Annotated in this window: 330 protein-coding genes, 1 tRNA gene, 1 other RNA gene, 2 pseudogenes, 1 riboswitch and 1 other annotated feature; of the genes and pseudogenes, 239 read left to right on the top strand and 95 right to left on the bottom strand. The window is 55.3% G+C overall.

The annotated features are described in order from the left end of the window. Positions 1-3506: Ig-like domain-containing protein (locus L971_RS05325; RefSeq protein ID WP_231557566.1), on the top strand; the 3506-nt coding region annotated here is incomplete at its 5' end. Positions 3507-3557: 51 nt separating this feature from the next. On the opposite strand, the gene L971_RS05320 is transcribed toward L971_RS05325, so the two are convergent. From L971_RS05320 to L971_RS05310, 3 genes are all read right to left on the bottom strand, one after another. After that, positions 3558-3899, bottom strand: coding sequence for a hypothetical protein (locus L971_RS05320; protein WP_024370724.1), 342 nt, complete (start codon positions 3897-3899; stop codon positions 3558-3560). 124 nt (positions 3900-4023) lie between these two features. Further along, a complete protein-coding gene (locus L971_RS05315; RefSeq protein ID WP_047374751.1) occupies positions 4024-5466 on the bottom strand; it encodes a 6-phospho-beta-glucosidase in 1443 nt (480 codons plus the stop codon). A gap of 45 nt (positions 5467-5511) precedes the next feature. Continuing rightward, positions 5512-7419 (bottom strand): beta-glucoside-specific PTS transporter subunit IIABC, encoded by a 1908-nt coding sequence (locus tag L971_RS05310; RefSeq protein ID WP_047374749.1) that lies wholly within the window; start codon positions 7417-7419, stop codon positions 5512-5514. Positions 7420-9074: 1655 nt separating this feature from the next. Between L971_RS05310 and L971_RS15150 the strand changes: the two genes are divergently transcribed. The 24 genes from L971_RS15150 to L971_RS05190 all read left to right on the top strand — a co-directional run bounded on the left by L971_RS15150 (position 9075) and on the right by L971_RS05190 (position 32288). Next, the gene (locus tag L971_RS15150) at positions 9075-10472 is read left to right on the top strand and encodes an Ig-like domain-containing protein (RefSeq protein WP_197053162.1); all 1398 of its coding nucleotides are present in this window, start codon (positions 9075-9077) and stop codon (positions 10470-10472) included. 278 nt (positions 10473-10750) lie between these two features. Then, the gene (locus L971_RS05300; protein ID WP_156111495.1) at positions 10751-11011 is read left to right on the top strand and encodes a hypothetical protein; all 261 of its coding nucleotides are present in this window, start codon (positions 10751-10753) and stop codon (positions 11009-11011) included. Positions 11012-11096: 85 nt separating this feature from the next. After that, positions 11097-11552 carry a hypothetical protein gene (locus tag L971_RS05295; protein WP_047374744.1) on the top strand — a complete coding sequence of 152 codons (456 nt, stop codon included), beginning with the start codon at positions 11097-11099 and terminating at the stop codon, positions 11550-11552. Between the two features lie 207 nt (positions 11553-11759). Then, the gene (locus L971_RS05290; protein WP_024370717.1) at positions 11760-12512 is read left to right on the top strand and encodes a YveK family protein; all 753 of its coding nucleotides are present in this window, start codon (positions 11760-11762) and stop codon (positions 12510-12512) included. Continuing rightward, positions 12478-13176: a CpsD/CapB family tyrosine-protein kinase gene (locus tag L971_RS05285; RefSeq protein ID WP_029334387.1), complete on the top strand. Its 699-nt coding sequence runs from the start codon at positions 12478-12480 to the stop codon at positions 13174-13176. Before L971_RS05290 ends, L971_RS05285 begins: the two co-directional genes overlap by 35 nt. Positions 13177-13186: 10 nt before the next feature. Beyond that, positions 13187-14404, top strand: coding sequence for a glycosyltransferase (locus L971_RS05280; RefSeq protein ID WP_047374741.1), 1218 nt, complete (start codon positions 13187-13189; stop codon positions 14402-14404). After that, positions 14401-15327, top strand: coding sequence for a glycosyltransferase (locus tag L971_RS05275; RefSeq protein WP_024370714.1), 927 nt, complete (start codon positions 14401-14403; stop codon positions 15325-15327). Before L971_RS05280 ends, L971_RS05275 begins: the two co-directional genes overlap by 4 nt. A 15-nt stretch (positions 15328-15342) precedes the next feature. After that, positions 15343-16392: an EpsG family protein gene (locus L971_RS05270; RefSeq protein WP_047374739.1), complete on the top strand. Its 1050-nt coding sequence runs from the start codon at positions 15343-15345 to the stop codon at positions 16390-16392. A gap of 19 nt (positions 16393-16411) precedes the next feature. Next, positions 16412-17974, top strand: a complete 1563-nt coding sequence (locus L971_RS05265) for an oligosaccharide flippase family protein (protein ID WP_047374737.1) — start codon at positions 16412-16414, stop codon at positions 17972-17974. Positions 17975-17985: 11 nt separating this feature from the next. Beyond that, a complete protein-coding gene (gene wecB, locus L971_RS05260; RefSeq protein WP_047374735.1) occupies positions 17986-19137 on the top strand; it encodes a non-hydrolyzing UDP-N-acetylglucosamine 2-epimerase in 1152 nt (383 codons plus the stop codon). A 3-nt stretch (positions 19138-19140) separates the two neighbouring features. Beyond that, positions 19141-19785, top strand: coding sequence for a sugar transferase (locus L971_RS05255; protein ID WP_047374733.1), 645 nt, complete (start codon positions 19141-19143; stop codon positions 19783-19785). Between the two features lie 105 nt (positions 19786-19890). Then, positions 19891-20934, top strand: a complete 1044-nt coding sequence (locus L971_RS05250; RefSeq protein ID WP_047374731.1) for a polysaccharide biosynthesis protein — start codon at positions 19891-19893, stop codon at positions 20932-20934. A gap of 4 nt (positions 20935-20938) precedes the next feature. Beyond that, the gene (locus L971_RS05245; protein WP_052200285.1) at positions 20939-22207 is read left to right on the top strand and encodes a glycosyltransferase family 4 protein; all 1269 of its coding nucleotides are present in this window, start codon (positions 20939-20941) and stop codon (positions 22205-22207) included. Next, positions 22089-23345, top strand: a complete 1257-nt coding sequence (locus L971_RS14930; protein ID WP_047374729.1) for an acetyl-CoA carboxylase biotin carboxylase subunit family protein — start codon at positions 22089-22091, stop codon at positions 23343-23345. The genes L971_RS05245 and L971_RS14930 overlap by 119 nt, the downstream gene beginning before the upstream one ends. Further along, positions 23309-24436 (top strand): NAD-dependent epimerase/dehydratase family protein, encoded by a 1128-nt coding sequence (locus L971_RS05235; RefSeq protein WP_047374727.1) that lies wholly within the window; start codon positions 23309-23311, stop codon positions 24434-24436. The genes L971_RS14930 and L971_RS05235 overlap by 37 nt, the downstream gene beginning before the upstream one ends. Further along, positions 24433-25413 (top strand): glycosyltransferase, encoded by a 981-nt coding sequence (locus tag L971_RS05230; RefSeq protein ID WP_024370705.1) that lies wholly within the window; start codon positions 24433-24435, stop codon positions 25411-25413. The genes L971_RS05235 and L971_RS05230 overlap by 4 nt, the downstream gene beginning before the upstream one ends. Positions 25414-25426: 13 nt before the next feature. After that, complete coding sequence (locus L971_RS05225; RefSeq protein ID WP_047374723.1) at positions 25427-26125, top strand: WbqC family protein; 699 nt, start codon at positions 25427-25429, stop codon at positions 26123-26125. A 21-nt stretch (positions 26126-26146) separates the two neighbouring features. Beyond that, positions 26147-27268, top strand: coding sequence for a DegT/DnrJ/EryC1/StrS aminotransferase family protein (locus L971_RS05220; protein ID WP_024370703.1), 1122 nt, complete (start codon positions 26147-26149; stop codon positions 27266-27268). Beyond that, the gene (rfbA, locus tag L971_RS05215; protein ID WP_024370702.1) at positions 27265-28239 is read left to right on the top strand and encodes a glucose-1-phosphate thymidylyltransferase RfbA; all 975 of its coding nucleotides are present in this window, start codon (positions 27265-27267) and stop codon (positions 28237-28239) included. Before L971_RS05220 ends, rfbA begins: the two co-directional genes overlap by 4 nt. Then, entirely contained in the window at positions 28142-29191 is a 1050-nt protein-coding gene (gene rfbB / locus L971_RS05210; protein WP_024370701.1) for a dTDP-glucose 4,6-dehydratase, read from the top strand. Before rfbA ends, rfbB begins: the two co-directional genes overlap by 98 nt. Before the next feature lie 5 nt (positions 29192-29196). Further along, positions 29197-30168, top strand: coding sequence for a glycosylase (locus L971_RS05205; RefSeq protein ID WP_024370700.1), 972 nt, complete (start codon positions 29197-29199; stop codon positions 30166-30168). Beyond that, the gene (locus tag L971_RS05200) at positions 30165-31106 is read left to right on the top strand and encodes a hypothetical protein (RefSeq protein ID WP_047374720.1); all 942 of its coding nucleotides are present in this window, start codon (positions 30165-30167) and stop codon (positions 31104-31106) included. Before L971_RS05205 ends, L971_RS05200 begins: the two co-directional genes overlap by 4 nt. Beyond that, positions 31103-31519, top strand: coding sequence for an N-acetyltransferase (locus L971_RS05195; RefSeq protein ID WP_029334402.1), 417 nt, complete (start codon positions 31103-31105; stop codon positions 31517-31519). The genes L971_RS05200 and L971_RS05195 overlap by 4 nt, the downstream gene beginning before the upstream one ends. 121 nt (positions 31520-31640) lie before the next feature. Further along, the gene (locus L971_RS05190; protein WP_052200283.1) at positions 31641-32288 is read left to right on the top strand and encodes a thioredoxin domain-containing protein; all 648 of its coding nucleotides are present in this window, start codon (positions 31641-31643) and stop codon (positions 32286-32288) included. Positions 32289-32312: 24 nt separating this feature from the next. On the opposite strand, the gene L971_RS05185 is transcribed toward L971_RS05190, so the two are convergent. Beyond that, positions 32313-32972 carry an excalibur calcium-binding domain-containing protein gene (locus L971_RS05185; RefSeq protein ID WP_047374717.1) on the bottom strand — a complete coding sequence of 220 codons (660 nt, stop codon included), beginning with the start codon at positions 32970-32972 and terminating at the stop codon, positions 32313-32315. A 153-nt stretch (positions 32973-33125) separates the two neighbouring features. Next, positions 33126-33362 (bottom strand): hypothetical protein, encoded by a 237-nt coding sequence (locus tag L971_RS05180; protein WP_047374714.1) that lies wholly within the window; start codon positions 33360-33362, stop codon positions 33126-33128. A gap of 161 nt (positions 33363-33523) precedes the next feature. Between L971_RS05180 and L971_RS05175 the strand changes: the two genes are divergently transcribed. Next, on the top strand, positions 33524-34765 hold the full coding sequence (locus L971_RS05175; RefSeq protein WP_047374712.1) for a UDP-glucose/GDP-mannose dehydrogenase family protein: 1242 nt from the start codon (positions 33524-33526) through the stop codon (positions 34763-34765). A 15-nt stretch (positions 34766-34780) separates the two neighbouring features. Here the strand turns inward: L971_RS05175 and L971_RS05170 are convergent, their stop codons facing one another. Beyond that, entirely contained in the window at positions 34781-37507 is a 2727-nt protein-coding gene (locus L971_RS05170; RefSeq protein ID WP_052200281.1) for an EAL domain-containing protein, read from the bottom strand. Positions 37508-37640: 133 nt separating this feature from the next. Further along, the gene (locus L971_RS05165) at positions 37641-38114 is read right to left on the bottom strand and encodes a DinB family protein (RefSeq protein WP_047374710.1); all 474 of its coding nucleotides are present in this window, start codon (positions 38112-38114) and stop codon (positions 37641-37643) included. Between the two features lie 124 nt (positions 38115-38238). Here L971_RS05165 and L971_RS05160 point away from each other — a divergent pair, with 124 nt between their 5' ends. Continuing rightward, entirely contained in the window at positions 38239-38967 is a 729-nt protein-coding gene (locus L971_RS05160) for a DUF3784 domain-containing protein (RefSeq protein WP_047374708.1), read from the top strand. After that, a complete protein-coding gene (locus L971_RS05155; protein ID WP_047374706.1) occupies positions 38964-39224 on the top strand; it encodes a hypothetical protein in 261 nt (86 codons plus the stop codon). The genes L971_RS05160 and L971_RS05155 overlap by 4 nt, the downstream gene beginning before the upstream one ends. Before the next feature lie 25 nt (positions 39225-39249). On the opposite strand, the gene L971_RS05150 is transcribed toward L971_RS05155, so the two are convergent. Next, entirely contained in the window at positions 39250-40152 is a 903-nt protein-coding gene (locus tag L971_RS05150) for an EAL domain-containing protein (RefSeq protein WP_047374704.1), read from the bottom strand. Between L971_RS05150 and L971_RS05145 the strand changes: the two genes are divergently transcribed. Then, complete coding sequence (locus L971_RS05145) at positions 40043-40444, top strand: EAL domain-containing protein (protein WP_231557565.1); 402 nt, start codon at positions 40043-40045, stop codon at positions 40442-40444. The two genes, L971_RS05150 and L971_RS05145, sit on opposite strands and share 110 nt — an antisense overlap. A 37-nt stretch (positions 40445-40481) precedes the next feature. On the opposite strand, the gene L971_RS05140 is transcribed toward L971_RS05145, so the two are convergent. Together L971_RS05140 and L971_RS05135 are read right to left on the bottom strand one after the other, a co-directional pair. Further along, positions 40482-41861, bottom strand: coding sequence for a HAMP domain-containing sensor histidine kinase (locus L971_RS05140; RefSeq protein WP_047374701.1), 1380 nt, complete (start codon positions 41859-41861; stop codon positions 40482-40484). Positions 41862-41873: 12 nt separating this feature from the next. Continuing rightward, on the bottom strand, positions 41874-42563 hold the full coding sequence (locus L971_RS05135; protein ID WP_047374700.1) for a response regulator transcription factor: 690 nt from the start codon (positions 42561-42563) through the stop codon (positions 41874-41876). A 107-nt stretch (positions 42564-42670) separates the two neighbouring features. On the opposite strand from L971_RS05135, the gene L971_RS05130 reads away from it, so the two are divergent. From L971_RS05130 to L971_RS05120, 3 genes are read left to right on the top strand one after another with little or no spacing between them, the layout of a single operon-like run. Next, complete coding sequence (locus tag L971_RS05130; RefSeq protein WP_047374698.1) at positions 42671-43429, top strand: ABC transporter ATP-binding protein; 759 nt, start codon at positions 42671-42673, stop codon at positions 43427-43429. After that, complete coding sequence (locus L971_RS05125; protein WP_047374696.1) at positions 43416-45242, top strand: FtsX-like permease family protein; 1827 nt, start codon at positions 43416-43418, stop codon at positions 45240-45242. The genes L971_RS05130 and L971_RS05125 overlap by 14 nt, the downstream gene beginning before the upstream one ends. Before the next feature lie 13 nt (positions 45243-45255). Beyond that, positions 45256-45597, top strand: a complete 342-nt coding sequence (locus L971_RS05120) for a YxeA family protein (protein ID WP_047374693.1) — start codon at positions 45256-45258, stop codon at positions 45595-45597. 55 nt (positions 45598-45652) lie between these two features. Here the strand turns inward: L971_RS05120 and L971_RS05115 are convergent, their stop codons facing one another. Continuing rightward, positions 45653-46093, bottom strand: coding sequence for a MerR family transcriptional regulator (locus L971_RS05115; protein WP_047374691.1), 441 nt, complete (start codon positions 46091-46093; stop codon positions 45653-45655). A gap of 318 nt (positions 46094-46411) precedes the next feature. Here L971_RS05115 and L971_RS05110 point away from each other — a divergent pair, with 318 nt between their 5' ends. From L971_RS05110 to L971_RS05080, 8 genes are all read left to right on the top strand, one after another. Then, positions 46412-46624 carry a hypothetical protein gene (locus L971_RS05110; RefSeq protein WP_024370678.1) on the top strand — a complete coding sequence of 71 codons (213 nt, stop codon included), beginning with the start codon at positions 46412-46414 and terminating at the stop codon, positions 46622-46624. Between the two features lie 72 nt (positions 46625-46696). Beyond that, positions 46697-46837 (top strand): YvrJ family protein, encoded by a 141-nt coding sequence (locus L971_RS14925; protein WP_081648572.1) that lies wholly within the window; start codon positions 46697-46699, stop codon positions 46835-46837. 26 nt (positions 46838-46863) lie between these two features. After that, entirely contained in the window at positions 46864-47076 is a 213-nt protein-coding gene (locus tag L971_RS05105; RefSeq protein ID WP_029334422.1) for a hypothetical protein, read from the top strand. Between the two features lie 28 nt (positions 47077-47104). Beyond that, positions 47105-47317, top strand: a complete 213-nt coding sequence (locus L971_RS05100; RefSeq protein ID WP_024370676.1) for a DUF2922 domain-containing protein — start codon at positions 47105-47107, stop codon at positions 47315-47317. A 118-nt stretch (positions 47318-47435) separates the two neighbouring features. Then, positions 47436-49250, top strand: a complete 1815-nt coding sequence (locus L971_RS05095) for a methyl-accepting chemotaxis protein (protein ID WP_047374689.1) — start codon at positions 47436-47438, stop codon at positions 49248-49250. A gap of 187 nt (positions 49251-49437) precedes the next feature. Then, a complete protein-coding gene (locus tag L971_RS05090; protein ID WP_081977045.1) occupies positions 49438-51141 on the top strand; it encodes a methyl-accepting chemotaxis protein in 1704 nt (567 codons plus the stop codon). A 105-nt stretch (positions 51142-51246) separates the two neighbouring features. Beyond that, positions 51247-51996, top strand: coding sequence for an SDR family oxidoreductase (locus L971_RS05085; protein WP_047374687.1), 750 nt, complete (start codon positions 51247-51249; stop codon positions 51994-51996). A gap of 267 nt (positions 51997-52263) precedes the next feature. After that, positions 52264-53595: a S1C family serine protease gene (locus tag L971_RS05080; RefSeq protein ID WP_047374685.1), complete on the top strand. Its 1332-nt coding sequence runs from the start codon at positions 52264-52266 to the stop codon at positions 53593-53595. Between the two features lie 47 nt (positions 53596-53642). Here the strand turns inward: L971_RS05080 and L971_RS05075 are convergent, their stop codons facing one another. Next, complete coding sequence (locus L971_RS05075; protein ID WP_231557564.1) at positions 53643-54524, bottom strand: M48 family metallopeptidase; 882 nt, start codon at positions 54522-54524, stop codon at positions 53643-53645. 125 nt (positions 54525-54649) lie between these two features. Here L971_RS05075 and L971_RS05070 point away from each other — a divergent pair, with 125 nt between their 5' ends. Then, the gene (locus L971_RS05070; protein WP_047374683.1) at positions 54650-54874 is read left to right on the top strand and encodes a hypothetical protein; all 225 of its coding nucleotides are present in this window, start codon (positions 54650-54652) and stop codon (positions 54872-54874) included. 18 nt (positions 54875-54892) lie between these two features. After that, the gene (locus tag L971_RS15145; RefSeq protein WP_029334429.1) at positions 54893-55057 is read left to right on the top strand and encodes a hypothetical protein; all 165 of its coding nucleotides are present in this window, start codon (positions 54893-54895) and stop codon (positions 55055-55057) included. A gap of 17 nt (positions 55058-55074) precedes the next feature. On the opposite strand, the gene L971_RS05060 is transcribed toward L971_RS15145, so the two are convergent. Beyond that, positions 55075-56295, bottom strand: a complete 1221-nt coding sequence (locus tag L971_RS05060) for a trypsin-like peptidase domain-containing protein (protein ID WP_047374681.1) — start codon at positions 56293-56295, stop codon at positions 55075-55077. Between the two features lie 239 nt (positions 56296-56534). On the opposite strand from L971_RS05060, the gene L971_RS05055 reads away from it, so the two are divergent. Beyond that, positions 56535-57314, top strand: coding sequence for a VLRF1 family aeRF1-type release factor (locus L971_RS05055; RefSeq protein WP_047374679.1), 780 nt, complete (start codon positions 56535-56537; stop codon positions 57312-57314). Positions 57315-57344: 30 nt separating this feature from the next. Here L971_RS05055 and L971_RS05050 read toward each other — a convergent pair whose 3' ends face one another. Further along, a complete protein-coding gene (locus L971_RS05050; RefSeq protein ID WP_047374676.1) occupies positions 57345-58256 on the bottom strand; it encodes a cation diffusion facilitator family transporter in 912 nt (303 codons plus the stop codon). A gap of 98 nt (positions 58257-58354) precedes the next feature. Between L971_RS05050 and L971_RS05045 the strand changes: the two genes are divergently transcribed. Then, positions 58355-58915: an AAA family ATPase gene (locus L971_RS05045; protein ID WP_047374675.1), complete on the top strand. Its 561-nt coding sequence runs from the start codon at positions 58355-58357 to the stop codon at positions 58913-58915. A gap of 34 nt (positions 58916-58949) precedes the next feature. On the opposite strand, the gene L971_RS05040 is transcribed toward L971_RS05045, so the two are convergent. The 5 genes from L971_RS05040 to L971_RS05020 are packed head-to-tail and all read right to left on the bottom strand — an operon-like array spanning position 58950 to position 62892. Further along, positions 58950-59645, bottom strand: a complete 696-nt coding sequence (locus L971_RS05040; protein ID WP_047374673.1) for a ChbG/HpnK family deacetylase — start codon at positions 59643-59645, stop codon at positions 58950-58952. Then, on the bottom strand, positions 59638-59931 hold the full coding sequence (locus L971_RS05035; protein ID WP_024370665.1) for a PTS sugar transporter subunit IIB: 294 nt from the start codon (positions 59929-59931) through the stop codon (positions 59638-59640). Before L971_RS05035 ends, L971_RS05040 begins: the two co-directional genes overlap by 8 nt. Next, positions 59928-60227 (bottom strand): PTS lactose/cellobiose transporter subunit IIA, encoded by a 300-nt coding sequence (locus L971_RS05030; RefSeq protein WP_047374796.1) that lies wholly within the window; start codon positions 60225-60227, stop codon positions 59928-59930. The genes L971_RS05035 and L971_RS05030 overlap by 4 nt, the downstream gene beginning before the upstream one ends. Before the next feature lie 29 nt (positions 60228-60256). After that, positions 60257-61576: a PTS cellobiose transporter subunit IIC gene (gene celB, locus L971_RS05025; RefSeq protein WP_029693677.1), complete on the bottom strand. Its 1320-nt coding sequence runs from the start codon at positions 61574-61576 to the stop codon at positions 60257-60259. Continuing rightward, positions 61573-62892 (bottom strand): 6-phospho-beta-glucosidase, encoded by a 1320-nt coding sequence (locus L971_RS05020; RefSeq protein WP_047374670.1) that lies wholly within the window; start codon positions 62890-62892, stop codon positions 61573-61575. Before L971_RS05020 ends, celB begins: the two co-directional genes overlap by 4 nt. Before the next feature lie 175 nt (positions 62893-63067). Here L971_RS05020 and L971_RS05015 point away from each other — a divergent pair, with 175 nt between their 5' ends. The 5 genes from L971_RS05015 to L971_RS04995 all read left to right on the top strand — a co-directional run bounded on the left by L971_RS05015 (position 63068) and on the right by L971_RS04995 (position 65996). Then, complete coding sequence (locus L971_RS05015; RefSeq protein ID WP_047374667.1) at positions 63068-63784, top strand: GntR family transcriptional regulator; 717 nt, start codon at positions 63068-63070, stop codon at positions 63782-63784. A gap of 129 nt (positions 63785-63913) precedes the next feature. Further along, positions 63914-64129, top strand: coding sequence for a DUF6440 family protein (locus L971_RS05010; protein ID WP_047374664.1), 216 nt, complete (start codon positions 63914-63916; stop codon positions 64127-64129). Between the two features lie 33 nt (positions 64130-64162). Next, entirely contained in the window at positions 64163-64867 is a 705-nt protein-coding gene (locus L971_RS05005) for an ATP-binding cassette domain-containing protein (RefSeq protein ID WP_047374661.1), read from the top strand. After that, entirely contained in the window at positions 64864-65637 is a 774-nt protein-coding gene (gene fetB, locus L971_RS05000) for an iron export ABC transporter permease subunit FetB (protein ID WP_047374659.1), read from the top strand. Before L971_RS05005 ends, fetB begins: the two co-directional genes overlap by 4 nt. Next, entirely contained in the window at positions 65634-65996 is a 363-nt protein-coding gene (locus L971_RS04995) for a VOC family protein (protein WP_047374657.1), read from the top strand. The genes fetB and L971_RS04995 overlap by 4 nt, the downstream gene beginning before the upstream one ends. Positions 65997-66029: 33 nt before the next feature. On the opposite strand, the gene L971_RS04990 is transcribed toward L971_RS04995, so the two are convergent. The 4 genes from L971_RS04990 to L971_RS04975 are packed head-to-tail and all read right to left on the bottom strand — an operon-like array spanning position 66030 to position 67572. Next, positions 66030-66371 (bottom strand): DUF4440 domain-containing protein, encoded by a 342-nt coding sequence (locus L971_RS04990; protein WP_047374655.1) that lies wholly within the window; start codon positions 66369-66371, stop codon positions 66030-66032. A 22-nt stretch (positions 66372-66393) separates the two neighbouring features. Continuing rightward, complete coding sequence (locus L971_RS04985) at positions 66394-66729, bottom strand: multidrug efflux SMR transporter (protein ID WP_047374653.1); 336 nt, start codon at positions 66727-66729, stop codon at positions 66394-66396. An 11-nt stretch (positions 66730-66740) separates the two neighbouring features. Further along, positions 66741-67049, bottom strand: a complete 309-nt coding sequence (locus tag L971_RS04980) for a multidrug efflux SMR transporter (protein WP_047374651.1) — start codon at positions 67047-67049, stop codon at positions 66741-66743. A 1-nt stretch (position 67050) separates the two neighbouring features. Further along, positions 67051-67572, bottom strand: a complete 522-nt coding sequence (locus tag L971_RS04975) for a TetR/AcrR family transcriptional regulator (protein WP_047374649.1) — start codon at positions 67570-67572, stop codon at positions 67051-67053. Between the two features lie 334 nt (positions 67573-67906). Here L971_RS04975 and L971_RS04970 point away from each other — a divergent pair, with 334 nt between their 5' ends. From L971_RS04970 to L971_RS04950, 5 genes are read left to right on the top strand one after another with little or no spacing between them, the layout of a single operon-like run. Then, entirely contained in the window at positions 67907-68908 is a 1002-nt protein-coding gene (locus tag L971_RS04970) for a siderophore ABC transporter substrate-binding protein (protein WP_156111493.1), read from the top strand. 11 nt (positions 68909-68919) lie between these two features. Beyond that, complete coding sequence (locus L971_RS04965; RefSeq protein WP_369793344.1) at positions 68920-69915, top strand: ABC transporter permease; 996 nt, start codon at positions 68920-68922, stop codon at positions 69913-69915. Continuing rightward, entirely contained in the window at positions 69912-70973 is a 1062-nt protein-coding gene (locus tag L971_RS04960; RefSeq protein ID WP_047374643.1) for an iron chelate uptake ABC transporter family permease subunit, read from the top strand. The genes L971_RS04965 and L971_RS04960 overlap by 4 nt, the downstream gene beginning before the upstream one ends. Further along, positions 70970-71722, top strand: coding sequence for an ABC transporter ATP-binding protein (locus L971_RS04955; protein WP_047374641.1), 753 nt, complete (start codon positions 70970-70972; stop codon positions 71720-71722). The genes L971_RS04960 and L971_RS04955 overlap by 4 nt, the downstream gene beginning before the upstream one ends. Positions 71723-71746: 24 nt before the next feature. Beyond that, positions 71747-72469, top strand: a complete 723-nt coding sequence (locus tag L971_RS04950; RefSeq protein ID WP_047374639.1) for a bifunctional nitric oxide dioxygenase/dihydropteridine reductase 2 — start codon at positions 71747-71749, stop codon at positions 72467-72469. A 108-nt stretch (positions 72470-72577) separates the two neighbouring features. Here L971_RS04950 and L971_RS04945 read toward each other — a convergent pair whose 3' ends face one another. The 3 genes from L971_RS04945 to trpE all read right to left on the bottom strand — a co-directional run bounded on the left by L971_RS04945 (position 72578) and on the right by trpE (position 75201). Next, positions 72578-73018: a small multi-drug export protein gene (locus L971_RS04945; RefSeq protein WP_047374636.1), complete on the bottom strand. Its 441-nt coding sequence runs from the start codon at positions 73016-73018 to the stop codon at positions 72578-72580. A 279-nt stretch (positions 73019-73297) separates the two neighbouring features. Then, entirely contained in the window at positions 73298-73873 is a 576-nt protein-coding gene (locus L971_RS04940; RefSeq protein WP_047374634.1) for an aminodeoxychorismate/anthranilate synthase component II, read from the bottom strand. Then, entirely contained in the window at positions 73870-75201 is a 1332-nt protein-coding gene (gene trpE / locus L971_RS04935) for an anthranilate synthase component I (RefSeq protein WP_047374632.1), read from the bottom strand. Before trpE ends, L971_RS04940 begins: the two co-directional genes overlap by 4 nt. A 54-nt stretch (positions 75202-75255) precedes the next feature. Next, positions 75256-75488 (bottom strand) — a binding site (T-box leader). Between the two features lie 174 nt (positions 75489-75662). On the opposite strand from trpE, the gene L971_RS04930 reads away from it, so the two are divergent. Then, positions 75663-78347: a S8 family peptidase gene (locus L971_RS04930; RefSeq protein WP_052200279.1), complete on the top strand. Its 2685-nt coding sequence runs from the start codon at positions 75663-75665 to the stop codon at positions 78345-78347. A gap of 36 nt (positions 78348-78383) precedes the next feature. Here the strand turns inward: L971_RS04930 and L971_RS04925 are convergent, their stop codons facing one another. Both L971_RS04925 and L971_RS04920 read right to left on the bottom strand, forming a co-directional pair. Next, the gene (locus L971_RS04925) at positions 78384-79076 is read right to left on the bottom strand and encodes a DUF4956 domain-containing protein (protein ID WP_047374629.1); all 693 of its coding nucleotides are present in this window, start codon (positions 79074-79076) and stop codon (positions 78384-78386) included. Continuing rightward, complete coding sequence (locus tag L971_RS04920; protein WP_047374627.1) at positions 79073-79813, bottom strand: polyphosphate polymerase domain-containing protein; 741 nt, start codon at positions 79811-79813, stop codon at positions 79073-79075. The genes L971_RS04925 and L971_RS04920 overlap by 4 nt, the downstream gene beginning before the upstream one ends. Positions 79814-79928: 115 nt before the next feature. Between L971_RS04920 and L971_RS04915 the strand changes: the two genes are divergently transcribed. The 5 genes from L971_RS04915 (at position 79929) to L971_RS04895 (ending at position 90436) form a co-directional block, all read left to right on the top strand. Next, positions 79929-82214 (top strand): CotH kinase family protein, encoded by a 2286-nt coding sequence (locus tag L971_RS04915; RefSeq protein WP_047374625.1) that lies wholly within the window; start codon positions 79929-79931, stop codon positions 82212-82214. Between the two features lie 168 nt (positions 82215-82382). After that, positions 82383-82757 carry a nuclear transport factor 2 family protein gene (locus L971_RS04910; RefSeq protein WP_024370639.1) on the top strand — a complete coding sequence of 125 codons (375 nt, stop codon included), beginning with the start codon at positions 82383-82385 and terminating at the stop codon, positions 82755-82757. 159 nt (positions 82758-82916) lie between these two features. Continuing rightward, positions 82917-84326, top strand: coding sequence for an Ig-like domain-containing protein (locus L971_RS04905; protein ID WP_047374623.1), 1410 nt, complete (start codon positions 82917-82919; stop codon positions 84324-84326). Positions 84327-84967: 641 nt separating this feature from the next. Next, positions 84968-87640 carry an Ig-like domain-containing protein gene (locus L971_RS04900; protein ID WP_052200277.1) on the top strand — a complete coding sequence of 891 codons (2673 nt, stop codon included), beginning with the start codon at positions 84968-84970 and terminating at the stop codon, positions 87638-87640. 198 nt (positions 87641-87838) lie between these two features. Then, on the top strand, positions 87839-90436 hold the full coding sequence (locus L971_RS04895; RefSeq protein ID WP_047374621.1) for a hypothetical protein: 2598 nt from the start codon (positions 87839-87841) through the stop codon (positions 90434-90436). A gap of 76 nt (positions 90437-90512) precedes the next feature. On the opposite strand, the gene L971_RS04890 is transcribed toward L971_RS04895, so the two are convergent. Together L971_RS04890 and L971_RS04880 are read right to left on the bottom strand one after the other, a co-directional pair. Then, positions 90513-90788, bottom strand: a complete 276-nt coding sequence (locus tag L971_RS04890) for a hypothetical protein (RefSeq protein ID WP_029334454.1) — start codon at positions 90786-90788, stop codon at positions 90513-90515. A gap of 170 nt (positions 90789-90958) precedes the next feature. Further along, positions 90959-92830: a hypothetical protein gene (locus tag L971_RS04880; RefSeq protein ID WP_047374610.1), complete on the bottom strand. Its 1872-nt coding sequence runs from the start codon at positions 92828-92830 to the stop codon at positions 90959-90961. Positions 92831-93015: 185 nt separating this feature from the next. Between L971_RS04880 and L971_RS04875 the strand changes: the two genes are divergently transcribed. The 12 genes from L971_RS04875 (at position 93016) to L971_RS04820 (ending at position 112257) form a co-directional block, all read left to right on the top strand. Beyond that, entirely contained in the window at positions 93016-95142 is a 2127-nt protein-coding gene (locus L971_RS04875) for a heparinase II/III family protein (protein ID WP_052200276.1), read from the top strand. Between the two features lie 238 nt (positions 95143-95380). Then, complete coding sequence (locus L971_RS04870) at positions 95381-97444, top strand: bifunctional UDP-sugar hydrolase/5'-nucleotidase (RefSeq protein ID WP_047374608.1); 2064 nt, start codon at positions 95381-95383, stop codon at positions 97442-97444. Between the two features lie 179 nt (positions 97445-97623). After that, positions 97624-100707, top strand: a complete 3084-nt coding sequence (locus tag L971_RS04865; protein WP_047374606.1) for a glycosyltransferase — start codon at positions 97624-97626, stop codon at positions 100705-100707. After that, on the top strand, positions 100704-102863 hold the full coding sequence (locus tag L971_RS04860) for a glycosyltransferase (RefSeq protein ID WP_047374604.1): 2160 nt from the start codon (positions 100704-100706) through the stop codon (positions 102861-102863). Before L971_RS04865 ends, L971_RS04860 begins: the two co-directional genes overlap by 4 nt. 54 nt (positions 102864-102917) lie before the next feature. Beyond that, positions 102918-104882 carry a hypothetical protein gene (locus L971_RS04855; RefSeq protein ID WP_047374602.1) on the top strand — a complete coding sequence of 655 codons (1965 nt, stop codon included), beginning with the start codon at positions 102918-102920 and terminating at the stop codon, positions 104880-104882. 10 nt (positions 104883-104892) lie between these two features. Next, positions 104893-105246: a hypothetical protein gene (locus tag L971_RS04850; protein ID WP_024370619.1), complete on the top strand. Its 354-nt coding sequence runs from the start codon at positions 104893-104895 to the stop codon at positions 105244-105246. Then, a complete protein-coding gene (locus L971_RS04845; protein ID WP_047374600.1) occupies positions 105243-106541 on the top strand; it encodes a glycosyltransferase in 1299 nt (432 codons plus the stop codon). Before L971_RS04850 ends, L971_RS04845 begins: the two co-directional genes overlap by 4 nt. Before the next feature lie 145 nt (positions 106542-106686). Further along, positions 106687-107976 carry a nucleotide sugar dehydrogenase gene (locus L971_RS04840; RefSeq protein WP_047374598.1) on the top strand — a complete coding sequence of 430 codons (1290 nt, stop codon included), beginning with the start codon at positions 106687-106689 and terminating at the stop codon, positions 107974-107976. 17 nt (positions 107977-107993) lie between these two features. Then, positions 107994-108791 carry an ABC transporter permease gene (locus L971_RS04835; RefSeq protein WP_034798952.1) on the top strand — a complete coding sequence of 266 codons (798 nt, stop codon included), beginning with the start codon at positions 107994-107996 and terminating at the stop codon, positions 108789-108791. A gap of 13 nt (positions 108792-108804) precedes the next feature. Next, a complete protein-coding gene (gene tagH, locus L971_RS04830) occupies positions 108805-109662 on the top strand; it encodes a teichoic acids export ABC transporter ATP-binding subunit TagH (RefSeq protein ID WP_024370615.1) in 858 nt (285 codons plus the stop codon). Then, positions 109659-110768 (top strand): non-hydrolyzing UDP-N-acetylglucosamine 2-epimerase, encoded by a 1110-nt coding sequence (gene wecB / locus L971_RS04825; RefSeq protein WP_047374596.1) that lies wholly within the window; start codon positions 109659-109661, stop codon positions 110766-110768. Before tagH ends, wecB (L971_RS04825) begins: the two co-directional genes overlap by 4 nt. A 58-nt stretch (positions 110769-110826) precedes the next feature. Beyond that, entirely contained in the window at positions 110827-112257 is a 1431-nt protein-coding gene (locus L971_RS04820; protein ID WP_047374595.1) for an MBOAT family protein, read from the top strand. A gap of 285 nt (positions 112258-112542) precedes the next feature. Here L971_RS04820 and L971_RS04815 read toward each other — a convergent pair whose 3' ends face one another. Next, complete coding sequence (locus tag L971_RS04815; RefSeq protein WP_047374593.1) at positions 112543-113802, bottom strand: DHHW family protein; 1260 nt, start codon at positions 113800-113802, stop codon at positions 112543-112545. Between the two features lie 121 nt (positions 113803-113923). Here L971_RS04815 and L971_RS04810 point away from each other — a divergent pair, with 121 nt between their 5' ends. Then, a complete protein-coding gene (locus L971_RS04810; RefSeq protein WP_034798955.1) occupies positions 113924-114424 on the top strand; it encodes a YdcF family protein in 501 nt (166 codons plus the stop codon). Between the two features lie 24 nt (positions 114425-114448). On the opposite strand, the gene L971_RS04805 is transcribed toward L971_RS04810, so the two are convergent. From L971_RS04805 to L971_RS04795, 3 genes are all read right to left on the bottom strand, one after another. After that, positions 114449-116212, bottom strand: coding sequence for an acyltransferase family protein (locus L971_RS04805; protein WP_047374590.1), 1764 nt, complete (start codon positions 116210-116212; stop codon positions 114449-114451). Between the two features lie 158 nt (positions 116213-116370). Continuing rightward, complete coding sequence (gene chrA / locus L971_RS04800; RefSeq protein WP_047374589.1) at positions 116371-117555, bottom strand: chromate efflux transporter; 1185 nt, start codon at positions 117553-117555, stop codon at positions 116371-116373. 5 nt (positions 117556-117560) lie between these two features. Continuing rightward, positions 117561-117869: a PadR family transcriptional regulator gene (locus L971_RS04795; protein ID WP_024370608.1), complete on the bottom strand. Its 309-nt coding sequence runs from the start codon at positions 117867-117869 to the stop codon at positions 117561-117563. A 204-nt stretch (positions 117870-118073) separates the two neighbouring features. On the opposite strand from L971_RS04795, the gene L971_RS14800 reads away from it, so the two are divergent. Next, the gene (locus L971_RS14800) at positions 118074-120758 is read left to right on the top strand and encodes an HD domain-containing phosphohydrolase (protein ID WP_231557562.1); all 2685 of its coding nucleotides are present in this window, start codon (positions 118074-118076) and stop codon (positions 120756-120758) included. A gap of 37 nt (positions 120759-120795) precedes the next feature. Here the strand turns inward: L971_RS14800 and L971_RS04785 are convergent, their stop codons facing one another. From L971_RS04785 to L971_RS04775, 3 genes are read right to left on the bottom strand one after another with little or no spacing between them, the layout of a single operon-like run. Beyond that, the gene (locus L971_RS04785) at positions 120796-121899 is read right to left on the bottom strand and encodes an ABC transporter permease (protein ID WP_047374587.1); all 1104 of its coding nucleotides are present in this window, start codon (positions 121897-121899) and stop codon (positions 120796-120798) included. Next, a complete protein-coding gene (locus L971_RS04780) occupies positions 121886-123025 on the bottom strand; it encodes an ABC transporter permease (RefSeq protein ID WP_231557561.1) in 1140 nt (379 codons plus the stop codon). Before L971_RS04780 ends, L971_RS04785 begins: the two co-directional genes overlap by 14 nt. A 5-nt stretch (positions 123026-123030) precedes the next feature. After that, positions 123031-123963: an ABC transporter ATP-binding protein gene (locus L971_RS04775; RefSeq protein WP_047374586.1), complete on the bottom strand. Its 933-nt coding sequence runs from the start codon at positions 123961-123963 to the stop codon at positions 123031-123033. Between the two features lie 136 nt (positions 123964-124099). Here L971_RS04775 and L971_RS04770 point away from each other — a divergent pair, with 136 nt between their 5' ends. Then, on the top strand, positions 124100-124498 hold the full coding sequence (locus tag L971_RS04770) for a hypothetical protein (protein ID WP_024370603.1): 399 nt from the start codon (positions 124100-124102) through the stop codon (positions 124496-124498). 56 nt (positions 124499-124554) lie between these two features. Then, positions 124555-124755, top strand: coding sequence for a CsbD family protein (locus L971_RS04765; RefSeq protein ID WP_024370602.1), 201 nt, complete (start codon positions 124555-124557; stop codon positions 124753-124755). A 29-nt stretch (positions 124756-124784) separates the two neighbouring features. Here the strand turns inward: L971_RS04765 and L971_RS04760 are convergent, their stop codons facing one another. From L971_RS04760 to L971_RS04725, 8 genes are all read right to left on the bottom strand, one after another. Continuing rightward, complete coding sequence (locus L971_RS04760; protein WP_047374584.1) at positions 124785-125711, bottom strand: CAP domain-containing protein; 927 nt, start codon at positions 125709-125711, stop codon at positions 124785-124787. A 111-nt stretch (positions 125712-125822) separates the two neighbouring features. After that, the gene (locus tag L971_RS04755) at positions 125823-127001 is read right to left on the bottom strand and encodes an exo-beta-N-acetylmuramidase NamZ domain-containing protein (RefSeq protein ID WP_231557567.1); all 1179 of its coding nucleotides are present in this window, start codon (positions 126999-127001) and stop codon (positions 125823-125825) included. A gap of 225 nt (positions 127002-127226) precedes the next feature. Beyond that, the gene (locus tag L971_RS04750; RefSeq protein ID WP_047374582.1) at positions 127227-128783 is read right to left on the bottom strand and encodes a C39 family peptidase; all 1557 of its coding nucleotides are present in this window, start codon (positions 128781-128783) and stop codon (positions 127227-127229) included. A gap of 108 nt (positions 128784-128891) precedes the next feature. Then, complete coding sequence (locus tag L971_RS04745; protein WP_024370598.1) at positions 128892-129650, bottom strand: ABC-2 transporter permease; 759 nt, start codon at positions 129648-129650, stop codon at positions 128892-128894. Continuing rightward, positions 129647-130492, bottom strand: coding sequence for an ABC transporter ATP-binding protein (locus tag L971_RS04740; protein WP_047374577.1), 846 nt, complete (start codon positions 130490-130492; stop codon positions 129647-129649). Before L971_RS04740 ends, L971_RS04745 begins: the two co-directional genes overlap by 4 nt. Further along, positions 130489-130695 (bottom strand): PLD nuclease N-terminal domain-containing protein, encoded by a 207-nt coding sequence (locus tag L971_RS04735; RefSeq protein ID WP_024370596.1) that lies wholly within the window; start codon positions 130693-130695, stop codon positions 130489-130491. Before L971_RS04735 ends, L971_RS04740 begins: the two co-directional genes overlap by 4 nt. A 108-nt stretch (positions 130696-130803) precedes the next feature. Further along, complete coding sequence (locus L971_RS04730; RefSeq protein ID WP_047374575.1) at positions 130804-131217, bottom strand: universal stress protein; 414 nt, start codon at positions 131215-131217, stop codon at positions 130804-130806. Positions 131218-131289: 72 nt separating this feature from the next. Further along, the gene (locus L971_RS04725) at positions 131290-132771 is read right to left on the bottom strand and encodes a SulP family inorganic anion transporter (protein WP_052200274.1); all 1482 of its coding nucleotides are present in this window, start codon (positions 132769-132771) and stop codon (positions 131290-131292) included. Between the two features lie 228 nt (positions 132772-132999). On the opposite strand from L971_RS04725, the gene L971_RS04720 reads away from it, so the two are divergent. From L971_RS04720 to L971_RS04685, 8 genes are all read left to right on the top strand, one after another. After that, positions 133000-133317 (top strand): helix-turn-helix transcriptional regulator, encoded by a 318-nt coding sequence (locus tag L971_RS04720; protein WP_047374573.1) that lies wholly within the window; start codon positions 133000-133002, stop codon positions 133315-133317. A 13-nt stretch (positions 133318-133330) separates the two neighbouring features. Next, positions 133331-133690: an arsenite efflux transporter metallochaperone ArsD gene (gene arsD / locus L971_RS04715; RefSeq protein ID WP_024370592.1), complete on the top strand. Its 360-nt coding sequence runs from the start codon at positions 133331-133333 to the stop codon at positions 133688-133690. Between the two features lie 11 nt (positions 133691-133701). Further along, positions 133702-135459: an arsenical pump-driving ATPase gene (gene arsA, locus L971_RS04710; protein WP_047374571.1), complete on the top strand. Its 1758-nt coding sequence runs from the start codon at positions 133702-133704 to the stop codon at positions 135457-135459. Beyond that, positions 135456-135734: a hypothetical protein gene (locus tag L971_RS04705; protein WP_047374569.1), complete on the top strand. Its 279-nt coding sequence runs from the start codon at positions 135456-135458 to the stop codon at positions 135732-135734. Before arsA ends, L971_RS04705 begins: the two co-directional genes overlap by 4 nt. A gap of 30 nt (positions 135735-135764) precedes the next feature. Continuing rightward, positions 135765-137051, top strand: coding sequence for an arsenic transporter (locus L971_RS04700; RefSeq protein ID WP_047374566.1), 1287 nt, complete (start codon positions 135765-135767; stop codon positions 137049-137051). A gap of 14 nt (positions 137052-137065) precedes the next feature. Continuing rightward, a complete protein-coding gene (locus tag L971_RS04695) occupies positions 137066-138724 on the top strand; it encodes an FAD-dependent oxidoreductase (RefSeq protein ID WP_047374565.1) in 1659 nt (552 codons plus the stop codon). Between the two features lie 72 nt (positions 138725-138796). Continuing rightward, a complete protein-coding gene (locus tag L971_RS04690; protein ID WP_197053161.1) occupies positions 138797-139294 on the top strand; it encodes an SMI1/KNR4 family protein in 498 nt (165 codons plus the stop codon). A gap of 10 nt (positions 139295-139304) precedes the next feature. Further along, positions 139305-139874, top strand: coding sequence for a hypothetical protein (locus L971_RS04685; RefSeq protein ID WP_047374564.1), 570 nt, complete (start codon positions 139305-139307; stop codon positions 139872-139874). A 26-nt stretch (positions 139875-139900) separates the two neighbouring features. Here the strand turns inward: L971_RS04685 and L971_RS04680 are convergent, their stop codons facing one another. After that, a complete protein-coding gene (locus tag L971_RS04680) occupies positions 139901-141031 on the bottom strand; it encodes a GGDEF domain-containing protein (RefSeq protein WP_047374563.1) in 1131 nt (376 codons plus the stop codon). Positions 141032-141246: 215 nt separating this feature from the next. On the opposite strand from L971_RS04680, the gene pulA reads away from it, so the two are divergent. The 6 genes from pulA (at position 141247) to L971_RS04650 (ending at position 148141) form a co-directional block, all read left to right on the top strand. Further along, positions 141247-144168, top strand: coding sequence for a type I pullulanase (pulA, locus tag L971_RS04675; RefSeq protein WP_047374561.1), 2922 nt, complete (start codon positions 141247-141249; stop codon positions 144166-144168). A gap of 175 nt (positions 144169-144343) precedes the next feature. Continuing rightward, a complete protein-coding gene (locus L971_RS04670; RefSeq protein ID WP_047374560.1) occupies positions 144344-145417 on the top strand; it encodes a nitric oxide synthase oxygenase in 1074 nt (357 codons plus the stop codon). Positions 145418-145435: 18 nt separating this feature from the next. Further along, complete coding sequence (locus L971_RS04665; RefSeq protein WP_228617182.1) at positions 145436-145852, top strand: RDD family protein; 417 nt, start codon at positions 145436-145438, stop codon at positions 145850-145852. A 112-nt stretch (positions 145853-145964) separates the two neighbouring features. Beyond that, entirely contained in the window at positions 145965-146816 is an 852-nt protein-coding gene (locus L971_RS04660) for a DegV family protein (protein ID WP_024370581.1), read from the top strand. Between the two features lie 19 nt (positions 146817-146835). Beyond that, the gene (locus L971_RS04655; RefSeq protein WP_024370580.1) at positions 146836-147159 is read left to right on the top strand and encodes a thioredoxin family protein; all 324 of its coding nucleotides are present in this window, start codon (positions 146836-146838) and stop codon (positions 147157-147159) included. Between the two features lie 67 nt (positions 147160-147226). Continuing rightward, positions 147227-148141, top strand: a complete 915-nt coding sequence (locus L971_RS04650; protein WP_052200272.1) for a DUF5996 family protein — start codon at positions 147227-147229, stop codon at positions 148139-148141. A 68-nt stretch (positions 148142-148209) separates the two neighbouring features. Here L971_RS04650 and L971_RS04645 read toward each other — a convergent pair whose 3' ends face one another. From L971_RS04645 to L971_RS04635, 3 genes are all read right to left on the bottom strand, one after another. Continuing rightward, on the bottom strand, positions 148210-148938 hold the full coding sequence (locus L971_RS04645; protein WP_024370579.1) for a hypothetical protein: 729 nt from the start codon (positions 148936-148938) through the stop codon (positions 148210-148212). Between the two features lie 83 nt (positions 148939-149021). Further along, positions 149022-151340 (bottom strand): ABC transporter permease, encoded by a 2319-nt coding sequence (locus L971_RS04640; RefSeq protein ID WP_047374558.1) that lies wholly within the window; start codon positions 151338-151340, stop codon positions 149022-149024. A gap of 5 nt (positions 151341-151345) precedes the next feature. After that, complete coding sequence (locus L971_RS04635; RefSeq protein WP_024370577.1) at positions 151346-152044, bottom strand: ABC transporter ATP-binding protein; 699 nt, start codon at positions 152042-152044, stop codon at positions 151346-151348. Between the two features lie 175 nt (positions 152045-152219). Here L971_RS04635 and L971_RS04630 point away from each other — a divergent pair, with 175 nt between their 5' ends. Together L971_RS04630 and L971_RS04625 are read left to right on the top strand one after the other, a co-directional pair. Further along, complete coding sequence (locus tag L971_RS04630) at positions 152220-153050, top strand: DegV family protein (protein WP_024370576.1); 831 nt, start codon at positions 152220-152222, stop codon at positions 153048-153050. 120 nt (positions 153051-153170) lie between these two features. After that, positions 153171-154853, top strand: coding sequence for a GGDEF domain-containing protein (locus L971_RS04625; RefSeq protein ID WP_047374555.1), 1683 nt, complete (start codon positions 153171-153173; stop codon positions 154851-154853). Between the two features lie 42 nt (positions 154854-154895). Here the strand turns inward: L971_RS04625 and L971_RS04620 are convergent, their stop codons facing one another. Continuing rightward, positions 154896-155537 carry a homing endonuclease associated repeat-containing protein gene (locus L971_RS04620; RefSeq protein ID WP_231557560.1) on the bottom strand — a complete coding sequence of 214 codons (642 nt, stop codon included), beginning with the start codon at positions 155535-155537 and terminating at the stop codon, positions 154896-154898. 453 nt (positions 155538-155990) lie between these two features. On the opposite strand from L971_RS04620, the gene L971_RS04615 reads away from it, so the two are divergent. From L971_RS04615 to L971_RS04585, 7 genes are all read left to right on the top strand, one after another. Next, positions 155991-156803, top strand: coding sequence for an undecaprenyl-diphosphate phosphatase (locus tag L971_RS04615; protein WP_047374551.1), 813 nt, complete (start codon positions 155991-155993; stop codon positions 156801-156803). A gap of 92 nt (positions 156804-156895) precedes the next feature. After that, positions 156896-157038, top strand: a riboswitch (FMN riboswitch). A 153-nt stretch (positions 157039-157191) separates the two neighbouring features. Continuing rightward, positions 157192-158271, top strand: coding sequence for a bifunctional diaminohydroxyphosphoribosylaminopyrimidine deaminase/5-amino-6-(5-phosphoribosylamino)uracil reductase RibD (ribD, locus tag L971_RS04610; protein WP_024370572.1), 1080 nt, complete (start codon positions 157192-157194; stop codon positions 158269-158271). Continuing rightward, the gene (gene ribE / locus L971_RS04605) at positions 158252-158893 is read left to right on the top strand and encodes a riboflavin synthase (RefSeq protein ID WP_047374548.1); all 642 of its coding nucleotides are present in this window, start codon (positions 158252-158254) and stop codon (positions 158891-158893) included. The genes ribD and ribE (L971_RS04605) overlap by 20 nt, the downstream gene beginning before the upstream one ends. Continuing rightward, positions 158893-160077 carry a bifunctional 3,4-dihydroxy-2-butanone-4-phosphate synthase/GTP cyclohydrolase II gene (locus L971_RS04600; RefSeq protein ID WP_047374777.1) on the top strand — a complete coding sequence of 395 codons (1185 nt, stop codon included), beginning with the start codon at positions 158893-158895 and terminating at the stop codon, positions 160075-160077. Before ribE (L971_RS04605) ends, L971_RS04600 begins: the two co-directional genes overlap by 1 nt. Beyond that, positions 160074-160538 (top strand): 6,7-dimethyl-8-ribityllumazine synthase, encoded by a 465-nt coding sequence (ribE, locus tag L971_RS04595; protein WP_024370569.1) that lies wholly within the window; start codon positions 160074-160076, stop codon positions 160536-160538. Before L971_RS04600 ends, ribE (L971_RS04595) begins: the two co-directional genes overlap by 4 nt. A gap of 130 nt (positions 160539-160668) precedes the next feature. Continuing rightward, the gene (locus L971_RS04590; protein WP_047374546.1) at positions 160669-162576 is read left to right on the top strand and encodes a GAF domain-containing hybrid sensor histidine kinase/response regulator; all 1908 of its coding nucleotides are present in this window, start codon (positions 160669-160671) and stop codon (positions 162574-162576) included. Next, positions 162566-163663, top strand: a complete 1098-nt coding sequence (locus L971_RS04585; RefSeq protein WP_052200270.1) for an HD-GYP domain-containing protein — start codon at positions 162566-162568, stop codon at positions 163661-163663. The genes L971_RS04590 and L971_RS04585 overlap by 11 nt, the downstream gene beginning before the upstream one ends. Positions 163664-163727: 64 nt before the next feature. Here the strand turns inward: L971_RS04585 and L971_RS04580 are convergent, their stop codons facing one another. Further along, complete coding sequence (locus L971_RS04580) at positions 163728-164099, bottom strand: iron chaperone (protein WP_047374544.1); 372 nt, start codon at positions 164097-164099, stop codon at positions 163728-163730. 53 nt (positions 164100-164152) lie between these two features. After that, entirely contained in the window at positions 164153-165697 is a 1545-nt protein-coding gene (gene pruA, locus L971_RS04575; RefSeq protein WP_047374541.1) for an L-glutamate gamma-semialdehyde dehydrogenase, read from the bottom strand. Between the two features lie 170 nt (positions 165698-165867). On the opposite strand from pruA, the gene L971_RS04570 reads away from it, so the two are divergent. The 3 genes from L971_RS04570 (at position 165868) to L971_RS04560 (ending at position 168703) form a co-directional block, all read left to right on the top strand. After that, positions 165868-166671, top strand: a complete 804-nt coding sequence (locus L971_RS04570; protein WP_047374536.1) for a hypothetical protein — start codon at positions 165868-165870, stop codon at positions 166669-166671. 12 nt (positions 166672-166683) lie between these two features. Continuing rightward, on the top strand, positions 166684-167121 hold the full coding sequence (gene bcp, locus L971_RS04565) for a thioredoxin-dependent thiol peroxidase (RefSeq protein ID WP_024370563.1): 438 nt from the start codon (positions 166684-166686) through the stop codon (positions 167119-167121). Positions 167122-167344: 223 nt separating this feature from the next. Next, complete coding sequence (locus L971_RS04560; protein WP_047374534.1) at positions 167345-168703, top strand: sodium:alanine symporter family protein; 1359 nt, start codon at positions 167345-167347, stop codon at positions 168701-168703. Positions 168704-168742: 39 nt separating this feature from the next. On the opposite strand, the gene L971_RS04555 is transcribed toward L971_RS04560, so the two are convergent. Then, a complete protein-coding gene (locus L971_RS04555; protein WP_024370561.1) occupies positions 168743-170446 on the bottom strand; it encodes a methyl-accepting chemotaxis protein in 1704 nt (567 codons plus the stop codon). A 217-nt stretch (positions 170447-170663) separates the two neighbouring features. Between L971_RS04555 and gatC the strand changes: the two genes are divergently transcribed. The 5 genes and pseudogenes from gatC to rlmD all read left to right on the top strand — a co-directional run bounded on the left by gatC (position 170664) and on the right by rlmD (position 176365). Beyond that, positions 170664-170954: an Asp-tRNA(Asn)/Glu-tRNA(Gln) amidotransferase subunit GatC gene (gene gatC, locus L971_RS04550; RefSeq protein ID WP_024370560.1), complete on the top strand. Its 291-nt coding sequence runs from the start codon at positions 170664-170666 to the stop codon at positions 170952-170954. A gap of 11 nt (positions 170955-170965) precedes the next feature. Next, entirely contained in the window at positions 170966-172408 is a 1443-nt protein-coding gene (gene gatA / locus L971_RS04545; protein WP_024370559.1) for an Asp-tRNA(Asn)/Glu-tRNA(Gln) amidotransferase subunit GatA, read from the top strand. Positions 172409-172420: 12 nt separating this feature from the next. Beyond that, complete coding sequence (gatB, locus tag L971_RS04540; RefSeq protein ID WP_047374530.1) at positions 172421-173851, top strand: Asp-tRNA(Asn)/Glu-tRNA(Gln) amidotransferase subunit GatB; 1431 nt, start codon at positions 172421-172423, stop codon at positions 173849-173851. Positions 173852-173889: 38 nt separating this feature from the next. Continuing rightward, positions 173890-174912: pseudogene (locus L971_RS04535) on the top strand (diacylglycerol kinase); the annotation flags it as partial. Positions 174913-175006: 94 nt separating this feature from the next. Further along, positions 175007-176365, top strand: coding sequence for a 23S rRNA (uracil(1939)-C(5))-methyltransferase RlmD (rlmD, locus tag L971_RS04530; RefSeq protein ID WP_047374528.1), 1359 nt, complete (start codon positions 175007-175009; stop codon positions 176363-176365). A gap of 96 nt (positions 176366-176461) precedes the next feature. On the opposite strand, the gene L971_RS04525 is transcribed toward rlmD, so the two are convergent. Continuing rightward, positions 176462-177181: a Fic family protein gene (locus tag L971_RS04525; protein ID WP_024370555.1), complete on the bottom strand. Its 720-nt coding sequence runs from the start codon at positions 177179-177181 to the stop codon at positions 176462-176464. Beyond that, positions 177181-177369, bottom strand: coding sequence for an antitoxin VbhA family protein (locus L971_RS04520; protein ID WP_024370554.1), 189 nt, complete (start codon positions 177367-177369; stop codon positions 177181-177183). The genes L971_RS04525 and L971_RS04520 overlap by 1 nt, the downstream gene beginning before the upstream one ends. A 264-nt stretch (positions 177370-177633) precedes the next feature. Between L971_RS04520 and L971_RS04515 the strand changes: the two genes are divergently transcribed. Both L971_RS04515 and L971_RS04510 read left to right on the top strand, forming a co-directional pair. Then, on the top strand, positions 177634-178107 hold the full coding sequence (locus tag L971_RS04515; RefSeq protein ID WP_024370553.1) for a hypothetical protein: 474 nt from the start codon (positions 177634-177636) through the stop codon (positions 178105-178107). A 230-nt stretch (positions 178108-178337) separates the two neighbouring features. Then, positions 178338-178712 carry an iron chaperone gene (locus L971_RS04510; protein WP_024370552.1) on the top strand — a complete coding sequence of 125 codons (375 nt, stop codon included), beginning with the start codon at positions 178338-178340 and terminating at the stop codon, positions 178710-178712. A 107-nt stretch (positions 178713-178819) separates the two neighbouring features. Here L971_RS04510 and L971_RS04505 read toward each other — a convergent pair whose 3' ends face one another. Next, positions 178820-179779, bottom strand: a complete 960-nt coding sequence (locus L971_RS04505; protein ID WP_034798973.1) for a DUF5692 family protein — start codon at positions 179777-179779, stop codon at positions 178820-178822. Between the two features lie 202 nt (positions 179780-179981). On the opposite strand from L971_RS04505, the gene L971_RS04500 reads away from it, so the two are divergent. The 16 genes from L971_RS04500 (at position 179982) to L971_RS04435 (ending at position 192575) form a co-directional block, all read left to right on the top strand. Then, positions 179982-180584: a TetR/AcrR family transcriptional regulator gene (locus L971_RS04500; RefSeq protein ID WP_047374526.1), complete on the top strand. Its 603-nt coding sequence runs from the start codon at positions 179982-179984 to the stop codon at positions 180582-180584. Positions 180585-180679: 95 nt separating this feature from the next. Continuing rightward, on the top strand, positions 180680-181687 hold the full coding sequence (locus tag L971_RS04495; protein WP_047374524.1) for a tRNA-dihydrouridine synthase: 1008 nt from the start codon (positions 180680-180682) through the stop codon (positions 181685-181687). Positions 181688-181796: 109 nt separating this feature from the next. Further along, the gene (locus L971_RS15030; protein WP_156111491.1) at positions 181797-181967 is read left to right on the top strand and encodes a hypothetical protein; all 171 of its coding nucleotides are present in this window, start codon (positions 181797-181799) and stop codon (positions 181965-181967) included. A 34-nt stretch (positions 181968-182001) separates the two neighbouring features. Further along, positions 182002-182493 carry a hypothetical protein gene (locus L971_RS04490; RefSeq protein ID WP_047374522.1) on the top strand — a complete coding sequence of 164 codons (492 nt, stop codon included), beginning with the start codon at positions 182002-182004 and terminating at the stop codon, positions 182491-182493. Positions 182494-182589: 96 nt separating this feature from the next. Then, positions 182590-183270, top strand: a complete 681-nt coding sequence (locus tag L971_RS04485; RefSeq protein ID WP_047374520.1) for a response regulator transcription factor — start codon at positions 182590-182592, stop codon at positions 183268-183270. Between the two features lies 1 nt (position 183271). Further along, on the top strand, positions 183272-184273 hold the full coding sequence (locus L971_RS04480) for a sensor histidine kinase KdpD (protein WP_047374518.1): 1002 nt from the start codon (positions 183272-183274) through the stop codon (positions 184271-184273). A gap of 93 nt (positions 184274-184366) precedes the next feature. Continuing rightward, entirely contained in the window at positions 184367-185050 is a 684-nt protein-coding gene (locus L971_RS04475; RefSeq protein ID WP_047374516.1) for an ABC transporter ATP-binding protein, read from the top strand. After that, entirely contained in the window at positions 185047-187617 is a 2571-nt protein-coding gene (locus L971_RS04470; RefSeq protein WP_047374514.1) for an ABC transporter permease, read from the top strand. Before L971_RS04475 ends, L971_RS04470 begins: the two co-directional genes overlap by 4 nt. 106 nt (positions 187618-187723) lie before the next feature. Further along, positions 187724-188200, top strand: a complete 477-nt coding sequence (locus tag L971_RS04465) for a hypothetical protein (RefSeq protein WP_047374513.1) — start codon at positions 187724-187726, stop codon at positions 188198-188200. Positions 188201-188254: 54 nt separating this feature from the next. After that, complete coding sequence (locus L971_RS04460; protein WP_047374511.1) at positions 188255-188797, top strand: RNA polymerase sigma factor; 543 nt, start codon at positions 188255-188257, stop codon at positions 188795-188797. After that, positions 188794-189537, top strand: coding sequence for a hypothetical protein (locus L971_RS04455; RefSeq protein WP_047374508.1), 744 nt, complete (start codon positions 188794-188796; stop codon positions 189535-189537). The genes L971_RS04460 and L971_RS04455 overlap by 4 nt, the downstream gene beginning before the upstream one ends. A gap of 28 nt (positions 189538-189565) precedes the next feature. Then, positions 189566-189736, top strand: a complete 171-nt coding sequence (locus L971_RS15025; protein WP_115336686.1) for a septum formation initiator — start codon at positions 189566-189568, stop codon at positions 189734-189736. An 82-nt stretch (positions 189737-189818) separates the two neighbouring features. Further along, a complete protein-coding gene (locus tag L971_RS04450; protein WP_197053160.1) occupies positions 189819-190820 on the top strand; it encodes a hypothetical protein in 1002 nt (333 codons plus the stop codon). Positions 190821-190880: 60 nt separating this feature from the next. Further along, entirely contained in the window at positions 190881-191531 is a 651-nt protein-coding gene (locus L971_RS04445; protein WP_024370537.1) for an SIMPL domain-containing protein, read from the top strand. Then, positions 191528-191950: a hypothetical protein gene (locus tag L971_RS04440; RefSeq protein ID WP_024370536.1), complete on the top strand. Its 423-nt coding sequence runs from the start codon at positions 191528-191530 to the stop codon at positions 191948-191950. The genes L971_RS04445 and L971_RS04440 overlap by 4 nt, the downstream gene beginning before the upstream one ends. Before the next feature lie 154 nt (positions 191951-192104). Continuing rightward, positions 192105-192575 carry a flavodoxin family protein gene (locus tag L971_RS04435; protein WP_047374507.1) on the top strand — a complete coding sequence of 157 codons (471 nt, stop codon included), beginning with the start codon at positions 192105-192107 and terminating at the stop codon, positions 192573-192575. Positions 192576-192721: 146 nt separating this feature from the next. Here the strand turns inward: L971_RS04435 and L971_RS04430 are convergent, their stop codons facing one another. After that, a complete protein-coding gene (locus tag L971_RS04430; RefSeq protein WP_052200269.1) occupies positions 192722-193828 on the bottom strand; it encodes a type I restriction endonuclease in 1107 nt (368 codons plus the stop codon). Positions 193829-193983: 155 nt separating this feature from the next. Here L971_RS04430 and L971_RS04425 point away from each other — a divergent pair, with 155 nt between their 5' ends. The 6 genes and pseudogenes from L971_RS04425 to L971_RS04400 form a co-directional block, all read left to right on the top strand. After that, positions 193984-194385 (top strand): hypothetical protein, encoded by a 402-nt coding sequence (locus L971_RS04425; RefSeq protein ID WP_047374505.1) that lies wholly within the window; start codon positions 193984-193986, stop codon positions 194383-194385. An 85-nt stretch (positions 194386-194470) separates the two neighbouring features. Then, complete coding sequence (locus L971_RS04420) at positions 194471-195583, top strand: M14 family metallopeptidase (protein WP_047374502.1); 1113 nt, start codon at positions 194471-194473, stop codon at positions 195581-195583. Between the two features lie 78 nt (positions 195584-195661). Further along, on the top strand, positions 195662-196462 hold the full coding sequence (locus tag L971_RS04415) for an alpha/beta fold hydrolase (RefSeq protein ID WP_024370531.1): 801 nt from the start codon (positions 195662-195664) through the stop codon (positions 196460-196462). 261 nt (positions 196463-196723) lie between these two features. Continuing rightward, complete coding sequence (locus L971_RS04410) at positions 196724-197152, top strand: CBS domain-containing protein (RefSeq protein WP_024370530.1); 429 nt, start codon at positions 196724-196726, stop codon at positions 197150-197152. 71 nt (positions 197153-197223) lie between these two features. Beyond that, positions 197224-197619 carry a DUF2251 domain-containing protein gene (locus L971_RS04405; protein ID WP_024370529.1) on the top strand — a complete coding sequence of 132 codons (396 nt, stop codon included), beginning with the start codon at positions 197224-197226 and terminating at the stop codon, positions 197617-197619. Between the two features lie 247 nt (positions 197620-197866). Further along, a pseudogene (locus L971_RS04400) lies at positions 197867-198103 on the top strand (winged helix-turn-helix transcriptional regulator); the annotation flags it as partial. 130 nt (positions 198104-198233) lie between these two features. On the opposite strand, the gene xylE reads toward L971_RS04400, so the two are convergent. Next, on the bottom strand, positions 198234-199649 hold the full coding sequence (gene xylE / locus L971_RS04395) for a D-xylose transporter XylE (protein WP_047374500.1): 1416 nt from the start codon (positions 199647-199649) through the stop codon (positions 198234-198236). A gap of 269 nt (positions 199650-199918) precedes the next feature. Here xylE and L971_RS04390 point away from each other — a divergent pair, with 269 nt between their 5' ends. After that, positions 199919-201031 (top strand): ROK family protein, encoded by a 1113-nt coding sequence (locus tag L971_RS04390; protein ID WP_052200267.1) that lies wholly within the window; start codon positions 199919-199921, stop codon positions 201029-201031. A gap of 36 nt (positions 201032-201067) precedes the next feature. Here the strand turns inward: L971_RS04390 and L971_RS04385 are convergent, their stop codons facing one another. The 3 genes from L971_RS04385 to xylA form a co-directional block, all read right to left on the bottom strand. Further along, positions 201068-202054, bottom strand: a complete 987-nt coding sequence (locus L971_RS04385; RefSeq protein WP_047374496.1) for an aldose epimerase family protein — start codon at positions 202052-202054, stop codon at positions 201068-201070. An 8-nt stretch (positions 202055-202062) separates the two neighbouring features. Then, a complete protein-coding gene (gene xylB / locus L971_RS04380) occupies positions 202063-203562 on the bottom strand; it encodes a xylulokinase (protein ID WP_047374494.1) in 1500 nt (499 codons plus the stop codon). A 69-nt stretch (positions 203563-203631) separates the two neighbouring features. After that, positions 203632-204975, bottom strand: coding sequence for a xylose isomerase (xylA, locus tag L971_RS04375; RefSeq protein ID WP_047374492.1), 1344 nt, complete (start codon positions 204973-204975; stop codon positions 203632-203634). 182 nt (positions 204976-205157) lie between these two features. Between xylA and L971_RS04370 the strand changes: the two genes are divergently transcribed. Together L971_RS04370 and L971_RS04365 are read left to right on the top strand one after the other, a co-directional pair. After that, positions 205158-205661, top strand: a complete 504-nt coding sequence (locus tag L971_RS04370; RefSeq protein ID WP_047374489.1) for a cupin domain-containing protein — start codon at positions 205158-205160, stop codon at positions 205659-205661. Further along, positions 205658-206548 (top strand): aldo/keto reductase, encoded by an 891-nt coding sequence (locus L971_RS04365; RefSeq protein ID WP_047374487.1) that lies wholly within the window; start codon positions 205658-205660, stop codon positions 206546-206548. Before L971_RS04370 ends, L971_RS04365 begins: the two co-directional genes overlap by 4 nt. A gap of 23 nt (positions 206549-206571) precedes the next feature. On the opposite strand, the gene L971_RS04360 is transcribed toward L971_RS04365, so the two are convergent. Then, positions 206572-207003 (bottom strand): Lrp/AsnC family transcriptional regulator, encoded by a 432-nt coding sequence (locus tag L971_RS04360; protein WP_024370521.1) that lies wholly within the window; start codon positions 207001-207003, stop codon positions 206572-206574. Between the two features lie 116 nt (positions 207004-207119). On the opposite strand from L971_RS04360, the gene L971_RS04355 reads away from it, so the two are divergent. Then, positions 207120-207548: a carboxymuconolactone decarboxylase family protein gene (locus tag L971_RS04355; RefSeq protein WP_024370520.1), complete on the top strand. Its 429-nt coding sequence runs from the start codon at positions 207120-207122 to the stop codon at positions 207546-207548. A gap of 11 nt (positions 207549-207559) precedes the next feature. On the opposite strand, the gene L971_RS04350 is transcribed toward L971_RS04355, so the two are convergent. Further along, positions 207560-209254, bottom strand: coding sequence for a M3 family oligoendopeptidase (locus L971_RS04350; protein WP_024370519.1), 1695 nt, complete (start codon positions 209252-209254; stop codon positions 207560-207562). Between the two features lie 206 nt (positions 209255-209460). On the opposite strand from L971_RS04350, the gene L971_RS04345 reads away from it, so the two are divergent. Further along, entirely contained in the window at positions 209461-209961 is a 501-nt protein-coding gene (locus tag L971_RS04345; protein WP_024370518.1) for a PTS glucose transporter subunit IIA, read from the top strand. 85 nt (positions 209962-210046) lie between these two features. Beyond that, entirely contained in the window at positions 210047-210646 is a 600-nt protein-coding gene (locus tag L971_RS04340; RefSeq protein ID WP_024370517.1) for a helix-turn-helix domain-containing protein, read from the top strand. A gap of 36 nt (positions 210647-210682) precedes the next feature. On the opposite strand, the gene L971_RS04335 is transcribed toward L971_RS04340, so the two are convergent. The 3 genes from L971_RS04335 to L971_RS04325 form a co-directional block, all read right to left on the bottom strand. Then, complete coding sequence (locus L971_RS04335; RefSeq protein ID WP_029334529.1) at positions 210683-211108, bottom strand: hypothetical protein; 426 nt, start codon at positions 211106-211108, stop codon at positions 210683-210685. Between the two features lie 63 nt (positions 211109-211171). Further along, the gene (locus L971_RS04330) at positions 211172-212365 is read right to left on the bottom strand and encodes an ABC transporter permease (protein WP_047374485.1); all 1194 of its coding nucleotides are present in this window, start codon (positions 212363-212365) and stop codon (positions 211172-211174) included. Then, complete coding sequence (locus L971_RS04325) at positions 212355-213245, bottom strand: ABC transporter ATP-binding protein (RefSeq protein WP_047374483.1); 891 nt, start codon at positions 213243-213245, stop codon at positions 212355-212357. The genes L971_RS04330 and L971_RS04325 overlap by 11 nt, the downstream gene beginning before the upstream one ends. A gap of 118 nt (positions 213246-213363) precedes the next feature. On the opposite strand from L971_RS04325, the gene L971_RS04320 reads away from it, so the two are divergent. Next, positions 213364-214308 (top strand): VOC family protein, encoded by a 945-nt coding sequence (locus L971_RS04320; protein ID WP_024370513.1) that lies wholly within the window; start codon positions 213364-213366, stop codon positions 214306-214308. Further along, the gene (locus tag L971_RS04315; RefSeq protein ID WP_024370512.1) at positions 214305-214904 is read left to right on the top strand and encodes an alpha/beta hydrolase; all 600 of its coding nucleotides are present in this window, start codon (positions 214305-214307) and stop codon (positions 214902-214904) included. The genes L971_RS04320 and L971_RS04315 overlap by 4 nt, the downstream gene beginning before the upstream one ends. Before the next feature lie 3 nt (positions 214905-214907). Here the strand turns inward: L971_RS04315 and L971_RS04310 are convergent, their stop codons facing one another. Further along, positions 214908-215396: a hypothetical protein gene (locus L971_RS04310; RefSeq protein ID WP_024370511.1), complete on the bottom strand. Its 489-nt coding sequence runs from the start codon at positions 215394-215396 to the stop codon at positions 214908-214910. A 253-nt stretch (positions 215397-215649) separates the two neighbouring features. On the opposite strand from L971_RS04310, the gene L971_RS04305 reads away from it, so the two are divergent. The 6 genes from L971_RS04305 (at position 215650) to L971_RS04280 (ending at position 220365) form a co-directional block, all read left to right on the top strand. Beyond that, positions 215650-216207: a hypothetical protein gene (locus L971_RS04305; protein WP_047374481.1), complete on the top strand. Its 558-nt coding sequence runs from the start codon at positions 215650-215652 to the stop codon at positions 216205-216207. A 9-nt stretch (positions 216208-216216) separates the two neighbouring features. Continuing rightward, entirely contained in the window at positions 216217-217272 is a 1056-nt protein-coding gene (locus L971_RS04300) for an acyltransferase family protein (protein WP_047374479.1), read from the top strand. A gap of 74 nt (positions 217273-217346) precedes the next feature. After that, positions 217347-217682, top strand: a complete 336-nt coding sequence (locus L971_RS04295; protein ID WP_024370508.1) for an Asp23/Gls24 family envelope stress response protein — start codon at positions 217347-217349, stop codon at positions 217680-217682. 200 nt (positions 217683-217882) lie between these two features. Beyond that, the gene (pgmB, locus tag L971_RS04290) at positions 217883-218548 is read left to right on the top strand and encodes a beta-phosphoglucomutase (RefSeq protein WP_024370507.1); all 666 of its coding nucleotides are present in this window, start codon (positions 217883-217885) and stop codon (positions 218546-218548) included. A gap of 220 nt (positions 218549-218768) precedes the next feature. Next, positions 218769-219182 carry a hypothetical protein gene (locus L971_RS04285; protein WP_024370506.1) on the top strand — a complete coding sequence of 138 codons (414 nt, stop codon included), beginning with the start codon at positions 218769-218771 and terminating at the stop codon, positions 219180-219182. 124 nt (positions 219183-219306) lie between these two features. Next, entirely contained in the window at positions 219307-220365 is a 1059-nt protein-coding gene (locus L971_RS04280; protein WP_047374478.1) for a glycosyltransferase family 4 protein, read from the top strand. Between the two features lie 39 nt (positions 220366-220404). Here L971_RS04280 and L971_RS04275 read toward each other — a convergent pair whose 3' ends face one another. Together L971_RS04275 and L971_RS04270 are read right to left on the bottom strand one after the other, a co-directional pair. Then, positions 220405-221418 (bottom strand): LCP family protein, encoded by a 1014-nt coding sequence (locus L971_RS04275; protein WP_047374476.1) that lies wholly within the window; start codon positions 221416-221418, stop codon positions 220405-220407. A gap of 41 nt (positions 221419-221459) precedes the next feature. After that, a complete protein-coding gene (locus L971_RS04270; RefSeq protein ID WP_024370503.1) occupies positions 221460-222101 on the bottom strand; it encodes a YigZ family protein in 642 nt (213 codons plus the stop codon). 172 nt (positions 222102-222273) lie between these two features. Between L971_RS04270 and L971_RS04265 the strand changes: the two genes are divergently transcribed. The 7 genes from L971_RS04265 (at position 222274) to L971_RS04235 (ending at position 229764) form a co-directional block, all read left to right on the top strand. Beyond that, on the top strand, positions 222274-223398 hold the full coding sequence (locus L971_RS04265; protein WP_197053159.1) for a sensor histidine kinase: 1125 nt from the start codon (positions 222274-222276) through the stop codon (positions 223396-223398). Between the two features lie 27 nt (positions 223399-223425). Next, positions 223426-224118: a response regulator transcription factor gene (locus L971_RS04260; protein WP_024370501.1), complete on the top strand. Its 693-nt coding sequence runs from the start codon at positions 223426-223428 to the stop codon at positions 224116-224118. Positions 224119-224213: 95 nt separating this feature from the next. After that, a complete protein-coding gene (locus L971_RS04255; protein WP_024370500.1) occupies positions 224214-225062 on the top strand; it encodes a DegV family protein in 849 nt (282 codons plus the stop codon). A gap of 92 nt (positions 225063-225154) precedes the next feature. Beyond that, on the top strand, positions 225155-225820 hold the full coding sequence (treR, locus tag L971_RS04250) for a trehalose operon repressor (RefSeq protein ID WP_052200287.1): 666 nt from the start codon (positions 225155-225157) through the stop codon (positions 225818-225820). A 204-nt stretch (positions 225821-226024) separates the two neighbouring features. Then, positions 226025-227473 carry a PTS system trehalose-specific EIIBC component gene (treP, locus tag L971_RS04245; RefSeq protein WP_024370498.1) on the top strand — a complete coding sequence of 483 codons (1449 nt, stop codon included), beginning with the start codon at positions 226025-226027 and terminating at the stop codon, positions 227471-227473. Between the two features lie 78 nt (positions 227474-227551). Continuing rightward, complete coding sequence (gene treC / locus L971_RS04240; protein ID WP_047374472.1) at positions 227552-229183, top strand: alpha,alpha-phosphotrehalase; 1632 nt, start codon at positions 227552-227554, stop codon at positions 229181-229183. 173 nt (positions 229184-229356) lie between these two features. Next, the gene (locus L971_RS04235; protein WP_047374469.1) at positions 229357-229764 is read left to right on the top strand and encodes a GNAT family N-acetyltransferase; all 408 of its coding nucleotides are present in this window, start codon (positions 229357-229359) and stop codon (positions 229762-229764) included. 162 nt (positions 229765-229926) lie between these two features. Here the strand turns inward: L971_RS04235 and L971_RS04230 are convergent, their stop codons facing one another. Then, positions 229927-230676: a hypothetical protein gene (locus L971_RS04230; RefSeq protein WP_047374467.1), complete on the bottom strand. Its 750-nt coding sequence runs from the start codon at positions 230674-230676 to the stop codon at positions 229927-229929. Continuing rightward, a complete protein-coding gene (locus tag L971_RS04225) occupies positions 230677-231423 on the bottom strand; it encodes a hypothetical protein (protein WP_047374465.1) in 747 nt (248 codons plus the stop codon). It lies immediately after the preceding gene. A 164-nt stretch (positions 231424-231587) separates the two neighbouring features. Here L971_RS04225 and L971_RS04220 point away from each other — a divergent pair, with 164 nt between their 5' ends. From L971_RS04220 to L971_RS04170, 11 genes are all read left to right on the top strand, one after another. Continuing rightward, positions 231588-232739, top strand: coding sequence for a helicase-related protein (locus tag L971_RS04220; RefSeq protein ID WP_047374463.1), 1152 nt, complete (start codon positions 231588-231590; stop codon positions 232737-232739). Further along, complete coding sequence (locus tag L971_RS14795; protein ID WP_052200265.1) at positions 232736-233404, top strand: ComF family protein; 669 nt, start codon at positions 232736-232738, stop codon at positions 233402-233404. Before L971_RS04220 ends, L971_RS14795 begins: the two co-directional genes overlap by 4 nt. Positions 233405-233417: 13 nt before the next feature. After that, complete coding sequence (locus L971_RS04210; RefSeq protein ID WP_231557559.1) at positions 233418-233807, top strand: flagellar protein; 390 nt, start codon at positions 233418-233420, stop codon at positions 233805-233807. A 23-nt stretch (positions 233808-233830) separates the two neighbouring features. Continuing rightward, complete coding sequence (locus L971_RS04205) at positions 233831-234082, top strand: flagellar biosynthesis anti-sigma factor FlgM (protein ID WP_024370489.1); 252 nt, start codon at positions 233831-233833, stop codon at positions 234080-234082. Between the two features lie 111 nt (positions 234083-234193). Then, positions 234194-234550, top strand: coding sequence for a flagellar export chaperone FlgN (gene flgN, locus L971_RS04200; RefSeq protein ID WP_047374461.1), 357 nt, complete (start codon positions 234194-234196; stop codon positions 234548-234550). Between the two features lie 12 nt (positions 234551-234562). Next, positions 234563-236053, top strand: coding sequence for a flagellar hook-associated protein FlgK (flgK, locus tag L971_RS04195; protein ID WP_047374459.1), 1491 nt, complete (start codon positions 234563-234565; stop codon positions 236051-236053). Positions 236054-236059: 6 nt separating this feature from the next. After that, a complete protein-coding gene (flgL, locus tag L971_RS04190; RefSeq protein ID WP_047374458.1) occupies positions 236060-236989 on the top strand; it encodes a flagellar hook-associated protein FlgL in 930 nt (309 codons plus the stop codon). Between the two features lie 27 nt (positions 236990-237016). Continuing rightward, positions 237017-237571 carry a DUF6470 family protein gene (locus tag L971_RS04185; RefSeq protein ID WP_231557558.1) on the top strand — a complete coding sequence of 185 codons (555 nt, stop codon included), beginning with the start codon at positions 237017-237019 and terminating at the stop codon, positions 237569-237571. A 15-nt stretch (positions 237572-237586) separates the two neighbouring features. Beyond that, the gene (gene fliW / locus L971_RS04180) at positions 237587-238024 is read left to right on the top strand and encodes a flagellar assembly protein FliW (RefSeq protein ID WP_024370484.1); all 438 of its coding nucleotides are present in this window, start codon (positions 237587-237589) and stop codon (positions 238022-238024) included. After that, a complete protein-coding gene (csrA, locus tag L971_RS04175) occupies positions 238024-238251 on the top strand; it encodes a carbon storage regulator CsrA (protein WP_024370483.1) in 228 nt (75 codons plus the stop codon). Before fliW ends, csrA begins: the two co-directional genes overlap by 1 nt. A gap of 100 nt (positions 238252-238351) precedes the next feature. After that, positions 238352-239407 (top strand): GGDEF domain-containing protein, encoded by a 1056-nt coding sequence (locus L971_RS04170; protein ID WP_024370482.1) that lies wholly within the window; start codon positions 238352-238354, stop codon positions 239405-239407. A 27-nt stretch (positions 239408-239434) separates the two neighbouring features. On the opposite strand, the gene L971_RS04165 is transcribed toward L971_RS04170, so the two are convergent. After that, the gene (locus L971_RS04165) at positions 239435-240349 is read right to left on the bottom strand and encodes a YitT family protein (protein WP_052200263.1); all 915 of its coding nucleotides are present in this window, start codon (positions 240347-240349) and stop codon (positions 239435-239437) included. A 113-nt stretch (positions 240350-240462) separates the two neighbouring features. On the opposite strand from L971_RS04165, the gene L971_RS04160 reads away from it, so the two are divergent. The 3 genes from L971_RS04160 to L971_RS04150 all read left to right on the top strand — a co-directional run bounded on the left by L971_RS04160 (position 240463) and on the right by L971_RS04150 (position 242679). Next, positions 240463-241338, top strand: a complete 876-nt coding sequence (locus L971_RS04160) for a YitT family protein (protein WP_024370480.1) — start codon at positions 240463-240465, stop codon at positions 241336-241338. A 94-nt stretch (positions 241339-241432) separates the two neighbouring features. Further along, positions 241433-242383, top strand: a complete 951-nt coding sequence (locus L971_RS04155; RefSeq protein ID WP_047374453.1) for a multidrug resistance efflux transporter family protein — start codon at positions 241433-241435, stop codon at positions 242381-242383. 2 nt (positions 242384-242385) lie between these two features. Then, complete coding sequence (locus L971_RS04150) at positions 242386-242679, top strand: putative quinol monooxygenase (protein WP_047374452.1); 294 nt, start codon at positions 242386-242388, stop codon at positions 242677-242679. 33 nt (positions 242680-242712) lie between these two features. Here the strand turns inward: L971_RS04150 and L971_RS04145 are convergent, their stop codons facing one another. Then, complete coding sequence (locus L971_RS04145; RefSeq protein ID WP_024370477.1) at positions 242713-243210, bottom strand: hypothetical protein; 498 nt, start codon at positions 243208-243210, stop codon at positions 242713-242715. A gap of 156 nt (positions 243211-243366) precedes the next feature. Between L971_RS04145 and L971_RS04140 the strand changes: the two genes are divergently transcribed. The 12 genes from L971_RS04140 (at position 243367) to arcC (ending at position 256766) form a co-directional block, all read left to right on the top strand. Further along, positions 243367-243852, top strand: coding sequence for a hypothetical protein (locus L971_RS04140; RefSeq protein WP_024370476.1), 486 nt, complete (start codon positions 243367-243369; stop codon positions 243850-243852). A gap of 55 nt (positions 243853-243907) precedes the next feature. Next, entirely contained in the window at positions 243908-244735 is an 828-nt protein-coding gene (locus tag L971_RS04135) for a GNAT family N-acetyltransferase (protein ID WP_047374450.1), read from the top strand. 9 nt (positions 244736-244744) lie between these two features. After that, a complete protein-coding gene (locus L971_RS04130) occupies positions 244745-245068 on the top strand; it encodes a hypothetical protein (RefSeq protein ID WP_047374448.1) in 324 nt (107 codons plus the stop codon). A 122-nt stretch (positions 245069-245190) separates the two neighbouring features. Further along, positions 245191-246483 (top strand): methyl-accepting chemotaxis protein, encoded by a 1293-nt coding sequence (locus L971_RS04125; RefSeq protein WP_081977040.1) that lies wholly within the window; start codon positions 245191-245193, stop codon positions 246481-246483. A 61-nt stretch (positions 246484-246544) separates the two neighbouring features. Continuing rightward, positions 246545-248101 (top strand): PucR family transcriptional regulator, encoded by a 1557-nt coding sequence (locus tag L971_RS04120; protein ID WP_047374446.1) that lies wholly within the window; start codon positions 246545-246547, stop codon positions 248099-248101. 225 nt (positions 248102-248326) lie between these two features. After that, positions 248327-249889: a xanthine permease gene (locus L971_RS04115; protein ID WP_197053158.1), complete on the top strand. Its 1563-nt coding sequence runs from the start codon at positions 248327-248329 to the stop codon at positions 249887-249889. Then, positions 249855-250550: a cysteine hydrolase family protein gene (locus L971_RS04110; RefSeq protein ID WP_047374444.1), complete on the top strand. Its 696-nt coding sequence runs from the start codon at positions 249855-249857 to the stop codon at positions 250548-250550. The genes L971_RS04115 and L971_RS04110 overlap by 35 nt, the downstream gene beginning before the upstream one ends. Further along, positions 250543-252087 (top strand): xanthine permease, encoded by a 1545-nt coding sequence (locus tag L971_RS04105; protein WP_052200262.1) that lies wholly within the window; start codon positions 250543-250545, stop codon positions 252085-252087. The genes L971_RS04110 and L971_RS04105 overlap by 8 nt, the downstream gene beginning before the upstream one ends. Further along, the gene (locus tag L971_RS04100) at positions 252087-252932 is read left to right on the top strand and encodes a DUF2877 domain-containing protein (RefSeq protein ID WP_047374440.1); all 846 of its coding nucleotides are present in this window, start codon (positions 252087-252089) and stop codon (positions 252930-252932) included. The genes L971_RS04105 and L971_RS04100 overlap by 1 nt, the downstream gene beginning before the upstream one ends. Then, positions 252892-254445, top strand: a complete 1554-nt coding sequence (fdrA, locus tag L971_RS04095) for an acyl-CoA synthetase FdrA (RefSeq protein WP_047374439.1) — start codon at positions 252892-252894, stop codon at positions 254443-254445. The genes L971_RS04100 and fdrA overlap by 41 nt, the downstream gene beginning before the upstream one ends. After that, positions 254438-255841, top strand: coding sequence for a DUF1116 domain-containing protein (locus tag L971_RS04090; RefSeq protein WP_047374437.1), 1404 nt, complete (start codon positions 254438-254440; stop codon positions 255839-255841). Before fdrA ends, L971_RS04090 begins: the two co-directional genes overlap by 8 nt. Next, the gene (arcC, locus tag L971_RS04085) at positions 255834-256766 is read left to right on the top strand and encodes a carbamate kinase (protein ID WP_047374435.1); all 933 of its coding nucleotides are present in this window, start codon (positions 255834-255836) and stop codon (positions 256764-256766) included. The genes L971_RS04090 and arcC overlap by 8 nt, the downstream gene beginning before the upstream one ends. Positions 256767-256859: 93 nt before the next feature. Here arcC and L971_RS04080 read toward each other — a convergent pair whose 3' ends face one another. Beyond that, positions 256860-257402 carry a hypothetical protein gene (locus L971_RS04080; RefSeq protein ID WP_047374433.1) on the bottom strand — a complete coding sequence of 181 codons (543 nt, stop codon included), beginning with the start codon at positions 257400-257402 and terminating at the stop codon, positions 256860-256862. A 468-nt stretch (positions 257403-257870) separates the two neighbouring features. Between L971_RS04080 and L971_RS04075 the strand changes: the two genes are divergently transcribed. Beyond that, a complete protein-coding gene (locus L971_RS04075) occupies positions 257871-259100 on the top strand; it encodes a flagellin (RefSeq protein WP_047374431.1) in 1230 nt (409 codons plus the stop codon). 90 nt (positions 259101-259190) lie between these two features. Here the strand turns inward: L971_RS04075 and L971_RS04070 are convergent, their stop codons facing one another. Next, on the bottom strand, positions 259191-260066 hold the full coding sequence (locus L971_RS04070) for a hypothetical protein (RefSeq protein ID WP_047374427.1): 876 nt from the start codon (positions 260064-260066) through the stop codon (positions 259191-259193). A 97-nt stretch (positions 260067-260163) separates the two neighbouring features. Here L971_RS04070 and L971_RS04065 point away from each other — a divergent pair, with 97 nt between their 5' ends. The 5 genes from L971_RS04065 (at position 260164) to L971_RS04045 (ending at position 263250) form a co-directional block, all read left to right on the top strand. Next, positions 260164-260379, top strand: a complete 216-nt coding sequence (locus L971_RS04065) for a hypothetical protein (protein ID WP_047374425.1) — start codon at positions 260164-260166, stop codon at positions 260377-260379. Positions 260380-260446: 67 nt separating this feature from the next. Beyond that, on the top strand, positions 260447-260803 hold the full coding sequence (locus L971_RS04060) for a flagellar protein FlaG (protein ID WP_047374423.1): 357 nt from the start codon (positions 260447-260449) through the stop codon (positions 260801-260803). Between the two features lie 12 nt (positions 260804-260815). Beyond that, complete coding sequence (gene fliD / locus L971_RS04055) at positions 260816-262510, top strand: flagellar filament capping protein FliD (RefSeq protein ID WP_047374421.1); 1695 nt, start codon at positions 260816-260818, stop codon at positions 262508-262510. A 15-nt stretch (positions 262511-262525) separates the two neighbouring features. After that, a complete protein-coding gene (fliS, locus tag L971_RS04050; RefSeq protein ID WP_047374420.1) occupies positions 262526-262900 on the top strand; it encodes a flagellar export chaperone FliS in 375 nt (124 codons plus the stop codon). After that, the gene (locus tag L971_RS04045) at positions 262897-263250 is read left to right on the top strand and encodes a flagellar protein FliT (RefSeq protein ID WP_047374419.1); all 354 of its coding nucleotides are present in this window, start codon (positions 262897-262899) and stop codon (positions 263248-263250) included. Before fliS ends, L971_RS04045 begins: the two co-directional genes overlap by 4 nt. 36 nt (positions 263251-263286) lie before the next feature. On the opposite strand, the gene L971_RS14790 is transcribed toward L971_RS04045, so the two are convergent. Then, positions 263287-263664 (bottom strand): DUF3021 family protein, encoded by a 378-nt coding sequence (locus L971_RS14790; RefSeq protein WP_052200260.1) that lies wholly within the window; start codon positions 263662-263664, stop codon positions 263287-263289. Between the two features lie 162 nt (positions 263665-263826). On the opposite strand from L971_RS14790, the gene L971_RS04035 reads away from it, so the two are divergent. The 3 genes from L971_RS04035 to L971_RS04025 all read left to right on the top strand — a co-directional run bounded on the left by L971_RS04035 (position 263827) and on the right by L971_RS04025 (position 265577). After that, a complete protein-coding gene (locus L971_RS04035) occupies positions 263827-264012 on the top strand; it encodes a hypothetical protein (protein ID WP_029334567.1) in 186 nt (61 codons plus the stop codon). Between the two features lie 147 nt (positions 264013-264159). Further along, entirely contained in the window at positions 264160-264786 is a 627-nt protein-coding gene (locus L971_RS04030) for a DUF4352 domain-containing protein (RefSeq protein WP_047374417.1), read from the top strand. A 155-nt stretch (positions 264787-264941) separates the two neighbouring features. Next, on the top strand, positions 264942-265577 hold the full coding sequence (locus L971_RS04025; RefSeq protein WP_156111489.1) for a hypothetical protein: 636 nt from the start codon (positions 264942-264944) through the stop codon (positions 265575-265577). 30 nt (positions 265578-265607) lie between these two features. Here the strand turns inward: L971_RS04025 and L971_RS04020 are convergent, their stop codons facing one another. The 8 genes from L971_RS04020 to L971_RS03985 form a co-directional block, all read right to left on the bottom strand. Further along, positions 265608-266105, bottom strand: a complete 498-nt coding sequence (locus L971_RS04020; RefSeq protein ID WP_047374413.1) for a DUF1572 family protein — start codon at positions 266103-266105, stop codon at positions 265608-265610. A 281-nt stretch (positions 266106-266386) separates the two neighbouring features. Further along, positions 266387-267052 (bottom strand): DUF2225 domain-containing protein, encoded by a 666-nt coding sequence (locus L971_RS04015; protein ID WP_047374411.1) that lies wholly within the window; start codon positions 267050-267052, stop codon positions 266387-266389. An 8-nt stretch (positions 267053-267060) separates the two neighbouring features. After that, positions 267061-267504 carry a YaaR family protein gene (locus L971_RS04010; protein ID WP_029334571.1) on the bottom strand — a complete coding sequence of 148 codons (444 nt, stop codon included), beginning with the start codon at positions 267502-267504 and terminating at the stop codon, positions 267061-267063. Between the two features lie 22 nt (positions 267505-267526). Continuing rightward, positions 267527-268351: a flagellin gene (locus L971_RS04005; protein WP_029334572.1), complete on the bottom strand. Its 825-nt coding sequence runs from the start codon at positions 268349-268351 to the stop codon at positions 267527-267529. Beyond that, entirely contained in the window at positions 268335-268715 is a 381-nt protein-coding gene (locus tag L971_RS04000) for a flagellar protein FliS (RefSeq protein ID WP_047374408.1), read from the bottom strand. The genes L971_RS04005 and L971_RS04000 overlap by 17 nt, the downstream gene beginning before the upstream one ends. Continuing rightward, entirely contained in the window at positions 268715-269002 is a 288-nt protein-coding gene (locus tag L971_RS03995; RefSeq protein WP_034803928.1) for an EscU/YscU/HrcU family type III secretion system export apparatus switch protein, read from the bottom strand. The genes L971_RS04000 and L971_RS03995 overlap by 1 nt, the downstream gene beginning before the upstream one ends. Positions 269003-269011: 9 nt before the next feature. Next, positions 269012-270667 carry a hypothetical protein gene (locus L971_RS03990; protein ID WP_231557557.1) on the bottom strand — a complete coding sequence of 552 codons (1656 nt, stop codon included), beginning with the start codon at positions 270665-270667 and terminating at the stop codon, positions 269012-269014. Between the two features lie 93 nt (positions 270668-270760). Continuing rightward, entirely contained in the window at positions 270761-271255 is a 495-nt protein-coding gene (locus tag L971_RS03985; RefSeq protein ID WP_024370456.1) for a competence protein ComK, read from the bottom strand. 272 nt (positions 271256-271527) lie between these two features. Here L971_RS03985 and cspD point away from each other — a divergent pair, with 272 nt between their 5' ends. The 12 genes from cspD (at position 271528) to L971_RS03925 (ending at position 285490) form a co-directional block, all read left to right on the top strand. Then, positions 271528-271725 carry a cold-shock protein CspD gene (gene cspD / locus L971_RS03980; protein ID WP_024370455.1) on the top strand — a complete coding sequence of 66 codons (198 nt, stop codon included), beginning with the start codon at positions 271528-271530 and terminating at the stop codon, positions 271723-271725. Between the two features lie 328 nt (positions 271726-272053). Then, a complete protein-coding gene (gene hpf, locus L971_RS03975; RefSeq protein ID WP_029334576.1) occupies positions 272054-272614 on the top strand; it encodes a ribosome hibernation-promoting factor, HPF/YfiA family in 561 nt (186 codons plus the stop codon). A gap of 140 nt (positions 272615-272754) precedes the next feature. Next, positions 272755-275277 carry a preprotein translocase subunit SecA gene (gene secA / locus L971_RS03970; protein ID WP_047374404.1) on the top strand — a complete coding sequence of 841 codons (2523 nt, stop codon included), beginning with the start codon at positions 272755-272757 and terminating at the stop codon, positions 275275-275277. Positions 275278-275330: 53 nt separating this feature from the next. Beyond that, a complete protein-coding gene (prfB, locus tag L971_RS03965; protein ID WP_024370452.1) occupies positions 275331-276431 on the top strand; it encodes a peptide chain release factor 2 in 1101 nt (366 codons plus the stop codon). 61 nt (positions 276432-276492) lie between these two features. Beyond that, complete coding sequence (locus L971_RS03960; RefSeq protein WP_024370451.1) at positions 276493-277350, top strand: YitT family protein; 858 nt, start codon at positions 276493-276495, stop codon at positions 277348-277350. A 107-nt stretch (positions 277351-277457) separates the two neighbouring features. Next, positions 277458-277793, top strand: coding sequence for a cytochrome c551 (gene cccB / locus L971_RS03955; protein ID WP_029334577.1), 336 nt, complete (start codon positions 277458-277460; stop codon positions 277791-277793). Between the two features lie 96 nt (positions 277794-277889). Continuing rightward, complete coding sequence (locus L971_RS03950; RefSeq protein ID WP_024370449.1) at positions 277890-279497, top strand: BCCT family transporter; 1608 nt, start codon at positions 277890-277892, stop codon at positions 279495-279497. Between the two features lie 335 nt (positions 279498-279832). Further along, positions 279833-280519 (top strand): cell division ATP-binding protein FtsE, encoded by a 687-nt coding sequence (gene ftsE, locus L971_RS03945; RefSeq protein WP_029334581.1) that lies wholly within the window; start codon positions 279833-279835, stop codon positions 280517-280519. Then, positions 280509-281411, top strand: a complete 903-nt coding sequence (gene ftsX / locus L971_RS03940) for a permease-like cell division protein FtsX (RefSeq protein WP_024370447.1) — start codon at positions 280509-280511, stop codon at positions 281409-281411. Before ftsE ends, ftsX begins: the two co-directional genes overlap by 11 nt. Before the next feature lie 26 nt (positions 281412-281437). After that, complete coding sequence (locus L971_RS03935; protein WP_047374402.1) at positions 281438-282802, top strand: murein hydrolase activator EnvC; 1365 nt, start codon at positions 281438-281440, stop codon at positions 282800-282802. A gap of 98 nt (positions 282803-282900) precedes the next feature. Next, a complete protein-coding gene (locus tag L971_RS03930) occupies positions 282901-284313 on the top strand; it encodes a S41 family peptidase (protein WP_047374399.1) in 1413 nt (470 codons plus the stop codon). Between the two features lie 40 nt (positions 284314-284353). After that, positions 284354-285490, top strand: coding sequence for a membrane protein (locus L971_RS03925; RefSeq protein ID WP_047374397.1), 1137 nt, complete (start codon positions 284354-284356; stop codon positions 285488-285490). Positions 285491-285537: 47 nt separating this feature from the next. On the opposite strand, the gene glpK is transcribed toward L971_RS03925, so the two are convergent. The 3 genes from glpK to L971_RS03910 all read right to left on the bottom strand — a co-directional run bounded on the left by glpK (position 285538) and on the right by L971_RS03910 (position 288745). Beyond that, positions 285538-287055, bottom strand: coding sequence for a glycerol kinase GlpK (glpK, locus tag L971_RS03920; RefSeq protein ID WP_024370443.1), 1518 nt, complete (start codon positions 287053-287055; stop codon positions 285538-285540). Positions 287056-287082: 27 nt separating this feature from the next. Next, positions 287083-287790, bottom strand: a complete 708-nt coding sequence (locus tag L971_RS03915; RefSeq protein ID WP_047374395.1) for an MIP/aquaporin family protein — start codon at positions 287788-287790, stop codon at positions 287083-287085. Between the two features lie 118 nt (positions 287791-287908). Then, positions 287909-288745: a sulfite exporter TauE/SafE family protein gene (locus L971_RS03910; protein ID WP_052200258.1), complete on the bottom strand. Its 837-nt coding sequence runs from the start codon at positions 288743-288745 to the stop codon at positions 287909-287911. A gap of 144 nt (positions 288746-288889) precedes the next feature. Here L971_RS03910 and uvrB point away from each other — a divergent pair, with 144 nt between their 5' ends. The 4 genes from uvrB to L971_RS03890 all read left to right on the top strand — a co-directional run bounded on the left by uvrB (position 288890) and on the right by L971_RS03890 (position 295397). Next, positions 288890-290866, top strand: coding sequence for an excinuclease ABC subunit UvrB (uvrB, locus tag L971_RS03905; RefSeq protein ID WP_029334587.1), 1977 nt, complete (start codon positions 288890-288892; stop codon positions 290864-290866). Continuing rightward, positions 290867-293740: an excinuclease ABC subunit UvrA gene (gene uvrA / locus L971_RS03900; RefSeq protein WP_047374393.1), complete on the top strand. Its 2874-nt coding sequence runs from the start codon at positions 290867-290869 to the stop codon at positions 293738-293740. 65 nt (positions 293741-293805) lie between these two features. Beyond that, the gene (locus tag L971_RS03895) at positions 293806-294984 is read left to right on the top strand and encodes a DUF4097 family beta strand repeat-containing protein (RefSeq protein ID WP_047374391.1); all 1179 of its coding nucleotides are present in this window, start codon (positions 293806-293808) and stop codon (positions 294982-294984) included. Between the two features lie 53 nt (positions 294985-295037). Next, positions 295038-295397 carry a hypothetical protein gene (locus L971_RS03890; protein ID WP_047374389.1) on the top strand — a complete coding sequence of 120 codons (360 nt, stop codon included), beginning with the start codon at positions 295038-295040 and terminating at the stop codon, positions 295395-295397. A gap of 44 nt (positions 295398-295441) precedes the next feature. Here the strand turns inward: L971_RS03890 and L971_RS03885 are convergent, their stop codons facing one another. Beyond that, positions 295442-295798: a hypothetical protein gene (locus L971_RS03885; protein ID WP_029334589.1), complete on the bottom strand. Its 357-nt coding sequence runs from the start codon at positions 295796-295798 to the stop codon at positions 295442-295444. 154 nt (positions 295799-295952) lie between these two features. Here L971_RS03885 and hprK point away from each other — a divergent pair, with 154 nt between their 5' ends. The 12 genes from hprK (at position 295953) to L971_RS03825 (ending at position 306043) form a co-directional block, all read left to right on the top strand. Then, positions 295953-296891: an HPr(Ser) kinase/phosphatase gene (hprK, locus tag L971_RS03880; protein WP_024370435.1), complete on the top strand. Its 939-nt coding sequence runs from the start codon at positions 295953-295955 to the stop codon at positions 296889-296891. Continuing rightward, positions 296891-297709, top strand: a complete 819-nt coding sequence (lgt, locus tag L971_RS03875; RefSeq protein WP_047374386.1) for a prolipoprotein diacylglyceryl transferase — start codon at positions 296891-296893, stop codon at positions 297707-297709. Before hprK ends, lgt begins: the two co-directional genes overlap by 1 nt. Further along, positions 297709-298359: a pyrophosphatase PpaX gene (gene ppaX / locus L971_RS03870; protein ID WP_029693658.1), complete on the top strand. Its 651-nt coding sequence runs from the start codon at positions 297709-297711 to the stop codon at positions 298357-298359. Before lgt ends, ppaX begins: the two co-directional genes overlap by 1 nt. Beyond that, a complete protein-coding gene (locus tag L971_RS03865) occupies positions 298352-298834 on the top strand; it encodes a DapH/DapD/GlmU-related protein (RefSeq protein WP_024370432.1) in 483 nt (160 codons plus the stop codon). Before ppaX ends, L971_RS03865 begins: the two co-directional genes overlap by 8 nt. Positions 298835-299129: 295 nt before the next feature. Then, a complete protein-coding gene (locus tag L971_RS03860) occupies positions 299130-300602 on the top strand; it encodes a lipopolysaccharide assembly protein LapB (protein ID WP_047374384.1) in 1473 nt (490 codons plus the stop codon). Positions 300603-300670: 68 nt separating this feature from the next. Further along, positions 300671-301624, top strand: coding sequence for a thioredoxin-disulfide reductase (gene trxB / locus L971_RS03855; protein ID WP_024370430.1), 954 nt, complete (start codon positions 300671-300673; stop codon positions 301622-301624). 123 nt (positions 301625-301747) lie between these two features. After that, on the top strand, positions 301748-302620 hold the full coding sequence (gene rapZ / locus L971_RS03850) for an RNase adapter RapZ (RefSeq protein WP_024370429.1): 873 nt from the start codon (positions 301748-301750) through the stop codon (positions 302618-302620). Between the two features lies 1 nt (position 302621). Beyond that, positions 302622-303617 carry a YvcK family protein gene (gene yvcK / locus L971_RS03845; RefSeq protein WP_024370428.1) on the top strand — a complete coding sequence of 332 codons (996 nt, stop codon included), beginning with the start codon at positions 302622-302624 and terminating at the stop codon, positions 303615-303617. A 30-nt stretch (positions 303618-303647) separates the two neighbouring features. Continuing rightward, a complete protein-coding gene (gene whiA, locus L971_RS03840; RefSeq protein WP_024370427.1) occupies positions 303648-304601 on the top strand; it encodes a DNA-binding protein WhiA in 954 nt (317 codons plus the stop codon). A gap of 86 nt (positions 304602-304687) precedes the next feature. Beyond that, on the top strand, positions 304688-304924 hold the full coding sequence (locus L971_RS03835; RefSeq protein WP_024370426.1) for a hypothetical protein: 237 nt from the start codon (positions 304688-304690) through the stop codon (positions 304922-304924). Positions 304925-305016: 92 nt separating this feature from the next. Further along, positions 305017-305541, top strand: a complete 525-nt coding sequence (locus L971_RS03830) for a DUF2179 domain-containing protein (protein ID WP_024370425.1) — start codon at positions 305017-305019, stop codon at positions 305539-305541. Positions 305542-305611: 70 nt separating this feature from the next. Then, a complete protein-coding gene (locus tag L971_RS03825) occupies positions 305612-306043 on the top strand; it encodes a hypothetical protein (RefSeq protein WP_047374383.1) in 432 nt (143 codons plus the stop codon). A gap of 37 nt (positions 306044-306080) precedes the next feature. Here L971_RS03825 and L971_RS03820 read toward each other — a convergent pair whose 3' ends face one another. The 3 genes from L971_RS03820 to L971_RS03810 all read right to left on the bottom strand — a co-directional run bounded on the left by L971_RS03820 (position 306081) and on the right by L971_RS03810 (position 309829). Beyond that, positions 306081-308873, bottom strand: coding sequence for a bifunctional diguanylate cyclase/phosphodiesterase (locus tag L971_RS03820; protein ID WP_024370423.1), 2793 nt, complete (start codon positions 308871-308873; stop codon positions 306081-306083). Positions 308874-309027: 154 nt separating this feature from the next. Next, positions 309028-309603 carry an ATP-dependent Clp endopeptidase proteolytic subunit ClpP gene (gene clpP, locus L971_RS03815; RefSeq protein ID WP_024370422.1) on the bottom strand — a complete coding sequence of 192 codons (576 nt, stop codon included), beginning with the start codon at positions 309601-309603 and terminating at the stop codon, positions 309028-309030. A 153-nt stretch (positions 309604-309756) separates the two neighbouring features. Continuing rightward, positions 309757-309829, bottom strand: a tRNA-Arg gene (locus tag L971_RS03810). Between the two features lie 122 nt (positions 309830-309951). On the opposite strand from L971_RS03810, the gene L971_RS03805 reads away from it, so the two are divergent. The 18 genes from L971_RS03805 (at position 309952) to L971_RS03725 (ending at position 328288) form a co-directional block, all read left to right on the top strand. Continuing rightward, a complete protein-coding gene (locus L971_RS03805) occupies positions 309952-311097 on the top strand; it encodes a Fis family transcriptional regulator (RefSeq protein WP_047374381.1) in 1146 nt (381 codons plus the stop codon). Continuing rightward, a complete protein-coding gene (locus L971_RS03800) occupies positions 311094-311351 on the top strand; it encodes a glutaredoxin family protein (RefSeq protein WP_029334598.1) in 258 nt (85 codons plus the stop codon). Before L971_RS03805 ends, L971_RS03800 begins: the two co-directional genes overlap by 4 nt. A 110-nt stretch (positions 311352-311461) precedes the next feature. Next, on the top strand, positions 311462-312490 hold the full coding sequence (locus L971_RS03795; RefSeq protein WP_081648567.1) for a sugar-binding transcriptional regulator: 1029 nt from the start codon (positions 311462-311464) through the stop codon (positions 312488-312490). A gap of 59 nt (positions 312491-312549) precedes the next feature. After that, positions 312550-313557: a type I glyceraldehyde-3-phosphate dehydrogenase gene (gene gap / locus L971_RS03790; RefSeq protein ID WP_024370418.1), complete on the top strand. Its 1008-nt coding sequence runs from the start codon at positions 312550-312552 to the stop codon at positions 313555-313557. 98 nt (positions 313558-313655) lie between these two features. Continuing rightward, positions 313656-314840, top strand: a complete 1185-nt coding sequence (gene pgk / locus L971_RS03785; protein ID WP_029334599.1) for a phosphoglycerate kinase — start codon at positions 313656-313658, stop codon at positions 314838-314840. A gap of 18 nt (positions 314841-314858) precedes the next feature. Beyond that, complete coding sequence (tpiA, locus tag L971_RS03780; protein WP_024370416.1) at positions 314859-315611, top strand: triose-phosphate isomerase; 753 nt, start codon at positions 314859-314861, stop codon at positions 315609-315611. Continuing rightward, a complete protein-coding gene (gene gpmI / locus L971_RS15140; protein WP_047374380.1) occupies positions 315612-317153 on the top strand; it encodes a 2,3-bisphosphoglycerate-independent phosphoglycerate mutase in 1542 nt (513 codons plus the stop codon). Between the two features lie 27 nt (positions 317154-317180). Beyond that, complete coding sequence (gene eno / locus L971_RS15135) at positions 317181-318473, top strand: phosphopyruvate hydratase (RefSeq protein WP_024370414.1); 1293 nt, start codon at positions 317181-317183, stop codon at positions 318471-318473. Between the two features lie 659 nt (positions 318474-319132). Next, complete coding sequence (galU, locus tag L971_RS03765) at positions 319133-320014, top strand: UTP--glucose-1-phosphate uridylyltransferase GalU (protein ID WP_047374378.1); 882 nt, start codon at positions 319133-319135, stop codon at positions 320012-320014. Between the two features lie 21 nt (positions 320015-320035). After that, positions 320036-321244 carry a glycosyltransferase family 4 protein gene (locus L971_RS03760; protein ID WP_034799383.1) on the top strand — a complete coding sequence of 403 codons (1209 nt, stop codon included), beginning with the start codon at positions 320036-320038 and terminating at the stop codon, positions 321242-321244. Continuing rightward, positions 321241-322572, top strand: coding sequence for a glycosyltransferase (locus tag L971_RS03755; protein WP_047374376.1), 1332 nt, complete (start codon positions 321241-321243; stop codon positions 322570-322572). The genes L971_RS03760 and L971_RS03755 overlap by 4 nt, the downstream gene beginning before the upstream one ends. Positions 322573-322626: 54 nt before the next feature. After that, a complete protein-coding gene (locus tag L971_RS03750; protein WP_052200256.1) occupies positions 322627-323514 on the top strand; it encodes a YitT family protein in 888 nt (295 codons plus the stop codon). Between the two features lie 73 nt (positions 323515-323587). Beyond that, positions 323588-323812 (top strand): preprotein translocase subunit SecG, encoded by a 225-nt coding sequence (gene secG / locus L971_RS03745; RefSeq protein WP_012726902.1) that lies wholly within the window; start codon positions 323588-323590, stop codon positions 323810-323812. Positions 323813-323914: 102 nt separating this feature from the next. Beyond that, on the top strand, positions 323915-324655 hold the full coding sequence (locus L971_RS03740) for a carboxylesterase (RefSeq protein ID WP_024370410.1): 741 nt from the start codon (positions 323915-323917) through the stop codon (positions 324653-324655). Between the two features lie 16 nt (positions 324656-324671). After that, complete coding sequence (gene rnr / locus L971_RS03735; protein ID WP_047374371.1) at positions 324672-327080, top strand: ribonuclease R; 2409 nt, start codon at positions 324672-324674, stop codon at positions 327078-327080. Positions 327081-327129: 49 nt separating this feature from the next. Continuing rightward, positions 327130-327600, top strand: coding sequence for an SsrA-binding protein SmpB (gene smpB, locus L971_RS03730; RefSeq protein ID WP_029334607.1), 471 nt, complete (start codon positions 327130-327132; stop codon positions 327598-327600). Positions 327601-327649: 49 nt separating this feature from the next. Beyond that, positions 327650-328005: a transfer-messenger RNA gene (gene ssrA / locus L971_RS14915) on the top strand. Between the two features lie 127 nt (positions 328006-328132). Continuing rightward, positions 328133-328288, top strand: coding sequence for a hypothetical protein (locus tag L971_RS03725; protein ID WP_024370407.1), 156 nt, complete (start codon positions 328133-328135; stop codon positions 328286-328288). Between the two features lie 149 nt (positions 328289-328437). Here L971_RS03725 and L971_RS15130 read toward each other — a convergent pair whose 3' ends face one another. Next, on the bottom strand, positions 328438-330123 hold the full coding sequence (locus L971_RS15130) for a GIY-YIG nuclease family protein (RefSeq protein WP_197053157.1): 1686 nt from the start codon (positions 330121-330123) through the stop codon (positions 328438-328440). Between the two features lie 324 nt (positions 330124-330447). After that, on the bottom strand, positions 330448-330639 hold the full coding sequence (locus L971_RS03715; protein ID WP_024370405.1) for a hypothetical protein: 192 nt from the start codon (positions 330637-330639) through the stop codon (positions 330448-330450). A gap of 139 nt (positions 330640-330778) precedes the next feature. Between L971_RS03715 and L971_RS03710 the strand changes: the two genes are divergently transcribed. Together L971_RS03710 and L971_RS03705 are read left to right on the top strand one after the other, a co-directional pair. Next, positions 330779-332188: an NAD-dependent epimerase/dehydratase family protein gene (locus tag L971_RS03710; RefSeq protein WP_029693655.1), complete on the top strand. Its 1410-nt coding sequence runs from the start codon at positions 330779-330781 to the stop codon at positions 332186-332188. A 134-nt stretch (positions 332189-332322) separates the two neighbouring features. Next, a complete protein-coding gene (locus tag L971_RS03705; protein ID WP_047374370.1) occupies positions 332323-333879 on the top strand; it encodes a SulP family inorganic anion transporter in 1557 nt (518 codons plus the stop codon). Here the strand turns inward: L971_RS03705 and L971_RS03700 are convergent. Together L971_RS03700 and L971_RS03695 are read right to left on the bottom strand one after the other, a co-directional pair. Further along, complete coding sequence (locus L971_RS03700) at positions 333876-334205, bottom strand: YolD-like family protein (RefSeq protein WP_047374368.1); 330 nt, start codon at positions 334203-334205, stop codon at positions 333876-333878. The genes L971_RS03705 and L971_RS03700 overlap by 4 nt on opposite strands. After that, entirely contained in the window at positions 334202-335497 is a 1296-nt protein-coding gene (locus tag L971_RS03695; RefSeq protein WP_047374366.1) for a DNA polymerase, read from the bottom strand. The genes L971_RS03700 and L971_RS03695 overlap by 4 nt, the downstream gene beginning before the upstream one ends. A gap of 249 nt (positions 335498-335746) precedes the next feature. On the opposite strand from L971_RS03695, the gene secA2 reads away from it, so the two are divergent. From secA2 to L971_RS03670, 4 genes are all read left to right on the top strand, one after another. Further along, positions 335747-338113 (top strand): accessory Sec system translocase SecA2, encoded by a 2367-nt coding sequence (gene secA2 / locus L971_RS03690; protein WP_024370400.1) that lies wholly within the window; start codon positions 335747-335749, stop codon positions 338111-338113. Further along, positions 338113-338916, top strand: a complete 804-nt coding sequence (locus L971_RS03685) for an SLAP domain-containing protein (RefSeq protein WP_024370399.1) — start codon at positions 338113-338115, stop codon at positions 338914-338916. Before secA2 ends, L971_RS03685 begins: the two co-directional genes overlap by 1 nt. 426 nt (positions 338917-339342) lie before the next feature. Further along, positions 339343-341628 carry a bifunctional 2',3'-cyclic-nucleotide 2'-phosphodiesterase/3'-nucleotidase gene (locus L971_RS03675; RefSeq protein WP_231557556.1) on the top strand — a complete coding sequence of 762 codons (2286 nt, stop codon included), beginning with the start codon at positions 339343-339345 and terminating at the stop codon, positions 341626-341628. Between the two features lie 175 nt (positions 341629-341803). Further along, positions 341804-342783: carbon starvation CstA family protein (locus tag L971_RS03670; RefSeq protein WP_047374363.1), on the top strand; the 980-nt coding region annotated here is incomplete at its 3' end.

The raw sequence follows: 342783 nt of genomic DNA, 5'->3' as shown, positions 1-342783 counted from the left end.
ACGAGGGGACGCTCCTGATTGAAGAAGGGATGGAGTCCGGACGTTACGTGTTGGACTACGTGTACATGTCTGACAATCGGACGAACAGCCGGGCGACCTATCGAACTGCGGACGACTCACAAGGGTTCTCGTTGCGCTACCCCTCAACAGACACCGTAGCACCGACCTTCAATCGTCTTGAAGCGAATGATGTCGAACTCGACGAACATGACACGTCGTCCTTCACCGTCCACGCTACAGATGACTTGAAGCTGAAGTCGGCGGAGGCGGTGTTCGTGAACGGAGAGGAACGCGTCACGCTCTCAAGTTCGCAAGTGACGCCTGAAGGTTTTCACTTCGACTTGAACCGCAACGACTTCCCGGAAGGCGCAGGGAAATGGGCGTTACATACGCTTACGCTGACCGACTTGAATCAAAACACGACGACCGTGTCCGATGGGTTTGCCTTCACGGTGACGACGCTCCCGAAAATCGAACCGGTCAACGCTATCATCGTCAGCTCGGATGACTGGTGGAGCTACATGACCGTCGATCAAGACGTCTATATCATGCCGGGGGCCACGCTCACACTCGGGCAGAACACCATCTTGAACGGAAACGTCTATGTCGGCGGACGGCTTCGTCTGACGGGCGGTGTCCAAGCGAAGCGTGAGATCCGGGCCAGCAACTTCACGTTCGGCTACTATTATCCGTATCAAGACGGGATGGTGACGATGTCGGGCTCGAACTCGATTTCTTCGATGATTGCGACGAACAACCTGTACGGCACGCTCCCGTTCCGTTTGAGCGAGACGCCGGTGTTCGAAACGAACGGGACCGTCAACGTCTCCGGTTCATATGTACCGCTCGGGACACTTTTTGTGAACGGGGAAGTCATTCAAGCGAAAGCGAACGGCACGTTCCGACTCACCGTCCCGACACCGAGCGACAACATGCTTCGGTTCACGATGACCGACCAGTTCGGCAAGATTCATCGTTGGACGTACAAAGTCTACTCGCGTGACTTGCCGGTCGTCACGACGAATAAAAATAGTGGCATCTACTTGCAAGGCGAGACGGTCGAACTGACGACGACGAAACAAGCCACCATCTATGTTTCGAAGAACGATGCGTCGCCACAACCTTACACCGAGGCCATGATATTGGGTGATAGTGTGACGCTCACGGCTTATTCGGTCGATGAGGCCGAACTCACATCAGAAAGTGTGACACGACGTTATGAGGTGTTCCACGTCAACGATGTGACGAACCGTGACACGTCGATTCAAGGGAAGGCAGAACCTGGAACCGAGTTGACCGTAACGCTCGGGTCGTTGCCGGTTCAAACGACGGCGAAGCCAGACGGGACGTTCGTGTTTGAAGGGCTCGAGCTGAACGACGACACGTTCACGATTCAAGCGAAGCACGGGCTGTTCATGAGCGACGTATATACGAAACCGATTCGTGACGTCTTGCCGCCGGTCGTATCAGGCATCACCGATGGGGCATCCGTCGCTACGCCTGTGACGCTTTCGTTCAACGAAGGAACGGCGACGTTGAACGGAAAATCGTTTAGTTCAGGCGAGACGATCGATGAAGATGGAACGTATACACTTGTCGTTCGAGATACGAGTGGTAATGAGACGACTCGTCAGTTCACAATCGATCAAACGGCTCCAATCATTACCGGGGTGACCGACCGAGCATTGCTCAATCAAGCGGTCACGGTGACATTCAATGAAGGGACGGCCACGTTAAACGGGAAGCCGTTCGCGGGCGGGTCTGTCAATGTGGAAGGGACGCACGTCATCCGTGTCGTCGACCTCGTCGGCAACGCTACGCTTGTCACGTTCACGATCGATTTGACCGCACCTTTCCTCGAAGGGATTGACCAGACGTTCTATCAAGACGGCGTGACGCCGGTGTTCACAGAAGGCGTCGCGAAGTTGAACGGTCAACCGTTCACGTCCGGGACACGGATCACGGCAGAAGGGGCGTACACGCTTCGTTTGACGGATGCGGCCGGAAATGAGACGACACGTGAGTTCACGATCGACCGGACACCGGTGACGGTGAACGGGGTGGCAGACGGATTGACGAAAGACGTCGTGACGCCAACATTCACCGAAGGAACGGCGGCGCTGAACGGGAAGCCGTACACGTCTGGGACACCGATCACAGCGGACGGCGTCTACACGCTCGTCGTGACCGATCAGGCCGGGAACACCACGACGCACACGTTCACGATTGACCGGACGGCACCTCTCGTCACAGGTGTGACGAACGGGACGTTCAATCAAGACGTCACACCCGTGTTTGAAGAAACGGCGACGCTGAACGGACAAGCCTTCACAAGTGGCACGATTGTCACGGAGGAAGGGACGTATGTGCTCGTCGTGACCGATCAGGCCGGGAACGTGACGGAGATTCGTTTCACGATCGACCGGACGAAGGTCGAAGTGAGCGGCGTCGAAGACGGGAAGACATTCGTTCGTGCCACACCACGATTCAGCGAAGGAAAAGCCACGTTGAACGGAGTCCCGTTCGCGTCTGGCCAAGCGGTCACAAAAGACGGGAGCTATACGTTGCGCGTCATCGATGAAGCTGGGAACGAGACGGTCGTCCGTTTCACGATTGATGCGACACCTCCTGTCTTGAGCGGTTTGACGAAAGGGAATACGCATTACCGGGAAGTCGCGCCTCTCTTCACGGAAGGGGCGGCGACACTGAACGGGCAACCCTTTGTCTCAGGGACACGTATTTCCCGGGAAGGGGTGTACACGCTCCGTCTCGTCGACGCGATTGGAAACGAGACGGTCGAGACGTTCACGATTGACCGGACGCGACCTGTCGTGACAGGTGTCAGTGCGAACCAGTTGACGAATCAGACCGTGACGATCCGTTTCAACGAAGGGACGGCAACCTTGAACGGCAAGGCGTTCCGTACGAACACACAAGTGAGCGCATCTGGTAAATATGCGCTTCGCGTGACGGATGCAGCCGGCAACTATAGCTCGATTTCCTTCACGATTGACAAGGTCGGGCCGACGAAGCCGACCATTCTCACGCTGACGAACAAGTCGACACGGGTGACCGGTAAGACAGAAGTGGGTGCGACCGTACTGATCACGTATGACGGACGGACGTACACGACGAAGGCGAGTTCGACCGGGGTGTATGCCTATAACGTGAAGACGACGAAACCGGGTGCGACCGTTTCGGTCCGTGCGCGCGATGCGGCGGGGAACGCTTCGAGTTTGACCTCGACGAAAGTACTCAACACGTTCCCATCGTTCACGATCAATGCGGTCAAATCGACGCAGACGGTCGTGACCGGGAAAGGGAACCGGAACGCGACCGTTCAGGCTTTTGTCGGGACGAAAGCGATCAGCAAACCGGTGAAAGTTGATGCGAAAGGGAACTATCGATTGACGATCCCGAAACAAAAGACGGGGACCGTCATCACGGTGAACATGACCCAAACGGGATACGAAGCAATGAAGAAGACGAGTAAAGTCGTCCGATGAGAAAAAGCAGCCTCAGCCGAATTTCGGCCGAGGCTGCTTTTCTTTGTATCCTCACTCTGCCTTCACGAGTTCGACCGGACCGTGGTCGTCACAATGCCCGTTATGGACGTGGTGCAGGCGCCCGTTAACGAGGTAATCCATGTGATCACCGTGCGGGACGAGTTCGTGGCCGCAGTCCTCATCATGGTTGCATCCGCATTCCATCGGGGCACAGACGTCCGGGTTCGTCTCCGACACCGGGATGACGCATTCATCCCAATGACCGTCATGCTCATGGTGTAAGTGTCCATCGTGCACGTAGTCGATATGGTCACCGTGTCGAATCTTCGTGTGACCACAAGACAAGCTATGTTGGTGCTTGTGGTCGGTGTGCGGATGATGCTCGTTGCTCATCGCGTTTCCTCCTTTAGAGATTGGCTCACGACTGATTGTAGTACTGATTTACCTGCTAAGGTGTCACTTGAAACGTGACAATCGAAGAAACAGCCTCAGCCGAATTCGGCCGAAGCTGCTTTTCTCATTTCTCCACGGATGCCGGAAGCGTCAGTTCCGCTCCATTCGTTGCGATGACTTGCTTGTACCAATCGAAGCTCTTCTTCTTCGACCGGACGAGGGTGCCGTTACCTTCATTGTCTTTGTCGACGTAGATGAAGCCGTAACGTTTCTTCATCTCCCCGGTCGAGGCGCTCACCAAGTCGATCGGGCCCCAGCTCGTATAGCCGAGAATCTCGACGCCGTCCTTGATGGCCTCGTGCATCTGTTCGATATGCTTCGTCATGTAGTCAATCCGATAATCGTCCTCGACATAACCGTCTTTCGGCGTGTCGACGGCACCGAGCCCGTTCTCGACGACGAACAGCGGCTTCTGATAACGGTCGTACAGCTGGTTCGCCGTGATGCGGAAGCCGGTCGGGTCAATCGTCCAGCCCCATTCCGACTTCTCGAGATACGGGTTCTCGAGCGAGCTGAAGACGTTGCCTTCTGTTTCTTTGTTGATCTCCGGGTCCGTGCTCGTCGTCCGGCTCGCATAATAGCTGAAGCCGATATAGTCGACCGTGTGCTGTTTCAACAGCTCGAGGTCGCCGTCTTCCATCGCGAGCGTGATGCCGTTCTCGTCGAGATAGCGCTTCGCATAACCTGGGTACTCGCCGCGCGACTGGACATCGATGAAGAAGAACGATTCGCGGTCCTTGTCCATTGCGTCCAACACATCGTCCGGGTTGCACGAGTACGGGTACGTCTGGCCGGCCGCGAGCATGCAGCCGACTCGCATGTCAGGATTGATGGCGTGCGCCGCTTTGACCGCTTTCGCGCTCGCGACGAGCTGATGATGCGCCGCCTGGTATTTCACTTGCTGCTTGTCCTCATCTTCCTCGAACACGAGACCGGCACCGATGAACGGCAAATGTAACAGCATGTTGATCTCGTTGAACGTCATCCAATAGGTCACTTTACCGTTATAGCGCGTAAACAGCGTCGTCGCGTACGTCTCGAAGAAGTCGACGAGGCGGCGGTCGCGCCAACTGCCGTAGTTTTTAATGAGGCTGACCGGCACGTCGAAGTGGGCGAGCGTGACGACCGGATCGATGCCGTGCTTCAACAGTTCGTCGAAGACGTTATCGTAAAACTGGAGGCCTTCCTCGTTCGGCTCCGCGTCGTCGCCGTTCGGGAAGATGCGCGCCCACGAGATCGACAGGCGGAGCGCCTTGAAGCCCATCTCGGCGAACAGCGCGATGTCTTCTTTATAACGGTGATAGAAGTCGATCGCCTCGTGTGACGGATAAAACTCACCCGGTACCGGCTCGAGCGACGGCAAGTTGCCGAACATGACGTCGAACCGCTTCTTCCCAGTTGGCAACAAGTCGACCGTCGTCAAACCTTTCCCACCTTCTAAATAGGCGCCTTCTGCTTGGTTCGCGGCGATGGCGCCGCCCCATAGAAATCCGTTTGGAAAACTCATCGAATCATCCTTTCTAATGTAAGGGAGGGATGCGCCCTCCCGCGGTTATTCGTTAATGACAAACAGTGTTTCACCTGTCGCGACACGAGCACCGTGCTTCTCGGCGATCTGTTTTCGGTTCGTGACGATGACCGGCGTCGTGAGGGCGCGGCCAGAGCGTTTGATTGCGTCGAGGTCGAACTCGATCAACAGTTGACCTTTCTCGACGAACTCACCTTGCGTGACGTGCGCTTTGAAATGTTTTCCTTCTAATTGAACCGTGTCCATGCCGATATGGATGAGCACTTCTGCGCCCGTCTCGGTCGTGATGCCAATCGCGTGATGGGTCGGGAAGAGCGCCGAGACTGTCCCTGACACCGGGGCGACGAGCCGGCCTTCCGTCGGTTCGATGGCCACGCCTTGTCCGAGTGAACCGGATGAGAAGGCGACGTCTGAGATTGAAGAAAGTTTGACGACGTCCCCGGCGAGCGGGCTGAGCACTTGCTCTTGACCGATTTTTGTTGCCGACACTTCTTCACGTACCGGTGTGACTTCCGGTTGCGGTGTCGCCGCGACGGCTTTGTTGACGCCGCCGAACAAGTACGTCAAGACGAAACCGACGACGAAGGCGACTGCTGTACCGATGAGGGCGCCGTAGAAACCGGCCGTGAGCCCTTCAGGTGAGATGTTTGACGGGTAGCCGAAGACGCCGAGGCCACCAATCATGTACACTTGCGTGCCCATAACCCCCATGATTCCACCACCGACGGCACCACCGATACAGCTCATGATGAACGGTTTTTTAAGCGGGAGCGTGACCCCGTAAATCGCAGGCTCGGTGACCCCGAAGATGCCTGAGATGAAGGCCGGGATACTGAGTGTTTTGATCTTTTGGTTCTTGATGCGGAGGAAGACCGCGAGTACGGCACCGATTTGCGCGAACGAGGCCGCAAAGACGAGTGCGAGCACCGGATCCGATCCGAGTGACGTCAAGTTGTTGATGGCGACCGGGACGAGGCCCCAGTGAAGGCCGAAGATGACGAACACTTGCCAGAGACCGCCGAGGAAAAGACCGGCGATGAGCGGGCTCAAGTTATAGACGGCGACTGTGGCGCTACCGAGCAACATCCCGGCCCATGTCGCGATCGGTCCAATCAAGATGAACGTGAGCGGGACGATGATGAGTAACGTAAGGAGTGGAACGATGAACATTTTGATGACGTCTGGGATGACCGTCTTCAAGAACTTCTCAAGTTTCGCGGCGAAGAACGCGGCGATGATGATCGGAATGACCGACGTCGAGTACGTCATCAAGATGACCGGGACACCGAAGAACGTGATGTGAATCGGTGACTCGAACATCGTACCGGCGAAGACGGTGTAGAGCGGGTCGCCCGCCGTGAGCGTCGAGAGCGTCGGGTAGACGAGCGATGCCCCGATGGCCATCCCGATGAACGGACTGCCGCCGAATTTCTTGATGGCCGTATACCCGAGGAAGATCGGGAAGAAGTAGAAGAGCGAATCGCCGACAGCGTTCAATAGTTGATACGTGCCCGATTCGGCAGATAACCAACCGAGGGCGACGAAGAGGGCGTTGAACCCTTTGATCATCCCGGTCGCGGCCAAGACGCCGAGGATCGGGGTGAAGATGCTAGAGATAATGTCGATGAAACGGCTGAACAGTGATCCTTTCGGCCCGTCCTCGTCCTCGATTGGCGATTGGTTTTGGAAGCCGCCGACTTCGACGACCGCTTTATATACGTCTGGGACGTGGTTACCGATGACGACCTGATACTGGCCGCCGCTCTTCATGACGGTGACGACACCGTCCATATTTTTGATGGCTTCCGTGTTGGCTTTACTTTCATCTTTCAATTTGAACCGCAAACGGGTGATACAGTGGACGACGCTGTTGACGTTCTCTTTGCCGCCGACTTGTTGGATAATGTCGCGTGCGAGCTGTTCGTATTTCATGTCCGTCTCATTCCTTTACGTTGGATTTGTTCAAATAAAAAACCTGACTCGAGCCAAATGGATACGTAACGAGACGTATGCCGATTTGACTCGAGCCAGGTTATGCCCATGAAGGTAACATTCCTGCGCAGGAAACCATTCAGTTGTTATTTGATACTTGAAATGTAGCATGCGTCAAAACAGAATGTCAACGCTTACATTTAGGAATATTCAGATTTCTTTTGTTGGACACATTTACCCTTATTTTGTCTTCTATATAATGTTTTGATTCGCTAAGCACGTACTGACAAAAATAAATTTCAATTTTAAAAATCTCATTTGCGAGCTGTAAGAAAAACATCATTTGTTATATTTTCCCTAATCTATAATAGATCAGGAAGATTATATAAAATGAGGAGTCGTGATGAATGAAACGGATAGTTTTGTGGTTGATGATCGGATTAATGGTCGTGTCGGTGTTGCAGCCGATTGGGGTGAAGGCGGAAGCTTTTCTTACAGTAGATGAACTCTTTGCAGGAGAGAACAGAGTTGTTGTCAGTAATATTGGTTATGGAGGACTCACCGTCAAAGCGGAAGATGAGACAATCTTGTTTAGTAGAAACGTATGGGAAGGCAAACAGACGTTAGAATTGAATCGCACACTAAGAGAAGGGGAACTCATCTCATTTTACTTGAATGGGCAGTTTGTTCAAGAACATACTGTATCTACTCGTCTAGTAACTATTGCATCTCCTATGATTGAGGAATTGGACGAGGATGCAATTTCAATAACCGGACGAGGAATAGAAGGGTCATTTGTCGATTTTTATATAAATGGACAGTTCTTACGAAGCACATATGAACCAATTCGTTCAGAACGACGATTCTATCTGAATCTGCAATCAGGCTTACAAGTGGATGATCGCGTGGCGGTAAGGTTACGCAATGCAAAAGGAGAGGTAAGTGAGACTGTGGAAGTGACAGTGAATGCAGCACAGGAATCACTCGACCTTTTTTTAAATCCGTATTATGCAGATATGGGGTCAGTCATAGGTAAAGTAAAGCCATTGAGCAAACTTTACGTAAAACGCGCGGACGGTACCTTGATTGCACAACTATCAGATACTTATTATAGCTTTACAATTCCTATATTAGAACGTTTGGAAGAAGGCGAAACACTAACCGTCACCCCATATAGTTTCTGGGGGCGTGAAGGGAAATCCGAAACGTTACAAGTTCGGAAGGCACGAACTAAATTGCCGATAAGTTCTGCATTGTATGAAGGAGATGAGCATCTTTGGCTGAGTAGCGACCGAGATACTGCATCTTACTCTTATTTTGAGGTCAAAGATGAATCGGGTGTGAAATTGGGGTGGAACACATACGGAGAAATTTATTTAAAACGCCAGCTTGTTAAAGAGGAGTTAACTCTCACTTTCTTCGATTACTGGGACGGAAAACTTGGAGAAACAAAAGTGAAAGTATTGTCAAGGAACGAGGATGAAAATCCAACAGTTGAACCACCATCGATTGACTTTGTAAAAACGATTACGAATCAGACGAGATGGGCATCCCTCTGCACAAATACTTACGTCGATGGGATTTATCGAATCATTGCCTTGAATGATCAAGGTGAGCTTCTTGATTACAGGTACATCGATAACTATAAATGTGAGATGCATCTGAACAAACCACTTAGCGCAGGAACGAGTTTCACGGTCCAAATCGTCGATGGGAGGGACGGAGAGGTTTATCGTGAGGAAGTGATTGAAGTAGTCGAGGCGACGAAAGTATCTTCGCCGATTGTACAGAAGATAACGGATCGAAGTACATACATCGAAGGACGTGTGACTGAAACTGAGTGGGTAGAGGACAACATCATCACCGTGAACGACGCAACAAACCGTAAACTTTGCGAAACCCACGTCAACTTTGACCGCACGTTTAGTTGCCAACTGAAAGCATTACTCCCGGCAGGCACGACCGTCTCTGTCACACAAACGGCAGACGGCTATTATCCGAGCGATCCGACTGTCGCGACGGTCTCTCGAACGTTTAACGAACCACCCCCGCCCATCGTGATCGTGCCTCCTTCTGAAGTGAAACCAGGCGCCCCGATCCTTCATCCGGTGACGAGTGACGCGCTCGGTCTCACCGGTTCTGGGACACCCGGGCTCGTCGTGAAGGCGTGGAACGAGTTCGGGTTCCGTCTCGGCGAGGCGACGGTCAATACAGATGGTTCGTTCCGCATCCCGCTTGAACGGAAGCTGCCTCAAGGGATTGGCGTCCGTGTCGTCCAACTACAAGGCGGGACGATGAGCGACGGGGCACAGACGTATGTGCAGGAAGGCGAGAGCGTCTCATTGAAGCTGATGGACACGTTGACCGATACATCGACCCGTCTGATCGGACACCTCGAACGGATGGCGTTCACACCGGTGCGGGTAGAACTGCGTCAAGGAAAGACCGTGCTTGCGAAAGACGAGACGACGTTCTTCTTCCGGCTCGATTTTAAGCCGCAAACTAAACCGCTCACGCTTGTTTTGATCCACGCGGACGGAAGTGAGACGACGCAAACGATTCAACCGCTCGATACGACACCGCCAACGCTCGCGACGATGTCAACGCTCACCGACCGATCGACCCGTGTGTTCGGACGTGCGGAAGCCGGTTCGACCATCGTCGTTCGCCACGACAAGAAGCGATTGACGACGAAGACCACGACAGCCGGCGTCTATTCGCTCAATCTGCCAAAGTTACGAATTGGTGAGGTCGTCACGGTGCAGGCGATGGATGAGGCAGGGAATACGTCACCCATCCTACAGCGCACCGTCCTCGGGGTGCAGGCGCCACTCACCGCTACGGCATCTTCACGCGTCGTCACAGGAAAAGGTGAACCGGGATCGCTCGTCCGTGTGTTCTCCAATAACAAGATGATTGGGAAGACCGTCAAAGTGGACGCCAAAGGGACGTACCGGGTGAGCATCCCGACGCAACCAAAAGGGAAGAGATTGCTCGTGACGCAACAAAAGACAGGGTATGTGAAACAGACGCAGACCGTCTTTATACAATAGTCAGTTGGCTCATGAGAATGGATTCATCGGAACGAATACATTTGAATGAATTAAGATTTGAAATTTTAAATTCTAGCAAAACCAGAAACTTATTTGTAACAAAATTGTAATATTTTTTCATGCTCCACTATTAAATTTCGACATGTGGTGATTCAGTATATTCTTCTCCTGAACTAAAAATGCATTATCGACATAGCTTAATTTACACTCCGTCAAAGGAGCCGAATCGAAGCGATTTTTCAATATGATAGACTCAAAATGTATAACGCGAATGCGATATGCAAAATGATTTTAAGCTTAGAAAAGAGGTGAATGAGCTCATGCTTTCTTTTTCAGTGAATGCAGAACAGACGTCAGTAGTTAAGTTTCAGCTTAACTCTGAAGTGAAGAATGCGTCTTACGCGGATGGGGTATTAGTCATCGAAACGGAAGATGGCAAACAAATTAAACTCAATGTAAATCAAGACGCATTGATTTTGAAATCTTCCCATCAATTCTCGGTTCAAAAACCTTATTTGTTTGAACTGGAAGATTATTAAGAAAAGCTCGGGCGAGTTTCTTATTTCGAAACTTGTGCCGAGCTTTTTACGTACATGAACATGTAATCCAAAAGGAGGAACTCTCATGAGACGCGAACAACATATCCGCCAACTCGTCGAGTACGCGCGAAAAGGCAAGGCGAAGACGTTCATCCTCGGGATGGCCTCGCTCATCATCACCGGAACGTTGATCCGAACGGTCGAGCTGTCGCAGCCTCTCCTCGTCTCGATTGGCTTTCTAGGCGTCGTACCGCTGCTCGTCCGTGAGTGGAAGCTCGGCACAATCCGCCGTTCGTTTAACGACGACAAAACGTATCGACGGCTCGTCCGTCTCCCGTTTTGGCTTACGACCGTCGGGTTCATCGGATTTCTCGGCTTGCTCTGGTGGTTTGATACGGCCACACCGGGCATCACGTTCCTCATCCCAATCGCCGTTCTCGTCCTCACCGTTCTCGGTCTTCAATACGCCTTCGACCGGGTCATTTTGAAACTCGAACCCGACTACATCACCGACCGTGAATTGCATCGCGAACTGAAGTGAACGACCGTCTCCTCGCGAGGCGGTCGTTTTTTTAGGTCGAACTTCCTAAAAAGACAAAGAACGAAACGGAACGGCAACATGACATGATGTTGCGAAAAAATGATAAATCTATCTCTCTGATTATCAAGATGAACGGGGTAAGAAGGTACTACGGTAGACTTGTGCCTTATTTCTGTCGTCCATTCTGTCTGTAGGGAGGAAAAATCCATGAACGATCAAACGACGATCGTCGGCGATCTCGTCGAGGTGCTGAAGAAGAGCAAGTGGCTGCTCGTGCCTTTCATGCTCATCGGCGGATTCGCTGCCTATTACTTGAGCTCGACGTTCATCCAGCCGACGTACGAGGCGTCGACGCAAGTGCTCCTCGTGACGAAACAAGAAAATGACCGGGTCGACAGCTCCGAAGTGTTGTCGTCGCTCTCGCTCGTCAACACGTACCGGGTCATCATGAAGAGCCCGGCCATCTTGAGCGAAGTGAAAGAGCGCGTGCCGAACGCACCGGACCCGATCTCGGACGCCATCACCGTCGAGAGCGAGGAAGACTCGCAAGTCATCAACGTCGTCGTGACCCATACGGACGCCGCGGGCGCAGCCGAGACGGCGAACGTCATCAGCGAAGTGTTCGCCGCGGAGATCCCGGACCTCATGAACATCGACAACGTCCGCATCTTGTCGCCGGCCGAAGTACCGACGGATCCGGTCTCGCCGAACTTGCTCATCAACACGGCGATCGGCGTCTTTGTCGGTCTGTTCTTCGGTGCCCTCATCGGCCTGTTGCGCTACTTGTTCGACAAACGCATCCAGACCGAACAGGAAGCCGAACGACTCCTCGACTTGCCGGTCATCGGCTCGGTGCCGGTCATCGAACGTCGCGATATGAAAGTAAAGAAGCCGAAAGTACCTGACGTGAAAGGAGACCTTCCCCATGTTTCTGCGAAAAAAGAACGCCAATCTTCCTGATTACGGTCAGCGCGACTTGATCACGCTCGCGAACCCGAAGTCGCCGATCTCGGAACAGTACCGGACGATCCGGACGAACCTCGAGTTCACGTCGATCGGTCAGAAATTGCAGATGATCACCGTCACGTCCGCCTCGAACGGCGAGGGTAAGTCGACGACCGCGGCGAACCTCGCCGTCGTCTACGCCCAGCTCGGCAAGCGCGTCCTGTTGATCGACTGCGACCTGCGGAAACCGACCGCGCATTTCACGTTCAAGACGTCGGCGCATGCCGGCCTGTCGACGATCCTCGTCGGGCGCATCCCACTCGACCGGGCCATCCAGAAAACAGACGTCGCGCGGCTGTCGCTCCTCGCCGCCGGCCCGATCCCGCCGAATCCGACCGAGCTCGTCGCCTCTGAACGGATGACGCAGTTGCTTGAAGACGTGCGCGCCGACTATGACATCGTCATCTTGGACGCGCCGCCGATGATGCAAGTGGCCGACGCGCGGCTGCTCGCGAACGTGTCGGACGGCACGATTCTCGTCATCGGCTGTGAGAACTCGGACCGCCAGCTCGTGTTGAAGGCGAAAGAACAGCTCGAACGGACCGGGACGCACATGCTCGGCCTCGTCCTCAACAAGCGGCCATCGAGCGGACGCCGTACGTATTACGCGTACGAGTGAGGTGACGACGATGAAGATCCTCCACATCAACGCGATCAACGATGTGAAGAGCACCGGGCGGATCTGTAAAGAACTCGCGGCCGTCCATCACGAATACGGGCACGAGACGCGCGTCGCCCATTCGACGGGACCGGTCACCGAAGGGAGTTACGTCATCGGGGATGCGGTCGACGTGAAACTGCACGCGCTCCACGCCCGCATCACCGGACGGCAAGGGTACGCCTCACGGCTCGCGACCGAGAACTTGGTGCGCGAGATCGAGCGCTACGGCCCGGACGTCGTCCATCTCCATAACTTGCATGCGAACTACCTCCATCTGAAGACGCTCTTCGATTTCCTCGCCGTCCGCGACATCCCGACCGTGTTGACACTCCACGACTGTTGGTTCTTCACCGGGAAGTGCACGCACTACGCGGCCGCCGGATGCGACAAGTGGCAGCACGGCTGCGGCGGCTGCCCGCTGTTAAAGTCCGACATCCCGAGCTGGCTGTTCGACCGGACGAGCGAGATGCTCGCGGACAAACGACGATGGTTGACGGCGATCCCGCGTCTCGGCGTCGTCGGCGTCTCCGATTGGATCACGACCGAGGCGCGTTTCTCGTTTCTCGGGCAGGCGAACGTCATCCGGCGCATCCATAACTGGGTCGACCTCGACGTGTTCCGGCCGGTCGAGACGTCCGCGCTGCGGGAGCGTCTCGGCCTCACCGGCAAGACCGTCCTGCTCGGTGTCGCGAGCACGTGGGGTGAGGCGAAAGGGCTCACCGCCTTCCTCGACCTTGCCCGCTCCCGACCCGATGACGCGTTCCTGTTGATCGGTCGGCTCGACGACGCGACGTTTCCGGACAACGTCATCCATGTGCCTGAGACGAACGACGCCCGCGAGCTCGCCCGTTATTACGCGCTCGCCGACGTGTTCCTCAATTTGTCGGAAGAAGAGTCGTTCGGCAACGTCACGGTCGAGGCGATGGCGTGCGGTACCCCGGTCGTCGTCATCGATGCGACGGCGAGCCCGGAACTTGTCACCGACGAGACCGGTGCCGTCGTCTCGACACGGCGGCTCGAAGACATCGCCTACGGCATCGACCGCGTCCTCGCGCGCGGCAAGGCGGCCTACAGCGACGCGTGCGTCATCCACGCCCGGACGAACTTCGCCCTTCATGACCGGGCGCGCGATTACTTGGACGTCTATGAGACGCTCCGTTACGAGAAAGTGAGGAATGCGCTATGAGACCACTCGTCTCGATCATCATCCCGGTGTATAACGGGAGCAACTATTTGGCGGCTTGCATCGACAGCGCGCTCGCCCAGACGTATGAACACGTCGAGGTCATCGTCGTCAACGACGGGTCGACCGACGGCGGGAAGACGGCGGATGTCGCCCGACGCTACGGCGACAAAATCCGGTATATCGAGAAAGAGAACGGCGGCGTCTCGAGCGCGCTCAACCGCGGGATCGACGAGATGGAAGGCGACTTCTTCTCTTGGCTCAGCCACGACGATTTGTACGCCCCACGTAAAATCGAGGCGCAAATCGAGACGCTCGAGCGGGAACGGCTCGACGCGAAACGGACGATCCTCGTCACGGGGACGGCGTTCATCGACGAACACGGGGCCCCGATTCGCCGCTATCAACGCAAGTTCAATGGATTTTACGCCTCGAACGACATGTTCCGACACTTGATGCTGACGGCGTCGCTCAACGGTTGCGCGCTCCTCATCCCGCGTGACGCGTTCCGCGCGCACCGCTTCTCGCTCGAGGACAAGTTCATCCAAGACTGGATGTGCTGGGTCGAGTTCGCGCTCGACGGCTTCGACTACTTCTTGACGGACGAGCCGCTCGTCTACTCGCGCCTCCATGGGGCGCAGCAGACGAAAAAGATCGCGCATCGCGCCGAGCTCGAGTCGAACCGCTACTTGCGGACGCTCCTCTTGCGCGTCGAGCGCAGAGGGGACTCGCGAGAGCTCGTCCCGATCATCTTGCGCCACACGTTCAAAGAAGACGCGACCGACGTGCGCGATGAATATTTAGCGACGCGGAACGTGCGCGACTACTTCAGCCCGCTCGAGTATGGCACGCACCGGATGAAAGGCTGGGCGGTGTCGAACATGCTGACGCTGTACCGGGGCGTCACGAACCTCATCTATCGGTAGAAAAGAGGAGAACCCATGACCATCTATCTCGTCAATCTCGCGCTCCTCGTCATGTGGGCGATGCTCCTCATGCGAAGCGACGCATCGTACAAACGCGGCTGGTTCGTCACGTTCGCGACGATTCAATGGATCGTGCTCTCCGGCTTTCGCCACATCACGGTCGGGGACGACACGGCACAGTATAAGGTGCTCTTCCTCGAGACCGAAAAGTTACCGCTGTCCGCCTTGACGAACGACTTCTTCAAAATCGTCTTCACCGAGAGCGAGGACCCGGGCTACTATTTGTTCCAACGGCTCGTCCAGTTCGTCATCACCGACTATCAAGTGTACTTGGTGTTGATCGCGCTCATCTTCATGATCCCACTCGGCTACTTCATCTACAAGTACTCGAGTGAGCCGCTCATCAGCTTCTTGTTGTTCTCGGTGCTGTTTTACGAGTTCTTCGCCGTCACGGGGCTAAGGCAGACGGTGGCGACGGCGCTCGTCGTCTTAATCGGCTACCATTTCATCCGGGCGAAGCGGCTCGTCGCCTTCCTCGCCATCTTGTTCGTCGCCTTGACGATCCATAAGTCGGCACTCATCTTCTTACCGTTTTACTTCCTCGCCGACAAGCGGCTGACGAAACCGTACATTCTCGGGATGCTCGGCATCATCGCCGCCTTGTTCGCCTTCCGTGGCCCGTTCTTCAATCTTCTTGTCTCGCTGTCGGGGTACGACACGTACTCGGCGCTCGAAGGGGCGGGGGCGGTCAACTTCAGCGTCATGCTGCTCTCGGTGCTGCTCGTCGCCCTTTGGCGCCGGGATGAGATCTTGACGAACAACCCGCAGGCGATCCATTACTTCAATGCCTTGTTCCTCGCCGCGTGCTTCTTGCCGCTCACGTTCATCAACCCGTCGATGATGCGGCTCGTCCAATACTTCACGCTGTTCTTGCTCCTCATGATCCCGGAGATCATCAAGACGTTCGAACGGCGGGAACGTCTCGTCGTCTATTACGCGGCGGTGACGGTGCTGTTGCTCCTGTTCTTGCAGGACGCACCGGTGTACACGTTCTTCTGGCAATAAGAAAGAGAGGTGAACCCACATGTCGACACGCGTCGAGCCCGATGAGGCCGCGAGCACGCGAAAAATCAAATACGGGGCCGCCATGTCGTACACACAAATCTTCTTCGGCATCCTGTCCGGACTCATCTACACCCCGTGGATGATCCAAGAGATCGGCCAGGCGAGCTATGGGCTCTACATGCTCACCATCTCGCTCATCAGCATGTTCGCGATGGACTTCGGTCTCGACGCCGCCGTGTCACGGTTCATGAGCAAGTATCTCGCCGAAGGGTCAGAAGAGAAGGCGGCCCGGTTCCTCGGTGTCGCCTATAAGCTGTTCATCGGGCTCGCCATCGCGTTGTTCATCATCTTGGCGGTCGTCTACTTCTTCCTCGACTCGATTTACGCCGGGCTGACGCCGGGTGAGCTCGATTCGCTCAAAGTGCTCTACATCATCGCCGGTCTCTTCATCGTCGTGTCGTTCCCGACGAAGCCGTTCTCGGGCATCCTCGTCTCGCACGAGCAGTTCTTGTTCGCGAGCGCGCTCCATCTCGGGGAAAAGATTGCGACCGTCGTGCTCATGGTGACGGCGCTCGCCCTCGGGTACGGGCTGTACGCCCTCGTCCTCGTCAACGCCTTCGTCGGCACGCTCGTCTTGTTGATCGAGTACGTCTTCATCCGGCGGAAGACGACGGTCCGGGCCAACTTCACCGAACGGGATCCCGGCATCTATAAAGACATCTTCAGCTTCACGTCGTGGAGCACGGTGACGCTCGTCGCCCAGCGCTTCGTCTTGAACATCACCCCGAGCCTGCTCGGGATGCTCGCTGGCAGCGCCTCGATCGCCTTGTTCTCGGTCGGGATGGTCATCGAAGGCTACGTCTGGACGATCGCCTCGGCGCTCGGCTTCTTGTTCCTCCCGAAAGTGAGCCGGATGATCTCGCGCGACGACCGGGGCGCCATCGCCACGCTCTTCGTCCGCATCGGCCGCATCCAGCTCTATATCGTCGGCTTGATCGTCACGTCGTTCTTCATCCTCGGCCGCGAGTTCATGCACTTATGGGTCGGGGAGGCATTCAACGACTCGTATTACATCGCGCTCCTCCTCGTCGCCCCGAGCCTCGTGACGCTGACGCAAGACATCGGCAACACGACGCTCATCGCCGAGAACAAAGTGAAGTACCGGGCGTTCGCGTCCTTGATCGTCGCCGTTATCAGCATGACGCTGTCGCCGCTCCTCATCCCGATCTACGGACCGATCGGGGCGGCCTTCGCGATCTGCCTCGGCAACACGGTCGGGCTCGTCCTCTACATGAACGTCATCTACTACCGCGTACTGAAGCTCGATGTCGTAGGCTTCTTTCGGGCGTGCCACTTGAAACTGTTACCAGGGCTCGCAATCTACACGGCGCTCGGCTGGGGCATCCAACAGCTGTTCCCGGCGACGAACTTGTTCGGGCTCGCCGTCAAAGGCATCGGGTTCGTCCTTCTCTATACCGTCATCATGTGGCTGCTCGCCTTTGACGACAGTGAGAAAGGGCTCATCCGTCAACTCTTCGCCCAAGTGAAGCTCCGTATCCTATCCATCCATCACACATCCTAGGAGGGAACCCCATGAAGCGACTGAAAGTGATGACCATCGTCGGGACACGGCCTGAAATCATTCGCTTGTCTGCCGTCATCCATAAGCTCGAGGCGTCCGACGCGATCGACCACGTCCTCGTCCATACCGGCCAGAACTATGACTATGAACTGAACGAGATCTTCTTCGAAGACTTCGGGCTCCAGACGCCGGACTACATTCTCGACGCCTCGGCCGACGGACCGATGGCGACGATCGGCAACATCTTGATCGCCGTCGACCCGGTGCTCGCCGCGGAGAGACCGGACGCCGTCCTCATCCTCGGCGACACGAACAGCTGCCTCGCCGCCATCGCCGCGAAGCGCCACAAGATCCCGATCTTCCATATGGAGGCGGGCAACCGTTGCTTCGACGAGCGGGTGCCGGAAGAGACGAACCGCCGCATCGTCGACCATATCGCCGACGTCAACTTGACGTATAGCGACATCGCCCGCGAGTACTTGTTGAAAGAAGGACTCCCGGCCGACCGCATCATCAAGACGGGCAGCCCGATGTACGAAGTGCTCACGCGCCACCGCGACAAGATCGACCGCTCGGACGTGCTCGGACGGCTCGGGTTGACGGAAGGCGGCTACTTCGTCGTCTCGGCGCACCGGGACGAGAACATCTCTTCGGACGAGAACTTCTATGACCTCATCGAGACGCTGAACGCCGTCGCGAAGACGTACGACGTGCCGCTCATCGTCAGCACGCACCCGCGCACGGCGAAACGGATCCGCGAGACGGGCGTGCCACTCCATCCGCACATCCAGACGCTCAAACCGCTCGGGTTCAGCGACTACGTCAAGCTGCAACTGCACGCGAAGGCGGTCTTGAGCGACAGCGGCACGATAAGCGAGGAGAGCTCGATTCTCGGGCTGAAAGGGCTCAACATCCGTCAGGCGCACGAACGGCCGGAGGCGATGGAAGAAGGGGCGGCGATGATGGTCGGGCTGAAACGCGACCGGGTGCTCCAGGCGCTTCGCGTGCTCGAAGAGACAGAGACGCCGCTGCGGCTCGTCGCCGACTACGCGATGCCGAACGTGTCGGACAAGGTGCTCCGCATCTTGCTGTCGTACACCGACTACGTCATGCGCGAGGTGTGGAAACAAGAGCCGGTCCGTCACGAGACGAAGGAGGTGTGAACGATGCGCTACTTGAACCAGAAGCGCCGCTTTGACGTACTCGTGAGCGCGACCGCCCTGGTCGTGCTCGCCCCGTTGTTTTTGATGCTCGCTGTCCTCATCAAGCTCGACTCGAGAGGGCCGGTCTTCTTCCGACAACAACGCGTCGGACGGGACGAGACGCTGTTTTGGATCTACAAGTTCCGGACGATGCGGGACGACACGCCAAACGACGTGCCGACGCACTTGTTCAACGACGCGACGAAACACATCACGAAAATCGGCGCCTTTCTCCGGAAGACGAGCCTTGACGAGTTGCCGCAGTTGATCAACATCCTGCAAGGCGACATGTCGCTCGTCGGGCCGCGCCCGGCACTATGGAACCAGGACGACTTGATCGAGGCGCGGCGGAAGGAAGGGGCGACGCATGTCGTGCCCGGCCTGACCGGTTGGGCGCAAGTGAAAGGCCGCGACGAGCTGCCGATCGACGTGAAGGCGAAGCTTGACGGCGATTACGTCCGTCATATGGGTCACCGGCTCGACTTGCTCTGCCTCGCCATGACCGTGCGCAACGTCCTGCTCAAGGAAGGCATCATCGAAGGGAGCGTCACCCCGCCTGAGGCCGTCCCGCTGAAAGAAAAAGAGATGACGCATGTTGCGAAAAAATGATAGACGCTTCCCTCGTATTACCAATTCATTTCAAATTTGGCGGGTAAAAGACTCCATACACGACTCCTGACATCCTTGATCACACACCTAGAAAGGAGACTCCTCATGTTCTCGAACAAGACACTCCTCATCACGGGCGGGACCGGCTCTTTCGGCAACGCCGTCATGGAGCGTTTCCTCCATACCGACATCAAAGAAATCCGCATCTTCTCGCGTGACGAGAAAAAACAAGAAGACATCCGTAAACGCTACAACGACGACAAACTCAAATTTTACATCGGTGACGTCCGCGACCCGAACAGCGTGAAGAACGCGATGTACGGCGTCGACTACGTGTTCCACGCCGCGGCGCTCAAACAAGTGCCGTCGTGCGAGTTCTTCCCGATCGAGGCCGTCAAGACGAACATCCTCGGCACGGAGAACGTGTTGAACGCGGCCGTCGAGGCGGGCGTGGCGAAAGTCATCTGCCTGTCGACCGACAAGGCGGCGTATCCGATCAACGCGATGGGCATCTCGAAAGCGATGATGGAAAAAGTGTTCGTCGCCAAGGCGCGCGGCGTCGGGCCGGAGCAGACGCTCATCTGCGGCACCCGTTACGGCAACGTCATGGCGTCGCGCGGCTCGGTCATCCCGCTCTTCGTCGAACAAATCAAGCAAGGCGAGCCGCTCACCGTCACCGACCCGCTCATGACTCGTTTCCTCATGAGTTTGAGCGATGCCGTCGAACTCGTCGTCTTCGCGTTCAACCATGCGCACGCCGGCGACATCATGGTCCAAAAATCACCGGCCTCGACGATCGGTGTGCTCGCCGAGGCGCTGAAACAGCTGTTCGGTGTCGACAATCCGGTGAAAGTGATCGGCACGCGGCACGGCGAGAAGGCGTTCGAGACGCTCATGACGCGCGAAGAGCATGTCGTCGCCGAGGACATGGGCGGCTTCTTCCGCGTCCCGGCCGACAACCGCGACCTCAACTATGACAAGTATTTCAGTGAAGGCAGCCAAGAGCTGACCGTCCAAGGCGAATACAATTCGAACAACACGGAGCAGCTCGACGTCGAGGCGGTGAAACAGCTCCTCTTGACGCTCCCTTACATCCGAGAAGAACTGGCGGCGTGGCACCTTCCGGCATCGACGAAACGAATCGGGTGACGCCATGAAACCGCGTCTCGTCTTCCTCTCGAACATCGCCGCGCCGTATCAAGTCAAGTTCTGTGACGCGCTCCAGGCACATTTCGAGACCGAGTTCTGGTTTTATGAACAGCTGATCGACCGGCGCCCGACGTGGTGGAAAGTGCCGCTCGGGGAACGGTGCAAAGTGCTCAGCGGTTCGATCTATACGAGTCGGCTCAATTACGTATCGCTAAACGTGTTCAAAGAGCTATATCGCTTTAAACCGGACGTGCTCCTTCTCGGCGGCTTCACCCCGTTCCATGCGCTCCTGCTACGGTATGCACGATGGCTCGGCATGAAAGTCGTCATCTTGAGCGAGCCGATCCGCATCGTTGACGACGAGGACGCGGGGTCGGACAAACTGCTCACCCGGGCGAGCGGCCCGAAGAAGACGCAACTGTTCCGCGCCATGTTCCGAGACGCCGACCTCATCTTCGGCATGGGACAAGTCGCCCGTGACCAGTTCGTCGACGAGTTCGGTTTTCGGGCCGACCAAGTCGTGAACGCCCCGTATCCGATCGATATCGAGGCGTATTTCGACCATCCGCTCCGGTTGAAACGTCCGAACGACCCGGTGCGTATCTTGTTCGCGAACCGGTTGGTCGAACGCTACCAGCCGCTCGTCGCCCTCGAGGCGTACCGGCAGCTGAAGGCGGATTATCCGCACGTGTCGCTCGCTTTGAACCGGGACGGCCACTTGTACGAGGCGTGTCGTGCGTTCATCGCGACGCACGGGCTCGAGGACGTCACGTTCCTCGACCAAATCGCGTCGTGGGACGACTTGCATCTCGTCTACCGGGATTCCGACATCCTCGTCTTGCCGGCGACGTACTCGAACGGCAACTTGACGATTGTCGAGGCGTGCGCGTCAGGTATGGGCGTCATCGTCAGCCATCACGTCGACAACGTGGCGCGTCACTTGCAGGAAGGGGAGAACTGCTTCAAATGTGAGCCGACGGCCGCCTCACTCGCCGCGTCGCTCCGCCGGTATTTGGATGACCCGCGGTTGCTCTGGATTCACGGGGCCGTGTCGAAACAAAACGTCGACCATCGTCGCAACACGGCGACGGCGGCGACGTACCGAGATTTCATTCAATCCATCATTTCATCTGACGACAAAGGAGAACAACACCATGGTCAAGCTCATGCTGCTCGGAGGAGCGATGCATCAAGTGCCAGTCATCTTGAAAGCGAAAGAAAAGGGGATCTTCACGATCCTATGCGACTACCTACCGGACAATCCGGGTCGTAACGTCGCCGACCGGTATTATTGTGTGAGCTCGCTCGACCGTGACGCCGTGCTCGAGTTGGCCCACGAGGAAGGGATCGACGGCATCATCGCCTACGCCTCGGACCCGGCCGCCCGTACCGCCGCCTACGTCGGAGAAGCGCTCGGGCTCGTCACGAACCCGTTCCAAACGGTCGAGACGCTGACGAACAAAGCGAAGTTCCGGGCGTTCTTGAAAGCGAACGGCTTCCCGACGCCCGAGGCGTACGCGTTCACGGAACTCGAGACCGCGGTGTCGGCGCTATCGACGATGCGCGGCAACCATGTCGTCAAACCGGCCGACTCGTCCGGGAGCAAAGGGATCAGCAAAATCTCGGCAAGCGACCCACCCAGGAAGATCCGTGAGAAACTCGCGGCCGCCTTCGCCGTCTCACCAGGCGGGGAGATCGTCGTCGAACAGTTCATCAAACGCGACGGCTACCAAGTCGCCGGGGACGGCTTCGTCCTCGACGGTGAGCTCGTCTTTCGTTGCTTCGGCAACAGCCATTTCAACACGCGGGGCGTCAACCCGTTCGCACCCGTCGCCGCGAGCTTTCCAAGTGTCCAACCGCCGCACGTCTTGACGAACGTCCACGAGACGCTCCAGCGCATGATCACGCGCATCGGTTTGAAGAACGGGCCGCTCAACTTCGATATCTTCGTCAGCGGGGACGACGTCTACTTGATGGACATCGGCCCGCGCAACGGCGGCAACTACATCCCGCAAGTGATCGAACAGGCGACGGGCGTCGACATGGTGAGCGCGACGATCGACCTCGCGCTCGGTCTTCCGGTCACACTCGAGATGAAGCCGGTGACCGTGCCGTCATCGTACTTCATCCTCGGCAGCCAAGTCCCGGGCCGCTTCGTCGGCCTCAGTTTCACACCGGACGACTACGAGATCATCAAGTCGAACTTGGTGTACACCGTCGGGGCCAACATCCCGCGCTTTGACGGGGCGAACAAATCGCTCGGCAGTCTCGTCCTTCGCTTCACGGACACGGAGACGATGCTCCGTCTGCTCGATGCGCCGGAGAGCTGGGTGAACTTGCACGTCCTGCCGAACCGAAAAAAGGAGGAGAAACTATGGATATCGTCGTCACCGGCGCCAACGGTTTTCTAGGAAGACACGTGGCGCACGCCTTGCAAGCGGCGGGGCACCACGTCCTTCCCATCACGAAACAGACGAGTCCTTCCGCACGCAGCGAGATGCTGCGCCGGGCCGACTTCGTCTTCCATCTCGCCGGTGTGAACCGTCCGGATGACCCGGCCGAGTTCACGGTAGGGAACGTCGACTTGACCGAGTTGATCGCGACCGAGCTGTTATCGTACAATCCGGTGCCGGTCGTCTTCGCCTCGTCGACGCAAGCGCTAGCGGCGAACCCATACGGCGAGAGCAAGCGCGCGGCCGAAGACGTGCTCGTCGTCTATGGCGAACGGGCCGAGACGCGCGTCCATTTGTACCGGCTGCCGAACTTGTTCGGGAAGTGGGGGCGCCCGTTCTACAACAGTGCCGTCACGACGTTCTGTCATCAGATTGCCCGCGGCGAGGCCATCACCGTCACCGACCCGGAACGCGTGCTCACCCTCGCCCACGTCGACACGGTCGTCACTTCGTTCCTCGAGACGCTGCGTGAAGACATCGGCCTCTATCCGTCCGTCGAGGCGCATGACGTCCGTTTGATCGACGTCGTCCGCACGCTCGAGACGTTCGAGGCGATGCGGCAGGCGCGCGGGGTGCCGGACTTGGCCGACGCGTTCACGAAACAGCTGTACAGTACGTACACGAGTTATCTGCCGCGCGAGCGGATCGTCACGCCGCTCACGATGCACCGGGACGCCCGCGGTTCGTTCACTGAATTTTTGAAGACGCCGGACCGGGGCCAAGTGTCGATCAACGTCGCGCGGCCCGGCATCACGAAAGGCGAGCATTGGCACGACACGAAACATGAACAGTTCCTCGTCGTCAGCGGCGAGGGCGTCATCCGATTGCGGCCGGTCGGCATGGAAGAAATCATGACGTTCCATGTGAGCGGGGAGACGCTCGAAGTCGTCGACATCCCGGCCGGCTACGTCCATAACATTGAAAACGTCGGGACGACCGACCTCGTCACCGTCATGTGGGTGAACGAACCGTTCGACCCGAGCCGGCCCGACACGTTCGCCGCAACGGTCGACGGACAAGAGGTCATGGAAGGAGGGGAAGCGCGATGATCATGGTGAGCATCAACTGCATCACGTACAACCACGAGGCGTATATCGGCAAGACGATCGAGAGCTTCCTCGCGCAGCGGACGGACTTCGACTTCGAGATCCTCATCCACGAGGACGCGTCGACCGACCGGACGGCCGACATCATCCGCTCTTACGAGGAGAAGCACCCGGACAAGATCCGGGTCATCTATCAGACGGAGAACCAATACTCGAAAGGCGTGTTCATCAACCGGTTGAACGAAGAGCGTGCCCGCGGTAAATACGTCGCCCTCTGTGACGGCGACGACTATTGGACCGACCCGTACAAGCTGCAAAAGCAAGTCGACTATATGGAGGCACACCCGGACTGCACGCTCTGCTTCCACGACGCCTACGTCGAGATGGACGGCCACGTGCACGTCGACTGGCGCGTCATCCCGTGGCTGCCGGAGAACAAGTTGCTCGCCTCGAAGACGGCCCGGACGTACACGGCCGGCGAGTTGCAACTGCTCGGCTTCATCCCGACGATGTCGATGCTGTATCCGAACGGCTTGATCGCGAACGCCCCGGACTGGCTGAAAGACACGCCGGCGAGCGATGGCTCGATGAAGCTGTACGTGGCGAGCAAAGGCTACGCCTACTACATGCCCGAGGCGATGAGCGTCTATCGCTACGGTGTCGTCGGTTCGGCGACGACGATCTGGAACGAAGGGAACCGGGAGCGCGACATCAAGCGCCATGAGGCGTTCATCACGTTCCTCGACACGTTCGACGCATATACGGAAGGAAAATTCCACGAGGAGCTCGAGCTGTCGCGCATCTCGTTCGAGGTCGGGCTCCATCGGTTGAAACGCGACCATGCCGCTTTGAAGTCGCCGCGCTACGACCGGTATCTCGACCGCTTCGTCGGCAAAGATCGAATCCGCCCGTATTTGATGGTCAAGCAACCGCTCGTGACCGAATGGCTCATTCGGCTCCGGGAACGTCAATTTGCCTAAAGGAGTGGACCGGATGAGACTCGCCATCATGCAACCGTACTACTTCCCATACCTCGGCTACTTCCAACTGATGGCGGCCGTCGACGCATTCGTCATCCTCGATGACGTGCAATTCATCAAACACGGTTGGATCCATCGCAACCAGATCTTGCTCGACGGCGCGGCGAAACCGATCCACATGACGATCGACCACATGTCGCAACATCGAAAGATCAACGAGCATGACCGGCGAGACGACAAGGCGAATGACCGCTATCAACTCCGCTTGCTCGAGCACGCCTATAAGAAAGCGCCGTTCTATGGCGACGTCATGCCGCTCGTCACCCGCCTCATCCGCGACGACGAACGAAACGTCGCCGTCTATCTCGGCAAGCAATTGACCGAGATCCGCAACTATATCGGGCTCGACACGCCGCTCCTCTATGCGTCATCGCTCGCGAACGACAAGACGCTCAAATGCGGCGACCTCGTCCTCGACCTATGCCATCACCTCGGGGCCGACCATTACATCAATGCGATCGGGGGACGGGCGCTCTACGACAAAGACCGGTTCGGCCGGGACGGTGTCCGCCTCGACTTCATCGAGATGGGGACCGTCACGTATCGGCAGTTCGGCAACACGTTCGTCCCGAACTTGTCGATCATCGACGTGCTCATGTTCAATTCGAGACGAGACGTGCGTCAGTTGCTCGACGCTTATACACTCGTCTAACCGTAAAGGAGGGAAACGGAGATGAATTTACCACAACACGATCTGGCCCCGCCGATCCAAGTGACACGGCCGTCGATGCCTGAGTTCGAGGCTTACGTCGAGATGATCCGGCCGCTCTTTGAGACGCGTTGGCTCAGCAACAACGGGGCGCACGTCCGCGCCCTCGAATCCGAGCTGACGGACGTCCTCGGCGTCCCGTACGTCTCGCTGCTCACGAACGGGCACTTGGCGCTCGAGACGGCGATCGACGTGCTCGGACTCACCGGCGAGGTCATCACGACCCCGTTCACGTTCGCCTCGACGACGCACGCGCTCGTCCGTAAAGGCATCACCCCGGTGTTTTGTGACATCAACCCGATCGACTATACGATCGACGTCACGAAGCTCGAGGCGCTCATCACCGAGAAGACGACCGCGATTCTGCCGGTCCACGTGTACGGCAACGTCTGCCACGTCGAGGAGATCGACCGCATCGCCAAACGGTACGGGCTGAAAGTCCTCTATGACGCGGCCCATGCGTTCGGCGTCACGCACGACGGTCAAAGCATCGCCACATATGGGGACATGAGCATGTTCAGTTTCCACGCGACGAAAGTGTTCCATACGATCGAGGGCGGCGCGCTCGCTTATCGCGACGGCGCGTTCAAAACGGCCGTCGACTTGGCCGTCAACTTCGGCATCACCGGCCCCGAGTCGGTCGAAGCGGTCGGCGGCAACGCCAAGATGAACGAGTTCCAGGCGGCGATGGGCCGCTGCAACTTGCCCCGCTTCCAAGATGACGTCCGGAAGCGCCGTGCCATCGTCGAACGCTACGACGAGCGGCTCAAGGACGTCCCGACGCTACGATTGAACCGGCGGGCAGAGGGGACGGAATCGAACTACGCGTATTACCCGGTCCTGTTCAAAGGCGACCGGCGGCGCCGCGACGAGATGATGGATTGGCTCGCCGAGCACGGCATCTTCGCCCGGAAATATTTCTATCCGCTCGTCACCGACTTCGCCTGTTATGCATTCGAGGCGAACGTCCCGAACGCCAAGTACGTGTCGGACCGCATCTTGACGCTGCCGCTCTACCCGGATTTGACGATGGAGATGGTGGACCGCATCTGTGACGTGATCATCGAAGGAGGGAATCGACCATGAAAGGAATCATCTTAGCCGGCGGCAATGGCACGCGGCTCTATCCGATGACGAAAGCCGTATCGAAACAGCTGCTCCCGATTTACGACAAGCCGCTCATCTACTACCCGATGTCGGTGTTGATGCTCGCCGGGATCCAAGACATCCTGCTCATCTCGACACCGAAAGACATCGCCGGTTACGAGCGACTGTTCGGTGACGGCCATCAGCTCGGCGTGTCGATCACGTACAAAGTGCAGGAGAAACCGGTCGGCCTCGCTGACGCATTTCTTCTCGGCGAAGACTTCATCGGGGACGACTCGGTCTGCCTCATCCTCGGGGACAACGTCTTCTACGGCCCCGACTTGACGAGCTTCCTCCGTGACGCGAAAGGGCGCACGAAAGGCGCGACCGTGTTCGGCTATCCGGTGAAAGACCCGCGGGCGTTCGGCGTCGTCGAGTTCGACGAGAATCGCCGCGTCTTGTCAATTGAAGAGAAGCCGGCCCAACCGAAATCGAACTACGCCGTCCCGGGCCTCTACTTTTATGACAACCGCGTCGTCGAGTATGCGAAACGGGTCGAGCCGTCGCCGCGCGGTGAGCTCGAGATCACGTCGATCAACCAGATGTACCTCGAGGCGGGCGACTTGAACGTCGTCTTGTTCGGGCGTGGGATGGCGTGGCTCGACACGGGGACGCCGGAAGGGATGATCAAGGCGTCGGTGTTCGTCCAGACGGTGCAGGAGCGGCAAGGCTACTACATCGCCTGTCTCGAGGAGATCGCCTGGCGCCGTGGGTTCATTACTTCGGGCCAATTGCGCGACATCGGGCAGACGTTGAAAATGACGGACTACGGGCAGTACATCTTATCCCTTTTAGAAGAGGAGCGTGAGGAGCATGAAGACTTTACTCGTAACTGGCGGAGCCGGGTTCATCGGATCAAACTTCATAAAGATGCTACTGGCAAACGCGTCGTGGCGCATCATCAACCTTGACGCGCTGACGTATGCCGGCAACCTCGAGACGCTCCAAGACATCGACGACCCGCGCTACGTGTTCGTCAAAGGGGACATCCGTGACAAAGCGACGGTCGAGGCGGTGTTCCGGGACTATGACGTCACCCGGGTCGTCCACTTCGCGGCCGAGTCGCACGTCGACCGGAGCATCCTCGAGCCGGACGTGTTCTTGACGACGAACGTGCTCGGCACGCAAGTACTGCTCGATGCGGCGAGACGGCACTGGAACGTGGCGCCGGACGACAAACATTCCCGGGACTATCGGGAAGGCGTCAAGTTCGTCCACGTCTCGACGGATGAAGTATACGGCACGCTCGGTGCGGACGGATATTTCACCGAGGCGACGCCGCTCGCACCGAACAGTCCGTACTCGGCGTCGAAAGCGAGCTCGGACTTGATCGTGCGCGCCTATCATGAGACGTACGGATTGCCGGTCAACATCACCCGTTGCAGCAACAACTACGGCCCGTACCAGTTCCCGGAGAAGCTCATCCCGCTCATGATCCAACGCGCCGAGCGCGGCGAGACGCTACCGGTGTACGGTGACGGCCAACAGATCCGGGACTGGCTCCACGTGAGCGACCATTGCCACGCCATCTGGACGGTGGCCGAGCGTGGACGTGTCGGTGACGTGTACAACATCGGCGGCAATAACGAGATGACGAACTTGACGATTGTCCGACTCATCCTCGCACAACTTGGGCGTGACGATTCGCAGATCACGTTCGTCGCCGACCGGCCCGGACACGACCGCCGCTACGCGATCGACAACACGAAGATCACGACCGAGCTCGGCTGGCGTCCGCTCTATACGTTCGAGCAGGGCTTGCGCGAGACGATCGACTGGTACGTCACACATCCCGAATGGGTCGATCGGATTGTATCGGGTGAGTACGCAACGTACTACGAAACGATGTACGCGAAAGGGTGAACGAGATGGAGACGGTGAAGACGTATGAATGGGAGAACCGGCGGCTGTTGTTCAGCCCGGAACGGGACGCGGACCTCGACTGGATGGACGCGTTCGCGCAAGCGCCGTCCGTCCTCGAGCGCGACACGTATTTGCGCATCTATTTCAGTTGCCGCCCGAAACCGGTCGACGGACGGTACGTCAGCTACAGCGGTTACGTCGACGTCGACAAGGACGACTTCTCGGTGCTGCGGGTGAGCGAGCGTCCGGTGCTCGAGCTCGGGGCGCGCGGGACGTTCGACGAGTTCGGCGTCTATCCGTTCTCGGCGATCGACGTCGGTGACGAGGTGCACGCCTATTACGGGGGTTGGACGCGCACCGTGTCGGTCCCGTTCAACGTCAACATCGGCAAGGCCGTCAGCCGGGACGGCGGCAAGACGTTCGAGCGTGTCGGTCCGGGACCGATCCTGTCGTACACGCTCGACGAACCGTTCATCTTGAGCGGGCCGAAGATCCGACGTTTTAATGACACGTGGTACTTGTTCTATATCGCCGGACGCGAATGGATTCTAGACGGGGAGCGCCCAGAGCCGGTGTATAAAATCCGTCTCGCGACGTCGACAGACGGTGTGACGTGGGAGAAACAGCACCGCGACTTGATCGACAGCGTGCTTCCCGACGAGGCGCAGGCGAGCCCGGACGTCTTCTATGAGGACGGCCGCTATCACATGTTCTTCTGTTACCGCGACGCGACCGACTATCGGAAAAACCCGGAACGGACGTATCGTCTCGGTTACGCGTCGTCACCGGACCTCCTCCACTGGACGCGGGACGATGCGGTCATGAAGTTCACGCGCGCTGAGACGGGATTCGACGACGAGATGGTCGCGTATCCGCACACGTTCACGCTGAACGGCAAACGCTATTTGTTATACCTCGGCAACGAGGTCGGACGGGCCGGGTTCGGCATCGCCGAACGGAAGGAGGGGACGACATGAGATGGAAGAAGCTCGGACACATCTTCGACCCAGAGCCGTACGGTTTCTTCGGTGACTATTCGGCGTTCGCGCAGTCGCCGCAGGCGCTCGTCTTCGATGACTTCGTCCGCATCTATTTCTCGACGCGGGAGCCGGACACGGACGGCACGTTCAAGAGCCACGTCCGCTACGTCGATATGACGCCTGCGTTCGAGGTGATCCGTGTGTCACACGAAGCGGTCATCCCGCTCGGCAAGCTCGGCACGTTCGACGAGCACGGCATCTTCCCGTTCCACGTCACCCGGACGAAGGGTGGCTTATACGGCTACACGAGCGGATGGAGCCGCCGCGAGTCGGTGTCGGTCGAGACAGGGATCGGCCTTGCGGTCAGCCGTGACGACGGGCTGACGTTCGAGCGGCTCGGGGACGGGCCGGTGCTGTCGGCGAGTGTCGATGAGCCGTTCCTCGTCGGGGACCCGTTCGTCGTCACGCGCGAGCGGCAGTACATGTACTACATTTACGGCACGACGTGGAAAGAAGGACCGGACGGGGTCGCCGAACGGACGTATAAGATCGCCCTCGCCACATCGACTGACGGACAGTCGTTCACGCGGCACGGACGGGTCGTGCCGGACGCCATCCCGGACGAGAGCCAGGCGCTGCCGACCGTGTTCGAGGCGGACGGACGCTATCACATGGTGTTCTGCTTCCGCGACACGTTCGGCTTCCGGACCGACCCGACGCGCGGTTATCGGCTCGGCTACGCCTATTCGGACGACCTCGTCGACTGGACGCGGGATGACGCCGCGCTCGGGTTCGAGCGGAGCGATACCGGTTGGGACGCCGACATGGAATGTTATCCGCACGTGTTCGAGATGAAGGGACGCCACTACCTGCTCTATAACGGCAACGCGTTCGGGCGTGACGGGTTCGGCGCTGCCGTCTTGGAGGACGTATGATCACGCTCGGCCGCGGGTCGGTCGACGACTACGTGGCCCATCTCGAGGCGTGTGACGACTTGTTCCCGACGAGATTGTCCGAGCGGGTCGACTTGCGTGCGTATGCCGAGAAGCTGCACGACCGGGCGACATCGTTCGAGTTATGGCAGGACGACCGGCTCGTCGGTCTGCTCTCGGCGTACATGGATACGGATGTGGCGTTCATCAGTCATATTTGCGTGTTGCCGGAGGTTCCGGCTGGGAGCGGGCACACGCTATTGGATGCGTTGGCTGATGAGATGAAGCGCACCGGGAAACGCGTCGTGCGGCTCCACGTCGAGGCGGACAACGACCGGGCCATCCGGTTTTATAACCGGCACGGGTTCCTCGAGATTGGACGGTTGAATCGAGACATCATCATGGAGCGAGCCTGACCCGCGTCGGGACGCTTCTTTTTTGTTGGCCCGAGCAATTGTGAACAGAACGTCACTCGAGGTTTTAAAGGAGACGTGCTATAACTATTTATGTGAAATAGTGAACAAATGGAGGGTGCATATGAAACGATTGGCATGGTTGATGGTCGGAATGGTGTTGGTGCTCGCGGCTTGCGCGACGGGCGAGGCGGACGAGACGGGCGAACGGTTCACATACACGTCGTACGAACTGCCGCTCGATGAGAAAGTGGCGCTCGGGGACGGTCCGCATGAGATCGTCTTCGTGTTCGATTACAGTTGCCCGTGGTGCAAGAAGTGGATGGAGAGCGTCTTGCCGGAAGTCGAGTCACGTTTCCTCGAGACGGGGGAGGCGACGTTTAAAGGACAGCCGCTCGTCTTATTGAACGAGAAGTCACAACTGCTCGCGACGGTCGACGCGAACGCGGAACGGCTCATGCCGGGACGCTACTATGACGTGCAGCGTCAGATCGGGCTCGATGCCGAGACGGTCGAGGATTATGGGACAGAAGCGTACGTACGCCGGCTCGCGGACTTGTTCGAGGCCGACGCGGAGGCGTTGCTCGCCCCGCAAGTCGATGTCGGTATCCAGAACGCCCGCTTGTATACACGCGACCTCGGCGTCGACTACGTGCCGACCGTTTATGTCAACGGCATCAAACTGCTCGACGCGTTCAGCGTCGACGAGATGGAGCGGGTGATGAACGGGGACATCAAGGCGGGCGACGTCGTCGACGTACCGACCGAATAACGCACACGACACCCGCTGACAAGTTCAGCGGGTGTCGTTTTGTCCACAGGCGACGCCGTCGAAATCGGTGTCGAACGTGAGCAGATAGGCGTCGTGCTCGAGCGGGACGCCGTCCGGGTAGACGGCGTTCAAGTCCTCACACGATCCGTACGTCTCAAAAAAGACGATGTTTTCCGTTTCGTCGGTCGTTGTGTCGATCAAGCGCTCGGCGTCCGCGAGGGCGAACGCGAGCTCCTCGTTCATCGCCTCGGCCTCGCGGAGCCGGTCCTCGAGGGCGTAAATCTCGCCGCGTTGCGTCTTGATGACTTCTTCTAGATCGACGACTTTCAAGAACAGATGGTCTTTCATTGTGTCCTCGCGGGCGGCGTAGCGGGCCTCGAGCTTCTCGGTCACGTCACGCTCGATTTGAATCGCTTGCCACGCCAATGCGTCGGCGTGTTTCTCCTCCAAGGCGAGCAACTGTTCATCGTGATCGACCGTGGCCGCCGACAACGTTTGGGCCACCTCGCCGAAGTCTCGTTCCAGTTGGTGGAAGTAGATCGTTGACGCGACGAGGACGAGATAGAGCGCGGTGGCGAACAGTTGCAGTTTGACGCGCTCGACCGGCTCGTCGGCGAGCCAGATGAAAATGATGCTGATCGTGCCGGCGACACACGCCGCGGTGATCCATGTCATGACGGTCATCCGTATCCCTCATTTCGGTAGTCTCTTTATCTATTCCTGTTCCGTTTGAAAACGTGAAAGAACAGGCGATGATGTTTTTATGAGAGCGAAGAATCTGAGGCGTTGGCAGGTTTTTTCAACTTTCCATCGAATAAAAAAAGCATCTGACTCACGTCAAACGCTCCTTTGTTGCTGATTTCGATTTATACGCCACTTCCAGACGACGAGGCCGATGATGAGCAGCAACGGGGCGGCGACCCATGGACGGGCTTCCAAAATGGAGACGATTTCAAAGATGGAGAGCCAACCGCTCACCATGATGAGAATCAATAGGAACGTTTTCAGTCCCCCCTGGACCGGAAACCAATAATAGATGAGTAACGTGATCAAAAAGAAAGCGAGTAAGCCCATGCGGTTAGTCCTTTCTAGCGTCATTTTGACCCATTATAGCATTTTCATGCGTGAACACGCACTTTCGAGCGATGAAACCGAATGTGGCGGCACGTTGAAGTCTTCCCATACGGGCGGTGTTTCGATACAGTTGAAAGTAGATGATTGAAGGAGGAACTAGCGTGAAAATTGGAATCATTGGTCTTGGGTACGTCGGACTGGCGACGTTGTGTGGACTGGCGAAAGCAGGCCACGAGGTCATCGGCGTCGAGAAACATGGACCGAAACTCGAACAATTGAGAAGTGGCGCGATCCCGTTCCACGAACCGGGCATGGCCGAGGTACTGCAGGAATTCGCTGACGCGATCACGTTGACAGACGAGATCGCCGCGACAGCAGGCGTCGATTATTTGTTTCTCGCAGTCGGAACGCCGAGCCGGGAGGACGGCAGTTGCGATTTGACGTTCGTCGACGACGTGCTCGCCGAGGTGAAGGCAAAACAGAAGATCGTCATCCGGAGCACGGTGCCGCCGGGTACGACGGATTTACTCAACGTGATGTATCCAGCGCACACGTTCGCCATCGTCCCTGAATTCTTACAGGAAGGACGCGCCCTCGCCGACGTGTTGAAGCCGCACCGCGTCGTCATCGGTAGCGACAACCTCGAGATGTGTGAAGAGCTCGCGGGTATATACGGTCGCCTCGGCGTCCCGCTCGTCTGCACGTCACCGATCAATGCCGAGTTCATCAAGTACGCGTCGAACGCCTTCCTCGCGACGAAGATCAGTTTCATGAACGACTTGTCGCGTCTCGCTGACAAGGCCGGGGCGGACATCACGACAATCGCCGACGGCATGGGGCTCGACCCGCGCATCGGCCGCTCGTTCTTGAACGCCGGTCTCGGTTACGGCGGCTCGTGTTTCCCGAAAGATATGAACGCTCTCCTCCACGTGGCCGGAGAGAACGGTCTCGACTTGCCGGTCATCCGGGCAGCGGCCGAGACGAACACGGCGCAGCTCCACTACTTGCTGTCGAAGCTCGACGTGACCCGCGGCATGCGTGTCGCGTTCCTCGGACTCGCCTTCAAGCCGGGGACGGACGACATGCGCGACGCCCCGTCGATCGCGCTCGCCCAGCAACTGCTCCTACAAGAAGTCGAGGTCGTCGGGTACGACCCGCTCGCGACATGGGACTACCGCCAAGCGGAGACAGTGGAAGAAGCGCTCGACGGTGCCGACTACGCCATCCTCGTCACCGAGTGGGATGAACTCGTCAACTTGAAACCGGAAGCGTTCGCCGGGATGCGGCAGAAGCGATTGGTCGATGGCCGCAACGCCTGGAAATTCGCGCGCGACCCACGCGATGTGCAATATGAAGGTGTCGGCCGGATGCAAAAGAAGACGAACACCCCGACGTCTAAATAAAACGAGACGAGACCGTCAACTGGTCTCGTCTTTTTTCATGCGCGCTTCGGCCCAAGCGCTGAACGTTTCCGCGTCGAGCGGTTCGGTGAAGTAATAGCCTTGGCCGATCTCGATCCCTTCCTCGATCATGCGCTTCAACTCGAGCTTCGTCTCGATCCCTTCCGCGACGAGCACGAGCCGCTGTTCCCGGGTGAAACGGGCGACGGCGCGGAGGAACGACAGTGAGTCTTTCGCCTTGCCGCTGACGTACATCCGGTCGATCTTCACTTCGTGGACGGGGAGGTGCCAGATCGCCTCGAACGATGCGTACCCGGTCCCGAAGTCGTCGATCGACAGGCGATAGCCGATGCGGGCGAGCGCGTCGAGCTGGCTCAAGTCGGTCGGATAGTCGAGAAGGTCGCTCGACTCCGTCAATTCGATGATGAGCCGATCGGTCATCCACGGATGTTCGGCCGCGGTTTCGATCAACACGTCGACGATCGTTTCATCGAGACAGCGCGGCGACAAGTTGTAAGAGACGGTGAGCGCGGACAACGGGGAGTCGTGCCACACGATGAGCTGTTCGATGACTTGTTTCAACACGCTCAAAGAGAGCCACAAAATCTGGTCCGACTTCTCGGCGATCCGGATAAACTCAGCCGGGGCGATGGTGCCATGGGCGGGACTGTCCCATCGGGCGAGCGCCTCGGCCCCGACGATGGCCCCGGTTTTGAGCTCGATTTGCGGATGGTAGGCGATCCGGATTTGCCGGGCCCCGATCGCTTCGGGGAGCGCCCGTTCGATCAAGGCGAGCCGTTCGACTTCGCGCAGCACCTCGTCGTCGTACCAGACGATGCGCGTCCGGTGTTCGGTGGCGAGCTGGAGCGCGTTCATCGCCCGTTTGAGCGCCTCGTCGTACGGTTGCATCCGGACGACGGCCATCCCGCATTGGCTATCGAGCACTTGGCGCCTTGTCCGTTCGTCCCAGTCACGCGGGAATAAATCCTCGAGCTCGTCTTTGTCCCCTTCATCAACGTCTTGGATGAAAAGGAGGAGCGTGTTGTCGCGGTAGCGTCCGAGTTGACTCGTCGCATATTTTTTCAACCGTTTCGCGAGCTTGTCGATGAGTCGCTTCAAGGCTGCCTCGGCGTACTCGGTGCCGTACCAATCCGACACGTGTTGGTAGTCGTTCACTTTGAAGACGACGAAGACGCCGTTCGCCGCACCGAGCCCGCGTTTTTTGAACGCCTGGGCGAACCCGTACGCATTCAACAGGCCCGTCGACTCGTCATAGCGGACGAGCCGGTCGACTTCTTGCTCGCGTGAGATCCGTTCCGTCACATCTTCTAAAATCAAATAGTAGTGGTGTTGGTTCGCGACTTCGAGCGGCAACAGCTTGACGCTCATGTAACGCCGCGGCACCTCATCGAAGAACAAGATGAACTCGCTCGGCCGTTGCTCTTGTTTGACGTGGGTGAGCCCGTCCTCCCACAAGCGGCGCCCGGTCGACGTCAACAGTTGGTTGAACTCGTACAAGTTCCGTTCCCCGATCAGCCGTTCGAACACATCGTTGCGTTCGATGATCTCGGATTTATCGTTGATCAAGGCGATGGCGAGCCCGGTCTCGGTGAACAGTGAGGACCACCGTTCGTGCACTTCCGCGAGTTCGAACGACTTGGCCTCGAGATGATGAACAGTATGCGACATGTCACGGGCGATGCGCTTCAATTCCTGTTCGACCGGGGCGAAGTCGTGCCGTTCCGGGAACGACTGGGTCGGCGGGTCGAGCATCGGATCGATGGCGAGCACGCGCTCTTTCAAGTGGACCAAGTCGAAACCGTAACGGTGGCGATACCGGACGAAGCTGTAGGCGAGCAAGGCGAGCGTCATCATGCCGACGAGGAGCGTGAGCACGTAATACGTCTGCTCTTGGCGACGTTCGCGTTCTAAGGCGGTGAGCGCCTTGTCGCTGATCGCGTCGAGCATGCGCTGCGTCTGGTCATAGAAGATGACGGCGCTGACGTAACGGGCCTCATACGGGACGTCGGCGTTCGTCAACTGGCCGAGGGCAGTGAACAGTTGATCGATTCGATCGTCGATCGTCTCGGCGAGGATGGGCCGTTCGATGACGAGGTTTTGCAGGAGCGCTTGTTCAGGCAAGAGCGACGTCTCGAATTCGGCGATTAGTTCGGGGTTCGGTTCAAGGACGAAGACGCGGTCGATGTTGCGTGTATACGCCATCTGAAGCCGGAGTAAGGCGTCCGTCGCCTCATAGAGGGAACTGTCCTGATTCGTCTGGCGGAGCCCGTCGTAAATCCAACGGCGGTCGAGCGACTTCAACAAGTCGAACGGGACGAGCCGGAACCAGTCCGTGCCGACACCGGACGTCGCGCGCTCGATGTTGTCGGAGAAAGAGAGGACGGCGTCGCGTTCCCTGGCGGACAGCCCGACGCGGGCGTCATCAATGAGCGCCTCGTTGTATTCGAGCGCCTGGTCCCGATATTGGTCGGAGACGAGCGTGAACGTCTCGGCGCGCTCGAGCTCGTATTGCCGGGCGACATAATACAGGATGAGATGGCTCTCGACGCCGGAGACGTCTTTGGCGTACGTCATGTTCGTGATCGCTTGCCGTGACGTCTCGGCTTTTTCTTTCCAATAATAGCCGCTCCAAAACGTGAGGAGGGCGACGGCGATAAAAGAGAGGATGAACAAGGTGGTGAGGACGGTGCGGAACGGGATGTCAGAAAATGGGGAGCGGCTCATGTCGGACCTCCTCTCGGATTGATGGCATAGCACTGTCTTTCTTTTCCTGTATCCAGACGAGGAGAAACGACAACCGTGTGGAAAACGTGAGCCTGTTTTCGTGAAATGACAAAGACCCGCCGGCGGCGGGTCTTTAGGCGTCCATCTGTTCTTTCGTCGGCCCCATGACGCCCGGGACCGGTAAACCGGCTTGACGGAGCAACACCGTCATCTGTCCGCGGTGGTGCGTCTGGTGGTCCATCATCATCCGGAGCACGGCGCCGCGCGGTCTCATCGTGCCGTGGACGTCGACTTCTTCGAGCAAGTACGCGTCCGTGAACTGTTCGGCCGTGTCTGCGATCTCTCGTGCGTACCGTTCATATTGGTCGGCGATCGCTTTCGCCGCGGCCGGTTGCGCGAGTGATTTCAAGGCCGACAGCCGAAAGCCGAGCAAGTTCGTGAAGTAGCCGAGCGCGGTCGTCACGTGCCAGCCGATCCAGCCGAGCGAGTTGTGCCCCGGGACGATTGCTTGTGTGAGCGCGTCGTCGGTGACGGCGCGGAGCACGTCGAGCGTGCCGAGGGATGACGCTTCCCAATCGGTGATGAAGTCTTGTTTCGTGCGATACATCGAATTCCCCCTTGTCCTGATTTATCGTCAGTATACGAGATGATTGATTCTTTATGCGTGTCTGACGATTGTTGGAACGTTTCCCTCGCTTTCACGTAGAATGGAAGAGAAGGAGGGACCATCCATGTGGGTTTTAGTTATCGCGGCAGTACTTATGTTTTTCCTCGGCTTCGCCGTCCATCGGCTCGGCTGGCATTTCCTCATCTCAGGGTACAATACGATGAAACAGGAACGGAAAGACCGCGTCGATATCAAGTCGGTCGCCCGGCTCATCGGCATCATGTGTTACGGGATCGGCGTCATCTTTCTCCTCATCGCCGCCATCGAGACGTTCCGTTTGAACATCCCGCTCGAGCCGTTCTTCATCGGGCTGCTCTTGTTCGTCGTCGTGATCTTATGGCGTGCCCAAGCGTATGACGGCAACATCTTTGACGAGTCCGGCCGGTTTCGTCCGGGTGGAAAGAAAAAACTGATCCCGCTCGCGCTCGTCTCCGTGCTGTTGCTGACGGTCGTGCCGGGCCTGTTGATTTGGTTCTCGCAGCCGACCGAGGTCACCCTCACCGAGTCGGCGCTCGTCATCGAAGGCGCCTATGGTCAAACCGTGCCGTACGACGACATGACGGCCGTCATGTTGACGTCGTTCCCCGGTGTCGAGCGTAGACAGAACGGGTCGGTGACGACTGGGCGCTTCACCGGTCATTTCAAGACGATTTATAAAGAAGACGTGCTCCTCTTCATCAATCGGGACGTCGGTCCGGTCATCCGCATCGACTGGAGCGGCAAACCGATCTATTTGAACCTCGATACGGAAGCGGCGACGAGGGCGTTGTATGAGGAGGTGATCGAGCGATGAATCCTTGGTACACGCGCAACATGCCGTTCTTTTTCCTGACGTTCTTCTTCCCGCCGCTCGCGCTGCTCTTGCTCGTCTGGCAGTGGGACAAGTTCACGACGGACCGGGGCATCAAGCTGTTCTTTACGGTCGGGATGACGGTGTTCATCGTCTTCGGGCTGTTGCCGCGCGGTTCGCTGCCGGTCGTCTTGCCGATCATCTTCGGTTTGATCGCGCTGAAGCTCGTGCTGAACATGTTCAAACGAAAGGCCGGCTGACACGAGGTCAGCCGGCCAGAACGGGTCACGTTTCGAGGTGGCCCGTTTTTTCGCGTACCCACGCCTCGAACGCGTTCGTCTCGAGGGCGGGGGCGTAATAGTAACCTTGTCCGATGTCGACGCCTTCGGCGAGGATGCGGATGAGGTCTTCTTCGGTCTCGATGCCTTCGGCGAGCGAGGTGAGCTGTTGTTCACTCGCGAAGCGGGAGACGGCCCGGAGGAACGACGTACTGTCTTTCGCTTTGCCGCTCACATACATCCGGTCGATCTTCACTTCTTGGATCGGCAAATGCCAGATCGCTTCGAACGAGGCGTAGCCGGTCCCGAAGTCGTCGATCGACAGACAGTAGCCGAGGTCGGCGATGTCCTCGAGCCGGTCGAGCTCGCCCGTGTGTGACATGATGTCGGCCGACTCGGTCAGCTCGATCTTCAGCCGGTCCGGGAGCCACGGGTATGGTTCGATCAAGTCCCGCAGTTTCGCGACGATGGACGGGTCGACCGAATGGGCCGACAAGTTGTACGACAGCGAGATGTCCGCGAACGGCGTGTCCCGCCAAGCGATGAGCTGGGCGATGACCTGGTCGAGAATCGAGTGCGACAACCAGAGGATCTGGTCGGAACGCTCGGCGATACGGATGAACTCGTTCGGCGGCACTTGCCCGATCTCCGGGTGACGCCATCGCGCGAGCGCCTCGGCGCCGACGATGCGGCCCGTCTTCAACTCGACTTGCGGCTGATAGGCGACAGTGATCTGTCCTTTTGAGATCGCATCGGGAAGCGCCTGCTCGATGAGCGCGGCCCATTGGAGCTGCGCGAGGATGCTCGCGTCGTACCAGACGAACGGTGTCCGCGTCTCCTTGGCGTGCTGGAGCGCTTTCGTCGCCTTTCGGACTGAAGGGTTCTCGATCTCAATCGACGATTTCGGCACCGGATTCTCGGCCTTCGTTTATTTGAAGCACTATCCGATCCATGAGATCAAGATCGACCGCCAGTTCATCCAAGCGACGGAGAACGATCCGACCGGCAACGTCATCGTCCAGTCGATCATCGAGCTCGCCCGCGGCCTCGGCTTGAAGACGGTATGCGAAGGCATCGAGACGGACAGCCAGCGCCGGACGCTGAAGAAACTTGGTTGCGATGAGATGCAAGGGTACCACTTCTCGCGCCCGCTCCCGATCGAGGAGCTTGAACAGTGGATCGCTGAATATGAGACGACATGACAAAAAAGGTTCGCCGCGGCGAACCTTTTTTGTGTCTTCATGGAGCTTGCGGCAACGTGATCTGAATCGACGTCCCGGCGCCGGTCTCACTCGTCACGGCAACCGTCCCGCCGTGCGCCTCGATGATGTCGCGCGAGATGGCCATGCCGAGGCCGCTCCCGAGCGCATCGTCCGTGTTCGTGCCGCGATAATATCGTTCGAAGATGTACGGCAAGTCGGCCGCGTCGATTCCGCGCCCATCGTCCGCGATCGTGATCGTATCCCCGTCGACGTGGACCGAAACGCGCACCGAATCGTCGTTATGGACGAGCGCGTTGTAGATGAAATTTAAGAGCGCCCGTTTCATGAAGTGCTCATCGATTTGCCGCGTCGCCGCGTCAACACTTGAAAACTCGAGTGTGCGGTGGCTGAAACGCGGGTCGTTCAGCACGTCGATGACGAGCTCGCGGACGAACGGCTCGAGTCGCGTCTCGACTTTCTCGAGCGGGAAGTCCCCGTGCTGCAGCCGCATCGTCAAGTTGAAGTCGTCGAGCAACTCTTTCATATAACGCGCCTGCCGTTCGATGACGGCCGCGTACTGGCGTCGCTCCGTCTCGTCGACATCCGTGTCATCGAGCAACTCGGCGTAGCCTTGGATCGAGGCGAGCGGCGTCTTCAAGTCGTGCGAGACGTTGCTCATCCATTCCTTGCGCCGGACGTCGAGTTGTTCGCGCTCCCGTTCATACGTCTTGAGCGTCTGCGAGACGTCGTTCAAGTTCGCGAACACGGGCCGATAGATGCCGGGACGCTTCGGGTCGACGGTCGAGAAGTCGCGTGCCTTCAGCTGGGCGATCCGCTCGGTCAACCGGTAGACGGGCCGTGTCAAGCGCGAACTGAACGCGAGTCCGATGAGCGCGGCGACGATGAGGTCGACGATGAGCAAGATGAGGCCTGCCCTCGACAAGTAGGCGATGAGCGACTCGGGGTCGATCATCGTGACGAGCCGTCCTTCCGTCGCTTCCGGGAAGGCGACAAGATAGCTATACGATTCGAAGCCGCCGACGAAGTAGAGCGTCAAGTCGTCGTCTTTGTATTTATAGATGTGAATCAGTTCGAGCGGCGTGTACGCGTCGGGCGCCGTCTCGGGGGCGCGCGCTTGCGTCACGACGTTCCCGGACTCATCGAGCACCTGGAGCCAGGCGTTGTTCCGTTCGAGCGCCTCGAGCCCTGCCTCGGACACGACCGGTTCGCCGTCTTCAAGCGTCATATATTGGTTGAACGTGCGGGTGAACGTCTCGCCGGAATTGCTCTCGACGTCATCGAGCCCGGTCCGCTCATTGACGAGCAGCACGACGAGGATCGTGACGTTCAAGATGATGACGGTCGCGACGATGAGGAGGATGGACACGAGATAGCGTCCGGTCAGTTTCCATTTCATCATTTGTCCTCCTCACACGTGAAAGCGATAGCCGAGCCCTTTGACCGTCACGATATACGTCGGCCGGGAAGGGTCGGGCTCAATTTTTTCACGGAGGCGGCGCATGTGCACCATGACCGTGTTGTCCGACCCGTAAAAATCCTCGCCCCAGACGCGGTTGAACAGCGTCTCTTTGCTGAGGATCTGGTTCGGGTGGCGGAGGAAACAGGCGAGCAGCCCGACTTCTTTTGCCGTCAGCTCGAGCCGGTTGTCATGTAAATATACTTCGTTGCCGTCCGCATTCATCCGGAACGGGCCGACGTGGACGTCTTGTTGCGCCGGGGCGTCATACATCGATACCCGTCGCAACTGTGCCTTGATGCGGAAAGCGACTTCTTTCGGACTGAACGGTTTCGTGATGTAGTCATCGCCGCCGATGGCGAGGCCGAGGATTTTGTCGACCTCGTCAGACTTGGCGGACAAGAACAGGATCGGGATGTTCGACGTCGTCCGGATTTGTCGGCACAAGTCATAGCCTTCCCCGTCCGGCAACATGACATCCAAAATGGCGATGTGCGGCCGGAACGTGTGGAACGTCTCGATCCCGCCCTTCACCGTGTGCGCCGTCTCGATGTGCGTGAAGCCTTCTTTCTCGAGTGCTTTTTGAATGAGTGTGCATAAATCTTTCTCGTCATCGACGATTAGGATGCGTGGTTGTTCCATGTGATCACCTCTCGAACAAATCATACCATTTAAGGATTTCGTAAGGTACGCGTGATTTTCAGTTAAGGTGGCGCCTGTAATGTAGTCGTTAGAAAGAGGTGCTATTCATGGAATCATTATTACAAGTCAACCACATTGAAAAGACATACGGGAAAGGCGATACGACGTTCAAGGCGCTCGATGGTGTCTCATTCACGATCGACCACGGCGAGTTCGTCGGTATCATGGGGCCGTCGGGCGCCGGCAAGTCGACGCTGTTGAACGTGCTCGCGACGATCGACACGCCGACAGCAGGGGACATCCTCGTCGACGGGAAGAATATTGCCACGCTCGACGAAGAGGCGCTGTCGGACTTCCGGCGCGACCATCTCGGCTTCATCTTCCAAGACTATAACTTGCTCGACTCGCTCACGGTGCGCGAGAACATCTTGCTGCCGCTCGCCGTCTCGAAGACACCGGTCAAAGAGACGCGTCAACAAGTCGAAACACTCGCCAAACGATTCGGGCTCACCCACATCCTCGACCAATACCCGTACCAAATCTCGGGCGGACAGAAACAGCGGACGGCCGTCTGCCGGGCGCTCATCTCGAACCCGTTGCTCATCTTCGCCGATGAGCCGACCGGTGCGCTCGACTCGAAGTCGGCGACCGACCTGCTCGAGACGCTCGCCGGGCTGAACGAGGCCGAGACGACGATCATGATGGTGACGCACGACGCCTATGCGGCGAGCTTCTGCCGTCGCGTCCTCTACATTCAGGACGGGCGTCTGTCGAAAGAACTCATCCGCGGCGCGACGTCACGCGACGCGTTCTATGAGGCGATTTTAGAAGAGTTGAAAGGCGGTGCGTCCGATGACGCTCTTTGATTTGGCGAAAAAGAACGTCGCCCGCAACTTGTCCCGCTACGCGCTCTACGTCGGGACGACGATCTTTTCAATCATCATCTACTTCACGTTCGCGACGCTCAAACATAGCGGCGAGATCAGTGCGCTCGCCGAGACGTCGAAACAGATCAGCGGGCTCATGAGCGCCTCGACGTTCATCTTGCTCATCTTCGTCGCCTTGTTCATCGCCTATTCGAACGCCTTCTTCTTAAGGGGTCGCAAGCGTGAGGTCGGGCTCTACTCGCTCCTCGGCGTCCGGAAGAAACAGATCGGGCAGCTGCTCTTGTTCGAAAATCTCGTCATCGGTGCCGTCTCGCTCATCGTCGGCATCGGGCTCGGTGTCGTCGGGGCGAACGCGCTGTTGCAAGTGCTGCTTCGGCTCATGAGCAGTGACTTGTCGATCGGGTTCGCGTTCTCACGGTCGGCGCTCGTCGAGACGTTTCTCGTCTTTCTCGGCATTTTCTTGTTCACGTCGTTCCAAGGGTATCGGGTCATCTATCGGTTCAAACTGATCGACCTGTTCCACGCCGACAAAAAAGGGGAGGACGTCCCGAAAGCGAACGTGTTCGCGGCGCTCGGTGGTGTCGTGACGCTTGCCGTCGCTTATTGGCTCGCGCTCCAGGATTTGACGTCGCCGCTTTGGAGAATGCTCAGCCTCGCCATGCCGCTCCTCATCATCGGGCTCACGGTCGTCGGGTCGGCGCTCTTGTTTCATAGTGTCCTCGTCTTCATCCTCGGCCGCATGAAAGCGAATGAGAACTGGTCGTGGCGGCGCCTGAACGTGTTGACGACGTCACAGCTGTTATACCGGATCCGCGGCAACGCCAAGACGCTCACGCTCATCAGCATCATCAGCGCGACGGCGATCACGGCCGGTGGCGCCATCTTCAGTCTTTATTACTACGCCGAGGAGAACGTCACGTCGTTCGCGCCGTACACGTTCGCCTGGGAAGGGGACGCGCGACCGATCGATGCGGACGTGATTGCCGAGGTGGATGTATGGAAAAAGACGGTACGGGTCCCAGATGAATACGGGGAGCGCGAATATGGCGTCATCGATGAATCGACATATCGACAGCTCGTCGACGGACTCGATTGGGAGGAGCCGACCGCCCTCAGTGGCAACGAAGTGCGTCTCGTCGACCCGTTCTTTGATGAGCGGTTCAATGACGAGATGAATCAAGTCGAAGTCGACGGCACGACGTATCCCGTCAAAGAGCGCATCGAAGCGACCCCGCTCAACGTCATGACGTTCGGCGGCATCTTCCTCGTCACCCGTGACGACGTCTATGCAGCAATCGACGGTGACGCGGTGTCGTATCACGCGGTGAAAGTCGCCGACTATAAAGACCAGGCGGCGTTGTCGGAACGCTTATCCGGACTACCGAGTTTCTCGAGCGCGACCGATTTGTACCGGGACACGATGGCCGTGAACGGGGCGCTCCTCTTCGTCGGCAGTTTCCTCGGGCTCGTCTTCCTCGTCGCGACCGGAAGCGTCATCTACTTCAAGACGATGACTGAAGCCGAGGCCGACCGGGCGACGTACGCGGTGTTGCGTAAAGTCGGGATCTCAAAACGCGACATCAAGCAGACGATCCGTCATCAAGTCGCCGTCGTCTTCTTGGCGCCGTATGTGCTCGGCTTGCTCCATGCGAGCGTCGCCTTGATCGCGTTCTCGCGTCTGTTCGCGATGGACTTCACCGTGCCGGTCGTCGTTTGGATGACCGTCTACTCTGCGATTTACGCCCTCTATTACGTGGTGACGGTCCGGCGTTTCACAAAATCTGTCTTATAAGGAGAGAATTAAGATGAAGAAAATCATTGGGTTCACGCTCGCGTTCGTCCTCGTGGCGGTCGGGGTGATCAACATCGACTGGAATCGGCTCGGCAAGGAGAACGTGTATGTTCAAGTCGGGGAGGTGACGAACGTCGAAGAGACGACGCTCGACTCGGGGGATGTCGTCCGCCGTTATACGTATGAGACGAAAGCGTACACGAAAGACGGCGAGCCACAAAACGTCACGTTCAGCGCCGCTAAAGCGTTACGCCAAGGTGCCTTCTTGATGCTTTATATGAAAGACGATGCAGTCACGTCGTACGATGAGGTCGGGGCGTCTGACGTGCCGGAAGCGGCGCGGGAGAAGTTATGAGTACACATCAATAAAGACCGCCTTTCCTGTTTTATGTCAGGGAAGGCGGTCTTTCTCATGTTTGCGGTTGTTCAGCCGCTAGTTCAAATTGGAGTATGTACGACAATTCTTTATGGGCCAATTCAGAGAAGCCCGTCTTTTTGACGTGCGTCCGTGGCCGGAGCCCGCATTCCAATGCGATGTCGACGATCGTGCGAATCTGATTTTCTGAATAGTACCGTTTGCGGCCAAGCGTGAACGGGGTAGGCGGCAAGACGCCGTCGGTCTCCCATTTGATCAATTGTTGCTGGCTGCGGGGAATGCCGGCGACGCTGAACGCTCGGCTCAGTTCTTTGAGCGGATAGACGGTCAGGTGCCGATCGCGTTGTTGGAACGGTTTCCCGTGTTCCGGACGGTACGTCTCCCATTCGGTGGCGCGAAAGGTCAGGTCGGTATGGTCGAAGTCGAATTGAGCGGAAGGAATAGGGGTGGCGAGTGCGATGTCTAAGCTGTTCATCTGAGATATCTCCTTCTTCAAGTCAAACTGGCATTATGAAAATGCCCTCCCTCGTATAGTACCCGATTTTCAAGAAATTAACTGTCAGTTTTTTGAAAGCGGGGAAATGAATTCGTGGGACTTTTGGTGGATTTTGAAATTTGAATCAACGTTTTTAACAATACCCTAAACGGTATGAGAACTCAATCACAAAGCCGACCGAGGTGAGATGAACTAATATTCAGAAAATATAGTTCGATAGTCATGAATCACAAAAATGAAATAAAATGAGCAAACCTTACCGATCTCCGGTTAATAGGGGCGAAGGAGGTGAGACATATGGCAGTGTATCGAGAATACGCAAGCGTCTTTTATCTCGACACGAAACGGCTCGTTGACGGTAAAGACAAACGTCAGCTCGTCCGTTTCGGTCCGCTCGGTGCGCGGATGGAGACCGAAGAGATCAAACAGTTCGGTGATTTATTGATCGGACTACTTTCAGTCGACTCCGCCGCGTACATCGTGTCACGTGAATTCCACGTGACGGTCTAAACTGGAGGAACCCCCAATGCGTGCATCCCCTCGTCCCGCCACTGACAACCGGCACGATGAGCAGGTGGTCACATGAGTTGGCCCGAACTCATCTCGAACCTCGGATTTCCGATCGTCGTCTCGCTCTATCTGCTTCACCGGATCGAGACACGGCTTGAGCGCATGATCCAGCTGCTCGAGCGCTTGGACTCCACCCGTCCTTCTGAATCGTAATCATCCCCCGAAAGGAGCCATTCCCCATGGCACAGCTGACAGAAAAGAAAGCGACGCTCGTCCTGACGACTCACCACGACCTTGAAAGTTTGAAACCGACGAAGAAAGCGCAACGCTTCGGCCCGATCCGCGCGGCACTCACGGCCAACGAGGCCGAGGCGTTCGGCCATCTCATGATCGACATGGTCGAACAAGAAGATTTCACGCTCGCCGTCGTCCGCGAATACGACTTAGTCTAACACCCACATTTAAGGAGGAGAATGAATCATGACTGAAACAAAACTCGAAATCGCCTTTTTGGACACGTTCAATAAAGTAGCCCGCTTCCGTTTGAACAACGTCAAACAACCGATCGACCCGGTGAAAGTGAAAGCGCTCGCTGACTTCATGGTCGCGAACGACCCGCTCGGCAAGAACGTCGTCAAGTGGACGGAGATCAAGATGATCGAAGGATCGACGACCGTGTTGAACGTCCAATAACTTCGGAAAGATGGCTGAGCGTTCAGCCATCTTTTTTTAATGTTGGTCAATCGTCTTCAAAGTTTTCTGAAAACGGTCGATATAGGAAGAAACGTTTGTTTGAGAGGGGACTACATATATGAAGAAGAAATTAAACTGGTCAGCTTTGCGGCAAAAGTTGAGCGGGCGACCGAAGCTTCGCTCGTTCCGAAGACGGCCGAAATCGGTGAAAGCCGGGACCGAAAAAGGACTGACGATTCGCCAGAAGCTATGGGGGCTCGTCCTCTTGTCGCTCCTCATGGTCATCGGGGTCGGTGGCTATTCGCTCCTGTCCTTGAACGATGCGAACAAGCAAGCCGACGACATCGTCAACAACTGGAACAAAGGGCTCGACTACGCCCATGAGTTGAACACGCTCGCCGCGAACTATCGGGCGCTCGAGCTCGAACATATCGTCACCGAAGACGTCGCCGGAAAAGAAGAGTTGATGACAGAGATGCAAGCCATCCGGGCCCGCATCAATGAGGTCGCCCCGAAATATGAGGCGACGGCGACCGGGGCGACGGATAAAGAACTGTTCGATTACTTCGCCCGTCAGTGGGAGATGTATCAGCGCGTCTCGGACAACATGCTCATCTTCAGCACGTCCGGCAACAACGGCATGGCGCGTTCTTACTATGACGCCCAGTCGCAAGCGACGTACGATAACTTCACGCAGCGGCTGACGGCGCTCGTCGCGTACAACTCGGAAGGGTCAGAGCGTGTCGGGGCCGTCATGGAACGAGAGTTCAAACAATCGCTCATCGCCCTCATCGCCGTGACGATCGGGGCGGTCACACTGCTCCTCTTCCTCGGGTTGAGCCTGCTGCGTTCGATCATCCGGCCGATGCGGACGCTCCAGACGAAATTTGATGAGCTCGCCACACAAGGCGGGGACTTGACGATGTCGATCCCGGTCACGTCGAACGACGAGATCGCGCAAGTGAGCCGGTCGTTCAACACGTTCATCGCCTCGCTCCGCGAGATCATGATCGACGTCGACGAGACGGCGAAAGTCGTCCTCACGTCTTCGAAAGAAGTCGCGGCAGAAGTGACGCAACTGAGCCGCTACATGGAAGAGACGTCCGGGACGGTCGAGGAATTGACGGCCGGCATGGAAGAGACGGCGGCCTCGTCGCAAGAGATGAGCGCGTCGACGATGGAGATGGGTGGGTCGATCGACTCGATCGTCGACTTGTCGAACGACAGTGCCGAGACGGCACAACACGTCGAGCAGCGCGCCCATGCGATGCGCACGCAAGCGATCCAGTCGAAGACGGAAGCGAACGCGATCATCGAGGCGAAACGGCTTGAACTCGACGAGGCGATTCGCGGCGCGAAGTCGGTCGAAGAGATTCGCGTCTTGACGACGGCCATCCTCACCATCGCCGACCAGACGAATTTGCTCGCCTTGAACGCCTCGATCGAAGCGGCGCGGGCCGGGGATGCGGGACGTGGCTTCGCTGTCGTCGCCTCAGAGATTCGCAAGCTCGCCGAGAACTCACGCCAGACGGTGAACGAGATTCGAGAAGTGTCGAACACGGTCATCGACTCGGTCGAGCGTCTGAACACGAGCTCGGCGGATATGCTTTCGTTCCTCGATACGACGGTCTTGTCAGACTATGACCGGCTCGAGGCGTCGGCGACGCAATATGAGGCGGACGCGAGCGTGTTCGGGGAGACGGCGAAGACGTTCGAAGGGAACGCCCTTCAGCTTCGCCATATGACCGACAGCATCCTCGGTGTCATCCAAGAAGTCGCGACGACCGTGACCGAAGGGGCGGACGGGACGCAGTCGATCTCGGAGAAAGTCCAATTGTCGGTCGAACGGTTCAATGATGTGCAGCATCGGATGACCGAGACCGAGCAGCGGGCGATCGAGCTCGCGAACCGGGTGTCACAGTTTAAGCTTTAACGGTAGGCCGCGGCGTGATGTCGCGGCTTTTTTTGTGACAAAAAATGGAACGATAAACTTACGATATAGGTCAATAAACTGTCGAACTTTTTATGATTGGTACAAATTAGGGGATATCTTCCGATGAAAGGAGTGAAACAAAAACAGAAAGAAATAGAGGTGGGAGAGGGCAAGTTCCTCAACAGAGATGAAACGATTCAAAACACTGTCATTAAAACAAAAGCTATTCAGCGGCATCGGGTTGATTTTACTGTTCGTCGCCATCGGGATGGGGTTCATTCTATGGACGTTGCAAGATACGACGAGCCGCTACGAAGCGATGATTTCAAAAGACGTCATGAGAATGAAAGCGGCCGATGAATTATCGCTCGGGATGACACGTCAAGCGTACGGGCTCCGCGGCTACATCCTTGAACAAGACGACGCCCGCCTCGAGGCGGAACGTCGTGGTTCGGAAGATAAAGAAGCGGCGATTAAAGCGTTGCTTGCACTGTCGGAATCGGAAGAAGAGACGAAACAGTTAGAGAATCTCTTATCATACGCCAAAGGGTACGACGATTTGGCGAAGCAGTTGATTGCGGCCATCGATGCCGGCGACCAAGAGAGCATCGACCGGCTCGCGCTACGCCTCATGCCGGACGTGACGGCTTCAATCATCGAGTCGGGTGAGACGATGCAACAAGAGTCGGAGGCAGCCATGCTCGAGAAGCAAGAGCAGTTGAAAGACCGGGGCGAAGGTGCTGTTATGTATTCAGCTATCATGGCGGTCGTCATTCTCATCTTGACGCTCGCCGCCGGGTACTTCTTGCAACGCACGGTCACCGTCCCACTTCGTCTCCTCGCGAAAGAAGTCGACGTCGTCGCAGCGGGCGATTTGACGCGCGAAGATTTGCAGGCGTTGACGCGTGACGAGATCGGTCAACTCATGGTCGGCTTCAACGGCATGAAGACGAACCTTCGCGACTTGATCGACGAGGTGAGCCGGAACGCCCAAGAGATCACGGCCCAGTCGGAAGAACTGTACGCGAGCACAGAAGAGATGTCTTCGCAGACGGAAGAGACGACACGGATGATCGAGCGGGTCGTTGAAGAGACGGTCGCGCAAGCACGGGAAGCGACCGGCAGCGCGAAAGCGGTCGCCGCGGCTGATGAAGGTGTCGACCAGATTGCCCGTTCAATCGGGACGATCAGCGATGACGTCTCGAAAAGCCTCAAGCTTGCCGAGGACGGCGGCGAGACGATCCAGCAAGCGAAACAAGAAGTGCTCGCCCTTGAGACGGAGACACGCCTGACGGGCGATTCGATCGCGATATTGAAACGGCAGTCAGAAGAGATCGCGCTCATCACCGAAGTCATCCAATCGATCACCGACCAGACGAACTTGCTCGCCTTGAACGCGGCGATCGAGGCGGCACGGGCCGGCGAACAAGGAAAAGGGTTCGCCGTCGTCGCCGAAGAGGTCCGGAAGCTCGCTGAACAGTCGAAACAGTCGGCGACAAAGATCGCCGGTTTGATCGAGTCGATCCAAGTCCAGTCGAACGCGGTGCTGACGCGTCATGAAATGAGTGCGAAACGTGTCGAAGTGAACACGAGACTGCTCGAGAAAGCGACGCAGGCGTTCGGCCAAATCGTCGAGCAGTTAGAGAAATCGGTCGAGAACACGCTCCATATCCGTGAAGCGTCAAACGAGATCGCCGTGACGACGAAACAAGTCGCGACGGCCGCACTCGGGATCGCCAGCGAGAGCGAACAGATGGCGGGCACGATGCGTGGTGTCGGTGAGACGGCCGATTCCCAGCTCGCGATGATTCAAGAGCTGAACGGTGTCGCCGAATCACTTGGCACCATGACCGGTGACCTTCAAACGTTGATCGGAAAATTCAATACGTGACAAGAGCCGTCTGCGGACGGCTTTTTGTATGTTCAAAGGATTGACGAGAACGTGTTTCGGGAATTGCCGAAAAGAACGCATTTTACGGAGAAAAGGGGAATCATCATGAAATATACGGTCATCACAGGTGCCAGTTCAGGAATCGGATACGAGGCGGCGAAACAGCTCGCGAAAAAAGGGAAGTCGCTCGTCCTCGTGGCGCGTCGCACCGACGAACTCGAGAAGTTGCGTCAAGAGATCAAGTCGATCTCACCGGACAGCGACATCATCTTGAAGACGAACGATTTATCGTATAGCGAGAACGTGTACGCCTTGTACGAGTCGCTCGCTGACCTCGACATCGAGACGTGGATCAACAACGCCGGGTTCGGCGATTCGAACCTCGTGAAAGACGCCGAGGTCGGGAAGATGGAGAACATGATTCGTCTGAACGTCGAGGCGCTCACGGTGCTATCGAACTTGTACGTCCGTGACTATCATAACGTCGAAGGCGCGACGCTCGTGAACGTCGCGTCCGTCGTCGGGTATTACATCGCCAAAAAAGGCGTCACGTACAGCGCGACGAAGTTCTTCGTCAGTGCCTATACGGAAGGGATCGCGCGTGAGCTCATGAACAACGGGGACAAACTGCGGGCGAAAGTGCTCGCGCCGGCGGCGACGGAAACCGGGTTCGCGAGCCGGGCCCGTGAAGAGGCAGACTTCGACTATAGCCAAAACGTCGAGAAGTATCACACGGCCGAGGAGATGGCGGAGTTCTTAATGCAACTGCTCGAGAGCGACGAAGTCGTCGGGATCGTCAATCATGAAGATTACTCGTTCGAGCTGCGCGGACCGATTCATCCATTTATGGGGTGAAATAAAGACGAATCAGTATAAGAAAAGGCACTTCGCTGCGAGCGGAGTGCCTTTTCTGTGCCGCAAAACGACTGCTGTACGCCTAAAGTTTACTAATGACTACGTGCTAGGTTCAAAATAAAAATCCGCATCACATGGATTCTTAGAAAATTGAAAAAAAGAGTAAACAAATCTTAAGGAATCTATTTCCATTTCGCGTGAAGGAGACGACTTTTTCTTAATTGATTTTCCTATAATGAGACTGACTTGATGAGAGGAGTGGAGTGGATGAAGCGTTGGATCAGTATCATATTGATGATGTTATTATTTTTCGGAACGGTTCCCCAACCTGTTGATGCTGCCTCGAAATTAACAGTGACACCAAAGACGGTCACGTTGATGACGGGAACATCAAAAGTAGTGAAAGCGACGGCTTCAGGTGTGAAGAAACCCGTCTATGTGTGGCAGTCCTTAAATCCTAAAGTGGCGACTGTCGTGAACGGGAAGATTACCGGAAAAGCCGTTGGCAAGACGACGGTGACGGTGACGGTCAAAGGAACGAAACTAAAACAAAACGTTGCTGTTACGGTCACGAAGCGAAAGTATAACGCGACCGATTTGTTTAAAATGGCAAACCCGTCCGTGGCGTTGGTTGAGATGTTGAATGATCGAGGACAAGTCGTTTCTTCTGGAAGCGGGTTTGTCGTCAATAAAGGTGAGGTCGTGACAAATTTCCATGTCTTGCAAGGTGAAGCGAACGTGGAAGCGAAAGTCTCATTTGCGAATGGCTCATTCGTACGCACAAAAGTAATCAAACGTTACGATGAGACTTTAGATTTGGCCGTTCTCGATATTTCGCGAATCGCCACGGCACCTCCCGTCTTAAAGATGAATGGAACCAGAGTGGCGACGGGAGAAAAGACATATGCGTTAGGAAGTCCGCGTGGCGTAAGCAACACGATTACCGAAGGGATGATTAGTAACAACAGTGTCGTCGTGGACGGGCTTGAGTACTATCAATTCAATGCGAGTACTACTTACGGGAATTCGGGAGGACCGCTCTTGAATATTTATGGGGAAGTGGTTGGTGTGGTCACATGGATGTTTGAGAACTCACAAAACATGAACTACGCAGTCCCGATTCGTCAGCTAGGATTACTCGATGCACGTCAAACGGCATTAATTGAGGACGTTCAAATTCCTACTCTCCCTGTGCCGTATGGAAAAGGAGATACGTTTGAAGAAGAGCCAAATGATGAATGGCTGAAATCAGACATTTTACGTTATGCAGATGGCTACATTCGCGGGACGACTTTAAATCTAGATGATGTGGATGTGTATGTGTTCAACGTTGAAAAACGAACAGCGTTAGACTTTTTCGGCACATACGGGGATGCCCGATTGTCGCCGTACTTCGCATACGGTATTTATGATTTAAATGAGGAACCAATCGCTTTCAGTGAACCGTTTGTATCTACAAATGGAAATGGAGTGACGTACCAAACGCTCCAGATGACGGTTAACCCAGGCATCTATTTTCTTGTTGTCTTCCCGCTTGATGGATTGTCTCGCACCGCTTACGTGAATAAAGACTACTTGATTATGCATAAATTCCGATAAACATAAAACATCCCGCCCTCGTTGTCTGAAGGCGGGATGTTTTATGTTCATGACGGTCGCATCGAATCCGGATAGCCGCCGGTCACGCGATGGGTGAGCCGGTGATACCAATAGCGAAGACGCAGACGGTACACGTAGAAACGTGACGTGTTCGGCAAGATGACGTTGTCGACATAGTCGGCGAACATGGCGCGGAACATTTGATCTTCGCTGTCGTCGTATGTCGCACTCCACATGCCGTGTTCTTGGACTTCGATCAACATGTGGACCGTCTCGTCGTCGAGCTGTTCATGCTCCGGGTTACGCTTGACGAGCATCTCGACACGATGGCTACAGATGGAAGCATAGAGCGAGTGGGCCCGTGGGTTGCGCGGATTCGCGTTCAAGTAGCCGATGGCCGCCTTCATGAGCTCGTCGTTCATCTCGAGCGGGATCTCATCGAACACTTGGAAAAACTCGAGCAGCATCGGGGCCGTCTCTTCATTGAACCCGGCGAGGCGGACGTAATGCATCAAGTGGAGCCCGGCCTCCCCGTAAAACTTGCGATGGAAATAATGGATGGCGAGCGCCCGTTGCGCCATCGGCACGTGCGGATAGCGTTCGACCGCCCGTAAATAATGTTGCTCGGCTTCGTATGTGAATCCGGAATCGTCGCTCAGTGCGCCGAGGAGGCAATGGATGAGGAAGTGGTCCCCAAGCGTGCTCGCCTCGTCGAGTTGTTGTTTCGCCCGGTCGAACTCGCCTTCACGGATGAGCGGGTAGGCGCGCATCGCCGGGAAGAACGGGTCGTTCGGGAACGCCGTCTCGCCGCGCTTGACGAGCGTCTCGATTGCTTCTGTGTTATAGTCCTCGCTCAATTCTTCGAGGAGCATCATCTCGAGAAACGTACGCTGGAATTCTGGGGTGTTTAAATCGATGGTGTGTTTCAAATGGTGTCCCTCCGTACGTGTGTGATTGTTGCTTTATTATACAAGCGAATGCGTGAATGGAGTAGAGTTTTTTCAAAAAATGGGAAAAGAAAAAGAGTGGAGCTTCACACAAAGGAGGGATGGAGATGGTGACGTTCACGGGCTATATCGTCGACGTCGGGGAAGGGACGATCCGGGTCGCGCCCCGTGCCGAGGCGGAGCCGTTCGACGGAATCGTGTTTCATTTGAAAGAGGGTGTCGAACACGAACCGCCGCTCGTCGTCGGCCAATACGTCCGGGTCGAGCACGATGAGAAGATGACGCGTTCCTTGCCGCCGCAGGCGACGGCGCATCGGATCGATGTGCTATGATGGGGTTGAGGTGAGGGTATGGGAAAGGGAAATATCATTTGGCTTGGCGCGGTCATCGGCTTTAGTGCCTTGCTCGTCTGGTTGTTGCAGGACGTCATGCCATTTTGGATGTTATCGATCATCCTATTGTTGCTTGGCGGGCTGCTCGGCAACTTGCAACGAAAATTCAACAAAGACACGTGAAAAAAGCACGTCTTCCTTTATTCGGAAGGCGTGCTTTCTTCGCTTGCTGCATCTTGAGCCTCATCGGTCGATGCCGGTGGGGCTTGTTTCGGCTTGTCTTCTTTTGGTTTGTCTTCTTTGACGGGAGGTTCTTCTTTCGGTTTATCTTTTGGTTTGTTGTCTTGTTTCTTCAGTGGCTTTTCGGCTTCTTTTGCCGGCTGTTCCGGCTCAGCCGGTTCTGTCACCGGGGTTTCCGGTTCGGCCGGAGGCTCCGTGACCGGAGGCTCAGTCTGTTCTTCGGCCGGTTGTTCCGGTTCCGTCGGCTCAGGTGTCGTCTCTTCTTCTGGTGGCGGTGTCGGTTCGACCGGTTTTTCCGCCGGCGGGGCGGCCTCTTCGACTGGCGCTTCCGGCGCAGCTTCCGGTTCAGCTTCTGGCTCCTGCGCCTCTTCTTGTACAGGCGCAGGCGCTGGTGGGGCCGGTGCTTCCGTCACAGGCGCATCTTTAGGAAGCGGTGAGATCGGTGCGACTGGCGCGAGATCGGCCGTCGGAGGAGCTGGTGTGTCCGAATCGAGGAACAGACGGACGTCTTGTTCAAACAAGGCGACCGGTAACGCTTCCCCTCGCAAGTGGATGGCGAGCACACGACCGTTCACAGTCAAGAGCGGGCTGCCGATCGCGTAACGCGGCAAATCGAAGTTCCGCGTATAACCCGTCTCATTGAACGTGACCGTTCCATTGAGACGGTCTTTCGTCGTCATCGTCATGAGCGATTCATCGTTCGCGGCGATCGCCTGGGTGAACGAAAATGGCGTGAGGTCGACTTGTTCAATCCGGATGACGGCGATGTCGTCGTTTCGACCGACGACCGTTCCGGCGATCTCTTTTCCGTCACGTTCTAAGACGATATCCGTCAAGCCGGCCACGTTCGAGGCGGCCGTCAACACGTCTTGCGGACTGATCAAAAAGCCGGTTCCATAGCTGACGGTGAACAGGCTGTCTTGCAGTGCGTCAAGGTCGGCCGGGCTCGCTGCATCCGCAGAGACGGTGTCGTCCGTGATGTTCAGTTTCACTTTGTCGGCCAAGGAATCGGTCGAGCGCGGACTGTCCTTCAAATATGCGTTCGTCACGACAGCGATGAAGGCGATGAGGGCTAAGGCGAATGGGATGATGAGCAATCGATAGCGACGCGAGCGGTGGCCACACGTCGGACAAGCGGTCGTTCGCGAGCGGGTCTTCGTTCCGCATTGTGGGCAAGTCACGAGGATGACACCTTCTTTCTCTAAAACATAAGATGGTATGCCTATTCCTCAATTGGGGAAGGGGTAAACAAATTTTTGTGTGGGCATGTGGTGAGAGGGATTGACTGAACTTTTGAAAAACGGGAAAAGACTCTATGTCGTTTGTATCGCATTGTATGGTGGTCCTAATCTTGTCAGTCGCGATTCCGTTTTTGTTCATGAGTAGACTCGTTGCTTTCATTCATTGAGGAGGAGACGTTATGGGATTATCAAAAGAACTCGGTCAGATCAAGCAACTTCACAACGGGGAGTCGGGCGTACTTAGTCTATACTTGAGCACGAAACCGAGTGAGCGCGACAAGTGGGAAATCCATTTGAAGAACGAGCTGCGCCGACTCGAGCAAGAAGTCGAGGCAGGCGGTGACGAGGTAAAATTGAAAGCGTTCAAGGCTGTTCGGGAACGTGCTGAACAAGAAATCAAGAATAATGAGCATAAGTTGTTGCGCAGTATTGTCTTGTTCGCAGAAGGAGATGATGGTCTGTTCAGACTTCATTTCCTCCAACTCGATGTCGATAATGACTTCCAGTATGGGGACAAACCTAACGTGGAACCAATCGAGCGACTCGACGCCGAGTTCCCCAACACGGGAATCTTGCTCGCCCAACTTGACAGCATTACCGTCTATGACACCCGGCTCGGGGAAGTCGAAGACGTTGTCGTGTTTGATCTCGACTTAGACACGGATCAATGGAGACGGTATCAAGGGCGAGGTGCAGGGGGCCATGCGTCGTCGAGTAGCCAAATCGATCAGTTCGACAGCAGGAAAGAAAATCAAGTTCGAGCCTTTTATCGGGACGTCGCCGGCGAGATGCGCTCGCTTCGTAAACAGTATCAATGGAGTAACGTCGTCATCATCGGTCAAGACCGAAGTGCCAACTTGCTGAAAGAGGAGCTCGACATCGAGGTCAATCGGGTCGTGAACCGAAACTTAGGGCATACCGATGAAGAAGAGATATTACGGCGGGCGTTTGAATCATGAACAAAGCGAGCGACAACACGTCGCTCGCTTTTACTCTGCCCAACGATTGTCATGCGTGAACGAGACGGTCAGCCATTTCTCATACGGTAAGAAGGCGAGCGCGTCGGACAGTTGTTGCCGGATCTTGTCTTGGTCGGCGATCGTGTCGTACGGGTAGTCACGGGGGACGACGAGGTCGATTTCAAGGAACAAGACGTTGCCGGACTTCGTCGTGCGGACGTACGTCTTGTCGACATCGAACTGATGCGCGATTTGAAGGACCGTCAGCCGGATTTGTTTACTGTACGGCGTCTCGGTGTCCATGTCGATCAATTCTTTGATCGCCGTCCACATCTCGATGAGGGGTGTCCGGACGAGCCAGAGTGTGATCAACATGAGCATGAGCGGATCGATGTATGGGGCGATGGCATCGAACGACAGCCAGACGAGGATCTGGGCGATCAAGTAGCCGACGAGCGCGCTGAACGTGAGGACGGCGCTCAGGCGCCACTGGACGACCTCGGCCGTGACGAGGCCGGAGCTCGCTTTTAGTTGGAATGATTTCAAATACCGGTAAATCGCAAACGTGATCAATCCGCTAACCGTCAAATAGGCGAGCGCCCCGCCGAGGACGAGGTCGTTGCCGCCGGCGCGGATGTCGTCGATCGCACCGAGGAAGGCGTTGACGATGACGAACAAGAGGACGCCGTATTGGAACAAGATGATGAACGGCTCGATCGTGCTCTTGCCGAACGGGAAGCGCTTATCGGCCGTCAACATGAAGACGCCGGCCCGGAGTGAGATCCAGCTCATGATCACGCTCAAAAATGAATACACACCGTCGAACAAGATGAACGACGAGGAAAGCCAGAGACCGACGAGGATGCCGGCGATGGCGAAGAAAAGTGAGGCGAAGACGGAGACGCGCAAAACGAAACGTTCTATTTTTGGATCTTTTGGCATAAAGATGCCTCCTTCAATGGAAATCATCATCCTATTCCCGAAATATCGTGCCGTTATGTATGGTAAACTTTTGAAAACGAATCGGGGGATGAGTACATATGAAATTTGTCATTTTGTTCGGCCCGCAAGCCGTTGGGAAGATGACGGTCGGGCAAGAGTTGGCGAAAGAGACGGGGCTGAAGCTGTTTCATAACCATATGACGATCGACCTCGTCAGCCCGTTCTTCAGTTACGGGACGGAAGAAGGACGCCGGCTCGTTCAACTGTTCCGGGAAGAACTGTTCGAGTCGGTCGCGAAAAGCGACTTGCCGGGCATGATTTTCACGTTCGTCTGGGCGTTCGATATGGAAGAGGACTGGGCGTACGTGCGGCACGTGACGACGATTTTCGAGTCTCAAGGGGCCGACATCTTTTACGTCGAACTTGAGGCGGACATCGAGGAACGGCTCGTCCGCAACACGACCGAGAACCGGCTCACGCACAAACCGACGAAACGGGACATCGCCTGGTCGGAAGGAGAATTGAAGCAGACGGCGACGATGCACCGCTTGAACTCACGCGATGGGGAGCTCGATGTCGACAACTATTTGCGCATCGACAACACGCATCTTGACGCGGCGACCGTCGCTGAACGCATCAAACAACATTTCGAGCTATGACGAAAGCGAGTCCCAGGGAAGGGGCTCGCTTGTGTTATGCCCACCAGTCGGGGCGTTGATACGATTTGAGTAGTTCTTTTTCAACGAGACGTTGCTCGAGGTAAGATGTGACGCTCGGTAACGTGTCATCGATGTCGGCCGGATGCACCATCACCTCAATCGATGCGCCCGGTCGGATGGCGTCGAGCGTCTCTCGTGATACACCGGCGCCGTAAAATTGATCCGTGAACCGTTCGGTCACCCACAAATCCCGGCGTGCGTCGAGAGTTGATAAGGCCCGAATTGTCGTCTCATATTCTTCGGCAAGCCGGACGATGACGTCTTGAATCGGGGTCCAGCCGTGGACGTGGTGATGGCTGTCGAGGTGATGGAGTGGGAGACCTGTCGCGCGAAACGCCTCGATTTGGGCTTTCCATTCCAGATAGACGAGCTCGGGGTCCGGAGGTGTCTCCGTCAGAAAACGGTTCGTGTAGCGGAACGTGCCGTCTGCTTTCGTGAGCGGATGACTCGTCTTTGCGAGCGGGCGTCCCCACGTCAAGGCGAGATGTACCCCGACGTGGAGGGCCGGATGCTGCTTCGCGAGCAGTACGGCCTCCTCGACGGCGTGGCCGTTCATGATCATCGTCGCCGAATTGACGACGCCGTGGACGTGGCTGTCGATGATGCCTCGGTTCACGCCGGCCGTCAGTCCGAAGTCGTCGGCGTTGATCAAGACGTGCGTCTTACGCATGGACGAGACCGAGTGCTTGGTCGAGCACTTGGTCGCCTTTCATGAGTCCGTATGCCATATTGTCGATGACGGCGACCGGTACCGTGACCGACGCCTTGATTTTCCCTTCGAGGTAACGGACTTGCGGTCCGATCAAGATGACGTCGACGTTCGTTTGTTCTTTCAACCGTGACTCCGGGATCGCTTCGATCGTGGCGTCTAAGCCGCGATTCGCGGCCTCGGCCCGCATTTTTTCTACAAGGATCGATGTCGACATACCTGCCGAACAGACGAGTAAGATGTTCATTTCGTTTCCTCCAATCGATTGAGCCGTGAGATCATATCGATCATCTCGACGGCGAGTTCTTTGACGGTCATCGCCGTCATGAGGTGGTCTTGGGCGTGGACGAGCAGGACGCTCATGTCGCTCGTCGTGCCGCGCGCCTCTTCTTGCAACAGTTCGGTCTGCATCTTATGCGCCTCTAAAAAGGCGGCGTCGGCCTCTTTCATTTTCGCCTCGGCCGTTTCCACTTCACCGCGCTTGGCGGCATGGATCGCCTCGAACGCGGACGAGCGGGCGTTACCGGCGTGCAGGATGATCATGAACGACAATTGTTGTAGTGTTTCAGTTTTCACGAAATCTTCTCTCCTTCGTTGACTTCTGCTTTATTTTTATTCATTTCAGCCGTCATCGCTTTGGCGCCGGCCATGACGAACGGGATGTACATCGCCGTCGCGATCGTCAAGTTGACGAGTTGGAGCAGGACGCCGCGGACGCTGCCGCCCGTGACGAGGTAACCGCTAATGATCGGTGGCGTCGTCCATGGCACGATGGCGACCGTCTTCGGTACCATGCCTGTGGTCAAAGCGACGTACGACACGATCGTGAGCGTGACCGGTACCAAGATGAACGGGATCAACATGACCGGGTTCAAGACGATTGGGAGACCGAAGATGACCGGTTCGTTAATGTTGAACAGACCGGCTGGTGCCGACAGTTTTGCGACTTGATGGTACGGGTGTTGGCGCTGTTTCCGCACGACGATGAAGATGGCGAGCAGGAGCGCGAACGTCGTACCTGATCCACCCATGAAGACGAACGTGTCGAGGAACGGTTTCGTCACTGTGAACGGCACGTCATACGCTGAGGCGCCGGCTTGGAACGCGGCCAAGTTTTGTTCGATGAGCGGCAAGTAAATCGGCTCGATGACCGATCCGATGATGTTCGTGCCGTGTAACCCGAAGAACCAGAGGATATGGTTCAAGAAGGCGATGACGAGACCGGCCGCGAGCGAGTCGCCGAACCCTTGGAGCGGTTGTTGGATGACTTTGAAGATGACCTCGAAAATACTGAGCTCGACTTGGAGCGTCATAAACAGCTGTACACCGGCGACGAGCGTCAAGATGAGCATCGATGGAATGAGTGCTTGGAACGAACGGGTGACCCCGCCCGGCACCCCGTCCGGCATTTTGATCGTCAGTTTCGTGTTGATGAGGTAGCGGAACAGCTCGGTGACGACGATTGATACGATGATGGCGACGAAGAGACCTTGGGCGCCGAGCCAGGCGAAGTTCAGCCCCCAGTCAGCCGTGACCGGTACGAGCATGATATATGAAGCGACCGAGAGAATCCCGGCGGCGAGTCCGTCGACCCCGTACGACCGGGCCAAGTTATAGCCGATCGAGAAGGCGACGAGGAGACCGAGTATCGCGAACGAGGCGGTCCAAATGTTGCCGCCGAGCCCTTGCCAGTTGCCTTCCCCGAAGGCGTTGTTCATCATGCCGACGAAGTCGAGCGAGAAACTGCCGAGGTTGATGGCAGGGAAATTATTGATGAGGACTGCGAGTGAGCCGACGATGATGAGCGGCATGACCGACACGAAGCCGTCACGGATGGCGACCAAGTGACGCTGGGAGCCGATGCGCCCAGCGATTTCGATGAATTTGTTCATGAATAGACCTCCTTCTTGAATTGGGGTAAGTACGTTTCGTGCGCATCGAACAGCTCACGAAGGAGCGGATCGATTCGTTTCTCATCTTGAATGAGCGGGTTCATGAGACAAGCGAGATAGGCGTCGTGGTACGAGCCCGAGACGGCCGCTTTGATGGCGAGCTGTTCGAACGTCTTCAAGTTCGTGATGAGCCCTTTGATCGGGAGCGGGAGCGCACCGATGGCGACCGGGCGTGGCCCGGCCTTCGTGATGACGGCGTTCACTTCGATGACGGCGTCGTCCGGAAGATCGCGGATCGTGCCGTGATTCAGCGTGTTCACCGTCTGGATGTCACCGCGGTCGTTATAGATCGAGTCCATCAAGTTGCAGGCGGCGTCCGAGTAATAGGCACCCCCGCGTTGTTCGAGCTCTTCCGGTTTCACGGCGAGCTCGATGTCCTTATACTTCTCGAATAGCTGCGCCTCGACTTGTTGCACGACCTCGGCCCGCGTCCCGTTCTGTTCGTACGCTTCGATGTCTTTTGCGAGCACGTCTTTCGTCTGGAAGTAGTACTGATGGTACGGGTTCGGTAGCATGCGGAGCGACTGCAGGAACGATTCGCTCCAGCCGAGCCCGACGATGTTCGCCGGTGAGTAGTCGGTGCCGTTATGGAGCGCCGCCAGCACGTCGTCTGTCCGGTCGATGCCGTCGACCCAGACGTGACGGCCAAAGACGAAGTGGTTGAGCCCGATGAACTCGATCGCGACCTGCTCGACCGGTGTCGCTAAAATCTCGGCGACCGAGTTGCGCATGTTGAACGGGATGTTGCAGACGCCGATGACTTTCTTGTGGGCCGAATGGTTCAACACGGCCTCGGTGACGATGCCGGCCGGGTTCGTGAAGTTGACGAGCCACGCGTCGGGACAAATCTCGGCCATCTCGTTGGCGAGCTCGATCAACACGGGAATGGTCCGGAACGCCTTGAACAGTCCGCCGGCCCCGTTCGTCTCTTGCCCGATGAAGCCGTGCTTCAGTGGGATCCGTTCGTCGAGCGCCCGGGCCTCGAGACCGCCGACCCGAATTTGGGTCGAGACGAAGTCGGCGCCTTGGAGCGCCTCTTTTCGGTTCAACGTCCAATTGAGGTTGATGTCCGCACCCGCTTTTTGAATCATCCGCTCGGCGAGGCGCCCGACGATGTCTAATTTCTCACTTCCTTCCTCGATGTCGACGAGGACGATGTCCCGGACCGGGAACGTCGCTTGCCGCTGAATGAATCCCTCGATGATTTCGGGGGTGTAACTCGATCCTCCACCGATGATTACGACCTTGACTGCCATGATGTAACTCCTCCTTTTGTGAAAGCGATTTCTTTTTGTTGTAACAAATATAACAAATGATACAAATATCCGCAATATTAAAAGTACAAATAATACAAATAAGTTTTTGTATTTGCATTTGTATGTTCTATGTATCACAATAAAGGAAAGAAGGACGAGACGAAGGGGTGACAGAATGTCGCAATCGACGCTTCAAACGGCAATCAAAGAAGAGTTATTGACCCGCATCAAGAGCGGTCATTATAAAGAGGGAGAGAAGTTCCCGACCGAATACGCCCTCTGTGAGGAGTTCGACGTCAGCCGGACGACGGTGCGTGGGGCGCTCAACCAGTTGACGACGGAAGGCTATCTCGTCCGGCAACAAGGACGTGGCACGTTCGTGGCGGGAAAAAAAGTCCGTCAGACGTTATCGCATACGCCGAACAATTACGCGGCCCAGCTCGCTGTCCAAGGGAAGCGCGGCCAAGTGTCGCTCCTCGAACTGTCGGTCGTCTCGGCGACGAAACAGCTCGCCGACATTTTCGCGGTCGACGAACAGGCGCCGATTCAAAAGATTGAACGGCTCCGCCACGCCGACGGGCATCCGACGCAATATGAGATTTCCTTCATCCCGTGGAGCATCGCCCCGGGCATCACGAAAGAGGAGGCTGAGCACTCGCTGTTCCAGACGCTCGCGAACGTGCATGACGTCCACGTCGCGAAGACGACCGAGGCGCTCGAGATCGCACTCTCGGATGAAAAGGTGAGCGGACTGCTCGACTGCCCGCTCGGGACGCCCTGCTTTTACATCGAGACGGTGACCGAGGACGCGTCAGGGAAAACGATCGAATATTCACGGTCTTACTTCAGAGGGGACAAGACGAGCTTCGTCATTGAGCGGAGCTATTCCTAACACGCCGACAACCGGCGTGTTTTTTGTCGTCATGATTCGCGAGGGATCTCGTCATAGGCTTCGATGCCCCGCATTCATTGCAACGCGCACGTATGTTGCGTAAAGTTGAAAGTAGAAAGGCGGGATACGATGTTATTCAAAAAGAAAGCAGACGTAGAAGGAACGAAACGATTCGCTGTGAAGCTGACGGAACAGTTGCCGGAACTCGGACAAGTGACGATCCTCGTCGACACCACGACCGGCGTCAACTACATCCAGACGTGGGTCGGTACGAGCGGGGGTATCACGCCACTTATTGACGCGAACGGGGACGTCGTCGTCGACAATGTGTCGCCTCATCAGTGACGATGAATCGGATTGAGAAAGGATTGGAGTCGTATGCACATCATCGAGTTTAACGGGGTCAGTCACGGGGACATCTTACATAACGTGACGGGCTATTTTAGAGAAGGACGGATCACGACGTTCGTCGGTCCGAGCGGTGCCGGGAAGACGACGTGTTTGAAGCATATCAACGGCTTGCTGTCACCGGACGGGGGCGATATTTATTTCAAAGGCGAGAACATTCGCGACATTGATATCATCGCCCTGCGCAAACGGATCGGGATGGCGTTCCAGAGCGCGCCGATGATTGACGGGACGGTGTATGACAATCTGAACTTGCCGAAATCAATCTTCGGGGAGACGCTCGACCGGGACAAGGCGGCCTCGCTATTACAAGCTGTCGACTTGAACGAGCAGATGCTCGACAAGCCCGTCAAAACGCTGTCGGGCGGGGAACGGAGCCGCGTCGCCATCGCCCGGACGCTCGTCAACAAGCCGGACGTGTTGCTCTTAGATGAGATCACGGCGAGCCTCGACTATCGGACGGTGAAAGAGATTGAACGGCTCATCGTCCGCCTGCAGCGCGAATATGGGGTCACCGTCATTTGGATCACCCATGACTTGGATCAAGCGCGTCGTGTCAGTGACGACATGTGGTTTTTACGGAACGGCGAATTGATCGAGTTCGGGGACGCCTCGTTCATCGATAAGTCGGACAATCCGATGATCGGGCGGTTCGTGAGGGGGGAAGAGCTATGACGTTCGTTGAATTGATGACGTCACTCATTTTTGTGGCGATTCCGCTCGGACTGGCGCTTTATCTCAAGCTCGGACTCGAACGTGACATCGTCATCGCGACGGTGCGTTCCATCATCCAACTGTTGGTGATCGGCTACATCTTGACGTTCGTCTTCGAGAGCGACAACCCGGTGTTCATGCTGCTGATGATCCTTCTCATGATCGGGGCGGCGACGCAGAATATCATCAAAAAAGGGGACGGCATCCCGGGCATCACGTGGATGATCGTCCTCACGCTCGTCACGGTCGAGGCGCTGACGATGGGGCTCATGCTCGGGCTCGGTATCATCCCGTTCGAGCCGGACAAAGTCATCCCGATCAGCGGCATGGTCATCGGCAACTGTATGGTGTTGTCGCTCCTGTTCTTGAACAAGTTCAAAGACGAGGTCGAGCGGAGCGACGAGGTGATCGAGCTCGTCTTGTCGATGGGCGGGGCGCCGAAGACGGCGATCGACCGGAGCTTGAAGAACGCCATCCGCACGAGCATGATTCCGACGGTCGAGGCGCAAAAGACGATGGGGCTCGTCCAACTGCCGGGCATGATGAGCGGTCTTATCATCGGCGGGGCCGACCCGATGGAGGCGGTGCTCTATCAACTCCTCATCTTGTTCCTCATCTTGACGACGGCGACGATTTCGGCCGTCATGGTCGGCTATCTCGCGTATCCGCGCCTGTTCAATGAGAAGCTGCAGTTCGTCGGCTTGACGTACGAGAAAGGGGACACGACATGATTACAGGCATCCATCACGTTCAAATCACGATCCCGACCGGGGAAGAAGCGCGGGCCCGTGCCTTCTATTGCGATTTGCTCGGATTAGAAGAGATTGAAAAGCCTGAGTCGCTACGAGGACGCGGCGGGTTTTGGCTCAAACTCGGCGACCAAAGCGTCCACGTCGGCGCAGAGGACGGGGTCGACCGGTCACGAACGAAAGCACACGTCGCCTATGCTGTTACGGATTTGGAGGCATGGGGACGACGGTTGGAAGCGGAAGGGATTGACCGCATCACGGGCATCCCGATTCCCGGCTTTGACCGGTTCGAGTTCCGTGACCCGTTCGGCAACCGTGTCGAGATGATTCAAGTGATATGACAAAGGAGCACCCATCGCGGGTGCTCCTTTATTCTATGGGATGGGTGTCCCTTGATGAAACTTCATTTTCCACGTTCCGTCAATCCGTACCCAAATCGAGCTGCGAAGCGCAACGTTTCCGGTCGCGCGGTTCTCGGTCCGATACGTGGCGAGGACGACGTCGTCGCGGATGACTTCGAGGTTGAAGTCGGTGAGCGAGACGTCGATGTCGCCGAGGTCCATCGTGTTCGTGTCTTCTTCTTTGTAGAGGAGGCGTCCGGAGCTGCCGATTTCAAAGAAATCCTCGGTCAACAGCTCTCGTAACTGCTCCGGTGACGAACGGACTTCTGACGTCAACAATAACCGTTCCTTCTCTTCGATCAATGGTGCGAGCATCGTGTCACTCCTTTCTGGACGGTCAACCGTGTACCGTATTCGTTTTCCCGAAATTCATGACGATGACACCGAGCACGATGATGATGAGTCCGATACTGTTCAATGTCGACAACACTTCGCCGTAGACGAACACGCCGATCAGCCCCGTCGCGACCGTGCCGAGGCCGGCCCAAACGCTGTAGGCGATGCTGAGCGGGATCGTCTTCAAGACGATGCCCATGAGCGTGAACGAGACGGCGAAACTCGCGAGCAGAATCATGCTCGGAACGAGTTGTGTGAACCCGTCCGACAGCTTCAACATCGAGGTCCCGAGCACCTCGAACGCGATCGAGAACAGTAAGAATATATATCCTTTCATCCATGTCCCTCCTATACTTTCATCAACACGAGCCCGACGATGACGAGCCCGATGCCGGCGACGGTCTGTTTGCGGACTTGCTCGTTGAAGACGAGGAAGCCGATGAGTGCCGTCGCGGCCGTGCCGACCCCGCTCCAAAACGCATAGGCGAAGCTGAGCGGGATCGACAGGAGGGCGAGCGACAGCAAATAAAACGCCGTCACATAGCCGAGCGCGACCCCAAGAATCGGGAGACGGTTCGACGACGTCGCGTTGAGCTTGAGCATGCTCGAGCCGAACACTTCAGAGATGATTGCTCCGGCGAGATAGAGGAAGCCCATCTTAGCCACCTGCCTGTTCGAGCGCGTCACACTTCTGAAGGAGGAGGCGGGCGGCCTCGTCTTTGAAGGCGTCGCTATAGCCGTACGTCAACGCGAACCAGAAGCCGTCGCACAACAGCCGGAGTTCGAGCACGCGCGGGTCGGCCCCGTCGGCGAGAAAGCGTTCATCCCATCGGCGCGCCGCCTCATTCCAGAGCTCACCGCTCGCGTCTTCTTGTGACGAGATGAAAACGGCGCTCAGACCGATTCGTGCCGCGTCCATGTAGTCGAGTGTCGCCTGAGCGTAAGCTCGTGTGAACGGGTAAGGTCCGTCCGTCATATGATGATGGATCCGTGCCTCGAACTCGGTGATGGCAAGCTCGTTCATTTGGCGTAATAAGTTGTCCTTCGTCTCGAAGTGGTAGAGCACACCGGCTTTCGTGATGCCGACACGTGCGGCGAGCCGCTCGAGCGATAACTGTTGAATGCCGTCCTCCCGAATCATATGGGCGGCCGTCTCAAGAAGTAATTGTTTTTTGTTCATCATGTTCACCTCATTTACTTTACTAAACGGTCAGTAAAGTAAATGTATCAATTTCCGTACAAAGTGTCGAGAAAAGGAGGTCTTATTTTCATTAGCTGGGATGTAAATATTATTTTGTCGTTATAAGGAAAGAAAAATATTTCCAGTCCCTTTTTGATAATTTGGCATTGCACATCCTTTTTTTGTTTGATATGCTTCTCAATGAAAACGACAATGATAATCATTATCACTGAGAACGAATCCGCAGAAGCATCCATACATAAAACAGAGGACATGGACGCGTTCGAGTTGAGACGATTGTCATTCAATACAGATACATAAGGAGATGGACGGAATGGGGAAATTTAAAGTGTCACTCATGTTGACATTACTCATCTTCGTGCTTGCCGCATGCGGCGGGACGACAGAAACGAAAGAAACAGGAGAAGTGGAAGGTGCCGAGGCACCGAAAACGGTTGAAATCACCGATGCGCACGGCACGATTGAAGTACCGGTCAAACCGAAGAAGGTCGTCGCTCTCGACAACCGTACGTTCGAGACGCTCGCGGCGTGGGACATCGAACTCGCGGCGGCACCGATCGGCTTGTTGCCGGCCGAGTCACCATACGCGAAAGATAGCGATATCGCTGACGTCGGCATGCACTTTGAGCCGAACTTAGAGGCGATTGCCGGAGTCGACCCGGACGTCGTCATCGTCGGGCAACGCTTCGCCGATTACTACGAAGACATCAAAAAACTCGTACCGAACGCGGCCGTGATCGACTTGTACATCGACATCCCGGAAGATGCGGGCACACCGGGTGAGATTCTCGTCAAAGGATTGACGGACACGACGCTCACGCTCGGGAAAATCTTTGATAAGAACGAAGAGGCGGCACAGCTCGTTGCGGACCTCGACAACTCAATCGACGGTGTGAAATCAGCTTACAACGGTGAAGACACGATCATGTCGGTCATCGTCTCAGGCGGAGACATCGGCTTCTCGGCACCAATTTCGGGCCGCGTCTACGGCCCGATGTATGACATCTTCGGCTGGACACCGGCGTTAGAAGTCGAGAAGACGACAGGCGACCACCAAGGGGATGAAGTGTCGGTCGAAGCGATTGCTGAAAGCAACCCGGATTGGCTCTTCGTCCTTGACCGCGACGCACCGCTCGCTGGAGCAGAAGGTGCCGTACCGGCAGCGGACGTCATCGACAACGCTCCGGCGCTTCAAAAGACGACAGCCGTCAAAGAAAAGAACATCGTCTACGCACCGAACGACACATACTTGAACGAGTCGATTCAAACGTACTCTGAAATGTTCAACGACATCGCACAAGCGCTCAAGAAGTAAGGAGTGCTATCGTGCAAACACCACTAACTCGGGCTGAGACATTGTCTCAGCCCTCCTTTTCTACCATATGGACGAAGTCGTTCACCTTCGCGGCGCTCGTCGTGCTGATGCTTGCGGTCTTATCGCTCTTTACGGGCGTGTATGATATTCGCGCCGACTTCGATATGTTTTGGATCACGCGTGTCCCACGGACGGTCGCCCTCATGTTGACGGGGGCGGCGATGGCGATGTCGGGGCTCGTCATGCAGCTCATCACCCAAAACCGGCTCGTCGAACCGACGACGACCGGGACGCTCGAATGGGCCGGGCTCGGGCTCTTGACCGTGTACTTGCTCGTCCCGGCACCGACGCTCATGATGCGGATGACAGGTGCGATCGTGTTCTCGTTCGTCGGCACGATGGTGTTCTTTTGGTTTTTGCGTTCGGTCAAACTCCGGTCGTCGTTGATCGTTCCGATCATCGGGCTCATGCTCGGTGCCGTCATCTCGGCCGTTTCCACGTTCCTCGGCCTGTTCTTCCGGATGAGCCAGACGCTCGAAGGCTGGTTCGTCGGCTCGTTCGCCTCGGTCCAGGTCGGACGCTATGAGTATTTATGGCTCATCCTCATCTCAACGGTGCTCATCTTTTTGCTCGCGAACCGGTTGACGCTCGCGGGACTCGGAGAAGACGTCGCGACGAGCCTTGGGGTGAACTACAACCAGCTCATGATGATCGCGACGGGGCTCATCGCCCTCTCGGTCGGTGTCGTGGCGACGGTCATCGGCAACTTGCCGTTCCTCGGCTTGATCGTCCCGAACCTCGTCTCGATGTTTCGCGGGGACGACCTCCGCAGCAACTTGCCGTGGGTTTGCGTCGTCGGGATGGGGGCGATCCTCGTCAGTGACTTGATCTCACGGACGATCATCGCGCCGTTCGAACTGCCGGTATCACTCATTCTCGGAACGGTAGGGGCGATCGTCTTCATCACAATCTTACTGAGACAACGCAAGCAAGGAGGGGTTCGATGAGTACGGTCATAGAAAAAGAGGCGTATGAAATCGACGTCCATCCGCTCGAAGGAGCAGAACGGAGCGCCTCCGCGTTTCGGTCGAAACGAGAAGAACGCCGCTATTGGTTGTTCCTCGCCGCTTTCATCGTCGGAGGCATTCTATGCGCGCTCGGGCTGTTGCTTTACAACAACCCGGTGCCGATCGACTCACCATCATTTTGGCCGGTCGTCGAGCGGCGCATCGTCGCCGTCACGACGATGGCGATCGCGGCACTTTGTCAAAGTCTCGCCACCGTCGCCTTCCATTCGGTGACGAACAATCGCATCATCACGCCGTCGCTCCTCGGGTATGACGCGCTTTATTCGACGATTCAGACGAGCATGATTTTCTTCTTCGGGGCCGGCGCCTTGGTCGGCTTCACCGGGACGGGAGCGTTCTTGACACAAGTCGGGCTGATGGTGCTGATGAGCCTGTTGTTGTATGGCTGGCTGTTATCGGGGAAATACGCCAACTTGCAACTCATGCTCCTGATCGGGATCATCATCGGGACCGGGCTGAACTCGGTGTCGACGTTCATGCGACGCATGCTTGTGCCGTCTGACTTTGATATCCTGCAGGCGCGGCTGTTCGGTTCGGTGACGAACGCGGACGCGGCCTACTTCCCAATCGTCATCCCGATCGTGCTCGTCGTCGGGGTATTGCTTTATGCGTTCTCGAACCGACTCAATATCGTCTCGCTCGGGAAAGACGTGGCGACGACGTTCGGGGTGAACCATCGCGGGAGCGTCATCTATACGCTCATCCTCATCTCGCTCTTAATGTCGGTGTCGACCGCTTTGATCGGGCCGCTCACGTTCTTCGGATTCTTGGTCGCGACGCTCAGCTATCAAGTCGCTTCGACGTATGACCATAAATACGTCTTCCCGATGGCGTTCGCGCTCGGGTTCTTCGTGTTGACGAGCGCCTACTTTTTCATGTACCACATCTTCAATACGCCGAGCGTCGTCTCCGTCATCATCGAGCTGTTCGGAGGCATCATTTTCTTGGCAGTCATTCTTAAGCGGAGGTCCTTATGATACAACTCGAACAAGTGAAAAAATCGTATACGGACAACGTCCACATCGGACCGATCGACCTTGATATCCCGAAAGCCGGTTTCACGTCGTTGATCGGACCGAACGGGGCAGGGAAATCGACGACACTCATGATGATCGGGCGTCTGCTCAATTTGGACGAGGGACAGATTCAAGTTGCCGGCATGGACGTGTCGAGCACGAAATCGAAAGACTTGGCGAAAATCGTCACCATCCTCCGGCAAGAGAACCATTTCGTGACGCGTCTGACTGTGCGTCAACTTGCCGGCTTCGGCCGTTTCCCGTACTCGAAAGGACGGCTGACGAAAGAAGACGAGGCGATCATCTCGAAATACATCGACTTCCTCGATTTGACGCACCTCGAGCACCGCTATCTCGACGAACTGTCGGGTGGGCAGCGCCAACGGGCGTACGTCGCGATGGTGCTTTGTCAGGAGACGGAATACGTCCTGCTCGACGAGCCGCTCAACAACTTGGACATCGCCCGCTCGGTGCAGATGATGGAATATTTGCGCCACGTCGCCGACGAGTTCGGCCGGACGATCGTCACCGTGCTCCACGATATCAACTTCGCGGCGAAATATTCGGATCGGATCTGTGCGATGAAAGACGGGCAGATCGCCGCGTTCGGGACGGTCGATGAGATCATGGACGGGAAAATCCTGTCCGACATCTTTGAGACGAAGCTCGAGATCATCCAAGGGCCATACGGACCAATCGCGGTCTACTAATTAATATAGAAGGAAGTGACGACGATGCACATATACTGGACACCGATTCAACAAGTTGTAAAAGAGGCACCAGATACATACACGTTCCAACTTGAACTACCGAACGGCTTCACGTGGGAGGAAGGGGCGCATACGCATTTCGCGCTCGAAGGGTTCAACAAAGAAGAGCGACCGAACCGGAGTCTGATTCGCCATATGTCGATTTCGACGTTGCCGCGAGAAGGTGTGATTGGCATTACGACACGTATTAAAAAAGAATGTTCCGAGTTCAAGTCGATTCTCCGGAAAATGTCGCTCGGTGAGAACGTCGCCATCTTCAAGACGCATTCGAACGTGCCGTTGAAGCGCGTCGGGAAGAACGTCTACTTGTTGTCGGCCGGTGTCGGGCTCGCGACGTTCCGTCCACTCGTCCTCGACTACTTGACGGACGGGGAAGGGATGCCGCACCTCCATTCGTTGAACGTCGACTCGTCGGCGAACTATCTATTTCAAGATGTTTTCACGTCGACCGATACGTTCACGGCTGATTTCGTCGACAGTCGCGTTCGTTACCACGAGGCGGTCAAGACGCTCGCGCAGGATTTGGACGGGCTATATTACGTCGTCGGGAGCGATGACTTTTTGCGTGAGACGATTGCGACATTGCGTGAGCGGGGCATTGCGCGCGAACAGATTGTGCTCGATAAGCATGATTTTCAGTTGGATGCGTTTTTCATGGAAAGAGACGAAAATGCAATCTCTTCTTGATTCGAAAAACCAGGAGTAAGGAACAATCTAGCGCAAAAAAGGGGTTGGATTCATTCAACACAGAATGAGTCCGATCCCTCTTTGTTTCCCAAAGACGTCAGATGCGCCTCAGAATGTGAACTCGATGCCTTTCGAGGTGAGCCAAGCGATGATCACACCGTATCCGAATATGCTGATGGCTGAATAGATGAGGAGGGTGGAACGCTTCATCCCGATCGAATGCCCAATCACACCGACGACCCATGAGCCAAGTAGCGGCGTGACGAGGATAATCGACCAGCTACCATGCTCACGCATCAAATGACTGAATCGGTGTTTCTCTAATCGATCAAGCCAGCCGTTGAGGCGTTTGAAACGATGGAGCCAATCATAGAAATACGCGAGCAGGGGAACCGGCAAGAAGTTACCGAACCCGGCCCAAAGCACCGCAGAGACATGATCGAGACCGAGTAACATCGTACTCGGGATGGCCAAATAGATTTCGAACATAGGGAAGAAGCCCATAAACCATGCGGTGGCGGAAAGACTGATGTATTCAAAAAGATTCATGTTGATTCTCCTTAGCTTTCATTGTTCTTCAAACAAACAGAACTGGAAGGTTTATACGTTGATTATTCGATTGGTGAGCTAGTCATGTACGGGAAATCGATGTGCGGTTCACTTTCTATTTAGTTTAGTTAACTTAACTATAAAGTCAATTAAACCTAAATGCAAGATGAAATGATTTTCATTAATAGTTTGGATTATTCTCATGAACTGCATGAAAAAGCGCATCTCCGATTTCTGCGAAGACGCGCTTTATTAGTTGATTGATTCATTTAGACATACTCAGACCGGGGACACATGTCCCGCACTTTTCGCGCAACATGCAACGAACCGCTCGAACAGATTTCGTCCCTCGGGCGTCCCGATTGACTCAGGGTGGAACTGGACGCCGTACGTCGGGTGTTCGGGATGCTCGAGCGCCATGATGACACCGTCTTCCGTACGAGCGGTCACGATGAGATCCGTCGCTTGGACGACGAGCGAGTGATAACGCATGACGTCGAGCGGCTCGCCATCGAACAAGACGGACGGGATCGCCAAAATGCGTGACGTCTTCCCATGCATCACTTCATGCGCACGTCCGACCGTCCCGCCGAACGCCTCGGCGATGACTTGATGGCCGAGACAGACACCGAGTATGGGAATGACGCCGGACAGCTCCCGGACGACGTCGAGTGAGACACCGGCATTACGCGGACCGCCGGGACCAGGGGAGATGATGATGCCAGACGGATTGAGGTCACGAATCGCCTCGACCGAGAGTTCGTCGTTTCGGACGACGGTGACGTCACTGAATCGGGCGACGTCTTGATAGACGTTGTATGTGAACGAGTCGTAGTTGTCGATGAGTAGAATCATGCGAACACCTCCAGAAGGGATTTGGCCTTATGCAGCGTCTCTTCATATTCCGACACGGGGTCGGAGTCATAGACGATCCCGGCGCCGGCTTGCACATGGGCCGTGTCGCCTTGCACGATCATCGTCCGGATGGCGAGGGCGAAGTCGAAGCCGCCCCGGACGTCGAGATACCCGACCGCCCCGGCGTACACTTCGCGTTTCACCGTCTCGAGCTCGTCGATGAGCTGCATCGCCCGAATCTTCGGCGCCCCGGAGACGGTGCCGGCCGGAAGACAGGCGCGCAGGGCGTCAATCGGGTTCAAGTCGTCGCGCAGCTCGCCTTCGACCTCGGAGACGAGGTGCATGACGTTTTTGAAGCGCTCGAGCTCGATTTGTTTCGGGATCGTGACGGTGCCGACCTTTGCGACGCGGCCGATATCGTTTCGCCCGAGGTCAAGGAGCATCCGGTGCTCGGCGAGTTCTTTCTCATCGGCGAGGAGCGACTCCCCGTGACTTATGTCTTCTTCGACCGTCTTGCCGCGCGGGCGTGTGCCGGCGATTGGGTTCGTCGTCACCCGGCTCCCGCTCACTTGGACGAGGCTCTCCGGGGAGGCGCCGAGGACGATCGCTTCGCCGAGGTCGATATAGAATAGGTACGGGCTCGGGTTTTGTTTCCGGAGTGTCCGGTAAAAGTGGAACGGATCGCCGGTGAACGTCGCGTCGATTCGTTGCGATAAGACGAGCTGGAACACCTCGCCGGCGAGAATCGCTTCTTTCGCTTTCAAGACGCGTTCGATGAATTCGTCTTTCTCGGTCAAGATGCGCTCGCTCGTCCGGACGACCGGTTCGAGCATGTGCGTCTTTGCCGTCTCGAGTTGACGCTGAATCCCGTCGAGCCGTTCCGTCGCGTCCGTGTCGCCGGTGTCGATCAAGATGACCTGTTCCTCGAGGTGATCATACAAGACGACCGTCTCATAGCGCTGGAACAATGCGTCCGGCAAGCCGCGCGTCTCGCTCGGCGTGTTCGGGATCGGTTCATAGACACGTTGCATGTCGTAACCGATATACCCGACGGCCCCGCCGATGAACGGGTATGGGGCGTCCGGGACGTCACGGGTGATGAGCGTGGACAAGTGGGCGAGCGGATCATCTGTCTCGATTGTGCCACTCGCGTCCGATACGCTCTTCCCATCGACTCGAATCGTCTCGACCGGGTTCGCCGCGATGATCGAGTAGCGGCCGTGCTTGCCTTCGGCGCGGCTCTCGAGCAATACTTTCCGTTCACCTGCTAGACGGTGGAAGATTGCCACCGGTGTCAGTTCGTCGCCATTGATGATTCGTTGTTCCATAAGATTGACCTCCTTAAACTAAAAAAACTCCCCGCCCCTCATGCCCTAACGGACATGAAGGACGAGGAGATTCCCCGTGTTGCCACCTTCGTTGAGAGACACCACGTCTCCCCACTCATCGCGAACGATCATTCGCTGTCCTCGGTAACGGGAGGACCCGTCAGAGCCTACGTATCGGTCTGAACGCTCAAAAGCCCATTCATGCGGGCGACGCCACCGGTTCACATCGACCACCGGCTTTCTGGAGACGTCACGTCCGCACTACTCTTCTTTCTCATCGCGAGTTCGTATGATGTTATCGTCACTTTACCGGGCATGGGACGACTTGTCAATATACCGATAGTCAAAAACTTTGAAATCAAGATGAAATGTTTTCGTAACATAATTGAAACATTTTCTGACATATCCCGTATACTATATCCAAGGTGATACACCTAATACTTGGAAAAGAGGGAAACAAGATGAAACGAATGGTGCAACGGACCGTCGCGACATTGCTCGCGGTCCTACTCGTCGTCTCGCTCGTCCCGCCGCGCATCCATGCCGATGCCGGCGCCGGCATGAAGCAGGCGACACGGCTCGAGGCCGGGAAGGCCGTCACGTTCACGACGGGCGTCGAACCGGTCAATACATACTGGTTCAAGCTAGAACGGAACGGACCGAGTGACATGACGCATATGCAAATCGTCATGGAAGCGACGAAGCTCGCTCATATCTCGGTCTATCCGAGTGCGGACATGGGCGCGAAGGACGAGACGTTCTACCCGTATCGGGCGAGCGCCTCGAAAGAGGACGGGAAAGCGACAATCAACCTTCCGTACGCTTGGGAAGGACCGTACTATGTGAAAGTCGAGTATATGCCGATGGAAATGCCGGACATGTACCCGCCGGAAGAGAGCTTCTCGCTTGAAGAAGGGGAAGAATCAGAAGAACCGTCGGGCGAGCCGGACATGTCCGAGTTCGCCTCGGAGATCGAGCTCGTCTACAACCCGGTCAAACTGCCGGTGAAATATGAGCAACAAGGCGGCGACATGTGTGCCGTCGAAACGATCTTCATGTCAGCGAACGATCAAAAGACGATGCTCGAGTTGATTCGCCGCGTCCAGACCGGTGTCCTCAACCAGTCAGAACAAGGGCGTGAACTCGCGGCACTTTACTACCGTGCCTCGCCGTATATCGTCAAGGCGATTACGTTCGACAAAGCGAAACGTCAAGCGGCCTATCAAGATCTCATGACGTTGAAACCGCTCTTGACGGCGCTCGTCGACCGGAAACAGCATACGGTGTCATCGAAAGAAGCGACGGCGATCAACCGGATGCACGGTCTCGTCAACCAGAGCGTGCCGGAAGGGTTGAAGGCGGACATCGCCTCGGTCGCCGGACTCGCTGGAATGGACGAACTCGCCGGGACGCCGATCACGGACGTGTTCGACCGCATCGGCATCACGGTGAACGTCTCGGACGCGCCGCGTTACATCGTCAAATACAAGTCGTCACCGAGCCAGTCGATCGGCAAGATGAACGCACTGCGTGACGTCTCGGCCGAACGCCTGTCAATCGGGGCGTCAGGTGACCACTTCGCCCTCGTCGACGTCGAGGCGGCGTCAGCGAAGACGCAAGCGTCAGCCCAAACGATGCTGAACAATGACCCGAACGTCGAATACATCGAGCCAATCGAGAAATACTCCGCGTTCATGGTCGATCCGACGTACAGCTATCAATGGTCGGTCAACAGCCGTTCCATCTTGAAGCCGTTCGCGGATGCGGGCATCGGGCTCGACAAGTACGAGGCGCTCAAACTGAACGCCCGTAGCGTGAAAGTCGCCGTGCTCGATACCGGGGTCGACCACCGACTCCTCGACTTGAAAGGGAAAGTCGATGTGAAGAACGGGAAGAACTTCGTCGACCCGAACGGGGAAGGCGATGCGATCGATGACCACGGTCACGGCACACATGTCGCCGGCGTCATCGCCGCCGCGCAGAACAACGGCACATCGATGCGCGGCATGATGCCGAACGTCTCGATCTTGCCGGTGAAAGTACTCGATTCATGGGGTTACGGGGAGACGGACCAAATCGCACTCGGCATCAAGTACGCCGTCGATGCCGGGGCGAAAGTCATCAACATGAGCCTCGGTGGTTCAGAGAGCCGGACGATCGGTTACATGCTGAAGTATGCCCATGACCGCGGCGTCATCATCGTCGCCGCGACAGGGAACGACGGCCAGTCGCTCGTGTCGTACCCGGCCTCGTCGAAATATACGATCTCGGTCGGCGCGACGAACACGTTCGGTCTCGTCAGCGACTATTCGAACTTCGGCATCAACGTCGACGTCGTCGCACCAGGATCGAAAGTCGCGAGTCTCGTGCCGGACGGCAACGTCGTCTATATGGACGGGACGAGCATGGCGACGCCGCACGTCGCCGCGGCCGTGGCGCTTCTCGTGTCACAGCACCCGCGGATGACGGTCGAAGGCGTCCGCTCGATCCTTCGTCGCTCGGCCGAACCGCTCGCCTTCACAGGGGGCGACGCGCCGAGAGACCCGCGCATGTATGACGGGATGCAGCAAGTGCTCGACGAATTGAAGGTGCCGCTCCTTCCATACTATGACGTCGTCAGCGGATACGGGAAAGTGAACGTCTATCGCGCCGAGTCGATGCTTCAAATCGCGCCAAAGCCAGGCCGCGTGTTCGACAACGCGCCGGTGTTCACGGTCGCGGCGAAGCCGGGCACGGTCGTCAACGTCTATAACGGGACGAAGCGCATCGGGTGGGGGACGGCACGGAACGGCAGCGTGACGATGTCGCTCACGCCGCAAAAGCCGGGCACGGTGCTCCGCGTGACGTATACGAACGGTTCGCTCTTCACAGGGGAGCGCGTCACGGTCGCGAAAGGGCTCCGTCCGAACGCACCGAGTGTCACAGCTCCGCGTGAGAACGCGAAACACGTGACAGGGAAAGCCCAAGCCGGCATGACGGTCGTCGTCCGTGACGCACAAAAACGCGTCATCGGGAAGTCGAAAGTGACGCTCGCTGGCACGTACACGGCGAAAACCCGCGCCTTGAAAAAAGGCGAGCGCTTGTCGGTCCATGTGGAAGATGTGACGAAAAAAGTCAGCAAGATCACGACGGTCATCGTCAAATAAAAAAATCGGTCCTCTCGCGAGGGCCGATTTTTCATGTCAGAAGATTTCCGTATTCAAATAGTTGACGGACACTTTCAAGTTGCCGTTCATCTTACGGAGCTCATCGATGATCTGTTTGTCTTTGACGCCGTCCTTGTTTTGGACGATATAGACGAGCTGGATCATCGTGCCGAGGTTCGTCGTCTCGACCGAGCGGAGCGCGTAATACTTGTAGTGCTCCGAGAGCACCCCGTCGAACGCCGTCTCGTCATGCAAGTTCTCCGGCACCGTGATCGACAGCCGTTTCTTGTCCGAGCCGCCGCGACCGAAGTCGAACGTGTACAACAGGAGGATGATGACCGACAGCGATACGGTGAACAGGATGGCGAGTATGTAGAAGCCGAGGCCGCACGAGATGCCGGCCGCCATGCCGAAGAAGATGAAGGCGATGTCTTTCGGGTCGCTCATCGCGCTCCGGAAGCGGATAATCGAGAACGCCCCGACGAGACCGAAGGCGACGGCGACGTTGTTGCCGATGACGATCATGATGACCGACACGGTGACGCCCATGATGATGATCGTCTGGACGAACGATTGGGAGTAACGGGCCCCCGTGTGCGTCTGTTTATAGAGATAGGCGATACAGAGCGTCAAGATGAAGCTGAGGAAGATGGCCGCGGCCGCCTCGAGCACAGTGAGGCGCGAGGTGACGTCGGCGAGCTGGCGTACTTCGTTAAAGAAATCGGTCATGACAAAATCCTACCTTCGCTTAAGTTTTCGTGTTCCAACAATTCGACGCTCGTACAGAACTTCGAGACGCTCTGTTTATTGCATTCGAGGTCCGACAAGATGCGGGCGAGCCAGAACGGGACGACCTCGGACACTTTCACTTCGAGGACGACGAGACCGGAGTCGATGAAATGATGACCTTCGGGCCCGTGTTCGATCCGCAGGTCGTCGTTTCGGCACATGAGGTTGTAGTCGAACGTGACACGCAAATCTTTCTCGAACGTCCCGGAGAACGCTTGCCGGTCATAGCTGACGACCGTGTTCGGTTTTAAGTCGTACAAGTGCTGGAAGTGGAGCGCTTCTTTCAAAATTTGCGGGTTCGACGCCTCGACCGTCTCGAGCGGTTTGTTCGGGTCGCGCAGGATGTCGTACGCCTGATGGAGCGGGAGGATCGTCCGGCGCTTGTTGACGACGTTCTTGAACTTCTGTTTCACCTCGATGAACGAGGCGCTGCCGAGGTCAGCCTGGTCGTATACGCGCAGGCGCAGCTTCTGGCGGAACGGGAGCTTGTTGCGCGTCTCGTAATAGATCGACTTGTCGTTTGAGTCGAAGTAGAGGCTGACTATATTATATTTCCCTTCAGGGTTGCCATACGTGTCGTAATGCATGTACGGCATGATGAGCTCACGGAGCTCAAGGTACTTCGCAAATGGGATTAAATACTTGATCTCGTATCGCTTGAATATCTCTTGGGCCACGGTGTCTCTCCTTTATCGGGATTGTTAAATATTTGTTAAGGTGTGTTAGAATTCAAGTATACTGTTACAGCACACGAATCGCAAACGTACATCGACGTCGGGAGGCTCGTATTATATGAAGGTACTAAAAGTCGGATTGTTGGCCGCCGTGCTCGCCGGGACGTGGGGCGGCATGTATTACATCGCCGAAGAGAACGCGACGGCCGGAGCGGCGTTCGAGGCCGCGCTCGCCGAGGAGCTGAACATCCCGGTCGGCTCGTTCAACCAGAACAAGGTCCGGGGCGTCACCGCGCTCGACTTGTCCGGCTATAGTTTGACCGATTTGACAGGGCTCGAACATTTTCAATCGCTCGAGACGCTCAACCTGTCCGGCAACCGTTTGACCGACGTGTCAGCGCTCGTCGACTTACCTCATTTGAAAGTGGTCGACTTGAGCTTCAACCGTCTGACGGACGTGCCGGATCTCCCGGACACGCTCGAGACGCTCGATTTAGAAGGGAACGACGTGAGCGACATCTCGTTCTTGCCGGCGTCTGAGACGCTCACGACGCTCAACTTGCGTGACAACGACGTCACGTCGCTCGAGGCGCTCGAACGGACCCCGAACGTGACGCATCTGAACGTCCGCGGCAACGCCATCGAATCGATCGAGCCGCTCCGCGGGCTGACAGGACTCGTCAACGTCAATCTGCGGGACAACCGCATCGCCGACTTCTCGCCGCTCGAGAATCTCGACATCTCGGAACGGCTGTACGTGACGGGGAACGCGACGCACGACTATTCGAGTCTCGACGGGATCGCCGAGCAAGTCGTCGACCGCGACTTCGAACGGTTGCCGGACCGACCGACGTTCTCGGTTGACAGTGGCATCATCGCACCCGGGACGGCGCTCTCGCTCGAGGCGACGGACGGGGCCGAGATTTTCTATACGACAGATGGGAGCGACCCGACACCCGAGTCGACCCGCTATATGAGCTCAATCACGCTCGACCCGTCGCTTACCGCAGGCGTGCCCGTCTTATCGAACAATCGGACGGCGACGAACCGGACCCCGCCGACGTTTGAACGGGGGGCGGCCGAACGTGCACTCGTCATCCGCGCGATTAGCGTGAAGGATGGGGCGACGAGCGCGCTTTCGACGCGGACGTATTTACTCGACGCGGACTTGTTCACGTCGAACCTGCCCGTCGTCTCGCTCACGACCGATGCGAGGAACTTGTTCGATGAGAAAATCGGCATCTATACACCAGGCGACGTCCCGGACGGCCCGCTCGAGATCGGGCGCGGCAACTTCTTCGAGACGGGGCGGGAATGGGAGCGACCGGCCCACGTCGATTACTTCGAAGGCGGCGAGCACGTCTTCGGCCAAGACATCGGCATCCGCATCCACGGCGGCTTCTCGCGCGGTCTCGCGCAGAAGAGTCTTCGCTTGTACGCGCGGAGCGAGTACGGGCAGAGCCGGTTCTATCACCCGTTCTTCCCGGGGAACGACGAGACCGAATTCAACCGTCTCCTCCTCCGGAACGCCGGCAACGACTGGCAAGGGGCGATGCTCCGGGACGCGTTCATGCAGGAGCTCCTCGCCGACCGTCCGCTCGACTTCCAAGACTATCAGCCGACGATCGTCCTCGTGAACGGGGAGTATTGGGGGCTGCATAACTTGCGGGAACTGTATTCACCGGATTATTTCGAGATCAAATACGACATCGACGAGACCGAGCTCGCCATCCTCGAGGCGGACCAAGACATGCCGGACGGCTTCGTCATCGAGACGGGGCAAGACGCCGATTTGATTCATTACCGGGAGATGGTCCGCTTTGCCGAGACGAACGACTTGAATGAATCCGACAAGTTCACAGAACTCGAACGGCAGATGGACGTCGACAACTTCTTGGAGTACGTCGCCTATCAGGCGTTCTACGGCAACCTCGACAGCATGTTCAACAACTACGTCGTCTGGCGCAAGGCGACGGAGCTGACGGACGATGACGTCTACGGGCACGATGGGCGTTGGCGCTGGGTCGTCTTCGACCTCGACCAAGGCTTCGCCGGGCGCTTGCCGCTCGAGGAGAGCATCAATTACGACATGTTCGCCTACTTGACCGGTCCTGGGTCGGAGCACGCGCTGTTCCGCTCGCTCATGGCGAGCACGGAAGGACGGGAGCGTTTCGTTGAGATCTTCGACGAGCTGCTCGCCGGGCCGTTCACACCGGAGGCGATGACGTCGAAACTGGACGAGGTCGCGAGTGCGGTCGTGCCGGAGATGCCGCGGCAAATCGCGCGCTGGGGGAACATCCCGTCCGTCGACGCGTGGGAGGCCGAACTCGCCGAGATGCGCCAGTTCGCCGAGCGGCGTCCGGCCGTCATCCGGCAACAACTAGCCCGTTTCGGGACCGAATGACGAGAGGCCGGTGGTGACACCGGTCTCTTGACGTGTGAGGAGGCGTAGAGACGGGTATAGACCGAAAAATGATTCCTCATTCATGTTTGGTAAAAACTAGGTGTGACAAGCCCGGATGAAGCAGGGCGGATTGTATGGTATGATGAACGCTGAAAGGAAGGTACATCTATGGAAACATTGAATATGAAACAACTTTCTGACGACCGGGCCACGTTCCAGACGGGCGGGGACCTCGAGGCGATGCGCGGCATCATGCACGATTCGTTCCGCTACGTCGATTCGAGCGGCCGTCAGTTCGATAAAGAGACGTTTTTAGACCAGTTCGTCGACCCGGCGTCGGTCCAGTGGATCGCCCAAGAGACGGTCACGTTCGACGAGACGGTGAAAGGCGACCTCGCCATCGTCCAACTGTTGTTAGAAGAGCGGTTCATCCTTGGGACGAACGCGTATGAGGGGCGCTTTTGGGCGCTCCACCTGTATGTGAAAGAAGGCGAATCGTGGCTCTGGCAAGGCGGTCAGGCGACGATGATTCACGAAGTATGAGCCTGAGGCATCTCCCATTTCGGAGGTGTCTTTTTTTTATGGTTCCCAAAGATGAAAAACATGCGCATAATTTAGAAATTTATGTACCTATTTTTAAAATAATCCAATATAATAAATTTGTTGTCTATTGCTACATTATTTTAGGAGGAATTCATAAACATGAAACAACCGAAGTATTTATCACTTTTCCTCGCCGGGACACTCGTCATCGGCGGCTTCAGCCCATCGTTCGTCGCGGCCGAAGGGAACACCGAAACGGTCGAGCCTGTCGAACAGACGGAAACGACAGACACAACGGTTCCGACAGAACCTGAAGTGACGACTCCAGTCGAAACGACGCCGGAAGTCGAAGCTGACGTGACGGCACCGGACGCACCGGTCGTCTCGGCCGTGTTCCACACATCGACGTCACTCACGATCAAAGGCGAAGTCGGCGCGAAGGCGGAGATCCTCATCTCGGGCAAAACGTATGAGCGCATCATCCGCACGAACGGCGAAGCGATCTTCACGATGTCACCGCAACCGGTCGGACGCGTCATCGACGTCCGTTTGGTCGATGCGAGCGGAAACGTGAGCGAGACGACGACGATTGTCGTCGCAGAAGACGAAATGGCCCGCCCGAAAGCCCCGGTCATCGGGAAAGTTGATAATTCATCACGCGCCATCGAAGTGACGGGGACGCCAGGACTCGCGGTCACGGTCACGGTCGGCGGCAGCACGTTCAACGGCTCGTTCGATGCGAACGGGAACTACCGTCGCGTCATCGCGCTCCAAAAAGTGGGCACGGTGCTCACGGCACAAGCGAAGAAACCGAACGGCGCGATCAGCGAGCTCGTGAAGTCGACGGTCGTCGCGGACACGGTCGCACCAAACAAGGCGCGCCTCACACAAGCCGTCACGACAGTATCGAACGGGATCGCCGGAACGGCCGAGCCGCTCGCGACGGTCATCGTGACGATCGACGGGAAAGCGTACACGGCCCCGGTCATGTCGACAGGGAAGTTCGTCTTACCGATCCCGAAACAACCGCTCGGGAAGAAGATGTCGCTCGTCGTCCGTGACGGCGCCGGCAACCGCAGTGCCGCTGAGACGCTCACGGTGCAACATGCGCTCTTCAACAACTTCCACCGCGTCAACATGGACGGCTTCCGCATGACGCTTCATAAGGAAGTGTTCGCCGCAGACGGATCGGTCCGTTACAACGAGACGTTCGCGCCGCTCTTCTTTGACCGTCCGACGAAAGCCAACATGGGCTTCCTCGTCAACTACATCGCGGAAGACGGTGAGCCGCTCGAGTTCGAGAAGCTCCGCATCCGTGTAGGCAAGGCGTCGTTCGTCCACACGATCGACCCGTACGATGTTGATTACTACGAGTATGACGATGGGACGGTCGAAGAGTCGTACTTGTTCCAACCGGATGCGAAGATGATCGCGTTCATCAAGCAACACGTTCGTCCGGAGAACCGGATCGTCGTCACGATCGAAGGATATGACTACGAAGTCGAATGGGCGCTCCTCGGAGGCGAGAAGCGCGCGTTCATCCAGTCGCTCCAATACGCTGGATACTAATATAGAAGAAAGTCGCGAGAGAAAGAGCTGTCGGCCACGTGTCGGCGGCTCTTTTTGTGTACTTTCACAGCTGGATAGGACCAAAAGACATTCACTTGAATTTAAACTAGGTGATTTGATTCATTTTTAAAAGTTTGGTCAATGTAAAAATAAGGATGAAGAAATGGTTGTTTTTATACGAATCAAATTTTAAACATGGAAATTATACTTTAATCCATTTAAAGGTATTTAATTTCCTTTTATAGTTAAAATAAAAGTGTTTTTGCTCAAAATGGCGTAAAATCGGCATTTTTCGACCCTTTTCGACATTTATAAAAAAGGGGAAATAGTAATTGAATTATCTCGAAATCTCCAAAATTCAAAATCATTCCCATTTTTACGAAAAAAAACGCTTGTGCTGTTTGGAAGCGTTATGTATATTATGGATGTAAGGTTTTCCAAGTTCATACTTGGTAAATTGTTCAAGAGTCACATCTTGAAAAATACCTACTAGTTTCGGTGAAGCTCAAGACCTAAAGGATCAGGTTGGATAAGTCGTTCGGTCGAATGGCGTATACATATGGAATCGTTTAGTGGGGGGAGCGAAGCTTGCAAGCTGGTAGCGCAAAATCGCAACATACCAAAGGGAGGATTTACACAAGATGGCAAAGAAATCATTCAAGTTAGTCAAAGCGTCAGCAGCACTCGCTGTGACGGCAGCAGCTCTTACTCCGGTAATGGCAGCAGAAGCTTCAACAGCAAAAACAGTTGAGCTCAAAGCAGAAGTCGTACTCGGCGGCAAGTTCAAAGAGGCACTCGCTCTTAACACACCAGCTGGTGTACAAATCACATGGGGCAAGCACCTCGTAACAGCAATCAACACATGGCAAACAGTTAAAGGCCAAGGTTCTGATGGCAAAACGTACATCAAGAAACTTTACGCTCGTAACTACCCACTCTACGTTCTTGACCAAGACCTCGGCGAAGTCGAAGCTGGTTCTGAACTCGAGAAGCCATCGATCCGCGTTATGTACCGCGATGGCAAGATCTACACACAAGCTCCTGAGCGTTTCACAATGAGCGCAAACTACAACACGAAAGATTTGGGCAAGCAAGAAGTCCTCATCTCATACAACCACAACGGTAACCGTGTAACGAAAATGCTTTCTTACACAGTAGTAGCTGGTGAAGTTGAGTTCGATAAAGTAATGGCTTCAGTTGATCAAGCTGAGAACAAACTTTCAGTTTCTGCAGACGTTAAAAATGCTAAAGCAGACACGAAAGCTGACTTGGTCATCTATCCATTCAAAGATGCTTCTAAAGCAGTTACAGTTGCTGCAACTATCAAGGATGGCAAATTGACTGCAGAAGCTGCTGGTCTTCCTGCAGGTGACCACTCATTCGTCCTTAAATCAGGTGAAGTGGTTTCTGAAGCTGTAAACTTCTCAGTTGAAGCGCCTATGGTTAAAGCAATCAACCAACTTAACGGTACACAAGTTGAAGTTAAATTCAACAAAGCAGTAGACAAGGACACTCTTCTTAACACTGACGGTACTTTCAAGGCTGGAACATTCACAATGCGTGCGATTGATGGTCAAGTAGAAGGTACTTTCACAGGTACTCTTTCTGCTGATGGCATGACACTTGTTGTTACAGGAACACAACAACTTGAAAAACGTTACGATGTCGTAATTGACAAAGTAAAAACAGCTAAAGGTGATAATGTAGAGAAGTACGCTAAAATCGTAACGCTAGCTAAAGATGTTACACCTCCAACAATTGCTGGAGTTGAACAAACTGTTTCGACTAAAGCTACTGTTAAATTCTCTGAGCGCATGACGGCTTTTGCTGGTATCACTTATAAATATGCTGACGGATCTGCAGTTGCAGCTGGCGCAGTAACTGGCTCAATCGCGCAAGGTGCTGATTACGCTGAACTTACACTTGATGCTTCTAAGCTCACAGCTAACAAAGAAATCGTTGCAACATTCATTGGTGCACGTGACCTTGCTGGAAACTTGATTACTCCAAACCCTGCGACAGCGTCATTCCGTCTCGGTGTTAAAGATGGCGTGAAACCGGTTGTATCTTCAATCGTTCAAACAGGTGCTTCTGAATTCACAATCCAATTCTCTGAAGCGTTGCAAGCTGCTCCAGCAGTATCTGCTACAAACACAGGAGTTGCTTCAGTAACGAAAGTAGACAACGACGCTTCTAAATATGTTGTTAAAACTACTTCAGTACTTGAAGGTGTGAAAACTGTTTCTGTATCGAATTACACTGATCTTAGTGGGGAAGCTGGAGATGCGTTCTCACGCGTTTACACATTCGTAAAAGATGTTGTAGAACCTAAAGTTGTATCTTCTGCAGTCGTTGTTGACGCAACTGATAAAAAAGAATACCTCGAGCTCACGTTTGATAAGAATGTTGTACTCACAAGTGCTACAGTTAAAGCACAAGGAACATATGTTAAAGATTTCGTTACAAAATCAATTGACGGTTCTGCTACAGGGCTCGCATTCAAAAACGCTGACAACAAAAAAGTTGTACGTGTCGCGCTTGCTTCACTCTTGAGTGGCGCTAACGAAAAAGGTGCTTCTTACAACGTTGACCTCGTTCTTGCGGGTGTAGCTAGCGAATCAGGCGTAGCACAAACAGCTGCTAAAGCTTCGTTCGTACGTTCTGAAGATGGAACTCCAGTTAACGAAACTAAAGCTGGCGTTGTCGCTGCTTCTTCATTCTTACAAAAAGCTGGAGATAACAGCACAGTGTTGGTAACTTTCGACAAAGAGGTTGATGGCGCATCAGCGACGAACATCTCAAACTACCGCATTGATGGAGCTGTCATCTCTTCAGTAACACTTCTCCCAGTTGCTGGCGGACAGCAAGTTGCAGAACTTAAACTCGCTGCTGGTTCAAACGCATTCACTGGTGACCGTAACGTTGCTGTTGAAGGTGTTAAAGCGAAAGGTTCTACTGTAGCAATGGATCGTTACACTGCGGTTGCGAACCTTAAAGAGAATGTTGCTCCAACAGTAACTTCTGCTAAATTAGTAGATACGAACAAAGTGCGTATCACATTCAGCGAAGTCGTTACGGATGCAGCTGGATATGATTTCGAAGTATTGGTAGGCGGAAAAGCGCAAGCTCCTGCTGAAACTGTAAACGCTGCTGTAGGTACAACAGCTGTTTCGACTGTTGATGTAACTATCGCTACAGTAGATGCTGACAAGCTTTCAAAAGGTCTTTCTTTGAAACTTGTTGACACGCTTGATATCGTTGATGCTGCTGGAAACAAAGTTGTTTCGCCAGCAACAATCACTATCACTAACTAATTGTTGACCCTCCCTTAGGGTTAAATAGAGCAAAGTCTTCGGACGGAGCCATCTTGTAAACCGGTAGTGCCTCGGCACTGCCGGTTTTTTTCTATGCCTTGCACAAAAAATGATTCCCCTTTTCTAAAAAACAGATTATACTTTTTTTGTAATAAAAAATATCATTTCCCATAATTTTAAGAAAAGAGGAAAACATACGTGAATCGAATCATCTTTTTATTGGCACTCTTCTTGATGGTCGGCGGACTCGCCGTGCCGAGTGCGAACGCCGCGACGAGCAGTGAGCCGCTCCCGCCCCATCAACGCATCTCCAATAGCCCTTACGTTCTTTTAAATGACGGAAAGGAGCTGTACCACACGACGACGGGCGAGCGAATCCCGCTCACCGAAGCCGTCACGTTCAACCGCTTCACTCAAGTCGACCAGTTCGTCAGCCCGGAAGGCGACTACCTCGTCTTCACCGAGCGCTGCACCGACTGCTCGTCGACGCTCTATGTCGTCGGTTTAGACGGGAAGGTCCAGATCAGCTCGTTCCCGGAATATGATTGCCTCATCGGGGCCGACATCGGCAACGGCCGCCTCTTCTGGTATCAAAACGACGGAAAAACCGTCGCGACGACGCTTGCCCGCGACGTCATCTGGCAGAAGAATCTCGGCACGTCGAACGTGTCGCTGACGGCGGACGGGAAGACGATCCTTGCGGCAGCGGACCAATTGGAACAAATCGAACACGTTTCTGCCGAGACGGGGGAGACGCGCTTCACCCGCACGCTCCCGAAGCAAGACATCCTTGTCAAAAAGCCGTTGTCTTTCGAAAACATCACCATCTACACGGTGCACGCCCATAACCGGGCCCACTATATCTATAATGAAGTGACTGGCAGTGTGACGTTAACGACGCGGAATGAGTCGGACACGAACTACGCGATGACGAACGGCGCGATCCATTGGTACCAAGACGGCGCGTACTCTGTATACGATGTCGCGACAACGGACGTCACGACGTATCCGGTCGCCGTGTCGATGAACGTGTTCCCTGAGTCGATCGTCTTCAGCGACGGGGAACGGATGGCGCTATCTGCCTACCGTCAGCTTCCACAGAAGCTCGAGTTCTTCATCGATCGGACAGCGAACGAAACCGGCGACATGACGTTATACATGAACCGGTCGTATCCGCTCTCCCTGAAAGAGACGCGGATTGACGGCACCGAAGGGATGATCCCGCTCGACCGTCTGACACCGACCTATGCCGACTCTGGCATCACTTCGCCGCTTCAGTCGAACCGAGCGACGTCTGTATACTATCACATGACGTATAAAGGTCTCCGCTTCACGGACACGCTCTATGTGAAGCGAGAAGGTACGGTCACGGTCCAACAGTATGGCATGGACGGCGAAATCATCGGGGAGACGACACCGCGCGCCTCGATCACGGTCGAGGCCGTCTCGAACGGTCAACCGGTCACGTATACGGGCCGCGCCGATGCCGGCGGACGGTTCCATATCCAAACGGACCGTTTGGTGAAAGGCGCGCCGCTCGTCATCTCGTCCGTTGACAGCACGACCGCCGCCTACAAGAAACGGTTCACCGTCACGGACGGCATCCCGCTCGACATGAACATCAAAGTCGTCGGCGACAACGCGGAGACGGGCGTCGCCTTCAAGACGGTCCCTAACGGAAAGATCAGCCTCTTCGTGAAAGAACGTTACCATAGCTACTATGAGACGGTCCAAGCGGATGCGTCTGGGATTTTCCGAGTGACGGACTCGGTCGACCCGCTCACGAAAGGCGTCCAGTTCTACTACCGTCCGTTCGGCGGGCCGGTCAGCAGCGAGAAAGTACTGACGATTTTTGAACGGGCCGAGCCGGAGTTCACGTTGCGGAAGACACCGACGGCAGGCGATCTGTCAATCGGTGTCAACACGACGACTCGTCTCGTGACGACAAGTTACTACGTCAATGACAAGTTGCTCGGGACCGGCGGAAGCCTGCTCCATCTCGAGACACCGCTAAAACCGGGAGACGTCGTCCGCGTCGTCATGCGCGCTGGTGATCGGACGAAAACGATTGAGCATCAAGTCGCTGCGATCGGACCGACGATTTTAGAAGTGACGGACGTCGCGATGACGGCGACGCACACGGTCGTCAACGTCCGTCGTGACACACGCGCCGAGCTTCAGTTCTTCATCAACGGCAAGCTGACGACGGCGACACCGGTTTCGACGACACGGTTCACGATCCCGGCTCGTCCGGGCGATATCGTCCTCGTCCGCTTAGTGCGGAACGGGCAGAAACTCGACACGCGCCTCGCGCTCCCGCAAGTGACGTTCAGCAACATCCGCCTCCACGACGAGCAGACGACGTGGGTCGGCATGGTGCTTCCGAACAGTAACGTCACGCTCCAAAACGGGACGCGTCAAATCGCGAGCGGCAAGAGCTCGTCGACGGGACGTGTCGTCATGAGTTTGGCACCGCAGCCGCTCAACGCAAAAATCACGCTCGTCAGCACGCGCGGGGTATACCGCTTCGTGCAGACGGTGAACGTGAAGGCCGGTCTCACGCCGGTCATGACGGTGGCCGCTCCGACGAGCACGGCACGGACGGTCACGGTCAACTCGAACGTCGACTACGGGACGGTCACGATCCATCGCGGGACGACGCTCCTCGCGACGAAGGCGGTGACGTCGAAGTCGACACCGGTCGCAATCGCGGCCCAAAAGTCAGGCACGCGCCTGACGATCAAACTGACGACGCCGAAAGGGCGTACGCAGACCGTGTATGTGACGGTCCGCTAAAAAAACGCCTGTCCGAATGATTTCGGGCAGGCGTTTTCGCATAGAAAAACGAGGTGCGCGTGGCACCTCGTGGATGTTAGTCGATGACGATCACGGACAGACAAGACGTCGCCGCCTTGAGGCAGTCGCGCTGTGAGTCGTACTTGGCTTTCATGTTCGGGAACCATTTCCAGAGCGAGCTCGAGTCAAACGAGTCGATTTGTCGGAACGGCTCGGCCAGTTGAGCTTGTTTACTAATGTGGAGCGTGAATGAGAACTCACACGTGGCTGACTGATGCAGGTCGATCTCCGCGAGCCGCTGCAAGTTTCGTTTATATGTGAATCGCTCGGAGCAAGGGAGAAAAGTTGTCATGACCGCACCTCTTTTTATCAGTTTCTTCCACTTCAGTATACAATTATACCCAATGTTTGTCGCACTATTTTTTAATTTTTTAGGTCATGATTTTGAATTTATTTACTTTCACACTTGTAAGAATTCCAGATTCATTCATTTGTATAAGTTTGATGAAACGCCCTTTCTACTTATGGGATCGTGATGACGACATCGTCATATCCGTAAGCCTGCAAGACGAGCTTACGCCCGGGTACGTACGAAGAGGCGTATAGCACGAAGTACGGTGAGCCGTTCCACGCCCCGGCCTCCGGTACGCGGTATGTCGCGATCATACGTGGGTCGAAATACGCTGCGTTCGGGGCGACGGCTTGTTGGACGCTATCCATCCATCGGCGGTCAGGCGTACGAATGAGCAAGAACTCACCGGCCCGTTTCACTTCGATGCGAGGTGGTGCCAGTTTATAGGCGGACAACGTCTCGCCATTGACTTTCGTCACGCGAGACTCGCGCCCGTTGACGGTCACGTCGAACGTGAAGTGGTGGCGATTTGAACCGATCAAAGAGACGTGGCGATACGTGCCTGACTCACGGTACGGAGCTTGTTCTGTCACGAAGTCACCTTCCTTGTAAGCGCCGTGGTGTCGCACGACCTGGTTCTCGAACGTCCGCTTGAAGGCGACGTCGATCAGTTTACCGGAAGGATCGATCAACCCGATGAGCTCACGCTGGTAGTCGTCACGCTTCGACGTATCATAGGAAACGAGCGAACGGTCGTGACGGAGGACCAAATCCTCGAGATGACTTCGTTGCGTCGTCATGACATACGGCCGGTCTAACGGCCCGGGGCGAAGCGCTCGGTTCACGTCATCGATGAGGCGCTGCCAGTCCGCTGCGGTTGCTAGTGAGACGCGGGTGTCATAGGCGTGGGCGTTCTTCGTTAAGGCGACCTTGTATGACGGCAACCGGTCCGCTTCGACGCCCGTCAATTTGAGCGTGCGCAACCACGACGCGACGGTATCGACGTCGACTTCTTCGTCCGCGAGGCGCATGAGCCAGGCGCTGATTTGTTGCTCGGTCGGGTTCATCCATCGGCCTCGAACCGGAACGGCCGATGGTTTCGTTCCTTTAATCAACCCATGGGCCCCGTCTGAGATTTGGTTCGGTGAGACGCCGATGACATGTTTTACGACGGTCGAACGACCGAGCGTCACTTGGGCGTCGGCGAACGTCGACTCGAGGTGGTTGATCGTCCCGTTTACGTTTAATTGAGCGATATAAGAACTAGGCGATGGATAAAAGTCGCCCATCCGTAAGACGACCCGTTCAATCGTCGCTTTTCCTGAAAGGCGCGACGTTCCGGTGACGGCGACTTGGCGGAACGTCCCGTTGAGCCGAAGGTCTGCTTTGCCGGGTTGGTAGGGACTTGAGCCGGCGGTCGTGACTTGCGTGACGGGACTGGCCGCGTTGATGACGATGGTCGGGCTCAGATGGGAGCTCACGTTGATGACGAACGTCTCGATTCGCTCGGAGGCGGCCTTGTCGATATCGAGCGTGAACGAACCCGGATGGAACTGGTTCGGATAGAACACCTTGAACCCGGTGATCACGTTCCCGTCCGTGACGGGGATCCCGAACACGGTCTTGAATACACCTGCGTGTTTTTTGAAGAACGGCAGCAACGGCGCGTCAATTTTGTACGTCTTGCCAAGCATGCTGACGATGTCGCCGCCTTTATACGTGAAGTAGCTGAACGACCCGAAGACGGGTGCCGGGACGACGTCTGTCACCGGTTTCGGTGCGGTGGTCTGCTTCTGGATATCCCGTTTGGCGACGAATCCTTTCTGTTTGCCGTACTGGACGTTCGACCAGCTGCCTTTGTCGGATAAGTGGGTGACGGTCTTGCCTTTCGGGATGGTGATGAGCGTCTTCGCTTTCGTTGACGCGGACTGCTTGAGGGCGACCTGCTTCGCGGTCACGTACGACGTCTTCGCCGAAACGGGCGGCGGGAATATGCTGGCGACGAGAACGGCGATCAACGTGAGAATGATGAATCGTTTCATGAGTTGTACTCCTTTTTCTTGTTTTCTCTTTAGTATAGCAACGCACCGACGCTCAAGCTGTTTGTTTTGTAAGATGATGGAAATGAGTTATTTGGAAACAGAAACTAAAAAATGATTCCCTTCATTTTGAAAAAGTTTCCTCTTTATCATGGTATGATGGTAAAAAAAGATAAAAGGGGTATTTGATGAATCTACTTATGAAAGGCACGCTCTTGTCGACAGCACTCGTCTTGACGGCGACATCGGTCGGCGCGGAAGCGAGCACACGTCCATTTTTCACCGAAGTCGGGAAAGACACGACCGTCTATCGGCTCATGCCGGACAAGTCGATGCGACCGATCGCCACGCTTTCACCGAACAAGCGCTACGACGTCGTCGGCGTCTCGGGGAGTTACTATCAAGTCGAGGTCGACGGGCGCCGCACGTACGGCTTGAAGCGGGACATCCCGCTCAAGACGACGACACTCACGAAAGCGGTCGTCGCCGACAGCCAATATGACCGCCTGCTCCATAACTACACGGCGCGCTCGGTGAAGCGCGAAGTGCCGTACTATTACGGTTTCTTGACGGAGGCGCAAGCCGTGTCTCAAGCCGACTCGGCCTTGAACGGCAGCTGGCGGCTCGGGGCGACACCAGGCCGTCAAGCCGTGCCGGACATCGCCACGTTTGACTGGGAGCGCGACATCAAAGTCGGCGACTCGACGTCGTTCATGTTCCAGGCGCAGTACTGGATGGTGTTGAACCAAGTGACGATGGCCTACCATTACACGAAAGACGTCAAATATTTGGCGTACGGGAAGCAGCTCGTCGAGGGTTGGGTCAAGCAGTACCCGACCGCGCAATACAAACGTTACCCGAACGCTTACCATCAACAAGGGACGGCCATCCGCACGTTCCACTTGATCAACTTCTGGAACCAGTACAAGCGCTCGCGTCTGAACAATGACGCCGCGTTCAGCGCGCTCGTGCTCCGGGCCGTCGAAGGACACGGCGAGGTGTTGTCGACGCCGTCGTTCTATCGTCCGCGCCACAACCACGGGATCTTCCAAGACATGGCGCTCACCGACATCGCCGAGACGTTCCCGGAACTCGAGCGGTCGGCCGAATGGCGTGAGCTGGCGGCCGCGCGTCTGACCGAACAGCTCGACCATTCGCTCAGCCCGGACAACGTCCACCTCGAGCACTCGCCGGGCTACCAAGTGTACACGTATGAGATGCTGTACCGCTTCAATCGCTGGATCGAGGCGAACGGATTTACGACGTCACCGCGACTCGAAGCAGTCGAACAGATGCCGGAGACGCTCGTCCATCTCGTCAAGCCGAACCGGACGTTGCCGCTCTTCGGTGACACGACGGGCGAGCCGCGGACGACGTCGATGATCTCGACGCTACGCGACTACCCGCACCTATTGTTTGCTGTCACGGGCGGCAAGGAAGGCGTCCGTCCGTTGGAGCGGACGAAGCAGCTCCACACGCAATACGCCGTCCTGCGCGAGCATTGGGGCGAGACGAAACCGTTTGCGGACGCGGTCTCGCTCATGATGACGGCCGGTTTCCATAACACGGCGCACAAGCATCAGGACGATTTGAGCATCGACTTGTACGGCTATGGGCGTGATTTCATCGTCGAGACGGGCCGCTTCGGCTACACGAACTTGCCGGAACGGAATCAGGCCGTCCACGTCAACGCCCACAACACGATCAACACGGGCACGCGCCAGCTGACGCTCCATGCGAGCACGCTCGGGAAGAGCGGCATCTTGTCGGTCGAGGAGACGGACGGGTTGCAACGGGCAACCGGCTACAGCGAACTGATGGGACAAGGGGTCCACCACACGCGCAGCATTTCCCATGACCAGGCCGGCACGGTGATCGTCGCCGATACGGTCCGTTCGGACTCACGCGCCTCGTTCACGCAGCGGTTCCACCTCGGCGTCGACCTTGAGCCGACCGAGGAGAGAGACGGCGAGACGATGTTCCGTGACAAAGAAGGACGGACGCTCCAAGTCGTGCAAATGCCGATTGCTTCGACCGGCGTCATGCGCCTCGAGCCGAGCTTCGTCGCCTATCGCGACTTCGAATGGACGCCGCGCCACCAAGTCGTCTCGACGAAGACGGGGGCGGGCACGTCGTTCGTCACGTTGTTCCACATGTCGAAGACGGGCACGCGCATCACGTTCTCACACGTGACCGAGACGGAGTCGGCATACGTCGTGTCGTACTCGCTCTCGGACGGACGCTCGCGCACGATCGAGATGCCAAAAGGCGAGGTCGACGTGCCGGAAGAAGAGATTGAGGTCGTCGAAGAGTAAAAACGTCGAGAGGATGCCATTTGGCGTCCTCTTTTTTCAAAATCCAAAAGAAATAACGAAATATTTACAGAAAAGTAATTGTGTTATTTTATGAGATTGCGTATCTTTAAAGGTGAAGTCAGTACGGATTTTGTAATCGCTTCCATTGGCTTGAAGTCAGACATCAAGCAATGGGGGAGAAATCGCGGGTGTGACTTCGTTTCGGTCGACTTATACATATCAAAGGAGGAATAATTGCATGTTGAATTCGAAAACACGCAAGTTTTATCAAGGGATGCTCGCGGCGACGCTCACGGCATCGGTGATCGCCCCTGCGGTCGTGACAGAGGCAGCCCCGGCAAAACAAACGGTGAAGTTGAAGGCGGCTTTCGTCGAGAACGGGGATCTCGACGCAGCGCTCGACAAGACATACCAAGGCAACAAGATCTACTGGTACAAATCGACGGTAGACATGGACAAGCTCGGTACATATCAAACGGTCAAAGGCTACATTAAGTGGAAGAACCAGCACTTCGAGAAGAAAGTGCGCGTCATCAACTATCCGAAAGCGATCATCGCACCGAAGGGTGAGTTGACGTTCAAACACGGCGAGAAGTTGACGGGTCAACTCAACACGCTCCAAATCCAATTCGTCGACCGTGTTCTCCGTCAACCGGTGAAGTGGACGAACTTGTCGACGGACAAGATCGGGAAATTCACGGCGACGGCATCGTACACACATAAAGGCCGTACGGTGACGCTCGACGTTCCTTACGAAGTGAAAGGGTACGAGCTCTCGTTCATGCATACGAACGACACGCACGCCTCACTCGACTTCGCACCGAACCGTGCCGCTGCGGTCAAAGAACTCCGCGCGCAAAACCCGAACCGTCTCTTGGTTGACGCTGGTGACGTATTCTCAGGGTCGCTTTACTTCAACGAGTTCAAAGGACAAGTCGACCTCAAACTCATGAACTACATGAAGTACGACATGATGGTGCCGGGTAACCACGAGTTCGATCTCGGCACAGAGACGGGCCATAAAGAGTTCTCGCAATTCGTCCGCTACGCGAACTTCCCGTTCGTCAGCTCGAACGTCGATTACTCGAGCGACCAATACATGAAGTCGCTCTTCCGCGACGAAATCGCGACAAAACCGTTCAACGGCCGCTTGTATGAAGGAATCATCCAAGAAGTCGATGGCAAGAAAGTCGGATTCTTCGGTTTGACGACGGAAGACACGGCGAACATCGCGAGCCCAGGACCGATCCAGTTCCAAAACTATATCGAAGAAGCGAAGAAAGCCGTCAAGGCGTTCGAAGATATGGGCGTCGACCAAATCGTCGCCGTGTCGCACCTCGGTTACGATGACAACCCGGCGATCGACAACGACCTCGAGCTCGCGAAGCACGTCGACGGCATCGATGTCATCATCGGCGGTCACTCGCATACACGTCTCGACGCACCGGTCCTCATCACTGAAGGCGACAACCCGACGGTCATCGTCCAAGCGTATCAGTACGGCGACTTCCTCGGCACGCTCGACCTCGTGTTCGACAAAGACGGAAAAGTCGTCTCGCAAGCCGGTAAGTTGATCGACGTGAAGACGTACGCGCCAGACCCAGGGGCGGCTCGTCTCCTCGCACCGTTCGCGGCTGAAATCGACGGCATCAAGAACGCTGAAATCGGCGCTTCGACGACAGCTGTGTTCGAGAACTTGCGTGACTCGGGCGACGTGACGAAGCCGAGCGTACGTAAAAATGAGACGGCACTCGGAAACTTGATCACGGACGGCATGCTCGATCGTGCGAAGCAAGCAGACCCACAAGTCGTCGCGGCGATTCAAAACGCGGGCGGCATCCGTGCAGCCATCAACGAAGGTCCGATCACGACAGGTGAAGTGCTCACGACACTCCCGTTCGGTAACACACTCGCGGTCATGACGCTTCAAGGTAGCGAGCTTCTCGCGGCGCTTGAGCGCAGCGTCAGCGTCTATCCGATCGAGAGCGGCGGCTTCCTCCACATGTCTGGCATGAAGCTCGAGTTCGACAGCTCGAAACCGGCGAACAGCCGCGTCGTCAAGGCGCAAGTGCTCCAAGGTGAGACGTACGTCGATATCGACCCGTCTGCGACGTATAAGATCGCGACGAACTTCTTCGCGGCTAAAGGCGGCGACAACTACCTCGAGTTCAAGAAGGCTTACGAAGAAGGACGCGTCAACGACCTCGGTCTCATCGACTGGGAGATCATGCGCGACTACCTCGTAAAACTTGGCGAAGTCACACCGACGGTCGAAGGCCGCGTGGTCGACGTCAAAGAATAATGAATTGCGAAAGGACATCTACGGGTGTCCTTTTTTCTGTCTTCGATTTGTCATCCAGATGATTTTGCCTTTTGAATTGAGCGTTTGCTATAATCAATGGGTGTCGAAACGAGATGTTTCAAATAAGAGGGCATCGGCTAAAGAGAAAACGATGCCATTATGAATTTGGAGGAACCCCCATGAGTTGGAAACGTAAAGTGAAACGTGGTGTCTATTTAGGCATGCAGCGCGGCAAACGAATCGGCCGTCGGTTGATGAAAGGGACGAAGACGCAAGTGCAGACGAGACAGTTCGTCGAAGTCGTCCCGTCTTGGCATGCCCGGACGTCTGCAAACTATGAAGTGGACGGCGCGGCGCTCGTTTCTACGATGGCCGAGAAGCAATTTTTGACGTACGGTGAGCGTGCCTCGTCCTTCCGCACGGTGCCGGGCCCGGACTCGTTCCAGCTCAACCCGTCGATCCGCGAGTTTGACGCGAGCCTGAACGTCGAGAAGAGCGGTGACATCGATGTCACGCTTCTCGTCATGATGTATAACGATCAAGAACGGACGCGCGTCGTCCGTGTCGGGGACGGTGTCCGTACGACGGTCACGCTCCGCGAAGATGAGACGAAGACCCGCTTCGTCATTCAGACGCAAGGGAAGGGACGCGTCTTGATCCAGTCGCTCCTCATCGACGGACAGCCGCTTTGGAACGTCGAAGGGATGAGTAGCGCCGTCGCTGACTCAGACTTCGATACGATGATCGAGCTCGACGCCGAGTCGCTCGAACTCCTATCCCCGCTCAGCCGTATCGTCCATGTTGACGGCGGCACGATCACGGTGACCGGACAAGGCAACCAATACGAGCACTACGGCGTCCATGAATCGGCGCTCCCGCACGTCGACACCGAACGCGGCATCGACTTCCCGCTCGCCGATATGGACGACTACGTCTATCGTTTCTATTTAAAAGGAGACGCGACCGAGATGGCAAAAGCGACGCTTTTCGTCGCGACGTACGCGCACGGCGAGCGCGACCAGCTCATCGAAGTGCCACTCGGCTTCAGCAACGTCATGAGCCTCACGCCGAGCCATGAGTCGGTCCGCTACTTCGTCCGCTTCCACGGGAACGGGACGATCTCGGACTTGAAGCTCGGTGTCATCCGCGAGAACAGTGTCCGCCGCACGGAGACGTTCGACCTCGACCCGACGTTCTGGACGATCCCGACGCCAGAGTCGATCAAGCTGAAACAAGACCCGAACGGCCTCCGCCTCGTCCTAGACGTCGAGCCGGACGTGCGCCGTTACGTATCGTACATGGAAACGAACAACCGCTTCACGGTGCTCCCGAAAGAGAAGCCGTACACGGTCCGTCCGAACCACCGCTACCGCGTCACGGTCGACGGTGAGCTCGGCGAGAGCACGGGCGTCGTCCTGTACATCATCTCGTACTCGCTCACGGAGCGGTTGTCGATGCAACAAGTGCAGCTCGGCAGTGAGAAGATTTTCGAGTTCAGTAAAGACGTGCGCTACCTCCGCTTCGCCCTCCGCGTCGACGGACAAGGCGAGACGCTCGTCACGAACATCCGTGTCAGCGAGGAGATCATCACCGACCGGACGCAAGTGCCGGAATGGATTGACCCGCGTGAGGCCCGCCTGTTCGAGGCGACGCCGCGCGAACTGCACGAGATGAAAGTCGCGGCCATCTTCGACGAGTTCACGACCGCCTCATACCGTCCGGAATGTGAGTTGATCACGTTCTCGCCGGACGACTGGCCGGCCGTCCTCGCCGACCGTCAGCCCGACTTCCTCATGGTCGAGTCGGCCTGGAAAGGGAACGACAAGACGTGGGAGAAGAAAATCGTCAAATACGGCACGAACACGTGGGAAGAGCTCGACGCGCTTCTCGAATGGTGCCGTTTGAACAACGTCCCGACCGTGTTCTGGAACAAAGAAGACCCGATTCACTATGACCGATTCATCGAGACGGCGAAACGGTTCGACTTCGTCTACACGACGGATGCGAACATTCTCGACAACTATAAAGAAGATTGCGGGCACGACCGGGTCGGCGCGTTGCCGTTCGCGGCACAGCCGAAAGAGCATAACCCGATCCGTCTGCCGGGGACGCGTGAACCGTACGCCTCGTTCGCCGGTTCATATTACGCGAACCGCCACGAGTCGCGCCGCATCGACATGGACCGCCTGTTCGCGGCGGCCGACAAGTACGGCCTCGTCATCTATGACCGTAACTACGAGATGAACCAGCGCGGGGAGACGGACCAGCTCCAATTCCCGGAACAGTTCCGTAAATCGATCCGTGGTAGCTTGAAGTACAACCAGATCGCCAAGGCGTACAAAGGCTTCAAGGTCATGCTGAACGTCAACTCGGTGAACGACTCGCCGACGATGTTCTCGCGCCGTGTGTTCGAAGGGCTCGCCTGTGCGACACCGGTCGTCAGCACGCGCTCGATCGGCGTCAAACAGATGCTCGGCGACTACGTCTTCTTGGACGAGGGCGACGAGATGCTCGAAGAGACGTTCCGCAAACTGTTGACGGACGACAGCTTCTATGAGGACGTCGCCATGGGCGGCATGCGTCACGTGCTCAAGTATCACACGTACACGCAACGCCTCGCCCAAGTCGTCGGCACGATCGGTCTGCCGTACCGTGTCGACCATCCGGAAGTCGCGCTCGTCGCGTTCGTCCGTTCACGTGACGAGATGGACCGCGCCGTCGAGACGTTCCGGGCCCAAGACTACGAGCATAAACACCTCGTCGTCTTCCTCGACAAGTTCGAAGGCCACCTCGATTTGTATGAGGCGTACAACACGGAAGACGTGTCGACGTTCATGCTCAGCTACTTGCCGCAATATAACGCCTTGTCCGAGATTTTGGACGGCTTCGATTGGATGGCGTTCATCCGACCGGGCGACTATTACGGCCCGGCGTACGTGTCGGACTATATGCTCGCGACGCGTTACGCCGACTCGAACATCTTGACGAAAGAAGACTACTTCACGTGGGACGACAAGTTGGAGAAAATCGACTCGGACGGAACGTACCGTTACGTCTTCGACGCGACGCCGTCGCGCTCGATCATGAAGCCGGACGTGCTCCGTTTCTATAGCGTGGCCGAGGCGCTCGACGTGTTGAAACAAGACGCGACGCTGAAAGAACTCGCCCAGTCCGGGGAACGCATCTTCAGCACGGACCCGTATCAATATGTAAAAGCAGGGAGCGACATGCCGCAAGCGGTCGCTCAGGAGGTACAACTATGACGACACCACTTCGCGTCCTCGTCTACGGGGACGTCAACTTGAACTTGATTGACGGGTCGGCCATCTGGCTGACGTCCGTCGTCTCGATGTTGAACCAAGATCCATCGATCAAAGTCGACGTGCTCTTGAAACGCTCGATCACGAAACCAGAAGTGACGGCCGGCATCCGCGAATTGCCGAACGTCCGCTTCATCGACGTGTTCGCCGATCCAACTTATCAAGACGCGCCGTACGTCGAGCGCAAGGTGCTCCAAGCCGATGAGGCGGCGGGGCTGATCGATGAGCTGATGACGAAGGAGAAGTATGACCTCGCCTTCGTCCGCGGCTTCCAGCTCGCGTATGACTTGTCACAATATGAACAGACGATGGCGAAGACGTGGACGTACATCACAGATTTCACGCACGACCATACGCAAGCGTCTGAAGAAGAGCTCGCCCGGCTGAAACAGATCGCGTCGCGCTCGGCGCGCATGCTCTGCCAGACCGAGGCGATGAAGACGTACTTCGAGTCGTTCTTGCCGACGGACCGTCCGTTCCTCATCTTGAACCCGATGATCCCGAACGTGAAAGAGGCCGTCCCGACGTTCACGAAACCGAACGACCGTCTCGTCTACACGGGCAAGTTCGCACCGCTCTGGTATTCGACGGAGATCCTCGACGCGTTCGCGAAGCTCCGTGCCGACTATCCGGCCGAGCTGCACGTCGCGGGAGACAAGTTCAACCAAGACCCGAACAACCCGAACTTCAAACAAGACATCCTCGCCCGCTTGAAGTCGGATGACGGGCTGACGTGGCTCAAGGGCATCCCCCGCGCCGACGTCGAGACGCTTATCGAATCGAGTGCGATCGGGGTGTCATGGCGCCATCCGGAGCTTGACGCCTCACTCGAACTGTCGACGAAACTGCTCGAGTACGGCTCACTCGGAAAACCGGTATTGTTGAACCGGAACCCGATGCATGAGCTCATCCTCGGTCCCGACTACCCGCTCTACGTCAACTCGGAACAGGAGTTCATCGAGAAGGCGAAGCTCGCCTTGACCGATGAGGCCGTTTACCGCGACGCGGCGACACGGCTTTATGAGATGGCGCAGTACTATACGTTCACGAACACGTACAAACGCCTTCGTGACGAGCTTTGGTCGATGAAGAAAATAAACCTTCTGTTCGCCGGGCATGATTTCAAGTTTCTGCGTCTGTTCATGAACTACTTCGAGCGCCACCCGCGCTTCAACGTCTTGATCGACGAGTGGGAAGGACACAAGATTCATGACGTGAATCACAGCAAGGCATGTCTCGAACAGGCCGACATCATATTCTGTGAGTGGGGGCTCGGCAACGCCGTCTGGTACTCGCATCATAAGAAGCCGCACCAGACGATGATCGTCCGCATCCACCGCCAAGAGAAAGAGACGCCGTTCCCGCGCGAGTACAACTTGCACAATATCGACCGCATCATCCTCGTGTCGCCGTATATGCTCGAGGAGATGTACCGTCTGTTCCGCATCCCGCGCCACAAGATGACGATGATCTACAACGCCGTCGACGGGACGCGTCTCGTTCAACCGAAACAGCTCGACGACTTGACGTTCCATCTCGGCATGATCGGGGTCAACCCGAAGCTGAAACGGCTCGACCTCGCGCTCGACATGCTCGAGACGCTCCGCAAGGAAGACACGCGCTACAAGCTGTTCATCAAAGGACATCACCCGAACGAGATCTACTGGATCAACAAACGGGAAGACGAGCGCGCCTACTACGACCGTCTGCTCGAACGACTCGAGGAGCCGGCGTTCAAAGACAGCGTCGCCTTTGACGGTCACGGCAACGACGTGCCGGAATGGTTGACGAAGATCGGGTTCGTCTTGTCGACGAGCGACCTCGAGAGCTTCCACCTCGCACCGGCCGAGGCGATGACGTCGGGCACGTACCCGATCATTCGCCACTGGACGGGCAGCGAGACGATTTACCCGGATGACGTGTTGATGGAGAACGTCCTAGACGGCGTCGACATCATCCGCTCGTTCCGCGGCGAGTCCGACAAGTTGCTCGCCTCGACCGAACGGTTCATGGCGTACGCGCATCACCATTTCGCCATCGAGACGCTCGCGCCGAAGCTCGAACAACTCATCTTGACCGAAATGAATCGAAAACAATGAGCAAGCCCGGGCTTCCGGGTTTGCTCGTTTTACCATACTTAGAGGAGATGCATTATGAGCCATTTTATGTATGAAGCGAAGACGCATACGCTCGATTTTGAGCGCCGTGACGGATTGACGCACGTCATCTCCGAGACGCCGCTCGACGTGCGCCTCGGCCATTACGACCCGTCTCGCGAGGAGCCGAACGGGATGAACGTCGCTTTGCGCCTCGATGACGCGTTCACGGTCGACGTGCCGTTCAACAACTTGCTGCCGGTCTATTATTCGGAAGCACCGGTCGTCGTCGGTTCATCGCTCGTCGATGTGGCCGATCGGGCCGGCAAGTCGACAGAACGACAGGAGTCGGCGAGCCAGATGCGTCACATCGGTCACATCTTCGGACGCGACACGCGCATCGAGGGCGTCAAACGTCTCGCTGCCGGCGAACGGCTGACTGTACAGGACGGGAACGTCACGATCGAGACGTGGGACGAACTGCCGCGCGGGGCGTCCAAACTACGGGACGACTTCACCGACACATGGCTCACGGCACTTCGACGCGCCGCTGCCGTCCCGATGGCGTCTGTGAACATTCCGTTCTCAGGCAGTGCACTCGACGTATTGCTCGCGAAACTTTACCTCGAAGCCGGGAAAGACGTGACGCTCCACGTCCCGGACGAGAAAGGGAACGAGGCGACGCTCGCCCGTGATTTGCTCGCTGAAGCGGAACTCGCCGTGACACCGGCACCTGACGAGACGATCACGCTCTCGCTCAGCCGCCGGATGGCGTCGTCATATGAGGCGACGGACGGCAACTTGTCCGCCTACGAGAGTGTGCCGACCGGGCGCGACATCGACCATGGCTATGCCGAAGTCGGCAAACACGGGTCGGACTGGTTGTACGGCAAGCACATCTTCTTGAAAGACAACATGGACGAGCACGAGGCGAAGCAACAGCTGTCGCGGAAAGCGATCCGTCCGTTTGAAGGATTTGGCGAAGGCGAACGCGAACAAGTCGAGGCGATGCTCGATCGTTTGTTCGACGAAGAGACGGACCGTGATTGGAGCGGACGGCTCGAGGCGGCCTGGTTCCATTTGAAGGTCGAACATTTTCACGCTTACGCCCGGAGCGGGTTCATGCGCGAGATGACGATCCTTCAGCCGCTCTTTGACCGGGACGTCCTCCGCCACATCATCGAGGCGCCGTACGAGACCCGCCGTCAAGGGCACCTCGTCAAAGTCGCCCTCGACGCCTTGTTCGGCGAGAAGCCGCTCCATTTCGTCAAAGAATCGTTCGCGTGGAGTGACTCACCGCTTTTGCCGACGATTATTCCGGCGCCGCTCAACTGGCGGCTCATGCTCGACCACGTCGTGCCGGGGCAAGTGAAGCAGTTGAACGAGCGGCTCGGGGTCGAAGCGGGCGTGAGTGAACGCTTCAAACCGAGCGAGACGCCGGAACACGGCTACGTCTCACTTTGGAACGACTGGACGGCCCGTAATTGGACCGTTCAACTGGACGGGTCGGAGATCGACCCGGAACAAGTCGAGCTCGTCGTGCCGGAGTCGCACAAGCCGCGCTCGGTGACGGTCAAGCCGTTCATTTACCATTATTTCGTCCCGTTCAACGCCGACTTGTTCAACTTGCGGGAGGATCAGTTCGTCGCCAACATCGAAGTGCTCCCGCTCGGCGGGGAGAACGGGTATCTCCAACTGTTCAACCAAAGTTTCAGCGCGCCGCCGTCGTCCGAGTTCCAAAAAGACGCGACGCTCGGAAGTGCGCCGTATATCGACCTCGACGGGTCGATCGAGCTGTTGTCTGAAGACGTGACGCCGATCGAGCTGTACGTCATGCAGTATGACGCGAAAAAGAATTTGAAGAAGACGGCGTTCAGCCATGAGCTCCGTCCCGGTGTGAATGAGATCCGCCACCGGATTCCGAAAGAAGTTGAAGCGAAGTTCGTCAAGTTAGCATTCAAATTCCAAAACGACCAACACACCGTCCAATTGAAGATGGGGTCGTGGGTCATAGAAAGCTGAGGAAATCGTCATGGACCGTCAACAAGTTGAGTATGTCGAACGTGAGAATGCATTTTTACGGGAACAGCTGCAAGCATTGACCGACCAAATCGAAGCGGTGAAACAAGACGTGCTCGAAGAGGGCGCGAAACATATCCGCGGTAAAGAAAACACGATCCAGAAGATGAAAGAGCTCGAGCGGGAAGTCCGGCAGGCGAAAGCGAACGCTGACAAGTGGCGGAAAGAAGTCGCGAGCGAGAAAGCGAAGCGGGAGACGGTCGAGACCGAACTCAAACGGATCCAACACATCGTGGAGCGCGCCAAAGCGATCCCGGTCGCCGGCAAGCTCGTCGCCAAGATCGAACGGGAAGGGCAATCGTCATGAGCGGGTACGAGGAGCAGTTGGCAGCGGTCCAGGCCGAGAAGAAGGCGTGGACACGCACGGTCGATGAACAGTTTCAACCGTTGCGCCTCCCGACTTTCTTAGAAGGTCCGACCGTGCGCGGCGTCAGCGTCATCGTCGCCTCGCACGACTCGGTGGAACTGCTGAAGGCGTGTCTCGCCTCGCTCGAACGTCAGACGCTTCAGCCGTCGCTCGTCGAATGGGTGCTCGTCTTCAACGGGCCGAACCGACAAGCGCTCCATAATGCGAGCCTGTCTTACGGGAAAGACGTCACCGTCCATCGCCTGCTCGAAGAAGAGGCGAACGTCGGCATCGCCCGCAACCGCGGGCTCGACGCCGCGACCCGTCAATACGTGACGTTTTTGGACGAGGACGACACGCTGAGCGAATCGTACTTGGAAGCGCTGTTCGCACGGGCGCTCCCGGACCGCATCGTCATCGCCGACATTCAAGATCGCGACCCGGAAGGCAAACCGCTCACGTCACCGCTCCATCGCGAGTTTTCACGTCTCGCCGGTCAGGACTGGGCGTATGAGCAGATGTCACAGCTATTGACGTTGAACGCCTGTAAGCTCGTCCCGACCGTCTACGCGAAACGCACGGCGTACGAGCCGAGCTTAAAGAGCGGGGAAGACGTCGTCTACTTCTCGACGCTGTTCGCCACGTTCACACCGCGCGTCGAGTTACTCGCGCCGGACACCGAGGCGATCTATTATCGGCAAGTGCGGGAACAGTCCGTCTCGAGGCAGGCGCAGAGCCACGACTTCTCGGTCCGCCAACGGATGGCGGTCATCGAGGCGCTGAATGCGTTGCTCGACCAGGTGGACGAGCCGACGCGGCGGTTAATCGAACGGAAAATCGACGCCCAGACGTCGATGATGAGTTTGTACTACCGGGACGCGGCGAACGAGCGGGCGACGATCCGCGACCTCGTCGCCGAAGCCGGACTGTCGTACTTCTCATATAGCGTGTTGAACCAGCACGCCGCATCGAGCGGTGTCGTCATCGGCGACAAGCTCGAACGAGCGGATGCGCTCATCGCGACGTATCCGGACACGGCCGTCATCCGTGTGTACTTATTGAACCCGTACACGCGCGCCAAATTAAAAGAGGTCGTGACCGATGATCAGTTCCGTCGCTTGACGTTCGCAAACGTTTCCGTCTCGAATTGGTCATTGTTGCCTGAAGTTTGCTATAGTGTAGGGGATGTGCGTGCGGCAGCGCTCAGTACGGAGTATCTACTCGGTACGAACGTACGAGCGGTTCGCCCGGTATAATCCCGTTTTGTCATGAAAATGTAATTGCTTAATAAATCGTATCAGGAGTATAATGGGTTTGATTTTTGGTAAAATCCTAAACAATATGAAATGTTAAGTAATATTCAGTGACACCTGTCACTAATCTATGGAGGTAAGCTCAACTATGAAAGTATGTACGATCGGATTAGGATATATTGGACTCCCAACGTCAGCGGTCTTCGCCCAATACGGCGTCGACGTCGTCGGTGTGGACATTCATCAGTCAGTTGTCGATAAATTGAACCGTGGCGAAATCCACATCGAAGAGCCAGGCCTCGGGGATGTCGTCAAAGACGTCGTCGCGAAAGGCAAGTTCCACGCATCACTTGAACCAGAAAAAGCAGACGCGTTCATCATCGCCGTCCCGACACCAAACAACGATGACGAGCACAAATCGTGTGACCTCACGTACGTGCTTGAAGCGACGAAACGCGTCCTTCCATATGTCGAGAAAGGCAACGTCATCATCGTCGAGTCGACGATCGCACCACGTACGATGGACGACCACGTCAAACCACTCGTCGAAGCGGCAGGCTTCACAGTCGGCGAAGACATCTTCCTCGTCCACTGCCCGGAGCGCGTGCTCCCAGGTCAGATCTTGCATGAGCTCGTGTACAACAACCGCATCGTCGGCGGGATCACGCCTGACTGCGCGGATGCCGGTGCGAAAGTATACGGCACGTTCGTAAAAGGTGAGATCATCAAGACGGACGCGAAGACGGCTGAAATGTCGAAACTCATGGAGAACACGTTCCGTGACGTCAACATCGCCCTCGCGAACGAACTCGCGAAAGTATGTAACGCCCTCGACATCAACGTCCTCGACGTCATCGAGATGGCGAACAAACACCCGCGTGTCAACCTTCACAGCCCAGGACCAGGTGTCGGCGGACACTGCTTGGCAGTCGACCCGTACTTCATCGTGGCGAAACAGCCTGAGCTCGCGAAAATCATCAAGCTCTCACGCGACACGAACGTATCGATGCCGGCCTACGTCGTCGAGAACGTGCAAAAGCTCGTTTCAGACCAGCCTGAGGCGAAAATCGCGGCATTCGGTGTAACATACAAAGGGAACGTCGACGATATGCGCGAAAGCCCAGCCGTCGAGATCATCGAGTTGATGCTCGAACAAGGCATGAACGTCGCCGTCCACGATCCACACGTCGAAGTCTCTTCGTCGAAACACTTCGACCTCGTGTCGAAAGAAGAAGCGATCAAAGATGCGGACATCGTCCTCGTCCTCGTTGACCACAACGAGTTCAAAGCGCTCGACTTCAACGAGTTGAACGCAGCGATGCGCCGTCCGATGATCTTTGACACACGTAACATCGTGAAGGCCGATGACAGCGACCTTGCGGTTGTCAACTACGGAAACTTGTACGAATACGTCAACGGGAAAGTGACGTTGGCCTAATCCGTTAGGTGCCCGCTATGATCAAAGCCTCGAAACAAGTATTCATCGAACTATGGGAGAGTCTCTATTTAATATTGAGACTCTCTCTATATGAAACGAAAAGTCGCTATTCGATGCAGTACTTCGGATACTTGTGGGAAATCATAACGCCGATCATTCAGATCGCGATTTATTGGCTCGTCTTCGGGTTCGGTCTTCGTGCGGGTCGAGACGTTGGTGATGTTCCGTTCCTTCCATGGCTCGTCTCAGGAATCGTGCCATGGTTCTTCTTTGGACCGGCCATCGTCAGTGGTTCTCGATCCGTTTTTTCGAAGATCGCACTCGTCTCGAAGATGAGTTTCCCGATCAGCACGATCCCGGCGTACGTCATCTTGTCGGAACTGTACCGACACGTGGCGATGGTCGCGATCGCGTTCATCTTAATGATGGCGTTTGGCATCAGTGAAGGCTGGAACTTGTTGTTCTTGCCGTACCTGCTCCTCAGTGCGCTCGCGTTCTTATACGCGTTCTCGCTGTTGACGTCGGCACTGGCCACGATAATCCGCGACTTTCAAAATTTGCTGTCACAAATTATTCGGATGATGCTTTATTTACTCCCTATCTTCTGGCAACCGACTGGAAAGCTCGAAACGATTCTCATGATCAACCCGCTCTACTATTTGGTGGAAGGGTACCGGTCGATGTTCCTCGGAACCGACTGGCTCATGCAGAACTTGGGCTACGGCCTCTATTTCTGGGGCTTCACGCTCGTGACGTTCTTGATCGGGTCGGCGATTCACGTCCGTTTCCGTCGCTACTTCATTGACTATATTTAAGGAGCGGTGACGTATGAGCTACCAAGTAAAGTTCGAAAACGTATCAAAACGGTACACGCTGTACCGAAAGCAAAGTGATAAACTGAAAGAAGTGTTGTTCAACCGAGCGAACGGGAAGCAGTTCTATGCGCTCCGCAACGTCACGTTCGAAGTCCCGCCCGGCGAAGTCGTCGGCATCCTCGGGATCAACGGCTCCGGCAAGTCGACGATGTCGAACTTGTTATCGGACGTCATCCCGCCGACCCACGGCAAGATCGAGCTGCGCGGCAAACCGTCACTCATCGCAATCTCGTCAGGACTGAACGGCAACTTGACGGGCATGGAGAACATCGAGTTGAAATGTCTCATGCTCGGGATGGACAAGCATCAAATCAAGGCGATCACCCCGGAGATCATCGAGTTCGCCGACATCGGCGACTTTATCGACCAGCCGGTCAAGACGTACTCGAGCGGGATGAAGTCGCGACTCGGCTTCGCCATCTCGATCAACATCGACCCCGACATCCTCGTCATCGATGAGGCGCTCTCGGTCGGGGACCAAACGTTCACCGACCGCTGTCTCGTCAAGATGAACGAGTTCAAAGATGAGGGCAAGACGATCTTCTTCATCAGCCACTCGGTGTCACAAGTCCGGCAGTTCTGTACGCAGGCGATCTGGCTCGAATACGGCGAGATCCGTGAGTATGGACCGGTCGACGAGGTGGCCGACGAGTATATGAAGTTCTTAAAATGGTTCCGCACGCTCGATTCGAAGCGCCAATCCGAGTTCAAGCAACAGAAGATGGCGCAGCGGACGACGATTGTCGACCAAAACGACGTCGGCGAGACGATCATCTTGCCGCGAAAACCCCTTAAAGGAGAATCTGTATGATTAAAGTTATGACCGTGTTCGGTACACGTCCTGAAGCAATCAAAATGGCTCCGCTCGTATTGGAGCTCAAACAACGTGAAGGGATCGAACCGATCGTCGTTGTCACAGCCCAACATCGGGAGATGCTCGACCAAGTTCTCCAGCTCTTCAAGATCACTCCAGACTATGACCTCGACGTCATGAAGAAGAACCAAACGCTCTTCGACGTGACGACGCGCGTCCTTCACGGGCTCGATGAAGTCATGAAAGAAGCGAAACCGGACATCGTTCTCGTCCATGGGGACACGACGACGACGTTCGCCGCGTCACTCGCCGCGTTCTACAACCAGATCGCGATCGGTCACGTCGAGGCGGGCCTTCGTACGTACAACAAGTACTCGCCGTATCCGGAAGAGATGAACCGTCAATTGACAGGCGTCATGGCGGACCTGCACTTTGCACCGACCGAGACGTCGGCTGAAAACTTGCTTCGTGAGAACAAGACGGAAGCAGACATCTTTGTCACGGGCAACACGGCGATCGACGCACTCAAGACGACCGTCCAAGACGGATACGACAACGAGTTGCTCAACCAAATCACGGCTGAAAACAAACGTCTCGTCTTGCTCACGGCCCACCGCCGCGAGAACCTCGGCGAGCCGATGCGCAACATGTTCCGCGCCGTTCGCCGTTTGATCGAGAAGTATGACGATATCGAAGTCGTCTATCCGGTCCACATGAACCCGATCGTTCGGGAACTTGCGGGCGAGATCTTGAACGACCTCGATCGCGTCCACTTGATCGAACCGCTCGACGTGTTCGACTTCCACAACTATGCGTCACGCTCGCACCTCATCTTGACGGATTCGGGCGGCGTGCAAGAAGAAGCGCCATCGCTCGGCGTACCGGTCCTTGTCCTTCGTGACACGACGGAACGTCCGGAAGGCGTCGCGGCTGGCACGCTCAAGCTCGCCGGTGTCGAGGAAGAAGTCATCTTCGGCCTCGCCGACGAGTTGTTGTCAGACGCTTCGGCGCACCAAAAAATGGCGAAAGCGTCTAACCCATACGGGGACGGGGAGGCGTCACGCCGCATCGTCGACGCAATCGTCGAACGCTTCACGCGTTGATGGCTTTAGACTGTCCCTCGGGGCAGTCTTTTTATTTTTCTAAGAGAGGAGGGACGTCATGCTCTTCAGTTCGACGATCTTTTTATTTTGGTTTTTACCGCTCGTCTTAATCCTATATTATGTGTCACCGCGCTTCTTGAAGAACACGGTGCTGCTCGTCGCGAGTCTGTTGTTCTACGCGTGGGGCGAGCCGATTTATACGGCCGTCATGCTCGCGTCGATCGTCATGAACTATTCGTTCGGACTGCTCGTCGACAAACACCGTGACAACAAGAAGAAAGCGAAGTGGCTCGTCGGCTTCATGGTCGCCGGGAACGTGTTGCTCTTGTCCGTCTTCAAGTACACGAGCTTCATCATCGAGAACGTCAACGCCGTCACCGGGCTCGAGCTGACCGATCCGCGGATCCCGCTCCCGATCGGGGTGTCGTTCTTCACGTTCCAAGCGATGAGTTACGTCATCGACGTGTACCGGAAAGATGGGAAGGTGCAGCGCAACCCGCTCGACCTCGCCCTCTACATCTCGCTCTTCCCGCAACTGATCGCCGGGCCGATCGTCCGCTATCAGACGGTCGCCGATGAGATCAACGACCGGAGAGAGACGATGGACGACTTCGCGAGCGGTGTGCAACGTTTCGTCATCGGTTTGGCGAAGAAGATGCTCCTCGCCAACAACGCCGGTTACGTCGCCGATCAAATCTTCTCGCAAAACGCGGGAGAGATGTCGATGGGGCTCGCCTGGATCGGCATCATCGCCTATTCGCTCCAGATTTACTTTGACTTCTCCGGATATTCCGACATGGCCATCGGGCTAGGGCGGATGTTTGGTTTCCACTTCCTCGAGAACTTCAACTATCCGTACATCTCGAGGTCGGTGTCCGAGTTTTGGCGGCGCTGGCACATCTCGCTCGGCAGTTGGTTCCGCGACTACGTCTACATCCCGCTCGGCGGGAACCGTGGCAGTGCGTGGAAGCTGTACCGTAACCTCGCTATCGTCTGGATTTTGACCGGCGTGTGGCACGGGGCGAGCTGGACGTTCATCGCCTGGGGTGCGTATTACGGCGTATTCATCATGCTCGAGCGTGCGTTCCTCGGGGCGTGGCTCAAAGCGCTCCCGGCCCCGCTCGCGCATGCGTTCACGTTGTTCGTCGTCATCATCGGTTGGGTATTCTTCCGAGCGGACGACTTCCCGTACGCCCTCTCATACTTGTCGGCGATGTTCAATTTGAACGGGGCGCCGGTATGGGATAGCGAGGCGATGTTCTACTTCGTGCAGTACGGGGTCATCTTGGCCATCGCGATGATCGCGGCGACGCCGCTCCCGAAACTGTTCGGTGAGAAAGTGCTGCGTCTCGAGCAGGACAGCAAGAAGCTGTGGGTCAACTATATGGCCGGCTTCATGCGGCTCGGCTTCATGGCGACGATCTTCATCTTCGCTGTGTCGTATATCGTCGCGAGCAGCTTCAACCCGTTCATCTATTTCCGGTTCTAACGAGGACGCAACGTATGTGATATACGTTGCGTTTTTTATTTTGTTGACTGCGCTCATCCTTCTGGCGCCTCCGCTTTCCTAGGGCGAGCAGGGAGCCGCATCGCAACTTCGTTGCTGCTGGGTCTCCCTATGCTCGCTAATCCCTCAGGAGTCTCCGGCGCCACCGGATGAGCGACACGACATGTCCCACTGGAAGGGGATCTATGCGTAGACCGTCAGCGCCTCGAAGTCATTAGACAAAAAAAGACGAACCCATTCGCAAACAGCGAATGGATTCGTCGAAATTCAATCATTCAATTTCTCATGGTAGAGCGGCACGAACTCGCCAAGGTTGACGTTATGGATGAACAAGACGACGTCGATGTCGTTTTGTTTCACGTACGTCTCGATCGACGACTCGTCGAAGTGACGGATGTCGATGACCGACAGATGACCGAAATGCTCCGGTAACAACGTCAGCATCGGGTTCGCATATGAGTCTTTCAAAACGAGCGCGCGCGTGTCGTTTTTCGGTGACTCCTGATCCATCGTGATGAGCGGCCAGTTGCGGTGGAGGAAGAGCGAATACATCTCGGTGTACGTCTCTTCCGCCTGGAGCGGCTTCTTGTTAATCAAGTTGCCACCGCACGTCTCGGAGCGGTTGTAGCAAATGTTGTTCGGCGTGTAGCCGGCTTTTGGCTCCATCCACTCGAACGTATCACCGTCTTTGACGTATTGGAGCGTCGTGCTGCGGGCGTATGATCCGTAATATGGACGTTCATGCGTCTTCGTCCGCAGTTCGCCAAGTTTGAGCGGCTCACCGACGCCTTGGTGGTCGTCCGCGATCTGCTTCACCGTCTGCGCATAGGCGAGGTAGGCACCGTGGATGTTCCAATGGTAGTCCGTCTTATAGAAGACGTCACTCAACGTGTCGGCCGTATTCAACGGTTTGCGGTAGTCCATGACCGTCAGCCCATCGACGGTCGCGAGGCCGTCCCGGACGTCTTTGAAGATCTTCGGCGCGTCGTTGCCCATATAGTCCGGCATGTTCGGTCCGACATCGACCATCGACGCCTTGTTCGGTGCGAGCCCGAAGTAGACGTCGACGTCCGAGGCTTGCATCGACTCGGTGAACGTCGACAAGTCGTCGAGCAGCGTATCGGTGTCGACCGTTTGTTTCATCGGTGACTCCATCGTCCCGTCGGCGGAGACGTAAATCCCATTCTTCACCGTCTGGAGGAACAAGTCTTTCGATAAGAACGCATGGAGGCTGATCCAGCTGTCGCGGCTGACGATATGGTCGGTCACGTACGCCTCGACGCTCTTCATGTAAGCACCGGACATGACGTTTTCGACCGAGAGCTCGACCGGCGGACCGGCGAGCTTACGGTTCTCCATGTCGGACACTTCGCGTTTCTCTGACGTGAGCGTCAAGTAGGCCCCGCCGATCAAGAAGGCGAAGAAGCCGAGAATCAACAGGCTATGGAGGACGAACATCGTCCCTTTATGTCGCGTCTCGCGCCGTTGCCGCATGCGGTCATCGGGCGCTCGGTTTACGTTTTGCATCATCGGTACTCCTTCGATTTAAATTAATCCGATACTCATTCTACCATATATTTGCTTTAGCTACTGTAACAAAGACGTATCAGTCGAATGATATAATCATTCGTAAAGGCAGGTGCAGACGATGAAACGACAACCAGACGGCACGTATCGATACGTCCTCATCCTCGGGGCGAAAGTGAACGGGATCAAGCCATCGAAAGCACTCCGGCATCGGATCGAGGTGGCGGCCGCTTACGCGACGCGTTTCCCGCACGTCGAGCTGATCGCGACAGGCGGACAAGGGCCGGACGAAGGGATGGCCGAGGCGCTCGTCATCAAGCGGGAACTCATCGCCCGTGGGGTCAGCGAGGAGCGAATCCACGTCGAGGCCGCGTCGACGTCGACGTATGAGAACTTTCTCCTCAGCCGCGTGATTTGGGATGGGGAACCGGGGCTCACCGTCGTGACGAACGATTTCCACGTCCGCCGGGCCCGGCTCGTCGCACGTCTCTACTTCGGGCTGAAGACGGACGCGCTTTATGCATTGACACCGGCTTCGGTCAAGCCGAAATATGTCATCCGCGAACAGCTCGCCTACATCAAGCTGTTCCTCAACTACATGCGCTGGAAGTGGCGCCCATGAAAAAATGACCTAGCGGGCGCTAGGTCATTTGTCGTTCATACAGCCGATCTCGTCTTCGAGCATCCGACCGAACGCCTCGGCGCCATCGATCGTCAAATGGACGCCGTCGCCTTCGAAATAGTCGCCTTTGCCGGCGGACGCCGCGTGCCAATCGAGCAGCGAGACGTTGTCGCGCTGTTCGCTCGCGCGGACGAGCTTGTCGTTCACTTCCTGCTCCCACGGACGTGGGACGCGCGTATTGATTAAGTAGACGTGGTCGGCGCCCGCGAACTGGTCGAGGAGCGTCTCGAGTTGTTCCGTCTTGAAGGCGCCGTTCGTCCCGAGATGGAGGAAGACGACGTGTCCGGACGTGTTATATGCCCCGTGCTTGGCGGCGACGTCTTGGGCGTCCCGCACTTGGCGGCCGAGCTCGGCGTCGATCTCGAGGTTCGGGAACGCGTTTCCGAGGTATTCGTTTAACCCGAGAAGTACCGAATCGCCGATGGCGAGCGCCGGTGGACACGAGTCGATCGGCCGCTCGGCTTCTGTTTCTTCAGGCGGTGGTTCTGGTGCCAGATTCGGTTTGACGACCGGGATCTCTTCGGTCCGCTCGTTCGTCCCGCTGAACGCGAGAATCGTCAAGTTGCCGATGAGGACGAGCGAGAGTGCGGTCGCGACGCTGACGGCAGCGATCCGTCCGGGCGACATGACGGGACGAAGGGATTGAAGCACCCCTCTGAAACCGTGACGGCGCACCGGCGTCTCGATCCAGCGATACGACAGCTCGGCGATGACGAGCGTCAATGCGACTTGGGCGAGCGCGCGGAACGGTTCGAACGTGCCGATTTGCTCGATCGGTGTCGTCAAGATGATGACCGGGTAGTGCCATAAATAGATACCGTACGTCCGGGTCCCGATCAAGCGCAGCCACTCGCTGCCAAACAGACGGGACCAGACGGTCGACGGGTGAGCCGTCGCGGCGATCAAGACGGCTGATGCCAACGCGACGAGCAAGAACCCGCCGTAGTAGAGGAACGTGCCATACGCGCTCGCACGCGTCATGACGATGAGGAGCGTCGCGAACGCCACTGCGCCCCCGATGTTCAAGATACGCCGGCCGACGTCCGGCATGTCGTGCTTGAACGCGTCCGGCCGCCAGCCGAAGGCGAGGACGGCCCCGATGAGGAGGGCGAACAGACGCGTGTCCGTCCCGTAATACACCCGGCTCGGATCGACGCCTGGTGTGAAGCTGACCGCCATCCAGAGCGCCGAGGCGAACAACGTCACGCCGACGACTTGAAGGAAACGACGCTTCGACTTCAAACCGAAAAGGAGAAGGAGCGGCCAGACGAGGTAGAACTGTTCCTCGATCGACAGCGACCATAAGTTTTGGAGCGGTGACGGCTTGCCGAAGCTCTCAAAGTACGACACGTCGTGGAAGACGTACCACCAGTTGTTCACGTAGACGAGCGCGGCGAGCGTGTCTTGCCGCACCGTATTGAGCAGATCCGGTTCGAACAGCCAAACGACCGTCATGACAACGGCAAGCATGAAGACGAGCGCCGGCAACAGACGGCGGAACCGGGCGACGTAGAACTTCTTCAAGTCGAGCCGTCCTTTGGCCGCCCATTCGCGCAACAGGATGCCGGTGATCAAGTAACCGGACAAGACGAAGAAGACGTCGACCCCGAGAAAGCCGGCGGTGATGTATGGTGTGTTCAAATGAAACAAGATGACGGCCAGGACGGCGAACGTTCGCAGTCCGTCAAGGCCGGGCATATATGTGTGTGAGTGGCGCAACGGTTGCATGCTCCCACTTCCTTTCGTACGTTTCCCTAATATTTAAAGAACAATATCTTTTAGTATAGCGAGACGTCACCTAGAAAAAGTTTCAAAGGATTAACATTTTTCTAAAAGAAGTGGAGAAAAACAGGGAATCAAAAAAGGACCTCGAAAGGTCCCATTCGTTACAGCATCCCGATAATCGTCCCGCCGATGACACCCGCGATGACGAGCGCCCACGGCGGCAGTTTCCAATAGGCGATCATGACGAACAAGAAGGCAGCGAAGACGAAATCGACGACCCCGTTCACTGTGCTCGTGAAGATCGGTTGATAGAACGCTGCAATCAAAATCCCGACGACGGCCGCGTTCACCCCGATGAGGGCACCGCCGACTTTCGGATTGCGACGGAGCGCGTTCCAGAACGGGAGCGCCCCGAGGATCAAGAGGAACGCCGGCAAGAAGATGGCGAACGTCGCGAGCAATCCACCCGGCACCCCGTCGATGACGGTCCCGAGGTACGACGCGAACGTGAACAACGGTCCTGGTACGGCCTGGGCCGCCCCGTAACCGGCAAGGAACGCCTCTTCGCTCAAGAAGCCGGCTGGGACGAGTTCGCGCTCAAGGAGCGGCAAGACGACGTGACCACCGCCGAAGACGAGCGCGCCGGCCCGGTAAAAGCTGTCGAAGAGGGCGATCGATTGGCTCTCGATCGTCTCGCGCAAGATCGGCAAGATGACGAGGAGCGCACCGAACACACTGAGCAGTACCGCACCGAGACGTTTCGACAACGGGAACGTCGCCGATTTGACGTCCAAGTTTTGTGGCTTGAACATTAAGAACCCGGCCACGGCGGCAAGCAAGATGACGAGCACTTGGCTATACGCCGTCTGGACGAGCAGGGCGCCGGAAAGGGCGAAAAAGGCGATCGTCCGTGTCTTCGCGTCCGGTGTCAGTTTGCCGGCCATGCCGAGGATAGCGTGGGCGACGATGGCGACGGCGACGACTTTCAAGCCGTACAACCAGCCGGCATCCGACACGTCAAGCCCTGATAGTAATAGGGCGAACAAGATGAGCGCAATGACCGACGGGGCAGTGAAGCCGATGAACGAGGTGATGCCGCCGAGGATTCCGCCCCGGACGATGCCGATGCCGATCCCGACTTGACTGCTTGCCGGTCCCGGCAAGAACTGGCAAAGGGCGACGAGGTCGGCGTACGCCTTCTCGTCGATCCATTTCCGCCGTCTGACGTATTCCTCGTGGAAATAGCCGAGGTGGGCGATCGGTCCGCCGAACGACGTCAAACCGAGCCGGGTCGAGACGAACAAAATCTCAAGTAACGTCTTTAGCGTCACGCGTTGTTTTTCCATGTGTTTCACTCCTTGATTTCTTTAAATAGTTCGTACGCTTTTTGACGGGCTTCCGCCAAGACGACGAGACCTTTGTCGGTCGTCGTGTAGTTTTTGCGGATATGGCCGTCGACGTTCTCGTTTGAACGTACCAATAGCCCGTCCTTCTCCATCCCGTGCAAAATCGGGTAGAGCGTGCCCGCACTGATGGTGTAGCCGTGTTCCCGGAGCTCTTCGACCATCCAAGCCCCATACACCGGGTGTTCCGACGCATGGTGCAAGATGTGGATATGGATGAAGCCGAGGAACAGTTTCCTAAGGATGCGGTCTTCCATCATCATCAACTCCTTGAAATCGAATTCCGATATCGGATATCGATGTCATTCTAACAATTGAGTCGATTCGAGGCAACGGCTGGAGTGCATATTTACATAAACTTAATGTGCGCACATTCGCATGAATCAATTCGGAAAATATAGGGAATTTATCGAAAATGAGGTAAACTGAGTAGTAGATATGACTATGTAGGAGGGAATGACGTGACAGAACGCGACCAGACGCAATACCAATCCTTGTTGCGCCATATGCCCCAAGGCTACGTCGAGTTCAAAGTCGTTTATGACGAGACCGGCGAACCGGTCGACTATGAGTTTTTCGAACTGAACGCTGCCTTCGAGAAGATCATGAAAGCGAAACGCGAGCAGTTCCTCGGCGGCCGCATCACCGACAAACTGAAAGACTTCGAATACAGCGAGCGGGAATGGATCGTCCAAGTCGCCCGGGCGGTGAGCAGCGGTGAGGCCATCACGTTCGAGCATTTCTCGCGCCGCAACAAAGCGTGGTATGAGCTGTCCGTCTTCAGTGAGCGGCCCGGCTACGTGTCGACGCTCTTCAACGATATCACCCCCCACGTGCAAGAGAACAACGCGCTCAAACAGCTCGTCAACGTCTCGCATCGTTTCGTCGCGACGGGGCGGGACTTGCTCATCAACCAACACTTCCTCGATCAGATCCGTGACTTCACGGGCGCGAAGGCAGTGACGCTCAACTTGATGAACGAGGACGGTGCGTCGTACTCGACAGTCGCCTTATCCGGCATCGATGAGTTGCTTGAACGGAGCCTCGACGTGCTCGGTTTCCATCCGGTCGGGAAGAAGTGGCCGATGACCGAGAAGCGGCGTGAACTGCTCGAGGCGGGTAGCCCGATTATCTTTGACGAGATCGAACCGCTCATTGATGGGGCGCTGCCGAAACGGCTCGTCAAAAACATTTTACGTATCTTTGACCTCGGTCAAGTCGTCCTCTTCAAAATCGAGAAGGACGGTGTGTTTTACGGCGACTTGACGATCGTGATGCAAGGACAGAAGCGGGCGAGCCGGCTCGGCCTCGTCGAGCTATACATCGTTCATATTCTCGAACAGATGACGAAAGCCGACCAGCAAGTCGGAGAAACGAAAGACTCAATGTTCGAAGGGTTCGCGACGGTCGACCTCGAGTGCATCATGTCGCTCCACAAGCGCGACGTTCTTCACTTGAACAAATCGTGGGAGCGTGTGCTCGGTTTCCCGCTCGAGGAACTCGAGAACACGGACTTCATCGGGCTCGTTCATCCCGACGACGTCGAGAAGACGGAACGCGCCTTCGCTGAGCTCGATACGGCACGCGAGCTGTTCCGTTTCGTCAACCGCTACCGGACAGTGGATGGCGATTACCGCTCGATCGAGTGGCATTGCAAAGTACAAGGCAGTTACATCTATGCCGTCGCCAAAGACGTGACCGAGCGGGTCCAGCTCGAGGAAGAGCTGGCCGAGCGGGACCGTCTGTTGACGAAGCTGTCCGATCAAGTGCCGGGCGCGATCTATCAGTTTGAGCGCCGGCCGGACGGGTCGTTCAACTTTCCGTTCTTCAGCCGCGGGTTCGAAGTGTTGACCGGTATCACGCTCGAAGAGATCAATCAAGATCCTGGGCTCGTCTTCACGAAGATCCATCCCGACGACTATCCGGACGTCATGGCGACGATTGACGAGTCGTATCGCAACTTGACGATTTGGGACGCCGAGTTCCGCGTCATCATGCCGGACGGACGGACGACTTGGATTTTAGGCTCGTCCCGTCCGGAAAAACTCGCGGACGATCACGTGCTCTGGCACGGCTACATCGGTGACGTGACCGAGAAGAAAAAGTATGAGATGGAAATCGAGTATTTGAGCTATCACGACCAGTTGACCGGCGTGAAGAACCGGCGCTATTTCGACGAGGCGCTCATCACGTACGATGATCCGGCGTATTACCCGCTCGCGCTCATCGTCGTCGACGTCAACGGCTTGAAGTTGACGAACGACGCGTTCGGCCACCTCGTCGGGGACCGGTTGTTGATCGAGGCGACGAACATTTTGAAACGAGAGATCCGCGGCAAAGACACCGTCGCGCGCATCGGCGGCGACGAGTTCGTCCTGATTTTGCCGCAGACGTCACCGCGCGAGGCGAATCAATTGTCGGACCGGTTGAACCGGCTGTTCCATGAGCGGTCAATCGAAGGGTTGCCAATCTCGGCCTCGTTCGGGGAAGCCGTGAAGATCGACGAGACGATGTCGATCGTGGAAGTGTACAATTTGGCGGAAGATCGGATGTATCATCATAAAGTGTCCGAGAAACAGAGCCGTCGTCACCACTCGATCCAGCTCATCATGCGGACGCTTTACGAGAAGATCCCGCGTGAAGAGGCGCACTCCGAACGGGTCGCCGCACTCGCCGGGAAGCTCGGCGAGGCGATGGGCTTCACAAGCTCGGAAGTGAGCGAGCTGAAGACGGCCGCCGTCTTGCATGACATCGGCAAAGTCGCCATCAGCAACGAGATTCTCGACAAGACGGGACCGCTCTCTGAAGCCGAGTGGCGCGAAATCAAGCGGCACCCGGAAGTGAGTTACAATATTTTGAGCACCGTGCCCGAATACGGGGTGCTCTCGGAGATCGTGCTCGCGCATCATGAGCGTTGGGACGGGAAAGGCTACCCGAAAGGGGTGAAGTCGTACGACATCCCGCTCGCCTCGCGCATCATCTCGATCGCCGACACGTTCGACGTCATGGTGACCGGCCGCCCGTACCGTCAGGCGAAGACGATCGACGAGGCGCTCAAAGTCATCCGCGAAGAAGCGGGCAAGCAGTTCGACCCGATGCTCGTCGACGTGTTCTTCGAGAAAGTCGTGCCGACGCTGCAACAATGAAAACGAGACGCCCCAAACTTGGGGGCGTCTCGTTTTGTCATGTCGTGAGCGGCTTTTTTTTCAAGAACAGGACGGTGACCGCAAAGAGGACGCTGGTCATCGCGACGAGGACAGCGAGCGACAAGAGCGGGAACTTGCCGGCGTACATGTCGGCGACGCCCGCATTGAACCAATACGTCGGAAGCAGCCGGCCGACGACTTTGAGGGAATCGGGGAGCCACGCGAGCGCGATGAAGGCTCCCCCGGTGATCGCGGCCGCCATCGTCACGGAGATCTGCCAAATGTTCGCCTTCTCCCGGTTCGACGCGGCGACCGCGATGAGCGCCCCGATCGCGAGACAACTGCCCAAGTAGGCGATGAACAAGAGCGACAGGACAGGCAAATGTTCGATGATGTCGTCCGCATAGAGGACGGCGCTGAAAGCGAGGAGCATGAGCACATAAAACAAACCGACCGCGAAGAACGATAAGGCGAGCGAGCCGACGTACCGGCGCGGCGTGATCGGAGCGGCGAACAGACGTGAATAAATCGACTCGTCCCGGTCGTCGGCGACGAACAACGGGATGAACTGGAGGAACGCCGACATCATGACGAACGACAACAAGCCGAGGAACGCTTGCGTCCGGGCGGTCGTCGTGACGCTCTCTTGAAACGGTTCGCTCGAGACGGTATAGCCTCGTTCCGTTTCGCGGTCGGCGAGCGTTTGAAAACCGGTCTCGTCATAACCGCTCGCGATGAGGAGTTGACGTTCCCGCGACAAGTGCGCGTTCAACGCCTGTTCGATGAGGGCGGCGTCACTCCCTTCTGTCGCGGGGAACGACAGCCGGGGCGTCTCGCCTTGGAACATCGACTCGGTGAAACGTTCCGGGATGACTAGGACGATGTCTTGCCCTTCTAAGAACGTGTCTTCTTCGGCGGTCGTCTCGAGCCGTGTCACCGGACCGAACCGTTCGGCTTCAGCGATGAGCCGTTCGGCGATGATCCCGCCGTCCCGGTCGAGGATACCGATCGAGGCGCTGAGCGTCGACGTCGAGTTGAAGAATGACAAGACGAGGGCGAAGCCGAACATCGCCACGAACGTGAACACCCACAGCCCTTTCTTCCGGAGCATCCGCTTGGCGACATGTCTAAACAGCACCACGGCGCGTCACCCCTTTCCAGAGCAAGAGACTGAGTGCGATAAGGACGAGGACGTGAAGCGAGAGCCAGCCGAGGCTTTGCCAAAACAAGGACACGTCACCGCCGCGCAGCAAAATCGCCAACAGGCCGTCCCGCATGAAGATCGGCATGAAGACGTAGCGGGCCCACGGCGCGTACGCGAGCGTCACTTGGTCGAAGCCCGGGACGTAACCGCCCGAGAGGATCATGATGATGGCGACGAAACCGTTGACGATCGCGTCTTTCGTCGAGTAGGCGAGCCGCGGCAAGCTCGAGATGAAGAAGCCGAACGCCGTGCCGTACAAGGCGAGCGCGAACCAGCCGACGAGGAGCAACTCGAGTCGCGCGTAGTCGAGCGAGAAGCTCCGATAGACGAAGTGGCTGAACGAGAACACGAGCACGAGCTGAAGGAAGATGAGCGTGTACCGGCTCACCGTGCGGGCGAGCCGATAGTCGATCAACCGCACCGGGGCGGCTTGGATGCGGAGATAGCTCCCGCGTATCGGTCGCTCCTCGTTCAACATCCCCGTGATATAGAAAGCCCCGAACAGCGCCGTCATGATGGAAATCGTGACGGTGAAGTATTCGAGCGATGTCGGGGTGCGGCCGGATAAGTCGATACTCGCGCTGTCGAGGAACGCGATGCTCTCGAACGGAGCGGAGACGCCCGCTTCGGCGAGCACGATCTGTTGATTGGCGATGGCCGTGTATTGCGTGAGCACCGCCTCGAGGACGTCGAACTCGACCGTCGTCGGTTCCTCGTATAAGAGCGTGACGTCCGCACCGTCGAGCTGGAGGATGACGTCGGCGTCCCCGTCGTTCACGGCCTGTTCCGCCTCGGCGACCGAGTCGTACCGGTTTAGCGTGAGAAAGGCGCTCAACTCATCCGACGTGAGGAACGATTCGAGCGGGGCCCGATATTCCTCGGTCGACGTCTCGACGTAGGCGACGTCCGTGACCGGGAGAGAGAACTCGGTGCTGAAGATGGCCGACAGCATCGTCCCGAGTCCGAAGATGAGGACGATCGGGAAGAGGAGCATCCAAAAGAGCGTCGACCGGTCACGGAGCTGTTGTTTGACATCGTATTTGATGAACGTCCATGTCTTCATCGTCATCACTCCCGGAGCGTCTTGCCGGTCAAGGCAAGGAAGACGGTGTTCAACGACGGCCGGTCGACGGTGATCGAGGTGAAGCGGACGTGTTCCGCATGGAGCGCATCGAGCAGCGGGGCGAGCGGGGTGTCTTTCTCGAGCGACACCTCAAGGAACGGTTCATGGTACTCGACCTTCCGCACCCGTTCGAGCGACTCGAGCTTCGCGAGGAGACCCGGTGTCAGCGCGTCGACTTTGATCCGTGCCGTCTCGAGCGTCATGACGCGATCTTTCAACTCGTCTTGCGTCCCTTCGGCGATGATCTTTCCTTCGTCGACGATGGCGACACGGTCACAGAGGAGCTCGACTTCCTCCATGTAGTGGGACGTATAGATGATCGTCGCCCCGCGCCGGTTCAGCTCGCGGATGTTCTCGAGAATCGTGTTCCGCGACTGTGGGTCGATGGCGACGGTCGGTTCGTCCATGAAGATGAGTTCGGGCTCATGGACGATGCCACAGGCGATGTTGAGACGACGAAGGAGCCCCCCGGACAGTTCCGGCGGACGTTTCTTCTGGTGGCTGCTCAGTTCGACGAAGTCGAGGGCGGCCGCGGTTTTGCGCTTCGCCTCGTCGGGCTTGAACCCGTACAGTTCGGCGAAAAACTGGATGTTCTCGAACACGGTGAGTTGATCGTAGACGGAAACGTGCTGCGGGACGATGCCGACACGCTGTTTGATGGCGAGCTCGTCTTTTGGCATCACTCGGTCAAAGATTCGAATGGAGCCGCTGTCGGCCGGATACAAGTTGAGCATGACGGAGATGGCGGTCGTCTTGCCGGCGCCGTTCGGACCGAGCAGGCCGAACAACGCCCCTTCTTCGACGTGGAGGGAAAAGTCGTTCAAGGCGACCGTTTCCCCGAACCGCTTCGTGACGTGATCGAGTGCGATGATGGACACGATAACGCAACTCCTTTCAAGTGAAAACCCATACAGAGATTTGTTCCCGTTTGCAGGGATTTTGAACGCCTTGTCGAATGAAAAACAATAGTCGGAGTATTCAGACAACTATTGGAAGACGAAGTGAGGGATCGGCATGAAAGGTTGGCAGTTCAATAAAGAAGAGTCGGCGGAGAAATTCCCCGACGAGATGGCGTGGTCGTTGTTTTGTACGGTCGAGCCGAAACGGATGGATACGACGCTCCCGTTTTATTATGACGAGTCGGTGTTCCGGTTTTCGAACGGAAGCGAGTCGTTCTATTTCAAAGTGTCCCCGAGCTATCACGAATTCGAGGTGAACGTCAAAGACGAGCGCGGCGAGCTGCTCTATTACCAACTGCTCCGCACCGTCGGTAAAGTTGAGGTGCTGGAGGACCGTCGTGACCACGGGGAACTGTTGATCGTCATGAGCGAGGACCGCGAACGCACGGTGACGACGATCGAGCTGACCGTCCGACCGCGATTCCGCGTCCTCGTCAAAGAGCACTATGTTTGAGTTTTCCTCACAGTGGTACATGAATTAGACATGACACCACAAGGAGGACATCACACATGAGTAAAGACGGATTGAACAAAAAAGTTGATGGATTGATCGATAAGGCGGCAGGCAAAGCGAAAGAAGCAGCCGGCAAGGCGACGGACAACCGTTCGCTCGAGCGTGAAGGGAAGAAAGACCAAGTGAAAGGCACGGCAAAAGAAAAGACCGGCCAGGCGCAGCAGAACCTGGACAGTCTGAAAAACGATCGCCGTTAATTCAAGCGGGCTCATGACGAGCCCGTTTTTCATTTAGTCAAAAATACTTGGACGTGAATTGTCTGACCTTGCGCATTTTTCGCCGCACCGACCCCGAGGTGGGTGAAGCGGGTGTTCAAGATGTTGGCGCGGTGCCCGCTCGAGTTCATCCACGCCCGGACGGCCGTGACCGGATCGCTTGAGCCCATATAGATGTTCTCGCCCCAACCGCGGTAGCTGACGTTGTAGGCGTCGAGCGTGTCACCCGGGCTCCCGTTCTCACGGAGCTGGTGGGAGAACTGACCTGTGCGCGCCATCTCGTCGGCCCGGACTTGGGCGACACGGTTCGCTTCCGCCGAGGCACCGAGAACCGACAGACCGGCCGCCTGGCGTTCCTTGTTCGTCTCGCTCAAGACGGACACGGTCGTAGGTGCGGTGAACGTGACGTGTTTCGCCATCAAGTAGCCTGTTTGCGTCCCGACTTTCACTTTGTACCAACGGGTCGGACCGGTGTAGCGGTAGCTGATCGTCTCGAACTTCGTGCCTTGGCGGAGGAAGGCGAGGTTCGACGAGACGGTCGAGGCGCCCGACTTCAAGTACACGCTCGATGGCGCGACATATGCCATCTGCTTATAAGCGACCTCAGCCGTCGACAGCTTCACGTAGGCGGCAGGGACGTAGGCGAACCCGGCGCCCCATTGAATCTTGTACCATGTTGAGCCGTTGACGTTGAACGACGTCCGCACCGTCATCGTGCCGTTCCGGGGGATCAGACCGAGCCGAGCGGCCGAGAGGGAAGGGGTCTTGCGGACCGGCAGTTGGCTGATGTTGGTGACGCTCCCTTTCGTGTTGACGGCAGTTTCCGTATAAGCGGCCTCGACACTTGCCGGTTCGAGCGGAAGTGGGGACGTCGACGGGGTGAACGTGAGCGTCGCCGCGAGGGCGGCGGAGGTGAGGAGTGCAATTGGTTTTTTCAAAGGGATGGCTCCTTTTCGAATAATCTATCCTTATAATATATTGAAGAGGGGATTAGTGGGTATTACCATTTCATTACAAAACAGGCAGACTCAGCTGAGCCTGCCTTCACATCATTTGTATAACAAATACTCTTTCCGAATCGGCAGGAACGCGTCACGCTCGGCATCGACTTTCGCCATAATCGCCTCGAGCGGCTCGCCGGCGAGGATCATGTCCTTCACGTAGGCGTTCCCGGTCAACTTCGTGATGAAGTCGTTCGCGAGGAACTCGAACTCGTCCGGATACAAGTCGTGGGCCGTCTTCACCATGGCGATGCCGGTCTTGACCGCTTCGAACTTCGTCGGCTCGGTGACGTACACTTCGACGCCGTGCGACAGTTTGCCCGCGTTCTTCGAGAACGTCGGCGTGAACGACGCGGCGCGGAACGTGACGCCAGGAAGGTCGAGGTCGTTCAACGTCTGGGCGTACTCGTGCGCTTTAATGTACGGTGCGCCGATCAACTCGAACGGCTTCGTCGTGCCGCGGCCTTCCGACAAGTTCGTCCCTTCGAATAGCCCGGTCGCCGGATAGACGTTGACCGTGTCCGTCGTCGGCATGTTCGGTGACGGCATGACGAACGGGAGGCCCGTGTCCTCATACAGCATCGAGCGCTTCCAGCCTTTCATTTTGACGACCTCGAGGTCAGCTTGAATCTGATACTCCGTGTTGAACAAGCCGGCGAGTTCGCCGACGGTCATACCGTGTTTGAGCGGGATCGGATAGAGGCCGATGAAGCTCGAGTAGGCCGGGTCGAGCACAGGTCCGTCGACACGGAGACCGCCTTGCGGGTTCGGCCGGTCGAGGACGATGAACGGGATGTCGTTCTCGGCTGCGGCTTCCATCGCGTACGCCATCGTGTAAATGTACGTGTAGTACCGTGTGCCGACGTCTTGGATGTCGAAGACGAGCACGTCGACGTCCGCAAGCATCTCCGGTGTCGGTTTCCGCGTCGCCCCGTATAGACTGTAGACGGGGAGGCCGGTCACTTCATCGATATACGAGCTGACCGTGGCCCCGGCCTGGGCGTCACCGCGCACGCCGTGTTCCGGACCGTAGAGCGCCGTCAGTTCGAAGCTGTCCGCGTTGTGGAACAAGTCGACGATGCTCGTCATCGACGAGTCGACGCCGGTCGGGTTCGTGATCAAGCCGACGCGTTTGCCGTCGAGTAGTGATGTGTCGGCCATGAGCCGTTCGACCCCGAGCTCGACTTTCGGCTTCTTCGGCACTGATTTCGCGTCCGTCTCGAGCATGACGAGCGACGAGGTGATGAGCGTCAAGGCGGCGACGCCTCCAATCCATTTCTTCATAACAATTCCTCCTTCATAGAATGTGAGCGCTTTACTTATTTAGTTGAAGTGTAACATTCTGTATTTTTAATTCAATATAATTTAATAAAAATAGGAAATTTTATTTCTTAGATTGGTTCGGATTACCTAAAAAAAGAGCCAGACGTGTGAGCGTCTGACTCCTGTTTCTTAGCGGACGGACAACGCCTTCCAGCCAGTCGCGCCCATGACGGCGCTCACTTGTGATTTCGGGATCACAAGGCGGCCGCGGTACGGGTCGTTGATGTAGAGGTTGGTTTTGTCGTAGCCTGTCGCGAGCATGACGTGATAGTTCAAGAAGCCGGTGAACTTCTGGTTCGAGGCCGTGTACCAGTTGAAGTGGCCGTACGGTGTCTTAAAGTCGACGCTCGCCCAGACGATGACCGGGTTACCCATCGCCAGCTCGCGCTCGATCGAGGCGAGCCCTTGCCCGGTGAGATCTTTCACCGGACGATATTTGCTCGAGAAGAAGATCATCCCTTTCGGATAGATGCCGTAGTTCCGATACTTGCCGAGCGTGCCTTTCGGGTCGCCGGTGAACATGACGTTCGGGTCGACCCAACGGTACAACCGATTCTCATAGCGAGCGTTCCACATACTTTTCGGCATCTCTCGATAGAGCGTCTCGGCGCTGACGACCCGTCCTTTCTTCTCGAGCGCCATTTTGAGCGAGAAGAACTCGCAGCCGGACGGATAGCCCATCTGGAACTGGCGATAGAGCGGGACGTTCATCTTGTAGACGGATAAGGCAGGGGCATAGGCGCCGCGGCTGCCGAACGTGGCGTTGCCGACGCGCTTGTTTTTATACATGACACCGGACGCATCGAAGAAGTACCAGTTACCGTTGATCAACTGCCAATCCGTTTTCTTCGTGAGCGCGGGCGCGAAATATTCGTATTGGGTCGTGTACTTCCAACCAGTCTCACGGACGCCGGTCGAATGGAAGTGATAGGTGACCCCGTCGAGCGTTTGCTTGCCACGTAACCGGTAGCCGTACGTCTGATGCAGGCCGTACACTTTCCCGCCGATCGTCTGGAGGCCGTGACGACGCACACCGTCCGTCCCGAAGTAATAGACGTTCGTCCCGTACGTCTGCCAGCCGGTCGCCATCTTTCCATTCGCGAGAAACAAATACTTCTGCCCGCTCACGGTGTACATGCCGGTGCGGATGATGCCGTCAGCGAACAGATAGTGCCGGTTCCCGTTGATCGTCTGCCACCCGGTCAAGAGGACACCGTTCGGGGCGAAGTAGTGACGGTTGCCGGAGACGGTCCAAAATCCGGTCAGCATGACGCCGGTCGAATGGAAGAAGTATCGTTTGCCGGACACGGTCTGCCACCCTTTTTGCATCACGCCGTCAACACTGAACAAGTACGTCTTCCCATCAATCGGCTGAAAACCGGTCGCCACCTTTCCGTCCGACTGGAGGTAGTATCGTTTCCCGTCAAGAGCGAGCCAGCCGGTGGCGAGGACACCGTCCGGATTGAAATAGTATGTAGCCTGCTCGATGAATTGCCACCCGGTGACCATGATGCCGTTCGCATCAAAGTAATACGTCTTGCCGTCAATCGTCTGCCATCCTGTTAACAGTGTCCCGTCAGCCGCCGTGTACACGGTCCCGGCCGGTGTCGTCTCGAACCCGGCCTCGGCATGAGTCGGTAAAAGCAGTACGAAACTGAGCACCGCCATCCATACATATCGCTTCATTCATGTCCCTCCATCACTCGCTAGAATTGGAATTATTTTGTAATCATTCTATACCCGAAATGATGCGGGATGAACGATTGAAAGGGACCTATTTTTCTGGGACGTCAATCAGGACGATTTGCTCAAAAAGCGCAGGTACTTCGATGCGAGGTATAGACAGAGTCCGACGAGCAACAGCCCGCTCAACAACGCCCAAAGCGGGTTCACTTCGAACAGAAGCACTTCCCCTGACAAGCCGCCGAGCCGCCACGGTAACCATTCCCACTCGAGCCAACTGATGAGGAGCGACAAGACGAGATGGCTCCCGAGCGTGATGACGAGTGCGACGAGGCCGCTTTCAAGCAGTGCCGCGAACAAGAAGAAAATCGAGAGTTGGACGATGAAATGGGCGATCAACAGCCCGGTCGACACGAGGAAGTCTGTCACATTGAACGTGTCGAAGAGGATGAACGTATAATATGCGGCCGTTCCTTGGGCGAGTAAAAGCGAGACGGTCGAAAGGAGCGTGTAGTGTCCCCATTTGCTAGCGACGATGCGCGTCGCTGGGATGTTCAATGATTTCAGCCAGGCGAGCGTACCGAGTGTCCGTTCTTGGCTGAACGTATGCATCGCCGACAACAGGACGACGAGCAGACCGATTTGCCGTAACTGCTCACCGGCCGACAACAGCACCTCGGCCGGTGAAGGAGCGGGGATCTCGATGACGGCGCCTTCCGGTAAATTGCCGCCGGCTGCCAAAATATCGGGTAAGAAGTAGAGCGTGAGCGGTTGCATCGCGGCGAGCAACATGAGCGCGACTGGCACCCAGATGAGCCGTTTGTTGCGCCACGACTCGTTCCATTCTTGTTTAAAGATGGCGGTCTTCATGCGTTCACCTCCAAAAAGAGCGATTCGAGCGAAGGATGGCCGACGTGAAGCGACTGCAAGCGCAACTCGTGGTCGAGGATCGTCTTCAAGATGGCTCGCTCCGTCACGTCTTTCGCTGACGTCTCGAGTTCCCACGACGTCCCGGAGCGTGTGACACGAATCACGCCTGGGAGCGCGGTCCAGACGTCCATTGACGTCGGATCGTCGAACAGTCGAAGTTGAATCGACGACTTCGAGCCGAGCAAATCCGTGACCGTCCCTTCCATGAGCAGTTTGCCTTGCCGGAGCAAGAGCACCCAGTCGCTCGCCTCCTCGGCGTCCGGCAAGACGTGGGTCGAATACAGAATCATCCGTTCTCGCTTCAAGTCGCTCAACAGATCGAGCACTTCACGGCGTCCGCGCGGGTCGAGCGCCGACACCGGTTCATCTAGGAGCAATAGTTCCGGGTCATGGACGAGCGCTTGGGCGATGCCGAGCCGTTGCCGCATCCCGCCGGACAGCTGTGCCGCCGGCCGGTCGACCGGGTCGAGACCGACACGGGCGAGCAGTTTCACCGGATCCGGTTTCGTTCCTGTCAGTTCACCCGCATAGCGAATCGTCTCGACCGGGGTGAGCGATGGATAAAGCGCCGGGCGCTGCGGCAAGTAGCCGACCCGGATGTTGTCATGGCCGATGAGTTCACCGGACGTCGGCGTCGTCACGCGCGCCATCATGTTGAGCAGCGTCGTCTTACCGGCCCCGTTCTCGCCAAGGAGTGACGTACAGCCGGGGCGGAGCGAGAAACTGACGTCGTCAAGTGCGGTGAACGTGCCGAACCGTTTCGTGAGTTGGTGAACTTTCATCGTTTCGTCCGTCCCCAGAGGAAGTAGATGATCGGACCGAGGATATTCATGAACAAGATGACGAGCAGCCATACCCACTTCGGACCGTTCGTCTCGTTTCGTTTGAATAGGTCGATCAAGGCGAACGTCAACAAGACGAGCTGCAAGATGAGCAGCGGTAACAAGATCAGCAATAACATGCCGGGGTCGTTTGCAATTTCCATATAAGTCCCTCCTTATTCAAAACATTCTTTACTCCATTCCACATCTGGCGGTCAGTTCCTGTATCGGACACAAAAAATCCCTTTCTCGCAATGGAGAAAGGGGCGTGTTCATTTGACGATGATGACAGGGGCGAGCGCTCGCTTGGCGAGCTTGTGGCTGACGCTGCCGAGCACGAACTCTTGGAACGCGTTCAACCCGCGCGATCCGACGACGACATATTCGTAAGGCTCGTGGTTGGCGTACTTGACGAGCTCGACATCCGGCTCACCACGGAGCTCGATGTACTCATACGCGATGCCTTCCGCTTCAATCAAGTTAAAGAGCGGCTGAAGCATGCGTTGACGTTTTGTCTCGAGGTCAATCTTGCCCGTTGAGTTGAGCGCGGCTTCTTTTGATTCTTTCGCGCTGATGACGTGAACGAGATCGATTGAAGCGTTTGACGCCTTGGCGAGTTGAATCGCTTTCTCAAGCGCTCGTTTTGAGTGGGCAGAACCGTCTGCCGCGATAAATACCTTTCCCATTACAAGTCCTCCTCTTTCACACATTCTCTTTTTAGTATATGCGATTGACCGACGTGACGAACAGAAATTTCATCAATGTCCAGTGTTCGCATCTTGTTGTTTCAAATGAAGCGCGAGCGTGTTGAGCAGTTTCTCTGAATCTTTGTTCAAGTTCAAGAGCTCCGGCTCGATCCCGAGCGCGCGATATTTGAAGACGACTTTGTCGATGGCACCGATGGCCGAATCGTCCCACAGGTGCGTGTTGATGAAGTCGATCGTCACATGCTTGATGTCAGCTTCCGCGTCTTCTTCGATGTCAAACCGGTTGACAAACTCTGACGTCGAGGCGAAGAACAACTGGCCGTTCACCGTGTAATGGACGTTGTCTTGCTCGACGTTCCGGTCGAGCTCGACTTTCGAGATTTTCGAAGCGAAGAGGATTGCCGCTGTCAATATCCCGGCGAACACACCGAGCGATAAGTCGTGCGTGATGACCGTCACGAGTACCGTGACGAGCATGACGACCGTGTCTGATTTTTGGGCGGTCCGGAGTCCTTTGAGCGATCCCCAATCAAACGTCGCGTACGAAACGAAGAACATGACGCCGACGAGGGCACCGATTGGGATGAGCATTAAAATGTCGCTCATCGTCATGATCATGATGAACAAGGCGAGTCCGGCGACGAACGTCGACAGGCGGCCGCGTGCCCCGGACGAGACGTTGATGACCGATTGGCCGATCATCGCGCAACCTGGCATCCCGCCGAAGAAACCGGCGATGATGTTGGCGATGCCTTGACCTTTCGATTCGCGGTTCTTATTCGAATCCGTACCGGTCATGTCATCGACGATTTGTGCCGTCAAGAGCGACTCGATCAATCCGACGAATGCGAGGGAAATCGAGTAAGGGAGGATGATCATCAACGTCTCAAACGTCAACGGGACGTTCGGGAATAAAAATTCCGGTAGCGTTGCGGAGATCGTCCCCATGTCGCTAATGTTTTTCGTCTCAAGCCCGAGCGTGACCGCCAAAATCGTCATGACGACGATGGCGACGAGCGGCGCCGGGATGACTTTGTTGATGCGCGGGAACAAGAAGATGATGGCGAGCGATCCAGCGACGAGCGCCCAAATGATCCAGCTCTCACCTTCAAAGTTCGTCAATTGCGCCTGGAAGATTAAGATCGCCAAGGCGTTGACGAAGCCGACCATGACGGCACGCGGGATGAATTTCATTAACCGGGCGATGCCGAAGTAACCGAGCGCGATTTGAATGATTCCGGCGAGTATCCCGGCAGCGAGTAAATACTGCAACCCGTAATCGGCGACGAGCGAGACGATGACGAGCGCCATCGCACCGGTCGCGGCCGAAATCATGGCCGGCCGGCCCCCAGCGATGGAGATGACCATCGCGATGATGAACGAAGCATAAAGCCCGACCATCGGATCGACACCGGCGATGAGGGAGAACGCGATCGCCTCAGGGATGAGGGCGAGCGCGACGACGATCCCCGCGAGGACGTCGGCCCGGACGTTGCCGAGCCAGTCTTGTTTAATCGTATTCAATTTTTCCAAAAGAACACACCTCTCTATATATTTTTTGACTTTGACCTCCGAGTCTCACGAAGATCAAACGCCGCATTATATGAAGAAAGAGGTGATACCGACACATGTTTTCACAACGTGTTTTATCATAACGAACTTTTTCAGAAAAGACAATTGCAACTCGTTAAAAACTATGGTAATTTCATAACGTGAAGGTTATATAACGGATTTGTTATACAAGAGAGAAGGAGAATGACGATGCATAGCGCAGAAGAATTAAGCAAGGTGCTCAAAGTGCTCGCCGACCCGACACGGTTGACGATGCTCAAACAGATGCAGGGCGGGGAACAGTGTGCCTGCAGTTTCGTCGATTGCTTCGACATCTCGCAGCCGGCGATCAGCCGTCATTTGAAGATGATGCGGCAAGCGGGGCTGCTGCTCGAGCGCCGGGACAAGCAGTGGATCCATTACCGGTTGAACGAGACGAGCCCGTTTTATTCGATTGTCGTCGAGCTGCTCGACCGCGTCGAGACGCTCGAGGCGAGTTGTGACTGCGACGCCGAATGTGCCATTTAAGGAGGAACCAACGATGAAACTAGAAGTGTTTGAACCGGCCATGTGCTGTCCGACCGGACTGTGCGGCCCGTCGATCGACCCAGAACTGACACGCATCGCGACGGTCCATTACGTGTTGAAACAACGCGGTTTTGACGTCGCCCGCTACAACCTAGCCTCTGAGCCGAACCGCTTCGTCGAGAACGCGTCCGTGCAAGCCGAGATCGCGAAAGGGCTCGAGACGCTCCCGCTCACGGTCATCGACGGCGAGATCGTCAAGCGCGGCGCCTATATGACGAACGAAGAGATCGCCGAACTGACGGGACTACCGGTCGCGGCGTTCGCGAAACAAGACGGAGAGAAACCGAAAGTGCGCATCACGCTCAAAAAATAAGGAGGACGCTTATGAATCGCTTTGATTTCCATACGATCGAGCCGACCCGGTATGTGTTTTTGACAGGGAAAGGCGGCGTCGGCAAGACGTCGACCGCCTCGAGTCTCGCCTTGACGCTCGCGGACCGCGGCAAACGTGTGCTGCTCGTCTCGACCGACCCGGCGAGCAATCTTCAAGACGTGTTCGAGATGGAGCTTGACGAAACACCGCGGCTTGTACCGGGCACTTCCCTCTCGATTGCGAACTTCGACCCGGAAGAAGCGGCGAAACAGTACATGGAGCGCATGGTCGGTCCGTATCGCGGCGTGCTCCCGGACGTCGCCATCCAGTCGATGGAAGAGCAGTTGTCCGGCGCCTGTACGGTCGAGATCGCGGCGTTCGACCAGTTCACCGAGCTGTTGACGTCAGTTGAGGCACGGACGAAGTACGACCATGTCATCTTCGACACGGCACCGACCGGGCACACGCTCCGCCTGCTCACGCTCCCGAGCGCGTGGGATGAATTTTTAGAGACGAATACGACCGGCGCCTCATGTCTCGGTCCGCTCGCTGGACTATCCGACAAGCAGGATCAGTATAAACGAGCGGTCGCGACGCTGTCGGACGAGGGAGAGACGACGTTGCTCCTCGTTGCCCGACCTGAAGTCTCGACCCTCGTCGAGGCGGCACGGGCCGCGACCGAGCTTCACGCCATCGGCATCGAGCGGATGCAACTCGTCATCAACGGTGTCGTCGCGCTAGATGAAGGGACCGACCGCTATACGAGACGGTTCATCGAACGGCAACAAGAGGCGCTCAAGCAAATGCCGGAAGCCGTCGAGCGTCTCGAGACGTTCACGCTCCCGTATGCGTACGAGAACTTGGTTGGCGTGCCGGCGTTGCGGCGCTGGGTGAACGGGGAGACGGTCACAGTCCCTGATACGACATACGACGCGAGCCGTTACGGATCGATCGATGCGCTCGTCGACGAGATGGAAGCGGACGGACCGAGCGTCATCATGACGATGGGGAAAGGCGGTGTCGGCAAGACGACGCTCGCTTCGCTCATTGCCGTCGCCCTAAGCAATCGGGGTCATGCGGTCCACTTGACGACGACCGACCCGGCGGCGCACGTCGCCTTCACGATCGGGGAAGACGTACCGTCGACGTTCACGGTCGATGCGATCGACCCGAAAGTCGAAATCGAGAACTACCGGGCCGACGTGTTCCGGGAAGCGGGCGAGATGACGGACGAGCAACGATTGATGCTCGAAGAAGATCTTCGTTCACCGTGCACCGAAGAAATCGCCGTCTTCCGTGCGTTCGCCGCCCAAGTCGCCAAAGCGAAAGAACGTTTTGTCGTCATTGACACGGCGCCGACCGGACATACGCTTCTCCTCTTGGACGCGACCGAGAGCTATCACCGGGAGCTCGAACGCTCGACCGGGGTCGTCCCGGAAGCGGTGCGCGAGCTGTTGCCGAAGCTTCGTGATCCGAGACAGACGCACGTCGTCATCACGACGCTCCCCGAGGCGACACCGGTGTATGAAGCCGAACGTCTCGTCGCCGACTTAGATCGGGCCGAGATTCGTCCGTTCGCTTGGGTCGTCAATCAATCGTTCACCCCGCTCGACGTCGAGAGCAAACTGCTCACGGCAAAAGTTGCGAGCGAGTCCGCGTGGCTCGAACGCGTGAACCGCTATCCGCGCCCGACGCTGTTGTCGTGGCAAGAACAACTGCCGGTCGGTTATCCGGCGCTATCTCAACTACTCAAGGAGGAAGTCAAATGAACGTAACAAATGAAGCAATCGACTTTATGAAAGCAGCACTGACCGAGGAAGAAACGAAGTCGGTACGCATCTGCACAGAAGCAGGGTGCTGCGGCCCGACGATCGGTCTTCATATCGCCGCGCCAGAAACGACGGACGACGTGAAAGACTACGACGGCCTCACGTTCGCTGTCGCTAAAGACGCCGAAGCGATGGCTGAGAACGTCACGCTCGACGTCGAATCGACAGAAGACGGTGCGAGCCTCGTGCTCCGCGGTCTGCAACAGACTTGCTAAAAAAATAGAGAATTATTGGAGGAACTCATTGTGCAGTGGATTGCTAGTATCATCTTTCTCGTGACGCTCTTCCTCATCATCAAGCAACCGAAAGGCCTCGGCATCGGTTACTCGGCGATGGGGATGGCGGCCATTGCCCTCATCACCGGGGTCGTCAATTTTGATGACGTCGGAACGGTGTGGGGCATCATTTGGAACGCGACGTTCACCTTTATCGCCATCATCCTCATCTCGCTCATCTTAGATGAGATTGGATTTTTCGAATGGGCCGCTTTACATATGGCTCGCATCGCAAAAGGCGGCGGCGTCAAGCTGTTCGTTTATATCACGCTTCTCGGCGCACTCGTCGCGGCGCTGTTCGCCAATGACGGGGCTGCGCTCATCTTGACCCCGATCGTCCTCGCGATGGTGCGGGCGCTCAAGCTGCCGGACGCTGTCGTCTTGGCGTATGTCATCGCTTCCGGTTTCATCGCCGATACGGCGAGTTTGCCGTTCGTCGTCTCGAACCTCGTCAACATCGTCTCAGCTGACTTCTTCGGCATCGGCTTTGCCGAATATGCGGCCCGGATGGTGTTCGTCAACGTGTTCGCCGTCGCCGGAAGTCTGCTCGTCTTGTACTTGTACTTCAAGAAAGACATCCCGAAGCAGTACGACTTGTCAAAACTCGCCGAGCCGGCCTCGGTTATTAAAGATCACAAGATGTTCCGGTTGTCATGGGTCGTGCTCGCGCTCCTCGTCATCGGGTACTTCACGAGTGACATCGTCGGCATCCCGGTATCGCTCGTCGCTGGCGTCATCGCGTTCTTCTTCCTGATCATGGCGAACCGATCACCGGCCGTGAAGACACAATCGGTCGTTCGCGGTGCACCATGGGCGATCGTCTTCTTCTCACTCGGGATGTACATCGTCGTCTATGGCTTGCAGAACGCCGGACTCACGCAAGTGCTCGCCAACTTCATCGAATGGTTCTCCGTCGATGTGTTCACGGCGACGTTCGGGATGGGCTTCTTAGCCGCCATCTTGTCATCAGTCATGAACAACATGCCGACCGTCATGATCGACGCGCTCGCCATCGATTTGACGAATACGTCCGGACAGATTCGGGAAGCACTCATCTATGCGAACGTTATCGGGTCCGACCTCGGTCCGAAGATCACGCCGATCGGGTCGCTCGCGACATTGCTATGGCTCCATGTGCTCCGCACGAAAGGACTCAAAATCGGCTGGGGTCAATACTTTAAAGTCGGGATCATCTTGACGATTCCGACGCTCGCCATCACGTTACTCGGGTTATACATCAGTCTATTACTTTACTAAGGAGTGTACCTTTCATGAAACTAGTCATCATCGGTTCAGTCGCTGCCGGCACATCGGTCGCAGCAAAAGCACGTCGCAACAACGAAGACGCACAAATCACGATTTACGACCGCGATTATGACATCTCGTACTCGGGTTGTGGCATCCCGTATTATGTCGGCGGTGAAGTCGAGTCGCGCGACGACTTGACGCCCCGTGACGCCGCGTTCTTCAAGAAGCGCTACAACATCGACGTCATGACGCGTCATAACGTCACGGCCATCGACAAAGACGCACAGCTAGTGACGGTTGAGAACCTCGAGACGGGCGAATCGTTCACGGACAGCTATGACAAATTAGTCCTCGCGACCGGCGCTTCGAGCATCGTCCCGCCGATCCCGGGTGTCGACTCGGACAACGTCTTCCCGATCCGAAACATCCAGAACGCGGAAGCGACACGAAACTTCGTCGATGCGACGAACCCGAAACATGCGACGATCATCGGGGCCGGGTTCATCGGGCTCGAAATGGCCGAGCAGCTCAAGCTGCGCGGTGTCGACGTAACGGTCATCGAACGCATCCCGCAAGTGATGCCGCCGCTCGACAAGGACATGGCGTGCCGCGTCGAAGAGCACCTCGAGAAGAACGGCATCGAGCTGTTGCTCGGCGAGACGGTGACGGAGCTCGTCGGGGAAGGGCACGTCGAACGTGTCGTCACGGAGAGCGGCAAGACGATTGACACGGACCTCGTCATCCTTTCGGTCGGTGTGCGGCCGAACACGGAACTCGCCAAGTCGATTGGCGTCGAAATCGGCGAGACGGGCGCGATCGCGATCAATGAACGGATGGAGACGAACGTCGACAACGTCTACGCGGCCGGTGACGTCGCTGAAAGCTTCTCACTCGTGACAGGTAAGCCGATTTGGCGTCCGCTCGGTTCGACGGCGAACAAGATGGGCCGTGCCCTCGGCGACTTGTTGACGGGCGGCGACCTCGAGCATCGCGGTATCCTCGGGACAGGCATCTTCAAAGTGTTCGGCCTAGCCGTCGCGCAGACGGGTCTCTCGGAGCGCGAGGCTCGTGAGCTCGGCTATGACGTCGAAGTGCTCCATAACACGAAGCCGGACAAACCGGCCTATATGGGCGGGAAAGATTTGACGATCAAAGCGATCGGCGACCAGGCGACACGTCAGTTGCTCGGCGTTCAAATCGTCGGCTTTGAAGGGGTCGACAAGCGCATCGACGTCTTCGTCACGGCGATGACGTTCAAGGCGAAAGTCGATGACTTGTTCCACCTCGACCTCGCGTACGCACCGCCGTTCTCGACGACGAAAGACCCGGTCATGTATACGGGCATGGTGCTCGCGAACAGCATGGACAAAGCGGCGCGCCTCATCACGCCGGCCGAGTTGCAGAAGCGGATTGATGCCGGCGAAGATATGCAAGTCATCGATACGCGTAAAGCGGCGCAGTTTGAGAAGGCGTGCGTCGACTGCGCGGTCAACGTTCCGCTCGGCGACCTGCGCACAGCGGCTAAAGACATGGACAAAGACAAGCCGACCGTCGTCTACTGTAACGGCGGGGTGACGGGGAACGCGGCGCAAAACGTGCTTCGTAACCTCGGGTTCACCGACGTGTACAATTTGTCAGGCGGCAACAAGAACTATCAATTGTTCAAGAAGTACGGGAATTGAGCCAGACGGCGTCCGAGTGATTCGGGCGCCGTTTTTTGTTGTAAGATAAGCATGAAAGGCGGTGCGTCACTTTTGGAAGTTGAACAGATTGTGAAGGCGACAAAAGAAATATACGGTGAGACATCAAACATCTATGTTGGTTACGGACGGACGAAGCTCGTTTCTTTTTCGTATGGAGATCCTTTGACAGAAGAAGAGATTGAGCGGTTCGAAGAGAAGACGAAGTGGGTAGTCCCGGCGGCGTTCCGCAACTTTTTGAGGTTACATAACGGGGCGGTATTATTTGATGATCCAGAATACGGGGGTGGTCCTGAAATCTTGTCACTCGATAATATTGTGTTGATGAATCAGTTCTATAAGTTAGGGCTTCGTTCTTGGTATCCAATCGTTGATTTACATGTTTCTGTTATCTTGATTGATTCCGAACGTGTCAAAGCGGGCCGTGATGATTATTTGATTTGGATGTGGAAAACAGGGGCGATTGAGGATGCGCAGTATCTCAATGTAGAGTTTACAGTTTGGTTAGATCGCTTTATCGTCACACATGGGGAAGATTTCTGGCTTTGGTGAGGTGATTGATATGAACTATAAAGTACTCCATGAAAAGTTCGAACGACGAAAGCAGTGGCTCGTCTTCGAAAAAGAAGAGGTCGTTCGCCGTCTCCTCGTTCGTTACAAGGCGCGCATCATCTCGAAGACGGACATTATGGACTTGGTGAATGACGACCAACTGTCGTATCCGCACATCTATTGCTGCATCACGATTGACGACCCGGTCGTCCTCGCGAAAATCTTCAACGCGAAAGAGCGAGCGGACTTTCAATGGGAACGTGACGACAACGAACGTCGAGGCGCGGTGTATAAGCATAAAGATGAGGAACATCGTCGCTACAAGCAATTGATTATCGACGAGCAAGAGGGACGCCGGCTCGACATCATCCTCGAGAGTCAGGACGGGATTCACGTGACGAGGTTTTTGACGCGAAGCATGTGTGAACAAGTCGGGTCTTATATTTTGGCACATGTGGGCGGGGCGCAGTTCACCGGGCGGATCCCGAGGGCGCTCTGGGCAAGTGATTGGACGGACGAAGAAATCAAGTTAGGTTTTCGTTTGTACTTAGAGTCGTTGGATGAATTTAATAAGCTATAACGAAACCCCGGTGCGCGGCACCGGGGTTAGTTCGCTTTCAATTCACTCCATTTGCCGAGCCGGTTGCGGCCGCTCCGCTTGGCGACGTACAAGCCGACATCCGCTTTCTTGATCAGTTGCGTCGACGTGACGACTTTCGCCTCAGACGTGCTCGCGACACCGATCGAGACGGTGAGGTCGACCGAAGAGCCGTCCGGCAAGGGGAACGGTGTCTCGGAGATTTGCCGCAAGTAGCGCTTGCCGATGACGAACCCTTGCGACAAGTTACAGTCGGCCAATAGCACGGAGAACTCTTCGCCCCCGTTGCGGCACACCATGTCGTCGGCGCGCGCCGTCTCGGCCAAACGATGCCCGAGTTCGATCAAGATGGCGTCCCCGGCGTCGTGGCCGTATGTATCGTTGATCGATTTGAAATGGTCGATGTCGAGTAGGAGCAAGGCGACGTCTTGCGGACTCGTGAACACTTCTTCGTCGACCCGTTTCATCTCTTCATCGAAACGCCTCCGGTTGCCGAGCCCGGTGAGCACGTCGGTGAAGGCGGCTTCTTTATATTTCGTGATGAGCCGCTCCGACCGTTGCATTTTGCGCATCCCGCCGTAGACGATGTGGAGGACGAATCCGGCCGAATAGCCGATAAGGACGAAAGCGCTCAATGACAGAAAATAAGTCGTAGAGTGGTCATAATTGTTAAAATTTAACATCGATAACGCACTAATAAAGACGAGACTGATCGCGTTGACGATGCGAATGTCACGTGTCGGTTCAATGCGTTCCCGTAGATGCATATAGACGATCGACCCGCCGGCAGCGAGCGTGTAGTCGAGGAATGTGATCAACAGCAACGTCTCCGACAAGATGAACGGCAAGACGAGGATGCTGGAGACATATGTGATCCGTATACCGGGCATTCCGAAGTAAAGCGCGGCGATGATGAGCGGGACGAAACCGTATTGGAAGTCGGCCTGGGCGTTCCAGAGCACGCCGTGCAACGTGATCAAAATGGACAGTCCAGCGAGTAAAAAGGAGATCGTCACTTGGCGCCGGATCGGCAGTTTCGTCGTGAACCCGAGCTTCGTGACGCGGGAGATGATATAGAGGCCGACGAGCAGAAGACTCGCGTTGGCGATCAAGTTGTTGATGAGATTCGTAAATGACATGAGCTAAAAATTCCTCCTCTAACTTCTATATAGGGTCCAAGCGAGCGAAAATGCAATCGTTTTCTGATTGGAAAATGAAGGAGGTTTTCTAACCGATGGTGTGAAGTGGGAATCGTTAGGTGTTAGATTAGAAAAACATTGAATTCCCAAAAGGAAACGTTTACAATTTTTGTGTAAGCGTTTTCTCAAATTTTATGCTACAAGGAGGGACCCACATGGTCAACAAGCAATGGAAACCAGTATGGGCAGTTGTGCTAACGTTTGCACTAATTCTGTCGATGTTTCCGATGTCAGCTTCGGCCCTTGATAAAGGGAAGTCGACGTTAGTCGTCGTCCACTATCAAGAGGCGCCTGGCAACCAGACGGATTGGAACTTATGGCTTTGGGCGAACGGCCCAGATTATTTCCCGAACAAAGGCTTCACCTTCAACGGTGAGGACGACTTCGGCAAGGTGGCGGCCTATGAATTCCCGGTCGATTCACCGGAACGACTCGGTCTCATCGTCCGCACGGACAATTGGGACAAAGACAAAGGGTCTGAGAACGACCGCTTCATCACGAGCGACATGATCAAAGACGGTGTCGCCGAAGTGTGGATCAAGTCGGGGGACTCGAAGATTTACACGTCGAACCCGGACGGGGACACGGCGAAGACGGAAGTCGACATGAAAGTACACTATTTCCGCTATGATAATACATACACGGACTGGGGACTTTGGACTTGGCCGGACGGCGGAGACGGACAGAGTATCGCGTTCGATGAGACGGACGAGTTTGGCGCTGTGGCGAACGTGAAGTTCGCGAACCCGGACGCGAAACAGCTCATCGGCCTCATCACGAAAAAAGGCGAGTGGGCCGAGAAAGACGGCGAAGACCGCTTTGCCCTCAGCACGGCGAAAGAGATTTGGCTCGTCGAAGGCGAGTCGACAATTTATTATGCTGAGCCTGAAATCGATCGCTCACCGAAAATCGTCACGTTCGAGGCGACGACGTTCCGCACGGCGAAGCTCACGCTCAACCGCGCTATCGAGGCATCGTTCGCGAGCGAACTGAAAGTCGACGGCGCGAACGTGAAATCGGTCGAGGTGACGGGCAACAAATCGGTCACGGTTCACTTCAACGAAGACATCGATTTGACGAAAGTCATCACGGCGACGCACCCGACGTTCGGGGAACGCGTGCTCCAAGCGGGCGACGTGCTCCGCTCACCAGAGTTCGACGCGAAGTATGCGTATGACGGTAAGCTCGGCATCACGTACCAAAAGTCGAAGACGAACTTCGTCTTGTGGGCACCAACGGCACAAGACGTCAAACTCGAGCTTTGGAACATGCCGAAAGACCGTCCAGCAAACGACAAAGACGTGAAGAAAACGATTCAAATGAAGCGTGGGGACCGTGGCACGTGGGTCGCGGAAGTGCGCGGTGACCTCGATGGCATCGGCTATACGTACAACGTGACGCACGCCTCGGGTAGCATCCGCGCGGTCGACCCGTACGCGACGGCTGTCGGTGTGAACGGCGACCAAGGGGTCATCGTCGACTTGAAAGAGACGAACCCGAAACGTTGGAACAACATGAAACCACAATTGAAGCAATCGACGGACGCGATCATCTACGAGACACACGTCCGTGACTTCTCGATCTTCGATGTGACGTCGAACACGTACGACTCAGGCATCCGCCATAAAGGCAAATACCTCGGTGTCGTTCAACCCGGCACGCGTTTGATCGAGAACGGTAAGAAGACGGATACGAAGACGGGTCTCGACCACGTCAAAGACCTCGGTGTGACGCACGTCCAGTTCATCCCGGTGTACGACTATAACACGGCATCGGTCGACGAGACGAACCCGGACGCGAAATACAACTGGGGCTACGACCCTAAAAACTATAACGCGCCGGAAGGTTCGTATTCGACGAACCCGTACGACGCGAAAGTCCGGATCATGCAGTTGAAAGAGATGATCCAAGGACTCCACGACCACAACTTGCGCGCGGTCATGGACGTCGTTTACAACCACATGTTCGACGCGCAAGCCTCGAACCTTCATAAGATCGTGCCAGGCTATTACTACCGTTACACGGCAGGCGGCGATTTCGCGAACGGGACAGGCGTCGGGAACGACACGGCCTCGGAGCGCAAGATGATGCAAAAACTCATCGTCGACTCGACGGTGTATTGGGCGAAAGAATACAAGTGGGACGGCTTCCGTTTCGACCTCATGGGCATCCATGACGTTGACACGATGAACAAAGTCCGCCAAGCGCTCGACAAAGTCGACAAGTCGATCCTCGTCTTCGGCGAAGGCTGGGACCTCGGCACACCGCTCGACCCGGCCTTGAAGGCGAACCAGAAGAACGCCTACAAGATGCCAGGTGTCGCGCACTTTAACGACAACATCCGTGACGGCTTGAAAGGCAGCGTCTTCATCGACACGGACAACGGCTTCATCAACGGCAAAGATGGCCTCGAAAATCGAATCAAGACCGGCATCGTCGGCGAAATCGATTACAACGCGGACATCAAAGGCTTCACGAAACAACCGACACAAGCGATCACGTACGTCGAAGCGCACGACAACCACACGCTCTGGGACAAGCTCGAGTTGACGAACCCAGAGACGGCGGAAGCGGACCGTACGAAAATGCACCGCCTCGCCTCGAGCATCCTCTTGACGAGCCAAGGGACGACGTTCATCCACGCCGGCCAAGAGTTCATGCGGACGAAAGAAGGCGACCACAACTCGTACAAGTCGCCAGACCGCATTAACCAGATGGACTGGAAACGCGCCGCCGACCGTAAGGCGGACGTCCAGTACATGAAAGGCTTGATCGAGATGCGTAAAGCCAACCCAGGCCTTCGCATGACGGACGCGAAAGACGTCAAGAAGAACGTCAAGTTCTACCGTTCTGAGCCGAACGTCATCACGTACTTGATTGACGACAAGGCACCAGGACAGAAGAAAGACTTGTTCATCACGCATAACGCCAACGCGAAAACGGTCAAAGTAAAACTCCCGACTGGGCAGTGGAACGTGATCGTCGACGGCAATCAGGCAGGAACGAAGACGATTAAACGCGTCTCGGGCTATGTCGAGGTGCCGGCGTACGCGACGGTCGTTGTGAAACAACCGTAACGAGTGAGACCACGGGACGAATATTCACATCAAATGTTTGGACCAATGGATTGAAAAATTCAAAGAATGACAGCGAGCCGGGCACATCGGCTCGCTTTTTTGTATGGCGTGCGGGTAGAAAAACGGGACGGGTTTCACTTAAGATGGAAGGGACAGATAAGAAGAGGAGACAGACATGATGGTACAGGCAGCCCGACACTTTTTTTCACAACTGACAGGGGACCAGACCGAGCGACTGCTCGAAGTCGAAGCAGAAATCGAGCGGACCGGCACGTATACGCTCACGACCGAAGAGCTGACCGAAGGGGCGAAACTGGCCTGGCGCAATTCGAACCGATGCATCGGCCGCTTGTTCTGGCAGACGCTCACCGTCCGTGACGCCCGGCACGTGACGACGTTCGACGACGTGTTCGAACAGCTCGTCGACCACTTACGTTTCGCCACGAACGGCGGGAAAATCCGTTCGACGATGACGGTGCTCCCGAACGAGTTCCGTCTTTTGAACAGTCAGCTCGTCCGCTATGCGGCGTACGAGACCGAGGACGGCATCCTCGGGGATCCGTTGTCGCTCGACATGACGCGCCAAGCCGAACGCCTCGGATGGCGCGGTGCCGGGACGGCGTTTGACGTGTTGCCGCTCATCCTGACAGACGGTAAAGATATACGACTGTACGAGCTGCCGGACGACGCGGTGCTCGAAGTCGAGATCACACATGACGACCACGACTTGTTTGACGGAAGGACGGTCAAGTGGCACGCCGTCCCGGCCATCGCCGACATGGAGCTCGAGATCGGCGGGGTGCGCTTCACCTCGGTTCCGTTCAACGGCTGGTACATGGAGACGGAGATCGGAGCCCGCAACTTGGCCGATACGGATCGCTACAACTTGTTGCCGCTCGTCGGTGCCTCGCTCGGACTCGATACGACGAAAGAACGGACGCTCTGGCGTGACCGGGCGCTCGTCGAACTGAACGTCGCCGTCTTACAGTCGTTCGAGCGGTCCGGCGTGACGATCGTCGACCACCATACGGCGGCCAAACAGTTCAAACGGTTCGAGAAGAACGAGACGGACGCCGGGCGCGCCGTGACCGGTCAATGGAGCTGGCTCATCCCGCCGCTCTCGCCGGCCGCGACGCACGTCTTCCATCAACATTATGAGGACAAGATCGTCACGCCGAACTTGTTCGCCCGTTCCGGTTGCCCGTTTTCGGCGTTTCAAGCGAAGCCAAAAGAGGAATTGAAAGGCTAGAACCGAAACGAAAGGATGATGAACGTGGCAGTCCCAATTTGGAAACGCGCCGTCGCCAGTCAAATCGACCAACTGATCTTTCAAACCCCGGCCAAGCTCGTCGAAAAAGCGATCCGTAAAAAGCTTCGGCCCGGAAAAGAAGTGAAGCGGTATTACTTACCGACGCTCGTCATGATCGCCGGAGAAGTGTACTTCCTCTTGAACAAGAACGGACAGACGATCGGCGACCAAGTCGTCGGCATCAAAGTCGTGAGCCAAGATGGTCGCCCGCTCTCGCTCGAACAAGTCGTGAAACGGACGCTGTATAAAGACGTCGTCTATCCAGCGACGCTCGGGCTCCCGCTCCTCCGGGCGCTCCAACAGATGAAGTCGAACAAAGACGTCGAGCTCCCGCATGACGAGTTCGCGCACACGAAACTCATATCGACGAAATGACGACAGGCAGGGCGATTCTTATCGCGCTGCTTTTTTCATCGGGGAAGTGACGGGCGAAATAAGGTATAATGAGAGAGGACAAAAACGAACGACTAACGGAGGATTTGTACTTATGACAAAAATCGCATGGATCACAGATAGTATGGCCAACTTTTCGAAAGAGGAGGCGGCCAAGCTTGGGGTCGAAATCGTCCCGATTCAACTGATCGTCGACGGGAGCGGCTACAGCGAGGTCGACTTGTCGCTCGAAGACTTGCACCGTTATATGATCGACCAAAAGAAAGAGGCGAAGACGTCGCAACCGATCTTCGGCGACTTCATCGCGCGTTATGAACGGTTGAAAGAAGACGGATACGACTGTGCCATCGCCGTCCACTGTTCGAACGGCTTGAGCTCGACGGTGAAAAATTCGAGTGCTGCCGCCGAAGCGGCCGGTTTCACCGTCTACACGGTCGACTCGCACGCCGCGCTCGAGGCGCAACAAGAACTCGTCCGTATCGGACGTGCCGCTCAGGAAGAAGGCAAGTCACCGCAAGAGATCGTCGCCTTGCTCGAGGCGTGGCGCGACAAGAAGAACTTCTTCATGATCATCGGCAACATGGAGACGATGCGCCGCGGCGGCCGCGTCTCGTCAGGTGAACTGTTCCTCGCCAACATTTTGAACATCAAGCCGATCATCACGCTCGACGAGGCGGGGAAAGTCATCCCGTTCAAAAAGGCACGTTCACTGAAGAAAGCGTACGCTGAGATGGTGACCGAGCTCGAACGTCGTCACGCCGCGAACGGGGTGAAGGACAACCGTGTCTTCGTCCAGACGGCGCTCGCACCGCAGATGCAAGACGACCTCGTCGCGCTCATCGAATCGAAATTGCCGGACCTTGAAGTCGTGAAAACGCGCTTCTGCCCGTCAATCGCGGTTCACGCCGGATTTGAGACGGTCGGTGTGCTCTGGCTCGACGCGTAAACAAAAAGGAGGGAACGACATGGAGGCAGTGATGACACTTGACGCCTTGAACGAGCGGATCGCGAACACGGAGCAGTTGCTCGTCTACGTCTCGCACCCGGGTTGCAGCGTCTGTCACGCGCTCAAACCGCAAGTCGAGGAGATGCTGACGGCGTTTCCTCACATTGCGTCTGTCGCGGTCGATTCGGACGAGGTGCCAGACATCGCCGGCGCCTATTCGATTTTCACGGTACCGGTCGTTCTGTACTTCATAGATGGGAAAGAGATGCTACGCCGGGCCCGGTTCGTCCCGATCGGCGAATTGGCGCACCAGCTCGAGCGTCTTCAGCAGATGCGCGAATGATCCACAGACACCCGTTTGTGGATTTTTTGTTTGTCGCCCGGTCATCGGAGAAATGAGGGAATACAACATGGACATGCTACGCCACTCGGAATGGGCGGATACAAAGCTCACGCTCCACCTCGTGTCGCAAATCATGGGGAAACTCAAGCTTGCCTTGGCCCCGCAACAACCGCAATGGGCTCACGTCACGTTGCCGCTCACGGTGAGAGGCTTCTCGACCGGACCGCTCTTTAGCGGGGAGACGTTGTTTGAAGTTGAGGTCGATGTATTCGCCTCGGTGATTACGGTGCGAATCGAGACGGACACGACCGACATCCCGCTCGAGATAGGGACGTCGATTCACACCTATTACGAGGCGATCCTCGAGCCGCTTCGTGCAGCGGGTGTCACGGTCGCCATCAACCCGAAATCGCAAGAGATGCGCGACACGTGGTGGCTCGACCGGGACGAGACGCCGCTCGCCTATGACGCCGTCGCCGCACAGAAAGGCGTTCGCCTGTTCCAATACGCGGCGCGGGAGCAAGCCGTGTTCCTCGCCCCGCTCCGGTGCCGGAAAGTGATGCCGGCGTTGTTTTGGGGCACGTTCGACGTCTCGTCGCTCATCGTCTATAACGCGCATGAACCGTTCTCGAAAGACTTGGTCATCGAACAGGCGGCGTTCGACGAGCCGATGATCGAGTTCGGTTTTTGGCTCGGGGATGCGTCCGTCGACGTACCGACGTTTTTCGTTTTGCCGTATCCGTTCCAATACACGGAACTCCCGTCCGAGCGTCTCCAACCCGCGGCCGCTTACTTCGACGCCTCGATGAGCGAATGTTTCTTGTCGCTCGAGCACGCAGCGGACGAGGACGTCCAGTCCTTCTTCCGCACGTCGTTCGATTTGTTGAGCGGGCAGTTAGGGTGGGAAGGGTGCGACCATTATTTCTTGCCGCTTCAGATGCCGGCACAACCGAAACAAGAGCCCACGGACGAAAGTCCGTGAGCTCTTGTTTTGTTCTAACTATTATTTGTATCGAGTGAAAAATAATCGATTGTAATCGATTATTTTGCTTAGCCTTCAGTTGTTTGCGGCACGAGGTAAATCAAGCCGAACGGGTTGTGGAGCAAGTTGTCGATCGACGTCCGCTCGTCTTCACCCATCTCGACAGTGAACGACTTTCCGTCCTCGAACGCGAAGCTGTCGCCGTCGCCGAACATCGAGCCGCCTGAGATTAAGTGGAAGTTGAACGAGTGGATGACGTGGATCGCGTCTTCGACTTCAATCGTCGATGGGACGGCGACGTCGGCTTGGCCGAACGCCTTCATGCCCCAAGACATGTACGATGTCTCTTCTTCCGTGATCGCCGTGAGGAGCGAATAGTCGAGGGCGAGGTCTTCTTCTTTCGACTCTTGCCACTCATCTTTCGAGTAGGCGACGCCTGCCGTCTCGACCATGACGCCGAGTCCGCCGGCGTTCAAGAGCGCGTTCGCCGCGCGACGGGCCGCCGCAATGTCGGACACGTCGTTCACGTCGACGATCAAGTAGACGATGTGCGTGTGACGGGCGAGTCCTTTCGCGACTTTCGGCGTGAAGCCGCTCGTGCTCGCATGAATCATCGCCTCGGCGAGCGCCGGGTCACGTTCGATGACTTCGACCGTGAACGCTTTGCCGGTCTCGTCTTCGAGCAGCAGCAGGCCTGCCATCGTGTAGCCTTCGCTATGTAAACTGATTTGTTCGTTGACTGCCTCGGCCGATGACCAGTTTCCTGGGATGGCGAGCAACACTTGTGTACGGTTCATAAGAATCATCCTCTTCTAAATAGTTGGGCCTCTCTTGAGAGAGGCCCGGTCTCTTCTCTTATTATGCCCTATTTCGAGGCAAATTATTCTTGATATGTCTTCAATACTTCTTGGAGCGGGATTTGGTCGATTTTTCTTCGGCTGACGAACGTGCTCGCGAAGAAGAGGATCGTGACCGCGGCGAGCGTGTAGACTGCGTATCGCCATTCGAACTCGAGCGGGAGGACGAGCCCGTAATCTTCGGCGAAGACGAGGACGATGAGCCGCAGCGTCAAAATCGCGATCGGGATGCTGAGGAGCGCCGAGACGAGCGCGTAGATGAAATAGCTGTCGAGAATCATCGAACGGACCTCGCGCCGATTGTATCCCATCACTTTTAAGAGCGAGATGACGTAATAGTTCTTCTCGACGGTCAATGCCGTCAAAACGAACAGGATACTGAACGCGATCAAGGCGGAGCCGCCGATCATGACGTTCATCATCAAGTTCATATACTCGTTAATGGACTCGGACTGCTCCATCATGCCTTGGCGTGACAAGATTGTCGGATAGTCCGACCCGCTCGGACGCTCGATCGCATAAATCCCGTTGAACAAATCGCGGGAGGCGCCATCTGATAACGTCTCGCTCAACTCGGTCCGCGGCAAGTAGACGATGTCACCGGAGAAGTCGTCGGCGATCCCGACGATTTTGTAAGAGACTTTCTCCCCATCGAACGAGACGTCGAGCGTGTCGCCGACAGCGAGGCGTTGTTTCAACGCGAGCGGTTCAGACACGATGACGCCGTCTTGTGAGACGGTCAACACATCTCCCGACCGGTCCCGCAGCTGATAGAGCGTATTATCGTCATCGAGTCCTTTGAGCGTGACGAGTTTGTCGTCGACGAACGCGAACGGATAGGTGAGGAACGGTTCTTGGCCTGCTAACAGTTCGGGTTGGGTCGTCGTGTACGCCTCATACTCATAACGGGCCTCGTTCAATCCACCGACCGTCATCCGATCGACGGCCCCGTTCATCATGAGGGCGAAGACGATGAGGAGCGTCGAGAACAAGATGCCGAAAAAGAAGATGATGAAACTGCCGGTGCTCTTGACGGCGTATAAATATTTGAACTTCGTCTTGCCGCGGGCGCGACGCAACAAGCGGCTGACGATGCGACTGAGCCGATTGAGCGACAAGTTATCCCGAGGAGACAGGAGGGCGAGGGCGCTCTCGCCCATGATTTTATAGATGACGGCCCCGGCGACGAGCGCGAAGAAAAGGAGCGGGGCGAAGACGGCCGTCAAGAAGACGAGCGGGCTTTGAGCGATTGTGATGGACGGCAACAAGTAAAAATCGAGATACAGGTTTTTGAGCGGCTCGGCGAAATAAAGGCCGAGGAAGTAGCCGATGACGAGCATGATCGTCGCGAACAGCAAGATGAGTACTAAATACGGTAGCGCGATTTGGCGCCGGCTGTAGCCGAGCGCTTTCAATAGCCCAATCTGTCCGCGTTCGGCTTCAAGCATGTTCGAGATGAGGATTCCGACGATGATGACGGCGATCGAAACGATGAAGAGGCTCAAGCCGAGCGCCATCGCTTTCCCGGACGAGATCTCGCTATAGATGGCCCCGCTCCGGATAATGTTCTCGGTTTCCATGACCGAGATGACGAAAGGCAAATCAACGTCGGGCACGTCGCTGTCCGTCACGCCGGCAATCCGGAACGCTTCCGGGGCGACGGTCGCCTCGTACGCTTCATCCGTCATGAGGAGGAGCGTCTGCGTACCGGCGTCGAGGTTGAAGAAGTTGTCGTCAAAGAGCGGGAGCGTATAGTCCGGGAACAAGACGAACCCGCTCACCGTGAACGGGGTGCCGAAGTCGAGCGTGTCGCCGATCGCGATGTCGTTCTTTTCGGCGTATTTGGCGTTGATGGCGACTTCATCGTCGGCGCTCGGGCGTGAACCTTCCTCAAGATAGGACAAGTTGATCGTGTCCGCTTCTTTTAAGATCAGGCCGCGGTGTTCCTGGTTTTCGAACGAGTAAGAGATCGGTTTGAACGAACGCAGTTCGAGCGTGGCGTCAGGGATTTGTTGTGCGACCGCTTCGATACGTCGCTCCATGAGCGTATCGAACGCGTCCGGGGCGAGCCGTTTCAAGTCGGCGAGCGTGTATGTGCCGTCGGCGACGAGGGCGGCGATGCCGGGGTCGCCCGTTTCTTCCTCGGTGACGCGGTTCAACATCTCGACGGCGAAGTCCTCTTGGTTGGAGGACTGTAAATAGTCTTCGGTCGGGACTTCGATGCCGCTGATGCCATAAAACATCATCGTGTACGTGAGCGAACTCATGACGATGATGACGGCGATGGCGACGAGCTGCATCCATTTGCCGGCGAGCGTCTTCCATACGTTTTTATACAACATCGGTCTCACCCCCAATGGATGTCGTGAGCGGCTTGTCGAACCGGGTTGTGCGTCAACTCGACGATGCGCCCGGAGTTCATCTTAATGACGTCGTCGGCCATCGCACCGATCCCGGTGTTGTGGGTAATGACGACGATCGTTTTGCCATACGTCTCGTTCAACCGTTCGAGCAGCTCGAGCACACGCTTCGAGTTGTCCTCATCGAGCGAGCCGGTCGGTTCGTCACAAAAGACGATGGATGGATTTTTGGCGAGGCTCCTTGCGACGGAGACGCGCTGTTGCTCCCCGCCGGACAATTGATACGGATATTTGTCACGCGCGCCTTGTAGACCGACTTGCTCGAGCAGTTCATCGATCGCCAGCGGTTCGCTCGATAGATCGGCACCGATTTGAATGTTCTCATAGACGGTCAGATTTTGAAGCAGGTTGTACTGCTGGAAGATGAAGCCAAGATGGTCACGCCGAAACGCCGTCATCTGTTCCGGGGTGAGGTCGGTCAGGACGGTCTCATCGAACGTGATCGTCCCGGACGTCACCGTGTCGAGTCCACTGATGACGTTTAAGAGCGTGCTCTTGCCGCTGCCACTCGGTCCTAAGATGACGACGAACGCTCCGTCTTGAATCGTCAAATCGATCTCTTTCAACGCCGCGGTCTCGACGTCTCCCGTTTTATACACTTTATGGACGTTTTCAAGTCGAATCATGGGAAAAACCTCCTTTGGCCGTTGCTAATTATGTACCCGTTTCCCGGTGCTTCCTGTCCGGTACGTTTGAACATTTCTGGAAGACGGGTATATTTTTCAAAAAATAGTGAAACCGTTTCATATGTGATAAAATAATATTACCAGGTACTAATTTTGATTGAAGGAGAGTTTAATTATGAAAATTGCTTACATCACGGACAGCACGGTCGTCCTCCCGGATTCGATCAAACAACATCCCGACATCCACATCGTCCCGCTCTACGTCGTCAAAGGGGATACACCTTATAAGGATGGCATTGAAGTCGACGCCGAGACGGTATACGAATGGATCGACGCGGGCGAGCGCGTCTCGACGAGCCAGCCGGCGATCGGGGACTTCGTCACGCTCTACGAAGAGTTGAAACAGACGTACGATATGGGCATCGCCGTCCACTTGTCGTCTGATTTGAGCGGCACATATTCGGCGTCCGTGCAAGGCGCCGAGATCGCCGAGTTCAAACTGCTCGCCATCGACTCGCGCGCAGGCATCTACACGATGGGGCTGTTGCTCGAGGAATTGATCGAGCGCGTCGAGCGCGGAGATGCGTTAGAAGACGTCGAGGCTTATATGAAAGAACGTGTCGAAGACGTCCGTATCGAGTTGACGATTCAAAACTTGACGCAAATGCAAAAAGGCGGCCGTATCTCGAAATCGAAGGCGCTCATCGGCAACATGCTTCAGTTGAAACCGGTGCTCCGCTTCGAAGACGGGCTCATCGTCCCGTATCAGACGGTACGGACGTACAAGAAAGCGCAAGCTCACTTGTTTGAAGTGATTCGCGCCGCCATCGCGTCAGGGGAATGTACGAACGTCTCGATTTTCCATGGCAACGTGCCGGAGCTGGCCGAGTCGTGGAAGCAGCAACTCGGCGACGACGTGCCGATCCGCGTCGACACGCTCGCACCGCTCCTCGGGGCCCATACCGGATCCGGCTCGATCGGCATCTCGTACTTGAAAGCGAAATAACGTCTGGCCGTGGCTCGCGCCACGGTCTTTTCATTGTCACAACTTTCAAACAACGGCTGGAATCTTTCACCAAAACCCTTCATACTGTTAAAGAATGCTAACAAAAAAGGAGGGAAGGCGATGCGATTCCGCAAGTATCTCGTACGCAGTTGGTTGTCGTGGTCGCTCGTCTTTGCCGGAATCATCTATTCCACATGGCAGAGCATGGGGGCGTTCGAATGGACGCTGTTCTGGTTCATCTACACACTCGGCGCCTTGTTCGTCATGAATCCGCTCAAGCGCCGACATCTTCACTTCACGTTCCACGAGATGTTCGTCTTCATGACGTTCTTCTTCTACGGACTCGTCCCGGCGCTCATCATGGGCCAATTGTTGCTGTTGACGTTTCAAGCGCGCTCGTTCACGAAACGGGTCGGACGGCGGCGGTTCCTTCATTTCTATCCGCTGAACACGCTCATCGAGGCGATGATCCTCCTCATTCCGGGACTCGTCTACTTGCGGCTCGGCGGACAAATCGGCCCGTCCGTACATTTGCTCGAACAAGGTACGGCGCTACTCGCCTTCTTCGCCGTCCTCTATGTCGTCCTCGGATTCAGCTTCGTCTTATCACGATTCTTGATCGGGGAGCGCATCCCGCTTCCGATCATGTGGCGTTTGCTCCGGTTCGACTGGCTCGTCGTCTCGCTCGAGCTGTTGTTCACGATGGTGGCGATCGAGGCGTATCAACTGTTCGGTTACGTCGGTTTGATGGCCACGTTCCTCTTGTTGTCGCTCCTCAAGATGAGCTTGTCGAAAGCGACGGAGACCGAGGAGACGCAAACGAAAATCGACCAGATCGAACGATTGAAAGAACAGCTCTACCGTGTCGACAGCGAAACGCTCTTGATCGAGAAGTTTTGGAACGGCTTGCGGGAAATCGTCGAAGTGGAACGGGGCTGGCTCCAAGTCAACCGTGACGGCAGCCGCACGTTTTACGATATGACGGGCCGCGCCGACCGCGCCGTGCCGGACGCCTATACGCTCGAACGGCATCGTGACGCAGGGGAAACGTACTTTCTCTATGACTCGCTCCATGAGTGGCATCCGGAGCTGTTGATACATCAGACCGAACTCCATCAATCGGCACTCGTCATCCAACCGGTGCGCAGCACGACGAACGCCGTCAGCTGCATGATCTCGACGACGGCGAACGGGGCGTACGAAGAAGCGCTCGCTGTCGAGATTCATCGTCTGTTGAAGACGTTGTCGTGGTCGCTCGAGCGAATCGACGAACGTGACCGGTTGCAACATGAGAGTTTGACCGACCCGCTCACCGCTCTCCCGAACCAACGGGCGCTCCGGCGCTGGACGAAAGAGCGGATGAATGACGTCGCGTCTTACCCGCTGTCCGTCTTTTTGGTCGACCTCGACCACTTCAAGTCGGTGAACGATACGTATGGACATGCGTTCGGCGACGAAGTGTTGATCGAGGCGGGGGCGCTATTCACAAGGCTCGTCCGGACCGGGGACCTCGTCACTCGGTACGGCGGAGAAGAGTTCGTCTTCGTCTTCCCGCGGACGAACGAACAGGCGGCGATCTTGACCGGGGAGAAGATTCGGCAGGCGCTAAAGGCCCATCCGTTCGGCACGGAGGGCGTACGGATCAACGTGACGGCGAGCATCGGCGTCGAGACGATCCATGAGTACGAAGAACTCGACACCGTGCTCCGGAACGCCGACCGGGCGATGTACGTCGGGGCGAAGTTCAACGGCCGCGACCGCGTCGCCCATTACCGCGATACGTCGACCGAACGCATTCAATGAAAAAAGGAGAATCCGCTGGGATTCTCCTTTTTGTATGATGGATTATAATTTCGAACTAAAAATTTCTGATTCGACCGCATGGATCGCGGCCGACCAAGAACCGTAGCGATGCAAGATTGCTTTCGTCGATGGCTTGTTGTTCCGCTTCGCCCATTCGCGATACGCCTCGAAGGAAAGAGAGAAGCCCATCTCGTGAATCGCCTCTCGAAGCGCGTTCGAGAGCTCCGACTTCGAATACGTCACGCTCGCTTCAAGACCGGCTTCAGCGCAGGCATCGTGCCACGAACCGAACGTCTTGACGATATGGTAATGGCTCGGCGCTTTCGGATGAAGCTTCCGCCATTCCTGATACTTTTTGAGCGTGATGATCGATCCCATGTCACGCGAATAGAGCGCGAGCGTCTCGATGATATCGTCACGTGTGTACTTAGGCATCTTATCCGGGAGCTCGACCGTCGTCTCCCCGTGCCACTCGTAACCGGCGATGGCGAGCGCCTCGGCCCATGACCCGAACTGACGGATGATTGACTCTGGAGACGGCCAATTCTGTTCCATCGCGAAACGGCGATAGACGGAGCGGCGCGGACGTTCCTTCAGCAAGTCACCGAGGAGGCGAATGCAGTGGATCATCCTCTGCTGTTCGGTGGACAAGTGGTGGGATTTAGTGGATAGCGTTTGACTCAATGATGGTTCCTCCTTCCATGGACTCATATCTGAACCGACAAAGATGACGAAATTGCTTCTACAATCATACTATCGGCCAGTTTTTACAATTTATAAGCGGATTTCACAAGTTTTTTCGGACCGTCGCAAAAACAACTAGGTCTAAGGTCGGGTCTCACGTTCGAAAAAAATGGTAACAGTTCTATTACAAATTTAATATTAAATGGGTTCAAATGTAAACAAAAAGTTTTATGATAGGTAAAATGTAATATTTTTTTACAAAAAAAGTACCCAACTGGGCAATGGGGTCATCACCGTCGCACCAGTTGAGTACTCTTCTATAATAAATTTAATTTTCAGACTAATCAATAAAAGTTTTTAAAATATATGATTTTTTTCAAAGAGTGGTCAGCGTGAGACGGAGTCTGCTAAAATAACCGCATTGAGTGAAAAAAGAAAAGAGGAAAATATGATATGACAATATGGTTATTTTATTTGTTGCTCGGGATGATCCAAGGGTTCACCGAGCCGATCCCGATCTCGTCGAGCGGTCACTTGGTCATCTTCCAAGAGTTGCTCAACATTCAATTGCCTGGGTTGTCGTTTGAGATTTTCGTCAACTTCGCCTCGCTCCTCGCCGTCTTGACGGTGTATCGGAAAGATGTCGTTCGTCTCGTCGTTAGTCTTTGGACGTTCTTGTTCAAGAAAGACCGCAACGATGACACGATGGTCGACGTCAAGTTCATCGGGCTGTTGCTCGTCGCGACCGTGCCAGCCGGCGTGCTCGGTGTCGTCTTCGGGGACTGGATCGGCGAGGCGCTCAGCGGCGTCGCGACGGTCGGGTATACGTTGATCATCACCGGTCTCGCGCTCTGGTTCATCCGTAACATGCGCGGAAGCAAAGGCGACGGCGGCATCACGCTCCGTGACGCCATCTTGATCGGTCTCGCCCAGGCGGCCGCGCTCATCCCGGGGATCAGTCGCTCGGGAGCGACGATCGTCATGGCGCTCTTCCTCGGCATCAAACAAGAGACGGCGCTCCGGTTCTCGTTCTTCCTCTTCATCCCAATCAGTCTCGGGACGATGATTTTGGACGGACCGGTGCTCTTCACCGACCCGGAGACGCGTGAGTTGTTCGGTCCGCTCATCTTGGCGTTCCTCGCCTCGTACGTGCTGACGGCCGTGTCGCTCAAATGGTTCCAACATATTATGGCGAAAGGCGAGCTCAAGTATTTCTCGTTCTATTGCTGGGCCGTCGGGATTCTCGTCGTCCTCTTCTTGGCTTGATTTGAAGCGCTACTCCTCGGAGTGGCGCTTTTTTTGCACTTTCCTCTTTGCCTTCCGTTCTTTTTTGCGCTAAAGTAAGGGCGTACAAACAAATATTCCTTCGGGGTCGGGTGAAAGTCCCAACCGGCGGTGATAGGCGAACGCCTTAAGTCCGTGACCCGGGCGCACATGTGCGAACGGTGGATCTAGTGAGACTCTAGAGCCGACAGTATAGTCTGGATGGGAGAAGGAAAATCGACAGGTCCATGTGACCTGTAGTTTGTCGTCCGTTTTTTCTGTAAAGAAAACGCTTATTTGGCTTGGCCAAATGACGACTGACAACTCCCACCGAGACCTTGAGGACATGTCCTTAAGGTCTTTTTGTTTGTACGAAACAAGGAGGGAGACTATGGAACAGTACATGCAACATGCCATTCGATTGGCCGGGTTCGCTTCGTCGACCGGCGTCAATCCGCACGTCGGGGCCGTCGTCGTCAAAGACGGCCGCATCGTCGGCTTCGGCGCCCATTTGAAGGCGGGGGAACCGCATGCCGAAGTGCACGCCATCCGCATGGCCGGCGCAGCCGCATACGGTTCGACCGTGTACGTCACGCTCGAGCCGTGCTCGCACCACGGCAAGACGCCACCGTGCGCCGACTTGCTCGTCGAGTCAGGCGTGAGACGGGTCGTCATCGCGATGGAAGACCCGAACCCGCTCGTCGCGGGACGTGGCATCAAGCGTTTGAAAGCGGCCGGGATCGATGTCGAAGTCGGTCTGCTCGAGAGTGAGGCACGGGCGCTCAATCCGGCGTTTTTGCGCTCGATCGAGACGAAACGTCCGTACGTTGTCTTGAAGACGGCGACGAGCCTCGACGGGAAAGTCGCGCTCGATTCTGGTGACAGCAAGTGGGTGACCGGAACCGAGGCAAGACGAGATGTCCACGAACTGCGCGCGACGGTGGACGCCATCATAACCGGCGTCGGCACGGTCATCGCCGATGATCCGGCGCTCACGGTCCGGCTCGACCGCGAGACGACGAAACCGCTCCGGGTCGTGCTCGATCGCGACTTGCGCACATCGCTCTCGAGTCAGCTCGTCCGAACGGCACCCGACATCCCGGTGCTCGTTTATACGATGTGCGACGATGAAGCGAAGCGCGACGCGTTCACAGAACGCGGTGTCGAGCTCGCCGACTACACGACGCTCGATCTCGTCTTACAGGACTTGTACGACCGCGGTGTCGGTCGCGTCCTCATCGAAGCGGGCCCGACGCTCGTGACATCGTTCCTCGACGGACGATTCGTCGACGAATGGGTCATGTATCAGTCGCCGCGCGTGTTCGGAGGCAACGGCGGGGTGTACCGGTCGAATCAAACCGGTCCGCTCGATGCGATCGACTCGTTCACGGTCCGAACTGTCAAAACAGTCGGCACCGATGTGAAGCTCGTCATGCGAAAGGGGGAGGCAAATGTTCACGGGAATCGTTGAAGAAATCGGCAGTGTGAAAGCAGTGAAGCGAAACGGGCCATCGTTACGGCTCACGCTGAGCGGGAAAGTCGTGTTAGAAGACGTGAAACTCGGCGACAGCATCTCCGTCAACGGCATCTGTCTCACCGTGACGACGTTCGATCGTGACAGTTTCTCGGTCGACGTCATGCCGGAAACGCTCAAAGCGTCGAGTCTTGACGGGGTCCGTCTCGGCACGAGCGTGAACTTGGAGCGGGCGATGCCGGCGAATGGACGCTTCGGCGGGCATTTCGTCTCGGGGCATGTCGACGGTGTCGGGCGCATCGTGAAGAAACGGTCGCTCGCTAACGCCGTCTACGTCGACATCAGTTGCGAGCCGTCGCTCCTCCGCTACATCGTCCCGAAAGGTTCGATCTCGGTCGATGGGACGAGCTTGACGGTGTTCGATGTCACCGAACGCGGCTTCACGTTGTCGCTCATCCCGCACACGTACAGTGAGACGGTGCTCGGGATGAAGCAGGCGGGTGATGCGGTCAATTTAGAATGCGACATGTTGGCTAAATATATGGAAAAACTAGTGAATCAAAAACCGATGACGCTCGAATCACTGGCGTCGCAAGGATATGGAAAGGCGGGATGGTGATGTTCCACACGATTGAAGAAGCGGTAGAAGACTTAAAGATGGGGCGTCCGATCATCGTCGTCGATGATGAGGACCGAGAGAACGAAGGCGACTTCGTCGTCCTCGCTGACAAGATGACGGCTGAGACGATGAATTTCCTCATCACAGAAGGAAAGGGACTCGTCTGTGCGTCGCTCGCTGAAGAAGTCGCTGTCCGGCTCGATTTACAGCCGATGGTCGCGAATAGTACCGACCCGCACGGAACGGCGTTCACCGTCAGTGTCGATCATATCGACTCGACGACGGGCATCTCAGCGAGCGAACGGGCCCACACAGTGCGCGAGCTCGCGAACATCAACGCCCGTCCAGCCGATTTTCAACGTCCGGGCCACATTTTCCCGCTCATCGCCAAAAAAGGCGGCGTCTCGGTACGACGCGGGCATACGGAAGCGTCGGTCGATTTGGCCCGTCTCGCCGGCAGTGAGCCGGTCGCCGTCATTTGCGAAATCATCCGCGAGGACGGGGAGATGGCACGGGTGCCGGACCTCGAACGCGTCGCGGAACGTCATGATTTGAAATTCATCACGATCGAGGCGCTCGTCCGTTACATGGAGACAGATCTCGTCAGTCGAGAGGCGGACGTATCGCTCCCCTCGGTGAAAGGGGACTTCCGACTGATCGGTTATCGGAACGTCCTCGACCGGGAAGAGCACGTCGCGTTACTGAAAGGTGAGCTCGGCAACGTCCCGCTCGTCCGTATCCATTCAGAGTGTCTGACCGGTGACGTGTTCGGCTCGTACCGCTGTGACTGCGGACCACAGCTCGACACGGCGATGGCGACGATCGAAGCCGAGGGCGGTGTCGTCTTGTATATGCGTCAGGAAGGCCGCGGCATCGGTCTGTTGAATAAATTAAAGGCTTATGAATTGCAGGAAGGCGGGCTCGACACGGTCGAGGCGAACGTCGCGCTCGGCCTGCATGCCGATCTTCGTGACTACCGTGTCAGCGCGGCGATGCTACGTGACCTTGGCGTGACGACGGTGCGGCTCATGACGAACAACCCGGAGAAAGTCGACACCCTCGAAGCATGCGGAATCACCGTCATCGAACGGGTACCGATTATCGTCGGGGAGCATGCCGCGAATGAGAAATATCGATTGACGAAACAACAAAAAATGAACCACTTTGGAGGAGAAAATAAATGATGCATACAATTGAAGGTAACTTGGTCGGTAAAGGATTAAAAGTCGGGATCGTCGTCGGGCGGTTCAATGATCTCATCACGATGCGCTTATTGGACGGGGCGAAAGACGCGCTCAAGCGCCACGGCGTCGAACAAGAAGACGTCGAGCTCGCGTTCGTGCCGGGGGCGTTCGAGCTCCCGCTCGTCGCGAAGAAGATGGCGATGAGCAAGAAGTATGACGCCGTCATCACACTCGGCGCCGTCATCCGCGGGGCGACACCGCACTTTGACTACGTCTGCAACGAGGCGGCGAAAGGTATCGCCCAGGCGAGCTATCAGTCGGAAGTGCCGGTCATCTTCGGCGTCTTGACGACGGAGACGATCGAGCAGGCGATCGAGCGGGCCGGGACGAAAGCCGGGAATAAAGGCTGGGAAGCGGCGACGTCGGCCATCGAGATGGCGAACATGATGAAACAATTTTAAAAAGAAAGGAGCGCAATGTCGCTCCTTTTTAAATTGATTCTTTATACCTATGCATAATTAGGATAATAGACTCAATTATTCCTCTCGTATAGCCGATACTTATGTATATAAGAATGGTGGAGGGATCCGGATGAGGAAAATCGTTATCGCCCTGGAAGAAGAGCTACGAAAACAAGAAGAATTGCATCATTTAGTCTCGCTTCTACTGAACCGCTTTTTGACGACTTCGTTGGAAGACTTCTCCGACCGGGTGAATCATTCATTGGAGGAGCTCGGACGTCATTTTCAAACGGACCGCGTCTATGTGTTTGATTATGATTTCGACGAGGGACTTTGCCACAACACGTTTGAATGGTGTGCGCCAGGGGTCTCAGCCGAGTTGGATAATTTGCAAAATGTCCCTCTAGAGGCGTTACCCGAATGGGTGGAGACGCACATGAAAGGGGAGCCGATGTATATTCCTCAAGTACATGCGTTGCCGATCGACAGCGGGATTCGGCAAATTCTTGAGCCTCAGCATATCCAAAGTCTTTTAACGGTTCCGATGATGAGCGGCAACGCGTGCCATGGTTTCGTTGGGTTTGATTCGGTGATGCAGGAGCGGACGTACTCGACCCATGAACAACGGGTACTAAAAGATTTTAGTAACGCTCTTCTCGGAGCAGTCGAACGACACCGGATCGAAGCGCAGCGCGAAACAATTTATCAACAACTCATCGCGGCAAAACAAGAGGCGGAGCGGGCGAACATCGCCAAAAGTGAATTTCTTTCAAACATGAGCCACGAGATTCGGACTCCGCTGAATGCGATTCTTGGCTTTTCTCATTTACTGAAACGTAGTGGAGTCGATCAGAAAAGTGAGCGGCGAATCGATGACATTCTTCAGAACGGCGAACACTTGTTGACGCTCATCAATGAGATTTTAGATATGTCCAAAATCGAATCCGGCTATGTACGAGTGGTGAAGCAAACCTTCTCCCTGCCGGTGATGATGCGAGAAGTTTATCGTACGTTTGACATGATGGCACAACAAAAAGGTGTCGCGTTGACGGTCGAGATGGAACAACAAATTCCCGAACACGTCACGAGCGATCCGACGAAAGTAAAACAAATTTTGATCAATTTGATTCAAAACGCGTTGAAGTTTACCGATCAAGGGACGGTGCGGGTCGAACTTTCCGTTTCTGCAGGTGAACTTCGCTTTACGGTCACTGACACGGGACGAGGCGTGGATGGGCAAGAACTCGAATTGTTATTCGAACCGTTTTACCAAAAAAAATATACCGACCAGCATCAAGGAACAGGGTTAGGGCTGCCGATTAGCAAGCAATACGCGACATTGCTCGGCGGGGACCTTCAAGTAGAGAGCGAACTTGGACGCGGCAGTCGCTTCGTCTTTACCTTGCCGGTGGAGGTAGAGGAAGGCGCCGCACAAGCTGCTCGCGATTTTGAAGAATGGACGGACGTGCGGTTTGCCGACATGCACGTCCTCGTCGTAGAAGACACGCCTGCGCAACAAGACATTTTACAGGAACTGCTCGAAGCGGCCGGTTGTAGCGTCAGTATGACTGCTTCTGGTAAACGTGCACTCGAACGGACGGCGACTGAGCGGTACGATATGATTTTATTAGATATGAGATTGCCAGATGGGAACGGGGCGGATGTGGCTGCGGAACTCAAACAGCGTGATGATTGTCCGCCGATCATCTTCATCTCGGCGAACGCTTTCGAAGAGGACCGTCAACGAGCTTTCGCTTCAGGGGCGTGCGCATTCGTCTCGAAGCCGTTTCATCCAAAGCAATTGTTTGATGCGATGTATCGTCATAGAGGGGATATCGTCGTCGATTCCCACGACATGTTGCGAAACGTCCACAAAGCGGTTCAAGAAGGAGATGTTGAAACGATCGAGCGATTTGTACAAACCTATCAGCAAAAGGCCCCTCACTTACAGGTCATTTGGGATGCACTCGATCGGTTTGACTATGAGTTGGCAAGTCGTCATTTGCAACGAGAATTAGGAGCTGATCGTGCTGATTGAAACAAAAAAGAGAACAATTTTTGTCGTTGATGATACGCCTGCCAACTTGCGTTTACTCTATGATATTTTGAGTCAAGCCGATTACCATGTGCGCGTCTATCCAAATGGTAAGTTTATGCTACAGGCGATGGAACAGATAGAGCCTGATTTGATTTTATTAGATATTATGATGCCAGACATGGATGGCTATGAAGTATGTGAGATACTCCGGAGACGATATAATCCGAACATCCCTGTTATATTTTTAAGTGCACTGACCGAGTCATACGATAAAGTACGAGCATTCGAAGCCGGTGGGCAAGATTACATTACAAAGCCGATTCACCCAGAAGAGGTGTTACTGCGTCTAAACGCTCAATTAAAAAACGTGAATGAACGTGAACAATTTTCTTACAATCTCGAAGAAAAAGAAAAACAGTTACAAGAGTATCAAGAAGGTCTAGTTAAAACATTGCTTCGACTATCTGGATTGCGTGACAATGACACGGGTAATCATATCGAAAGAGTCCAAGCGCTTGCGACAAGTTTGGCTGGGATTGTTCAAAAGGAACCGGGGTCACAAGTAAATTCGATGTTTGTCGAAGCGATTCGCTTGGCTGCACCGCTACATGATATTGGAAAGATTGCCGTCCCTGATGCGATCTTGTTGAAGGAGGGCAAGTTGACCGAAGACGAATGGCTTCTCATGAGAGAACATGTTCGAGTAGGGGGAGAAGTGCTTGGTGAGCTACATCTGCAGTTTCCGGAAAACTCCTTTATCCAGATGGCTATGGACATCGCATTGTATCATCACGAGACATGGGATGGACAAGGCTATGTCCATGGTTTATCGAAAGAAGCGATTCCGCTTGCGGCGAGAATTGTAAGTATCGTCGATGTGTATGATGCCCTGAGGACTTTACGACCATACAAACCAGCATACACGCACCTGGAAGCATTGGAGATGATGTGTCAAATGAAAGGCACGTTTGATCCATATTTGTTTGATTTATTCTTGACTCACGACCGGCTTTTCTCCACCGTCTTTGATTCAATCTATGAAGCGGGGCGAGTAGATTGTAACACTCAACCTCTCCTTATCATTTAATAGAGGCAAACAAGGTTCGGCCCCTCACGAGGTGCCGAACCTTTTAGTTTATCTTTACGATCGTTCATGTCCGCCAAAACGATGTATGGTCAGCCTTGTCTTGTATATTGAAGGTGATGATGTCGTTCAATAAACCATAGTCGACAGCTTGATTCCATTTGATGCGAAATAACTGTTTCGTCTGTGTATAGCCGGCGTCTTTGATGCGATCGGCGAACTGTTCGAGTGCGACCGCTTCCGGGGCGACCGCGAAATGGGCTTTGGCGACGCTGAAGGCGATGATGAACGTCCCGTGGTCAGTGAACATCGGTTGGTTCCAGGCGATGCGCTCCTCGAGATGGGGGAACGTCTGGCGTATCCAGTCGAACACGTCGTCCAGCTTGGCGCGTCGCTCCGGGTCGTCAATCGTTGCTAAAAAGTCATCGAACGTTTCCATGAATAGTCCTCCTTATAAAACAAGCCCGGCTCATGATGAGCCGGACTTGATGATTAAAACGTCTCAGATGTCGTTTTCGCTTGCATGTGGAGCTGGATGTAATCCGGTCCGCCTGCTTTCGAGTCCGTACCTGACATGTTAAAGCCGCCGAACGGTTGGTAGCCAACGATGGCGCCTGTGCAGCCACGGTTGAAGTACAAGTTTCCGACGTGGAAGTTCTGACGCGCGTACTCTTGGTTCGAGCGGTCACGCGTGAGGACGGCACCTGTCAAACCGTACTCGGTGTTGTTGGCGATGTCGATCGCTTGTTTGAAGTCGCTTGCTTTTGTGAGCGCGACGATCGGTCCGAAAATCTCTTCTTGCATGAGGCGTGCTTTCGGGTCGACGTCTGCGACGACAGTCGGTTCGACGAAGTATCCTGTCGAGTCGTCCGCTTTACCACCCGTGAGGATGCGTCCTTCTTCTTTGGCGACATCGAAGTACGACGTGATCTTCTTGAACGCTGACGCATCGATGACCGGTCCCATGAAGTGTTCGTTCTTCTCTGTGTTTCCGACCGAGAGTTCGTTCGTCAACTCGACGACGCGGTCGAGCACTGTGTCGTACACGCTGTCGACGATGACGGCACGTGAACAAGCTGAACATTTCTGTCCTGAGAAGCCGAACGCCGACTTGACGATCGACTGGGCCGCGAGCTCGAGGTCTGCTGACTCGTCGACGACGATCGTGTCTTTTCCGCCCATCTCGGCGATGACGCGTTTGAGCCAGATTTGGCCGTCGTTCAACTTCGAGGCGCGCTCGTTGATGCGCAAGCCGACGTCGCGTGAACCGGTGAAGCTGATGAAGCGTGTTTTCGGATGGTCGACGAGGTAGTCACCGACTTCAGCGCCTGGTCCTGGGATGAAGTTGAGGACGCCTTTCGGAAGACCTGCCTCTTCCATCACCTCGACGAATTTCGCGGCGACGATCGGTGTCGTTGAAGCTGGCTTCAAGAGGATCGTGTTACCGGCAACGATGGCCGCGACGGCTGTCCCTGCCATGATCGCGAACGGGAAATTCCATGGGCTGATGACGATCCCGACCCCGAGTGGGATGTAGTCATAGCGGTTGTATTCGCCCGGACGGCTCTCGACCTTTTTACCTGGTTTGAGCTCGAGCATTTGACGCGCATAGTATTCCATGAAGTCAATCGCTTCCGCCGTATCCGCGTCCGCCTCGTTCCACGGTTTGCCCGCTTCCTTCACGAGATAAGCCGAGAATTCATGCTTGCGTTTACGGACAATGTTCGCCGCTTTGAACAAGACGTCGGCACGGACGGCTGGGTCGACGTGGCGCCACGTGTCAAACGCTGTGAGTGCTTCTTGCATCGCGCGCTCTGCGAGTTCTTGGTTCGCTTTCGAGACGCGGCCGATGACCTCTTCTTTGTTTGCCGGGTTATAAGACGTGATCTTGTCGTCCGTCGTCACTTTTTCCCCACCGATGACGAGCGGATAGTCTTTCCCGAGCTCACCGTTCACTTTCTCAATCGCCGCTTGGATGGCTGAGGCGTTCTCTTTGTTTGTAAAGTCTGTGAATGGTTCATGTTTGTATGGAATCATTCTCGTTCCCCCTTAAAAGTGATTATGCGGTTAAGCGCTTACGTCTGTATTGTATCGGAAAATTAGCCGAAATCCTAGTGAAACAATTTTCCAGAAAAGCGTGTCGTTTTCGCTCGAAATCGAGTCATGGTAGGATGAGGACAAGAGAAGTAACGGGAAAGGATGATTAAATGAAGAAGTGGATGATTCCGCTCGTGCTCGTCATGATGCTCGGCGCGTGCGGCAACGAGGAAGAGCAACCGGCCGAGGAAGCGAAACGCCCGCTCCCGGAAGCGGTCGAGACCGTCTATACATCGTATCAACAGGCACTTGAAGCAGGGGACGCCGAAGCGCTCGCCGCGGTCGACTACGCCGGCGAACGGACCGATATCCCGGCGACGGGAGCGGTGGCGCGAGATCTTTCGCCCGGTGACATTTACGAAGGCTGGGTGAACGTGACCGGCGACGTCGCCTATATCGTCCATGAGATGGAAGACGGGGACGGGAACGAGCTACCGAACCGATTGGCGAAAGTCGCCATCAAAGACGGCGATGATTGGAAGCTCGTCGTCACCCCGGCGGTGCTCCCGGTTGACGTGATCGGCGAGGTCGGAGAACTGTTGACAGGCATCGAGGCGAACGAATACGGCGTCAATCCGGAGGCGAACGCCCGTCTCGCCGACGTACCGGAAGATGAGGCCGGACCAATCTACGACCGCGTCAACGCCCAGACCGACTACGTCGCGCTCGAGGCCGACAACAACGTGTTCTTGTTGCTGTCGGAGACGCTCACCGTCCCGGAGAACCAACAAGTGATGGTCGAGTACTTCGAAGCGTACGTGAAGTGGTATGATGAGAATGAAGACGGCTTGCGCGAGGCGGCCGCGACCGAAGACCCGGTCGACTATTTGGAAGTGCTCGAACCGCTCAAACAAAAACTAGAACAAGCGATCGACGGCTATGACGAGCGACTCGTCGACCCGTCGTTCGGCTGAGGAGGCATTCACATGTTAGCACCGACATTCACGTTACCGAACCAAAACGGCGACATGATCTCGCTTGAACAGTACCGCGGCCAAAAAGTCGTGTTGTACTTCTATCCGAAAGACGCGACACCGGGCTGCACGACCGAGGCGTGCGATTTCCGCGACGCGATGCCGAAGCTCGAAGGTGCCGTCGTCATCGGCATCTCGGCCGACAGTCAGAAGAAGCATCAAAACTTCATCAACAAGCATGAGCTCCCGTTCGACTTGCTCGTCGACGCTGACCATGAAGTGTCGGAGCTTTACGGCGTCTGGCAACTGAAGAAGAATTACGGGAAAGAGTATTACGGCATCGTCCGTTCGACGTTCCTCATCAACGAGGACGGCTATATCGAACAAGAATGGCGGAGCGTCAAAGTGAAAGGGCACGTCGACGAGGTCGTCGCGGCCATCACCTCATAAGGATGGGCGGTCTCTTGAAAAGGAGGCCGTTTTTTTGTGCGTGACGTTTACAATTTGATGTCAATTCAGCACGGTGTGATCGTATGTATATGAACGCCTGAGACGGTTTGTGACAAGTTGTTTACGCTGTAATCGACCGATTTGACGCGGGGAGAACTTGACGAGTATGTGAATGTTCTGAAAAATGGGAAGGGCAACGGCACTACATAGGGGGAACGAACAGATGGCACAATTTGAGAACTGGTTGACAGCGTTATCGGACCTTATCTGGGGTCCACACTTACTTATTTTATTGATCGGGACGGGGATCTTTTTGACCGTCCGGCTCGGCTTCATCCAAGTGACAAGACTTGGGTTCGGCTTGAGAGAAGCGTTTACCCCCAAGACGAAAGATGAACAGAAGAAGCAACGGGGGGACATCACCCATTTCCAAGCGCTCATGACCGCGCTCGCCGCGACGGTCGGGACCGGGAACATGGTCGGCGTCGCCACGGCGGTCGTCCTTGGTGGACCAGGCGCCATCGTCTGGATGTGGTTGTCTGGGTTTATCGGCATGGCGACGAAATATGCCGAGGCGATTCTCGCCGTCAAATATCGCGTCGTCGATGAGCGGGGTGAGATTGCCGGCGGACCGATGTATTACTTGGAACACGGTTTGAAAAAACGTTGGCTCGGCATGACGTTCGCCTTTTTCGCGGCCATCGCGGCGTTCGGCATCGGAAACGGCGTCCAAACGAATTCGATCAGTCTCGCGCTCAACACGTCGTTCGGCGTACCGATGCTCGTGACAGGGATTGCGCTCATGGTGCTGACGGCGTTCGTCATTCTTGGCGGCGTGAAGTCGATCGGGAAAGTCGTCGGCGTGTTCGTGCCGATCATGATTTTCGCCTACGTCGGCGGGGGTCTCACCATTCTCGTCATGAACGCGGAGTTGATCCCGTCAGCGTTCGCGACCATCTTCGAGAGCACGTTCAGCGCCGAAGCGATCGGCGGCGGGGCGCTCGGTGCCGCGATTCGATACGGGGTCGCCCGCGGGGTGTTCTCGAACGAGGCCGGTCTCGGTTCGGCACCGATTGCGGCGGCTGCCGCGAAGACCGATTTCCCGGGACGACAAGCGCTCGTCTCGATGACGCAAGTATTGATCGATACACTGATTGTCTGCTCGATCACCGGCTTGACGATTGTCATGAGCGGTCAATACGCGAGCGGTCTTCAAGGGATCGAGTTGACGCAAGCGTCGTTCGCTTACTTCCTCGGCCCGGTCGGGGAACTGATCGTTACCGTCTCGCTCGTCTTCTTCGCCTTCTCGACTGTGATCGGTTGGTGTTATTACGGAGAACGGTCGATTTATTACTTATTCGGTGAGCGGTCGATCGTACCTTACCGAGTCATGTACATCATTGTCGCCGGACTAGGCGCCATGACGACGAACTTGAACCTCATCTGGGCCATCTCGGACGTGTTCAACGGATTGATGGCGATCCCGAACTTGATCGGGTTGTTGTTCTTGTCCGGTGTCGTCGTCGCGGAGACGAAACGGTTTGAACTTGAAATGAAGAAAGAAAAACAGCAAGCCGCATGACAAAAGGACGCATTCCCATTTGGGAGTGCGTCCTTGTCGTTATACTTTGAACTGGCCGATCAGTTCGTTCAACTCGTCCATCTTTTGTTGCGACATCTCGGTCGCCCGGTTCAATTCACCGAATCGATCGACCGAGAGCGTCACTTTCTCAGCGATGTCTTGCGTGCCGAGGGCCCCGTTGTTCACCGTGACGGCGACGTCCTGGATGACGGAGATCATGTTCGACGTCAACTGTTCAAGCTCAGCGGCGGCGTCCGCGAACTCGGAAGCGGTCGTCTCGAACCGTCCCGCATCCTCGCTGTACTGTTCAGCCGCTTCTTCGAGCTGGTCGTAGTCTTTGACGACGTTCGTGTCGAGGAACGTGAGCATCTCGCTCGATGTCTCGTTCAAATGGTCGACCGATTGGAGCACGGTCGCCGAGATCGCTTGGATGCGCTCGACGGTCGTCCGGCTCGTCTCGGCGAGCTTACGAATCTCGTCGGCGACGACGGCGAATCCGCGTCCTGCCTCCCCGGCCCGGGCCGCTTCGATCGAGGCGTTCAAAGACAACAAGTTCGTCTGGGCGGCGATGTCTAAAATGTCGTTCGTGAGCGTCGCGATCTCGCGTACCGCCTTGGCGTCTTGCATCGCCCGTTCTAATCGGTGCCGGGTCGAATCGAGCACGTCGAGGGCGGACGATTTCGCCTCGACGGCATGGCCGCGCAAGGCGACCGCGCGGGCGTCGACACGCTTCGCCTCGTCTTTCCGTTCCGCAGCCATCGACACGATGTGATGGAGCGTCCGTTCCATGTCCGAGGCCGACGCGTTCATCTCTTGGGCGCTCGCGGCCGTCTGTTGCATACCGGCCGTCAAATCCTCGGTCGTCGCCGCCGTCGTCGTCATGTACGTGTCGAGCGCTTTCAGCTCTTCATACGTGTTCGCCGATTGGGCCGCCACGCCGCGGGAGACATCGTTCACTTGCAAGATGAGCTGTCTCAAATTGGCGATGAATTGGTTAAAGTCACGCGCGAGCCCTGAGAACTCGTCACGGCGTTTCACCGGAATCGCCGTCGTCAAGTCGCCTTCGCTCGTCGCGAGTTCACGCATCTTCACTTTGAACTCGTTTAACGGTTCGAAGATCGAGCGGAAGATGAACAGCATCATGAGCACGGTGAAAATGGCAGCGGCGGCTAGGATGACGATGAGCGTGAGCTGTACTTGTTCAAACAGCGCCTCGCCTTGTTCCGTGTCGGAGATGATGGCGTCACGGTTCAAGTTGACGAGAAGGCCGAGCGTGTTCGACAGCGCATCCGCACTCGGCGTCGCCGTGTCGCGGATATAAGCCTCGGCCTCAGTTTGGCCTTCCTCGTTTGAGATGCGCAATAGTTCGGCGATGTTCGCTTGGAATGTCGTCCACTGCGCCTCGGCCTGGTCGAACAGTTCTTGGTCAGCTTGTGTGATGATCGTCGATTCATAGCCGCTCATCCGTTGCTTTAAAATCGTGACGCCCGTCTCGACGTCGCGCTCGACGTTCTGTTTCGTCACTTCGTCCTCGACGAGAGCGTGTCGAATCAAATGGCGCCGTATCTCGAGCAACTGTTTGTCGACTTGATGAATCTGGTCCATGCCTGGCACCCACGACACGGTCATGTCTTCTTGTGCGGCCTTCGAGGCGTTCAAGGCGTACAACGCATAACCGCTCACGCCGAGCAACAAGACGAGCAAGACGGTGAACGCGGCAATCAGTTTATTCCGGATTGACATAGTGATCCTCCCCATATGTACAGTCTTCTCTTTAAGCATAAGGAGATTGGGCCGTTCATCGAATAGCCGTTTTTGGAAACGAGTCAATGTTCGGGTCAGATTTCCCATGTTTGTAAAAAATGAAGCTGATTTTTGCCGGATTGGATTTTCTTTTTTGTCTTATGAAATAGTGGTATGATAAGGAGCGATGTATGAAAACATGTTGGAGGTGTGAAGATTGACTCGAATCACAGAAGATGAAGTACGGCACGTCGCCGGGCTCGCCCGACTGGCGATCACTGATGATGAAGTGACGCACTTCACGGAGCAATTGACAAAAATTCTCGAGTTCGCTGAGCAACTCGATGAGCTTGATACGACGGGCGTCATCCCGACGACCCATGCCCTAGATTTGAAAAACGTACTACGCAAAGACGAGGTCCGCCCGTCGCTTCCGCGCGAGGAAGTCGAACGGATGGCGCCTGATTGGGAAAACGGTCAAGTCCGCGTCCCAGCCGTCTTTGAATAAGGAGGCCCCACATGAGTTTATTCGACCACGGTGTAGCGAAGCTACATACCTTATTAAAAGAAGGCGAGGTCTCGGTGACGGACCTCGTCAAAGAGTCGTTCGATCAAATCGAGCGCACAGATGAGAAAGTCGGTGCGTTTTTAACGCTCAACGAAGATGCGTTCGAGCAGGCGAAACGGATGGACGACCTCGCGAAGACAGCGGACAATCCGCTCTTCGGGTTGCCGATCGGCGTCAAAGACAACATCGTCACGAAAGGGACACGCACGACGTGTGCCTCGAAGTTCCTCGAGAACTTCGTACCGGCCCATGACGCGACGGTCGTCGAGCGTCTTCATGACGCCGGTGCCGTCACGATCGGGAAGCTCAACATGGACGAGTTCGCGATGGGCTCATCGAACGAGAACTCGGCGTTCAAAGTCGTTCGCAATCCATGGGACACAACCCGCGTACCAGGTGGTTCGTCAGGCGGTTCGGCGGCGACGGTCGCAGCCGGCCAAGTGCTCTTTAGCCTCGGTTCGGATACGGGCGGTTCGATTCGTCAACCGGCCGCGTATTGCGGTGTCGTCGGCATGAAGCCGACGTACGGTCTCGTCTCACGTTACGGTCTCGTCGCGTTCGCCTCGTCGCTCGACCAGATCGGTCCGCTCACGCGCAGCGTCGAAGACAACGCCTACTTGTTGAACGCGATCGCCGGACATTGCGAGATGGACTCGACGTCATCGACGGTCGACCTCCCAGACTACACGAAGTCGCTTCACGGCGATATCAAAGGCTTGAAGCTCGCTTTGCCTAAAGAATTCATGGCAGAAGGTGTCTCGGACGGTGTCCGCAAACAGATCGAACAAGCGATCGAGACGCTCAAGTCGCTCGGTGCGACGGTCGAGACGGTCTCGCTTCCGACGGTGAAATATGCGCTCCCGACGTACTACTTGCTCGCTTCGTCTGAAGCGTCTTCGAACCTCGCTCGCTTCGACGGCATCCGTTACGGACGCCGCGCCGAAGCCGACGCGCTCGAAGAAGTGTTCACGTATTCGCGTGAGCAAGGGTTCGGGGAAGAAGTGAAACGCCGCATCATGCTCGGAACGTACGCTCTTAGCTCTGGATACTACGATGCGTTCTACAAGAAGTCGCAACAAGTCCGCACGCTCATGAAGCAAGACTTCGCGAAAGTGTTCGAGAAGTACGATGCGATCATCGGACCGACGGCACCGACGACGGCGTTCAAACTCGGTGACCAGCTTGAAGACCCGCTCACGATGTACGCCAACGACATCATGACGATCCCGGTCAACTTGGCGGGCGTCCCGGCCATCTCGGTCCCGGCCGGCTTGTCAGAAGGACTCCCGGTCGGTCTTCAAATCATCGGGAACCATTACAGTGAACCAACACTCTACCGCGTGGCCCATGCTTTCGAACAAGCAAACGGCGGTTTCAAAATGCCACAGCTTTAAGGAGGACGGACGATGAACTTTGAAACGATCATCGGGATCGAGGTGCACGCCGAGCTGAGCACGAAGTCGAAGATTTGGTGTGGCTGCTCGCGCACGTACGGTGCCGAAACGAATACACAGACGTGTCCGATTTGTCTCGGACACCCGGGCGTTTTGCCTAAATTGAACGAAGAGGCGGTCAACCTCGCTATCAAGGCCGCGATGGCACTGAACTGTGAAGTCGCGACCGACACGAAGTTCGACCGCAAGAACTACTTCTATCCGGACACGCCGAAAGCGTACCAAATCTCGCAGTTCGACCAGCCGATCGGCTTTAACGGTCACGTCGACGTCGAAGTCGACGGCGAGATGAAACGGTTCCGCATCGAGCGCGTCCATTTAGAAGAAGACGCCGGGAAGATGAACCATACGGGCGAGAAGCACTCGGTCGTCGACTTCAACCGGACGGGCTCACCGCTCATCGAGATCGTCAGTGAGGCGGACATGCGCTCGCCGAAAGACGCGGTCGCGTACCTCGAGCGTTTGAAAGAAGTGCTCTCGTTCGCCGGCGTCTCGGACGTCAAGATGGAAGAAGGGTCGCTCCGTTGCGACTGCAACATCTCGGTCCGACCGTTCGGACAAGAGCCGTTCGGCACGAAGACGGAGCTCAAAAACTTGAACTCGTTCTCGAACGTGTTGAAGGCGCTCGACTACGAAGAAGAGCGTCATCGCAAGCTCCTCATCACGGGCGGCGTTATGCGTCAAGAGACGCTTCGCTTCGATGAGGCGGCGAAGAAGACGATCCTCATGCGTGTCAAAGAAGGCGCGGCCGACTATCGTTACTTCCCAGAGCCGGACCTCGTCCGTCTCGAGATCGACGAAGCGTGGAAAGAACGCATCCGGGCGACACTTCCGGAAATGCCGGCCGCGCGTCGCGAGCGGTACATGGACAACTACGGCTTGTCGGCGTATGACGTGAAGGCGCTCACGTCGACACGCGAGTTCTCGGACTTCTTCGAGGCGACGACGGCCGCTGGTGCCGAGCCGAAAGCCGCGGCGAACTGGCTCATGGGCGAAGTGCTCGGGCATTTGAACAAATCGGATGAGACGATTGAGACGATGAAGCTGACGCCGGGCGCGCTCGCGGAGTTGATTCGTTTGATCGGAGACGGTACAATTTCTTCGAAGATCGCCAAACGCGTGTTCACAGCGATGCTCGAGGAAGGCGCCGAACCGAAAGCGTATGTCGAAGCGAATGGTCTCGCCCAAATCTCGGACGAGAACTTGCTTCGCGGCTACATCCTCGAGTTGTTCGAAGCGCACCCACAAATGATTGAAGACTTTAAGAACGGGAAAGACCGGGCGAAAGGCTTCATCATCGGCCAAATTATGAAACAGACGAAAGGGATGGCGAACCCGGCACTCCTCGATGGCTTGTTCCACGAAGAGATTGCCAAACGCTAACGAAGCGGCGAGGCACTTGTGTCTCGCTTTTCGCTCGACATGAGCAAAGGGAGAGAATCAATATGCAACGGAAACGTGCGCGGGTCATCTATAACCCGACATCAGGAAAAGAAGTGATCAAACGGGAACTCCCGTACATCTTGAACCGCTTAGAGGATGCGGGTTATGAGACGTCGACGTACGCGACGAAAGCGATCGGTGACGCGACGCTCGAGGCCGTTCGGGCCGCCGCGGCCGAGTTTGATTTGATTATCGCAGCCGGCGGGGACGGTACGTTGAACGAGGTCATCTCGGGCCTCGCACCGCTTGAGACGCGTCCGACGATCGGGCTCATTCCGGTCGGGACGACGAACGACTTCGCCCGGGCGATGCGGATCCCGCTCAGCGTCGTCGGCGCGCTCGACGTCATCTGCGACGGGTTCGAGATGCCGGTCGACCTCGGGGAGATCGCAGGCGAGAAGGGCGACATCCATTACTTCATCAACATCGCCGGCGGCGGCATCATGACGGAGTTGTCTTATGAGGTGCCATCGAAGTTGAAGACGGCACTCGGACAGCTCGCTTACTACGTCAAAGGGATGGAGAAGCTGCCGCTCATCAAACCGACGTACATCGAGCTCGAACATGACGAAGGGACGTTCAGCGGCGAGGTGATGATTTTCCTCACGTCGAACTCGAACTCGGTCGGCGGATTTGAGAAAATCTCACCGCACGCGTCATTGAACGATGGCTTGTTCGACTTGTTCATCTTACGGAAATGTAACTTGTTCGAGTTCATCCATGTCGTCCGTTTGTTGCTCCGTGGCGAGCACTTGACGAGCCCGCTCGTCGAACATTTCAAGACGAGCCACGTCAAGATGAAGACGACGGAGTCGATGAGCCTCAACATCGACGGCGAGTACGGCGGGGAATGCACCGGCGAGATGCGCAACTTGTTCCGTCACTTGACGGTGCTTGCACCGAACGCGCGCATTCGCGAGATGGAAGAACTGAACGCCCAATATGAGCGCGAACAGATGATCAAACAGCTGTTCAACGTGTCAATCGAGAAAGCAGAATGAGTCGGCTCGGCGTGGCGCACACGTCGAGCTTTTCGTTCGCCTCGAACGGGTAAACGGTATATACAGGAATTTTGATTCAAGAAAGGAGAGGCACATGCTACCAGTGAAAAAGAATGACCGTCTCGACGTCGACATCCACGACCTCACCCACGAAGGGGCAGGTGTGGCGCGCGTCGACGGCTATACGTTGTTCGTCCCGAACGCGCTCCCAGGGGAGACGGTCGAGATCGTCGTGACGAAGACGAACAAACAGTACGGGTTCGCCCGCTTGATCGATGTGAAACAAGCGAGCGCGGACCGCGTCGAGCCGCCGTGCCCGATCTTTTATCAATGTGGGGGTTGTCAGCTCCAACACTTCAGCTATGACGGCCAGCTCCGCCAAAAACGGGACCGTGTCGTCGATGCGTTGAAGCGACTTGGCCAATTCGATGTGCCTGTCCACGAGACGATTGGCATGCCGGAACCGTGGCGATACCGCAACAAGGCACAAGTGCCGTTCAAAGACGAGGCCGGTCGCCTCGTCGCCGGATTCTATCGTCCGCGTTCGCACGATATCGTCGAGATGAAGGAATGCCTCATCCAAGACGAGCGCAATGACGAGGCCGTCCAAGTCGTCCGCGACGTGCTCGCGGCACACGATGTGCCGGCGTATGATGAGAAGACAGGGCGCGGTGTCATCCGCCACGTTATGGCCCGTTATGGATACCATTCGGGTGAACTGATGATCGTCCTCATCACGAAGACGACGAAAATCAAAGGCGTGAACGAGATCGTCGCCGACATCTTGAAGCGTCTCCCGGACGTGACGTCGATCATGCAAAACGTCAACCCGGACAAGACGAACGTCATCTTAGGATCGACGAACAAACTCTTGTACGGTCATGAGACAATCGAGGACAAGATCGGCGGACTGACGTTCACGATTTCCCCGCACTCGTTCTTCCAAGTCAACCCGGTCCAGACGGAGAAATTGTACGGCAAGGCGCTCGAATACGCGCAATTGACCGGGACCGAGCAAGTCGTCGACGCCTATTGCGGCATCGGGACGATCAGTCTGTTTCTCGCGCGGAAAGCGGCGCACGTGTACGGCGTCGAAGTCGTACCGGAAGCGATCGAGGACGCGAAACAGAACGCGCTCGTCAATGAGATCGATAACGTGACGTACGCGTGTGGTGCGGCGGAAGATGTGTTGCCACAGTGGAAGAAAGATGGCATCAACCCGGACGTCATCGTCGTCGACCCACCGCGGAAAGGCTGTGCCGAGTCGTTCCTCGAGACGATGGTCGAGATGAGTCCGAAGCGGATCGTCTACGTGTCGTGTAACGTCGCGACGCAAGCGCGCGATATGCGTTACCTCGCCGACCGTGGCTACCGCCTCGTCGAAGTGACACCAGTCGACATGTTCCCGCATACGGCGCATGTCGAGACGGTGGCGTGGATGGAAAAAGTATAATAAAAACCCTTAGCTTTTCCGTTTTCATACGGTTCAGCTAAGGGCTATTTTATTGCCTTAATAATTAAAGCGCCTTTATAATCTTTGGGCTAGAACTCACGATTCATCGTAGTCTGTAGAGAACGGCTTCTCTTCATAGTTAGAAACGTTGTACGATCCAATTGTGCGATATTTTTCGGGAGAGGAATCGTTCTCTGCCAACTTGTTAGAGACATCAGTGGCCAAAGCGTCATTTATAATTCTGTGTAAATAGCTCGGGTCTGGAGCTTCGTTGATGGCAGCCATGACAAGTGCATTTCTAAGGTAACCGGCATTATTGGAAAGCAGTTCTGCATTAAAAGGCAAATTATGATGTTGAGCAAAAAGTTTCATAAAAACAGAAACAGTGCGGGTGTTCCCTTCACGGAAAGGATGGACCCGCCACAAGTCTGTCATTAGCTTAGCGAAATAGACAGGGAGGCGTATATTTTTATGCTCCCATTTGATTTCTTGTTGCCAATCAAAAATAGACTCTAAATTTGTTCGAATATGCTTAGAATCACTATAGATCACAGACAAACCGTCCAAAATTCGCTCATGTTTATAAATATTGATTGAACGAAATTCACCGGCCCACTCATACAGTTCATTAAATAGATGTCGATGGAGTTGTTGCAAAGAATGATAACTATCGAAATCCACTTCCGAAATGAATGACTCTACTTCTAATATGTTTGCAATGATGAGCTGTGCTTCAACAGTAATCAGTTGTTGTTCGTCAGTAATCCCAAGCTTATTTATAAGCACACTCGTGTTGGGGTATACGTAAGGATCCATTAGGATTGACGTGCTTTCGTGTACTTCTCCATAATGGCTTGCTTAAACTGGGCTGAAGTGATTTCGCCATCTTCATATCGCTCCAGCAATTTTTGTGTAAAAGGACTTGGTTTTCCCCCATCGATTGCGGCCATACCAACTGCAAATTTTACTTGTTTTTGACGTTCGATATATGAGTTCTGATCCATTTTTTTCACCCTTTTCACTTCGATTAACTTATTAGTAATTATATCATACACGACGAACTATAAAATCGTGTGCAACTTCTCGCGATTAGTATGAACTCGAAGGCAGCGGACGAGGCTTTGTGAAGAAAGTGCTGTGTTTCAATTGACGAATGTCTGAAAAGAATAACAATCATTCAGCGTGAACAAGGGAATAAGATAACGATTGAACGTCATATGGAGAAGGGGGCGGGTTATAAAATTGATCAGCGAAGGAGGGCACTCGGTTTGAAACCATTGACTGAGTTGATTCAAGCATATACGTCGACCGTCAAACAAGGAGACATGCCGCTCGCGTATCGAGGTATCCTTGAATTTCTAGGGCACCTGCGATCTCGTTTCATGAAGAGTGGATACGAGGTGAGCGGTCTGTACCCAGGCTATATGGATATGTCTTACGTATCGGTAAACACATCGTCTTTGAAAGAGAGAGGGCTTAAAATCGCAGTTGTCTATCTCCATGGTACAGGGTGCTTTGAGGTGTGGTTGTCCGCTCGCAATAGGACACTGTCGGAACAGTACGCGACCACGTTTCAAACAGTACAAGGCTTCCATAACGATGAAAATCTAGATGCCATTCTTGAGCGCGCATTGACATCTTCTCCCGATTTTGATGAGCCGGAGCAGTTGGCTGAATTGATTGAGCGGGAAGTCGAACGGTTCATTCAAGATGTGGAAACAATACTCGAGGGAGGGCGCTGATGGATTGGATGGCCGAAGTAGAAATGAGACTGAAGCGAGGTAATCAACTTCTGTGTGCGAAAGACAATACGTTTTTGGAAACATCCGGCAGACGGGTATTTGATTCCTATAGGAGCGACAAATCTCTATAACCTGGTTTTGTCGCACGCTGTCAGTCAACGTAAGGCGCACCAGTAGAAGCAGCAAGGAAGGGTTGGTCAAAAACAGGATATGAGGAGATCGTGTAAATGATGAAACAGACTAAAATGACAACTGTAGATGAATACATTTTACAATTTCCTGTTGAGGTTCAAGCAATCCTCCAGACGCTGAGGAAGTTAGTAAAAGACATCTCCCCTGAGGCAGAAGAAAAGATGAGTTACCAAATGCCCACGTATTATTTAAAAGGTAATTTGGTGCACTTTGCAGCATATAAAAATCATATTGGATTTTATCCAACTCCAGCAGGCATCGACGCTTTCAAAGATGAGTTATCCGACTACAAAAGTGCAAAAGGTTCTGTTCAGTTTCCGATTGATAAACCGATTCCTTTCGAATTAATAAAGAGGATAGTTGAGTTTAGAGTGAGTGAGATGAACGGTGACGCCGTAAAAAATAAAGAGTGACCGAGATATCGGCTTTATTTCCTGCCCACGAGATCGAAGTCGGTTGAAGTTACTAGAGAACTACGCGAAAACATGCAAAAAGACGGGCATTGAGGCCCGTCTTTTGTTTACAACACTTTACCGATCGCGGTTTCCCGTTCAGGAACTGCATCTTCACGCATCGCGTTGATTTCTTTATACTCGTTCGTATCTTTCCACAACTCGTCTTTCAACGGATTGAGTTTGTATTTGACGATCCGTGTCACTTGCCAGACGGCGAGGACGACGTTCAGTGCTAGACTAACAAGGGCAAGGGTCCAGTTCGCTGCCGGATTATACGACACGCTGACGTTAAACGTGCTGCCGACGGCGAAGAAGTAAGGGAACGTCATGACCCACATCATCCAAAACGATAGCGTTTGGGCACGGTTTTGCATCCATGTCCCTTTCGCCCAAAGAAGAACAGGGACCGTCGCGGCGATGTTCAAAGCAAAGCCTGAGTAGAACGCGTTGCCCGGTGCGCATGAATAGACGTAAGCGATATTCCAAATGCCGTACGCGACAATCCATAGCTTCGTTTGGTCCGGCCAAAGCATGTCTTTCTTCTTACCTGATGTGGCGAAGATGCCGACCCAGCCACAGATGAGGAGCAAGTTCAAGATCCCGGCGACGGCGTTCACATAGTTCCAGCCGCCCGAGATGTATTCCATCCCGTCGACCATTCCTTCAAACCCCATGATGCCGACTTGGAACTCCCGGACGACGGCCTCGGCGATGTTGAGCGCTAAAATTCCAGGCACGAGGATCAGGTACCACGGATGTTTCTTATGATAATCCGTGAAGCGGATGACCATATAAATCAAACTACCGGCTAATGCCGAATACACTTTCACCCAATGGAACCATGAGGTGATCTCAGGGTCGGCGGTGAAGACCCAAATCGGGGTCAAGGCAATCGGTACGACCATAAACATGAAGATACTCGCTTTTTTACTAGACCGGACGATTTCATTCAACCCGATCAACAAGCCGAACACGACGAACCACATCGCGACGTTGTACCAAGGAATCGATTCAAAGAAGAACATACGTAACGCCCCTTTCATTTCTAAAGTGTAGTGGAAAAAATGATTTCTAAAACATACCGAACGTTCGTTATGTTTATGTGAAAAGTGTAACAAACTTAAGAAAGCGTTGTCAATCGAGTTTGGGACGTCACAGTGACATGTCATAAATCCGTCAAATCATTATGATATAATTAGCCATTATTGTGTGAGGAGCGTCGAGCAGATGATGAACGAAGGAAAGCAAAAAATATTAGAGGCGGCGCGAGCGACGATCGTCGAACACGGGATTCAAGGAACGACGCTTCGGGGGATTGCCAAGCGAGCGGGTCTGAGTACGGGTGCCATCTATCATTATTACAGTTCGAAAGAAGCAATTCTGTACGATGTGATGGATGAAGGGCTAGGAGAGATTCGCCGGATCGCGACCGTGTCTCTTGAAGATCAAAAAGAAGTGAAAGAAATCATTCAAGAAATTTTTGCTGGGATGCAGGACCGATTAAAAAAAGATGCGGAGAATCGATTACAGTTTTACTTGGCCCATGAGGCGATGCTCGGGAACGAGGAACTACAACTCAAGTTCAAGCAAAAGTACGAGGATTGGATCAGTCGGGTGGAAGCCATCTTCGTGCGGGCATACGGCGTCGAGCATGGTCCCTCAACACGAGCGGTCGCCGCGTGGACGATGGCGGCCATCGATGGGATGGTGCTCCAAACGTTGTTGAATGTTCAAGTTGTCGAATCGGTTCATACGAATCGGGTACTGGAGTATTTACTACAGGACGGGTTTACGCACTTCTTTAAGATCATCCAAAATGATCAGCGTTGAGATTCTTAAAGTATTGTCAGTTGATACAACCGGTCGAACATAATAGAATGGATAAAGTGATTTGTTGGACCAGATAGGAAAGGGAATGATTTGACATGAACGAAAACTTCTGGCGCGATTTGCCGCGTCCATTCTTTATACTTGCCCCGATGGAAGACGTCACCGATGTCGTCTTCCGCCACGTCGTTGCCCACGCGGGACGTCCTGACGTGTTCTTCACCGAGTTCGCTAACTCGGACAGCTACTGCCATCCGGAAGGGAAAGGCAGTCTGCGCGGACGGTTGACGTTCACCGAGGATGAGCAGCCGATCGTCGCCCACATATGGGGAGACAACCCGGACTACTTCCGTGAGATGAGCATCGGTATGGCCGAGATGGGCTATAAAGGGCTCGACATCAATATGGGTTGCCCGGTGCCGAACGTCGCCAAACGCGGGAAAGGGAGCGGACTTATCCTCCGTCCTGACGTCGCGGCGGAACTCATTCAAGCGGCGAAAGCCGGCGGCATCCCGGTCAGCGTCAAGACACGACTCGGCTTTGCAAAGCTCGACGAGTGGCGCGACTGGTTGACGCATCTCTTAAAGCAAGATATCGCCAACTTGTCGATTCACTTGCGCACACGCAACGAAATGAGTAAAGTCGACGCGCATTGGGAGATGATCCCAGACATCGTGAAACTGCGCGACGAAATCGCACCAGATACGCTCATCACGATTAACGGCGACATTCTCGACCGCCAGATGGGATTAGAACTCGTCGAGAAGTATGGCGTCGACGGCGTCATGATCGGCCGTGGGATCTTCAAGAACCCGTTCGCGTTCGAAAAAGAGCCACGCGAGCACTCGATGGAAGAACACCTCGACTTGCTTCGTCTCCAACTCGATTTGCAGGACAAGTTCCAAGAAGAGGTGCCACGTTCGATTTCGAACTTGCATCGTTTCTTCAAGATTTACGTGAAAGGGTTCCGCGGGGCGAGCGACCTCCGTGTGAAGCTCATGGATACGAAATCGACGGATGAAGTGCGGGCACATCTCGATGCGTTCGTTGAGAACTACCATAAAGAAGAAGCGGCACTCGCCGAGGCGGCGTTGACAGTCGAATAAGGGATGATGGGATTCAGCAGATGCTGGGTCCTTTTTATATGGGACGATGGAAAAATGAAACATGTATTGAATTCGATGCGTATGAAATGAATGGAAGGGGAGGATGAACATGAATGAATGGCGTGAATCAGCGGTCGGGCTTGGTCTTGTGTTTGGAACGGCTGGCGGGTTGGTCATCTCTTTATTATTCGATTTTCCGTCTGTATATGGCATCGTCATCGGTTCAATCATCGGATATTGGATTGGACTGCTGATCTCCATCCGTGCGATGAAACGATGACGCCCCATTGATTAAAACATGAGGAGGTTTCCACTTGAGTGAATTTCAATTTATAACGAGTACACAACCATTACAAGAAGTTGAAAATCCATATATCGAGTTCTTATCAATCAACGAGGCCATCAAAAAAGGTGTCATTTTGCCTGAGATGCTCACAGGCGACGAGGACCTCGATCGTGATGAGAAGATTTTGATGAACGTCGAGTCGGAAGAGCAGCTCGACGAGATTGAGATGAAGCGAGATCTCTATTATGACGTGGAGAACGTCGAGGCGTATTCTTCAAAACTGCACGTCGTTGAATTGCGCTGGCGCTATTCCGACTCGAGAGCCGAACAGCTTGTCGAGTATATAACCAACCACTTGCAGACAGCGGATGAGGTTGAGATTTGGAAAGTATGGGTCGATGAACAGACGGAACCAAGCGTCAAGACGATCACACGCGACGAGTTGACGATTGATTCGTTGCGATTTTTAGGGGACGTCGGATTTGAACGACCGGAGTGCCTTCGGGTGACAAAAGCATAATCTGACCGAACGAGTACTTTCGTTCGGTTTTTTGTTTTGTCTCCTCACTTGAAAAAGACTGCTATATTATGAGAAGAAGAGTCAGGAGGGAACACCATGCACATTTTAATCGTTGAAGACGACCGGACGATCGCGTCCGGACTCCAATATTCGCTTGAACAAGAACAATTCACGACGACGTTATGTCAAAACGTGGCCGACGCGACACGTTTGATTGACCAACAGTTACATACAATCGACCTGTACCTCTTTGATTTGTCGTTGCCGGATGGGAGCGGCTATGACTTGTGTCGGCTCGTGAAGCAAAAACACGATACGCCCGTCATTTTTTTGACGGCGTTTGATGACGAAGTCAATGTCGTCATGGGACTCGACATGGGCGCGGATGATTACATCACGAAACCGTTCCGGGTCCGTGAGCTTATCTCACGGATCCACTCGGTACTGCGTCGCTACAATAAGCAGGCCAGTTCGCCAATTCTGACAATCGGGTCGGTCGAAATCAATCCGCAAGACGCCAAAGTCAAAAAGGACGGACACGAGATCTTGTTGACGGCGCTCGAATATCGGTTATTGCTCATCTTTGGGAAACATACGGGACAAGTGTTGTCACGGGCCCAGCTGCTCGACCAGATGTGGGACGTGGGTGGGGACTTTGTGAATGACAATACGTTGACCGTCTATATCAAACGGTTACGTGAAAAGCTTGAGGACGACCCGCAGCACCCGACGTTGATTAAGACAATCCGCGGGATCGGCTATAAGGTGGAGGGCTAAGATGCTGCGAAACCGAGAAATCCGTATGTATTTGCTGAGTCTCTTTGTGATTATTAGTTTAGCTGTGGGCGCGGCACTGTTCATTTCGATGGAGGTCACACTCCTCGTTGCCGTCCTATCAATCGCATTCGTCGCCGTGACATATCGGTTCACGACGTGGCGGTATCGCGAAATCGAACAGCTGTCGAGCTACCTCCAAGAGATTAGCAACGGCAACTATAAACTCGACGTTCGCGACAACCGCGAAGGCGAGCTCAGTCTGTTGAAGAGCCAAATCTATAAAGTGACGAAGATGCTGTCGGAGCAAGGGACGCATCTCGAGGAAGACAAGCAGAAACTGACGGATGCGATTTCCGACATCTCTCATCAGCTGAAAACGCCGCTCACGTCGATGACGGTCATGGCGGACTTGCTCAGTGACCCGCGGCTGTCAGATGACAAGCGTCAAGAGTTCACGCATAACGTGCAAGTGCAGCTCGAGCGGATGGAGTGGCTCGTGTCGTCGCTCCTCAAGCTGTCTAAAATCGATGCCGGGACGATTCATTTTAAACGGGAACCGGTGTCCGTCCCCGAACTTGTTCAAGCCGTGACGGAACCGATGCTCGTGCCGATCGATATAAAAATGCAGCGGCTTCAGATTACGGGTGAGCGTGACGTCACATTTGAAGGTGATTTGAAGTGGACGATTGAGGCGCTCATCAACATTTTGAAGAATTGCGTCGAACATACACCGGAAGAAGGGGAGTTGTTCATCGAGTTCAGTGAGAACACACTCTACACGGAAATCATCATCCGCGACACGGGGAGCGGAATCGACAAACAAGACGTCCCGTATATCTTCCAGCGTTTTTATAAAGGTGTGAATGCGAGTGACGACAGTGTCGGAATCGGGCTCGCCATGGCCCACAGTATCATCACGAGCCAGCAAGGTGAATTGACTGTCCGCAGTGAACGTGGAGTCGGGACCGCGTTTCAAATTCGATTCTACAAAGCAATCGTCTAATCGTGTAAGTGACAAAATAGTCACTTTCGAGTCACGGACGTGTCACACTCGCTCGGTACACTCGAAGTAGATCAAGTACTGGAGGGTGCAACCATGAACATATTAGAAGTGAAGCATTTATCGAAAGTGTATGGGAAAGACGAGATGGAAGTGCGGGCGCTCGATGACGTGTCGTTCACCGTGAAAAAAGGGGAGTTCGTCTGTATCGTCGGACCATCGGGTTCAGGGAAGTCAACGTTGTTGCATTTGCTTGGCGGTGTCGACATCCCAACGAGCGGACAGGTTTTAATCGATGACACGGATATTTACAAGTTAGACGAGACACAGCTCGCCATCTTCCGGCGTCGTCAAATCGGCTTGATTTATCAATTTTACAATTTGATCCCGATTTTGACGGTCGAGGAGAACATCACGCTGCCGATGCTGTTGGACGAGCAAAAAGTCGACGCCGCCCATTTGGAGCGTATCATCGGCATCCTCGGGCTGTCGAACCGATTGACGCATCTGCCGAACCAACTGTCGGGCGGGCAACAGCAACGCGTTTCGATCGGACGAGCGCTCATCAGTAATCCGGCCATCATCTTGGCCGACGAGCCGACAGGGAACTTGGACAGTCAAAACAGCGAAGAGATTATGAGCCTTTTAAAACTGTTCAACAAGAAGTTCAATCAGACACTCATCGTCATCACCCACGACGAGCGAATCGCGTTGCAGGCGGACCGAATCATCTCGATCGAGGATGGGAAGATCGCGAAGAATGAGGTCGTCCGCTCATGAATATCATCCAAAAAATGACGATGCGGCATTTGCGTGAGAATAAACGGCGTTCGCTCGTCACCATCATCGGTGTGATCATCTCGGTGTCGATGATCACGGCCGTCACGACACTCGGCTCGTCTTTTCTCGACTTGATGATTCGTCAAGATATCGCAGACAACGGGGAATGGCACGTCAAATATGTCAACACGAATGCCGAGCAGGTCGAGGCGATTCGTGGCGACGCGGCGACCAAAGACGTCATTCTATCAAGTGATGGTTATGCGGAACTAGAAGGTTCGCAAAACGTATATAGACCGTATGTGTACATCCGGAACTATAACACGTCGGGTTTGAAAAACTTTCCGGTCGATTTGACGGAAGGACGCTTGCCGAAACGAGAAGGAGAAGTCGTCATTTCCGAGGCAATCCGTCAAAACGCTCTCGTCACGTACAACATCGGTGATCAGTTGACGCTCGATATCGGGGAGCGCATGGACGACACGTCAAATCGTGAGTTGACGCAAAATGATGGGTTGATTCGTGAAGGGGAAGATGTCCTCGAACGTTTGAAAGTCGATGATACGGTGACGCTGACTGTCGTCGGAACGATGGCGCGTCCGGCATGGGAGCCGACTTGGGCGCCGGGTTACACGGTCGTCGGATTCATCGATGACAAGGCGCTGAATGGGTCGACCGTCGATACGTTCGTCGCTTTGAACGATGTCAGCAACTCGATTTATGAAAAGACGGATCGATTGATGAAAGAACAAGGGATTGAAGGAGTTGCCTATAACACATCACTCCTTCGCTATTATGGGGTGACGGACGATGGCGGTCTACGCAAAACGCTATACGGATTCGCCGGGATCATCATGGCGGTGATCGTCATCGGTTCGATTTCGCTCATCTATAACGCGTTCGCCATCAGCGTGTCCGAACGTTCGCGTTATCTCGGGATGCTCGCAAGTGTCGGGGCAACGAAGCGACAAAAGCGGAACTCGGTCTATTTTGAAGGACTCATCATCGGTGGGATCAGCATCCCGATCGGTATCCTTGCCGGGGTGACCGGCATCGGGGTCACGTTCCTATTCATCAACGCGTTTGCTGAGAAAGCACTCAACTTGACGGAGAAGTTTGAGGTTGTCGTCACACCCGTCACGCTCATGCTGACGATTTTGATTTCGAGCGTGACGATTTTCATCTCCTGTTATCTTCCGGCCCGTCGCGCCTCTAAAATTTCAGCCATCGATGCGATTCGTCAGTCGCAGGACGTTCGATTGACGTCGAAGAACGTGAAGACGTCAAAACTTGTCCGGCGTATCTTCGGTTTGGAAGCAGAAATCGGATTGAAAAATACGAAGCGCAACCGGAAACGGTATTTAGCGACGGTGTTCTCGCTCGTCATTAGCATCGTGCTGTTTTTAGTCGTCAGTTACTTCACGGACCGGCTCGAACAATCGCTCGAGATGTCGCAAGGCACGTACGAGTTCGACATCCTCGTGAACGGGGCGAATCTTAATACGGATGACTTACGACGCTATGAGACGTTGGACGATGTGACGAACGGGACGTACTTCGAGAACACGACGGTTCGTACCTTAGTCAATCAGACACGGCTACCCGATACGATTTTGGAGCAAGAAGGTGTGACGGATTCATTTGTCGATGGAGAATATGACTACTACGTGTCGCTCTATCAGTTAGACGACAAAAGTTTTGACGACTATTTGAAACAGATTGGGGCATCCACTAGCGATTTTGCAGACGGAGAAATCCCGAGTGCCGTCTTGATTGATGAAGTATCCTATCAAGACTTCGATAAGAAAAAGTTCGTCACGTCAAAAACGATTGAGACAAAACTCGGCGATACGCTCGAACTACGGGACGAGAATGCAACGGATGAGGCGGCACCGCTCAAAATAATCAAAATCGCCGCCATGACCGACGTCGCCCCGACCGGTGTGATGACTAGTTCCCTCGGATGGCTCGATGTGATCGTTCGAGAAGGGACGTTTGGAGAGGATGCGATTGGTAATTTGTTGAAACAATCGAGTCCGTCGATTGCGTTGAACACGAATGACCCGGATGCGACGCAACAAGTGATTGAAGCGGAGCAAAATATGGATCAATATATCTTCAACGTGTCGGAACAGCGTGAACAACAAGAGCAAGTGTTATTGCTGCTATCGATTTTCGTCTACGGGTTTATCGTCTTGATCTCACTCATCTCGGTGGCGAACATCTTCAACACGATCTCGACGAGTGTCTCGCTCCGGCGCCGCGAATTCGCGATGCTGCGATCGGTCGGGATGACACCGAAAGGGTTCAACAAGATGGTGTACTATGAGAGCATCTTCTACGGCGTGAAGGCGCTGGCATATGGACTGCCAATCAGTGTGCTCATCATGTATCTCATCTACCGCGCGCAAATCAACACGTTCGAAGCCCCGTTCTCCTTGCCGTGGGCCGACATCTTATTCGTTACGGTCGTGATTTTCCTTATCGTCGGTGCTTCGATGCTGTACGCCATCTCGAAAGTAAAGTCGGATAATATCATCGACCGGTTGAAGCAAGAGAATAACTAATACGAATGCATAGGGATTCAGTGTCTACTGGGTCCCTTTTTTTGTAAAATGAGAATGAAGAAAGAGGTGAGCGAATGGACATCCGAGAATTATTGACCGAGGGGATTTGCGGTCAATTGGCCATGTCGACGAGGTTGTCGACATCGTGGGGGACAATCCGGACCGATTCGAGGAATTGATGACCGGCTTGACGGACGACCGTCCTGTCGTCCGAATGCGGAGCGCGGATGCGGTGGAGAAAGTGACGCGACGTCATCCAGAGCTGCTTCGACCGCACCAAACGACATTGTTCCAACAGCTGCATCTCGCCACCCAACAAGAAGTGAGGTGGCATTTGGCGCAACTCGTGACACGGATGGCATGGACCGAGGAAGAGGCGGCCGACATCGTCCGTGTACTCACTGGTTGGATCGACACCGAGACGAGCAACATTGTCATCGTCAATGCGCTTCAAGCGCTGTTTGACTTGAGCATGATACATCCACGATTCCGTGACGATGTAATCACGTTGCTCAAGGAAAAACGAGAGTCGGGGAGTCCAGCCGTGAAGAGCCGCTCAAAAAAACTTTTACGAAACGTGTGACCGATGCGTTTCGTTCCCGGTCTATAGAGATGAAGGTGAAAAGGAGGGGTTCAGTTGGATGATGGAGCGATTATCGATTTATATTTCGCCCGCTCCGAGCAGGCGATTGCGGCGACGGCGGAGAAGTACGGGGCGTATTGCCACACGATTTCATACAATATTTTGCATAGCCGTGAAGACGCCGACGAGTGTGTGAACGACACGTATATGAAAGTGTGGCACGCGATCCCACCGACACGACCGCGACGGTTTTCGGCCTACTTGGCGAAACTCGTCCGAAATGTCGCCCTCCATACATATGAGAAGGCGCACGCTAAAAAACGAGGTGGCAGTCAAGTGCCGCTCGTCCTCGAGGAACTCGAGCACTGTCTGTCGTCGTCGACCGATGATACGGAAGTGGTCGACTTGTTGAACGGATTTTTGGAACAGTTGCCGCAAGAGACACGACAGATTTTCATGTCGCGCTATTTTCACTTTCAATCGATTAAAGAAATCGCAAACGCGCGACAGTTGAGCGACAGCAAAGTGAAGATGGTGCTCATGCGGACGCGAAACGAGCTGAGGGACAAGTTGGCAGCGGAAGGGGTGATACGATGAGCGGGAAACGGTTGGCGCAGTTGATAGGGGAAGTCGATGATCGGTTTGTCGAAGAATCGATGCAGGGAAGTGTCAAGAAACGACAACGCGTCAAGTGGGTTGGAGGAATGATTGCAGTCGCCGCGGTCTCGCTTTTTGTGTTCTCGTGGGACGGCTTCAAAGAACGAATTCCGCTATCAGACAACTCGAGTAATATGTCGGTCGCCTATGTCGATGAAGGGGACATCGATGTCGGGATGTCGTCCGCGAATCTGATAGAGATGAGTGAGGAAGAACTGTTCTCGAAATGGGAACCGGCTTTGGTAAGAGGCGTCGTGACGCAAATCGATCACATCGAGCTCGACTTTAACGGACAAGAGGAATACCGGTCGCTCGTGACGATCGACGTGACAGACGTCTATCGGGGAGACATCGAGCCGGGCAGTGCAATCCAAGTGCTTACTGTCGCGGGCGTTGGTTCGGAGGTGTTGCAGTCGGATGCGGATGTCGTCTCCGAGCTTCGGTTAGGCATGGAAGGGATTTTTATGCCGATTCCATACGATGCATCACACATCTGGTCACAAAATGGGGCTACGCTTCAATTGACGGATGTGAGTGATTACGGTTTTCCGGACGGTGAGCGGTATATGTTCTTGAATACGGAACAAGGTCTCGTCTTCAATCGAGACGCTTATCCGTCCTTGTCGGGGGCTGAGACGATTGAGGATGTGGAAATGTTCATGATGAAACAGGCTCGATAAGACCAAAATAGGGAGAGGGGTGAATATCATGGCAACTAGTGAATGGCGTCAATCTGCCGTCGGGTTAGGGCTCGCGTTCGGGTCGGCTTTCGGGGTCATCATCCCGCTCATTTTTGGGTTCGAACTCGTCTATGGGATTGTGATTGGTGCGACCGTGGGCTGGATCATCGGGACCATCATTTCACTCAAACGAAAGTGAAGCAAACGTAACTGGAACCGTAATTACGTATGAATAGATGAAGTACGCAAGAGGGATTGTACTGATAGGAAAAATGATAGAAATGCAGAAAATGATTGTACTGAGAAGGAATCAAAGCGAAATCGAGAAACAGAACAGTGAGGGAGGAAGCCTATTGAGAATGTTACGAGCCAGACATTTTGAACAAGCCGAACAAACGATTGTGACATACGGAAGACCTTTAGAAATCGCATGGTTCAATCATTATTTTAACGAGCAATCACAGGAACACGTCGTACTTGAACTGAGTAAGTATCAAAACGACGATGGTGGATTTGGGCATGGGCTTGAGTCTGATTTCAGAGCCCCAATTTCCTCGCCGATGGCGACATCTGTCGGGTTGCGCCACTTGAATGAACTAAGCGGAATAGATGCGACAAAACCAATGATCGAAGCTGCGATTCACTATTTGGAAAATACGTATGACACATCGCGAAATGGTTGGTTTGCTGTGTCGAAAGATAGCAATGATTTTCCTCATGCTTTTTGGTGGCACTATGACGAGACCGAAAACATGACGATGATTGATCGAAATTGGGGAAATCCTTCCGCGGAGATTATTGCTTATCTTTATAAATATCGTGAATACACCACTCACTTAGACGCCGAGCGACTCGTCGAAGATGCTATTCAGTATATAAATCGGAAGCCCTTGTTCAATTCAGAAAATGAAATCTATTGTTTTATCAGATTGTTTGATGTGGTGCCTGAGGCGTGGCGAATGCGTCTCGAGAGTGGTCTCATCGATGCTGTCGGCCAAGTCATTGATTACGAAGAAGAACGTTGGCACGAATATGTCCCAACGCCGCTTAGCTTCATGTGCGCGAAAACGAATAACCGTTTCGGGATAAACGAACGGAAACTAGACGCCCACTTACATTTTGTGATGGATGAACTGGAAAGGCACGGAAAGATTTTGCCTCCATGGGGCAAAACGTATTATGAGACTGATTTGAACCAAGCCTATCCAGAATGGATTGGGGTATTGACGCTTAAAGCGTTACTTTCGTTGCGACGGTTTGACAGATTGGAGCCGAGCCGATGAAATGAGTCATTGAGGGGCTATGACAATTCAGCAATGAGGAATGCGATAGGGGGAGAAAAAATGGAGCGCACGATCACAGTAAAAGGTACAGGGAAAGTGTCGGCCAAGCCGGATTTGATTGTGTTGAGAATGGATGTGACGTCACGGGCGGCACGCTACGAAGAGACGATGAACGAAGCGGCGACCGCAATCACCCGGCTTCTAAAAGCGATTGAAAAGGCAGATTTTGAGAAGTCCGCTTTGAAGACGACCGACTTCTCGATCGACACGGATTATGAGAGCTATCGCGATGAGGACGGCAATTATAAATCCCGTTTCCGCGGTTACGTCTGCAACCAAAGCACGAAGCTCGAGTTTCCAATCGACACGAAACGGCTGTCGCGTGTCATCGAAAACATCAGCAATTCGCTGGCGGAACCGAAACTGTCGATTCACTTCACAATCAAAGACGCGGACGCGGTGCAAGACGAACTGCTTGCGAGCGCCGCCGAGAATGCGCGGCATCGAGCCGAACTGTTGGCCAAAGGGGCCGGGGCGACGCTTGGTGAGTTGCTTCGGATCGACTATACGTGGGGAGAGCTGCACATCTTTTCCCCGACGCGTATGACGTTCAGTGAAAATATCCTCCACTCAGAAGAACGCATGCCGGAACTCGAACCGGACGAGATCGACTTGAGCGACAACGCCACGTTTGTCTGGGAAATCAAATGAGACGCGTCCCTTGGCTCAGCGTCATGTTGTTGTCGGTCACCGTCTCGGTCCATGCCTTGTCGTGGGCGTATGCGTTCGTCGTTTTGGACGGACGATTATATGAAGTGATGGACGTTGTCGTCACGGAGGCCGAGCTAGGTGACGTCGTCGGAGAAGTCAAGACGATGGCCGACGATATGACAGGACGCCATTATGGCGACGCATCCAATATGTATCCAATCGGCACGAAGTATCGAGAAGTCATCGGAGAGCCGATTGAAGACGTGATTGCGGTCGAGGACGGATCGGAGTGGAAGCGGGCCGAATATATCCGTGACGCCCCGTTCAGCTTACGAAATCATATCGATACGATCGTCTTTACCGCAATCGGGGTCGGGCTGTGCATTTTCATCGTCAGCCGGATTAGGAGAAGAAGATGACTGTATTTGATTTTGAAGCGAGTGAATTTGAACACCTCGACAGGTTCATCAAATTGTTGAAAGAAGAAGGGCGGTAAAATGATAGACGCTCCTCGAAAACGGGAACAGATTCTGTGTAACGTCGTCTAAGTTCATATAGAGAGAAGGGATCGGTATGCACATTCTCATCATCTATGACTCGATGTACGGTCACACGGAAAAAGTTGCCCACGCCATTAAGGACGGGTTCAGCGAGTTGCACCATGTCCGGGCCGAACAAGTCGGCCATATCGGCTACGGGGATTTGGCCAACCTCGATTTGCTCATCGTCGGTTCGCCGACGCACGGCGGCCGCGAGACAGAAGACGTGAAGACGTTTTTAGACGGATTGTCAGACCATGCGCTTCGCGGGATGCGGGCCGCCGCGTTTGATACGAGCATGGCGGAAGACGACCAGGGCTTCTTTGTCGGGAAAATCGTGAAATGGTTCGGCCACGCCTCGACACGGATCGAGCGGGAGCTGCTCGAGAAAGGGGCGGAGCCTGTGCTCAAAGAATCGTTCCTCGTCCTCGGTAAAGAAGGACCGCTCAAAGACGGGGAGCTCGAACGGGCACGTGATTGGGCGAAGCAGCTGTTCCAAAATTGAGTGAACGCATTCCAAGCGGAGTGCGTTTTTTTGTGGGGTGCGTGAGACGAAACGATTCGAAAACGGGTAAATAGAAGTATGGATTCCATCAAGAGAGGAGTGGAAATAAAAAACGAAGCAAAGTTTGTTTGCCTCGCCTTGTTGCTTTATTCGTTTGGCATGATGATGCTTTGAACAATTACTTTCAGTCTCTCGGTAAATTGTTCGATTTCGTAAACATGATTGATTTTATAACGGACGTTTGGCTCGTCACGGAACGTGATGTATTTATTCGTCAACGAATTCAAATGCAAACGACACACCCACTTCCGGTTGCTATCATCGATTAAAATGTTGAAGTAACTCGCGTTGTCTCGATAGAAAATACGGTCTTTATCCACGACCGAACCTAAAAGGACTTTGACAGTGGCATATCCTTCGATTTCTTCTTGCGTCGTTTCGATGACTGGTTGGGATGGGAGATCGATTTCATCAGTCTCGACATCCAGGTCGGACGCCCCAGCATGTTCTTGTGTCGTTCCACTGGAGGTGGTTTCAGGTTCCCCCGAAATCACGTGTTTGATACGTTCATTCATATTCTCATTTATGAATTGATTGAAGGCTTTTGCGACAATTGGTCTGAACTTATCGACCACAGTTTGCGTTTTCATTCCTTGGTAGCACTCTTGAATAAGGAGACGGATCAGTTCATCACTAGGGGATTGAGATAACGACTTGAGTTGATCTTTGATTGCGCTCAAGTACTTCAATTCCTCGGCCGTCGAAAGAATCGTATTCACGTTGAACTCTTGTTTCTTGAATTTATAGAGTTCCTTGATTTCATTGTCTTTAATGTTCGAGAGTGTGATTTCAAAGAACGGCACCGTATCCATCACGTTTGGCGTTTCTAGGTCCGTGTAAAATCGGTACATGTCCCCATTGGTTAAAATCGCAAATTTAGCTTGCGTTGTACCGTAGTATCGAAACAGCTGTGAATCATGCCTAGTCAGTGGTTCACGAATGGATTTGGCTTCAATGAGAATTGTCGGTTTTCCTTCCTCCATAATCGCATAGTCTACTTTCTCACCTTTTTTGATGCCAACATCGGCTATGTATTCAGGTGTAAACTCGGCTGGATTGAAGACGTCATATCCTAACGTTTGAAAGAACGGCATAATCAAAGCGGTCTTTGTCGCTTCTTCGGTCGATATGGAATGTCTAAGCTGTTGAATTCGTTGCGAGACAGTACGAATGTCGGAAGAAAACTTTTCCATTATAATAACCTCCATTATTTTCATGATTAATCTAATAATAACCTTTTATTGACTTTAAGTAAATTTATGTAAAAAACCTTCGCGTTGTATAAGCTTTACGAGTAGGTTGGATCAAATTGACGTACGCTCACGTCTAAATAAAGGAGAGGGACAACATGAAAAAATGGGAACGGGATGTCCTCGTCGGTTGGATTGTCGTGTTGCTCGTGCTTGTCGCCCACTATTTGATCACCGTGTCACTCGGAAACACTTATTTCGCCGAAGCGACGCTGAACCGGATGCTATGGTTCTCGAGCTTCCCTGCCTTCTTGATCACCTTTATCGCAGCGCTCCTCATGAAAACGGGCACGCTCACACTCGCCGTCCGCCGTGGCGTCATTTGGACGGCCGAGCTTCTCGTCGGATTCGCCGTCATCGCTTGGTTCTTCCGCGCGTTTGAAGCGATATTCGCGAGTCCTGGGGCGTACTGGTTGTTCGGGGCCGTCCTGCTCGCCCCGCTCGTCTATTTATTCGAGTTCCGGCGTCAAAACCGCGGCACGAAAGCCGGGGCGCATTGACTTCACAAAACGCCGCCGCAAGGAGGCGTTTTTAGCTTGTCTTGGAATGGGAATGGGATAAGGAAGACATGAGGAGGGATTTGACATGAGCCATTATTTTTCAAAATCTTATGAGGAGTCGCGAGAGAAGTTTCTCGCGCTGCTCGATACGGTCAAACAATATTACCCGAGTGCCCGGACGATGACGCACACGATTGGGGACGGGACGATCGACGTCATCATCGGGGAACCGCCGGGCTCGCGTGAGTCGATGCTGCTCATGACGATCGGCGAGCACGGGATCGAAGGGTATGCCGGGGCGGCCGTGACGCATCAATTTGTCGCGGAACAGTTGCCGCATGTCCGCCACGAGTCGACAGGTGTCTGTTTCATTCACGCCGTCAATCCGTGGGGGATGAAACATTTCCGCCGCGTCAACGAGCACAACGTCGACTTGAATCGAAACTACGTCATCGACCGGGAGTCACTGCCGCGTAACGTCAACAAAGAGTATGAAGTGATGCGGCATATGTTCGTGCCGGACGGGGTGATTGACGACTACCATGAGGCACGAGAACACATCTACTCATTCCTCGGCTCCGGCATCAAGCTCGACGGGTTCGATGCGATGACCGCGGCGAAAGGGATGGGGCAATACCAGTTCCCGAAAGGTGTCTATTACGGCGGGGAGGCGGATGAACCGTCGGCGATTTTCATGAAAGAGGTTCAATACGACTTGCTCGACCGTTACGACCGAATCGTGCACATGGACTGGCACACCGCCCTCGGACCGACGAACGAAGTGACGATGGTCGTCAGTGAGCGGGATGGGCGCGATGTCGACACGCTAAAAGAAAAGTACGGGTTACCGAACATTCAAACGTATGACCCGCAGGATGTGCTCGGCGACTCGACGAACCACTTCTATTACGTACGAGACACGCAGTTCCCGGACAAGCAGCTCGTCTCGGCGTTGTTCGAGTTCGGGACGTTCGGGACGTCGACGAAGGCGTCGATTCGTGAATTTTTGACGATCATCTTGGAGAATCGACTGTATTTCGAAGGGACGAAAGACCCGACGGCACGGAACGAGATTCAAAAAGAGTTCATGGCGATGTTTTATCCGGACGATGCCCAGTGGCGCAAGTCGGTGCTCCGAGAAGGGGCGACGACGATTGAGCACGTCTTGAAGGCCGAATCGCTCTGGTGCGAGCGTTGACAGGTTTTCACTTCGAGGAATCGGGAAAAGTCGCTTGTGGGCAACAACAGCTCAACATGAAGATGCGGAGGTCATATGATGGGGAACTATATTACGGCACACGATGGGACGAACATTTACGTCGACGACGTCGGCACGGGAGACGCGGTCGTCTTCTTGCACGGTTGGCCGGCGAACAACAATATGTTCGAGTATCAGAAGAATGCGTTGCTTGACGCCGGTTACCGCTATGTCGGCATCGACTATCGCGGCTATGGGAAGTCAGATACACCAGCGACAGGATATGACTATGCGACGATGGCGTCCGACATCCATATGGTCGTCAACGGGCTCGGCGTGAGAGACTTCACGCTCGTCGGTTTCTCGATGGGCGGGGCGATCGCCATCCGTTACGCCGTCGACTATCCGGACGACGGGTTGAAAAAGCTCGTTCTCGCGGGTGCCGCGGCCCCGGTGTTCACACAACGGCCGGACTATCCGTACGGGATGACGAAAGAAGAAGTCGACGCCTTGATCGAAGATACGATGAAAGACCGTCCGAAGATGCTCGAAGGGTTCGGGGAGATCTTCTTTGAAAAAGAACACTCGAAGCCGATGCAAAACTGGTTCCATCACTTGTCACTCATCGCCTCGAGCCATGGGACGATCGCCTCGGCGAAAGCGCTCCGTGATGAAGATTTGCGGGACGACCTTTTGAAAGTGTCGGTCGAGACGCTCATCATTCACGGCGTTCACGACAAAATTTGTCCGTTCGAGTTCGCCCTGGAGATGGAAAAGGGGATCCCGAACGCACGTCTCGAGCGGTTCGAGGAGAGTGGGCACGGTACCGTTCTCGACGAGATGGACAAGTTCAATCAGACACTGCTCGGATTCATTTGACGGCACAAGACGCCTTCGATTAGGCGTCTTTTTTTACGTCTTCTGACGGGTAGCACAGAATCGTTTCGGGTATACATAATATGGGAGACTTGTTGCCGGATTTGGTCATTCGGCAAACGTTTTCAACTGGAACGACCGATTGATGAACAATTTCATGAAAGGTTGGTGAAACAATTGTGGGGAGCGACCATTTTTTGCGGTCGGACTCACGATTCATGGTACAATGATGGGGTGGATTAACAGATTGAGGAGAGATTTGAGATGAATATCGCTTTCTTTTTATATCCGAAAGAAGACGTCAAATATTTAGACCCGGAGTCGACGGTGCGTCAAGCACTCGAGAAGATGAAGCATCATCGCTTCACCTCGGTGCCGCTCGTATCCGAGAACGGTTTTTATGCCGGGACGATGACAGAAGGGGACTTACTCTGGGCACTCGCCGAGCAACTTCGCGGGGAAGAAGACTACGAAAAAGTGCTCCGGACACGATTGAAAGACATCAAGCAGCGCGTACGCTATAAACCGGTCGCGATCACGGCGCAAATCGAGGAGCTCGTCGATGCGATCACCGATCAAAACTTCGTGCCGGTCGTTGATGACGGTAAGTATTTCATCGGCATCATCCGGCGCCGCGACATCATCGAGTATTACTCGACGAAGTTAAAGCAGCTTGAGAGTAAAGTAAATTAAACGTTGAAGCCAAGTCGATGGATGACTTGGCTTTCCTATCGTTCACGTAAAATTGAAAAGAGGAACTGAAAATGAATGAAGAAGAAACGTTTGTAATCGAGTCGGTCTCACCAAATGAGCGCTACGTCTGTGTATTCGAAGATGATGGGGAGACGGGATACGTTTATTTTTGTCCACTGGATTCTTCAGGGGAGATGGAGGGAATCGCGGACGCGCTCTGGATTTACGATCAAATCGCACCGCCGATCGAAGCGTGTGAAGAAGTCGGATTCGCCTGGGACGACCGTTCGTCGAAAGTCGCGTTCATCGTGGACGGAGAATGTTGGGGTATGTTGGACCTGAACACGAAACGGAAACTCACCGCACCGCGTGAGCATAACGCCATCGTCTCGCTCCCGATTGAACTATGGGAAGCAGGCATCTCAGCGTCAGAGGGCGAGGCTCTACAGATGAGTGTTGAGAGCTGACGTTCATGAAAAGCATAGTAAAATATATGGTCGTGATTGTCTTGGCCATCGTGCTATTATACGGCTACAATACGTCTGTTCCGAAAAATCTCCTGACATTTATCATCGGCCTCCCGATTTATGTCGGAATCCTTCTTTGGGTCGTGAGTCTCTTTGAGAAGAGGCAGAGTGTGTCTTAATTCTGACAGGGATAGAAGTGTTTTTAGAGAATGTTTACGAATACCTGAGACAAGAGACGAAGTGTGCAATAAATCGAGCTGTAACGCAAAGGACGACTTCCACTAGGAAAGTCGTCATCATGTGTCACTTGATTAAAAGGGAACGCCGGGCGAGCGAGTTGAAGAAACTCATGCCGAACATCACATAGAAAATGCTCACGCAACAGTTGCGCGAGCTCGAGGCAGACGGGGTCATCATCCGCACCGTCTATGAACAAGTTCCGCCAAAAGTCGTCTATTCACTTTCCGATTATGGCTGGTCGTTGTAACCGATTCTTGACGCGATGTGCGCATGGGGGGAGGGGCATATCGAACAGACGGGAGAAGAGGTGATTTCTTAAAGAAACGAAAAGACAGCACTTCTTGAGCCAACAAGAAGTGCTGTCTTTTTTATCGTTAAGAGGCAGATACGTCTTTAGAGGCAGTCGAATGTTTACTCCACAACGTCTCCATCTCTTCAAGTGTCTTACCTTTCGTCTCCGGAACGAGCTTCCAAACGAACAAGGCAGACAGCACGCTCATCACGCCATAAAAACTATATGTCATCGTCCCGCTAAACTCCATCATCATTGGGTATGTTGATGAAATGAAGTAGTTGGCTGTCCATTGGGCAGCAACAGCGATGGCGACGGCTTGTCCGCGGATTTTGTTCGGGAAGATCTCTGAGATGAGCACCCAACAAATCGGTCCCCATGACATCATGAATGAAGCCGTGTAGATGACGATAAAGATTAACGTACCAATACCAATTGTGTTCGTATAGGCCATGGAGGCAACACCGAACATCCCGATGGCCATTCCGACCGATCCGATGATGAGGAGCGGCTTCCGGCCGACTTTATCGACGAAAAGAATCGCGATAATCGTGAAGACGACGTTGACCAGTCCCATGACGACAGTCTGCATCATCGAAGCGTCTTTGGCGGCGCCCATGCTCTCAAAGATCCGCGGTGCGTAATAAAGGGCAACGTTGATGCCGACGAACTGTTGAAACACAGAGAGCAGGATTCCAATCGTGATGACGAGCTTACCATAAGTGAACAATTTGGCCGAGGAATGACTGACGGACGATTTAATCTCTAGCATGATTGCTTCGGCCCGTTCTTTTCCATTGATGCGGCTAAGGATGTGAAGTGCTTTGTCTTCTTCTCCTTGAAGCGCCAAGTACCGAGGTGTCTCCGGAACGATCAGCAAGAGAGACCCGAAGAGAAGGGCTGGGATGGCTTCTGAGGCGAACATATACCGCCAGCCGATATCGTCAATCCAAGCGGCCGTTTGTCCGCTCGTGATGGACCAGTTGACGAAGTAGACGACGAGCATCCCGAGGATGATCGCGAATTGGTTCAATGACACGAGTCGTCCGCGGATCGCGGCAGGTGCGACTTCACTAATATACATCGGCGTGATGGCTGAAGCGAGACCGACTCCGATTCCTCCGATGATGCGATATAAGTTGAACGTTAACAAGAGGGCGATCGTCGGCTCACCTTTCGTAAAGAAGAGCACTTCCGGGTAAGCGGAACCGAGTGCTGAAAAGAAGAAGAGCGTGGCCGCAAAAATTAACGATTTTTTACGACCGAATCGACTGGCGAATATCCCGGAGATGACCCCACCGATAATACAGCCGATCAATGCCGAGGAAGTAGTGGCCCCGTGGACGAGCGAGCTCAAGTCCAGACCTTCAATGAAATACTTTTCGAGTGATTTCTCTGCGCCTGAGATGACGGCAGTATCATAACCGAACAATAGACCGCCCAACGTTGCGACGAGCGTGATGGTCATGAGGTAGAGCGTGTTTTGATTTTGTTTCATCACGTGATGCCCTCCTTAAAATTGATAACGCTTACAATATCAGTTTAAAAAATAAGTTAGTTTGTTTGACGGATAAACTAACTATCCTTATCATACAAAATAGAACTCGAATTCTCAACTATATTTTTTCAGTTTTTGTATAATAGAAGTAGAGAATAAGGGGAAGCGTATGGAAGCGATGCGCGCAATGAAAAATTAGTTCGTATAAAGGGGAGACAAAGTCATTGGTGAAGCGAGACATAACTGCTGATCAGCAACTGGTGAAGAAAATGAATAAAACGGTGTTGCTAAATGAAATTATCCGGAGCTATCCGATCTCACGAGCAAAACTTTCTGAAGTGACAGGCTTGAACAAATCGACCGTCTCGGCTCAAATAGGCGTGTTACTAGACGAAGAGCTCATCTTCGAGATTGGACAAGGTCATTCTAGCGGAGGGAGACGTCCGGTCATGCTCGTATTCAATCAGCAGGCCGGATTCACAATCGGAGTCGATTTAGGAGTGAAAGCCATCAACGCCGTCTTGACCGATTTGAAAGGCAACGTCATCGAGTCACTGACCACCGAGTGGGCAGAAACGGACGAAGACGCGGAACCGAAAGTACGGGAGGCCATCGATGCCTTGCTTGTGAACATGCCTTCTTCTCCGTACGGATTGATCGGGATCGGTGTCTCCGTGCCGGGACTCATCAATCGAGAGCAAGAAGTCGTGTTCGTCCCAAACCTTCGTCCGGACGTGACAGGCTTGAAGCATGCGTTAGAGAACTGTTACGACGTGCCTGTCAATCTAGAGAACGAGGCCAACGCGGGGGCTTACGGCGAGCGGCGGTTTGGGGCAGGGAAAGATCATGAAGAGATGATCTTCGTCAGCTTAGGGACGGGCGTCGGGACCGGCATCATCTTGCATGGCGAGCTGTATCGAGGCGAGGAAGGGTTCGCCGGGGAGTTTGGCCACATGTCGATCGAATATAACGGACCGAAGTGCACGTGCGGCAACCGCGGTTGCTGGGAACTGTACGCCTCTGAGAAAGTGTTATGGGACAAGTACTTGCCGGCTCATACGGTCGACACGTTACAGCAAAGCTTGCAGGCGAACGAGGCGTCCGTATTGAACGAACTGCAAAAATGGTGCTTCTATGTCGGGGTCGGATTGAACACGGTGTTGAACGTCTACAACCCGAAAGTGATCATCATTCAAAGTCGCGTCATCGAGTCGCACCCGATGGTGTTGAACATGATTCGAACCGCGATCTCGTCGCGTGTCTATACGCAAGCCGATCACGCCTTCGAGCTCGTTCCGTCAAAGCTGAGTGATCATGCGTCAGCCATCGGGATGGCATCCCTTGCCATCGAGCAGTTTTTACAGCGTCGGATGATGCAATGACAATAAGCCCGTCACCTTCAGGTGGCGGGCTTTTCGTTATGACGTGAACGTCCACGTCGTCTCGGTCCGGTACGTCTCCCCAGGGCGCAGCACGACTTCACGGTCAATCAGGTTCGGGGCTTTCTGCGTCTCTAAGCAAAGACCGGTCTGTTTCTGATCGTCTGGAAGCATGTTACCGGAGTAGAACACGACGCAAGGATCTGTTGTCTGAACGGACAGCGTGCGCCCGGAAGAATGACGAAGCTGAATCTGGGGGTCGTCCGTTCGTAAAAGACGGAACGGATGATCGAAACCGCCGGCGATGTGAAGCTGTTCATCGTCAGAAGCGAGACCATCCCCAATGCGTTTTGATTGTCTGAAATCAAAGGCGGGAGAATCCGTCACTCGCTGCACGTGATGGGGGATGAGTGCCTCGTCGAGTGCATAAAACGCTTCACTCGCGACCCGGAGCGTATGGTCGTGAATCGGCGCAGCCGTTCCCGACAAATTAAAATACGTATGGTTTGTCATGTTCATGACGGTTGCCGTGTCGGTCGTCGCCTCGTGACGGATCGTCACGGCGCCAGGGCGAATCTTGTAAATGACTGCGACGTTCACATGTCCCGGGTAACCGTGATGGCCATCCGGGAACGCCCGTTCAAACCGGATCGTCACGTGTTCGGCGGACTGGTCGACCGAAGGGACCCAGACGGCTTTATGAAAGTCATCGCCGTGCAAATGGTGCACCCCATCGTTCGCCGGCAAATAAACCGTCTGGCCATCGAGTGTGAACTGTGCTTGTTCAATCCTGCCGGCGGAGCGACCGACGACGCAACCGAGGTAATAGTCGTGACTCATATAATCTTCGAGCGTGTCGAGCGCCAATACGACGTTGTTGACGTTCCCGGCGCTGTCGGGCAAGCCAATTTCCGTGATCGTGCAACCATAATCGATACAAGAAAACGCGAATGAATCTGCCATGACCCGATGGCGCCGGACTGGTGTGTCATCGATTGTCCCGTAAAGGTCTGATTGATAGTCCATGGCTGCGCTCACTTCCGACGGAACGCCGACAAGCCGCTCGATAGCTGCTGCGTCGCCGGATAAATGTGTTGGTATAGGTCAAACAAGGCACGGTAGCGCTGGACGTTGTCCGCAATCGGTTCGTATCGCTTCGCCTCGTGGATGAATACTTCACTGCACGCCTCTAAACTCTCGAACCACCCGCATCCGTAAGCGGCCAACATAGAGGCGCCGAGCGCGCACCCTTGCTCGTTGGACAGCTTGATGATCGTGGCCTCGAAAATGTCTGCCTGCATTTGAAGCCAGTCCTCGTTTTTGGCACCGCCTCCGATTGAGACGATCGACGTGATCACTTTCCCTTCCGCCCGAAACAGTTCGAGGGATTCTTTCAATGAGAAAGTGATGCCTTCCAAGACGGCACGCGAGAAGTCGGGGAGACGATGTGTCGAGTCCATCCCGATAAAGCTACCGCGCACCATCGCATCCGCATAAGGGGTCCGTTCTCCGACGAGATAGGGGGTGAACAAAAGACCGTTTGCACCGATCGGGACGTGCTTCACCGCAGCGAGCAATTCCTCGAACGACACGTCCGGTGCGAACGTCTTCTTGAACCAGGACAAGCTGTGCCCGGCCGCCAACGTGACGCCCATCGTGTAGAAAGCATCTTTTTTAGCGTGGTTGAAGTAATGGACCTTACCCTTGAAATCGAGGGAGGCGGCCGACTCATACGACAAGACGACGCCCGAAGTCCCGATGCTGCACATCGTTTGTTGGTCTTTTAAAATGCCCGCGCCGATCGCGCCACACGCGTTGTCGGCCCCGCCGGCGAAGACGCGGACGTGCGGAGACAGCCCGGTGCGTGTCGCAAAGTAGGGGCTAATCGTGCCGACCGCATCGGAAGACTCGATGAGCGGTGGACAGAGGGATCGGGGGATGCCGACTCGTTCACAGATGTCCTCGCTCCATTCTTTCGCGGCGATATCTAATAATAGCGTTCCTGCTGCATCAGAATAATCCATATGCAATTGACCGGTCAACGCATAGCGGACGTAATCTTTCGGCAACAAGAAGACGGAAGCTTGAGCGAACAAGTCCGGTTCATGTCGCTTCACCCACAACAGTTTAGGCAGCGTGAAGCCTTCGAGCGCTGGATTCTTCGTGACTTCGAGCAGCGTTGGTCCTAACAGCTCTTTAATGTCTTCGCATTCTGCGGTCGTCCGTGTATCGTTCCATAGAATGGCGTTCCGCAACAGTTGATGCTGGGCATCGAGCAAGACGAGCCCATGCATTTGTCCGGAAAAGCTGATTCCTTCGATGTCTTCCCGGTCCCCTTCAAATCGCATCACGAGTTCGGCCAAGGCGTTGACCGTCTGTTCGACCCAGGCGGACGGGTCTTGCTCGCTGAAGCCTTCCCGTTCTTGAATGAGTGGGTACGGGCGGCTCGCTTCACCGTGGATGTGTCCTTTTTGGTCGACGAGGATGGCTTTTACCGCGCTCGTCCCTAAATCGATTCCGATGACATATTTCATCTGTCTCATCCTTTCATACTTAATATGATGTAAAAACCCAGACCCCATCGTGGAGTCTGGGCGTAACGGTTAAGGGCGTTGTACATCCAACAAATATTGGTTCAGGATGTGACGGAGCTGTTCTTGACGTCCTGATTTATTTTGGATATCAGTGAGACCTAGGGCGTGGGCCTCTAGTTTGTGGAAGTTTGTTTGGCCCGAGACGATATCTTTCCCGATTCCCTCATTGTAACTGGCATAGCGGTCTTGGATGATGTTTTCGAACACACGGTCGTCAATCAGGCGTTGTGCGACTTTCGCACCGACCGCGAAGCTGTCCATGCCGGCGATGTGGGCGTAGAACAAATCTTCCGGCTCGAATGAACCACGACGTACTTTGGCGTCGAAGTTGAGACCGCCGCTGCCGAGGCCGCCATTCAACAAGATTTCATACATTGCGAGCGTCGTCGAGTAGAGGTCGGTCGGGAATTCGTCTGTGTCCCATCCGAGAAGCGGATCCCCTTGGTTCGCGTCGACCGAACCGAGCATACCGTTCACGCGGGCGACACGGAGCTCGTGCTCGAACGTATGGCCGGCGAGTGTGGCGTGGTTGGCTTCGATGTTGAATTTGAAGCGGTCTGCCAAGTCGTATTTCTGTAAGAAGGCAAGGCCCGTTGCGACATCAAAGTCGTATTGATGCTTCGTCGGTTCTTTCGGTTTAGGTTCGATCAAGAACTGGGCGTCAAAACCGATTTCTTTCGCGTAGCTGTCGGCCATATGGAAGAAGCGAGCCAAGTTGTCGAGCTCAAGACCCATGTCCGTATTCAAGAGCGTCTCGTATCCTTCACGGCCTCCCCAGAACACGTAGTTCTCGGCGCCGAGCTCTTTCCCGACTTCGAGCCCTTTTTTCACTTTCGCGGCCGCATACGCATACACGTCTGCGTTTGGTGCGGTAGCTGCCCCGTGGATCCAGCGCGGATGCGAGAACATGTTAGCCGTGTTCCAAAGTAATTTGGTGTTACTCGTCTTCATGTACTCTTTGATCATCGAGACGATGACGTCGAGATTCTGGTTTGTTTCGGCGAGTGTGTCGCCTTCAGGAGCGATGTCAAAGTCGTGGAAACAGAAGTACGGGACATTTAGTTTTTCAAAGAACTCGAAGGCCGCTTCGACGCGGGCTTTGGCGAGATCCATGCCTGATAAACGGTCGTAAGGTCGGATCATCGTCCCTTGTCCGAACGGGTCGCTCCCGTCGGCAGTGAACGTGTGCCAATATGAGACGGCGAAACGAAGGAGCTCTTCCATCGACTTCCCGCCGATTTGCTCTTTAGGATTGTAATGTTTGAACGCGAACGGGTTCGTTGAAGCCGGCCCTTCAAATGCGATTTTTCCGACACCTTGGTAATATTCTTTCTTTGTATGAATTTGCGACATGCTTGTCATCCTCCTCAGTGTTGTAATCGTTTTCAGGAATAGAATACACCAATCCTTTTAGTTTGTCTATCGAACAAACTAAGTTTATTTGAGAATTTTTTTGAACTTTCTCTTCGTGAGTTGGCTCACAGGTTAATCTGCCGTGAACTCGGGTACAGTCACAAAGACAAGGAGGGGACAAGATGGAAGTGAAAGCGTATCGATTTGAAGATGACGGTTCAATCCCGAACAACCCGTATTTCCCGGTGTTGTTATATAAAGAGGCGTTCACGGAGACCGATGCCATCCAGTCGACGTTCGAAAACAACGGTTGGGGCAACAGCTGGGTGAACGGCGTCTTCGATTATCATCACTATCACAGCAACACGCATGAAGTGCTCGGCGTGAAGTCGGGACGGGCCACGGTCCAACTCGGCGGGGCGACAGGGGACCTCGTGTCGCTACAGACCGGGGACGTCTTGATTTTGCCGGCCGGCACCGGACACCGACGGCTCGAGGCGAGCGACGACTTCGCCATCGTCGGGGCGTACCCGGACGGACGCGATTACGACACACTGACGGGGAGCCCGGAAGAACGGCCGGAGAACGTGAATCGAATCGAAGCGATCGACAAACCAGAGACCGACCCCGTGTTCGGGACGACTGGTCCGTTGCATACCGAATGGAACAAGGAGGAAACGACATGAACCGCATTCCACATTCATTGATTTTAGCGACATTGAAACAACAAGTGGTCGAGTTGCCGGACGGGCGTGAGGTGCGTACGCTCGGACAAGGCACGTGGCGGATGGGCGACGACGACTCAAAACGAACAGCTGAGATCGAGGCGCTCCAGACGGGGCTCGATTGCGGGTTGCACGTCATCGACACGGCCGAGATGTACGGGGAAGGGAAAGCCGAGTCACTCGTCGGGGAAGCGATTCAAGACCGGCGCGAAGACGTCTTCCTCGTCTCGAAAGTGTATCCGCATAACGCCGGCGGCGACAAGCTCGTCCAGGCGTGTGACGCCACGCTCGAACGGCTCGGGACGGACTATCTCGATCTTTACTTGCTCCACTGGCGCGGCGACATCCCGCTCGAGGAGACGGTCGACGGACTCGAGCAGCTGAAAGCGGACGGAAAGATCCGGGCGTGGGGCGTCTCGAACTTTGACGTCGACGACATGAAAGAACTGCTCGCCTTGCCGAACGGGAAACACTGTGCCGTCAACCAAGTGCTGTACCACCTCGGCAGCCGCGGCATCGAGCACGACTTGTTGCCGTTCCTGACAGAGCAGCGCATCCCGATTATGGCGTATTCGCCGCTCGCCGAAGGCAGCGACGTGAAAGAGAAAATCTTCAACGACGAGACGGTGAACCGGATCGCCGAGGCGTACAGCGCGACACCGACTCAAATCTTGCTCGCCTGGACGACGCGGAGCGGCAACGTCATTGCCATCCCGAAAGCAGGGCAGGCGGCGCACGTCGAAGAGAACGGCGCGGCGATGCTCCTCAACTTGAGCGAGGACGACTTTCAGGCACTCGACGAAGCATTCCCACCGCCGAGCGGGAAAGAGCCGCTCGATGTGATTTGACGAAAATGGGTGAGCCTTCGGGCTTACCCATTTTTTATGTCGACTTCAGAGAAGATGAACGTCGTCTTCGTATGCGCGTAGGGAATCGCGTCATCGATGAACTGCTCGGCTTCGGCGAACGTGGTAAAGCGCATTTTCAGGAGGAAACAAGCATCCCCAGAGACCCGGTAGCAAAATGCGATGTTCGGATACGCCTGAAGGAAACGGGTGAACGCCTCGTAGTTGCCGTTCTTCACGGTCGCCTCAATCAGACAATGAATCGGTTGGCCGAGTAATTCGTGGTCAAGCTCGATCGTATATCCCTTGATGACACCGAACGATTCGAGCCGACGGACGCGTTCGCCGACGGACGGGGCCGACAAGTTAATACGACGTCCGAGTTCACTCATCGACAGACGGCTGTCTTTCGTCAATTCATCCAGCAGAAGACGGTCCGTTTCATCAATTTTTAGCATCGAATGAATTCCTCCTTATCTCGTTCTGTTTGATATGTATTGTATCGTGAACACATTATGGATGGAATGGGAAACACGACACATGCCTTCTATACTTGGAGAAGGGGGGTGTTGAAATGAGTCGAATCGAACCAGCCCGTAATGGTGATACGCCATTCGAACGATTGCTCGGACACGACGAGGACTTGATGCGACATTGGTCCGCACTCGGAGACACGTTAGCAGCCGACGGGAAACTGTCTGCCGCATTGAAAGAACAAGTGCGACGGACGCTCGCGCAACAGAACGGATGTGACTACTGTAAGGCGAAAGGGAAGCCTGAACCGGAAGCGTTCGATGAGCGAATCACACTCGCCGTCGGATTCACTGATGTGTTCATCCAACTGAAAGGCGATACGCCGGCCTCGTCGATCAGTGTGCTCCAAGATGTTTTCACGGATGCCGAAATCAGTGAACTCTGTGCCTTTATCGCCTTCATGACAGCCTCGCAATACGTCGGAGCGATGCTCGGATTGGAACGAGAAAACCCACTCACGTCAACGTGAGTGGGTTCGTTTCAGTTCGCGAGCGGATGCTTCAATAGATAGTCTTCAATCTGGTCGAGCGTCTCTTTCAACACGCCGTCCTCGAAAGGCGACTTGAGCCCGGCGAGGTCGACGAGCTCGAGGAACGAGCGGCTGCCGCCGGCCTGGCAGAGCGTGAGGTAATCGTTCCATGCCGACTCGCGGTCCTCATGCATGCGCACCCAGAACTGGAACGCGCACACTTGGGCGAGCGTGTAGTCGATGTAGTAGAACGGGCTTTGGAAGATGTGTCCTTGTTGGTGCCACCATGCGCCCGACTCGAGGTATGCGTTCTCCTCATAGTCACGGTGCGGGAGGTACACCTTCTCGAGGTCACGCCACGCTTGGCGACGCTCAGCGGCCGTCATGTCCGGATTCCGATAGATGACGTGCTGGAATTCGTCGACGAGGACGCCATACGGTAAGAACGTGACGCTGCCGGCGAGGTGGTTGAACTTGTACTTGTCGACTTGGTCGCCGAAGAACAGCTCCATCCACGGCCAACAGAAGAACTCCATCGACATCGAGTGGATCTCACACGCCTCGTACGTCGGGAACGCGTATTCCGGTGTCGTCAAATGACGGCTCTCGTACACTTGGAAGGCGTGGCCGACCTCGTGCGTCAGGACGTCGATGTCCCCGGCCGTGCCGTTGAAGTTCGAGAAGATGAACGGCAGTCCTTCCGACGGCAAGTACGTGCAGTAGCCGCCGCCCGATTTGCCCGGTTTCGCCGTCAAGTCGAGGGCGCCGCGCTCTTGCATGTATTGGAAGAACTCGTCCGTCTCGCTCGAGAGCTCACGATACATCGTGTTGCCGCCTTCGATGATGAACGACTCGTCGCCTTTAGGCGTCGCGTTGCCGTCCGGGAAGACGAACGACTCGTCGTAATACGTGAGCGTGTCGACGTCGATGCGCTTCGCTTGTTTCTGTTTCAAGCTCGAGGCGAGCGGGACGATGACGTCACGCACTTGTTTGCGGAAGTTGGCGACCATCGACTCGTCATAGCCGACGCGCTGCATCCGGGCGTAGCCGAGTTCGACGAACGACGGGAAGCCGAGGGCGTGGGCGATTTCGGTGCGGACGCGGACGAGTTCGCCGTAGATACGGTCGAGTTCGTCACCGTTGTCGGCGAGGTATGTATAACGCGCCTCGGACGCCGCTTTTCGTACCGAGCGGTCAGGGGACTGGAGATACGGTCCGAACTGGGACAAGTTGAGCGTCTTGCCGTCGAACTCGATCTGTGCGGCCGACATCACTTTTTGATAGCTCGTCGCCAGACGGTTCTCTTCTTGCAGTTTCGGGATGAGTGACTCGTCGAACGTCACGAGCGCCCGTTCCGCGAGTTCGAACAGTTGGGTGCCCCATTCCTTCTCGAGGGCGCTCCGAAGATCGTGCTCCGTCAAGACGCGGTAATACGCCTGCACTTCTTTCTCGTACACCGGCAGCGCGTCATCGAAGAACGTTTGCTCGGCCTCGTAAAAAGCATCGCGCGTGTCGACCGAATGGCGGATTGCGACGAGCTGGCTTTGCGTCTCGAAATCGTTCCGTTCTTGATTGATTTGGCGAATGAGTTCGTTCGCTTCTTCGAGCGTGCTCGCTTGCTGCAATTCGACTGAATAGTCCGACAATCGGCTGTTTAAAGCGTCCAAGTCGGGCCGTTCATATGACAATTTTGTGAAAGTCGTCATTGTAAGCGCCTCCATGATGTGAAATTTTTATAAAGTGTAAAAAGGGCTTGCAAAAGCGATTGCACACTCGTATTCTTACGATGTGTAAACGAATTCGCACTACCTTATTACAACTATACCGTTTATAGGGTAGGGATTGAAGTAGGAGCTTTTCGGGTATAAAAGCTAAGACTTTGATTAACAGAACATGTTGGAGGGATTAAGCTATGGGATTCTTTAAAAAACTTTTTGGTGGTAAAGAAGAACAACTTAACGCGGTTTCACCGCTTACAGGGAAGGTCATCGACATCACGAACGTTCCTGACCAAGTGTTCTCACAAAAAATGATGGGTGACGGCATCGCCGTCGAGCCGACAGATGGTAAAGTCGTCTCACCAGTCAACGGGACAATCGCAACGGTGTTCCCGACGAAACACGCGATCGGCATCAACGCGGACAACGGTGCGGAGTACTTGATCCACATCGGTCTCGACACGGTCAACCTTAAAGGTGAAGGCTTCGAGACGCACGTGACTGAAGGTCAAGCGGTCAAAGCAGGCGACACGCTCGTCACGTTCGACCTCGACTTCATCAAAGCGAACGCGCCGTCGACGATCACACCGGTGATCATCACGAACCACGACAGCTTCGCTGTGAACAAACTCGTCGCTGAAGGCGACAACGTCACGGCTGGTTCTTCGGAAGTCGTCGAATTGACGAAGAAATAAGTCGAAATTGTTACTCGGAGGCGTCTGCTTCCGAGTATTTTTTTGTCGTTTCGGGAACTATAATGGAAGAGAGGGGGAGAGGCATATGGATGGAAAAAATGCACCGTACCGGGGTTACGGGGACCGGATCCGGATTTTGCGTGAGCGGGCCGGCATCTCGATTGAAGCACTCGCCGAGCGGATCGGTGTCGCCCCGTACTTCGTCCGCCGGACCGAACTGAGTGAAGTGTACCCGACGATGCCTTACATAGAGGCGCTCGCCGAGGCGCTCAAAATTGACGCGAATTACTTGGCGCGACACATTTGGACCGGGGAATCGTTAAAAGTGCTCATGAAAGGCAAGGTACCTGAGCTCGAACAGATGAAACTCGCCTACGACGAGGCGATGCATGGGAAGTCGACCGAGGACATGCAGCACGAGCTCGAGGCGCGGATGCGCATCTTCGATTTGATGCACGAAGAAGAGTTGCGCCGCATCTTCGCGGAAGACGAAGAACCGACGAGCCATCACGCGCTCGAGGCGCTCGTCGACGCTGTGCTCGACCTTGGCCGGGCTCAGGACACGTCGCACCGAATCGTCCCGTTCGCCCGTTACGTCGACCGGCTCGTCCCGGAGCAGTTCACGGATAACTCGTTCCAGTACGCAGAGTTCGGGTTGAGCGATAAATCGTATAAGTTGCAGTGAAAAAGCAGCCGTTCAATGTGAACGGCTGCTTCTCGTTTAGCGCGACATGCGCGCTTCATAACGGACTTTCGGTTTCGTCCCGGCGAGTAAGAAGCCGAGGACGATGTTGAGAATCGTGAGCACCCAACCGACGTAACCGAACGTGTAGGCGAGGCTCGCGAGCATCGTCTGCCAGTCGAGTAAGGATGCGGCATCACCGCGAACGGTGAAGCGGATGATCGTGAACCCGATGAGCGTCGTCGCCGTGATCAAGATCCCGATCCACGCCCCGCCGAAGCGTGACGTCTCGGCACGGCGGCTGACCGGGTACCAGAACGCGAGCGTCCCGAGGAACGTGCTCCCCGCGTATGCGAGCAAGATTTGCCACAACGCATCCGCTTCCAAGAAGACGGTATAACAGATGAACGTCGTGAGCGTCGTCATGAATGTAAAAATCAAAGCTGCGAGTAATCGTGATCGCATAGTTCGTTTCCTCCTCATTTTGCACATTCTTTAGAGTATACGAAAACGAAAATGCTGTAAACGTTATTGACGATTCTGTAATATTTGTCGCCATTGTTTCATCGCGTTGTTGCCATAGAACAAGACACCGCCGCGATAAAACTTCGAGCCGACCCACAAAATCACACCGATCGAGCCGAGCATGATCCCGATCGAGAGGGCGACTTCCCACACCGGCACGTCGACGAGCATGACGCGGAGGAACATGAGCATCGGCGTGAAGAACGGGACGAACGACAAGATTGTCACGAGCGGCGCGTCCGGGTTGTTCAAACCGAACATGGCGGCGAGGAACCCGGCGACGAGGAGCATGATGACCGGCATCGTCATCTGTTGCGACTCTTCAACGCGACTGACGAGCGAGCCGAGGACAGCGAACATGGCCGCGTAAAGCAAATATCCGAGCGCGAAGAACGTGAGCAAGTAGAGGACGGCGCGCGCGTTCCCCGCATTGTCGATGACCGACTGGGCCATCTCGTTGCTGCGGGCGCTGAAGTAGCCGAACCCGAGGAAGATCCCGATTTGGAACAGGGCGAGCGTCCCGATGGCTGAAATTTTGGCGAGCATGTGCGTCACCGGATGTGTCGTCGAGATGATCAACTCCATGACGCGCGACGATTTCTCGGTCGTCACCTCGGTCGAGATCATCGAGCCGTACGTGATGATCGAGACGTACAAGAGCATGAGCATGACGTAGACGAAGGCGAACGACGAGAACAGCTCGTCCGAGTTCTCACCGCCGCGGCCGAGGTATGACTCTTCGATCGGTACCGGTTCGTTGAGCGAGGCGACGACGGCCGGATCGATGTTTGACGTCTCGATCAACTCGGCGTTCCGCACTTCGCGGAGCGCTGTTTGCAAGAGCGTCGTGAACTCCGTCTCCGGGCGTTCCGATAAGACGCGGGCCGAGTAGCCGTCGATGAACGCGACGACCTCGTAATCACCGTTGCCGAGCCCTTCGCGTGCCTCGTCTTCGGTGATGTCGGCTGACGTGACGTCTTCATAGCCGAGCGACTGCATGACCGTGGCGAGCTCGGCGTTCTCGGTGACGAGGACTGCCTGCGCGCTGTCCGTGTCTTCAAAGTTCGACAAGATGCGATCGATGTTCGTGAAGCCGAAGATGAACAAGATCGTCAGCAACGTGGAGATGAGGAACGCCTTCGAGCGCAGTTTCGAACGAAGCGTGAACGAATAGAGTGGTCCGAAGTTATGAAACATGTTGGCCGACCTCCTTGATAAAGATGTCATTCAATGAGACGGGTTGACGCATGAACGTCTTGATGGAAGCACCCGCTTGGACGAGGGCACCGAGCACGGCGTCACTGTCGTCGAACGAAGCGAGACGGACAAGGTGGCCCGTCTTATGCGGTTCGACCGCTCGGACGAGTGGCAGCGCCGTGATGACGTCGATCCGATTCGTCTCGAGGAAGAGGACGGGCTCTTCATACCGTGATTTGATCGTCGTGACGTCGCCGCTGACGACGGCACGGCCGCCTTTCAATATACCGATGTGTTGGCACAGCTCCTCGACGTGCTCCATCCGGTGGCTCGAGAAGACAATCGTCGTCCCGGCGTCTCGAAGGGCGAGCACTTCCCGTTTCAAAATCTCGACGTTGACCGGGTCGAGGCCGCTGAACGGTTCGTCTAAGATGAGCAGTTCCGGGTTGTGGATGAGCGCTGCGACGAGTTGGACTTTCTGTTGGTTCCCTTTAGACAGCTGTTCGACGCGCATTGTCTCATATTGCGGGATCTCGAGCCGTTCGAGCCACGACTTGACGGCCCGTTTCGCCTCGGCCGAGCGCATGCCTTTTAAACTTGCGAGAAAGACGAGTTGGTCGCGGACGGGCGACTTCGGATACAGTCCGCGTTCTTCCGGCAAATAGCCGACGAGGCGGTGGTCGACGGCGCGGCCATCCCACGAGATGTTCCCGTCACTCGGTTTCAAGATGTCGAGGACCATCCGGAACGTCGTCGTCTTCCCGGCGCCGTTCGCTCCGAGCAAACCGTACATTTCTCCTCTAGGGACGTGAAAGCTTAAGTCATCGACGGCCGTGAAGTCGCCGAATTGTTTTGAGACGCGGTCAATGTGTAACGTCATCTATATACCTCCTCCAAAAAAGTGTCTACCCTTAGCGTACGCCAACGTGAGCAAAAAGTTTCACTTTTGTTTGAAAATGATTTATCTTGAAATCAAGATAATAAAAGGAGGACATCACATGAAGCTACAATCAGCGGGCATCCATCACATCTCGGCGATGGTTAAAGAACCGCAACGCACGATCGACTTTTACGGCGACGTCCTCGGACTGCGGTTCGTCAAACAGACGGTCAACTTCGATGACCCGGGGACATATCACCTCTATTTCGGGGATGAGGAAGGGACGCCGGGGACGGCGATCACGTTCTTCCCGATTCCCGGGTTGAATCAAGGCAGCGTCGGCAGCGGGCAAGTCGGTGTCACGGCGTACCTCGTGCCTGAAGGGAGCCTGACGTTTTGGGAAAGCCGGCTGAACGCGCACGGCGTCGGCACGGTCGCGACCGAACGGTTCGGCGAGCCGTCGCTCTTGTTTGAAGACCCGGACGGACTCGTCGTCGAGCTCGTCGCACGGAGTAGTTCGAAGCGGACGAAATGGGTCGTGCCGGGCATCACGACGGACGAGGCGATCATCGGATTCGCCGGCGCGACGTTGTTGTCGAAACAGCCGGAGGCGACGGTGCGGCTCATGACCGAGTTGTTTGGCTTCGAGAAGGTCGGGGAAGATTCGGAATGGGTCCGGCTCATCGGGTCTGCCGACTACGGCAACGTCATCGACGTGAAAAAAACCGTCCTCCCGAACGGGGTTCCGGGGACGGGTACGGTTCACCATATCGCTTGGCGCGTCACAGATGGCGCGGACTACGGCACATGGCAAGACGCCATCTTCGAACGAGGGCTCCGGCCGACCGAGGTGAAAGAGCGGCACTACTTCCGCTCGGTCTATTTCCATGATGAGGGGCGCATCTTGCATGAGCTCGCGACGGACGCCCCGGGCTTCCTCGTCGACGAGACGATCGAGTCGCTCGGCACGGCGTTGCAACTGCCGGACTGGTTCGAGTCGAAACGCGACGCCATCACGAACACGTTACCACCTATCACGATTCCAAAAGGAGAGATACTATGATTCATCAATTCATTAAAGGCACGACCGAGGCGACGTTCGTCCTCTTACACGGCACAGGCGGGACGGAACAGGATTTGATTCCGCTCGCGAAAGAACTCGACCCGAACGTGAACATCCTGACGCTGCGCGGGGACGTCCTCGAGAACGGGATGTCGCGCTTCTTCCGCCGCCACGCGGAAGGCGTGCTCGACCTTGAGGACTTGAAGAAACAGACAGAACGGTTCCTTGCGTTCCTCGACGAGGCGGCCGCGGAGTATGGGATCGACCGCGACAAGATGATCCCGCTCGGCTATTCGAACGGTGCCAACTTGATCGGCTCGGCCCTCTATCGGGAGAACGCGTTCAAGGCGTCGCTCTTGTTCCACCCGATGGTGCCCGACCGTTCGCTCACGCTCCCGAGCCTGTCAGGCGCGAACGTGTTCATCTCGGCAGGAGAGCGCGACCCGATTTGCCCGAAAACAGAAACAGAAGAGCTCACATCGACACTCCGGACAGCCGGGGCGGACGTCGAGCTCTTCTATCACGGAGGCGGGCATGAACTGCGAATGGAGGAAGTCGAGGCGGCCCGGGCGTGGGTCACCTCATATATCGGTTGACGGTCACGCCATCTTCTTCGGCTTCGAAGGCCGTGAGTAGACGACGAGCACACCCCGATCAATCAAATAGGCGGCGAACAGACGTTTCGCCTCTTCAGAACGGACAGTTCGGTCGATGTGGATATACAATCGGCCGAGCTTTTTTTGTGACGTGCGGGTGAGGAGCCAAATCGAGTCGAGCGTGTACTGCCAGCTCTTGAGCGTGTCGGCCCCGATGTAGAGGTAACGGTTCGAGGTGCGCTCGAGCAAGTAGTTGAGCCACCAGACGTCGCGGGCGAGTTTCATGGCGACACCGACTAAAAACGAAAGGCCAAGGAGCGACAGGGCGTTGACGATCGGATGCATGGCGGTGAACCGCTCACGGAGCGGTTCGAAGGCGACGATGAACAGTCCAACGGAAAAGGCGCCGATGAACCACCAAAATCCGAAGTTAGAGAATGATCGTTTCGGGTCATGGACCATGTGATGACGGTTGCGGATGACGGAAGACATTCTCTACACCTCCTTTTTTAGAATATTCAGACTATTTAGTAAAACTACTATACTATACATTACCCAAACTCGTCTATTTGAATACGCGATAAACGTGCTGCTTGATGAGCATTTTTTGACGAAATCGCTTGTCGGCGATGAAATGTGGGAATGATGACAGTGACGTCATCATTTTTTCGTGAATTCGTAATTTTAGGAAGGCGAAAAATCGGCTATGATAAGTGAGGAAAAAATTGTGGGCGGGTGAATCTCGATGAAGAAGATGAAAGTCGGCGAGTTACGGACCGAGTTGAAACAGTTCGACCAAAACGAGTTGATTGAGCTAATCGTTGGATTATATAAACAGCATGCCGATGTGAAAGTGACGCTCAATCGCTATTTCATGGAAGGGTTCGAGGGCGAAGAAATGGTCCGACTTTGTAAAAAAATCGTCAAACTGACTGAAGGTAAAGCATCCTACTTCGCGAACTTCAATCTGTTGCGTGAAGGGGCGGCCATTGTCAAAGAGGCGGAGCGTTTCAAGGACAAGTTGCTTACGGAACGGGTGCGCATCTTTTATCTCACTCACTTTGCGGGATACGTCGCAAATGTCGGCCAGATGCTCGAACGACAGGCGCCACGTGAACTAGAGGTGTTCTTCAACCATTTCGAGAAAGTGATGGAGCTCATCCAGCAAGACCCGGGACTTTTGTTGCCAATCGAGGACGAGGTGGGCGATATGCTCGAGGAACTCCCGCTCGAACAAAAGGAAGACATCATCGCTTTTTGGGAACATCAAAAAGAATGGGCGAGACAACAACTAGGAATTTGAGGAATGTTTATGCGAAACCATTGGTACGACAATATTAAAGGCGTGCTCGTCCTGCTCGTCGTGTTCGGTCATTTGTTGACCGATGTGCGCGGCGCCTATGACGACTTGTTGCCGAATTGGATTTATTTATTCTTATACACGTTTCATATGCCGTTGTTCATCATGCTGAGCGGTTACTTCTTCCGGGAGAACCGTTATTTGCGCGTCATCCAACTGTTCGTCGTCTATGTCATCTGGCAAGTCATCCTCGGTTCGTGGTTCGCCTTCACCGAGGGCATCCCGCTCTTGTCGATCGACAATCCGGGACTGAACGTGTTGAAGCCGTACTGGGCGCTCTGGTACTTGATGGCGATCATCATCTGGTACGTCATCACACCGTACGTCACCCAGTTGAAAGGGTACGTCCTGTACGCGCTGTTGTTCGCGCTGTTGTTCGGCTTCCAGGCCGAGTCGACCGGATTCTTCGCGCTCCGGAAAGTAGTCATGTTCTATCCGTTCTTCTTGATCGGCAACTGGATGAGCGCGCGTGACACGTTGAACTTCTTCGAGCTCCCGAAGCGCGCCGAGCAACGAAATCGTTACCGTATCGGCGGGGCGGCCGTCTTCACGACGCTCACGCTCGGTCTGCTCGCCTCGATGAGCTTTCAAAAAGAAGACGCGTTCTATCATGTCGGTAACTTGTTCAAGTTCCGCTTCGCCTATGAGACGGCGGTGCCGGAGGCGATGTGGAGCGGCCCGTTCGCGTTCCTCATCGTCTACACGGTGTCGCTCCTCATGGCGATCAGTTTCGCCCTCATCATCCCGGGGCGCGAGTTGCCGGTGTTCACGAGGGCCGGCAAGTACAGCCTGTACGTCTACTTGGTGCACGTCTTCCTCGTCGTCGGATGGAAAGCGTTCGTACCGGCCGCGTTCATGCCGACGTCATGGCTCCAGCTCCTCGTCTTGTTCGGGGTGGCGTTCGCGATCGTCCTCCTCATCATCAGTCCACCCGCGGTCCGGCTTTTGCGTCCGCTCGTCGAGATCGATGTCCGGCGCGTACAGGACGATCGGGCGACAAAGGCGTAAACTCTTTTCTAAACGCGCGTTTTCCGCTACACTTTACATTAGGGTAACGAAACTAGAGTTAAGGAAGTGACACCATGCCATACGGAAATGGAATGAACAGTACTGAAGGAGACGTCAACGTCTCGCGCCACGTCGTCGAAATGATCGCCGCCGTCGCGGTGAAAGAGACGAAGTACGTCTCGTTCACGCAAGAAGACACGAAATTGTCGGAGCGCGCGCTCATGAAGCACGTGAAAGTTGATGAGACCGAGGAAGGCGTCGTCATCCAGCTCGCGGTATACGTCGCGTACGGGCAGTCGATCATCAAGACGATCACGGCCGTCCAAGAACGCATCACGCAAGACATGGACACGATGCTCGCGATGACACCGCTCGCCGTCAACGTGAAAGTCGTCGGCATCCAATTGTAATGATGATTAGAAGGGCGACCATGCCCTTCTTTTTATTTTTTTCTGCGAAAGCGGTTGCATAGATGAGTCGATATCCGATATAATAGAAATCGAACAAGTGCAACCGTTTGCATCGATGACCAACGAGCAGCGGGTACTTGTCAAGTTCCCTAAATGTAGTCTGACGACAGAAACATTTGAAGGAAAGGCGGAAAGCATGTATGTCAACGATTGAAGCAGTCATTTTCGATTTGGACGGTGTCATCACCGACACCGCGGAGTACCATTACCTCGCTTGGAAACAACTCGGGGAAGAGCTCGGCATTCCATTTGACCGTGAGTTCAATGAGACGCTAAAAGGCGTGAGTCGTACTGACTCGCTCGAACGCATCCTTGCGCTCGGCGGAAGACAGTCTGACTTCACACCGGCTGAAAAAGCGGAACTCGCGAACAAGAAGAACGAGCATTATGTTGAACTCATTCAGCACATCTCTTCTGACGATTTGCTACCGGGCATCGTTTCATTCCTCGATGAAATTAAAGAGGCTGGTCTCAAAATCGGGATGGCGTCCGCTTCAAAGAACGCATTCGCGGTCGTTGACGCACTTGGCGTCCGTCATTACTTCGACCACATTGTCGATGCAGCAACTGTCGCCGACTCAAAACCACATCCCGAAGTGTTTTTGAAGGCTGCCTCTGCCCTTGGCGTGAAACCCGAACATGCCATCGGCGTTGAAGACGCAGCCGCAGGCGTGACTGCGATCAAAGCGGCAAACATGTTTGCTGTCGCCGTCGGGGAAGAGTCGATGCTCGGTCATGCAGACCTCATCGTTTCTTCGACCGACGAACTCTCGCTTGGACGCATCCTCGAACGCATCCGAGCGTAAAGACTACAATCATCTTCCGTGAGATGGCGACTGCCCCGAACAGTCGCCATCTTTATTTTTTTGGGTAGAAAGTCCCTAATAGACAGATATGCCCAAAAACTAGATGACAAGTACATTACAAATCCGTTACACTTTTATATGGAAACAAGGAATTATTAGAAATTCTTGATTTAAAATAGGTAATCAAGGGTTTTAAATGGATGTAGAAGGGGATTTGTGCATGGAAACTACGAACGTCAACGAACACATCTATCGGGAACTGATGGAGATCGAGGAGTCGTATCGTCAATTGCAACGCCGCGCCGAGTATTTGATCTCGGAGCTGAGCCGGGATAAAAGAGAAGATGACGTCATGTCGGATGCGACGAAACGGTTGCGCCCACGTCGTGTTAATCAACGTTACCCGCTCGAAGTGTACGTCCATCAAGTGACGGATTTATTGAAAGAACGGAAGACGATGAGCGTCCGGGATATCCAGATGGAGCTCGAGCTCCGCTACCGGCACCATATTAGCAATATCTATCAGCTTATGGTGAAAATCGAGTCGGTGAACCCGGAAATCAAGAAAATCGGCCGCGGCCTCTATACATATGAAGCAGCTGAGAACGTCACGACGGAACCAGCGCACGCATGACTTTTGCCCGACGAAGTACTCGTCGGGCTTTCTTGCCTGTAATATTTCTGATACGATTTCGGTGACGGGAAATATGCTATAATTCGCCAGAGTCTATTTTTATTGAGAGAGGAACTGTGGGCCCATGCTATGGATTGCCATGTTGGTCAGTTTTGTGATGGCCATCTTGATCACACCGCTCGTGCGCCGGTTTGCGTATTTGATTGGAGCGGTCGATCACCCGAACGCCCGAAAAGTTCATATGCGGCCGATGCCGCGAATCGGCGGCCTCGCCATCTTCATCTCGTTTTTGATCGGCTATGCGCTCCTATTGCCAGCGAGCCGTTACAATGACGCCATCTTGATCGGTGCCGTCGTCATCATCCTGACCGGTCTCATCGATGACCGGTTCCAGCTGTCGGCCCGCGTCAAACTGATGGGCCAGATGATCGCGACCGTCGTCGTGCTTCATTCCGGCATGCGCATCGAGATGATCAACTTGCCGTTCGACCAACAGCTATATCTCGGCTCATGGAGCATTCCCGTGACCGTGCTTTGGCTGATCGGCATCACGAACGCGATCAACTTGATCGACGGGCTCGACGGGCTCGCCGCCGGGGTGTCGAGCATCGCCCTCGGGACGATCGCGCTCCTCGCGATCATCCAAGGGAACGTCTATTTGACGATGATGGCCCTGCTGCTCCTTGCGAGCACGCTCGGCTTCCTCGTCCATAACTTCTATCCGGCGAAGATTTTCATGGGGGACACCGGGGCGCTCTTCCTCGGCTATATGCTCGCCGTGTTCTCGCTCATCGGGTTCAAGAACGTGACGTTGTTCTCGCTCGTCGTACCGGTATTGTTGCTCGGCCTGCCGATCTCGGACACGATCTTCGCGATCGTCCGCCGGCTCGTCCAAGGGCGGCCGCCGATGTCACCCGACAAGTCGCACATGCACCACCAATTGATCGACATGGGGTTCACGACGCGGCAAGCGGTCCTTCTCATGTACGGGATGACGTTCTTCTTCGGCATCGCCTCGATCCTGTTCGCGAAGACGACGATGCTCGGGGCGGTCATCACGTTCGTCATCGTCTTGATCGTCATCGAACTGATCGTCGAGTCGACGGAGTTGATCCATCCGAACTATAAACCGATCATCCAGACGACCCGGCGCCTGCTCGGCCGGACGAACGTGTCGGATTGACACTAAAACGACCGTAGACATGATGTCTACGGTCGTTTTTTAATACGTCGTCGTTTCACTGAGCCCGTCGTCGTCCGACTCTTCTTCCGTGTCAGAATCGGTGCCGGCCGTGACCGGAAGTCCGAGTTCGGTCTTGAGGAGCGCTTGTTTGTCGGCGAGGTCCGCCTCGTCGATCTCGTAGTAGTAGACGCCGCCGATCGTCAAGTCGTCACCTGCGAGCGTCTCTTGATTGAACGAGCGGAGCGACTTCGTGTACGGCTGGAGCTGTGACGCCTCTGCGAGCGACATGTTCGTCCGGATGTTGTTGCCGACGGCGTTCATGATCCGATTCAGTTTCGTGAACGAGTTGATCGTCGTCGCCTCGTTGATGATCGCCTCGAGCACTTGCTGCTGGCGTTTCGCACGGCCGACGTCACCCTCGGGGTCGTCTTTGCGCATCCGGGCGTAGGCGAGCGCCTCTTTGCCGTTCAGCGTCTGGACGCCCGGTTCGAGCTCGACGTTTCCGGTCGCTCGGCCCGAAATCGGGATCAACACGTCGACCTCGACGCCGCCGACCGCATCGACGAGGTCTTCGATCCCATCAAAGTTGATGGTCGCATAGTAGTCGATCGGGATGTCGAACAAGTTCTCGACCGTGGCGATCGTCGTGTCGATGCCGCCGTACGAGTAAGCATGGTTGATCTTGTCCTTGAACTCGCCGTCCGTCGTGACGATGTCGACGTACGCGTCACGCGGGATGCTGACGAGTGTGACTTGGCGAGATTCCTTGTTGAACGTCGCCACCATGAGGGAGTCGGTCCGTCCTTCCTCGAGCGAGGCACCGCCATCGACGCCGGCCAAGAGGACGGAGAAGTGATCTTTCGTCAAGTCGACCGTGTCGTCACGACGGTCCGATTTGTCGCCGCGGTTGAGCTCATCGTTCGTGTTCTCGGCCGTCTCGTTCGCCTTGAAGACGAAGTAGCCGAATGCCGCACCACCGAGGGCGATGACGATGCCGAGGGCGATGATGATGGCTTTCCATGGGGGACGTTTCTTACGAGGGGGTTGTTCCATGTCTTCTCCTCATTTCAGTCGTTTCTTTTAGTATACGTGACCTACCGCACAAAATCACGTTCGATGATACGGACGTCCTGGGTCTCGAGTCCCCCTTGTCCGTTCGTCAAGTCGACGAGCCAGGCGAGAGCGGTCTCGGTCGCTTCGACCGGGACGGAGACGTGGAACGTGACATCCTCGGCATAGACGATGTCATCGAGGAGATAGTCCGATTGGCGCAGTTCGTTTTCGACTTTCCCAATCCAGCCGTAATCGACCGACAGCGTCAGCCGTTGCATCGGGACACGCTCGACGATACCGACCGCATCGAGCCCTTCGCTCACCGTACCGCCGTAGGCCCGGATGAGCCCGCCGCCGCCGAGTTTGATGCCGCCGAAATAACGGGTGATGACGACGACCGTGTCTTTCAACTGTCGTTTGCGCAACACTTCAAGCATCGGCATCCCGGCCGTGCCGCTCGGTTCGCCGTCATCGTTCGCCTTCTGGTGCTCGTTCCGTTCTCCGATGATGTAGGCCGAACAGTTATGGTTGGCGTTCCAATGCGCCTTCTTGATCGTCTGGATGAACGCTTGCGCCTCTTCTTCGGTCTCGACCCGTTTGAAGTGGGCGATGAATTTTGACTTTTGAATGACGACCTCGTATTCTCCATCTTGTTTTATAGTATAATTTGGTTCAGCAGACATTTCTGAAAATTCTCCTTTCTATTTTTGAATATTTTTTTTAGAATTCAAGTAGGCGATTCCGCCTCGTTTGGCGAATTTGGCTAAGGAGACCTCTATGTGACACTGTAACATTCGCTTTTTGAGACGATAATAGAAACGAGGACTAACTACCGACGTATTAGGGGATGGCATCGTGAATCATATTACCGATCGTACAGCTTTAGAACATATCATAACAAATATGATTGATACGGTGACGGAAAGTAAAGAGGAGATCGTCCGGATAACCGAGAGTTCGGCCAACGAGTATTCGTTGATTCAAAACGAGTTGAAAGATTTGACGGAAAAGATCGAGTTTTATATCGCGGAATCGGACCGGCTCGATTTGCTCGTGAAAGCGGCGAAGAACAAGCTCGTCCAAGTGAGCAAGAAGTTTCATATACATAGCGAACAAGAGATCCGGGACGCCTACGAGCGGGCGAACCAGATGCAACTCGAGCGTTTCCTCGTCCAAAAAGAAGAGATGAACGCCCAGCAGCGCCGAAACGACCTCGAGCGCAGATTGCTCGTCCTCGAGGACACGATCGAACGGGCCGAAAAGCTCGTCAGCCGGGTGTCCGTCGTCTTGAACTTCTTACGTGACGACTTGCAACAAGAGTATTCGGACATGATGAAAAAACAAGAGATGGCGATCAGCGTCTTCGAGGCGGCGGAGCGCGAGCGGCGCCACCTCGCCCGTGAGATGCACGACGGACCGGCGCAATCGCTTGCTCATATTTTAATTCGGGCCGACTTGATTGAGAAGACGTTTGACAAACGCGGCAAGGACGAGGCGTTCGCCGAACTGCATGAGTTGAAGCGACTCATAAGAGGCGCCCTCGTCGACGTGCGGCGGCTCATCTATGACCTCCGTCCGATGTCGCTCGACGACCTCGGCTTCTTGCCGACGCTCGAGCGTTACCTTCATCAGACGGAGGAATACACGACGATCAAGACACGGCTCAACTATCGAGGCAACCGGGCGCGTCTCCCGGAGAAGCTTGAGATCAACGTGTTCCGCCTCGTCCAAGAGGCCGTCCAAAACGCGATCAAGCATTCGAAGACATCAGAAATCATCGTCAACGTCGAACAAGCGCACGACGCGATTCACATCCACGTGCGCGATCACGGCGTCGGCTTCGTCCCGAGCACGATCGGGGAAGAATCGTTCGGCATCGTAGGGATGCGCGAACGGATCGAGCTCGTCAATGGCAGCATCACCATCGATTCGGAAGTCGGCAAAGGGACGGTCGTCCGCATGTCGATTCCGATCACGTAACGGAAAGAACCAAGGGGGAATCATACAATGGAACTGACACAGACACGCATCGCGATCGTCGATGACCACGAGCTGTTTCGCGAAGGCTTGAAACGGATTTTTGATTTAGAGGACGAATTTTACGTCGTCGCCGAAGGACGCACCGGGCTCGACGCGATCCGTATCGCAAACGAGCACAACCCGGAAATCATGATTCTCGACATCAACATGCCGGACTTGAACGGGATCGAGGCGACGAAACAGTTGTCCCTCCTCTCGCCGGACACGCGCGTCCTCATCTTGTCGATCCATGACGATGAGTCATACATCACGCATGCGCTCGAAGCGGGCGCATCTGGCTTCTTGCTCAAAGAAGTCGCCTCGACCGAGCTCATCTCGGCCGTCCGTTCGGTCGCCAAGGACGGGGCGTATTTGCACCCGAAAGTGACGACGAACGTACTGAAAGAATATCGCCGCCTTCTGCAAATCAAAGATGAACATGCCGGCCGCAACGTCGAGAACCGCACGGACGATCCTGTCTATCAGTTGTTGTCACGCCGTGAAGTCGAAGTGCTCCACTTGCTCGCCGATGGCCGTTCGAACCGCGACATTAGCGACATGTTGTTCATCAGCGAGAAGACGGTCAAAAACCACGTCTCGTCCGTCCTTCGTAAAATGGACGTGAACGACCGGACACAAGCCGTCGTCGACGCGATTCGCCGCGGATGGGTCGAGATTTGACCGAGACCGATGCTTTACCTCGTTTTTGTGTTACAATATGGAATGGAATCCTAACATAATTGGAAAAATGAAACGATGTAAAGTGAGGATATAGAATGGGAAACATAGCTATTTTGACCGACAGTACCGCCTATTTGCCGGCCGATTTTTGTGAAGCGCGCGAGGTGCACGTCGCGCCGCTCAGCGTGATTTTTGACGGGGAGTCGTTCCGCGAAGCCGTCGACATCTCGACTGAGGCGTTCTATAGCCGTATCGAGGCAGGGAACTTGCCGACGACGTCACAGCCGAGCATCGGGGAGACGGTCGAATTGATCGAACAGCTCCCGAATGAAGTGACCGACGTCATCGCCATCACGCTCTCGAGCGGGATCAGCGGGACGTACCAGTCGATGATCGCCTTGAACGACATGGTCGACGTCAACGTCCATGCGTTCGATTCGGAAATCTCTTGCATGCCGCAAGCGTTCCTCGTCGAAGAAGCGGTCAAGCTCCGTGACGCCGGTGCCTCGGCGCAAGAGATCATGGCGCACTTAGAGAACGTGCGCGCCTCAATCCGTGCCTATTTCGTCGTCGACGACCTCGACCACTTGCAGCGCGGCGGGCGATTGAGCGCGGCCCAGGCGCTCGTCGGCTCGTTCCTTCAAATCAAGCCGGTGCTCCATTTCCAGGACCGACTCATCGTACCGTTCGAGAAAATCCGGACGTACAAGAAAGCGGTCCGTCGCATCGAAGAGATGATGGAAGAGACGATCAAAGGAGACGGAGAAGGGTACTGCATCGGCATCATCCATGCCAACTGCCCGGAGCGTCAAGCCGAAGAGATTGCCTCGATGAAAGCGAAGTTCCCGAAAGCGCACATCGCGGGGAGCCATTTCGGACCGGTCATCGGGACACATCTCGGACCGGGTGCGATCGGCATCACGTGGTATCGCCGCAACTGGTAACAAAAAGACGGCCGAACGGTCGTCTTTTTCGATGAAAGGAGAGAGGGCACGTGGCCAAATATCGACAAATCTACGAACAGCTCGTTGAACAGATGCGAAACGGTGTCCTCGAAGCGGAGTCGAAGTTGCCGTCAGAGACCGAACTCATGCACACGTACGACGCGAGCCGCGGCACGGTCCGCAAGGCGCTCGATCTCTTGCAAGAGCACGGCTACGTCCGGAAGCATCACGGCAAAGGCGTCTTCGTCTTGCGGCGCGACCAGATCGAGTTTCAGTTCAACGGGATCGTCAGCTTCTCGGAAGTGTACGCGAGCATGCTCGGCCGTTCCATCCAGACGACGGTCGCGTCGTTCGAGGAGATCGAGGCACCGCCTTGGCTCGCCGAACGGATGAACCTCGAGCCGGAGACGAGGATGTACCGCATCGAGCGGGTGCGAAATTTCGATGGCGAGAACGTCATCTTGGACGTGAACTACTTCGTCAAAGACCTCGTTCCCGGCCTGACGAGAGAGATCGCCGAGCGGTCGATCTATGAGTACGTCGAGCGTGAGCTCGGCCTTCAGATCAGTTACGCCAAACGAAAGATCGCCGCCGAGGACGTGACGGCGCTCGACCGGATAAGGCTCGATCTGCACGACTACGACTACGTCATCGTCATCACGAACGACACGTTCCTTTACGAGGGACGACAGTTCGAATATACGGAGTCCCGTCACCGGCTCGACAAGTTCCAGTTCAGTGACGTGGCCCGCCGCTAAGGCTCTTTCTTCGGAAAGGGTCTTTTTTTTGTCGTTTCGAATCGACACGAGAGGGAACAAAATGAGTGAACGACTGTCACACGTTTGTCACGATAACTTATATAGATAAGTTGTTGACACAACTCGTCTATATAAGTTAAACTTTTTTTGTAATCATATGTAACCGTTCTCAACAAACGCTTTCAAACAAAGGAGGCCTACATTATGAAGGCAGATTATCGTCAAATCGCGGCGGATATCCTCGAAGCCATCGGGGGCAAGGATAACGTCGACAAGGCGGCGCACTGTGTCACGCGGCTCCGTCTCTCACTGAAAGACCAGTCGAAAGTCGACGAGGCGAAAGTGAAAGAAGCCGACCTCGTCAAAGGGGCATTCGAGAACTCGGGTGTGTACCAAGTCGTCATCGGGGCGGGGGACGTCGAACGCGTCTACGCCGAGTTCATCAAGCTCGCCGGACTTGAGGCGGCGACGGTCGCCGAGGTCAAATCGGCCGGCGGCAAGAAGATGAACCCGCTTCAAAAACTCGTCAAAGTATTCTCGGACGTCTTCATGCCAATCATTCCGGCCATCATCGTCGCCGGTCTATTGATGGGGATCAACAACTTGCTCGCGTCGGAAGGCTTGTTCGTCGACAATGCGACGCTCATCGAGGCGTACCCGAACTTGCAAGGGCTGTGGGACCTCATTAACATGATGGCGAACACGGCGTTCGTCTTCCTGCCGGCACTCGTCGGTTGGTCGGCGACGAAACGGTTCGGCGGCAGCGAAGTACTCGGGATCGTCATGGGTCTCTTGCTCGTCCACCCGGACCTATTAAACGCCTGGGGTTACGGTCAAGCGGCGCTTGAAGGCGACGTTCCGACGTTCGACATCCTCGGCTTGTTCGAGATCGAGAAAGTCGGTTATCAAGGTCAAATCTTGCCGATTTTGGCTGCGGCCTTCATCTTGAGCCATATTGAGATCTTCTTGAAGAAACATGTGCCGAACGCGATCCAGCTTCTCGTCGTGCCGATCACGGCCATCGTCGTCACCGGTTTCCTCGCGCTCGCGATTGTTGGTCCGGTCACGCGTGGTCTCGGTAACATCATCGCGATGAGCCTCGTCAACGTGTTCGAGGCGATTCCGGTCGTCGGGGCGCTCCTCTTCGGATTGTTCTATGCACCGCTCGTCGTCACGGGGATGCACCATTTGTTCATTGCCATCGACTTGCAACTCGTCGCCGAGACGGGTGGTACGTTCATTTGGCCGATGATCGCTTTGTCGAACATCGCCCAAGGTTCGGCCGCACTCGCGATGTTCGTCGTTTACAAGCACAACGCGAAACAAAAGAGCATGGCGTCGACGTCGGCGATCTCCGCTTACTTTGGGATCACCGAGCCGGCCATGTTCGGGGTCAACTTGCCGAACAAGTTCCCGTTCTACTCGGCGATGATCGGATCGGCGACAGCCGCCATCTTTATCACGCTCAATAACGTCCAAGCGATCGGAATCGGTGTCGGGGGACTCCCTGGTTTCCTCTCGATCTTCACGGACAAGATTCTTCTCTTCATCGTCGGGATGATCATCGCGATCGTCGTCCCGTTCGTCTTGACGCTCGTCTTGTCGAAACGTTACATGAAGAAAGGTGAGATCGAACAGAATAAAGTAGCATGATGACTCGGGAGGGAGGGACGGCAGTTCGTCCCTCTTTTCCATTGGAATGAAAACTCTTACAAAAAGGAGACTACACACATGACACAACAAAACTGGCGCAAATCCGTCGTCTATCAAATCTATCCGAAAAGTTTCTACAGCCCGGAAGGCAACGCCACCGGATCCATCAAAGGGGTGACCGCGAAGCTCGACTACTTGGCCGAGCTCGGCATCGAGTACATTTGGATGACGCCGGTGTACAAGTCGCCGCAAAACGACAACGGTTATGACGTGAGTGACTATTACGCCATCGACCCATCGTACGGGACGATGGACGACCTCGATGAGCTCATCCGCGAGGCCGAGGCGCGCGGCATCGGACTCATGATGGACATCGTCGTCAACCACTCCTCGACCGAGCACGAGTGGTTCCAAAAGTCACTCGCCGGGGACGAGCGCTACCGCGACTACTACATCTGGCGCGACGAGCCGACGAACTGGGAGTCGAAGTTCGGCGGCAACGCCTGGAAGTACGACGAGAAGAGCGGCCAGTATTTCCTCCACTTGTTCGACGAGACGCAAGCCGACCTCAACTGGGAGAACGAACAGATGCGCGAGGACGTCTATGAGATGATGCGCTTCTGGCGCGAGAAAGGCATCAAAGGGTTCCGTCTCGACGTCATCAACTTGATCTCGAAACAGCAAGACTTCCCGGAAGACGACTCGGACGGCCGCAAGTTCTATACGGACGGGCCGCGCATCCACGAATTTTTGAAAGAGATGAACGAGGAAGTGTTCGAAGGGCACGACGTCATCACGGTCGGGGAGATGTCGTCGACGACGCTCGACCACTGCGTCCGTTACTCGAACCCGGACGAGAAAGAGCTCAGCATGACGTTCAGCTTCCACCACTTGAAAGTCGATTATCCGAACGGCGAGAAGTTCGTCGCCGCCCCGTTCGACTTCGTCCAGTTGAAAGACATCATGTCGACGTGGCAGGAAGGGATGCACGGCAAGGGCTGGAACGCCATCTTCTGGTGCAACCACGACCAGCCGCGCGTCGTCAGCCGCTTCGGCAATGACACCGACCATCGCGTCGAGAGTGCGAAGATGCTCGCGACGGTGCTCCACGGCCTGCAAGGTACGCCGTACATCTATCAAGGCGAGGAGATCGGTATGACGAACCCGGGCTTCGACTCGCTCGACGATTATCGCGACATCGAGACGCTCAACATCTACAAGTTGAAGCGTGAGCAGGGCGTGTCGCACGAGGACATGATGGCCGCCATCAAGCAGAAGTCGCGCGACAACTCGCGGACGCCGATGCAGTGGGACGCGACGCCGCACGCCGGATTCACGAGCGGGACACCGTGGATCAACGTGGCGCCGAACTATACCGACGTCAACGTCGAGACGGCACTCGACGACCCGAACTCGGTGTTCTATCACTACAAGAACTTGATCTCACTCCGAAAAGAACTCGACGTGTTGACGGACGGGGACTATACGCTCTTGACGCCGGACGCGCTCGACGTTTGGGCGTACACGCGGAAGACGGATGAGGAAGAAGTGCTCGTCGTCGCCAACTTCTACGGCCCTGAGACGACGTATGAGATTCCGGAAGGCTTCACGCGGGCCGACGTCGTCAGCCACAACTACGACGTGCCACAACTCGACGGGACGACGTTGTCGCTCCGGGCGTACGAGGCAATCATGTTCTACAAGAAGTGAATCGAAGGGGTGATCGGTCCGATTTGAATCGGGCCGGTCGCCTTTTTTCATTAAGAGGTGGGACGGGGGAGGGGCACGACTCGATTTATCAAAACGAGTAAACTGATCGTAGCCCTAGACGATTGTTCACGTCCGGGATTACAGAAAAGTCTACGAAAAGAACGGAGGATTCGATGATGGAATCGATACGCTATACGACGGAGCCGCCTGCTGACTTTGGAGCATTGTTAACCATCTATGAAGAGTTAGGATGGAATTCACTTGGGTTGTCCGCCGAAGAGCTGGAGAAAATGTGTCGTCAAAGTTGGCATGCGCTGTATGCGTTTGACGATCATCGGTTGGTGGGGATGGGGCGCGTGATTTCAGACGGGGTGATTACCGGCATCATATGCGGTGTGTGCGTGTCACCGAGCCATCAGGGGAAAGGGATCGGCAAAGACATCATGGTTCAACTCATTCAGCACTGTGACCGACATCGTGTCATCCCTCAGCTTATGTGTGTGGAAGAACTGGAACCGTATTATGAGAAGCTCGGATTTGAAAAGTTTTCAATTGGAATGACGAAAAGACGAACCGCCTAGTGATTGGATCGGTTATTTGAACGTCAACGAAATATTCACGGACTCAGCGATGCGGCCTTCCGTCGATTAAAAGGTGTACGTGAAAGAGTTGCCTGTCGTCCACCTTGACGTCCAAGAGGCATAACAAAAGGTTCATCCGCGTATGTCGTGGATGAACCTTCTCTAATTGTTGAGACGTCGTTCTAAGTGATCTACAAAATCAGGTGAATCGATGTCGTCATAGAAGATGTCCTCAGTATAACGCTCGACCCCATCGATTGTGACTTGGAGTTTGATGGAGTGGAAGCGAATATTACGGTCGTCCGCCTCCCATTTGAGTTCACGTAACAAATCCGCCACCTCTTCATAAGTGTACGATTTACTCCCCACACGAGCAAAGAGGATTCCGTATCGCGCTCCATAAAAGGAGAGCCCCGTCACTTGGTCCACCTCTAGGTCGTCAAGGTCAATTTTGTTTACTTCGTCTTTATTTTCATCCCATTGTAAATACGGTAATTCGCTCATAAGTGAGATACGGCCTGAGAAGGCTAACCGGAGAGCATCTTGCACAGCTCGATCGTAAGCTTCTTGGATACGCGTGTATGTATTGAACTTTGAGACGACATCTTCTTCATAGCTATCATCGACAATCTTGCCGCTTCGGGTCACCCTTACCGTAAAATCGGTGTCGATGCTCGTGTCTGAAGCCATTCTGATGTGATATTTCGGATCATATAGCGATAAATACATGACGTCTGTCACATGGAGCGTTGGATCTGGATAAGTCTGGTGCACATAGTCTTTGGCAGTTTGGATGGCACGCTGTTCGGCTTTCTCGCTTCCGTCTAACACATACCATGCCCACCATACTAACAAAAAGATGCCAAGCATCTTCAAGCCAATCTTGATGAAGTGAATCGTTCGTTTTTCCATTTATTCGAATGCCATCCGTTCGTCATGATTTCGTTGCAGTCTTTCGGCCAACGCCTCCTCGTCAATGTCTTCCGCGTTGACGCGTCCCGAATAGAATGACTCGTTCCCGTCTTGAATCGAGATGAGGAGCGTCCGGAACGGCACATCGGCCTCGTCGAGCACGCGTTTGACGTCACGCATCCGTTCACTCGCGTGCTGTGCGGTCGCGTTTTCACCTTCAATCCAGATGACGAGAGAACCGTGATCGCGTCCGATTTGTTTGATGTCGTACGGGTGATCGAGGATGAGCGTCGCTGGGTCGAGCGCCTCTTCGGCCGAGCCTTCGCCTTCATAGAGGGTCAACACTTCTTCATACAAATCGTGCTTGAACGAGAGCGAGCGGAGGGCTGTTTCCACGAGCGGGCGATACTCCGTATTCAATCGATTGAACGTCACCATCCCGGACAGGACTTGATCATAGTAATCGGCGATAATCGCTCCATCCCCGTTTACAACTACGTCAAACTGTGTGTCCTCGCTCGCCTGCGACACGAGGGTCACGACGTATGTGTCGCTGCCCCAAATTTGTAGACCGGCGCCAAGTGGTGACAACTCGATATGTGGATACGTCGAAGCGACGTATTGTTCCGCCGCCGCGATCGCCCGCCGTTCGTCCCGCGGATCACCGAACAATGTGTGTGACAGGAGCGTGCCGACACCGTATAGGATGAGCCCCGCTCCGATCAGTGTCCCGAGAAAACGACGCATGTATACCACTTCCTCACTAAAATAGTCTGTTTCTTCCATCATCGTAATCGATTCCGTGCATGAACACATCCGCCTTAAGAACGAAACGGGGCGACTTGCTTGCGATAACGGGAATGTCATGGAAGCAGGCGGCCTGGTAGCGTCAGAGAAAAAGGACTGATCTCATGGGACAACTCGTCATCGATACGACCGGGACACCGGCAATCCGCTTCGGAGTCTGCCAACGCTGCTTGAGCATGGACACCCGCTCATTCACGTGTCACCACGGCAATTGCCGCTATTGCCGCAACTGTCTCCACCTCGGGCGCGTCTGCGGCTGCGACTTTTTACGAGAACTCGACGTCACGACGCCGATCGAGCCGACCGAGCTCGTCATGCCGTTCGAATTGAGCGACGGCCAACGTCATGTGAGTGAACAGCTCCTCAAATGGTGGGGCGACAAGTCGTCCGGGCTCGTCCACGCCGTCTGCGGGTCCGGCAAGACGGAGATGGCGTTCCCGGTCATCGAACGTGTCGTAAACGTTGGGAAACGCGTGCTCATCGTCTCGCCGCGGCGTGACGTCGCCATCGAATGGGCCGATCGTTTGGAGCGGGGCTTCTCTGTCCCGGTCACGCGGCGCTACGGCGGCGGGGAGAAAGACACGATCGGCATGATCACCGTCGCGACGGCACCGCTTCTGTTGAATCTGAAACATGTCTTCGACTATGTGCTCGTCGATGAATCGGACGCGTTCCCTTTCGCCTTCGACATGGCGCTCTGGTGGACGATCCGACGCGTGGGGAAAGGGGTCTTCTTATTCGTGACGGCGACCCCGACCGTCTGGCAGCGTCAGTTCCCGACCGTCCACTTGTCACGCCGCTATCACGGGCACGACTTGCCCGTCCCGACGCTCGTCAAACAGACGGACGAGGCGATCGTCGCGTTTTGCCGACGCGAGACGCCGCGGCTCTTGTTCGTCCCGACGAAGGCCGACCTCATCCGGTACGGGGAAGTGCTCGAAGCGAACGGATTCACCTATCAGGCCGTCTCGGCCGACACGGATGAGCGGACGGATGTGCTCGAGTGGCTCGCCTCTGAGAACGGGGTCGTGCTCGCGACATCGATTTGGGAGCGGGGCATGACGGTGCGCGGGGTCGACGTCGCCGTGATTGAGAGTGAACACGTGCTCTTCACGTCACGCGGACTCATCCAAATGGCGGGCCGGGCCGGACGGAAACCGGACGCGCCGACCGGGGACGTCGTCTTCTTTTACAACGAGCGGACGTTCCGGCAAGACCGGGCCATCGAAGCGATCAAACAGGCGAACCGCCGATGAACTGTCTCGTCTGTCGAAAACCGATGACGGTGCCGTGGACGCCGGGGACGTTGCTCCGGCGCGACTGGGTCTGTTCCGATTGTGAGTCGTTGCTGACGCCGCTCGTACCCGGTTGTCCGCGCTGCGGCCATCCGACCGAAGACGGACGGACGTGCGCCGATTGCGTCCGTTGGCTCGGCCTCGGGTTCGACCTGACCGTCCGTTCGTTTTACGCCTACGACGAAGCGGGGGCGAACTGGTTGCATCGGTACAAGTTCGGCGGAGACACGGCGCTCGTCGAACATGTGCGATCGGTCCTCCGAACGTGCCGCGAACCGGGGACGATCTATGTGCCGATTCCGCTCGGAGCGGAACGGTTGAAGACGCGCCGGTTCAACCAGGCCGAGCTGCTCGCCCGCGCCATCGGACCGACGGCATCGCTTCTGGAAAAGAAGGAGGTTTCAAGTCAGCGTGAACTTGGGAAAGAACAAAGGCGACACCGTCCAAACCCGTTCGCTATACATAAGGCGTCCCGGTGTGAGAAAATCGTTCTCATCGACGACGTCTACACGACGGGGACGACGCTCCATCAGGCGGCGTTCACGCTCAAGAAAGCTGGCTATGAAGAAGTTTCTGCCGTTTGCTTGTTCCGGGCGCTAAACAAATCAAAAACGCGTCCGATATAAAGGGCAGAGGTGAATGACATTGGAAGCGACAACTTGTCAAACGTGCGGGCGCTTGTTCATGAAACAAGGCCGCTCGCCATACTGCCCGTCCTGCGCTGAAGTCGATTTTCAAAACTTCTTGAAAGTGCGCGACTTCATCCGCGAACCAGCGAACAAACAGACAACGATTGGAGCCCTCGTCGAAGCGACAGGCGTCTCCGAACTTGATATCACGCGATACATCCATGAAGGACGCTTGATCATCAAGGACAATCCTGCACTTGCCATCAGTTGCGTCCGGTGCGGTGAACCGACGAACGCAGGCAAAGTATGTGCCAGTTGCCAGACCGACATGCAGCAGGAACTTCAACACTTGCAAGCCAGTGTCACGAAACCGAGCGTCCGCGCTTATCGTTTGGACTAACATCATGAAGAGGGGGGACACGCATGCGCATCGATTCTGCCAAGTGGGTACATTTACCGAACACTTACGAGAAGAAAACGCAAGCCGAGACGAAGCCCGAGCCAACACGCCAAACGGACCGACTATCGATATCGGCGGAAGCCCGCGCCCGGTTTGAAGAACCGGTGAAACATCCGGATCGCCTCGAGAAGATCAACGCCTTGAAGGCCGAGATCGACGCGGGGACGTATTCACGGGACGCGCGCGACATCGCCAAACGCTTTCTACAAGGATGAATGGAAGCGAGGTCCGCTTGAGGCCTTCGCATGGATAACACGGCACGGAAGCTGACTAGACAAGGGAACCCCTTTTTTAGTCGGCTCTTTTTTTGGAAAAAGGAGACCATTATGCTCACATTACATACACGTTTGCTCGAACTCGCCTACGACAAAGAACAGCTGTTGATCAAAGGCGACATGCCCGCCTTCACGGCGCTCGTCAAAGAAGAAGCGAAACTCGTCCGTCAAATCGCACAAAAAGAAGCGGAACGACTTCAAGGTTTGCTCGTTTTGGACGATGAAGAGAAAGAAGCACTGAGACCGGTCTTGTTCGAATTGAAACGGCAGAACGAATTGAACGCCGCGCTGCTCGAACAGTCGCTCAACTACATCAACTGGCATCTCGACATGCTCATGCCAGACGCAGACGATTTCACTTACGGCCAACAAGCGTTCGAGACACGCTCGTTCAGCCGCGACGTATAAGGGGGAAGATTCATGGGTTCAACATTTATGGGATTGGAGACGGCACGACGAAGCCTCTCGACGCACCAATGGGCGCTCCAGGCGACCGGCAACAACGTCGCCAACGCCTCTAACCCGGGCTATTCGCGCCAACGCCTGACGATCGGCATGACCGAGCAGTTGAGCGTCAGCTTCGGCGGCACGAAGGCCGGACAGTTCGGGACCGGTGTCCGCGGTGAGACGCTCGCCCGGATTCGCGACTTGATGATCGACCAGCAGTATCGGGACGAGTCGGTGAAGAACGCCTTCTACGCGACGAAACAGGCCGCCTTCGGCCGGATGGAAGACATCATCAACGAGCCGTCGGAGAACGGCCTCGCCAAATCGCTCGACTTGTTCTGGGCGTCGCTCCAAGACTTGTCGGTCAACCCGGACGACACGGGCGCGCGCAGCGTCGTACGCCAACGGGCGATGACGCTCACGGAGACGTTCAACTACATGTCGTCGTCGCTCTCGAAAGTCCAGGACGACTTGAAATCGGAAGCCGACGTCGTCGTGAAGAAGATCAACGACCTCATGACGAAGATCGCGAACGTCAACCGCCAGATCGGCGACTCTGAGCCGCTCGGCGTGTTGCCGAACGAGCTGTACGACGAGCGCGATCGCTACATGGACGAGCTCGCCCAATACATCGACTTCAAGCGCGTCCCGGTCGACTACTTGAACGGAGAGACGCGCGGGAACTCGCAACGTGTCGCCGAAGGCCGTCTCGACATCCGCGTCACGATCAACGGGCAAGACGTGACGCTCGTCGACGGCATCTCAGGTGGCGTCGGCAAGTTCGACAACTTGGCGATGACGGACGCGACGGGTGCTTCGACAGACTTGACGCACGCCGACATGCCGAACGGGAAATGGAAGGCGCTCGTCGAGATGTACGGCTCGGCCGACGGTCCGGAAGGGGCCGACGGGGCCTTCACGACGATGCTCAAAGACTTGGACGAGATGGCGAAACAGTTCGCCACAGCGTTCAATGATCTGCACAGTCAAAACAAGGACGCCAAAGGGACGGACGGGACGAGCGACTTCTTCGCGAACGTCGATAGCGCCGCCACGATCAAAGTGAGCGACGCCATCATGAAGAACCTCGACTTGATCGCCGCGTCAAAAGACGGCAACATCGGGGACGGCAGCGGGGCACTCGCGCTCGCGAACTTGAAGACGACAGCGCTCGCCTTCAACGGCTCGGTCACGACCGACACGTCGATCGGCAAGTATTATCAGAACGTGATCGGTAACATGGCCGTCGCGGCCGACCAGAGCGGACGGCTCGCCGCGAGCACGTTCGCCCTCATGGCGAGCTCGGACCAGCGCCGCATGTCGGTAAGCGCCGTGTCGCTCGACGAGGAGATGACGATGATGATCCAGTACCAGCACGCCTATAACGCGGCGGCCCGGAACATCACCGCCGTCGACGAGATGCTCGATAAAATCATCAACGGCATGGGAATCGTAGGGAGGTAATGACTGATGCGTGTCACACAGACGATGCTCACACAGACGAACTTGAAGCACTTGTCGTCGAGCTATAACACGCTCGCGAAAGTGCAAGAACAACTGATCAGCGGGAAACGGATTCAACGCGCCTCGGAGGACCCGGTCGTCGCGATGCAAGGCATCCGCTACCGGACCGAGGTGCGCGAGATCGACCAGTTCCGCCGCAACGTCAGCGAGGCGACGAGCTGGATGGACTTGACCGATTCGACGCTGAACGAAGTCACGGAAGCCGTCAAACGAATCCGCGAACTGACGACGCAAGCGTCGAACGACACGTACGAGTCGTCGCAGCGGGCGATCATCAAGAGTGAGATTGACCAGCTCGTCGAACATATCGGTTCGCTCGCGAACGCGAAGTCGGGCGAGAAGTACATTTATAACGGCACGAAGACGGATCAACCGCTCATCGACATGGCGGCGCTGAAGGCGTTCCTCGCCGACCCGGCCGCGGACGTCGATTCGATTTATACGGGCGGTGTGCCAACAGACAGCGGCAAGATCGCCTTCGAGGTGTCAAAAGGCATCACGATGCAAGTGAACATGCAGCCGGAGACAGTGTTCGGCCGGGAGCTGTTCGAAGGGCTCCGTGACCTCAGCCGCCTGCTCGGCGACGAGACGACGGGCGGGGCCGACTTATCGGCCCAGCTCGCGACGCTCGACACGCTCGGACAGAACTTGATCACGGAACGGGCCGAGCTCGGTGCGCGCGCGAACCGGCTCGAACTCGTCGACAACCGTCTGCAAGACCACGAGATCATCGCGAAGACGATCATGTCGAACAACGAGGACATCGACATCGAGCGCGTCATCATGGAGCTCAAATCCCATGAGACGGTGCACCGGGCCGCACTGTCGGCCGGTGCCCGCATCATCCAGCCGACGCTCCTCGATTTCCTTCGGTAACGGCGGATGAATCTCGCGAGGCTTGAGATGCGGCAGACGCATGCCGCCATCCAAATGACGTCGAACCGGCCCGTGCTCGAAATGCGCCAAGGCCGGGCCGACATGACGATGACGCAAGGGAAGGCCGAGATGACGCAACGGACGACACAAGGGACGCTCGAGGTCGACTCGTCGGTCGCTTGGAGCGAGAGCAACTTAAAAGGCGCGCTCGAGCTCGGCCGTCACTTCGGTGGGCTCGGTGAGCAAGGGGCGCGTGAGGCGACGAGCATGGCCGCCCGCGAAGGCGACCAGCTCATGCGCATCGAGAACGGCAACCCGATTCCACAGATCGCCGCGAGCAAAGTGAACGACCCGTATCCGGTCGTCGACCTCGACTTCATGCCGAAGTCGATCGACCGCGTCAAGTTGACGTACACGCCGGCGGATGTCAAAATCGAGTGGAACGTGACACCGGCCCAGATTGATGTATCGCTCACCCCGACCGACATCTCGTTCACGCCATGGACGACGGACATCTCGCTCCGTCAACAGGCGTCGCTCGAGATGTGGGCGGTCGGTGGGATGTATGATGAGACGCGTTGAAAGTGAGGAAGATCCATGTTCATTGAGACAGATTATTTTGGCAAGATCGAAGTGAAAGAAGAAGAGACGATCTCGTTCGTCAGTGAGATCCCGGGGTTCCCGGAGTCGAAGACGTTCGCGCTCATCCCGTACGGTGACGACCTTCCGTTTTGGTCGCTCCAGTCGCTTGAGGACAAGGCGTGCGCCTTCGTCGTGACGAACCCGTTCTGGCATAAGCCGGACTACGCGTTCGAGTTGACGGACGGGGCGAAAGACCAGCTCGGCATCGACGAGGCCGAACACGTCTCGGTGTATGCAATCGTCACCCTCCGCGAGCCGTTCGAGACGTCGACGCTCAACTTGAAGGCCCCGATCGTCATCGAGACGAACGAGCGCCGCGGCAAACAAGTCATCTTAGACGATGCCTATCCGGCCCGCTTCCCGCTCGGCGGCCAGAAAAGTGAGGTGCGCTGATGCTCGTATTGAAACGAAAACAAGGCGAGGCGATCCATATCGGTGACGACGTGACGCTGACGGTGCTCGCGATCGAGGGCGACCAAGTGAAGCTCGGCATCGACGCGCCGCGCCATATCGACATCCATCGCCACGAAGTGTACGTCCAAATGCAGGCCGAGAACGAGTCGGCCCGGGACAGTGCCAACTTGATGCGACAGATGATGCAAAACAAGTCGGAAGCGTGAGCTTTCGGCTTTTTGGCGTCATGATTTTTTGACAAGGATGACAGACGTCACGCCAATACGATACGATGGATGGGAAATTTCGGGGAAAGGACGCGGTCGTTTGGGTCAAGTTGTCAATATCTTCTTCATCAATATCAGCATCATCTATCTCGTCTTGTCGCTCACGCTCTACTTGATGCGGCACGTATTGCCGGTGCAAGTGGCGTCGCCGCTCGCTGTCCGGGTATGGTTCGGGCTCGCGATGGGGGTCGCGGCCGTCTTGTTGACCGTCAACTCGTTCTCGGTCGGGGAGGCGCGCATCGACCTCCGTATCATCCCGCTCGCCTTGGCGGCGGCGTATGCCGGACCGGTCGGGGTCGCCGTCACGATTGGGCTGACACTTCTTGGTCGCTTCGGGCTCGACGGCATGACCGATCAGTTCATCCGCTCGCTCGGCACACTCGGCCTGTTTTTCGTCTTATCGCTCGTCTTGAATCGATTGTCACTGCGGCGCGGTCACTTATACTCGGCCTATCTCGTGTTTGGGGCCGTGCTCGTCTTATTCCGCATCGCCGGGAATATTCCGATGCACGCGTTCACGAATGTGTTCCTGCCGTATTTCGTCATCACATTCTTCGGCGGCTGGATGTGCTACTGGGTCGCGAAACAGATCGAGACGCATTTACGCATGTTCCGGCTCCATACGCAACGGGCGACCGTCGACGAGTTGACAGGGCTACCGAACCGTTATATGACGCTCGAACGGTTGAACGACGTCGAGGCGTCGGGCCTCCCATGGGCGCTCCTCGTCATCGACGTCGACCGATTCAAACAGTTGAACGATACATATGGCCACCGGGCCGGGGATGCGGTGTTGCGTCGAATCGGGACGACGCTCCGCGACCATTGTCCGGAAGCTGGCTTCGTCGGACGTTACGGCGGGGAAGAGTTCGTCATGGTGACCGAGGACACGCATGATGCCGATCAGCTCGCCGAACGCCTCGTCCGTGCGGTCCGGGAGACGACGTATACGTTCGAGGGCCAACCGATTCCGATGACGATCTCGGTCGGGGTGTCGATCGCGAATGCCGAACCGGGCACGGTCGTGTTCGAGCGGGCCGACGCGGCGCTCTATCAGGCGAAGGCGGACGGGCGCGACCAAGTGAAGATCGGGTAAACAAAAAATCGGCCGCGGCCGATTTTTTTAGTGGATATTTTTCTTCTTGAACTGTCCGCCCCGGACGTCGTGGATGTTGCCGATGGCGAGGAACGCCTTCTCGTCATAGTCGTCGAGGATGTCTTTCAGCTTCGTCTCCTCGAGTCGGCTGATGACCGTGAAGACGACTTTCTTCCCGCCGCCCGTATAGGCGCCTTCCCCGTGCAAGTACGTCACGCCGCGGCCGAGCCGGTCCATGATCGCCTGGCCGACGTCTTCAGGTGACGTCGTGATGATCCACGCCGCCTTCGATTGGTCGAGCCCCTCCAAGACAACGTCAATCGTCTTGAAGGCGATGAAGTAAGTGAGGAGGGAGTACATCGCCCGGTCCCAGCTGAAGACGAAACCGGCCGTCCCGAGGATGAAGATATTGAAGAACATGACGATCTCGCCGACCGAGAACGGGAGCCGGTTCGTGAAGGAGACGGCCAAAATCTCGGTCCCGTCGAGCGATCCGCCGGCGCGGATGACGAGGCCGATTCCGACGCCGAGCAAGAAGCCGCCGAAGACGGTCGACAAGAGCAGGTCGTCCGTGAACGGCTCGACGTTATGTAGCAGAATCGTGAAGCCCGACATGAGCAGGATCGCCGTCAACGTGACGACGGCGAACGTCTTCCCGATCTGACGATAACCAAAGTAAATGAACGGCAAGTTGAAGAGGACGAGCCAGATGGCGAGTTTCGTGCCGGACAAGTACGACACGATGATCGACACCCCGACGATGCCGCCGTCGATGATCTGGTTCGGGACGAGGAACGCCTCGAGCCCGATGGCGAAGATGAAGGCGCCGAACAAGAGGAGGAGTCCTTTGGCGACGAGTTCCGTCCCTTTGATCGGGTTATGTTCGCGCTTCAAGCGCGTCACTTCCTCCGGTGACGGGGAAGGCATCGGTGGACGCTGCATGTGACATCCGCCCCTTTCCTTTTTTTTATTTAGTATAGCATGTCGACCCCGGATGCGAACGACACCATCTCGTGAATTTAGTTATGTGTTATAACTAAAAATATGCTAGACTGATGAAATGTAAGGAAAGGAAGGGTACTATGAAACGAACAAAATGGAGCGTCAACCTCATAATGAACGTCATCGGGGGTTTGATCGCCGCTTATGGACTCGAGTCGGTCCTTATCCCGAACAACGTCTCCGACGGGGGCATCACCGGCCTCAGCATCGTCGGTTCTCAGCTGTTCGGCTTGCCGCTCGGGATCTTCATCGCCATCTTGAACGTCCCGTTCATCTATCTCGGCTATAAACAAATCGGCAAAAGCTTCGCGATCTTGTCGGTCACCGGTATCGCCTCGCTCTCGATCGGCACCGTCGTCATGCACCACGTCCCGACGATCATCGAAGGGGACGCGCTCCTCATCACGGTCGTCGGCGGGATCATCATCGGTCTCGGCATGGGGCTCGCGCTTCGGAACGGGGGCGCGCTCGACGGGATCGACATGCTCGCCGTCTTATTGTCGCGGAAGCTGCCGTTCAGCACGAGCGACTTGATCCTCTTTTTGAACGCGTTCGTCTTCATCGTCGTCTCGACGGTGTTCGGGCTCCAAGGCGCGGTCTTGTCAGCCATCGCCTACTTCATCGCCTCGAAAGTGATTCATATCGTCGAGGAGGGCCTGAGCGGGGCGAAGACGTTCAACATCATCACGAGCGCACCCGACGAGATGGTCGAGACGATTCGCGACCGGCTCGGACGGAGCGTGACGCGCAAATCGATTCAAGGCTCGTACTCGAAAGCGGCGTACCATGAGATCACATGCGTCATCAACCGGCTCGAGGAGCGGAAGTTGAAAGACATCATCGATCACGTCGACCCGGAGGCGTTCGTCGTCGTGTATGAAGTGACGGAAGTGAAAGGCGGCACGTTCCAAAAGCGCGACATCCACTGAACACCTGGCCGAATCTGGTCCGGTGTTTTTTTGATTTGGCAGGAGAACGGGCGGGGCGCATTGAACTAGTGGGGATTCAGAAAGGAGGGATGCGATGCGTCCGCTCATCCTCGGCGTGTTCGCCGCGCTCTTTTTTGCGAGCACGTTCGTCTTAAATGAAGCCATGCATATCGGGGGCGGCCACTGGGCGTATAGCGCCTCGCTCCGCTTCTTGTTCATGATTCCGCTCCTCGTCTTAGTCGTCGCCATGCGCGGCGGATTGGGACGGGTGCGAAAGGAACTCGCAAGCGACCCGGTGCCGTGGCTCGTCTGGGGGACGGTCGGGTTCGGCCTGTTTTACGTCCCGATCTGTATCGCCGCCGTCGAGGCGCCGCCTTGGCTCATCGCCGGCACGTGGCAAGTGACGATCCTCGCCGGGGCGCTCTTGTCGCCGCTCTTCAAAAAAGCGGACGGGACGCGCGAACAGATTCCGTGGACGGCGATCCGATTCTCCGGGATTATTCTGTTCGGTGTCGTCCTCATGCAAGTCGAGTTTTTACAGACGTTCGAGCCGCGCTTCCTGCTGATCGGAGTCTTGCCGGTGCTCGTCGCCGCGTTCGCCTATCCGCTCGGCAACCGGAAGATGATGGCCCACACCGACCTCGACGTGTTCGAGCGCATCCTCGGCATGTGCGTCGGCTCGCTCCCGGTATGGCTGCTGTTCTTCGGCTACGGGCTGACGACCGGTGTGCCGTCGGGGGCGCAAGTGTCGCAGACGCTCCTCGTCGCGTTACTGTCCGGCGTCATCGCGACGGTGCTCTTCTTCAAGGCGACCGACCTCGTCAAACACGACATGGGCCGGCTCGCGACGGTCGAGGCGACACAGGCGCTCGAGGTGCTGTTCGCGCTCGTCGGCGAGATTTTGATTTTACAGGCGGGGCTGCCGTCAGGGCTGTCGCTCCTTGGAATTGGGATTGTCATGCTCGGCGTCACGTTGCATAGCCGGGCTTCACTCAAAGTGATGGAAAGGTCAGTCGCGATCGACCGTTACGGGAAGGAGGGATGAAGATGGCATATGGAATGATCGGCAAGTTGACCGCGATTCAAGGAGAGCGGGAGACGTTGCTGGCGATATTGCTTGAGGCCGCCACGGCGATGGAACAGGAAGCGGGGTGCGAGGCGTATCGGGTGAGCGTCTCGCTAGACGACGACGCGATCGTCGTCTATGAAGTGTGGGCAAGTGAGGCCGCCCACCAACAGTCGCTCGCGCTTCCAGTGACAAAGCGATTGATCGATCAGGCGAAGCCGATCTTGGCCGGTGTCGAACGGCTCGTGACGATTGAGCCGAAAGGGAAGCATTAAAAGAACCCACGTCCGCGGACGTGGGTTTGTCAGTTACGATTTTGTGAGGCTGCCTTTGACTTTGGCGTAGAAATCGTCCATCATACCAGTACGGCTGCCGAGCTGGCAGACGAGTTCGAGCGTCTCTTTATAGAACTTCTTGACGAGCCCTTTGTTTTTGATGGCTGGCATCGATGCGAGCGTCTTCTCTAAGTTCTGCAAGATCTCTTCGATTTGCGCGTCCGAGTCCGGCTTCACGATCGTCATGTTTTCCGGGATCTTGACGATTTTGTCTTGCTCCTGGTGACGGAACGAGGCGCCGAAGCCGAGGTTCTCGATGAAGAGGTGCGGCATTGCCTTCTGGCCGAAGAACTGTTTATGCCAGTCCGTCGCTTTCATCGTGTCCATGTCCTGCTTGAACGTGGACGCCGTCGAGACGTACTGTTTGAACAGGTCGGTCATGAACTTCTCGATGACCGGGATTTGAAGGGCGAAGACGTTTTTTAAGAGCGCGTCGAGCTGCGCCCGTGACAATTGGGATTCGTTAGACATGTCGGTTCCTCTTTTCTATAATGCGATACTTTTATCGTATGGGATTGGGGAACGTGCGTCAACGCATCCCGAAACATTTTTTCAGAATATTTAATGATTTGCCTGCATTTTGTGCGATAATCGTCTCATGGCAGGAATAAAGAGGAGTGGATCAACATGAACAAAACATTGAAGTGGGCCGTCGCGCTTGGCGTGACCGGGGCCCTTGTCGCAACGGTCGGTGTCGTCTCGTCCCGGGGACGGACTGATGACACGTCGCAGACGATTCGGGACCGTGCCCTCGGCTATGAGATCATTCTCCCGTCGAAGATCGCCGAGGCGATCGAGCGCGGAGACGTCTACATCGAGAAGTCGCAAGACGTGACCGATATCGGCGACAAGGCGAGCTACGGCACGTTCGACCTCTACTACAATCTTGAGGGCGGCGACGACCAGTTGTTGTTCCACTTGGACCTCGTCGACCGCGAGTTGTCAGAAGAGGCGTTCGCGGAGGAAGTCGGCTACGGCAACTACCTCGGTGCGAGCGACAAGACGTTCTTCTGGGTCGAACCGACCGAAGCCGTGCCGGGTGCCGAGGCGCACACGGATGAGATCACGGAGCTCCTCGAGACGCTCCCGGAGCTCGAGTTCCGCACGTTATGAGTCCGCCCGCTTCGGCGGGCTTTTTGTTGTGCTACAATAAAGGCGAGGTGATGGTATGAACTATACAGTAGAAGAAGTAAGACAACCAGAAGACGTGAGAACGCTCGAAGAAACGGTCAACACGTTTGACGGAATCGACGTCAAAGTCGGCCATGAGGCGGTCGGACAGAACGACTACGCGGTTTACGCGGACGATTTGCTCGTCGGGTATTTGATGTTGTTCCCGTATCTCGAGAACGAATACGAAGTGAACGCGCTCGTCCATCCGGATTACCGGAAGCAAGGCGTGTTCAAGGCGCTCTTGGAGACGGCGAAACGCGACGCGAAAGCGAACGGCTGCGAGGCGTTCACGTTCGTCATCGACCGGAAGTCGAAGTCCGGCAAGGCGGTCGTCGACCACCTTGGTGCGGCGTATCGGTTCTCCGAGTACAACCTCGTCTTGAAGAAGGCGGAACTGTTCTTGAAGCCGAACGAGGTGTCGCTCCGCGAGGCGACGGACGCCGACCGTCCGCTCATCATCGAGACGCTATCTGAGGCGTTCGGTGATCCTGTGGACGTGACGGAGAACATTTATAGCCAAATCGACACGCCGGACCGCGTGACGTATATCGGCGAGGTCGAAGGTCGTCCGGTCGGCGTCATTCGCGCGCTCCTCTCAGGCGACGACGCGGGAAGCATCCACGCGTTCGGTGTCCGGGCGAGCGAGCAAGGCAAAGGCTACGGCTCGAAGATGTTGAAGCAGATGGTCCAGCAACTGTTCCGCATGGGCCGGACGAAGCTCGAACTCGACGTCGAGACGGAGAATAAGGCCGCGCTCGAGATTTACAAGCGGGCCGGTTTCGCGGAAAATGGCGGATATGAGTTTTACCTATTAGAACTGTGAGGTGACAGCATGGTCAGAAATTTGAAATGGCTCGGGGCGGCGTTTGAGGCGTTCCTCGGGATCCCGATCCTCGGCGGTCTGTTCATCATCAGCATGGGCTACTCGCCGCTCGGATTCATGCTCGCGTTCCACATCGTCGTGCTCGTCTTGTCGCTCACCCGGCTGAACCGATTGTCGTTCGGTCCGATTGTCGGCATCACGGCGTCAGTGCTCGGCTTTATCCCGATCGTCGGAATGATGCTCCACTGGGCGGCGGCGCTCGCGCTCACGATCGATGCGCTCACGACGACGCGTGAACGGTCGCGTGTGACAAAAGACACCGACCCGTTTTAAACGGACGCTCTCCATGTGGAGGGCGTTTTTTTATTGACCAAACGTTCAACTGAAAACGCTATACAAAAGCTTCCAACGAGACGATATAGAAGGTGATGAATTACACAGAGGAGGAACTCATAGTGAAGATTTTCAAAAACTTTACGACCCAGCTGCTCGCGTGGATTTTGGTCACATCCATCGTGACGGGTGGTTCGGTCGGGTACATCACGCTTCTATTGCTTACGGAGCTCGAGATGGAAAAAGGTCAGGTCATGCTCGTCGGGACGGCCGTGTCGCTTCTCATTTCAATTATCGGCAGTATCGTCATCTACTTGATCGCGCGCCGTCCGCTCAAAGCGATCGAGTCGGCGTCGGACAAGGCGGTCCAGGTCGGTAACGGCGACTTGACGGTCGAGTTCGCGAACGAGAAGACGAACGACCGCTCGGAGATGGGGCGTTTGCTCCTGTCGATGGACAACATGGTCGGACACTTGCGGGAGCAAGGCACGAACATGCGCTATACGGCCGACCAATTGACGGGTTCGGCGCAAGAGATTGCCGCGGCCGTCCAAGAAGGCAACGTCGCCGGCGAGAACATCCGCCAAGCGATGGACGCATTGAACAAGATGCTCGAAGACAACGTCAACGCGACGTACAGCTCGATGGACTTGCTCGGGGCCGTCGCCCGGACGATGGAGAACATCCGTCAAGAGATGGGCTCGGCTTTGAATGCGGCGAGTGAGATGCAACAAGAGGCCGAGAGCGGGAAAGGGCTCGCCTCGTCATCGGTCGATGCGATGCATGCGATCGCCGGCAAGGTCGAGCAGTCGTCGACGCTCAACAGCAAGTTGACAGAAATGACAGGTGAGATTTCACGGATCACGGATGTCATCAGTGACATCTCGGCACAGACGAACCTGTTGGCGTTGAACGCGTCGATCGAAGCGGCCCGGGCCGGGGAACACGGGCGCGGCTTCGCGGTCGTCGCGGCCGAAGTCAAGAAGCTCGCCGAACAGACGGCGAACTCGACGCAAGAGATCACGGATTTGATTGTCGACGTCAAACGTCTCGTCGGCGACACGTCGTCATCGATGGCGAACGTGAAAGCAGAAGTCGAGACGGGCGTCGGCCTCGTCGAGAAGGCGGGCGGTGCGTTCGCGACGATCCACAACTCGGCGAACGAAGTGTATAGCCACGTCCATTCGGTCGATGCGCTCTTAGACGAGTCACGTGGTCAAATTGATTCGGTTGTCACGAACTCGGCTGGTATCGTCGGCATGGTCGAAGAGGCGTCACGTTACGCCACGGAAGTCACGTCGGCGGCGAGCCAACAGGCAGCGAGTCTCGGGGAAGTGAACGGCGCGATGACGGAGCTTGTGCGTGTCGCGGAAAGTTTGCAGAATGAGACGGAGCAAGTGAAAGTGGAAGCATGAGTTTGAAAGCGTATGCGAAAGCATGCGCTTTTTTGCTACACTGACAACGGAGGGATGTCTCGTGAAAATTGATGTAGAAACAGTTTTGGCTTTACCCGCCTACACCGGAGCGACGATCATCGCCGGACACGGCGGGATGCATCGGCTCGTGAACAACGTCTCGTTCATGGAAGTGCCCGATATTTTACCTTATGTGTCTCAAGGGAACTTGCTCTTGACGACGTTTTATCCGATTGCCGGGAATGAAGAAGCGATGCGAGAGCTCGTGCCGCGTCTCGCTGAAAAAGGATTGGCCGGTCTCGCGGTCAAGCTCGGCCGTTACGTCACGGCGCTTCCGGATGTGATGATCGATGCCGCGAACCGTCACGATTTCCCACTCATCACGCTATCGGAAGATGCGAACCTGTCTGAACTGAGCAACGCGGTACTTGAAGTGCTCCTCGAAAAGCAAAACTCGATCCTCAAGTTCAGGGACGAGATCCATCAACAGTTGATGCGTCTGTTGTTGAACGGGGCACATATGAACACGTTCGTCACCGTGTTGTCCGGTATGATTCAAATGCCGGTCTTCCTATTCTCTGGTCGGGGCGAGCTGCTCGCCCAATCGATCTCAGACGAACCGTTCGAGCGAGATGGGAAGACGTACACGCTAGGGGAACGTGTTTTCAAGGAGGACGAGGTCATCGCCCAACCGATCCGGGTCGGGGAGGAAGCGCTCGGGGAACTGATCGCGCTCGACGTGGCCGGGAAACGGACTTCGACGATCCATATCGCGATGGAGCAGGCCTCGATTTTACTCGCCCTCGATTTTCAACGGGAACGCGCCATCCTTGAGCAAGAGCGAAACTACTTGGATGCGTTCATCCGTGACATCTTGAACGGGCGTTTCCGAAGTGAGGAGGAGGTCGTCAGACGGGCGCATTCGTTCAACTGGAACTTGTCGCTCCCGCTCGGCATGGTGGCGGTCGAACAAAAGGTTCGGACGATGCCGGAGAGTGAGACGATCGAACAGTTCGAACGCTGGCTGTCCGGCCGTTTCTCAGACCGTGAACTGACACATAAAGTCATCTATTATGAAGACAGTCTCATCTGTTTCGTCAGTGAACCGAAAGCGACGACGCTCCTCGACATCGGCACGTATGTGCATGAACGATCGGCGGGCGAAGGACGCGACGTCATCATCGCCTGTTCGTCCCGTGTCGAGCGGTTGCGCGATTTGGCCGCTGAATACGAGCGGTTGCGTCAGACGCTCCGGATCATGCGCACGATCGAACTCGATCCGGTCCAAAGTGTGGACGGACTCGGTTTGTACGCACTGTTGTTCGAACTTGACGATTCATCGCTCCGTCAATTCGTCGAGCGACGGATTGGCCGTCTCGTCGGGGAAGAAGAATTGCTGCGGACGCTCGCAACACTCATCCGTTGCCAGATGAACGTCCAAAAAGCGTCACAACAGCTGTTCATTCATTACAATACGCTGCGTTACCGGATCGAGCGGTTGAAGGCGCTCGGATTTGATTTGACGGACGGGGAAAAGATGGGCGAATATTACATCGCCTCTCAGGCGCTGCACGTGTTGAATAGTCGTATCGAAGACGAGCGTTTGTCCGAATTGTGACAATGGCTCGTCTTTTTGCGTGTCCAAATGGTGACGAATAAACCGACCTTCACATAATAAAGCGCATGGTTGAGCCATTTTAAATCATAACTATCAAAACATGACAAAATGAAAGCGCTTCATTCATATTTTATTGACAATGATTGATAAAAGCGTCGGTGGTACGTTATGGGTGTACCAAGAATTCGCGAATTTGCAGTCATCATAAGAAATGAGGTCACGCCTATGGACTCACCATTTCGAATCAAGTATTGGACGAGAGGGGATGTGGACGGGTACTTCGGACTTTTCACGAACAACTTAACGAATTTACTTGTCATGGCGGGATTGCTTCACCTCGCCATCGGCTTGCCGGTCACGCTCGTGTACGGCAAAATCTTACCGGCCGTCGGCTTGTCGATTTTCGTCAGCAGCCTGTTCTACACGTACATGGCGATCCGACTGTCGAAAGCGGAACAGAGGACGGACGTCACGGCGCTCCCGACCGGGGTGAGCGTCCCGCACATGTTTCTCATCGTCTTCTTGATCATGGGTCCCGTTTATTGGAAGACAGAAGATCCATATCTCGCTTGGACGACCGGGCTCGTCTGGTGTTTTGTCAACGGATTGATCGCGATGAGCGGGTCGCTCATCGGCCCGAAAATTAGGGAATGGCTCCCGCGCCCGGCGATGCTCGGCACGCTCACCGGTGTGTCGCTCACGTTCATCGCGATGGCCCCGGCGATGGACACATGGGACGTCCCGTATATCGGCCTCGTCTCCTTGAGCATCATCCTTCTCGGCTGGTTCGGGAAAGTGAACATGCCGTTCCGCCTCCCGGTCGGCCTCGTCGCCATCCTCGCCGGCACACTTATCGGCTGGGTGAGCGGGGCGATGGACGTCCGTGAAGTGAGCCAGTCGTTCGCCGCGATCGACTTGTCGGTCCCGACGTTCTCGGTCACGCGTCTCATCGACGGTTGGGCGGTCGCCTTACCGTTCCTCGCCTCGGCCGTGCCGCTCGGTATTTATAACTTCATGGAGACAATCGACAACTTGGAGAGCGCGGAAGTGGCGGGGGACAAATACCCGACACGCCAGGCGCTCGTCTTCGATGCCACGTCGACGCTCGTCGCGAGCTCGTTCGGCAGCCCGTTCCCGATTGCCGTCTACATCGGTCACGCCGGCTGGAAAGAGGCGGGCGCGCGGATCGGCTACTCCTGGATGACCGGGGTGACGATGCTCGTCTTGACATGGTTCGGTGTCGTCTCGGTCTTATACGCCATCATCCCGGTCGTCGCGATTTTACCGATCCTCATCTATATCGGTCTCGTCATCGGCGCCCAGGCGTTCCAAGAGACGAACCCACGTTACGCCCCGGCCGTCATCTTGGCCATCATCCCGTGGGTCGCGAACTGGGGGCACAATATTGTGAACACGTCGCTGAACGCCGCTGGCACGGATGCGGCGACGGTCGGCTACGCGAGCATTCTCGCCGCGGGCCTCAACTATGAAGGGATGTCCGTCCTCGGCGCGGGTGCAATCATCGTCAGCGTCCTTTGGGCGAGCATACTCGTCTTCATCATCGACCGGGCCTTCAACAAGGCGGCGCTCGCGAGCCTGATCGCGGCGACACTCGCTTTCTTCGGCATCATCCATGCGGAGACGGTCGGCATCGCGGTCAATGCCCCGATGGCGTTCAGTTACGTCATTATCGGTCTACTGTTTTATATTGTCAGCAAAAATAAATCAAACGATCAATTAGGAGGAATCACCCATGAACACGACAACCGAAATGACCATGCAAGCTAAACCGTACGAATTCACGTTCCGTCCGGAGTCGACGGCGCTCGTCTTGATCGACATGCAGCGCGACTTCTGCGCACCGGGCGGCTTCGGTGAAAAACTCGGGAACGATATCACGCTCACCCGTTCAATCATCCCGCAAACACAGCGCGTCCTAGAAGCGGCCCGTGCCGCCGGGATGACGGTCATCCATACGCGGGAAGGGCACGTGCCGGACTTGTCGGATTGCCCGCCGAGCAAGTTGAACCGTGGCAAGAAACAAGGCGCCGGCATCGGCGATGAAGGACCGATGGGACGCATCCTCGTCCGCGGTGAGTACGGCCATGACATCGTCGACGAGTTGAAACCGCTCGACGGGGAGACGATCATCGACAAGCCGGGGAAAGGCGCGTTCTACAACACCGAGCTCGATGACGTGTTGAAACGAGCAGGCATCACGCACCTGCTCGTCGGCGGCGTGACGACGCACGTCTGTGTACAGACGACGATCCGTGAGGCGAACGACCGTGGATACGACTGTCTCTTGCTCGAAGACTGCTCGGCGGCGTTCGACCCGAAAGACCATGAAGACTCGATTCGCATGATCCATCAACAAGGAGGCATCTTCGGCTGGACGGCACCGTCTAGTGAGTTCTTGAACGCGATTGGAGGAGAAGACCATGAATGACCGACACGCCACCCCATGGTTCGTCAAAGGGGACTTGAACGGGTTCTTCGGCTTATTCAGTAACGTGCTCACAAACTTGTTGGCGGCGATTGGACTTCTCGTCTTCGCCATCAACATGCCGGGAGACATCGTCTACGGGAAGATCGTCCCGGCGACGGCGATCGCGGTCGGGCTCGGCGGGATCATCCTCGCCATCCAGGCGCGGCGTCTGTCGCAGCGCGAAGGTCGCGACAACGTCACGGCGATGCCATACGGGATTAGCGTCCCGCATTACTTCGTCGTCGCGTTCGCGGTCATGCTGCCGGTCTACGTCCAGACGAACGACTGGATGATCGCCTGGGCGGTCGGTGTCGCCTGGAACATCGTCCAAGGTCTCATCATGACGATTGGGGCGTTCATCGGCCCGTTCATCCAAAAATATATTCCACGTTCGGCGATGCTCGCCTCGCTCGCCGGGATCGCGCTCACGTATATTGCGATGAACCCGCTCGGACAAGTGTATACGACACCGTACATCGGGCTGCTCACGCTCGTCATCGTCCTCGCCGGTTGGCTCGCCCATAAGCGCTTACCGGGAAACATGCCGGCCGGCCTCATGGCGATCGCGGTCGGGATGGTGCTCGCCTGGGCGACGGGCTACATGGACTTCAACGAAGTGCGCACGGCCGCGGCCGGCTTCTCGCTCGCGTTCCCGTCAATCTTCGGGCTCGACTTGCTCGCGGAAGGGTTCGCGCTTCTGGCACCGTTCTTGCCGGCGGCGATTCCGCTCGCCATCTATGACTTTTTGGAAAGTCTCGACAATATCGAAAGTGCGGCGGCGGACGGGGACCATTACCCGACGACGCTCACGATGCTCGTCCCGGCTCTTCTTACGCTCGTCGGTGCTTTCTTCGGTAGCGTCTATCCGATGATCATCTACATCGGCCACCCGGGCTGGAAAAAAGCCGGGGCGCGCGTCGGCTACTCGCTCGCGACCGGGGTCGGGGTCATCTTCCTCGCCTTCCTCGGCTTGCTCCCGCTTGTCTTGTCGGTCATCCCGCTCGTCGCTTTGCTTCCGATCCTCGTCTACATCGCGATGGTCATCGGGGCACAGGCGTTCGGGGAGACGGAGAAACGGCATATCCCGGCGCTCATCATCGCGCTCATGCCGTTCGTCGCAAGCTATATCATCACGCAAGTGAACAACGCCCTCGGTGCGATCGGGACGTCGGCACAAGAAGTCGGCTACGCGACGCTCGCCGCGAACGGGATCCCGTATCTCGGTTGGCAGACGCTCGGCGCGGCGGACATTCTCGTCTCGATGCTCTTGGCGACGATCGTCATTTATATCATCGATAAACAATTCCGGCTCGCCGCGATTTACGCCGGGATCGCCGCACTGCTCTCCTTCTTCGGCATCATCCATAGCGCGGAGATCGGAATCGGTGTCGGGCTAGACGTCGCCATCGGCTACGTCGTCGCCGCGACCGGCTTGATTGCGCTCGGCCTGTACCGGGCGAAAGAAGACGTCGTGACGGAACGAGAGAAGGTGTCATAATGTTTCGGCTCGAGGGAGTACGGCGGGATGCGACGCTAGACGTCGGCTTGTTGAACGGACAGATCGGTTACGTGCATAGCGTCTTTCAAAACGTCCTGAACATCGAGTTGATCGAACAGGACCGTCTGATCGCCGTCTCCACGCCCCGGCGTCCGCTCGCTCCCGACATGGTTCAACTGAAGGAGGCGCTCGACTTTCGGTCGGTCGCCCCGGATATCGGGACGCGCGTCGTCATCGGGGAAGGGTTCACGTTTGAGAACGGGTTGACGGTGTCGCTTGACGCGGCACCGGTCGACCTCCACGTCAAGGCGCGCGTCATCGACGCCGCCGCGGTCGAGGCGCTGTACACGTTTCTCGTCGCATACGGGAAAGAAGGCGGGATGCTTCGGCCTTACCGGAAACGAATCGAAGCGGTGAGTATCGGCCGTTGGAACACGGAGGAACGCTTCATCGACCAAGTGATGAAAGAAGGGGAGCTGACCCGATTGATCGGTCTCGGCCCCGGACTGACGCCAGCCGGCGACGATTATGTGACCGGCCGTCTGCTCGCTGCTCATCTGCTCGGTCGTCCGCTCGACGTGCCGCTCGACGTGATCCGGCTCAGCCGCGACAAGACGACACGTGTCAGTTACCATATGCTCCGCCATGCGTACCACGGGCGGACGAACGAGGCCGTGCTCGACTTGTTTCACACGTTGACCGATCTCGATGCGCTGAAACGCGTGCTCGCCATCGGCTCGACATCAGGCACAGATTTTTTAGTCGGCGTTCACGCCGGCATTATCGCACAAAGGAGTGGGAATCGTGATTCATCAAACGATCGTGAAGAAGAAGACGTATCATGACTCGGTGACGCTCATGTCGCTCGCCGGGAAGTTGAAGAAACAAGACGGGGTCGATGAGGTCATCGTCTCGATGGCGACCCCGATGAATAAAGAGCTACTCGAGAACGTCGGGCTCATGACGGACGAGGCGCGTGAGGCGTCTGATGCCGACCTGTTGATCGCCTGCCGTGCCGAGGAGTCGGTGCTACCGCAAGTCTTAGAAGAAGTCGAGGCCGCGCTCGGTGCGAAGAAAGAAGGAGGGAAGCGAGGCGAGAAGACGAGCGTGACGACGTTTGGCGCCGCGCGTGAGATGAGCCCGGAGGCGAACCTCGCTGTCATCTCGGTGCCGGGTGAGTTCGCGGCCCGTGAGGCGCGCCGGGCGCTTGAACATGGTCTCCACGTCATGCTGTTCAGTGACAACGTCTCGGTCGAGGACGAACGTGCCTTGAAGACGTACGCCGCCGAGAACGGACTGTTCGTCATGGGACCGGACTGCGGCACGGCGATGATCAACGGGACCGGCCTCTGTTTCGCCAACGACGTGTGCCAGGGCGGCATCGGCATGGTCGCCGCTTCCGGGACGGGCCTTCAAGAAGTGATGGTCCAAGTCGACCGGCTCGGCTATGGCGTCTCCCAAGCGATCGGGACGGGAGGACGCGACTTGTCGAGTGACATCGGTGGCATCATGATGCGCCAAGGCATCGACGCGTTGCTCGCGGACGAGGCGACGGACGTGCTCGTCCTCATCTCGAAACCGCCGGCCAAAGAAGTCGAACAGTTGATTTTAGAACGTGTGACGCGTGCCGACAAACCGGTCGTCCTCTGTCTCCTTGATGGGAAAGTGCCTGATGACTTGCCGCCACACGTGACGTTCACGACGACGTTGTTTGAAGCGGCGCTCGCCGCGGTCCGGACGTATGAGCCGAACTTGAACGTCGAACTCGTCTCGGACGAGGCGAAGACGTGGAGCAACATCGTGCACCGGACGCAAGGGACGGAGCGGTTCATCCGCGGCTTGTTCTGCGGGGGCACGCTCACGGCCGAGGCGCTGTCGATTTTACGAGGACGGGTCAATCCGCTCACGAGCAACGTCGCCAAACGCACAGAAGAGAAAATGACCGACGTCTTCACGAGCACGGGCCATACGCTCGTCGACCTCGGCGACGACGCCTTCACGGTCGGCAAGCCGCATCCGATGATCGAGCCGGCGCTTCGCAACGAGCGGATCTTAAAAGAGGCGGCCGATCCGACGTGCGGCGTGCTCCTCCTCGACTTCGAACTCGGTTACGGTTCACATGACGACCCGGTCGGGGAATCGCTCGAGACGTTGAAGCAAGCGCAAGCGATCGCCAAACAGGAAGGACGTATCTTGCCGATCGTGACGTACATCTGCGGCACCGAGACCGATAAACAAGGTTACGCCGACCAGAAGCGTCGTCTCGAACAAATCGGGGCGTTCGTCGCCCGCAGCAATGCCGAGGCGGTCGAAATCGCCAGCACCATCGTCAAAAAAGGAGTGGAGATCCATGGCTAACTGGTTCAATTCAACGTTACACGCCATCAACATCGGCGCGTCGACGTTCTCAAAAGATATCGAACGGCAAGGGACGGACGTCGTCCAATACGAATGGTCGCCTCCAGCGGGCGGGGATATCGCCTTACTCGAGGCGCTCGACCGGTTGAACACGGATGAGACGAACGAGCGGAACGCGGAAGCCGTCGCGAAGATCAAGGCGGCCCACCCGATGCTCGTCGGCATCAACCACGCTCGCTACGAGATTCCGGGTATGCACGCCCACCTCATCTTGCACGCCGGTCCGCCGGTCGAATGGGTGGACATGTGCGGACCGATGCAAGGCGCCGTCATCGGGGCCATCCTCTATGAAGGGCTCGCGACGACGGAAACCGAGGCGCGCGAACTTGCGGCGTCGGGTGTGATCGAGTTCGCCCCGTGCCACGAGCATGACGCGGTCGGACCGATGGCCGGTGTCATCTCGCCGTCGATGCCGGTCCATATCATTGAGAACGTGTCGGACGGGAACCGGGCGTACTGCACGGTCAACGAAGGGCTCGGTAAAGTGCTCCGTTTCGGGGCGTTCTCAAGTGAAGTGCTCGAGCGCTTACGCTGGATCGAGAAAGTGTACATGCCGGCGCTTCAAAAAGCGCTCGACGTGTCAGGTCCGGTCGACTTGCGCACGTTGATCGCCCAGGCGCTCCATATGGGCGACGAATGCCATAACCGCAACAAGGCGGCGACGAGCCTGTTCCTTCGGGACATGATGCCGGCGTTCCTTGAGGCGGATCTCGACGAGGGCGTCCGGAAGCAGGCGCTCGCCTTCATCCAAAAGAATGAGCATTACTTCCTTAACTTGTCGATGCCGGCGGCGAAGGCGTCGCTTGACGCCGGGCACGGTGTGAAAGGCTCGACGATCGTCACGACGATGGCACGGAATGGCGTCGACTTCGGCATCCGGGTGAGCGGTCTCGACGGATGGTTCACGGCACCGGCGAACTTTGTGGAAGGCTTGTTGTTCCCTGGGTTCGAGCCGACAGACGCGGCACCGGACCTCGGGGACAGCGCCATCACTGAGACGCTCGGAATCGGAGGTTTCGCCATGGGCGGCGCACCGGCGATCGTGCAGTTCGTCGGGGGAGCGGTCGAGGACGCGCTCGACTATTCACGCTCGATGTACACGATCACAGAAGACGAGAACAACACGTACTCGATTCCGACGCTCGATTTCCGCGGTACGCCGCTCGGCATCGATATCCGTAAAGTGATCGAGACGGGTATCCTTCCGGTCATCAACACCGGGATGGCGCACCGCGAGGCCGGAATCGGTCAAGTCGGGGCAGGTATCGTCCATCCGCCGCTCGACTGTTTCACGAAAGCGTTAAAAGCGTATTCAGAGGAGGTCAGCCATGTCTAAGTTACTCATCGCCCTCGGCGGGAACGCCCTCGGCAACAGTCCGGCGGAACAGCTCGAGCTTGTCCACGAAGCGGCGCGCTCGATCGCTGATTTGATTGAGGCCGGACACGACGTCATTTTATCGCACGGGAACGGACCGCAAGTCGGCATGATCCATCAAGTGTTCGACGAGGCGGACGCGCAACCGGACGTCCCGATGGCGGAAGCCGTCGCGATGAGCCAAGGGTATATCGGCTATCATTTGCAGCAAGCGCTCCGCGAAGAGTTGGGACACCGTGGAATCAAGAGAGCGGTCGCGTCGGTCGTGACGCAGACGCTCGTCGCGAAAGAGGATCCGGCGTTCCGGCATCCGACGAAATCGATTGGTCAATTTTATACGAAAGATGAGGCCGGACGTTTCGAGAAGAAAGGGATGATGTTCATCGAGGACTCGGGGCGCGGGTATCGCCGCGTCATCCCTTCACCTGAACCGATCGAAATCATCGAAGTGGACGTGATCCGTTCGCTCGTGTCAGCAGGCCACGTCGTCATCGCCGGTGGCGGTGGCGGGATCCCGGTCGTCCGGGAAGACGGACGACTCGTCGGGGTCGATGCGGTCATCGACAAGGACCGGGCGAGTGAACTGCTCGCGCGTGAACTCGACGTCGACGTGTTGTTCATTTTGACGGCGGTCGACCAAGTCGCGATCGACTTCGGGAAACCGACACAGCGCGGGATTGCGATGTTGTCGGTGGACGAGGCACGAGAACATATTCAAGACGGTCAGTTCCCAGCCGGTAGCATGTTGCCGAAAGTCGAGTCGGCGCTCTCGTTCGTGACGTCACGGCCAGGGCGCGAGGCGGTCATCACATCGCTCGAGCGAGCGGGCGAGGCGATTGCAGGGAAAACCGGGACGAGGTTTGTGGAGGAAGTGGTGGTGAATTGAGACGTTTTGACTAAACTAACGAATTAATAAAGAGAACGAAAGAAAAGTGAGAATACTCTGGTAAAGGGACCGGAGCATTTTCACTTTTTTCTGTTAGATATTAACTCTAAGTTTTTTTGCAACAGTAGGACAAGCAAGTAATTCTTCACGTAAGGTGATACTTGCGAATTGATCTGCTTCTTTCTCGTAGCGTCTGTCTTCGTAGCGAGTAACTTGGCTTTCAGGAGATTTGATAAACTCGTACGTGAGCTCTCCGCTCAATAGCTGTAAGAAGTGCTTAAATTCATGAAGAAGAATAAATTTATAAAAGAGAATTTTTTCTTGTTCTGAGTTCTTATTTGGTTGATTTTTTAAGTCAAATGAATGAACTTTATTTTCATTATCACATTCTGCTCCAAAGCGATTCTCATAAATGAAGAATCTCATAACAAATGTATCCTCATTTTTGTCTAGTGTTGCGATGCTGCCCATTTCAGAAAAACTTTCCCGTGGATCGAAATAACTAATTTGCTTGAACTCTTTTTTTAGCATGAAGTTAGACCCTGATAGCTTAAAAAAATCTGAATAGGGATTCGGTGTAACTGACGATAGTAACGAATCATGTGCCTTTCTTACAATTTCTTCGATTGTCTTCATATAAATTCTCCTACTAATTTTATTTAGCACATCAGATAACTGATGCGTGCCTATACCAATACTATCTTATTAGGCAGTGTATTAAAAAAAGCGGTCTGTCCTCTGAAAACATGGTTCTGCTTCGATTCTCTGCCTTCTAGAGGGGGGGAAGGAGGGGTGATGGCGGTACAAGCAAATAGTTATTAATTTCTTCGATTTAATTAAAATGATATCTGTCTGATTATAAGCCTTAAATATTCGAGGTTCAGATTTTTGGTTTGATATTAAAGGATGAAACTAAATTTATAAATTATTAATAAATATAAATTGAAAAAAGGATTAAACATTCAGTAGACGACTCCGATATAGAGTATGGAAACGCTAAAACGTTCCAACTAGTACAAGGTGAGGGGCCGGCCTAAACCTTGTATGCTCGGACAAATGGATTTGGAAGAGCGGAAAAACTCAAACCTATGGAGGGAAATTACAATGATTATTAACAACAACTTAAACGCGATGAACGCACACCGCAACATGTCATTCAACACAGCACAAACTGGCAAAGCGATGGAGAAATTGTCTTCAGGTCTTCGCATCAACCGTGCGGGTGACGACGCTGCTGGTCTCGCAATCTCTGAAAAAATGCGCGGACAGATTCGCGGTTTGGATCAAGCTACTCGTAACGCACAAGACGGTATTTCAATGATTCAAACTGCTGAAGGTGCATTAAATGAAACTCATTCTATTCTTCAACGCATGCGTGAACTTGCAGTTCAAGCAGGTAACGATACAAATACGACAACTGACCGTGGAGAAATTCAAAAAGAAATTAACTCATTGACTTCTGAAATCAACCGCGTTGGTAATACGACTGAATTTAACAATCAAAAACTTCTTAATGCTACTTCTGGTGACATTGTAGCTGGAACACCAGCTGTTGGTGGCAGTCCGGCAACAACTTTAACTTCTGATGCACAAACAATGACAATTGCTGGCGCTACAGGTGGAGATGTTGTATTCAACGGTACTTACACTGGAACAACAGATGCGACTTTAACAGTGCGCTATAATCAAGGTGATGCCAAATTTGAGTACTCGACAGATGGAACTAACTTTAATGACGTCACAGGTACTCCTGTTAACGGAATCACGATTGACACGAGTGGCGTAACTACTGCAAGTGCGACAGGTGACGGTACTGTGACTGTAGCACTCACTGCTGCTGTAGCTCCGACAACGCCAGCAGGTGCATCAAGTTCTGAACTCAAGCTTCAAATTGGTGCGAATGAAAGCCAAACAATGACAGTATCGTTCACAGATATGCGTGCAGCTGCACTTGGTATCACTGGAACTGGAGCTGGTTTCTCTAGCGCAGCTAATGTTACAGACGGAACTGACAACTCAAACGTCGAGAACGCATTAGACGTTTCTAATGCTGAAAACGCTGGAAATGCTGTGACTGTACTTCAAGATGCAATCGAAAAGGTTTCAGCAGAACGTTCTAAATTAGGTGCTTCGCAAAACCGTCTTGAGCACACAATTAACAACTTAAGCACTTCTGGAGAAAACCTCCAAGCTGCAGAATCACGTATCCGTGACGTTGACATGGCGAAAGAGATGATGAACTTCACGAAAAACAACATTCTTAACCAAGCGGCACAAGCAATGCTCAGTCAAGCTAATCAGCAGCCGCAAGCGGTTCTTCAACTTCTTCGTTAAGATTTTTATTAAACTTTTTAATCAGTATACACAAGGTACTGAATGCATCATGAAACCCGTCTCTCGCTTATCGAGGGATGGGTCTTTTTATTAGAATGTATACATTGCTACCTCTTCCTTTAAATGATTCTTCTTAATATCTTGCCACTTATAAACGACCGACCAGTATGTTCGGTTTAACTCTGTTGCAATCTTCGCATCTGTCATCCCGTTTTCTTTCGCTTGAATGATGAACTGAATCTCGTCCTCTGTATAATCATTTTTTGCTTTTGACGCAATCACTTTCATATCTGGATGTTTGTCTCGTTCCATTTGTAGACGGTACTCCCAATCCAATTTCTTTCGCATCGATGGAAGGGCATAAGCGTAAGGTGAAAAATCATTTAAGAATCGTATCGCTTCTTCTGTCTTTTGGATTCGGAGTGTGTAGAAGTGTCCGTCAGATCGACGACTGAGTACGAAATGATGATTGAACGTCCGTGCGATAAAGTCACTTAACTGTTCTAGCTCTTCTGGATAGAAAGCTTGTAAGTACAAATAGATGTGTGGAGTGACGATGACTTGATTTAATTGAGAACGAGTCGACTTGGTGAGGGAAAGGCTCCCGTCATCCAAATAAAGCGCGAGCAAAAAGACAGGGTGCGTGCAGTCTTCTAATAAGTGAATCGGAATGTGCTTCTTGCGGTCGATGTAACATTGTTCCCAAAGCCAAGAAAAGAGTTCGTCTTTTTCAGAATACAGCTCAGCGCTCGTCCCTGTCTTTCGAATCTTGATTCCTTTAAAGATTCGTGGTGCCACGTTTAACTTCCATTCTCGATACTCCATTTGTTTGACCGAGAAGTGTTCCCGGTACTGAAGCCCTTTCTTTGGAATTAACTTCGCTTTCGTCCGTGCAATCGTTCCGTCTCCGAGTAACGTTCCTAACAATAAACTTTTCTCGAACACCGTCAAGTCATCCCATTTCATCTAACTCGCCCCTTTCAAGATATTCATTATTATTTTCCCGCTCTTAATAATGTATACTCTTTTGACCGATATAGAAAAAGAGAGGGGGTGGAGGTTTATGAATCGTGAACAGCTAATTCAATCATTAGAATCTGTAAGGACTCAGCAACACTTACTAGACATAAAGGAAGAAACGTTACAGACGATGCGCTCGATTGCGATTGAGGCGATTCACGCTGATGATGCTAGGCGAAAAGTTCTAGACCGTGCCTTCCAACAGTTAAAGCAACAATTAGTAGCAATCGAATTAAAGATTGTAGACTCTTTTCATTAATAACTGAAAGACAATTGCAGATAAGCCGATATAGTCCATGAGAACAACTAAAGAGGAGTAGACGCAAATGAACCCGACCATCTCTGAAGTCCGGCTTCACCTACCTTCTTCCGTCTTGCCGTATGAACAAACGAAAAACGTGTTCGTCGAAGCGAATCAAGCGAAACTCGCCGACGAAGGCATCGTCATCCTGCCGACGCCTCAACACGTCACAAAGTTAGAGGCGGCTGTCGAGAAGGCAAACTTGGTACTCGAACAACAACGTACCGGCTTGAAGTTCATGAAACATGAAAAACTGAACGACTACTATATTCAAATCGTGGATACGAACAATGAAGTCATCCGCGAAATCCCAAGCAAGAAGTCACTCGACTTTTTCGCCGCGTTCCTGGAGTTCAACCAACTGTTCGATGAACGCGTGTAAAGGAGGCCAACCATGACATCACCAATCCGATTCGGCGGACTCGCCAGTGGAATCGATACCGATACAATCATTAAGCAATTGATGCAAGTCGAGCGTGTCCCGGTCGACAAGCTCGAACAAAAGAAACAAGTGACCGAATGGAAACGTGATGCGTATCGCGAAATCAATCGCTCGCTCATGTCGCTCCGTAACAGCGCCGTCGACTTGATGTTCAGCCGGAATTTCTATGCGAAGACAGCAAGTTCGTCCGACGCCTCAAAAATCAGCGTGACGGCCGGGCCGTCTAGCGGGAACAGCGCACTCCGGATCGACTCGGTGACGCAACTCGCGACATCGGCGACGACAATTTTAAGTGCGACCGATAAGAACGGTGCTACATTGACAGGCGCAACAAAACTTTCGGATATGAATGGTTTTGTGGCAGGTCAAAAACGAGTCATCCAAGAGACGGCCGGAACGGAGATGACGTTGCCGAAAGATTTAGACTTCACGAATGTCACACTGAAAAACGCTGCCGGACAAACGCTTAATCCAACCGATTTTAGTTATGACGCGTCGACGGGAAAACTTACCGCAACGAATGTAGATGCTTACCCTGACGGTGTCATCCCAAAAGGTGTGTCGGCGGAGTTCCTATCCGGTACCGGTTTTGAAATTCAATATAAGTCGTCTACTACCGGCACGTACAAGAAAATTGAGCTCGGTGCGAATGCGACAGTGCAGGAACTCGTGTCGAAACTAAATGAGAAAGAAACGGGTTTATCCGCATTCTTCGAATCATCGACGGGGAAAATTTCACTCTCGACGAAAGACACAGGCACCACCGCGACGCTTGACCTTGATTCAGGCTTCAAGTCAGCCTTCGCGATAGGTGAGACGAACCCTGTCGGTCAAAACGCCAAATTCAAAGTGAACGGAATCGATGTAGAACGTGCGACAAACACCGTCACAATCGACAACATGACGCTCACGTTGAAGTCGACGTTCACCGAAACACAAGGAGCCGTGACGCTCTCTGCCGCGACCGACACCCAAAAAATCTTCGACAACATCAAAGGCTTCGTCGACAAGTATAATGAAACGATCGATTTGATGAACAAGAAGGTACGTGAAGAGCGCTTCCGCTCATTCGCACCGCTCACGAAAGCCCAGCGTGACGAACTGTCTGAAGACGAGATCAAGAAGTGGGAAGAGAAAGCGATGAGCGGGATGCTCAAAGGCGACACGATTTTACGTAGCGCCATGGACTCGCTTCGTGGCAAATGGTCAGGTACAACTTCAGCGACAAATGACGCTGACATGCGCCAACTGTTCCAAATCGGCCTCTCAACCGGCGCCGACTTCACAAACGGCGGAAAGATCGAGCTGAACGAAGAGAAGCTCAAAGCCGCCATCGAGAAAGACCCGGAGCAAGTGTATCAGCTGTTCACGAACGCGGAGAGTGGACTACTTCCACAAATCCGTGACGCGGCGGCCGCTTCCCGGTCAAACATCACCCGGATCGCCGGGGCGGACGGGGCCGGTGCCCCGACGTATTCGATGGGTCGCGAGATGACACAAATCGATACTCGCATCCAACGATTGAACGCACTGCTCGTCGATAAAGAGAACGCCTACTACCGTCGCTTCGCGGCGATGGAGACGGCAATGAATCAGGCGAACTCGCAAGCCGCCTCACTGCAACAGTTCTTGGGCGGCGGTATGTAAGAGGAGGAAATAAACATGGTAGCCAACCCATATGCAGCTTATCAAAACAACGCGGTCACGACCGCGAACCCGCAAGAACTGACGCTCATGTTGTATGACGGGGCGCTCAAGTTCACGCGCCTCGCCAAACTCGCCATCGAGCAAGGGAACCCAGACTTGAAGAACACGAACATCCAAAAAGCGCAGGCGATCTTCCAAGAGATGCGCTTGACGCTCAATAAAGACATCGCCATCTCGGCGAACCTTGACTCGCTGTACGAGTACATTTGGCGCCGTCTCTTGGACGCGAATGTGAAGAACGATACAGCCATCCTTGACGAGGTGCTCGACTTCACGACCGAACTCCGCGACACGTGGAAAGAAGCGATGAAACTCGCGAAACAAGCATGAGACCGATCGACGAGATTATCTTAAAGACGCAACGGCTGAAAGACTTGCTCGCGCAAGTACCGGAAGAGCCGACGTACGACACGTGGATGGACCAAATCCATGAACTTCTTGACGACCGTGAGCAACTGCTCGCCGCGCACGGACCGGATCTAAAAGCGGCCGACCAGACCGTCATCCGTCAGCTCGTCGACGACAGTCAAAAGATCGCCCGCTTGATCGAGGCCGAGCACCAGCGCCTCGGCATGACGCTCGGGACGGCCCGGCAAGAACGAAAAGCCGTCAAGACGTACGTCGACCCGTACGAGGACGTCGACTCGAACTTCTCGGGACTATTCGACCAACAGACATAAAACAGCTCGAAGGCGCGCCTTCGAGCTGTTTGCTGTTCACGGGGTCTTCGGTTGGCGTCGGACTCTAGAGACGAGGTGCGTCACGCCGAACAAGATGAGCCCGCTCACGTTGAAGTTCACGTATAAGCGACCGAAGTCTTGAACGGAGTCGACGGGGACGAGCCCAGACAGAAAGACTAGCGGTAAAATCGTCACATGCATGACGGCCCAGTGGATGAAAATCTGTTTCGGAAACGACCATCTTCTCACTTCGTAGATGACGCTCGTGACGCCGAGGAAGAAGCCGATGCCGCCGTATGTCAAAGTGAGGCGGACGCTTTCCGTGTCACCGGTCAATACGTTGTAAAGGGCGAGCACGCCTGACGCTGCCAACAGAAGCGTCCCGCGCTTTAAGCCTTTCTTGAATAAATCCATTGAACCCATCCTTCCGCTTATGTAGTGGTCTATTCTACGCAAACGACCGCTCAGAAGTTTCATCGATTTTCGAGACAGATGCAAACACGTCTGTTATCGGGTAAAATCGGGTAAATACCACTATACCCGTTGCTTCTTTTCTGGAATGAGGAGGGAAACGAGATGAGTGAGAAAAAAGTGAAACCCGAGTCAGCCAAGAAACGTCGTTACTTCGTCTACGGTCCAGAGGGAGCGTACGATGAATACGTGGAACGTGACCCGAAGCTCGAGGCGTACGTCGAGGATGACGCGCCGGTCGAGGACGGACCCGACCCGTATGAAGAAGAGGATTTGAAATCAAGAGGATAATATAGCCGAAGTCAAGGTCAGATTCATGACCTTGACTTTTATTTGTTCAGGGGACGCACCTTGAACTTTTTCTTACACCGGTCAGGCTAGACAATCCCGTATGCTCATCTTATCAACCACTACCCACACGAAAAGGAGAGATTTTTGATGAAGATGAAACGATACGGATTGGTGCTCGCGTTGCCTTTGGCACTACTTGTCGGATGCGGAGAAGCCGACGAACTGAAAACGACGGCGACCGACACGGAAGAAGTCGTGGCAGCAGAAACGGAACAACAGACGGCTGAACCGAAAGAAGAGGCGGACGTTCAAGAGAGTGAGCTCGGCTCAAACCAAATCTATATGAAGAACAAGGCGCTCGACGTCCACGAGACAATAGGTTCAATTCAGTTCGCCATCGATAAAGTTCAGACGTCACGACTGACGGTCGCAGAGGCGTATCGTGATCTATTCGACGGGAAAGAGGCGGTGACGGTCGTGGCGATGAACGTCATCGTCGAGAACACGATTGACGACACGGTCAGCTTCTACCCGAACCAGGCGACGCTCGTGACGAACACGGGCGAACAGGTGACGGCCGACCTCTGGCACTCCGACAACGTCGGTGGTGAGTTCCTCGGCAAAGTGAAGAAGGAAGGGAACGTGCTCTTCTTCGTTGCGGCGATGCCTGAGGAATTGACAGAAGTCCGTTTCATCGTCGACGGACCGTTCGACGCGAACTATGAGCAGATCGCCGAAGACCGCTACGAGTATAAAATCGACGTCACAAAATAAGAGTGAGGCGCATCCAGAAAGATGCGCCCATTTGATTTAAGACTTTAAAAATCATCCATATTTAGTAATCAAACGTGAATCCAATACGGGAAATCGGGAATAAGTTCTATATAACTTGGAAAAGTCTTGTGATATAGGAGGGGATTGGATTGAAAATGCACCATATAGTACTCATGTTTCCACTTATCCTTTTGGTCGGTTGCGGTGAAACCGAACCTTCTAATCAATCGACGGTTCCTGCCAATCAGACCGAGGTACCGACAGAAGAGGCTGAAAGTGCCACGGAAGAGAAAGCCGATGTAATAGAAGAGGATGAATTTGAAGTAGAGGAAGATGAGGTCGGACGCAGTCAAATCTATATGAAGAATCGAGAACTCGGTATTAGAGAGACAATGGGGTCGATTGTTTTTGAAATTGATAAGGTACAGACGGTCCGTTTAGAAGTGAGACCTGACTATCGCTTTTTATTTGATGATAAAGAGGAAGTGACCATCGTATCGTTCAACGTCATCGTTGAGAACACGACTGATGAGACAGTTACTTTCTATCCCGACCAAGCAAGACTCGTGACGAATACAGGCGAGCAGGTGGACGCAGATTTATTCATATCTGAAGATGTCGGTGGAGAATTTTTAGGGAAAGTGAAGAAAGAGGGCGGCGTATTGTTCTACGTCGACTCCATGCCTGAAGAATTGACAGAAGTGCGATTTATCGTGGAAGGACCTTATGATGAGCAGTTCCGGCAGATTGACGAAGACCGCTACGAGTATAAAATCGACGTCACAAAATAAGGAGAGTGCATCCACACGGATGCATTCTCCTTATCGCTGATGCGGCAACGGAATCGTCAACACGTTCCAGTTCTCCCCGGCGAATACTTTCGCGAGAAAGACGATCTGCCCGACGTGATAACTGTAGTGCGACACTTGCTTCTCGATCGCCCAGATGACCGTCTTCTCCTCACCGCGGATGAAGACGGTCTTGCCAAGGTCTTCCGGCGTGAGGCTCGCCAATACATCGTCCAACAGCTGCCAGCGCGCGTCCCACGTCGCCATGAGTTCCTCGCGGGACAACTGCTGGTCCTCGAATTCGGCGTCACGGTTCCGATCCGGTTTCTCACCGTCGGTCGTCAAGAAGTCGGTCCAACGCGACAACATATTGTTCGACATGTGCTGCACGATGACGGCGAGCGAGAGGGTGTCTTTTGCAAGCGCACGATGTAGATCCTCGTCGTTCACTTGGTTCAACGCGTCTTCGGCGAGTTGTTTCTGTTCCTGAAAAATCGAACGTACCGTTTCGATGTAGCGAGCTTCAAACATGAAATGACCTCCTTTGGATTCTCAATAAGCATACACCAATCTCAAAATGATAAAAAATAATAGTAAAATAGCGAAATCCAAATTATAATAAGCATGAACCGTGCAACACGCCACCGCGCGATCGGTTCTTAGGTGCCCTGTTTAGGTTTTAACGTGAGTCATGTCGCGTTTATCTCCTTTCGGTTTGGGGGTTCACCCGTGAAGAGAACCGACCGCGTTTGTCTGTGAGTGGATGAGCGCGGTTTTTTTGTATGCGAAAAGGGAGAGCTGCGGCTCTCCCTTTAGGCGTGTTCCAATCGAAAATCTTCCCAATGGTCCCGGGCCTGGTTCCGAATCCGCTCCGACACTTCCTTGCTGCCGAGGAGGATCCCGTACCAGCGCCGTGCTTCTTCGTAAAACCCGAGCGCGGCCGAAAGGTCCGCGATCCGCAGCATGAGCTGGTCATACGGGAGGCCGGTCCGGATTTGGTCGGTGTAGCCTTCCTGCACCTCATTATACTTGTCGAGCGTCCGCTTCATCCATTCGCGTTCCGCTTTCGCATCGTCCGTCAACCGGTACATCCAGACGAGGCGCATGCCGAGCATGGCGACGACGGACGGTTTCTGACCGCTCAACTGGGCCGTCATGACGGCGAACTTGTACAGCGTGATGACGTGACCGGGCGTCCGGTCACCGGCCAAGACGTCGGCGTTCACGCGCGGGAAGTACTCGGTCTCGAGCGCCTCGCGGTTGTTCTTCCGCACCTTGTCGAACGAGTCGTGGAAGACGAGGTGGCAGTGACTGCAGACGGCGGGCTCGTACAAGTACGGGTTCTCGCCGTCATACGTCGTGTAACCATCCTTCGCGACTTCTTGCGGCCGGATGTGACGCGACAAGACGCGCGGCGTCGTGCTCTCTTTCAAACAATACGGGCATTTCACTTTTTTCGAAAACAAATGTTCAGCCATAAGTCACCTCACACGTATACGTTGACGAGCAGTCCGCGAATCTCACCGACCTGGTCAAGCAGCGACAGGCGGGACGCCTCACCCGAGATGACCTGGTCCGTCAACGCGAGCAGCTTCTGGTCGACCTGTTCGACGATCTTATAGATCTTGGCCCGGCCGCGGCGGTTGAAGCCGCGCTTATCCTCGAGGCGGAGCGCCGCGTCAACGGCGTCTTTCATAAAGTCTTTGATCAGTTGTTTATATTCAGCGAGTGATTCGACCGTCTGGCTCTCGGCGAGGAGCTCGCCTTGTTCGTGGATGGCCGCGATTTGGCGCTGGAAGCGCTCGTGCTCACGGTCTTCCCGTTTCTGTCCGATGACGTTCGAGAACGAGACGCCGGGCTCGACGTCCGGTTTTTTTGCCTTGCCGGCGCCGAGGAGCGACTGCGTCTCCATGATGCGACGAATGTCCATAGAAATCCGTCCTTCCTTAGGGTTAGTTCAACAATTGTAACACGCCTTGCGGCAAGGCGTTCGACTGGGCGATCATCGCCATGCCGGACTGGTTCAAGATGTTCAGGCGGGCGAAGTCCATCATCTCACGGGCCATGTCGGCGTCACGGATGCGCGACTCCGACGCCGTCAAGTTTTCCGAGCCGATCGTGACGACGCTCACGTTCGCCTCTAACCGGTTCTGGATGGCACCGAGCTTCGAGCGCTCGAGCGAGACGGCGTTGATGGCGGCATCGAACTTGGCGATGGCGTCCCCGGCGTCTGACGCCGTCAACACGCTGAGTCCGTCGATGCCGAGGGCACCGGCGCGCATGTCGGCGACGTTCAAGATGACGGCTTCACCGCTCCCGGCACCGACTTGGAAGAACAGCTCCTTCGCACCTTGCGTGTATTCACCGTTCATGATCTTTTTCGAGTTGAACTCGGTCGTCTCGGCGATGCGCGTCACTTCGGCGGTGAGCGCCGTGATCTCTTCTTGGATCGCTTTCGCGTCGTCGCCGCTGAGCGTCCCGTTCGACGCCTGTACCGACAGCTCACGCATCCGTTGGAGGAGGGCGTGCGTCTCGTTCATGCCACCCTCGAGCGTCTGCGTGAGCGAGATGCCGTCGAGCGTGTTGCGCTCGGCCATCGACAGCGAGTCGAGGCGCATGCGCATCTTCTCGGAGATGGCGAGCCCGGCCGCGTCATCGGACGCCTTGTTGATGCGGACGCCGCTCGAGAGACGGTCCATCGTCTTCTTCATCGACGCCTGGTTGAGCGAGAGCGACGTGTACGCCTTCAACGCCTGCACGTTATTGGTAATTTTCATAGCGGTTCCCTCCGATCGGTTGCGGTGTGAGTTTGGCGCGTTGCATCGCCTCGCCCCACGTTTTGTCAAGGTCGGTGGCGAGTGCGTGCAGCTCCTCGATTTTCGATAAGTCTTGTTCGATCAGCGCCTCGAGGCTCGACTTCGCCATATACAAATAAATCTCATCGAGTTGGGCCGAGATGATGCCGCCGTTGTCGTGGAGGCCTTGGTGCAGTTTCGCGAGCAGTTCGCGCGCCTGTCTGAGGTGGCGGTTCCGTTCGGCGATCGTCGCATCAAGCGCGAGTTCATAATGGTAAGTGAGGGCGTGGAGCATCGCTTGCGTCAGCTCTTCGGCGCTCATCTCATATAGTCGGTTCGGGTTCATCATTGTTCTCCTTTGAGTGAGTCAAGTTCTTCAATCAACAACAATACTTCGGCCATGACGTCATACAGCTCGGGCGGGATGGCGTCACCGAGGTCGAGGTCGAGCAGGTGGCCAAGGAGCGAATGGTCATGCTCGATGGCGACGCCGCGAGCTCTCGCCTCATCTAAAATTTTGTCGGCGACGGCGCCCGTCCCGCGGGCGACGATGACCGGGGCCCGGTCCGTCGACTCGTCGTAACGGACGACGGCGGCCGTCTTGCGTTTCGTCAAATCCATGCGTTGATACATGTCGGCCTCCTAAATCTTGAAGTCGTAACCGGTCGTCTTTGTTGCTACCGGCTCGGCTTCGACTTTCTCGGTCTTCGTCAATGGGCGGAACTGCGTCGTCACACTCTTATAGCCGATCGCCTCCAAAGTCGTCTCGATCTTTCCGAAGAGCGGGCGGGCGAGCGTCTCGACGCGCTTGTCGTCGTGTTCGAGCGTCAGGCGCAAATTGCGGTCGATCGCCTCTAGCTTGACGGCGATCTCACCGAGCCGTGGCGTCTCGAGCCGGAAGTAGAGGACGCTGTTCTCCCAGTCGACGACGTCGCCGGCTTCCCGGTTTTGGATGTGGACGTGGATGCCGGTGTCGATCTCTTGCACTTTCGCCGGCAAGGCGAGGAGGAGCTGATGCAACTGTCCGCCGTCGAGCCGGTTGAGCGTCTGTTGGACTTGGAAGAACGAGACGAGGCGGGCGGCCTCAGGCGTTGCCGCATCCGCTTTGACGGCCAGGCTCGACGCCTGGACGCGTTGCGCCGTTTCTTGGATGACGCGGCCCGACAGCTGTTGGTCGAGCTTGAACGGCGGTACTTTCGCGATCTCACCGGCGCGGGTCGCACCATGCGGGATATATTCGAACCGGACGTGGTTCGGCACGTACCGGAAGTCGTTCAACGCAGCGCGCACTTCTTTGATCAGCGCGGCGCTCTCGGCCGGCTTCGTCGCGAGGAGGCCGAGCGCGACGTCGAGTTTCGCCGTCATCGAGACGAGCGCTTTCTCTTGCGTCGCGTCCGTATGTAATAGCGCGTCGGTCTTCTGGATGAGTTGCGTCAGCCGGGTCGACACCGTCTCTAAGGCGGGACGGGCGATGTGCGGGCTCTTCTCGACGAGCGCGGCGACTTGGCCGAGCTGTTTCGTCACGGTCGCCTGTTCGTTTCGGAACGTGTTCGTCACGGTCGCGAGATGGCTCGTCACTTCCTTGACGACGACTTGGCGTCCGGACGGGAGCGGGATCGTCTCCCGCGGCTCAAGCCGGTTCGGCTGCGGGGCGGGTACGTCGCGCATGATGCGGTCGACCGTCTCCGGCGTCGGCGTCACGCGCTCGCTCACGGGCCGGGACAAGTTGACGAGTTCGACGAACCGTTCTTTTTGCGGATACGGCGCCTCCGGTGAAGGGGGCTTCAGCTGTTGCCGGGCCTCGACGAGCGTCGAGGCGGCAATCGTATTTTGGACGTCACGGGGGACGTCCGGCGTGTCGATTGTTTTCAATAGAAGAATCGCGTCGCGCATGTCGCCTTTCATCGCCGTCTCGAGCAGGCGGACCGTGTCCTCGTTCATCGGCAGGCGCCCTGTCTGGAGCAGGCGGCTGACGGCGCTCCGCACTTCGGGCGGGAGCGCGGCGAGCAGCGTCTGAATCTTCGTGTCGAGCTTCGCCGGTTGACTGACCGGTTCCGCCTCTTCTTTCGCCGGGACGACCGTCGCGAGGAGCGTGCCGTCCTGTTCGGCGAGCGTCACGTGGAACGGGTTCGTCTTCGGCATGCCGTCCTTGAACGTGAGTTCCATTTCTTCCCCGTTGATCTTGACGATGGCCGTGTCGGGGCCGGTCTGTTTGACGAGCTCGGCCTTATAGATCCGGTTCGTCTGGATACCGGCGCTCGCCGCGATGAGGGCGGCCGGATGGGCTTGGATTTGCATAGTTGTCACCTCGACCAATATATCGACCTCTTTTTCAAAAAGTGAAGCGAATCGGACAAGAAAAAAACCTCCCGTCGGACGACGGAAGGCGGGTCAAGATTCGAGCGCGGGGCTCAAGTTCAGTTGTTGGAACCGGGCGACGAGTTCACCCGTCGCTTTCAATTGATTCTTCAGGACGTACGCGGTCGCGTTCGTCTGGATCCGGTGGTCGTCAGTCGTGACGATGATCCCGTTCGGATTCCCTTCGACGCTGATGATCTCACGGACGTGGGACCAGGCGTACCATTCGCAGTCGTCGCGTTTCGGCGATTTCGTCGGGAAGAAGACGAGCCCGGTCGATGGTTCGATGACGACGGGCACTTTCCCTTTGACGCCGGCGACGCGCTTGGCGACGAAGATCCGTTCCTCGATCGAGCTGTTGTACTGGCGGCAAGAGAGCTGCAGCAACTGGTACGGCCGGAGCGGGGTCGTGATTTCGGTGCCATCCTCGAGAATGATCCGCGACTGCTTCATCATGTCAAAGCAAGGCAGGATCGCCACGGTTCGCTTCGTGATGCGGTATTTTTCCTCGGAATAGTAGGGGCGCATACGCTGCACCATCCTCCTCGTATTGGATTTTCAGGATCGGCTACTTGATAAACGGCACAAACCTAAATCATCTCTTCCATGATATATCACAAAAAATGTAAATTCAATAAGCCAATATGAAAAGTAGGGAAATACAATTCCAATGTAAGCCAAAAAGCAAAACGTTTGCAAAATATTGAGAAAGTGTTTGTCACGCCACCCAGAAGGTGGTAAGATTACCGATAGAGGGCAAGCCTCTGTATTCTTCAATGGTGAAAGGAATGGATTTACACATGGTAGGTAAAGTAAAATGGTTTAACTCAGAAAAAGGTTTTGGTTTCATCGAAGTAGAAGGCGGCAAAGACGTTTTCGTACACTTCTCTGCAATCCAAACTGACGGCTACAAATCACTTGACGAAGGTCAAGAGGTAGAGTTTGAAATCGTTGATGGCGAGCGTGGCCCACAAGCGGCTAACGTTGTAAAATTATAATTTCAAACCGTGAGCCGGCTCCCGCGTGGAGCCGGCTTTTTTTGTGCGTCGTTTTATTTTCCTCAAATAGTGACTTTCTCCAAAAAATCGCGTTTAAAAATACGTGGAACGGGTAGTTTCTTTTTATACCAACCGATTCAGCGGCGAGACGGATCATTCGGAACAAAATTGTCATTATTTTCTGATGATAACGTTTTCAAAGTAAACGGATTCGGGGTATACTAAATATGAGCCACCTGGTTCCACTTTCTTTTCAGAAATGAAGCAGGAGATTCCGTCACATGCGACGAATCATTGGGTCAAGCGGTTATTTTAAGGAGGAGTTCAGATGATTTATAACATTCGCGGCGAAAACATTGAAGTCACACCAGCCATCCAAGACTATGTCGAGAAAAAGCTGGAGAAGTTGACTCGGTATTTCACAACTCCTACGGATGCACAGACGGCTTACGTCAACTTGAAAGTGTACAACGAAAAGCAAAAAGTAGAAGTCACGATTCCGATGCCGAACTTGTTGCTTCGTGCTGAAGAGACGAACCTCGATATGTACGCGGCGATCGACCTCGTCGTCGACAAGTTGGAGCGTCAAATCCGTAAACACAAAACGAAACTCAACCGTAAAGGACGCGCCAAAGAAGGCGGGATCGGCGAGTACTTCAAAGCACTCGAAGGCCCGGATGACGTGGCAGTGTATGACGATGAAGAGTCAGAGCTCGAACTCGTCCGGACGAAGCGTTTCACGCTCAAACCGATGGACACGGAAGAAGCAATCCTGCAGATGGATATGCTCGGCCACAGTTTCTTCGTCTTCTCAGACGCCGAGACGGGCAACACGAACGTCGTCTACCGTCGAAAAGACGGCAAATACGGCTTGATCGAACCAGAATGATCTCAACCTAACAATCACACGGCCTCCCTCCATGGGAGGCCGTTTCGTTTTGCCTTTCCTTGAAAGCACGGGTAACTTCGGTTAAACTGTACATTAGGGAAAAAACATGCATTTTAGAGGAATGCTGAGGAGATATGAGTATGGCGAACTTTTTGAAAGATTTATTTGCTCCACAGAAACGGATACTGAAAAAAGCAGAGAAAGCGGCCGATCTCGTCGAGTCGTTCGCTGAGCCGATCAAGGCGTTGTCTGACGAACAGTTGCAGGCGAAGTCTGAAGAGTTCCGCGGCCGTCTCGCCAAAGGTGAGACGCTCGACGATATCCTCCCGGAAGCGTTCGCGGTCTGCCGCGAGGCGTCAGAGCGTGTACTCGGAATGCGGCACTACCGCGTTCAGCTCATCGGGGGCTACGTGCTCCATAACGGCGACATCGCCGAGATGAAGACAGGGGAAGGGAAGACGCTCGTCGCGACGCTCCCTGTCTATTTGAACGCACTTACGGGCCGCGGCGTCCACGTCGTCACGGTCAACGAATATTTGGCGAAGCGTGACAAAGAACTGATGGAACCGCTCTACTTCGCCCTCGGCCTCTCGGTCGGGCTGAACGTCTCGAACATGGGACGCGAAGAGAAGCAGGCGGCGTACAACTGTGACATCACGTACTCGACGAACAACGAGCTCGGTTTCGACTATTTGCGTGACAACATGGTCCTTTATAAGGAAGACCGTGTCCAGCGCGAGCTTTACTTCACGATCGTCGATGAAGTCGACTCGATTCTCGTCGATGAGGCGCGGACCCCGCTCATCATCTCGGGATCGGCACAAAAATCGACCGAGCTCTACACGCGCGCCGATGCGTTCGTCCGGACGCTCAAAGTCGAGGACGACTACACGGTCGACGTGAAGACGAAATCGGTGCTCTTGACGGATAAAGGGGTCGACCTCGCCGAGAAGTTCTTCGGCATCGACAACTTGTTCGCAATCGAGCACGTCTCGGTCAACCATCACGTCGGGCTCGCCCTTCGCGCGAACGCCGTCATGCATCACGACGTCGATTACATGATCCGTGACGGTCAAGTCATGATCATCGACCAGTTCACGGGTCGTGTCATGGACGGGCGTCGCTACTCGGAAGGCCTGCACCAGGCGATCGAGGCGAAAGAAGGCGTCGAGATCCAGCGTGAGTCGATGACGCTCGCGACGATCACGTACCAGAACTACTTCCGCATGTATGAGAAGCTCGCCGGGATGACCGGTACGGCGAAGACGGAGGAAGAAGAGTTCCGTAACATCTACAACATGCAAGTCGTGACGATCCCGACGAACAAACCGATTTTGCGGGACGATAGCTCCGACCTCATCTTCAAATCGATGGAAGGCAAGTTCAAGGCCGTTGTCGAGGAGATCACGGCAGCGCACGCGACAGGCCAACCGGTGCTCGTCGGGACGGTCGCGGTCGAGACGTCTGAGTACTTGAGCAAGCTCTTGTCGAAGAAGAAGATCAAGCATGAAGTATTGAACGCGAAGAACCACGCCCGTGAGGCCGAGATCATCGAGAACGCCGGTCAAAAAGGCGCGGTCACGATCGCGACGAACATGGCCGGACGCGGAACCGACATCAAGCTCGGCGAAGGCGTCATCGAGCTCGGCGGTCTGTACATCGTCGGCACCGAGCGCCACGAGTCGCGCCGGATCGATAACCAGCTCCGTGGACGGGCCGGTCGTCAAGGGGACCCGGGTAAATCCCAGTTCTACTTGTCGCTCGAAGATGAGCTCATGCGCCGCTTCGGTACCGACAGCCTCCAGAGCATGATGGAGCGCCTCGGCATGGACGACACGCAACCGATCGAGAGCCGCATGGTGTCGAAAGCGGTCGAGTCGGCCCAAAAACGCGTCGAAGGCAACAACTATGACGCGCGGAAACAGTTGCTCGGCTACGACAACGTCATGGCCGACCAGCGGAAGGTCATGTACAAAGACCGGGCCAGCATCCTCGAGAACGAGTCGGTGTCTGACATCGTCCGCTCGATGATCCGTGAGACGGTCGAGGCCGGTGTGGCGCAATACACGCCGCTCGAACTCGTCCCTGAGGAATGGAACATCGAGGAGCTCGCGCACTGGTCGAACCAGACGCTCGCACTCGAGACGACGGTCGAAGGGAAAGACTTCTTCGGTAAAGAACGTGAAGAGATCACGGAGCTCCTCTTGGAGCGGGCGAACGCCCAATACGAGGCGAAGCGTCAACTCGCGCCGCCTGAGCGGTTCAACGAGTTCGAGAAGATCATCGTCCTCCGTGCCGTCGATTCGCACTGGATGTCGCACATCGACCATATGGACCAGCTCCGCCAAGGGATCCACTTGCGCGCTTACGGTCAGAACGACCCGCTCCGCGAGTACCAGGCGGAAGGGATCAACATGTTCGATGCGATGAACGTCGCCATCTCCGAGGAAGTGACCGGTTTCGTGCTCCGCGCCGAAGTCGGCGACAACCTCCGACGCGAGAAAGTCGTCGAGGAGGAAGTGGCGGTGTCTGGCAAGGACGACACGCCGGTGAAGAAAAAGCCGGTCCGTCGCTCTGAAGACCAACGGCTCGGGCGCAACGACCCGTGCTGGTGTGGTTCAGGCAAGAAGTTCAAAAACTGCCACGGCAAACAACAGGCTTAATTTCAAAGAGGCGAGCCAGCTCGCCTCTTTCCTACGGAAAGGTGACTTACACTATGGAAATTTCAGATATTCGGAACGAACTTGAGGCGATGGCGAAACGTCTCGAGAATTATCGCCAATCGCTCAACCTGTCAGAGAAACAGGCGCGCATCGCCGAGCTTGAGAACGAGATGACTTACCCGGACTTCTGGGACAGCCAAGAGAAGGCGCAAAAAGTCATCGACGAGTCGAACGCGCTCAAAGCGATGGTCGACAAGTACCAAGAGCTCGCCGACGGACACGAGGACGGCGAAGTGACGCTCGAACTCATCAAAGAAGAGCCGGACGCCGAGATGCAAGACGATCTCTCGGAGATGGTCACGGCGCTCAAAGCCGATTTCGACGCGTTCGAGCTCGAGATCTTGTTGAACGGTCCGTATGACGCCAACAACGCCATCCTCGAGTTGCATCCGGGCGCGGGCGGCACCGAGTCGCAAGACTGGGCGTCGATGCTCCTTCGCATGTATCAGCGATTCGCGGACAAGCAAGGCTGGAAAGTCGTCACGGTCGACTACTTGCCGGGTGAAGAGGCGGGCGTCAAGTCGGTCACGCTTCAAATCATCGGGCACAACGCCTACGGTTATTTGAAGGCGGAGAAAGGGATTCACCGTTTGGTGCGTATCTCGCCGTTCGACTCATCAGGCCGCCGTCATACGTCGTTCGTCTCATGCGACGTCATGCCGGAGTTCGATGACGACATCGAGATCGACATCAAGACCGAGGACCTTCGCGTCGACACGTATCGCGCGTCAGGCGCCGGCGGTCAGCACATCAACACGACCGATTCGGCCGTCCGGATCACGCACGTGCCGACGGGTGTCGTCGTCTCGTGTCAGACCGAGCGCTCGCAGATCAAAAACCGCGAGTCGGCGATGAAGATGCTCAAGGCGAAGCTTTACCAACGTGAACTCGACGAGCAACAACGCAAGCTCGACGAGATTCGCGGTGAGAAAACGGACATCGGCTGGGGCAGCCAGATCCGTTCATACGTCTTCCACCCGTACGCGATGGTCAAAGACCACCGCACGAGCTATGAAGTCGGAAACACGGGCGGCGTCATGGATGGGGACATCATGGGCTTCATCGACGCGTACCTCCGCAAGACAAATATGTGATGCATGTGGCTCAAAGACGGACGTCTTTGGGCCACGTTGTATGTAGAGGAGAAAACCTTTAATGAAGCAAATCGTCAAAGACTATATTTATTTACTGACCGGGTCCGTGTTCGTCGCCTCGGCGTTCAGTTTGTTTTTACTTCCGAACAACCTCGCCTCGGGCGGCGTGAGCGGGATCTCGATCATCACGTACGAGCTGTTCGGCATCTCGCCGGGGGCGTTCCAGCTCGTGGCGAACGTGTTGCTCCTCCTCATCGGTTGGATGATCCTCGGGCTCGGCTTCGGCGTCAAGTCACTCGTCGGCTCGATCTTCTTGCCGGGCGTCATCTTGTTCTATGAACTGATCGACGCTGGTGCCGCCGTGAACGATACGCTGCTCGCGGCCGTGTTCGGCGGGGCGGGTGTCGGGATCGGGCTCGGCCTCATCTTCCGCGGGCGCGCCTCGACCGGCGGGATGGACTTGATCGCCCAGATCCTACATAAGTTCACGCACATCCCGCTCTACTTGTGCATCGCCATCCTCGACGGGGCGGTCGTCCTCGTCGCCGCCGTCACGTTCTCGTTCACGACGGGGCTGTATGCGCTCATCGCCCTGTTCATCACGATCAAGATGATCGACTTCGTCCAACTCGGTTTCACGCAAGACAAGATGGCGTACGTCATCTCGGAGCAGCGTGACGTCATCACGCGCGCCGTCTTCGACGAGCTCGACCGCGGGGCGACAGAGATTCAGGCGATCGGTGCCTACTCGCGCCTCGACCGTCCGATGCTTCTCGTCGTCGTCCGCCAAAACGAGGTGAGCCGGTTGAAAGAGATCATCCGCCGCATCGACCCCGAGGCGTTCCTCGTCTTCAGCGAGGCGCACGAGGTGATGGGGCAAGGGTTCACGTCGGACAAGCGTTACATCAACGTGCCGTAAGTTGTGGAATCTTTGTGTACTTTTCGTGAGATTAGGTTAGAAAGCGGTTCAGAACGGCTATAATGGTAATTGTAGGTTATTTCTACAACTTAGGAGGGGAACCTTATATGAAGAAGTGGATGATGGCCATCGGCCTCGGCGCCATGCTCACGCTCGGTGCGTGCGGCGGCGGCGATGAGGAAGACACGTCAAGCAACGGGGATACAGGCTCGAACACGGCGTCGGTCGACGCGGAAGCGGTATACGCACAAAACTGTGCGGCTTGTCACGGCGCGAACTTGGAAGGCATGAGCGGTCCGGCGTTGACAGACGTCGGTGCACGATTGTCAGCTGAAGAGATTGAAGGGATCATTCGCAACGGGAAAGGCGCGATGCCTGCGAACGTCATTCAAGATGACGACGAGATCACAGCCGTATCGGCTTGGCTCGCTGAGAAGAAATAATGATGGGACCACGGCGGTGACCGTGGTTTTTTTTGTTTCAAATTCCTAATATGTTGGTAAAAAAACAATAACAACTTCAGAACGGAGAGGGTCATGGTGAAAACGAAACTGATCGATTGGCCGACGTTTGTCGGTGCATTTTGCTTACTTATTGCGGTGACGCTGCCGCTCGTCTTGTTCCCGGAGGCAGGGAAGGCGTGGGTCGGCGCCGCCAACACGTTCATGACCCAAAACTTTGGCATGCTGTACTTGGCGATGGGACTCGGCGCGTTCGGGTTCTTGATTTTTGTCGCCTTCAGCAAGAACGGACACGTCAAACTCGGGCGTGAGGACGAGGAACCCGAGTTCAGCACGTTCTCGTGGGCGGCGATGTTGTTCGCGGCCGGCATCGGCTCGAGCATCTTGTATTGGTCGGTCATCGAATGGGTGTATTACTACCAAGGGCCGCCGTTCGGGGTCACACCGGAGTCGACCGAGGCGATCCAATGGGCGACGGCGTACGGCATCTTCCACTGGGGTCCGATCGCCTGGGCGATTTACACGCTGCCGGCGCTGCCGATCGCTTACTTCTTTTATGTGCGGCGCAAGTCTGTGCTCAAAGTGAGCGAGGCCGTCCGGCCGGTCATCGGCAAATGGGCGGACGGGCCAGTCGGGAAGTTGATCGACATCTTGTTCATCTTCGGGCTCCTCGGCGGGGCCGGGACGACGCTCGCGCTCGGTACCCCGATGATCGCCGAAGGGGTGAACGAGATCACCGGCATCCCGGTCACGCTCGGTATGCAGGCCGTCATCATGCTCATCTGTACGGCGATCTTCGCCGTCAGCTCGTATGTCGGGCTCAAGCGCGGCATCAAAGTGCTCAGTGACTTGAACATCTGGCTGTCGTTATCGATTCTCGCTTTCGTGTTCATCTTCGGGCCGACGAGGTTCATCATGGAGACGACGTTCAACTCGGTCGGCATCCTGCTCGACAACTTCTTCCTCATGGCGACGTGGATGGAGCCGTTCGGAAATCTCGGCGGCTTCAACGAGACAGGGTTCCCCGAGGCGTGGACGGTGTTCTACTGGGCGTGGTGGCTCGTCTATGCGCCGTTCGTCGGCCTGTTCGTCGCCCGGATCTCCCGGGGACGGACGATTCGCGGTATGATCATCGGGACGATGGTGTACGGGACGTTCGGCTGCATCCTGTTCTTCGGCATCCTCGGCAACTTCGGACTGTACATGCACTTGACCGGGGCGTTCGACGTCATCGGCTACATGGAGACGTACGGGCCGCCGGCGACAATCATCGCCATCATCGGGCTGCTCCCGTTCGGCAAGGTCGTCGTCGCCGTCTTCACGCTCCTCGCCATCATCTTTCTCGCGACGACGTTCGACTCGTCGTCGTACATCTTGGCGTCGGTCACCCAAAAACACGTCGAGGACGAGCCGCTCGTCTGGAACCGGCTGTTCTGGGCGTTCGCGCTTTGCATCATGCCGCTAACGCTCATGTTCCTAGGCGGGCTCGACACGCTCCAGACGGCGAGCATTGTCGGCGGGTTCCCGCTCATCTTTATCATGATCCTCCTCGCCTGGTCGTTCATGCGCGTCTCGGGCAAGGATATCCGGGCGTCGGAAGAGTATGAATCGCCGACGATCCACATCAAGTACCGGAAGAAAAAACGGTCGCCGTTCGATGCGTTGAAAGAAAAACCACCTGAATAAATGAGGGGCGTCCATCTCGATGGGCGCCTTTTGAATATTTCTTTCATATAATATGGCGAATCGGTGAAGTGGACGTTCGGCGCGACAATTTCCCACCGAACTCAACGGAACTGAAACACTCCTGTAATGGTGTTTTAAAAGTCGGGTTGTTATAATTGTAGGCGCTTGTACTACCGCCTTGGCTCATATTGCCGCCGGGTGCAACGTGAAAGCGTGCCTTGACAGCGCGCCGCGTTTCCTGTAGAATATAGGCTAGACGAAATATACAGTTACTAAAACAATGGACATTCGTCATAGATGCATGAAAAATATACAAAAAGGGTAGGGAATACGTTATGATTTCGATGCAAAAAGTCAGCAAAGTGTATCCGAACGGCGTCGTCGCCGTCGATGACCTCGACATAGAGATCCAAGACGGCGAATTTCTATACGTCGTCGGACCTTCCGGCGCCGGGAAATCGACGTTTATGAAGATGATTTATCGGGAGGAGAAGCCATCGAGCGGTCAACTGTTGATCGACGGCATCAACGTCGGCAAGTTGAAGAACCGCCACGTGCCGAAACTCCGTCGCCAACTCGGCGTCATCTTCCAAGACTATAAATTATTGCCGTCGCTCACCGTGTACGAGAACGTCGCCTTCGCCCTCGAAGTCGTCCAAGCCGACGCGAGCACGATCCGCAAACAAGTGATGGACGTGTTGAACCTCGTCGGGTTGAAGAGCAAAGCGCGCAACTATCCGGATGAACTGTCGGGTGGGGAGCAACAGCGCGTCTCGATCGCCCGTGCCATCGTCAACAAGCCGAAGCTCATCATCGCCGACGAGCCGACCGGTAACTTAGACCCGGACACGGCGTGGGGCATCATGGAAGTGTTCGAAGAGATCCACCGCCGTGGGGCGACGATCGTCATGGCGACACACAACCGTGACATCGTCGACAAGATTCGTCATCGCGTCATCGCGATCGAGAACGGAAAAGTCGTCCGTGACGAAGAGAAAGGAGCATACGGCTATGATATTTAAAAGTGGACTCCGTCACTTACGGGAAGGGTTCAAAGGAACACTTCGCAACGGGTGGATGTCGTTTGCGGCCATCAGTGCCGTCACGATCACATTGTTACTCGTCGGGGTATTCGCCCTCGTCATGTTCAACGTCAACGAGATCTCACAAAACGTCGAGAACGACGTCGAGATCCAAGTGTTCGTCACCCGTACCGCCGAAGAGGCGAACGTCGAACAGCTCGGGCAAAACATCGAACAGATCCCCGGCGTCGAATCGGTAGTGTTCAGCTCGAAAGATGACGAGCTCGAAAACTTCCGCAACCAGTTAGGGGAAGACGCGAACGCGTACGGCGCGGTCGAGAAAGACAACCCGCTCCACGACCGCTACATCGTCAAGGCGTCAGACCCGCTCGAGACCGAGACGGTCGCCGATGCGGTCCAGTCGCTTGAGAACGTCGATAGAGTCACGTATGGACAGGACTATATCGACAAGATGTTCGCCTTCTTCAACGGGATCCGCATCGGCGGACTCGTGTTGATCGTCGGGCTCACGCTCATGGCCATGTTCCTCATCTCGAACACGATCAAGATGACGATCTTCTCACGTCGCCGTGAGATCGAGATCATGCGTCTCGTCGGGGCGAAAAACGGCTTCATCCGTTGGCCGTTCTTCATCGAAGGACTCCTCCTCGGTGTTCTCGGTGCGCTCATCCCGATCGCCGTCGTCTATTTCGGTTACGACGTCGCATATAGTGCTTTACAACCATCGCTAGATCAATTGAATAGTGATATATTTAAGTTGATTGATCCATCGACGCTCACGACGCAAGTGTCGCTCGTCTTGCTTGCGCTCGGCGCGTTCATCGGGATCTGGGGATCGACGACATCGCTCGGTCGATTCTTAAAAGTCTAACTTAAATGATGAGGGGGAGTTGGCGGATGAAACGTTCGCTCGCGCTTGGATTATGTATGACGTTACTCGCCGCGCCGGTCATGGCGACGGAGAAAGAGACGTTACGGGAACGACAAGATCGTCTGTCCAAACAGCTAGAGGCATCGAAAAAAGCGCATGCCGAGACGGACGCCGAGCTCGAGTTGACCGAAGCCGAGCGTGACGCGGTGTCGACCGAGGTCCGCGCCGTCAACGAACGGCTCGATAGCCTCAGCGAACAGATCGCCGTCCAGCAGTCAGAGGCGGACGAGGCTCGTGCCGAACTCGAGGCGACCCGCCGCCAACTCGCTGCCCAAGAGCAGTACCTCGAAGGCCAAAAGGCGCTCCTTAGTGAGCGTCTTCGTGTGCTTCAAATTCATGAGGACCGGTCCTATCTCCAAGTCATTTTCGAGTCCCGTTCATTCGGTGACTTCGTGGCGCGCCTAGTGACGGCGCAATCGATCGCGGAACAGGACCGGGACCTCATACATACGTTCATGACCGAAGTCGACCGGCTCGAATCGCTCGAGACGGCGCAACGGACGCAACTGTCGTTCGTCAAACAAAAAGAGCGTGAGCTCGTCATCACGAAACAAGCACTCGACCGTGCCGCTGAAGAGAAGCGGGCGTTGCTGTCGGAGCTAAACGATCAAGTCGAGCTACTCGAACTCGAACAGATGACGCGCGAGGAAGAACAAGCGCTCATGGATGAACAGCGCCGCATCATCGCCGGTCAGCTCGAGGCGATCGCCGTCGCCGAACGCGAGGCGGCCGAAGCGGAAGCGAGAAGACAAGCGGAAGCGAAAGCGGCCGCTGAGGCACAGGCGAAAGCAGAGGCAGAGGCACGAGCACGTCAAGAGGCCGAGGCCAAAGCCGCGGCGGACGCGAAGTCGAATACGACTCCTGCCGCGCCACCCGTCCCACCTGTTGAAGTGACCGAGAACGTGACGGCGCCTGTGTCGACGTTCGTCCGTCCCGTCTCCGGGTATGTCTCGAGCCGCTTCGGCCCGCGGGCGAACCCGCTCACCGGCGCCCCGGAGTCGCATCGCGGCATCGACATCGTCAACGCGACCGGCACCCCGGTCGTTTCGGCGGCACCAGGCATCGTCATCAAGGCGGCGCCGGCGACCGGTTACGGCAACGTCGTCTTCGTCTCCCACGTGATCCAAGGTCAAGTGTGGACGACGGTGTACGGCCATCTTGATTCGATCACGGTCGCGCCAGGACAGACACTGAGCGCCGGTCAGACGGTCGGTACGCTCGGCAACACCGGCTGGTCGACCGGACCGCATCTTCATTTCGAGCTTCACCGAGGTGAATGGGCACCAGGGCAACCGAACGCGGTCAACCCGGGTCCATATATCGGCTACTAACTGACGGACGCGTCCCCAAATGTGTGGAACGCGTCTTTTCTTCTAAACTTTTTGCTATACTGAATGAAAGACTGACAAAGAGAAATGAGGGACTACCCGTGAAAAATTCAACCGCTGGACTACTCGCCGGCGCCACATTCGTCGCCGGGGCCGGTGCAGGCCTCGCGACGATGGCGTTTACCGATACGGCCGCTTTACCGACCGCGATCCAACCTCGCAGTGAGGGTTGGGACAAAGTCGAACAAGTGCGCAAACTCATCGAGGCACACTCGCTAAAAGATATATCAGACGAAGCGTTGCTCATCGGGGCGCTCGACGGCATGACCGCAGCACTCGATGACCCGTACTCTGACTTCCTCGACGCGGAAGAAACGTCCCAATTCACCGACTCGATCGAGTCGAGTTTTGAAGGAATCGGCGCGACTTTGGAGAAGAAAGGAGAAGACATCTTAATCGTCGCTCCAATCAAAGGGGCGCCGGCCGAAGCGGCCGGGCTCCGTCCAGGAGATGTCATCACGGCCGTCGACGGCGAGTCGATTGAAGGGATGGCCGTCGAAGAGGCGGTCCGCCTCATCCGCGGGGAGAAAGGGACGGTCGTGACGCTCACGATTCGCCGAGGCGGCCAAGAGGCCGACTACGAGATCACGCGTGACACGATCCCGATTGAGACGGTGACGTCGGAAGTGAAAGAAGAGGGCGGTAAAAAAATCGGGTACTTGCAAGTGACGCAGTTCTCGGAACCGACCGATGAGGAGTTTTTAGCGCAACTCGAAGAGCTCGAGAGCCAAGACATCGATAGTCTCATCATTGACGTGCGCGGCAACCCGGGCGGTCTCTTGCCGTCGGTCATCACGATGGTCGAAGGGTTCGTCCCGACGGAAAAGCCGGTCGTCCAAATCGAGAACGCCAAAGGGGAGCGCGAATCGCAGAGCGGCCGCGCCCGTGAGGCGAAACCGTACGGACTGTTCGTCTTGACGGACGAAGGCTCGGCCTCCGCGTCCGAGATTCTCGCCGGTGCGCTCAAAGAAGGCGCCGGTGCGACCGTGATCGGCAACAAGACGTTCGGCAAAGGTGTCGTCCAGACGGCGTTCGACTTAGAGGACGGCAGCAACTTGAAGCTGACGACGAGCAAATGGCTCACACCGGACGGCAATTGGATCAACGAGAAAGGAATCGAGCCGGACATCGAGGTCAACCAACCGGATTATTTCAGCGTCAACCGGATCTTAGCCGAGACGGACACGCTCGAGGTCGGCGATTACGGCGATTCGGTATCGAACCTGCATACCGTCTTAGAAGGCCTCGGCTACGAGCCGGGCGGTCAGCCGGGCTATTACGGTGACACGATGGCCCGCGCCGTCTCCGCTTTCCAAGAAGACAACAACTTGACGTCGAGCGGGGTCGTCGATGAGGACACGGCTTCGGCGCTCGAATCGCGTCTACTTGAAGTCATCCAAGACGAGGCGAACGATGCCCAGTTGAACCGTGCGCTCGAAGAAGCTGCAAAATAAGGATTAGGGAAAGGATTGGACACGTGTGGACGTTCTACGAATGAGTGTATCTGTTTTGTTGACTTTGATCGGTAGTCCGCTGCTCTGGGTGACGCTCGTCGCCCTCGCTTACATATCCATGACACGCATCAAACGAGAGCGGGCGATGTTTCGGTCGCGCCGGCGCTCGCCGAAGTCAGACTGGCGCCACTTCATTTGGCCGAGTCTGCTCCTCGCCGTGCTCGGCTCGATCGCGACGATCTTGCTCGAGACGACCGTCAACGTCGAGTGGCTCATCACGTTCACCGTCCTGTACGCCCTCGTCGTATTGACGATGCATCCGCGCTTTGGCAGTCCGGCGTTCCCGTTTTTGGTCATGCTCGTGGCGGTCGCGCTTCGAGACGTCGTCTCGTACGGACCGCTCGACCGTGTCGTCGAACGGGTCGCTGAAGTCGACTGGCCGGTGTACGCGCTCGTTTTCGGAATCGTCACGCTCGCCGAGGCGATTCTCTTGCGCTGGAACGGGAACGTCGAGACGTCGCCGACGCTCATCTTGTCCAAACGTGGACAGTTCATCGGCGGCCACGTCGTCAAGCGGCTTTGGTTTTTCCCGCTCGTCGTGTTCCTTCCGCCATCGTTCGGATTCGAAGGGCCGGTCCCGGTCATCTTGCCGATCCCGATCGGGGTGAGCCTGTTGTCGACGGGCGCGCTCCCACGGACGCTGCTCGGTCGGTTGAGCCTGTATCGGGGCGTCCTCGCCATCGTCGCGCTCGGCTTGTACGGGGTATCGTACGTGTCTGACGTGCCGTATGCCGGTTACGTCCTGATTGCCCTCTACGTGCTCTATGAGCTCGCCTTACAGCTCATCAAACGCGAGAACCGCGCGACGACGCCGGTGTTCATTAACGGCAACCGCGGGGCGGTCATCGTCGACACGCTCCCGGGCTCACCGGGCGAGACGATGCAGCTCATCCCGGGCGAGTCGATCTATAAAGTGAACGGTACGGTCATCACGGGCGGGAGCAGCTTCTATGAGGCGCTCCAAATCCATAAGCCTTACATCAAGCTCGAGGTGCTCAACTTGAACGGGGACATCCGCTTCGTGCAACGGGCGATGTACGAGACCGACCCGCACGAGCTCGGCATCTTGTTCGTCGGAGAGCCGATGAGCCCACGGCTTCGGTTACGCAAACTATAAATGGTCCATGAAAAAGGGAGCCTCCGCGGAGGCTCCCTTTCGTGTGCTTACGATTCAAGTTTTGACGGTTTGAAGCCCATCGTCGCTTCGACGGCGTGCTGCCAACCTTTGTAGAGATTTTCGCGGTGCGACTCGTCCATGCTCGGTTCGAACTGTTGGTCGAGTTTCCACTGTTGCTTGATTTCCGCTTGGTCTTTCCAGAATCCGACGGCAAGACCGGCGAGGTAGGCGGCCCCGAGTGCCGTCGTCTCGCTCACTTCCGGCCGCTCGACCGGGACGTCCAAGATATCAGCCTGGAACTGCATGAGGAAGTTGTTGTTGACCGCGCCACCATCGACACGGAGCGTTTTCAACTCGATCCCTGAGTCTTGTTCCATCGCCGTCAAGACGTCACGCGTCTGATAGGCGAGCGACTCGAGCGTCGCCCGGACGAAGTGTTCTTTCTCGGTACCGCGCGTGAGGCCGAAGATGGCGCCGCGGACGTCCGAGTTCCAGTACGGTGCACCGAGACCGACGAAGGCAGGGACGACGTAGACGCCGTCTGTCGTCTCGACCCGGTTGGCGTACTGTTCCGTATCTTTCGCCGACTTGAGCATCCGGAGACCGTCGCGCAGCCATTGGATGGCCGAACCGGCGACGAAGATCGATCCTTCGAGCGCATACTCGACTTTCCCATCGTAGCCCCAGGCGATCGTCGTCAACAGGCCATGGTCCGATTTGACGGCTTCCTCGCCCGTGTTCATGAGCATGAAGCAACCCGTGCCGTACGTGTTTTTCCCTTCGCCTGAATCGAAGCACGCTTGCCCGAACAAGGCGGCCTGTTGGTCACCAGCGGCGCCGGCGATCGGTACTTCGAAGCCGAAGAAGTGGTACGGGATCGTATGGGCGTACACTTCACTCGATGGCTTGACTTCCGGGAGCATCGATTTTGGTACAGTGAGGATGTCGAGGAGCTCGTCATCCCACTTTTGCTCATAGATGTTGTACATGAGCGTACGTGACGCGTTCGAGTAGTCGGTGACGTGGGCGTGGCCGCCGGAAAGTTTCCAGATGAGCCACGTGTCGATCGTCCCGAAGAGGAGCTCGCCGTTGTCCGCTTTCTCACGGGCGCCGTCGACGTTGTCGAGGATCCATTTCACTTTCGTCCCTGAGAAGTAGGCGTCAATCAATAACCCCGTCTTGTCACGGAACAAGTCGGCGTGGCCCGCTTCTTTCAGTTCGTCACAAATGCCGGCCGTTTGACGCGATTGCCAGACGACGGCGTTATAGACCGGACGTCCCGTCTCTTTTTCCCACACGACGGCTGTTTCCCGTTGGTTCGTGATCCCGATGGCCGCGATCTCTTTCGGGTCGATGTCGGCCGAACCGAACGCCTCGGCCATGACGGCGAGGACAGAACCCCAGATCTCGTTGGCGTTATGCTCGACCCAGCCTGGTTTCGGGAAGTATTGCTTGAACTCGCGCTGGGCGGTCGTGACGATTTTGCCGTCGTGGTCGAAGATGATGGCGCGTGAGCTTGTCGTGCCTTGGTCAAGTGCTAAAATATAACGTTTTTCTTTATCCATGAAATAGTGCCTCCTTAGAAGTTGTGATTATGGGACGAGAATGCCATAGACGAGGGCGGCGATGACGGCACCGATGATCGGTCCGACGACCGGGATCCAAGAGTAGCCCCAATCTGACGTCCCTTTCCCTTTGATCGGGAGTATCGCATGTGCAATCCGCGGACCGAGGTCACGGGCCGGGTTGATCGCATAACCGGTCGTGCCCCCGAGCGAGAGACCGATCGAAACGATCAAGAAGGCGACGATTAACGGATTCAAGCCATCGGCGAACGTGTTCGCCCCGAACGATAGAAGTCCGAACACGAGGACGAACGTCCCGATGATCTCTGAGACCAAGTTGAACGGCGTGTTGCGGATACCTGGTGCGGTCGAGAACGTCGCAAGTTTGGCACCCGGATCGTCCGTCACGTCATAGTGCGGTTTGTAGTGGACATACACGAGGACGGCCCCGATGAACGCCCCGATGAACTGGGCGAGAATGTACATCGGTACGTCGGCCCAAGGAAATGCCCCGCTCGTCGCAAGACCGATCGTGACGGCCGGGTTGATGTGCGCCCCTCCGTAAATACCGGCGGCGTAAACCCCGACCATGACGGCGAAGCCCCAACCGAACGTGATGACGATCCAGCCTGCATTCTCCGCTTTTGAATGACGGAGGACGACGCCGGCGACGACACCGTTACCGAGCAAAATGAGTAACATCGTCCCGATAATTTCACTGACAAATGCTGACATGTGATACTCCCCTTTCCCATATTGAATTTTGACTTACCACTTCATTATATCCCCCAATTGAAAGCGCTTCAAAACCAAGATATTCAAAAAAACCACTTTTTCATGTCGCAAGTGGTTTTTACTGGGTGACCCGCTTGAAGAAATCGACGCTGATTGCGACGAGGAACAAGCAGAGTACAGCTAAGCTGGCGTAGGAAAGAGGTGTCCATAGCGCCGCCGTCAAATCGAGTGAAATCGACAAGATGACGGCGATATAGAGGAAGCCGAGCCGGCGCGAGATCTCTTTCTCGCGATAACGGCCCGTGAGCGCCGCCCCGACCGGCGCGCCGATGAATGCCCCGAGAAGCAACGCCGCCGGCACGATGTAATCGAGCTGGAGCGACGGAAGATAACCGGCGAGGCCGCCGAGCGCGATGAACAAGACGGCGGCAAGGCTCGTCCCGACCGCACGGTGTGAGGAGAACCCGAGCCAACTGACGAGAAGCGGAACGATGAGGAAGCCGCCACCGATGCCGAGGAGCGCCGACAACAGGCCGGCGACAGCCCCGATCGTGACCCCGGCGAGAAGAGGCGAGCGCTTCGGTTTTGGTTTTGATGTTTTCTTTAACAGCGTAACGGCAAAATAAGATAGGATAGCCAAATAGAAAATATTGAGCAACCAATCGTACGTCCCCGAGATGGTGAGGACGAGGCGGCTCGACAGTTGTGCCGTCACGGCACCGACGAGTCCGATCGTCACACCCGTCGGCCATGACACGTTGCCGAGCGACGTATGCTTTTTCGCACCTGACAGGCTCGTTCCGACGACGAACAGAAGGGACGTCGCGACGGCCTCGGCCGCCGTATAGCCGTTGAAGAGGAGCACCGGGACGATGATGACACCGCCGCCGATGCCGAAGAAGCCGGACAACGCGCCGACGAGGGCACCGAGCGGGATGAAGAGCAATGACCACATGATGACCAACTCGTTTCTCAGTAGATTCACTTTTCATCATACTGAAAAGCGGGACGGTTTGGGAAGCGTGTCAGAAGCGAATATTTGTTCGTGTATGTGCTATAATCAAGTCAATATGCAAGGAACAGAAAGCGAGGAATATACATGGACAAGATCAACGTTCCGTTCGAATTACAATCGGAATACAGTCCGGCAGGTGACCAGCCGGAGGCGATTCGAGAGCTCGTCGAAGGGGTCAACCGAGGTGATCGTTACCAGACGCTGCTCGGTGCGACGGGTACCGGTAAGACGTTCACCGTGTCGAACGTCATCCAAGAAGTGAAGAAGCCGACGCTCGTCCTAGCCCACAACAAGACGCTCGCCGGCCAACTCTATTCCGAGTTCAAAGAGTTTTTCCCGAACAACGCCGTCGAATATTTCGTCAGCTATTACGATTACTATCAGCCGGAGGCGTACGTGCCGTCGACCGACACGTTCATCGAGAAAGACGCCTCGATCAACGACGAGATCGACAAGCTCCGCCACTCGGCGACGTCGGCCTTGTTCGAGCGGGAAGACGTCATCATCGTCGCCTCGGTATCGTGCATCTACGGTCTCGGTAACCCGGAAGAGTATAACAGTCTCGTCTTGAGCCTCCGGGTCGGGAAAGAGCTCGGACGTGACCAGATGCTCCGCAAGCTGATCGACATTCAATACGAGCGGAACGACATCGATTTCCAGCGCGGCCGGTTCCGTGTGCGCGGAGACGTCGTCGAGATTTTCCCGGCCTCACGCGACGAGCAGTGCTTGCGCGTCGAGTTTTTCGGTGATGAGATCGACCGCATCCGTGAGATGGACCCGCTCACCGGTGAGATCATCGCCGACCGGGAACACGTCTCAATCTTCCCGGCATCCCACTTCGTCACCCGCGACGAGAAGCTGCAAAAAGCGATCGTCAACATCGAGGCCGAGCTTGAAGAGCAGCTCGCGAAGTTCCGGGAGGAAGGAAAACTGCTCGAAGCGCAACGGCTCGAGCAGCGGACGAACTATGACCTCGAGATGATGCGTGAGATGGGCTACTGCTCAGGCATCGAGAACTATTCGCGACACTTGAACTTGACGGAGGCAGGGGCGACGCCATACACGCTCATCGACTACTTCCCGAAAGACTTCTTGCTCGTCGCCGATGAGTCGCACGTGACGCTCCCGCAAGTGCGCGGGATGTACAACGGAGACCAGGCCCGGAAACAAGTGCTCGTCGATCACGGCTTCCGGTTGCCATCGGCGAAAGACAACCGACCGCTCAAATTCGATGAGTTCGAGAAGAAGCTCAGTCAAGCGATCTTCATCTCGGCGACGCCGGGGCCGTATGAGCTCGAACATACACCGCATATGGTCGAACAGATCATCCGGCCGACGGGACTCCTCGACCCGACGATCGAGATCCACCCGATCAAAGGCCAAATCGATTACTTGATGGACCAAATCCGCGAACGCATCAAACGCGACGAGCGCGTCCTCGTGACGACGCTCACGAAGAAGATGGCCGAAGACTTATCGGACTATCTCCGGGAGGCGGGCATCAAGGTCAACTATATGCACTCGGAAATCAAGACGCTCGAGCGGATTGAGATCATCCGTGACCTGCGCCTCGGCAAGTACGACGTCCTCGTCGGCATCAACTTGCTCCGGGAAGGGCTCGATATCCCGGAAGTGAGTCTCGTCACGATCCTCGACGCCGACAAGGAAGGGTTCCTCCGTTCGGACCGTTCGCTCATCCAGACGATCGGCCGGGCGGCGCGGAACTCGAACGGTCACGTCATCTTGTTCGCCGACAAGATGACCGACTCGATGACACGGGCGATCGAAGAGACCGACCGCCGGCGTTCGATCCAACAGGCGTACAACGAAGAACACGGCATCACGCCGCAGACGATCCGCAAAGAAGTGCGCGGCGTCATCCGCGCGACGGTCGATGCCGAGGAAGAAGTGCTCGAGTCGCTCAGCTCGATGAAACCGGCCGAGCGCGAGGCGGCGATCGCCAAACTAGAAGAAGAGATGAAACAAGCGGCCCGCGACCTCCAGTTCGAACGGGCGGCCGAATTGCGTGACTTAATCTTGGAGTTGAAGGTAGGGAGTTAAATGGCTGAAAAGAAAAATGCGATCGTCATCAAAGGGGCGCGCGTCAACAACTTGAAAAACATCGATATCGAGATCCCGCGGGACCAGCTCGTCGTCTTGACGGGCTTGTCCGGTTCAGGGAAGTCCTCGCTCGCGTTCGACACGATTTACGCCGAAGGGCAGCGCCGTTATGTTGAGAGCTTGTCCGCTTACGCCCGTCAGTTCCTCGGACAGATGGACAAACCGGACGTCGACACGATTGAAGGCCTCAGTCCGGCCATCTCGATTGATCAAAAGACGACGAGCCGGAACCCGCGCTCGACGGTCGGGACGGTCACCGAGATTTACGATTACTTACGGCTCTTGTTCGCCCGCATCGGCAAACCGGTCTGTCCGAACCACGGCATCGAGATCTCGAGCCAGACGATCTCGCAAATGGTCGACCAAGTGATGGAGCTTCCAGAGAAGACGCGTCTGCAGATCTTGGCGCCGATCGTCTCCGGGCGAAAAGGGACGCACGTCAAAGTGTTCGACTCACTCAAGAAAGAAGGGTTCGTCCGTGTCCGCGTCAACGGGGAGACGGTCGAATTGACCGAGGACATCGAACTCGACAAAAACAAGAAGCATTCGATCGAAGTCGTCGTCGACCGGCTCGTCGTCCGACCAGACGTCGAAGGGCGTCTCGCCGACTCACTCGAGACGGCGCTCCGACTCGCCGACGGCCGGGCCATCATCGACAAGATGGACGGGAGCGAGCTGTTGTTCAGCGAGCATCACGCCTGCCCGATTTGCGGCTTCTCGATCGGTGAGCTCGAACCGCGCATGTTCTCGTTCAACTCACCGTTCGGCGCTTGTCCGACGTGTGACGGTCTCGGCACGAAACTCGACGTCGACCCGGAACTCGTCATCCCGGACCCGACGAAGACGTTGAAAGAAGGCGCGGTCGCCGCGTGGCAACCGACGAGTTCGCAATACTATCCGCAACTGCTCGCCGCGATGTGCAACCACTTCGACATCGACATGGACGTGCCGTTCGAACGGCTGTCGGAACGAGACCAAAACCTCGTCTTGAAAGGGACGGACGAAGAGTCGTTCTTGTTCCGCTATGAGAACGACTTCGGTCAAGTCCGGACGAACACGATCTTCTTCGAAGGGGTGCTCCGCAACATCGAGCGCCGCTATAAAGAGACGACGTCCGACTATATCCGTGAACAGATGGAGATGTACATGGCGACACACGCCTGTCCGACGTGCAACGGCTATCGTCTGAAAGAAGAGACGCTCGCCGTCAAGATCACGGGGCAACATATCGGGCACGTGACCGAGCTGTCCGTCGTCAACGCCATCAAGCTGTTCGATTCGATCATGAACGAGCTGAGCGAGAAAGACATCGCCATCGCGCGCCTGATCTTGCAAGAGATTTGCGAGCGGCTCAGTTTCCTCAACAACGTCGGGCTCGACTACTTGACGCTGTCACGGGCGGCCGGGACGCTCTCGGGCGGGGAAGCGCAACGGATCCGTCTCGCCACGCAAATCGGTTCACGGCTCACGGGCGTCTTGTACGTCTTGGACGAGCCGTCGATCGGGCTTCATCAGCGTGACAACGACCGCTTGATCGCGACGCTCAAGCAGATGCGCGACATCGGCAACACGCTCATCGTCGTCGAGCATGATGAGGACACGATGATGGAAGCCGACTACTTGATCGACATCGGACCGGGGGCGGGCGAGCATGGGGGCGAAGTCATCGCCGCCGGCACGCCGAAGCAGCTCATGAAAAACCGAAAATCGCTCACCGGTCAATATTTGGCCGGCAAGAAGTTCATCCCGCTCCCGGCGGAACGGAAAGTGCCGGACGAACGGTTCCTCAAAATCTTGAAGGCGGAAGAGAACAACTTGAAAGGGGTCGACGTCTCGATCCCGCTCGGCATGTTCATCGCCGTGACGGGCGTCTCCGGTTCAGGGAAGTCGACGCTCATCAACGAGATTTTGTACAAGTCGCTCGCCCATCATATCAACCGGGCCAAGGCGAAGCCAGGGAAACACAAGAAGATTGAAGGGCTCGACCAGATTGACAAAGTCATCGACATCGACCAGTCCCCGATCGGACGGACGCCGCGATCGAACCCGGCGACGTACACGGGCGTGTTCGACGATATCCGCGACGTGTTCGCCACGACGAACGAGGCGAAGATGCGCGGCTATAAGAAAGGCCGCTTCAGTTTCAACGTCAAAGGCGGACGCTGCGAGGCGTGCCGCGGGGACGGCATCATCAAGATTGAGATGCACTTCCTCCCTGACGTGTACGTCCCGTGTGAGGTGTGTCACGGGAAACGCTATAACCGCGAGACGCTCGAAGTGAAGTACAAAGGCAAGACGATCGCCGACGTGCTCGACATGACGATCGAGGAAGGACTCGACTTCTTTGACAAAATTCCGAAAATTAAGCGGAAGATCCAGACGATCCATGACGTCGGTCTCGGCTACATGAAACTCGGCCAACCGGCGACCGAGCTGTCGGGCGGGGAGGCGCAACGCGTCAAGCTCGCCTCCGAGCTCCATAAACGGTCGACCGGGAAGACGATTTACATTTTGGACGAACCGACGACCGGGCTCCACGTCGACGATATCGCGCGCTTGTTGAAAGTGCTGCAGCGTCTCGTCGAGAACGGGGACACGGTGCTCGTCATCGAGCATAACCTCGACGTCATCAAGTCGGCCGACTACTTGATCGACCTCGGTCCGGAAGGCGGAGACGGCGGCGGGATGATCGTCGCCACGGGGACGCCGGAAGAAGTCGCCGAAGTGACGGGTTCTTACACCGGCAAGTATTTGAAGCCGGTGTTAGAGCGCGATGCGGCTCGGGCGAAACCGAAAGCAGGAAAACGGAAGTAAGGTATAGAAATGATGAGAAACGGGAACATGATTGACGTGTAACCAAATCGAAGGGGGAAACGAACGTGAAACAAGAAATGCGTGAACTGATTCTCCAGCAAGTAAAAGACGGCAAGTTGACAATCGAGGAAGGGATGACCCAGCTCGAACGGCTCGAGAAGTTAGAGCCGGAGCGCGTCCAAGCGCTCGAAGAGTATCAAGAGACGGAAAAGGTCGACGCGTACTCGGTCGAGTCACTGACGACGAAACTGACGTCCGCGGTCGAAGGGCTCGTCACGAAGCTTCGTGACAGCGACTTCTCGTTCAGCTCGAACTTCGGGCCAGAAGTGACGTACTCGAAATCGTTCCCGTTCACCGGGAAAGACATTTCGCTCGACTTGTTCAACGCCTCGGCGACGATCGTCTCGTCGGACAACGAGGAGTGCGAACTGATCGTCACGGGCCGCCCGCTCCGGCAACAGGATGCGGACAAGGCGCTTGAACAGCTCCAATCGGCGGTGAAGCATTCCGTCATCGGTGACCGCCTCGTCGTGTCGCTCCGAGACAAGCTCGTCCGCGCACACGTCGAACTGTACGTCCCGCATCATCATTTCGACCATCTTCACGTCCAGACGCTCAACGGGGAAGTCCGTGCCGACGGGCTCGACGTCGAGAGCGTCCGCGTCCAGACGGCGAACGGCCGCGTCGTGCTCCATGACGTGCATGCGTCGGAACTGTTGCTCAACACGGGCAACGGCACGGTCGAGGTCGACGGTGTCGAGACGGAACTCGTCCACGTCCGGACCGGAAACGGTGCGGTCATCGTGAGCGGGAAGTATGACAAGGCGTCGCTCAAAACCGGGAACGGCAACATCCGGGCCGAGCTCGCGACGGCACGTGCGGCCAAGCTCGAACTCGCTTCGCTCGCCGGTAACGTCCGTCTCGTCTTGCCGCACGGTGTCGAGGTCGAAGGGGAGCTCGAGACGAACTTCGGTGGACTCCACTGCAACTTGGACGAACTCGAGATCGTCCGCGACCGGAAAGACGTCGCCCAGCGCCGTCTCGAATTCGTATCAGGCCGCGGGCAGACGCCGCGCATCGAAGTCGAGGCCGGCACACGTACCGGCACAATCGACCTCGAGCACGGTTCACAGCACCCGCCGTCGACGTTCCTCGAGGAAGACAAGCACGAACCGGTTGACCCGGTTGACCCGGTCGACCCGGTCAATCCCGGCGACTTGAACAACCCGTTCCATCAGAAGTGACGCATGACCCGGAGGCCTAGCCTTCGGGTTCTTTTGTAGGGGGGAGGGATGAGATGCGACGATTTGTTTCCGTGTACGGATGGATGATGATTGCGGTGCTGTTGCTCGTCGGATGCGACGAGGAGCAACGCGTCGTCAATGGAAACGAGCCGGCTGATGACGAAGCGATCGCCGTCGCCTGGTCCTACGCCACCGCGCGGAACTGGGAGGGGACGGCGGCCGATGATGGGCAAAGCGCCGAGGTGCGTCGTGTCGTCGTCGCGGACGGTGTCGAGCTGTTCGATGATACGTGGATCGGGGAAGAGGTGCTCGCGGTGTCGTTCGAGGCCGAACCTGACAGCGTCATCGGCGTCCCGACCGTCTTGCTCGCGCCGGAGACGAACGAAGTGATCGGCTATATGCCGAGCGAATGAGACCTAAAACGCCCGAAGGCATCGTGCCTTCGGGCGTTCTTTCGTCACAGATTCATTTCATACTCCATCTGTTCCCAATCCATCATCGGGGCATCATACAACGTGAACGAGCCGATGATCAACAAGATGATCAAGATCGGTCCGGCGATGAGCAAGAAGATCCCGAGGTTCCGCATCTTCTTCGACCGGTTCCAGTAGAAGATGATAGCGACGATCATCGACAGGAGCGAGCCCGACAAGAAGACGCCGACGATGTTCAAGATGAACAACAAGAGCACGGTTTCGTTTTTCGTCGTGGTATATTCGCGCCACATATCGATGAGCGACTTGATTAAATAGACGAGCGCCGCGATCCCGACGATAAAAATAAAGACGATGGCAATCAAAAATAGTGAGTTCATGCGTTTTTCACCTCCTCATATGGTCTATACCCGTTCTACGAAATGTTGGCCGATTAGTTTCACTTCTTTTTTCTGACACGCCGCGACTCACTTTCGCTGACACGAACGCGTGAGAGCTATGATACAATAATGAGCGTGAAAGGGGCAGATACTCATGCAAAATATCGTACGCACGGCTCAACTCGTTGAGCGCTTCAAACTTCAAGTCATTTCCGGTGAAGAAGGACTCCATCGTCCGGTCGCCACACCAGACCTCAGTCGTCCGGGACTCGTCCTCGCCGGCTACTATACCCACTATGCGAAAAATCGCCTGCAAGTGCTCGGGAAGACGGAGCTCACGTTCTACGCGAGCCTGTCTGAAGAGAGCCGGCGCGAGCGGGCGAAGATCTTGTGCACGGAATCGACACCGGGCATCCTCATCACCCGCGGTTTCGATATCCCGAAAGAGATCGAAGAAGAGGCTGAGACGGCGAACGTGCCGCTCATGCGCACGAACGCGGTGACGACGTCGATTGAGTCGCAGATCACGAACTTCCTCGAGATGGAACTCGCACCGATGACGGCGATGCACGGCGTGCTCGTCGACATTTATGGCGTCGGCGTCCTCATCAAAGGGCAGAGCGGCGTCGGGAAATCCGAGACCGCGCTCGAACTCGTCAAGCGGGGGCACCGCCTCGTCGCCGACGATTCGGTCGAGATCCGTCAGACGGGCGACCAATTGCTCGTCGGATCGGCACCGAAACTGATCCGTCACTTGCTCGAGATTCGCGGAATCGGAATCATCGACGTCATGACGCTGTTCGGGGCCGGAGCCGTCCGGTCACATAAGAAGATCAGTTTGATCATCAACCTTGAGAACTGGGATGCGGGCAAAGTGTATGACCGCGTCGGACTCGACCACAACACGATGAAAATCATCGACAGCGAAGTGCCGCTCCTCACGATCCCGGTCCGTCCGGGACGTAACTTGGCCGTCATCGTCGAAGTCGCGGCGATGAACTACCGCCTGCAGAACATGGGCATCAATACCGCGGAAGAGTTCGCCGAACGTCTCGCGAACGCGATCCACGATAACGAAGGGGACATGGAATAATGGTGGAACCGACGTTTGACCGTGTAGCGTTCGAGATCGGGTCGCTCCCGATTTACTGGTACGGGATGATCATCGCCTTCGGGGCGATGCTCGGACTCGTGCTCGCCTTGTTCGAGGCGAAACGCATCAACTATGATTCGGAGCGGCTCGTCGACGTCGTCATCTGGTCGATCCCGATCAGCATCGTCTTCGCCCGTCTCTACTATGTCGTCTTCCAATGGGACTACTACAGCCAAAACCTTGGACAAATCATCGATATCCGCCAAGGCGGGATCGCGATTCACGGTGCCATCTTCGGGGCGCTGCTCGTCGTCGTCATCTACAGCATGCGCAAGTCGATGTCGTTTTGGAAAGTGACGGACATTTTGGCGCCATCGCTCCTGCTCGGACAAGCCGTCGGGCGCTGGGGCAACTTCATGAACCAAGAAGCGCATGGGGCCGAGACGACGAGTCGTTTCTTAAAAGAGACGTTGTTCCTACCGGATTGGATCGTCAACCAGATGTATATCGACGGGGCATACTACTTGCCGACGTTCTTGTTCGAGAGCGTCTGGAACATCATCGGTGTCATCTTGCTCGTCGTCTGGCGCATGGTCGGCAACCCGCCGCGCGGCTACATCTTCTTGTCGTACCTCGTCTGGTACTCGATCGGCCGCTTCTACATTGAAGGACTCCGCACCGACAGCCTCATGGCCGGTGACCTGCGGACGGCCCAACTCGTCTCGATCGCGATGATCATCTTCGGGATCGTCATGATGGTCGTGCGCCGCCATGCGAAACGTTACAATGACCCTTCAGAGAAAGGACTGTTTGATTGATGGATACGTTGTTATTTGATTTGGACGGAACGTTGCTCGACACGAATCCGCTCATCCTCGCGAGCTTCCGTCACACACTCAGCTACTACTTCCCGGAACAGACGTATCGGGATGAAGACTTGTACCCGTTCATCGGGCCGACGCTCGAGAAGTCGTTCCGCGAATTGAACGAGCCGGAGTGGAAAGAGATGCAGGCGTTTTACCGCAGCTTCAACATCGCGATGCACGACGCGCTCGTCGCCGAGTATCCAGGTGTGATCGACGGGTTGCACCGTCTGCACGCGAAAGGGTACAAGCTCGGCGTCGTCACGTCGAAAGGGCGCCCGGTCGTCGAGCACGGTTTGCGCTTGTTCAACATCGACCACTTGTTCGGCGTCGTCGTGACAGCCGATGACGTCGAGAACGAGAAGCCGCACGCCGAGCCGGTCGAGCAAGCGCTCCGGGCGCTCGGTTCGACGGCGGACCGGGCCGTCATGGTCGGGGACAACGATACGGACATCTTCAGCGGCAAGAACGCCGGCACGAAGACGGTCGCCGTCGGTTGGGCGCTCAAAGGCCGCGCGTTCCTCGAGTCGCTCGAGCCGGACGTCATCATCGAGTCGATGGAACACTTCGAGGCGTGGCTCGACGAGGTCACGGTCCATGCGTAAGACGGAGCGATTCCGTCTCGATGGGCCGAACCCGCTCTGGCAGATGTACCGGACGATCCGGTTCCTCCGTGTGTTCAAAAACACGACGGTCGTGCTCGTCGGTCGGTTCTTTCCTTCTGTGAAGGCGAAACGCTGGCTGTACCGGACGTTCCTCGGCATGCGCATCGGTCCGTATAGCGCGCTCGCCCTCATGGTGACGCCGGACGTCATGTTTCCGGAACGTATCTCGATCGGCCGCAACACGGTCGTCGGCTTCAACACGACGATCCTTTGCCACGAATATCTCGTCGATGAGTATCGGATCGGGGACGTCTCGATCGGGGACGACGTGTTGATCGGGGCGAACGTGACGATCTTGCCGGGTGTCACGATCGGGGATCGGGCCGTCGTTGGTGCCGGTGCCGTCGTCCACCGCGACGTCTTGCCGGGTGAACACGTCATCGGTGCCAAACTGCAGACCGTTGACACGAAATAGACACAATTTAGCACGAAATCATTTTACCGTCGTGACAGATGTCACGGCTGGAAAATACTTGAGCGGTATCACATTTTAAACAAGTGATGCCGCTTTTTTGTGTCTTCATGCGCCTTGAGCGTGGATGCATGTTTTTGCTGAAAAGCATTTATAAGACCCTATAAAATATATTCATTATAGAAGGAATATAGTCCCGATTTTTTTTAAGTTTTTCAGTTGCTCTCGCGGATTGAGTGCGGTATTCTTAACCCTGCAACTAAAAAATGATTAAGAACTGATGTGGGGGATTTAGAATATGGAAGCGAACTATGAAGCACTAATGACGCTACCCGAACCAGAATCTCCGCTCGCTGCGGAGCTCCACTACTATAGAGGTCGTCGTGCGTTACGAGAAGGTCGCCTAGATGAAGCGACTTTTTTCATGGCTGAAGCTACGACAGCCGCAGCGCATCGCGTCGACTATCATAAACAGTACGCTGAACTGTTATTTGAAGTAGGAGAGGTCTACCACGCCAACGACGTGTGGAAACGGGTGCTTGAACTCGATGATACGGCGACAGAGGCACTTTACCACCTCGCGAGCAACTGCGCCTACATCTCTCAATATGAAGAAGCGGCGACGTACGCGAGCCGTTACCTCGAGCAAGAAGCACACGGTCCGTACGCAGAGTCGGTCCAGTCGTTGCTCGAATTGATCGAACTCGAAAAAGAGCTCGAGGACGAGGAAGAAGATGAGTTGATCACGTGGCACACCGAGGCGCAGCGTCAAATCGACAAAGGCCGGCTCTTCGCCGCCAAGTCGACGCTCGAACGGTTGATCGACCGCTACCCGGCATTTTGGCCGGCGTATAACAACTTGGCCATCGTCCACTTTTATCTCGGAAACGATGAGACGGCGTTCGAGACACTCGAATACGTGCTCGATGAGAACCCGGGCAACTTGCATGCGATCTTGAACACGATCATGTTGCTCCACGAGGCCGGACAATCGGTCGCGGCGCTACATCTGTCGGCACCGCTCACACGCGTCCGTCCGCTCCAATTCGAGATGCGCTATAAACTCGCGACGACGCTCGCGCTCGTCGGGCATTACGATCACGCCTACGAAGAACTCCGTCTCTTGCAAGAGCGGGGCTTCCGTGGGGATTCACTGTTTGGGCATTGGCTCAGCGTCTCCGCCTACAAGACCGGACGTCTTGAAGAAGCGGCGACCTATTTAAATGGTGAGCAATCGAAGCAAATCGAGGACAAGCAGTCGTTCGATATCCGAGACAACCTGGAGTTCCGCTCGGCGCTCGTCCAAGGCTTGCGTCAAGAAGATGATTTGGCGCGCATCGAGATCATCCGAATCATCTCGAAGCTTGAAGACGACGAGGCGTTCGAGGCGCTCGCGCTCACGAACACGGTCACAGACGACGAGACGGTCACCGCCTTCGCGAAGAAGTGCCAGGCCGTCATCTGTGCCTTGCCGTTTAAAGGCGACGTGCGGATCGAGCGGGCCTACGAGGCGCTCATCTTGGCCGAACGCCACGTCCCGGAAGCAGAGCAGATGAGCCTAGAAGGTGACTTCTATGAGCGGTTCTCACGCTTGTTGCTCACTGGTTATTCGTTCGATGACGTCACGGCATCGGCCGCGGCGCTCGTCTGGATGTTTTATGCGAAACGGGACGCGCTCGTCCTCTCCGACTGTGCCGACGCGTTCGGGATCACGGTCGACACGTTGACGGACACGATCCGCTCGTACAAGCAACAACTCGAACGAGCATAAAGATAGACGATACCTCCCTAGGTTTCATATACTGAAGTCAATCAATTTCATGCAGAGGTGGAATCCTAATGACAGAAGAAAAAATCTATGACGTCATCATCATCGGGGCCGGCCCAGCCGGTATGACGGCGGCGCTTTACGCGTCACGTGCCAACTTGTCGACACTCATGATCGAACGAGGCATCCCAGGTGGCCAGATGGCGAACACGGAAGATATCGAAAACTATCCAGGTTACGACAGCATCCTCGGACCGGACCTGTCGCAGAAGATGTTCGACCACTCGAAAGCGTTCGGCGCGGAATATGCGTACGGCGACGTCCAGAGCATCTCGGACGAACAAGAGTATAAAATCGTCCACGCCCATAACCGTGACTACAAAGCACGGGCGATCATTCTCGCTTCAGGCGCCCAGTATAAGAAAATCGGCGTCCCGGGTGAAGAAGAACTCGGCGGCCGCGGTGTCTCGTACTGTGCGGTCTGTGACGGGGCGTTCTTCAAAGGAAAAGACTTATTCGTCATCGGCGGCGGCGACTCGGCCGTCGAAGAAGGTGTGTTCTTGACACGTTTCGCGAACAAAGTGACGATCGTCCACCGTCGCGACGAGCTGCGCGCCCAAAAAATCTTGCAAAAACGGGCGTTCGATAACCCGAAAATCGACTTCATCTGGAACCATACGCTCCAAGAGATCACAGAAGTCGACGGCAAGGTCGGCGGGGCCCGTCTCGTCAGCACGATCGACGGCACGGAGTCGGAGCATGCGATTGACGGTGTGTTCATCTACATCGGCATGAACCCGATCACCGGTTTCGTCAAAGACCTCGGCATCACGAACGAGCAAGGCTATATCGTCACGAACGAAGCGATGGAGACGAAGATCCCTGGGATTTTCGCAGCCGGCGACGTTCGCGACAAGACGCTCCGTCAAGTCGTCACCGCGACGAACGACGGATCGATCGCCGCGCAAAACGCGCAACATTATATCGAGGGACTCCTCGAGGCGTTGCACGAACAAAACGCGTGATTTACGGAGAAGGCATTGCGGGCGACCGCAATCCCTTCTCTTTTTTTCGAGCGTTCGCTATACTATAGAATGAAGAGAGCTACACACACGGCTCGGTTGTCAAAATAAGGGGGCGTCAGCGATATGGAAGACTTTAAAGGATTAGAAGAATTGATCATCATCAGCGGGATGAGCGGGGCCGGGAAATCGGTCGCGATGAATAGCTTTGAGGACCTCGGCTATTTTTGCGTCGATAACTTGCCGCCGGTCTTGTTGCCGCAATTGATCGATGTCATCAGCTCGGTCCGTCCGAAGATCGCGGTCGCCATCGACACGCGAACGCGGGACTTCATCGACAGTCTGTTCATCGTCATCGATGATTTGGAACAAAAGAGCGTGCACCCGCATCTGCTTTATCTCGACACACGCGACGAAGTGCTCGTAAGGCGTTATAAAGAGACGCGCCGGTCGCATCCGCTCGCACCGGAAGACGCGCCGCTCGTCGGCATCCAGATGGAGCGTGAACTGCTCGAAGGGTTCCGCGACCGGGCGCACACGCTGTACGACACGAGCGATTTGAAACCGCAAATGCTCAAAGACCGCATCTTGCTGCAGTTCAATGAAGAGCGCATCCCGTTCACGGTCAACTTCATGTCGTTCGGCTTCAAGCACGGCGTACCGCTCGACATCGACCTGTTGTTCGACGTCCGCTTCATCACGAACCCGTTCTACATCCCGGAGCTCCGTCCGCTCACGGGTCAGACGAGCGAAGTGCAGGAATACGTCATGTCGCATCCCGAGGCGCGGGCGTTCTATAAGAAGTTGATCGACATGCTCGAATTCTTGTTGCCGCAGTACAAACGGGAAGGGAAGACGCAAGTCGTCGTCGCCTTCGGTTGTACGGGCGGGAAACATCGGTCGATCACGTTCGCCGAAAAAGTGTCGGAACATTTCGCGGAGCGCTACAACGTCAAGACCGTCCATCGCGACCTTGCGCACGCGACGAAGGAGAAATAAGATGAGACGCGATCGAAAAGTCGTCGCCATCGGGGGCGGTACCGGATTATCGACACTCGTCCGTGGATTGAAGCACTATCCGCTCGACATCACGGCCATTGTCACGGTCGGAGATGACGGTGGGAGCTCGGGACGGCTCCGCGACGAGTTCCACATGTTGCCGCCAGGGGACATCCGCAACGTCATTCTCGCCTTATCTGAGGTCGAGCCGCTCATGGACAAGATTTTGCAGTATCGGTTTGACAGCGGATACGGACTCGAAGGGCATTCGCTCGGCAACCTCATGTTGACGGCGGCGACGCATATTTGTGAAGGCTCGTTCGTCAAAGCTATCGACGTTTTGTCGCAGCTGTTGAACGCCCAAGGCCGGGTGCTCCCGGTGACGGAGACGCTCATGACGCTCGCGGCCGAGTTCGAGGACGGGACGATCGTCAAAGGCGAATCGAAGATCCCGCTCGTCGAGAAGCCGATCAAACGGTTGTTCTTGCTCGAGGACGGCATCAAGCCGGCCCCGGGCGTCGTCGAGGCAATCAAAGAAGCCGACGTCATCGTGCTCGGACCGGGTAGCCTCTACACGAGTATCATCCCGAACTTGTTGATCCCGGAAGTGCGGGAGGCGATCGTCGACGCCGGCGTGCCCGTCGTCTATATATGCAACGTCATGACCCAGCCAGGTGAGACGAAAGGGTATGACGCAATGAAGCACTTGAAGGCGGTCGAGGCATACCTCGGCAAGGCGACGATTGATACGATCGTCGTCAACAACGAGCCGATCGAGGACGGGTATTTAGAACGGTACCTCGAGGACGGTTCGGAAGAAGTCCGGTTCGACCGGAAGAAGCTCCGCAACCACGGCACGAACGTCTTGGCCGGAGATATCGTCGACTATAACCGCGATTACATCCGTCACGACTCGGACGCGATTGCCGGGCTCGTCATGCAACGCGTCCTAAGGATCAAGAAACCACGCTCGTTCCAGGAGCTTGAATTGAAATAGAATGAGAGACAGAGAAAGGAGGGGAACGCGATGAGCTTTGCCTCAGACGTCAAGAAAGAACTGACACAATTCGAGGTGACCGACCCCGAGGCGAAGGCGGAACTGTCCGCCCTCGTCCGGATGAACGGCGTCATCTCGCTCGCACTCGGGCGCGGGATGACACTCGACGTCTCGACGGAGAACGCGGCCATCGCCCGTCGGATTTACTCCCTCATGAAACGTCTGTATGACCACCATCTCGACTTGTTCGTCCGGAAAAAAATGCGGTTGAAGAAAAATAACGTCTACATCGTCCGCGTCTCGCAACACGCCGAGACGATGCTGCGTGACCTTGAGATCCTCGGGGAGAACTACGAGATGATCCGGACGCTCAACTCGGACATGACGCGCGAGGAGAACTTGGCCCGTGCTTACTTGCGCGGTGCTTTCCTTGCCGGCGGGTCGATTAATCACCCGAAGACGTCGTCGTATCACCTCGAGGTGTACAGCCTGTATGAGAACCATAACCAGGCGCTCCGTGACCTAGCGAATCGCTTCGGCTTGAACGCGAAGACGCTCGAACGGAAGAAAGGGCACATCCTCTACATCAAAGAGAGCGAGAAGATCTCGGACTTTTTGAAGCTCGTCGGGGCGACGCGCGGCATGCTCGACTTCGAGGATGCGCGCATCATCAAAGACATGCGCAACTCGGTGAACCGGCTCGTCAACTGTGAGACCGCCAACTTGAACAAGACGGTCGGGGCGGCACTCCGCCAAGTCGAGAACATCAAGTATCTTGAACGGACGGTCGGCCTCGAAGTGTTGCCGGTGAAACTGCGCGAGATTGCCGAGCTGCGCGTCACGCATCAAGACGTGTCGTTGCAGGAACTTGGCGAAATGCTCGAGACGGGACCGATCTCGAAGTCGGGGATCAACCACCGGCTCCGGAAGATCGACCAGATTGCCGAGAAAGTACGGAACGGCGATGAGATCAGCTCTTCGTGACGCCGGTTGCGTCAAAACCATTCTTCCTATATAATTAGCAATTGTGTATAGGATTTTGAAAAGCGAACTAAAGGAGCTTTATGATTATGGCGAATGATAAGAAACGACTTTCGCTCACGATCGACGCTGAGCTAGACCGCGTCATCACTGAGCGTGCAAAAGAAATCGGGATTCCAAAAAGCGCACTCGTGACGTTTGCGACGAGCCTCTTCCTCAACCAATTGCGGGCCGAGGAGATGCTCTCGGGCAACACGAACGCAATCTATCAAGTCATCCGTAAGGATTATGAGTTGCTCACAAGTGTCCGCAACTTAGATAACTGAGAGAAAGGCTGACTGCGGTCAGCCTTTTTTGGTTGCATCCACCCCGGAAATTTGGAATAGTGGAGATATTGAATTGATTGGAGGGCAATCTTATGGGACAAGCGAGCCAACTGCTGCTCATTTTAATGTTACAACTACTGTTCGTTCCGGTGCTCACGCTCCGCACGATTATGCTCGTCAAAGGGAAAACGGTCATTGCGGCGATGTTCGGGACGCTCGAGACGCTCATCTACATCTTCGCGCTCGGGATCGTGTTCCAAGATTTGACGACGCTCGGGATGCTCGTCTACGCGCTCGGATTCGGACTCGGGATTCTCGTCGGCGGATTCGTCGAACGGAAACTGGCTATCGGCTACAACATGATCCAAGTGCACACGCAAGAGTTCCCGGCCGAGCTCATCCAAAAGATGCGTGACAGCGGCTACGGTGTGACCCACTATCAAGGCCAAGGCCGTGACGGGGTCCGCTATCGACTGGACGTCTTGGCGGCACGGACGCGGATGAAAGAATTGCGCGAACTCGTCGAGCATTACGAGCCGAAAGCGTTTCTCGTCGCGTTCGACCCGGTCGACTTTAAAGGCGGTTATATGTTGAAAGGGCTACGACGTCCGAAATGACGGGAGAGACTCACGAAAAGTGGGTCTTTTTTTGTTGGAACGGGAATAGAGAGGAAAAGGAGTGGAACGAATGAAACGAAAAACGATGTGGTTTTGGGTGATCGTGTTGCTGCTCGTCGGGGGAATTGTGTACGGTCTGTCGTTTTGGCAGACGTCTTCCGGCGTCAAACCGCCGCTTCCGACGGTGACAGTCGGGTCGGTGACGGCCGAAGTGAAACAGTCGACGTATTGTTGGTCGAACGGGGACGAGGCCGTCTGTGAAGAGCACGCCTTGCCGGAGGCGGACGACTTGCAACTCGTCACGGTCGAACCGGGTGCTGCAATCGACGTCACGTTCCATGAGACACCGAAACGGGAGACGTTCCATCGAATCATTGACGGGGAGCTCGTCGCTTCTGAACAAGTCGTCCCGATGGAGCCAGGTACTTATTTGTTCGAGACCGGCGGGGAGTGGCAGCACGGCGACAGCCGTTACGTGTTCGGAATCGAGGTCGAGGAATAAGAAAAGACGCATCTTTTTTCGATGCGTCTTTCGTGCGTTACAAGAACCAATCGCGGACGACGTCCCACGTCTGGTTCGGAAACCGTCGGCGTGTGTCTTCACGTGCTTGTTGGATCGATGTCTCGTCTTGATGGACAGCATCGTAACAATAGAGCCCGTTCGAGAGTTCGACCCGGTTCGTGATTGTCACCCCGACAGGAGCTTGATTCGGTGGCAACTTGAGAGTGAACCGTAAAAAGTCGTCGGGCGGTAGATATAGTTGCGTATAAAGTGCCAATAAGCCCGGTGCTCGAATCGCGATTAACACGGGAGCCTGACCGAGGTTGATTGTGAGTGTCTTAATCTTTGAGAACGACATCTGCGCGGGAATGAGTTCTGTTTGTTGTTCGACTGGCAGCACCTCGGTCGGATGCAAGTACTTTTGTGCGATCAAGGCGATGAACGCATGATTGGATACAGGGCGGCTGAACAAGAAACCTTGAATCGTCGTGACGCCGAGCTCTCGTAGCCAAGCGAGATCGCGAAAACATTCCACGCCTTCTACGACGACGTGCATGTTGAACTCTTTGGCGATGAACATGAGGCTACGAACAATCGCCTGCGATTTTGTGTTCTGATGAATCCCGTGTGCGAAGAGCCGGTCGATTTTAATCGTTTGCACGTTGTAGTCTTGCACATAAGCCAAAGAAGAATATCCTTTACCGAAGTCATCAAACGAAATGCGGACTCCATACGTGTTCAACTCATCAAACACTTGTTTCATACGTGAACGATTGTCGAGCAACGTCGACTCTGGAATCTCTATTTCAAGCAAGGCCGGTTTAAGTCCATTCACTTCAACCGACCGGCGTAAGGCAGATAAATAATCGTCCCGATAGAAATATTGAACCGGTACGTTGATTGAAATAGGGATGTCGGCAGCCAGCCGATTTAAAAAGGTGCATACTTCAGAAATCAAAAAGTCGGTCAATTCGACATATTGATTGTTGTGTTCAATTAGAGGGATGAACTCGGCGGGGGAAACGCTTCCCCATTTTGGGTGCGTCCAACGCATTAACGCCTCTGCACCGATGATTTCACCGGACCAGGCATCGACTTTTGGTTGATACACGACATAAAACTCATGTTGTTTGATGGCTGTTCGTAAATCATTGATCAACTCATAGCGACGTAGCGAAGGAATATCGACCTTTGACGAATAGAGCTCGACGTAAGGCGTGCCTTGGGCGAATGCATAGTTCGTGACGTGCACTGTATGTTTGATTAAGTCGTTGGCTGTCTCCCCATCCCGTGGTGAACGACACACGCCGACTGAAATCGTCGTGAAAATCTCATAGTTCCCGATGAGGAACGACTGGTCCGCTAATTCGGTCACGCGCTTCCCGAACTGGCGCGCCTCTTCATCTGTCCAAGCACTCGGAATGACGATTGCATTCATATCCTCGCCGATGAGGGCGAGCATCGCTTGATCCGGGATGAGTCGTTGAAGGGCTGCGGTAGTGACGGCACACCATTCGTCGGCAAACTCAAAGCCGAGTGTTTGGGATACTTCTTTATGATGATTAAATGAGACGCCGATCATCGTGACCGGAATGCCGTTAGTCAATAAAGCCTGGACATGCTCCGTCAACGTCTCTCGATTGGCGACACCGGTGATTGGGTCGACCGTCCGAAGTTCGGTGATTTTTTCTTCTTGCTCGTGTAGCCGGGTGATGTTTTTAAACATCGAGCGATAACCATTGACGCACTCCGCATCATCAAATATCGGTTCGCGTCGTTCTTCTACCCAAACGAGTTCACCTTTCACATAGACGCGATATACGTAAGTGGCGGCTTTGCCGGATAGCGTCTCCTCACGAGATGCGAGTAACAAGTCGAAATCGTCTGGATGGATTAAATTGCTCCAAAATTCAGGCGTCAAGGCGGGCGGTTCAATCATATACCCCATCATGTTGAACAAGCCAGGAGAGACATATCGGAATGACTCTGACTGAAAATCATATTCCATCATCGCGGCTTCGACGAATTGACTCAATTGCTCGATGGTCGTTTGATCACCCAAGGTGGAATGTGACTGATCGATGACGGCGCAAGTCAATAACTTCCGATTCGTTGACAGGTGGCTCCTGACAAGAAAAGGACGGTACTGAGCCGTCTGTAAATGAAAGATTCGAACTGTCGACTCACGAGTATATGCTTTCGGGTCAATCATGAGTTGGCCGAGTTCAGCTAAATAGAAATCCAAGTCGTCCGGATGCAACAGTTGTTTGAACAGCTGAGGGGTATAGTCTGAAAAATCGGTCTCAGTCAGACCGAACATCGCTTCGAGCGAGCCGAACGTCGTGAATGCGTTGTTGCTTAAGTTAAACTCGAACAAAGCGAGTCCATCAATGTTATCAAACACATGACGATACGAATCAAAGCGGACCTGTTCTTCCTGAAGTTGAATCGTATCCGTCATCTGTTTAACAATCCCAATGACGAATTTTTCGGAGGTAGGGACTGGGGCAGGGAAATAGGTGATGTAGAAATGATGCGTTTGTTGTCCGAGCGTCCCCGTCACCTTAGAAGTTACCCGTTCTCCTTGAGAAGCACGCGCATGGGCATCCCGAATTGTCGACCATGCCTCGTCCCACATCGACTTGAGGAAGAAGTCGTCGTTCGTCTCATCGAACAGCTCGCGGAAGGAGGGGTTCGTGTAGCGCTTCTCAAACGTCGCAGTTGCGATAAAAATCGCTTCTGATGATTGCTCCATGTAATGAACGAGAGGGACCCAATCGTTCACAGAATACGTCGTATAATTCGCTACATAATTTAAGAATTTTTTCAAAATATGCCTCCCTTTATGGTGCAAAAAGTCTTAATCACCACTCTTTAACATTATAAAACTTCTACTTAATAAATCGGGTCAATACATGATGGGAAGGCATATTTGATTTCAACGCATAAAAAAACACATGTACAGTTGTACATGTGTCGAAATATTAGCGTGTCATGACTTTGTCGATGAGACCGTAGTCTTTCGCTTGGTCGGCTGACATGAAGTAGTCGCGCTCTGTGTCGCGCTCGATGACTTCAAGCGGCTGGCCCGTGTTGTCGGCCATGATTTGGTTCAACTTCTCACGCATCTTGATGATCCGTTCCGCATGGATTTTAATGTCCGATGCTTGACCTTGCGTGCCGCCGAGCGGTTGGTGAATCATGATCTCCGCGTTCGGCAATGCGAAGCGTTTCCCTTTTTCACCGGCTTGGAGCAAGAAGGCGCCCATCGATGCGGCCATTCCGATACAAATCGTCGACACGTTTGGCTTGATGAAGTTCATCGTGTCATAAATCGCCATTCCGGAAGTGATCGAACCACCTGGGCTGTTGATGTAAAGTGAGATGTCCTTGTCCGGATCCTCAGCTGCGAGGAAGAGGAGCTGGGCAACGATCGAGTTGGCGACGTTGTCGTCAATCGCACTCCCGAGAAGGATGATACGGTCTTTGAGCAAGCGTGAGTAAATATCGTACGCGCGTTCCCCGCGACCTGTTTGTTCGATAACTGTTGGAATTAACATTGAATCTGCCTCCTTTTATGTAGGTTGTAAACATATCATACCGCTATAGTCAATGTTGGTCAAACGATAGTCATCGTTTTTCACCTATTCCACCATTCCCGGTTTCTAAAACGAAAAAAGAGGCCAGGCGATTGCCTGACCTCTTACATATGATACACCCGGAGAGATTCGAACTCCCGACACCTGGCACCGGAAACCAGTGCTCTATCCCCTGAGCTACGGGTGCATGTTCTCTGACACGATTTATTATACATTTGTTTTTTTAAAAAAGCAATCCTGTTGTCGTCACTTTTTTTCAGCGTCGTTCGGGCGGTTCGGCTACAATGAAAGCGAGAGGGGGGAAGACCGATGCAACGGCAAGAACAGCAACAAGTACAACGGCAGCAACTGACGCAAGACATGTTGCGGCGGTTGCCGATTTTAGAAGCGGACCGGGCCGCGCTCGTCTTTCAGCTTGCCCGCTTGTCGGCACGCAACGAGAAGGTCGCAGCAGGGAGCGGCACAATCGATTGGGTCGCCGAGGCCGGGGCAGGTTTCGAAGCAAGGCTGTTCGCCCAGATTGAAGAAGGGAGCGGATCGGAAGCGGAGAAGCGACTGCAACGGCAACTCGTCACCGCCCTTGACCATCGAGGCTTGCTGCCGGAAACGGATGTGGTGCTCGCGACCCGTCTCGGCGTCGAAACGATCGATATCGAGTCGGCGCGCCGGGCGCTCTTGTTTCTCGAACCGACGGGGGTAGGGGCGAAAGATGAGCATGACTGCCAATACCGCCACGCAATCGAGCAGGACGATCCGCTCGTGTTGGACGTGTTCGAGGCCATCGAGGCAGGCGTCACTGACATCCCGGGTCGACTCGGCATTACGCCGGCAGAGTTTGACCGCGTCACTCGGGTCATCGCCACGTTGCCGAAAGCGCCGGTATTATATGAAGAAACTGAGCAGATTTTTCCGGAGCTCGAAGTCGTCTATAAGGACGGGGAGCTGACCGCGACGTGGTTCAGCCCGATGCTCGACAGCACAACGGAGATGGATCACGAGTCGAAATGGTGGCATGACACGCTCACGATGCGTGCGGAGACGCTCCGGGCGATTTGGGACGTCATCGCCGAGCGACAAATGGACTGGTTGAAAGGGGAACTCACCTTACATCCGCTCACTCGGAAAGAAGTCGCCGAACAAATCGGGAAGCACGAGTCGACGGTCGGCCGGGCGATTCAACGGAAGTATGCGTTGACCGAAGGCGGGATGATGGCGTGGCGCGACTTTTTCGTCCGGGCGACAGAGCGAGGGCAGTCGCCGTTCATGATCAAGCGGGCGATCGCCGAACTGATTCAGCAAGAGACGGCGCCGCTCAGCGACAAGGCGCTCACCGAAGAACTTGCCCGGCTAGATTACCATGTGACGAGACGGACGGTGGCGAATTATCGGGAAGCACTCGGTTTCGGCAACTCGAGGGAGCGGGAACGGCAACTATGGAAGGAGGGCGATCAATGAAACTGACACTTTACCGGCGGGACAACTGTTCACTGTGCGAAGAGGCGCTCGTCATGCTCGAATGGCTGAAAGAAGACTATCCGTTCGAGCTCGAACAAATCGATATTAGTGAGGATGAACGACTAGAGGCGAAGTACATGTTTGAAATCCCGGTCGTCGTACACGAAAACACCGTCATTAGTCAAGGGCGATATGATGACAGCAAAGTTGAAGATTTTGTTAAGTATACGCTTACATCGAAAAAAAACGTTTAGAGGGGTTGCAAGACGGAAAAGTGATTGATAAGATGAACTCGTAGCGGTGGGACGTAAAAATAAAAGTGGGACAAAAAATGTCCAAACTTGAGGTCGAGGGGGAATGAGGCATGATCCAGCAACTGATTCACGTTCAGAAGCAAATCGTCCCAGACCTGCTCGACACGCTCCGACATCGTTACGACATCTTACACTATGTCCGTTTGATGCAGCCGATCGGCCGCAGGACATTAGCCACGAGCCTCGGGCTGACGGAACGCATCTTAAGGCGAGAGGTCGACTTCTTGAAAGACCAAGGTCTGCTTGCAGTCGCCACTCAAGGTATTTCCCTTACAGAATCGGGCCGAAACGTTCTTCGGGACTTGCATGAGGTCATGGGAGAGATCCTAGGGATTTCAGAAGTCGCACGAGAACTCGAGCAAAAGCTCGGCGTTCGCCAAGTCGTCATCGTACCGGGAGACTCGGACGAGACGTTCTGGGTACAGCGGGATATCGGACGGGCCGCCGTCACGCAGTTAAAAGCGAGACTGGCACCGGACGACAATATCATCGCGGTCACAGGCGGGACGACGATGGCATCTGTCGCGGCGATGATGTCGCCCGACAAGAAAGAACGGCCGATGCATTTCGTGCCGGCACGCGGCGGCCTCGGAGAGACGCTTGAACTTCAAGCGAACACCGTCTGCTCTCGCATGGCGGACCGGGCACACGCCGACTATCATTTGCTCCACATTCCGGACGAGGTTTCGCAAGAGACGTTCGAGCGGATGGTGGAGGAACCTAGCATAAAAAATGTCCTGGAAATGATTAGAGCGGCGCGAATAGTGGTACATGGAATTGGTGAGGCGGAAACGATGGCAAAACGTCGTCACGCCACACCGGAGCATTTGCGGATGATCGAACGGCACGACGCTGTCGCCGAAGCGTTCGGATATTATTTCAACGCGGAAGGTGAAATCGTTCATCGGGTCAAGACAGTCGGCATTCAATTAGAAGAGCTCGACAACATGGACACCGTCATCGCGGTCGCTGGAGGAAAGTCAAAGGCACAGGCGATTGCCGCTTATGCGAAACACACGCCGAACATCATCCTCGTCACAGACGAAGGTGCGGCAACAGAATTATTAACTTGTTATTAAAGAGTTGACCCCCGTTGGCTCTTCAATAAATAGCTTCTACCCTAAGGAGGAAATTAACTATGGCAGTAAAAGTTGGTATTAACGGATTTGGACGTATCGGACGCTTGGCATTCCGCGAGATCATCAAGAACGAAGGAGTCGAAGTTGTTGCAATCAACGACTTGACTGACACGAAGATGCTTGCTCACCTTCTCAAGTATGACACGACACAAGGTCGTTTCGACGGAGACGTTGAAGTACACGACGATCATTTCCTCGTAAACGGCGAGAAAGTCGTTACACTTGCTAACCGCAACCCAGAAGAACTTCCATGGGGCGAGCTCGGTGTCGACATCGTTCTCGAATGTACTGGATTCTTCACAGACAAAGAAAAAGCGGAGCTTCACTTGAAAGCTGGCGCGAAAAAAGTTGTCATCTCGGCTCCAGCTACAGGTGACATGAAGACTGTCGTCTTCAACACGAACCACGACATCCTCGACGGTACAGAGACAGTGATCTCAGGTGCTTCATGTACGACAAACTGCTTGGCGCCAATGGCGAAAGTTCTCCAAGACCAGTTCGGAATCGTTGAAGGTCTCATGACGACAATCCACGCTTACACTGGCGACCAAAACACGCTTGACGCTCCACACCCGAAAGGTGACTTCCGTCGTGCACGTGCGGCAGCAGCGAACATCGTACCGAACACAACTGGTGCGGCTAAAGCGATCGGTCTCGTTATCCCAGAACTTCAAGGTAAACTTGACGGTGCGGCACAACGTGTACCAGTTGCAACAGGTTCACTCACAGAGCTCGTAACAGTTCTTGAGAAAACAGTTTCTGTTGACGAAATCAACGCAGCGATGAAAGCAGCAGCTAACGAATCATACGGCTACACAGAAGACGAAATCGTATCTTCTGACATCGTCGGCATCACGTACGGTTCACTCTTCGACGCGACACAAACGAAAGTCATGACAGTTGGCGACAAGCAACTCGTTAAGACAGTTGCATGGTATGACAACGAAATGTCTTACACTGCACAATTGGTTCGCACACTCAAGCACTTCGCTGAAATCGCGAAGTAAGTTCGTGAACTAAATAGAACCAAATAGGAGCGGAAACAAGAGATTGTTCTCCGCTCTATTTATGAAATTGAAATGCACGACACATGGAGGCGAAGGTTATGAACAAAAAGTCTATTCGTGACATCGATGTAAAAGGGAAACGCGTCTTCTGCCGCGTTGACTTCAACGTTCCACTCAAAGATGGCGTCATCCAAGACGAGACGCGCATCCAAGCAGCTCTCCCGACGATCAAACACTTGATCGACGGCGGCGCGAAAGTCATCTTGGCGAGCCACCTCGGCCGTCCAAAAGGCGAGAAGAACCCTGAGTTCTCACTCGCACCGGTCGCGGAACGTCTCGGGGAACTCCTCGGTAAAGACGTACCACTCGTCGAAGAGGCTTACGGCCCGGTCGCGGAAGAAGCAGTGGCGAAACTTTCTGAAGGCGACGTCGTCGTGCTTGAGAACGTTCGTTTCTACCCAGGTGAGACGAAAAACGATCCGGAACTCGCAAAAGGTTTCGCGGCGCTTGCTGACGTCTTCGTCAACGACGCGTTCGGTGCGGCTCACCGTGCCCACGCTTCGACGGAAGGCATCGCGCAAAACGTCGAGACGGCAGTTGCCGGTCTGTTGATGGAGAAAGAACTTGAAGTGCTCGGCAAGGCGCTCTCGAACCCGGATCGTCCGTTCACGGCCATCATCGGCGGTTCGAAAGTTGCTGACAAGATCGGGGTCATCGACCACCTTCTTGACATCGTTGACACGCTCATCATCGGTGGCGGTCTCTCGTACACGTTCTCGAAAGCACTCGGGCACGAAGTCGGGACGTCACTCCTTGAGGAAGACAAGCTCGACCTCGCACGTCAATTCATGAAAAAAGCAGAAGACAAAGGCGTGAAATTCTTGATGCCGGTCGACTGCGTCATCACGAAAGAATTCGGCGAAGAGACTTACGTCGGACCAGTCGATATCGACTCGATCCCTGCGGATCACATGGGCCTTGATATCGGACCGAAAACAGTCGAAATTTACGCGGAGGCAATTCGCGAATCGAAACTTGTCGTATGGAACGGACCGATGGGCGTATTCGAACTTGATAAATACGCGAACGGAACGAAAGGTGTCGCTCAAGCACTCGCAGACAGCGACGCATACTCAATCATCGGTGGTGGGGACTCAGCTGCTGCAGCTGCCAAGTTCGGCCTTGCAGATCAAATGAGCCACATTTCAACTGGTGGTGGCGCTTCACTCGAATTCATGGAAGGCAAGAAACTTCCAGGCGTCGAGGCGCTCAACGACAAGTAAAATAGAGGAGGGTTATCGATGCGTAAACCGATTATTGCAGGTAACTGGAAAATGAACAAAACACTCTCGGAAGCAGTCGCTTTCGTAGAGGAAGTCAAAAACAACGTCCCGTCAACAGACAAAGTTGACGCGGCAATCGGCGCACCAGCTGTCTTCCTAGCTCCAATGGTAGAAGCAGCAAAAGGGTCAGACTTGAAGCTTGGTGCCCAAAACATGTACGACAAAGACAGCGGGGCATACACAGGTGAAACGAGCCCGGCCATGATCGCTGACCTCGGCGTGACGTACGTCATCCTTGGACACTCAGAGCGCCGTGAATACTTCGGCGAGTCGGATGCGTTCATCAACAGCAAAACGAAAAAAGCGTTCGAACACGGTCTTACGCCAATCGTTTGTGTCGGTGAAACACTCGAGGAACGCGAAGGCGGCAAGTTCGAAGAAGTCATCAAGACGCAAGTCGAAGGTGGCCTCGCGGACCTCTCAGCTGACCAAGTGAAACAACTCGTCATCGCTTACGAGCCAGTTTGGGCGATCGGTACGGGTAAATCAGCGGACGAAGCAGATGCGCAAAGCTCATGCAAATATGTTCGTGACGTGGTGAAAGGTCTTTACGGTGAAGACGTAGCGGCTGCAGTACGCATCCAATACGGCGGTTCTGTAAAACCTGAGAACATCAAGGAGTATATGGCGCAAGAAGACATCGACGGCGCACTCGTCGGCGGTGCTTCACTTGAAGCTGCTTCGTTCCTCAAGTTGTTGGAGGCGATTTAAATGGCAAGACCAGTCGCCCTCATCATCTTAGATGGTTTTGGCATGCGGAACGAGACGTTCGGTAACGCGGTCGCTGCGGCGGACAAACCGAACTTCGACCGCTTCTGGGAAACGTATCCGCATACGCTTCTCAACGCGCAAGGCGAGTACGTCGGCCTTCCGGAAGGACAGATGGGTAACTCGGAAGTCGGTCACTTGAACATCGGTGCCGGACGAGTCGTCTATCAGTCACTCTCGCGCGTCAATAACGCCATCAAAGACCGTTCTTTCTTCGACCGTCAAGCGATGAACCATTTGGCGGGACATGTGAAAAAGTACGATTCGAGCCTCCACATCATGGGCCTCGTCTCGGACGGTGGGATTCACTCCCACATTCAGCACATGTTCGCTGTCGTTGAGTTCGCTAAACTTCATGGTATTGAAAAAGTATACATTCACGCTTTCACGGACGGCCGTGACTGTGATCCGAAATCAGGTGCAAGCTTCCTCGAACAGACGGAAGCGAAGCTCGCTGAACTCGGTGTCGGTCAAGTCGCTAGCGTGTCTGGACGTTACTATGCCATGGACCGCGACAACCGTTGGGAGCGCGTCGTGAAAGTGTACGACGTCCTCGTCAAAGGTGAAGGCGAAGTCGGCACGAACGCCGTCGACGTCTTGAACCAGTCGTATGAAGCGGGCCTCACGGATGAGTTCGTGAATCCGACGGTCATCGAGAAAGACGGTCAACCGGTCGCGACGATCAAAGACAACGACGCGATCATGTTCTTCAACTTCCGTCCGGACCGGGCGATCGAACTTGCGAAAGTGTTCAAAGAGAAGACCGGCTTCAAAGGCTTCGAACTTTCAAACACACATCCAGACAACATCTTGCTCGTCTCGATGACTAAGTTCTCGGATGAAATCGACACGGACATCGTCTTCCCACCGGAAGATTTGAAGAACACGCTCGGCGAAACGCTCGCCGCGCAAGGGTATAAACAGCTCCGCGCCGCGGAAACTGAGAAATACCCGCACGTCACGTTCTTCTTGAACGGACAACAAGAAACACCGTTTGAAGGCGAAGATCGCTTCCTCGTGCCGTCGCCGAAAGTCGCGACGTACGATTTGAAACCGGAAATGAGCGCATACGAGCTCACAGAAGGTCTCTTGGAGCGCATCGAGTCGGATACGTACGACGCGTATATCATCAACTACGCGAACCCGGACATGGTCGGTCACTCTGGTATGCTCGAACCGACGAAAAAAGCGGTCGAAGTCGTCGACGAATGCCTCGGTAAAGTAGTGGACGCACTCATTGCCAAAGGCGGCGCGGCGATCATCACGGCGGACCACGGGAACGCTGACCTCGTCACGAACCCGGACGGCTCACCGATGACGGCGCATACGACAGAACCTGTCCCATGTATCATCACGAAGTCAGGCGTTGAACTGAAACCAGTTCTAAAAGGCTCGCTTTGCGACCTCGCGCCGACGTTGATCGACCTTCTCGGTGCGGATCAACCGGCTGAAATGACCGGTACGTCAATCGTTACAAAAAAATAATTTCCAACCAAAAAGGAGAGAATTAATATGTCAATGATTACAGAAATTTACGCACGCGAAATTTTGGATTCACGCGGTAACCCAACGATCGAAGTAGAAGTCTTCACAGAAGATGGCGGTTTCGGCCGTGCCCTCGTCCCATCAGGCGCATCAACTGGTGAGCACGAAGCAGTCGAACTTCGCGATGGCGACAAGTCACGTTACCTTGGTAAAGGCGTACTTAAAGCCGTTGCTAACGTAAACGACACAATCGCTCCAGAACTCATCGGCTACGATGTCTTCGACCAAAACGCACTCGACGCTAAAATGATCGAGCTCGACGGTACGAAAAACAAAGGTAAACTCGGCGCTAACGCGATCCTCGGTGTCTCTATGGCAGCAGCACACGCAGCAGCAGACGAGCTCGGCCTTCCACTTTACACGTACCTCGGTGGATTCAACGCGAAGACGCTCCCAACTCCAATGATGAACATCATCAACGGTGGTTCGCACGCTGACAACAACGTTGACTTCCAAGAGTTCATGATCATGCCTGTAGGCGCGCCATCGTTCCGCGAAGCGCTCCGCATGGGTGCAGAAGTATTCCACGCCCTCAAATCAGTTCTTTCTGGTATGGGCCTCAACACAGCTGTCGGTGACGAAGGTGGTTTCGCACCAAACCTTAAGTCAAACGAAGAAGCGATCACAGTTATCCTTGAAGCGATCGAAAAAGCTGGTTACAAAGCTGGCGAAGACATCTACCTCGCGATGGACGTTGCATCGTCTGAGTTCTATGACAAGTCGACTGGCAAGTACGAACTCGCTGGCGAAGGCAAGTCAATGACAACTGCTGAGCTCGTAGACTTCTACGCTGAGCTCGTTGACAAGTACCCAATCATCTCAATCGAAGACGGTTGCGACGAGAACGACTGGGACGGCTTCAAGCTTCTCACTGACAAAATCGGCCACAAAGTTCAACTCGTTGGGGATGACCTCTTCGTAACGAACACTGAGAAATTGGCTGAAGGTATCGAGAAAGGCATCTCGAACTCGATCCTCATCAAAGTTAACCAAATCGGTACGCTCACAGAAACATTCGACGCGATCGAAATGGCTAAAAAAGCTGGCTACACAGCTGTTATCTCACACCGTTCTGGTGAAACAGAAGATGCGACAATCGCGGACATCGCTGTTGCGACAAACGCTGGTCAAATCAAAACTGGTTCGCTCTCGCGTACAGACCGTATCGCGAAGTACAACCAACTTCTCCGCATCGAAGATATGCTCGGCGATGTAGCGAAATACGACGGCATCAAGTCGTTCTACAACCTCAAAAAATAATTGATTGTTTTCAGGCTCGCCTTATGGCGGGCCTGTTTTTTTGTGGGTGGACAAGACGTTCATCAGACGGTGGGACGACTGATTGGTCGTCAACCCGTCTTGGCGGCACCGATGCTTTCTGCAGGCAATCCACGGAGCCTCCTCGCACTTCGTGCTTGCGGGGTCTCCGTTAGATTGCTTTCCTGCAAGAGTCACGGTGCCGCTTGGACGGGTGTGGACGCTCGCTCACTCTCCTATTTTTTAGGGTGTATGATTTATTCGATGACGTATGTGTCGCATATAAGGCGGAGCACGAAACAAGACGGCAGGCTGACTCCTAGGGGAGAGTGATGCAAGGATGACCCGGCAAGCGCGAATGCGCTGCGGAGGCATCCGCATCACCCCAGGAAAGGAGTGTGCCGTCTGGTGAAGCAAGAAACATGAGGTATGTTAATCCATCATTCCGGGAATAGGATAGTGTAGGTAAAAGGAGGCGGTCGTCATGATGATGAGCGGTTTTCTGTTACTCCTGATTGCACTCGGTGTCGGCGGTTGGTTCCTGTACAAGTATATGGACAACCGGAAATGGTCGTGACGCATGTCACGGCCGTTTTTTACATGCGTGAATCGGGGCAAATTGGGTATAATCAGATACAGCAGCTAAAAAAGGAGAGACGTCCATGACACGCGTACGAAAAGCCATCATTCCGGCCGCCGGGCTCGGCACCCGCTTCTTACCGGCGACGAAGGCGATGCCAAAAGAGATGCTCCCGATTGTCAACAAACCGACGATCCAATTCATCGTGGAAGAAGCCGTCGCTTCCGGCATCGAGGACATCATCATCGTGACCGGGAAGAATAAGCGCGCGATCGAGGACCATTTCGACCGGGCTATCGAGCTCGAACAAAACCTTGAGTCGAAAGGGAAGACGGAGCTCCTCGAGTCGGTCCGTCACTCGTCGAATCTCGCGAACATCCATTACATACGCCAACAAGAGCCGAAAGGACTCGGCCACGCGATTTGGTGCGCCCGAAAGTTCATCGGCGACGAGCCGTTCGCGGTCCTGCTCGGGGACGACATCATCGAGTCGGACGTGCCGGCGACGCAGCAGTTGATCGAGCAGTACGAACGGTATCACCGTTCGATCATCGGTGTGCAGCGCGTCCCGTATGAAATGACGAAACGATATGGTATAATTGACCCGCTTGCCGTCGAAGGAAAGCTCATCCCGGTCCGGACATTCGTTGAAAAACCGCCGGTCGAGGAGGCCCCTTCGAACCTCGCCATCCTCGGTCGCTACATTTTGACGCCGGACGTCTTCGAGGCGTTATCGGACCAACAAGTCGGGGCCGGGGGCGAGATTCAACTGACGGACGCCATCGCGCGACTGAACGAGGTCGAGACGGTGTACGCCTATGAGTTTGCCGGGCGCCGTTTTGACGTCGGGGAACCGATCGGCTTCATCGAGGCGACGATCGCCCATGCACTGTGCGACCCAGATTTAAAAGCCAACGTCCATGCGCTCTTGAAGCGATTCGTGGACGAACTCGAACAACAGTAAGGTGTGTTATTTTTGAAAACAATGTTAATGGTCTGTCAAAACTATTATCCGGAGATCGGCAGTGCCGGCAACCGGATGCAAAATATTACGCATCTCATGAAAGAACGCGGCTATGACGTCGAGGTCATCACGGCCGCGCCGTCATATCCGAACTTCAACTTGTATCAAGACGATCGGTTCTGGAATGACAAGGCGCTCAACAACCAGCCGTTCATCAAGCGACTCATCACGAAGAAACGGAAGCACACGTCGAACATGGTGAGCCGTCTCGCCTTGTTCCTCGAACAGATGTTCAAAGGCGTCGCCGCCGTACGGACGCTCGACAAAAAACCGGATGTCGTCTTCGCGACGACCCCGTCTTTTTTTATGGCGTTCGTCGGCGTATACGCGAAACGGAAGTACGGCGTGCCGTTCGTCTTGGACGTCCGTGACTTATGGCCCGAATCGGTGAAAGGGGTCGGCGTCTTCAAGTACGACTGGATGCTCACGCCGGCGTTCTTGTTTGAGAAGCGTCTGTATAAAACGGCTGACGCCATCATCATCAACTCGGAAGGATTCCGCAGTTATCTTCGCCAACGCGGCGTCGACAACGACATGATCCACTATATGCCGAACTCGATTCGCGAGAGCGAGCGTAACTTGGAACGGACCGTCCCGGCAGATGACCGGATGGAGATTTTATACGCCGGTAACATGGGACTCGCCCAAGACGTGTCGCTCTTGCTTGAACTCGCGGAGCGGTTCCGCGACGAACCGCGCGTCCATTTCAAATTGATCGGATACGGTTATCGGAAGAACGAGCTGAAACAGACGATCAAAGACCGCGGTTTCAAAAACTTCCTCTTCCTTGAGGCGATGCCGCGGACCGAGGCGTTCCAGGCGATCAAAAACGCGGACGTCGCGTTCGTCAGTTTAATCGACCAAGACGTGTTCGACACGGTCATCCCGGGCAAGTTGATCGACTACATGGCGGTCGGTAAACCAATCGTCGCGGCGGTGTCAGGCCATGCGGCGAATGTCATCGAAGCGGCGGAAGTCGGATACGTGTCACGCAAACGTGACATCGATGAGATCGAACGCTCGCTCCGGACGTTGCTCGAACGCCCTGAGCTGCGCGACAAGTACGGCGCGAACGGCGTCCGTTACGTGAAAGACAACTTATGTTGGGAAAACAATATACACGTCCTCGAAGACGTGATCGAAAAAGTAACGATGGAGGAAACACGATGAAGGTATGTATGTTTGTATGGAACCATTTCACGAATGACGCCCGCGTCCTTCGCGAATGTTCGGCGCTCGCCGAGGCAGGGTATGAGGTCGATCTGATCGCCCTGCAAGATCCGAAAAACAAGGAGCTCCCGGCTGAAGAGATGCGTCCGGAAGGATTCCGCGTCATCCGCGTGAAACGCCAACCGTCACTCCTCGTCAACGGGATGAAGGCGCTCAAATCGGTACGGACGTGGGTATCTGAGAAGAAGACACGTAAAATCGGGGCCGGTCTCGTCGGTGCCGGCCTGTTCGTCCTCGCCCCGCTGACGATGATCGGGCTCGGTGCCGCGGCTGGGGCGATTCTGCTCCCACCGGTCCGGAAAAACATCGTCAACTTGAGCGCGATGCTCGAGATGGTGTTCGCTTCGACGAAGAAATCGTATGATTTCTACCACGCCAACGACTTGAACACGCTCCCGCAGGCACTCATCGCCGGGAAGCTCGTCAACAAAGGCAAGATCGTCTACGACTCGCACGAAGTCCAGACGGACCGGACCGGCTACGGCTACATCCAAAGTAACCTTGAAGGCTGGCTCTTGCCGTACGTCGACACGATGATGGTCGAGAACCATACGCGTGCGGCGCACAACGAGAAGTTGTACGGCTTCTATCCGTACGTGCTCCACAACTATCCGTTCTATCGTCCGCTCGACTTCTCGCTCCGGAAAGACTTGCATGCGCTCCTCGACTTGCCAAGCGATGAGAAGATCTTGTTGTACCAAGGCGGCATTCAAGCCGGTCGCGGTCTCGAACAGCTCATCCTTGCGGCGAAAGACTTCAAGGAAGGCACGCTCGTCATGATCGGGGACGGGAAACTGAAGCCGACAATCAAGCAGATGATCGAGGACGAAGGTGTCAGCGACCGCGTCAAGATGATTGACAAAGTGCCGGTCGAGGCGTTACCGTACTATACGATGAACGCGTATCTTGGCTTCCAAGTGTTGAACAACGTCTGCTTCAACCACTATTCGGCGTCATCGAACAAGCTGTTCGAATATTTGATGGCCGAAGTGCCGGTCGTGTCATGCGACTTCCCGGAAATCGAACGTGTCGTCGCCGGGAATGACGTCGGTGTCGTCGTCGACTCGCACGACCCACAATCGATCGCCGAAGGCGTCAACCGTTTGCTTGAAGACGAGGCGCTCTACGCCCGTGTGAAAGAGAACACGAAGACGGCACGGGAACAATATAATTGGGATTTGGAAAAAGAGGCACTCTTGTCCGTCTACGCAAACGTCGCAGACCGCAAGTTGCCGATTATGAAAGACGGTGCGCCAAAACCAGCATAACGAGAAGACTGCGGTTTTGGCCGCGGTCTTTTTTCTGTGGAAGGGGGAGAACTTATGAAACGTCAACAACAACATCTATTGCGTCAACAAGTATGGAAAAAACTCCAATCGATCTCCGTGAAGGATATCGCCTGGATTATCGCCGGTTCGTTCATCCTCGCTTTCGGGGTGAACTACTTTACCGTCCCGAACGACTTCTCAGAAGGGGGTCTGCTCGGGGTGACGATCATCTTGTTCTATTTGTTCGAATGGGATCTCGGCGTCACGTCGATTATCGGGAACGGAATTTTGTTCATCATCGGGTATAAGCTACTCGACCGCCGGACGATGGTGTACTCCGTCGTCGCGGTCGTCGCGACATCATTTTTCCTGAGCGTCACCCATAGCTGGGGCAGCCCGTCCGAAGACAAGTTGCTCGCGGCCATTTACGCCGGGATCATGATCGGTGTCGGCATCGGCATGGTGCTCCGCGTCGGCGGAACGACCGGGGGCGGTGTCATCATCGCCCGGCTCATGGAGCGGTATCTCCACTTGAGCGTCGCCGTGTCGATGTTCATCATCGATGCGATCGTCGTCGGGATGTCAGGTATTTTCCTCGGCGAGCAAGTCGTCCTCTATACGCTCATCGCCATCATCATCGGCTCTTGGGTCATCGACCTCGTCGCCGAAGGTTTGAACATCCGTAAAGCCGTCACGATCATCAGTGACAAACAAGAAGAGCTCGCCGTCGTCTTGACCGAGACGCTCGGCCGTTCGGCGACGATCATCCACGGGCATGGCTACTATACGAAGCAGGATAAGAACATGCTCTATATGATTGTCGACAAGCGCCAAGTCGGGCCGCTCAAGAAAATTGTCGAAGTGACCGATCCGCGTGCCTTCGTCGTCATTCACCAAGTGAAAGAGGTCATCGGGGAAGGGTTCAGCTACCCGTCCCGATAATTAGAAAGCTGGTGTTTTGACGTCAACTTCTATATAATAAAAGGCGTGTAAAAAGAAGGAGGAACTGACTACTATGCAAACGATCGCTACAATCAGCCTACTCGTCGTGGCTGTCTTATTGATTGTCGTCGTACTGCTCATGTCAGGTCGGTCGCAAGGTCTTGGGGCGATTGCAGGTGGCGCGGAGCAGTTGTTCGGCCGCCAGAAAGCGCGCGGCTTCGACGCTGTTTTGAACCGAACTGCAGCTGTACTAGGCACGTTGTTTTTCATTTTAGGATTACTAGTCGCATCATTATGATGAAAGGCTGATCGTTCTCGATTTTTACGTGAGGCGGTCAGCTTTTGTTTTTTTACAATTTTTTTTGGGAATAATGGAATGTACGAGGAGATGACTTGAACGATGAAAGTGACTGCACCGAAACCGTTTTTCTTTGAAGGCGGACCACGTGCCGTGTTGATGTTACATGGCTTTACCGGATCGAGCGCGGACGTCCGTATGCTCGGCCGTTTCCTACAAAAAGAAGGCTACACTTGCATGGGACCCCAGTATCGGGGACATGGCGTCCCACCGGAAGAATTGCTTCAGTTCGGACCAGCCGACTGGTGGCAAGACGTGCAAGACGCGTATGAAGCGTTAAAAGACAAAGGGTATGACGAGATTGCCGTCTGTGGCCTCTCGCTCGGCGGCGTCATGTCGCTTCGCCTCGCCTCAGAGAAAAGTGTCAAAGGGGTCATCCCGATGTGCGCACCGACGGGAATCGACGCCGAGGACCGCCTCTATAAAGGAGTCCAGGCGTACGCCCGAGAATATAAATCAAGAGAAGATAAGACACCTGAGCAAATCGAGCAAGAGATGGCAGAATTCAAGCCGATGCCGACGCTCAAAGACCTTCGTGCGTTCGTCCGCGAGACGACAACGAAACTAGAAGATATCTTCGTTCCAGCGCTCGTCGTCCAAGGGGCGAAAGATCGCATGGTTGATCCTCAATCTGCACACGAGATTTACGAGGCGATCAACGCGTTCCAAAAAGAACTGCTCATGTATGAACAGTCGGGACACGTGATCACCCTCGACAAAGAAAAAGAGAAACTGCACCAGGACGTGCTCGATTTTCTCGAAACGTTAGACTGGTCAGTGTGAAAAAGGAGGTGTCACGTTGAATTTACGTGACCAACTATTAGAAATCATACAGTCGAGCGACAAAGCGCTCACTGTCGACCAATTGACCGAGCGATTAGCGCTCGAGTCGACGGATGCCTTTAAAGAGCTCATCCGTACATTGAACGAACTAGAAGCGGAAGGCTTGATCGGCCGGACGCGGACGAACCGTTACGGGACGCTCGCCGTGCTCGGCCAAGCTGCCGGGATCATCTCGATCCATCAGCGCGGCTTCGGCTTCTTATCGGTCGAAGGCGAGAAAGAAGATGTGTTCTTGCCACCGGACCAATTGAAAGACGTCTATCACGGCGACACGATCCTCGTCAAAAAACGCGAGGACAACCGTGGCAAGACCGAAGGCGTCCTGCTCAAAGTATTGAAGCGGGGCTTGTCTGAATTCGTCGGGACGTATACGCTCCCGAGCGGTCGTCTCGACCAGTTCGCCTTCATCGAGCCGGACGACAAGCGCATCAACTTCTGGCCGGTCGTCAACCCGGGCAACTCGCTCGGTGCCGTCGATGGCCATAAAGTCGTCGTCCGCATCACGAAGTATCCCGACGGACGCTTCGCCGGTGCGTGTGACGTCGTCCGCATCATCGGACATAAAAACGACCCGGGCGTCGACATCTTGTCGATCGTCTACAAGCACGGGATCCCGACCGAGTTCCCAGAGGACGTCATCGAGCAGGCGAACGCCGTGCCGGACGAGGCGGACGAGAAAGACTTCATCGGCCGCGTCGACCTTCGTAATGAGACGATCTTCACGATTGATGGCGAAGACGCGAAAGACTTGGACGATGCCGTCCACGTCAAGAAGCTGAACAACGGCAACTATGAGCTCGGCGTCCATATCGCCGACGTCTCGCATTACGTGCGGGAAGGCTCGCCACTCGACGTCGAGGCGTTCGAGCGCGGCACGAGTGTGTATCTCGTCGACCGTGTTATCCCGATGCTGCCGCACCGTCTCTCGAACGGGATCTGTTCTCTCAACCCGCACGTCAACCGCCTGACGCTAAGCTGTGTCATGGAGATTTCCCCGCAAAACGGGAAAGTCGTAAGTTCGGAACTGTTCCCGAGTGTCATCAAGACGACGGAACGGATGACGTACACGAACGTCCGTGAGATTATCGAGCGCGACGACGAAGAGACGCTCAAACGCTACGAACCGTATATCGGAGAATTCGACTTGATGGCCGAACTCGCCGAGGTGCTCCGCAAGCGCCGCGGTTCGCGCGGTGCGATCAACTTCGACTTCGCCGAGGCGAAAGTCGTCGTCGACGAAGAAGGCAAACCGGCCGACATCGTCCTCCGTCCGCGTTCGGTCGCCGAGAAGTTGATCGAGGAGTTCATGCTCGCAGCGAACGAGACGGTCGCGGAACATTTCCACAAGATGGACGTCCCGTTCATCTACCGTGTCCACGACAATCCGAAGTCGGATAAGCTCGACTTCTTCTTCGACTTCGTCGCCAACTTCGGTGTGCATATCGAACGGTTCAAAGGCCAGACGGTCGAACCGAAGACGCTGCAAAAGATTTTGAAAGCGATCGAAGGGGAGCCGGAAGAAGCGGTCATCAGCACGATCATGCTCCGCTCGATGCAACAGGCGAAGTACGACGACGTCTCGCTCGGCCACTTCGGTCTCGCGACGGACTTCTATACGCACTTCACGTCACCGATCCGTCGTTACCCGGACTTGATCGTCCACCGTCTCATGCGGACGTACGCGTTTAATCAAGACTTGTCAGAGAAGACGATCGCGAAGTACGAGGACCGTCTCGGCCCGATCGCCGAACAAGCGTCGAAACGCGAGCGTCGTTCGGTCGATGCCGAGCGTGAGACACAAGCGCTCAAGAAAGCCGAGTACATGGAGTCACGTATCGGTGAAGAGTTCGACGGTGTCGTCAGCGGCGTCACGAACTTCGGGATGTTCATCGAGCTCCCGAACACGATCGAAGGGCTCGTTCGTCTCCAATCGATGGATGACTATTACCACTTCGACGAGTCGCAGCTCATGCTCCTCGGCGAACGGACGAAACGTCAGTTCCGTATCGGGGACTCGGTGCGCGTCAAAGTCGACGCCGTCAACCTTGATGAGCGGACGATCGACTTCACGATCGTCGGCATGCCGAAGCGTGAACAGTCGCGCCGTCGTCAACCAACGACGATCAAAGCGACGGAAGGCCGTCCGAAGAAAGACGACAAGCGCGGGGGCCGTGGCCGTGACGACAAACGTCCGAAGCGTGGCAAGCCAGGGAAACCGGGCAGTAAACCCGGCAAACCAGCAGCCAAGCCAGGTGAGAAGCCGAAGGACAAGCCGTCACAAGGCCGTTCGGCACTCGACTTGAAGAAGAAAGATAAACAAAAACGAACAGGCGACGCGAAACGCGGAGCGAAAAAGCGTCGTTAACAGGAGGGGGCGACCCCTCCTCTATATTGAGGTAAAGGACTGAAGGTGTATGGCCAAGAAGAAAGATTCGAACGTGCTCGCCCAAAACCGAAAAGCGTCTTTCGATTACGCAATCGAAGACACGATTGAGGCCGGCATGGTGTTGACGGGTACCGAGATCAAATCGGTACGCCAGTCAAAGATCAATATCGCTGACGCCTACGTCCGTTTTGACGGCGGCGAGGCGACGCTTCATAACTGTCACATCAGCCCGTTCGAGCAAGGGAACCGGTTCAACCACGAGCCACTCCGTGTTCGAAAGCTATTGTTGCATAAGAAGCAGATTAACCAGCTCATCGGTGCACAAGGCCGGGACGGTTACACGATCATCCCGCTCAAAGTGTATATTAAAAACGGATTCGCGAAATGTCTCCTCGGAATCGGCCGCGGGAAGAAGAAGTACGACAAACGCGACGACTTGAAGAAAAAAGACGCGAAGCGCGACGTCGACCGTGCACTCCGGGACCGGCAAAAATACTGACAGCGAGACCTGATTGTGGTATAGTAGTGATAGTACCAATTACCACCTCGGGGACGTTATGGATTCGACGGGGGTAGGTCGGTCGTATGTGGCGTGTCGAGGGGTCGGCCTCGTAAAAACGCAAACGCCTATAACTGGCAAAACTAACACACAACTCGCAGCAGCCTAAGTGCCCTGCGGATCCTGACATCCATCGCTTGTGTGGATGATTATCAGGGTCTCAAACTAAGCAAGCTACGCTTCAACCTCGCCGTCTGAGGGCGCGAAGAAGAGATGAATCAGACTGGATGCGACAACGCCTGTTTATCGGCAGTGTCACATCGAGATCCAATAGATAAACTACACACGTAGAAGCATGCGTTACGATGCCTTCGGACGCGGGTTCGACTCCCGCCGTCTCCATTTTTAAGCAGTCTATAGTGACTGTGATCAATGATTTTTAATGAAGACCTTCTAATTTCATTGAAATTAGAAGGTCTTTTGAATTTCATGGAGCAAGTCAATCACAATGAAATGAAAGCAGGTGAAGAGAATGGGTAAATATCAATTAGATAATAAAAGTAAAGTGGCTGCTGCCAAGTATCAAGACGGTAAAAAACCAGCTGTGTCGAATAAAAAAGAGAAGCTTAATCAGCTTCGAGAAGCGTATTTGCAGAAGAAAAATGAAAAGAAGCAATCTGGTGAATGATCAGACAGCTTAGCTGATTTCAAGTGTTCTGCTCTAAGAATTTAGGATAGAGAAGGGTCACCTGTGCGTAATTTGAACTGAACCCTGAATGAAGACACTTAATAAATAGTGCTCATCCAGGGTTCGGTTTTGCTTGTTATTTAGAGTATTTAATTTAGAATAGTTTCATTCACTTCGACTTCATCACTTTCAAAGGACAAGCTTGAAGTAGGCACAATTCCTTCTTCATCCATTTCGATACTTCTAAAGTATTCATGCGCTACCATCGATGTCTTGAACTCAGCGGTTGGGTCGATTGTTTCAACTAAAGTTTGTAATTCTTCAACAGTTGTTACGAAAAACTCTTTACGTAAATTCACTTTATTTAATCGCTTAGCGGTTAATTCTTGATGAAGTTGATATTCTAACCCCACTGCATTATCTGAGAAAATCATTGCATGTACATCAAATTTAAATGGTACAGATGCGTCTCCAAGTTCATCGACTCGATCTTGTGGGTTCATACGTCTTGTCATTCCAACCTTAAATACTTGCTTACCGAAGGAACCTAAATTTGAGATAGCGTAAACATAACCAGCTTTACCATTAGCTCGTTTTAAAATTTCCTCTTTTTGCTCTTCAATGTTGCTTTGTTGTTGCTCAAGTTCTGTAATACGTGACTGTAATTGAGCAATTAGATCTGGGTTAGTTTCATTAAGTAGAAGCTCATTCGTACGCTGTATCTCTACCTCGAATTTCGCCTCTTCTGCTTCTAATTTTTTCTTTTGTACTTCTAATTCTTTACGTTCCGCAACTTCTTGACGCATTTGCTCTCGTATCAAACGTTGTTCTTCTTTTTCTTGTTCACGTTTAATGTAATATTGATACTCAACTTCTACTGCTTCAATGAACAATGGTTCAAGTTCCGCTAAAAATTTAGAAATAGTTGGTGAGATTGAAGCATTGCCGTTTGTTGAAATAGCTAAATATTTTCGAATTAAAGATTTTGCATTATCGATAGCTTCCTCATGTTTAGCGTATGAAAGAGTGTAAAGAATATTTTGCAATTCGGCTTGTAAACCTATCACCATTAGCTGATAGATTGCTTGATTCGCTTTTGTTTTGTAGCGATCTTTATATTTATCTAACAATGCTGCAATTTCTTTTTTGATTTTATTAATTTGTTTACGTAATTCTTTTGAATTCATTGCATGGTAATCTAGCTCTACCAAGCTTTTCATAATGCTTTCTTCATCGTAATTTGCTAATAAAAGTTCTAACTCATTTGGAAGATTTTCTTCGTTGAATAATCGAGGGAATAGATCAATCAAATTGCGAATACCATTAAACTCAGTTTTCAATTTTGAAAGTTTTGTACTTTGAGATTTAATGTTTTTACGTAACTTTTCATTTTCAGTTGCTAAAGCATCACGTTCTTCTGCGAACTTTTGAAGCTCAGCTATTTTCTTTTGATTGTCTGATATGATTTCGTCAATAATTCGTTTTCCTTCCGATTCATATTCAGCACGGATTTGATTTATGTACTGTGTTTTATTCTCCTCGAAAATTTCTTGGGAATTTGAGATGTTTACTTGAATCTGGTTATGCTTAATGCCTAGTTCATCTAGTTCAGATTTTAGGGAAGTAATTTCTTGTTGTAAGTTTGTAACTTCGGAGATATGTGATTTTAGTTTTTCAGACTTGATATAGTAATAACGACCAAACCATAATACGATGCCTACCATTGAAGTTATGCCAACCGTTACAACCCCAGTTAGAATTAACAAGAGTATTAGCCACCAACTAAAATACCAAGGTATTTTCGCTTTCATTTTTTCAGGTTTTTCTTGACCCATAAATATCAACTTCTTTCTTTAAATTATTTTATAAATTCATTTTACTCATTAACTTATAATAAAACATTATATTTAGTTAAAATTGTAAAATATGTTTTTTATAGATTACCTTTACGCGCTCACAGAACGCAATCAAGAATTGCGAGTGGTCGAGCAGATGAGCACGTATAAAGAGACGAAACTGAGTCACCTGTATGACTATGCGATACAAAATGGATTTGAAGCTAACTGGGTACTGAAAACATAGAACGAGTCGAACCTTCCGACAAGGCTCGACTCGTTTTCATTTTAATTTAATCCAAAGTGAAATTATTTCAGCAATCTTCACCACAAGTTGAACAAGTCCGCGACAATCGCATCACTTCCGTCTTGGAACATGAACAGACCGAGTGCGATTAACAGACCACCAATCATAAGTGTGCTGAACCGTATCAGTCCGTTCGTATTCTTTTTAAATAGACCGCGAATCACGAGCACTCCACCAATCAACAGCATCAAGAAATACCAAAATCCCATAGCCATTCCTCCTCCGCTTGTAGTTAAATCAAGTTTACATATATTTTCCAGTGCATACTGTAGGGCGCGGGACTGATTTAATCTCAGTCTAAGACGGGTACAGTACCTTTATGTGAAAACCAAGGGGAGAGTGACCACTATGCGGAAAACGATCGTCATCGCGGGGGCGAGCGGCTATATCGGCTCGAACGTGATGGACCATTTAAAAGAAGAATATGACATCATCGCCTTGTCCCGTTCGACGAAAAACAAAGAAGACGAGGACCACATCACGTGGCGGTCGTGCGATTTGTTCTCGTATGAACAGACGCGCGAGGCGTGCGAAGGAGCGGACTACGCCATGTTCCTCGTCCACTCGATGATTCCGGACGGCGGGCTGACGCAGGCGACGTTCGAAGACATGGACGCGCTCATCGCCGACAACTTCGCCCGGGCGACGAAAGCGAACGACATCGAACAGATCGTCTACTTGAGCGGGATCATCCCGAAAGAGTCGAAGACGTTGTCCCGTCACTTGAAGAGCCGACTCGAAGTTGAACGGATTCTCGGCGGTCAAGGCGTTCCGGTGACGACGATTCGGGCCGGACTCATCATCGGTCCGGAAGGCTCGTCGTTCCCGATTCTCGCGAAACTCGTCAAACGGTTGCCGGTCATGATCCTCCCGAACTGGACGAAGACGGAGACGCATCCGATCGACTTGCGTGAAGCCGTCCAGGCGCTCATCTCGGTCGTCGGGGCCGAGGCGCTGTACGACCACCATATCGATATTGGCGGTCCGGAAGTGATGACGTATCGGAAGATGATTGAAGATACGGCTGAGGTCATGGGCAAACGCCGAGTTATGATTGACTTCCCGTTCCCGACGATCAAGCTGTCCCGTCTTTGGGTCATGGCTGTCACGGGTGAGCCGAAAGACACCGTCTATCCGCTCGTCGAGAGTATGGACCACGCCATGGTCGCGAAAGACACGACTGGCGTCAAACAAGGGGAGATTTCGTTCAAAGAAGCGGTCGAGCATGCGCTCGAAGAAGAAGCGAAACAAGAGTCGGGCAAGAAGAAGAAAAAGCAACCGAAACAGTACACCGTCCGCTCGATTCAGCGCTTCGGTCTGCCGGAGGACAAATCAGCGTCCTGGATGGCCGATGAATACTTCGAGTGGCTCGGACGAGTCGCGTATCCGCTCATCCAGACGACGAAAGAAGAGGACGATTGGGAAATTGCGCTCCTCCGTCCCTCCCTCATCGCACTCCATCTGTCGCTTGAAGACGAGGCGACGGATGACATGGCCTCATTCGAGATTGACGGCGGACTGTTCACGAAGTTGACCGAGGAAGGAAAGACCGGACGACTCGAGTTCAGACGGCTTCCGGAATCGGACGAAGGACTCGTCGCCATCCATGAGTTCGTGCCGGCGCTGCCTTGGTGGTTTTATACGAAGACGCAGGCGAAAGCCCACCTCGTCGTCATGTGGCTGTTTGGCCGTCACGTCCGTCTGCTTGGGGAAGACGCGGACGAGGGCGACCAAGTCGTCGAGGCGCCGACGAATTAACGAAGACGCATCCACCGCGATGCGTCTTTTTGTTTTGTCGATTATGTTAACGTTTCGCCAGAGTCGTTTACAACGAGGGGATACAGGCGTAAACTGAACTCGTTTTCGACCTAATGGAAAGAAGGAATGCAAGAATGGACAACTTCATGACACCACGCCAAAGATGGCAAAAAGACATCTCGGCTGGGATCACTGTCGGGGTCGTCGCCGTCCCGCTCGCGATGGCGTTCGCGATCGCTTCGGGCGTCGGACCGGTGTACGGTCTATACACGGCCATCATCGCCGGCATCCTCGTCAGCCTGTTCGGGGGCTCGACGTTCCAAATCGCCGGACCGACCGGCGCTTTCATCCCGATCGTCTCGGGCGTCATGCTCGCGCACGGCTACGAAGGCCTTCTCGTGACGACGTTCCTCGCGGGGGTCCTATTGTTCCTCATGAGTGTGCTCCGCGTCGGCCGTCTCATCCGCTTCATGCCGCGCGCCGTCACGATCGGATTCACGGCCGGGATCGCCGTCGTCATCTTCGTCGACCAGCTCGATGAACTGTTCGGCATCACGTTTCAGAAGGCGCCACACTTCCATGAGAACTTACTTCAGCTCGTGACGTCGTTACCGGAAGCGAGTCTATGGCCCGTCTTCATTGCCGCCATTGGTTTCTTGACGCTTTGGCTCGTGCCGAAACTGCCCGTAAAGTTGCCACTTCTGTTGATGGCGATGCTCGTGCCGACGTTCGTCAGTCTCGTCATCCCGGGCGAAGTCGCGACAATCGGCAGCGCCTATGGCGGCATCCCGAGCGGACTGCCTGACTTTAACTGGCTCGCGATCGACTTCGATTTGATTTCGACGCTCTTACCGTCGGCGTTCGCCATCGCCTTCCTCGGAGCGCTCGAGTCGCTGTTGTCGGGAGCGGTCGCGGACGGGATGGCCGGCACGAAGATGAACCCGGACAAGGAACTGTTCGGGCAAGGGCTCGCCAACGTCGTCGTCCCGTTCTTCGGCGGCATCCCGGCAACCGGCGCCATCGCCCGGACGGCGACGAACATTCAAGCCGGGGCCGTCAGCCGCCGCTCCGGTGTCATTCACGGATTGACGGTGCTCCTCGCCGTGCTCGTGTTGGCGCCACTCGCGAGTTACGTCCCGCTCGCCGCGCTCGCGCCGATCTTGATGCGCGTCGCGTGGAACATGTCGGAGCGGCACCACGTCTTTGAGATGCTCCGGCATCGCTCGGCCGAGTCACTCGTCTTGCTCGTCACGCTCGGTCTGACCGTGTTCGTCGACCTCGTCGTCGCGGTCGAGGTCGGGGTCATCTGTGCACTCGCCTTGTTCGCGAAACGGATGGCCGACACGATCGATGTCCGTGAACAGACGGAACGGTACGCGACGCGCGACGGCCAAGTCGTCTTCAGCGTCGAAGGCCCGCTCTTCTTCGGGGCGATCGAGATGTTCGAGCACGTCCTGCATCATATCCATGACGAGCCGGACGTGTTCATCTTTAACTTCCACCGCTGCCCGGTCATCGATGTGACGGCCGTCGAAGAGGTTCGCCGCGTCGTCAGGGAACTGAAAGCGGCCGACCGTCGTGTCGTCTTCGCCCACTTGTCGGCACCCGTGCGGCAGACGCTTACCCATTACGGCGTCCTCGACCACGTCGACACGTTCGAGACGACGCAGGAAGCGATCGACGCGTCTTAACGGACCGACAGGATATGACCGAACGGGATGCGGCGCACTTCGCCATCAAACAGTTCGATTTCCCGTTCAGCGTAATAGATGGCGTGGACGTAGCCGCGCACCGACCGTGTCGCCCCGTCCTCGAACAGTGTCACATCGACGGCATCGCCTTCGCGGATGGCGCGTTCGAGCTCGGTCTGCCATAGATAGAGGAGCTGCTCATCCAAATCGGGCAGCTCAATCTTTTGGATTTGGGCGTAATAGCGCTTCAAGAGCGCCACGTGCTCAGGCATGAGAAACGGGATCCATTTCAGTTCGCCTCGGTCTTTGTAACGGGTCTTGCTCATCGTGCATCGCCTCCTTGTTTATGTCCACCGATCAACCGCTGCCGGGTGCGGAGCGGACTGTCTTTCAATAGGCTCGACGCCGGCCGAATCGTCCCGCGGCCGAAACGGACGTTCAATTGATCGACGAGGTCGAGGAAGTCGTATCGCCGCGCTTTCGCCCACTCGTCTTCAAAAAACGACAGTTGGACATGGTCGCTCCGTGGCTCGAGCTTGCCGAGGGCGACTGAGACGTAACGGACGGCCTCGGTCTCGTCCCATCCGTCGAGGAAAAGCGCCAATAAGACCGGCAAGAAGTCCTGCTCGTCCGCCGTGAAGCGGTCGAGCTTTTTTTGTTTACTGAAGCCGCGCCGTTCGCTCGTCCGGGTATAGCGCACGCTGAGATGGACGCTCCCACCGACGAGTCCGGCTTGCCGGGTGCGCATCCCGACCTCGACGGCGATCGCCTGCAAGACGAGCCGGATCGAGGCGTACGTCGTGTAATCTTTCATGAGCGTGATGCCGTGCCCGATCGTACGCGGGCGTTGCCGCTTCGCCCCGAACAACGAACTCGGGGGCAGGATCGTCGGTGACTCGTCGATGCCCCAGGCGTGATGCCACAGCTCGGCGCCGATGACGCCGAACTTCTCATGAAGCGTCTCGAGTGGATAGCGGGCGAGGTCGCCGATCGTGAAAATGCCGAGCCGTTGCAAGTGAACGGCCATCTTCGTCCCGACGCCCCACATCTTCTCGATCGGTGCCGGATGGATCAGCTTCTCGACATCGTGGAGGAGGCAGCGGGCGACACCGGTCTTCTTCCCATGCAAATCGAGGACGAGCTTGGCGAGGACGTTGTTCGGACCGATGCCGATCGTGACCGGGATGCCGGTGTAGCGGAAGACGGTCGAACGGATGAGGCGGGCGACGTGCTCGTCGTTCCCGAACAGCCGCTCGGTGCCGGACAAGTCGACGAGCGTCTCGTCGATCGAGTAGACGCGGATCGCCTCGGGCGGTGCGAACTGGTGCAGGATATGGACGATTTGCACGGACACGTTCAAATAGTGGCTCATCCGTGCCTCGGCGTAGAGGACGTGCTTTCGGTCCTGCCACGGCAAGCGGTCGATGTGGAACCGTCTCGCCCCGGTCTTGATGCCGAGCCGTTTCATCGGCGGCGTCGCGGCGAGGACGAGCGCGCCGTGGTCCTCTAGGTTTGACAGCACGACGAGCTTCGTCTTGTACGGATTTAGGTTGCGAGCGGCGCATTCGCAGCTCGCGTAGAAGGAGACGCTGTCGATACAAAAAATCCGACGTCGCATCGTCATCACTCCTTTTACGAACAAATGTTCTGTTTTTATCATCGTAACACGGTCTCACGCCGTCTCAAATATGAATTTGAAAATAAATTTGTAAACACTTTTTGAAAATTACCCAATTTTTATATGAATTTAATAAAACAAAAACCATCTTTTAGGAAGATTTCGTAAAAAAGTCTCCGAAACGGTCTCATTTTCGCTATAATAGACGGGTATGCAATTGACGAATGTAAGATAGATGGAGGCTATAACGTGATCCAATTTGTAAAACAATTGACGAATGATCAAAGCCGGCGCTTGAAAGGGTACGAACGACGCGTCGCACGCATCAATGACTTAGAAAAAACAATCCAAGCCCTCTCGGACGACGAGATGCGGGCGTATACCGATACATTGAAACAACGAATCGAAGACGGGGCGAAAGTCGACGACATCGCTGAAGAAGGGTTCGCCCTCGTCCGTGAGGCGGCCGTGCGCGTCTTAGGCATGCGTCACTATGACGTCCAGCTCATCGGTGGTTTTGCCCTCCTTGAAGGGAACATCTCGGAGATGCCGACAGGGGAAGGGAAGACGCTCGTCGCTGCGCTCCCGAGTTACGTCAAGGCGCTCGAAGGAAAAGGCGTCCACGTCATCACCGTGAACGAATACCTCGCGACGCGTGACGCGAAGCAGATCGGGCAGATCCACGACTTCCTCGGCCTATCGGTCGGCTTGAACGTGCCAGAGATCGAACCGGACGAGAAACGGGAGGCGTACCAGGCCGACATCACGTACGGCGTCGGGACCGAGTTCGGTTTCGACTACTTGCGTGACCATTTGGTCGGGGCGCCAGAAGAGCGCGTCCAGCGCCCGTTCCATTTCGCCATCATCGATGAAGTCGACAGCATCTTGATCGACGAGGCGAAGACACCGCTCATCATCGCGCAAAAAGACCGCTCGCACATCCGCCTGAAGGCGCTCGCGCAGCGGGTCGTCACCGAGTTTGACGAAGCCGACTACGAGGTCGACCTCGAGTCGAAATCGTCGGCGTTCACCGAATCGGGCATCTTGAAGATCGAAGACATGTTCGCGATCGACAACCTGTTCAGCGCCGAGCATCAAGTGTTGTACCATTACCTCGTGCAGGCGCTCCGGGCGAACGTCTTGTTCGAGCTCGATGTCGACTATATCGTCAAAGACGACAAGATCGAACTGATTGACTTGTTCACGGGCCGCATCATGGAAGGACGCAGTTTGTCAGAAGGGCTCCATCAGGCGCTCGAGGCGAAAGAAGGCGTCACGATCACCGAGGAGAACAAGACGACGGCCGAGATCACGATTCAGCACTACTTCCGCATGTATCCGCTCATCGGCGGTATGACGGGGACGGCGCAGACGTCGCGCCAAGAGTTCTTGAAGACGTACAACATGGACGTCGTCCAAGTACCGACGAACCGGCCACGCCTTCGGGAAGACTACCCGGATCGCATCTTCATGACGATCGACCAGAAATACGCGGCCGTGACGGAGAAAGTCGTCGAGCTCCACGCGACGGGACGTCCGGTGTTGATCGGGACGACGTCGATCGCCCAGTCGGAAGCGATCAGCAAGCACCTTTCGAAAAAACGCATCAAGCACGAGGTGTTGAACGCGAAGACCGTCACGCAAGAAGCGGACATCATCGCTGAAGCCGGACAGTACGGTAAAGTGACGATCGCGACGAACATGGCCGGACGTGGGACGGACATCATGCTCGACGCGAAATCGAAAGAAGTAGGCGGCTTGTTCGTCGTCGGGACGGAGCGCCACGAGTCGCAACGTGTCGATAACCAGCTCCGCGGACGCTCGGGCCGCCAAGGCGACCCTGGGGCGACCCAGTTCTTCGTCTCGCTCGAAGACGAAATCGTCAAACGGTATGCGATTCAAAAACTTGAGCGCATCGAGAAAAAGTTGAAGCCGGATGCGCATGGCGAAGTCCCTGCGAAAGAGGCGGCCGACATCATCGAATACGCGCAGACGACGATTGAAGGAATCGGTGTCTCGATTCGCGATTACTTGTTCAAGCTCGATGACGTCTTGAACGAGCAGCGCAACATCGTCTACACGATTCGCGACCAAGCCGTCAACGCGGACGCGGACGCGATCAAGAAGAACGTCCTCGGCATGATGCGCCTCGCCATCGAGAACAGCATCGATATGCATGTGACGGACGAGCTTGTCCCAGAAGAATGGCCGATCGACGAGTTGAAGGCCGACCTTCGTTACTTGACGATGCGCGAACCGGTCTGGTCGGACGCGGTCGCCGATACGTTCGAACTGAAAGCCGAGCTCAAAGGCTTCACGGATGACATCATTAATACGGCCGAGACGCGCCTCGAAGGCGACGAGGTCGTCCACTTCGTCAAAGAGTCGCTCCTCCGTGCCCTCGACATGAAATGGACGGATCACTTGACGATGATGAGCGGATTGAAAGAAGGGATCGGCCTTCGCAGTTACGCGCAGGAAGACCCGGGCCGTCTATTCGGCAAAGAAGGTCTCGAGATCTTCGAACAGACGTATGTGAACATCGCGCGTGACGTGACGATGGAAGTATGCCAGCTCGACCGCTACTTCGCGGCGCCGGTAGAGGAGGAAGCGTGATGTTAGGATTTCGTAAACGTAAGCAGATTGAGACGAACAAAGCCGAAGGGGAGCGTCAGTTGACGCTCGTGTTCGATGACGAGATGGGCATCCCGAAAGAAGACGAGTACGTGTTCCGCTATCATGCGAAACGCCTCCCGAACCTGCTCGAGAACCAATTGTCGATCGAGCTGTTGAACGCCGAACTGTTGTCGGAAGGGTTGTCGATCGTCGCCTTGTTCCGCAACACACTCCCAGGCTCGTTCGAGATCGATGAGTTACCGGTGTTGTTGCTCGATGCGAATAACGTGCCGCTCGGACGGAAAGTACTGAACCGGGTCGACTTGCCGAACTTCGAGCCGTGGACGAGTAAGCCGGTCTACCTCGACTTCTTCGCTGACGAGTTGTTCGGTGACTTCGAATTGAACGATTCGATGCGTCTCGTCTTCCAGATGAACCCGATCGACCCGCTCCAGACGGTGTCGGACGCAGAACGGGCCGCGTTTTCACCACTCGCTTGGCAGCAACTTGCCCGGACGAACGTGTCGACGCCGCCGGTCGGCGAGAACGAGTTCAACATGATGCTCGTCCACGTCGAGACGAACGAGACGGACGTGACGGCGACGCTGTTGCTCCGAAACGGCTACGCCCAAGACTTGAACGTCGAACAGTTGCCGCTCGAACTCATGAGCGGGGACGAACCGGTCGCCTTGACGGTCGTCCGGCTCACAGAAGCAGTGCGCGGGAAACATGCCTATCCGGTGCGGGCGACGTTTGAAGCGATTGAAGCAACAGGGCCGTTCACGGTCAGAATCAAGCAATGAAAAAAGCTCAACTTCTCCGATTGGAGTGGTTGAGCTTTTTCGTGTACTTATTCAAACGGAGTATAAATACGGTCTGTGTCCGTGTCTAAAACGAAATCGATGTTTCCATCGCTTGAACACGAAATCCGATCAAAGCGATGGAGCCGACAAAACATGTCCGGAAAGTCTTGTATATCGGTCACCCTTTCTTTCGTTTGTCGATACATTTCACTTATTCTCTGTTTGGAGCACTTGTTTCCGCTCAAGTAAACGCTCCCCCAATAGCCATCGATTTCAATAATCAACGAGATCCCTCTCCTCGCAAATAATTTACGTTCATCTTAGTCTAAATATCCGTCAATTTTCACAAAAAATAATGGTGACGTTTACAATCGGGTGGTATAGTGAAGGAGGTTAGGCCATTTTTTGTAAAAAGGGGAAATAAACATGAAAACAGCCTTGAAATGGACGATTGCGACGGCACTCGTATTGCCGGCGACGTTACCGCTGCACGCACCGAACGTACTTGCGTCAGAGGACGTCGTGAAGCTCCGCTTCCTAGAGACGACGGACCTACATACGAACATCACGAACTACGACTATTTCCAAGACAAAGTCGACAACACGATCGGCTTGACGAAAGTCGCGACGCTTATCAAACAGCACCGCGCGGAAGCTGGGGCAGACAACACGTTCCTGTTCGATAACGGGGATACGATTCAAGGGACACCGTTCGGCGATTACGTGCGGGAAGTGCACCAAAACAACCCAGGAACGTTCGAGCACCCGATGTACAAGGCGATGGCGGCACTGGATTATGATGCGGTCACACTCGGGAACCACGAGTTCAACTTCGGACTCGAGTTTTTGTATGACGTGATGGAAGGGTCGAAAGGGAAGCTTCGTTTCGTCACCTCGAACGTCAAGGATTTAGAGGGAAATCCAATCGTGTCGAAGTTCAACGTTGACGGACAAGAGGTCCAAATCATCGAGCGGACGGTCACGGATACGGACGGGGAGACACATACGATCAAAGTCGGTGTGTTCGGCGTCGTGCCACCGAAGATCATGTCGTGGGACTCGGGGAACTTGCAAGGCCACGTGACGGCGGAGAATATCATCCCGTCGGCGCGTGAAGCCGTCAGCAAGTTGAAAGCACAAGGCGCGGACGTCGTCGTCGCCCTCGCGCACTCAGGGATCGGTGAAAGTGCCGCCCTCGCTGACGAGCAGCGTGACGATGAAGAGAACGTCGGCTACGCCCTCACGAAAATCGACGGGCTCGACATGGTCATGACCGGTCACCAGCACGGCCGTTTCCCGGACGCGAATGGCATGTTCGCCTCGTTCCCGAACGTCGACATGGCGAAAGGGACGATCAACGGCAAACCGGTCGTCATGGCGAACAACCAAGGGAAAGACTTAGGCGTCATCGACTTCGAACTCGAGAAAGTGGACGGGGCATGGCGTGTCCTCGACGCGACGGCCAAGCTCGACACGATCACGGCGAATACGCCGGTCGATGCCGAGATTCAAGCGCTCATCGAAGACGACCACCGGGCCACGATCGAGTACATCAACCGTCCGGTCGGCGAGATTCAAGACGACATCCAAAGCTATTTCGCGCTCGTCCGTGACGATTCATCGGTGCAGTTCGTGACGAACGCGCAGAAATGGTTCGTCGAGAAAGAGCTCGAGACGAACCCGGACCTCGCCCCGTATAAAGGGTTGCCACTCCTCTCGGCCGGTGCGCCGTTCAAGGCGGGCGGACGCGAGTTGACGGATGCGGGCTACTATACGAACATCCCGAAAGGTCAAATCGCGCTCAAGAACGTGGCGGACTTGTATGTCTATCCGAACACGCTCGAAGTCGTCAAAGTGACCGGGCAAGACGTCATGGACTGGCTCGAGATGTCGGCTGGCGCTTACAAAGAAGTGAAAGCGGATGGGGAACCGCTCTTGAACCTCGCGTTCCGCAGCTACAACTTCGACATCTTGGACGGATTGACGTATGAGATCGATGTGACGGGTCCAGCGAAATTCGATGTCGGCGGCAAACTCGTCAACGCTTCGGCGAACCGCGTGAAGAACGTCGAATATAACGGTAAGCCGATCACGATGGATCAAGAGTTCTTGGTCGCGACGAACAACTACCGCGCCGGTTCATCTTCGTTCCCAGGCCTTAACGGCGGCAACAGCATCGTCTATCGTTCGGCATACGAGACACGGAACGTCATTTCGGACTACATCATCGCCAGCCGTGGTGCCGTCGATTATAAAGCCGATGACAACTGGAAAGTCGTCGCCGACGCGAAACGCCTCGCGACGTTCGAGACGGCGGACGCTGGCAAGCAGTACGTCGATCTATACGAAGGCATCGAAGCGACGGACGCGACACGTGCGGACGCGGCCGGACGTCTCTTCCGCTCGTACACGATCGCACTCGATCCGGTGACGGAAGCCGAGAAAGTCGAGCTCGTCCTCTCGGTCGACACGATCAAGCCGGGTGCGAAAGCTGTGACGGGTGTCACGACGGCGAACGCGAACGTCACGTTGAAAGACGGAGAGCGCGTGCTCGCGACAACGAAAGCGAAAGCGGACGGCACGTATACGTTGTCTGTGAAACCGCTCAAGCTTCGCCAGACGCTCACGGTCGTCAGTGAACTCGACGGTCAAACGAAAGAAGAAACGAAAGTCGTTGGAGCCGGCCATGTCGGTGTCCCAGCCCTTCGTTAATCAATGAACGAGCCCTCAGTTTTGAGGGCTTTATTTTGTGTCAAAAAAGTGAATGAAACCCCTTACATAATTGGAAGAAGTGCTATATAATCATCTATGTAATCGGTTACATACGGTATGTAAACTAAAGGGCCAACGGGGATTGGCTACATACGCAACAAAGGGGACAATACACATGGTTACATTTTTTATCGCCATCGCGATTTTACTGATCGGGTATCGCATTTACGGCCGCTACGTCGAGAAGACGTTCGGCATCAAGGAGGAGCGGACGACGCCCGCCTACGCGTCACAGGACGGCATCGACTACGTGCCGATGGGCAAGAAACGCAACTCGATGATCCAGCTGTTGAACATCGCCGGCGTCGGACCGATCTTCGGGCCGATCATGGGGGCGCTCTACGGCCCGGTCGCGTTTCTCTGGATCGTCTTCGGGTCGATCTTCGCCGGGGCCGTGCACGACTATTTGACGGGCATGATCTCGCTCCGCAACAATGGGGCGCACTTGCCGCAGCTCGCCGAGAAGTTCCTCGGCCGCTCGCTCCGCCATATCGTCAACGGGTTCGCCTTGCTGTTGCTGCTCCTGGTCGGGACGGTGTTCGTCACGTCACCGAGCAACATGATCAACAACCTGTTCGGCGGGGACGCGTCGACGCTCGTCTTCGTCATCTTCGCCATCTTCGCCTACTACATCTTGGCGACGCTCCTCCCGGTCGACAAGATCATCGGCCGCATCTACCCGTTCTTCGGCGCGCTCCTCTTGATCAGCGCCGTCGGCATCGGGGTCAGCCTGTTCGTGCAAGGCTACAAGGTGCCGGAGATGTCACTGACGAACATGCACCCGGACGGCCTGCCGATCTGGCCGCTCCTCTTCTTCACGATCTCATGTGGGGCCCTGTCCGGATTCCATGCGACCCAGTCGCCGATCATCTCGCGGACGACGATGAAAGAGAGCAACGGGCGCTCGATCTTCTACGGCATGATGATCGTCGAGGCGGTCATCGCGATGGTGTGGGCCGGTGCGGCCATGGCCATCTTCGAGCCGGGTGAACTGCTCGGCATGATCCAGGCCGGCACCCCGGCACTCGTCGTGCAAGAAGTGGCGACGCTCATGCTCGGCAGCATCGGCGGCACGCTCGCGATCCTCGGTGTCAT

Source organism: Exiguobacterium sp. ZOR0005 (assembly GCF_000798975.1).
GTDB classification, from domain to species: domain Bacteria; phylum Bacillota; class Bacilli; order Exiguobacteriales; family Exiguobacteriaceae; genus Exiguobacterium; species Exiguobacterium aurantiacum.
The sequence above is the reverse complement of the archived record's forward strand: the minus strand, read 5'-3'. Positions and strand labels throughout refer to the sequence as shown.

What these genes read in the sequence shown, in the direction of transcription:
- L971_RS05320 (WP_024370724.1), bottom strand. Translation starts at nt 3,899, where the DNA reads ATGAGCAACGAGCATCATCCGCACACCGACCACAAGCACCAACATAGC.
- L971_RS05315 (WP_047374751.1), bottom strand. Translation starts at nt 5,466, where the DNA reads ATGAGTTTTCCAAACGGATTTCTATGGGGCGGCGCCATCGCCGCGAAC.
- L971_RS05310 (WP_047374749.1), bottom strand. Translation starts at nt 7,419, where the DNA reads ATGAAATACGAACAGCTCGCACGCGACATTATCCAACAAGTCGGCGGC.
- L971_RS15150 (WP_197053162.1), top strand. Translation starts at nt 9,075, where the DNA reads ATGCATCTGAACAAACCACTTAGCGCAGGAACGAGTTTCACGGTCCAA.
- L971_RS05300 (WP_156111495.1), top strand. Translation starts at nt 10,751, where the DNA reads ATGCAAAATGATTTTAAGCTTAGAAAAGAGGTGAATGAGCTCATGCTT.
- L971_RS05295 (WP_047374744.1), top strand. Translation starts at nt 11,097, where the DNA reads ATGAGACGCGAACAACATATCCGCCAACTCGTCGAGTACGCGCGAAAA.
- L971_RS05290 (WP_024370717.1), top strand. Translation starts at nt 11,760, where the DNA reads ATGAACGATCAAACGACGATCGTCGGCGATCTCGTCGAGGTGCTGAAG.
- L971_RS05285 (WP_029334387.1), top strand. Translation starts at nt 12,478, where the DNA reads ATGTTTCTGCGAAAAAAGAACGCCAATCTTCCTGATTACGGTCAGCGC.
- L971_RS05280 (WP_047374741.1), top strand. Translation starts at nt 13,187, where the DNA reads ATGAAGATCCTCCACATCAACGCGATCAACGATGTGAAGAGCACCGGG.
- L971_RS05275 (WP_024370714.1), top strand. Translation starts at nt 14,401, where the DNA reads ATGAGACCACTCGTCTCGATCATCATCCCGGTGTATAACGGGAGCAAC.
- L971_RS05270 (WP_047374739.1), top strand. Translation starts at nt 15,343, where the DNA reads ATGACCATCTATCTCGTCAATCTCGCGCTCCTCGTCATGTGGGCGATG.
- L971_RS05265 (WP_047374737.1), top strand. Translation starts at nt 16,412, where the DNA reads ATGTCGACACGCGTCGAGCCCGATGAGGCCGCGAGCACGCGAAAAATC.
- wecB (WP_047374735.1), top strand. Translation starts at nt 17,986, where the DNA reads ATGAAGCGACTGAAAGTGATGACCATCGTCGGGACACGGCCTGAAATC.
- L971_RS05255 (WP_047374733.1), top strand. Translation starts at nt 19,141, where the DNA reads ATGCGCTACTTGAACCAGAAGCGCCGCTTTGACGTACTCGTGAGCGCG.
- L971_RS05250 (WP_047374731.1), top strand. Translation starts at nt 19,891, where the DNA reads ATGTTCTCGAACAAGACACTCCTCATCACGGGCGGGACCGGCTCTTTC.
- L971_RS05245 (WP_052200285.1), top strand. Translation starts at nt 20,939, where the DNA reads ATGAAACCGCGTCTCGTCTTCCTCTCGAACATCGCCGCGCCGTATCAA.
- L971_RS14930 (WP_047374729.1), top strand. Translation starts at nt 22,089, where the DNA reads ATGGTCAAGCTCATGCTGCTCGGAGGAGCGATGCATCAAGTGCCAGTC.
- L971_RS05235 (WP_047374727.1), top strand. Translation starts at nt 23,309, where the DNA reads ATGGATATCGTCGTCACCGGCGCCAACGGTTTTCTAGGAAGACACGTG.
- L971_RS05230 (WP_024370705.1), top strand. Translation starts at nt 24,433, where the DNA reads ATGATCATGGTGAGCATCAACTGCATCACGTACAACCACGAGGCGTAT.
- L971_RS05225 (WP_047374723.1), top strand. Translation starts at nt 25,427, where the DNA reads ATGAGACTCGCCATCATGCAACCGTACTACTTCCCATACCTCGGCTAC.
- L971_RS05220 (WP_024370703.1), top strand. Translation starts at nt 26,147, where the DNA reads ATGAATTTACCACAACACGATCTGGCCCCGCCGATCCAAGTGACACGG.
- rfbA (WP_024370702.1), top strand. Translation starts at nt 27,265, where the DNA reads ATGAAAGGAATCATCTTAGCCGGCGGCAATGGCACGCGGCTCTATCCG.
- rfbB (WP_024370701.1), top strand. Translation starts at nt 28,142, where the DNA reads ATGAAGACTTTACTCGTAACTGGCGGAGCCGGGTTCATCGGATCAAAC.
- L971_RS05205 (WP_024370700.1), top strand. Translation starts at nt 29,197, where the DNA reads ATGGAGACGGTGAAGACGTATGAATGGGAGAACCGGCGGCTGTTGTTC.
- L971_RS05200 (WP_047374720.1), top strand. Translation starts at nt 30,165, where the DNA reads ATGAGATGGAAGAAGCTCGGACACATCTTCGACCCAGAGCCGTACGGT.
- L971_RS05195 (WP_029334402.1), top strand. Translation starts at nt 31,103, where the DNA reads ATGATCACGCTCGGCCGCGGGTCGGTCGACGACTACGTGGCCCATCTC.
- L971_RS05190 (WP_052200283.1), top strand. Translation starts at nt 31,641, where the DNA reads ATGAAACGATTGGCATGGTTGATGGTCGGAATGGTGTTGGTGCTCGCG.
- L971_RS05185 (WP_047374717.1), bottom strand. Translation starts at nt 32,972, where the DNA reads ATGACCGTCATGACATGGATCACCGCGGCGTGTGTCGCCGGCACGATC.
- L971_RS05180 (WP_047374714.1), bottom strand. Translation starts at nt 33,362, where the DNA reads ATGGGCTTACTCGCTTTCTTTTTGATCACGTTACTCATCTATTATTGG.
- L971_RS05170 (WP_052200281.1), bottom strand. Translation starts at nt 37,507, where the DNA reads ATGAGCCGCTCCCCATTTTCTGACATCCCGTTCCGCACCGTCCTCACC.
- L971_RS05165 (WP_047374710.1), bottom strand. Translation starts at nt 38,114, where the DNA reads ATGTATCGCACGAAACAAGACTTCATCACCGATTGGGAAGCGTCATCC.
- L971_RS05160 (WP_047374708.1), top strand. Translation starts at nt 38,239, where the DNA reads ATGTGGGTTTTAGTTATCGCGGCAGTACTTATGTTTTTCCTCGGCTTC.
- L971_RS05155 (WP_047374706.1), top strand. Translation starts at nt 38,964, where the DNA reads ATGAATCCTTGGTACACGCGCAACATGCCGTTCTTTTTCCTGACGTTC.
- L971_RS05145 (WP_231557565.1), top strand. Translation starts at nt 40,043, where the DNA reads ATGCTCGCGTCGTACCAGACGAACGGTGTCCGCGTCTCCTTGGCGTGC.
- L971_RS05140 (WP_047374701.1), bottom strand. Translation starts at nt 41,861, where the DNA reads ATGAAATGGAAACTGACCGGACGCTATCTCGTGTCCATCCTCCTCATC.
- L971_RS05135 (WP_047374700.1), bottom strand. Translation starts at nt 42,563, where the DNA reads ATGGAACAACCACGCATCCTAATCGTCGATGACGAGAAAGATTTATGC.
- L971_RS05130 (WP_047374698.1), top strand. Translation starts at nt 42,671, where the DNA reads ATGGAATCATTATTACAAGTCAACCACATTGAAAAGACATACGGGAAA.
- L971_RS05125 (WP_047374696.1), top strand. Translation starts at nt 43,416, where the DNA reads ATGACGCTCTTTGATTTGGCGAAAAAGAACGTCGCCCGCAACTTGTCC.
- L971_RS05120 (WP_047374693.1), top strand. Translation starts at nt 45,256, where the DNA reads ATGAAGAAAATCATTGGGTTCACGCTCGCGTTCGTCCTCGTGGCGGTC.
- L971_RS05115 (WP_047374691.1), bottom strand. Translation starts at nt 46,093, where the DNA reads ATGAACAGCTTAGACATCGCACTCGCCACCCCTATTCCTTCCGCTCAA.
- L971_RS05110 (WP_024370678.1), top strand. Translation starts at nt 46,412, where the DNA reads ATGGCAGTGTATCGAGAATACGCAAGCGTCTTTTATCTCGACACGAAA.
- L971_RS14925 (WP_081648572.1), top strand. Translation starts at nt 46,697, where the DNA reads ATGAGTTGGCCCGAACTCATCTCGAACCTCGGATTTCCGATCGTCGTC.
- L971_RS05105 (WP_029334422.1), top strand. Translation starts at nt 46,864, where the DNA reads ATGGCACAGCTGACAGAAAAGAAAGCGACGCTCGTCCTGACGACTCAC.
- L971_RS05100 (WP_024370676.1), top strand. Translation starts at nt 47,105, where the DNA reads ATGACTGAAACAAAACTCGAAATCGCCTTTTTGGACACGTTCAATAAA.
- L971_RS05095 (WP_047374689.1), top strand. Translation starts at nt 47,436, where the DNA reads ATGAAGAAGAAATTAAACTGGTCAGCTTTGCGGCAAAAGTTGAGCGGG.
- L971_RS05090 (WP_081977045.1), top strand. Translation starts at nt 49,438, where the DNA reads ATGAAACGATTCAAAACACTGTCATTAAAACAAAAGCTATTCAGCGGC.
- L971_RS05085 (WP_047374687.1), top strand. Translation starts at nt 51,247, where the DNA reads ATGAAATATACGGTCATCACAGGTGCCAGTTCAGGAATCGGATACGAG.
- L971_RS05080 (WP_047374685.1), top strand. Translation starts at nt 52,264, where the DNA reads ATGAAGCGTTGGATCAGTATCATATTGATGATGTTATTATTTTTCGGA.
- L971_RS05070 (WP_047374683.1), top strand. Translation starts at nt 54,650, where the DNA reads ATGGTGACGTTCACGGGCTATATCGTCGACGTCGGGGAAGGGACGATC.
- L971_RS15145 (WP_029334429.1), top strand. Translation starts at nt 54,893, where the DNA reads ATGGGAAAGGGAAATATCATTTGGCTTGGCGCGGTCATCGGCTTTAGT.
- L971_RS05055 (WP_047374679.1), top strand. Translation starts at nt 56,535, where the DNA reads ATGGGATTATCAAAAGAACTCGGTCAGATCAAGCAACTTCACAACGGG.
- L971_RS05050 (WP_047374676.1), bottom strand. Translation starts at nt 58,256, where the DNA reads ATGCCAAAAGATCCAAAAATAGAACGTTTCGTTTTGCGCGTCTCCGTC.
- L971_RS05045 (WP_047374675.1), top strand. Translation starts at nt 58,355, where the DNA reads ATGAAATTTGTCATTTTGTTCGGCCCGCAAGCCGTTGGGAAGATGACG.
- L971_RS05040 (WP_047374673.1), bottom strand. Translation starts at nt 59,645, where the DNA reads ATGCGTAAGACGCACGTCTTGATCAACGCCGACGACTTCGGACTGACG.
- L971_RS05035 (WP_024370665.1), bottom strand. Translation starts at nt 59,931, where the DNA reads ATGAACATCTTACTCGTCTGTTCGGCAGGTATGTCGACATCGATCCTT.
- L971_RS05030 (WP_047374796.1), bottom strand. Translation starts at nt 60,227, where the DNA reads ATGATCATCCTGCACGCCGGTAACGCCCGCTCGTCCGCGTTCGAGGCG.
- celB (WP_029693677.1), bottom strand. Translation starts at nt 61,576, where the DNA reads ATGAACAAATTCATCGAAATCGCTGGGCGCATCGGCTCCCAGCGTCAC.
- L971_RS05020 (WP_047374670.1), bottom strand. Translation starts at nt 62,892, where the DNA reads ATGGCAGTCAAGGTCGTAATCATCGGTGGAGGATCGAGTTACACCCCC.
- L971_RS05015 (WP_047374667.1), top strand. Translation starts at nt 63,068, where the DNA reads ATGTCGCAATCGACGCTTCAAACGGCAATCAAAGAAGAGTTATTGACC.
- L971_RS05010 (WP_047374664.1), top strand. Translation starts at nt 63,914, where the DNA reads ATGTTATTCAAAAAGAAAGCAGACGTAGAAGGAACGAAACGATTCGCT.
- L971_RS05005 (WP_047374661.1), top strand. Translation starts at nt 64,163, where the DNA reads ATGCACATCATCGAGTTTAACGGGGTCAGTCACGGGGACATCTTACAT.
- fetB (WP_047374659.1), top strand. Translation starts at nt 64,864, where the DNA reads ATGACGTTCGTTGAATTGATGACGTCACTCATTTTTGTGGCGATTCCG.
- L971_RS04995 (WP_047374657.1), top strand. Translation starts at nt 65,634, where the DNA reads ATGATTACAGGCATCCATCACGTTCAAATCACGATCCCGACCGGGGAA.
- L971_RS04990 (WP_047374655.1), bottom strand. Translation starts at nt 66,371, where the DNA reads ATGCTCGCACCATTGATCGAAGAGAAGGAACGGTTATTGTTGACGTCA.
- L971_RS04985 (WP_047374653.1), bottom strand. Translation starts at nt 66,729, where the DNA reads ATGAAAGGATATATATTCTTACTGTTCTCGATCGCGTTCGAGGTGCTC.
- L971_RS04980 (WP_047374651.1), bottom strand. Translation starts at nt 67,049, where the DNA reads ATGGGCTTCCTCTATCTCGCCGGAGCAATCATCTCTGAAGTGTTCGGC.
- L971_RS04975 (WP_047374649.1), bottom strand. Translation starts at nt 67,572, where the DNA reads ATGAACAAAAAACAATTACTTCTTGAGACGGCCGCCCATATGATTCGG.
- L971_RS04970 (WP_156111493.1), top strand. Translation starts at nt 67,907, where the DNA reads ATGGGGAAATTTAAAGTGTCACTCATGTTGACATTACTCATCTTCGTG.
- L971_RS04960 (WP_047374643.1), top strand. Translation starts at nt 69,912, where the DNA reads ATGAGTACGGTCATAGAAAAAGAGGCGTATGAAATCGACGTCCATCCG.
- L971_RS04955 (WP_047374641.1), top strand. Translation starts at nt 70,970, where the DNA reads ATGATACAACTCGAACAAGTGAAAAAATCGTATACGGACAACGTCCAC.
- L971_RS04950 (WP_047374639.1), top strand. Translation starts at nt 71,747, where the DNA reads ATGCACATATACTGGACACCGATTCAACAAGTTGTAAAAGAGGCACCA.
- L971_RS04945 (WP_047374636.1), bottom strand. Translation starts at nt 73,018, where the DNA reads ATGAATCTTTTTGAATACATCAGTCTTTCCGCCACCGCATGGTTTATG.
- L971_RS04940 (WP_047374634.1), bottom strand. Translation starts at nt 73,873, where the DNA reads ATGATTCTACTCATCGACAACTACGACTCGTTCACATACAACGTCTAT.
- trpE (WP_047374632.1), bottom strand. Translation starts at nt 75,201, where the DNA reads ATGGAACAACGAATCATCAATGGCGACGAACTGACACCGGTGGCAATC.
- L971_RS04930 (WP_052200279.1), top strand. Translation starts at nt 75,663, where the DNA reads ATGAAACGAATGGTGCAACGGACCGTCGCGACATTGCTCGCGGTCCTA.
- L971_RS04925 (WP_047374629.1), bottom strand. Translation starts at nt 79,076, where the DNA reads ATGACCGATTTCTTTAACGAAGTACGCCAGCTCGCCGACGTCACCTCG.
- L971_RS04915 (WP_047374625.1), top strand. Translation starts at nt 79,929, where the DNA reads ATGAAGGTACTAAAAGTCGGATTGTTGGCCGCCGTGCTCGCCGGGACG.
- L971_RS04910 (WP_024370639.1), top strand. Translation starts at nt 82,383, where the DNA reads ATGGAAACATTGAATATGAAACAACTTTCTGACGACCGGGCCACGTTC.
- L971_RS04905 (WP_047374623.1), top strand. Translation starts at nt 82,917, where the DNA reads ATGAAACAACCGAAGTATTTATCACTTTTCCTCGCCGGGACACTCGTC.
- L971_RS04900 (WP_052200277.1), top strand. Translation starts at nt 84,968, where the DNA reads ATGGCAAAGAAATCATTCAAGTTAGTCAAAGCGTCAGCAGCACTCGCT.
- L971_RS04890 (WP_029334454.1), bottom strand. Translation starts at nt 90,788, where the DNA reads ATGACAACTTTTCTCCCTTGCTCCGAGCGATTCACATATAAACGAAAC.
- L971_RS04880 (WP_047374610.1), bottom strand. Translation starts at nt 92,830, where the DNA reads ATGAAACGATTCATCATTCTCACGTTGATCGCCGTTCTCGTCGCCAGC.
- L971_RS04875 (WP_052200276.1), top strand. Translation starts at nt 93,016, where the DNA reads ATGAATCTACTTATGAAAGGCACGCTCTTGTCGACAGCACTCGTCTTG.
- L971_RS04870 (WP_047374608.1), top strand. Translation starts at nt 95,381, where the DNA reads ATGTTGAATTCGAAAACACGCAAGTTTTATCAAGGGATGCTCGCGGCG.
- L971_RS04865 (WP_047374606.1), top strand. Translation starts at nt 97,624, where the DNA reads ATGAGTTGGAAACGTAAAGTGAAACGTGGTGTCTATTTAGGCATGCAG.
- L971_RS04860 (WP_047374604.1), top strand. Translation starts at nt 100,704, where the DNA reads ATGACGACACCACTTCGCGTCCTCGTCTACGGGGACGTCAACTTGAAC.
- L971_RS04855 (WP_047374602.1), top strand. Translation starts at nt 102,918, where the DNA reads ATGAGCCATTTTATGTATGAAGCGAAGACGCATACGCTCGATTTTGAG.
- L971_RS04850 (WP_024370619.1), top strand. Translation starts at nt 104,893, where the DNA reads ATGGACCGTCAACAAGTTGAGTATGTCGAACGTGAGAATGCATTTTTA.
- L971_RS04845 (WP_047374600.1), top strand. Translation starts at nt 105,243, where the DNA reads ATGAGCGGGTACGAGGAGCAGTTGGCAGCGGTCCAGGCCGAGAAGAAG.
- L971_RS04840 (WP_047374598.1), top strand. Translation starts at nt 106,687, where the DNA reads ATGAAAGTATGTACGATCGGATTAGGATATATTGGACTCCCAACGTCA.
- L971_RS04835 (WP_034798952.1), top strand. Translation starts at nt 107,994, where the DNA reads ATGATCAAAGCCTCGAAACAAGTATTCATCGAACTATGGGAGAGTCTC.
- tagH (WP_024370615.1), top strand. Translation starts at nt 108,805, where the DNA reads ATGAGCTACCAAGTAAAGTTCGAAAACGTATCAAAACGGTACACGCTG.
- wecB (WP_047374596.1), top strand. Translation starts at nt 109,659, where the DNA reads ATGATTAAAGTTATGACCGTGTTCGGTACACGTCCTGAAGCAATCAAA.
- L971_RS04820 (WP_047374595.1), top strand. Translation starts at nt 110,827, where the DNA reads ATGCTCTTCAGTTCGACGATCTTTTTATTTTGGTTTTTACCGCTCGTC.
- L971_RS04815 (WP_047374593.1), bottom strand. Translation starts at nt 113,802, where the DNA reads ATGCAAAACGTAAACCGAGCGCCCGATGACCGCATGCGGCAACGGCGC.
- L971_RS04810 (WP_034798955.1), top strand. Translation starts at nt 113,924, where the DNA reads ATGAAACGACAACCAGACGGCACGTATCGATACGTCCTCATCCTCGGG.
- L971_RS04805 (WP_047374590.1), bottom strand. Translation starts at nt 116,212, where the DNA reads ATGCAACCGTTGCGCCACTCACACACATATATGCCCGGCCTTGACGGA.
- chrA (WP_047374589.1), bottom strand. Translation starts at nt 117,555, where the DNA reads ATGGAAAAACAACGCGTGACGCTAAAGACGTTACTTGAGATTTTGTTC.
- L971_RS04795 (WP_024370608.1), bottom strand. Translation starts at nt 117,869, where the DNA reads ATGGAAGACCGCATCCTTAGGAAACTGTTCCTCGGCTTCATCCATATC.
- L971_RS04780 (WP_231557561.1), bottom strand. Translation starts at nt 123,025, where the DNA reads ATGAAGACATGGACGTTCATCAAATACGATGTCAAACAACAGCTCCGT.
- L971_RS04770 (WP_024370603.1), top strand. Translation starts at nt 124,100, where the DNA reads ATGAAAGGTTGGCAGTTCAATAAAGAAGAGTCGGCGGAGAAATTCCCC.
- L971_RS04765 (WP_024370602.1), top strand. Translation starts at nt 124,555, where the DNA reads ATGAGTAAAGACGGATTGAACAAAAAAGTTGATGGATTGATCGATAAG.
- L971_RS04755 (WP_231557567.1), bottom strand. Translation starts at nt 127,001, where the DNA reads ATGCTCGAGACGGACGCGAAATCAGTGCCGAAGAAGCCGAAAGTCGAG.
- L971_RS04750 (WP_047374582.1), bottom strand. Translation starts at nt 128,783, where the DNA reads ATGAAGCGATATGTATGGATGGCGGTGCTCAGTTTCGTACTGCTTTTA.
- L971_RS04745 (WP_024370598.1), bottom strand. Translation starts at nt 129,650, where the DNA reads ATGAAGACCGCCATCTTTAAACAAGAATGGAACGAGTCGTGGCGCAAC.
- L971_RS04740 (WP_047374577.1), bottom strand. Translation starts at nt 130,492, where the DNA reads ATGAAAGTTCACCAACTCACGAAACGGTTCGGCACGTTCACCGCACTT.
- L971_RS04735 (WP_024370596.1), bottom strand. Translation starts at nt 130,695, where the DNA reads ATGGAAATTGCAAACGACCCCGGCATGTTATTGCTGATCTTGTTACCG.
- L971_RS04730 (WP_047374575.1), bottom strand. Translation starts at nt 131,217, where the DNA reads ATGGGAAAGGTATTTATCGCGGCAGACGGTTCTGCCCACTCAAAACGA.
- L971_RS04720 (WP_047374573.1), top strand. Translation starts at nt 133,000, where the DNA reads ATGCATAGCGCAGAAGAATTAAGCAAGGTGCTCAAAGTGCTCGCCGAC.
- arsD (WP_024370592.1), top strand. Translation starts at nt 133,331, where the DNA reads ATGAAACTAGAAGTGTTTGAACCGGCCATGTGCTGTCCGACCGGACTG.
- arsA (WP_047374571.1), top strand. Translation starts at nt 133,702, where the DNA reads ATGAATCGCTTTGATTTCCATACGATCGAGCCGACCCGGTATGTGTTT.
- L971_RS04705 (WP_047374569.1), top strand. Translation starts at nt 135,456, where the DNA reads ATGAACGTAACAAATGAAGCAATCGACTTTATGAAAGCAGCACTGACC.
- L971_RS04695 (WP_047374565.1), top strand. Translation starts at nt 137,066, where the DNA reads ATGAAACTAGTCATCATCGGTTCAGTCGCTGCCGGCACATCGGTCGCA.
- L971_RS04685 (WP_047374564.1), top strand. Translation starts at nt 139,305, where the DNA reads ATGAACTATAAAGTACTCCATGAAAAGTTCGAACGACGAAAGCAGTGG.
- L971_RS04680 (WP_047374563.1), bottom strand. Translation starts at nt 141,031, where the DNA reads ATGTCATTTACGAATCTCATCAACAACTTGATCGCCAACGCGAGTCTT.
- pulA (WP_047374561.1), top strand. Translation starts at nt 141,247, where the DNA reads ATGGTCAACAAGCAATGGAAACCAGTATGGGCAGTTGTGCTAACGTTT.
- L971_RS04670 (WP_047374560.1), top strand. Translation starts at nt 144,344, where the DNA reads ATGATGGTACAGGCAGCCCGACACTTTTTTTCACAACTGACAGGGGAC.
- L971_RS04665 (WP_228617182.1), top strand. Translation starts at nt 145,436, where the DNA reads ATGAACGTGGCAGTCCCAATTTGGAAACGCGCCGTCGCCAGTCAAATC.
- L971_RS04660 (WP_024370581.1), top strand. Translation starts at nt 145,965, where the DNA reads ATGACAAAAATCGCATGGATCACAGATAGTATGGCCAACTTTTCGAAA.
- L971_RS04655 (WP_024370580.1), top strand. Translation starts at nt 146,836, where the DNA reads ATGGAGGCAGTGATGACACTTGACGCCTTGAACGAGCGGATCGCGAAC.
- L971_RS04650 (WP_052200272.1), top strand. Translation starts at nt 147,227, where the DNA reads ATGGACATGCTACGCCACTCGGAATGGGCGGATACAAAGCTCACGCTC.
- L971_RS04645 (WP_024370579.1), bottom strand. Translation starts at nt 148,938, where the DNA reads ATGAACCGTACACAAGTGTTGCTCGCCATCCCAGGAAACTGGTCATCG.
- L971_RS04640 (WP_047374558.1), bottom strand. Translation starts at nt 151,340, where the DNA reads ATGTTGTATAAAAACGTATGGAAGACGCTCGCCGGCAAATGGATGCAG.
- L971_RS04635 (WP_024370577.1), bottom strand. Translation starts at nt 152,044, where the DNA reads ATGATTCGACTTGAAAACGTCCATAAAGTGTATAAAACGGGAGACGTC.
- L971_RS04630 (WP_024370576.1), top strand. Translation starts at nt 152,220, where the DNA reads ATGAAAATTGCTTACATCACGGACAGCACGGTCGTCCTCCCGGATTCG.
- L971_RS04625 (WP_047374555.1), top strand. Translation starts at nt 153,171, where the DNA reads ATGCGATTCCGCAAGTATCTCGTACGCAGTTGGTTGTCGTGGTCGCTC.
- L971_RS04615 (WP_047374551.1), top strand. Translation starts at nt 155,991, where the DNA reads ATGACAATATGGTTATTTTATTTGTTGCTCGGGATGATCCAAGGGTTC.
- ribD (WP_024370572.1), top strand. Translation starts at nt 157,192, where the DNA reads ATGGAACAGTACATGCAACATGCCATTCGATTGGCCGGGTTCGCTTCG.
- ribE (WP_047374548.1), top strand. Translation starts at nt 158,252, where the DNA reads ATGTTCACGGGAATCGTTGAAGAAATCGGCAGTGTGAAAGCAGTGAAG.
- L971_RS04600 (WP_047374777.1), top strand. Translation starts at nt 158,893, where the DNA reads ATGTTCCACACGATTGAAGAAGCGGTAGAAGACTTAAAGATGGGGCGT.
- ribE (WP_024370569.1), top strand. Translation starts at nt 160,074, where the DNA reads ATGATGCATACAATTGAAGGTAACTTGGTCGGTAAAGGATTAAAAGTC.
- L971_RS04590 (WP_047374546.1), top strand. Translation starts at nt 160,669, where the DNA reads ATGAGGAAAATCGTTATCGCCCTGGAAGAAGAGCTACGAAAACAAGAA.
- L971_RS04580 (WP_047374544.1), bottom strand. Translation starts at nt 164,099, where the DNA reads ATGGAAACGTTCGATGACTTTTTAGCAACGATTGACGACCCGGAGCGA.
- pruA (WP_047374541.1), bottom strand. Translation starts at nt 165,697, where the DNA reads ATGATTCCATACAAACATGAACCATTCACAGACTTTACAAACAAAGAG.
- L971_RS04570 (WP_047374536.1), top strand. Translation starts at nt 165,868, where the DNA reads ATGAAGAAGTGGATGATTCCGCTCGTGCTCGTCATGATGCTCGGCGCG.
- bcp (WP_024370563.1), top strand. Translation starts at nt 166,684, where the DNA reads ATGTTAGCACCGACATTCACGTTACCGAACCAAAACGGCGACATGATC.
- L971_RS04560 (WP_047374534.1), top strand. Translation starts at nt 167,345, where the DNA reads ATGGCACAATTTGAGAACTGGTTGACAGCGTTATCGGACCTTATCTGG.
- L971_RS04555 (WP_024370561.1), bottom strand. Translation starts at nt 170,446, where the DNA reads ATGTCAATCCGGAATAAACTGATTGCCGCGTTCACCGTCTTGCTCGTC.
- gatA (WP_024370559.1), top strand. Translation starts at nt 170,966, where the DNA reads ATGAGTTTATTCGACCACGGTGTAGCGAAGCTACATACCTTATTAAAA.
- gatB (WP_047374530.1), top strand. Translation starts at nt 172,421, where the DNA reads ATGAACTTTGAAACGATCATCGGGATCGAGGTGCACGCCGAGCTGAGC.
- rlmD (WP_047374528.1), top strand. Translation starts at nt 175,007, where the DNA reads ATGCTACCAGTGAAAAAGAATGACCGTCTCGACGTCGACATCCACGAC.
- L971_RS04525 (WP_024370555.1), bottom strand. Translation starts at nt 177,181, where the DNA reads ATGGATCCTTACGTATACCCCAACACGAGTGTGCTTATAAATAAGCTT.
- L971_RS04520 (WP_024370554.1), bottom strand. Translation starts at nt 177,369, where the DNA reads ATGGATCAGAACTCATATATCGAACGTCAAAAACAAGTAAAATTTGCA.
- L971_RS04510 (WP_024370552.1), top strand. Translation starts at nt 178,338, where the DNA reads ATGAAACAGACTAAAATGACAACTGTAGATGAATACATTTTACAATTT.
- L971_RS04505 (WP_034798973.1), bottom strand. Translation starts at nt 179,779, where the DNA reads ATGTTCTTCTTTGAATCGATTCCTTGGTACAACGTCGCGATGTGGTTC.
- L971_RS04500 (WP_047374526.1), top strand. Translation starts at nt 179,982, where the DNA reads ATGATGAACGAAGGAAAGCAAAAAATATTAGAGGCGGCGCGAGCGACG.
- L971_RS04495 (WP_047374524.1), top strand. Translation starts at nt 180,680, where the DNA reads ATGAACGAAAACTTCTGGCGCGATTTGCCGCGTCCATTCTTTATACTT.
- L971_RS15030 (WP_156111491.1), top strand. Translation starts at nt 181,797, where the DNA reads ATGAATGAATGGCGTGAATCAGCGGTCGGGCTTGGTCTTGTGTTTGGA.
- L971_RS04485 (WP_047374520.1), top strand. Translation starts at nt 182,590, where the DNA reads ATGCACATTTTAATCGTTGAAGACGACCGGACGATCGCGTCCGGACTC.
- L971_RS04480 (WP_047374518.1), top strand. Translation starts at nt 183,272, where the DNA reads ATGCTGCGAAACCGAGAAATCCGTATGTATTTGCTGAGTCTCTTTGTG.
- L971_RS04475 (WP_047374516.1), top strand. Translation starts at nt 184,367, where the DNA reads ATGAACATATTAGAAGTGAAGCATTTATCGAAAGTGTATGGGAAAGAC.
- L971_RS04470 (WP_047374514.1), top strand. Translation starts at nt 185,047, where the DNA reads ATGAATATCATCCAAAAAATGACGATGCGGCATTTGCGTGAGAATAAA.
- L971_RS04455 (WP_047374508.1), top strand. Translation starts at nt 188,794, where the DNA reads ATGAGCGGGAAACGGTTGGCGCAGTTGATAGGGGAAGTCGATGATCGG.
- L971_RS15025 (WP_115336686.1), top strand. Translation starts at nt 189,566, where the DNA reads ATGGCAACTAGTGAATGGCGTCAATCTGCCGTCGGGTTAGGGCTCGCG.
- L971_RS04450 (WP_197053160.1), top strand. Translation starts at nt 189,819, where the DNA reads ATGCAGAAAATGATTGTACTGAGAAGGAATCAAAGCGAAATCGAGAAA.
- L971_RS04445 (WP_024370537.1), top strand. Translation starts at nt 190,881, where the DNA reads ATGGAGCGCACGATCACAGTAAAAGGTACAGGGAAAGTGTCGGCCAAG.
- L971_RS04440 (WP_024370536.1), top strand. Translation starts at nt 191,528, where the DNA reads ATGAGACGCGTCCCTTGGCTCAGCGTCATGTTGTTGTCGGTCACCGTC.
- L971_RS04435 (WP_047374507.1), top strand. Translation starts at nt 192,105, where the DNA reads ATGCACATTCTCATCATCTATGACTCGATGTACGGTCACACGGAAAAA.
- L971_RS04430 (WP_052200269.1), bottom strand. Translation starts at nt 193,828, where the DNA reads ATGGAAAAGTTTTCTTCCGACATTCGTACTGTCTCGCAACGAATTCAA.
- L971_RS04425 (WP_047374505.1), top strand. Translation starts at nt 193,984, where the DNA reads ATGAAAAAATGGGAACGGGATGTCCTCGTCGGTTGGATTGTCGTGTTG.
- L971_RS04420 (WP_047374502.1), top strand. Translation starts at nt 194,471, where the DNA reads ATGAGCCATTATTTTTCAAAATCTTATGAGGAGTCGCGAGAGAAGTTT.
- L971_RS04415 (WP_024370531.1), top strand. Translation starts at nt 195,662, where the DNA reads ATGGGGAACTATATTACGGCACACGATGGGACGAACATTTACGTCGAC.
- L971_RS04410 (WP_024370530.1), top strand. Translation starts at nt 196,724, where the DNA reads ATGAATATCGCTTTCTTTTTATATCCGAAAGAAGACGTCAAATATTTA.
- L971_RS04405 (WP_024370529.1), top strand. Translation starts at nt 197,224, where the DNA reads ATGAATGAAGAAGAAACGTTTGTAATCGAGTCGGTCTCACCAAATGAG.
- xylE (WP_047374500.1), bottom strand. Translation starts at nt 199,649, where the DNA reads ATGAAACAAAATCAAAACACGCTCTACCTCATGACCATCACGCTCGTC.
- L971_RS04390 (WP_052200267.1), top strand. Translation starts at nt 199,919, where the DNA reads ATGAATAAAACGGTGTTGCTAAATGAAATTATCCGGAGCTATCCGATC.
- L971_RS04385 (WP_047374496.1), bottom strand. Translation starts at nt 202,054, where the DNA reads ATGGACTATCAATCAGACCTTTACGGGACAATCGATGACACACCAGTC.
- xylB (WP_047374494.1), bottom strand. Translation starts at nt 203,562, where the DNA reads ATGAAATATGTCATCGGAATCGATTTAGGGACGAGCGCGGTAAAAGCC.
- xylA (WP_047374492.1), bottom strand. Translation starts at nt 204,975, where the DNA reads ATGTCGCAAATTCATACAAAGAAAGAATATTACCAAGGTGTCGGAAAA.
- L971_RS04370 (WP_047374489.1), top strand. Translation starts at nt 205,158, where the DNA reads ATGGAAGTGAAAGCGTATCGATTTGAAGATGACGGTTCAATCCCGAAC.
- L971_RS04365 (WP_047374487.1), top strand. Translation starts at nt 205,658, where the DNA reads ATGAACCGCATTCCACATTCATTGATTTTAGCGACATTGAAACAACAA.
- L971_RS04360 (WP_024370521.1), bottom strand. Translation starts at nt 207,003, where the DNA reads ATGCTAAAAATTGATGAAACGGACCGTCTTCTGCTGGATGAATTGACG.
- L971_RS04355 (WP_024370520.1), top strand. Translation starts at nt 207,120, where the DNA reads ATGAGTCGAATCGAACCAGCCCGTAATGGTGATACGCCATTCGAACGA.
- L971_RS04350 (WP_024370519.1), bottom strand. Translation starts at nt 209,254, where the DNA reads ATGACGACTTTCACAAAATTGTCATATGAACGGCCCGACTTGGACGCT.
- L971_RS04345 (WP_024370518.1), top strand. Translation starts at nt 209,461, where the DNA reads ATGGGATTCTTTAAAAAACTTTTTGGTGGTAAAGAAGAACAACTTAAC.
- L971_RS04340 (WP_024370517.1), top strand. Translation starts at nt 210,047, where the DNA reads ATGGATGGAAAAAATGCACCGTACCGGGGTTACGGGGACCGGATCCGG.
- L971_RS04335 (WP_029334529.1), bottom strand. Translation starts at nt 211,108, where the DNA reads ATGCGATCACGATTACTCGCAGCTTTGATTTTTACATTCATGACGACG.
- L971_RS04330 (WP_047374485.1), bottom strand. Translation starts at nt 212,365, where the DNA reads ATGTTTCATAACTTCGGACCACTCTATTCGTTCACGCTTCGTTCGAAA.
- L971_RS04325 (WP_047374483.1), bottom strand. Translation starts at nt 213,245, where the DNA reads ATGACGTTACACATTGACCGCGTCTCAAAACAATTCGGCGACTTCACG.
- L971_RS04320 (WP_024370513.1), top strand. Translation starts at nt 213,364, where the DNA reads ATGAAGCTACAATCAGCGGGCATCCATCACATCTCGGCGATGGTTAAA.
- L971_RS04315 (WP_024370512.1), top strand. Translation starts at nt 214,305, where the DNA reads ATGATTCATCAATTCATTAAAGGCACGACCGAGGCGACGTTCGTCCTC.
- L971_RS04310 (WP_024370511.1), bottom strand. Translation starts at nt 215,396, where the DNA reads ATGTCTTCCGTCATCCGCAACCGTCATCACATGGTCCATGACCCGAAA.
- L971_RS04305 (WP_047374481.1), top strand. Translation starts at nt 215,650, where the DNA reads ATGAAGAAGATGAAAGTCGGCGAGTTACGGACCGAGTTGAAACAGTTC.
- L971_RS04300 (WP_047374479.1), top strand. Translation starts at nt 216,217, where the DNA reads ATGCGAAACCATTGGTACGACAATATTAAAGGCGTGCTCGTCCTGCTC.
- L971_RS04295 (WP_024370508.1), top strand. Translation starts at nt 217,347, where the DNA reads ATGCCATACGGAAATGGAATGAACAGTACTGAAGGAGACGTCAACGTC.
- pgmB (WP_024370507.1), top strand. Translation starts at nt 217,883, where the DNA reads ATGTCAACGATTGAAGCAGTCATTTTCGATTTGGACGGTGTCATCACC.
- L971_RS04285 (WP_024370506.1), top strand. Translation starts at nt 218,769, where the DNA reads ATGGAAACTACGAACGTCAACGAACACATCTATCGGGAACTGATGGAG.
- L971_RS04280 (WP_047374478.1), top strand. Translation starts at nt 219,307, where the DNA reads ATGCTATGGATTGCCATGTTGGTCAGTTTTGTGATGGCCATCTTGATC.
- L971_RS04275 (WP_047374476.1), bottom strand. Translation starts at nt 221,418, where the DNA reads ATGGAACAACCCCCTCGTAAGAAACGTCCCCCATGGAAAGCCATCATC.
- L971_RS04270 (WP_024370503.1), bottom strand. Translation starts at nt 222,101, where the DNA reads ATGTCTGCTGAACCAAATTATACTATAAAACAAGATGGAGAATACGAG.
- L971_RS04260 (WP_024370501.1), top strand. Translation starts at nt 223,426, where the DNA reads ATGGAACTGACACAGACACGCATCGCGATCGTCGATGACCACGAGCTG.
- L971_RS04255 (WP_024370500.1), top strand. Translation starts at nt 224,214, where the DNA reads ATGGGAAACATAGCTATTTTGACCGACAGTACCGCCTATTTGCCGGCC.
- treR (WP_052200287.1), top strand. Translation starts at nt 225,155, where the DNA reads ATGCGAAACGGTGTCCTCGAAGCGGAGTCGAAGTTGCCGTCAGAGACC.
- treP (WP_024370498.1), top strand. Translation starts at nt 226,025, where the DNA reads ATGAAGGCAGATTATCGTCAAATCGCGGCGGATATCCTCGAAGCCATC.
- treC (WP_047374472.1), top strand. Translation starts at nt 227,552, where the DNA reads ATGACACAACAAAACTGGCGCAAATCCGTCGTCTATCAAATCTATCCG.
- L971_RS04235 (WP_047374469.1), top strand. Translation starts at nt 229,357, where the DNA reads ATGATGGAATCGATACGCTATACGACGGAGCCGCCTGCTGACTTTGGA.
- L971_RS04230 (WP_047374467.1), bottom strand. Translation starts at nt 230,676, where the DNA reads ATGGAAAAACGAACGATTCACTTCATCAAGATTGGCTTGAAGATGCTT.
- L971_RS04225 (WP_047374465.1), bottom strand. Translation starts at nt 231,423, where the DNA reads ATGCGTCGTTTTCTCGGGACACTGATCGGAGCGGGGCTCATCCTATAC.
- L971_RS04220 (WP_047374463.1), top strand. Translation starts at nt 231,588, where the DNA reads ATGGGACAACTCGTCATCGATACGACCGGGACACCGGCAATCCGCTTC.
- L971_RS14795 (WP_052200265.1), top strand. Translation starts at nt 232,736, where the DNA reads ATGAACTGTCTCGTCTGTCGAAAACCGATGACGGTGCCGTGGACGCCG.
- L971_RS04210 (WP_231557559.1), top strand. Translation starts at nt 233,418, where the DNA reads ATGACATTGGAAGCGACAACTTGTCAAACGTGCGGGCGCTTGTTCATG.
- L971_RS04205 (WP_024370489.1), top strand. Translation starts at nt 233,831, where the DNA reads ATGCGCATCGATTCTGCCAAGTGGGTACATTTACCGAACACTTACGAG.
- flgN (WP_047374461.1), top strand. Translation starts at nt 234,194, where the DNA reads ATGCTCACATTACATACACGTTTGCTCGAACTCGCCTACGACAAAGAA.
- flgK (WP_047374459.1), top strand. Translation starts at nt 234,563, where the DNA reads ATGGGTTCAACATTTATGGGATTGGAGACGGCACGACGAAGCCTCTCG.
- flgL (WP_047374458.1), top strand. Translation starts at nt 236,060, where the DNA reads ATGCGTGTCACACAGACGATGCTCACACAGACGAACTTGAAGCACTTG.
- L971_RS04185 (WP_231557558.1), top strand. Translation starts at nt 237,017, where the DNA reads ATGCGGCAGACGCATGCCGCCATCCAAATGACGTCGAACCGGCCCGTG.
- fliW (WP_024370484.1), top strand. Translation starts at nt 237,587, where the DNA reads ATGTTCATTGAGACAGATTATTTTGGCAAGATCGAAGTGAAAGAAGAA.
- csrA (WP_024370483.1), top strand. Translation starts at nt 238,024, where the DNA reads ATGCTCGTATTGAAACGAAAACAAGGCGAGGCGATCCATATCGGTGAC.
- L971_RS04165 (WP_052200263.1), bottom strand. Translation starts at nt 240,349, where the DNA reads ATGCAGCGTCCACCGATGCCTTCCCCGTCACCGGAGGAAGTGACGCGC.
- L971_RS04160 (WP_024370480.1), top strand. Translation starts at nt 240,463, where the DNA reads ATGAAATGTAAGGAAAGGAAGGGTACTATGAAACGAACAAAATGGAGC.
- L971_RS04155 (WP_047374453.1), top strand. Translation starts at nt 241,433, where the DNA reads ATGCGTCCGCTCATCCTCGGCGTGTTCGCCGCGCTCTTTTTTGCGAGC.
- L971_RS04150 (WP_047374452.1), top strand. Translation starts at nt 242,386, where the DNA reads ATGGCATATGGAATGATCGGCAAGTTGACCGCGATTCAAGGAGAGCGG.
- L971_RS04145 (WP_024370477.1), bottom strand. Translation starts at nt 243,210, where the DNA reads ATGTCTAACGAATCCCAATTGTCACGGGCGCAGCTCGACGCGCTCTTA.
- L971_RS04140 (WP_024370476.1), top strand. Translation starts at nt 243,367, where the DNA reads ATGAACAAAACATTGAAGTGGGCCGTCGCGCTTGGCGTGACCGGGGCC.
- L971_RS04135 (WP_047374450.1), top strand. Translation starts at nt 243,908, where the DNA reads ATGAACTATACAGTAGAAGAAGTAAGACAACCAGAAGACGTGAGAACG.
- L971_RS04130 (WP_047374448.1), top strand. Translation starts at nt 244,745, where the DNA reads ATGGTCAGAAATTTGAAATGGCTCGGGGCGGCGTTTGAGGCGTTCCTC.
- L971_RS04115 (WP_197053158.1), top strand. Translation starts at nt 248,327, where the DNA reads ATGGACTCACCATTTCGAATCAAGTATTGGACGAGAGGGGATGTGGAC.
- L971_RS04110 (WP_047374444.1), top strand. Translation starts at nt 249,855, where the DNA reads ATGAACACGACAACCGAAATGACCATGCAAGCTAAACCGTACGAATTC.
- L971_RS04105 (WP_052200262.1), top strand. Translation starts at nt 250,543, where the DNA reads ATGAATGACCGACACGCCACCCCATGGTTCGTCAAAGGGGACTTGAAC.
- L971_RS04100 (WP_047374440.1), top strand. Translation starts at nt 252,087, where the DNA reads ATGTTTCGGCTCGAGGGAGTACGGCGGGATGCGACGCTAGACGTCGGC.
- L971_RS04090 (WP_047374437.1), top strand. Translation starts at nt 254,438, where the DNA reads ATGGCTAACTGGTTCAATTCAACGTTACACGCCATCAACATCGGCGCG.
- arcC (WP_047374435.1), top strand. Translation starts at nt 255,834, where the DNA reads ATGTCTAAGTTACTCATCGCCCTCGGCGGGAACGCCCTCGGCAACAGT.
- L971_RS04080 (WP_047374433.1), bottom strand. Translation starts at nt 257,402, where the DNA reads ATGAAGACAATCGAAGAAATTGTAAGAAAGGCACATGATTCGTTACTA.
- L971_RS04075 (WP_047374431.1), top strand. Translation starts at nt 257,871, where the DNA reads ATGATTATTAACAACAACTTAAACGCGATGAACGCACACCGCAACATG.
- L971_RS04070 (WP_047374427.1), bottom strand. Translation starts at nt 260,066, where the DNA reads ATGAAATGGGATGACTTGACGGTGTTCGAGAAAAGTTTATTGTTAGGA.
- L971_RS04065 (WP_047374425.1), top strand. Translation starts at nt 260,164, where the DNA reads ATGAATCGTGAACAGCTAATTCAATCATTAGAATCTGTAAGGACTCAG.
- L971_RS04060 (WP_047374423.1), top strand. Translation starts at nt 260,447, where the DNA reads ATGAACCCGACCATCTCTGAAGTCCGGCTTCACCTACCTTCTTCCGTC.
- fliD (WP_047374421.1), top strand. Translation starts at nt 260,816, where the DNA reads ATGACATCACCAATCCGATTCGGCGGACTCGCCAGTGGAATCGATACC.
- fliS (WP_047374420.1), top strand. Translation starts at nt 262,526, where the DNA reads ATGGTAGCCAACCCATATGCAGCTTATCAAAACAACGCGGTCACGACC.
- L971_RS04045 (WP_047374419.1), top strand. Translation starts at nt 262,897, where the DNA reads ATGAGACCGATCGACGAGATTATCTTAAAGACGCAACGGCTGAAAGAC.
- L971_RS14790 (WP_052200260.1), bottom strand. Translation starts at nt 263,664, where the DNA reads ATGGATTTATTCAAGAAAGGCTTAAAGCGCGGGACGCTTCTGTTGGCA.
- L971_RS04035 (WP_029334567.1), top strand. Translation starts at nt 263,827, where the DNA reads ATGAGTGAGAAAAAAGTGAAACCCGAGTCAGCCAAGAAACGTCGTTAC.
- L971_RS04030 (WP_047374417.1), top strand. Translation starts at nt 264,160, where the DNA reads ATGAAGATGAAACGATACGGATTGGTGCTCGCGTTGCCTTTGGCACTA.
- L971_RS04025 (WP_156111489.1), top strand. Translation starts at nt 264,942, where the DNA reads ATGCACCATATAGTACTCATGTTTCCACTTATCCTTTTGGTCGGTTGC.
- L971_RS04020 (WP_047374413.1), bottom strand. Translation starts at nt 266,105, where the DNA reads ATGTTTGAAGCTCGCTACATCGAAACGGTACGTTCGATTTTTCAGGAA.
- L971_RS04015 (WP_047374411.1), bottom strand. Translation starts at nt 267,052, where the DNA reads ATGGCTGAACATTTGTTTTCGAAAAAAGTGAAATGCCCGTATTGTTTG.
- L971_RS04010 (WP_029334571.1), bottom strand. Translation starts at nt 267,504, where the DNA reads ATGGACATTCGTCGCATCATGGAGACGCAGTCGCTCCTCGGCGCCGGC.
- L971_RS04005 (WP_029334572.1), bottom strand. Translation starts at nt 268,351, where the DNA reads ATGAAAATTACCAATAACGTGCAGGCGTTGAAGGCGTACACGTCGCTC.
- L971_RS04000 (WP_047374408.1), bottom strand. Translation starts at nt 268,715, where the DNA reads ATGAACCCGAACCGACTATATGAGATGAGCGCCGAAGAGCTGACGCAA.
- L971_RS03995 (WP_034803928.1), bottom strand. Translation starts at nt 269,002, where the DNA reads ATGTATCAACGCATGGATTTGACGAAACGCAAGACGGCCGCCGTCGTC.
- L971_RS03990 (WP_231557557.1), bottom strand. Translation starts at nt 270,667, where the DNA reads ATGCAAATCCAAGCCCATCCGGCCGCCCTCATCGCGGCGAGCGCCGGT.
- L971_RS03985 (WP_024370456.1), bottom strand. Translation starts at nt 271,255, where the DNA reads ATGCGCCCCTACTATTCCGAGGAAAAATACCGCATCACGAAGCGAACC.
- cspD (WP_024370455.1), top strand. Translation starts at nt 271,528, where the DNA reads ATGGTAGGTAAAGTAAAATGGTTTAACTCAGAAAAAGGTTTTGGTTTC.
- hpf (WP_029334576.1), top strand. Translation starts at nt 272,054, where the DNA reads ATGATTTATAACATTCGCGGCGAAAACATTGAAGTCACACCAGCCATC.
- secA (WP_047374404.1), top strand. Translation starts at nt 272,755, where the DNA reads ATGGCGAACTTTTTGAAAGATTTATTTGCTCCACAGAAACGGATACTG.
- prfB (WP_024370452.1), top strand. Translation starts at nt 275,331, where the DNA reads ATGGAAATTTCAGATATTCGGAACGAACTTGAGGCGATGGCGAAACGT.
- L971_RS03960 (WP_024370451.1), top strand. Translation starts at nt 276,493, where the DNA reads ATGAAGCAAATCGTCAAAGACTATATTTATTTACTGACCGGGTCCGTG.
- cccB (WP_029334577.1), top strand. Translation starts at nt 277,458, where the DNA reads ATGAAGAAGTGGATGATGGCCATCGGCCTCGGCGCCATGCTCACGCTC.
- ftsE (WP_029334581.1), top strand. Translation starts at nt 279,833, where the DNA reads ATGATTTCGATGCAAAAAGTCAGCAAAGTGTATCCGAACGGCGTCGTC.
- ftsX (WP_024370447.1), top strand. Translation starts at nt 280,509, where the DNA reads ATGATATTTAAAAGTGGACTCCGTCACTTACGGGAAGGGTTCAAAGGA.
- L971_RS03935 (WP_047374402.1), top strand. Translation starts at nt 281,438, where the DNA reads ATGAAACGTTCGCTCGCGCTTGGATTATGTATGACGTTACTCGCCGCG.
- L971_RS03925 (WP_047374397.1), top strand. Translation starts at nt 284,354, where the DNA reads ATGAGTGTATCTGTTTTGTTGACTTTGATCGGTAGTCCGCTGCTCTGG.
- glpK (WP_024370443.1), bottom strand. Translation starts at nt 287,055, where the DNA reads ATGGATAAAGAAAAACGTTATATTTTAGCACTTGACCAAGGCACGACA.
- L971_RS03915 (WP_047374395.1), bottom strand. Translation starts at nt 287,790, where the DNA reads ATGTCAGCATTTGTCAGTGAAATTATCGGGACGATGTTACTCATTTTG.
- L971_RS03910 (WP_052200258.1), bottom strand. Translation starts at nt 288,745, where the DNA reads ATGTGGTCATTGCTCTTCATCCCGCTCGGTGCCCTCGTCGGCGCGTTG.
- uvrB (WP_029334587.1), top strand. Translation starts at nt 288,890, where the DNA reads ATGGACAAGATCAACGTTCCGTTCGAATTACAATCGGAATACAGTCCG.
- uvrA (WP_047374393.1), top strand. Translation starts at nt 290,867, where the DNA reads ATGGCTGAAAAGAAAAATGCGATCGTCATCAAAGGGGCGCGCGTCAAC.
- L971_RS03890 (WP_047374389.1), top strand. Translation starts at nt 295,038, where the DNA reads ATGCGACGATTTGTTTCCGTGTACGGATGGATGATGATTGCGGTGCTG.
- L971_RS03885 (WP_029334589.1), bottom strand. Translation starts at nt 295,798, where the DNA reads ATGAACTCACTATTTTTGATTGCCATCGTCTTTATTTTTATCGTCGGG.
- hprK (WP_024370435.1), top strand. Translation starts at nt 295,953, where the DNA reads ATGCAAAATATCGTACGCACGGCTCAACTCGTTGAGCGCTTCAAACTT.
- lgt (WP_047374386.1), top strand. Translation starts at nt 296,891, where the DNA reads ATGGTGGAACCGACGTTTGACCGTGTAGCGTTCGAGATCGGGTCGCTC.
- ppaX (WP_029693658.1), top strand. Translation starts at nt 297,709, where the DNA reads ATGGATACGTTGTTATTTGATTTGGACGGAACGTTGCTCGACACGAAT.
- L971_RS03865 (WP_024370432.1), top strand. Translation starts at nt 298,352, where the DNA reads ATGCGTAAGACGGAGCGATTCCGTCTCGATGGGCCGAACCCGCTCTGG.
- L971_RS03860 (WP_047374384.1), top strand. Translation starts at nt 299,130, where the DNA reads ATGGAAGCGAACTATGAAGCACTAATGACGCTACCCGAACCAGAATCT.
- trxB (WP_024370430.1), top strand. Translation starts at nt 300,671, where the DNA reads ATGACAGAAGAAAAAATCTATGACGTCATCATCATCGGGGCCGGCCCA.
- rapZ (WP_024370429.1), top strand. Translation starts at nt 301,748, where the DNA reads ATGGAAGACTTTAAAGGATTAGAAGAATTGATCATCATCAGCGGGATG.
- yvcK (WP_024370428.1), top strand. Translation starts at nt 302,622, where the DNA reads ATGAGACGCGATCGAAAAGTCGTCGCCATCGGGGGCGGTACCGGATTA.
- whiA (WP_024370427.1), top strand. Translation starts at nt 303,648, where the DNA reads ATGAGCTTTGCCTCAGACGTCAAGAAAGAACTGACACAATTCGAGGTG.
- L971_RS03835 (WP_024370426.1), top strand. Translation starts at nt 304,688, where the DNA reads ATGGCGAATGATAAGAAACGACTTTCGCTCACGATCGACGCTGAGCTA.
- L971_RS03830 (WP_024370425.1), top strand. Translation starts at nt 305,017, where the DNA reads ATGGGACAAGCGAGCCAACTGCTGCTCATTTTAATGTTACAACTACTG.
- L971_RS03825 (WP_047374383.1), top strand. Translation starts at nt 305,612, where the DNA reads ATGAAACGAAAAACGATGTGGTTTTGGGTGATCGTGTTGCTGCTCGTC.
- clpP (WP_024370422.1), bottom strand. Translation starts at nt 309,603, where the DNA reads ATGTTAATTCCAACAGTTATCGAACAAACAGGTCGCGGGGAACGCGCG.
- L971_RS03805 (WP_047374381.1), top strand. Translation starts at nt 309,952, where the DNA reads ATGCAACGGCAAGAACAGCAACAAGTACAACGGCAGCAACTGACGCAA.
- L971_RS03800 (WP_029334598.1), top strand. Translation starts at nt 311,094, where the DNA reads ATGAAACTGACACTTTACCGGCGGGACAACTGTTCACTGTGCGAAGAG.
- L971_RS03795 (WP_081648567.1), top strand. Translation starts at nt 311,462, where the DNA reads ATGATCCAGCAACTGATTCACGTTCAGAAGCAAATCGTCCCAGACCTG.
- gap (WP_024370418.1), top strand. Translation starts at nt 312,550, where the DNA reads ATGGCAGTAAAAGTTGGTATTAACGGATTTGGACGTATCGGACGCTTG.
- pgk (WP_029334599.1), top strand. Translation starts at nt 313,656, where the DNA reads ATGAACAAAAAGTCTATTCGTGACATCGATGTAAAAGGGAAACGCGTC.
- tpiA (WP_024370416.1), top strand. Translation starts at nt 314,859, where the DNA reads ATGCGTAAACCGATTATTGCAGGTAACTGGAAAATGAACAAAACACTC.
- gpmI (WP_047374380.1), top strand. Translation starts at nt 315,612, where the DNA reads ATGGCAAGACCAGTCGCCCTCATCATCTTAGATGGTTTTGGCATGCGG.
- eno (WP_024370414.1), top strand. Translation starts at nt 317,181, where the DNA reads ATGTCAATGATTACAGAAATTTACGCACGCGAAATTTTGGATTCACGC.
- galU (WP_047374378.1), top strand. Translation starts at nt 319,133, where the DNA reads ATGACACGCGTACGAAAAGCCATCATTCCGGCCGCCGGGCTCGGCACC.
- L971_RS03760 (WP_034799383.1), top strand. Translation starts at nt 320,036, where the DNA reads ATGTTAATGGTCTGTCAAAACTATTATCCGGAGATCGGCAGTGCCGGC.
- L971_RS03755 (WP_047374376.1), top strand. Translation starts at nt 321,241, where the DNA reads ATGAAGGTATGTATGTTTGTATGGAACCATTTCACGAATGACGCCCGC.
- L971_RS03750 (WP_052200256.1), top strand. Translation starts at nt 322,627, where the DNA reads ATGAAACGTCAACAACAACATCTATTGCGTCAACAAGTATGGAAAAAA.
- secG (WP_012726902.1), top strand. Translation starts at nt 323,588, where the DNA reads ATGCAAACGATCGCTACAATCAGCCTACTCGTCGTGGCTGTCTTATTG.
- L971_RS03740 (WP_024370410.1), top strand. Translation starts at nt 323,915, where the DNA reads ATGAAAGTGACTGCACCGAAACCGTTTTTCTTTGAAGGCGGACCACGT.
- smpB (WP_029334607.1), top strand. Translation starts at nt 327,130, where the DNA reads ATGGCCAAGAAGAAAGATTCGAACGTGCTCGCCCAAAACCGAAAAGCG.
- L971_RS03725 (WP_024370407.1), top strand. Translation starts at nt 328,133, where the DNA reads ATGGGTAAATATCAATTAGATAATAAAAGTAAAGTGGCTGCTGCCAAG.
- L971_RS15130 (WP_197053157.1), bottom strand. Translation starts at nt 330,123, where the DNA reads ATGGGTCAAGAAAAACCTGAAAAAATGAAAGCGAAAATACCTTGGTAT.
- L971_RS03715 (WP_024370405.1), bottom strand. Translation starts at nt 330,639, where the DNA reads ATGGGATTTTGGTATTTCTTGATGCTGTTGATTGGTGGAGTGCTCGTG.
- L971_RS03710 (WP_029693655.1), top strand. Translation starts at nt 330,779, where the DNA reads ATGCGGAAAACGATCGTCATCGCGGGGGCGAGCGGCTATATCGGCTCG.
- L971_RS03705 (WP_047374370.1), top strand. Translation starts at nt 332,323, where the DNA reads ATGGACAACTTCATGACACCACGCCAAAGATGGCAAAAAGACATCTCG.
- L971_RS03700 (WP_047374368.1), bottom strand. Translation starts at nt 334,205, where the DNA reads ATGAGCAAGACCCGTTACAAAGACCGAGGCGAACTGAAATGGATCCCG.
- L971_RS03695 (WP_047374366.1), bottom strand. Translation starts at nt 335,497, where the DNA reads ATGCGACGTCGGATTTTTTGTATCGACAGCGTCTCCTTCTACGCGAGC.
- L971_RS03685 (WP_024370399.1), top strand. Translation starts at nt 338,113, where the DNA reads ATGTTAGGATTTCGTAAACGTAAGCAGATTGAGACGAACAAAGCCGAA.
- L971_RS03675 (WP_231557556.1), top strand. Translation starts at nt 339,343, where the DNA reads ATGAAAACAGCCTTGAAATGGACGATTGCGACGGCACTCGTATTGCCG.